The sequence below is a fragment of the Stenotrophomonas sp. 610A2 genome, assembly GCF_030549615.1.
Classification (GTDB): domain Bacteria; phylum Pseudomonadota; class Gammaproteobacteria; order Xanthomonadales; family Xanthomonadaceae; genus Stenotrophomonas; species Stenotrophomonas pigmentata.
Window position 1 is genome coordinate 1,469,311 of the sequence record NZ_CP130832.1, and the last position, 453,007, is coordinate 1,922,317.

The 453,007-nt window shown below is 62.9% G+C and carries 428 protein-coding genes, 3 tRNA genes and 1 pseudogene (2 of these 432 running past the window's edge); 258 read left to right on the forward strand and 174 right to left on the reverse strand.

The window, feature by feature from the left end:
• The 8 genes from Q5Z11_RS06580 to Q5Z11_RS06615 all read left to right on the forward strand — a co-directional run.
• Window positions 1-2,486, forward strand: the 3' end of a protein-coding gene (locus Q5Z11_RS06580) for a hemagglutinin repeat-containing protein (protein WP_303749238.1). 10,573 nt of this gene lie to the left of the window's left edge; only the last 2,486 of its 13,059 coding nucleotides appear in the window; its start codon lies off the left edge, out of view; the stop codon is at window positions 2,484-2,486.
• Window positions 2,483-2,887: a hypothetical protein gene (locus Q5Z11_RS06585; RefSeq protein WP_303749239.1), complete on the forward strand. Its 405-nt coding sequence runs from the start codon at window positions 2,483-2,485 to the stop codon at window positions 2,885-2,887. The genes Q5Z11_RS06580 and Q5Z11_RS06585 overlap by 4 nt, the downstream gene beginning before the upstream one ends.
• A 200-nt stretch (window positions 2,888-3,087) precedes the next feature.
• Window positions 3,088-3,342, forward strand: coding sequence for a hypothetical protein (locus Q5Z11_RS06590; protein ID WP_303749240.1), 255 nt, complete (start codon window positions 3,088-3,090; stop codon window positions 3,340-3,342).
• A 356-nt stretch (window positions 3,343-3,698) separates the two neighbouring features.
• Complete coding sequence (locus tag Q5Z11_RS06595; RefSeq protein ID WP_303749241.1) at window positions 3,699-4,097, forward strand: hypothetical protein; 399 nt, start codon at window positions 3,699-3,701, stop codon at window positions 4,095-4,097.
• A 281-nt stretch (window positions 4,098-4,378) separates the two neighbouring features.
• A complete protein-coding gene (locus Q5Z11_RS06600; RefSeq protein ID WP_303749242.1) occupies window positions 4,379-4,975 on the forward strand; it encodes a hypothetical protein in 597 nt (198 codons plus the stop codon).
• Window positions 4,976-5,210: 235 nt separating this feature from the next.
• Complete coding sequence (locus tag Q5Z11_RS06605; RefSeq protein ID WP_303749243.1) at window positions 5,211-5,471, forward strand: hypothetical protein; 261 nt, start codon at window positions 5,211-5,213, stop codon at window positions 5,469-5,471.
• 175 nt (window positions 5,472-5,646) lie between these two features.
• The gene (locus Q5Z11_RS06610) at window positions 5,647-6,624 is read left to right on the forward strand and encodes a hypothetical protein (RefSeq protein ID WP_303749244.1); all 978 of its coding nucleotides are present in this window, start codon (window positions 5,647-5,649) and stop codon (window positions 6,622-6,624) included.
• 216 nt (window positions 6,625-6,840) lie between these two features.
• Window positions 6,841-8,799, forward strand: coding sequence for an alpha/beta hydrolase family protein (locus Q5Z11_RS06615; RefSeq protein WP_405051655.1), 1,959 nt, complete (start codon window positions 6,841-6,843; stop codon window positions 8,797-8,799).
• A gap of 405 nt (window positions 8,800-9,204) precedes the next feature.
• Here Q5Z11_RS06615 and Q5Z11_RS06620 read toward each other — a convergent pair whose 3' ends face one another.
• The gene (locus Q5Z11_RS06620; RefSeq protein ID WP_303749245.1) at window positions 9,205-10,968 is read right to left on the reverse strand and encodes a peptide MFS transporter; all 1,764 of its coding nucleotides are present in this window, start codon (window positions 10,966-10,968) and stop codon (window positions 9,205-9,207) included.
• Between the two features lie 58 nt (window positions 10,969-11,026).
• Entirely contained in the window at window positions 11,027-12,178 is a 1,152-nt protein-coding gene (locus tag Q5Z11_RS06625) for a DUF1624 domain-containing protein (protein WP_303749246.1), read from the reverse strand.
• Window positions 12,179-12,370: 192 nt separating this feature from the next.
• Between Q5Z11_RS06625 and Q5Z11_RS06630 the strand changes: the two genes are divergently transcribed.
• The 5 genes from Q5Z11_RS06630 (at window position 12,371) to Q5Z11_RS06650 (ending at window position 20,140) form a co-directional block, all read left to right on the forward strand.
• Window positions 12,371-14,362, forward strand: coding sequence for an OPT family oligopeptide transporter (locus tag Q5Z11_RS06630; RefSeq protein ID WP_303749247.1), 1,992 nt, complete (start codon window positions 12,371-12,373; stop codon window positions 14,360-14,362).
• A gap of 357 nt (window positions 14,363-14,719) precedes the next feature.
• Window positions 14,720-16,780, forward strand: a complete 2,061-nt coding sequence (locus tag Q5Z11_RS06635) for a S9 family peptidase (RefSeq protein ID WP_303749248.1) — start codon at window positions 14,720-14,722, stop codon at window positions 16,778-16,780.
• A gap of 113 nt (window positions 16,781-16,893) precedes the next feature.
• Window positions 16,894-17,130 carry a hypothetical protein gene (locus tag Q5Z11_RS06640; RefSeq protein WP_303749249.1) on the forward strand — a complete coding sequence of 79 codons (237 nt, stop codon included), beginning with the start codon at window positions 16,894-16,896 and terminating at the stop codon, window positions 17,128-17,130.
• Between the two features lie 218 nt (window positions 17,131-17,348).
• Window positions 17,349-18,599 (forward strand): DUF819 family protein, encoded by a 1,251-nt coding sequence (locus tag Q5Z11_RS06645; protein ID WP_303749988.1) that lies wholly within the window; start codon window positions 17,349-17,351, stop codon window positions 18,597-18,599.
• 290 nt (window positions 18,600-18,889) lie between these two features.
• Window positions 18,890-20,140, forward strand: coding sequence for a DUF819 family protein (locus Q5Z11_RS06650; protein ID WP_303749250.1), 1,251 nt, complete (start codon window positions 18,890-18,892; stop codon window positions 20,138-20,140).
• A gap of 218 nt (window positions 20,141-20,358) precedes the next feature.
• On the opposite strand, the gene Q5Z11_RS06655 is transcribed toward Q5Z11_RS06650, so the two are convergent.
• Window positions 20,359-20,583, reverse strand: coding sequence for a YbdD/YjiX family protein (locus Q5Z11_RS06655; RefSeq protein ID WP_057626620.1), 225 nt, complete (start codon window positions 20,581-20,583; stop codon window positions 20,359-20,361).
• Window positions 20,583-22,649 (reverse strand): carbon starvation CstA family protein, encoded by a 2,067-nt coding sequence (locus Q5Z11_RS06660; protein WP_303749251.1) that lies wholly within the window; start codon window positions 22,647-22,649, stop codon window positions 20,583-20,585. Before Q5Z11_RS06660 ends, Q5Z11_RS06655 begins: the two co-directional genes overlap by 1 nt.
• A gap of 235 nt (window positions 22,650-22,884) precedes the next feature.
• Here Q5Z11_RS06660 and Q5Z11_RS06665 point away from each other — a divergent pair, with 235 nt between their 5' ends.
• Window positions 22,885-23,736, forward strand: a complete 852-nt coding sequence (locus Q5Z11_RS06665; RefSeq protein ID WP_303749252.1) for a pirin family protein — start codon at window positions 22,885-22,887, stop codon at window positions 23,734-23,736.
• 92 nt (window positions 23,737-23,828) lie between these two features.
• On the opposite strand, the gene Q5Z11_RS06670 is transcribed toward Q5Z11_RS06665, so the two are convergent.
• The 3 genes from Q5Z11_RS06670 to Q5Z11_RS06680 all read right to left on the reverse strand — a co-directional run bounded on the left by Q5Z11_RS06670 (window position 23,829) and on the right by Q5Z11_RS06680 (window position 26,316).
• On the reverse strand, window positions 23,829-24,290 hold the full coding sequence (locus Q5Z11_RS06670) for a hypothetical protein (protein ID WP_303749253.1): 462 nt from the start codon (window positions 24,288-24,290) through the stop codon (window positions 23,829-23,831).
• Between the two features lie 247 nt (window positions 24,291-24,537).
• Window positions 24,538-25,257, reverse strand: coding sequence for an aquaporin Z (aqpZ, locus tag Q5Z11_RS06675; protein ID WP_303749254.1), 720 nt, complete (start codon window positions 25,255-25,257; stop codon window positions 24,538-24,540).
• Between the two features lie 198 nt (window positions 25,258-25,455).
• The gene (locus Q5Z11_RS06680; RefSeq protein WP_303749255.1) at window positions 25,456-26,316 is read right to left on the reverse strand and encodes a pirin family protein; all 861 of its coding nucleotides are present in this window, start codon (window positions 26,314-26,316) and stop codon (window positions 25,456-25,458) included.
• A 258-nt stretch (window positions 26,317-26,574) separates the two neighbouring features.
• Between Q5Z11_RS06680 and gpmA the strand changes: the two genes are divergently transcribed.
• A complete protein-coding gene (gpmA, locus tag Q5Z11_RS06685; protein WP_303749256.1) occupies window positions 26,575-27,324 on the forward strand; it encodes a 2,3-diphosphoglycerate-dependent phosphoglycerate mutase in 750 nt (249 codons plus the stop codon).
• Between the two features lie 367 nt (window positions 27,325-27,691).
• On the opposite strand, the gene Q5Z11_RS06690 is transcribed toward gpmA, so the two are convergent.
• Window positions 27,692-28,087, reverse strand: a complete 396-nt coding sequence (locus Q5Z11_RS06690; protein WP_303749257.1) for a helix-turn-helix domain-containing protein — start codon at window positions 28,085-28,087, stop codon at window positions 27,692-27,694.
• Window positions 28,088-28,327: 240 nt separating this feature from the next.
• Between Q5Z11_RS06690 and Q5Z11_RS06695 the strand changes: the two genes are divergently transcribed.
• From Q5Z11_RS06695 to Q5Z11_RS06705, 3 genes are all read left to right on the forward strand, one after another.
• Window positions 28,328-29,254 carry an alpha/beta hydrolase gene (locus Q5Z11_RS06695; protein WP_303749258.1) on the forward strand — a complete coding sequence of 309 codons (927 nt, stop codon included), beginning with the start codon at window positions 28,328-28,330 and terminating at the stop codon, window positions 29,252-29,254.
• Between the two features lie 296 nt (window positions 29,255-29,550).
• Window positions 29,551-30,204 (forward strand): helix-turn-helix transcriptional regulator, encoded by a 654-nt coding sequence (locus Q5Z11_RS06700; RefSeq protein ID WP_303749259.1) that lies wholly within the window; start codon window positions 29,551-29,553, stop codon window positions 30,202-30,204.
• A gap of 74 nt (window positions 30,205-30,278) precedes the next feature.
• A complete protein-coding gene (locus tag Q5Z11_RS06705; RefSeq protein ID WP_303749260.1) occupies window positions 30,279-31,802 on the forward strand; it encodes a serine hydrolase domain-containing protein in 1,524 nt (507 codons plus the stop codon).
• 356 nt (window positions 31,803-32,158) lie between these two features.
• Here Q5Z11_RS06705 and Q5Z11_RS06710 read toward each other — a convergent pair whose 3' ends face one another.
• Window positions 32,159-32,521 carry a roadblock/LC7 domain-containing protein gene (locus Q5Z11_RS06710; protein WP_303749261.1) on the reverse strand — a complete coding sequence of 121 codons (363 nt, stop codon included), beginning with the start codon at window positions 32,519-32,521 and terminating at the stop codon, window positions 32,159-32,161.
• Window positions 32,522-32,966: 445 nt separating this feature from the next.
• Here Q5Z11_RS06710 and Q5Z11_RS06715 point away from each other — a divergent pair, with 445 nt between their 5' ends.
• Window positions 32,967-33,659, forward strand: coding sequence for an alpha/beta hydrolase (locus Q5Z11_RS06715; RefSeq protein WP_303749262.1), 693 nt, complete (start codon window positions 32,967-32,969; stop codon window positions 33,657-33,659).
• A gap of 7 nt (window positions 33,660-33,666) precedes the next feature.
• Here the strand turns inward: Q5Z11_RS06715 and Q5Z11_RS06720 are convergent, their stop codons facing one another.
• Complete coding sequence (locus Q5Z11_RS06720; RefSeq protein ID WP_303749263.1) at window positions 33,667-34,467, reverse strand: AraC family transcriptional regulator; 801 nt, start codon at window positions 34,465-34,467, stop codon at window positions 33,667-33,669.
• Window positions 34,468-34,539: 72 nt separating this feature from the next.
• On the opposite strand from Q5Z11_RS06720, the gene Q5Z11_RS06725 reads away from it, so the two are divergent.
• Window positions 34,540-35,751, forward strand: coding sequence for an MFS transporter (locus Q5Z11_RS06725; RefSeq protein WP_303749264.1), 1,212 nt, complete (start codon window positions 34,540-34,542; stop codon window positions 35,749-35,751).
• A gap of 66 nt (window positions 35,752-35,817) precedes the next feature.
• On the opposite strand, the gene arsB is transcribed toward Q5Z11_RS06725, so the two are convergent.
• Genes arsB through Q5Z11_RS06745 form a run of 4 tightly spaced genes read right to left on the reverse strand, consistent with a single transcriptional unit; the run spans window position 35,818 to window position 38,180 of the window.
• Window positions 35,818-36,867 carry an ACR3 family arsenite efflux transporter gene (arsB, locus tag Q5Z11_RS06730; protein WP_303749265.1) on the reverse strand — a complete coding sequence of 350 codons (1,050 nt, stop codon included), beginning with the start codon at window positions 36,865-36,867 and terminating at the stop codon, window positions 35,818-35,820.
• A gap of 17 nt (window positions 36,868-36,884) precedes the next feature.
• Complete coding sequence (locus Q5Z11_RS06735) at window positions 36,885-37,397, reverse strand: arsenate reductase ArsC (protein ID WP_303749266.1); 513 nt, start codon at window positions 37,395-37,397, stop codon at window positions 36,885-36,887.
• Between the two features lie 2 nt (window positions 37,398-37,399).
• Window positions 37,400-37,849 carry an arsenic resistance N-acetyltransferase ArsN2 gene (gene arsN2, locus Q5Z11_RS06740; protein ID WP_303749267.1) on the reverse strand — a complete coding sequence of 150 codons (450 nt, stop codon included), beginning with the start codon at window positions 37,847-37,849 and terminating at the stop codon, window positions 37,400-37,402.
• Window position 37,850: 1 nt separating this feature from the next.
• Window positions 37,851-38,180 (reverse strand): ArsR/SmtB family transcription factor, encoded by a 330-nt coding sequence (locus tag Q5Z11_RS06745; protein ID WP_303749268.1) that lies wholly within the window; start codon window positions 38,178-38,180, stop codon window positions 37,851-37,853.
• A 17-nt stretch (window positions 38,181-38,197) separates the two neighbouring features.
• Here Q5Z11_RS06745 and arsH point away from each other — a divergent pair, with 17 nt between their 5' ends.
• The 5 genes from arsH (at window position 38,198) to Q5Z11_RS06770 (ending at window position 43,330) form a co-directional block, all read left to right on the forward strand.
• On the forward strand, window positions 38,198-38,944 hold the full coding sequence (gene arsH, locus Q5Z11_RS06750; protein ID WP_303749269.1) for an arsenical resistance protein ArsH: 747 nt from the start codon (window positions 38,198-38,200) through the stop codon (window positions 38,942-38,944).
• A gap of 256 nt (window positions 38,945-39,200) precedes the next feature.
• The gene (locus Q5Z11_RS06755; RefSeq protein ID WP_303749270.1) at window positions 39,201-40,121 is read left to right on the forward strand and encodes an SDR family NAD(P)-dependent oxidoreductase; all 921 of its coding nucleotides are present in this window, start codon (window positions 39,201-39,203) and stop codon (window positions 40,119-40,121) included.
• 29 nt (window positions 40,122-40,150) lie between these two features.
• Window positions 40,151-41,035, forward strand: a complete 885-nt coding sequence (locus tag Q5Z11_RS06760; protein WP_303749271.1) for a LysR substrate-binding domain-containing protein — start codon at window positions 40,151-40,153, stop codon at window positions 41,033-41,035.
• A 309-nt stretch (window positions 41,036-41,344) separates the two neighbouring features.
• On the forward strand, window positions 41,345-42,133 hold the full coding sequence (locus tag Q5Z11_RS06765; RefSeq protein WP_303749272.1) for a DeoR/GlpR family DNA-binding transcription regulator: 789 nt from the start codon (window positions 41,345-41,347) through the stop codon (window positions 42,131-42,133).
• A gap of 93 nt (window positions 42,134-42,226) precedes the next feature.
• Complete coding sequence (locus Q5Z11_RS06770) at window positions 42,227-43,330, forward strand: MFS transporter (protein ID WP_303749989.1); 1,104 nt, start codon at window positions 42,227-42,229, stop codon at window positions 43,328-43,330.
• Window positions 43,331-43,388: 58 nt separating this feature from the next.
• Here Q5Z11_RS06770 and Q5Z11_RS06775 read toward each other — a convergent pair whose 3' ends face one another.
• Window positions 43,389-45,854 carry a mechanosensitive ion channel family protein gene (locus Q5Z11_RS06775; protein ID WP_303749273.1) on the reverse strand — a complete coding sequence of 822 codons (2,466 nt, stop codon included), beginning with the start codon at window positions 45,852-45,854 and terminating at the stop codon, window positions 43,389-43,391.
• A 275-nt stretch (window positions 45,855-46,129) separates the two neighbouring features.
• On the opposite strand from Q5Z11_RS06775, the gene Q5Z11_RS06780 reads away from it, so the two are divergent.
• Entirely contained in the window at window positions 46,130-48,226 is a 2,097-nt protein-coding gene (locus Q5Z11_RS06780) for a M13 family metallopeptidase (protein ID WP_303749274.1), read from the forward strand.
• A gap of 191 nt (window positions 48,227-48,417) precedes the next feature.
• On the opposite strand, the gene map is transcribed toward Q5Z11_RS06780, so the two are convergent.
• The gene (gene map / locus Q5Z11_RS06785; RefSeq protein ID WP_303749275.1) at window positions 48,418-49,209 is read right to left on the reverse strand and encodes a type I methionyl aminopeptidase; all 792 of its coding nucleotides are present in this window, start codon (window positions 49,207-49,209) and stop codon (window positions 48,418-48,420) included.
• Window positions 49,206-49,418, reverse strand: coding sequence for a ParD-like family protein (locus Q5Z11_RS06790; protein ID WP_303749276.1), 213 nt, complete (start codon window positions 49,416-49,418; stop codon window positions 49,206-49,208). The genes map and Q5Z11_RS06790 overlap by 4 nt, the downstream gene beginning before the upstream one ends.
• A 285-nt stretch (window positions 49,419-49,703) precedes the next feature.
• Between Q5Z11_RS06790 and rpsP the strand changes: the two genes are divergently transcribed.
• The 4 genes from rpsP to rplS all read left to right on the forward strand — a co-directional run bounded on the left by rpsP (window position 49,704) and on the right by rplS (window position 51,849).
• Window positions 49,704-49,964: a 30S ribosomal protein S16 gene (gene rpsP / locus Q5Z11_RS06795; RefSeq protein ID WP_054664242.1), complete on the forward strand. Its 261-nt coding sequence runs from the start codon at window positions 49,704-49,706 to the stop codon at window positions 49,962-49,964.
• A 38-nt stretch (window positions 49,965-50,002) separates the two neighbouring features.
• The gene (gene rimM, locus Q5Z11_RS06800; RefSeq protein ID WP_303749277.1) at window positions 50,003-50,518 is read left to right on the forward strand and encodes a ribosome maturation factor RimM; all 516 of its coding nucleotides are present in this window, start codon (window positions 50,003-50,005) and stop codon (window positions 50,516-50,518) included.
• Between the two features lie 5 nt (window positions 50,519-50,523).
• The gene (gene trmD / locus Q5Z11_RS06805; RefSeq protein WP_303749278.1) at window positions 50,524-51,303 is read left to right on the forward strand and encodes a tRNA (guanosine(37)-N1)-methyltransferase TrmD; all 780 of its coding nucleotides are present in this window, start codon (window positions 50,524-50,526) and stop codon (window positions 51,301-51,303) included.
• 135 nt (window positions 51,304-51,438) lie between these two features.
• Window positions 51,439-51,849: a 50S ribosomal protein L19 gene (gene rplS / locus Q5Z11_RS06810; protein WP_057626601.1), complete on the forward strand. Its 411-nt coding sequence runs from the start codon at window positions 51,439-51,441 to the stop codon at window positions 51,847-51,849.
• A 465-nt stretch (window positions 51,850-52,314) separates the two neighbouring features.
• On the opposite strand, the gene Q5Z11_RS06815 is transcribed toward rplS, so the two are convergent.
• The 6 genes from Q5Z11_RS06815 to Q5Z11_RS06840 form a co-directional block, all read right to left on the reverse strand.
• Window positions 52,315-54,114 (reverse strand): MFS transporter, encoded by a 1,800-nt coding sequence (locus Q5Z11_RS06815; protein ID WP_303749279.1) that lies wholly within the window; start codon window positions 54,112-54,114, stop codon window positions 52,315-52,317.
• A gap of 133 nt (window positions 54,115-54,247) precedes the next feature.
• Window positions 54,248-55,360 carry an N-acetylglucosamine-6-phosphate deacetylase gene (gene nagA, locus Q5Z11_RS06820; RefSeq protein WP_303749280.1) on the reverse strand — a complete coding sequence of 371 codons (1,113 nt, stop codon included), beginning with the start codon at window positions 55,358-55,360 and terminating at the stop codon, window positions 54,248-54,250.
• Complete coding sequence (locus tag Q5Z11_RS06825; protein ID WP_303749990.1) at window positions 55,357-56,139, reverse strand: DeoR family transcriptional regulator; 783 nt, start codon at window positions 56,137-56,139, stop codon at window positions 55,357-55,359. The genes nagA and Q5Z11_RS06825 overlap by 4 nt, the downstream gene beginning before the upstream one ends.
• A gap of 26 nt (window positions 56,140-56,165) precedes the next feature.
• A complete protein-coding gene (locus Q5Z11_RS06830) occupies window positions 56,166-57,500 on the reverse strand; it encodes a D-tagatose-bisphosphate aldolase, class II, non-catalytic subunit (RefSeq protein ID WP_303749281.1) in 1,335 nt (444 codons plus the stop codon).
• 2 nt (window positions 57,501-57,502) lie between these two features.
• Window positions 57,503-58,453, reverse strand: a complete 951-nt coding sequence (locus tag Q5Z11_RS06835; RefSeq protein WP_303749282.1) for an ROK family protein — start codon at window positions 58,451-58,453, stop codon at window positions 57,503-57,505.
• Window positions 58,446-59,600 carry an SIS domain-containing protein gene (locus tag Q5Z11_RS06840; RefSeq protein WP_303749283.1) on the reverse strand — a complete coding sequence of 385 codons (1,155 nt, stop codon included), beginning with the start codon at window positions 59,598-59,600 and terminating at the stop codon, window positions 58,446-58,448. The genes Q5Z11_RS06835 and Q5Z11_RS06840 overlap by 8 nt, the downstream gene beginning before the upstream one ends.
• Before the next feature lie 316 nt (window positions 59,601-59,916).
• Here Q5Z11_RS06840 and Q5Z11_RS06845 point away from each other — a divergent pair, with 316 nt between their 5' ends.
• From Q5Z11_RS06845 to Q5Z11_RS06855, 3 genes are all read left to right on the forward strand, one after another.
• Window positions 59,917-63,279 carry a TIM-barrel domain-containing protein gene (locus tag Q5Z11_RS06845; protein ID WP_303749284.1) on the forward strand — a complete coding sequence of 1,121 codons (3,363 nt, stop codon included), beginning with the start codon at window positions 59,917-59,919 and terminating at the stop codon, window positions 63,277-63,279.
• Window positions 63,280-63,400: 121 nt separating this feature from the next.
• Window positions 63,401-66,376 carry a TonB-dependent receptor plug domain-containing protein gene (locus tag Q5Z11_RS06850; RefSeq protein ID WP_303749285.1) on the forward strand — a complete coding sequence of 992 codons (2,976 nt, stop codon included), beginning with the start codon at window positions 63,401-63,403 and terminating at the stop codon, window positions 66,374-66,376.
• 115 nt (window positions 66,377-66,491) lie between these two features.
• A complete protein-coding gene (locus Q5Z11_RS06855) occupies window positions 66,492-67,847 on the forward strand; it encodes a Gfo/Idh/MocA family protein (protein WP_303749286.1) in 1,356 nt (451 codons plus the stop codon).
• A gap of 122 nt (window positions 67,848-67,969) precedes the next feature.
• Here Q5Z11_RS06855 and Q5Z11_RS06860 read toward each other — a convergent pair whose 3' ends face one another.
• A complete protein-coding gene (locus Q5Z11_RS06860; RefSeq protein ID WP_303749287.1) occupies window positions 67,970-69,424 on the reverse strand; it encodes an MATE family efflux transporter in 1,455 nt (484 codons plus the stop codon).
• A 106-nt stretch (window positions 69,425-69,530) separates the two neighbouring features.
• Between Q5Z11_RS06860 and Q5Z11_RS06865 the strand changes: the two genes are divergently transcribed.
• Window positions 69,531-69,938: an RNA-binding S4 domain-containing protein gene (locus Q5Z11_RS06865; protein ID WP_303749288.1), complete on the forward strand. Its 408-nt coding sequence runs from the start codon at window positions 69,531-69,533 to the stop codon at window positions 69,936-69,938.
• Window positions 69,939-70,266: 328 nt separating this feature from the next.
• Here Q5Z11_RS06865 and Q5Z11_RS06870 read toward each other — a convergent pair whose 3' ends face one another.
• Together Q5Z11_RS06870 and Q5Z11_RS06875 are read right to left on the reverse strand one after the other, a co-directional pair.
• Complete coding sequence (locus Q5Z11_RS06870; RefSeq protein ID WP_303749289.1) at window positions 70,267-70,872, reverse strand: DUF937 domain-containing protein; 606 nt, start codon at window positions 70,870-70,872, stop codon at window positions 70,267-70,269.
• Between the two features lie 155 nt (window positions 70,873-71,027).
• Window positions 71,028-72,674: a catalase gene (locus Q5Z11_RS06875; protein ID WP_303749290.1), complete on the reverse strand. Its 1,647-nt coding sequence runs from the start codon at window positions 72,672-72,674 to the stop codon at window positions 71,028-71,030.
• 210 nt (window positions 72,675-72,884) lie between these two features.
• Between Q5Z11_RS06875 and Q5Z11_RS06880 the strand changes: the two genes are divergently transcribed.
• On the forward strand, window positions 72,885-73,571 hold the full coding sequence (locus tag Q5Z11_RS06880) for a helix-turn-helix transcriptional regulator (protein ID WP_303749291.1): 687 nt from the start codon (window positions 72,885-72,887) through the stop codon (window positions 73,569-73,571).
• Between the two features lie 73 nt (window positions 73,572-73,644).
• Window positions 73,645-74,268 (forward strand): glutathione S-transferase family protein, encoded by a 624-nt coding sequence (locus tag Q5Z11_RS06885; RefSeq protein ID WP_303749292.1) that lies wholly within the window; start codon window positions 73,645-73,647, stop codon window positions 74,266-74,268.
• 281 nt (window positions 74,269-74,549) lie between these two features.
• On the opposite strand, the gene mutS is transcribed toward Q5Z11_RS06885, so the two are convergent.
• Window positions 74,550-77,174, reverse strand: a complete 2,625-nt coding sequence (gene mutS, locus Q5Z11_RS06890; RefSeq protein ID WP_405051657.1) for a DNA mismatch repair protein MutS — start codon at window positions 77,172-77,174, stop codon at window positions 74,550-74,552.
• A gap of 138 nt (window positions 77,175-77,312) precedes the next feature.
• Here mutS and Q5Z11_RS06895 point away from each other — a divergent pair, with 138 nt between their 5' ends.
• The 23 genes from Q5Z11_RS06895 to Q5Z11_RS07005 all read left to right on the forward strand — a co-directional run bounded on the left by Q5Z11_RS06895 (window position 77,313) and on the right by Q5Z11_RS07005 (window position 95,023).
• Window positions 77,313-79,232: a site-specific integrase gene (locus Q5Z11_RS06895; protein WP_303749294.1), complete on the forward strand. Its 1,920-nt coding sequence runs from the start codon at window positions 77,313-77,315 to the stop codon at window positions 79,230-79,232.
• The gene (locus tag Q5Z11_RS06900; protein ID WP_303749295.1) at window positions 79,219-79,986 is read left to right on the forward strand and encodes a nucleotide-binding protein; all 768 of its coding nucleotides are present in this window, start codon (window positions 79,219-79,221) and stop codon (window positions 79,984-79,986) included. The genes Q5Z11_RS06895 and Q5Z11_RS06900 overlap by 14 nt, the downstream gene beginning before the upstream one ends.
• A 783-nt stretch (window positions 79,987-80,769) precedes the next feature.
• The gene (locus Q5Z11_RS06905) at window positions 80,770-82,383 is read left to right on the forward strand and encodes a DNA primase family protein (protein ID WP_303749296.1); all 1,614 of its coding nucleotides are present in this window, start codon (window positions 80,770-80,772) and stop codon (window positions 82,381-82,383) included.
• Window positions 82,384-82,445: 62 nt separating this feature from the next.
• The gene (locus Q5Z11_RS06910) at window positions 82,446-83,276 is read left to right on the forward strand and encodes an ankyrin repeat domain-containing protein (RefSeq protein ID WP_303749297.1); all 831 of its coding nucleotides are present in this window, start codon (window positions 82,446-82,448) and stop codon (window positions 83,274-83,276) included.
• A gap of 60 nt (window positions 83,277-83,336) precedes the next feature.
• On the forward strand, window positions 83,337-83,795 hold the full coding sequence (locus tag Q5Z11_RS06915; RefSeq protein WP_303749298.1) for an ankyrin repeat domain-containing protein: 459 nt from the start codon (window positions 83,337-83,339) through the stop codon (window positions 83,793-83,795).
• A complete protein-coding gene (locus tag Q5Z11_RS06920; RefSeq protein WP_303749299.1) occupies window positions 83,792-84,115 on the forward strand; it encodes a hypothetical protein in 324 nt (107 codons plus the stop codon). Before Q5Z11_RS06915 ends, Q5Z11_RS06920 begins: the two co-directional genes overlap by 4 nt.
• Window positions 84,115-84,657: a type II secretion system protein gene (locus Q5Z11_RS06925; protein ID WP_303749300.1), complete on the forward strand. Its 543-nt coding sequence runs from the start codon at window positions 84,115-84,117 to the stop codon at window positions 84,655-84,657. Before Q5Z11_RS06920 ends, Q5Z11_RS06925 begins: the two co-directional genes overlap by 1 nt.
• 63 nt (window positions 84,658-84,720) lie before the next feature.
• Complete coding sequence (locus Q5Z11_RS06930; RefSeq protein WP_303749301.1) at window positions 84,721-84,942, forward strand: hypothetical protein; 222 nt, start codon at window positions 84,721-84,723, stop codon at window positions 84,940-84,942.
• A complete protein-coding gene (locus tag Q5Z11_RS06935) occupies window positions 84,939-86,015 on the forward strand; it encodes an ArdC family protein (RefSeq protein ID WP_303749302.1) in 1,077 nt (358 codons plus the stop codon). Before Q5Z11_RS06930 ends, Q5Z11_RS06935 begins: the two co-directional genes overlap by 4 nt.
• Before the next feature lie 57 nt (window positions 86,016-86,072).
• The gene (locus tag Q5Z11_RS06940; RefSeq protein ID WP_303749303.1) at window positions 86,073-86,765 is read left to right on the forward strand and encodes a hypothetical protein; all 693 of its coding nucleotides are present in this window, start codon (window positions 86,073-86,075) and stop codon (window positions 86,763-86,765) included.
• A gap of 95 nt (window positions 86,766-86,860) precedes the next feature.
• The gene (locus Q5Z11_RS06945) at window positions 86,861-87,190 is read left to right on the forward strand and encodes a hypothetical protein (RefSeq protein WP_303749304.1); all 330 of its coding nucleotides are present in this window, start codon (window positions 86,861-86,863) and stop codon (window positions 87,188-87,190) included.
• A complete protein-coding gene (locus tag Q5Z11_RS06950) occupies window positions 87,190-87,408 on the forward strand; it encodes a hypothetical protein (RefSeq protein WP_303749305.1) in 219 nt (72 codons plus the stop codon). Before Q5Z11_RS06945 ends, Q5Z11_RS06950 begins: the two co-directional genes overlap by 1 nt.
• Window positions 87,409-87,568: 160 nt before the next feature.
• Window positions 87,569-87,781, forward strand: a complete 213-nt coding sequence (locus Q5Z11_RS06955; protein WP_303749306.1) for a hypothetical protein — start codon at window positions 87,569-87,571, stop codon at window positions 87,779-87,781.
• An 83-nt stretch (window positions 87,782-87,864) separates the two neighbouring features.
• Window positions 87,865-88,338: a hypothetical protein gene (locus Q5Z11_RS06960; RefSeq protein ID WP_303749307.1), complete on the forward strand. Its 474-nt coding sequence runs from the start codon at window positions 87,865-87,867 to the stop codon at window positions 88,336-88,338.
• A 2-nt stretch (window positions 88,339-88,340) separates the two neighbouring features.
• On the forward strand, window positions 88,341-89,132 hold the full coding sequence (locus Q5Z11_RS06965) for an ankyrin repeat domain-containing protein (protein WP_303749308.1): 792 nt from the start codon (window positions 88,341-88,343) through the stop codon (window positions 89,130-89,132).
• A 63-nt stretch (window positions 89,133-89,195) separates the two neighbouring features.
• Entirely contained in the window at window positions 89,196-89,510 is a 315-nt protein-coding gene (locus Q5Z11_RS06970) for a hypothetical protein (protein ID WP_303749309.1), read from the forward strand.
• A gap of 425 nt (window positions 89,511-89,935) precedes the next feature.
• Complete coding sequence (locus Q5Z11_RS06975; RefSeq protein WP_303749310.1) at window positions 89,936-90,148, forward strand: hypothetical protein; 213 nt, start codon at window positions 89,936-89,938, stop codon at window positions 90,146-90,148.
• 48 nt (window positions 90,149-90,196) lie between these two features.
• Window positions 90,197-90,376 carry a hypothetical protein gene (locus Q5Z11_RS06980; protein ID WP_303749311.1) on the forward strand — a complete coding sequence of 60 codons (180 nt, stop codon included), beginning with the start codon at window positions 90,197-90,199 and terminating at the stop codon, window positions 90,374-90,376.
• A 95-nt stretch (window positions 90,377-90,471) separates the two neighbouring features.
• Window positions 90,472-91,113 carry a fimbrial biogenesis chaperone gene (locus Q5Z11_RS06985; protein ID WP_303749312.1) on the forward strand — a complete coding sequence of 214 codons (642 nt, stop codon included), beginning with the start codon at window positions 90,472-90,474 and terminating at the stop codon, window positions 91,111-91,113.
• Window positions 91,110-93,395: a fimbria/pilus outer membrane usher protein gene (locus tag Q5Z11_RS06990; RefSeq protein WP_303749313.1), complete on the forward strand. Its 2,286-nt coding sequence runs from the start codon at window positions 91,110-91,112 to the stop codon at window positions 93,393-93,395. Before Q5Z11_RS06985 ends, Q5Z11_RS06990 begins: the two co-directional genes overlap by 4 nt.
• Window positions 93,392-93,820: a hypothetical protein gene (locus Q5Z11_RS06995; protein ID WP_303749314.1), complete on the forward strand. Its 429-nt coding sequence runs from the start codon at window positions 93,392-93,394 to the stop codon at window positions 93,818-93,820. The genes Q5Z11_RS06990 and Q5Z11_RS06995 overlap by 4 nt, the downstream gene beginning before the upstream one ends.
• Before the next feature lie 92 nt (window positions 93,821-93,912).
• Complete coding sequence (locus Q5Z11_RS07000) at window positions 93,913-94,416, forward strand: Csu type fimbrial protein (RefSeq protein ID WP_303749315.1); 504 nt, start codon at window positions 93,913-93,915, stop codon at window positions 94,414-94,416.
• An 82-nt stretch (window positions 94,417-94,498) separates the two neighbouring features.
• Window positions 94,499-95,023, forward strand: coding sequence for a spore coat protein U domain-containing protein (locus tag Q5Z11_RS07005; protein ID WP_303749316.1), 525 nt, complete (start codon window positions 94,499-94,501; stop codon window positions 95,021-95,023).
• 34 nt (window positions 95,024-95,057) lie between these two features.
• On the opposite strand, the gene Q5Z11_RS07010 is transcribed toward Q5Z11_RS07005, so the two are convergent.
• Complete coding sequence (locus Q5Z11_RS07010) at window positions 95,058-95,522, reverse strand: hypothetical protein (RefSeq protein WP_303749317.1); 465 nt, start codon at window positions 95,520-95,522, stop codon at window positions 95,058-95,060.
• Complete coding sequence (locus tag Q5Z11_RS07015) at window positions 95,519-95,875, reverse strand: hypothetical protein (protein ID WP_303749318.1); 357 nt, start codon at window positions 95,873-95,875, stop codon at window positions 95,519-95,521. Before Q5Z11_RS07015 ends, Q5Z11_RS07010 begins: the two co-directional genes overlap by 4 nt.
• Before the next feature lie 115 nt (window positions 95,876-95,990).
• Here Q5Z11_RS07015 and Q5Z11_RS07020 point away from each other — a divergent pair, with 115 nt between their 5' ends.
• The 6 genes from Q5Z11_RS07020 (at window position 95,991) to Q5Z11_RS07045 (ending at window position 104,352) form a co-directional block, all read left to right on the forward strand.
• Window positions 95,991-96,401 (forward strand): helix-turn-helix domain-containing protein, encoded by a 411-nt coding sequence (locus Q5Z11_RS07020; protein WP_303749319.1) that lies wholly within the window; start codon window positions 95,991-95,993, stop codon window positions 96,399-96,401.
• Between the two features lie 216 nt (window positions 96,402-96,617).
• Window positions 96,618-99,392 (forward strand): class I SAM-dependent DNA methyltransferase, encoded by a 2,775-nt coding sequence (locus tag Q5Z11_RS07025; RefSeq protein ID WP_303749320.1) that lies wholly within the window; start codon window positions 96,618-96,620, stop codon window positions 99,390-99,392.
• The gene (locus tag Q5Z11_RS07030) at window positions 99,389-101,494 is read left to right on the forward strand and encodes a pseudomurein-binding repeat-containing protein (protein WP_303749321.1); all 2,106 of its coding nucleotides are present in this window, start codon (window positions 99,389-99,391) and stop codon (window positions 101,492-101,494) included. The genes Q5Z11_RS07025 and Q5Z11_RS07030 overlap by 4 nt, the downstream gene beginning before the upstream one ends.
• Window positions 101,487-102,668, forward strand: coding sequence for a GIY-YIG nuclease family protein (locus tag Q5Z11_RS07035; protein WP_303749322.1), 1,182 nt, complete (start codon window positions 101,487-101,489; stop codon window positions 102,666-102,668). The genes Q5Z11_RS07030 and Q5Z11_RS07035 overlap by 8 nt, the downstream gene beginning before the upstream one ends.
• Before the next feature lie 24 nt (window positions 102,669-102,692).
• Window positions 102,693-103,412 carry an ankyrin repeat domain-containing protein gene (locus tag Q5Z11_RS07040; protein ID WP_303749323.1) on the forward strand — a complete coding sequence of 240 codons (720 nt, stop codon included), beginning with the start codon at window positions 102,693-102,695 and terminating at the stop codon, window positions 103,410-103,412.
• Between the two features lie 49 nt (window positions 103,413-103,461).
• Window positions 103,462-104,352, forward strand: a complete 891-nt coding sequence (locus tag Q5Z11_RS07045) for a hypothetical protein (protein WP_303749324.1) — start codon at window positions 103,462-103,464, stop codon at window positions 104,350-104,352.
• Here Q5Z11_RS07045 and Q5Z11_RS07050 read toward each other — a convergent pair whose 3' ends face one another.
• From Q5Z11_RS07050 to umuD, 4 genes are read right to left on the reverse strand one after another with little or no spacing between them, the layout of a single operon-like run.
• Window positions 104,353-105,600 (reverse strand): Y-family DNA polymerase, encoded by a 1,248-nt coding sequence (locus tag Q5Z11_RS07050; protein WP_303749325.1) that lies wholly within the window; start codon window positions 105,598-105,600, stop codon window positions 104,353-104,355. It abuts the gene before it with no gap.
• A 2-nt stretch (window positions 105,601-105,602) separates the two neighbouring features.
• Window positions 105,603-106,367, reverse strand: a complete 765-nt coding sequence (locus tag Q5Z11_RS07055; RefSeq protein WP_303749326.1) for a hypothetical protein — start codon at window positions 106,365-106,367, stop codon at window positions 105,603-105,605.
• Window positions 106,364-106,738, reverse strand: coding sequence for a hypothetical protein (locus tag Q5Z11_RS07060; protein WP_303749327.1), 375 nt, complete (start codon window positions 106,736-106,738; stop codon window positions 106,364-106,366). Before Q5Z11_RS07060 ends, Q5Z11_RS07055 begins: the two co-directional genes overlap by 4 nt.
• Window positions 106,739-106,743: 5 nt before the next feature.
• Window positions 106,744-107,268, reverse strand: a complete 525-nt coding sequence (gene umuD, locus Q5Z11_RS07065; RefSeq protein WP_303749328.1) for a translesion error-prone DNA polymerase V autoproteolytic subunit — start codon at window positions 107,266-107,268, stop codon at window positions 106,744-106,746.
• Window positions 107,269-107,593: 325 nt separating this feature from the next.
• Here umuD and Q5Z11_RS07070 point away from each other — a divergent pair, with 325 nt between their 5' ends.
• From Q5Z11_RS07070 to Q5Z11_RS07110, 9 genes are all read left to right on the forward strand, one after another.
• On the forward strand, window positions 107,594-107,815 hold the full coding sequence (locus Q5Z11_RS07070; protein WP_303749329.1) for a hypothetical protein: 222 nt from the start codon (window positions 107,594-107,596) through the stop codon (window positions 107,813-107,815).
• Between the two features lie 91 nt (window positions 107,816-107,906).
• Window positions 107,907-108,803 carry a hypothetical protein gene (locus Q5Z11_RS07075; RefSeq protein ID WP_303749330.1) on the forward strand — a complete coding sequence of 299 codons (897 nt, stop codon included), beginning with the start codon at window positions 107,907-107,909 and terminating at the stop codon, window positions 108,801-108,803.
• Between the two features lie 555 nt (window positions 108,804-109,358).
• Entirely contained in the window at window positions 109,359-109,595 is a 237-nt protein-coding gene (locus tag Q5Z11_RS07080; RefSeq protein ID WP_303749331.1) for a hypothetical protein, read from the forward strand.
• Window positions 109,596-109,615: 20 nt separating this feature from the next.
• Complete coding sequence (locus Q5Z11_RS07085; RefSeq protein WP_303749332.1) at window positions 109,616-111,505, forward strand: DUF262 domain-containing protein; 1,890 nt, start codon at window positions 109,616-109,618, stop codon at window positions 111,503-111,505.
• A gap of 3 nt (window positions 111,506-111,508) precedes the next feature.
• Window positions 111,509-111,799: a hypothetical protein gene (locus Q5Z11_RS07090; RefSeq protein ID WP_303749333.1), complete on the forward strand. Its 291-nt coding sequence runs from the start codon at window positions 111,509-111,511 to the stop codon at window positions 111,797-111,799.
• The gene (locus Q5Z11_RS07095) at window positions 111,745-112,293 is read left to right on the forward strand and encodes a hypothetical protein (protein WP_303749334.1); all 549 of its coding nucleotides are present in this window, start codon (window positions 111,745-111,747) and stop codon (window positions 112,291-112,293) included. The genes Q5Z11_RS07090 and Q5Z11_RS07095 overlap by 55 nt, the downstream gene beginning before the upstream one ends.
• Window positions 112,290-112,727: a hypothetical protein gene (locus Q5Z11_RS07100; protein ID WP_303749335.1), complete on the forward strand. Its 438-nt coding sequence runs from the start codon at window positions 112,290-112,292 to the stop codon at window positions 112,725-112,727. Before Q5Z11_RS07095 ends, Q5Z11_RS07100 begins: the two co-directional genes overlap by 4 nt.
• 10 nt (window positions 112,728-112,737) lie before the next feature.
• Window positions 112,738-113,712 carry an SOS response-associated peptidase family protein gene (locus Q5Z11_RS07105; protein WP_303749336.1) on the forward strand — a complete coding sequence of 325 codons (975 nt, stop codon included), beginning with the start codon at window positions 112,738-112,740 and terminating at the stop codon, window positions 113,710-113,712.
• Window positions 113,709-114,077 (forward strand): hypothetical protein, encoded by a 369-nt coding sequence (locus Q5Z11_RS07110; RefSeq protein ID WP_303749337.1) that lies wholly within the window; start codon window positions 113,709-113,711, stop codon window positions 114,075-114,077. Before Q5Z11_RS07105 ends, Q5Z11_RS07110 begins: the two co-directional genes overlap by 4 nt.
• Before the next feature lie 5 nt (window positions 114,078-114,082).
• On the opposite strand, the gene Q5Z11_RS07115 is transcribed toward Q5Z11_RS07110, so the two are convergent.
• Window positions 114,083-114,724 carry a DUF6988 family protein gene (locus tag Q5Z11_RS07115; protein WP_303749338.1) on the reverse strand — a complete coding sequence of 214 codons (642 nt, stop codon included), beginning with the start codon at window positions 114,722-114,724 and terminating at the stop codon, window positions 114,083-114,085.
• Between the two features lie 85 nt (window positions 114,725-114,809).
• The gene (locus Q5Z11_RS07120) at window positions 114,810-115,235 is read right to left on the reverse strand and encodes a helix-turn-helix domain-containing protein (RefSeq protein WP_303749339.1); all 426 of its coding nucleotides are present in this window, start codon (window positions 115,233-115,235) and stop codon (window positions 114,810-114,812) included.
• A gap of 427 nt (window positions 115,236-115,662) precedes the next feature.
• On the opposite strand from Q5Z11_RS07120, the gene Q5Z11_RS07125 reads away from it, so the two are divergent.
• The 9 genes from Q5Z11_RS07125 to Q5Z11_RS07165 all read left to right on the forward strand — a co-directional run bounded on the left by Q5Z11_RS07125 (window position 115,663) and on the right by Q5Z11_RS07165 (window position 120,220).
• Window positions 115,663-116,172 carry a hypothetical protein gene (locus tag Q5Z11_RS07125; RefSeq protein ID WP_303749340.1) on the forward strand — a complete coding sequence of 170 codons (510 nt, stop codon included), beginning with the start codon at window positions 115,663-115,665 and terminating at the stop codon, window positions 116,170-116,172.
• 176 nt (window positions 116,173-116,348) lie between these two features.
• Window positions 116,349-116,765 (forward strand): hypothetical protein, encoded by a 417-nt coding sequence (locus Q5Z11_RS07130; protein ID WP_303749341.1) that lies wholly within the window; start codon window positions 116,349-116,351, stop codon window positions 116,763-116,765.
• A 196-nt stretch (window positions 116,766-116,961) separates the two neighbouring features.
• Complete coding sequence (locus tag Q5Z11_RS07135; RefSeq protein ID WP_303749342.1) at window positions 116,962-117,582, forward strand: hypothetical protein; 621 nt, start codon at window positions 116,962-116,964, stop codon at window positions 117,580-117,582.
• 30 nt (window positions 117,583-117,612) lie between these two features.
• Window positions 117,613-118,056 carry a hypothetical protein gene (locus Q5Z11_RS07140; RefSeq protein WP_303749343.1) on the forward strand — a complete coding sequence of 148 codons (444 nt, stop codon included), beginning with the start codon at window positions 117,613-117,615 and terminating at the stop codon, window positions 118,054-118,056.
• A gap of 172 nt (window positions 118,057-118,228) precedes the next feature.
• Window positions 118,229-118,372: a hypothetical protein gene (locus Q5Z11_RS07145; protein ID WP_303749344.1), complete on the forward strand. Its 144-nt coding sequence runs from the start codon at window positions 118,229-118,231 to the stop codon at window positions 118,370-118,372.
• A complete protein-coding gene (locus tag Q5Z11_RS07150; RefSeq protein WP_303749345.1) occupies window positions 118,369-118,602 on the forward strand; it encodes a hypothetical protein in 234 nt (77 codons plus the stop codon). Before Q5Z11_RS07145 ends, Q5Z11_RS07150 begins: the two co-directional genes overlap by 4 nt.
• The gene (locus Q5Z11_RS07155; RefSeq protein WP_303749346.1) at window positions 118,602-118,802 is read left to right on the forward strand and encodes a hypothetical protein; all 201 of its coding nucleotides are present in this window, start codon (window positions 118,602-118,604) and stop codon (window positions 118,800-118,802) included. Before Q5Z11_RS07150 ends, Q5Z11_RS07155 begins: the two co-directional genes overlap by 1 nt.
• A 259-nt stretch (window positions 118,803-119,061) precedes the next feature.
• Window positions 119,062-119,592 (forward strand): hypothetical protein, encoded by a 531-nt coding sequence (locus tag Q5Z11_RS07160; protein WP_303749347.1) that lies wholly within the window; start codon window positions 119,062-119,064, stop codon window positions 119,590-119,592.
• Window positions 119,593-119,908: 316 nt separating this feature from the next.
• On the forward strand, window positions 119,909-120,220 hold the full coding sequence (locus Q5Z11_RS07165) for a hypothetical protein (protein WP_303749348.1): 312 nt from the start codon (window positions 119,909-119,911) through the stop codon (window positions 120,218-120,220).
• Here Q5Z11_RS07165 and Q5Z11_RS07170 read toward each other — a convergent pair.
• The gene (locus Q5Z11_RS07170; protein WP_303749349.1) at window positions 120,217-121,032 is read right to left on the reverse strand and encodes a hypothetical protein; all 816 of its coding nucleotides are present in this window, start codon (window positions 121,030-121,032) and stop codon (window positions 120,217-120,219) included. The genes Q5Z11_RS07165 and Q5Z11_RS07170 overlap by 4 nt on opposite strands.
• Window positions 121,033-121,211: 179 nt before the next feature.
• Between Q5Z11_RS07170 and Q5Z11_RS07175 the strand changes: the two genes are divergently transcribed.
• From Q5Z11_RS07175 to Q5Z11_RS07220, 10 genes are all read left to right on the forward strand, one after another.
• Window positions 121,212-121,505, forward strand: coding sequence for an immunoglobulin domain-containing family protein (locus tag Q5Z11_RS07175; RefSeq protein ID WP_303749350.1), 294 nt, complete (start codon window positions 121,212-121,214; stop codon window positions 121,503-121,505).
• A gap of 466 nt (window positions 121,506-121,971) precedes the next feature.
• Entirely contained in the window at window positions 121,972-122,466 is a 495-nt protein-coding gene (locus Q5Z11_RS07180; protein ID WP_303749351.1) for a hypothetical protein, read from the forward strand.
• A 536-nt stretch (window positions 122,467-123,002) separates the two neighbouring features.
• Window positions 123,003-123,182, forward strand: coding sequence for a hypothetical protein (locus Q5Z11_RS07185; RefSeq protein ID WP_303749352.1), 180 nt, complete (start codon window positions 123,003-123,005; stop codon window positions 123,180-123,182).
• 12 nt (window positions 123,183-123,194) lie between these two features.
• Window positions 123,195-123,338: a hypothetical protein gene (locus tag Q5Z11_RS07190; RefSeq protein ID WP_303749353.1), complete on the forward strand. Its 144-nt coding sequence runs from the start codon at window positions 123,195-123,197 to the stop codon at window positions 123,336-123,338.
• A gap of 971 nt (window positions 123,339-124,309) precedes the next feature.
• Window positions 124,310-124,699, forward strand: coding sequence for a DUF6573 family protein (locus tag Q5Z11_RS07195; RefSeq protein WP_303749354.1), 390 nt, complete (start codon window positions 124,310-124,312; stop codon window positions 124,697-124,699).
• A 186-nt stretch (window positions 124,700-124,885) separates the two neighbouring features.
• Entirely contained in the window at window positions 124,886-125,059 is a 174-nt protein-coding gene (locus Q5Z11_RS07200) for a hypothetical protein (RefSeq protein WP_303749355.1), read from the forward strand.
• A gap of 6 nt (window positions 125,060-125,065) precedes the next feature.
• A complete protein-coding gene (locus tag Q5Z11_RS07205; protein WP_303749356.1) occupies window positions 125,066-125,341 on the forward strand; it encodes a hypothetical protein in 276 nt (91 codons plus the stop codon).
• A gap of 8 nt (window positions 125,342-125,349) precedes the next feature.
• On the forward strand, window positions 125,350-125,883 hold the full coding sequence (locus Q5Z11_RS07210) for an ankyrin repeat domain-containing protein (RefSeq protein ID WP_303749357.1): 534 nt from the start codon (window positions 125,350-125,352) through the stop codon (window positions 125,881-125,883).
• A gap of 60 nt (window positions 125,884-125,943) precedes the next feature.
• Entirely contained in the window at window positions 125,944-126,525 is a 582-nt protein-coding gene (locus Q5Z11_RS07215; RefSeq protein WP_303749358.1) for a ParA family protein, read from the forward strand.
• Window positions 126,522-127,022, forward strand: a complete 501-nt coding sequence (locus tag Q5Z11_RS07220; RefSeq protein WP_303749359.1) for a hypothetical protein — start codon at window positions 126,522-126,524, stop codon at window positions 127,020-127,022. Before Q5Z11_RS07215 ends, Q5Z11_RS07220 begins: the two co-directional genes overlap by 4 nt.
• A 32-nt stretch (window positions 127,023-127,054) precedes the next feature.
• Here the strand turns inward: Q5Z11_RS07220 and Q5Z11_RS07225 are convergent, their stop codons facing one another.
• A complete protein-coding gene (locus tag Q5Z11_RS07225; RefSeq protein WP_303749360.1) occupies window positions 127,055-128,110 on the reverse strand; it encodes an HNH endonuclease in 1,056 nt (351 codons plus the stop codon).
• Between the two features lie 442 nt (window positions 128,111-128,552).
• Between Q5Z11_RS07225 and Q5Z11_RS07230 the strand changes: the two genes are divergently transcribed.
• From Q5Z11_RS07230 to Q5Z11_RS07270, 9 genes are all read left to right on the forward strand, one after another.
• Window positions 128,553-128,939 (forward strand): hypothetical protein, encoded by a 387-nt coding sequence (locus tag Q5Z11_RS07230; RefSeq protein WP_303749361.1) that lies wholly within the window; start codon window positions 128,553-128,555, stop codon window positions 128,937-128,939.
• A gap of 10 nt (window positions 128,940-128,949) precedes the next feature.
• Window positions 128,950-129,801: a hypothetical protein gene (locus Q5Z11_RS07235; protein ID WP_303749362.1), complete on the forward strand. Its 852-nt coding sequence runs from the start codon at window positions 128,950-128,952 to the stop codon at window positions 129,799-129,801.
• A gap of 14 nt (window positions 129,802-129,815) precedes the next feature.
• Entirely contained in the window at window positions 129,816-130,829 is a 1,014-nt protein-coding gene (locus Q5Z11_RS07240) for a hypothetical protein (RefSeq protein ID WP_303749363.1), read from the forward strand.
• 115 nt (window positions 130,830-130,944) lie between these two features.
• Window positions 130,945-131,520: a hypothetical protein gene (locus tag Q5Z11_RS07245; protein WP_303749364.1), complete on the forward strand. Its 576-nt coding sequence runs from the start codon at window positions 130,945-130,947 to the stop codon at window positions 131,518-131,520.
• Window positions 131,520-134,411 (forward strand): DEAD/DEAH box helicase family protein, encoded by a 2,892-nt coding sequence (locus tag Q5Z11_RS07250; protein ID WP_303749365.1) that lies wholly within the window; start codon window positions 131,520-131,522, stop codon window positions 134,409-134,411. The genes Q5Z11_RS07245 and Q5Z11_RS07250 overlap by 1 nt, the downstream gene beginning before the upstream one ends.
• An 84-nt stretch (window positions 134,412-134,495) precedes the next feature.
• Complete coding sequence (locus tag Q5Z11_RS07255) at window positions 134,496-135,254, forward strand: hypothetical protein (RefSeq protein ID WP_303749366.1); 759 nt, start codon at window positions 134,496-134,498, stop codon at window positions 135,252-135,254.
• Window positions 135,255-135,422: 168 nt separating this feature from the next.
• Window positions 135,423-136,439, forward strand: coding sequence for a murein L,D-transpeptidase catalytic domain family protein (locus tag Q5Z11_RS07260; protein ID WP_303749367.1), 1,017 nt, complete (start codon window positions 135,423-135,425; stop codon window positions 136,437-136,439).
• A gap of 118 nt (window positions 136,440-136,557) precedes the next feature.
• Entirely contained in the window at window positions 136,558-137,229 is a 672-nt protein-coding gene (locus Q5Z11_RS07265; RefSeq protein WP_303749368.1) for an ankyrin repeat domain-containing protein, read from the forward strand.
• On the forward strand, window positions 137,207-139,078 hold the full coding sequence (locus Q5Z11_RS07270; protein WP_303749369.1) for a type IV secretion system DNA-binding domain-containing protein: 1,872 nt from the start codon (window positions 137,207-137,209) through the stop codon (window positions 139,076-139,078). Before Q5Z11_RS07265 ends, Q5Z11_RS07270 begins: the two co-directional genes overlap by 23 nt.
• On the opposite strand, the gene Q5Z11_RS07275 is transcribed toward Q5Z11_RS07270, so the two are convergent.
• Entirely contained in the window at window positions 139,079-140,200 is a 1,122-nt protein-coding gene (locus Q5Z11_RS07275) for a COG3904 family protein (RefSeq protein ID WP_303749370.1), read from the reverse strand.
• Window positions 140,201-140,336: 136 nt separating this feature from the next.
• Here Q5Z11_RS07275 and mobF point away from each other — a divergent pair, with 136 nt between their 5' ends.
• Entirely contained in the window at window positions 140,337-143,255 is a 2,919-nt protein-coding gene (mobF, locus tag Q5Z11_RS07280) for a MobF family relaxase (protein WP_303749371.1), read from the forward strand.
• On the opposite strand, the gene Q5Z11_RS07285 is transcribed toward mobF, so the two are convergent.
• The 14 genes from Q5Z11_RS07285 to Q5Z11_RS07350 form a co-directional block, all read right to left on the reverse strand.
• A complete protein-coding gene (locus tag Q5Z11_RS07285) occupies window positions 143,256-143,693 on the reverse strand; it encodes a GIY-YIG nuclease family protein (RefSeq protein ID WP_303749372.1) in 438 nt (145 codons plus the stop codon). It lies immediately after the preceding gene.
• Entirely contained in the window at window positions 143,693-144,439 is a 747-nt protein-coding gene (locus Q5Z11_RS07290; RefSeq protein WP_303749373.1) for a DUF5710 domain-containing protein, read from the reverse strand. The genes Q5Z11_RS07285 and Q5Z11_RS07290 overlap by 1 nt, the downstream gene beginning before the upstream one ends.
• Window positions 144,440-144,446: 7 nt before the next feature.
• A complete protein-coding gene (locus tag Q5Z11_RS07295) occupies window positions 144,447-146,489 on the reverse strand; it encodes a YadA-like family protein (RefSeq protein WP_303749374.1) in 2,043 nt (680 codons plus the stop codon).
• On the reverse strand, window positions 146,486-146,866 hold the full coding sequence (locus Q5Z11_RS07300) for a hypothetical protein (RefSeq protein ID WP_303749375.1): 381 nt from the start codon (window positions 146,864-146,866) through the stop codon (window positions 146,486-146,488). Before Q5Z11_RS07300 ends, Q5Z11_RS07295 begins: the two co-directional genes overlap by 4 nt.
• 526 nt (window positions 146,867-147,392) lie before the next feature.
• Window positions 147,393-148,055 carry a helix-hairpin-helix domain-containing protein gene (locus Q5Z11_RS07305; protein WP_303749376.1) on the reverse strand — a complete coding sequence of 221 codons (663 nt, stop codon included), beginning with the start codon at window positions 148,053-148,055 and terminating at the stop codon, window positions 147,393-147,395.
• A gap of 617 nt (window positions 148,056-148,672) precedes the next feature.
• Window positions 148,673-150,976, reverse strand: a complete 2,304-nt coding sequence (locus tag Q5Z11_RS07310) for a TonB-dependent receptor (protein ID WP_303749377.1) — start codon at window positions 150,974-150,976, stop codon at window positions 148,673-148,675.
• 334 nt (window positions 150,977-151,310) lie between these two features.
• Window positions 151,311-151,751, reverse strand: coding sequence for a hypothetical protein (locus Q5Z11_RS07315; RefSeq protein ID WP_303749378.1), 441 nt, complete (start codon window positions 151,749-151,751; stop codon window positions 151,311-151,313).
• Window positions 151,752-151,891: 140 nt separating this feature from the next.
• Window positions 151,892-153,226 (reverse strand): amino acid permease, encoded by a 1,335-nt coding sequence (locus Q5Z11_RS07320; RefSeq protein ID WP_303749379.1) that lies wholly within the window; start codon window positions 153,224-153,226, stop codon window positions 151,892-151,894.
• Window positions 153,223-154,128, reverse strand: a complete 906-nt coding sequence (locus Q5Z11_RS07325) for a cation diffusion facilitator family transporter (RefSeq protein WP_303749380.1) — start codon at window positions 154,126-154,128, stop codon at window positions 153,223-153,225. Before Q5Z11_RS07325 ends, Q5Z11_RS07320 begins: the two co-directional genes overlap by 4 nt.
• 329 nt (window positions 154,129-154,457) lie before the next feature.
• Window positions 154,458-156,746, reverse strand: a complete 2,289-nt coding sequence (locus Q5Z11_RS07330) for an Orn/Lys/Arg family decarboxylase (protein ID WP_303749381.1) — start codon at window positions 156,744-156,746, stop codon at window positions 154,458-154,460.
• A gap of 29 nt (window positions 156,747-156,775) precedes the next feature.
• On the reverse strand, window positions 156,776-158,125 hold the full coding sequence (gene adiC, locus Q5Z11_RS07335; RefSeq protein ID WP_303749382.1) for an arginine/agmatine antiporter: 1,350 nt from the start codon (window positions 158,123-158,125) through the stop codon (window positions 156,776-156,778).
• Window positions 158,126-158,231: 106 nt separating this feature from the next.
• Window positions 158,232-159,659 (reverse strand): DcaP family trimeric outer membrane transporter, encoded by a 1,428-nt coding sequence (locus Q5Z11_RS07340; RefSeq protein WP_303749383.1) that lies wholly within the window; start codon window positions 159,657-159,659, stop codon window positions 158,232-158,234.
• Between the two features lie 216 nt (window positions 159,660-159,875).
• Entirely contained in the window at window positions 159,876-160,997 is a 1,122-nt protein-coding gene (locus tag Q5Z11_RS07345) for a metallophosphoesterase (protein WP_303749384.1), read from the reverse strand.
• Window positions 160,998-161,093: 96 nt separating this feature from the next.
• Entirely contained in the window at window positions 161,094-162,527 is a 1,434-nt protein-coding gene (locus tag Q5Z11_RS07350; RefSeq protein WP_303749385.1) for a GGDEF domain-containing protein, read from the reverse strand.
• Between the two features lie 136 nt (window positions 162,528-162,663).
• Here Q5Z11_RS07350 and Q5Z11_RS07355 point away from each other — a divergent pair, with 136 nt between their 5' ends.
• The 3 genes from Q5Z11_RS07355 to Q5Z11_RS07365 all read left to right on the forward strand — a co-directional run bounded on the left by Q5Z11_RS07355 (window position 162,664) and on the right by Q5Z11_RS07365 (window position 165,368).
• Window positions 162,664-163,461 (forward strand): TlpA disulfide reductase family protein, encoded by a 798-nt coding sequence (locus tag Q5Z11_RS07355; protein ID WP_303749386.1) that lies wholly within the window; start codon window positions 162,664-162,666, stop codon window positions 163,459-163,461.
• 24 nt (window positions 163,462-163,485) lie between these two features.
• Window positions 163,486-164,292, forward strand: a complete 807-nt coding sequence (gene dsbG / locus Q5Z11_RS07360; protein WP_303749387.1) for a thiol:disulfide interchange protein DsbG — start codon at window positions 163,486-163,488, stop codon at window positions 164,290-164,292.
• Window positions 164,293-164,372: 80 nt separating this feature from the next.
• A complete protein-coding gene (locus Q5Z11_RS07365) occupies window positions 164,373-165,368 on the forward strand; it encodes a cation diffusion facilitator family transporter (protein ID WP_303749388.1) in 996 nt (331 codons plus the stop codon).
• 237 nt (window positions 165,369-165,605) lie between these two features.
• Here the strand turns inward: Q5Z11_RS07365 and Q5Z11_RS07370 are convergent, their stop codons facing one another.
• A complete protein-coding gene (locus tag Q5Z11_RS07370) occupies window positions 165,606-167,669 on the reverse strand; it encodes a 3-hydroxyacyl-CoA dehydrogenase NAD-binding domain-containing protein (RefSeq protein ID WP_303749389.1) in 2,064 nt (687 codons plus the stop codon).
• A gap of 236 nt (window positions 167,670-167,905) precedes the next feature.
• Between Q5Z11_RS07370 and rpoE the strand changes: the two genes are divergently transcribed.
• The 9 genes from rpoE to recO all read left to right on the forward strand — a co-directional run bounded on the left by rpoE (window position 167,906) and on the right by recO (window position 176,877).
• Window positions 167,906-168,526, forward strand: a complete 621-nt coding sequence (gene rpoE / locus Q5Z11_RS07375; protein WP_296250849.1) for an RNA polymerase sigma factor RpoE — start codon at window positions 167,906-167,908, stop codon at window positions 168,524-168,526.
• Window positions 168,523-169,431, forward strand: a complete 909-nt coding sequence (locus Q5Z11_RS07380; RefSeq protein ID WP_303749390.1) for a sigma-E factor negative regulatory protein — start codon at window positions 168,523-168,525, stop codon at window positions 169,429-169,431. The genes rpoE and Q5Z11_RS07380 overlap by 4 nt, the downstream gene beginning before the upstream one ends.
• Before the next feature lie 128 nt (window positions 169,432-169,559).
• The gene (locus Q5Z11_RS07385; protein WP_303749391.1) at window positions 169,560-171,080 is read left to right on the forward strand and encodes a DegQ family serine endoprotease; all 1,521 of its coding nucleotides are present in this window, start codon (window positions 169,560-169,562) and stop codon (window positions 171,078-171,080) included.
• A 159-nt stretch (window positions 171,081-171,239) separates the two neighbouring features.
• Complete coding sequence (lepA, locus tag Q5Z11_RS07390) at window positions 171,240-173,030, forward strand: translation elongation factor 4 (protein WP_296250907.1); 1,791 nt, start codon at window positions 171,240-171,242, stop codon at window positions 173,028-173,030.
• A 109-nt stretch (window positions 173,031-173,139) separates the two neighbouring features.
• Window positions 173,140-173,943 carry a signal peptidase I gene (gene lepB, locus Q5Z11_RS07395; RefSeq protein WP_303749392.1) on the forward strand — a complete coding sequence of 268 codons (804 nt, stop codon included), beginning with the start codon at window positions 173,140-173,142 and terminating at the stop codon, window positions 173,941-173,943.
• Window positions 173,940-174,347, forward strand: coding sequence for a DUF4845 domain-containing protein (locus Q5Z11_RS07400; RefSeq protein WP_405051658.1), 408 nt, complete (start codon window positions 173,940-173,942; stop codon window positions 174,345-174,347). The genes lepB and Q5Z11_RS07400 overlap by 4 nt, the downstream gene beginning before the upstream one ends.
• A complete protein-coding gene (gene rnc, locus Q5Z11_RS07405) occupies window positions 174,337-175,014 on the forward strand; it encodes a ribonuclease III (protein ID WP_303749394.1) in 678 nt (225 codons plus the stop codon). Before Q5Z11_RS07400 ends, rnc begins: the two co-directional genes overlap by 11 nt.
• Entirely contained in the window at window positions 175,011-175,913 is a 903-nt protein-coding gene (era, locus tag Q5Z11_RS07410) for a GTPase Era (protein ID WP_282269633.1), read from the forward strand. Before rnc ends, era begins: the two co-directional genes overlap by 4 nt.
• Before the next feature lie 241 nt (window positions 175,914-176,154).
• Window positions 176,155-176,877: a DNA repair protein RecO gene (gene recO / locus Q5Z11_RS07415; protein WP_303749395.1), complete on the forward strand. Its 723-nt coding sequence runs from the start codon at window positions 176,155-176,157 to the stop codon at window positions 176,875-176,877.
• Window positions 176,878-177,076: 199 nt separating this feature from the next.
• Here the strand turns inward: recO and Q5Z11_RS07420 are convergent, their stop codons facing one another.
• The gene (locus Q5Z11_RS07420) at window positions 177,077-177,790 is read right to left on the reverse strand and encodes an Hpt domain-containing response regulator (protein WP_303749396.1); all 714 of its coding nucleotides are present in this window, start codon (window positions 177,788-177,790) and stop codon (window positions 177,077-177,079) included.
• A 124-nt stretch (window positions 177,791-177,914) separates the two neighbouring features.
• Here Q5Z11_RS07420 and rlmD point away from each other — a divergent pair, with 124 nt between their 5' ends.
• From rlmD to Q5Z11_RS07465, 9 genes are all read left to right on the forward strand, one after another.
• Window positions 177,915-179,255 carry a 23S rRNA (uracil(1939)-C(5))-methyltransferase RlmD gene (rlmD, locus tag Q5Z11_RS07425; RefSeq protein ID WP_303749397.1) on the forward strand — a complete coding sequence of 447 codons (1,341 nt, stop codon included), beginning with the start codon at window positions 177,915-177,917 and terminating at the stop codon, window positions 179,253-179,255.
• Between the two features lie 3 nt (window positions 179,256-179,258).
• Window positions 179,259-179,744, forward strand: a complete 486-nt coding sequence (locus tag Q5Z11_RS07430) for a CYTH domain-containing protein (RefSeq protein ID WP_303749398.1) — start codon at window positions 179,259-179,261, stop codon at window positions 179,742-179,744.
• Between the two features lie 142 nt (window positions 179,745-179,886).
• Window positions 179,887-180,582, forward strand: a complete 696-nt coding sequence (locus Q5Z11_RS07435) for a DsbA family oxidoreductase (protein ID WP_303749399.1) — start codon at window positions 179,887-179,889, stop codon at window positions 180,580-180,582.
• A 79-nt stretch (window positions 180,583-180,661) separates the two neighbouring features.
• Complete coding sequence (nagZ, locus tag Q5Z11_RS07440; RefSeq protein ID WP_303749400.1) at window positions 180,662-181,669, forward strand: beta-N-acetylhexosaminidase; 1,008 nt, start codon at window positions 180,662-180,664, stop codon at window positions 181,667-181,669.
• Complete coding sequence (locus Q5Z11_RS07445; RefSeq protein WP_303749401.1) at window positions 181,669-182,220, forward strand: hypoxanthine-guanine phosphoribosyltransferase; 552 nt, start codon at window positions 181,669-181,671, stop codon at window positions 182,218-182,220. The genes nagZ and Q5Z11_RS07445 overlap by 1 nt, the downstream gene beginning before the upstream one ends.
• A 101-nt stretch (window positions 182,221-182,321) precedes the next feature.
• Window positions 182,322-183,068 (forward strand): S-methyl-5'-thioinosine phosphorylase, encoded by a 747-nt coding sequence (locus Q5Z11_RS07450; protein ID WP_303749402.1) that lies wholly within the window; start codon window positions 182,322-182,324, stop codon window positions 183,066-183,068.
• A 90-nt stretch (window positions 183,069-183,158) separates the two neighbouring features.
• Window positions 183,159-183,365 (forward strand): transcription antiterminator/RNA stability regulator CspE, encoded by a 207-nt coding sequence (gene cspE / locus Q5Z11_RS07455; RefSeq protein ID WP_057506519.1) that lies wholly within the window; start codon window positions 183,159-183,161, stop codon window positions 183,363-183,365.
• A gap of 78 nt (window positions 183,366-183,443) precedes the next feature.
• The gene (locus tag Q5Z11_RS07460) at window positions 183,444-184,682 is read left to right on the forward strand and encodes an FAD-dependent oxidoreductase (protein WP_303749403.1); all 1,239 of its coding nucleotides are present in this window, start codon (window positions 183,444-183,446) and stop codon (window positions 184,680-184,682) included.
• A gap of 62 nt (window positions 184,683-184,744) precedes the next feature.
• A complete protein-coding gene (locus Q5Z11_RS07465) occupies window positions 184,745-186,403 on the forward strand; it encodes an acyl-CoA dehydrogenase family protein (protein WP_303749404.1) in 1,659 nt (552 codons plus the stop codon).
• A 299-nt stretch (window positions 186,404-186,702) separates the two neighbouring features.
• Here the strand turns inward: Q5Z11_RS07465 and Q5Z11_RS07470 are convergent, their stop codons facing one another.
• The 4 genes from Q5Z11_RS07470 to Q5Z11_RS07485 form a co-directional block, all read right to left on the reverse strand.
• A complete protein-coding gene (locus Q5Z11_RS07470; RefSeq protein WP_303749405.1) occupies window positions 186,703-188,400 on the reverse strand; it encodes a diguanylate cyclase in 1,698 nt (565 codons plus the stop codon).
• Between the two features lie 159 nt (window positions 188,401-188,559).
• Window positions 188,560-188,955, reverse strand: coding sequence for a hypothetical protein (locus Q5Z11_RS07475; RefSeq protein WP_303749406.1), 396 nt, complete (start codon window positions 188,953-188,955; stop codon window positions 188,560-188,562).
• Between the two features lie 201 nt (window positions 188,956-189,156).
• Window positions 189,157-189,498, reverse strand: a complete 342-nt coding sequence (locus Q5Z11_RS07480; RefSeq protein WP_303749407.1) for a hypothetical protein — start codon at window positions 189,496-189,498, stop codon at window positions 189,157-189,159.
• 121 nt (window positions 189,499-189,619) lie between these two features.
• Entirely contained in the window at window positions 189,620-190,795 is a 1,176-nt protein-coding gene (locus tag Q5Z11_RS07485; RefSeq protein ID WP_303749408.1) for a thiolase family protein, read from the reverse strand.
• A gap of 181 nt (window positions 190,796-190,976) precedes the next feature.
• On the opposite strand from Q5Z11_RS07485, the gene Q5Z11_RS07490 reads away from it, so the two are divergent.
• Window positions 190,977-193,844, forward strand: coding sequence for an autotransporter serine protease (locus Q5Z11_RS07490; protein WP_303749409.1), 2,868 nt, complete (start codon window positions 190,977-190,979; stop codon window positions 193,842-193,844).
• Between the two features lie 79 nt (window positions 193,845-193,923).
• On the opposite strand, the gene Q5Z11_RS07495 is transcribed toward Q5Z11_RS07490, so the two are convergent.
• Window positions 193,924-195,021 carry a Glu/Leu/Phe/Val dehydrogenase dimerization domain-containing protein gene (locus Q5Z11_RS07495; protein ID WP_303749410.1) on the reverse strand — a complete coding sequence of 366 codons (1,098 nt, stop codon included), beginning with the start codon at window positions 195,019-195,021 and terminating at the stop codon, window positions 193,924-193,926.
• Window positions 195,022-195,323: 302 nt separating this feature from the next.
• On the opposite strand from Q5Z11_RS07495, the gene Q5Z11_RS07500 reads away from it, so the two are divergent.
• The gene (locus Q5Z11_RS07500; RefSeq protein ID WP_303749411.1) at window positions 195,324-198,899 is read left to right on the forward strand and encodes a methylmalonyl-CoA mutase family protein; all 3,576 of its coding nucleotides are present in this window, start codon (window positions 195,324-195,326) and stop codon (window positions 198,897-198,899) included.
• Window positions 198,900-199,109: 210 nt separating this feature from the next.
• On the forward strand, window positions 199,110-200,150 hold the full coding sequence (locus tag Q5Z11_RS07505) for a S66 peptidase family protein (protein WP_303749412.1): 1,041 nt from the start codon (window positions 199,110-199,112) through the stop codon (window positions 200,148-200,150).
• A gap of 49 nt (window positions 200,151-200,199) precedes the next feature.
• On the opposite strand, the gene Q5Z11_RS07510 is transcribed toward Q5Z11_RS07505, so the two are convergent.
• Window positions 200,200-201,180 carry a tetratricopeptide repeat protein gene (locus Q5Z11_RS07510; RefSeq protein ID WP_303749413.1) on the reverse strand — a complete coding sequence of 327 codons (981 nt, stop codon included), beginning with the start codon at window positions 201,178-201,180 and terminating at the stop codon, window positions 200,200-200,202.
• Between the two features lie 221 nt (window positions 201,181-201,401).
• On the opposite strand from Q5Z11_RS07510, the gene Q5Z11_RS07515 reads away from it, so the two are divergent.
• Window positions 201,402-202,346, forward strand: a complete 945-nt coding sequence (locus Q5Z11_RS07515) for an MBL fold metallo-hydrolase (protein WP_303749991.1) — start codon at window positions 201,402-201,404, stop codon at window positions 202,344-202,346.
• A gap of 150 nt (window positions 202,347-202,496) precedes the next feature.
• On the opposite strand, the gene Q5Z11_RS07520 is transcribed toward Q5Z11_RS07515, so the two are convergent.
• Window positions 202,497-203,357: a sensor domain-containing diguanylate cyclase gene (locus tag Q5Z11_RS07520; RefSeq protein ID WP_303749414.1), complete on the reverse strand. Its 861-nt coding sequence runs from the start codon at window positions 203,355-203,357 to the stop codon at window positions 202,497-202,499.
• Window positions 203,358-203,627: 270 nt separating this feature from the next.
• On the opposite strand from Q5Z11_RS07520, the gene Q5Z11_RS07525 reads away from it, so the two are divergent.
• Both Q5Z11_RS07525 and Q5Z11_RS07530 read left to right on the forward strand, forming a co-directional pair.
• Entirely contained in the window at window positions 203,628-204,350 is a 723-nt protein-coding gene (locus Q5Z11_RS07525) for a Crp/Fnr family transcriptional regulator (protein ID WP_303749415.1), read from the forward strand.
• 170 nt (window positions 204,351-204,520) lie between these two features.
• Complete coding sequence (locus tag Q5Z11_RS07530; protein WP_303749416.1) at window positions 204,521-205,405, forward strand: acyltransferase; 885 nt, start codon at window positions 204,521-204,523, stop codon at window positions 205,403-205,405.
• A 67-nt stretch (window positions 205,406-205,472) separates the two neighbouring features.
• On the opposite strand, the gene Q5Z11_RS07535 is transcribed toward Q5Z11_RS07530, so the two are convergent.
• On the reverse strand, window positions 205,473-205,796 hold the full coding sequence (locus Q5Z11_RS07535; protein WP_405051683.1) for a glycine zipper 2TM domain-containing protein: 324 nt from the start codon (window positions 205,794-205,796) through the stop codon (window positions 205,473-205,475).
• A 239-nt stretch (window positions 205,797-206,035) separates the two neighbouring features.
• Here Q5Z11_RS07535 and Q5Z11_RS07540 point away from each other — a divergent pair, with 239 nt between their 5' ends.
• Entirely contained in the window at window positions 206,036-206,959 is a 924-nt protein-coding gene (locus Q5Z11_RS07540) for a M14 family metallopeptidase (protein ID WP_303749418.1), read from the forward strand.
• 128 nt (window positions 206,960-207,087) lie between these two features.
• The gene (locus tag Q5Z11_RS07545; protein WP_303749419.1) at window positions 207,088-207,840 is read left to right on the forward strand and encodes a transporter; all 753 of its coding nucleotides are present in this window, start codon (window positions 207,088-207,090) and stop codon (window positions 207,838-207,840) included.
• Window positions 207,841-207,849: 9 nt separating this feature from the next.
• Here Q5Z11_RS07545 and phaZ7 read toward each other — a convergent pair whose 3' ends face one another.
• Entirely contained in the window at window positions 207,850-208,989 is a 1,140-nt protein-coding gene (phaZ7, locus tag Q5Z11_RS07550) for an extracellular native short-chain-length polyhydroxyalkanoate depolymerase PhaZ7 (protein WP_303749420.1), read from the reverse strand.
• Window positions 208,990-209,096: 107 nt separating this feature from the next.
• On the reverse strand, window positions 209,097-210,002 hold the full coding sequence (locus Q5Z11_RS07555; RefSeq protein WP_303749421.1) for a LysR family transcriptional regulator ArgP: 906 nt from the start codon (window positions 210,000-210,002) through the stop codon (window positions 209,097-209,099).
• 133 nt (window positions 210,003-210,135) lie between these two features.
• Here Q5Z11_RS07555 and Q5Z11_RS07560 point away from each other — a divergent pair, with 133 nt between their 5' ends.
• A complete protein-coding gene (locus Q5Z11_RS07560; protein ID WP_303749422.1) occupies window positions 210,136-210,771 on the forward strand; it encodes a LysE/ArgO family amino acid transporter in 636 nt (211 codons plus the stop codon).
• A gap of 115 nt (window positions 210,772-210,886) precedes the next feature.
• Here Q5Z11_RS07560 and Q5Z11_RS07565 read toward each other — a convergent pair whose 3' ends face one another.
• Window positions 210,887-213,643, reverse strand: coding sequence for a bifunctional diguanylate cyclase/phosphodiesterase (locus tag Q5Z11_RS07565; RefSeq protein WP_303749423.1), 2,757 nt, complete (start codon window positions 213,641-213,643; stop codon window positions 210,887-210,889).
• A 265-nt stretch (window positions 213,644-213,908) separates the two neighbouring features.
• The gene (locus Q5Z11_RS07570; RefSeq protein WP_303749424.1) at window positions 213,909-214,727 is read right to left on the reverse strand and encodes a carboxylesterase family protein; all 819 of its coding nucleotides are present in this window, start codon (window positions 214,725-214,727) and stop codon (window positions 213,909-213,911) included.
• 104 nt (window positions 214,728-214,831) lie between these two features.
• Between Q5Z11_RS07570 and Q5Z11_RS07575 the strand changes: the two genes are divergently transcribed.
• Window positions 214,832-215,122, forward strand: coding sequence for a hypothetical protein (locus Q5Z11_RS07575; protein ID WP_303749425.1), 291 nt, complete (start codon window positions 214,832-214,834; stop codon window positions 215,120-215,122).
• 88 nt (window positions 215,123-215,210) lie between these two features.
• Here the strand turns inward: Q5Z11_RS07575 and Q5Z11_RS07580 are convergent, their stop codons facing one another.
• The 15 genes from Q5Z11_RS07580 to Q5Z11_RS07650 all read right to left on the reverse strand — a co-directional run bounded on the left by Q5Z11_RS07580 (window position 215,211) and on the right by Q5Z11_RS07650 (window position 229,824).
• Window positions 215,211-216,149, reverse strand: a complete 939-nt coding sequence (locus Q5Z11_RS07580; protein ID WP_303749426.1) for a SphA family protein — start codon at window positions 216,147-216,149, stop codon at window positions 215,211-215,213.
• A 92-nt stretch (window positions 216,150-216,241) separates the two neighbouring features.
• Window positions 216,242-217,546, reverse strand: a complete 1,305-nt coding sequence (locus tag Q5Z11_RS07585) for an MFS transporter (protein ID WP_303749427.1) — start codon at window positions 217,544-217,546, stop codon at window positions 216,242-216,244.
• Window positions 217,547-217,834: 288 nt separating this feature from the next.
• Window positions 217,835-219,538: a thiamine pyrophosphate-binding protein gene (locus Q5Z11_RS07590; protein WP_303749428.1), complete on the reverse strand. Its 1,704-nt coding sequence runs from the start codon at window positions 219,536-219,538 to the stop codon at window positions 217,835-217,837.
• A gap of 11 nt (window positions 219,539-219,549) precedes the next feature.
• Window positions 219,550-221,040, reverse strand: a complete 1,491-nt coding sequence (locus tag Q5Z11_RS07595; protein ID WP_345783906.1) for an aldehyde dehydrogenase — start codon at window positions 221,038-221,040, stop codon at window positions 219,550-219,552.
• Window positions 221,037-221,843 (reverse strand): aspartate dehydrogenase, encoded by an 807-nt coding sequence (locus Q5Z11_RS07600; RefSeq protein ID WP_303749429.1) that lies wholly within the window; start codon window positions 221,841-221,843, stop codon window positions 221,037-221,039. Before Q5Z11_RS07600 ends, Q5Z11_RS07595 begins: the two co-directional genes overlap by 4 nt.
• A 93-nt stretch (window positions 221,844-221,936) precedes the next feature.
• On the reverse strand, window positions 221,937-222,731 hold the full coding sequence (locus Q5Z11_RS07605; protein ID WP_303749430.1) for an SDR family oxidoreductase: 795 nt from the start codon (window positions 222,729-222,731) through the stop codon (window positions 221,937-221,939).
• A complete protein-coding gene (locus Q5Z11_RS07610) occupies window positions 222,728-223,591 on the reverse strand; it encodes an alpha/beta fold hydrolase (protein ID WP_303749431.1) in 864 nt (287 codons plus the stop codon). Before Q5Z11_RS07610 ends, Q5Z11_RS07605 begins: the two co-directional genes overlap by 4 nt.
• Before the next feature lie 11 nt (window positions 223,592-223,602).
• Window positions 223,603-224,124 (reverse strand): cupin domain-containing protein, encoded by a 522-nt coding sequence (locus tag Q5Z11_RS07615; RefSeq protein WP_303749432.1) that lies wholly within the window; start codon window positions 224,122-224,124, stop codon window positions 223,603-223,605.
• Between the two features lie 145 nt (window positions 224,125-224,269).
• Window positions 224,270-225,475, reverse strand: coding sequence for an NAD(P)/FAD-dependent oxidoreductase (locus tag Q5Z11_RS07620; RefSeq protein ID WP_303749433.1), 1,206 nt, complete (start codon window positions 225,473-225,475; stop codon window positions 224,270-224,272).
• Window positions 225,472-226,425 (reverse strand): VOC family protein, encoded by a 954-nt coding sequence (locus Q5Z11_RS07625; RefSeq protein WP_303749434.1) that lies wholly within the window; start codon window positions 226,423-226,425, stop codon window positions 225,472-225,474. Before Q5Z11_RS07625 ends, Q5Z11_RS07620 begins: the two co-directional genes overlap by 4 nt.
• Window positions 226,426-226,522: 97 nt before the next feature.
• Window positions 226,523-227,317, reverse strand: a complete 795-nt coding sequence (locus tag Q5Z11_RS07630; RefSeq protein ID WP_303749435.1) for an IclR family transcriptional regulator — start codon at window positions 227,315-227,317, stop codon at window positions 226,523-226,525.
• Between the two features lie 13 nt (window positions 227,318-227,330).
• Complete coding sequence (locus Q5Z11_RS07635) at window positions 227,331-228,101, reverse strand: SDR family oxidoreductase (protein ID WP_303749436.1); 771 nt, start codon at window positions 228,099-228,101, stop codon at window positions 227,331-227,333.
• On the reverse strand, window positions 228,098-229,144 hold the full coding sequence (locus Q5Z11_RS07640; RefSeq protein WP_303749437.1) for an aromatic ring-hydroxylating oxygenase subunit alpha: 1,047 nt from the start codon (window positions 229,142-229,144) through the stop codon (window positions 228,098-228,100). The genes Q5Z11_RS07635 and Q5Z11_RS07640 overlap by 4 nt, the downstream gene beginning before the upstream one ends.
• Before the next feature lie 36 nt (window positions 229,145-229,180).
• Entirely contained in the window at window positions 229,181-229,489 is a 309-nt protein-coding gene (locus Q5Z11_RS07645; RefSeq protein ID WP_303749438.1) for a recombinase-like helix-turn-helix domain-containing protein, read from the reverse strand.
• The gene (locus Q5Z11_RS07650) at window positions 229,486-229,824 is read right to left on the reverse strand and encodes a Rieske (2Fe-2S) protein (RefSeq protein WP_303749439.1); all 339 of its coding nucleotides are present in this window, start codon (window positions 229,822-229,824) and stop codon (window positions 229,486-229,488) included. Before Q5Z11_RS07650 ends, Q5Z11_RS07645 begins: the two co-directional genes overlap by 4 nt.
• A 668-nt stretch (window positions 229,825-230,492) precedes the next feature.
• On the opposite strand from Q5Z11_RS07650, the gene Q5Z11_RS07655 reads away from it, so the two are divergent.
• Entirely contained in the window at window positions 230,493-231,554 is a 1,062-nt protein-coding gene (locus tag Q5Z11_RS07655; protein WP_303749440.1) for an HDOD domain-containing protein, read from the forward strand.
• A 251-nt stretch (window positions 231,555-231,805) separates the two neighbouring features.
• On the opposite strand, the gene Q5Z11_RS07660 is transcribed toward Q5Z11_RS07655, so the two are convergent.
• On the reverse strand, window positions 231,806-233,377 hold the full coding sequence (locus tag Q5Z11_RS07660) for a phospholipase D family protein (protein ID WP_303749441.1): 1,572 nt from the start codon (window positions 233,375-233,377) through the stop codon (window positions 231,806-231,808).
• Between the two features lie 123 nt (window positions 233,378-233,500).
• Between Q5Z11_RS07660 and sstT the strand changes: the two genes are divergently transcribed.
• Genes sstT through Q5Z11_RS07675 form a run of 3 tightly spaced genes read left to right on the forward strand, consistent with a single transcriptional unit; the run spans window position 233,501 to window position 235,730 of the window.
• Complete coding sequence (sstT, locus tag Q5Z11_RS07665; RefSeq protein ID WP_303749442.1) at window positions 233,501-234,706, forward strand: serine/threonine transporter SstT; 1,206 nt, start codon at window positions 233,501-233,503, stop codon at window positions 234,704-234,706.
• A complete protein-coding gene (locus Q5Z11_RS07670; protein ID WP_303749443.1) occupies window positions 234,706-235,431 on the forward strand; it encodes an AzlC family ABC transporter permease in 726 nt (241 codons plus the stop codon). Before sstT ends, Q5Z11_RS07670 begins: the two co-directional genes overlap by 1 nt.
• On the forward strand, window positions 235,428-235,730 hold the full coding sequence (locus Q5Z11_RS07675; RefSeq protein WP_303749444.1) for an AzlD domain-containing protein: 303 nt from the start codon (window positions 235,428-235,430) through the stop codon (window positions 235,728-235,730). Before Q5Z11_RS07670 ends, Q5Z11_RS07675 begins: the two co-directional genes overlap by 4 nt.
• Window positions 235,731-235,896: 166 nt before the next feature.
• Here Q5Z11_RS07675 and Q5Z11_RS07680 read toward each other — a convergent pair whose 3' ends face one another.
• Window positions 235,897-236,607, reverse strand: coding sequence for an rRNA pseudouridine synthase (locus Q5Z11_RS07680; RefSeq protein ID WP_303749445.1), 711 nt, complete (start codon window positions 236,605-236,607; stop codon window positions 235,897-235,899).
• A gap of 66 nt (window positions 236,608-236,673) precedes the next feature.
• Window positions 236,674-237,171 carry a M48 metallopeptidase family protein gene (locus Q5Z11_RS07685; protein WP_303749993.1) on the reverse strand — a complete coding sequence of 166 codons (498 nt, stop codon included), beginning with the start codon at window positions 237,169-237,171 and terminating at the stop codon, window positions 236,674-236,676.
• 68 nt (window positions 237,172-237,239) lie between these two features.
• On the opposite strand from Q5Z11_RS07685, the gene Q5Z11_RS07690 reads away from it, so the two are divergent.
• A complete protein-coding gene (locus tag Q5Z11_RS07690; RefSeq protein WP_303749446.1) occupies window positions 237,240-237,794 on the forward strand; it encodes a DUF2058 domain-containing protein in 555 nt (184 codons plus the stop codon).
• 182 nt (window positions 237,795-237,976) lie between these two features.
• Window positions 237,977-238,240 (forward strand): DksA/TraR family C4-type zinc finger protein, encoded by a 264-nt coding sequence (locus Q5Z11_RS07695; protein ID WP_303749447.1) that lies wholly within the window; start codon window positions 237,977-237,979, stop codon window positions 238,238-238,240.
• Between the two features lie 107 nt (window positions 238,241-238,347).
• On the opposite strand, the gene Q5Z11_RS07700 is transcribed toward Q5Z11_RS07695, so the two are convergent.
• From Q5Z11_RS07700 to Q5Z11_RS07715, 4 genes are all read right to left on the reverse strand, one after another.
• A complete protein-coding gene (locus tag Q5Z11_RS07700; RefSeq protein ID WP_303749448.1) occupies window positions 238,348-238,866 on the reverse strand; it encodes a GNAT family N-acetyltransferase in 519 nt (172 codons plus the stop codon).
• A gap of 90 nt (window positions 238,867-238,956) precedes the next feature.
• Complete coding sequence (locus Q5Z11_RS07705) at window positions 238,957-240,216, reverse strand: sugar transporter (RefSeq protein ID WP_303749449.1); 1,260 nt, start codon at window positions 240,214-240,216, stop codon at window positions 238,957-238,959.
• A gap of 287 nt (window positions 240,217-240,503) precedes the next feature.
• Window positions 240,504-241,085 (reverse strand): mechanosensitive ion channel family protein, encoded by a 582-nt coding sequence (locus Q5Z11_RS07710; protein WP_303749450.1) that lies wholly within the window; start codon window positions 241,083-241,085, stop codon window positions 240,504-240,506.
• Between the two features lie 19 nt (window positions 241,086-241,104).
• Window positions 241,105-242,370: an alkaline phosphatase family protein gene (locus Q5Z11_RS07715; RefSeq protein ID WP_303749451.1), complete on the reverse strand. Its 1,266-nt coding sequence runs from the start codon at window positions 242,368-242,370 to the stop codon at window positions 241,105-241,107.
• Between the two features lie 136 nt (window positions 242,371-242,506).
• Here Q5Z11_RS07715 and Q5Z11_RS07720 point away from each other — a divergent pair, with 136 nt between their 5' ends.
• The 3 genes from Q5Z11_RS07720 to Q5Z11_RS07730 are packed head-to-tail and all read left to right on the forward strand — an operon-like array spanning window position 242,507 to window position 244,535.
• A complete protein-coding gene (locus Q5Z11_RS07720; RefSeq protein WP_303749994.1) occupies window positions 242,507-243,082 on the forward strand; it encodes an RNA polymerase sigma factor in 576 nt (191 codons plus the stop codon).
• Entirely contained in the window at window positions 243,079-243,633 is a 555-nt protein-coding gene (locus Q5Z11_RS07725; protein ID WP_303749452.1) for a hypothetical protein, read from the forward strand. Before Q5Z11_RS07720 ends, Q5Z11_RS07725 begins: the two co-directional genes overlap by 4 nt.
• Window positions 243,634-243,644: 11 nt before the next feature.
• The gene (locus Q5Z11_RS07730) at window positions 243,645-244,535 is read left to right on the forward strand and encodes a DUF4097 family beta strand repeat-containing protein (RefSeq protein ID WP_303749453.1); all 891 of its coding nucleotides are present in this window, start codon (window positions 243,645-243,647) and stop codon (window positions 244,533-244,535) included.
• Between the two features lie 147 nt (window positions 244,536-244,682).
• On the opposite strand, the gene Q5Z11_RS07735 is transcribed toward Q5Z11_RS07730, so the two are convergent.
• The gene (locus Q5Z11_RS07735) at window positions 244,683-246,059 is read right to left on the reverse strand and encodes an Hsp70 family protein (RefSeq protein WP_303749454.1); all 1,377 of its coding nucleotides are present in this window, start codon (window positions 246,057-246,059) and stop codon (window positions 244,683-244,685) included.
• Window positions 246,060-246,122: 63 nt separating this feature from the next.
• Complete coding sequence (locus Q5Z11_RS07740) at window positions 246,123-247,172, reverse strand: cation diffusion facilitator family transporter (protein WP_405051684.1); 1,050 nt, start codon at window positions 247,170-247,172, stop codon at window positions 246,123-246,125.
• 40 nt (window positions 247,173-247,212) lie between these two features.
• Between Q5Z11_RS07740 and Q5Z11_RS07745 the strand changes: the two genes are divergently transcribed.
• Complete coding sequence (locus Q5Z11_RS07745) at window positions 247,213-247,545, forward strand: zinc ribbon domain-containing protein YjdM (protein ID WP_303749455.1); 333 nt, start codon at window positions 247,213-247,215, stop codon at window positions 247,543-247,545.
• A 29-nt stretch (window positions 247,546-247,574) separates the two neighbouring features.
• Here the strand turns inward: Q5Z11_RS07745 and Q5Z11_RS07750 are convergent, their stop codons facing one another.
• Entirely contained in the window at window positions 247,575-248,687 is a 1,113-nt protein-coding gene (locus Q5Z11_RS07750; RefSeq protein ID WP_405051660.1) for a tetratricopeptide repeat protein, read from the reverse strand.
• 276 nt (window positions 248,688-248,963) lie between these two features.
• Between Q5Z11_RS07750 and thpR the strand changes: the two genes are divergently transcribed.
• The 4 genes from thpR (at window position 248,964) to Q5Z11_RS07770 (ending at window position 251,910) form a co-directional block, all read left to right on the forward strand.
• Window positions 248,964-249,551, forward strand: a complete 588-nt coding sequence (gene thpR / locus Q5Z11_RS07755; protein WP_303749457.1) for an RNA 2',3'-cyclic phosphodiesterase — start codon at window positions 248,964-248,966, stop codon at window positions 249,549-249,551.
• 88 nt (window positions 249,552-249,639) lie between these two features.
• Window positions 249,640-250,239 (forward strand): HD domain-containing protein, encoded by a 600-nt coding sequence (locus Q5Z11_RS07760; RefSeq protein WP_303749458.1) that lies wholly within the window; start codon window positions 249,640-249,642, stop codon window positions 250,237-250,239.
• Between the two features lie 62 nt (window positions 250,240-250,301).
• On the forward strand, window positions 250,302-250,499 hold the full coding sequence (locus Q5Z11_RS07765; protein ID WP_303749459.1) for an oxidoreductase-like domain-containing protein: 198 nt from the start codon (window positions 250,302-250,304) through the stop codon (window positions 250,497-250,499).
• A 70-nt stretch (window positions 250,500-250,569) separates the two neighbouring features.
• Window positions 250,570-251,910 (forward strand): virulence factor family protein, encoded by a 1,341-nt coding sequence (locus Q5Z11_RS07770; RefSeq protein ID WP_303749460.1) that lies wholly within the window; start codon window positions 250,570-250,572, stop codon window positions 251,908-251,910.
• Between the two features lie 101 nt (window positions 251,911-252,011).
• Here Q5Z11_RS07770 and mprF read toward each other — a convergent pair whose 3' ends face one another.
• On the reverse strand, window positions 252,012-254,564 hold the full coding sequence (gene mprF / locus Q5Z11_RS07775; protein WP_303749461.1) for a bifunctional lysylphosphatidylglycerol flippase/synthetase MprF: 2,553 nt from the start codon (window positions 254,562-254,564) through the stop codon (window positions 252,012-252,014).
• Window positions 254,565-254,727: 163 nt separating this feature from the next.
• Here mprF and Q5Z11_RS07780 point away from each other — a divergent pair, with 163 nt between their 5' ends.
• From Q5Z11_RS07780 to Q5Z11_RS07790, 3 genes are all read left to right on the forward strand, one after another.
• Entirely contained in the window at window positions 254,728-255,417 is a 690-nt protein-coding gene (locus tag Q5Z11_RS07780; RefSeq protein WP_303749462.1) for a DUF998 domain-containing protein, read from the forward strand.
• Window positions 255,417-255,764 (forward strand): RidA family protein, encoded by a 348-nt coding sequence (locus Q5Z11_RS07785; protein WP_303749463.1) that lies wholly within the window; start codon window positions 255,417-255,419, stop codon window positions 255,762-255,764. Before Q5Z11_RS07780 ends, Q5Z11_RS07785 begins: the two co-directional genes overlap by 1 nt.
• A 102-nt stretch (window positions 255,765-255,866) precedes the next feature.
• Entirely contained in the window at window positions 255,867-256,397 is a 531-nt protein-coding gene (locus Q5Z11_RS07790) for a hypothetical protein (RefSeq protein WP_303749464.1), read from the forward strand.
• Between the two features lie 157 nt (window positions 256,398-256,554).
• Here the strand turns inward: Q5Z11_RS07790 and rnfB are convergent, their stop codons facing one another.
• The 27 genes from rnfB to Q5Z11_RS07925 all read right to left on the reverse strand — a co-directional run bounded on the left by rnfB (window position 256,555) and on the right by Q5Z11_RS07925 (window position 287,831).
• Window positions 256,555-257,043 carry an Rnf electron transport complex subunit RnfB gene (rnfB, locus tag Q5Z11_RS07795; RefSeq protein ID WP_303749465.1) on the reverse strand — a complete coding sequence of 163 codons (489 nt, stop codon included), beginning with the start codon at window positions 257,041-257,043 and terminating at the stop codon, window positions 256,555-256,557.
• A 55-nt stretch (window positions 257,044-257,098) separates the two neighbouring features.
• Window positions 257,099-257,689: an HAD family hydrolase gene (locus Q5Z11_RS07800; protein ID WP_303749466.1), complete on the reverse strand. Its 591-nt coding sequence runs from the start codon at window positions 257,687-257,689 to the stop codon at window positions 257,099-257,101.
• Window positions 257,690-257,737: 48 nt separating this feature from the next.
• A complete protein-coding gene (gene metG, locus Q5Z11_RS07805; protein WP_303749467.1) occupies window positions 257,738-259,816 on the reverse strand; it encodes a methionine--tRNA ligase in 2,079 nt (692 codons plus the stop codon).
• 315 nt (window positions 259,817-260,131) lie between these two features.
• Window positions 260,132-260,578, reverse strand: a complete 447-nt coding sequence (locus Q5Z11_RS07810; RefSeq protein WP_303749468.1) for a DUF2147 domain-containing protein — start codon at window positions 260,576-260,578, stop codon at window positions 260,132-260,134.
• Window positions 260,579-260,913: 335 nt separating this feature from the next.
• A complete protein-coding gene (locus tag Q5Z11_RS07815) occupies window positions 260,914-264,492 on the reverse strand; it encodes an ABC transporter permease/M1 family aminopeptidase (protein WP_303749469.1) in 3,579 nt (1,192 codons plus the stop codon).
• A gap of 11 nt (window positions 264,493-264,503) precedes the next feature.
• Entirely contained in the window at window positions 264,504-265,397 is an 894-nt protein-coding gene (locus tag Q5Z11_RS07820) for an ABC transporter ATP-binding protein (RefSeq protein ID WP_303749470.1), read from the reverse strand.
• 398 nt (window positions 265,398-265,795) lie between these two features.
• A complete protein-coding gene (gloA2, locus tag Q5Z11_RS07825) occupies window positions 265,796-266,191 on the reverse strand; it encodes an SMU1112c/YaeR family gloxylase I-like metalloprotein (protein ID WP_303749471.1) in 396 nt (131 codons plus the stop codon).
• On the reverse strand, window positions 266,188-267,258 hold the full coding sequence (locus tag Q5Z11_RS07830; protein WP_303749472.1) for a serine hydrolase domain-containing protein: 1,071 nt from the start codon (window positions 267,256-267,258) through the stop codon (window positions 266,188-266,190). The genes gloA2 and Q5Z11_RS07830 overlap by 4 nt, the downstream gene beginning before the upstream one ends.
• Before the next feature lie 20 nt (window positions 267,259-267,278).
• Window positions 267,279-269,174, reverse strand: coding sequence for a DUF885 domain-containing protein (locus Q5Z11_RS07835; RefSeq protein ID WP_303749473.1), 1,896 nt, complete (start codon window positions 269,172-269,174; stop codon window positions 267,279-267,281).
• 146 nt (window positions 269,175-269,320) lie between these two features.
• The gene (locus Q5Z11_RS07840; RefSeq protein ID WP_303749474.1) at window positions 269,321-269,998 is read right to left on the reverse strand and encodes a DUF502 domain-containing protein; all 678 of its coding nucleotides are present in this window, start codon (window positions 269,996-269,998) and stop codon (window positions 269,321-269,323) included.
• Window positions 269,999-270,089: 91 nt separating this feature from the next.
• On the reverse strand, window positions 270,090-270,551 hold the full coding sequence (locus tag Q5Z11_RS07845) for a DUF4442 domain-containing protein (protein WP_303749475.1): 462 nt from the start codon (window positions 270,549-270,551) through the stop codon (window positions 270,090-270,092).
• Between the two features lie 58 nt (window positions 270,552-270,609).
• A complete protein-coding gene (locus Q5Z11_RS07850; RefSeq protein ID WP_303749476.1) occupies window positions 270,610-272,253 on the reverse strand; it encodes a CHASE2 domain-containing protein in 1,644 nt (547 codons plus the stop codon).
• Window positions 272,250-273,896, reverse strand: coding sequence for a FecR family protein (locus Q5Z11_RS07855; protein ID WP_303749477.1), 1,647 nt, complete (start codon window positions 273,894-273,896; stop codon window positions 272,250-272,252). Before Q5Z11_RS07855 ends, Q5Z11_RS07850 begins: the two co-directional genes overlap by 4 nt.
• Window positions 273,897-274,065: 169 nt before the next feature.
• Window positions 274,066-274,926, reverse strand: coding sequence for a thioredoxin (gene trxA, locus Q5Z11_RS07860; protein ID WP_303749478.1), 861 nt, complete (start codon window positions 274,924-274,926; stop codon window positions 274,066-274,068).
• A gap of 510 nt (window positions 274,927-275,436) precedes the next feature.
• Complete coding sequence (locus Q5Z11_RS07865; protein ID WP_303749479.1) at window positions 275,437-276,087, reverse strand: DUF2968 domain-containing protein; 651 nt, start codon at window positions 276,085-276,087, stop codon at window positions 275,437-275,439.
• Window positions 276,088-276,301: 214 nt separating this feature from the next.
• Window positions 276,302-278,446 carry a TadG family pilus assembly protein gene (locus Q5Z11_RS07870; protein WP_303749480.1) on the reverse strand — a complete coding sequence of 715 codons (2,145 nt, stop codon included), beginning with the start codon at window positions 278,444-278,446 and terminating at the stop codon, window positions 276,302-276,304.
• Between the two features lie 8 nt (window positions 278,447-278,454).
• Window positions 278,455-278,850, reverse strand: a complete 396-nt coding sequence (locus tag Q5Z11_RS07875; RefSeq protein ID WP_303749481.1) for a DUF3613 domain-containing protein — start codon at window positions 278,848-278,850, stop codon at window positions 278,455-278,457.
• Window positions 278,847-279,677: a tetratricopeptide repeat protein gene (locus Q5Z11_RS07880; protein ID WP_303749482.1), complete on the reverse strand. Its 831-nt coding sequence runs from the start codon at window positions 279,675-279,677 to the stop codon at window positions 278,847-278,849. Before Q5Z11_RS07880 ends, Q5Z11_RS07875 begins: the two co-directional genes overlap by 4 nt.
• The gene (locus tag Q5Z11_RS07885; protein ID WP_303749483.1) at window positions 279,677-280,609 is read right to left on the reverse strand and encodes a type II secretion system F family protein; all 933 of its coding nucleotides are present in this window, start codon (window positions 280,607-280,609) and stop codon (window positions 279,677-279,679) included. The genes Q5Z11_RS07880 and Q5Z11_RS07885 overlap by 1 nt, the downstream gene beginning before the upstream one ends.
• A gap of 31 nt (window positions 280,610-280,640) precedes the next feature.
• Window positions 280,641-281,555: a type II secretion system F family protein gene (locus tag Q5Z11_RS07890; protein ID WP_303749484.1), complete on the reverse strand. Its 915-nt coding sequence runs from the start codon at window positions 281,553-281,555 to the stop codon at window positions 280,641-280,643.
• Entirely contained in the window at window positions 281,552-282,907 is a 1,356-nt protein-coding gene (locus tag Q5Z11_RS07895; RefSeq protein ID WP_303749485.1) for a CpaF family protein, read from the reverse strand. Before Q5Z11_RS07895 ends, Q5Z11_RS07890 begins: the two co-directional genes overlap by 4 nt.
• A 2-nt stretch (window positions 282,908-282,909) precedes the next feature.
• Entirely contained in the window at window positions 282,910-284,154 is a 1,245-nt protein-coding gene (locus tag Q5Z11_RS07900; RefSeq protein WP_303749486.1) for an AAA family ATPase, read from the reverse strand.
• 27 nt (window positions 284,155-284,181) lie between these two features.
• Window positions 284,182-285,519, reverse strand: coding sequence for a type II and III secretion system protein family protein (locus Q5Z11_RS07905; protein ID WP_405051661.1), 1,338 nt, complete (start codon window positions 285,517-285,519; stop codon window positions 284,182-284,184).
• Window positions 285,516-286,574 (reverse strand): Flp pilus assembly protein CpaB, encoded by a 1,059-nt coding sequence (cpaB, locus tag Q5Z11_RS07910; protein ID WP_303749488.1) that lies wholly within the window; start codon window positions 286,572-286,574, stop codon window positions 285,516-285,518. The genes Q5Z11_RS07905 and cpaB overlap by 4 nt, the downstream gene beginning before the upstream one ends.
• A 29-nt stretch (window positions 286,575-286,603) precedes the next feature.
• A complete protein-coding gene (locus Q5Z11_RS07915) occupies window positions 286,604-287,086 on the reverse strand; it encodes a TadE/TadG family type IV pilus assembly protein (RefSeq protein WP_303749489.1) in 483 nt (160 codons plus the stop codon).
• Window positions 287,079-287,612 (reverse strand): A24 family peptidase, encoded by a 534-nt coding sequence (locus Q5Z11_RS07920; protein WP_303749490.1) that lies wholly within the window; start codon window positions 287,610-287,612, stop codon window positions 287,079-287,081. The genes Q5Z11_RS07915 and Q5Z11_RS07920 overlap by 8 nt, the downstream gene beginning before the upstream one ends.
• 15 nt (window positions 287,613-287,627) lie before the next feature.
• Window positions 287,628-287,831, reverse strand: coding sequence for a Flp family type IVb pilin (locus Q5Z11_RS07925; RefSeq protein WP_303749491.1), 204 nt, complete (start codon window positions 287,829-287,831; stop codon window positions 287,628-287,630).
• A gap of 489 nt (window positions 287,832-288,320) precedes the next feature.
• Here Q5Z11_RS07925 and Q5Z11_RS07930 point away from each other — a divergent pair, with 489 nt between their 5' ends.
• The 12 genes from Q5Z11_RS07930 (at window position 288,321) to Q5Z11_RS07985 (ending at window position 303,395) form a co-directional block, all read left to right on the forward strand.
• A complete protein-coding gene (locus Q5Z11_RS07930; protein WP_303749492.1) occupies window positions 288,321-289,274 on the forward strand; it encodes a helix-turn-helix domain-containing protein in 954 nt (317 codons plus the stop codon).
• A 200-nt stretch (window positions 289,275-289,474) separates the two neighbouring features.
• Complete coding sequence (locus tag Q5Z11_RS07935) at window positions 289,475-293,986, forward strand: ESPR-type extended signal peptide-containing protein (protein ID WP_303749493.1); 4,512 nt, start codon at window positions 289,475-289,477, stop codon at window positions 293,984-293,986.
• Window positions 293,987-294,042: 56 nt separating this feature from the next.
• A complete protein-coding gene (locus Q5Z11_RS07940; protein ID WP_303749494.1) occupies window positions 294,043-294,819 on the forward strand; it encodes an OmpA family protein in 777 nt (258 codons plus the stop codon).
• A gap of 110 nt (window positions 294,820-294,929) precedes the next feature.
• Window positions 294,930-295,532 carry a DUF998 domain-containing protein gene (locus Q5Z11_RS07945; RefSeq protein WP_303749495.1) on the forward strand — a complete coding sequence of 201 codons (603 nt, stop codon included), beginning with the start codon at window positions 294,930-294,932 and terminating at the stop codon, window positions 295,530-295,532.
• Window positions 295,533-295,733: 201 nt separating this feature from the next.
• On the forward strand, window positions 295,734-298,496 hold the full coding sequence (leuS, locus tag Q5Z11_RS07950; RefSeq protein ID WP_303749496.1) for a leucine--tRNA ligase: 2,763 nt from the start codon (window positions 295,734-295,736) through the stop codon (window positions 298,494-298,496).
• Between the two features lie 91 nt (window positions 298,497-298,587).
• The gene (locus tag Q5Z11_RS07955) at window positions 298,588-299,193 is read left to right on the forward strand and encodes an LPS-assembly lipoprotein LptE (protein WP_303749497.1); all 606 of its coding nucleotides are present in this window, start codon (window positions 298,588-298,590) and stop codon (window positions 299,191-299,193) included.
• A 43-nt stretch (window positions 299,194-299,236) separates the two neighbouring features.
• The gene (holA, locus tag Q5Z11_RS07960) at window positions 299,237-300,280 is read left to right on the forward strand and encodes a DNA polymerase III subunit delta (RefSeq protein WP_303749498.1); all 1,044 of its coding nucleotides are present in this window, start codon (window positions 299,237-299,239) and stop codon (window positions 300,278-300,280) included.
• On the forward strand, window positions 300,281-300,991 hold the full coding sequence (gene nadD, locus Q5Z11_RS07965) for a nicotinate-nucleotide adenylyltransferase (protein WP_303749499.1): 711 nt from the start codon (window positions 300,281-300,283) through the stop codon (window positions 300,989-300,991).
• 59 nt (window positions 300,992-301,050) lie between these two features.
• Window positions 301,051-301,470, forward strand: a complete 420-nt coding sequence (gene rsfS, locus Q5Z11_RS07970) for a ribosome silencing factor (RefSeq protein ID WP_282269796.1) — start codon at window positions 301,051-301,053, stop codon at window positions 301,468-301,470.
• An 81-nt stretch (window positions 301,471-301,551) separates the two neighbouring features.
• Entirely contained in the window at window positions 301,552-302,022 is a 471-nt protein-coding gene (gene rlmH, locus Q5Z11_RS07975; protein WP_303749500.1) for a 23S rRNA (pseudouridine(1915)-N(3))-methyltransferase RlmH, read from the forward strand.
• Between the two features lie 24 nt (window positions 302,023-302,046).
• Window positions 302,047-302,123 (forward strand) — tRNA-Asn (locus Q5Z11_RS07980).
• 225 nt (window positions 302,124-302,348) lie between these two features.
• Window positions 302,349-303,395 (forward strand): acyltransferase family protein, encoded by a 1,047-nt coding sequence (locus Q5Z11_RS07985; protein ID WP_303749501.1) that lies wholly within the window; start codon window positions 302,349-302,351, stop codon window positions 303,393-303,395.
• Here Q5Z11_RS07985 and Q5Z11_RS07990 read toward each other — a convergent pair.
• The 22 genes from Q5Z11_RS07990 to Q5Z11_RS08095 all read right to left on the reverse strand — a co-directional run bounded on the left by Q5Z11_RS07990 (window position 303,364) and on the right by Q5Z11_RS08095 (window position 322,517).
• Entirely contained in the window at window positions 303,364-304,272 is a 909-nt protein-coding gene (locus Q5Z11_RS07990) for a hypothetical protein (protein ID WP_303749502.1), read from the reverse strand. The two genes, Q5Z11_RS07985 and Q5Z11_RS07990, sit on opposite strands and share 32 nt — an antisense overlap.
• 13 nt (window positions 304,273-304,285) lie before the next feature.
• Window positions 304,286-307,117, reverse strand: a complete 2,832-nt coding sequence (locus Q5Z11_RS07995) for a phage tail protein (protein ID WP_303749503.1) — start codon at window positions 307,115-307,117, stop codon at window positions 304,286-304,288.
• Window positions 307,107-307,331, reverse strand: a complete 225-nt coding sequence (locus tag Q5Z11_RS08000; RefSeq protein WP_303749504.1) for a hypothetical protein — start codon at window positions 307,329-307,331, stop codon at window positions 307,107-307,109. The genes Q5Z11_RS07995 and Q5Z11_RS08000 overlap by 11 nt, the downstream gene beginning before the upstream one ends.
• Entirely contained in the window at window positions 307,328-307,672 is a 345-nt protein-coding gene (locus tag Q5Z11_RS08005) for a hypothetical protein (RefSeq protein ID WP_303749505.1), read from the reverse strand. Before Q5Z11_RS08005 ends, Q5Z11_RS08000 begins: the two co-directional genes overlap by 4 nt.
• Window positions 307,672-308,508 carry a phage BR0599 family protein gene (locus Q5Z11_RS08010; protein WP_303749506.1) on the reverse strand — a complete coding sequence of 279 codons (837 nt, stop codon included), beginning with the start codon at window positions 308,506-308,508 and terminating at the stop codon, window positions 307,672-307,674. The genes Q5Z11_RS08005 and Q5Z11_RS08010 overlap by 1 nt, the downstream gene beginning before the upstream one ends.
• A complete protein-coding gene (locus Q5Z11_RS08015; RefSeq protein ID WP_303749507.1) occupies window positions 308,498-309,697 on the reverse strand; it encodes a hypothetical protein in 1,200 nt (399 codons plus the stop codon). The genes Q5Z11_RS08010 and Q5Z11_RS08015 overlap by 11 nt, the downstream gene beginning before the upstream one ends.
• Window positions 309,694-312,981 (reverse strand): phage tail length tape measure family protein, encoded by a 3,288-nt coding sequence (locus tag Q5Z11_RS08020; RefSeq protein ID WP_303749508.1) that lies wholly within the window; start codon window positions 312,979-312,981, stop codon window positions 309,694-309,696. Before Q5Z11_RS08020 ends, Q5Z11_RS08015 begins: the two co-directional genes overlap by 4 nt.
• A gap of 130 nt (window positions 312,982-313,111) precedes the next feature.
• Window positions 313,112-313,633 carry a DUF6631 family protein gene (locus Q5Z11_RS08025; RefSeq protein ID WP_303749509.1) on the reverse strand — a complete coding sequence of 174 codons (522 nt, stop codon included), beginning with the start codon at window positions 313,631-313,633 and terminating at the stop codon, window positions 313,112-313,114.
• Window positions 313,634-313,636: 3 nt separating this feature from the next.
• Window positions 313,637-314,395: a phage tail tube protein gene (locus tag Q5Z11_RS08030; RefSeq protein ID WP_303749510.1), complete on the reverse strand. Its 759-nt coding sequence runs from the start codon at window positions 314,393-314,395 to the stop codon at window positions 313,637-313,639.
• A gap of 52 nt (window positions 314,396-314,447) precedes the next feature.
• The gene (locus tag Q5Z11_RS08035) at window positions 314,448-314,690 is read right to left on the reverse strand and encodes a DUF7210 family protein (RefSeq protein ID WP_303749511.1); all 243 of its coding nucleotides are present in this window, start codon (window positions 314,688-314,690) and stop codon (window positions 314,448-314,450) included.
• On the reverse strand, window positions 314,687-315,322 hold the full coding sequence (locus Q5Z11_RS08040) for a hypothetical protein (RefSeq protein ID WP_303749512.1): 636 nt from the start codon (window positions 315,320-315,322) through the stop codon (window positions 314,687-314,689). Before Q5Z11_RS08040 ends, Q5Z11_RS08035 begins: the two co-directional genes overlap by 4 nt.
• Window positions 315,319-315,744, reverse strand: a complete 426-nt coding sequence (locus tag Q5Z11_RS08045) for a hypothetical protein (RefSeq protein ID WP_303749513.1) — start codon at window positions 315,742-315,744, stop codon at window positions 315,319-315,321. The genes Q5Z11_RS08040 and Q5Z11_RS08045 overlap by 4 nt, the downstream gene beginning before the upstream one ends.
• Window positions 315,737-316,039 carry a head-tail joining protein gene (locus Q5Z11_RS08050; protein WP_303749514.1) on the reverse strand — a complete coding sequence of 101 codons (303 nt, stop codon included), beginning with the start codon at window positions 316,037-316,039 and terminating at the stop codon, window positions 315,737-315,739. The genes Q5Z11_RS08045 and Q5Z11_RS08050 overlap by 8 nt, the downstream gene beginning before the upstream one ends.
• Window positions 316,036-316,338, reverse strand: coding sequence for a hypothetical protein (locus tag Q5Z11_RS08055; protein ID WP_303749515.1), 303 nt, complete (start codon window positions 316,336-316,338; stop codon window positions 316,036-316,038). The genes Q5Z11_RS08050 and Q5Z11_RS08055 overlap by 4 nt, the downstream gene beginning before the upstream one ends.
• Window positions 316,314-316,898: a hypothetical protein gene (locus tag Q5Z11_RS08060; RefSeq protein WP_303749516.1), complete on the reverse strand. Its 585-nt coding sequence runs from the start codon at window positions 316,896-316,898 to the stop codon at window positions 316,314-316,316. The genes Q5Z11_RS08055 and Q5Z11_RS08060 overlap by 25 nt, the downstream gene beginning before the upstream one ends.
• Entirely contained in the window at window positions 316,895-317,179 is a 285-nt protein-coding gene (locus Q5Z11_RS08065; protein ID WP_303749517.1) for a hypothetical protein, read from the reverse strand. The genes Q5Z11_RS08060 and Q5Z11_RS08065 overlap by 4 nt, the downstream gene beginning before the upstream one ends.
• A complete protein-coding gene (locus tag Q5Z11_RS08070; RefSeq protein WP_303749518.1) occupies window positions 317,176-317,625 on the reverse strand; it encodes a hypothetical protein in 450 nt (149 codons plus the stop codon). The genes Q5Z11_RS08065 and Q5Z11_RS08070 overlap by 4 nt, the downstream gene beginning before the upstream one ends.
• Window positions 317,622-318,050 carry a structural protein P5 gene (locus Q5Z11_RS08075; RefSeq protein ID WP_303749519.1) on the reverse strand — a complete coding sequence of 143 codons (429 nt, stop codon included), beginning with the start codon at window positions 318,048-318,050 and terminating at the stop codon, window positions 317,622-317,624. Before Q5Z11_RS08075 ends, Q5Z11_RS08070 begins: the two co-directional genes overlap by 4 nt.
• Before the next feature lie 113 nt (window positions 318,051-318,163).
• Window positions 318,164-318,520: a DUF2190 family protein gene (locus Q5Z11_RS08080; RefSeq protein ID WP_303749520.1), complete on the reverse strand. Its 357-nt coding sequence runs from the start codon at window positions 318,518-318,520 to the stop codon at window positions 318,164-318,166.
• 84 nt (window positions 318,521-318,604) lie between these two features.
• On the reverse strand, window positions 318,605-320,755 hold the full coding sequence (locus tag Q5Z11_RS08085) for a ClpP-like prohead protease/major capsid protein fusion protein (protein WP_303749521.1): 2,151 nt from the start codon (window positions 320,753-320,755) through the stop codon (window positions 318,605-318,607).
• On the reverse strand, window positions 320,755-322,302 hold the full coding sequence (locus Q5Z11_RS08090; RefSeq protein WP_303749522.1) for a phage portal protein: 1,548 nt from the start codon (window positions 322,300-322,302) through the stop codon (window positions 320,755-320,757). The genes Q5Z11_RS08085 and Q5Z11_RS08090 overlap by 1 nt, the downstream gene beginning before the upstream one ends.
• On the reverse strand, window positions 322,302-322,517 hold the full coding sequence (locus tag Q5Z11_RS08095; protein ID WP_303749523.1) for a primosomal replication protein PriB/PriC domain protein: 216 nt from the start codon (window positions 322,515-322,517) through the stop codon (window positions 322,302-322,304). Before Q5Z11_RS08095 ends, Q5Z11_RS08090 begins: the two co-directional genes overlap by 1 nt.
• 170 nt (window positions 322,518-322,687) lie before the next feature.
• On the opposite strand from Q5Z11_RS08095, the gene Q5Z11_RS08100 reads away from it, so the two are divergent.
• Window positions 322,688-323,032, forward strand: coding sequence for a hypothetical protein (locus tag Q5Z11_RS08100; RefSeq protein ID WP_303749524.1), 345 nt, complete (start codon window positions 322,688-322,690; stop codon window positions 323,030-323,032).
• A gap of 4 nt (window positions 323,033-323,036) precedes the next feature.
• Here the strand turns inward: Q5Z11_RS08100 and Q5Z11_RS08105 are convergent, their stop codons facing one another.
• The 10 genes from Q5Z11_RS08105 to Q5Z11_RS08150 form a co-directional block, all read right to left on the reverse strand.
• Window positions 323,037-323,330, reverse strand: a complete 294-nt coding sequence (locus tag Q5Z11_RS08105) for a hypothetical protein (protein WP_303749525.1) — start codon at window positions 323,328-323,330, stop codon at window positions 323,037-323,039.
• The gene (locus Q5Z11_RS08110) at window positions 323,327-325,390 is read right to left on the reverse strand and encodes a phage terminase large subunit family protein (protein WP_303749526.1); all 2,064 of its coding nucleotides are present in this window, start codon (window positions 325,388-325,390) and stop codon (window positions 323,327-323,329) included. The genes Q5Z11_RS08105 and Q5Z11_RS08110 overlap by 4 nt, the downstream gene beginning before the upstream one ends.
• Window positions 325,387-326,034, reverse strand: coding sequence for a hypothetical protein (locus tag Q5Z11_RS08115; protein WP_303749527.1), 648 nt, complete (start codon window positions 326,032-326,034; stop codon window positions 325,387-325,389). The genes Q5Z11_RS08110 and Q5Z11_RS08115 overlap by 4 nt, the downstream gene beginning before the upstream one ends.
• Before the next feature lie 447 nt (window positions 326,035-326,481).
• On the reverse strand, window positions 326,482-327,891 hold the full coding sequence (locus tag Q5Z11_RS08120) for a VapE domain-containing protein (protein WP_303749528.1): 1,410 nt from the start codon (window positions 327,889-327,891) through the stop codon (window positions 326,482-326,484).
• Window positions 327,888-328,922 (reverse strand): CHC2 zinc finger domain-containing protein, encoded by a 1,035-nt coding sequence (locus tag Q5Z11_RS08125; RefSeq protein ID WP_303749529.1) that lies wholly within the window; start codon window positions 328,920-328,922, stop codon window positions 327,888-327,890. Before Q5Z11_RS08125 ends, Q5Z11_RS08120 begins: the two co-directional genes overlap by 4 nt.
• 220 nt (window positions 328,923-329,142) lie before the next feature.
• On the reverse strand, window positions 329,143-329,304 hold the full coding sequence (locus Q5Z11_RS08130; RefSeq protein ID WP_303749530.1) for a hypothetical protein: 162 nt from the start codon (window positions 329,302-329,304) through the stop codon (window positions 329,143-329,145).
• Window positions 329,305-329,364: 60 nt separating this feature from the next.
• Window positions 329,365-329,601 carry a TraR/DksA C4-type zinc finger protein gene (locus Q5Z11_RS08135; RefSeq protein ID WP_303749531.1) on the reverse strand — a complete coding sequence of 79 codons (237 nt, stop codon included), beginning with the start codon at window positions 329,599-329,601 and terminating at the stop codon, window positions 329,365-329,367.
• The gene (locus tag Q5Z11_RS08140; RefSeq protein WP_303749532.1) at window positions 329,594-330,178 is read right to left on the reverse strand and encodes a hypothetical protein; all 585 of its coding nucleotides are present in this window, start codon (window positions 330,176-330,178) and stop codon (window positions 329,594-329,596) included. The genes Q5Z11_RS08135 and Q5Z11_RS08140 overlap by 8 nt, the downstream gene beginning before the upstream one ends.
• Complete coding sequence (locus tag Q5Z11_RS08145; RefSeq protein ID WP_303749533.1) at window positions 330,175-330,339, reverse strand: hypothetical protein; 165 nt, start codon at window positions 330,337-330,339, stop codon at window positions 330,175-330,177. The genes Q5Z11_RS08140 and Q5Z11_RS08145 overlap by 4 nt, the downstream gene beginning before the upstream one ends.
• Window positions 330,340-330,648: a helix-turn-helix domain-containing protein gene (locus Q5Z11_RS08150; protein WP_303749534.1), complete on the reverse strand. Its 309-nt coding sequence runs from the start codon at window positions 330,646-330,648 to the stop codon at window positions 330,340-330,342.
• Between the two features lie 10 nt (window positions 330,649-330,658).
• On the opposite strand from Q5Z11_RS08150, the gene Q5Z11_RS08155 reads away from it, so the two are divergent.
• From Q5Z11_RS08155 to Q5Z11_RS08260, 22 genes are all read left to right on the forward strand, one after another.
• On the forward strand, window positions 330,659-331,312 hold the full coding sequence (locus Q5Z11_RS08155; protein ID WP_303749535.1) for a hypothetical protein: 654 nt from the start codon (window positions 330,659-330,661) through the stop codon (window positions 331,310-331,312).
• Window positions 331,266-331,592, forward strand: coding sequence for a hypothetical protein (locus Q5Z11_RS08160; protein WP_303749536.1), 327 nt, complete (start codon window positions 331,266-331,268; stop codon window positions 331,590-331,592). Before Q5Z11_RS08155 ends, Q5Z11_RS08160 begins: the two co-directional genes overlap by 47 nt.
• 262 nt (window positions 331,593-331,854) lie before the next feature.
• Window positions 331,855-332,073 (forward strand): hypothetical protein, encoded by a 219-nt coding sequence (locus Q5Z11_RS08165; RefSeq protein WP_303749537.1) that lies wholly within the window; start codon window positions 331,855-331,857, stop codon window positions 332,071-332,073.
• Complete coding sequence (locus Q5Z11_RS08170) at window positions 332,070-332,399, forward strand: hypothetical protein (protein ID WP_303749538.1); 330 nt, start codon at window positions 332,070-332,072, stop codon at window positions 332,397-332,399. The genes Q5Z11_RS08165 and Q5Z11_RS08170 overlap by 4 nt, the downstream gene beginning before the upstream one ends.
• The gene (locus tag Q5Z11_RS08175; protein ID WP_303749539.1) at window positions 332,396-332,683 is read left to right on the forward strand and encodes a hypothetical protein; all 288 of its coding nucleotides are present in this window, start codon (window positions 332,396-332,398) and stop codon (window positions 332,681-332,683) included. The genes Q5Z11_RS08170 and Q5Z11_RS08175 overlap by 4 nt, the downstream gene beginning before the upstream one ends.
• Window positions 332,684-332,696: 13 nt before the next feature.
• A complete protein-coding gene (locus Q5Z11_RS08180) occupies window positions 332,697-332,936 on the forward strand; it encodes a hypothetical protein (protein WP_303749540.1) in 240 nt (79 codons plus the stop codon).
• 64 nt (window positions 332,937-333,000) lie between these two features.
• Complete coding sequence (locus Q5Z11_RS08185) at window positions 333,001-333,282, forward strand: hypothetical protein (RefSeq protein WP_303749541.1); 282 nt, start codon at window positions 333,001-333,003, stop codon at window positions 333,280-333,282.
• On the forward strand, window positions 333,279-333,635 hold the full coding sequence (locus tag Q5Z11_RS08190; RefSeq protein WP_303749542.1) for a hypothetical protein: 357 nt from the start codon (window positions 333,279-333,281) through the stop codon (window positions 333,633-333,635). The genes Q5Z11_RS08185 and Q5Z11_RS08190 overlap by 4 nt, the downstream gene beginning before the upstream one ends.
• Window positions 333,632-333,883: an ATP-binding protein gene (locus tag Q5Z11_RS08195; protein WP_303749543.1), complete on the forward strand. Its 252-nt coding sequence runs from the start codon at window positions 333,632-333,634 to the stop codon at window positions 333,881-333,883. The genes Q5Z11_RS08190 and Q5Z11_RS08195 overlap by 4 nt, the downstream gene beginning before the upstream one ends.
• Complete coding sequence (locus tag Q5Z11_RS08200; RefSeq protein ID WP_303749544.1) at window positions 333,880-334,206, forward strand: hypothetical protein; 327 nt, start codon at window positions 333,880-333,882, stop codon at window positions 334,204-334,206. Before Q5Z11_RS08195 ends, Q5Z11_RS08200 begins: the two co-directional genes overlap by 4 nt.
• Window positions 334,203-334,487 (forward strand): hypothetical protein, encoded by a 285-nt coding sequence (locus Q5Z11_RS08205; RefSeq protein WP_303749545.1) that lies wholly within the window; start codon window positions 334,203-334,205, stop codon window positions 334,485-334,487. Before Q5Z11_RS08200 ends, Q5Z11_RS08205 begins: the two co-directional genes overlap by 4 nt.
• Window positions 334,484-335,107 carry a hypothetical protein gene (locus Q5Z11_RS08210; RefSeq protein ID WP_303749546.1) on the forward strand — a complete coding sequence of 208 codons (624 nt, stop codon included), beginning with the start codon at window positions 334,484-334,486 and terminating at the stop codon, window positions 335,105-335,107. The genes Q5Z11_RS08205 and Q5Z11_RS08210 overlap by 4 nt, the downstream gene beginning before the upstream one ends.
• Before the next feature lie 12 nt (window positions 335,108-335,119).
• On the forward strand, window positions 335,120-335,731 hold the full coding sequence (locus Q5Z11_RS08215) for a hypothetical protein (RefSeq protein ID WP_303749547.1): 612 nt from the start codon (window positions 335,120-335,122) through the stop codon (window positions 335,729-335,731).
• Between the two features lie 207 nt (window positions 335,732-335,938).
• Window positions 335,939-336,256 carry a hypothetical protein gene (locus Q5Z11_RS08220; RefSeq protein ID WP_303749548.1) on the forward strand — a complete coding sequence of 106 codons (318 nt, stop codon included), beginning with the start codon at window positions 335,939-335,941 and terminating at the stop codon, window positions 336,254-336,256.
• Between the two features lie 48 nt (window positions 336,257-336,304).
• Complete coding sequence (locus Q5Z11_RS08225; protein ID WP_303749549.1) at window positions 336,305-336,487, forward strand: hypothetical protein; 183 nt, start codon at window positions 336,305-336,307, stop codon at window positions 336,485-336,487.
• A 76-nt stretch (window positions 336,488-336,563) separates the two neighbouring features.
• Complete coding sequence (locus Q5Z11_RS08230; RefSeq protein ID WP_303749550.1) at window positions 336,564-338,657, forward strand: ParB/RepB/Spo0J family partition protein; 2,094 nt, start codon at window positions 336,564-336,566, stop codon at window positions 338,655-338,657.
• The gene (locus Q5Z11_RS08235; protein WP_303749551.1) at window positions 338,657-339,058 is read left to right on the forward strand and encodes a MazG-like family protein; all 402 of its coding nucleotides are present in this window, start codon (window positions 338,657-338,659) and stop codon (window positions 339,056-339,058) included. Before Q5Z11_RS08230 ends, Q5Z11_RS08235 begins: the two co-directional genes overlap by 1 nt.
• Before the next feature lie 237 nt (window positions 339,059-339,295).
• Complete coding sequence (locus Q5Z11_RS08240) at window positions 339,296-339,634, forward strand: hypothetical protein (protein WP_303749552.1); 339 nt, start codon at window positions 339,296-339,298, stop codon at window positions 339,632-339,634.
• Window positions 339,631-340,305 carry a hypothetical protein gene (locus tag Q5Z11_RS08245; protein WP_303749553.1) on the forward strand — a complete coding sequence of 225 codons (675 nt, stop codon included), beginning with the start codon at window positions 339,631-339,633 and terminating at the stop codon, window positions 340,303-340,305. Before Q5Z11_RS08240 ends, Q5Z11_RS08245 begins: the two co-directional genes overlap by 4 nt.
• Window positions 340,302-340,502 carry a hypothetical protein gene (locus Q5Z11_RS08250; RefSeq protein WP_303749554.1) on the forward strand — a complete coding sequence of 67 codons (201 nt, stop codon included), beginning with the start codon at window positions 340,302-340,304 and terminating at the stop codon, window positions 340,500-340,502. The genes Q5Z11_RS08245 and Q5Z11_RS08250 overlap by 4 nt, the downstream gene beginning before the upstream one ends.
• Before the next feature lie 35 nt (window positions 340,503-340,537).
• Complete coding sequence (locus Q5Z11_RS08255) at window positions 340,538-340,738, forward strand: hypothetical protein (protein WP_405051685.1); 201 nt, start codon at window positions 340,538-340,540, stop codon at window positions 340,736-340,738.
• Window positions 340,738-341,955, forward strand: a complete 1,218-nt coding sequence (locus Q5Z11_RS08260; RefSeq protein WP_303749556.1) for a site-specific integrase — start codon at window positions 340,738-340,740, stop codon at window positions 341,953-341,955. Before Q5Z11_RS08255 ends, Q5Z11_RS08260 begins: the two co-directional genes overlap by 1 nt.
• A gap of 313 nt (window positions 341,956-342,268) precedes the next feature.
• Here Q5Z11_RS08260 and Q5Z11_RS08265 read toward each other — a convergent pair whose 3' ends face one another.
• Window positions 342,269-342,931: an energy transducer TonB gene (locus tag Q5Z11_RS08265; RefSeq protein ID WP_303749557.1), complete on the reverse strand. Its 663-nt coding sequence runs from the start codon at window positions 342,929-342,931 to the stop codon at window positions 342,269-342,271.
• A 397-nt stretch (window positions 342,932-343,328) separates the two neighbouring features.
• On the reverse strand, window positions 343,329-344,066 hold the full coding sequence (locus Q5Z11_RS08270; RefSeq protein WP_303749558.1) for an SIMPL domain-containing protein: 738 nt from the start codon (window positions 344,064-344,066) through the stop codon (window positions 343,329-343,331).
• A 131-nt stretch (window positions 344,067-344,197) separates the two neighbouring features.
• On the opposite strand from Q5Z11_RS08270, the gene Q5Z11_RS08275 reads away from it, so the two are divergent.
• From Q5Z11_RS08275 to tldD, 4 genes are read left to right on the forward strand one after another with little or no spacing between them, the layout of a single operon-like run.
• Window positions 344,198-344,794 carry a Maf family nucleotide pyrophosphatase gene (locus Q5Z11_RS08275; RefSeq protein WP_303749559.1) on the forward strand — a complete coding sequence of 199 codons (597 nt, stop codon included), beginning with the start codon at window positions 344,198-344,200 and terminating at the stop codon, window positions 344,792-344,794.
• Window positions 344,795-344,799: 5 nt separating this feature from the next.
• Entirely contained in the window at window positions 344,800-346,290 is a 1,491-nt protein-coding gene (gene rng / locus Q5Z11_RS08280; protein WP_303749560.1) for a ribonuclease G, read from the forward strand.
• A 39-nt stretch (window positions 346,291-346,329) separates the two neighbouring features.
• Window positions 346,330-350,151 (forward strand): YhdP family protein, encoded by a 3,822-nt coding sequence (locus Q5Z11_RS08285; protein WP_303749561.1) that lies wholly within the window; start codon window positions 346,330-346,332, stop codon window positions 350,149-350,151.
• Between the two features lie 48 nt (window positions 350,152-350,199).
• Window positions 350,200-351,645: a metalloprotease TldD gene (gene tldD, locus Q5Z11_RS08290; protein ID WP_303749562.1), complete on the forward strand. Its 1,446-nt coding sequence runs from the start codon at window positions 350,200-350,202 to the stop codon at window positions 351,643-351,645.
• A gap of 216 nt (window positions 351,646-351,861) precedes the next feature.
• Here tldD and yjgA read toward each other — a convergent pair whose 3' ends face one another.
• Window positions 351,862-352,461, reverse strand: coding sequence for a ribosome biogenesis factor YjgA (gene yjgA, locus Q5Z11_RS08295; RefSeq protein ID WP_303749563.1), 600 nt, complete (start codon window positions 352,459-352,461; stop codon window positions 351,862-351,864).
• A 135-nt stretch (window positions 352,462-352,596) separates the two neighbouring features.
• Between yjgA and pmbA the strand changes: the two genes are divergently transcribed.
• Both pmbA and Q5Z11_RS08305 read left to right on the forward strand, forming a co-directional pair.
• Entirely contained in the window at window positions 352,597-353,964 is a 1,368-nt protein-coding gene (pmbA, locus tag Q5Z11_RS08300; RefSeq protein WP_303749564.1) for a metalloprotease PmbA, read from the forward strand.
• 104 nt (window positions 353,965-354,068) lie between these two features.
• Window positions 354,069-354,440 carry a DUF4870 domain-containing protein gene (locus Q5Z11_RS08305; RefSeq protein WP_303749565.1) on the forward strand — a complete coding sequence of 124 codons (372 nt, stop codon included), beginning with the start codon at window positions 354,069-354,071 and terminating at the stop codon, window positions 354,438-354,440.
• A 182-nt stretch (window positions 354,441-354,622) separates the two neighbouring features.
• On the opposite strand, the gene Q5Z11_RS08310 is transcribed toward Q5Z11_RS08305, so the two are convergent.
• From Q5Z11_RS08310 to Q5Z11_RS08330, 5 genes are all read right to left on the reverse strand, one after another.
• On the reverse strand, window positions 354,623-355,501 hold the full coding sequence (locus Q5Z11_RS08310; RefSeq protein ID WP_303749566.1) for a polyprenyl synthetase family protein: 879 nt from the start codon (window positions 355,499-355,501) through the stop codon (window positions 354,623-354,625).
• Window positions 355,491-355,751: an exodeoxyribonuclease VII small subunit gene (locus Q5Z11_RS08315; RefSeq protein WP_303749567.1), complete on the reverse strand. Its 261-nt coding sequence runs from the start codon at window positions 355,749-355,751 to the stop codon at window positions 355,491-355,493. Before Q5Z11_RS08315 ends, Q5Z11_RS08310 begins: the two co-directional genes overlap by 11 nt.
• Window positions 355,752-355,782: 31 nt before the next feature.
• Window positions 355,783-357,081 carry a tRNA lysidine(34) synthetase TilS gene (gene tilS / locus Q5Z11_RS08320; protein ID WP_303749568.1) on the reverse strand — a complete coding sequence of 433 codons (1,299 nt, stop codon included), beginning with the start codon at window positions 357,079-357,081 and terminating at the stop codon, window positions 355,783-355,785.
• A 195-nt stretch (window positions 357,082-357,276) separates the two neighbouring features.
• Window positions 357,277-357,762 carry a WG repeat-containing protein gene (locus tag Q5Z11_RS08325; protein WP_303749996.1) on the reverse strand — a complete coding sequence of 162 codons (486 nt, stop codon included), beginning with the start codon at window positions 357,760-357,762 and terminating at the stop codon, window positions 357,277-357,279.
• 38 nt (window positions 357,763-357,800) lie between these two features.
• Window positions 357,801-359,501 carry an alkaline phosphatase gene (locus tag Q5Z11_RS08330; RefSeq protein ID WP_303749569.1) on the reverse strand — a complete coding sequence of 567 codons (1,701 nt, stop codon included), beginning with the start codon at window positions 359,499-359,501 and terminating at the stop codon, window positions 357,801-357,803.
• A gap of 151 nt (window positions 359,502-359,652) precedes the next feature.
• Here Q5Z11_RS08330 and Q5Z11_RS08335 point away from each other — a divergent pair, with 151 nt between their 5' ends.
• The 7 genes from Q5Z11_RS08335 (at window position 359,653) to Q5Z11_RS08365 (ending at window position 367,139) form a co-directional block, all read left to right on the forward strand.
• Complete coding sequence (locus Q5Z11_RS08335; RefSeq protein ID WP_303749570.1) at window positions 359,653-360,984, forward strand: dicarboxylate/amino acid:cation symporter; 1,332 nt, start codon at window positions 359,653-359,655, stop codon at window positions 360,982-360,984.
• 459 nt (window positions 360,985-361,443) lie between these two features.
• Window positions 361,444-361,977: a hypothetical protein gene (locus Q5Z11_RS08340; protein ID WP_303749571.1), complete on the forward strand. Its 534-nt coding sequence runs from the start codon at window positions 361,444-361,446 to the stop codon at window positions 361,975-361,977.
• Window positions 361,974-362,609 carry a hypothetical protein gene (locus Q5Z11_RS08345; RefSeq protein ID WP_405051662.1) on the forward strand — a complete coding sequence of 212 codons (636 nt, stop codon included), beginning with the start codon at window positions 361,974-361,976 and terminating at the stop codon, window positions 362,607-362,609. Before Q5Z11_RS08340 ends, Q5Z11_RS08345 begins: the two co-directional genes overlap by 4 nt.
• Window positions 362,610-362,656: 47 nt before the next feature.
• Complete coding sequence (locus Q5Z11_RS08350; RefSeq protein WP_303749572.1) at window positions 362,657-364,144, forward strand: adhesin; 1,488 nt, start codon at window positions 362,657-362,659, stop codon at window positions 364,142-364,144.
• 145 nt (window positions 364,145-364,289) lie between these two features.
• The gene (locus Q5Z11_RS08355; protein WP_303749573.1) at window positions 364,290-364,988 is read left to right on the forward strand and encodes a C39 family peptidase; all 699 of its coding nucleotides are present in this window, start codon (window positions 364,290-364,292) and stop codon (window positions 364,986-364,988) included.
• 18 nt (window positions 364,989-365,006) lie between these two features.
• Window positions 365,007-365,765 (forward strand): hypothetical protein, encoded by a 759-nt coding sequence (locus tag Q5Z11_RS08360; protein ID WP_303749998.1) that lies wholly within the window; start codon window positions 365,007-365,009, stop codon window positions 365,763-365,765.
• Window positions 365,766-365,816: 51 nt separating this feature from the next.
• Window positions 365,817-367,139, forward strand: coding sequence for a transporter family protein (locus Q5Z11_RS08365; protein ID WP_303749574.1), 1,323 nt, complete (start codon window positions 365,817-365,819; stop codon window positions 367,137-367,139).
• 49 nt (window positions 367,140-367,188) lie between these two features.
• Here Q5Z11_RS08365 and Q5Z11_RS08370 read toward each other — a convergent pair whose 3' ends face one another.
• The 3 genes from Q5Z11_RS08370 to Q5Z11_RS08380 form a co-directional block, all read right to left on the reverse strand.
• On the reverse strand, window positions 367,189-368,502 hold the full coding sequence (locus Q5Z11_RS08370) for a sigma-54 interaction domain-containing protein (RefSeq protein ID WP_303749575.1): 1,314 nt from the start codon (window positions 368,500-368,502) through the stop codon (window positions 367,189-367,191).
• A 219-nt stretch (window positions 368,503-368,721) separates the two neighbouring features.
• On the reverse strand, window positions 368,722-369,465 hold the full coding sequence (locus Q5Z11_RS08375; RefSeq protein WP_303749576.1) for a C40 family peptidase: 744 nt from the start codon (window positions 369,463-369,465) through the stop codon (window positions 368,722-368,724).
• 106 nt (window positions 369,466-369,571) lie between these two features.
• Complete coding sequence (locus Q5Z11_RS08380; RefSeq protein ID WP_303749577.1) at window positions 369,572-370,105, reverse strand: C40 family peptidase; 534 nt, start codon at window positions 370,103-370,105, stop codon at window positions 369,572-369,574.
• Between the two features lie 110 nt (window positions 370,106-370,215).
• On the opposite strand from Q5Z11_RS08380, the gene Q5Z11_RS08385 reads away from it, so the two are divergent.
• The 6 genes from Q5Z11_RS08385 to Q5Z11_RS08415 all read left to right on the forward strand — a co-directional run bounded on the left by Q5Z11_RS08385 (window position 370,216) and on the right by Q5Z11_RS08415 (window position 376,070).
• Complete coding sequence (locus Q5Z11_RS08385) at window positions 370,216-370,695, forward strand: FKBP-type peptidyl-prolyl cis-trans isomerase (RefSeq protein WP_303749578.1); 480 nt, start codon at window positions 370,216-370,218, stop codon at window positions 370,693-370,695.
• Between the two features lie 380 nt (window positions 370,696-371,075).
• Window positions 371,076-372,278 carry a DUF418 domain-containing protein gene (locus Q5Z11_RS08390; RefSeq protein ID WP_303749579.1) on the forward strand — a complete coding sequence of 401 codons (1,203 nt, stop codon included), beginning with the start codon at window positions 371,076-371,078 and terminating at the stop codon, window positions 372,276-372,278.
• 200 nt (window positions 372,279-372,478) lie between these two features.
• Window positions 372,479-373,831, forward strand: coding sequence for a glutathione-disulfide reductase (gene gorA, locus Q5Z11_RS08400; protein ID WP_303749580.1), 1,353 nt, complete (start codon window positions 372,479-372,481; stop codon window positions 373,829-373,831).
• A 288-nt stretch (window positions 373,832-374,119) separates the two neighbouring features.
• On the forward strand, window positions 374,120-375,043 hold the full coding sequence (locus Q5Z11_RS08405; RefSeq protein ID WP_303749999.1) for a DMT family transporter: 924 nt from the start codon (window positions 374,120-374,122) through the stop codon (window positions 375,041-375,043).
• Window positions 374,941-375,384 (forward strand): MGMT family protein, encoded by a 444-nt coding sequence (locus tag Q5Z11_RS08410; RefSeq protein WP_405051663.1) that lies wholly within the window; start codon window positions 374,941-374,943, stop codon window positions 375,382-375,384. The genes Q5Z11_RS08405 and Q5Z11_RS08410 overlap by 103 nt, the downstream gene beginning before the upstream one ends.
• A 41-nt stretch (window positions 375,385-375,425) precedes the next feature.
• On the forward strand, window positions 375,426-376,070 hold the full coding sequence (locus tag Q5Z11_RS08415; RefSeq protein ID WP_303749582.1) for a rhomboid family intramembrane serine protease: 645 nt from the start codon (window positions 375,426-375,428) through the stop codon (window positions 376,068-376,070).
• Window positions 376,071-376,298: 228 nt separating this feature from the next.
• Here Q5Z11_RS08415 and Q5Z11_RS08420 read toward each other — a convergent pair whose 3' ends face one another.
• Window positions 376,299-378,308, reverse strand: coding sequence for a M13 family metallopeptidase (locus tag Q5Z11_RS08420; protein WP_303749583.1), 2,010 nt, complete (start codon window positions 378,306-378,308; stop codon window positions 376,299-376,301).
• A gap of 283 nt (window positions 378,309-378,591) precedes the next feature.
• The gene (locus Q5Z11_RS08425) at window positions 378,592-380,688 is read right to left on the reverse strand and encodes a M13 family metallopeptidase (RefSeq protein WP_303750000.1); all 2,097 of its coding nucleotides are present in this window, start codon (window positions 380,686-380,688) and stop codon (window positions 378,592-378,594) included.
• A 169-nt stretch (window positions 380,689-380,857) separates the two neighbouring features.
• On the opposite strand from Q5Z11_RS08425, the gene Q5Z11_RS08430 reads away from it, so the two are divergent.
• Window positions 380,858-382,459 (forward strand): phytoene desaturase family protein, encoded by a 1,602-nt coding sequence (locus Q5Z11_RS08430; protein ID WP_303749584.1) that lies wholly within the window; start codon window positions 380,858-380,860, stop codon window positions 382,457-382,459.
• A gap of 214 nt (window positions 382,460-382,673) precedes the next feature.
• On the opposite strand, the gene Q5Z11_RS08435 is transcribed toward Q5Z11_RS08430, so the two are convergent.
• Entirely contained in the window at window positions 382,674-385,763 is a 3,090-nt protein-coding gene (locus tag Q5Z11_RS08435) for a TonB-dependent receptor domain-containing protein (RefSeq protein ID WP_303749585.1), read from the reverse strand.
• A gap of 273 nt (window positions 385,764-386,036) precedes the next feature.
• Here Q5Z11_RS08435 and apbC point away from each other — a divergent pair, with 273 nt between their 5' ends.
• Entirely contained in the window at window positions 386,037-386,894 is an 858-nt protein-coding gene (gene apbC, locus Q5Z11_RS08440; protein ID WP_303749586.1) for an iron-sulfur cluster carrier protein ApbC, read from the forward strand.
• 177 nt (window positions 386,895-387,071) lie between these two features.
• The gene (gene dcd, locus Q5Z11_RS08445; protein WP_282266583.1) at window positions 387,072-387,644 is read left to right on the forward strand and encodes a dCTP deaminase; all 573 of its coding nucleotides are present in this window, start codon (window positions 387,072-387,074) and stop codon (window positions 387,642-387,644) included.
• A 72-nt stretch (window positions 387,645-387,716) separates the two neighbouring features.
• Here the strand turns inward: dcd and Q5Z11_RS08450 are convergent, their stop codons facing one another.
• Genes Q5Z11_RS08450 through Q5Z11_RS08460 form a run of 3 tightly spaced genes read right to left on the reverse strand, consistent with a single transcriptional unit; the run spans window position 387,717 to window position 388,994 of the window.
• Window positions 387,717-387,884 (reverse strand): LiaI-LiaF-like domain-containing protein, encoded by a 168-nt coding sequence (locus Q5Z11_RS08450; protein ID WP_089153126.1) that lies wholly within the window; start codon window positions 387,882-387,884, stop codon window positions 387,717-387,719.
• A gap of 31 nt (window positions 387,885-387,915) precedes the next feature.
• Complete coding sequence (locus tag Q5Z11_RS08455; RefSeq protein WP_303749587.1) at window positions 387,916-388,338, reverse strand: HIT family protein; 423 nt, start codon at window positions 388,336-388,338, stop codon at window positions 387,916-387,918.
• Window positions 388,335-388,994 carry a dienelactone hydrolase family protein gene (locus Q5Z11_RS08460; RefSeq protein ID WP_303749588.1) on the reverse strand — a complete coding sequence of 220 codons (660 nt, stop codon included), beginning with the start codon at window positions 388,992-388,994 and terminating at the stop codon, window positions 388,335-388,337. The genes Q5Z11_RS08455 and Q5Z11_RS08460 overlap by 4 nt, the downstream gene beginning before the upstream one ends.
• A gap of 295 nt (window positions 388,995-389,289) precedes the next feature.
• Here Q5Z11_RS08460 and rimO point away from each other — a divergent pair, with 295 nt between their 5' ends.
• Together rimO and Q5Z11_RS08470 are read left to right on the forward strand one after the other, a co-directional pair.
• Window positions 389,290-390,651 carry a 30S ribosomal protein S12 methylthiotransferase RimO gene (rimO, locus tag Q5Z11_RS08465; RefSeq protein ID WP_303749589.1) on the forward strand — a complete coding sequence of 454 codons (1,362 nt, stop codon included), beginning with the start codon at window positions 389,290-389,292 and terminating at the stop codon, window positions 390,649-390,651.
• The gene (locus Q5Z11_RS08470) at window positions 390,648-391,487 is read left to right on the forward strand and encodes a DUF3025 domain-containing protein (RefSeq protein ID WP_303749590.1); all 840 of its coding nucleotides are present in this window, start codon (window positions 390,648-390,650) and stop codon (window positions 391,485-391,487) included. The genes rimO and Q5Z11_RS08470 overlap by 4 nt, the downstream gene beginning before the upstream one ends.
• On the opposite strand, the gene greB is transcribed toward Q5Z11_RS08470, so the two are convergent.
• The 3 genes from greB to Q5Z11_RS08485 are packed head-to-tail and all read right to left on the reverse strand — an operon-like array spanning window position 391,468 to window position 393,955.
• Window positions 391,468-391,974, reverse strand: a complete 507-nt coding sequence (gene greB, locus Q5Z11_RS08475) for a transcription elongation factor GreB (protein WP_303749591.1) — start codon at window positions 391,972-391,974, stop codon at window positions 391,468-391,470. The genes Q5Z11_RS08470 and greB overlap by 20 nt on opposite strands.
• Window positions 391,971-392,453 (reverse strand): hypothetical protein, encoded by a 483-nt coding sequence (locus Q5Z11_RS08480; protein ID WP_303749592.1) that lies wholly within the window; start codon window positions 392,451-392,453, stop codon window positions 391,971-391,973. Before Q5Z11_RS08480 ends, greB begins: the two co-directional genes overlap by 4 nt.
• On the reverse strand, window positions 392,450-393,955 hold the full coding sequence (locus Q5Z11_RS08485; protein ID WP_303749593.1) for a helicase HerA-like domain-containing protein: 1,506 nt from the start codon (window positions 393,953-393,955) through the stop codon (window positions 392,450-392,452). Before Q5Z11_RS08485 ends, Q5Z11_RS08480 begins: the two co-directional genes overlap by 4 nt.
• Before the next feature lie 123 nt (window positions 393,956-394,078).
• Between Q5Z11_RS08485 and Q5Z11_RS08490 the strand changes: the two genes are divergently transcribed.
• Window positions 394,079-395,656, forward strand: a complete 1,578-nt coding sequence (locus tag Q5Z11_RS08490) for a transglycosylase SLT domain-containing protein (protein WP_303749594.1) — start codon at window positions 394,079-394,081, stop codon at window positions 395,654-395,656.
• A gap of 156 nt (window positions 395,657-395,812) precedes the next feature.
• Here Q5Z11_RS08490 and asd read toward each other — a convergent pair whose 3' ends face one another.
• Together asd and Q5Z11_RS08500 are read right to left on the reverse strand one after the other, a co-directional pair.
• Window positions 395,813-396,655 carry an archaetidylserine decarboxylase gene (gene asd / locus Q5Z11_RS08495; RefSeq protein ID WP_303749595.1) on the reverse strand — a complete coding sequence of 281 codons (843 nt, stop codon included), beginning with the start codon at window positions 396,653-396,655 and terminating at the stop codon, window positions 395,813-395,815.
• Complete coding sequence (locus tag Q5Z11_RS08500) at window positions 396,652-397,299, reverse strand: SCO family protein (protein WP_303749596.1); 648 nt, start codon at window positions 397,297-397,299, stop codon at window positions 396,652-396,654. Before Q5Z11_RS08500 ends, asd begins: the two co-directional genes overlap by 4 nt.
• Window positions 397,300-397,514: 215 nt before the next feature.
• On the opposite strand from Q5Z11_RS08500, the gene prmB reads away from it, so the two are divergent.
• The 13 genes from prmB to Q5Z11_RS08565 all read left to right on the forward strand — a co-directional run bounded on the left by prmB (window position 397,515) and on the right by Q5Z11_RS08565 (window position 415,865).
• The gene (gene prmB / locus Q5Z11_RS08505; RefSeq protein ID WP_303749597.1) at window positions 397,515-398,444 is read left to right on the forward strand and encodes a 50S ribosomal protein L3 N(5)-glutamine methyltransferase; all 930 of its coding nucleotides are present in this window, start codon (window positions 397,515-397,517) and stop codon (window positions 398,442-398,444) included.
• 74 nt (window positions 398,445-398,518) lie between these two features.
• The gene (gene aroC / locus Q5Z11_RS08510) at window positions 398,519-399,616 is read left to right on the forward strand and encodes a chorismate synthase (RefSeq protein WP_303749598.1); all 1,098 of its coding nucleotides are present in this window, start codon (window positions 398,519-398,521) and stop codon (window positions 399,614-399,616) included.
• Window positions 399,609-400,661 (forward strand): 2-hydroxyacid dehydrogenase, encoded by a 1,053-nt coding sequence (locus tag Q5Z11_RS08515; protein WP_303749599.1) that lies wholly within the window; start codon window positions 399,609-399,611, stop codon window positions 400,659-400,661. The genes aroC and Q5Z11_RS08515 overlap by 8 nt, the downstream gene beginning before the upstream one ends.
• An 81-nt stretch (window positions 400,662-400,742) precedes the next feature.
• A complete protein-coding gene (locus tag Q5Z11_RS08520) occupies window positions 400,743-401,768 on the forward strand; it encodes an aspartate-semialdehyde dehydrogenase (protein ID WP_303749600.1) in 1,026 nt (341 codons plus the stop codon).
• A gap of 116 nt (window positions 401,769-401,884) precedes the next feature.
• Window positions 401,885-403,741 (forward strand): type IV pilus assembly protein FimV, encoded by a 1,857-nt coding sequence (locus Q5Z11_RS08525; protein ID WP_303749601.1) that lies wholly within the window; start codon window positions 401,885-401,887, stop codon window positions 403,739-403,741.
• 12 nt (window positions 403,742-403,753) lie between these two features.
• Window positions 403,754-404,113, forward strand: a complete 360-nt coding sequence (locus Q5Z11_RS08530) for a VOC family protein (protein ID WP_303749602.1) — start codon at window positions 403,754-403,756, stop codon at window positions 404,111-404,113.
• A 44-nt stretch (window positions 404,114-404,157) separates the two neighbouring features.
• Window positions 404,158-404,931, forward strand: a complete 774-nt coding sequence (truA, locus tag Q5Z11_RS08535) for a tRNA pseudouridine(38-40) synthase TruA (protein ID WP_303749603.1) — start codon at window positions 404,158-404,160, stop codon at window positions 404,929-404,931.
• A complete protein-coding gene (locus tag Q5Z11_RS08540) occupies window positions 404,928-405,587 on the forward strand; it encodes a phosphoribosylanthranilate isomerase (protein ID WP_303749604.1) in 660 nt (219 codons plus the stop codon). The genes truA and Q5Z11_RS08540 overlap by 4 nt, the downstream gene beginning before the upstream one ends.
• Window positions 405,588-405,798: 211 nt before the next feature.
• Complete coding sequence (locus Q5Z11_RS08545; protein ID WP_303749605.1) at window positions 405,799-406,488, forward strand: hypothetical protein; 690 nt, start codon at window positions 405,799-405,801, stop codon at window positions 406,486-406,488.
• A complete protein-coding gene (locus tag Q5Z11_RS08550; RefSeq protein ID WP_303749606.1) occupies window positions 406,488-408,488 on the forward strand; it encodes a flotillin family protein in 2,001 nt (666 codons plus the stop codon). Before Q5Z11_RS08545 ends, Q5Z11_RS08550 begins: the two co-directional genes overlap by 1 nt.
• A gap of 140 nt (window positions 408,489-408,628) precedes the next feature.
• Window positions 408,629-413,989: a DNA repair ATPase gene (locus tag Q5Z11_RS08555; protein WP_303749607.1), complete on the forward strand. Its 5,361-nt coding sequence runs from the start codon at window positions 408,629-408,631 to the stop codon at window positions 413,987-413,989.
• Window positions 413,982-414,704, forward strand: a complete 723-nt coding sequence (locus Q5Z11_RS08560; protein ID WP_303749608.1) for a hypothetical protein — start codon at window positions 413,982-413,984, stop codon at window positions 414,702-414,704. Before Q5Z11_RS08555 ends, Q5Z11_RS08560 begins: the two co-directional genes overlap by 8 nt.
• Window positions 414,705-414,767: 63 nt before the next feature.
• On the forward strand, window positions 414,768-415,865 hold the full coding sequence (locus Q5Z11_RS08565; RefSeq protein WP_303749609.1) for a toxic anion resistance protein: 1,098 nt from the start codon (window positions 414,768-414,770) through the stop codon (window positions 415,863-415,865).
• 172 nt (window positions 415,866-416,037) lie between these two features.
• On the opposite strand, the gene Q5Z11_RS08570 is transcribed toward Q5Z11_RS08565, so the two are convergent.
• Window positions 416,038-416,928, reverse strand: coding sequence for a LysR family transcriptional regulator (locus Q5Z11_RS08570; RefSeq protein ID WP_303749610.1), 891 nt, complete (start codon window positions 416,926-416,928; stop codon window positions 416,038-416,040).
• Window positions 416,929-417,022: 94 nt separating this feature from the next.
• Between Q5Z11_RS08570 and trpB the strand changes: the two genes are divergently transcribed.
• From trpB to Q5Z11_RS08740, 34 genes and pseudogenes are all read left to right on the forward strand, one after another.
• Window positions 417,023-418,240: a tryptophan synthase subunit beta gene (gene trpB / locus Q5Z11_RS08575; protein ID WP_303749611.1), complete on the forward strand. Its 1,218-nt coding sequence runs from the start codon at window positions 417,023-417,025 to the stop codon at window positions 418,238-418,240.
• On the forward strand, window positions 418,237-418,908 hold the full coding sequence (locus tag Q5Z11_RS08580) for a hypothetical protein (protein WP_303749612.1): 672 nt from the start codon (window positions 418,237-418,239) through the stop codon (window positions 418,906-418,908). Before trpB ends, Q5Z11_RS08580 begins: the two co-directional genes overlap by 4 nt.
• Before the next feature lies 1 nt (window position 418,909).
• Window positions 418,910-419,710, forward strand: coding sequence for a tryptophan synthase subunit alpha (gene trpA / locus Q5Z11_RS08585; protein ID WP_303749613.1), 801 nt, complete (start codon window positions 418,910-418,912; stop codon window positions 419,708-419,710).
• Between the two features lie 260 nt (window positions 419,711-419,970).
• Entirely contained in the window at window positions 419,971-420,852 is an 882-nt protein-coding gene (accD, locus tag Q5Z11_RS08590) for an acetyl-CoA carboxylase, carboxyltransferase subunit beta (RefSeq protein WP_303749614.1), read from the forward strand.
• Window positions 420,852-422,210, forward strand: a complete 1,359-nt coding sequence (gene glmM / locus Q5Z11_RS08595; protein WP_303749615.1) for a phosphoglucosamine mutase — start codon at window positions 420,852-420,854, stop codon at window positions 422,208-422,210. Before accD ends, glmM begins: the two co-directional genes overlap by 1 nt.
• 73 nt (window positions 422,211-422,283) lie before the next feature.
• Window positions 422,284-423,222, forward strand: a complete 939-nt coding sequence (locus tag Q5Z11_RS08600) for an isopenicillin N synthase family dioxygenase (protein ID WP_303749616.1) — start codon at window positions 422,284-422,286, stop codon at window positions 423,220-423,222.
• A gap of 158 nt (window positions 423,223-423,380) precedes the next feature.
• Window positions 423,381-424,136: a triose-phosphate isomerase gene (gene tpiA, locus Q5Z11_RS08605; protein WP_303749617.1), complete on the forward strand. Its 756-nt coding sequence runs from the start codon at window positions 423,381-423,383 to the stop codon at window positions 424,134-424,136.
• A 29-nt stretch (window positions 424,137-424,165) separates the two neighbouring features.
• On the forward strand, window positions 424,166-424,612 hold the full coding sequence (secG, locus tag Q5Z11_RS08610) for a preprotein translocase subunit SecG (protein WP_303749618.1): 447 nt from the start codon (window positions 424,166-424,168) through the stop codon (window positions 424,610-424,612).
• A 48-nt stretch (window positions 424,613-424,660) separates the two neighbouring features.
• Window positions 424,661-424,745, forward strand: a tRNA-Leu gene (locus Q5Z11_RS08615).
• A 112-nt stretch (window positions 424,746-424,857) separates the two neighbouring features.
• Window positions 424,858-425,214 (forward strand): NADH-quinone oxidoreductase subunit A, encoded by a 357-nt coding sequence (locus Q5Z11_RS08620; protein ID WP_232147756.1) that lies wholly within the window; start codon window positions 424,858-424,860, stop codon window positions 425,212-425,214.
• A complete protein-coding gene (locus tag Q5Z11_RS08625) occupies window positions 425,205-425,759 on the forward strand; it encodes a NuoB/complex I 20 kDa subunit family protein (RefSeq protein ID WP_303749619.1) in 555 nt (184 codons plus the stop codon). The genes Q5Z11_RS08620 and Q5Z11_RS08625 overlap by 10 nt, the downstream gene beginning before the upstream one ends.
• 32 nt (window positions 425,760-425,791) lie before the next feature.
• Window positions 425,792-426,544 (forward strand): NADH-quinone oxidoreductase subunit C, encoded by a 753-nt coding sequence (locus Q5Z11_RS08630; RefSeq protein WP_282268403.1) that lies wholly within the window; start codon window positions 425,792-425,794, stop codon window positions 426,542-426,544.
• Between the two features lie 89 nt (window positions 426,545-426,633).
• Window positions 426,634-427,863, forward strand: coding sequence for an NADH-quinone oxidoreductase subunit D (locus tag Q5Z11_RS08635; RefSeq protein ID WP_303750001.1), 1,230 nt, complete (start codon window positions 426,634-426,636; stop codon window positions 427,861-427,863).
• A gap of 91 nt (window positions 427,864-427,954) precedes the next feature.
• Window positions 427,955-428,482: an NADH-quinone oxidoreductase subunit NuoE gene (gene nuoE, locus Q5Z11_RS08640; protein ID WP_282268404.1), complete on the forward strand. Its 528-nt coding sequence runs from the start codon at window positions 427,955-427,957 to the stop codon at window positions 428,480-428,482.
• Window positions 428,483-428,485: 3 nt separating this feature from the next.
• A complete protein-coding gene (nuoF, locus tag Q5Z11_RS08645) occupies window positions 428,486-429,823 on the forward strand; it encodes an NADH-quinone oxidoreductase subunit NuoF (RefSeq protein ID WP_303749620.1) in 1,338 nt (445 codons plus the stop codon).
• Complete coding sequence (gene nuoG / locus Q5Z11_RS08650; protein ID WP_303749621.1) at window positions 429,820-432,054, forward strand: NADH-quinone oxidoreductase subunit NuoG; 2,235 nt, start codon at window positions 429,820-429,822, stop codon at window positions 432,052-432,054. Before nuoF ends, nuoG begins: the two co-directional genes overlap by 4 nt.
• Window positions 432,051-433,145 carry an NADH-quinone oxidoreductase subunit NuoH gene (nuoH, locus tag Q5Z11_RS08655; protein WP_282268407.1) on the forward strand — a complete coding sequence of 365 codons (1,095 nt, stop codon included), beginning with the start codon at window positions 432,051-432,053 and terminating at the stop codon, window positions 433,143-433,145. The genes nuoG and nuoH overlap by 4 nt, the downstream gene beginning before the upstream one ends.
• A gap of 3 nt (window positions 433,146-433,148) precedes the next feature.
• On the forward strand, window positions 433,149-433,637 hold the full coding sequence (gene nuoI / locus Q5Z11_RS08660; protein WP_282268409.1) for an NADH-quinone oxidoreductase subunit NuoI: 489 nt from the start codon (window positions 433,149-433,151) through the stop codon (window positions 433,635-433,637).
• A 9-nt stretch (window positions 433,638-433,646) separates the two neighbouring features.
• A complete protein-coding gene (locus Q5Z11_RS08665; RefSeq protein ID WP_282268411.1) occupies window positions 433,647-434,300 on the forward strand; it encodes an NADH-quinone oxidoreductase subunit J in 654 nt (217 codons plus the stop codon).
• The gene (nuoK, locus tag Q5Z11_RS08670; protein WP_054656949.1) at window positions 434,297-434,602 is read left to right on the forward strand and encodes an NADH-quinone oxidoreductase subunit NuoK; all 306 of its coding nucleotides are present in this window, start codon (window positions 434,297-434,299) and stop codon (window positions 434,600-434,602) included. The genes Q5Z11_RS08665 and nuoK overlap by 4 nt, the downstream gene beginning before the upstream one ends.
• A gap of 7 nt (window positions 434,603-434,609) precedes the next feature.
• Entirely contained in the window at window positions 434,610-436,724 is a 2,115-nt protein-coding gene (nuoL, locus tag Q5Z11_RS08675) for an NADH-quinone oxidoreductase subunit L (protein WP_303749622.1), read from the forward strand.
• Between the two features lie 19 nt (window positions 436,725-436,743).
• Window positions 436,744-438,255: an NADH-quinone oxidoreductase subunit M gene (locus tag Q5Z11_RS08680; protein ID WP_303749623.1), complete on the forward strand. Its 1,512-nt coding sequence runs from the start codon at window positions 436,744-436,746 to the stop codon at window positions 438,253-438,255.
• A 36-nt stretch (window positions 438,256-438,291) separates the two neighbouring features.
• Window positions 438,292-439,749: an NADH-quinone oxidoreductase subunit NuoN gene (nuoN, locus tag Q5Z11_RS08685; protein WP_303749624.1), complete on the forward strand. Its 1,458-nt coding sequence runs from the start codon at window positions 438,292-438,294 to the stop codon at window positions 439,747-439,749.
• A gap of 202 nt (window positions 439,750-439,951) precedes the next feature.
• Window positions 439,952-440,028, forward strand: a tRNA-Met gene (locus Q5Z11_RS08690).
• Between the two features lie 197 nt (window positions 440,029-440,225).
• The gene (rimP, locus tag Q5Z11_RS08695) at window positions 440,226-440,813 is read left to right on the forward strand and encodes a ribosome maturation factor RimP (protein WP_303749625.1); all 588 of its coding nucleotides are present in this window, start codon (window positions 440,226-440,228) and stop codon (window positions 440,811-440,813) included.
• 4 nt (window positions 440,814-440,817) lie between these two features.
• Window positions 440,818-442,329, forward strand: coding sequence for a transcription termination factor NusA (nusA, locus tag Q5Z11_RS08700; RefSeq protein WP_303749626.1), 1,512 nt, complete (start codon window positions 440,818-440,820; stop codon window positions 442,327-442,329).
• Between the two features lie 95 nt (window positions 442,330-442,424).
• On the forward strand, window positions 442,425-445,046 hold the full coding sequence (gene infB, locus Q5Z11_RS08705; protein WP_303749627.1) for a translation initiation factor IF-2: 2,622 nt from the start codon (window positions 442,425-442,427) through the stop codon (window positions 445,044-445,046).
• Window positions 445,047-445,209: 163 nt separating this feature from the next.
• Complete coding sequence (gene rbfA / locus Q5Z11_RS08710) at window positions 445,210-445,599, forward strand: 30S ribosome-binding factor RbfA (RefSeq protein WP_303749628.1); 390 nt, start codon at window positions 445,210-445,212, stop codon at window positions 445,597-445,599.
• A gap of 113 nt (window positions 445,600-445,712) precedes the next feature.
• Entirely contained in the window at window positions 445,713-446,624 is a 912-nt protein-coding gene (gene truB / locus Q5Z11_RS08715) for a tRNA pseudouridine(55) synthase TruB (protein ID WP_303749629.1), read from the forward strand.
• 182 nt (window positions 446,625-446,806) lie between these two features.
• On the forward strand, window positions 446,807-447,067 hold the full coding sequence (rpsO, locus tag Q5Z11_RS08720; RefSeq protein WP_057626688.1) for a 30S ribosomal protein S15: 261 nt from the start codon (window positions 446,807-446,809) through the stop codon (window positions 447,065-447,067).
• 146 nt (window positions 447,068-447,213) lie between these two features.
• Window positions 447,214-449,322, forward strand: coding sequence for a polyribonucleotide nucleotidyltransferase (gene pnp / locus Q5Z11_RS08725; RefSeq protein ID WP_303749630.1), 2,109 nt, complete (start codon window positions 447,214-447,216; stop codon window positions 449,320-449,322).
• 506 nt (window positions 449,323-449,828) lie between these two features.
• Window positions 449,829-452,356, forward strand: a pseudogene (locus Q5Z11_RS08730) (DNA internalization-related competence protein ComEC/Rec2).
• Complete coding sequence (locus tag Q5Z11_RS08735) at window positions 452,250-452,912, forward strand: MotA/TolQ/ExbB proton channel family protein (protein WP_282270584.1); 663 nt, start codon at window positions 452,250-452,252, stop codon at window positions 452,910-452,912. The pseudogene Q5Z11_RS08730 and the gene Q5Z11_RS08735 overlap by 107 nt, the downstream one beginning before the upstream one ends.
• Window positions 452,913-452,916: 4 nt before the next feature.
• On the forward strand, window positions 452,917-453,007 hold the beginning of the coding sequence (locus Q5Z11_RS08740) for an ExbD/TolR family protein (protein WP_303749631.1). 332 nt of this gene lie beyond the right edge of the window; 91 of the gene's 423 nt are visible here — the first part of the coding sequence; its start codon is at window positions 452,917-452,919; its stop codon lies off the right edge, out of view.

A 453,007-nucleotide genomic window follows, 5' to 3' on the forward strand; every position in this document is an offset into this window, starting at 1 on the left:
TAGAGCGCAACAAGTCATCCAGTGGCGAGATTGGTATCACCATCGGCTCGGAGGCGGGTTTCGGCGTGTATGTGGCCGCGTCCGCAGCCAAGGGCAAGGGGGACGGCAGCGGCACCACCCATGCCGAAACCACCATCGACGCGGCCAACACGCTGACCATGATCAGTGGGCGTGACATGACCTTGGAAGGCGCGCAGGCAAAGGGCAATACGGTCATCGCCAATGTTGGCCGTGATCTGACGATGATCAGCCAACAGGACAGCAACGACTACAAGCGCAAGGATGTCTCCGCAGGCATAGATGTGGCCGTGGGCACCGGCGGTGCCTCGGTCAGTGCCAACTACAACCAGAGCAAGATTGACAGCACCTACACCAGCGTCAAGGAACAGACCGGCATCCAGGCCGGCGAGGGTGGCTTTGATATCAACGTCGGCGGTCATACGCAGCTGACCGGCGCTGCGATTGCCAGCACCGCTGATCCATCACGCAATCACCTGAGCACCGGCAGCCTGTCGGTGGAAGACCTGAAGAATGAGGCAGCGTACAAGGCCAGCAGCGTAGGCATCAGTGTGAGTGGCAGCACTTCGGGTGGCATGAATGCGCCGGCGCCGAGCGTTGGGATTCCGCAAAGCGAAAAGGCCAGCAGCGTGACGCGTGGCGACATCGCCGCGGGTACGGTGGAGGTTCGCAATGGTGATACCACGGCACTGGATGGGCTGAGCCGTGACACAAACGCCCTGCAGCAGGATGGGCTGAAGGAGATATTTGACCAGCAGAAGGTGCAGGAACGGCTGGAGATGGGGCAGGTTGCGGGTGAGGTTGGCTTTACTGCCGCCAATGATCTGATTAGTTGGCGGCAGGACGTTGCAGCAGAAGAGCTGCGTGCGGCTCGCGCGGAGGCTGGTGCCGCAGCAGAGTCCAATGATCCCGAGGCGATATCCGCTGCAAAGCAACGTCTGCAGATCGCACAGGCCGAGTACGGGAAGTGGGATGAAGGCGGTGCGATGAAGCGAGGTACGCAGGTAGCCACCGGTATGTTGGTCGCCGTTGTGGGCGGCGGCGATATCGGGGCAGCTGCAATGGGCGTCATGGCGAATGAGGTACTGCTGGGTAAGGTCAGCTCGTTCCTCAATCAGAAGGGTATCGACTCAGGTACTGCGGGTCATGACCTGGCCATTGCGCTCACTGGGGTTGCAGGCAGTACGGTGGGGGGAGCGATCATCGGTGACGCTATGTCCGGCGTATCCGCTGGTACAACGGCGCATAACTACGGTTACTACGGCTATCGTGATGGAGGCATCAAGGCCGAGCGAGAATTGAACGGCATTCTTGACGAGTTCGCGGCAGCCAATCCGGATGTATCAGCAGAGGATCTCGATGGGCTGAAGGCTACATTGATGGGTACGTTGAAGCTGGGGGCGACCACGGGCGATCTATTGGCAATCGCGTCCACGCCCGGGTATCTAGCCGAGATGACCGTTGCCTCCGCAGTGCAGGCATTGGCCATTGCCCGCTTTGGAATAGATTTTGATGCACTGGATGAGCAGCAGCGTAGGAGCGTTGCCGAGGATTTCATGCGCTTCGGTCAAGTTGGAGTCATGGAGAATCTGTCGCATGACGGCAACTCTGCTCCCATTGAACAGGTGGACCAGGAGCCTGCGGGTAGAGAGCCTGACTGGCAGACGAAGGTTGGAACGGCATTCTCTGATTTGATTGTCAGTGGCCAACGAGGTACCGAAAAGGCCGTCAATTGGTTGGGCGAGGACAACGCTACTGCGGCGGCGATGGCCGTGATGGTTGCATTGGGCGGGCCAGTGAAAACCGGTTTGGGTATGGCATTCAGTGCGTCACCGGCAGGTCAAGCTATTGAGGGCGTCAAAGAGCAAGTCAAGGATTGGCTGACGCCTATCAACGGAACTTACTTGTTTGGCGCGAACACTGCAGCGGCGCAGAATACTGTTCTCCCGGCTAGCGGTGCTGTAGCGGGAACTACGGTTGAGTTGGGTTCCAGTTTACTTGGGGCCAGCATGGCTGCGAGCATCAAAGGAATTATTGGAATTTCTAAGGGGTTTGGGTCAAAAGTTGACGCGGCTGATAGCGCGCGCAATGAGCCTAGGGATGTTCTGGGTGGACCTCACTCTGAAACCACTAGGCCTTCCGGTGATGGATTGGACTCCCACCACTGTCCGGCCAAGGCTTGCTATGCAGATGCACCGTTGAGTAGCGAGAAGGGGCCTGCAATTAAGATGGATCCTGCAGATCACCGTAGAACCACGAGCTATGGCTCTGGAGACGACGCAATTGCATACAGGGCCGCGCAACGGAAGCTGTTGGAGCAAGGGCGTCTGAGGGAGGCTATCCAAATGGATATTGATGATATTAGAATGAAATTCGGGGGTAAGTATAATGACGGTATAAAGCAGATGCTTGAGTATGCCGAAACGTTGGATTCGAAGGATTTTATTCCAAAGGCTGGTGGTAAATGAATGTTTTTTTTCGTGATGAGAACGCCAGTGGACCTGTTAATGATGGGATGAGTCGTTCCGAAGTAAGGCGGATTCTTGGAGGTTTTCAAGAGTTCTTGAAATCTAAATCATCCGGGGTCGTCGATGATTTCTCCGACACCGTGGCGCATGTTTACTACGATGAACGGGATCTTATAAAAGGGGTTGAGGTTTTTCGTGGTGGGAAGGTGGCTCTCTGTGGGGTTAATCCTTTTGACTCCACTGCTGAGGTTTTTTTTAAAATAATTCGCAATAAGGGGATGGAGGTCATTGAGTTCGCTCCTGCGGTTTTTGTTATAAGTGAATTGAGGGCGAGGCTGTACGTTCCGGATATTTTGGAAGATGGTAACGCTGAGATTGACTCTGTCTATCTGGAATTTTAGTGGTGTGAGTTATTTTTCGGGGCGGGGTGGGGGCGATTCTGCGCCGCGAGCTGCATATGGATCGAAGAGCAATGGTAGATTTTGTCCGAGAATGGGCTGACGGGACGCTGGGAAGTTCCCACCCAGGCTCAGGCAAATAGAGCAAAGAAGATGATGGACGAACTAGGCATTACGAATATCGAGATAAGGGTGGTGGAGTGATGAGTTCGATTGACAAAGTTTTTGCTAATACCATTGCGGACTTGTGCGTTTTTTTGGAGTTTTCTGAAGAAAAAATTATCAACCCGGACGCTGCAATGCAGGCCATGGAGCAGATGTCAGCGAGCCTTCAGGAGCTTGATGAGGACGACCGTTTATGTTTGCTTCGAAACTTTCGATCCATCAGTGGGGACTATGGTGCGGGAACTGAGGAGTTTGTCGGGAGTCTAGGCGAGGCCCTTGGATTGGCCGAGTAGAGTTATGACATTAAGCGACAGTCTCGAGAAAGCGCATTCCTTACCGCGAAGTAGTAACGGGAAAACTAGGGCTGGTTGAACTACCTTTAATTCTAGGATAGGGGTAGTCTGAGGACACTCCTATCAGGAGCAAGAGCAGGTTGATAGTGAATCTGCCCGTTGGCATGTTTAATTTGCATCTGGTGATCCTTTAGATTCTTGTGTGCGCTGCTGGCATTTCATTAGGCCGTTCGCTTTAATGGGTAAGGAGGTTGCGGCGTGTCGTATAGCAAGCAGAAGCTCAGAGCGCTGGCGGGGCTTTGTTGTTGCGCGATGCGGTCAGGCGGCGTCATTACTGAACCAGCAATGAGTCGTCCATGACAGTGTTGAGGCCCTTGTTTTTGTACAGGGAGCGAGGTTACTCGCAATTAGATGAGTCGTTACCAAGCATTCATGACAATATGTACTTCTTGTCTGAGGAGCTTGCTGATGGAATTTTGAATTATATGAAGAGAGGGGTTGTTATCTTGGAGTTTGTTAGCCCCGTGCCCGATCCTTTAGGGGGTGGTGATATGGTTAGGAATGTCATACTTTCAGATGGTATTTATGCTTGGGATGGGATAATCATGAATTGGATTGATAGATGTAGGGTTAAGCTGCCCGGGGAGTTTGTGCGGCATTATGAGGCAGTAAAAGATCGTGATCTTCCGGTATCGGAGCAGGATGCTGAGCGCCTGTTTGACGAGTTTCGATCCGCTCCCAGGGTCTATGTTTAGTTGTTGGTGGGCGCTTCGACTATTAACGCGTTGGAACGTAGTCTGCGCTTCGGATTCGGGTGTGCCGGTGAATGTTCTAGATTCGCGCTGTTTAGAACGAAGTTCGGGGATGGGTTGAGATCGGGTCACTCTTTATCGGATTTTTGATGGAGGTATTCGTAGTTCTGGAGGTGCTTTATTCCTCTGGCCTCTGATTGCTGGGTTAATTGGAATTGCTGGGATATTCTGTAGTCGATGTTTTTGGAGAGTGAGGTCTTGGTGTGTCAACAAGGACGTTATTGATGTTCTACATAAAGGTGATTTTGCGGATATTCGTTGGGCTTGGCTGCTGTATCTCGCTATCCGGCTGCGTCATCAAGGAGATAGTGAGGAGTGAACTGTCGTCCTACGACGAACCTAAGCAGGAGGGGGTGGCCCACCTCAGAGTCTCAGGCTCGCGCAACGTCAAGGTGTATCCGAACAGTGTCTGCGTAAGTCCTGATGTGCCGGGTAGCGGCTATCCTGCGGGTCCTCAAATGGGCGGGCAGCGCAAGCGTGATCTGCGCATGCCCAAGACGCCGGATACCCCCAAGCACTTCGTCGAGATGGCGGTACGCCCAGGGCAACCTATCACGGCGGGATTCACGTTTTACTTTGAATCCCAGCGTCCGGCAGCTGGGCGTCCAGGCTCAGTGGAGCGCGCCTCGGCTGGTTGCTACCAAGCGCGAAGCTTTGTTCCGGAGCCCAGTCAGAACTACGAAATGCGTGCAAACTGGACGGGTCACGGCTGCAGCGTTGAAGTGACACAACTGTTTACACAAAGCGACGGTTCCGTGGCTCGCCGGTCTGTGCCCAGTGAGGCTGCAGGTTCGTGTTCTGCTGCGACGAAATACGATTGAATCGCGCCTATGAGCAGATTGCGGGCGGAGACAAATGACGATTGAAAGCGATAGCTCGCGATTCTCCCCGTTGGTAGGCTGTTTGGGATACGCATTGCTCCCATACAGACCACTGGATAAGTTTGTCTTAAGTTTATTGGGAGAGGATGGGCCAGGTGGCGGAGATCCTGGCTGGTGGATAGTCTGGATTGGGGACGAAGTCGATGCAGTAGAGCCGGCTGCGTGGAAACGTTACATGCAGTCCAGTCGTGACTCTTTCGGTTGTTTTGAGGCATGGCTTGATGATGAGCCCGGTGTTTCTGGTCATTCCTGCGGTTATTACTCAAGGGAAGAGGTCTTCGCATGTGTCCGGGAACAGTTGGCTAGTTTCGAATCGTACTGGCCTGAACTGGCGGACGAAGCTAGGGCGCTTTCGGCGCGATTCGTTTGGCCACAAAAAGCCGTCAAAGCTTCGCGCTCGCGTTGGTCATTGATGCGATCTATTCGCGGTATTTGATGAGAGCTCCACGAATTTGATGTGCGCGTGGATGCATCGCTTAGTCGCTCGATTCTCGTTAGTGCCGGAAGAGCAACAAGATCCACTCTCCGGCTGCGTGGATATGTTCAAAGAATGCATGCGCTGTCCTCTGCCTGTCATAATCCAACCAAACTAAGGTCTCACGGAAGACACCATGCACGTTTCTGATCTCGTAAGTCTGATTGGCGCCAAAGGTAGTGATCCGCAGCTCGTGGATTGGTTCGAGCAGCACGGAATCGGCAAGCCGCCGGTGTCCGTTACGGCAAATCAGGGCACCAAGAGCATCAAGGACAAGCGCCATGAGATGGAGCACTACTTCGGGTTCGACATCATCAACGACCGCTTCTATCCGCCGGTAGTCGGCCCTCGCGGTGGCTTGCTCTGCCACCTGCAATCTGTGTTGCTGTTCTCACGCAAGCCAAAGGGCAACGTCACGTTGCCGACTGGGTTCTGGGACGGTTTCGTGGGGCCGGATGCCGGCTTTGACGAGTGCATGACGTTCTTCGATGGGAACGTGGACACGTATACCGATACGCAGCTGTTTCAGAAGCCGCTTGGTGACGATGTGGAGCTCAAGCTCTGGTTCTGCCCCAGAAAGCAGCGGGTGGAGACAATCCAGGTGAGCATCGTGCAGGATCGCCAGTTCATGGGGCACCACGAGTTTGATCAGCCCAATGCGCATAACACGGTGAAACCCGCGGCCACGCTCGTGGTCAAGTGGCTGTTCGACGGGCGCCATCTGCGGTTGTCTGACGAGATCTACGCCAATGGGCTGGCTGATGATCATGCCGGGATTCTGGAGTTCGTTCGCCAGCATCTGAATGGTCATGTATGGGCATCGCAACTCAATGACGATCAGGTGCTGCGGCAGGTACTGAGTCACACCCAGACCAGCAGGCCGCTGAAACTTTCGAATGGAGAGCCGCTGGAGCTGTTTGCGCAGACGCTATACCTGCGAGCCGCGGGTGCATGGGATGCGTATCAGGCGATCTACAACGATGATTCCCTGGACGACTGGGCTGGCTCTGTTGACCGCTTTCGGGAATCGGTGGTGCTGGATGCGGGACAGCGACAGGACTTCGTCGGCATGCTGCATGATGCTTATCGTCTGGTTGCAGCTGATAAGGCATAAAGCACTAAGGACTGGGTTTGAGCAAGGCTGGATTCTGCTACGGCAGGCCTCCGCTGTTGGCAGGGGAAACCCGGCTTTTGGCCGCAGGCTCTTTCAGCAGAGGAGTCGGTAGTCCTTGATTATCTTTTGAGCGGCAGCCCGCATTTCCTGTATGGAAAAATCCAAAGGCAGGGGGCTAGAATCGCCCAACGCGGGCCGGACGCCCGTTTGGGGCTGATGCAGATGATGAAGCTGGCGATGGCTTTGCTGCTGTGTTTGTGTTCGACGACCGGTTGGGCTGCTGTGGATCTGGGGCAGTTCATACGCAAGGATGAGTTCAACGATATCAAGCTGTCGCCCTCGGGTAAGTACTACGCAGCGACGGTACCGCTTGAAGACAAGACAGCGCTCGTCATTTTTACCCGCGAAGGCAATAAACAATCCGGCATGTTCGTGCCGATGCGCAATGGGCATGTGAGCAGTTTCGACTGGGTGAACGACGAACGCGTATTGATCGGCATCGCCGAGAAGTTCGGGCTGCTGGATGAGCCGCGACCGACGGGCGAGCTGTATGCGATCAACGCCGATGGCGGGCAGGCCGACCTTCTGGTCGGTTACAGGGTGCAGGGAAACGGGGTGGGCACTCGCATACAGCCGAAGAAGGTGGAAAGCGTAGCGGCTTTCCTGGTTGATCCTTTGCCTGCAGAAGACCGCAACGTGGTGATCTCGACCTGGCCAATGGGAACGCAGGAGCCGTTCACTCGTGCAGAGATTCTGGATGTAAATACCGGTCGCCGCACTGTGTCGGCGACGGTGCCGGTCCGTCGTGCGGCGTTTGCGACCGATAACGCGGGCGCGGTGCGGCTGGCACTGGGAGCCGGCCTGGACAACCTCAGCAAGCTCTACTATCGCGACGCCGCTGGCGGCGAATGGCGCTTGATCAATGACCAGAAGGTGAGCGGCCGCATTGAGGAAGCCTTGGGCTTTTCGGAAGACAATTCGCTTGCCTACCTGCTGGTGCGTGGCGATGGGGCGGGGCCGGACAGCGTCGTGGCGTGGAATACCATCAGCAATGAACGCCGCACGGTGTTGCGTGACGATACGGTTGATCCGCGGACCATCATCTTTCGTCGCGCTACAAACATTCCTGTAGGTGCACTGCTGATGGACGGGCGACACCGGAGTGTATTCTTCGATGACTCGGTGCCTGAAGCGCGCTTGCAACGCAGTCTCGAGGCGGCATTCCCAGGCCAGTCGGTGCGGGTGACATCAAGCAGCAAAGATGGCCTGCTGTTGATGGTGCGCGTGTGGTCAGGCAGCAATCCCGGTGACTTCTACCTCTACGATCCAGCTGCCAAGAAGCTGGATTTCGTTGTAGCCAGTGGCAGCTGGATCGATCCGGATGCTGCCGCCGTTGTCGAGCCTTTCAGCTTCAATGCACGCGATGGTTTGAAGATTCATGGCTATCTGACAAAGCCGCGTGGTGCGACTGGTGCGCGGCCAATGGTGTTGATGCCGCATGGCGGTCCTTACACCGTATTCGATGAGTGGCACTACGACCGCGATGCGCAGATGTTGGCTGCTGCCGGCTACACAGTGATGCAGGTGAACTACCGGGGATCGGGCAATTATGGTTGGGCCTTCAGTCGTGCGGGTGCACAGCAGTGGGGTGGGACCATGCAGGACGACCTGACCGACGCTACCCGCTGGGCAATACGTGAAGGGCAGGCCGATGCGGCGAAAATCTGCATCTACGGCGCCAGTTATGGTGCCTACGCGGCGCTGATGGGCGCGGCAAAGGAGCCCGCGCTATACCGTTGTGCCGCGGGCTATGTGGGTGTCTACGATCTACCGATGATGCTGCGCGCAGATGTGCGCACCGCGCGCAGTCTTGGCAATTCGTCGAAGGATTGGGTAGGTGAAGATCAGGCTGCACTAGCGGCTGTGTCGCCGAACCGTTTTGCTGACCGTATCAAGGTGCCGGTGTTTCTAGCTGCCGGTGGCGAGGATGAGATCGCGCCGATCGAGCACACGCGGATGATGGAAGCTGCGTTGAAGAAGGCCGGCGTGCCGGTTGAGTCTTTGTACTTCAACACCGAAGGCCATGGTTTCTATACCGAGCCGCATCAGCGTGAGTATTACGGCAGGTTGCTGGGTTTCCTGTCGCAGCATCTGGGGGGAGAGAGGGCGAAGTAGTTGCCTGTTCGGATTGCGGGCGTTGGCCTTGGTCTCTTTTTGTGGGAGCGGTGTAAACCGCGAAGCTGATGCTGTGTCAGGTTGCATGTATTGCTGTTAGGCAAGCGATGCGAGCTTCGCGGCTTACGCCGCTCCCACAAGCTTATCTTCAGCACGTGCGTGGCCGGTTGTAGGAGCGGCGTCAGCCGCGAAGCTGATGCTGCATCAGGTTGCGGATGCTGATGTCAGGCAAGCGATGCGAGCTTCGCGGCTTATGCCGCTCCCACAAGCTTATCGTCGGCACGTGCGTGGCCGGTTGTAGGAGCGGCGTCAGCCGCGAAGCTGATGTTGCGTCAGGTCGCGGATGTTGCCGGCGTGCAAGCGATGCTAGCTTCGCGGCTTACGCCGCTCCTACAGAAGCGGGGGTTAGCGCACGCCGTGCATCATCCGCTTCAGCAAGGGCGAGGCTAACAGGGCGACCAGCGCACAGCCCAGGCCTATCCACATCAGCAGCCAGAACAGGTGTTCATAGCGGCCCGCAGCCTCGGCGATGTTCATCACTTCGCCCTCGGGCACGTCGATGGCGGCCAGCTTGCCGAACAGTGCTGCCAGTGTCTCGGAGAATGCCGTGGCCAGGAACCAGGTGCCCATCATCAGGCTGACCACGCGCGGTGCCGCCAGCTGGGTGACGGCCGATAAGCCGACCGGCGACAGGCACATTTCACCGATCTCCAGGATCAGGTAGGCCAGCACCAGCCACCACACGCTGGCCATCTGCCCGCTTGCGCCAACCTGCTGTGCCGCCAAGGCCAAGGGCACGAAGGACAGCGCGCCGAACACCAGGCCGAACGAGGACTTCAACGGCTTGGACGGATCCAGCCGACGCTTGTCCAGCCATGCCCACAGTGCAGCAAACAAAGGCGCAAGCAGCACCAGGAACAGCGCACCCAGATAGGTCAACGACCCGGCGCTCTGCGGCAGCACCAGGCAGTCGCGGATCAGCATCACCAGCATCGCAACAACGATGACGCCGAACAGCAGGCGTGGTGCATTTGATGCCGGATTGCGATCAGACAGGCGTGCTGCGACCACGAAGCCCAGTGGCGCCAGCAGCAACGAGACGATGGACCACGGCAGCGGCGTGCCTTCACGTATCACCAATGACGGCACCAGGTCCTTGGTCAGCAGGCGGTCGGTGAAAGTGACCCACGAACCATAGGTCTGCTCGTACAAGGTGAAGAACACCAGTGCCATGAAGATCAGCACCATCAGCGCGATCATCTGCTGGCGCTGTTCCGGTGTGCATTGCGTGCCGGTGAACCAGGCAAACCACAGCAGCACGCCGCCGAGCACAACGATCATGAGCATCAGCGCGAGGCTGATTTCGCCACCCAGTGCGAAGGCACCGTTGGCGGCAGCCCACATCAGCGCCGCAACCGGAATGATGCCGACGATGGCAACGCCGTAGATCAGCCATTCGCGCGGCACGCCGAACACGCGCTCGCGCAGTGTCGCCGGCTGAGCCGGCTCGGCGTGACCATGCAGGTACTTCTGCCCCCACAGGAACATCGCCAGCCCGACCAGCATGCCGATACCGGCCGCGCCGAAACCGTACTTCCAGCCATAGGCTTCACCGAGGAAGCCGCAGACCAGCGAAGCGAACAGGGCGCCGAGGTTGATGCCGGCGTAGAACAGCGAGAAGCCCGAGTCGCGCCGCGGGTCGTTTTCCGGGTAGAGCTTGCCGACGATGGTGGAGATGTTGGGCTTGAGGAAGCCCACGCCCATGATGATCAGCGCCAGCGACAGGTAGGTGATCGACAACGCGGCTTCGTCGCGTACCACTTCGCCTGCTACCCGGTGCGCTTCGTGGCCTTCGAAGGCCATGCCGATGTGGCCCAGCACCAGCAGGATGCCGCCGAACACCACCGCCTTGCGCATGCCCAGCCAGCGGTCGGCCAGCAGCCCGCCAAACACGGGGATGCAGTAGACCAGGCCACCGTAGGCACCGAGCAGGTCGAGCCCGGCCTTGTCGCCGAACAGGTGGTACTTGGTGAGGTAAAGCAGCAGCAGCGCCTTCATGCCGTAGAAGGAGAAGCGCTCCCACATTTCGGTGAAGAAGCAGACGTAGACGCCCTTGGGGTGGCCGAGGAAGTCGTCGGAGCGGGGGCGGCTCAATGCAGTTGCGGTCATCGGTGGTGCCGGGTGGGACAGCGGCCGAGTATAGGACCGCTGCCCCGGTGCTGCGCGTTCAGAGATAGCGCAGCCAGGCCAGGTCGCGACGGCGTGCCTTGAAGCGGGCAAAGGCGCGGGTGGCGGGGTAGAGCAGCACGGCCAGCACAACGCTGATCAGCAACAAGGCCGACACCGATTCGACTGCGAAGTAGGGTGCGTGGTTTGCGCCCCAATACGCCATCGCTGCCAGATACAGCAGCTTCAGCACATACAGATGCAGCAGGTAGAAGAACATCGGCGCGGCGCCGATCGATGCCAGTGGCTGCAACCACGCTGCTATGCGTGGCTGCTCGTACAGGCGCAGCAGCAACAGGCCGATGCCCAGCGTCAGCAGCAGGAACAGCAGCGAAGGCGGGTATTTGGTGACGTTGAACAGGCTCATCAGCGTCGTCTGGGCATCGGTGAAGCGCAGCCAGGGATGGTCACCGTAGACATTGGCGGCACGCAGCAGAACGAAGCCGGCCAGCATCGCCAGGCCGGTCAGCAGCAACCAGCGCTGGCGTTGCGGCGCCGGGCGGTTGCTGGCGTACCACGGGCCCAGCACGTAGCCCAGGGCAATCACGCCGATCCACGGCAGCAGCGGGTAGGAGGTGCGCAGGCGCAGGCTGTTGCCCAGTTCGATCCAGTCACGCTGGTGCAGGATCTTCCATAGCGTCGCCAGTACGCCGTTGCCCTGGGCCTGCAGCGGATCAAGCAGGTTGTGGCCGGCAATGATGACCACCGCCAGCGCCAACAGCAGCTTGCGCGGCAGCCACAGCAGGCCGGCCAACGCGATCATGCTCAGGCCGATGGCCCAGATCACCTGCAGATAGAGGGTGCTGGCCGGGAACTGGAAGGTCCAGGCGAAGTTGACCAGGGTCAGCTCCAACACCACCAGGAACAGCCCGCGCTTGAGCAGGAAGGCGGCGGTGGCGCGGCGCGGATCGGGCTGGCGTTGGCCATACAGCCACGCCGACAGGCCGGTGAGCAGCACGAACACCGGGGCGCATAGATGGGCCAGCAGGCGGAAGCTGAACAGGGCGGGTGAGACCGAGCCCACGTCCATCGGGTCGCTGACCTGGTGCTGCAGATAGAAGGTCTCGCGTACATGGTCGATCAGCATCAGCAGCATCACGGTGCCGCGCAGCTGGTCGATGGAGGCCAGGCGGTTGGTCAGGGCAGGGGGCATGCGGGGGAGTCTTGCGGAAAAGATATAACATAACATCGTTGACCGGCAGGGGCGACTTTGCCGATATGGCCAACAGGAGGTGCGGATTCGCGGAATTACCGGCGCGGCGGGCATCGGCGGCGCGTTCAGGCTGGACTTGCCGTTAAGCGGGCGTTAGCGTGGCGAAGGTTTTTTGCCATCCAAGGGCTTTCCATGAACAACGCTGCGCCTGCGCAGCTCACATTCCGCGCGGTGGTTCTTGCCGTCGTGCTGGCTGTGGTGCTGTCTGCCGCCAATGCTTACCTGGGCCTGTTCGCAGGCTTGACCATCGCTACCGCCATTCCGGCCGCCGTCGTCTCGATGGGCGTGCTGCGTCTGCTCGGTGGCGGCACCATCCTTGAAAACAACATCGTCCAGACCGGCGCCTCGGCCGGCTCGTCGATTGCTGCCGGCGTGATCTTCACGATCCCGGCGCTGGTGATCATGGGGTACTGGCCGGACTTCAAGTACTGGTGGGTGCTGGGTATCGCTGGCCTGGGCGGCCTGCTGGGCGTGCTGTTCTCGGTGCCGCTGCGCCGTTCGATGATCGTCGAAGATCCGCTTCCCTTCCCGGAAGGCAAGGCGGCTGCTGAAGTGCTCAAGGCCGGTGAAAACCCGGGCCCGGGCATGAAGATCCTCGGTATCTCGGCTGCCATCGGCGGCCTGGTGAAGCTGGCTGCGGCCTCGGGCCTGCGCATCTTCCCGGACGCCTGGGCGCAGTCGGCCTATGTCGGCAGCTCCAAGATCACCGCCTTCATCGGCACCAACCTGTCGCCGGCGCTGCTGGGCGTGGGCTACATCGTCGGCTTGAACGTCGGCATCGTGGTGGTGTCCGGCTCGATCCTGTCCTGGCACATCGCCATTCCGCTGTACCAGGCGTTCTTCCTGGGCGGTAACCCGGACCTGGCCGCATCGCTGGCCAATGCCGGTTCGGCCGAAGCGGCCTTCGCCATCTGGGGCTCGCAGATCCGTTACCTCGGCGTCGGCGCCATGCTGATCGGCGGCGTCTGGACGCTGTTCTCGCTGCGCAAGTCGCTGCTCAATGGCGTCAAGAGTGGTTTCGCCGCTGCCCGCAAGAGCAGTGGCCCGGCGCTGGCCGAGACCGAACGCGACCTGCCGATGAAGTGGATGCTGATCGCGCTGATCGCCTTCACCCTGCCTCTGCTGGGTCTGTACCAGGCCATCGTCGGCCAGTGGCACGTGTCGATCCCGATGACCATCATCATGATCGTCGCCGGCTTCCTGTTCGTGTCGGTGTCGGCCTACCTGGCCGGCCTGATTGGTTCGTCCAACAACCCGGTCTCAGGCATCACCATTTCCACCATCCTGTTCGCCTCGGTGGTGCTGGTGCTGCTGCTGGGCAAGGACGGCCTGATTCCGGTCGGCGTTGGCGGTGCTCCGCTGGGCGCGGTGGCCGCGATCATGATCGGTGCGGTGGTCTGCTGTGCGGCCGCCGTCGGCGGTGACAACCTGCAGGACCTCAAGGCCGGTTATCTGGTCGGTGCGACGCCGTGGAAGCAGCAGCTGATGCTGGGCATCGGCGCGTTCTCCTGCGCCCTGATCATGGCGCCGGTGCTGAATCTGTTGGCCCATGCCTACGGCATCGGCGCACCGACCGCCGAGCACCCGAACTCGCTGGCTGCGCCGCAGGCCAACCTGATGGCTTCGGTTGCACGCGGCCTGTTCGGCGGCGAACTGCCGTGGACGATGATCGCGTTGGGCGCGGGCGTTGGCGCGGTGATCATCGCTATCGATGAATGGCTGAAGAAGACCGGCAAGCGTTTCCGCGTGCCGGTGCTGGCTGCCGCCATTGGTATCTACCTGCCGCTGGAGCTGATGGTGCCGATCTTCCTGGGCGGCCTGCTGGCCCACCTGGTCGAGCGTTTCCACAAGCTGCGTGCCGACGATGAAGAAGGCCGTGACCGCGTGCATCGCCCGGGCGTGCTGTTCGCTGCTGGTCTGATCACCGGTGAGGCCTTGATGGGTATCGCCATTGCGGTGCCGATCGTGGTCAGCGGTCAGGGCGACGTGCTGGCATTGCCGCTGGGCGGCTTTGCCGAGACCTGGGCAAGCGTGTCGGCCTGGGTTGGCCTGTTCGTGCTGTTCCTGGTTGGCCTGCTGATGTACCGCATCGGCAAGAAGGGCGAGCCGGCGGCGAAGAGCTGAGGCTGACCCTGCTGGCCCTTCTCCCGCATGCGGGGGAAGGTGCCCGAAGGGCGGATGGGGGGAGCTTTTGATTCTGATTTGGCTGGGGCTTCGAGCCAAAACCAAAACCAAGGCGCCCTCACCCCAACCCCTCTCCCGCTTCGCAGGAGAGGGGCTCAAGCAAAAGCAGGGGCTCAAGCAAAAGCAGGGGCTCAAGCAAAAGCAGGGACTCAAGCAAAAGCAGCGCCAGATCAAACACAAAGCCGCCCTTGGGCGGCTTTGCTGTTTCCGGCGGTTGCCCTGGCATGACTTCAAGCCTTTGCAGTGGGGCGGGCTGGCCGCCTACCATCGGGGTTTGCCTTTGCCTGGGAGTTGCCCATGAAGCTTCGTCACGCCCTGTTGCCGCTGTGCCTGTTGGCCGCCTTGCCATCATTGGCCAGCGCGCGCGGTTTTGAAGTCCGCGACATGGTCAAGCTGGACCGCGCGTCCGCGCCGCTGCTCAGCGCCAATGGTGCGCAGGTGGTGTTCGCCAAGCGCATCGTCGATGCCGACCTCAAGGCCAGCAGCAGCCTGTGGATCCGCGACCTGCGTACCCGCGACATGGCGCCGCCGAAGCAGTTGAGCCCGGCTGGCTGGAACGTCAATTCGGCCTCGATCGAAGGCCAGAACGTGTACTTCCTCAGCGCCAAGAACGGCAGCCAGCAGCTGTACGTGATGCCGTTGGCTGGCGGCGAGCCGCGCCAGCTCACCGATTTCGCACTCGACGTGGACAGCTACCGCATCTCACCGCAGGGCGACCGCGTGCTGTTCAGCGCCGGCGTGTTCCAGGACTGCGGCTCGGACCTGGCTTGCACCAGCAAGCGTCTTGAGAAGGAAAAGGCCGGCAAGAGCAGCGGCCAGGTCTACGACAGCATGTTCGTGCGCCATTGGGATACCTGGGCTGACGGCCGTCGCAACACCTTGTTCGTGGCACCGCTGCCGGCTGCAGGCGCAGCCGCGGTGAAGGGGGCTTCCGCTATCAGCGCGACGCTGGCCGGCGATGCACCGTCCAAGCCGTTCGGCGGCAATGAAGACTTCGTGTGGTCGCCGGATGGCAAGACCGTCGTCGCCAGCATCCGCGTGCAGGGCAGCAAGGAGCCGTGGTCGACCAACTTCGACCTGTACAAGCTCGATGCTGCCGGCAAGCAGGCGCCGGTCAACCTGACCGCTGCCAACCCCGCATGGGATGCCGGCCCGGTGTTCAGCGCCGACGGCAAGACCCTGTTCTACCGCGCGATGAAGCGTCCGGGTTTCGAAGCTGACCGCTTCGGCCTGATGGCGATGGACGTGGCCAGCGGCAAGGTCAATGAGATCGCCGCGCAGTGGGACCGTTCGGCTGATGGCATCACCTTGTCGGCCGATGGCCAGACCATCTACACCACTGCGCAGGACATGGGCGAACACCCGCTGTTCGCGGTCAACATCGCCAATGGCGCGCCGACCAAGCTGGTGGGCGAGGGTAGCATCTCCTCCTTCGACATCGCCGGCGATGCACTGGCTTTCACCCGTAACTCGCTGAAGAGCGGCGACCAGGTGTTCACCAGCAGCACCGCTGCCGGCGCACCGCAGCGCGCCATCACCCAGAGCGCCGGTGAAATGCTGGACGGCGTGAACTTCGGTGACTTCGAGCAGTTCTCGTTCAAGGGCTGGAACGACGAGACCGTGCACGGTTACGTGGTCAAGCCGCACAACTACCAGGAAGGCAAGAAGTATCCGGTGGCCTTCCTGATCCACGGCGGCCCGCAGGGCAGCTTCGGCAATGGCTGGAGCTACCGTTGGAACCCGCAGACCTATGCGGGCCAGGGCTACGCGGTGGTGATGATCGATTTCCACGGCTCCACCGGCTACGGCCAGGCCTTCACCGATGCGATCAGCCAGCATTGGGGCGATCGCCCGCTGGAAGACCTGCAGAAGGGCTGGGCTGCGGCGCAGCAGAAGTACAGCTTCCTCAACGGCGACAAGGCCTGTGCGCTGGGCGCCAGCTACGGCGGCTTCATGGTCAACTGGATCGCCGGCAACTGGAACGAGCCGTGGAAGTGCCTGGTGAACCACGACGGTGTGTTCGACCAGCGCGCCATGGGCTATGCCACCGAAGAACTGTGGTTCACCGAGTGGGAGCAGGGCGGTACCCCGTACGACGTGCCGCAGAACTACGAGAAGTTCAACCCGGTCAACCACGTTGCCAACTGGAAGAAGCCGATGCTGGTGGTGCAGGGCCAGCTGGATTACCGCATCCCGGTGGAACAGGGCCTGGCCACGTTCACCGCGCTGCAGCGCCAGGGTATCGAGTCCAAGTTCCTGTACTTCCCGGACGAGAACCACTGGGTGCTGAAGCCGCATAACAGCGTGCAGTGGCATGACACGGTCAATGGCTGGTTGAAGCAGCACATCGGTCAGTAACAGTCGGTGGAAAGGGCGCGTCGTTGGCGTGCCCTTTCTTTTGTGCCGGCACTGCGATTGAGGCTGGCCGCTACACTGCATGTTGGTAACTGCTGTCATGGAGGATGGAAACGATGGGAAGCTTCAGCATCTGGCATCTACTGGTTCTGTTGATTGGTCTGGCGTTCTTCGCAGGCGGTATCGCCTTGGTTGTCTGGCTGTGTGTACGCGTAGCGCGCAAGCCAAACACTGCGGCTGTTCCGGCGAGCACGCAGAAGCGCCTGCAGCAATTGGAAGAGCTGCGGGAAAAGGGGCTGCTCAGCGAGGCTGAATACCAGCAACAGCGCGGCGCCATCGTGAGCAGTATCTAGCTCGGATGTGGTGGTTGACCTGTCGGGGCATCGAGTCCCTGGCTGGTTGCAGGGGAATGTTTTTCTACCGGGCTGAGAGGGCCGGAGAGGGCGAAGGACTCGCCGTTGTTGCTTCGTCCTGCGCTGTCCCTGCCTTGATTTCTTGAAGCGGTGTGGCTGCAGGTTCTCTTCAAGGGCGGCGGTTCTCGCACGCAAGGTAATCAAGGGGATAGACGATGATGGCAGCCGCAACAGGCGCACTCATCAGCAATGACATCATCGTGTTCGGCCTGATCGCCGCCACCTTGGGCGTTATTTTCTGGACATCGGGCAGCAGCAATCCGCTGCTTAAAAAGTTCTACAGCTTCGTGCCCGCGTTGCTGCTGTGCTATTTCATTCCCGGCGTGTACAACACCGTCGGCCTGATCGATGGCGAAACCACCAAGCTCTACAACCCGATCGCGCGCGATGTGTTCCTGCCCGCGGCGCTGGTGTTGTTGACGCTGTCCATCGACCTGAAAGGCATCCTTGGCCTTGGCTGGAAGATGCTGGCCATGTATGTGGCCGCAGTGCTGAGCATCATGCTCGGCGCGGTCGTCGCCTTCCAGATCATGGCCTGGCTGCATCCGGAAACCGTGGCGGGCGCAACCTGGGGCGGCATGGCAGCGCTGGCCGGCAGCTGGATCGGCGGCGGCGCCAACATGCTGGCGATGAAGGAGATCTTCGAGGTCGATGCAACCACTTTCGGTCAGTTCGCGGTGGTGGATGTCGGCGTTGGTTATGTGTGGATGGCGGTGCTGATCTTCTTCGCCTCGCGTGCCCCGGCCATGGACAAGCGCAGTGGCGCCGATACGCGCGCGCTGGATGATCTGCGTGATCGCGTGGCCAGCTACCAGGCGCAGCATGCGCGCATTCCGGCGCTGGGCGATCTGATGGTGATGGCCGGCGTGGCATTTGGTGTGGTCGCGCTTTCGCACGGTCTGGCCGCACCGCTGTCTGGCTGGTTCGCGGAAAACGTGAGCTGGTCCGGCTCGGTGAGCCTGGACAAGCCCTTCGTGTGGGTGGTGATGCTGGCGACCTTCATCGGCCTGGGCCTGAGTTTCACGCGTGCGCGCGAGTTGGAAGGTGTGGGCGCATCGAAGTGGGGCTCGATGTTCCTGTATTTCCTGATCGCCTGCATCGGCATGCAGATGGATCTGTTGGCACTGCTCGAGAAGCCGTGGCTGTTCGCGCTGGGCGTGCTGTGGATCGGCGTGCACATCGTGTTGTTGTGGTTGGTCGGCAAGCTGCTGAAGGTGCCGTTCTTCTATTTCGCAATTGCCTCGCAGAGCAATATCGGTGGCCCAGCCTCGGCGCCAGTGTTGGCGACTGCCTTCCATCCGGCCTTGGCGCCGGTAGGTGTATTGCTGGGTACCTTGGGTTATGCGGTTGGTACCGGTGCGGCCTATGTGGTGGGGATTACGCTGCGGGCTATGGCTGGGGCTGGGTGAGTTCAAGCGCGCGCTGCGCGCTTGCCTCTCTCCAACCCCCGCTCCGCGCCCCGGCCCCTGCGCTAGCGCTAGCGCAAGGGCGTTCAAGGAACAGCAAGCACCAGCTACGTTTGCAATTGCAGCTTCAAAGCCCCTCTCCCCTTGCGGAAGAGGGGTTGGGGAGAGGGGAGGCGCGCAGCGCTGCTTCCGCCAAACAAGACCCCTGTCCACCACCATGCTAGGCTCCACCCTCAACGCCACGTCACCAACGTGGCGTTTTTATTTCCCTTCGATCGACAGGAACAGGCCTTATGCCGACCGAACCCAGTACCGCCCTCATCACCAATGACATCGTCGGCCTCGGCCTCATCGCTGCCACATTGGCCCTGATCTTCTGGTTGGCCAGCGGCCCAACCCCGCTGTGGAGGAAGATCTTCACCTGGGTCCCAGCACTGCTGCTGTGCTACTTCATACCCGCCATCTACAACACCACTGGCCTGATCGACGGCCATGGCACCAAGCTCTACAACCCGATCGCACGCGATGTGCTGCTGCCGGCCGCACTGGTGCTGCTGACACTTTCCATTGACCTGAAAGGCATTGCCAAGCTCGGCCCCAAGCTGCTGGTGATGTTCGTCACCGGCACCTTCGGCGTTGTGCTGGGCGCTGCGGTGTCGTTCCAGGTGATGAAGTTCATCCACCCGGAAACCGTCGCCGGTGATACCTGGGCCGGCATGGCCGCGTTGGCAGGCAGCTGGATCGGTGGTGGCGCCAACATGGCCGCCATGCGCGAGACCTTCAACGTCGATGCAACCACCTTTGGTCAGTTCGCCGTGGTGGACGTGGCCTGCGCCAGCCTGTGGATGGCGATGCTGCTGTGGATGGCAGGGCGCTCGCAGATCATCGATGCAAAGAACGGTGCCGATACCTCGGCCATCGATGACATGAAGCAGCGCATCGCGGAATATGAGGCCAAGAGCGCACGCAATCCCAGCCTGACCGACTTGATGGTGATTGTCGGTGTTGGCCTGGGCATTGTTGGCCTGGCACATGCAGTGGCAACGCCGCTGGCCAGTTGGTTCGGCGAGAACGTCAGCTGGGCCAGCAAGGCGTCGTTGAACTCGTCGTTCGTGTGGGTGGTGATGATTTCCACCCTTTCCGGCCTGCTGCTGAGCTTTACCCGTGCACGCAATCTGGAAGCGGCGGGTGCGTCGAAGATTGGCACCTTGTTCCTGTACTTCCTGATCGCCTGCATTGGCATGCAGATGGATCTGTTGTCGCTGGCCGATCGCCCGTGGTTGTTCCTGCTCGGCGTGATCTGGATGGCCGTGCATATCGGCCTGCTGTATATCGTTGGCCGCTTGATGCGCACGCCGCTGTTCTTCTTTGCGATTGGTTCGCAGGGCAATATCGGCGCGGCGGCGTCGGCGCCGGTGGTTGCAGCGGCGTTCCATCCGACCTTGGCGCCGGTGGGTGTATTGCTGGGCACGGTGGGATACGCCACTGGTACGGTGATCGCCTACATGACCGGCCTGATGTTGAAGTGGATGGCGGGGGCCTGAGGCTTCGGTTGGGGTTGTGGGAGCGGCGTTAGCCGCGAAACCGATAAATCATGCGATTGCGATGACAGCGTGATCTGCGACAACACCGGCTTCGCGGCTTACGCCGCTCCTACAGGCCGGGTTATCGGTAACGCCTCTGCCGAGCATGGCTCGGCACTACAGGTACAAAAAAGGCGGCGCCATCGGCGCCGCCTTTTCTTCTGCTTGTCTCCGCTGGCTTAGCAGCAGCGGAAGCCGCTCCTGCCGCCGAAGCGGGCTTCCTGACGTTCGCGGAAGAAGGTTTTGTAATCCATGACCTCGCGGTCGGGATGCTTCTCGCGCATGTGCCGGACATAGTTGTCATAGTCCGGCACGCCGCAGCAAAGCCGCGCGGTCTGCACCAGACGCCGCCAGGTGCGGCGGAACGTCTGGTACTGGCCGACGGGGACCAGCTCGGTGCCCATTACAGATCAACCTCGTGCGGCTTCAGTGCCACGTACGGGGTTTCCTTGTCGGTACGAACCGGCGAGCGACGTGCAGCGGCGATGGTCTTGATCGAGTACACCAGCACCGCGAACACCACGAACAGGAACAGCGCAGTCAGGCCGGTGTTGATGTAGTTGTTCACCATCACCTGGTGCATCTGGTCGAAGTTCTTCGACGGTGCCAGCAGTTCACCTGCGGCAATGGCGTCACGGTACTTGTGCGCCTGGGCCAGGAAGCCCACTGCCGGGATGTCGGAGAAAATCTTGATGAAGCCGGCTGCGGTGGTGCAGATCAGCAGCCAGATGGCTGGGACCAGCGGCACCCAGGCGTACTTGTCCTTCTTCATCTTGAACAGCACCACGGTGCACAGCAGCAGCGCCACGCCGGCCAGCATCTGGTTGGCGATGCCGAACAGCGGCCACAGCATGTTGATGCCGCCCAGCGGATCGGTCACGCCCTGGTACAGGAAGTAACCCCACAGTGCGACGCAGCCGCCGGTGGCGATGAAGCTGGCCACCCACGAGTCGGTACGGCGCAGGGCCGGCACGAAGTTGCCCAGCAGGTCCTGCAGCATGAAGCGGCCCGAACGGGTACCGGCGTCGACGGCGGTCAGGATGAACAGGGCTTCGAACAGGATGGCGAAGTGGTACCAGAACGCCATCATGCCTTCGCCCGGCAGCACCGCGTGCAGGATCTGCGCGATACCAACGGCCAGGGTAGGTGCACCACCGGCGCGCGAGAGGATGGTGGTTTCACCGATCTCCGCCGCAGTGGCAGTCAGCTGGTCCGGGGTGATTGCAAAGCCCCAGTTGGTGACGACCTGGGCCGCGTGCACCACATCGGTGCCGATGATTGCGGCGGGGCTGTTCATGGCGAAGTAGATGCCCGGCTCGATGATCGAGGCCGCCACCATGGCCATGATGGCCACGAACGATTCCATCAGCATGCCACCGTAGCCGATGTAGGCGGCATGGCCTTCATTGGCCAGCAGCTTGGGCGTGGTGCCCGAGCTGATCAGCGCATGGAAACCCGACACCGCGCCGCAGGCAATGGTGATGAACAGGAACGGGAACATGCTGCCCTTCCACACCGGGCCCGTGCCGTCGGCGAACTGGGTCAGTGCCGGCATTTTCAGCTCCGGCATCACGATCAGGATGCCAATCGCCAGGCCGACAATGGTGCCGATCTTGAGGAAGGTGGACAGGTAGTCGCGCGGGGCCAGCAGCAGCCACACCGGAAGGACCGCGGCGACGAAGCCGTAGCCGATCAGCATCCATGTGATCTGGATGCCGGTGAAGGTGAACATCGGGCCCATCACCGGATCCGCGGCAACCTTGCCGCCGTACCAGATCGCAGCGATCAGCAGCACCAGGCCGACGATCGAAATCTCGCCGATCTTGCCCGGGCGGATGTAGCGCATGTAGACGCCCATCAGGATGGCGATCGGCATTGTCGCGATCACCGTGAACATGCCCCAGGGGCTGCCCTCCAATGCCTTCACCACGATCATCGCCAGCACCGCGAGGATGATGATCATGATCATGAAGACGCCGAACAAGGCGATGGTGCCAGGCACCTGGCCCATTTCCTCACGCACCAGATCGCCCAGCGAGCGGCCGTTGCGGCGGCTGGAGATGAACAGGATCATGAAGTCCTGCACGGCACCGGCCAGCACCACGCCGGCAATCAGCCATAGCGTGCCGGGCAGGTAGCCCATCTGTGCAGCCAGCACCGGGCCGACCAGCGGGCCGGCGCCGGCAATGGCGGCGAAGTGGTGGCCGAACAACACGTGCTTGTTGGTGGGCACGTAGTCCAGGCCATCGTTGTTGATGACCGCCGGGGTGGCGCGGGTGGGATCAACGCCGAGTACCTTGTTGGCGATGAACAGGCCGTAGTAGCGGAACGCGACCAGATACAGCGAAACCGCTGCGATCACGATCCAGAGGGCATTGATGTGCTCGCCGCGGCGTAGCGCCACGACGCCTAGACAGAACGCGCCTATCAGGGACAGCAGCGCCCATCCGGCTTTGGAAAAACCTTTCATCGAGTCGCCTCGCAGGGGAATGCCTGCAAGGGTCTACCCATGCAGGTCGGGGGTCAATGTGCATGGCAGCTGAATTGGATGCGACTTTGGTCTTAGGCCCGCGTCTTAGTGAACATGACTGCGGGGGGCGGGGAGTTCCAGAAGTAGCCTTGCGGAACAAATGGTTGCAGTTGTGATGATTGGTTTGGGCGGTGTGGGCTTCCATTGTCTGCAGCATGTTCGAAGGAGGTACGTCATGAGTAGCCACGATTCTGCCCGGGTGCTGCGCAGCATCCGCGGCATGCCCACCTCCGATGGTGCTGGCGTGCGCCTGACCCGCGTCATCGGTACGCCGTCGCTGCCGGAGCTGGACCCGTTCCTGATGCTCGATGAGTTCGGCACCGAGCGGGCCGAGGACTACATCGCCGGTTTCCCTGATCACCCACACCGGGGTTTCGAGACGGTGACCTACATGCTCGATGGCCGCATGCGTCACAAGGACAACCATGGCAACGAGGGTTTGCTTACCCCCGGCAGCGTTCAATGGATGACCGCCGGTCGCGGCTTGGTCCACTCGGAGATGCCCGAGCAGGAATCCGGTCGCATGCGTGGTTTCCAGCTGTGGGTGAACCTGCCGGCACGCGACAAGATGAGTGATCCGCGCTATCAGGAATTCGCACCCGAGCGCATCCCGCAACTGGCGCCAGCCGACGGCGTCAGCGTGAAGGTGATTGCCGGTACGGTGGGTTCGGTCAGCGGGCCGATCCAGCAACCGGCCACCGATCCGGTTTACCTGGACATCGCGTTGGATGCGGGCACTCACTGGAGTTACCGCTTGCCGGAAGGCCACAGCGCTTTCGCCTACGTGTTCGAAGGTGGCGTGTCGTTGGGCGAGGGCGAGCACGCGCGCGCTGTCGAATTGCAGCAGCTGGCGGTGCTGGGCGGTGGCCGTGAGCTGCAGATGCGCGCTGGCGCTGAAGGCGCACGCTTGATCGTGGTGGCCGGGCGACCGCTGCGCGAGCCGGTAGCGCGGCACGGGCCGTTCGTGATGAACACCCGCGAGGAGTTGATGCAGGCCTTCGTCGATTATCAGGAAGGGCGCTTCTGAGCGATGGCCGGTCCCGCGCAGGCTGCGACGGGACCGGCATCAATCAGCCGGCATCACCTGGTCGACATCAAGATGGCAACGCAAAGCCGGGCTCAGTTGCTGCCTGCCAATGCGGACGGGTTGAGGTTCAGGGTCTGGGTCAGGCTCTGCAGCGTGCCGAGCTCGGTGGTGTCGGCAGCGTCGATCCAGATCTGCGCGTAGCGGTTCTTGTCCAGCTTGACCACGCTGATGCGGCGCGACTCCAGGCCGGGTACGTCGCGCCCGCCCATGTCCAGCTTGTACCAATGCATCTCGGTGCCGCCGAACGCGCCTTTTTCCGCGCGCAACGGGCGGTTCAAGGACAGGCCGGGATCACGCCCGCTGAGCATCATGTTGAGTACGGCGCGGCCATCTTCGGTGGTGGCCTTGCAGACGATGAAATCGCTCTGTACCTGTTGTTCCCAATGCAGGCCACTGCTCGAAGGTAGTGACGGACATTGCACGGACTGCTGGGCGAACGCGTTGCTGCAGGCGGCGAGCGCGATTGCAGCGCAAAAGATACTGACAGTCTTCACTTCGGATTCCCCCATGGAACATCGGCCGAACGGCGCGATGAAAAACGTGTGGATGCTTCAGAAGGTGCAGTCTGGCTGGTGGGTGGTATCCCTCCCTCTGTACGTGCATCCCCATGCGCGCCAGCCAAGTTGCGACGGTATTACAAAATCCCGGTCAGTTGCAAAGTGTCTTTTGCAACGCAAAAAGAACGGCCCCTTATAGGGGCCGTTCCGGGGATTTGCTAACAAATGAAACTATCGCTGCGACTTACTTGTCGCTGCCAATCCACTTGTACGCCACGCCGCCGATGGCCGCGCCCAGGATCGGTGCCACCCAGAACAGCCACAGCTGGCTGATCGCACCGGCACCGGCAAACACGGCCACCGCGGTGGAGCGGGCCGGATTGACCGAGGTGTTGGTGACCGGGATGCTGATCAGGTGGATCAGGGTCAGTGCCAGACCGATGGCAATCGGTGCGAAGCCGGCCGGCGCACGGCCATGGGTAGAACCCATGATCACGATCAGGAACACCGCGGTCAGCACCACTTCGCACAGGAACGCAGCAGCGACGGTATAGCCACCCGGCGACAGCGCGCCGTAGCCGTTGCTGGCGAAGGCACCGGGCGCGCTGCCATCGATCAGGAAGCTGGCATTGCCTTGGGCGATCTGCAACAGGATGAAGCCGGCGACGATGCCGCCCAGTACCTGGGCAACGATATAGGGCAGCAGGTCTTTGGCCGGGAAGCGACCGCCAGCCCACAGGCCGATACTGACCGCCGGGTTGAAGTGCGCGCCGGAGATGTGGCCGAAAGCATAGGCGCCGGTCAGTACAGTCAGACCGAAGGCCAGGGCAACACCGACAAAGCCAATGCCCAACGGATTACCGTCACCGCCAAATTTCGCAGCCAATACCGCGCTGCCGCAGCCGCCCAATACCAACCAGAAAGTGCCGAGGAACTCGGCAGCCAAACGCTTTCCCATGCTCATTGTGTCGTTCCTTTTATGTTCCCCGATTCGGGTGTGGGGAAAGTAACGGAGAAGAGGCGTAGATGCGTAGCTAAATCGTTAACCAATTACCGCTTTTACCTGTAGTGCTTTAGCACTATGCGCGGCTTGCGCCTTGCTGGCTACAGGAAGGAAACAGACGGGCATGGGGGCGTCTGGGCCATCGTGGATCGAACGTGATCAGCCGGGCAGGGGAATGAACTCCTTGTCGTCGCCGGGGATGGTGCCGAAGCGGCCATTCTGCCAATCGTCCTTGGCCTGCTCGATGCGCTCCTTGGAGCTGGAGACGAAGTTCCACCACAGGTGACGCGGACCATCCAGCGGCTCGCCGCCCATCAACATGGCCTTGAGGGGCGTCTTGGCGCGCAGGCGGCCGCGTGCACCGGGCTCGGGGATGACCAGGTGCTGGGTGGGGATATCCACACCGTCCAGTTGGGCGTCGCCTTCAAGGATGTAGAGCGCGCGCTCGACGTGGGAGGTGTCCAGCTCGATCTCGGCACCGGGCTCCAGGTCGATGGCGACGTTCAAGGTGTCGGCGAATACCTTGACCGGGGACTCCTCGCCATAGGCGCGGCCGGCGATCACTCGCAGCCAGGCGCCATCGCGGCGCTGTTGTGGCAGCTGGTCGGCGGAGAAATGGAAGAAGCCGGGGTCGGTTTCCTCATGCGTCTTGGGCAGCGCCACCCAGGTCTGCATGCCGTGCAGGGCCTGTGCGTGTTCGCGAACATCGGCCGGGGTGCGTTCGGAATGGGCGATGCCGCGACCGGCAGTCATCCAGTTGACGTCGCCGGGGCGGATGACCTGCTCCGAGCCCAGGGTGTCGCGGTGACCGATCTGGCCGGCCCACAGGAAGGTGACCGTGGCCAGGCCGATATGCGGATGCGGGCGTACGTCGATGCCCTGGCCGGGGCTGAAGATGGCCGGGCCCATATGGTCCACGAACACGAATGAACCCACGGTCCGCGCCTGCAGGGTGGGAACGGCGCGGCGGACCTGGAAGCCGCCAAGGTCGTGGACGCGCGGGCTGATGATGGTGGTCATGGCTGGCTGCTCCGGCTTGCTTGAATGTGGGGGCAGGATGGCATGGCGCGGGCGAAGAATGGGTTGTCGTGCGGAGAATGGATTGTTGTTTTGGTGGGTGGGTTGGGGAGGGGTGAGCTTCTGCTCCTGCGCTTTCACCAATAAACCCCGTCCCCCCGCAACTACTCAGCCCCCATACCCAAACCCTCGACAAAGAACGGATGCCCGCGCGAAGGGGCTACAATCGCCGCCTCACTTCCCCATCCGGAGACCTCCGCAGTGACCCGCAAACTCGTGCTGTTGCGCCATGGCCAGAGCCAGTGGAACCTCGACAACCGCTTCACCGGCTGGGTGGACGTGGACCTCACCGAGCAGGGCCGCCAGGAGGCTGCAACCGCCGGCCGGCTGATGAAGGAAGAAGGCCTGCAGTTCGACGTGGCCCACACCTCGGTGCTCAAGCGCGCCATTCATACCCTGCAGGGTGCACTGGCCGAACTGGGCCAGGACTGGCTGCCGGTCAACAAGTCGTGGCGCTTGAACGAGCGTCACTACGGTGGCCTGCAGGGCCTGGACAAGGCCGAGACCGCCGCCAAGCACGGCGAGGAGCAGGTCAAGGTATGGCGTCGTTCCTATGACATCCCGCCGCCGCCGATGGACCTGGCCGATCCGGGCCATCCGATCCATGACCGTCGCTATGCCGGCCTGGACCGCAATGCACTGCCGGCCACCGAGTCGTTGGCGACCACGCTGGACCGCGTGCTGCCGTACTGGCACGACGCCATCGCCCCGCAGTTGAAGGAAGGCAAGACCGTGTTGGTCACCGCCCACGGCAACTCGCTGCGCGCGCTGTACAAGTACCTCAACAACGTGAGCAAGGAAGCCATCCTTGAGCTCAACATCCCGACCGGCATCCCGCTGCTGTTTGAATTGAACGACGACCTGACCGTCAAATCGTTCCGTTACCTGGGCGACCCGGAAGCAGCCAAGAAGGCCGCCGAGGCCGTAGCCAACCAGGGCAAGGCCAAGTAAGCGAACAGCTGCAGGCAGCATCGCTGCTGCCGGCTCAAGCAAAGAGTGACCCAAAGACCGATGCCAGCACGCTGGCATCGGTCTTTTTGTTTGTTTGTAGGAGCGGCGTAAGCCGCGAAGCTGGCAATGCTGAAGTCGCAAGCACCGCTGGCGTCTGATGATGCCCCGGCTTCGCGGCTCACGCCGCTCCTACAAGCCGCGACTCCTGGGCTGTGCTTTGAAAGATCACCGCAGGCATCGGCTCAGTTGTTGTGGGAGCGGCGTAAGCCGCGAAACTGGCAATGCTGAAGTCGCAAGCACCGTTGGCATCCGATGATGCCCCGGCTTCGCGGCTTACGCCGCTCCTACAGCTATCAGCGCCGCTGCCTCAGCGGTGGCACTGCACCGGGTTGGCGTCACAGCGTGCGTTGTCACGCACGGCCAGATCCTTGCCGATGTTGTAGCCGCCGTATAGCAATGCCAGCACCAGCAAGGCCAGACCAAACACAAGGTTCTCGGTACGGATGCCGGCAGAGCTTGGCGCGGCATTGCTGGCGTGCAGGACGTTGGCTGGCTGGGTAAGACCCAGATCCTCCGTCGCAACCTCCAATGCCGCCGCAACCGCCATGCGCGATTCAAGCGAGGCGTTGCCCTCTGCTTCCAGCCGTTGCACGGTGCGCGGGCTCAAACCGCAGATGCTGGCCAGATGCTCCTGCGACCAGCCGCGGGCTTCGCGCAGCTGCCTGATCCGCTTTCCGTCGATCTTCATCGTTTCATCTTCCATGGCGTCCTCCTGCCGATGTTAGCCGAGCCGCGAGGCTGAGCGAAAACCACGCCGGGCAACACGACAGCAAGCCGACAGCACCCTGTCGTGCCAGCTCAATCAAGGGCTTGCAGCTCTTTCACCCGGCCGCTCGGGCGCTCGACGGTAGATGGATATGCGGCAGGTACAGCGCCCGGACCAGCGCCGTGCCGTGCCATCATCGGGAGCTGATCACGATCGCTGGAGAGTCTGCTTGAGCAAATGGATGATGTCGGTGGTGGCAATGATGGCGCTGGCGCCTGCAATGGTGCTCCGGAGGCGGCGCCCAAGCCCTCGTCGCAAGTGGCAGCGGCACAACCCGCAAAGGCAATCGTGCAGCGCGGCGAAGGCAGCCCCTATGAAGTACTGGGCAGCGAAGTCTGGGACGTGCCGGACCCGGTCAGTGGTCGCGACTACCAGGTATTCGTGGCCTTGCCGGCCGGTTACGCCGACCATCCGGACAAGCGCTACCCGGTGCTGTACGTCACCGATGCCGACTATGCCTTTCCGCTGGTCTGGCAGATGGCGCGGCGCTTGAATGTCGAAGGCCGCAAGATCGAGGACTTCATCCTGGTCGGCCTGTCGTATGCCAAGGGCGAGGGCGGCATGCAGAGCCGCCGGCGCGATTACACGCCCACCGTCAATGGCCCAACTGGATCGCCTGCCGATGCCGTGCACGGTGGCGCCAGCGACTACATCAGCTGCCTCGAAACGCAGGCGCTGCCATTCGTGGCCAAGCGTTACCGCAGTGACGAGAGCCGGCGCATGTTCCTTGGCCATTCCTATGGCGCCTTGCTCGGCACGCAGGTACTGCTGGAACGCCCGCAGCTGTTCAGCGGCTACATCCTCGGCAGCCCGTCATACTGGTTCGACAAGCACGAAATGGAGCGCCGCCTGGCCGCAGCGGACAAGCCGGCCGAGCAACCGGTGCGCGCCTATATGTACGTGGGCGAGTACGAATCGGTGCAGCACGGTGGCGATGCCGACATGGTGATCGATGCGCAGCGCATGATTGGTCTGCTGGGTGCCCGTGGTGGCCAGTCACTGGAGCTGAAGCTGGATGTGCTCAATGACGAGGACCATCTCAGCGTTGCACCGCGCGGCTTCATGCATGGCTTGAAGTACCTGCTGGCCGCGCCGAAGGGCTGAATCGCGCGGAGGGCGGGGCGGGGTCGGCCGCCTGGGCAGTAGCCGGCCCCGGTCAGGGCGAACCACGACCAACGGCAGGTGCGTTGCCATGCAGCGTGGCTAGACTTGCTTCAACTCCTTGCCGCCTGCGGTATGTCATGGCCCCGCTGCCCGCCCCACATGCGACCGATGCAGCGCCCCAAGCTACCAGGCGCAGGATCTTCGCTGGCGAGCAGCTGGCCGTGCGGGTCAGCTGGTACGCGCCCGGGGAGCGTATGCACCGGCATGCGCACGATTGCCATCAGCTCTCCTTGTTGATGCTGGGTAGCTTGGGCGAACAGACCGCGCAGGGCGAAGAACGTCTGCTGGTGCCCGCGCTGGGCGTGAAGCAGGCGGGCGTGGCACATGCCAACGATTACGGTCCGGCTGGCGCGCTGATGCTGGGTGTCGATCTGCCGGCTGGGTTTGACCTGCAGGAACAGCTTGGCATCGGCGATGCGTGGCGTTGGCGTGTCGGGGATCTGCAGCCGGCACTGCTGCAGGGGCGCGGGCTGCTTGCTGCGCTGTTCTGCGGCGAACTTGCCAAGGCCGATATCGATATCCGGCTGTGGGAGCTGCTGGCCGGCATGGCGGCCACGGCTGAGCGACCGCGCGGTATACCGCCACGTTGGTTGGCGCTGTGCTGCCAGCGTCTGCAGGATGAAACCGTGTCGTTGACCGCCCTGGCCAGCGAGCTTGGCCTGCATCCGGTGTATCTGGCCCGCGCCTTCGCGCGCTGGATGGGCTGCGCACCCTCGGTGTTCCGGCTGCGCGCGCAGCTGCAGCGTGCCTTGCCGCTATTGGCCAGCGGCAAGGCCTTGGCCGACGTGGCGCAGCAGGCCGGCTTTGCCGATCAATCCCACTTCAGTCGCAGCGCCCGTACCCACAGTGGCTTGACCCCGGCCCGGTTGCGGGCGTTGTTGCGGGCGTGAGCAGGTTCAATACGTTCAATATCCGCGTCGCGGCGATAGCGCATCGTGGCAGCCGTCAGCCACGGAGCCGCCCAATGCATCAACGCAACATCCTGTTCTTGCCAATGCTGCTGTCGATCTGGCTGGGTGGCGTGACGCCCGCTGCCGCAGCGTCTCCCGAGCAGGCCGCGCAGAAGCTGGCGACGTTCCTCGACGGCGTTCCAGAGCTGGGCCCGGGCTATGCGGTGGTGATCGTCGATCGCGAGCAGCAATTGCTGGGTTACACGCGAGGTCAGCGCAATGCCAGCACGCAGGCAGCGCTGAGCATGCAGACCCCGATGTACATCGCCTCGCAGACCAAGTCCTACATGGGGCTGCTGGCGCAGGTATTGGATCAGCAGGGCGTGTTGCGCCTGGACAGTACCTTGGCCGAGCACTGGCCGCAGCTACGTTTGCCCGAGGGCGTCGACCCTGCTGCGTGGACATTGGCAGACCTGCTCAATCACCGCGTGCCGCTGAGTGCAGATGCAATCACCACACTGGAGGCGTATATCGGCAGTCCCGATCCCGCCTTGTACCCGCAGCTGCTGCAGCAGTTCGCCAGCAAGCGTGCTGATGGCTTCGATTACGACAATCTCGGCTACAACATCTATGCCGCCATCCTGCAGCAGCGCACCGGTAGGTCGTGGCAGGACTGGCTGCAGCAGACACTGTTCACGCCGCTGCAGTTGCACGAAACCGCCACGAACACTTCCAGCTTCGACCCAACGCAGCTTGCGTTCAATCACCAGTGGCTGGGTGCCGAGCAAGGCTGGCGCGTGGTGCCACCCAAGCCGGATGCGCTGATGCACTCGGCCGGCGGCATGATGACTTCGCCGCGCGACCTGGGACGCTGGCTGCGCCTGCAGCTTGGCGCAACGCTGCCGCCACAATTTGATACGCGCTTGCTGCAGGCTGCACATCGCGTTGGGGCGCAGGTCGATCCGAAGGCGCGCAATGCCTATGAGCTGCCGTGCAACGGCTATGCCTTTGGTTGGAACGTCTGTGATTTCGAAGGCCACACCCTCTACATCCACGGCGGCAGTTACACCGGTGCACGCAGCATGATGGCGTTCTCGCCGGATCTGGGTGTTGGCATCGGTGTGTTCTCCAATTCGGATAACGCTACCGGCTGGTTGACGTCGCGCACGGTGGTGCAGTTCTTCCAGTACCTGGTTGACCATCCCGAGGCTGCCTCTTGGGCGCAGATCCGGCAGAAGGCGTATCCGCAGCGGGTGGCCGATCAGCTGGCCGGCATGCGCGCGCGGCAGGCGAAGCAGCATGACGATCCGCAGTGGCAGGGCTGGCGGTGGAAGCCGGATTCGGTTGCCGGCTATGCAGGTGCGTTCCGCGGAGAAGCGCTGCCGGTTACCGCGCAGCTGACGGATGGCGACGAGGGGCTGCAGCTTCGGATCGGTGCGCTCAAGCGCAGTTTGATGCCCGCTGCGATGGATCTGTTCGCTGCCCAGGATGGGCCCTTGGATGTGCCGGAGCCGCTGCAGTTCCAGCGTAGTGCACAAGGTGAACTGCTGGGGTTTGAGTTTGATGGGCAGCGCTATGTGCGGGCGGAGCCCAAGTAATTACGTACAGCGGCTTTGACAGCTTTTTGTAGGAGCGGCGTCAGCCGCGAAGCTGGCAATGCTGCAGTTGCAGATATCTGTGCCATCTGGAGATCTATCTGCTTCGCGGCTGACGCCGCTCCCAAAAAAAAGAAGAAGCTGGTCACGCGACGGGCGCGCTCTTGTTTGTAGGAGCGGCGTCAGCCGCGAAGCTGGCATTGCTGCAGTTGCAGGTTTCTGTGCCAGCTGATGGTCTATCTGCTTCGCGGCTTACGCCGCTCCTACAAGGAGAAAATGCAGGTCGCTTGGTGCTGCTGTCCAATGCAAAAGCCCGGCATCTCGCCGGGCTTTTGCTTGTTGCCAGTAACTGCTGCGACTTACTTGAAATCCAGCGTCTTCTCGAAGGATTTCAGTTCATGCCGCGCCATCGCAAGGTTGGCGTGGGTGCGATCCAGTACGACGTAGAGGAACAGATCCTTGCTGCCATCGAGCGGACGGATCAGGTGGTACTGCTTGGACAGGGTGAGCAGGATGTCCTCCACCACGTCGTTCAGGCCCAGCGAATTCGCCACGCGGCGCTTGGCGCGCACGACGTCGGCATTGCCTGCGGCGGCAACTTCCATGTTGATGGCGCCGCCACCCAGGGTGCCCAGCGTCATGCCGCTGTCGCTATCCACCAATGCAGCGCCGATGAAACCGGCAATTTCGCCCAGAGCATCAAGTTTTACGTTTGCAGCCATTTTTCATCCAATGAAGTGAGTAGTTCTACAAATACAGCGCTCGCGCAGGTCTGGCCCGGGTGAGCAGTCCGCCAGAATAGCGAATAGAGATAGGCGCATGCGCGCTGCCAGGTTTCTTCAGGCTGCAACGATGTGTTTGTCACCAGGCGAGAGGGAGTGCAAGCGAATGCAGCTGGTATCGGCATGGCACCGCGGCTACACCCTTCGGATAGCCCCGCAGCGGATCGGCGATAGCACCGGTAGAAGTGCCGGAACTGGCCTCCATGGTGACTGGCGTCCTCGCTCTGGGCGGGGTGCGGGGCGCTGCAGCTTGTCGCAATGAAACCCTCACGGCCAATTTACGGGCCGGTCGCAGAATGGCGTCTGGCGAGCGAGTGTGAGCCGGAGGCAGCGGCTATCGTCGCCTTTCCGTCATCGACTATTCCAACCCGCGGGAGCGCACGAAATGGGTAAGCCGGCAGTGGTTCTGGTGCATGGTTTCTGGGGCGGGGCGGCGCATTGGGCGCGGGTGATACTGGAGCTGCGGCGGCTGGGTTACCAGGATATCCGTGCAGTTGAAAACCCGCTTACGTCCTTGGGCGATGATGCCGAGCGCACCCGCAAGATGGTGACGCAGGTTGGCGGCCCGGTGGTGCTGGTGGGGCATTCGTATGGCGGTGCGGTGATCAGCCAGGCCGGCAACCTCCCCAATGTGAAGGCACTGGTATTCATTGCCGCCTTTGCCCCTGATGCGGGCGAAAGTGCGGGGGGTATCACCCAGCAGCATCTGCCCGCCGCAGCGCCGAACCTGGCGCCGGACAGCGATGGCTACCTGTGGCTCAAGCCTGACAAGTTCCACGAAAGCTTCTGCCAGGATCTGCCCGAGGAAGAAGGCTTCGTCATGGGCGTCACCCAGAAGGCACCGCTGGCTGGCACCTTTGGTGACAACATCAGCGATCCGGCGTGGCGGCATAAACCCAGCTGGTACCAGATTTCCAGCCTGGACCGGATGATCGCGCCGGAGAACCAGCAGGCCATGTCGGCCCGCCTCAACGCGCGCAAGGTGATCACGCTGGAGGCCGGGCACGCCTCGCTGGCTTCGCATCCGGCAGACGTAGCTGCGTTGATCGATGAGGCGGCAACGGCGACGGCTGACTGAGGCCGCTTCAACGGAAGAACTGGCTGGGCGTCAAACCAAAGCGACGCTTGAACATGGTGGCGAAGGCGCTGGGGCTTTCATAGCCCAGCGCCAAGGCCACATCGATGACCTTCTCGCCGACGGCGAGCCGTTCCAAGGCACGCAGCAGGCGTGCCTGCTGGCGCCATTGACCGAAGGTCATGCCGAGTTCGCGGGCACACAGGCGCTGGATGGTTTTGACATCGACCTGCAGCCGGGTAGCCCAATCCTGCAGGGTCGATGCATCTTCCGGATGTTGCTGTAGCTGTCGGCCGATCTGCCGCAGGCGCGCGTCGCGCGGTTCTGGCAGGTGCAGCGGGAGTACCGGCAAGGTCTGCACTTCATCGAGGATCAGCCGCATCAACCGGCCATCACGCGAGTTCTCGGCATAGCGCGCCGGTATCTTGACCGCGGCGTGGATCAGCGATGCCAGCAGCGGGGTGATGGACACAGCCGACGGCGTCTCTGGTGCGTCAGGCATTGCCTCTGGGGTGATGTACAGGCTGCGCATCTGGACCAGCCCGATGCAGTGCACCTGATGGCCGATGCCGGCCGGCATCCAGATCGCGCGCGTGCTGGGCACCACCCAGCGGCCCATGCCGGCATTGACCACCAGCACCCCGGTTTCCGCATAGACCAGCTGGTGCCGATCCGGATGGTGGTGCAGTGGAATCAAGGTAGCGGCGGGGTAGTCCCGGGCCTTGCAGTACACCACGGTCTCCGGGCCGACCGGGAGTGGTTGGCGGCGACCTTTTCGGACAGATGGAATGTCCTTTTCGAAAGGATGCATGACCATATCGCGCAGGATGGACGTGTCCTGCGACTCTACCATGCGCGTCCGCCCCCATCTCGCGGTCACGCCATGTCATCTCCCGCTTCAACGGTTGCAGCCCCTGTCACACAACGTCGCCCGGTCGCGGTGGGCGTGCTTGCTGCCATCAGCAGTTCGCACCTGGTCAACGACATGATGCAGTCGCTGATCCTGGCGCTGTATCCGATCTTCAAGGGGCAGTTCCATCTGAGCTTCGCCCAGGTCGGTTTGATCACGCTGACCTATCAGCTCACTGCCTCGTTGTTCCAGCCGCTGATTGGTTTGCGCACCGACAAGCGTCCGGCGCCGTATTCGCTGCCGATGGGCATGGTGTCCACCTTGTGTGGCCTGTTGCTGTTGGCCTTCGCGCCCAACTTCGTGACGGTGTTGGTGGCGGCGATGCTGGTCGGCATTGGCTCGGCGATCTTCCACCCGGAATCCTCGCGCATCGCGCGGCTGGCTTCCGGTGGCCGTCATGGCCTGTCGCAATCGGTGTTCCAGTTGGGCGGCAACGCCGGTACGGCGGTGGGTCCATTGCTGGCTGCGGCGGTGATCGTGCCGAATGGCCAGCGCAGCGTTGCCTGGTTTGCCTGTGCCGCGTTGCTCGGTATCGGCTTGCTGACCTATGTGAGCCGCTGGTACCAGCAGCACCTGGTGGCCGTGGCCGCGCAGCCTAAAGCAGCAGCCAAACCGGCCAATCTGTTGCCACCGAAGACCGTAGCCTGGGTGATCGGCATCCTGCTGGTGCTGATCTTCAGCAAGTACTTCTATATCGCCGGCTTGAGCAGCTATTACACGTTCTATCTGATCCAGAAGTTCCACGTCTCGGTGCAGAGCGCGCAGCTGCATCTGTTCGGTTTCCTGGCTGCGTCTGCGGCCGGCACCTTGCTCGGCGGCCCACTCGGTGACCGCATTGGTCGCAAGCCGGTGATCTGGGCGTCGATCCTCGGCGTGGCACCGTTCGCGCTGATGCTGCCGTATGCCGACCTGCAATGGACCATGATCCTGACGATGGTCATCGGCTTCGTCTTGTCTTCTGCGTTCTCGGCGATCCTGGTGTATGCGCAGGAGTTGATGCCCAACCGTATCGGCACGGTCTCTGGCCTGTTCTTCGGCTTCGCCTTCGGCATGGGCGGCCTGGGGGCCGCGGTGCTGGGTGTGCTGGCCGATCACACCAGCATCCTCTGGGTCTACAAGGTGATCTCGTTCCTGTCCTTGCTGGGCATCGTTGCTGCCTTCCTGCCCAATCCGCGGGCCCATTGAGGCCCAGCCGTAGCCCGGGTGCGCAGAGCGCGCTCGGGACTGCGGCAATGCCGCAGGCGCTTCGCCTCAGTCGGGAAGGTTTCGTGCTGGCCGGGGCGCTGCCTCATACCAGTGCCGGGAACCGTTGACGATCGCCACTACGGACAACATCACTGGAACCTCGATCAAGACGCCGACCACGGTGGCGAGTGCCGCACCGGAATGCACACCGAACAGGCTGACGGCAGTGGCCACCGCCAGCTCGAAGAAGTTACTGGCGCCAATCAGGGCTGAGGGCCCGGCGACGCAATGGGCTACACCCAGTCTGCGATTGAGAAGGTAAGCAAGGCCGGCGTTGAAGTAGACCTGCAGCAGGATTGGAACAGCGAGCAGGACGATGATCAACGGTTGTTCAATGATCTGCTTGCCTTGGAAGCCAAACAGCAGCACCAATGTGGCCAGTAATGCGGTAAGCGAGGCCGGCGCAAGTCGCTGCAGGACTTGCTCCAGGCGCGTTTGTCCTCCGCTGCGCAGCAACCAATGCCGTAACAGTGCGGCGAGCACCATCGGCAGCAGGATGTACAGCGCCACCGAAGATGCCAGTGTTGCCCAGGGCACGCTGATCGCCGAAATGCCCAGCAGCACGGCGACCAGCGGCGCGAAGGCCAGCACCATGATTGCGTCGTTCAGGGCGACCTGGCTCAAGGTGAAGTTGGCATCACCGCGGCACAGGTTGCTCCACACGAATACCATCGCGGTACACGGTGCCGCGGCCAACAGGATCAGCCCGGCCATGTACGAATCAATCTGCTCGGCTGGCAGCCACCCGGCAAACAGATGGCGCAGGAACAGGCCGCCCAGCAGTGCCATCGAGAACGGTTTTACCGCCCAGTTGATGAACACGGTGACGCCGATGCCCCGCCAATGCTGTCCTACCTGGCGCATGGCACCGAAATCGACCTTCAGCAGCATCGGAATGATCATCAACCACACCAGCAGTGCGATCGGCAGGTTGACCTTGGCTACCTCCATGTCGCCAAGGCGCGCGAAGGGAGTCGGGAACAAATGGCCAAGCGTGGTTCCGATGATGATGCACAGTGCCACCCACACGCTCAGGTAGCGCTCGAACCTGCCCATGCAGGCCTTTTCCCCGGTCACGGTGAGTCCATGTCTTCGGCTGGTAGCACACCAATGGAATCGAGTGCGGATTGCAGTTGCTGGCGGTCATCCCAGGTGGAGGCGGGCAGGGCAAGCATCGCCCGCAGGCGGGTTCTGATGATGCGATGTGCCTGTACGAAGGCCATGCGCCGGGTCTCGTCGCTGCCAACAACCGCTGCCGGATCCGGCAGCCCCCAGTGTGTACGCAGGAAATCGCCAAATACCACCGGACAGGACTCGGCTGCTGCGGCGTCACAGACCGTGATCACCAGGTCCATGCGTGGAGCGTCGGCAGCGGTGAACTCATCCCAGGACTTGCTGCGCAGGCCGCTACTGGCCATGCCTGCAGCCTGCAGTTGCTGGATCGCGAAGGGGTTCACGGTGCCGGTGGGCTGGCTGCCTGCGCTGAAGGCAGCGAAGCGGTCGCCGCCCCAGGCATGCAGTGTGGCTTCGGCAAGCACGCTGCGTGCACTGTTGCCGGTGCACAGGAAAAGGACGTTGCGTGTCATGGTTATGGCAGGCCAGGGGAAAGTGATTTGTGCAGGCAGACTGCGTTGGCAGGACAAAGGCCGCGGAACTCGCTGGTTGCGGCGATCACACTGGAGCAGTGCGCACGCGGCAACGGCGTGTAGCCGAGACGGTTGAAGAACGGCGCGGCGGTCTGGGTGAGCAGTGTCAACTCGGTACAGCCCTGTTGCAGGGCGTGTTGTTCCAATGCGAGCACCAGTTGCGTGCCCAGACCGTTGCCGCGTAGATCCGCGCGCAGACAGAGCGAACGCAGCAGGCCATGCGGGGGGAAAGCCTGCAGGCCTATCACGCCCAAAAGCGAGGCGTCGGCCTCGGCGAGCAGGAACTGGATGCGCGCTTCATCGAGATCGGCAGTCGGCAGCGCAGCGGCGTCCAGCATCTGCCGCACGGCAGGCAGGTCGCAGGGGTGGGCTTGGCGAATGCGTGCATGCATGTCAGCAGCAGCCGTTGTCCGCGGGGGTGTTGCAGCTCGGGTCGGGTGATCCGGCGCAGCAGTTCTCCGTGAGATAGGCCAGCAACGCGTTCATGGTCGGGTAGTTGGCGCGATAGCAGACGTTGCGGCCGAGGTTCTCGTTCTGCACCAGTCCAGCTTGCACGAGTTCCTTGAGATGGAAGGACAGCGTGGCATTGGGGATGGACAGGGCCAAGGCAATGTCACCGGCCATGCGCCCTTGGGGACCGGCTTCAACCAGCAGTCGAAAGGCGGCCAGTCGGGTCGCGTGGCCGAGAGCGGTAAGTGCAGCTATTGCCTGATTCATTTCCATATTTCTAGAATAGTCGAATGAATATGCCCAATCAAGCTACCCCTGACCTGCTGCCCAACATCGATCCCGGCCTGCTGCCCGACCTGCGTGCCGACCTGCTCGGGTCCGAACCGGGCTTGCATCGGCCGCGCATCCTGTTGCTTTACGGCTCGCTGCGCCCGCAGTCTTTCAGCCGCAAACTGGCCTTGGAGGCCGAGCGCGTGCTGCAGCAACTTGGTGCAGAGACACGCTTGTTCGATCCCCACGATCTTCCGCTGCTCGACAGCTGTGGCAAGGAGCATCCGAAGGTGCAGGAGCTGCGCGCGTTGTCACTGTGGTCTGAAGGCCAGGTCTGGGTATCGCCAGAGCGCCATGGCACGTTGACCGGTGTGTTCAAGAACCAGATCGACTGGTTGCCGCTTGAGGACGGCAGCGTGCGCCCGACGCAGGGGAGAACCCTTGCAGTGATGCAGGTCTGCGGTGGCTCGCAATCGTTCAATGTCGTCAATACATTGCGCGTGCTCGGCCGATGGATGCGCATGGTCACGATTCCCAATCAGTCCTCGGTACCCAAAGCCTGGCAGGAGTTCGATGAGCATGGACGCATGCGAGCTTCGCCGTACTACGACCGTGTGGTCGATGTGATGGAAGAGCTGATGAAGTTCACCTTGTTGGTGCGCGGACGCAGTGAGTATCTGGTCGACCGCTACAGCGAGCGCAAGGGGGCTGTCGAAGCCGCGCAACTGGCGCGCGCTGCGGCTGTGGTTGAAGCCGATGCACCTTGAGCTGTCGTCGCTCTCAACTGCCCCCTTGGCAACGCAGGCGCTGTTGCCGTCGGGGTGGCGCCACCTTTCGCCGGTCGAACCGGGCAGTTTTGCGATCGAGGCCATCATGGTGCCGCGTTGTTGCATCCCTGGCTTGGGTGTGTGCGTCCGGACGGTTGTTTGCATTTTGCGCGGAAGAACTGGCTGAAACCCCGCCACTCGCTGCGTCGCGATAGCCGCCCGGTATCGCAGCGGCATGCAATCGGTATTGGTGCGGATGCGTTCCGGAACCGATGCTGCGTGGATGAATCCAAACACCATTTCGTTCGAAGGACAGGTAGGCCTGATCACCGGAGCTGCCGGTGGTCTTGGCCTGGCCTACGCGCGCTTGTTGGCCAGCATGGGCGCGCGCGTGGTGCTGAATGACGTAGGCGCAGCGACCGATGGCAACGGCCAGGATCCGGTGGCGGTGGCTGCAGCCGTCGAGTGGCTGACTGCGAAGGGACTGCAGGCGCAGGGCGACCATCAGCCGATCGATACGCGCGATGCCTGCCATGCATTGGTGGAGCGCATCGTGGGCGAGCATGGGCGTCTGGATTTCCTGATCCACAATGCCGGCTGGGTCGAGTATCAGTTGATCGAAGCATTGGACGAGCAGCACTTGGATCACATGCTGGCCATCGCCGCCAAAGCGCCGCTGTGGCTGGCGCAGGCAGCGTGGCCAGTGATGCGTGCTGCAGGTGGTGGCCGCATCGTGGTGACCACGTCTGATCGCGCGCTCTACCCGCAGTACGTGCAGCAAGGCCTTTCCAGCTATGCAATGGGCAAGAGTGCAGCGGTTGGTCTGGTCAACGTACTCGCGGCGGAAGGCGCGGCGCACAACATCGTGGTGAACGCGGTGTCGCCGGTCGCCAAGACGCGGATGTGGGGCATCACCGGCGAGCCCGATGAGCTGCATCCGGAGGCGGTTGCCGCGGGCGTGGCGTATCTTGCCTCACGTCAGTGCAGTGAAGGCGGCTGGATACTGCGTGCGAGCAATGGCCAGTTCCGCGCGACGCGCCTGCAGGAGACCGGGAGCGTCAGTTACCCGCGTGATCTGTGTGCGGTGCAGGCGGATAGCCCGCAGGCCGTGCATGACGCATGGTCGCGTATAGCCTTGCCAAGCATCAGCGAGCCCGGCTCGCGGGCGGCCTGTTAGGCTGCAGGCCCTTCGTTGCGGTTTCCCCGATGATCGACCTTCGTCTGTTGCGGCAGTTTGTGGCCGTTGCCGAGGAACTGCATTTCCATCGAGCTGCGGCGCGCTTGCATATGTCGCAGCCGCCATTGACTGCGGCAATCCGCCGCTTGGAGGAATTGCTGGGCGCGGAGTTGATCGTGCGCGGCAATCGCACGCTCGGGCTGACGGCGGCTGGGCAGGTGCTGCTGGTTGAAGCGCGGCAGACTCTGCAGCAAGCCGAACATGCGTTCGCGCATACCCGCGACGTCGCTGCAGGGCGCAGCGGCACACTGCGCATGGCCTATGTCGGCAGCGCGATGTACGGCCGTCTGCCGGGTTTGATCCGCCGTTTCAGGCAATCGCATCCACAAGTCCGGCTGGAGTTGCGCGAGGCAACTTCGCGGCAACAGCAGCGCATGCTGCGTGCGGCGGAAATCGATCTCGGCATCCTGATTCCACCGATGCCCGAGGCAGGCGATCTGCAGTTGCGCGGCTTCGATCGCGATGGACTGGCAATCGTCTTGCCACACGAGCACCGGTTGTTGGCCTCCGCACGAACGATCGATGTCCCGGATCTGGCCGGCGAGGATTTCGTGATGTGGCCCGCGGACGAAGGCATCGGCTTCCATTCACATGTGATGACACTATGCCGTTCCTCGGGCTTTGCACCCAGCGTGGTGCAGGAAGCGCACGGCATGCATGCCGTTCTATCGCTGGTGGCAGTAGGTGCGGGTGTATCCATCGTACGGGCGAGCATGACTGGATTCCGCAGCGAAGAAATCCACTATCAAGCCATTGAAACCAGCGGGGCAGGCTTCGAGCTGCAGTTCTGCCTGCGGCCAGGACAGGACAATCCAGCTCTGCAGCAATGGCTGGCGCTCTGCACCACCGAGTGAACGAGCAGTGCAGTCACTGGCTCTCGGCCCCTCCCTTTCGCGCAGCGAAGGGGAGGGCTGGGGAGGGGTAAAGCTCCCACCGCATCCGCCCCCGGCATAGCTGCGATATCCCAAGAAGCCAGCTGTATCTCCGCATCTCGAAAGCCGCACGGTCGTTCCGGGAGTTGCAGGGTCTCCATTCGTTCATGCATGAAGTTGCGCGATGTCGCATGTTGCTGCATGATTCGTGGCGGGTTACCCCCTGCGTCCCCAGTCCCAGGGCCGCAATGTCAGCGCCCCACCAAGCTCCCGTCCCTACCAAATACAGCCATGACCGCCACCAATCCCGACGCGCTCCCACAGGAACGCCAGCAACGCATCCTCGACCAGCTGCAAAAGCACGGCCGGGTCGTTGCCAACGATCTGGCAGCGGAATTCGCGGTTTCCGAGGACTCCATCCGCCGCGATCTGCGCGAGATGGCATCCAAAGGGCTGTGTCGGCGGGTCTACGGCGGCGCGCTGCTGCCCACGCCACAATTCGACGCCTTGCCCGAGCGGGTAGGGCGGCTGGATCCGGAGCGTAGCGCCTTGGCGGCCCATGCGGCCTCCTTGTTGCTGCCCGGGCAGGTGGTGCTGATGGACGCCGGCTCGACCAATGTCGAGATTGCCCGCGCGCTGCGTGGCACGGCGGTGACGGTGGTGACCAACTCGCCTGCGGTTGCCGATGCATTGGCCGGTGCGCAGGCGGCCGAGGTCGTGATGATCGGCGGCCGGATTGACCCGCGCAGTGGTGGTGCCATCGGTTCCATCGCCTTGCAGCAGCTGAGCCAGCTGCAGGCAGATGTCTGCATTCCCGGCGTCTGTGCAGTCGATCCTGAAACCGGCATCTGGGGCATCAATGCCGAAGAGTGCGCGTTCAAGCAGGCAATGCTGCGCGCCTGCGACATGACGCTGATCGTCGCCAGCAGCGAAAAAATCGGCGCGCGCGGCAGCTTCCGTATTGCCGGCATCGAGCAGGTGGATCAACTGCTGCTCAGTGACCGCGTTGCGCCGGAAATGCTGGAGCGGTTCGCGCCGATTGCACAGCGGCTGCAGAAAATTCCCGTGGCGAAAGCCTGATCCGGCGCCTTGAACCAGCGCCCACAGCAGCAGTAAATGAGCATCCAGGAAAAGCACGTGAGCAATCCACTCCTTCTACAGCGCAGCCAGCAGATGGCCACGCGCGCAGCCTTCTTCGTTCCCGGTTTTGCGATTGCCTGCTGGGCGCCGCTGGTGCCGTTCGCCAAGGCCCGCGCTGGTCTTGATGACGCATTGCTGGGCGTGCTGCTGCTATGCCTGGGCTTGGGCTCGCTGCTGTCCATGCCGCTGGCCGGCATGCTGGCCGCGCGTCATGGTTGCCGGACGGTGATGCTGGTAACCGTATTGATGATGGTATTGATGCTGCCCTTGTTGGCAGTTGCATCCACGCCGCTGACCATCGGTGCCGTGCTGCTGGTGTTCGGTGCGGGCATCGGTGCCATGGACTGCGTGATGAACATGCAGGCAGTCGTGGTCGAACGCGAATCCGGCCGCGCGATGATGTCTGGCTTCCATGCCTTCTACAGCATTGGTGCGCTGTCTGGCGCGGCCTTGGTTACATTGCTGCTGTCGATCGGTGGTGGCGCCTTGCTGTCCACATTGGTGGTGGCCGCAGGTGTTGTCGCGATCACGTCACTGTCATCGCGTTGGTGGCGAAGTGAGCGCGCAGAGCAGGGCGAAAGCAGCTTCGCGCTGCCGCGTGGCGTGGTGATCGTGATTGGTGCGGTGTGCTTCATCAGCTTCCTGGCCGAAGGTTCGATGCTGGATTGGAGCGCGGTGTTCCTGCATGACGTGCGCGGCGTTGAGCTGGCCCATGCCGGTTGGGGTTTCGTCGCCTTCAACATCGCCATGACTGCCACGCGCCTGTTCGGCGACCGGCTGGTGAACCAGCTCGGGTCGAGCAAGGCGGTGCTGCTGGGTGGCCTGCTCGCATGCGCTGGCTTCGCACTGGCCACCTTGGTGCCAAGCTTCGGTGTAGCGCTGCTGGGCTACGCGCTGGTTGGCATTGGTTGCGCCAATATCGTGCCGGTGATGTTCAGCCTTGCCGGGCGCCAGACCCGCATGCCGGAGAGCGTCGCCATTCCTGCGGTCACCACCATGGGCTATGCCGGTGTGCTGCTGGGCCCGGCGGCAATCGGCTTCATTGCCCAGCAGTGGTCGCTGCCGGTTGCATTCCTGATGGCTGCGGCTGCGCTTGCGGTTGTCGCGGTAATTGGTTCGATGTTGCGGGTACGCTGAAGAGGCAGCATTGGCGGACAGCAGGGAGCTATGTTGGAACTCGCAGCCGTAGCCGCCTTCAAGCAGCTGCCGGTGGCGGCTCGGTCGATGGATCCGGCGTTGCCGTCGGCAAGCTGCGCACATGTACATCCTGCTGCGGATAGGGGATTTCGATCCCGGCCTCCTGCAATGCTGCGTGGATGCGGGTGATGAGCTCACTGCGGATGTTGAGCCAGTTGTCGTAGTCGCGGGTCCAGGCGCGAACACTGAAATCAAGCGAACTGGCACCGAAGCCAACGAACAGCGCGGCGATGGCCGGCTCGCTGGCGATACCGGCGGTTTGCCTGGCGCAATTGGAAAGCAGTGCCAGAACCTGCTGTGGGTCACTGCCATAGGCAACGCCGACATTCACTTCGATGCGCCGGTTGCGGTCGAGCAGGGTCCAGTTGACCAGCGGCTCGGAGAGCAGGGTGCCGTTGGGGACCACCACATCGGCGCCATCGAAGGTCTTGATGCGGGTGGAGCGCATGCCGATGTCGCGCACGCGGCCGTTGATGGTGCCGACCTCCACCACGTCGCCTGGTTGGATCGGCCGCTCGAACATGAGGATCAGGCCGGAAACGAAGTTGTTGACCACGTTCTGCAGGCCAAAACCAATTCCGACGCCGAGTGCGCCGAACAGCAGCGCCAGCTGGCTGCCTTTGAAGCCTGCGGCCGACAACGCGATGATCACGCCGAGCATCAGTACCGCATACGAGGCAAGCGAGGCGATGCTGTTGCCGATGCCGCGCGACATGTTGGCGCCATGCTGGAGCACATCCTGCAGCAGCAAGCGGGTTATCCGCGCGGCCCAGAAGGCAATGGTGATTGCCGCGATGAAGGCCAGCACGTGGCCGAGCGAAAGACTGAATTCACCAATGGAGAACTCATGCGAGAGCAGCCTGCTCAGCAAGGCATAGATCGGCCGCAGGATGCGGAAGCTGTCCATCGCATAGACCACCCAGCCGACGACCGCGGCGAATATGCCTAGCCGGCCGAGCAGCGCCAACAACGGCGGCGCATGATCACGGGTAAGCCGGTAGCGTGCCAGGCTGGGCCGGCTCAGCAGCAGGTGCAGCAGGCTCAACAGCACGGCGATGCCGACGTAGAGCAGCAGGCCAAAGTAGGCACTGTCGATGATCGCGCTGGTCAGCATCTCCACCAGCGTGAGGTTGCCGACAACGTTGGCTGCAAGTGACACGGCGAACAAGCCCTGTGCGGCCCATGCCGCCATGCGCAAGGCCTGCCCCGTGCGCCCGGTAGTACTGGCGTGGCCGCTGCGGTAAGCCTGCCATTGCACCAGTCCGGTCAGCAGCATGGCGACGACGGTCAGCGCCAGTGTGTAGTAGCGGAATGCGACGTTGCTGGACAGGAAGAAGATGCCCAGGCTGCCGAGCAGGTACAGCAACGAGGCGACCAACGGCCAGTAGCCCAGCAATCGGCGGCTGCCCGGCGGCAGCGGCCGCAGCACCGCAACCAGCGCGAACAGCATGCCTATCTGCAAGGTCAGCAAGGGGGCGTCAGGCTCGATCGCCAGCATCACCATGGTAGACAGCAGCAGCCAGGTCGATACCGGCCGGGCCAGCACGCGTTGTGTGGCAGCTTCGATATTGCCGTTGGCGGGCGCCCGCCGGCGGTAATGCCAGCCCCATAGCAATAGCGGGATCAGCAATATCTGGATCCCGTGGAACAGGAACTGTGTGCGCCGGTGCTCGCTCACGTAGGCGCGGCTGAACTCCAGTTCGATCTGCAGTCCGGAGGTAAGGGCATCACTGGCTGCTGCGGGCTGATCGGCAGAACCCGCATCAGCCTGCCATAGCGGTGGCGAGTCTATCTGCAGCAATTGGCGATCGAGGTAGGCAATGGCATCGGTGACGGCGGCGTGGCCGGATTGCAGCCGGGTCTCCAGGGCATTGGCGCGGGCGCTCAGTTCCATTTGCCGGGAAAGCGGTACTGCAAGCGCCTGCTCGGCTCGGGTGAGCAGCGTGATCAGGGCATCGATGCGGCTCAGCAGCACCGGCGGGATATCGCTTGGATGTTCACGGGTGAGCTGCCAACTGGCGCGGCGACGTGCCAGCTCTGCGGCGTCCGCGGCATACGGTTCGGTTGCGGTCTGCAGGGCGTCACGCCAGCGCGCAAAGCGCTTGGCGTCGAACTGCCAGTGCCGGTCAAGGCTCTCCAGGCGAATGATCGGGACTCTGCGCAGTTGCGTGGGCGACAGGGCTTGCCTGCGTTGGTCCACCGAACGGGTGATCGCTTCCAGCCCTGGGCCCAGCGCGGTGGTGGGATCGGGCTGGCCGGCGCGCTCGATCGCGGAGATGGCGAGACGCTCGTCGGTATCGGCGCGGATCACGATCAGCGCGCTGTCGATCGGTTCCGGGATGTTTGGATTGGGCTGCGCAGCGGTGGGCGTTGTGGCTGCGGCGGGCGGCGAGCCTGCCTGTGCGTGGGCGACATGGCAGCAGATCGCGGCGAAACAGAGCACAGCTGCGCGTAGCCAATGCATGGGCGATTCCCGAGGGGTGGACGCTCTTGTCCGCGTCGCGGCAGTGTCGCACAGGGTTGGTTTGTGCGGAGTGCCAGACGCCCACGGGCGGCGCGCTGGCTGGATTGACCTTTGCGCTGCCGCCGTTGCAGCGCAGGCCTCCGTCGGCATTGCCGGTGCGGGGGGGCGCGGCGGGCGTGACCTTCGGCGGGTCCCGCGATACGGGCTGATCCTTTACCCTCCAAGGTTGCGCCGCGCCACCTGTGCGGCCTTTCCCTGTTTGGCCGGAGATGTCCATGTCGTTTTCCAAGCTCGTCCCGTTGTCCCTGACGGTTGCAATCGCCGCCTCGCTCGCTGCCTGTGGCAAGACCGATACCGCGCCCGCCGCGCCGGCTGCCGAAGCCAAGGCCGCGTTTGACCAGTCGCAGCTCAAGACCCAGCTGATCTCGCTCAACGCCGCCGACCTGGATCCGGCCGTGCAGGCCTGCGCTGACCTCAACGGCTTCGTCAACAGCAAGTGGCTCAAGGCCAACCCGGTGCCGGGCGACCAGACCACCTGGGGCAGCTTCGAGATCCTGCGCGAGCGCTCGCTGGAAGTGCAGCACGCGCTGGTCCAGCAGGCGGCCGCTGGCAAGGCTGCCGCCGGTTCCAACGAAGCCAAGATCGGCGACATCTGGAAGACCGGTTCGGACGAGGCTGCCATCGAGGCTGCCGGTATCAAGCCGCTGCAGCCGGAGCTGGACAAGATCGCCGCGCTGAATGACACCGCCGCCATCACCGGTTACCTGCGTGATGCCTATGCGCAGGGCAATGGCTTCCTGTTCTCGCTGTATGCCAGCCCGGACTTCAAGGATTCGTCCAACGTCATCGCCTATGTCGGCCAGGGTGGCCTCGGCCTGCCGGAGAAGGGCTATTACTTCGACGAATCGCAGGCCAAGATCCGCGAGGCCTATGTGGCCTATATCGAGCAGCTGCTGACCCTGTCCGGCGTTGATGCCGCGCAGGCCAAGGAGCAGGCCAAGGCGGTGATGGATTTCGAAACCCGCCTGGCCAAGGCTTCGCTGACGCGCATCGAGCTGCGTGACCCGGCCAAGCGCTACAACCCGCTCAGCGCCGCCGACGCCGACAAGCAGACCCCGAACTTCAGCTGGACCGCGCTGTTCGACACGCTGCAGATCCCGGCCAAGGACAAGTTCTCGCTGGCCCAGCCGGGCTTCTTCGGTGAAGTGGACAAGATGCTGGGCGACGTGCCGGCCGCCACCTGGCAGGCCTACCTGCGTTTCCACACCGTGGACAACGCTGCGCCGTACCTGAGCAAGAACTTCGAGCAGGCCAACTTCGATTTCTTCAGCAAGACCCTGCGCGGCCAGCAGGAAATGCAGCCGCGCTGGAAGCGCGTGCTGGATTCGGTGAACGGCTCGATGGGTGAAGCACTGGGCCAGCTGTACGTGGACGCGGTGTTCCCGGCCGAATCCAAGGTGGCCATGCAGCACCTGGTGGAAAACCTGTCGGTCGCACTGAAGGCACGCCTGGAAACCCTGCCGTGGATGGGCGAGGACACCAAGAAGAAGGCGCTGGAGAAGTGGGCCAGCTTCACCCCGAAGATCGGCTACCCGGACAAGTGGCGCGACTGGTCGGGCCTGACCACCAACAGCGACAGCTACCTGGGCAACGTGCAGGCCGCGCAGGCGTTCAACTACCGCTACATGCTGGCCAAGATCGGCAAGCCGGTGGACAAGACCGAGTGGGGCATGACCCCGCAGACCGTCAACGCCTACTACAACGCGACCAAGAACGAGATCGTGTTCCCGGCTGCCATCCTGCAGCCGCCGTTCTTCGACGCCAAGGCTGATCCGGCGCTCAACTACGGTGGCATCGGTGCAGTCATCGGTCACGAAATGATGCACGGCTATGACGACTCGGGCAGCCAGTTCGCTGCCAATGGCAACTTCGACAACTGGTGGACCGACGCTGATCGCACTGCGTTCAACAGCCGCACCGACCAGCTGGTCGCGCAGTTCGACGGCTATGAGTCGCTGCCGGGCGTCAACGTCAAGGGCAAGCTGACCCTCGGCGAGAACATTGGTGATCTCGGCGGCCTGACCGTTGCCTATGACGCGCTGCAGATGGCGCTGAAGGAAGACGAGAAGCTCAACGTACCGGTCGATGGCTATACCCAGGACCAGCGCTTCTTCATGAACTGGGCCACCGTGTGGCGCCGTAACTTCACCGAAGGCGAGCTGCGCGTGCGCCTGAACACCGACCCGCATGCACCGGCCAACTTCCGTGCCAACGGTGCGCCGTCCAACATGCCGTCGTATGCCGCTGCGTTCCAGTGCAAGGCCGGTGATGCGATGGTGCGTGGCGATGACAAGCGGGTTGTGATCTGGTGATTGCAGTTGTTTGATCGCGATCTGTGAATGAAGAAGGCCCGGCAATGCCGGGCCTTCTTTTTTGGGTGATCACTTTGACGATGAGCAGTCCGGCTTTTGTAGGAGCGGCGTAAGCCGCGAAGCAGATACATCATCAGATGGCATATCTACCAAGGGTTCCAGCAATGCCAGCTTCGCGGCTTACGCCGCTCCTACACCAGCGCGCCCAGCAGCTTCTGCGCGATGGCCCGTTCTTCATCGCGCAGGGTCAATACGCGCACGCCGGTCTCCGTCACCTCGACGGTATGCTCGCATTGCGCCGACAACTTTCCATCGCGTGTGGTCACGGTCCAACCATCATCGTGGTTGTCGATCGCCGCACGGCCCTGGTTGATCATCGGTTCGATGGTGAAGGTCATGCCGGCCTGCAGTTCGAGTCCGGCGCCACGATGCCCGTAATGCAGCACCTGCGGCTCTTCGTGCATTTCGCGGCCAATGCCGTGGCCGCAGTATTCCTTCACCACCGAATAGCCGGCGTCCTTGGCGTGGCGGTTGATCGCAAAGCCGATGTCGCCCAGGGTTGCGCCGGGGCGCACCGTGGCGATGCCCTTCCACATGGCTTCGTTGGTGACGCGCACCAGGCGTTTGGCTTGATGGCTCACCTCGCCGATCAGGAACATGCGGCTGGAGTCGGCGATGTAGCCGTTCTTCTCCAGGGTGATGTCCAGGTTGACGATGCTGCCACTGCGCAGGATGTCCTTCGATGACGGCACGCCGTGGCAGACAACCGTATCTATGGAGCTGTTGAGTACATAGGCGAAGCCATACTGGCCCTTGCTGGCTGGGCGCGCCTGCAGTTGATCGACGATGAAACGCTCGACCCAGTCGTTTACCTGCAGGGTGCTCAAGCCCTCCAGCGGCAGCTTGTTCAATGCTTCGAACACTGACGCGAGGAGGCGCCCGGATTCGGCCATCAATGCAAGTTCGTGCGGCTGCTTGATCATGCCTCTGCCACCCGCATGCTTGCCGGGCTCACCCCGGCTGCCGCAAGTTCGCGCGCCACCAGCTCCTGGAAGCTCAGCTGCGGGTTCAGCTCGCAGAGCATGCCGATCCTGATCCAGAACCCGGCTTGGGCATTGATGGAGCGGCCAGACACGGTGCTGGCCTTGCGCAGGTTGTCGTGCAGTTCGTCGTCGATGTTCACGATGCCCATCGGTCGCTCCGTTGATCGAATATATGATTCATATGCGAATCATATTCCCCATGTGCTGAACAGGACACCGGAAGCGAGCTGGCGGTAGTAGCTGCCAAGCTAAAAGGGGGAGGGGCTGAGTGCGAAGATCGAGCCTGCAGGGCGGGCGTGCCGCCAGCTCAAGCGCGGAATGGCGCTTGTTCAGGTTTTCGATCAGGGCTGGGGTTGGAATGGGGCGGAGTGGTCGCTATAATCGCCGGCTTACCGCGCCATCCTGGCGACTGGGCAACATAGGAAAACACCACCATGGTCAAGATTCGACTGACCCGCGGCGGCGCCAAGAAGCGTCCGTTCTACCACATCATCGTCACCGACGTCCGTAGCGCCCGCGACGGCCGCAACATCGAGCGCGTCGGTTACTACAACCCGGTTGCCCAGGGTGCTGAGCAGCGCGTTGTGCTGGATATCGCCGCTGTCGACAAGTGGGTTGCCAACGGCGCCCAGCTGACCGACAAGGTTCGCAACCTGTACAAGGAAGCGACCAAGGCCCAGGCCGCTGCGGCCTGATCCTGGCGGGCCGCGCGAAAGCGCGGCCCGACTGCTATATGAAGAAAGATATCGAGCGCCGGATCCTGCTGGGCAGGGTTGCCGGCGTTTTTGGTGTGCGCGGCGAACTGAAGCTTGAGTCCTGGACCGAGCCACGTTCCGCCATTTTCAAATACCAGCCCTGGATTCTGCGTACCCCCGCGGGGCAGGAGTCCGAGCTGACCGGTGTACGTGGCCGTGATTCGGGCAAGACCCTGGTGGCGACCTTCCCGGGTGTGACCGATCGCGACGTGGCCGAGGCCATGCGCGGGACCGAGATCTACGTCGCCCGCAGCGCCTTGCCGCCGCCGAGCGCGGATGAGTATTACTGGGTCGATCTTGAAGGCCTGGACGTGCAGACCGTCGAAGGCGTCAAGCTGGGTATCGCCTCGCATCTGTTCAGTACCGGCTCCAACGACGTGCTGGTTACCCGCGGCGACCGTGAGCGGATGATTCCGTTCGTGATGGGCGACTTCGTCAAATCCGTGGATTTCGAGGCCAACCTGATCGTGGTCGACTGGGATCCGGAGTTCTAAAGCCCGTGCGTGTAGACGTCATCAGCCTGTTCCCGGAATTTCTCGCCCAATCTGCCGCGCTGGGCGTGGTCGGTCGTGCGCAGGAGCGGGGACTGCTGGAACTGCATGGTTGGAACCCGCGCGACTATGCCGAGGGCAATTACCGCCGGGTGGACGACCGTCCGTTTGGCGGCGGCCCGGGCATGGTGATGCTGATCGAGCCCCTGCGCGCTGCCCTTGCGGCTGCGCGTGAGGCAGATCCGACGCCGGCACCGGTGATCTACCTGAGCCCGCAGGGGCGACTGCTGGACCAGGCCAAGGTTCGTGAACTTGCAGCCTTGCCGCGGATGATCCTGCTGTGCGGTCGTTATGAAGGCGTGGACGAGCGCTTTCTGGCGAGCGAGGTGGACGAGGAGGTTTCCATTGGTGATTACGTGCTGTCCGGCGGTGAGCTGGGTGCGGCGGTGATCATCGATGCGGTGACCCGTCTGCAGGAAGGTGCCTTGAACGACGCCGAATCTGCGGTACAGGACAGTTTTGAAGGTGACGGACTGCTGGATTGCCCGCACTACAGTCATCCGGCCAGCCATGCGCTGGGCGATGTGCCGGACGTGCTGCGCTCCGGTAACCATGCCGCCATTGCCGCCTGGCGCCGCCAGCAATCCTTGCTGCGCACGTCGCTGCGGCGTCCGGACCTGCTGGACGAGGCTGGCCTGAACAAGGCCGACCGCAAGCTGCTGGCCGAGGCCCGGCAGGCGCTTGCAGATTCATTCAAACAAGCTACTGGCGCCGAGGGCGGACAGTAAGTTAGAATTACGAGTTCCCGTCGGCTGAATGGCTTGACGTGGTGCCAGAACAATAACGTGCAGCGCAATCCGGCGACTGTATGAGCCTAAGCTGTCGATACCGACACGCCCACCCCGAACAATCGGTGTAACCCAATGAGCAAGCTGAACAAGTCCATCGTCGCGGAATTCGAATCCGCCCAGATCACCCGCGAACTGCCGAAGTTCAGCCAGGGCGACACCGTCGTGGTGAACGTGAAGGTCAAGGAAGGCAACCGTGAGCGCGTGCAGGCATACGAAGGCGTCGTCATCGGCACCAAGAATGCTGGCCTGAACTCCGCTTTCACCGTGCGCAAGATCTCGCACGGCTACGGCGTCGAGCGCGTCTTCCAGACCCACAGCGCCATCATCGACTCGGTCGAAGTGAAGCGTCGCGGTAAGGTTCGCGCCGGTAAGCTGTACTACCTGCGTGGCCTGGAAGGCAAGGCTGCCCGCATCAAGGAAGATCTGGCTGCTGCCCAGCAGGCCAAGGCTGCTCGCCTGGCTGCCAAGGCTTCCGCCGAGTAATCCCGCCAACAGGCCGCGCCTGTTTGCAGCAACGGCCACCTTCGGGTGGCCGTTTGCGTTTGTGGGGTTGGGTGAAGTGGAAGCTGGAAGCTGGGAAAGCTTTGAGGCTCAAAAGCTCAAAAGCTCAAAAGCTCAGAAGCTCAGAAGCTCAGAAGCTCAGAAGCTCAGAAGCTCAGAAGCTCAAAAGCTCAAAAGCTCAAAAGCTCAAAAGCTCAAAAGCTCAAAAGCTCAAAAGCTCAAAAGCTCAAAAGCGTAGAAGCGTAGAAGCCCCCTCATCCGCCCTTCGGGCACCTTCTCCCGCAAGCGGGAGAAGGGAAGGCTGGCATTGCTGGGGGCTGGTGCATTGCTTGCGCTCTGCGCGGGCAACTATCCGATAGCAGAAAAGCCCACCTGTCCCTTCTCCCGCTTGCGGGAGAAGGGACAGGTGGGCGGATGAGGGGGCTTTTGATTCCCGCCTTGCAACCCTCAGCGGAAATGCGCCTCGATCTGCTCCAGCGTCTTGCCCTTGGTTTCCGGCAGCCAGAACGCGGCAATCAGGAAGAACGCAAACGTACACGCCGCCCAGAACAGGAACATGCTGGCGTAGCCGTAGTGGCCCACCGTCGGCAGGAACACCGCCGCTATCGTGGTCGACACGAACTGGTTGATCAGCAGCGCGATGCTCATGCCGTTCGAGCGGATGCGGTTTGGCATCAACTCCGACAAGGCCAGCCACACGCATACGCCCGGGCCGACCGCGAAGAACGCCACGAATACCAGGATGCAGGCCGCCACCGCCCAACCATGCGAAGCCGGCGGCACCGCACCGATCCAGGCCTGCTCGATGCGCAACGGTGCCTCGGCTGCGGCGCTTGGGTCGGGGAAGGGATTCAGGTGCAGGCTGCGGAAGAAACGGCCAATCACGCTGTCGGCATGCACGGTGCTGGAGCGCTCGATCAACAGCTGCTGATCGCTGGGGTTATCACTGCGCAGCGAACGCACATCGCTGAAGCCGCCATAGCTCCACGACACCGTCAGCTGCGAGGGTTGCCCGTCGCGATTGCGGGTGCCGGCCAGCTGATGCCATTGCGCCGCATCCAGCTGCAACTGCAGGCCATCTGCCTGCACCGCACGCTGCAACACCTGCTGCACATCGGCGCGGCCCTGCTCGGCCTTGAAGAACAGCATCGCTGCCGCCAGCAGGGCAAGACAGATGCCGCCACTGCCGATCATCAACAGGAACTTGCGGCCCTTGCGATCCACCAGGAACAAGGCGACCAGCGTCATGATCACGTTGAGCAGCTTGATCGCTACATCCGCGCCGTTCGCAGCTGCACCGGGCAGACCAGCCTGATTGAGGATGTTGACCGCGTAAGCGAGGATCGAGTTGATGCCGGTGGCCTGGGTGAAGGCCAGCACCAGGCAGGCCAGCACGAACGGCACCATGTAGCGGCGGCTGAAAAGCCGGTCGCGCTCGCCTTCGGCTTTCGCGATGACTGGATTCTGGATCTGCGCCAGCGTGGCTTCCACCTGTGACGGCGGCAGCGTGGCCTGCAGGCCGCGACGCGCGGCATCGATGCGACCGCGACGTGCCAGCCAACGCGGTGATTCATTTAGCCAGAACAGGCCAATGCAGAACACCACGCCCGGCAGCAGGCAGGTCCAGAAAATCGTGCGCCAGGCCTGGTCCTTCACCGCGAACAGGTGTTGCGCCTGCTGCACCAGTGGCAGGTTGCGCACCGACTCGGTCGCTGCATCCACCGAATGCGCCTGATACAGGCCAATCAAGGCAGCCAGCACCAGGCCTACCGTCAGCAGCAGCTGGAACATTGCCGCGCCGCGGCCGCGTCGTTCCGGTCCCAGCACTTCGGCCAGATACAAAGGCACCACAACGCCGATCAAACCGCCGCTGATGCCTTGCAACAGGCGTCCAAGCAGCAGCGGTGTATAGCCGGAGGCCAGCGCCATGATCGGGATGCTGGCTGTGAACAGCACGCCGGCCAGCATCATCGCGCCACGGCGGCCGATCAGGTCGGCGATCATGCCGGCGAACAGCGACGACAACACGCTGCCCAGCAATACGGCGGCAACCACGAAGCCCATCTGCTGGCTGCTCAGCTGCCAGGCATGGCTGGCGGTCGCTTCCAGATAGGGCAGGGCGCCGGCAATGATGCCGATGTCGATGCCGTACAGCAGGCCGCCAAGACCGGCGATGAAAAGGAGATAGCGCACGGGCCAACGCGGCGCGGCGTCGCTGGCGGGCACGGCAAAAGTGGTGTCGGTCATCGGCGCGTTCCTGGGGCTGGTTTTGTGGTGCCGGGCCCTGCCCGGTTTGCCGTGCGGGTGCGTGGCGTGTTCCGGTGATATGGCTACCGGAACGGAAGGCTGCCGAGCATGGCTCGGCACTACATGGAGCGGGTCAGCTTGGGTCGACGGGGGTGCCGGCTATCCATACCTGCTGCAATTTCAATTGCGGGTCCAATACCACCATGTCGGCACGCAGGCCCGGCGCGATGCGGCCGCGGTCTTCCAGATCCAGGTAATCGGCCTGGATGGTGGAAACACGTTGCGAGGCGTCGGCAAGGTCCAGGCCGACATCGACCAGGTTGCGCAGCGCCTGGTCCATGGTCAGTGCGCTGCCGGCCAATGAGCCGGTCGAAAGCCGCACGCAGCCCATGCACTTGTGCACGCGTTGTTCGCCCAGTGCGTATTCGCCATCGGGCATGCCGGTGGCGGCGGTGGCATCGGTGACGGCATACAGGCGCGGGATCGCGCGCACCGCCATGCGGATGGCACCGCGATGCACATGCTGCAGGTCGGGAATCAGTTCGGCGTATTCCGCATGCGCCAATGCGGCAGCAGCGATACCGGGCTTGTAGTGATCAACGCCGGTCATGCCGTTGAACAGATGAGTGAAGCCAACCGCGCCAGCCTGCAATGCAGCGACCGCATCTTCGTACGTGCCGGCGCTATGGCCGATCTGCACGCGGATGCCCATTGCGGCCAAGGCTGGAATCAAGGCGGTGTGCTGGCCGATCTCCGGTGCGATCGTCAGCACCTTGATCGGGGCCAGGGCATGCAGGTGTTGCACCGACTCCAGCGTTGCCTCCAGCGTCCGCGGTGGCTGTGCGCCCAAACGCTGCGGGCTGATGAAGGGACCTTCCAGATGCACGCCGATGATCTGCGCAGCATCGGGATCGGGCGTCGCCATCACCTGCGCTACACCGCGCAGGGCGTTCTCGATCTCGGCGTACTCGGCGGTCATGGTGGTGCCGAGCAGGGTGGTGGTGCCGTAGCGCGCATGGGTGTGGGCGATGCGGCGGGCGACATCGCCGCCCTGCATCAAATCCACGCCGGCTGCGCCATGCACGTGCAGATCGATGAAGCCGGGCAGGATGATAGGCAGATCGCTGCCGTCGCCAGCATGGTCTTCCACGTCCAGCGTGCGCAGTTGCTGGTCGAAGTGGACGTGGCCGCGGCGCCAGCCCAAGGGAGTGAGGATGCGGCCGTACAGGCTGCGGGTAGCGGTCATAGCGGTGGCTCGGCGGTGATCACTTCGATGCCCTGGCGCTGCAGTCCCTCGCGGGTGGCATCGTCGATGCCGGTATCGGTGATGATGGCGTGGATCTGGTCGAGGCGCGCGATGCGGTGCAGGCTGACGCGGCCGAATTTCGAGGCGTCGGTCAGCACCACGATGCGCCGTGCGCGCTCGACCATGCGGTGATTGAGGCGGGCTTCGGCTTCGTCATGGGTGGTCAGGCCGAACTGCAGGTCCAGGCCGTCCACGCCGAGGAACAAGGTGTCGAAGCTGTAGGAGGTGAGGCTGGCTTCGGCCTGGCTGCCCTGCAGCGACAGCGACTGCTTGCGCAGCAGGCCGCCGGTGAGCAGCACGTTGACCGCCGGTGCGTTGGCCAGCTCCCAGGCAATGTTCAGACCATTGGTCATCACGGTGACATCGCGGTGATCGCGCAGGTGCCGGGCCAGGGTCATGGTGGTGGAGCCGGAGTCGATGATGATGTTGTCGCCGGGTTGCACCAGCTGCGCGGCGCGCATGCCGATGGATTCCTTCAGCGACAGGTTCAGCGCATCTTTCTCGTGGATGTCCTGTTCCAGCGGCGGCATGCGTACCAGCGTTGCGCCACCGTGGGTGCGCGTGGCAAGGCCCTGGGCCTCGAAGTGGCCCAGGTCGGTACGGATGGTCACCGCCGACACGCCGAACTGGTCAACCAGTTCGGCAACCTGCACCGAGCCCTGGTCGATCAGGCGTTGCAGGATCTGCTGTCGGCGGGGACGGGTATTGCGCATGGTCAGCTCTCTTGTGCGTTTGAAAGCGGAGATTAACCGTTCGCAAGGTTTTGGGTGCGCAAACTTTCGCTTTGCTTGCGCGCACCTGCCTGATTGGCGCTGCAGGCGCGCGCGTATTCGCCCAGGCACTGGCCGACGCGATGCTGCACCAGGGCGGCGGGAGTTGCGGCCAGCTGGCCCTCCCGCACGGCCACGTACTGGCCCGGCAGGTATTGGCTGAGCAGCACCAGCGGCGGGGTGTGCTTTTCGAGGTTGGCGAACAATGTCTGCACAGCCTGCAGCAGTTCCGGCTCGCCCCAGTAGTAGCGGCAGCGGTCACTGAAGGCGTAGGAGCGCAGCAGACGCAGCGTGGCTTCATCGCCGTGGTAATGCGCCTGCCAGTTCTTCGGCTTGGCCAGCATCACTTGTTCCAGCACCTGTGGCAGCTTCGAGCACTGCGCGGCGGGCAGCAGTACGGCTTCGATCGCGGCGAGTGCGAACAGCGCTTCGCGGTAGGCGAACGTTGCCGCAGGGCCGACCTTGAGGATGGCGAAGTGATCGCGCACCAATGCATGCAGGCCGGACTCGCGCTGATAGTCAGTGGAGTGCGCTTCAAACACGATGCGCGGCTGCTGTTCGAGGAAATCGGCCAACTCGCTGGCAGCGGCGGCATCGTATTCGTGCACGCTGCTGTGGTCGAAGTCCACGCCCGGCTGCACCACCATTGCAATCACGCGCTGCCAGGCATCGCGCAGATCCGGCGTATCGAACGCCTGCTGGTGGATGGCCAGGGTCTGCGCGGCAGCGGCCGGCGTGGTCACCGCCAAGCCGCCTGCCAACGAGGCCTCGCCACCGGGGATCGGCACTTCGGTACCAATCACGTAGACCGGCGGCGGCAGGCCCATGGCTGCAGCGGTCGCTTCGGCAATCAGCGCCAGTTCGGCCGAGCGCGCGGCGACGGTTGCGTCCGGCAGCGGGGTCGGGTCGTCAGCGCAGGACATGCTGCAGTCCAGATGGATCTTGTGGAAGCCGGCGGCGACGTAGGCATCGATCAATACGCGCGCATTGGCCATCGCTTCGGCGGCCGGCTGCTTCTGCCACGCGTTGGGACCGAGATGGTCGCCGCCCAGGATCAGCTGCGCGCGCGGGAAGCCTTCCTCATCAGCAAGCGCTTCCACATAGGCGCGGTACTGCGACGGAGTCATGCCGGTGTAGCCGCCGAACTGGTCAACCTGGTTGGAGGTGGCTTCGATCAGCAGCACGGTGCCGTGCTGCGCGGCCACATGCATTGCAGCGCGCAACACCTGTTCGTTGCTGCAGCAGACGCTGTACAGGCCGACATTGTGGCCTTGGCGATGAGAGGCAAGCAGGGATTGCAGCGGTGACATGGTCAAGCTCCGGGAATCAGGTAAGCGGGTTGGCAGGCGAGCAGGGCGGCACCACGGGCACCGCCGGCATCGCCGAAGCGCGGTGGCACGATGGGCGGCACTTCCACGCCGTTGAACAGATGTGCGGCGATGGCCGCGGGCAGCTGCTGGTAGAGCGGCGCGTACTGCGACAGACCGCCACCGAGCACGATGACGTGCGGGTCCAGCGCGAGGATCAGCGCGGCGAAACTATGGCCGAGCAGATCGCGGTGGATGTCCAGCGCCTGCATGGCGCGGGTATCGCCAGCTTCGGCCTGGGCGATGACTTCGCTGGCGTTGGCCGCATTGCCGCCAAGATGGCGTTCGATCATTGCCACGCCGCTGCCGGAGACATAGCGCTCCACGCAGCCGCGCAGGCCGCAGCCACAATCCAGCAGTGGCAGGCCGTGCCGTTGCAGCAGGTTGGCTGGCACGCTCCAGTGGCCCCATTCGCCGGCCAAGCCGTTGAAGCCACCGACCAGCTTGCCGTGCAGGCAGTAACCGCCGCCGGCACCGGTGCCGAGGATGGCACCGAACATGCTGGGGTAAGCATCCGCCGCGCCGCCGTGTGCCTCCGACAAAGCAAAGCATTGCAGGTCGTTGCCGAAATGCAGCGGCCGCTGCAGGCGCGCCTGCAGATCGGCGCTGACGCATTGGCCGGTCAGTGCCGGTACGTTGGCACTGAGCTGGCGACCACTGCGCCGCTCGCGCACGCCGGGCAGGGCGATGCCGATGGCCTGCGCGCGTTGGCCGAGCTCTGCATCGGCATCTGCAACCAGCGTTTCCACTGCCTGCAGGAAACCGTTGTAGTCGCCTTGTGGGGTGGCGATGCGTTTGCGCCACGCGACCTGGAGGGCGGCATCGCAGGCCACCAGTTCAATCTTGGTACCGCCAATGTCGATGCCGTAACAGGCCGGGGCGCGGGTATCAGCCATGGTGGATGGTGACGCCCTTGACCACGCGGTTGACGGTGCCGTCCGGGAACGGATTGTCCGGGGTCAGGCCGAGTGCGGCCGAGCGCTGCAGTGCGTACAGCTGGGCGAACGGCAGCCATACCGGCGCCAGCCAGCTGTCAGGCAGGGCAGGCGCGGACAAGGTGTAGTCGTCGTGGATGCCCAGGTCCGAATGCGGGCCGATCGACAATACCTTGCCGGCAACGCCATCACCGCGCAGTTCTTCCAGCAGATCCTGCTCGTAGCGACGCGACAGCGGTTCGGCGCTGCGCAGCACGACGACCAGGGTTTCATCATTGAGCGTGGACTTGGGACCGTGGCGGAAACCCAGCGGGGTATTGGCCAGGGCCAGCACGCGGCCAGCGGTGAGCTCCAATACCTTCAGCGCAGCCTCGCGGGCCAGCGCTTCCAGTGGACCACTGGCAAGGTAGATAACGCGGTTGTATGGCTGCGCAGCGAGTGCAGCTACCGCTGCATCCCAGTTATCCAAGCCCTGGCGCGCGAGTGCGGCAACCTGCTGCAGGCGCTGTACACGCTCGGCCCAAGGGGCGCTGTCGAACACGGTCAGTGCGGTCAGCAGCATGCAGCTCAGGCTGCTGGTCATGGCGAAGGCGCGGTCGCAGCTGGCGGCCGGCATCAGCAGCGTGCAGGTATCGTCGCGACCGGCGCCACGGCGGGCCAGCTCGCCTTCGGCATTGCAGGTGATGTCGAGGAAGCGGGCATCGTCGACGTCGGCGCGGACGCGGTCGACGGCGGCCACGCTTTCCGGGCTGGAACCGCTGCGGCCGAACGACACCAGCAGGGTCGGGCGGTCGCGCTGCAGGTACAGCGCCGGGTGGGTGAGCAGGCTGGTGGTGTGCACGGCGCGCACTTCGGCCGGCCACTGCGCATTGATGGTGTCGGCCACCATCTCGGCGATGAAACCGGAGCTGCCGGCGCCAGTGAAGATCACCCGCTGGCGCGGATCGGACAGGCGCTGCCCATGGAAATCCTGCAGGCGGGTGCTGGCCTGTTGCAGGTCGATGGCAAGCGTTTCCCACAGCGCGGGCTGCTGGGCGATTTCGGTAGCGGTATCGGATCCGCCCAGGCGCTGCCAGGCGGTCAGATCGTGAAGCAGGTTGGCATCCATGTGTGATTCCTGATTGGCCAGCGCACCATCTTTCTTTTCTTTCGAAATGTCAAATACCGAAAGCAAAACGAAAGAAATTATTTGATTCGACTTTGCTGCCTTGAGAATCGTCCGAAGCGAAAGGTTTCCCGGGAAACCCTTTCGCAGCAATGAATGCGCTCAGCTTCGCGATGTGAAAGTTGGTGCTGTGCACCATCTTTCGATTGCAAGAAATCTTACTTATCTTTTGCTTTCATTTTGTTGACATCTTTCGATTTCCTGCCCTAGAGTCGGCGCACTCGGTTTCGAAACGCCCGTTGAACGGGTTGGAGGCAAGGTGGAACACTGCGTTCGTCAATCGCCGCTGCTGCTGGCGCTGCTTTCGGCCCTGTTGTTGCCGGCAGTGACCGCACAGGCCGAGCCCATCGGCAATCTGCGCTCCGTCACCGCCAGCGATGGCCGCGACGGCGTGCGAGCCTGGGACGTACGCAGTGACAACGGCAGCACCCTGCGCATCGAGGTGCTGGCCAACGACATCGTGCATGTGCAGGCCGGCCGCAACGGCAAACTGACCGGCGCTGGCGACAAGGCCGCGCCCATCGTGTTGCCGCAGCCCGTGCAGCAGGTGCAGGCGCAGCTGGAAGAAGACGCGCAGGAGATCCGCGTGCGTACCCCGGCGCTGGTCCTGCATGTGCAGCGGCAGCCCCTGCAGCTGCGGTTGGAGCGTCTGGACGGTGGCAAGCCGGTGTCGCTATGGCAGGAGCAGCAGCCGCTGGACCTGTCCGCCGAGCAGAGCGTGCAGGTGCTGTCCTCGCAGGCAGATGAAGCCTTCTACGGTGGCGGCCAACAGAACGGCCGTTTCCAGTTCAAGGGCCGCGAGCTTGAAGTTTCCTATTCCGGTGGCTGGGAAGAGGGCGACCGCCCGAGCCCGGCGCCGATGCTGCTCAGCTCACGCGGCTGGGGCATGTTGCGCAATACCTGGAGCGACGGCAGCTATGACCTGCGCCAGCCGGACCAGGCCACGCTGCTGCACCGCGAGGATCGCTTCGACGCCTATTACTTCGTCGGCAATGATCTGCAGCGGCTGCTGGAACGCTACACCCAGCTGACCGGCCGGCCGAACATGGTCGCGCGCTGGGCGCTGTCCTACGGCGATGCCGATTGCTACAACGACGGCGACAACATCAAGAAGCCCGGCAGCGTGCCCGAAGGCTGGAGCGATGGCCCCACCGGCACCACCATCGACGTGGTCAACAGCGTTGCCGCCAAGTATCGCGAGAACGATATGCCGGGCGGTTGGATCCTGCCCAACGACGGCTATGGCTGCGGTTACAAGCAGCTGCCGGAAACCGTGCAGGGCCTGGTCAAGTACGGCTTCAAGACCGGCCTGTGGACCGAGAACGGCGTCGACAAGATCGCCTGGGAAGTCGGCAAGGCCGGCAGTCGCGTGCAGAAGCTGGACGTGGCCTGGACCGGGCAGGGCTATCAGTTCGCGATGGATGCCAACCGCCAGGCCTTCGACGGCATTCTCAACAATTCCGACTCGCGCCCGTTCCTGTGGACGGTGATGGGGTGGGCCGGCATCCAGCGTTATGCGGTTGCATGGACAGGCGACCAGAGCAGCAGCTGGGACTACATCCGCTGGCACGTGCCGACCCTGGTGGGTTCGGGCCTGTCCGGCATGGCCTATGCCAGCGGCGACGTTGATGCGATCTTCGGCGGCAGCGCCGAGACCTTTACCCGCGACCTGCAGTGGAAGACCTTTACTCCGGTGCTGATGGGCATGTCCGGCTGGTCGTCGAATGCGCGCAAGCACCCCTGGGCTTTCGATGAGCCCTACCGTTCGATCAACCGCGACTACCTCAAGCTGAAAATGCGCCTGACCCCGTATATGTACGGGCTGGTGCATGACGCCGCACAAAGCGGCGCGCCGCCGGTGCGCGGACTGATGTGGGACAACCCGCAGGACCCGCACGCGCAGGACGAAACCTACAAGTACCAGTTCCTGCTCGGCCGCGATCTGCTGGTCGCGCCGGTCTATCGCAGCCAGGCGGCAAGCCGTGGTTGGCGCCGCGACATCCATCTGCCGGCTGGCGGCTGGTACGACTATTGGGACGGCCGCCATCTGCAGGCCGGTGCTACCGGCAAGCAACTCGACCGCCCGGTCGAACTGGCGACGCTGCCGGTATTCGTGCGTGCCGGTGCGATCCTGCCGATGTATCCGGAAATGCTGTTCGATGGCGAAAAACCGCTGGATGAAGTGACCTTCGATCTGTATCCGCAGGGCGAATCCAGCTACACCTTGTACGAAGACGATGGCAGCACCCGCCGCTACCAGAAGGGCGAATCGAGCACGCAGCAGATCCGCGTGCAGGCACCGGCGCAGGGCAGTGGTCCGGTGCAGGTGGAGATCGCGCCGGTACAGGGCGAGTATCAAGGTCAGTTGGCGCAGCGCCGTTACGGCCTGCGCGTGTTGAATCGCACTGCGCCTACCGCAGTGCAGGCGGATGGCCGGGCGCTGCCCAAACTGGCCGATGCGGCTGCACTGCAGGCAGCCAGCGAAGGCTGGTACTTCGACACCAAGGAACGCAAGGGCACGCTGCACGTGCGTACTGCCACGCAGGACATCCGTGCGCCGTTGAAACTGCAGCTGGATTTTCCGGTCGCCGCCGCACTGGCTGACGACGCTTTCCCGAACGCACCGGAGCTGGGCCGCGCGCTGCCGTCCGACAGCCTGCTGGTGGTCAACCGTCCGGCCGAAGAGCCCGGCCATCCGCTGGAAAATGCTTTCGACGATGATCCGGCAACCTGGTTCCGTAGCGTGCGCAACCAAGCCATCCGTACCGGCGCCCACGAATGGGTGGTGGGCTTTGGCGAACGCAAGCTGATCGACGGCATCGAGCTGGCACCGCGCAATGACCAGCACTGGAAACATGGCCAGGTGCGTGACTACGAAATCTACATGGCCGACAGCAATGGCGAGTGGGGCAAGCCGATTGCCAGCGGTCAGCTGCAGCTGAAGCAGGAACTGCAGCGCATCGATTTCCCTGCCCATGCCGGTCGCCTGCTGCGCTTCCGCGTGCTCAGCGTGCAGAACCCCGACGGTGATGGCGCAAGCGGTGCCGATCCGATGGTGACCGCAGCGCAGGGCAGCACCGCACGTGCGGTGGATGCACTGCAGCCGCGCGATGTTGGCCCGATTGCACTGTCCACCTTCCACATCCTCGAGCAGCAAACGGCTGAGCGGCCGGCGCGGCAGCAATACCTCTCCCAGCTGCCGCTGCCGGCCGTATTGGCCGCCCAGGTGCATGCCGATCGTTCGTTTGCCGCCGCGGTACCGATGCGCATGAACGGCTTGCAGTTCCGCCGCGGCCTCGGTGTCGGCGCGCAAAGCCGCATCGACATGAGCTTGAAGGGGCAGTGGAAAACACTGCGCGCCGACCTCGGCGTCGACGACCAATGCCGTCAAGCCGGCGGACTCCAGTTCCAGGTCTGGGGTGATGATCGCCTGCTCTATGACAGCGGCTTCGTGAAAGCGCCGGGTGTGGTCAAGCCCGAGCTCGACATCCGCGGTCTTTCCAAATTGAGCCTGCGCACCTTGGGCGCGCAGGGTAGCCAACCGTCCCAGGTCTGCGCCAACTGGGCCAACGCCGTACTGATCGGCGAGGAGGGCGATTCCGCCGACATCCTCGCCCCATGACCCACCCGTAACACCGCTCCTCCCACCGGATTACCCCCGGCTACGGTCCAAGAACCGTGGCATGGGATCGCTTTGCCCGCCAACTGCTTTTTTTGCGTGCCCTTGCCAGGAGAGAACCCCGATGTTGCCAGCCAACCGCAGTGCCAAACGCTGTTTGCAAGCCCCGCTATCGTTGGCTGTCGCCAGCGTGCTGTTCGCCATCGCCGCACCTGCCTTCGCGCAGGACAAGGCTGAAAAGGAAAAGGACAAGACCACCGAGTTGTCCCGCATCGAGGTCACCGGTTCCAACATCCGTCGCACCGATGTGGAAACCGCATCGCCGGTGCAGGTGATCAGCAAGCAGGACATCCAGAACATGGGTGCACGCACGCTGTTGCAGGTGCTCGACAATCTGCCAGCGGCACGACCGGGCCAGGTCGATTCCAAGTCCCTGTTCACCGGCTCCGACGGCGCGTCGCAGGCTAATCTGCGTGGCCTTGGTGCACAGGGCACGCTGGTGCTGTTGAACGGTCGCCGCCTGTCGTACTACGGTGCACCGGCTGGCTTCCAGACCCAGTTCGTCAACATCGATGCCATTCCTGCCGCGGTGATCGAGCGCATGGAAGTGCTGACCGATGGCGCCTCGGCCGTGTACGGTACCGACGCGGTGGCTGGCGTGATCAACGTCATCACCAAGAGCAGCTACCAGGGCTTGGAAGTCAGCGGCACCTGGGACACCGCTTCGCGCTTTGATTCCTTCGGTGAAAAGCAGGCCAGTGTCACCGGCGGTTTCGGCGACATGGCCGAGGATGGCTACAACGTCTATGCCAGCGTCAATCTGTATGAGCGCGACGGTATTCCGGACAGCGAGTGGTACCTGAAGAACCCGGGCCAGTTCTACGTCAACAATCCGGACTACATCAAGAACCTGCGACTGGACACCGGCAGTGCGCCCGGTGTGTTCAATCCGGGCTACTACTACGCCATCGACCCGGTCACCGGCGCGCGCAGGGATGAGGCTGCACCGGGCTGCAACAACGTGCTGCAGGTCAGCAGCGGCACCCGCTGCATCTGGCAGACCTGGATGAACCGGCAGATCAATGGCGGCGCTGATTCCAAGCGCGTCACTGCCTACGTCAACAGTCATTTCCAGCTCAACGACACCACCGAAGCGTTTGCCGAAGTCACCTATACCGACATCGACCTGCATGCCAATGGCGGCACGCCGCGTGCGTATGGCACCACCACCGGCAATCCGCAGAGCTGGTTCTCGCGCAACACCGGCAACACGGTCAACCAGTTCCTGACCCCGTGGCTCGGCCCGAACAACGAATACAACCACGCCAGCCCGGAACTGAAGGCGATGAATGGCGGTGTGGTCGGTTTGGGCTATCTGCTGCAGGACGTTGGCGGTGGCCACTTCGGCCAGCGCAACACCGACGAGAGCTACCGCGCCGTTGCTGGTCTGCGCGGCAGCGCCGGTGACTGGAACTGGGAAACCGCGTTCGCCACCGCCGGCTCGCATTCGGTCACCTACCAGACCACCAACGTCAACCTGAAGGGCTTCGAGAAGGCCTTTGGTCCTTACACCATCGATCCGGGCACCGGCCGCGTCATCATTTCCGATCACCCGGCCTACAAGTTCGGCGAGATCAGTGAAGCCAATGCGGCGCTGATACGCGAAGCCTTCCCGACCTTCGACATCGAGTCGTGGACCCGCCTGCACACCTTGGACGGCAAGATCGAAGGCCCGCTGTTCAACATGCCGGCCGGCGAAGTGCGCGCGGCATTCGGCTTCAACGCCACCCGCGAGACCTTCTACACGCCGGGTAACCCGGATGCCGCAAACGGCCTGATCACCCAGCAGGGCGGCTCGTGGTTCGACGGCAAGCGCAATACCTATGCGCTGTTCGCCGAAGCCGTGGCACCGCTCACCGAAAAGCTCGAGATGGACCTGGCACTGCGCCTGGACAAGTACCCGGGCTTCAGCGCCAACGCCGCGCCGAAGATCGGCCTGAAGTACCAGGCGCTGCCGCAGCTGATGCTGCGCGGTACCTATTCGGAAGGCTTCCGTGCACCGAGCCTCGCCGAGGCTGGTAGCGGTGGCGTGTATGCGCAGATCGGTGGTTACCGCGATGAAGTCCGTTGTGCCGAAACCAATGCGATCGCGGGCCTGCTGCGGCAGTCCAACCGCGTCGTCGACAAGGACCTGGGCAACAGCCTGTGGAACAGCGATTGCAGCCGCAACGTGGCGCGCATGACCCAGCCCAACCAGGACCTGAAGCCGGAGAAGGCGAAGATCGCCACCTTGGGCTTCGTGCTGGAACCGACCGATTGGTTGTCGGTGTCGGCCGACTACTGGTTCGTATACCGCCGCGATGAAATCGTCGCGCCGGATTACAGCAAGGAAGAAGACATCGACTCGATGACCCGCTTCCCTATCACCGAGTCCGACAAGTCCAACCTCGTTGCGCTGGCTGCCATGTGCAGCGACCCGGCCAGTGGCGTCACCTGTCCGGGCACCTTGCCGGGCTATAGCATCGGTAACGTCGCCAGCGTGATCGGACAGTACAGCAACCGTGGCCGCACCCTGATCGACGGCTTCGACGTGGACCTGCGCAGCCGCTTCGACCTGGGTGAATGGGGCCGCCTGAACATCGGCGTGGCCGCGACAATTGCCAATCGCAACATGTACAACTCCGACAACGGTGACGGCTGGTACTACGGCAACGTGGTTGGTTACTACAACAACCCGATGGTGCGCGCCACGTTCAACACCAACTGGACGTATGGCAACTGGGACACCGGCTTCTACGTGAACTATGTCGGCGGTACCAAGTGGGCCTATGACCGCATCGACGCCGAAGACAACAACGCACAGACCTGCACCGGCAGCTACCTCGACCTGGCCCCGGGCCATTGCGGTGGCGCACCGGCATGGTGGACGGCAAACCTGAGCGTGAACTGGCGTCCGATCGAGAAGCTGAGCGTGGGCGTGACGGTGAAGAACCTGTTCAACCGCCTGCCGTTCTACGACCCGAACGACTGGATGAACTTCGCCGGCTACACCAACAACTTCGGCCGCATCTACAGCGTGACCGCGACCTACAAGTTCTGATCCACGCAGCAGCGCTTCCCCCTCATGCATTGCATGAGGGGGAAGACAGTGACACCGTCAGCACGGTCGCGGCACGCCTGCCATGACCGGCACGACCCCTGAAAGAGGAAACACAATGAAGCGTAGGGAATTCATCATGGCCAGCGCGGCCCTGGCCGCCACCAGCCTGTTGCCGAACACCCCGGCGTGGGCACGTGGTCGCAAGGTGCGCCTGGGCGTGATCGGCACCGGCATGCGTGGCCAGGTACTGCTGAAGGAACTGGTACGCCGCGACGACGTCGAAGTGGTTGCCCTGTGCGACATCGAGCCGATCATGCTCGGCCGCGCCATGGCCATGGTGGCCAAGGCAGGCAAGCCGGCACCGCAGGCTTACGGTGCGGACCGTGACCAGAACGCCTGGAAGCGCCTGCTGGAGCAGCGCGGCCTGGATGGCGTGATCATCGCCACCCCGTGGGAACTGCATGCACCGATGGCGATCGCTGCGATGCAGGCCAAGGTCGCGGTGGGCTGCGAAGTGGTCGCCGGCATCTCCCTGCAGGACCATTGGGATGTGCTCAACACCCAGCTCAGCACCGGCACGCCCTACATGTTGCTGGAGAACGTGTGTTACCGCCGTGACGTGATGGCCGCGCTGCAGATGGTGCGCCAGGGCCTGTTCGGCGAACTGGTGCATCTGCAGGCCGGTTACCAGCACGACCTGCGCGGGGTGAAGTTCAACGACGGCACGCCGGAGCATCCCTATGACAGCGGCGTGGAGTTCGGCGCCAAGGGCTGGTCGGAAGCACGCTGGCGCACCGAGCATTCCGTACAGCGCAATGGCGAGTTGTATCCCAGCCACGGCATCGGCCCGTGCGCGATGTATACCGGCATCAACCGCGGCAACCGTTTCACCCATATCAATGCCTTCGCCAGCAAGGCGCGCGGCCTGCACGAGTACACCGTGGCCAAGAGCGGCGGCACCACCCATCCGAGCACCAAGGTCAAGTTCAAGCTCGGCGACATCGTCACCACCACGCTGGCCTGCGAGAACGGTGAGACCATCCTGCTGCAGCACGACACCTCGTTGCCGCGCCCGTACTCGATGGGCTTCCGCGTGCAGGGCACCAAGGGCCTGTGGATGGACGTCAACCACGGCATCCACATCGAAGGCCGCAGCCCGCCGCACCAGTGGGAAGAGTTCAAGACCTACCAGGACCAGTACGAGCACCCGCTGTGGAAGCAGCATGCCGATACCGCCGCAAGCGCCGGTCACGGTGGCATGGACTGGTTCGTGATCCACGCCTTCGTCGAGGCATTGAAGGCCAAGTCACCGATGCCGATCGACATCTATGACGCCGTGACCTGGAGCGCCATCACGCCGTTGTCCGAGCAGTCGATTGCCAACAGCTTCCAGACCCTGGAGTTCCCGGATTTCACCAAGGGCCTGTGGCAGCAGCGCAAGCCGATCTTCGCCTTCGACGGCAGTTATTGATCAGCCTTGGTTCTGCCCCCTCCCTTGCGCCGAAGGCGTAGGGGAGGGTTGGGGAGGGGTTGAGCTCTTCGGCCCTTCCAGCAATGCCAGCTTCGCGGCTGACGCCGCTCCTACAGCGCTGTCTAGCGTTCCAATTCCACGTCCGGATCCGCCACCGGTGACGGCGGCGTCGCCGGCACTTCCGCCGGGGTGGCCTGCGCCGGCTTGTCCAGGATGGTTGCCTTGCGCCAATTGCCCCAGCGGTAATAGGCCATGATCATCAGCATCGAGCACAACGCGCTGATCGGGAAGCTCCACCAGATCGCATCGGCGCCAAAGCGTGGCTGCAGCCACAGCGCAAACGGCACGCGGATGCCCCACATGCCGATTGCCAGGATCAACAGCGGCGGCAGCACCGCGCCGGTGGAACGAACCACGCCGGAAAGCACGAAATTGACGCCGAAGAACAGGAACGACCACACCGCGATGTGATTCAGGTGGCGGCCGATTTCCAGCGCCTCGCTGGCTGCTGGCAGGAACAACGCCAGGGTGCTGCGATCAAACAGGATGATCGGCGCGATCAAGGCACCGGTCAGCAGGAAGTTGAACAGCACACCGGTACGCGCGGTGGCTTCCACCCGTGGCCAGAGGCCGGCGCCGACGTTCTGTGCGGCCATCGTCGAGCAGGCCGCACCAATGGCCATGGCCGGCATCTGCACATAGGTCCACAACTGCATCGCGGCGCCATAGGCCGAGGCGGTTTCCACCCCGTAGCCATTGACCATGCTGATCATCATGATCATCGCCAGCGAGATCAGGATCATCTGCAGGCCCATCGGCACGCCCTTGACCACCAGCGCCTTGAGGATGACCGTGTCGATCTTCAACAGGCCGATGTCCTTGCGGCCCAGCCACAGCATGTGTCGCTTGTTGCGCAGGTAAAGCATCAGGCCGGCCAGCGCCAGGCCCTGCGAGAAGAAGGTGGCCCACGCTGCACCGGCAATACCGAGCTCCGGGAACGGGCCCACGCCGAAGATCAGCAGCGGGTTGAAGGCGATATCCATCAGCACCGCCAGCAGCAGGAAGCGGAACGGCGTGCGCGCATCGCCGGCGCCGCGCAGGGCGGCGGTGATGAAGGCGAACGCGTACAGCAGCGGCATCGCCAGGAAGATCACCTTCAGATAGGCATCGGCCATCGGCAGTGATTCGGCCGGTGTGCCCATCGCCACCAGCAGGCGGTGCGAGAGGAACCAGCCCAGCACCGCGATCACCGCAGACAGGCCGATGAAGAAGGTGGCACTGGTGCCCATCACCCGCCGGGCCTGCGGCAGGTCCTTGGCACCGATGGACTGGCCGATCAGGATGGTCGCGGCCATGCCGATACCGAACACCGAGCCGATCAGGAAGAACATGATGTTGTTGGCGTTGGCCGTGGCGGTCAGCGCCGCCTCGCCGAGGAACTTGCCCACCCAGATGGCATTGACCGAGCCATTCAGCGACTGGGCGATGTTGCCAGCCAGGATGGGGAGCGCGAACATCAGCAGGCTGGTCCCGATTGGACCTTCGGTCAGCGAGCGGGTTTGCTTGGGTTTCGACATGGACAACGTTGTCGGGATCGGGGCAGGCACACTAGCATCTTGCAGGTGAGCGCGGCGGTGGCAGGTATCACCGCTTGGGCGGCAACAAGGGAGTCATGGCAGCGCAATGAGTGGCGAAGTCGTAGTGGTAGCAAGCATTCGTCTTGATGTGTGGCTGTGGGCTGCACGTTTTTTCAAGACCCGCAGCCTGGCCAAGCAGGCGGTGGAGACCGGCAAGGTGGATGTGGAAGGGCAACGCCCCAAGTCGTCCCGCGCCATTCGCCTGGGCGACGCGCTGCGGGTGCAGCGTGGCGATGAGGTCTTCGAGATCGCGGTGCGCGGGCTCAGTGACAAGCGTGGTTCGGCGCCGGTAGCGCAGGCCATGTACGAAGAGTCGGCGGCCTCGAAGCAGGCGCGTCACGAGCTGCAGCAGCGTCGCGCCGCCGAAAGGACAGGCTACCAGGCCCCGGAGCACAAGCCCGACAAGCGCGCCCGCCGCCTGATCCGCGCCCTGGGTGACCTCGACGCGCTCTGACCCAAGCGCTTCACCTGTAGTGCCGAGCCATGCTCGGCAGGGGCTCTACCATAAAGCCAGACCTGTAGTGCCGAGCCATGCTCGGCAGGGGCTTTACCAATAAAGCCAGACCTGTAGTGCCGAGCCATGCTCGGCAGGGGCTTTACCAACAAAGCCAGACCTGTAGTGCCGAGCCATGCTCGGCAAGGGGCTCTACCGGTAAAGCCTCTGCCGAGCATGGCTCGGCACTACAGGGGCATTACTAGTGAAGCTTCTGCCGAGCATGGCTCGGCACTACCGAAACAAAAACGCCACCTTGCGGTGGCGTTTTCAATCAACCTGCAGCAGCTCAGCGCTTGCCACTACCCAACAAGCCGCTGCCCAGCCTGATCAGGTCGCTGACCCCGAACTGGCCGTCGCCATCCTGGTCCAACACGCTGCCCAGCAGCCCGCCGCCGATGCCGCCAGCCTGGGAAACCTGCTGCTTCTCCTGGCCCAGGATCTGCGCCAGCCCACCGGCGCTGGCCTGGCCGCCGCTGCTCATGCGCTGGGCGATGAAGGCCATCACGATCGGGGCAAGGATCTTCAACAACTGGCTGGAGCTGCTCGGGCTCAGGCCGGTAGCCTGGGCAAGGCCGGTCTCGGCGCGGTCCTGGTTGCCGCCGAAGATGTGGCCGAGGATGCCGGCGCCGTTGGCTGCCGGGCTGTTGCCGCCGCCCATCACCGCACCCAGCACGCTGCCGATGTCCAGGCCGCTGTGGTTGTTCTGCAGCGCGCCGAACAGGGCTTGGGCGCCCTGCGGCTTGGCCGCGTTGTTGCCCAGTGCGCCCATCAGCAACGGCAACGCGGCGCTGATCGCGCCCGAGGCCTGCTGGCTGTCGATGCCCAACTGCTGCGAAACCTGCTGCAACGGTGCGCCCTGCAGCTGTGAAAGAAGGTCGTCGGTCAGGCTCATCGGGGAATCCTTGAAGGTGGGTTGTCCAGCGGCATGGTAACTCCCGCACGGGGGCGTAAGTGAAGAGACCAAAGACGTGTTGGGTTGTGGGCAGAAACAGCACCGCCCGCGCAGGGCGGGCGGTGCTGTTTCATCGTTGGAACGGTCAGCTTGGCTTACAGCTCGATGTCCTCGGCGCCTGGGGTGGCGGTCGGGAAATCGCTGCCCGGATGCGGCGGCGGTGCGAACGGATCAGCCGGGGCGGCTGCCGCGGCCAGCTTCTGCAGGGCGGCGGCGATGCCCGCGCCGTAGGCTGGATCGGCCTTGTTGCAGTTGTCGATGTGGCGCTGCTTGATGAAGTCCGGGGCATCGCCCAGGGCGCGTGCGGTGTTCTCGAACAGGCGCTGCTGCTGCGCGGCGTTGTAGCTGCGGAACAGCGCGCCGGGCTGGCTGAAGTAATCGTTGTCGTCTTCGCGGAAGTTCCAGAAGTCGGCATCACCACGGATCTTCAGTGCCGGCTCGCGGTACTGCGGTTGTTCCTGCCACTGGCCATAACTGTTGGGCTCGTAGTGCGGCAGGCCACCGTAGTTGCCATCGACGCGCATGGCGCCATCGCGGTGGTTGCTGAAGACCGGGCAGCGGGCAGCATTGACCGGAATCTGGTGATGGTTGACGCCCAACCGGTAACGCTGCGCATCGGTGTAAGCGAACAGGCGGGCCTGCAGCATCTTGTCCGGCGAGGGGCCGATACCCGGCACCAGGTTGCTCGGTGCGAATGCCGACTGCTCCACGTCCTGGTACCAGTTGACCGGGTTGCGGTTGAGTTCGAACTCGCCGACTTCGATCAGCGGGTAATCGCTCTTCGGCCAGACCTTGGTCAGGTCGAATGGATGGATGCGATAGGTCTCGGCTTCGAGCTCCGGCATGACCTGCACGAACAGCTTCCACTTCGGGAACTCGCCACGCTCGATCGCCTGGAACAGGTCACGGCCGTGGCTTTCGCGGTCCTTGCCGACCAGCACTTCGGCCTGCGCATCGGTCAGCGCCTGCACACCCTGCTGGGTGACGAAGTGGAACTTCACCCAGAAGCGCTCGCCGCCCTCATTGGTGAAGCTGTAGGTGTGCGAACCGAAGCCGTTCATATGACGGAAGCTGCGCGGGATGCCACGGTCGCTCATCACCACGGTGACCTGCATCAGTGCTTCCGGCAACAGGGTCCAGAAGTCCCAGTTGTTGCGGGCGCTGCGCAGGTTGGTGTGCGGGTCACGCTTGACCGCCTTGTTGAGGTCGCCGAACTTGCGCGGGTCACGCAGGAAGAACACCGGCGTGTTGTTGCCGACCAGGTCCCAGTTGCCTTCCTCGGTGTAGAACTTCAGTGCGAAGCCGCGGATGTCGCGCTCGGCATCGGCGGCGCCACGCTCACCGGCCACGGTGGTGAAGCGGGCGAACATTTCGGTCTGCTTGCCCACCGCCGAGAAGAGCTTGGCGCGGGTGTATTTGCTGATGTCATGGGTGACGGTGAAGGTACCGAATGCGCCAGAGCCCTTCGCATGCATGCGGCGCTCGGGAATGATCTCGCGGTTGAGGTTGGCCAGCTTCTCCAGCAGCCACACGTCTTCCATCAGCAACGGGCCGCGGGGGCCGGTGGTCTTGCTGTTCTGGTTGTCCACCACCGGCGCACCGAAGGCGGTGGTCAGCGGCGTTACCGGCGCGTCGCCATGCTGCTGCTTGGGGGTGGTGCTGGTGTCACGCTGCGACTGCGCGGCCTGCTCGGGGGAGGGGGCGCTGTGGTACGGACAGGTCGGCTTGGTGTCGTTGCTCATGGCTGGCTCCTGCTGGCGTTGGGGTTTTGCTCCCACCGACTGTAACCACCGAACCGTTAAATGAATAATCAAATGAAACGTTCGCTCTGATAGGACTTACCTATTGCTCAGCTCGCCCGGATAAATGCGCTCTGTTGTTGGTGAGTGGCAGTTCCACCGCCTGCCAGCCGTTATGCTGGGCAGCTGCCTGTCCCGGATACGGATCTGTCCATGAGCCAACGCGCCACCCGATTGCTGCACCTGCTGGACGAATTGCGGCGCCGCCGCACGCCGGTGCGCGGGGCTGAACTGGCACAGCGCCTGGAGGTGAGCCTGCGCACCCTTTATCGGGATATCGAGGCGCTGCGCGGTCAGGGTGCGGAGATCGTCGGCGACCCTGGCATCGGCTTCCAACTGCGGCCGGGATTCCTGCTGCCACCAATGATGTTCTCGGCCGAGGAATTGGAAGCCTTGATGCTGGGCGCACGCTGGGTTGCCTCACACGGTGATCCGGAACTGGCAGCTGCGGCCGGCACGGCCTTGGAGCGCGTCACCGGCGTGCTGCCTGAAGCGTTGCGCCTGCAGGTGGAAACCAGCGGCCTGTTCGCACCGCATTGGCACGGCGTGCCGCCGGAGCCGTGGTTGCCTGCACTGCGCCGCGCCATCCGCGACGGCAATGCGGTGCGCATCCATTACCGCGATGCCGAGGGCAGGGCCAGCGAGCGGATGATCTGGCCGTTCGCAATGGCGTTCATGGCCGACGTACGTGTGCTGGCGGCGTGGTGCGAAATGCGCAGCGATTTCCGCCACTTTCGTGCTGACCGCATGTTGGCGCTGGAAGACACCGCGCAGCGTTATCCGGCACAACGCCATCAACTGCTGAAGCGCTGGCGCGCGGAGTGCATGACGGGAACGTGATGTGTCACTGCTGACAGCAGCTGTCAGCAGCCCCTGCGCACACTGTCGGCTCCTTACAACGCAGGTGCCTGACATGACCGATACGCTTACCTTCTACAGCCATCCACATTCGCGCGGCCGTATCACCCGTTGGATGCTGGAAGAAACCGGTCTGCGCTATGACGCGGTGATGCTTGCGTACGGCACCAGCATGAAGTCCGCGCAATACTTGGCGATCAATCCGATGGGCAAAGTGCCGGCCTTGCTGCAGGGCAAGACGGTCATCACCGAGAACGCGGCTATCTGCCTGCACCTGGCTGATCTGGCGCCGGCGAAGGCCTTGCTGCCACCGGTTGGCAGCCCCGAACGTGGTGAATGCTACCGCTGGGTGTTGTTCGCGGCCGGGCCGCTGGAGGCCTTCGTCACCGATCGTCGCCATGGTGGGCTGGCTCCGGCGATGGAAGCGGGTTACGGCACCGCCGAGGACCTGCTGCATACGCTGGAAACCGCGGTAGCCGGCAAGCGCTATCTGGTGGGTGACAGCTTCACCGTTGCCGACCTGTATATGGCCTCGTTCCTGAGCTATTACATCCGCGTGGGTGAGCTGGAGGCCAAGCAGGTATTCACCGACTACTGCGCTGTGCATCTGCAGCGGCCGGCATCAGTGCGTGCGGGGCAGTTGGATGATGCGCTGGTCGCGGATGTGGGAGCGGCGTAAGCCGCGAGGCTGGGATTGCTCGAAAGGCGGAAAGAGCCAACCCCTCCCCAACCCTCCCCTTGGCCTTCGGCCAAAGGGAGGGAGTAGAAGCCGTAGTGCCGAGCCATGCTCGGCAGTGGGCGGTACCAGGAAAGCCCCTTGCCGAGCATGGCTCGGCACTACAGGTGGGGCTTCTTGCCGAGCATGGCTCGGCACTACAGGTGGGGCTTCTTGCCGAGCATGGCTCGGCACTACAGGTGGGGCTTCTTGCCGAGCATGGCTCGGCACTACAGGTGCTGCGGTCAGATCAACGACTTCACCCGGTACAGCGCTTCCAGCGCCTGCTTCGGCGTCAGCTCATCCGGATCGATCGCCTGCAATGCATCCAGAGCCGCTGAATTCGGCGCGGCAAACAAACCAAACTGCTGCGGCGCATCCAGTGCCTGCGGCGCCATCGCCGCGCTCTGCGTCTCACCACCACGTTGTTCCAGCTCGGCCAGACGGCGACGCGCCTGTGCAACGGTGGACTTGGGCAAGCCAGCCAGTGCCGCCACCTGCAAACCAAAACTGCGGTTTGCCGGGCCATCCTTCACAGCATGCATGAACACCAGCGTGTCGCCGTGTTCCACTGCATCCAGATGCACGTTGGCGATGCCGCTGGCGCCGCCTTCGTGGCTCTCATCGGCCAAGGCCGTCAGCTCGAAGTAGTGCGTGGCAAACAGCGTGTAGCAGCGGTTCTGGTAGGCAAGGTGACGCGCGACTGCGTCGGCCAGGGCAAGACCGTCATAGGTCGAGGTGCCGCGACCGATTTCGTCCATCAACACCACCGAGTGTTCGGTGGCGTGGTGCAGGATGTAGCTGGTCTCGGCCATTTCCACCATGAAGGTGGATTGGCCCTTGGCCAGATCGTCACCGGCGCCGATGCGGGTCAGGATGCGGTCGATCGGGCCGATCACCGCACGGCTGGCCGGCACGAAGCTGCCGATGTGGGCGAGCAGCACGATCAGCGCGTTCTGCCGCATGTACGTCGACTTACCGCCCATGTTCGGACCGGTGATGACCAGCATGCGACGGTCTGGGTGCAGGTCCAGGTCGTTGGGTTCGAATGGCGTATCACGGACGGCTTCCACCACCGGATGACGGCCACGTTCGATGCGCAGGCAAGCATCTTCCTGCAGTTCCGGCTGCGCCCAGTCCAGCGCCTGCGCGCGTTCGGCGAATGCGGCCAGCACGTCCAGCTCGCTAAGCGCGCCCGCGCAGCGCTTCAGTGGTTCCAGATGCTGGCCGACGATGTCGAGCAGGCCTTCGTACAGCAGTTTCTCGCGGCTGAGCGAGCGCTCGCGTGCCGACAACACCTTGTCCTCGAAGTTCTTCAACTCCTCGGTGATGTAGCGCTCGGCATTGGTCAGGGTCTGGCGGCGGGTGTAGTGCACCGGCGCCTTGTCGGACTGGCCCTTGCTGATCTCGATGTAATAGCCATGCACGCGGTTGTAGCCGACCTTCAAGGTGGCGATGCCGCTTGCCTGGCGCTCGCGTGCTTCCAGGTCGATCAGGAACTGGTCGGCGTGGGTGGACAGACGGCGCAGTTCGTCGAGCTCGGCATCGTAGCCTTCGGCAATGACGCCGCCATCGGACAACTTCAGTGGCGGCTGCTCGGCAACCGCGCTGGCCAACAGATGTGCGCTTTCATCGTGCGAGCCAAGCTCGGCGCGCAGCTGCTGCAGGCGCGGCGAATCCAGCGTGTCCAGCTGCGAGGTGATTGCCGGCAGCAGGGCCAGGCCATCGCGCAGGGTGGAGAAGTCGCGCGGGCGCGCCGAGCGCAGCGCCATGCGGGTGAGGATGCGCTCGATGTCGCCGAGGGCGCGGAAGCTGTCGCGCAGGTCGGCGTCGGTACCGCGATCAATCAGGGTGGCAACTGCGTGGTGGCGTTGCTGCAGCACGTTGCGCAGGCGTAGCGGGCGGTGCAGCCAGCGCCGCAACAGGCGTCCGCCCATTGGCGAGACGGTGCTGTCGAGCACGCCAAGCAAGGTATTGCGGGTGTCGCCGTCAACGCGCGTATCCAGTTCCAGATGTCGGCGGGTGGCGGCATTCATTGCAATCGCTTCGCCGGCGTTCTCCATCGAGATGGAAGTCAGGTGCGGCAGGCGCTGCTTCTGGGTTTCCTCGACATAGCCGAGCAGGGCACCGGCAGCGCCGGTGGCGCGCGGCTTGTCGTCGATGCCGAAGCCGCTGAGGTCGTGCAGCTTGAAGAAATTCAGCAGGTGGCGTCGGCCGCTGTCGGCATCGAACAGCCATGGTGCGCGTCGGCGCACGCCATTGCGGTGGCGCAGGAACTCCGGCCAGTTCTCCTCGTCGGGCACCAGTAGCTCGGCCGGCTCCAGTCGGGCCAGCTCAGCTTCCAGCGCGTCGTCACTGTCAACTTCGTTGACCAGGAAACGGCCGCCGGCCAGATCGGCCCAGGCCAGGCCGTAACCGGCCTTGCTGCGCGACAGCGCCATCAGCAAGGTGTCGCGGCGCTCGTCCAGCAGCGCTTCGTCGGTGACGGTGCCCGGGGTGACCACGCGTACTACCTTGCGCTCGACCAGGCCCTTGGCCAGCGCCGGGTCGCCGATCTGCTCGCAGATCGCCACCGATTCGCCGACCGCCACCAGCCGCGCCAGATAGCCCTCGAAGGCATGTACGGGCACGCCAGCCATCGGGATCGGCGCGCCGCCGGAGCTGCCGCGCTGGGTCAGGGTGATGTCGAGCAGGCGCGCGGCCTTGCGCGCGTCGTCATAGAACAGTTCGTAGAAATCGCCCATCCGGAAGAACAGCAGCAGGTCCGGGTACTCGGACTTGGCTGCAAAGAACTGCTTCATCAAAGGGGTGTGCTCAGCCGAACCCTTGTTATTATTGAGTTTTGTATTTGAATCAATAGTTTGGGTCATTATCACTGAACTGGAAATAGGGGTCTATGAGGGTGGTCAGGGGTCGATAGAGGCGTCTTCTTGTATCCACGATGTATCCACGTATAGAATCGGCCCAATGTCCATGTATCCATGGATGCAAGTAGCTGGGAGAGGCCTATGTCCACCACGTCCATGGATACATCTGATGAGACCACGAAAGAGACTGTAAAGGGGAAGTCTGGCAGCAAGTTGAGCCTGACAGAGAAACAACTTCGAAGCCGGGAATTGAACACGGCCAATTATCCGGTCATTGGATCGGGTGGAAAATTGGTCTACCAGCCCCGACCGCCAGAAGAGGCGGGCAAGCCCTACCGGTTCAAGCTGGCGGATGCCCCGACTGGGGTCGGCATCTATGTGGGCCCCAAAGGAGTCATCTATGAAATGGCCAAACGTGGTCCAGAGGGCTTTCGACGGGTGGCTATCGGCAAAGTCCTAGACCTGTCTATGGAGGAGGCCTTCGATAAGGCCAGGAAGTGGGCAAAGATCATTCACGAGACCGGCGACAACCCCAAGCGAATTGAGGCTCAGAAATGGAAGCGGAAGTCCGTCAAGCACATCACCGTTGGGCAGTGCATGGAGGACTACATCAAGCGCTTGGAGGGGTTTGTAAAAGAAGGGAAGGCCAAGGCAGTGAGCGCTGAGGCGATCGGTGACAGCCTCGCTCGGCTCAAGCGGGCAGAGGTGGACCTAGCCCGTAAAGAGGTGAGGGATCTGACCGACGACGATGTTTCCGAAGCTCATGAGCTAGTCCGGCTTTCAGCTCAGTCAAAGTCAAACCGTATTCCCTCAGATATGAAGGGTCGGCTTGAACCTTACAAGGATTGGGCAAAGCTCACGACACTCGAACTGGAAGCGCTGGGCATCCATGGAAAATACATTCAGAGGGTAAAGGCGGCTGGATTGGCCGCGGCTGAGCACACGCTTTCTGACGCATATCGCGCTGTGCAGTTCATTGTAGAAATGGAGACAGAACAGGCGCAGCGAGAACAACGTGCACCGGACTTGTTTGCCAATCCATTTAAGGCAATACGGCGGTTGAAGCTGTTTCGAGAAGCACAAGAGCTACGGAAGCACTACGAGAGGGCGAAAGTCAGGAACCCGCTCGGAGAAGATGACAACAGCCTGCCTACTGTGCTGAAAACAATCTTGGCGCGTCGCGACGAGCAGGGTGGCTTGAACAAGGCTGGTGCGGACTATCTACTTCTCACACTTCTTTTCGGTGCCAGACGGGGCGAGAGTGCGCGGTTGAAGTGGTATGACAAGTGCACATCAGGAGAGCTGGCACAAAATGAGGCATCTTGGGTGTGGCTGGCTCAGTTTCCTGATGAGGTGAACCCAACGACAGGCAAGAGGGGCTCGCAGGCCTACTTCCACGATACGAAGAATGGCGATGAGCGGTTTATACCTATCGCCTACTTTGCTGAGCGCATTTTGAGACAGCGTTTAGCTGAGCGCTTGGAGAAGGAAGGGCAGGCTCCCCGAGCCATTCGGGCCGCAGAAGCCGCATACAAGAAGGTCTGCAAAGAGACCAAGGATGAAATCAAGCAGGCTAAGGCGCTTAGACAGCTGAATTACGCCAGAGAGGATCTGGCTCGATTGGTCTGGGTCTTCCCTGCCAGGAGTCGCAAAGCCAACAAGGGCCACTACTCTGACAGCAAGTCGATCATTCGCAATGTCCGTAGGGACTCAGGGATGTTGGATCTGGACAAGGAAATTGATATCGGGCTCACTCCCCATGACCTGAAACGCACCTTGGGCCGCTACGCCGAGAAGCTGGAACGCGGCACGATCATTTCCCAGATGCTTCAACACACCGTTCCCGATGGAAAAGCGAAGGTATCGACCCGTTACACCCAACAAGAGTGGGAAGAGTTGCGCCGTGCGTTTGGTCGGGTTGAGGAGGCTATGATTGCCACGAGCCCGAGGGTATGGAACAACTTGAAGGACACGGACAAGCCGCGTCTTGATGAGGCTAACGATCCGGCTCCCACAATCTTCATGTCCAAGAAGGAAGGCTTGGTCAATGCAGCAGATTAGAAGCGAGGAAGCCTACCGAGCTTTGGCAACCGATCGGATCTCGAAAGAGATCGAGGACGCCAAGGCAGGCCTTCGCTCTTCTGTTGGCACCAAGGCTGCCGCACGGATCTTGAATGTCCACTTCGACACCCTCTCAGACTGGCGCAACAGGTCGCCTCCCAAAGGACCGCCATTTGGGAAAGGATCTGAGAGTGAGGGGTCTGGGAACGAGAGCATCCGATACAACTACCAAGCCCTCATCGAGTGGGATAAGACCCGACAAGGCCTGACCACGAAAGAGAAGAGGCTCATTGACGAACTCGAGGCGTTACGCCAAAAAACACGCGAGCTCGAACTGGAGTTGCAGGTCCAAGAAGCTAAGGACCAACTCGCCAAGCTGAAGAAGAAGCTTGGGCGCAAGCTCGACTTTGCGACTTTGGCAGACTGCCTGATGCCGGAAGACTGGGCGGTGCATGGCGGCTTGGTAATGGGCCATGTGCTCACGGTGGACGACGCAACACTAATCCGCGCGCTGGACGACGATACAGTGTTCACGGGTAGCCTGGATGCCGCGCTATCCCTGCCTTGGGCCGATGAAGTAGCGAGGGAGCCCTTTGCATCCGCAATGGCCAGTGCTCTTGCTGATGCTGGTAGTCGCCATGATGCAGCCAATGTCATGGGGGCGGACTTGCAGCAGCATCGAGAGCGCGAGCGGCTTCGAGGGTCTACCCCTCTACCATCTAATCCAACAGACAGAGGCAGCAAAGGCCTCTGAGAACAACAAGGCCCCCTTCGGGGCCTTTTCTTTGCCTGATGCACGGGCACTGCACAGGCTGTGCACGGGCTGGGGAGCTAGCCCGTGCACCACATTTACCAGAGACGTCAATAAGTTGCGTGCTACTGCACGGGCTGCACGGGCTAAGTGCAAATTCCCTGTGGCTGGGGAGTTGCGTAGCAATAGTTGGAAAACAATCCTCATTGAACCGATTTTGACTTTTACCCGTGCAGCCCGTGCACTCAGTTCTAAGTCGATGATTCCATTTAGAAAAACACTGCACGGGCTGTTGCTTTTTACCCGTGCAGTGCCCGTGCAGCCCGTGCAGTGTCTGGAAGGGAATAGGGGGTGCGCACCCCCTCTTCGATCATTCCCTAAATCAATAAGCTTCAACTTACACAGTTGAAAGACGAGGGGCTTGGCTAAGAAATACTTCGCAACAACCTATTGCCAACTCTCCTTTTTCTGCTTCATTGAATAGGCCCACTGTGGGTCAATCGTGAAACGGGAGATGTAATGACGAATGTAGTTGAGCTTCGTAAGCGTGCGAAGCCAGGGGCGAAAAAACGCAAGTCAATCAAGGTGCATATGCACGATGAACAAATTGCGGAAGTCGATGCGCTCGCTGGCCAGTATCACTGCTCAAGATCTCAGGCGTTCGGGCTGCTTCTCGCATTTCATAGGGAATCAACCGCTAGACAGCAAGTAGCGACGGGATAAACAAATGAAAACCCCGCCTGCCAGGGCGGGGTTCGATGACACAGACTTACAAAGGATATAATTATGGTAGTTCAAAGCGCAGCCGCGTCAAGCGGTAACGTTGTTTCTTTTCCGGGCAATTCCAACGTTCGATACGACATGTTGGGCCCATATCAGGAGGCCGCACCGGAATTTCGATACGCCTACGAGATCTTGAAGAGGGAGATCCCCCAAGGCGTGGATGCTGCTGGCGTCCCTCTGGAGATGGACAGGCTTGGAAACATTGCCTTGGGTGAGGTGAGCGAGAACGGGGATATCGACACTTCTGTCTACCGTTGGCTTGAAGATCCCAGGGGTAGCCGCTGGCAGATCCAATCCCATAAGGAACTTCGCGCAGACGCCATGCAATGGCTGGCTCGATACGCGCAAGAAGACATTTCAGGTTCTCGACCAGACTCCTGCATTCGCGTGCTTACTGATTTGATGGTGGGTCAGGGACGGTTCCTTGTCCGCAAGCAAGGATTGAACCTTGTGCCATTCCGAAACGCCTACTTGATCATTGAGGGCGACGGCACCTTGAGGGCCACCGCTCCCGACAAGTCGTTTTGCATTGACTATGTCATTCAGGCGGACCTGGACATGAGCAGGGTGGATCCGGAAACGATGATCTACACCCCATCTACTTCAAAAGAAGGGTCCTACTGGCACAACTACGTCAACTCCGCCTTCATTGACCAAGACGTCCATGACTACTCGCAAGAAGCGCTTTCGACGGTCTTGCTCTCCCAGTGCTACGAGAAGGGCATCTTGCTCTATGGGGACGGTGAGAACGGCAAGAGTGTGATGCTGCATATCCTCCGATCGCTTGCGCCTCGCCATACCCAGTCGATCAACCTGAAACGACTTGTCAAGAACGAGTTCGGAACCGCCTCGCTGATTGGAAAGCGCGTGGCAATGATCTCTGAGATGCCCTCCCGGCTGTCCAAGGATATGCAGGATGCCTTGAAGAACATCATTTCCTGGGACCCAATGCCCGCAGAGAAGAAGGGCAAGGACGAGTTCACGTTCGTTCCTAGGGTGATTGTGATTGGTGCGACCAACCATTTCTCGGAAGTTAGCAATCACGAGCATGGCTTTTGGCGAAAGATCGAGATCATCCCCTTCATCAAGAGGGTCAGGTCAGACCAGAAGATTTTTGACCTTCATAAGCACATCACGCAATCGCCGGAAGAGCTGGGGCAGGTCATCGACTGGCTGCTTATCGGAGCTTCCCGTCTGACCAGCCGTAAGCGCTGGCTGTCAGACAGTGAGAAGCCGGCAGCAGTTCGCAAGTTGTCCAGGGAGCAGCGCCGGGAAACCGATAGCGTGTCGGCTTGGCTGTTCGATGTCCGGCTCGAATACAACCCTACCGCTCTCACCAAGAAGCAGTTCATCTACAACAGCTATTGCGAGCATGTGGACAGTGCAAACAAGCATCCGATCTCAGACAGCAAGTTCTGGCAGCGGATGAAAGAGGTGTTCCGCGAATTCGGGTTCGATCATGTTGGCATCCAGAAGAGCCTTGGATCAGAGCGGCCGCGTTGCGTCAATCTCGTGTTGGAGGGTGTGAAGCCGCTTGAAGAGCCCACCATTGCAGGTTCTATTCCCCAGGCCAAGCTGGACGAACATGAAGATATGCCGGATATGTTCAATGGGTAGGGGTCGATGAAAGCGCTCTTCGCAAGCCTTGCGCAATCCCAGTCCTCTGCAAGCATGGATCTATGACCAAGGATCCTCACTCACCACTCCAGATCGCTCTGATTGAAGCCATCGACCGCCTGGACGCAGGCGCCGTCCGGCAAGCTCTAAATGATGGCGCCAATCCGAACCTGGCCCACCCCTCGCTTTGGGCTGGTAAGGAAGTCCCCGCCATGGGCAGGGCACAGGCCGAGTTCGCTCACTCCCAGTGGCCCGGCAACCAGGACATCTACCAGTCGCTCATCGAGGCTGGCGCCAAGGTCAATGACTTCTACGGCCGCATGGCGTTTCGGGATGCGGTGAACGCCTACAACCTTCCTCTCGTCCGGCTCTTCTTCGAGAGTGGCTTTGACCTGCACGGCCAAGTTTGGCCGCTGTGGACCCAAGATCTTTCACTCATGCGCTACTTGGTGGAAGAGCAGGGTCTGCCGGTCAATGTGTCCATCCCTGACCGCGGCACGCCACTTCACCATGTCTGCTTGTTTCGCAACGAAGGTCAGATCCGCTACCTGTTGTCCAAGGGCGCGAACATCAATGCCCTGGACGACCACCGAAACACCCCATTGAACCTGTGTGTGCAGAACGGGGCGGATGAGCTGGTGCCCCTCCTTTTGGAAAACCACGCCAATCCGCGCTTGTGCAACTACCAGGGCAACACGCCTCTTCATTTCGTGAGCGACGCCTGCACGGCCAAGATGCTCATGGATTACGGCGCAGACCTCCATGCAGTCAACCAGGATGGCTTCACGCCACTGGATATCGGAGATCCCGAAGCTCTGGCTACCATCGAACATCGACTGTTGCACCAGCGGACATTCATCAGCTCCCAGGCACCGACGAGTAGACGTCTCTAAGGACTTGCGCAATCCCGGTTTTGTTCCAAGGTGGATCCATACCCCTATGGAGCCCAGCCCATGTCAGAAGCCATCCAGAACGACCTAGGTCGCACGCCGCTACACATGGCGGCTCTTGCCGACGACCGAAAGCTAGCCGCGGCCCTGATCGAGGCAGGCGCTGACGTAAACGCCCAGGACAAGCAGGGCAACACACCGATGAGTGTCGCTCTGGGTCTGGATCGGGCCGAGAAGACCATGGACATGGACAAGTCGCTCTTCTGGATCTCCCAGGGTGCCAACCCCTCAATCACAAACGATGCGGGCGTATGCGTCTGGTGGAAATCCAGCCCGGCAGCTCAGAACAACATGATTGCTGAAATGGGGGATAGGGACCGAAGGCTTGAAGCTCAGGCCTCCGCCAGCTCTTGGTCCCCGGATCCCGCCGAGGCTGACCGCCAGTTTGACCGAGCATTCAAGGAGGCATCAAGCCAAGCTCAGGGTAGCCAACTAAGGCAAAGGTCAGGGATGCGCTTATGAAGGCCGTGGTGTTTCTCATGCTGCTCACCATGGCAGCTTGCACGGATCAGCGCCATCAGGCCGCCTCGGTGCCGTATCTCAGTCCGCTTGCCCATGACCTGGCCGTGTGCGCTATCGCGGCAAGAGATAGCGCGAGTTGGTCGGCAGAAGAGCGCCTCGCACGATCGACGGTCAATGCAAGCGCCGCAGCCGGGTTGCTCGTGAAAGATTACGCATCCATCGATCAGCCGACTGCCAGAGCAGTGATTGAGCATGTGATGCAGGATCCAGCGAATTCGCGAGCAGATCCGGAAGGCTGGTATCTCGCGGAGTGCGTGTGATGCGCCAGCGTGGCTACTCACTTATGGAAATCATGCTCGTGTTGGGCGTGATTGCCATTGCCGTGGTCGGCATCTTTGCCACTTTCACGACGACGAACTTCAACAGAAAAATCAACCAAACGAACGACGACCTGATCGAGATCACCCAGAACATCGAGCAGTCCTGGGGGAACATGCAGTCCTACAACGGGCTCACCAACGAATTGGCGGTCCAGCAGCACCTCATTCCTGACCGCATCAAGAACAATGGCGGCCTGAAGACGCCTCTTGGGCCACTGACCTTGGGCTATGCGGGCAACGATCGCGAAATGCTCTTGCTCACCCTAGACCTCGAGAATGATGGCTGTAACCGCCTTATTCCACTCTTGGCTCCTCACATGCACCAGATCAAGATTGGCCGTCCCGGCCAGCTGGTAACGGTTGCGGAGGAGGGCCATGTGAACCTGTCTGAGGTGGGTGCGTGGTGTTCTCAGGGTCTGCCTGTCTCCTTCATCCATTTCCAGAAAGGCTTTGGCAGACGCGCCATCTGGGAAAGTTGGTAGTCAGAGACTTTACTTTTCCCCGTCCTGCCTTTTGCTGGTGGTGTCCTCCAACGAGATGCCGCCATGGAAAACCCCGATGCATTTGATGAGCGTGCCCACGATCTAGACGATCTACTGGAAGAAGCCGAGCGCTTCGAGGTTCAGAAATACGAGCGAACCCTGATGTTTCAGCTGGCAGACGACGACGACCCGATGTTGCCGTTGGTGTCCCTTAGCCGAATCCGCGAAGTGGTCGATGGGCACCTGGAAGCTGGCGGCGCCATCTTCATCGGTGGTGTCCAGTGAGCAGATACGACGAATGGGTCAACCCGGCCGCTGAGAAGATCATTGCGCTATTGGAGCAAGACCTTGCGCCGTGGCAAAAGGGGTGGGATCCAGGGAAGTCTCCTCCTGGTGTGGGCGGTATGCCTTACAACGCCGTCTCTGGCCGCTCCTACGCTGGTGGCAATTCCATGTATCTCTTCGCCATAGCGGTCGAGAAAGGCTATGACGACAACCGCTGGATGACATATGACCAGGCAACTAGGGCTGGTTTTCAGGTTCGCAAGGGAGAGAAGCACACCAAGATTGCTTGGTGGGAACGACCCGTAGCTCGAGAGAAGGTTCGGGAGGACTCGAAGGATGAGCAAGACAAAAACGATGAAGAACGGAGAGGACCAATCTTTAGAACATTCCAAGTGTTCAATGCAGCCCAGATCGATGGCATGCCAGAGCGCGTGCAGCGGGTGGTTCCGGACGTCGACTGGCGCCACAACGAGTGCGAGCGCCTGCTCACCGACAGTGGCGCGAGGATCAATCACGATGGTGGTGGCCGGGCGTTCTATCGCCCGATCAGCGACAGCATCCATCTACCCGAGAAGGCGTCCTTCCATACCGCTGATAATTACTACGCGACAGCGCTTCATGAGCTTGGACATTGGACAGGCCACAAGGATCGTTTGAACCGCGACCTGTCAGGTGGCTTCGGCTCTGTCGAATATGCCAAGGAGGAGCTACGGGCCGAGATCGCCAGCATGATGATTGGCGACCGTCTTGGCATTGGCCACGACCCCACGCGACATGCGGCATATGTGAAATCCTGGATCGAGGTGTTGAAGAACGAACCCAAGGAAGTCATGCGGGCAGCATCGGATGCCGAGAAGATCTGCACCCATTTGGGAATTGATGCCTACCAGCAGGAACCGATCCAGGTGAAGGAGCGCAAGCAGACCCAAGAGCAAGCGGATGTCCAAGATACCGCCGTGGCAGCCATGCCCAAGCGACCAAGGGCCCGCGCTAGGCCAAAACAGCCAGAACCCGTGCCCACAACGGTCTCCAAGCCGCGACGCAAGGTCAAGGAACTCGCTCTGACCATGTGATGCTGGATCGGTCCAAAAGGCGCCTGTTACAGTTGTGGCGTCTATAGGGGTGATCAGATGGCCAGCACTAGCCAAGGAACCTATCAGGGGTATATCCGCTCGGTGGAGGCCTTGTTCGATCAAGCGATGCAGCAGGCCCAATCTCCGTCTGATGAGAAGCAGGCGGCCATAGAGCTCGCCGACCGACTGCCTGGCTTTGAAGAGCACAGCTTGGCCGTGCGCCAGGCCCTCGATGTGCTCCCGCCAGAATTCGTGTTCACCCAGAGCATGGCCATGTTCTACCTTGGCTACTCAGAGGACCTGTTCAAGGCCAGGCTCGTGCAGGGACCGCACCCCTTCAAGCGTGGCAAGAAGACGACCAAGGCTGAAGTGGACGAGTGGCACGAGGAGATCTTGCAGCGAAAGCACGCTGATGACTTGCCTGAGATCGATACAAGCTTTCGTGGCCGCGACCCCCTATCGGAGCGGGTCTACATCATCGACAAATCCGGTGCCGTCGTCTCGGATGGGCAGATATCCAGCATCGACTCCAATGCGCTCGCCAAGGTCCTCACAAAAGGCGGCTCTATCCGTATCTTGTCTCTGACTCAAGCGCTCATGCAGCCCTGGGCCTCCATGGATGAGCGTGCTCCCTGGGCAGCGGGCTATGTGCTTCTGCTTCACACGCAGATTGCTGAGATCGATGCCATGACGCTACGCGGTGGCACCCAGGAACCCACAAGGGAGGGAACCCGTAAGGGAACCTTGTAGGGTTCGAATAGGGGGTGTGCTCCCCCTAATGTGCTCTCCCCCAGATCGGGAAAATCACTCCTGAACCTGCCGCTTTGGCAGTCGGGAGAGAGAATATGAGCAGCGCAAGTAAGGCTGTTGGGCTTCGTGAGATCAAGGCCATGTTGGCCAAAGAGGGAGCCTCGCTGGTGTCATGCGAGCGGATTGTTAGGAATTTTCATGTGGAATACAAGATCAACGGGCAGACTTTCAAAGCTGTGATGGCGAACCCTGCGAAAGCAAGCTGGGGCAATACTCGCCTTATGATCGCGGGCATTAGGGCCAATAAGCGGAAAGCATTCGTGCCTGGTGGCAACGAGGTTGAGAGGCTTGCTCCCACTGGTGCAGATCTCCGTAGATCGCGGAAGTCTTTGAGCTCGGTATTGCAGCAGGCCGGGGCCAAATGATGAACCGTTCGATCCATAGCTACGACGTGGAAATCGTGCGGACCGTTACTTGCACGACGACCGGAACCGTTCTCGCCTCGTCGGAGGAGGAGGCCATGGTGCTTGCCGCGACGAACGATCTTGATGGTGAGGTCGTTGATGTTCAGCAGTCAAAAGTGCTCAGCGTCAAGGTGCAGGACGAGCTTGCGGTCGATTGGGATCCTGCCAGAGATCGCTGAGCGACATTTGATCTTCATGGCTTGCCTCCACGGAAACCATAGCTCCACCTGACAGCCTGGCAAGGATGCCCTCCATTGCCAGCAATGGCCCTACGGGTGCAAGCCTGCCCGTGCGGCTCCGCTCATTGGGTTCCACCGGCACACGCCATTGGAGAACAACATGAGCACTCTCAAATACGGTCTGAACTACGGCGACATCGAATGGATCGAAGGCGTCCTGGCCAACGACGAGAATTCCACCAATGAAGAACTGGTGGAGTATTTTACTGGCAACGGATTGACCGCCGACCAGGCACAGGCGGTTGTCCAGCATCGGGACGACTACCTCAACGATATCGTCTTCAACGGTTCGGGTCCGCTCTGGGATGGCTGAGCCAACTTTGGTCATGGATGGTCTTGCGCAATTTCAGTGCTACCTCATGCTTAGGGTAGCTTCGATCACCAAAGGAGGAACCTGTGGACAATTTCACAACTTACTACCGAACCTCAACAAACGAGGATGAGTGGGAAGAGTTTGTTGTAGTGAATAACTCAAACAAGGTTCCCGATTTCGATAAGACAACCGTTGCAGATAAAATCCAGTTCCTACATGAAACGGTAGGCGAAGAGTGGACGAACCTGCGCCTATCAAGTGCCGGAGGTGTTTATGAGGAGGGTGGATATGTTTCTCAAACACCTTTGGCGAGTGATGATGATCCGAACGTTTCCCAAGACGCAAAGGGGAACTGGCGCCCCCTGGATACTCTCAATGCAGAGCGTCGGGCTATTTCAGAAGCTAGACAGCTTCGATCGAGCACCCGAGAAGCTGCGGGCGCCTGGTCCCCAGACCCGAAGGAAGCCGACGCCCAGTTCGATCGCCGCTATGCCGAGGCGGCCGCGCAAGGGCAGGGCATCGAGCCCGCCAAGGCGACCGCACGGATGCGTCTCTAATCGTGAACCAGGGCGGCTCACACTTCTTCCTCTTGATGACCACTATGCAGCTGGCTGGCCAGCTGCGCAGGCGCAAAGGTAGGGTCCTGGGAGCGTTGGACAGGCAGGGCCGCTCGTTACTGCACTGGCTGATCCTCGCCAACCGCCTGGATCTCGCAGCTCTTCTGGTAGATGCCGGCGTTCGCCTGGATATCCAAGACAGACGGGGCAGGGAGCCGCTTCACTATGCTCGCAGCCAGAAGGCAGTTGATCTCTTGATCAATGCCGGTGCCAATGCCAATGCCCGAGACCTGGCCGGGCGCACAGCCCTGCACATGTGCATCCGCAAGGACCGAGGCGAGATAGTGGCCGCGTTGTTGAAGCGGGGCGGCGATGTCCACATGAAGGATGCGAGCGGCCTCAATGCCCTGCATCACGCCGCCCAGAAGGGCCAGGCCGAGCTGGTCCGTAGCCTCATCGAAGAGCATGGCGTCTATGTGGATGCCCGGGACAAGCACGGACGGCATGCCCTGTATCACGCCCTCTCAGGTGGCCACCTGGGCTCGGTCAAGGCCTTGCTCGACGGTGGCGCGGACCTTGCCAAGATCGACTTCAAGGGCACGCCTTGGCATCAGGTAGCGTCTATGGAGCAGATTGGCACAATTCAAGAATATGCCAAGTCGGCGGCCCAGGCCCAGAAGCGCGTTGGCGGCTGGACTCCTGATCCGCTTGCCATGGAGCGCCTGCACGGCAAGCTCGTGGATCAGACGTGGTCGCGTTCGAGCCATCATCAAGTATTCGCGCAAAAACTCTGATCAAAGGGTTGCGCAATCCCCAATCTGGCTCACCTTGGAGCTATCACGGCCAAGGAGAACACGATGGGATTTGCACTGTTAGCAGCACTGTTTTGCACCATGCTTTCGGTAGCGGTGCCGGGTCTTTGGGTCATGCTCATCGCATGGTGCTGGTGGGGCCTGTTTTGGAAGGGCTACCTTCGCTCCCGCGCAGCCAATGTGGGTCGCCTCCGCGCCAAGGCCGAGATCCTGCTCATGGCAGCGTCAATCGTCTCCCTGCAGATCCTGACCAACCCCAGGATGATCCAGCTCTTCCTGGCGCCAGTCGCACTTGTCCTTTGGGTCTGGTGCTTGAAGGTGTGGAGCGCCGCCCGGCGTTCGCCTCCTGCCTTCCGATAAGGATCACGCCTCTGATCAGGGTGTAGAGCCTAGCCGTGCCATTAAGGGCGGCGGGCCTCTCTCCATCTCGCACACCCTGCCAGCTCTTCCACCGCATCCAAGCGGGAGCAGGGTCAGTTGATCAGCGCCATAGGTGTTCCTCTTCATCGACGGCGGCTTGCTTACTCGTGGGATTTTCGGTCAACACGCCCCGGGGCAAGTGTTCACTCCTCCACGCAGTCTTTCATCTGGCTAGGGCCGTTAACGCCGCTCCGAAGTGTGCGGCAGCACTAGACCCTTTCACGCCAGATGGCCTTTGTTGCGGCCTGTCTCCCAAAGGGACGCTCAACTCATTCCATTCCTCCGCTGGACAGGTGCACCTGGGCTTTCGTCTTCCTCCATCTATCCCCGAGCAATTCGCTCTTTCGATAGAAGGAAACCTGATCATGGCCAAGAACACCAGCAAGACCGAAGCTCCTGCCCGCCTGGATGCGTTTGTGGTGGAAGAGTTCGAAGTGCAGGGTGAGAAGCGTTCGAGTTGGAGCAAGATCGGCACCGCCTGGCCGCATCAAGATGGCAAAGGCTTCCGCCTGGTTCTCCGCGCCAACCCGATTGACGGTGTTGTGATCCTGCGCACCCCGGAAACCAAGGAAGACTGAACCCCACGGGGCCCTTCGGGGCCCTTTTCTTTGCACCAGGAGAAGACCATGGACAAGTGGCACAGCGACTTCGACGGCTTCATGAAGCAGTTTTGGGGCATGGATAGCCAAGATGCAGGCATGGACGCGCAACAGCTCAGCCGCTATCGCGATCTAAATCCCAAGGAAGCGGCTCTGATCTTCGGCGAGGACTACGATTTGGATCGTATTGATCGGGGATGGAACTAATCCATCCCTTTTTATTTGCGCCCAGCACCCTTGCCAAAACCTGATTTGGCCTTTGACTGGAACGTATAGCAATTGCTATGCATCTCGGAGGCCAAATGAAGAAGTTGTCCGCTGCACTAATCCTTGCAGCTATGTCGTTTTCTGCGCAAGCGCTGGAAATTCGACCACTCGTATCCACTTTCCCCGCTGCCCACAAGTCGGGCACGATGACCGTTTCTAATACAGACGATGTCGAGAAGACCTATCAAATATTTCTCGATGAGCTGACACTCGTGGACGGCAAGCAGGTGCGAACCAAGAGCGCTGATGTTCGCTTCGCACCGTCGATCATGACGATTAAGCCGAAGCAGTCTCAGACCGTTCGCTATGTTAGGTCCGGTCCTCCTGTATCTGGTGAAGCCGTCTATCGCGTTCGGGTGGAGGAGATCCCGGCAAACATCGTGCCCGAGAAGTCAGGCGTGGTGTATTCCATGCGGATGGATTTTCCCTGGATGTGGCGCGCAGCCTCAGCGTCCCCAGTGCTTTCGGCAACCTGGACGGGTAAAGACCTCACCATTACCAATGCCGGCTCCGCGACGGCACAGATTGTCAACCTGAAAGCAGGATCCAAGGTCAAAGAAGGACTGGTGGGATATCTGCTGCCGGGGGAGACAGCGACCTACCCATTGGACGCAGCGCCTGTGTCGAAGATTTCGGCAATGGTGAACGGCAAGGCGATTGAACTGGACGTCAAATGACCAAGATGGCCGTTGCCCTGGCAACGGTCCTGCTGGTTTGCCTCCCCGCACTCGTTCGTGCTGAAACGCCACCGCAGGATGCCGTTGAGAACATCGTCATGCTCAAATTCAATGGCAAGCTGGTGCAAGAGACTGCCATCGTTTTGCAATCAGCCGATGGCGATGTCTGGCTGGACCACGAAGTCTGGCTGGGCATGGGGCTGAGCCTGGGCGCGGATCAGACAGGGTTGCTTTCATCACGGGCGTTAGGTATCGATCCAAAATTCAACCAGACGGAGCAATCGATTGATTTGCTCGTTCCGGCCAAGCTTCTGCCTGGCCAAATCCTGGGCCGCAACTTTCAACCCGAGGAGCCGACACATCGTCAGCCCAAGGGCGTGATGATAAATTACGACTTGGCGGCATCGGTTCACCAGGATGGCACCTATGGTCTGTCTCTTGGCCATGAAGCGCGCACGGGATTGGCTCGCGGCACCTTGATCAGCACTGGTCAGCTGAATTTCCAATCTGGCAAAGCGGCCTACATCCGCGGCTTGACCACTTGGAACAAGGATTTCATCAAGCCCGGTGTGGTGGTGCAGGTGGGCGATGTTTTCAGCCCGCGATCGAACCTAGCAAACCCGGTCAATCTGGGTGGGGTTCGCATCGCCTCAGATCGCGCATTGCGCCAAGGAGAGAATTTCACCCCCATTCCGATGCTGGGCGGCATTGCGCAGGATACAACCCGAGCACAATTGCAGGTCAATGGCGCGCCCGCAGGCAGTCATACGATCAAGCCGGGCCCATGGCAGCTGGGAAACTACGCCACGCGCAACGGGAGTAATGAGCTTTCCCTTGTCATCAGCGATAGCTTTGGCCGTGAACAAGTCATCACTGAGCGCTTCTATGTTGCGCCCGGCAACCTGCCTAAGGGAAAGACCGAATTCGATGTGTCGGTGGGCGCTATCCGGCCCGACCTGTCATCGGATCGCTACGGAGCGCTTGCCGCCTCGGCCAAGGTAGAGCACGGCATGTCCGACAAGTGGACGCTGGGGGCTACTGTTCAAGCGACCCAAGATTCCAAGAACATCGCTCTATCCAACCGCTTCATCCTGGGCAACTATGGCTCTATAAGCGTGGATCTGAGCAAGTCGAGTAGTCCGGAAGGATCTGGAAGTGCCTATGGTGTGGCGTATGACTACCAAGGCGACGGATGGTCGGTCCGTGCCTCCCACGCTGCTTTTTCCAAAAATCACTGGATGCTGTCTGACAGCACAGCCACAGCCTTCAACGGCCGTGATATCTCGACCATTTCAAGCCTAGGGTTTGGCTTGGCCCCGCGGGGTTCGAACTGGAACGTCGGTGCAAGCTATACGGCGATCGACTTTGAGAACGGAGAAAGGTCATCCCGTTTCGATGCTATTGCAAGAGTGCGCCGCGGGCACGATGACTTTGGTTTTGGAGTCGCGTTTGATCCGCACACCAAGGATAAGCAGATCTATGCGACTTGGCGCCATAGCTTTGGTCCTAACCTCTCGGTCAACTCTCAGGTCAAAGCAGCCCCGGATATCACCGTGGGCACCGCCTTTGCAGGTCGCGCCAGCATCGCTAACAAAGACGTTCGATGGGCAGCAGGTGCAACCTATCGCCAAGACGGTAGCCAAACCACTGCGTTCGGCACCGCAGCCATGCGCTTTGACAAGGGCGATCTATCTGCCAGCGTCTACTACGACCAGGACAGTAGCCGAATGGATGCGAGGTGGAATGGGTCGATGTGGATAGGCGAGGGTGGCATCACCACGCAGCGAACCACTATTGGCAGCTTCGCCTTGGTTGAAGTGCCTGGACAAGCAGGCGTGCCTGTTTCTTCTGGTGGTGGGTTTGAGAGCACCACGAACAAGCGCGGCTATGCCTTGGTCCCTGATATTCAACCCCTCGCCAGGCAAAGCATCAAGGTCAACACCACTGACCTTCCACTGGAAGTGGGGATTGAGACTACGGAACAACGAGTCGTTGCGCCTAGATTGGGTGGGGCAAAAGTGGTGTTTCCCATCTCCACAGTCCAGATGCGCGAAGTCTCCATCACCCACCAGGGTAAGCCAGTTGATCCGCCTGCACGCCTTATCTCTGCCAGCGAAGAGGTGGCGATTGGTAAGGGCGGCGTCGCTGTTCTGCAGTCGCCTGTCCAGGGCGAAGAACTCATGGTGCAGCTGAACGCAACTTCGACTTGTAAGGTCAAGCTTCCTGAGGACTTGGGTCAGTTTGATTTCGTGATTGAGCTTGATTGCAAGGATGCTCAATGAAGCACCTCTTCCTCGCACTCTTGCTTTTCCCAGGTCTCGCGATGGCCGATACCACCTGCGAGATATCCTTGGCGGGTGCGGATATCGCAATTGATCGCGGCCTTGGGTCCACCTCACAGATCCAATCGGACTACGGGATGGTGCAAGTCAGTTGCTCGCCAGATCTCGCTTGGTCATTGGAAGTGGTCAATGCCCAGCCTGGTGGCGTGATCGAGCTCGTCGGATCCAAAGGCAACGCCATCCCAGCCTACCTCACGCTCGCGCATTCCAATGCCGTGTTGGGAAGCCAAGCGAACGGTGAGGCGACAGGTGGGGTAGGGAATGGGTCCGCGCAAGCGCTTTCCATTCGGGCCAGTATCGCACCCTCCATCTTGATCCCAGCAGATACCTATCAGGCTCGCGTGCAGCTGAGCATCAACTTCTGATCGAGGGTCTTGCGCAAAGTCTGTTCTGCCCTACAACAAATGGGATGCGGAACATTTGCGTCATTCACCCCAACCCCTTTCAGGAGAAAACAATGCTTTTCAAGAAACACACTTTGGCGCTCGCTCTGGCCGTGGCATCCATGGCTGCCTTGGGTAGCGCGAATGCAGGCACCCTTACCGACGATTTCAACATCACGCTGCAAGTGGATGCCATGTGCGCCATTATCCAGCCTGCTGGCGATATCAGCATGATCCACGACGCTACGGGCGGCAACTTGGCTGGCTCGGGCAACAGCGCTCTTGCAGTCGCCTGCAACCTGGATCTGCCTTACACCCTGGAAGTTGATACTGATTTCGGTGGTGGAGCCGTTCTGACTGATGCCGCCATTGGCAAGTCGGTCTTGGTCAATGTGCAGCTTGCGGACAACGCCAACGGCGTTCTGGTCCCATGGAGCAGCGCCATCAACTCCGGTCAGTTCGATGCCATCGGCACCGGTTCGCGCCAGGACTACACAATCAACGCTTCTTATGCGTTGGGCCGTCAGCCTTCCGTTGGTGTTTACACCGCAGTGAAGAACATCACTTTGAACTTCTGATTGTCGGCTCACAACCACATCACCGTCCCTCGTTTGGGGCGGTGATGAGTTGAGACCACTATCGTCCACATAGGAGCCGACTTTGAAAACAGTTAACACGCTATTCCTCACTGGGCTTGCCGTTTTGGGAGCTCTAAGTCTTACTGCTACGCCCGCCCACGCGGATACTCTCAGTGATGATTTCAGCATTTCGCTTGAAGTGGTGCCCAGTTGTAGCCTCAACATACCCGAAGACATCGACATCGATCTTAGAGGCGTTCAAGACGGCATTCGCGGGGATATCCCGGACTGGATGTTGCTCGGCGTTGGTCAAAGCGGACGTGCCGTCGTCGTCTGCAACCTGGATCTGCCCTACACCTTGGAAGTTGACTCAGGCGCGGCAGGCGGGATCGTTCTGACGGACGCATCTACGTCCAAATCTGTGCCGATGAGGCTCTTGCAGGCGGATAAGTTGTCTGTATGGGGTCAAGATGCGAACGGCAATGCTATTGCTGGCACCGGCACTGGCCAGTCCCAAGAGATCATGTTTTGGGTTGACGCGAACTGGGGATACACCGTCCCAGTAGGCACCTACACCACGCGACAAGTTGCAACACTGAACTTTTGAAATGAAAAGGCCCCAGTGATGGGGCCTTTTTTCTTTACTCGGCATATGCAGGCCTTAGGTCGGTTGGTAGTCGTTGACCAAGTGCCTTCTCAGCGCATTGGTAGGGACAACCCTCATCCTGTGTCCCCTTCGACACCACTGCTGCTGTCTTTGGATCAATCACCTGGAAGTCATCTGGGTTGCAGCTACGACCTCCGCAGCTAGCCTTGGCGACGATCATTGGCCCCTTGGTGGTATCCACACAAGCCAAATAATTCCAGTCTTGAAAGAAGCTCCCTTCTTCACCCGTGAGCAGTAGCTTGCTTTGGCCTGAGACGATTTCCACACGTCCGCTGTATTCGATGTAGTCAGGACTGATGCCTTCCACAGACACCGTTGCCGCTCCGCACGTGCCCGTTGCCTTGGTGCCCGACACGTTCAAGCCTTGGAGCTTCACCGGCTCGCCCGCAGCAGCCCCCATGGAGAGGGCTAACAGGGCGGCTCCTAAAATGATCCTCATGAGAACTGCCTCCGTCCGATGGTGCGGCTGTGGTGTTCGATCGCTCTGGCATTGAGGCGATAGAGCCAGATGGTGAAGAAGAGCAGGGGAACGGTTAGCAAGAGGGCTGGCGGAAAACCCAGGGCAGTGCCAATGACGCCCAGAACAGCAGGGATGATCAAGAGCACCACGATCCAGGCGCGCACACCGATGTGGAAGGCGTGGGGATCGCGCTTGTGCCAGCTCATCGCAGCGGTGATGACCGCGAAGACGATACCTGCAAACAGGAAGGAGACCCCGGCACCACTGAGCCGAAAGAACACCAGGAACACAGCCAGGGGCAGGCCCCAGCGAACCAATTCAGCGACTTTCATGCAACCCCCTTTGCGCCGCCCACCATGGGTCGGGCTTGAAAAACTACGTGGGGAGTAGTATCACACCGCAGGGGTCGGTTGGCATCATCCGGGGCTACCTTGATTCAGAACGTTCATGCCCCCCAGCAAGCCCCCAATCCAGAAGGTTCTGGCCGCACGTATGAAGGCGGCCCGGAAAGCGCTGGGTCTTTCTCAGGTCGGCGTGGGGGTGGGCATGGGGTTCCCGGAAGATACGAGCTCTGCCAGGGTCAACCGCTGGGAGCTGGCTATCAACAAAACCAGCCTTGAGCACGCCGAGCAGGTCGCCGAGGTCCTGAAAGTCCCGTTCCCCGCCCTGGTCAGCAGGGACGACAAGCTCGCCGCGGTCATCACCGGCTTCGCCCTCCTGCCAAAAGCCCGTCAGGACGAAGTGTGGGCCCTGATCGAGCGCTCGCTAGGCGAGGAACAGGCCGAAGAGGTCAAGGAGCGGCTGGGCAAGTCCACCCCTGCAGCCAAGGGGAAGACCAAGAAGCCCCGTCGCGTATGAGCCCTGGCCACCACTTTTCTAGTCTCCTGTGGTGCGATCCACCTACCCGAGAATAGCCGTCTCGCGGTAAGCTAAACCATTGATTTAGCGCACTCTTGGGGCTGCTTTGAAGATTGTCATTTTACTGCCCGGATCCTTGGGCCGGGGTGCCTTTGCAGGTGCCTTGGCTGGGTCCCATGCTTCCTGTTGGTCCAGTTGCGCCCTGGGGGGCTGCCATTGAACGCAGTTGAGATCGAGGAGGCCCTCTCCGCCCTGGCCGAAGCCCCGTTTGAGCCTGGCGAATTCCCTTATCTGTTCCTGACAGCGTTTGGGAACAAAGACACGACCATCAAGCGCCTACGGAAGGGGGACAGCAATGCCTCTGACGTCCCTGGCGCGATCCTGCAACGCTCCAACATCCACTTGGCCACCAGCGCGCCCGGGAAGGTCCACGAGACCTTGCAGGCATTGCGGGCCAGTCCGCGCACCCTCCCAGCCAAAGCCAAGTTCATCATGGCGACCGATGGCCAGACCCTGGAAGCCGAGGATCTGATCAGCGGGGAAGTGCTGGCGTGCGACTTCAAGAGCTTCGCTGACCACTTCGGGTTCTTCCTTCCGTTGGCCGGGATCTCCACGATCAAGGAGATCAAAGAGAACCCGTTTGACGTTCGAGCCACTGGCCGTCTGACCAAGCTCTACATTGAACTTTTGCAGAACAACAAGTCCTGGGCGTCGGACGAGCGCCGAGCGGACATGAACCACTTCATGGCCCGCCTGGTGTTTTGCTTCTTCGCGGAAGACACGGAAATCTTTAAGGCCGCAGCGAGTCTGTTTACCCAGACACTGCAAACGATGACCGAGTCAGATGGATCCAACACTCACACGGTGCTGGAAACCATCTTCCGTGCAATGAACTTGCCGGATGAAGAACGAGCAGCTTCTGATTTGCCCGGTTGGGCGAAGCGCTTCCCGTATGTCAACGGTGGGTTGTTCTCTGGAAGCACGGATGTTCCGGTATTCACCCGCACAGCGCGATCCTACCTTCTTCGCACTGGCGAGCTGAAATGGCAGGAGATCAACCCTGACATCTTCGGTTCCATGATCCAAGCGGTAGCCGATGAAGAAGAGCGCGGATCGCTGGGTATGCACTACACCAGTGTGCCCAACATCCTCAAAGTGCTGAACCCGCTCTTTCTTGATGACCTTCGCGCCCAACTGGACGCTGCCGGCGACAACAAGGTGAAACTGCTGAACTTGCGAAAGCGCATGGCGCGCATCCGCGTGTTCGACCCAGCCTGCGGCTCCGGGAACTTCTTAGTCATCGCTTACAAGCAGATGCGGGAGATTGAGGCTGAGATCAACAAGCGGCGCGGGGAAGCGGAACTGCGCACTGAGATCCCGCTGACGAATTTTCGGGGTATCGAGCTACGGGAATTCCCGGCTGAGATCGCGCGGCTGGCTCTCATCATCGCTGAGTTTCAGTGCGATCAACTCTACCGTGGGCAAAAAGAAGCTCTCGCTGATGTATTGCCATTGGATTCGCAGAACTGGATCACCTGTGGAAATGCCTTGCGACTTGACTGGTTGACGCTTTGTCCTCCTACTGGAACAGGTGTCAAGTTGATGGGGGATGATTTATTCAACACTCCATTGGACCAAGCAGAAATTGACTTTGAGAATGAGGGTGGTGAGACATACATTTGCGGAAATCCACCATATCTCGGATCAACCTGGCAAACGGACGAGCAAAAGTCTGACCTCAAAGCAATCTTTGGGGAGAGGGCTAGAAACTGGAAATCTTTGGATTACGTTGCTGGCTGGTTTATGAAAGCAGCTGACTATGGGCTCAGCACAAGTGCAGTTTCAGCTTTCGTATCCACCAATTCTATTTGCCAGGGGCAACAGGTTCCGATCCTGTGGCCACTCATTTATGAAACAGGACACAAGATTTCCTTCGCGCATTCGCCCTTCAAGTGGGCAAACCTAGCTAGCCAGAACGCTGGTGTTGCTGTGATTGTGGTGGGGCTGGAAAGAAACCCCAGTGGCCTGTGCCGTCTCTATGTTGAAGATGCAGCCGGACTGACATGCAAACTCGCTGACAACATTAATGCATATCTAGTGCCGTCTCGGGACATCATTGTCGAGGGGGAGAGTAAACCTCTCGGTCAGCAGGCCAGAATGTTCTGGGGGAACAAGCCGACGGACGGGGGATTTCTACTTCTTTCTACCGACGAAAGAGATGATCTTCTTCGTGAGTATCCAAGTTCAGCAAAATTCATACGAACATTTCTTGGGTCCCAAGAGTTAATCCAAGGTCAGCGACGGTATTGTCTGTGGATTGAGGATGACGAAGTCGAACAGGCGAAAGCCATTCCTGTTATTGCGGAGCGGCTCAACCAAGTTGCAAAATTCAGGGCGGAAAGTAAAGCGGCAGAGACTCGGCCAGCTGCGGCATTTCCACATCGATTTAGGCAAATTCAGGCGATTGCAACAAGAAACACAATCGCTATTCCAGCTGTTTCGTCCGAAAATCGTGCTTACTTCCCTGTTGGATTTACCGATAGCAACACGATACATTCCAATCGAAATTTCACCATTTACGATTCGCCGCTGTGGAATTTTTCGATTGCTTCATCAAAGTTGCATCAGGTCTGGTTGTCAACGGTTTGCGCGAGGCTCGAAATGCGCTATTCGTATTCCAATTCCATTGGGTGGAACTCCTTTCCGCTACCGTTGCTGACTGCACAAAATATGATTGATCTAAGCCGGTGTGCAGAGAACATTTTATTGGCCAGAGAAGCCCATTATCCAGCCACTATCGCTGATCTTTACGATCCCGAGACTATGCCTGATGACCTTCGCCGCGCTCATGAGCGCAACGATGAAATTCTAGAACAGATCTACATCGGCCGCCGTTTCCGAAATGACACCGAACGCTTGGAAAAGCTGTTCGACCTCTACACCAAGATGACGGCGGGCCAAGGCAAGCCAAAGAAGAAGGCCAAGAAATGAGCATGGAAGGCAATCCGACCAATAAATACACCGTCCCGTCCGTTTCGATTGCGACGGCGCAGACAGGTGCATCCAGCAAGATCAATGCGCTGGGCATGCGTCCAATGCAGGAGAAGGCCTACGCTAAGCGCGGTGAGCAGCACCTGCTTATCAAGTCGCCCCCTGCCTCGGGCAAGTCCCGCGCCTTGATGTTCATTGCCTTAGACAAGATCAAGAACCAGGGCTTGAAGCAGGCCATCATCGTGGTGCCAGAACGATCCATCGGCGGTAGCTTTGCCGACGAGAAGCTGTCAGAGCATGGTTTTTGGGCCGACTGGGAAGTTCGTCCGCAGTGGAACCTCTGCAATGCGCCAGGCGAGGACAACGGAAAGGTTGCCCCGTCCAAGGTCAAGGCCGTAGGTGCGTTCCTGGCAAGCGATGACACGGTGCTGGTGTGCACCCATGCCACCTTCCGCTTTGCGGTGGATGAGTTTGGCATTGAGGCGTTTGATGGTCGCCTCATCGCCATTGATGAATTCCATCATGTCAGCAGCAATCCCGATAACAAGCTTGGCTCGCAGCTTGGGCAGCTCATCTCACGTGGCAAGGTCCATGTGGTTGCAATGACGGGATCATATTTCCGCGGCGATGCGGTCGCGGTTCTCTCGCCTGATGACGAGGGTAAGTTTGAGTCGGTCTCCTATACCTACTACGAGCAGCTGAACGGCTATACCTACCTTAAAAGCCTGGACATCGGCTATTTCTTCTATACGGGTCGCTATCTGGACGCGATCATGAAGGTGTTGGATCCGTCTTTGAAGACGATCATCCACATTCCTAACGTCAATGCCCGTGAGTCTTTGAAGGATAAGCTCAAAGAGGTTGAGGACATCCTGGGATCTCTTGGAGAGTGGAAGGGCAGGGACGAAACAACCGGCTTCCACCTGATCCAGGTGGCTGACGGGCGCACGATCAAAGTTGCGGACCTGGTAGACGATAGCGACTCGGCTCGCCGCTCCAAGATCCTTGCCGCCTTGAAGGATCCAGCTCAGAAAGACAACCGCGACAACGTCGACATCATCATTGCTTTGGGCATGGCCAAAGAGGGGTTTGACTGGATCTGGTGCGAGCATGCCCTGACCATTGGCTACCGTAGCAGCCTCACTGAGATCGTTCAGATCATTGGCCGAGCGACCCGTGATGCGCCAGGCAAGGCACGTTCGCGTTTCACCAATCTGATTGCCGAGCCTGCGGCAGACTCAGAAATCGTGGTTGATGCGGTCAATGACACTCTGAAAGCCATTGCGGCCAGTCTGCTGATGGAACAGGTCCTGGCGCCTCGCTTTGAGTTCACCCCTAAGAACGCGGGTGAGAAGGAAGGCTTTGACTACGGAGAGGAGGGTTACCAGGATGGCAAGTCCAATGTGGGCGTGAATGCCGCCACGGGCGCTGTCCATGTCGAGATCAATGGTCTTGCGCAACCCAAGTCTCCTGAGGCCGCCCGGATCTGCAAAGAGGACATCAACGAGGTCATCACTGGCTTCATCCAGGATAAGCCGACCTTGGAACGCGGGTTGTTCGACAAGGACAACACCCTGCCTGAGGAAATCACCCAGGTCCAAATGGCTAAGATCGTCCGTGATCGCTACCCGGACCTCAGTGAGGAAGACCAAGAGGCCGTGCGCCAGCATGCCATTGCCGTCCTCAACATCACCCAGCAGGCCAAGCAGGTCATCGCTCAGGGGGATGCGAAGGGTGAGTCCGCCAACATGTCTTTGATCGAGGGCGTCCGAAAGTTCGTCAACGTCAAAGACCTGGATATCGATCTGATCGATCGTATCAATCCCTTCGACGCGGCCTATGCCGTCTTGGCCAAGGCGATGGATGAGCGCGTGCTCCGGCAAGTCCAGGCCAGCATCGCAGCCAAGCGCCTGGCAATCTCCTACGAGGAAGCCAAGGACTTGGCCAAGCGCGCCGTTGCCTTCAAGAATGAGCGTGGCCGCTTGCCTGAAATTGGCTCGGCGGATCCTTGGGAGCGCCGTATGGCCGAAGGTATCGCCGCCTTGCAGCGCCACATCGCCCAGCAGAAGGCCTCCGCGGCTCAGGGTGGCGGCAATGGCTGACCGGGAAGGCGAGGAGCTCCTAGAAGAGCTTGGCCTTGAAGCTGCACCTATCAAGGCCAGCAGTCATACCCCCCAGGAGGAACGTCTCCTGGCAGGGTTTGAAGACATTCTCCGCTTCGTCCAAGAGCATGGGGGCGCGCCACAGCACGGCGAAGAACGGGATATCTTCGAACGTCTCTATGCCGTGCGCCTGGATCGGTTACGAGCATTGACCAGTGCGCACCCATTGCTGATGCCGCTTGATCCCCAAGGGCTGCTATCCGCGCCACCCAGCCGCGCTGCGCCCGACGCTGCGGAAGACATGGACGATGAGGCGCTGCTGGCAGAGCTTGGCCTGGCGGGGGCTGAGGACGACATTACCCAGCTGCGTCATGTGCGTTCCTACGAGGAACGCAAGACGGCTGAGGACGTTGCCAACCGCACGGCTTGCCCTGACTTTGACCGTTTCCAGCCGCTCTTTGAGCGGGTAGAAGGAGACCTCAAAACGGGCCTGCGTAAAACCCTGCGCTTTGGGCGCGATGCCAGCGTGGCTGAGGGCAACTTCTTCATCCTCAGTGGCCAGATGGCCTATGTCGCGGAAATGGGGGAGACGTTCCGCACCCCTAATGGTGAGCCAGATGCCCGCCTGCGAGTCATCTTCTCCAATGGCACCGAGAGCAACCTGTTGCAGCGTTCATTGCAGCGGGCGCTTTACAAGGACGACACGGGTCGGCGTATTACCGATGATGACCATGGGCCGCTGTTTGGCGACACCTTGGAGCCGGACGACATCGTCAATGGCACCATCTATGTGCTGCGCAGCCTGTCCAACAACTCGTTCGTGGTCGAGCACCGGGAGCTCATCCATAAGATCGGGATTACAGGCGGCAAGGTCGAGACCCGGATCGCCAACGCCACGATCGATCCGACCTACATGCTGGCCAAGGTTGAGATCGTGGCCACCTACAAGCTCTCGAACCTCAACCGCACGCGGTTGGAAAACCTCTTCCATCGGATCTTCCAGGAAGCCAGGCTAGATCTGACCCTGCAAGACCGCTTCGGCAACCCGGTGAAGCCCCGCGAGTGGTTCCTGGTGCCACTGCATGTCATTGACGAGGCAGTGAAGCGTATCCAGGACGGCACGATCACGGATTTCGTCTACGACCCCGCGCAAGCGGCGTTGGTCAAGCGGTAGCGTGATTTGGGAGGGGTGATCGTAATGGCCAAGACAAAGCAAGAACGCGCCAATCAGAAGCTTCGGGACGCGATTGAATTCTATAACTACGACGCCTTTCTCGTAGCGATTGAAAGGGGCGCCGATGTGAATGTCTTGGATGAGGATGGCTATCCGCCGCTGCATACTGCCGTCTATCTGCAACAACAAAAGATGGTCAAGGTCCTGATCGCAAGAGGTGCTGACGTCAACCTTTCAGGTCAAGACGGCTGGACACCGCTGCATGAAGCGGCTCGGGGCGGAAACACCGAGAGCGTTCAAATGCTTCTGGATGCGGGGGCATCATTAGCGTCGTTTTGCACAGGTCATTACGACCCCATTGGTGGATACCCTATTCATGAAGCATCGGGCGCTGCTGTTTCGCTTCTGGTAGAGCACGGGGCGGATGTCGAAGCAAAAGACGAAATGGGCAGAACACCCCTTCATTACAGGGCTAATGGAGGAGATGCTGTGGGAGTTCGCTCCCTTCTCTCGCTGGGAGCAAATCCATACCCGCTGGACAATGAAGGAAAGTCGCCACTGGAATACTTGGATCCGAACAGTAAGAAATACAAAGGTGTATTGGAGGCGCTCGCCCCAAGTGCTGCGGAGCGTGATCGCCTCACTCTCGATGCTTCCACTGTTCAATCGATGAAGTCTGAGGGTCCGATCGGCAAATGCGAACGGTGTGGTAGGCCAGCTCATACGGGCAGATGCCGCTTCTAGCTCATCCGCCACGATAGTCCAGGGTGGGAGCTATGACTTGTAGCGAGGCATGATGAAAGATCGCGTTGAGGCTTGGAAGAAGGCGTTTGAAGGCGATGAGCAAGCCATCCTGCCCACGCTGGTGAACTTCGCCTGGAACTATGCCGCGTTCACAACGGTTATTCAGATCGTGCGCCAGGCGCCGGAAGACGACGAGGGCCGGAAGAAACTGAATTCAATGGTCCTGGACCTCTTGGCTGGCGGCTATTGGGCGAACGCCATCTTGGCCATTCGGCGTTTGGTTGACCGAGGGCCATTCAATGGCCGGCGTGGAGTCAATTCCTTATGGGCCCTTGTCCAAGACATCAAAGCAAGCCGGGAGAACCTCACCCGCGCTGTCTATGTGGAAACAATCGCTGGCCTTCCTTACGACTACGAAGCGATCCGCGACAGGTATTGGGACTTTGCGATGGCGCAGCCCCCAGGCGGTGTGCATGTGCCAAGGGAGCTTTGGTATGAACCTTCCGAGCAAAGGCATGAAGAGTTTGACTGGCTAAGCGGCGTCGCTTCCGACGCCCGATCGCCTGCTGACCTCGTTCGCGAGGATGTTTTCATCCGCTTGGAGAACCGACTCGGCCAGCTCGACCAGGTGGCTGATCACGCTACGATCTTCTTCGCGCATGCTGCAACAGAGGCGAGTAGGCAGGGCCGCGTGATGGATCGCTGGGGTCCAAACGAAGCTAAGCAGTCGTTACAGCAGGTCGCCGAGGTCGCGGAGTTTGTGGGGCGCTGGTTTTGCTTCACAGGGATTGGCGACATCCTGCCCACTGCTCAATACGACCAGTTCGAGTTCCTGGATCAACCCCTATGGCCGGGCGATCGGGCATTGCTGCATGAGCAATGGGATGAATTCGGTGAGGAAGTCGGTCGGTGGCCGCACATCGATAACCAAGCCTTGTAGCTAGTGCACCTTCAAGAGCTGATCCCACCGACTCGTGTAGGCCGGCGACAGGCTCTTCTGGTTCATCGCCCAAACCGGCTTTTGCTTCCATCCCGATGACGCAAACCCTACTGTCCCGCGGCCGAACTTTTGGTTGGCCCTGTCCAGGATGTCCATGAGCGCCTTGGATCGTGGATCTACGCCAGCAAACAGATCGCCTTGAACCACAGATCCCGCTGTCAGATCCAGCAGGCCAACACCCGCTTTCTTGTAGCGATAGCCTTTCCGATACATGGCCCTGGCCAACGCTTGGGCAACCATGAGGATCTCTCGCGTATCGGAGCAGGGGCCTACGAGGTTGAATGACTTGCTGGGATGATACTGAGCGGCGCCAGGCTTGAAGGGATTGGTGTTGAGCCATACCCAAACACCCGAGCACTGCAAGGCACGGGCACGCAGTTTCTCGCTGGCCCGGATGGCAAAGGTGGCCACGGCCTCTGTCAGGTCATCGAGCTCGATCACTTCCTTGCCGAATGACCGGGAGACCACGATCTGCTGACGGTCCGGTTCGACCTCCTGCAGATCGGAGCAGGGGATGCCTTGCAGCTCGCGCTGGGTGCGGGCCAGCACGACACCGTAGCGGGCTCGTAGGGTTTCCGGATCGGCGTGGATCAGATCGTTGGCAGTGAGGATGCCCTCTGCACCCAGACGCGCCGCGAACTTCCTCCCCACGCCCCACAGGTCCTCAACCGGATAGTGCGACATCTGCGTAGTGCGGATGTCTTCATCGGCCAGGTCGATCACGCCACTGGGCATCTTCTTGGCGAGCTTGTTTGCAGCCTTCGCTAAGGTCTTCGTAGGGCCGATCCCAACACAGCATGGAATGCCCGTCCATTGAAGGATCCTAGCCCGTGCTTCCTTGGCTGCTCGCTCGCGATCTGAGATGCCGTCGAAAGTGATAAAGCTCTCATCGATCGAGTAGACCTCCACCCGTGGGAACAGGTCGCGGAGGATGCCCACGATGCGGCCAGATATCTGACCGTAGAGCCCAAAATTGGCACTGCGAATGACCAATTGCTTCCGAACATCCGTTGGCACTTCATGGATGGGCTGTCCCATCTTCACGCCCAGCGCCTTGCACTCGGCAGACCTGGCAATCGCGCAGCCGTCGTTGTTGCTCAGCACAACCACAGGCTTGCCGATGAGCTTGGGCTGGAATACGCGCTCACAGGAGGCATAGAAGTTGTTGCCATCGACCAAGCCAAGCATGGTCAGGCGCTCCCACCGAAGAGACGGTCCACCTCATCCCGCTCTTCCTGCGTATACGCCTTGCCCAGATACTTGCCGGAATACTCCATCGCCCCAGAGAGGAAGCGGTGCGCAATTTGGTTACAGGGATCAATCGTAGTATCGAGGTGCAGGTTGAATACGAAGCCCACCCGTGCAGCCAACTGGCCAGTCTCTTCCAGCACGGGTCGCAAAAGCTTCATGTCCAAAAACGGACCGATGACCGCATCCATCCCGTCCGGGCGAAGCATGGCGAACCCGTTGAGGTTAGGGTGCGAGCCCAGGGTGCAGAACTTCTTGTAGATCTCTTCGCGGCGACTCTTGCCCAGGCCCGCTCTGTCATCCAGCGTCTTGCGAATGACGGAAGGACCGAACTCTCTCACCAGTTGCTTGGGATCCGCCTTACGCCATACCTCGATCTGCTCAGGCGCTCCATAGAAGTAGTCCGCCAGCTCCGAGGTCTCGATCAGATCGCGGAGAGTCGCAACGGCAGCTTGGTAGTAGCCACTCGCGGTGAGCTTCCACGCCGCGGCAAAGCTATTGAAGCAGCGCATGCCCAGCTGCGCGATGGTCTTCCCATCGTCGCTCTTGTCGTGGTGCTGGCGCAGCATGTCCAGGATGTCCATGGTGCGCTCCATTAGATCCAGATGGTCCACCAGGTCTGGGGATTGCCTGGCGAAGACCAGCGTTTTTGTCCGCAGCTCTTCTTCGCCACGGTGCAACATGCGCAGATTGTTGGGGATGCTCATGCGCCTACCGTCTCACGGTTCAAGATCAGAGAGAGCACGCCAGCAAGACGTTGCAACTCGCCCTCCTCTGTGGGGCAGCGGTGGTAGAGCTCATTGACGTCCAGGACCATCGCTATACGCGCCTCACCACTGCCGTCTTCCAGCACCGTGATGGGTAGCTCATAGATGCACGTTTGCGTCCAGCTACGCCAAAGGCGAAGCACGCCTTCATCCAGCCAGATGATCCACCGGTCATCCATGTCCTGGGGCCACAGGCCTGCGCGAAGGGCATCAAGCTCAGCGGGGGTGAAACGGCGGCGATAGGACATAGGCCATTGCGCGCCTTGCATGGGCGCGATCTTGGCCTTCCACTTGGTTGCAAGGTCTTCCATGTTGCTTACCGTCGATAGTGTCGGGTGATGGACCAAGTGATGACGCCCCAGACCAAGAGTTCATCCTCAGGCGGCACGATGATGGACGCATGATCTGGGTTGCCGGTTCGAAGCTCGACCTGGCGCCCCCGGATGCAAAGCTGTTTGACCGTGTAGCCCCCGTCCCATAGCACCATGACGATATCCAGGTGCTTGGCATTGATGGAGCGATCGACCACCAGGATGTCCCCTGAGTGGATCCCGAAATCCCGCATGGAGTTGCCGGAGGCCTCAACGAAGTAGGTGGCCAGCGGGTTGCGGATGCATCTGGCCGTAAGGTCCAGGTCCTCCCCCATGTGGTCCTCAGCGGGGCTTGGGAAGCCAAGCTCGGCCCGAGTGTTCAGTAGGGGGCGCAACATGGCCTGGGGAAGCGCTGAGGCAGCGCTAAGCAGGCCTGGTGGATCGGGTAGGGCAGCAGCCAAGGCAAGGCTGGCCGCCACTGCGGGGTCTGCTGAGTAGCTGGCGGAATGGAGATGTGCGTGGTCGTTCATGGCGGCGAGCTTCCGGGGTTGTTGAATCACCCGGTGAGACGCACCGGGGAGACAGGTTAGGGACGCCGATCCGAAGCCCGCAATTAGTATTTGGCTGAACAGCCGTAAGACCTTGTCCGATCACAGGCTGGTGAGTGGCGTGGAACCAAAAACCACCCCGGCCTTCCTGTTCCACGCGCAGCGGCCCGGCCGCCAATCGAACAGCGTCAAGAGAAGGTTGGAACAGGATCGCTCTTGCAGGCGCCAAAGACGAAAAATCAAAACTGTAAATACCTTTTGCAGTTCATGTCGAACTGCCATGCAACTAAGCAAAAAGGTATTTCAAATGAAGATCGACTCTTACCAAATGGGGCGCTTGACTGCGCTCTTCCTTGCCACTGGCGACTCAATCCCCGCCCAGTTCCAGGATCGCAAACCCAAGCCATTCCATCAGGACATTGAAGCAACGGATCCGGTGATGATCGCCAACATCGAGAAGCAGGGTTGGCACATCCGTCAGATCGAGCTAACGATCACTGCGACAACGGGAGCGCCACCGCACAAGTAAAAAGCGGTTGATGGGGCTTCGCCCATCCTCTCAAAGCGGGGATGGGCGGGGCTGCTTCGCCGAGTGGTAAGGCGGATCCAAGATTCCGAGTATGGCCAAGCAATTGAAGTGGCAGAATTGGGAAATCTTTTTCTGGTGTGCCATGCCCATTTCATTCGAGCCAGATGGCGACGATATCGTTTGGCGGCAGACGTTTGACCGTCCAGCCATCTATCTGGATATCTTCGCAATCCGCCACATCGCGAAGAGTGAGGAGCTGACCCAGCGGCTGAGCCAGGCAATCAAGCGCCAGCACGGCACATGGATGTTCGCCCCCTCTACTGTCTCAGAGTTCGCTCGCTTCTCAGATGGCAGGCATTCGGCTGCGGCCGATGAGCTGTTGAGGGCCGTGCTTCCCAACATCTACCTTGCCCACCCCGAGGCGGAAGAGGGGTGGGGACAAGGAAGCTTTGACGAGGATCCAGACCGGCCTTTTCCCGTTGCCGACGAGCCAAACATGGAGTTCTTCTCTCGCAAATTCGCGAAGACAGGGGACACCACTGAGGCCATGCTTAACTTGTTCGCGATGCTCCATGAGCATCGTGAAAAGATGAGCGATGTGCTGGACGATGTCGCTGACCGCTTTATCCAGAGCATCGTGTCAAATCGTCAGGACGACAAGTTCAGGGCTGCGACCAAGGCCTCTCGACCTGACGGTATTCGCTCGCGGATCAAGATCATCTCTGGGGCGTTGATGCGCGACTGGATCCTGGACCTGAATTCCACCATCGACCGCAATGATGCGATGGATTTCTCGCATGCCCTAAACGCTGTGAACTACTGCGATTTGATCATGCTCGATGCAGGATGGGAGCGAAGGGTCAATGCGTTGCGCCTGAGCATTGCGGAAAGTGGGATCCCAATGACCGTGGCTCAGTGCTTCTCCCTACGCCACGACGGCATGGAGCGCTTCCTCACTGCCCTGGAAAACTGGCCGAAGCATTCATAGTGCCAGCTTGATCCCCAGGCAGTGCCAGGTGCCCTTGGCCATCTTGCGCCGCACAAACTCCCGGTAGGTTTCCGGATCCGGTGGGTTCTTCCGCCGATGACGCCTGACATTGCAAAGCCAGCACGCCGCGGAAATATTTACACCCCCTTGGCCCCCGTCGCGCTTGGCGACCAGGTGCTCAGCGGTGCACCGGAGAGGGTTGGCGGTTTTAGGACGTAGGCCTAGTGGTGCTAGCTCCTCAGGAGAGGCTCGCCACATGGGCAGGTTGCAGTAGCAGCAACGGCCACCTTGGGCATTGAAGGCGGCATTTCGGGCGGATTTGTAGCGGTTTGGCATATGCAGGTTCCAGGACGGGAGCGAGGGGGGTTGTTCTCCCAACGGCTGTTTACAGTCCGATTGGGCACCTGGCGCCGTATGGGCATATGCAGGCTGAAACGCTGGCGATTTATCGACCAACGTGAAGCGCGGCGGTAGGGGCCAACGCTTACCACTGGCGGTTTTCCGGCCAGCGGGCCATTTATCGCGCCAGAGCGTGCCCGATGTCAAGATAGGGCCATGAAGACCCGTGCTGAACTCGCCCACCTCCTGGATGCTCTGGAACAGGCTCTGCCTGCCTTGGTGTCCGACCACCCTGATCCCGCGGACTTTTGGCCCGCCTTCGCTGGCCAAGCTGACCTAATCGAGGACGCCGCGGGGTCGGGGGACGACGCCTGCTATGTCCAGGATCGAATCGGGGCCATGTTGGGCAAGTTCGGGTTTGCCACCCTCCACATCGACGTAAGAGAACCGTAAGCAAAGGATCCAGGGGATACATGGACGCAAAAACCAATCAGCTTGACGCACTGTTCGACGGCAACAAGTTCTACCAGGTGCCGCTGTTCCAAAGGCCCTATGTGTGGGATGAGAAAGAGAACTGGGAGCCGCTTTGGGAAGACATCCAAGCGCTCCTGGACAAGCGGCTTCGCACAGGCAAGGCGCACCCACACTTCATGGGCGCCATCGTGCTCGAACAGGTGCCCAACCCCGCAGGTTCCATCGAGACACGCTTGGTCATCGATGGCCAGCAACGCTTCACCACCCTTCAAGTCTTCCTCATGGCAGCGCGCAACCTCTGTGCTGCGAAGGGTGCAGAGAAGTTTGCGGGTCGCTTCACGGGGTTGATCGAGAACGCGGCCAACCGTGCGGAGACCGAGGAGGAGAAGTTCAAGCTCCTTCCCACCAACTCAGACCGTCCTGCGTTCCGTCTGGTGTGCGAGTCGTCTTCCGATGCAGAGGTAGAGCAGGGGGCCAAGGGAAAGCCAGAGCTTCATGGCAGCCAGATCGTTGGCGCCTATCGCTATTTCAGCAAGCACCTGACCGACTGGGCTGCGGGCAAGCTGGATGATGAGGCCGATGTCGAGGCGCTATCCGGCAAGACAGTTGAGGACCGCCTGGAATGCATCTGGCTAGTGGTGCAGGACGGGTTGCAGCTGGTGGTGATCAACCTGACTGCGGGAGATGAAACGCAAGTCATCTTCGAAACACTCAATGCCCGCGGCACCGAGCTTTTACCGGCAGACCTCATCAAGAATTACCTGTTCCGCAAGGCAGCGAGGGTAGAGGGTGCGACGGAGAAGGATGTAGAAAAGCTCTACGCCAAGCATTGGGAGCGCTTCGACAGCAAGTTCTGGCGCGAACCCGTCCAGCAGGGGCGCATCTACCGCCCCCGCATTGACCTTTTCATCAACCACTACCTGTCCATGATGACTCGGGATGAGGTGAAGTCCACTCATCTGTTCAATGCCTACAAGAGCTTTGTAGATCATGCGGAGGCGGATCCAGAAGCAAGCATTCCGGTTCCCACGACACCCGCGGCCCATATCCAGCAACTGGCTCAATTCGGGGATATCTTCCAGGCGTTCTATGAGCCCAAAGACCATGACGCTTTGGCGCTGTTCCTACGGCGTCTGGAAGCGGTAGATACGGCCACGGTCTATCCGTTCCTCCTGTATGCCTATGCGAGCTTGATGCCAGACAACAAGGATGAGTTCGACAAAATCTTAGGCGTGCTCGAAAGCTTCCTGATGCGCCGCCTGATCACCAATTACACGACGAAGAACTACAACCGGCTGTTTGTGGACCTGATCAAGGCCGTTGAGAAGGCGGGCGGAGTGTCCGCGGCCACAGTCGCAGAGCAACTGGGCAAGGGCACTGGCGAGAGCACCAAGTTCCCAACGGATGATGAATTGCTCGTGGCGATCTTCGAGCAGGAGCTTTATGGCAGGTTGGCGCAGAAGAAGGTTCGTGCTGTGCTTGAAGCCTTGGATGCATTCTCCATGTCGAGCAAGAGCGAAGCGATCGCAATGCCATCGAAACTCACCATCGAGCATGTGATGCCGCAAACCTGGCTTACCCACTGGCCACTACCCGATGCTGCCCAGGTGGATGAGCTGACCAAGCAGAAAGCCATGGTTCGCCGTAGCGTGATGCTCAACACCTTGGGCAACCTGACCTTGATCACGGGTAAGTTCAATTCATCATTGCAGAATGCCTCCTGGGCCAAGAAGCGCCCGGAGCTCCTGACGTATTCCAAGATGAACCTGACTCGCTACTTCCATGCCCCGCACGCCGATGAGTGGCACGAAGACGCTATTCGCGCCCGCACTGAGCACTTGTTTGCTCAGTTGCTGAAGATCTGGCCGAGCGTTGCCAAGGCGGCCTGACACATGATGATGATTCAAGAGGCGGTGCTGGCGCTTGCGGGTTCTAGCACCATGCGCGCTGAGGGCATTGACGAGAACTTTGCCGCCCTGTTCGCCCGCAACATGGAAAACTTCGACGCGCTACCAGAAGGCGTGAGGACGAAGATCGCAGACCAGTTCACGGCAATGGCCCATGAGCTTTCCTACTCGGAAAGTGTGGCCAGGAAGCACAGCGAGGAGAAGGAAAAGGCGCTGGCCATATGGTTGAAATCCATCAATCTCTTGCTGGCCATGAACAAGGTTTGGACCAAGTGAGCATGGGTGGAAACTCCGAAAATCAGATCCGGCCGGACGAGGCCACCTTGGTGGCCACCAGGTTTGCAGTCTTGGTGAATGAGGGCAGGTGCTGGAAATGCGCCGAGCTAACACCCATGGCGGCAATATGGGTGCTGAGCTACACCGAGATTGACCATGAAGAGAACGACCACCTTGTCAGCCAGGATGCGGCCGTTTTGCACTATGTGGGCGGGATGACGGAGGAGGTGCACAGCCAGGTTCTTGCCGTAGCCCCTTGGCTTCGCTATGTCCATACGGAAGGGGCGGGCACCACCTATCTCGCCAACCACTGTGAGCGGTGCGATACGGTTCAGGGCGACTGGTTCGTATTTGGAGTGGATGGCCCCTTCTTTCCTCAGACAGCAGAAGAGGTGGCCAAGATCAAAGTGTTACCTGGGCAGGGCACGTTCCATGGTGTCGCCAGTCCATCGGTTTCCTCATGGATGGATGAGATAGCGAGACATGTGCAATGACAAGTTCACTTGATATTCCACACTGGATTGAGCGGATCAACCAGCTCAATGGATGGCTATGTGCGTTCCCAATGCCTCAGGAATATCGGGAACGAACCACTTTTCGTGAATTTCACGAGCTAGTTCAGGCCAAGCAATCTGAGCTGGGACTCACACCAGAAGTGATCGCACAGCTTCGGGATGTCGTGGGCAACTCAGACCTGGATTGGGCATGGCAGGAAGTCGGCATGACGGAGGACAACCGGGAGATGCTGTGCCCAACCTACTTCATAGATCTACCCATGAACTACTACTGGATGGACGAATACGAGCCCGTTATCAAGGCAGTTGATGACTACATGGATAGCCAGCCACCGGGTAAGAACATTCCGGACGAGGAACTACTGGAGGTCGTCCAAGAACACTTGCCGCCGCCCTCTCAGGCATCAAGTTAGAGGATTTTCAATGTGCTACTCCGCTGAAGCTTGGACTCTATACGACAACTACGTCAACGAATTTGGCGCAGAGATCGACATTGAAGAATTCTGGAAAGTCTATTTGCAGCGCGACGAGAAATACCGGATCCGCAAGAAGATGTCAGACGGGACGAAAATTCCCAAAGGCATGGATCTGAATTTTCTGCCTCCCAAATCGGAGGTAGGGAAGAAGATTCAGGAGCTTATCGCCGAGTGGAACGGACGCAAGCTTGCTGAGAGCGAAGCCGAGCTCGCCACCCAGGAAGCGCGCCTTGCCGCGGCCGAAGCAAAGTTGGCAGTAAAGGAAACCAAGACCGCGCTCAATGAGCAGCGGATCGCCGGCAACAAGATCAAGCAGATGAAACGCTGGATCGAGGACGCAAAGCGCACCAAGCACAAACCCGAGACCGATGACCGGATTTTTCCAGACTGGTATGCCCCGGTCCTTATCGTTGAGAACGGCAAGCGGGTTGTGCGTCCTATGCGCTACCACTGCCGGCCCGCAGGTATGGATCCCAGTATCGATCGCACCAAGACCGGCCAGGTCTCGGGCACCTACAACGCGAGGCGCGACAATCTCACGCGTTTCTGGCGGAACCAATTCGGTTACACCCATGGACTCATGCTCGCCGAGACCTTCTACGAGAACGTGGATGATGGGAAGGGCGGCAGCAAGGAGATCCACTTCCGGCCGCGAACTGGCGAGACAATGTATATCGCATGCCTGTATTCGCACTGGGTAGACCCCAAGGGCCAAGAGCCGGATCTATGGTCTTTCGCAGCGATTACCGATGAGCCCGAACCTGAGGTTGCCGCGGCCGGACATGACCGCACGATCATCAATATCAAGCCAGAACACGTCGACGCTTGGCTCAATCCTGATCCCAACAACTTGGACGCTCTGTTCGCTATCTTCGATGACAAGCGGCATCCGTATTACGAGCTGATCAAGGAAGCAGCGTGAGAAATCACAACCTCACTCCAAAACGCAAGAAGTTGGCGCCACTGGTCAAGGTCAAGCTGGCCTCAGGAGTGCTCGCTGCGGTCTTGTCTGAGAAGATTGATGAAAAGCAGGCAGGGGTGTTGCTGCGCGAAGCAACAGGAACACAGTGGTCATTGCTGACCTGTTTGCAATACCTATCCGGTAAGGAAGCCATTGCCGCCGTTGATGGCCTAGCTGAGAGCTGGAGTGAGGACGGTATGACCAAGGAAGGATTGCGGGCAGCTATCAAGGTGGCGGCGCATGCGGTGGCAAATTTCCATCCGAAGGGCAAATCCCTATGTGCGAGTGATCTGGCCCAAACGATGAAGGGCCTGCCCCTCGATTGATAAAGCTAGGGTTGCGGAGGTGCCGACTGAGGCACAAATCTAGCCCCTAGCTGGTCAAGGATCTCATGGCCGGTGGCAAGGTCATACTCGCCACCCAACATCACCATCACCTGAACTGCTGTGATTCCCACTGCTTGGGCATGGTCGATGGCTTGAACAATTTTGTCGTCGGGATATGAGGCACCAATTCCATTGCCGGCCATGTAGCCGTTGGCAATCTGGTTTCCACCGTGCGTGAAAGAGTGAAAGTAGTTGAAGGCGTTTTGATAGACCTCCGAGAAGATCTTGAACTGGTCAAATGGGGGGTGTGCCTCGATCTGCTGAGCCAGATTGCCCTTTGGCACGTTGTCGTGCTGCAGGAAGTCCAAGGCGCTGGCCTCATCGCCACAGAAGAAGAACCAGGACCCTCGCTTGATCTTGTCGTTCATGGGCCGGAGGAGGCTAAAAGCACTGCCTGCCAGTTCGCCGCCCAGGCTCGCCACCAAGTGGTTGATGGAAACAGCGTCATCGTAGGCGGCCCTCAGCAAAGCAAGAGCGGTCCGATGATGCTCCGGCATAGTCCCGGGCATCTTCAGCCTACTGGCTTGGTCGCCAGCGAACTGGAGATCTTGCAGGTTCTGATGGGCGCGCTGCTGTAGCGGGGACATAGCGTTACCGGCTGGACTAAGCATCAAAAATTGGAGTCATGGCAAAATAGAGCAGGTGCCATCCATGGCTCCATCATGCGCTGCTTCATTTCTCTAACGCTTCCAGCCGCGCCAGTGCCTCTTTCTTACCCAAGGCACGCAAGCCGACAAGGGCGGCGCGCTGTGCTTCCCGAGGCAATGCCTTATCCGCTTCCCAGTTGTAGATTGACTGGGCCGACGCACCGGCAAGAAGGCCGAACTCTGCGGCCGATAGCCCCAAGCGCTTCCTCATGGTCCGCAGACCCTTGGATGAAAAGCGGGTGTTGCCCGTCGATGAGGCTTCGGGAGCTGCCTTTGGGGTTTTGCCTGCCGCTTTCACTTGACGGCCAAGATCTGCAATCTGGCGTTTAAGCTCCGCGATCTCACGCCTCTGATTGGCCGATGCTTTGCGCAACGGATCAATCTGGGTTTTCATCTCCTTTCGGGCCAGGCGAGTGATCTCTTCTTTTATCACTGATGCAAGGTTTGGCATTCGTGTCCCTCGTGGGTTGGGATAGCGAGTCTAAGCGACTTGAAGCGATTGGAGAAATGCAGCGCTGAGCCCCTGTGATGGCTGCACTTTAACTTAAGACAAAGAGCGGTTTTCGGGCTTCGCCCAGGCTGACAAGCAACAGCGCTACGCCAGATGCACGTTAGGATAAATCCTACCTTTTATTGCGAGATATGCTGATTGCTCAACTATGGCAACAGCTTCAATCTATATTCGTCGCCACACCCAATGAATGAGAACGGATCAACGCCATCGACAGGAGTCAGGGGCGCCAGGAAGGGGGTTCAGGGACTAACAGCCCTGCTAGCAAGCGACCAAAGGCTCCCGCGAGGGGGCCTTTTTCCGTTAAGCCCTTGCGCTATCCCGGTTCTCCCCTTGAATGAGATGACCATTCAACTCGGAGGAGCCCATGAAAACCAATCTCGCCATTTCCCTGGCCATCTGCTTGTTAGCAGCTCCATTCATCGCCAGCGCTGAGAACTTCCCGCGCCAGAACGACCGGGGCTCCGTCGATAGCGTAGTGGTCGCCGCAATCGAGGCAGTAGAGGTATCCAAGCGAGCACTGATTGACTATGGCGTCTACGATATGGAAGCAGATCCTGCGAAGTGGACGATCATGCAGATCGCCGGCCGGGGCCACAACATGCAGCGGGGTAGCACGCCGGGCCTAGGGCCGATGTATTCCATGCGTTTCATCATGGATCGGGTCCGAGGAATTGAGAGCCAAGTGGTCAGCACTTTCCACGAAAAGCGTGCCATCCATTGCGTGTTAAATGATGAGAGCCGCTATGAGGCGCTTCCGGGCACCGTATACAGTGAAGAGGTGAAGTTCTGCCTTTCCCGCCCGGACTGGAAGGCCTATGAGGCTACTCCTGATGCTGCAGGCCTTGAAACCGAGGTCGGTTCTACTGCCCGTTGAAGCGGACCCTGTGACTGGGATGGACACTCCCAGTGCCTTTGCCTTAGGTGCGCAGCCTAGCCCGCTACCGGCCTGACAAGGCAAGCCTGCTCCACGATGTTGCGCCCCTTTGGGTGTCAGACCGGCGTATCGCTGGGCTTTCGTGCTTCCACCGGCTAAGGCCATGGGAGCACCACATGAACGCACAAGAGCTTCGCAGCGCGGCAGATCAAGACAACCTGGCACTCATCTGTGCCAGCTTTCCACTGCCCGAGCAGATCGTTCCACGCAGCCACTTCGATCCAACCTGGGCGTTGGAGAAGATCCCGGCCTCCCTGGATCGGCGTCTGGAAGCGCTGACGGCTAAGCTCGATCAGCACCGTCAGGAGCTCGCAGCAGATATCCAGCGCTACACCGACTTGCTGACTCGCAAGCTCGATGCCTTGTCTGACTACGACCTCACCATTTGCCACCAGGGAGATGTGGAGCAAGCTTTGCTCACGGCCCTTGGCTTGAAGACTGCCCACATCTCCTGGCATCGCTCGCACATCCAAGTGCTGGAAGCAGAGATGGCTTCCATTGAGCGCGATCGACCACAGCTGGCTCTCTTCTGAGGGCCTTTGGTCTCTAAGCAAGAGCGGTTATCGGGCTTCGCCCTTGGCGTGGAGAAACGCTACGCCACATACGAAATCGTGAGAGAAAGATCACGAAAATAGTTTGCAGAAAGATGGCGTTAGAACGTTGACATGTGAGCGGTAAGCCTTTTACTGGTTTGTATACAGATTGGTATACAAAACAGAAGGGGCAGGCATGAACACGATAGTTAAACGCAACGATGGCTGGAAAGGATCTAAGAAAGCGGCGCAAGTCGATAGAATAGATCAGCAAGCGAAGAAGTCGCTGATCGAATGCTTGAAGAAGAGGGACCACGACAGATTTCAGGAACTTGTAGACGGTGGATTAATTAGCGCGCACCAACCCATGGCGGTTGGCGCAACAGCAGCGTGCTTTACGCTGGGCTACACCAACTTTCAGTTTCATGCCAAACGCGGAACAGCTTGGGCCTTCTGGCCGCTATGGGACGCAGCCGGGTTCAACAAGGGCCAACTGGATTGGTATTTGTATGTGGCCGCAAAAGGCTATGACGGCATGCAGCACAAAGATGGTGCAGACGAACACTTGCGGATCGTGAAGCATCTGGCCTTCGTGGGTGCCTCACCCGATCGTTCGTATGCCAGTGGGAGCTACCTGTTCACAGCGCGAGGATGGGCGGGTGGCAATCTGCAATCACACCATCCTGGCTTGCTTGAGGCCATCGAGGCAGGTGAAGCCGCAAGGGATGCCATGTTTCGCGAAGGGCTCATGCATACGCGCGGGCGAACACGCCTGCCAGAGGGCAACTTGCCGCGCATATATTCGCGGTATGTCTAGTAGTCCAGTTTGAATCATATGCAGCCAAATATGAAAACTTCAAAAGAAAGCAATAAAGACTCCACGAGCAACGGTGATGGCTACAACGCCAGCGATGGCGGTGCGCCTATGAACGCCCTCAGGAAGCTCGCCGCAAAGATCAGGGCTTTCAAAGGGAAGTCTCGGATCGTTGACGCAGTGGGTCACACGCCGAACCCTGGAAGTTCGATGCGCGCCCAATGGCAGGCTTGGTTCGCAAATGGCTTCTTCCTGCAGCGAACGTCTTCTGGTTCAAACAAGTGGACGGCCGAGGAAATTAGTCGCCATTTTCAAGCTTTCGGATTCACGGGTAGCGGAAAAATGCTCATTCCATGGGGCGACTTCGAGGAGCGCACCCAATGTGAGAAGGAAGCAATCCAGGCACGATGGGATGCACGCTGCCTTTCAAGGTCTACAACCAAGGCCAGTGCGCCTGCAAAGGCGGTGCGTCTGTGAGCATAAGCACCAAGCCTATCCCCGTTCGCCTTCCTATCCCGCTTCATCAAGACATCGTTCGCGAGGCCAGGAAGCACAAGGTCTCCCGATCCGAAATCATGCGCCAGCTCATCCGTGAGGCTATGGCTGCGCGCAGATCCACCGCGACACCACACAGCAATAGGAGGACACCATGAAAAGCAAGTTCAAGACACCCCTTATCACCATCCTGGCCATCGGTGCCATGTGGGGCTTCATTTGGCTGGTGGAAGGCACCAACCATTCGGTCAACACTTTGGCTGAGGCTGCCCAGGGAGTTGAATGGAGCATCGAATGAGCAGCGCTCCGAAGAAGGACCGCTTTGGCATTCCTTACAACTCGCCCACCTGGCTGGAAGACAGCCAGAAGGCCTATGGCGAGGGGGTGGCTGACTTCTTCAAGCGTCGAGTTGCACGAGTGGCGGCGAAGGATCTACGAGAGCGCACCGAGGAAGCGGATCGCGAGGCCGATGATCTGGCCAGTAGGACTCAGGAAGCCGCGGCGGCACCGAAGGTGGTGCGCCTGTGATGGCCCTGCTCCAAATTGCATTCGCCATCCTCATGCTCGTCATTGGAGCGTCGATGGTGTTCGGGGGTGGCCTGGTGCTGATCGCTTGGACCCATGAGAGAAGGGCACGGCATGCAGTTGAAGGCCTGGGGATCTTCTTCACGGGATGGGTGTTCACCCTCAGTGCCGCGATCATCGTCTGGCTGGCGGTGAGCCAGTGAGCGGCGTTGCGGTCTTCAACATGAAGCTGACACCGCTTGGCATGACGGACCTGCTATCCGACAGCGAGATTGCCCAGGCAGTTTGCTCAACGGATGACCTAGTGGAGCACCTGACGCATATCGCCCGCCGCAAGCTCATCCGTAGGTTCCTGCGAGAGTGGCATCCGAACATCGCGCATGAGATCCAGGCGCGCTGGGATGCGAGGCGGCTGGCCAGGGCGACATGCAGGGTGCCGGCGCTGGCTAGGGTGGGGCGGCTATGAGCAGCAAGTTTCCTGGCTTCTCCGATTGCAACTTTGACTGGGTTCAGCAGTGCTATCAGATGTGCTTTTCCATGTTGAACGATGGCCTAGCCACTGAGGACGCGCAGACCATAACAATGGGACCGATTGAGGTGGAGCTTGCTTCACTGCTGGACCGGCATGACTACATCAGTGGGCTGACTGTCATCGGTCGCGAGGAGGAAGAAGCTCGCGAGCTAGACGATTGCCAGACGCGCATTGCGACCCTCTTTCTGTTTGCCGATCCCAATGCTATCAAGCCGGCGCTTTTGAAAATCCTACCCGTCGGGCGATCTATGGGTATGGACATCCCAGCACTGATCCCTTGGCTCATCAAACGCGGGATGCGCTTGACCCCGGAAGAGGCCTATCAGGTCATGTGCAACTTTGGAGCGGCGGGCCCGGACACCCTGACAGTCCTTCGCACGCGCCAGACCGACAACACGGCGATGGAAATTCATAACAGAACAGTGAAGGCGTCGGCGCCGGCAAGGGTGGGGCGGCTATGACGATCGATCGCTTCTGGTGCGAGCCAAAACTCCCCGGGTATGACGAGAAAGCGGCTTGGATCATCCCTCGCTTGAAAGCCCAGTTGGACACCTTCGATTTCCCACATGATGACTTTTGGGTGGAAGTCATGTTCTGCGAACTGATGATCAGAGCTAACGGAGAAGTTCCATCGGGGAACATGCGCAGGCTGGTTCGTGCGCGCTTAGACATGGAAGACCGCTTGCCGCCCCGTGAGCCAATCCTGGCCAAGTGGGAGGCCAGGAAGATAGCCAGGTCTACCCCTTGTGCTTCTGCGCAGGCAAGTCGAGGTCGCCTATGACCCGCTCTGCCCTCATTGAAAAGCTAACCCCCGGCAAGCGCTACACGCGCACCGATGACGCCACGCTCCAACCTGTGCGCGCCGGGCAATACCTGTTCGCCGCTACCACAACCAATGCCGGCTACTTCCTCCTCACGGACGAAGCTGGCCAGCTGCAACCCCTCACCACCGATCTGCTGGGCGCCCTGGTGCGGGAAGCCAGGTTCTACGGGGTGAAGCTTCGCAACATGCGGATCTTCGGCGCACGGGGTGGATGGAGCCGGGTGCCGGCCGGTGGGCGCTACTACGACATCGGCTATCTGAGCTAATTGGCCGAGGTAGCCGCGTGTTGCTCTTCCACCATGGACAAGTAGGCCTTGAAGGCTTGCAGTGCGCGGGCGTGCTCTTGTTCGAAGAGCGGTAGTAGCTCTGCCAACTGCATCGGCGATTGCTCACCAAACGACCATGACTCCATCGGCTTGTTGCTAAGCGGCTGGCCTGCGAGTTCGTCGAACACCTTCTCAGGCTTCACAACACGCTTCACAACGCTGATATGGCCCATGCCGATACCCCGTGGGTGGCCATGCTCATGCTTGTTTCGGAAGTCATCCGTTGCCTGGCTCAGCTGATCTTGACCCAGCACATTCAACTCAGCTGCCAGGGCAGGCCACGTGGCCCACTTTTCGCTCATGGCCTTGGCGGTCTTCATGCTGGAATGGCCGCCATCCCACTTCGGCATTCCCGCGGGCCAGGTCAGGAAGCGATTGGCATGGAAGGAGGTGGCCGTGGCGGCGTAGATCAGCCGGCCTCGAAGTGCTTGCGGGGCGCCTAGGCACAACACTGTATAGGGGCGCACATGCTCCAAGAGCAGGTTGTAGCGATCATCCTCAGGCACCCGCTCAAAGATCACGTGCCACGCGTGCAGGAAGCGGATGTAGCGCCCGAGGTCATTGATGGAGTTGGAGATCTCTCGCAAGGCGTCTTGCGCCACCGTGTGGAAAGGCATGGCCAGGATATTGAAGCTGCCACCCTCAAATGGACGAGGGTAGGGTGCAATCTCGAATAGGGGTGCTGCTCGTAGCTCCCTTCGAAACTCGGTGTAGAGCTCGATCGCCCTGTCGTCTTTGATGCTATCGACCATGGGTGTTATGTGCCTGAAAGCCTGCGACTGATGCTACCAGAAAAGGCGGTTTCCGGGCTTCGCCCAAGCGAACAAGCAACGGCGCTTCGCCTCGAAATATTTCAATGCCAGGGTCTTGCTAATTTCGACTCCTGCCTTTCACTGGATGTATAGCAATTGCTATGCAGCTAGGAGGGCAAGTGTCCAAATTCACTCTCAGTTTGACCCACTCATTCGACATGGACGATCAAGGCAACAAGATTGCCCATCGCATCCTGGTTCCCTCACGCCGTCCCAATGGAAGGCCGATCACCTTGGTCTCCAAGGACACCATAGACTGGAAAGCCTACTTCATGGGTGCTTGGGCGCCGATGGGTGTGGTGAAGCTACAACTGGGTTTCAAGAAGGATACGGATGTGCAGGGTTTGATGTGGGCCGTGCACGATCTTCTGGAAACGGTTGGGCCTCTGGACAAGGTTGCGGTGGCCGTATGAGCACGAATGAGCACGACTCAGAAAAGCGCACCACCGATTGGACCAAGACTGACTGGCCAGATCCAATCCTCTATGACGAACCCACCCAACCTCAAAGACCAGCGCAGTGGAGATACATGGTGCCAGCGTTCTTGCTGGGGGTGAGTTTCACATTGGTGCTCTTGAAGCTCCTGGGTGCGCTATGAAGGTGCCGGCACCCAAACCAAAGCCACAGCTGCCACCCATCCGAGTTGAGAGGGCTTTGTTTACGGCCCTCAAACGCAAGGCCAAGAAAGAAGGTCGCACTCTGACCGACGTGGCCCGTTGCGCCATGAGGGACGGCATGAACCTGCCATCAGGAGACGGCCATGGAGCGGAATGAATACCAGAGCCGCCCTGGATCCAACCCGTGGTTGGCGCTCGCATGGCTCGCCCTCTTAGTCGGTTTGCTGGCCTATACCTGCCTAGGTCGCATATGAGAGGTAATTTGGCCGTTGCCTTCGCTTGTGTGGTGCTGGGGGCGGTCCTGGCGTGCTCCATAGCCGCGCCGCGGCCGACGCCCGCTTGGGCCATCGATGCCCAGGCCAGCACTAGCGAGCGGCACCAAGTCATCCGTTTCAAGCGGGAGATCCAAGCTGGTAAACGGATCGATCGGGATGACCCCTATCTGCCGCCGCTGCTGGATGAGGAGGCCAGGCACGGGCGGGCGGAGAACTTTGATCGTTGCAAGGTGGCCGTGGATATCTACCTACAGACAGGGCAGGTGGTGCGGATAGGGTTCGATGACCCCACGACACTGTTCACCGTCCGGGTTGGAAGCCAGCGCTGGGTAGAAGAGGGTGCCGATGAGGTGGTCCTTGAAGACCTGGCTTGCTTCTTCGCCGCGGGCGACGTCAGGCGGGAGGTTGTGTTTCCTGTGCTGGACGAGCAGGGCAAACGACTGGGCACATGGCGCTACGGGCGCTATATCGAGGAAGCCTGATGGACAGTTGGAAGGAGCGATCCACGTCATGCCTTAGCCAAGAATATGCGGCATGGGGCAACTATCAAGAAGTGGTTCGCCTAGGTGCATTTCCGAATGAGAAAGCGCTGATTGACCAAGTTCATCTTGGCTCGCCCCTGGGCATGGCGCTATGTGAAGTGGTCCAGGCTGGTCACTCAATACGTCTCGACATCATGGCTGGTCCGCCTCAACGGGCTGACGCGCTCACCGCTGCCATTCGGTGGAAACTGAGTATGGATCGGCGTGAGCTCAATGAAGCTACGCCCTCTGTGGAGCTAGAAGCAAAAGCTAGGCGCTTGTAGAAGCAAGAGCGGTTTCTGGGCTTCGCCCAATCCTTAAAAAGCGAAGGAATATGGTGCATGAGCTTCGCCTGATGTTGGGCAAATTGTGGGCGAGTGAATGAGAGAAATGTCTCGAAAATAGTTGCAAAAAATGTAGTGCTGAAAGGTTGACAAAGTAGGGTGCTGCCTTAGCTTGAATACAAGAAAGAAATTACACCGACCAAGGAATAGCACATGGATCTGAACTCACTCACTGAAAGCGACCTCACTATCGAAAGCAAAATTTATGACGAGGACGGTGAAGAAGTTGGAACTGTGAAGTTTGGAGCTACCGCAAGAACAGCCTTCATCCTCTACATCGCACAGGAAACACGCGATGGGCTGATGATCCGTAAAGCCACGCAAGACAAGTAAAAGGAGCCGACCATGAAACATGCACTATCAGCAGCCGTAGCCATCAAGGAACTGGCGCATGACATCATCCAGGAGAACCTGGGCAACATCATCGTTGCGCTGGCTTTCCTGATCCCTGGCGTTCTGCTGTTCGCAGCGATTGCCACTTCCATCTAACTGAGCACAGCACCATGAGCACTTTCCAAATCATCCTCTGGGCCGCACCCGCCGCCATTTGCATTGGCTTGCTTCTGAACGCTTTCGTTGAGGATGTCGTTGAGAACGTTGGAAACTGGTTGCCCTGGTGAGTCTGGCAAAGAAAACTCCGAGAGGACGACACCCCATCACCCGCGAGCGAGCGGACGTGGTAAAGCGCTTCAAGCGAAGGTGCAAGAAGCTAGGCTGGACAACGGAAGGCGCACTCCGCCAGTTGATCCACAACTACCTGGCTAACCCATACCCATTCAAGTCGCGGGTTCAGGGTGGGCGAAGCAAGGGCGCCTTGCTAACGAGCATCCACGATGACGTGGACAAGGTGGTCGCATTTCGTGCTCACGCAGTAAATGCCGGCATCACCACTGGCGAAGCTATCCGCCAACTTGTGGCGAAAGACTTGGAGGGGACAAATGTCTAACTTCTTGAAGATTTGTGCCTTCGCATTTCTGCTGATCGTAGGTAGCCCGCCTTCCTTCGGTGTTGCGCTTGGCTTGGTGCACCTGTCAATTCGAATTAGGCCCTAGTCACGCCGCAGACCAATCAAAACGTAGCCTAGGCAAATTTTAGAAAACTGTGATCCTCGCTGCGCGACTGGGCCAATAGGTGCTCCGCACTCGATCACTGATCGACCCTTCGGGCTAAGTCCCTGGCTCGCATCCCTGCATAAGAACCTTCGCTCGTAGCCTCGCTGCGCGCCCCTCCATGGTCTTGCAGCCCCTACGTCCGGCTTCCACGGTAAAGGGTCGTTTCAGGGCCCGTGTAGTCGCGCCCAGATGAAGCCTGGCCACTCCGGCCCGCGCCAGCCCTTTCACTTAGCGGCTTGCCGCTAACCCTTGACCGCGCCGTGCTACGGGGCATTGGGTTTTCCATTCCAGTGCATCGCCACGCGCTGCCCTGGATAGGGCCAGCACAGACTAAAACCGGAGGATCCTATGTTCGACCACACCGATATCATTTTCAGCTACACCCGCGCCCAGGCCATCGCTGATGGGGTGCTGATTGACTTGACCGAAGAGGCAGCCAAGCACGGCTTCAGGATCCCCTTCGCATGCACCGAAAGCATCTGGCAGGAGATCGAGTGGGGTGAGCATGATAAGCCCGGGGCAGGACAATGCACGGAAGGGCGGCTTTACGATGTTCTGCACATGGCAATCCTCCGCGCATCGCAGGCGAAGGAAGCCAGCCAAGTTGAGGTCCAGGTTTGGATGGTGCCTTGGGCAGGAGACTCGATGGTGGGCAAGCTCTACACCTACAAGCTACATGTGGGACCTGGCGACCAGGGAGAGCCTGTCATCACTCTGATGCAGCTGCACGAAGATTGATGGGTTTACCTGTCAACCCACAAACGACCCCGCTCCGGCGGGGTTTTTCGTATCTGAATTGGCGAGACATTGCTCACGTAAATAGTTTGAAGAATGTAGTGCTAGATACGTTGACATTGGTTCACGTGGCCTTTCACTGGTTCTAACACATAGCAATTGCTATGCGTCCATCAAAGGAACCGACCAATGAAAATTAAGCACTTCACCCCGAGCACTTCACAGCTCACTCTCTTCGCTCAGTCAGTTGGCAAGGCAAGCCCGAAGTTCCCACCCGTTGAGTTCTCACGGGCTCACGACAAGAACAAGCGCATTGCACGGATCGCCCAGAAGATGCGTGCCCTGATTGATGGGTTGGCGTGAACCGCCATGTCAACTCATCAAGCGCCGCTACTGGTTTCGGCAATTCAACCAGTCTCGATAAAGGTTGTGCCAGTTCATGGCTATCTGAACGTCATGGTGGATCCAACAGAAGTCCTATCCAACCCTGACGCAGCAGACATGGTTGCCGAGGTCATCCGCGGCATTGCAGCCGGGAGAGGTGATGAAGCACTGATTTACGGGGCGTGTATCTCTGATGCCCTTTCCCATGCGCCACCGCTGGCTAAAGGCGAGCTCTTCATGTTCCACATCCCTCATCACTAAGGACAGACATGACCAAAGCTGATCAATACGCAACGGATCTCATCCAGGCTGTTCAATCTTGTGATCTGGAAGTTCTACGAGGTCTCATTCAGAGGATTGAAGCTGAGGCAGAGTGGGAGTGGATGGAAGCTTATACGGCGCCTGGCCGTAGTGGATCCGCAGAAATTCCACGCCAAGTGAACTACATCGATAGCACATTCGGGCCAATGGGCCTGACAGCACTCCATGTTGCTGCGAAGGGCTACGCCGCTCACACCGAGGAATACGGCCAGGTATTCAATGAGATGATCCGACTCCTGGTAGCTGCGGGCGCGGACCCATGTCTGGCATTCGGTCAGAAAAGAGTAATGCGAAGCGTGGCAGGTATTGAAGTGCCGGTCATGGTGGACATGGGTAGAACCATCGCCGAGGAATGCAAAGGGAAGTTGGCGCCTGCGTTGCTCGATGCCTATGCAGCGCTGCCATCGGATACGCCGGATCTACCGAAAGATAGTCGCCCATCCTTCTGCGAACGCAAGTCATTGGAAAAACTCGCCGCCTAAGTCTTGCGGATCTCCGGTTCGGCCTTTCTATGGGTATACCTGACAACCCATGGAGAACCGATGCGCATATGCACCTACAACGCCAAAGGCGGGGTTGGCCGAACCACGACCACAATCAATCTCGCGGGCTATTTCGCTCAGGATCTGAGTTTGCGGGTTCTTGTTGCTGACTGTGATCCCCAGGGTTCAGCCCTGGCATGGGCAGCACTGGCAGATGAGACACCTTTCGTTGTCGGGCGAACTCGTAGCCGTGGATTTGATATTGAGATCACGGACATGCCACCCACGCTCCCACCCAATGGCGTGCTCCCGGAGGCTGACATCTTCGTGATCCCAACCCTGCTGGATGGGGTTAGCTTCGTGGTCTTCCTTCGCACCATGGAGCTCATCCGGAAGCGTGGCTTGCCCTATGTTGTAGTGGCTAATCGGGTCAATCCCAGGCGTGCCGAGCACCGGGATCGGTTGCAATCGGAAGCTCTCAGGGGTGCCGTGGTCATACACGAGCGAGCGGCGTTTGCCAGCTACTACGCCCAGGGGCAGACACTATTCGAGATGACCGGGCCCTACATCCAGCCAGCCAGAACCGAGATATCCCGGGTGGCCGCGGCCATTGAAGAGACATTGAAGGGAGCTAGGACATGAGCCGCACAGGGCAGCAGGGGGCCGGCAAACGCGACCTATCCAGGGCCGTGGCCACGGTCCACAACCACCGCGCCGTGGAGCCGATGGGCATTGATGAGATCGAGAGAGAGTTGCTGTGGGCGGCCGGAGACGCGCCCGATAGATCCTCGTTCTTTGACCACGATGACAGCAGGCAGGTGTTTGAGAAGGACGGGGCGAGCGTGCACCTCACCATGAGCCCTCGGGCTCTTCTACACGACTACCGGGATGCCCGATACCGTCGGGAGCATCGCTCTCAGCTCACCATCCCGCCCAAGCTCCGGGAACAAATCCGGCTTCTCTATGGTCTGCAGGAGGGGGATGACTTCCTCATTACCACCACCCTGATCGCCCTGGCCGACTACGCAGCGATGATCCTGTTGAGGGATGGGAAGCGGCTCCATGTCGATCCCGCGCCTGATCCCAGAGAGGGTGAGCGCCGCAGGTTAAAGCGACGGATTGCCCTGGCTAACCCCTAGCCATCCGTTGGAAAACCCGCCCACGAGCCCCCTTATTCGGGAGCTTTCTCGTTCGCCCCGATGCCTTTGTATACTCGCTCGAGGCGGAGGATCTCCAGCCGCGCTTCCACGATCTCCATGGCGGACATACCCGGTAACCCGCTCGCTCCGTCTTGCTTCATACGGTTCTCGTAGTCCGCCTTTGCCTGCAACCAGGCGCGCCGGTCATTGGCTTTCCTAAGAGGCGCGGCCAGGGCCTCCTTACGATTGCGCATCCAGGTTGCCCCATAGCTTTGCGAGAGCTGCACAGGGGGCGAGGGGGCAACTTCCGGTTCAAGCAGAGAGTAGCGGCGGGTCAAATCACGTATGCCGGTGAAGGTGCGCGACCAGCAATTGCGCCAGTCGGATGCATCCAGGGTTGGAGGTGCGAGGCTGGAAATTGCCAAGGGTTGCACCAGGGCGTGGTGCTCGATGAGCGCCCAGATCACGTCGAGGAAGGCGCCGTTGTCCACCTGAAAGAGGGTGATCGGGGAGGTAGAGACGGGTGCGGCGAGGGCCTGATATCGGAGCAGCACCGCGGCCAGGTCATGGGCTTGGGGCGCGCCTGTCTTGTCATGCCAGCCGATCCACGAGGAGTCCAAACCTCGGGCGGCAAAGACCAGGAAGCGGGGGGAGCTGAAGCGGTTTTCCAAGTGGCGGATGACGGTTGAGCGATCTGCATTGCGAGAATGCGGCGTGAGATGGTTGCGAGCTTGGAGAAGGATTGCGGAACGTCGGGCTAGCAGGGGAGCGCGTTCGGAATCGGGAAGTTGGGTGAACGGGGGCCAGGCTAGGAGATCGTTGTAGGACTTACGCAGGGCGCAGGCGCGGCAACAGGGCAGCAGATTTTTAGAACCTTCGGGGCCACCAAGGTTGCGGGGAACGATGAAGTTCAAGGCGACCTGGCGCTTGGGGAGGCTGGCCAGTTCGATACGACAGTAGGGGCAACGCGGAGCCTGATCGTTGAAACGGGACCGGAGCTGATACGGCTTGAACGGCTGAAAACGATATTCAGTGGCTGCGGTGATGGCTTGGGTGATCACTTCGATATGGGAGGGGCTTGCTTGCATGGGGCTCCTGAATTTGCGTGCGACGGTCGATGAGGCGGGCCGTCTGTGCGTGCAAAAAATCGGAAGCAAGAGCGAGGCGGCCTATGTCAAAACTAGGCGAGGCTGTCGAAAGAGCAAGAGGCTGGCCGTGAAAAAGCTGTCGGCGGCGGCTGAAAGACCATCGGGCCAACTAAGACAAAGGCGTCTGGGAGTTGGCGATGGGTAAAAGCATACACATGACGCACCTAGGGTGTTTGGAAAGCTAGGGCGCTTTCCCATGCGTCATGTGCCCAGAGCCCAGCCACGTCAAGGGCTTGCCGCCAGCTGATGCCACAAGCTGATCAGAAGCGACCAAACGCGTTGTTCGTAGCGGAAAACACGAGTTTCACCGCCAGCTCTTGCGCAATCCCGGTTTTCGACTATCGGTGGATTAGACGCCGAAAGACACGGAGACCGAGAAACCATGAAAGTTCGCAAGAGCATCGACATTCAAGAAGTCGAGTTGGCCCGCGCTAGACGTATGGCTGACAAGGCCAACTTGTCGCTCAACCAATACCTGGTCGATGCCGTCATCGCAGCGAATGACGGCGAGCAGACCACGGCTCGGATTGACGACGCTACCGACAGCTTGAAGCAGACGATCGCCCAGCTTGAAGGCGAGGTGTCGCGCTTGCGCTCAGACCTTCAAGAGGAAACCGGCGCCGTCGTCAAAGCCATGGAAGCAATGAACCAACGTGTGATCGAGGACAACAGGAACCTGATAGCGAAGTTCATTTCGCTTCTCAGCGATGTCGTTCCAACGAGTGCTCCTTCTGGCTATCCGTCCACCTCCCACTTCCCAGCCCCTTAAGGAGAACTCAATGAAGAACCAACTCATCATCGCTACAAGCATCGCCGCGGTTCTCGCGGCGGGATCCGCCAACGCCGGCATCAAGGATCTGTGGGCCAAGACCAAGACCACGCTGGCCGGCAACCAGACTGAGGGACCAGTCTCCGAAGTGGAGCGCAAGGACTGCGAGCAGTTCCAGCGCGGCGTCATGTCCGGATCAATTCCCGCCACTCCGGCTAACGAGGCAAAGGGCGAGCGATGCAGTGTGGTCTTGGCGGCCCCGGCATCGCAAACTCCGCCCGCTCAGGCCAACGGTAATACGCAAACGCTGCCTGCCGTTGAAGTTCAAGGCCAGCGCCAGTCCGAGCCGAAAGCCGACATGGGCAAGGCAACCAATGCGGCTAACAAAGGCTGCGGCATCGGGGCAGTCGTTGGCGCCCTGGCCGGCGTCGATGGAAACATCGCCTGCGCAGTCGGCGGCGCAATCGGGTTTGGTTGGTCTTACCAGAAGCAAGTAAAGGAAGCGCGCCAGGTCGAAGAGGCCGCCAAAGCTGCAGGCATGAATGCCCGCGTCGAGACGACCACCGAGGCAGGAAAGAATGGCAAGCCGGAGGAGCGCCTGGCCGGGATCGTAATCGACTATGTGCCGGCTGACATGCAAGCCTTGGATCCGAAAACCACAGCCTTGCTCAACAAGGTTGAGGCTCTGGCCAAGAAGTCCAAAAATACCCTGGTTGTTCGTTTCGAGGGTGGGGCTGCTTGCTCAATCCCCCGCGACCGGCTGGTGAACAGCGGAGCGCTCGCCAAGCATCGGGTCGAGGATCTGTGTGGCAAGAGCAGTGCGCACCGGATCACCATCACGCCAATTGCTGACTCGAAGTAAACAGGAGAGCCAGCATGTCTGAGAACGAGATCCAGCGCCGGTATCGCCTTGAAGCTGAGCGGAAACGTGCGGAGGAAACCGGGGCGCCCGAAGTGTCGATGGAGGAGCTTGCAGCCCGGGCGCTGGCAGAGCTAGGCCCTGAGATCAGCCAGCCGCCACCCGCGACATTTCCCAGTCCTGCCAAGCCGTCCACCATGGGCGTGTATAGCGCCGACGACGGGAAGCTGATCAAGGACGACACCAAGGCCGCGCTGGAGAACGCTGGCGCCGTGGCAGCCACAGCTGGCCGCGCCCTTATGGAAAAGGCCAGAGAGGCAGCGGCGATGGCTCAGGAGAAAGCGCGCCTGGCGCAAGCTAAAGCAAGTGCTGCCAGGGCAGAGCTAGCAGCGTTCAAGGAAGCACGGGAAGCGCAACGGCGAGAAGTGAAGGCGCGAGAAGATGTCGTTACGGCGATCCACGATCCTGAGCCGGCCGCGGTGCCAAGCCCTCAGATTGCTTCTAACGCCGAGCAGCCCCTGTTGCTGAGCCCAGCCGTAGAGGCACTGCCTGAGGCTTGGGTTCCGAAGGATCCGGCCAAGAGAAAGCCGTGGCTCCCTTGGCTTGGCGTTGGCCTAATCCTGGTGGCCAGTTCAGGCCTCGCATGGTGGCTGTCTCGCTCTTCATCTGAACCCGTGCCGGAACCGACACCCAAGGTGGAGGCGACCAGTCCGGCACCCCCGCCTTCAACGCCAAGCACGGAGGGTCCGCGTCCCGTAGTGGCATCTCCGGAATTAGAGCCCACACCCGCTCAGCCTGATCTAGTCGTGGCCGCACCGGAGCCGAAGGTTGAGCCTGTCCAGGTTCCCATCGAAGTGAAACCCATCGCTGAGGTTGTCCGGCCGAAGCCAGTGCCACCCGTGGAGAAGCCCAAGCCCATCGTGAAGAAGCCTGCACCGCAACCAGCCGTCAAAAAGGACGAGCCTAAGGACGACTGGCAAGACAAGGGCATGCAGGAGCTTGATGCCTTAGAGAAGCAACTCGGCGGCTAACTAATCCGGAAGTCAAACAGATAGGCCGCATTTGTGCGGCCTATTTCGTTTCAAAGCCTTGCGCAATCCCGGTTTCCCCTTTTGATGGGTTGGTGTGCATACCCATGGAGGAACAATGATTCTCGACAAGATATTTCTGCAATACGCTGACGGCAAAAGGCTGACATTCGGTTCGTGGTTCATGACCAAGTGTGGCAACTTCTTCATTGGCACCTTGGACGACAACGGGATCGAGGAAGTTCGTGACGACCTGAAACTGTCGTATTTCAACATCCAATCCGATCGCATCCCCCCGACCCACGACAAAGTGGCGATGGAGCAGTGGAAGCTAGAAAGCAAGCTACTGACCCAGTTACGCGAAATCACCCGGCCTGCTATTGCGAAGGGAAGCTACTACTTCGCTCTAATCCTGATAAGCCTCCTGATTGCCGTTGGTGGCTCTATCCGCATCGGCTCTGATGGGATCAAGAAGATCGAGGAATGGTGGCAGACCAAGCCCACGGCCGAAGCAACATCGAGCCCCGGCCCAGGTGGGTCCGCTTCCAGCCCGGCGGCATCTGCTGCCAGTGAAGACGAGCGAGTTTGCCTGGACTACATCGACAAGGTGGATGGCGGGCGGATCCTGGCCGTTGGTAATTCAGATGAGACATACACCCGCTGCAAGCAACTACTCAATCAAGGAGGCAAGTAATGAAGTTTCCCCACAATCTGCTTGACCTTCTGGATATCGCAGAGGGCATCGCGTCCAAGTTCCAGAAGAAGAGCGAGATCCACAATCCAGAGGCGCCAGCGACAGTGCGCCAGCGCTGCGCCAAGGAAGCGTGGGATCGCTACGACAACATCGTTGGCCGGTTCGACGTATCCAATCGCGTGCCCGGCCGAGAACTGGTCAATGTCCTCGTGGAAGATGTCGAGAAGCTCACCAAGCTGGGAGCTCGCTACGACGTCGAAGCCAAAGGATGGCGCGTTCCCGAGGCGATCTCAGACTTGACACCGTTCAAGGCCTGGTGGCCCGAGGTGGCGCCTGATCTCCTGGACAAGACCCCCAGGATGCTCATGACCAAAGAGGGTCGCCGCATCGAGGGCTATGTCCTAGGTGAGGACAGCTACCACGGCTCCGATAGCACCGCGACGCCCATCATGTATGCCGCCCTGCCTGTCATTGCGGCGTTGGCCTGGTGCCTGTGGCCCCTGAGCCAATCCATAGCCATGCTGTCCACCTTGCTGGCCCTGCCGTTCATTGTTGCCTTGGGCCAAGGCGAGGGCCCGGTGGAGGCGATCAAATCGACCATCCTGCTCCTCGTCCTGCCCTTGGCTGCTAGCTTGATCTTGGGAAACAGCGCGGCTTCTGCCGGCGGTTCCCAGTTACTAGCGGCATTCAGCGGTCTTGGAATAGGTGGAAAGCTGGGTGGTCTCGCCGTAGCAATGTTGATCCTGCCGGTCATTGTTCTGATTTGGGGCCTGATCTTCGAGGATGAAGCAACGGCAGCGGGCTTCAATACCTTCTTTGAACGGGTCAAGGACGCCATCAAGTGGAGCGCGATCCTGGCTGCTTTCGGGGTTGTCGTCAGCTTCCTGCCTGCCTACATGGCACCGATCTACTGTTTCCTCATGGCCTGCATGTATCCGATGGTCTACTCGGAGAAGAACTACAAGGCAAGGAACACAGAGCTGAAAGAGCAGGGCGAGGAATACAACTTGGGCACGCAGGGTGCTCTATCCAATGCCCATGTGCCGGCGCGTGAATCCCAGGCTTTGAATGCCCACAAGGACAAGTCCCCAATTATCAATTTTGGCAGGGCCACAGGACACCAAACGGCCAAACAGTTCGCGTATGCGCCTGATGCTGGCGGAGAAATGTCTTTGTCCTGCTTGGATCTCACTATGCACATGTTGGGGTTTGGAGCTACAGGGTCCGGCAAAACATCCGTTGGTGCACGCAACATCATCCTTCAATACAAGCAGTCTCGTTGGGGCGGCGCATTGATCCGGTGCGGCAAAGGAACACTTCCGGGCGAGCTGCGCGGGATCATCGACATCATGATTGAGCCCGGCATGAAGTTCGCGTTGATGGAAGGCTTGGATGCGGAGCAGCTGGCCATTGCATTGAAGTCGGTGGGCAGCAAGCCTGGGAAAAACACTTCGGAGATTTGGGACAACGGCGCCAACACCTTCATTGACCACTTGACGGTCATTCTCGAAGCACTTCGCGACCATGAGATTGTTTACAAAGATGTTGCCATCAAGAAAGCGAGACAGTTAGAGACCATGCTTCTCTACCAAAGCGCTGAGCTGATCAAGCAGGAGAAGAGACAGCAAGATACAACAGCACTGAAGAGTGTCATCCAGAGCCTTGAAAAGAACCTAAAGTTCTGGACATCAGCATATGCATCGGAACGTAAGTGGCGGTGGAATGTGGAGTCACTGAACCGATTGAAGGTCATCCTGAACTCGCCAATCGAAACGCCTAGCAAGCAAATGATTGCCGGCAAGGAGTTTCAGGCCATTGCACATTTCCTGGGGCTCGATGATAACCCTAGGAGAGCCATCGAGTGTCCTGAGTTGATCCACCCTGACATCGGCAAGGGTTCGCTTCTTGACGACTCCCTGAACTATGGATTGAAGGTTTGGCCGAATACTGGCGAGCAGCGCACCAGTTATATGGCCAACGTCGATGACAAGCTCAATCCATTGATGCGCGGCAAGCATCTGAGAGACGAAAATGGCACCGCTTGGTATCTGCTAGAGAAGGGCGCAGACGTTGGCCAAGCCTTGTATGGCAAGTTCGTAGGCGTGAACCTGCCAGTGAACATTCATGGCCGTGCCGCTCTGATCGTCCAGGCACTAGTGCGCCAGCGCATCTACTCAGGCGTCAAGAAACGAGCCGAGTTCGGTTCCAAGTGGCGTGAGATGTTGCCTGGACAAATGCCGCTAATGGATATGTGCGATGAGTGCCAGCTCATCGTGAGCGAAGAAGAGACTGCTATGGCCCCGATTGGACGCAGCATGTCGATGAGCATGGTCTTCTTTACTCAGGGGTATGAATCCTTGGAGAACCGATTGGGTCGGGAAGGAGCGGCAGAGTTCGCCAACACATTCCAGTCCATCTTCTCTCTCAAGGCTTCAATCCAAACCTACGACTACCTGTTGAAGCGTTTCGGCACTGCTCAGATGGTCAGGTTCCCCAAGGCAACAGTGGGCTTGGACTACTCGGGCGGTATCGAGAACGCCATCCACTCGCCGTTGTCTGATCTTAACCACCCTGGTCGCAGCCTCATGAGGAAGTTGGAGCGTATGGGCGCGGGCCGCCTGGTTGGCATGCCGGATGACGACGACAACGAGTTCCATGGACAGCAAGTGCGTAGCCGTAAGGCGAGCGCCATCACGAAGACGATCAAGATCCCCTCTGGTGGCGTGAAGGAAATCATGCCGGTCTTCTTGCCGGAGGAGTATTCCGCACTGCTGGTTCCGCAGGGCCGCGCCATTCTTTGGCTCAACCGTGCGGGCGCACCTCGAGTGGATGTGGCGCAGATGAACTATGTGCCTGAGGACGCCATGCTCGAAAAGGTAGAGGAAGTCTGATTGAAGAGGGGTGGGCTATCACCCACCCCTTGCGCAATCCCAGTCCTCTGCAATCTTAATCATAGACCCAACACAGGAGACCTCATGACCGATGAACAAACCCCAGAAGCCCAGCTAGCCGCCACCCTCAAGGACGAGAAGTTCCGCGAGGAAATGCGACAGCGAACTGATCCGGATGCCACCCGCTGGCAGTCCTTGGATGAGAGCGTCAAGAAGCAAGAGAAGCGTGTGAGCGAATACTCCCACGAGATCGACAAGCGGCTGAACCTCGGTCCGGACCTCTTGGAGACTGAGAGGCAACTCACAGAAGCCCAGGATGCCCGCGATGCCCACCTTGGCCAGGGACGCCCTGGCATCTTCGCTCGTAAGGAGCGCGAGGCCTACGACACGCAGCTCGCTGAGCTCAATGGCGATGTTTCGAGCTATCAGAAGCACCTGGTGGAGCTGGCTCGCAAATCCGACCCCGAGCGGATCGAGCAGTTGCAGGTTCGGATGCAGGAAAAGCAGCAGGCGTTGCAGGAGAGCTTGGAACAACGCCAGGGCATCGCCAAGTTGCCGTCTGAGGAGCAGGGTGCAAGCCAGAAGGCTGAGGATAAGCAGCGCGCCCCTTTTTCGATGCAGGACCAGATAGACAAAGCAATGAACGCCTGGTCTCCGAATGTGCAGCTTGAAGGCCGAGAGAAGCAAGAGGACCTGAACTGGGCGCGACAGTTGGAGCAGGATCAGCTAGCCGTGCGTCAGCGAGTGGGGCGCAATCCAACCGATGAAGAGATGCACGCCTACCAAGCAGAGCGTGAGCAGCAGCAAACCAAGCAGGGTCAGCGATCCGCGCAGGGTATGTAAGCAATCCCCAGGATAGAGAGAAGCCCCCGCCTGGGGGCTTTTTCTTTGCGGTGAGCTTGGTCTCGTAGATTGTTGCCGAGAAACGCTTGCGCATCTCGTTTCTTCCATTTCAATGAATTCATGGGTTGACAGGTCAACCCACAAACACATTCATTGATCGGAGGAAAAATGAGACTACTTGCCGCGGCGCTACTGGCGCTTTCACTGCTACCTGGATTGACCTTCGCCATCGGCGCAGAGGATTTGGTCAAGGCAGCCCCTAATCTCACCTATGGTGTCGCCCAGCGTGCACTGGATGCCGTTGAGTGCAGCATCACCGCTGACCAGGAGATCGACAAGCTCATTGTTGTAGACATGAGCCAAGGTGCCAAGAGCCGCCGCCTATGGGCCTTCGATTTGAAGGATCAGGCTATGCCCAAGATGATCCTCAATGACCGCGTTGCCCACGGTGCCGGATCGGACCGCGCCGGCACTGGAATTGCCTCCAAGTTCTCAAATACCCCGAACTCCCATATGACCTCTCTGGGCCTCTACAAGATTGCCGAGCGCTACAAGGGCAAGAATGGTTTTAGCCGCAGGCTCGATGGCCTCTTGGCTCGCTGGAACTCCAATGCCCGCAATCGGGCCGTGGTCATGCACCCGAGCAACTATGTCAACGAGAACCGCGTAGGGCGCAGCCAGGGCTGTCCAGCGGTAAACCAGCAAACCATGGATGCCTTGGAAGCCGCAGGCCTTTCAAATGCTGTGCTGTGGATCGATGGGCCAGAACCCCAGTTAGCACAAGAGGTTGCCGACTGCGCGGCCAAGAAACGCATGCGCTTTGAGATCGAGCGAGTGAAGTTTGAAACGCAGTTCTTCACCGCCATGGAGTATGACGGCCACGGTATTTCAGCGTCCCCTATCGATATCTTCAATGAAAGGGTAGATACAAGCTTCCCCGTATGGAGTTTGGATGCGCCCATGCCGCTCATCGCTTCGATGAAGATGAATGTGGTCATGGACTGCACGAGCCAGGAATGGTCTGTTGATCACTGGGTTCAAGGAGTCTGCCCGGAGCGCAATGCATTTGAGGCCATGGTCTTGCCGAATACGGAGCCTGCCTTACAACTGGGGAATGGACACACATACAAAGACCGTCGGTTTCCTGACAGAGTTGCTGCGACCGCTTGGGGTCCACACGCCTGAAGATATCGCTGAGCTTCTATTTCTTGACCATGGTGAAGCTGCTACGACGTCACACCCGGCCATCTTGTTCCGCGATGCTTGTGAGCATTGCAAGGAGCCGATAGGCGGGGAGGATGGCATGGGGCTGACCTGGCGTGTTGGTTCTCCCCGCGGTCTTCCCTGGCTACTCATTGAACTGGACTACGAGGGTGAGACGAGCGAGTTCTCTACTTGCATGCCGATATCGGCTGCGAAGCTTGAACGCGATTTCCTAGACCCAGCGCTACACCACGGGGAGGGCGATGGCATCCTGATCGACTATGTCATGGAGCAGCTTGATGAGCAGGATCGGGCAGAGTTCTGGTCAGACCTCACCGAGGATTGCCACACCTTCGAGAAATTCTATCTGAGCATCGACAGCGTCAAAGCCGGTTGCTTGAAGCATGACTTGCTCAGGAGAGCCGCCAATACGGGAAATCTGGAAGCCGTCAATGCGGCCCTGGAACTGGGCGGTGCGCCCAATGCCCCAGACCTGCTTTCTAACTGTGCTCTGCACTTTGCCGCGGCCAAGGGCTTCACCCATCTCATTGCTCCGCTAATCGACGCTGGTGCCCGTGTCGATGAGATCGGCAACCTGGGCCAGACAGCACTTCACATGGCAGCGCGTGGCTCTCACGCTGAAACCTGCCTGGCATTGATGGCGCATGGCGCTGATGTCAGAGCATTAGACCAGCTGGGGCGCACCCCTTTGCAGCTGCATGCCAACACCGTCTTGGAGCGCCACACCCGTGAGCAAGCCCCAAGTCTATGACGCGTTCGGAAGCGTCCCGGCAACCGTCCCGCCGTCAGTCAAGGTGCGCTATTGGCATGAAGCCCTGTTGCTGGGCCCATTGGTCTTCCTGGCGCTCTACTATGGCCTCGCATGGCTGTTCTACAACCCGCCCTTTGCACCGGCCGACCTAGAAGGCTACTGGTCCTATCTGGCCAACCATGGCCTCCTGACCGCTTTGCACTTCCTCATGGGCGGATATGCCCTGGATGAGCCTGCACGGATCTTCTGGGCCGAGGTGCGGCCCTATCAACTGGCAGGGATCGCAAGGGCCTTGGCTCCTCTCCTGATCGCCTCTGGCATCGCTGGCAGGCTTACGGCCATTCTCTTGCGTCCCAGGTCCAACCTGCGGCACCTGGCTGGGCCGCGGCTCCTGGATGGTAAGGAAGCCTTGGCCGAAGCGCGCCGCCGCTCCATGAGCCCCAAGTTGGCCGCTACCAATACCGGCAACCTGGCGATCCACCCAGCATGGGTCATGAGCAAGAAGCTCTGGGCGCGCCACGTCTTTGGCTACGGTTCGGTTGGCTCAGGTAAGACCCAATGGCTGCTTGGCGTCGTGCAGCAGATCTTGGAGCGAAACCTGAAACTCTTTCTTTTCGACGTCAAAGGCGACTTCACCAGCTACTTCAAGAAGCCGATCATCCTGTGCCCATTCGATGCTCGTTCCTATGTCTGGGATATCGCTAAGGACGTGCGCACGCCATCGCAGGCGGCAGCGTTCGCAGCCTCGATCATCCCCGAGGACAGCAGCGGCTCAGGAGGGAAGTTCTGGACCACGGGCGCGCAACAGCTCACTGCGGGCGTGGTCAGAGGATTGCAGAACGAGAAGGGCACGGAGTGGACCTGGGCTGATCTGGCGCGAGGTTGCGCACAAGGCGCTCCGGGCATGCTGGAAGAGATGAAGAAGCACTATCCGAAGGCTGCCCCTTTGGTTGAGAACACCGAGGGTCAGACCACGGCCAGCCTCTTGGCCACGCTATCGAGCTACACCCGTGTCATTGATGATCTTGCGCTGGCTTGGCCGCGGATCGGCAAGCGTAGGTTCTCTATCACGGACTGGGTAAAGGATGACTATCAAGGACGCAAGCAAGTCATTGTGCAATCGGGATCGGATCCACAACTCACCCGCGCCTACATCTCTGCCATGGTCAACATCGCAGTGGGGACGATCATTTCCCCCTCACTTCCCGACAACGAAGAGGGCCGCTTTATCGGGTTCATTCTGGACGAGCTACCAAGCCTAGGAAAGATCCAGATTGGCCCACTCATCGACAAGGGCCGCTCAAAGGGTGTGGTGTTCATCGGGCTGGTGCAAGACCTCGCACAGCTTAGACAAGTCTACGGCGACAACGAAGCCAAGGCTATGAGTTCGATGGTGGGCACTCACATAATCTTTCAGGTGCAAATGGGCGAGACACGGCGGGAGCTGGCAGCCTTGCTTGGCAAGAAAAAGGTTTCTGTCATCCCGCATGGTGAAAAGCCAGTAGCTCGGGAGGAGGGCAAGGACGTGTTGCATGCCGATGACCTCACCAACCGCCTAGGATTCGCCAAGGGCAAGCAGTTCGGGCCCAATGGCTGGGGCATCCGTGCCATTGTCGTTTCGAGCTCTTTCAAAGATCCGCTGCTACTGGACTTCCCTGGCCAGCAGCTTCCAAAGGTCAGGGAGGGGCAGGTAACGGCTACATGGACAACTCGGCCTGCTGGCATCAGTGCTGGCTATATGCCGCCTGCTGCACCAGAGCGAAAGGCCACGGTGGAAGAACAGATGGCCACGGCTCAGGTGTTGAAGAGGGGCCTGACTGAGGAAGAGATCCAACGGATGTTGAGCTGATCATTCTTCCGGGCGGGGCGTCCACTTTGGGCTGGTGCAGCCGCGTTGGACCCATGTGAAGACGCTCGCATTGCAAGGCGACTCATCCCCGGGTTCAACAATTGCCATGTCGTTCGGAGGAGCACTCCACATCTTCTGGATGACATATCTGGGTTCGACATCCATTACAACAAGATATTGGTAGATATCCTTGTAGACCTGGCTGTCCAAGGGCGCTGCCACACCGTTATCGGTATAGACCTGGTGAAAACCCAAGACTGGATATGGCGACCAGTTTTCTCGACGCACGCCAGCCATAAATACAAGTGGACAAGCTGAATAGCAGCCATTCCAAAGAACCGTTTCTAAGCCCCTGGATCTAATGAATGCTCCCGCCTTCATGGCTTCGTAGACAAGACCGCCGCCACTACCCAGAGCAACGACTTTGACGCTTGGATTTGCATTGATCGCATCAATTACTTGCTTCGCATAGCCCGGTTCGATGTCGCCTAGCACTTGAAGGACATGCCCTTCGTTCTTGACGATGTAGAAAGTTGACTGTCCATCTTGCGCAATGAAAGCACCTTTTGATATCCCTAGCTGGCCAACACAATCAAGGTTCCATTGCAGAATTCGTTCATCTCTTGACCTTTCAAGAATGGCTTCCGCATGGGCAACAAAGTTGTCAATTGAATTGCTCATGATGCGCAAATCGTTAGCGTTCTCTGTTGTCAGCAATGCATGGTCCGGCTTGAACTGAATCCTAGCTGGTTCAGCTTCTTTCACTTTATCGAGCAGTCCACCCAGGATGAAGCACGCGTGCTCCCTGGAATCAATTTCGTTGTAGATAGTTCCGATCCATGTCTCATCGTCAACTGTCAGGGCTACTTTCCGGTTCTCTTCTGAGAGGGCTTTAAGCTTGGGCAAGCGTGCACGCAGGAGACCTTCTGCGGCGCTGCTGTCCGGAACCTTTGGCCCTTCTGATGCAGGGGCTTCTGGGACAATAGGTGGCACCTCTGGGACGTCGACCGCAGCCGGCACCGCAGCGGGCTTCTCCACTGGCGGGCTAACGACTTCCTGTCTCTCGCAGCCCAATAGACCCCAGAGCAGCACGCCTGCGACTGCCCACTTGAAATAGCTCATAACAACCCCTGAATTCCCCAAGCCAATGATAACGGTTGGCTGGGAATTTCGGGGCTAACCCTTGCGCAAACCAGGTCTGGCCTTTGAATGAAGGGGTCGCACCCGCCGCTTCGACAGCGGCTAGCAAGGAAAAAATATGATCAGCATTCAACGCCTCAATGCCCGTGGCGTAAACGGGAACGGTGAAAGCGTGGTGGACTACCTGCTGGAAACCGAATACTACCTGGACAAGTCAGACCAGAAACAAGAGACGATGAGATATGGGGGCAGGGGGGCCATCTCTCTTGGGCTGCTTGGCAAAGCCGTCGTGAAAGAAGACATGCTAGCCCTGGCTGCTGGCTTCGCTCCGGATGGCCGTGCCTTATGCCAGAACGCTGGTGCAAAGCCCACCGAGGTTATCAAGACCAATCGTAAGGGTGAGCCCGTGCTCGATGATGAGGGTAATCAGATCATCATCACCAAAGATGGCCACCGTGTGGGGTTTGACCTGACCTTCTCCGCGCCTAAGGCCGTCAGTGTGGCATTCGCCATGGCTGAGGGAGAGGATAGGGACGCCATCTTGGATGCGCATCGCAAGGCAGCCCAAGTTGGCATGGACTACCTAGAAAGCAAAGTGGAAACCCGTCGAGGTCAGGCAGGGAAGACCATCATCGACGTGAAGGGCTTGATCTATTCGCAGCATGACCATCTGGCTAACAGGAACCTGGAACCCAACTTGCACACTCACACCCTGGTCTATGGAGTTTCGGAAGGGAGTGATGGCAACTGGTCAACCTTTGATGCGCGCGAGCTCTACCGGCATCGCATGGCGGCTGATCAAATCTATCGCAATGAACTTGCGATGGAGATGCGCAAGCTTGGCTTTGGCATCGAGCAGCAGGTAGAGAAGGATATCGATAGCCAAGAGACAGGACGCATTTGGTGGACAATTGCGGGTATGTCGGATGAGGTGTGCGAGACGTTTTCAAGCCGACGCCAGGAAATTATCACCTATGCCGAAGAGCACGATATCGACATGCAGGCCGCATGCTTGGCCACGCGCAGGTATAAGGATGAACCTTCATTCCCTGAGATGCAGGCCATGTGGCGCCAGACGATGGCAGCCATGGAAGCCAATGAGCCGGGACTGGTCAAAACGATTGCGGAGTTGAAGCAGTTTTCCGATGTCAATGCGCAAGTAGTCAGTGATGAGCAGATCTTGGAGCGATTGCACGAGTCCGAAGCCATGTTCACCGAACACCAATTGGTCGAGCGCATCGGGATGGAGTATTCCGGGCGTATTGGTCAGGAGGAGTTATTCCAGAAGATTGAGGAGTTCAAGGAACGAACAAACCTGGTCCGCGTCAACGCTCAACAGATCCATGACGACGACAAGGGCGAGCGGTTGGCCCGGATCAATACTGAGGACCGCTATGCCGCCCCCTGGATGGTCGATTGGGAGCACGAGATCCAGCACCGAACCCAGGCCCGCATGGAGGAGCAGCATGTCAACGTGGCTCCTGAGACGGTGGAGCAAGCCATCAATGATTTCGAAGCCAAGAAGGGCTTCAAGATCTCAGATGAGCAGCGGCACGCCGTTGAGCACATCACGATGGGCACGGGCGGTGTTGCCGTTCTGTCTGGCCTCGCCGGCACCGGCAAGACAACCGTTTCCGATCTCTACAGCCAGGCCTTCATTGCGGAAGGCAAGCGGATGATCGGCGTTGCCGTATCCAACAATGCCGCTCAGAAGCTCCAAGCTGAAAGTGGCATGGACAGCGCATCCGTTGCCAAGACTCTTTCGATGCTGAGGAAGGGCGAGATGACGCTCTCTGACAAAGACGTCGTGGTTTTGGATGAAGCTGGCATGGTGGACACCAAGGACACTCGCTTGTTGATGGTGGCCTGCCATGAGGCTGGCGCCAAACTCATCATGCAGGGCGATACCCACCAGTTACAACCCGTAGGTGCAGGCGCCGGAATGAGCTTGGCTAAGGAAGTTGCAGGAGACGCCATGCTGACCGAGATCCGTCGTCAGAAGAAGGCGCAAGATCGCGAGACCGCGAAGGATTTCTACGACCAGGACGAATTCGGGAATGTAATCAATCGGACGGATGTGAAGTCCCGTGCTGAAACAGTCGCGAAGGGGCAGAAGATCTTGGCCAATCTGCTAGCCAACGATCATGTGGAGGAATACGGCACGCAAAAGCAAGTCGTGCGAGGTGCAATCGCTGACTACCTAGCAAGCCAAGTCGATATCAGCGAACGCCTGCTTGTGGCCCACTCTCGAGCTGAGGTGGCCGAAGCCAATGACCTTGTGCGAGCAGCAATGAAGGCTACTGGGGAGCTGGGTCAGCGGGACGTCGAGTTCAAGGCGCGCGATGGCAAGCATTGGAAACAGATGAGCCTGGCTGAGGGCGACCTGATCAAGTTCACGACCCGGGATGACAACCTGGGCGTGATCAATGGCTCCCGCGCCAAGGTCGAGAAGATCAAGCAGGCTTGGGAGAAGGGTGGGGGCTTCGACATCACCGTGCGCATCGAGTCCGACATCAAGGAGGACGATGGCCGGACCTTCACGTTCAACACCCACGAATACAACGCCCTGGCGCATCGCTACGCCAACACCGTGCACTCAGCGCAAGGGCAAGGCAAGCAGGAGATCTACCACATCCTCAACACCGGCATGGCGGACAACCAATCCACCCTCGTGGCCTTTACCCGCCTAACCGGTGGCCACTACAAGCTCTATGGCACAGGTGATGACATCGAGAACCTGAGCGAGCGGTTGGGGCTGGATCGCCTGAAAGGCAATGCTGTCCAGGCTGGATTGCGGGACAAGCCGATCTCCGTGCTGGAAGCCGAAACTGCCCGCATGTTGGAAAACCACTCCCTACCAACCGCTGAGCCTGCCAAGCGCCAGGAGCAAGTGGCTAGCGAGATCCAGAGCCGAAAGACCCTGGAAGACGTGGTTGGCCAGTTCGCTGAGAAGGTAGCCGCCAGGCGTGGCCAAGGCCAAGAGAACACGCAGACCAGCTCGCAGGTTCAACGGCGCGGGCGCGGCCAGAGCCTCTGATCACCGGGCCAGGATCATTAGTGCTGCCACGGCAAGGATGCCAGCAGCCCATCGCCACCCCCCCAGGGTGCGGCGATGCTTCCGCGGCCACCGCATGCCCAGGGCTAACAGGCGGCGCTTCAGGGTCATCCGCCGGGTGGCATCAATGACGATGGAGGGTGGCTTGGCGTAGACGATCCACCCCGCGTTCTGCGCCTTATAGCGCCATGCGTATTCGTGATCCTCAGCATGCAGTTGCGTTCCCATGGCTTGGCCAAGTCGCACCATCTTGAACGGCGCACCCATCCATCCACCGCTAGGAAGTTGATGTTGGTCCAGTCTGGATTTCAGATTGACGGTTTGGCCGATGTAGCAAGCGCCGTTGTCGAAGAGCAGGGCATAGAGATACCGAGGGCGGGAGCGGTATTTTTGGGTTCGGCCCCATCCGTGGGTGCTCATTACAGCATCCGGCTAATGAAGTCCTCTACGTCGACCGTTGCAATGGTCAACCCGCCGCGCTCTACCTCATCGCGTTGGGTCTCAGATCGAGGCTTTGACTTCAAGCGAATGCCGGCGTCGGTGATGATGCGGAGATCCAGGGTCCAAGCTTGATCTTTTCGCTGGCGCCAGATTTCAAATGCCTCTTGAACATGATCGTTGAGCTCACCCATAGAGCAGCCATTGACGCTCATGAAGTGCTCACGCGCTTCTGCTTCCTGACCAACCACTTGGGCATACCCGTAATGCGTGGTCCTATGGCAAAGGCTGCACAGGCAGATGATGCGTCTGAGGATCTGTTCACCCGTTGCCTCGATGAACTCCCAGCGCTCATGCGCTTCTAGGAAGGTGCCGACATCTTTGTCCTCCTTAGCCTGGCATATCTCACACTGCTGGCCTGCCCGTTCGCGGATGCCAACCCCTAACCGCTGCCAGTCTTGTGGTTCGATGCAATAGCGAACATTGACGAACCAGCAACTTGACGGGATGAGATCCACATACAAGTTGTTGCCGCCGAATTGGCGGTCCTCGCCAGGCAGGGCAGTAATCGGCGTGATGTCTGAGAGGGTTTTCCAAGTGGTGGAAAGAGCATTAGCCACCACTTGATCTTCCGTGAACCAGAGCCGGTGAGACGTATCCCACCTGGCTCCTAGCGCTTTGGCCTTATCCTTGTCAGAGAAAGGCACCTGGAAGTAGATCCTATTCACAGGGCAATTACTGACCGAAGGTATACGAGTAGCCCACGCCGCCCATTGGCTTGCCATCCGGAGAGATGGAGATGCCGATGGACCAGGAGCTACGCTCGCTTGCGCGGGCTTTCAGGCCCACGGCGAATGCTGCTTTGTTGCCGTAGAAGCCAACGCCAGCGCTAACAGCGACTTTACCCACGGGCAGGTATGTGCCAGCACCTGTCATCATGGACATTGCTGCTGACTGGGCACCCAAGGCCTGGACGTCATCGCTCAGCTGATCGATACGAGAGTTCGTCTCAGTCCAGCGGTCATTCCAGTTGTTTTGCAGGTCGTAGATCTGCCCACCGTTCACGGCATCGGTAGATCCGCGCTCGATGCGCCCGTTAGCGACACTCGTGATGCGCTGGCCACCAGCATCAATGCCATCGCGGGTCATCGAAGGGCCACCCTCGATCGATACGCCATTCGCGTTTACCGTGGTGCCGCCGACAGTCAGGCTGCCTTCGTCCGATAGCTGAATGTTATCGGCAAGGCTTACAGTCTGGGTGCCGTCTTCGTTTGTCTCGACTTCGATGTTGTCGCCAGCTGCGACATCCGAGCCGCTACCAGCATTGCCGTCTTCTCCGTCGCGGCCGTCGGCGCCTTGCAAACTTTCCAGCCATTCGGCTTGCGTGCCAACAAAACCATTATCCACAGCAACTTGGTATGCGCTACGGCCGTCTGCTCCGGTCTGGCCAGCTGGCCCCTGGGGCCCGGACGGTCCAGAGCCACCGCCGAGACCTTCCAGATAAAGCAATGCATCACCAACATTGTTAAACGTTGCACCAGTCGAGAAAACATAGTTCGGCGGGGTAAAAACTCCGTGGTTGAAGTTGGAACCGCCGCCCAATGCAGCTGCATATGGAGCTACTTGGCCAACATTGACAGCATCGGTTGCATCGCGACCAGCAGCGACACGAACCAGGCGGCTTTCATCGCCTTCACGGCCAAAAGAAGTGGTGTCGTTCTCGTCGCACTCGGCCGCATAACCGAACGCATCACAACGCGCAGTTGCAGTCGTGAATGCACCCACAGTGGTTCCCTCCTGAGTAGCTGAGGAGCGATAACCGTATGTGGTCGCAGCTTCGCCATCGGCGTTTGAGCCGACGCCGCCAGCGGTTGACTGTTGGGAAGTCGCTGTCGCAGGTGTCGTGTCGGCACCGCCGTTGGCCTTGAAGTAGGGGCTTTCGCTGCCGCTACCTGGTGGTTTGTTGTCCAGTGCCACGAGGGCATCACCCACATTGTTGTAAGTGCCCATCGAAAGAACATAGCTGGAAGCCGTCATGACGCCAGTTGCCGGGTTGTAGGTAGCACCCCCACCCAAGCCAGAGACGATGCCTGTGATGGCAGGGACAACTTGCTGATAAATCACAGCGTCGTTGGACTGACTGCCAGCGGCCACATTCGAAATGACACGCTCCTCACCAGGACGACCAACAGAAAGCTGGTTGTCGCGATTGGTGGTGGAGCGGGTTCCTAGTGCTATGGAATTGGAATGGGTGGCAACGCCGCCAATAGCAATTGAGTTCAGTCCGAGTGCGCGGCCATTGATCGCTACCCAGCCACCAGCTCCACCAGCCTCGGCACCAGCACCGATTGCGGTGGAAGCAAACGTTCCTGCGACAGCGCCAGTCCCTACCGCTGTTGCGGAGTCGTTCGCAATTGTTCTATTTCCTAATGCGACACTGCTTACTCGCGCGTTCGCCTGATCACCGACCGCGATTGCACCGTAGCCAGAGGTTGCCGCAAAACCGATAGCCGTGCTGCCTCCTAATGCACTGCCGGAACAACTGGCATTTGCGTTTCGTCCCAACGCCATGGCATAGCAGCCAGAACCGAATGCGTTAGCATTCTGGCCTTGCGCCATGCCACCCTGAGCCCTCGTCCCGTCGCCGATAGCGATATCGCCATTCGTATAGGCAATTGCATCTGTTCCCAACTGAATAATGGATGCACTCGCCTGACCCGTAATCAATAGGCCGGCAATGGCAAGGAATAGAAGCGACGATCTATTTATGATGTTCATTTGGTCTCCTTTGAGTTCGGGGCTTGTGCAATAGCCGTGCGAAGGCGGTGATCGCAGACAGCGCCACCGTTGATGACGTGTGCATTGGCTGCAAACTCTTTTATTACGTGCACCGGCTCATCGATCTGCTCTTGCAAAACAATGGGTTGACCGTGGTATGGGATATCTAAGGAATAGACGCCGCTGGCACCCGTCTTGGTGCGGTAGGTTTCACCGGTCAGAACATTCACTAGGGCTTGCCTCACGCCAGGCCTCGGGCCGTTTCCCCAGACTGCGCCACGGACCTTGCAGGTGTTGCCGACTACAACTGCCACTGGCCTTTCAGCGAGGCGATAGATCAGTTCCAGGTCTTGGGCGTTGGTGTGTGCCTTTGACATGCTTGCTGGCTTCTCGCTGGCTATTGCGGCCGTCGAAATAAGTAGCGCTGTAATGCACGCGATTGGTTTGAGTAGCATGTAGTCCTCCTTTTCGGTGTGGGGTCCATGGCGCTCCTAGCCGTGCTCCATGGGTATGTCTGAACACCCATACAAAGGCAGAACCGAATTTGCGCAAGGCCCTGAAACAAAAAAACCCCTCACCGAAGCGAGGGGTTCAAAACACCAAATGGAAAATGGGAACCGACCAAGGTGCACTCACCACATCGGCGTTTTATGTCCAACTTTCAGGAAGGGACCAACCACGTCTAGTCGAAGAATTTCCAGAAGCAAGCCCCAGGCACGAAAAACCCACGGTGTTCCCACCGTGGGGAGGGCGGCAGGACGGAGGAGAACCTGCGAAACCCTACAACCTTCAAATCAATTCAGATGCCGCGTTGAGATTTGATACTTGCAGAGGTTTCAGATTGCGCAAGAGGTATCAACAAAGATTGGGGCGTTGCCCCTGAGGTTGGGCGGATCGGGATGGCTACGCCGATTGCTCCGCGTTCAACGGTTCGAACTGGGGATCCAAAGCGCGCTCAGCGCTTTTGTCGATTTTAGTTGTCCCTAGGAACTCCCTGATCGCAACCAGACTCTTTGGGCCAATGCCCTTCAACGCCAGCAGCTCATGGTCAGATAGCCGCTCGACCTTGGCCAGCGTCTTCCAGCCCTGCCGGATCATGTCCTCTCGGACGGGCTTTGGGACGGGAAGGGCGTGGATGGCTCGCGGCAGAACCTCATCCACAAGCTCCCTTGCCTTGGCGAATTTGGAGTAGGGCGTCCCACCGGGGCCTATGTGCTTCACGAGATCCAGAAGCACCGCTTCCTTGCTGGCAACGGTGCCCGGCCCCTCAGTGATGGTTCGCAGACTAATGAGGAATGGCAGGTAGTCCCCGCCATCGGTGGGAACGGGGCCGACATCCGAGGCCATGGAGCCGCCCGCGAAGATCTCATCTAGGTCGCCCCAGTCCACGACCGGGGTCCAGATCCCGTGCCACATCATTGAGGAGAGGGTAGGCGGCTCATCGGGTCCGGCAGGGACCTCTCGGCCATGCTCCCGCAGGATGGCCAGCGGAGTCCTGCGTTGGAGGGTGGCGCAGTAGCGCCAGGACTTGATGATGTCCTCGTTGCCGCTGCCGATCTGGGGCATGTCGTGCCGCCGAGGCGGTAGCGGGGCGGCCTCAGGAGCTCTATCTAGACCGAATAATTTGCGAAGGAATTGCATCGCTCAATGCTGCCCCAAAACGCCTTCAGATGTAGCTCCGGAACAAACTCTCGCTGTCGGTCGAGAAATGTATCCACAACTTGGAGCAAGAGCAGACCGTGTCTCGTAAAGCACTGAAATGAAAGGCTATAAACTGCGCAGTCGGACCACATCCGGATGGTGCTTCATCAACGGGGTGTGTTCGGGCTTCTTCTCGGTCACGCGGGGTCCACTTCAATTTGCCGGGCGGGGGCATAGGGCCGCTATTGTAGGCGCAGTGTCGGGGATGGACGAGGCCGAGGCTCTGGCGGGCACCATCGGCGACGCGCGTCGGCGCGAAGCCACCGCCAGCAGGTGATTGTGGTGGGAGGTGCGTGGGTTCCCTGAATGCTTGTTCGTGATGCTGGTCGGGCGGCGATGCAACGATGGCAAAGCTCGTGCTGTTGCCCCTTCGCCCGGCGGAACAAGATTTCCTGCAACGATGTAGTGAAGGCGCGTTGACCGCTTGCGTCGGGCAACGAGAGGAGGGCGCCTGCACTACGATCATCGTGGTGACGTTGGGGCTAGAAATTCCAGGTCAGCGATACACCGGCCGTGCGGAAGCTGTCCGGCGAAAGGTATTGAAACAGGCCGCCGGTGTTGATGGTGGGGCTGGCGTCGACAAAGCTGCGGTAATGCTTGTCCAGCAGGTTGCGTGCGTATAGCGACACTTCCCATTGGCCATCCTCGGCACCGATGCCGACGGATAGATTGGCCACGCCGTAGCCGGGTGTCCTGGTGGAGGACTGGGCTGCCGTATTGTAGAAGCTGCTTCTATAGCTCCAGCCAGCATTGGCGTTGACCGCAAGGCCGTTGCCAAGGGCGTGATAGTAGTTGCCGCTCAGGGAATAGCTGTACTTGGAGACATACGGCGGGGTGAAGCCGGTCAGGTCGGCCTGCATTACGCCGTCAATGAGACGACAAGGTGCGTCCCGATTGTCCTGGCAGGTAGTGAAATAGTCCTGGAAATCGGCATCGGTGATCGCACCGGTGGCGATCAACGAGAAATCCGCGGTGGGGCGCCAGCTGACCTCAAGTTCCGCCCCCTTGGTGCGCATCTGGCCAGCATTCGACATCGCCCAGCCCAGGGTCTCGGGGATATAGACCTGGGCCTGGAAATCCTTGTAATCGGCTTTGTACAGGCTGACGTTGACGGTCAGGCTGCGGTCGAGGAACTGAGTCTTCGCGCCGAGCTCGTAGGCGGTGGATTTCTCAGGCTGGATCAGGTTGGAACGGTCCCAGATCGGATCGATGGTGGGGCCCTTGTAGCCGGTGGCGACGTTGGCGTACCACATCAAGTTTTCGTTCTGCTGGAACTGCAGGGCGACCTTTCCTGACACGTTCTGCTTGCTGATTTCTCCTTGCGACGGGAGGATCTTGTTCAGGTAGACAACCGGCTTTCCTTCGGCAGTCGGCATCTCGATAGGTGTCATGGCAGCGAACACCTTGTCGCTGGTATAGCGCAACCCGCCGCTGGCCGACCAGCGATCGCTTAGTTTGTAACCAATATTGGCGTACAGCGCATGGCTCTTGGTGTCGGCGTGGATATGCTGCTTGGGTCCGGTGAGCGAGCGGTATTCGTTCAGCGGCGCAAGACTGAAGTTGAAACCGCCATAGGCATAGTACTCGTAGGTGCTGTCGACGTTTGCGTAGTAGGCGCCAAGTACATAATCCAGACGCTCGTCATCCATGGTCCCGGCCAGGCGGAATTCCTGGCTGATCTGGTGCGCGCGGATCGTGGTGATGTTCTTGTTGACGAAGTCCGCTGGGGACTGATCGACATCGTGCACCTGATTGACGGTTGAGCTGCGATAAGCGGTGATCGAGGTCAACTGGGCATCGTTGGCAAGGCGCAGGTCGGCCTTCGTGGAAAATCCGGTCACTCCCTGGAACGCAAAGCCATCGGCGTCGGCCTGGCTGGTGAAGCTGTCGCCGCCGATGTGCGTGAATCCGGCGAGGCTGGCATTGAAGTCCGCGTCCGTACCCAGCGTGTAGAGGGTCGACAGCGCACGGTTGAACAAGGTCTGGCGCTCTGCTGCCACCAGGATGTCGAGTTGTTCGGTTGGCTGCCACAGCCACTTCCCGCGAATGCCGCGTCCGGTCTGGTCGCCGATGTTCCAATCATGGAAGGCATTGGCGGTGGCACCATCCTGGTCCTTGTAGTACGCGGAAAGGCGCAGTGCGGAGGTATCGGAGATGCCCAGGTTGCTGGTCACGCGTGCGACGTGTTCGTTGCGCTCACCCAGCGACAACGACACGGAGCCGCCGGTGGTGCCGATTTCCGGGTTGCGGGTGCTTATGTTGACCACGCCGGCAGAAGCATTCTTTCCGAACAAGGTGCCCTGCGGCCCACGCAGAACCTCGATGTGCTCGATGTCGCTGAAACCGGCCACGCCGGGGTCACGGGGAATGCCGATCACCACGTCATCGACCACGGTGCCAACAGTCTGCTCGGAGGCCACGCTGAAGGCTTGCGTACCGATACCGCGGACCTGGAAGCCACCGCCGTTGGCAGTTCCCGCGGTGGCCGAGAAGGACACGCCGGGTGCTACGTACTGCAGGTCGGAAATACTGCTCATGTTGGTGCGGTCGAGCTGCTCTGCGGTGACGACGCTGATCGAGATCGGCGTGCGCTGCAGCGGCTTGACCTGGTGGGTGGACCTGACCATCACCGTGTCCAGGTCCTTGGTCGCAGGTTCGGTCGGCGTGTTGTCCTGTGCCAGCGCGGGTTGGATGGCTACAAGTGAAGAGACCAGGGCCAGTGACAGACGATTGCAACGGATGCGGCTTACGGGGTGTCGATTGCACTGGTTCAACGTTTTCCTCATGCGTTTCTCTCCGGTGATGTTGATGCGGGCCGGCTTCCCCGGCGGTGTTTGCGGCGGTCTACCTGGTGCTGTGCTACGTCATGGAACTGGTGCGGAAACTTCGTTTGGACGAAACGGGAGACGCATTGACACGCGGCGTCGCCCGCGCTTCGCCAGACGCCTTGCGGCGCCAGGGAATTCAGGATCGATTCGAGGGTCCAGCTATCTGCGTTACGACAAGCGGGTGCTTGCGGGTGGTGTCCTGGATAATCGATGCGTCAGTCCACGCAATGTCGACGAAGCTCTTCGGCCCAGCATCGATTTGACAAGGACGGGTGCGAGCGTGATTGGGAGTTCAACTTGCCGTGTACTTGTCGTGTTGACGCGACAGGAACAGCAGGCGCGGGGCTGTTTGCATTGCCGGGGGCGTTCGTTGCCGGCGCATGCGCCAGCCTGCATTGGCCACGCCAACCCGCTGTAAGTTCTGCGCAATCGGGTTTGCAATACCGCGCTTGATTCCATTGCCGGCTTGGCTCCGCGAACGTTGATCGACGACTGTCATGATCTGCGGGAGCGACGATGTAAAAGTGATGCCGTCGATGTCAACACGTTGGCGCGAGATGTCTGGATTGGAACATTTTCGCTCTAGGGAACAGTTGCGCAGGCATTCTGTAGTTGTTTGTTTTTCATCGGTTGTATGGCCGACGAGAGCAATGGGATTGCTCGGACGACAGTCCGACAGCAAAAGGTTTGTTGCGCTGGCAGCAGGAGTCTGCGCTGCTTTCGTGGCTTGCAACGGGTTGTTTCGTGTTGCGTGGGTATGGATTTCAAGGTGTTTGAGGGGACACCACGCATGCGCTGCGGACGCGCGAGCAATAGTGCGTCCAGCATGATCAGTTTCATCGCGTAGCAGGCATCGCAAGCAAGCCTGGTTGACTACTCGCTGCGCATCGACGGGTTTCGTGCCCTCTCCAACATCCGCTGGCGGAAGAAGGGATACAGCGCTGCGCTGAACAGGATCGCCACAGTCGCATAGGCCAGTAGGCTGGCATCCGCGCCGAGCAGGGCATACAGGCAGTAAACGATTGCTGCTGCAGCCGTGAGCAGGCAGGCGGCACGTATCCAGCCTTTCTCACCGCGCTCCAGGGTGGCGCAGATCAGCGCACCGGCGGAGAACAGATAGGGAATGATGGTCAGCAGCACGGCGATGTTGGTCAGTTGGTCGAACTGGCGGGCCAGGGTGGGCGATGAGGTGACCAATAGCAGCGCGCTCATCAGCACCGCGACGATCATCAAACCGTTGCCGGGCATGCCATGCTTGTTGAGCGTGCAGAACACACGGGGGAACAGGCCATCCTCGGCTGCCGCCTTGGCTGATTGCCCCACCAGCAGCATCCAGCCACCCAGCGCGCCTGCCGATTTGAAGATCGCGCATAGCGCGATGATCAGCACGCCCCAGGGGCCGATCATCAATTGCGCGACATCAGCGAACGGCGCCGAGGAGTCGCGTAGTTGCGTCATTGGGACGATGCCCATGATCACCAGTGAGCAACTGATGTAGATCAACGCCGCCAATGCCAGGCCGAGCAGCGTGGCGAGCGGGATGTTGCGTCTTGGGTTGTCGATGACATCGGCCGATACCGCTGCGCTCTCCACCCCCATGAATGCCCACAGTGCGATTGAGGCACTGCGCGAGATGGCGGCGCTGTCTTGCATGCCGCTGACATTCCAGCCAGCGCTGAACATTGCCGGGTCGAACCACCACCATCCGAAGATCGCGATACCCAGTATCGGGATCAGCGCCAGCAGCAAGGTGCCGGTCTCCAGTGCGCCGACCCAGCGGGCGCCGCGTGCATTGGCCAGGCTCAGCAACCAGATCACCGCCAAGGTGAAGCCCAGGCGCGGATAGACGTCCTGCAACCATGGCCACAGGTGGCTCAGGTAGCCGGTTACTACCAGGGCGATGGCGACATTGCCGATCCAGTTGCCGAACCAATAGGCGTAGTTGCTGACAAAGCCGATGTAGTTGCCGAAAGCATCGCGCGCGTAAGCATAGGGTCCGCCTGGCTTCGGATCGAGTTGCGATAGCCGGGCGAACACCAGGCCGAGCGCGATGGCGCCAGCGGTGGCAATCAGCCAGCCCAACGACGAGATGCTGCCGACCGTGGCCAGGTTGGCAGGCAGCAGGAACACACCGGTACCGATCATGTTGCCGGCGACCAGCATGGTCGCCATGGTCAGGCCCATCTTCTTCGGGGTGGGGGAACTCATGTCCAGGCCGGGTCGGAGGTGAAATCGATGGTCAGCCAGAAGCGTGCAGAGCGCGCGTCCAGCTGCGATGCGATTTCATCGCGCAGACGGTCGACATCGCCGATGCTGCCCAGCTGGGTATCGGGTCTGGTCAGGATATGGATCTCGACGAACTGCATGCGCCCGATCTTGGCGACGTGGCTGGTGAAGCCTTCGAACTGGTGCTTGGCGACGAACGCCTGCATCACCTGTTGCACGAGTTGATCCAGTTCGCTTGGTGCTACCTGCAGGACTTCGCGCGCCGCTTTCCATGCTCCAAGCAGCGGCACCGGTAGCGTCGCCAAGGCGATACAGGCGAGCACCAAAGGGTCGAGGTAGGGAATCCAGTGTTCGTGGGTGCCACCGCGCAGTGCCAGTGCGATGACGAATGACAGAACCACGGCAAGGCTCATCAACCCGGTAAGCAGCCATGCACGTGCGTCCAGGCGTAGCAGGCCGGATTGCAGCAGACGCGCATGACGGCCGATCCACACCGCCATCGCCAGATCCACCACTGCCAGCAAGCCAGCCCAGAGCAGGCCGGGGCCCAGCCGTGTTTCGTGGCCGCCGTCGCTGAAGCCGATCACCGCATTGGCCAGTGCGTAGATACAGGCCAGGCTGAGGATCGCGCCGCCGAGCGCTTCGACCATGGGCTCCAGATGCCAGAAACCGTACTGGAAGCGCGGGCTCTGCTCGCGGGCCATCAGGCGCAGCACCGCCAATGCCACAAGTGTCAGTGCCACATCCACCAGGCTGTAGATGCCATCGAACAATATCGCCTGCGAGCGCGCGAGCATGCCGCCAAAGAAGCCGATCGCAGCGACCAGTACGGTGGCTGCGATGGAGAGCTGCAATACGCGTTGTTCTTGGCGGGTGCTGGTCATTTGGTTGGTCGGAGGTGCGGTAGCGATGTAGGGGTAGCTAGGCTTTAAAAGCCCCTCTCCCGTTCACGGGAGAGGGGTTGGGGTGAGGGCGATTTGAAAGCAAGCGGGGCAGATTTTGAGCTGAGCGGAGCCAAAGCCAAGGCCAAACTGCAGGAAGCAAAAAAGCCAAAGGCTCCCCTCATCCGCCCCTGCGGGGCACCTCGCTCCGCGCCCCGGCCCCGCGTAGCACGCGGGGCGTACGAACAGGCACGAGCCTTTGGCTCGTAAGCGCCTGTTCTTAACCCCGCGCGCGGGAGAAGGGACCGCGGGCAACTGCGCTTACTGCGCGCTCAAATCTTCAAAACCTCCACCCGATAGCTCGGCTTCTCACCACTGTTATCGATGATCAGCCCATGCACATCCGATTCAAATCCCGGGAAGCGCGCGTTCTGTTCGCGGGCGATGCGCAGCGACTGGATGATAGGCTCGTCGCTGGCGCCGAAACGCTCGCCCGGCATGATGGTCGGGATACCGGGCGGGTAGGGCACCAGCATGGTGCCGGCAATGCGGCCGCTGAGCTGGTCGATGTCCACGCGCTCGATCTCGCCGCGCACCAGGTGGTTGTAGGCCTCGGCAGGGGTAATCACCGGCTCTGGGAGGTCCACGTACATCTCCCGCATCACCTCGGCCACGCGGAACTCACGGTTGAATTCATGCAGTGCCGCGCACAGGTCGCGCAGGCCCCAACCGTCATATGCGCTGCCACTGTTCTCAAGCAGGCTGGGTAGCGCCTTGCTCAACGGCGCATTGGCGTCATACAGGTCCTTGAACGCCAACAGCTCAGTGACCAGCGTGCTCCACTTGCCCTTGGTGATGCCCATCGAGAACAGGAACAGCACCGAGTACAGGTTGGTCTTCTCCACGGTGATGCCGCGCGACCACAGGAACTTGCTCAGCACTGCCGCAGGCACGCCCAGCTTGCCCATCTCACCGTCCATCGACAGACCGGGTGTCAGCAGGGTGACCTTGATCGGATCGATCAGCACATAGTCATCGGCGAGGTTGTCGAAGCCGTGCCAGTGAGCACCCGGACGCAGGTACCAGTCCGGACGCGAGGCGACCAAGGGCTTGGCGCTGTCGCCTTTGGCCAGCGTGCGCTCAACGCCATCGGGTTGCCAGACCTTGAACCACCAGTCGTCGCGGCCGAGATCCTCGCTGACGTGCAACATCGCGCGGCGGAAAGCGATGGCCTCATCCTGCATCTCCTGCACCAACGACCTGCCGGCTTCACCTTCCATCATCTTGGAGGCGACATCGCAGGCGGCGATGATGCCGTAATGCGGACTGGTGGAGGTATGCATCATGAACGATTCGTTGAATCGTTCCGCATCCAGCTCGCGGGTAGCGGCATTGCGGACATGGATCATCGAGGCCTGCGAGAACGCCGCCAGCAGCTTGTGCGTGGAATGGGTGGTGAAGATGATCGCGTCCTGCTCGCGCGGCTTGCCCTTGGCCATGCCGTAGTGGTTTTCGTAGAAAGGATGGAACGCCGCATAGGCGTACCAGGCCTCATCGAAGTGCAGGAAGTCCACGGCCGTGCCGAGGTTGTCGGCGATTTTCTCGGCGTTGTAGCAGAGCCCGTCATAGGTGGAGTTGGTCACCACCGCAATGCGCGGTTTGGCGCCGGGCTTGGCCACCTTGCTGGCCAAGGGGTTGGCCTGGATCATCTTCTGCAGTGCCTCGCCGGAGAACTGGTCCAGGCTGATCGGGCCGATGATGCCGTGGGCATTGCGGCTCGGCGTGAAGTAGACCGGAATGCCTCCGGTCATGATCAACGAATGCAGCAGCGACTTGTGACAGTTGCGGTCGACGAAGACGATATCACCGCGCGCCACCGTGCCGTGCCAGACGATCTTGTTGGCGGTAGAGGTGCCGTTGGTGACGAAGAAGGTGTGATCCGCGCCGAAGTTGCGCGCGGCCTCGGCTTCGGCGTCGCGTATCGGGCCGGTGTGATCGAGCAGGGAGCCCAGCTCCGGCACCGAGATCGAAAGGTCGCTGCGCAGCGTGTTCTCGCCATAGAACTGGTGCAGTGCGCGCCCCACCGGTGATTTGGTGAAAGCGACGCCGCCCGCATGGCCGGGTGTATGCCAGGAGTAATTGGATTCTGCCGAGTGGTGGATCAGCGCCTTGAAGAACGGCGGCAAGAGTTTTGCCATGTAGTCATCGGCGGCACGCATTACCTGGCGGGCAATGAAGCTCTTGGTGTCCTCGAACAGGAAGATATAGCCGTGCACGAACTTGAGCAGCTTGCTCGGGACCTTCTCGATGGTGCGCCGTTCACCGTAGAGGAACACCGGCAGGTCCGCGCGGCGCTGGCTCTGCTCGCGCAGGAAGGCGAGCAGGCGTTGGAACTGATCGTCATCGTCCTCGGTGCCATCGATGGAGATCAGCACCGCCGAGGCGGCCACATAGGTGCGCGCGCCGGCGCGGGCGTCGTCCAGGTTCAGGCCGGAAAGCACGCGCTGGTCGCTCTTGCGCAGTTCCTCGGCCAAGGCGCGGATGAGGATGCCGGCGATCCGCGGCGATTCGTAGTCGGCATCGATGATGACGATCGGGTAGTCGAGTGATTTGAAGTACATGATGTGGTTCCTGTCTACCGAGCGGGGGATCAGTTCGTGCTGGCACTTGCGGTGCCATTCGGAGTGAATTTGGCCAAGCGCTGCTTGCGGCGCTCTTCGCTGAAGAACGGATAGAACACGGTGATAAACAGTACGAACAGGAAGGCGTACTGCACGATGCTGCCGGAGGAGCCGTAGATGGCCCACAGGCAGTAGACGACGGTGATGCTGGTCAGCACCCAGAATGCACCGGTGTGTACCAGCGTGTGCGAGCGTTCCACCACGAAGTAGCAGGCCACGCAGGAGTAGATGTAGGGCAGCAGGGTCAGCACCACCGCGGCTGAGGTGATCACGTCGAACTGCGCCGATGCGGTCTCCGAGGTGGAAGTGATCAGCACCGCCAGCGTCATCAGCACGGCGACGATCAGAACGCCCTTGACCGGCACCTCGTCCTTGTTGATCTTGCTGAAAATGCTGGGAAACAGGCCGTCGTCCGAGGCCGCCTTGGCGCTCTGTGCGGTCAACAGGATCCAGCCGCCCAGCGAACCGGCAGCGCCGACGAAGGCGCACAGGCTGACCAGCGCGCCGCCCCAGCCGCCCACCGCGTTTGCAGCGGCCAATGCGAAGGGTGCATCCGAGACCTGCAGGTCGGCGTTGGGCACCATGCCCATGATCACCGAGGAGCTGGCGATATACGCAACCGCAGCCAGGAACACGCCGGCCAAGGTGGCGCGGGCGACGTTCTTCTCCGGATTCTCGACGACGCCTGCGGTCACCGATGCGGACTCAACGCCGATGAAGGCCCACAGGGTCAGCGCGGCGGCGCTGGATACCGCGCCGAAGTTGGACTGGCCGGAAACGTTGTAGGCACCCTTGAAAATGGCCGGGTCGAAGTAGAACCAGCCAAAGATGGCGATGCCGAGGATGGGCACCAGGGCGAAGCTGGTGGTTACCGTCTGCACGCGCGTGACGAAGGCAGGTCCGATCACATTGGCAAAGCTCAGCGCCCATACCAGCAGCAATACCGCGACGCAGCGGGGTACCGGATCGGACAGGACCGGGAAGAAGTAGCTGAAGTAGCCGACCGCCGCAATCGGGATGGCGACATTGCCGATCCAGTTGGCGAACCAGTAGATGGTGTTGGTCTGGAAGCCCATGTATGGGCCGAACCAGTCGCGTGCGTACGCATAGGGGCCGCCCGCCTTGGGCGCCAGCTTGCCCAGCTTGGCAAACACGAAGGCCAGCAACAGTGCACCGGCGGTGGTGATCAGCCAGCCCCAGATCGAGGCGGTGCCGATCTTGGCCAGGCTGGAGGGCAGCAGGAACACACCTGAGCCCATCATGTTGCCTGCCACCAGGAAGGTCGCGCCGACGACCCCGATTTTCTTCTGACCTGCCATGACAATCTCCTTTCACCGGCAGTGCCGGGTAATTCGATGGGAAGGGCATTACATGAAGCGTTGGGTGGCGAGCCGCACGTTGGCGCGTGCGGGCGTCGGCTGCCGGTTACTTGATGAAGTTGTACTGCAGGCTGCCCTGCAGTCGCAGCGTGTCGGCATCACGACCGTCCTGTAGTTGCTGCTGGCCATACAGCAGCTCCATGCCCATGGTCCAGGACGGTGCCGGGCTCCACAGCAGGTTCAACGCGGCATAGCGGCTGCGCCGGAAGGCGTCGCTGGCCAATGCGCCCGCGTCGCCGAGCTGCAGTTGTCCGTAGATCAGGTTGGAGCGCCACAACTCGGACCAATAATGGGTATAGCCGAAGAAGCCGCCACGCAGCGACAGCGCTTTGAGGCGACCATCGGCGTCGATGGCTGCATCCAGATTGGAGCCGGTCAGGTCGGCGGTGTAGCGGCTGATTCCTTTGCCGCCGATCAGGCCGAACAACAGCAGGTCGCGTTCGGCCACGGCGTAGGAGCCGCTGAGCTGCAGGCCACCGCCGAAGTCGCTGTCGCTGCGGCCATCACCGTCGTAGCCGAGCTTGCGCATCACCGCACCCAGCTGCAGGTGGCCCCAATCGCGCTCCATGCGCGCGACCAGGCTGACATCGGGCAGCTGAGCGGTAGTGCTGTCGTCCTCGCCGGTATTGGCGAGTTGTGAATCCGGATTTTCAGCAGCGATGGTCAGGCTGTTGCCCTTGCCCAGGCTGAAACTGTGGTGGATGCCGGCCACCAGCAGGTAGCCGGCAGCACCGGGGCCGGCGAAGTCCAGGGTGTCCGGCAGCGAGTCGGCGTCCATGAAAGTGGAATAGCCGTAACCGGCATAGATGTTGCCCAATTGGCCATAGGCATGGCGCAGTCGGAATTCGTAGCTGTCGCTGCTGCCGAAGAAGTCGTTCTCAAGATAGAAGCGCAACCCACCATGCGTGGTTGGGCGCCGAGCTTCGAAACTGAAGCGGGTCTGCTTGGCATGCATGCCGAAATGCGAGGAATCGCGGTGCGCGCCGTCGACCGGGATCGAGGAGGTGACGAACTGCTCGGTATCGCCGGCGGGGCGCCTGTCTGCGATTGCGTCGAGTTTGGCGTAGCCACCCAGCCGGATCATGGTGTCGGTGCCCGGGATGGCGATGAATCCCTTCAGCTCGGGATCGGTCGGAGAAGGGGCGTTGTCCAGGCGTGAGGCTGCGGTGGAGGGATCGGCGACCGAATCACGCGCGGGAAGAATGCTTTGTACCGATGCGTGTTGGCTTGCGCCGGTGACCATCGGGCTGGCTGCTGCAGCCGTCGACGCTGATGTCGTTGGGGGAGGTGATGGCGTCGGTGCCGAGGTATTGCCTTGCCCCTGCTCCAGTGCATCAAGCCGCGCGTTGAGCGATTGCAGGTGCTGTTGGGCCTGGGCGATCTCCGCACGCAGCGCGGCGACGGAATCCTGTGCGTTGGCCGCGCAGGGTAATAGCGCCAGTGGCAGCAACGTGGCCAAAGTCAGTGGTTTCATCGCCCTTTCCGTGGAGAAGGAAACACCGCTCACGGCAGCGACCAGGCATGCCGCGATATCAGCAATCGCATACGTGGCGACGCGCTGACTGCCTCCCTCGGTCCGCGTGACGCTGCCTATTTACCATCGTTGAAATCAGGTTAGGATCACGTGAATTCACGATGAAACTTACTGTGATGAATGCAGGTTCTCTGATGGTCGTGACAGCTGAATTACCTAGTCATCGGTCTCTATCTGGCCGATCTCCAGTGATACGCGGCTTCCATCCAGCAGTCCACGGCTGAGCTTCCCATCCTCGATGAAAAGCAGCTCGCCGTTCTCGCCGTTCTTGATGCTGCTGTCGATGGCGATGATGCGGTCGCCGTGGAAGCTGCTGACATGGGGCATCGAGGTATGGCCGACCACGATGCGCTTGAGGCCAAGCTGATCGAGCACGGCTTGTACGCCGGGTGTATCCAGCTGGCCGTTGAAATAGCCGCGGTACCAGATCGGGCTGGTCTTGCCGTCGTATAGCGGCGCGGTGGCGGGGTCGGCCTTCACCTCGGCCTTGGGGCGGCCCAGCGAGGCCTGGTAGGCGGCGTTTGTGCTGGCCGGATCAAGTGCCAGCTGCACCGCCTCCGGCGAGATGCCACCGTGCAGGAACAAGGTGTCGCCGATGCGTAGCAATACCGGACGGGTGCGCAGCCACTGGCCAATCACCGAGTCACTGCCGTACAGCTGCGGGTAGCTGCGGCCCAGCAGCTGCGCGCTGCGCAGGTATTTGGGATTGACGTAGCGCAGGTCGTCGTAGAGCACCATGGTTTCGTGGTTGCCAAGCACGAAGTGGACCGCGCCGCCGGCTTGCGCGGCCTGCTGCTGCAGGCTGTAGAGCAGCCAGAAGGCCTCGGTGACCTGCGGACCACGGTCGAAGACGTCGCCGGCGATCACCAGTGTGTCCTGACCCAGTGTCCAGTTGTCGTCGCCGTCGATAACGCCGTTGGCGCGCAGCAAGCGGCGCAGCAGATCGTACTGGCCATGGATATCGGAGACGGCGACGATGCGCGGCACGCCGGGCAGCACCGCGTTGGCTGGAGTAGCAATTGGCGCTATGTGCAGTGGATGCGGATAGCCGCATTCGGGTGCAAGTCCGCGCGCGACTGCACGTGCTCCCTTGAGTTTCCGCGAAATCACACGGTCGTCGCAGATCCACTGCGCCTGCAGGCGTTTGCCATCGCGGAACACATAGGGGCCATCGGCCTGCACATGCTCGGCCGGCTGTGCAACCTCGCGGGCACCGGCGTGCAGGACGGGCAGGGCGGTGCACAGCAGTGCGATGAGCAGGGGGCGGACGAAGGGCATGGCGTGGTTCCGTGGCGGGTGACCTGTCGCACCCGCCTGCAGCCTATGCCGGTGCTGCTGCAGCGGCATGTGCTATCGGTTGGTTGCGTGGCCTGCTCAGTCGCGCCGCAATGCGTTGCGTCCCGGCGCAGTTGGCAAGGTATCGCTGCCGAGCACCACCCGGTTGCGGCCCTGCTTCTTGGCCTGGTACATGGCCGCGTCGGCACGCGCCATCACCCGCTCGTAGTCCGGATGGCCGTCGTACAGCGCGACGCCGATGCTGGCGCTGATCGGCAGCAGATGGCCATCGGCCAAGGTGACGGGGCTGTCGACGATGCGCCGACACAGGCCGTCGGCGATCACCATCGCCTGATGGTCTTCCACTGCCACCAGCACCACCACGAACTCCTCGCCGCCGTAGCGGAATACGTAATCGCTGCCGCGGGTGAACTGGGTGAGGATGCCGGCCACATGTTGCAGGGCGCGGTCGCCGGCTTCGTGGCCGTGTTCGTCATTGATCGCCTTGAAGTGATCCAGATCCAGCAGCAGCACGGCGAAGCTGTCACCAGACTTCTCCGCCAGCTCGATCTCGCGGCGCAGCACTGTTGGCAGGAAGCGCCGGTTCAGCAGGTTGGTCAAGGCATCGCAGCCGGCATCCAGTTCGCCAATGCGCTCGAACAACATGCCCAGCAAGGTACGGATCTGGCTGACCTTGGAGCGGACGTCCTGCAACTGGGCAGAGCGGGCAGCGGGAGTGCTGTCCTGCTGCAAGGTGTGCTCCAGCAATTGGTCGACCTCGTCGACCAGGCCGCTGATCTGCCGGGTCTCGGTGCTTTCGCCGAAGCTCGGGATGCCCTTGTGGTTGAACCACAGCCCGAATTCCGAACGTGCCAGGGTCTGGAAGCTGCCGAGGTCGCCTTGCGCGGCCAGGGCGTACAGCAGGGTGTTTTCCCAATCCAGCAGCAGTGCACGCTGGCGCTCGCGTTCGGTGCTGACGTTCTGCACCAGCGAGAACAAGCGGTAAGCGGCATCCGTGCGTGAGGAACGTTCCCGTGCATTGGAATAGGCCAGTGTCATACCCTCCAGCGCGATGTCGAACGAGGCGGTGAGGCTGGCGATGGCCGCGTGTGCGGTTTCGCCGTGCCCGGCCTGCTCGCCGATCAGCTGGAAAAGGCGTTGCTTCAGCACGCGCGTGCCACGGGTAACCAGGTCCACCGGGATGCCCACGCGCGCATGCACGTCGCCGATGACGCGCTGGTTGGCGATCAACTGTTCGACGTCGGCCGGGGTGGCGCGCAGCAGGTCCCTGACCCAGCGCTGCATCGCCGGTTGCAGGCGCACCCGTACCTGATCATGTGACATCGAGCGTGAGGCACGCGCGTCGTTCATCATGACCTTGTAAAAATGCGCGGCCAGTTCAGCGGCATGCGCATCGGCAAGGCTTGCCAGCACATGGCTTGCATCGGCGCCAGCGGCGGTGAGGCTTTGTTTCCAGGCGCTGGCGAGTGCGTTGCTGTCGTTGTCGGTGGATGGTGCGGGGGCGATGTTCATGCGTACGACCGGTAAAGTGCCAAGAGGCAGCCGATCATTATCGGCAGGAACAACAGATTTCTGAGGGGTTGGTGTTGATGATTGGATTCACCGTTTGTTCAAGTTGGATTGTGTTTGCAGGCGTCGAGATGGCTCGGTGATCAGCGCCGGCCCATTTCCGTTGATGGCCCTGGTTGCGTTGTTGGCGCTGGCAATTGGCTGGTTCTTCGCACGTGCGCTGGCGCCTGCCGAAGACGGCATGCGCAGTCGCGCCGGCGCGGTGGTGCTCGATGCCTTCCTGCTTGGCCTGCTGGGTGCGCGCTTGGCACATGTGGCGATGCACGCCAGCGACTATCTGTCGCAACCGCTGTCCATCATCCGTCTGGGTGATGGGGGTTATTCGATCTGGGCTGGCCTGCTGGTCGCGGTGGCCTATGCGTTGTGGAAGAGCCGCCAGCGCATTCTGCGCAAACCGGTGTTGTTGGGGCTGGTTGCTGGTGCGGCGTTCTGGGCAATAGGCGGCATGGCTTTGTTCGCGTTGCAGCGCTCATCCATTCCGCTGCCGGATGCGGTATTGGTCGATATGCAGGACCAGCCAGCGCCGTTGAAAGCATTTGCCGGCAAACCGACCGTGATCAATCTCTGGGCGACCTGGTGCGGACCGTGCCGACGCGAGATGCCGGTGCTTGCACAGGCGCAGCAGGCACATCCGCAGGTGCAGTTCGTATTCGCCAATCAGGGCGAGACCCGCGATGAGGTCGCCGACTATCTGCGTGCCGAGAACATGCAGTTGGGCAATGTGCTGCTGGATGCCGAGTCGCGGGTGATGCAGCAGACCGGCGCCCGGGCATTGCCAACAACGCTGTTCTTTGGCGCCGATGGGCGGCTGCGCAATGTGCATATGGGCGAGCTGTCGCGCGCCACCCTCGAAGCGCGCCTGCGCGAAATGCAATAACTCCTTTCCTGAAAGAGACACACGATGATGCGTTCCCGTTCGATGTTGCTGTTGTTGTCCGCCATGACGCTGACGCCGCTGGCGTGCGCGCAGACCCCCGCGCCGCCGGCTGCTACCGCGGCCAAGCCGGCTGCGGCCAATGAACCTGCAGTAGTGAAGACCCTGCGCTCGCAGGGCGTGGAGTTCATGGGGACGTTCGAAACGCCGGTCGGCCTGACCGGCTATGCCGGTGTTGCTGGACAGCGCCCGCTTGGTGTCTATGTTTCCAAGGACGGCGAGTACGCGGTGGTTGGCACCTTGGTCAATGCCAAGGGTGAGGACGTCAGCGCCGCCAAGCTCAAGGAGCTGGTGACCGGGCCGATGGGCCAGCAGGCCTGGGCCAAGGTGGAAGCCAGCCATTGGGTACGCGATGGCAAGGCCGATGCGCCGCGCGTCATCTATTCCTTCAGCGACCCGAACTGCCCGTACTGCAACCGTTTCTGGGAAGCGGCGCAGCCATGGGTAGCCGCAGGCAAGGTGCAGATCCGGCAGATTCTGGTCGGCGTGATCCGTGAGGACAGTGCCAACAAGGCCGCCGCGATTCTGGGTGCAGCCTCGCCGGAGCAGGCCTTGATCCAGAACGAGCGCGACTTCGCCAAGGGCGGCATCAAGCCGCTGGCGACGGTGCCAGCGGCAGTGCAGGCCAAGCTGAGCGCCAATGAAGCGTTGATGCTGGATCTGGGCTTCCAGGGCACCCCCGGCATCCTGTTCAAGGACGCCGACGGCACGGTGCAGATGCGTTCTGGCATGCCGCAGGGCGATGACATGCAGACGGTGCTCGGCCCGCGCTGATCACTGAACCGGGCGGCGGCGATGTAATAGTCTCCGCCGCCACTGGCTGACTAAGCTGGCGCCGCAATGAGGAGCCAGCCATGAGTCACGACCACAACCACCTGCCCAGCGAAATCCGCCACGAGAAACCATTGTGGTGGGCGCTGGGGCTGACCACCGCCTACCTGGTGGTCGAAGTCATCGGCGCGTTCTGGACCAACAGCCTGGCGCTGTTGTCCGATGCCGCACATATGGCGACCGATGCCATCGGCCTGATGATCGCCTTGACCGCGGTTCGCCTGAGCCGGCGTCCGCCCGATGCCAAGCGCACTTATGGTTATGCGCGCCTGGAGGCCTTGGGCGCGGTGGCCAATGGCCTGCTGTTGTTCGGTGTGGGCATCTACATCCTGTTTGAGGCCGCGCAGCGCTTCCAGCAGCCGCAGGACATTGCTTCCACCGGCATGATGTGGGTGGCGGCTTTTGGACTGGTGGTGAACCTGATCGCGATGCGCCTGCTCAGTGCTGGCAGCGGCGAGAGCTTGAACGTCAAGGGCGCCTACCTGGAAGTGTGGAGTGACATGCTCGGCTCGGTGGCGGTGATTGCTGGCGGCCTGATCATCCACTTCACTGGTTGGACGCTGGTGGATCCGATTCTTGCGGTGCTGATCGGCTTGTGGGTACTGCCGCGCACCTGGGTGCTGCTGCGCGATGCGATCAACGTATTGCTTGAGGGCGTGCCGAAAGGTGTGGTGCTGGCGGATATCGAGCAGGCCTTGCGTGGTTTCCCAGGAGTGGCCGGTACCCATGATCTGCATGTGTGGGCGTTGGCATCGAGCACGCCGGCATTGACCGTGCACGTGGTGATGAATGACGGCCAGTCACCGGATGCCTTGCGTCGGCAGTTGGCAGACATGCTGCACGAGCGGTTTGATATCGATCATGTGACGGTGCAGGTTGAAGCGGATCACTGCGGTGATGATTGTGCCGAGAAGAAGGCCGATGCTGGTCACGATCACGATCACGATCACGATCACGATCATGAAGGTCATGCGCATGGGCCGGATGATCAAGGCCATCACGGCCATGTGCATCGCTAGACGTCCGGTGGCTTTTCGGCATTGTAGGAGCGGCGTAAGCCGCGAAGCTGAGGCTGCTGAAATCACCGGAATCACGGCAATCTGATTGATCTGTGCCTTCGCGGCTTACGCTGCTCCTGCAAAATCGGGGGCTCGGCATTTTCTGTAAGGCCCCTGCCGAGCATGGCTCGGCACTACAGCTGGAATGAAAAACGGAGCCCTTCGGCTCCGTTTTTCATTCGATCAACTGCTAGAAGCTCAGACTACCGGCTCACGCAGCTCCGGCATGTCCCAGCCCTGGCGCGGCGCAAAGCGATCACCATGCCGCGCCTGCAAGGTCTTCAACTTCTCAACCAGGACATCCACGCCAGTCGCGCGGATATGCTGGATCGGGCCGCCACGGAACGGGGCGAAACCTGTGCCGAAGATCACGCCGGCATCGAGCAGGTCGGCATCGGCGACCACGCCCTCGTGCAGGCAGGCCACGGCTTCGTTGAGCAACGGCAGGATCAAGCGGTCTTCCAGATCCGACGGTGCCTGGTAGTCCTTGGCCACTTCCGGCTTAACCGCGCGGCCGTTCTCCCACTTGTAGATGCCCTGGCCATCCTTCTTGCCGCGCTTGTTCGGCTCGACGGTCGCCAGTGCAGCCGGGATCTGCAGGCCGAGGAAGGGCGCCAGCTCCTTGCCCACGCCAGCGGCGACGTCCAGGCCAACCGTATCCAGCAGCTCGATCGGGCCCATCGGCATGCCGAACTTGAGCGCCGCCTTGTCGATCACCGGGCCGGGGATGCCTTCGGCATATGCGGTGGCGGCTTCCAGCATGTACGGGAACAGCACGCGGTTGACCAGGAAGCCGGGCGTGCCGGCCACCGGCACCGGGAACTTGCCCAGCGCCTTGCAGAACGCAGCCAGGCGCTTCTCGGTCTCCGGTGCCATGCCGTCGTGGTGGATGATTTCCACCAGCGGCATCTGTGCAACCGGGTTGAAGTAATGCAGGCCGGCAAACTGCGCCGGGCGCTGGATATGGTCACGCAGCTCGACCAGCGGGATCGAGGAGGTATTGGTGGTCAGCAGCGCATCGGCCTTCATCTTCGGCTCCAGCGTCTGGTACAGCGCACGCTTGGCTTCCGGGTTCTCGATGATGGCCTCGATCACCAGATCGGCCTGGGCCACGCCGTCACCGGCCAGATCGGCCTTCAGTCGTGCGGCGACTTCCGGGCGCTTGCTCTCATCGCGCACCTTCTTGTCGAACAGCGCCTGCGCGCGGGTCATGGCCGGATCGATGAAACGCTGCTCGCGGTCCTGCAAGGTCACGTTGAAGCCCTTGTAGGCCGCCCATGCAGCGATGTCGCCGCCCATCACGCCGGCACCGACCACGTGCACATGCTTGATGCCCGAATCCTTGCCGCCCAATCCCTTGAGCCGTTCGGTGAGGAAGAAGATGCGGATCAGGTTGCGCGCGGTCGGGCTGCTGGCCAGCTTGACCACGGCGCGGCGCTCGGCATCCAGACGCTTCTGGATCGGGCTGCCGCCGGTGCGCTCCCAGGTGCTGATCAGCGCATAGGGCGCCGGGTATTGGTCCTTCTTGGCCTTGCGTGCGACCTGCTTGGCCATCTGCGGGGCGAGGATCTTGCGGGCCAGGAAGGTATTGGTGGCCCAGGCGGTGGCGCGCTGCTTGAACGGGCGGGTCACGCCGGTCTGCAGCAGCGCGATGGCCGCATCGACCAGCACCGCCGGGGCGGCGACCTTGTCGACCAGTCCGATCGCACGCGCAGCCGAGGCCGACAAGGTGCGGCCGGTCAGCATCATGTCCATCGCCGCTGGTGCGCCGACCAGTTGGGGCAGGCGCGAACTGCCGCCCCAACCCGGGAAGATGCCCAGCTGGGTCTCCGGCAGGCCGATGCGGGTGGATTGGTCGTTGGACGCCACGCGGTAACGGCAGGCCAGCGCCAGCTCGGTGCCGCCGCCCAGGCAGTGACCGTGGATCGCGGCGACGGTCGGGCAGGGCAGCTCGGCCAGCTTCTGGTAGACGCTCTGGCCGCGGCGGATGGCGTCATTGACGGTGCCGCGACGGTCGAACTCCTGGAATTCCTTCAGGTCGGCGCCAGCGATGAAGCCGGCCGCCTTGGTCGAACGCACCACCACGCCCTTGGGCGGGTCGATGGCCAGCCGCTCGACGATGTCGCCCAGTTCCAGCAGCACGTCCTGCGACATGGCATTGACCGGGCTGTCCTTGCGGTCGAGGCTGAGCACTGCCACGCCATCCTCGCGCAGCTCGGTTTGCCAATGATTGAAGCGGAGCCCGTCGAAGCCTGAGAGCATGGGACGTTCCATCCGGTTGTGTATGGAGAAGACCGCTATGATCCAGAGGTTGTTTCCCTGCCGTCAAATCCCAATGTCAGGAAGTGTGTTGGGCTTATCTGGTCAGCGCCCCCGGAGGTTAGCCGAACGGGAGTTAAAAGCTGGTGCGGTGCCGCTGGGACGGGGTGCTGAACTTTTGCCGCGAACAGCGGTCTTATTGCCTGACGTCGGTTGGGCTGACAGGAGTGCGGCCCGTTATGGCCGAGGTTGAAACACCGCAGGAGCTGGACCTGGAACTGGTCCGGCGTGTGCAGCGCGGCGAAAGCGCGGCGTTCGATGTGTTGGTACGCAAGTACCAGCATCGGATCATCGCGTTGATCGGGCGCTACATCGCCGACTGGAGTGAATGTCAGGACGTGGCCCAGGACACTTTCGTGCGCGCTTACCGTGCGCTCGGGAATTTCCGTGGCGACGCCCAGTTCTATACCTGGTTGCATCGGATCGCAGTGAATACCGCAAAAAACTACCTGGCAGCACACAACCGGCGCCCCCCCACCGACGACATCGAGATCGGCGACGCCGAGCAGTTCGACAGTGGGGTCCGCTTGCGCGACAACGACACGCCCGAGCGTGAGTTGATGCGCCAGGAACTGGAACAGACCGTGATGAAGGCGGTTGATGCGTTGCCCGAAGAGCTGCGCTCAGCCATTACGTTGCGAGAGGTGGAAGGCATGAGTTACGAGGATATCGCGCAGAAAATGGGATGCCCGATCGGCACGGTGCGGTCGCGGATCTTCCGTGCCCGCGAGGCCATCGATACACAGCTGCGTCCCTTGCTGGATACCCCCAGCGCTACCCGTGAACGGAGTCGCGTATGAACCCGCAAGACCGTAACCCGGTGTCGGCCGGTGCTGCGCCGGACAAATTCGAATTGCACTACCGCCAGCAACTGTCGGCGCTGGTGGATGGCGAGCTGGCTGCCGATGAGGCGCGTTTCATGCTGCGCCGCTTGGAGCACGACAGTGAGCTTTCGGCCTGCCAGGAGCGCTGGCAGGTATTGGGTGACGTGATGCGCGGCCAGGCCTGCGCACCGGCGCCCTTGGATTTTAGTGCGCGCGTGCGTCAGGCCGTGGACGCGGATGCGTTGCAGAACGGGCCGCTGGTGGCCGCGTCCGCAGCACAGCGTGCGCCGCAACGTGCCGCGCGGACAGGTTGGCGGCGTTGGGGCGGCGGTGCCGCCCTGGCTGCCTCGGTGGCTGCCGTGGCCTTGTTCATGGCCCGCGAACAGCTGCCTGAAACGAATGCACCGACGCCGGTCATCGCTACCACGGCGGAAGTTGCTCCCGCACCTGTGCAGCCTTCGGCCCCTACCGCGGCTGATGCCGGCAATGTCGCCGGTCTGGTTGCGGCCGCACCTGCGGTTGCCGCAGCCGTGACCCGTCGCCAGGATGCCAGCGCCCGCCGCGGCAGCGCGACCCGTACCCAGCAGGCAGCGCGGGCCGGTACCGCGCGCATGGCCGAGCCGCAGCGGGCGATTGCTTCCGCGCCGGTACTGCCGGCAACCCCGGCGCTGCGCCAGGACCCGTTTGCCACCGGCAATGGTGTGCTGCATGCACGGCCATGGCCACGCTCGACGGTGGCACCGTCGCTGTCGCAGGGCGCGCTGAATGCCAGTTTCCCTGCGCAGGAGCCGGGTGGGGCGACGTTCTACCCGTTTGAACCGCGCATGCCGGCACAAGGTGCCGACGAAGCCGAGTCGCGCAGGCTGCTGCCGCGTCAATGAGTGTTGCTTGCCGGTCGTCTGCCTCAGGGCGACCGGTTTTCCCCGGATTCCAGGTTTGTGCGCGGTGGTTGGGCGTACCGGGCTTGGCTGTTCTTTCCCGCTTTGACTGAATTGGAGGCTCGAAGCCGATGACCCCCCGTATCCAAAACAAGGTGTTTGGCCTGCTGGCGATGACCCTGCCGTTGGTGGCCTGCGCGCAGAGTCCGGCCCCGGATGCTCCTGCCGCGCAGGTTGCTGCCCCCCGTGCTGCCCCGGCGCCGCAGCTGGTGCAGGGCTTGCCTGATTTCACCCAGCTGGTCGACCAGGTCGGCCCGGGCGTGGTCAAGGTTGATACCGTGATCGGGGCGCGCCGCAATTCCCGTGCGGTGCAGCAGGGCCCGGACATGGACCAGATGCCGGAGTTCTTCCGCCGCTTCTTCGGTCCGGATTTCCAGATGCCGGGGCCGGGCCAGCAGGGGCCGGACAACGGTCCGCGTGGGCGCAGCATGGGTTCGGGCTTCATCATCTCCAATGACGGCTATGTGCTGACCAACCACCACGTCATCGACGGTGCCGAGTCGGTCAAGATCACCCTGAGTGATCGCCGCGAGTTCACCGCCAAGGTCGTCGGCAGTGACGCCCAGTACGACGTGGCGCTGCTCAAGGTCGAGGGCAGCAACCTGCCGACCGTGCGCGTGGGCGACTCCAACAGCCTCAAGCCGGGTCAGTGGGTGGTGGCGATCGGCTCGCCGTTCGGCCTGGATCACTCCGTCACCGCGGGCATCGTCAGTGCGCTGGGCCGCAATACCGGCGGCAATGAACAGCGCTATGTGCCCTTCATCCAGACCGACGTGGCGATCAACCAGGGCAACTCTGGCGGTCCCTTGCTGAATACGCGCGGTGAAGTGGTCGGCATCAACTCGCAGATCTTCTCCGCCTCCGGCGGCTACATGGGCATCAGCTTCGCCATTCCGATCGACCTGGCCATGAGCGCGGTCGAGCAGATCAAGAAGACCGGCAAGGTCAGCCGCGGCCAGTTGGGTGTGATGGTCGGTCCGTTGACTGGTGATGCCGTCGAGGGGCTGAAGCTGCCCGATAGCCGTGGTGCGCTGGTCAATCAGATGGTGGCGGACAGTTCGGCTGCCAAGGCCGGGATCGAGGTGGGCGACGTCATCCGCTCGGTCAATGGCACTCAGATCAACGATGCCAGCGAACTGCCGCCGATGATTGGCGCAATGGCGCCGGGCAGCAGGGTGCGGATGGGGATCATCCGTGATGGCAAGCCGCGTGAGATCACCGTGACCTTGACCGAGCTGGCCGAAGACGCCGCACGCCAAGGCAATACGGCCCCGGCCGCCGCTGACGCCAAGCCGCAGACCGGTGCCAATGCCCTGTTGGGGCTGGAAGTGGCTGATCTGACCGCCGCCGAGCGTCGCCAACTTGGCCTGGAGTCGGGCGAGGGCGTGCGCATCACCGGCGTCAACAGCCAGTCTGGCCGCGAGGCGCGTCTGGCCCCTGGAATGGTGGTGTTGCAGGTCGGGCGTGCCCCGGTCGGCAGCGTCGCCGCCCTGAACCGGGAGCTGGCTGGCTACAAGAAGGGTGATGTGGTCATGTTGCTGGTCCGTGCCGGTGCCAACAGCGCCTTCGTCCCGGTCCGCGCCGGCGAATAAGCCCGCCAGGCCTCGCGATTGCAACGGGAGCCGCCTTCGGGCGGCTCCTTTCATTCAGCTGCCGGCCAAACCCTGTGCGGGGCTTGGCTCCGGCATGCGATAATGCCCCGTTATCCTGACGACGCAGCGCCGCCGCCGCCACCTATGTCACATGATTCGATGCGGATGATCCGCAACTTCTCCATCATTGCCCACGTTGACCACGGTAAGTCCACCCTGGCCGACCGCATCATCCAGTTGTGTGGCGGCTTGACCGCGCGCGAAATGGAAGCGCAGGTCCTGGACAACAACCCGATCGAGCGCGAGCGTGGTATCACGATCAAGTCGCAGTCGGTGTCGGTGCCGTATACGGCCCGCAACGGCCAGACCTACTTCCTGAACTTCATCGACACCCCCGGCCACGTCGACTTCTCCTATGAAGTCAGCCGCTCGCTGGCCGCCTGCGAAGGTGCGCTGCTGGTGGTCGACGCGGCCCAGGGCGTGGAAGCGCAGTCGGTCGCCAACTGCTACACGGCCATCGAACAGGGCCTGGAAGTGGTGCCGGTGCTGAACAAGATCGACCTGCCCACCGCCGACATCGACCGTGCCAAGGCCGAGATCGAGGCCGTGATCGGTATCGATGCTTCTGATGCAGTGGCTGTCAGCGCCAAGACCGGCCTGAACATGGAGGAGGTGCTGGAGGCCATCGTGCACCGCATCCCGCCGCCGGCCGACCGTGGCAGTGACAAGCTGCAGGCGCTGATCATCGATTCCTGGTTCGACAATTACCTGGGCGTGGTCTCGCTGGTGCGCGTGATGCAGGGCCAGATCAAGGCCGGTGACAAGATCCAGGTCATGTCCACCGGCCGTTGGCATCTGGTCGACAAGGTCGGCGTATTCACCCCAAAGCGTAAGGAAATGCCTGCGCTGCGTGCCGGTGAAGTGGGCTGGATCAACGCCAGCATCAAGGACGTGCATGGCGCGCCGGTCGGCGACACCCTGACCCTGCAGGCCGATCCGGCTTCCGAGCCGCTGCCCGGCTTCCAGGAAATGCAGCCGCGCGTGTTCGCCGGCCTGTTCCCGGTCGATGCCGAGGACTACCCGGACCTGCGCGAAGCCCTCGACAAGCTGCGCCTGAACGACGCAGCGCTGCGCTTCGAGCCGGAAAGCTCCGAGGCGATGGGTTTCGGCTTCCGTTGCGGCTTCCTCGGCATGCTGCACATGGAAATCGTGCAGGAGCGGCTGGAGCGCGAGTACAACCTCGACCTGATCAGTACCGCACCGACGGTGATCTACGAGGTGCTCAAGAGCGACGGGACCATCGTGATGATGGACAACCCGGCCAAGCTGCCGCCGGTCAACCAGGTCGAAGAGATCCGCGAGCCGATCATCCGCGCCAACATCCTCACTCCCGAGGAGTACATCGGCAGCATCATCAAGCTGTGCGAAGAGAAGCGCGGCAGCCAGATCGGCATCAACTACATGGGCAGCCAGGTGCAGATCAGCTATGAGCTGCCGATGGCTGAAGTGGTGCTGGACTTCTTCGACAAGCTCAAGTCGGTCAGCCGTGGCTACGCCTCGCTGGAATACCACTTCGTGCGTTTCGAGGCCGGCCCGTTCGTGCGCCTGGACGTGCTGATCAACGGTGACAAGGTCGACGCGCTGTCGCTGATCGCCCACCGCAGCCATGCCGATCGCCGTGGCCGCGAGCTGTGCGAGAAGATGAAGGACCTGATCCCCCGGCAGATGTTCGATGTGGCCATCCAGGCCGCGATCGGCGCGCAGATCATCGCCCGCACCACGGTCAAGGCCATGCGCAAGAACGTGCTGGCCAAGTGCTATGGTGGCGACGTTTCGCGTAAGAAGAAGCTGTTGGAAAAGCAGAAAGAAGGCAAGAAGCGCATGAAGCAGGTGGGCCGCGTGGAAATCCCACAGGAAGCCTTCCTTGCTGTGCTGCAGATGGACAAGTAACAGTGAATCGAGAATAGGGGGTGGGGAATCGTAACGGCCGAGCGGACCCGCTTCTGGACTGTTCCATTCCCTGCTTTCGATTCCCCATTCCCATTCCGAAGGAACATGAATGAAATGGTTTGAAATCATCCTGGTTGTGCTGACCCTGGGCTCCGGCCTGGTGGTGCTGCTGGACAAGCTGTACCTGCGCAAGCGCCGTGCCGAGAAGGCCAGCCTGCTGGACAGCGAAGAGCCGGCGGTGGTGGATTACTCGCGCGCGTTCTTCCCGGTGCTGGCGGTGGTGTTGATCCTGCGCAGCTTCGTGGCCGAGCCGTACAAGATCCCCTCCAGCTCGATGATGCCCAACCTGCTGATCGGCGATTTCATCCTGGTCAACAAGTTCTCCTATGGCTTCCGCCTGCCGATCACCAATACCAAGATCATCCCGGTGTCCGAGCCCAAGCGCGGCGACGTGGTGGTGTTCAAGCCGCCGCATGCGCCGGACCAGAACTGGATCAAGCGCGTGATCGGCCTGCCGGGCGACCGCATTGGTTTCCACGGCGATACCTTGTCGATCAACGGCGTGCCGATGGTCTACGAAGAGCGCGGTGAGTACGTTGGCAAGGGCCCGGGCTCGGAAATGACCGGCGCCTCGCTGCTGACCGAGCAGCTACCGGGCCGCAGCCATACCGTGCTCGAGTTGCTGGGTCGTGCCGACCCGCGCGGGCAGGGCGACTGGGTGGTGCCGGAAGGACAGTACTTCGTGATGGGTGACAATCGCGACAACAGCGAGGACAGTCGCTTCTGGACCCAGACCCATTTCCTGCCGGAAGAGAATCTGCGTGGCAAGGCATTCCTGATCTGGCTGAACTGTGAAGGCTGGTTCTGCAAGGGTAGTTTCGAGCCGTCCCGCATCGGGTCCGGCATTCAATGAGTGGACAACGCGTTTCTGGGGAGATCGCAATGAAGCACAAGCAAGCAGGTATGACGCTGACATCGTTTGTGATGGTGCTGGCGGTAGTAGGCTTCGGGCTTTACATCGGCATGAAGCTGTTTCCGATGTACCAGGAGTACTACTCGATAAAAGTGGCGATGAAGTCCATGGCCAACGAGTCGACCGGGGAGTTCAGTCCTTCGACCGCGACCGATGCTTTTTTCAAGCGCATGGACATGAACTATTCCGACCGGGTCAAGCGCGACAACATCAAGTTCGAGCGTACCGAGGGTGGTTGGCGGATGAACGTGGCCTATGAGGTCCGTAAGCCGTTGATTGGCAACCTGGACATCGTAGGTAATTTTGAAAATTCTCAGGAATTCACCTCAGGCAGTGCTCAATAGAACGTTCCAACGGGGTGACCTGATCGGCCACTCATTCAAGGACCAGGGTCTGCTGAAGCAGGCCCTGACCCATCGCAGTGCCGGTGCGCCGCACAACGAGCGCCTGGAGTTCCTGGGCGACAGCATCGTCAACATGCTCATCGCCGAAGCGCTGTTCACGCGCTGGCCGAAGGCCGACGAAGGCGCGCTCACCCGCGCGCGTTCGGCCTTGGTCTGTGAAGCCGCATTGGCAGTCATCGCGCGCAGCCTGGAGCTGGGGGATCGGCTCACGCTGGGCCCGGGCGAGATGAAATCTGGCGGCCACCGCCGTGACTCCATCCTTGCCGATACCTTCGAGGCGGTGGTTGGCGCCATTTATCTGGACGCAGGTTTCGAGGCTTGCCGCGAGCGGATAATGCCGTGGTTCGAGGCCTCGTTGTCGGCGGTGCCGGCAGGCAAGCCCGAGAAAGACCCCAAGACACGCCTGCAGGAATGGTTGCAGGCCCGGCAGAAGACCCTGCCGGTATACGAGCTGGTATCGGAGACCGGCGACGACCACGCCAAGCACTTCCATGTGCGCTGTTGCGTGGCTGACCCCGCCGTAAGTACCGAAGGCGAAGGCACTTCGCGACGGCTGGCCGAACAACAGGCGGCAGCTGCCGCAATAGAGCAATTGGATTCCAAGTGAACGACACCTCCTCTCATCGCTGTGGCAGCGTCGCGGTCATTGGCCGCCCCAACGTTGGCAAGTCGACCCTGACCAACGCCCTGGTTGGCGCCAAGGTCAGCATCGTCTCCAACCGTCCGCAGACCACTCGTCACCGTCTGCTCGGCATCGCCACCTACCCGGAAGGGCAGCTGGTGCTGGTTGATACCCCCGGGTTGCATCGCCAGCAGAAGCGCGCGATGAACCGGGTGATGAACCGCGCCGCGCGTGCCTCGCTGGAAGGCGTGGACGTTGGCTTGCTGGTGATCGAAGCCGGTCGCTGGGACGAAGAAGACACCCTCGCGTTCAACGTGCTTAGCGATGCAGGCGTGCCGGTGGTACTGATCGTCAACAAGGTTGATCGCCTGAAGGACAAGGGCGCGCTGCTGCCGTTCCTGCAGGAGATCACTGTCGGCCGCGAGTTCGCCGCCGTGCATCCGATCTCGGCGCTGAAGCGCAATGGCCTGGACGCGCTGGTCCGCGACCTGATCGGGCTGGTGCCGGAAGGCCCGCCGATGTTCGGCGAAGATGAGATCACCGATCGTAGCCAGCGCTTCCTCGCCGGCGAGCTGGTCCGCGAGCAGCTGATGCGCCAGCTTGGCGAAGAACTGCCGTACGCCACCACCGTGGAGATCGAGCGTTTCGCCGAAGACGGTGCACTGCTGCGTATCGGCGCGGTGATCTGGGTCGAGCGCGAAGGCCAGAAGGCGATTGTCATTGGCAAGGGCGGCACCCGCCTGAAGGAAATTGGCGCCAAGGCCCGCCTCCAGATGGAACGTCTGTTCGGTGCCAAGGTGTTCCTGGAAACGTGGGTGCGCGTACGTGAAGGCTGGTCCGACGACGAGGCCGCACTGAAGGCCTTCGGCTACGGCGAGCAGTAAGTTTTCAACCGGGAATCGGGAGTAGGGGATCGGGAATGGAAACTGCCTGGTTCTTCTGCAAGCTGCGACCCTGGCTGTTGCCTGGCCACGTTGCTGGTCAGGCTGTGCGATGAGCGCCGACGCTGCGGTTATTCTGTTTCGTAGCGACGGCCTGTCGCCGGGGAGGCAGGCGAAAGCCGGCCAGGTCACGGTGACCTGCGGTTTCAACTCCCGACTCTCCATTTCCAACTCCCCGCCTTAGATGCGCATCGAAGATCAGCCCGCTTACGTGCTGCATGCCCGGCCTTGGCGCGAGACCAGCTTGCTGGTCGAGGTGCTGAGTCAGGAACATGGCCGCCTCGGCCTGCTTGCGCGCGGCGTGCAGGGGGCCAAGAAGCAGGCCTTGCGTGCAGCCTTGCAGCCACTGCAGGCGATCCGCTTTGACGCGCAACAAACGGGGGAGCTGGCCCAGCTGCGGCGCGCAGAAAGCCAGGATGTAGCGCCGCGACTGCAAGGCCACGCGATGCTGGCCGGTTTCTATATCAACGAACTGGTGATGCGGCTGACGCCGCGGCAGGATCCGGTCCCGGAGCTGTATTCGGCTTATGGCGAGCTGCGTGGCCAGCTGGATCAGGAGCAGGCACTGGCATGGTCGCTGCGTCGCTTCGAGCGTGACCTGCTCGAGGCGCTGGGCTTTGGCTTCGACTGGAGTTGTGCGGCAGACGGCGAGCCGATCGATCCGGCGGCGCGCTATCGACTGGATCCGCTGCAGGGACCGCTGCGTCTGTTGAGTGAACGCAATAATGAGTGGCGCACGCTGGCTACCGGCAGCGCGCTGCTGGCCTTGGCCGCCGACGAACAGCCCGACAGCAGCGATGTCGCCAGCCTGCGCCTGCAGATGCGCGCAGTATTACTGCACCATCTCGGCGGTCGCGGACTCAAATCCTGGGAAATGCTGGGCGAACTCGCCCGTCCGCAACCGTAGCATCGAGTCATGCTCGGCAAGAGGCCTCACCTGTAGTGCCGAGCCATGCTCGGCAAGAGGCATTCCAAGCCAAAACCCACCCCTCCCCAACCCTCCCCTTGGCCTGCGGCCAAAAGGAGGGAGCGTAGTGCCGAGCCATGCTCGGCAAGAGGCTTCACCGGCAGGGGCCATGCCGAGCATGGCTCGGCACTACATGTAATTAACGCAACAGGGCGCTGACGGCGCTGCCGAATTGTTGGCGCGCCTGCATCGAGGCCGGGTCGTGATTCAGTTGACGCACCGCAAACGCCAGGCGCGAGGCACCGACAAAGCCGCAGCTGGCCTGCAACCTGTGCAGTTGCGCGTGCAGGGTCTTGTCGTCGTGTTCTTCCAGTGCATGGCTGACCGCATCGCGGGTGCTGGGCAACTCCGAGAGAAACAGCTCACGCAGCGCACGTACATGCGCCTGCTGCCCATTCAGCGCGCTCATCGCCGCGGACTCATCCCAGTCGGGCGCGGCTTCGGCAACGGGGCCATCGGTTTTTGCAGTGGACTTCGCCAACGCACGGCGCACGCTCTTCAGCAGCGCGTCGCGGCTGATCGGTTTGACCAGTGTTTCCTGGAAGCCGGCCTGCTGCAGCGTGTGCTGCATTTCCAGGCTGGTATCGGCGGTATGTGCCAAGGCCGTGGTCTGCGGATGCAGGTTGCGCAGGCTGCGCAACAGATTGGCACCGTTGCCGTCGGGCAGGTTCACATCGAGCAGCCAGAGATCGTAGGTTTCGGTCTGGGCCAGGCGTAGCGCGCTGGCGCAGGAATCCGCGATATCGACCTCGGCCGGTAGCGATTCCAGCACGAACTGGAAGAAGCCCTGGCTGGTCATGTCGTCCTCGACCAGTAGCAGGCGCGGCAGGTTTCCTTGGTGATGCGTATTCATCTGCTGCCTCCATGTCAGCTATAACCCGCATCTTAGCGATGGCGCAGCGATCTGCAAGCCATCGGGGTGTTCACGTTAAGCATCTGCGACAATGGCCGCCCTTTTGCCCGCAGCCTGTTGCCACGTGGCCCGATCCAGAACCCCCCGCATAGACAAGACCCCGTTCCAGACCGACATCCTCGACCTGAGCCACGATGGCCGCGGCGTGGCCCGCCGTGAAGGCGAGGGCAGCAAGGTCACCTTCATCAGCGGCGCCCTGCCGCATGAAACGGTGATGGCCGAGCAGACCGCCAAGAGCCGTCATTTCGACGAAGCCAAGACGCTCGAAGTGGTCAAGGCCTCGCCGGATCGCGTTGAGCCGCGTTGCCCGCATTTCGGTGTATGTGCTGGCTGCGTGCTGCAGCATCTGGAAGAGTCCAAGCAGATCGTCGCCAAGCAGCAGGTGCTGACCGACAACCTGACCCGCATCGGCCATGTCAGCCCGGGCAGCGTGTTGCCGGCGCTGGTCGGCGACAGCTGGGGCTATCGGCGCAAGGGTCGCTTCTCGGTGCGCCGCGTCGAGAAGAAGGACAAGACCCTGGTCGGCTTCCGCGAACTGGACCCGCGTTTTGTCGCTGACCTGTCGCAGTGCCTGACGGTGATCCCGGAGATCGGCAGCAAGGTGGGCGTGCTGTCCGCATTCATTGAAAGCCTGGACGGCAAGCGCGATATCCCGCAGATCGAATTCATCGCCGGTGATGCGGCCATTGCGCTGACCGTGCGCCACCTTGCCCCGCTCAGCGAAGCTGACAAGCAGGCGTGGATTGCCTTCGGCCAGGAACATGGCTTCGCGATCTACCTGCAGCCCGGCGGCCTGCATACCGTTGCACCGTTGTGGCCGGCCGAAGGCGTTGCGCTGTCCTTCGCGCTGCCGCAGTGGGATGTGGAGCTGGCGTTCCGTCCGCTGGACTTCATCCAGGTCAACGCCAAGCTCAACCAGCAGATGATCGCGCATGCACTGACCCTGCTGGATGCGCAGCCGGATGAGCGCGTGCTCGACCTGTTCTGCGGCCTGGGTAACTTCACCTTGCCGCTGGCGCGCAGCGTGCGCGAAGTGGTGGGTGTGGAAGGCGAGGCCGGGCTGGTCGCGCGCGCCAAGGAAAACGCTGAGCGCAATGGCCTGGCCAACGCCGAGTTCCATGCGGCCGATCTGACCCTGGACCAAAGCGGAGCGCCGTGGATGAAGCAGGGCTTCGACAAACTGCTGCTGGATCCGCCGCGTTCGGGTGCGATCGACGTGCTCAAGCAATTGCCGCTGGAGCAGTTCAAGCGCATCGTCTACGTGAGCTGCCACCCGGGTTCGCTTGCCCGTGATGCCGGCTACCTGGTCAACGAGCGTGGCTTCACCCTGGTGTCGGCAGGTGCAATGGACATGTTCCCGCACACCGCTCACGTTGAAAGCATTGCCGTCTTCGAGAAGAGGTAAGCGGTGGGTATCGAGATCGAACGCAAGTTCCTTGTCACCAACGATGGCTGGCGTGCCGCTGCGCACGCCGTCATCCCGATGGCGCAGGGCTATATCAACGATATGGCGGCGATGGACAGCGGCGCGCAGAAGGCCTCGGTGCGAGTGCGCATCCAGGGCGACGAGGCCTATTTGAACATCAAGTCGCGCGAGCTCGGCCACACCCGCCAGGAGTTCGACTACCCAGTGCCGGTAAACGAGGCGCGTGAGCTGCTGGCGCTGTGCGTTGGCGGCATGATCGACAAGCGCCGGCACCTGGTCCAGCACGATGGCCTGCTGTGGGAAGTGGATGAGTTCCTCGGCGACAACGCTGGGCTGGTGGTGGCGGAAGTCGAGCTGGAAAGCGCCGATCAGGTCTTCGCCATGCCTGATTGGGCTGGTGCAGAAGTGACCGACGAATTGCGTTATTACAATCTGGCCTTGGCCTCGAAGCCGTACAGCCAGTGGTGACGTGCCGGTAGTGCCGAGCCATGCTCGGCAGGGGCATTGCCGGTAAAGCTTCAGCCGAGCATGGCTCGGCACTACAGGTGGCATTGCTGGTAAAGCCCCTGCCGAGCATGGCTCGGCACTACATTGGACATCAGGAACCCTCATGCGCATCGATATCTGGTCTGACGTTGTCTGCCCTTGGTGCTGGATCGGCAAGCACCGCTTCCAGCGTGGTCTGGAGCTGCTGGGGGCTGACGCGCCCGCGATCGATGTGCACTGGCACCCGTTCCTGCTGGATCCGGATGCCAGCACCACGCCGGTTCCGCTGCGCGAGGCTTACGCGGTCAAGTTCGGTGGCATCGAGCGCACCAACCAGATGCTGGCGCAGACCCAGGGCGCAGCCCGTGCCATGGGCCTGCCGATGGATTTCGACAAAGGCCAGGTCAAGGTCAGCACGCTGCCTGCGCATCGCCTGATGTGGTTGGCCGGCCAGCACGGTGTGCAGGAGCAGGTGGGTGAAGCACTGTTCCGCGCGCATTTTGTCGAGGGCCGCAATCTGGCCGACCCGCAGGTGCTGATCGCCGCCGCCGCAACCGGCGGCATCCCGGCCGAGCGCGTGCAGGCCATGCTGGCCTCCGAAGAGGGTCTGGCCGAGGTCCAGGCTGGGATCGGCCAGGCACAGGCGCTGGGCATCCAGTCGGTGCCGACCTTCGTCATCAACGGCCAGTACGCCGTGCAGGGTGGGCAGCCGCCGGAAGTATTCGCCGAGGTGCTGCGCAAGATCGCCGCCGAGCAGGCTCCGGCTGCCACTGCCAGCAATGATGAACAGGCCTGCGGCCCGGACGGTTGCAGCGTCTGAACGCGGGCTCTGACGCGGCGGGCGCCATCTGCGACAATGCCCAGCTACGCCGCAGCCTGCGGCGGGATGGAGTCCTTGCATGCTTTTGATCGGCGTTGCCGGCACCGAACTGACTGCCCAGGAGCGCGGCTGGCTGCAGCACGACGCCGTGGCCGGCGTGGTCCTGTTCAAGCGCAACTTCGCCTCGCGTGAGCAGGTGGTCGAGCTGACCAGTGCGATCCGTGCCGCTACCGCACGTCCGCTGCTGATCAGCGTGGACCAGGAAGGCGGGCGCGTGCAGCGTTTCCGCGAGGGCTACGCCGAGCTGCCGCCGCTGGAAGGCCTCGGCAAGTTGTATGCGACCGATCCGGAAGCTGCCCTGGCCCTGGCCGGGCAGCACGCCTGGCTGATGGCCAGCGAGATCCGCGCCAGTGGCCTGGACCTGAGCTTCGCGCCGGTGGTGGACGTGGGGCATGGCAACCTTGCCATAGGCAACCGTGCCTTCGGCGAAGACCCGCAGGTGGTTGCCGCGCTGACTGCGGCCTATGTGCGCGGCATGCACTCGGTCGGCATGGCGGCAACGCTCAAGCATTTCCCCGGGCACGGCACCGTGCGCGAAGACACGCATGTGGATACTGCAATCGATCCGCGTTCGCTTGCTGAAATCGAAGCGCATGACCTGATACCGTTCCGTGCCGGCATCGCTGCTGGCGCTGATGCGGTGATGATGGCGCATGTCATCTATCCTCAGGTGGCGCCGGAACCGGCGGGCTACTCGCCGCGCTGGATCAACCAGATCCTGCGCGAGCAGATGGGCTTCCGCGGCGTGGTGTTCTCCGACGACATCGGCATGGCGGCTTCGTTCGCCGCCGGTGGGGTCAAGGCCCGCGTCGATGCGCACCTGGATGCCGGCTGTGACGTGGTGCTGGTCTGCCACCCGGAGCTGGTCGAAGAATCACTGCAGGCCGTGGCCGGCCGCAGCTTGAATACCGCCGCCCTGCTGAGCCTGATCGGCCGTGGGGCGATGGGGTGGGGCGGCCTGCTGGCCGATGCCCGCCATACTGATACCCGTAATCATCTGTTTGAAAACCTTGGAAGAACCGCCTGATGTCCAGACTCACTCTTGAACAAGCCGTGGCCCAGGCCGACCTGCTGGTCGACCGCCCCGCCATCGACACCGCCATTGCCGGTATCGCCGACGCCATCGCGCGCGATTACAAGGGCGAGGTGCCGGTGTTCATTTCCATCATGAACGGTGCGCTGCCGTTCGCCGGCCAGTTGGCATTGGAGCTGGGCGCGCGTGGCCAGGATGCGCAGTTCGACTACATGCAGGCCTCGCGCTACCACGGCGAGACCGGCGGCGAGCTGGTCTGGAAGCACCGCCCGGTGTCGGCCCTGTTTGGCCGCCGGGTGATCCTGGTCGACGACATCCTGGACGAAGGCTTCACCCTGCAGGGCGTGCGCGAATGGTGCCTGGAGCAGGGCGCCACCGACGTGCGCATCGCCGTGCTGACGGTGAAGAAGCACGACCGCGCACTGCCGGGCGTCAAGGCCGATTACGCCGGCATCGACCTGCCGGACCGCTTCGTGTTCGGCTTCGGCATGGACGTCAACGAGTCGCTGCGCTCGCTGCCCGCCATCTACGCAATGAAGCAGTAATACCGGCGGCCGATGCTTGCCATCGGCCTTCGGTTTGATCGCGGCCAGGTCACGCCAGCGGCGTGGCCTGTACGTGTCCAACGAAAACATCAGGAAAGAGCATGGAACCTATCGCCCTGGCCGTGATTGGCGGCACCGGCGTGTACAAGCTGGCCGCGCTGGACGATGTCCAGACCCATGAAGTGGAAACCGCCTACGGCGCTCCGTCCGGCCCGGTCCGGGTTGGTCTGTTGAACGGCCAGCGCGTTGCGTTCCTCGCACGCCATGGTGAAGGCCATTCGATTCCACCGCACAAGATCAACTACCGCGCCAACCTGGCCGCGCTGAAGCAGCTGGGCGCAACCCGGGTGCTGGCGCTGAACACCGTTGGCGGCATCGGTGACAACTTCGGCCCGCGCGTGCTGGCCTGCCCGGATCAGCTGATCGACTACACCTGGGGTCGGATTTCCACCCTCAGTGAGGAAGAAGGCAGCGAGGTGCTGCACGTTGATTTTGGCCACCCCTACAGCCCGGCGTTCCGCGCCAAGGTGCTGGCCGCGGCCAAGGCCAAGGGTGTGGCAATCCAGGACGGCGGCTGTTACGGCGCAACCCAGGGCCCGCGCCTGGAAACCAATGCGGAAATCGCGCGGATGCGCCGTGATGGCTGCGATCTGGTCGGCATGACCGGCATGCCCGAGGCCGGGCTGGCGCGCGAACTGGGGCTGGAATACGCCTGCCTGGCGATTGTCGCCAACTGGGCGGCCGGCTGCGGCGACGCTGGGGAGATCACCATGGCCGAAGTTCTGGCCAATGTGGACGCAGCTTCGTCTGGTTTGCCGACTTTGGTGGGTGAATTGGCACGGGGGTGATTGTCATCCCGCCTTAAGGTTTGCATACTCCGCCAGTGCGCTTCATTCAGCGTACATCAATCCATTCATCGAACAAGGTCTCGCATCACCATGCCGAACGGTACCGTCAAGTGGTTCAACGACGCCAAGGGATTTGGCTTCATCTCACCGGAGGACGGCAGCGCCGATGTCTTCGCGCACTTCTCCGCGATCAATTCCAAGGGCTTCCGCAGCCTGCAGGAAGGCCAGCGCGTCAGCTATGACGTGACCCAGGGCCCGAAGGGTGCCCAGGCTTCGAACATCACGCCGGCCGAGTGATCTACCCGGTTGTGCGGAAAAACCCCGCTTAGGCGGGGTTTTTTTTTAGAGGATGCAGTCGCCCAGGGAGGGACTGTAATGAGCAAGACACTGGATATCGCCATCGTTGGTTATGGCACGGCCGGTCAGGCGCTGGCCGTGCTGCTGTCGCGCGATGGGCACCGGGTGCAGGTGTTCGAGCAGGCAGCAACGCCGGGCCCGGTCGGCGCGGGCTTCCTGCTGCAGCCCAGCGGCCTGCAGGCGCTGTGGCAGATGCAGTTGATGCCGCAGGTGCTGGAGCATGGTGCGGTAGTGCGCCGCCTGTACGGCGAAACCCCGTGCGGCCGCGCGGTGATGGACATGAACTATGCCGGGCTGGACGCACGCCTGTGTGGCATCGGCATGCAGCGCGGGGCGCTGTTTTCACTGCTGGACTCGGCCTGGGATGCTGGCCCATCGCTGCACGTGGACAGCCGTATCAGCGCCATCGACGACTCCCTGCAGCGCGTGCAGGACCAGCACGGGCATTGGCACGGCCCGTTTGATCTGGTGATCGCCACCGACGGCTCGGGCTCGGGGCTGCGTGCGCAGGTGCAGGGCACCAGGTTGGACAGGATTTACCCCTGGGGTGCGCTGTGGTGCCTGCTGCCGCGGGGCGACTGGCAGCATGGCGACGAGCTGCGCCAACGCTATGTGGCCGCGCGCAAGATGATCGGCCTGCTGCCGGTGGGCACGCGCCCGGGCGACAGCGAGCAGCGCCTGAGCTTCTTCTGGAGCCTGCCGCGTGATGGTTTCCAGGCCTGGGAGCGCGATGGGCTGGAACCGTGGCTGGATGAGATCGCCACCCTGTGGCCGGAAGCGCGTGAGCGCCTGGCCGGGATCAGCGTGCAGGCGCAGCTGGCGCGTGCCAGCTACCGCGACGCAGTGATGCAGCGCTGGTACCGCGGGCGGCTGGTGCTGGCTGGTGACGCCGCGCATTCGATGAGCCCGCAGCTGGGGCAGGGCGTCAACATGGCGCTGATGGATGCGATGGCGCTGCGTGATGCCTTGCGCGCGGAACAGAACATTGATGCCGCGTTGGCGCGTTACCAGCACGAGCGCAAGGCACATGTCTGGTTGTACCAGTTCTGGAGTCGCTGGCTGACGCCGATCTTCCAGTCCGACCACGATTGGATCGCAAATGGCCGCGACCTGTTGTTCAAGCCGATGGGGCGCATGCCGGGCGGTCGTGGCCATATGCTAAGGGTGCTCAGCGGCACCCAGCATGGCCTGTTCGGCAAGCTGGCGCTGCAGGATGATTTCATCGCTGCGCTGGCCGAGGTCGCCGCAAAACGCTGAGCGACGCGCGGGCGGCGCGCGCTTGCGGCAGAATCAACGGCGATCCTCCTCGAGTCGCCGCCATGCTGCCGCAGCCGCCGCCGTTTGAAACCCACGTCGTCGACAACCAGCCGCCACCGTTTGCCGAGCGCGATCTGTGGCAGGACGACCTGGCCTTGCAGCAGTGCGTGCAGCGCGAAGGCGCGGAAGCCTTCGCGGAGGTGGTGCAGCACTACGGTGTGCTGGCCGGTGGCGAGCTGTACCGGATCGGCTTCGACGCCAATCGCCAGCGGCCGCTGCTGCGTACCCACGACGCGCAAGGCAACCGTATCGATACCGTTGATTTCCATCCGGCCTATCACCGGCTGATGGCCACCGCTAAAACCCGCGGCGTTGCCGGGCTGTCCTGGCGCTCGGCGCAGCCCGGTGCGCATGTGGCACGTGCGGCCTTGAGCTATCTGCACAACCAAGCCGAAGCAGGCACCAGTTGCCCGCTGACCATGACCCACGCAGCGGTGCCGGTGTTGCGGCAGGAACCCGCGCTGGCCGAATGGGCCAGCAAGGCCGCCGCACCTTTCTACGACGCGCGCGATGTACCGATCGGCGACAAGCCGGGCATCACCCTCGGCATGGGCATGACCGAGAAGCAGGGCGGTTCCGACGTGCGCGGCAACACCACGCTGGCGACGCCGTTGGCCGGAGAGGGCGAGTACAGCCTGGTCGGCCACAAGTGGTTCTTCTCCGCACCGATGTCCGATGGCTGGTTGGTACTGGCACAGGCACCTGGCGGTTTGAGCTGCTTCCTGATGCCACGCAGGCTGGCCTGCGGGCGCCGCAACAACTTCCATCTGATGCGTTTGAAGGACAAGCTTGGCGACTGGGCCAATGCCTCCAGCGAGGTCGAGTTCTGTGGTGCCTGGGCGCGCCGTGTTGGTGATGAAGGGCGCGGTGTAGCGACCATCATCGAGATGGTGATGCTGACCCGGCTGGACTGCATGCTGGGCTCGGCCGCGCAGATGCGCATGGCCTTGGCGCAGGCGCTGCATCATGCGCGGCACCGGCGCAGCTTCGGCAAGCTTCTGGTCGAGCACGCTTTGATGGCCAATGTGCTGAGCGACCTGGCGATCGAGTCGGAAGCGGCGACCACCTTGGCAATGCGCGTGGCCCGCGCAGTCGATGCCGCGCCGCAGGATCCACAGCAGGCGGCGTTCGCGCGCATCGCCACGGCCATCGGCAAGTTCTGGATCTGCAAGCGTGCGCCGGGCTTCGTCAATGAAGCGCAGGAGTGCCTGGGCGGTGCAGGCTATGTGGAAGAGTCGATGCTGCCGCGGCTGTACCGGCAGGCGCCGTTGAACTCGATCTGGGAAGGCAGTGGCAACGTGCAGTGCCTGGATGTGCTGCGCGCGCTGCAACGCGAACCGGAAACCCGCGTGGCCTTGCTGGCCGAACTGCAGCAGGTCGCCGGTCGCAACGATGATTACGACAAGGCGCTGCAGGCGCTGCTGGAACGGCTGCAAGGAACGGAGTTGCTGCAGGCCGATGCGCGCACGCTGGTGGTGGATATCGCGCTGCTGTTGCAGGCGGCGATGTTGTTGCGCGCGGACAGCCCGGTGGCGCAGGCCTTCGTACGTTCGCGGTTGCGCCAATCGCAACCGGTGTATGGGCAACTACAGGCAGATACACCGTTCGCAGACATCCTGGCCCGCGCTTTGCCAGTAGGAGCGGTTGTAGGGGCGGCGTAAGCCGCGAAGCCAGTAGCAATGCAGCCGCGAGTCAGCCTGCAACTGCAGAATACCGGCTTGCAGGCGTTGCGTTGTGGGAGCGGCATAAGCCGCGAAGCCAGTAGCAATGCAGTCGCGAGTCGGCCTGCAACTGCAGAATGCCGGCTTGCAGGCGTTGCCTTGTGGGAGCGGCGTAAGCCGCGAAGCAGACAGCGTTGAAGCCGCGAGCAAGCCCGCAACTGCAGAATCAAGCCCGTCGCACACGGCAGCTGTCCAGGCCGCTCACGGCTTTCCTGCAACGCGCCCCGCCACAACCCTGATCAACCGGCACCATCCAGCGCAGGGTCGAAGCGCAGCACCTGGTTGCGGCCACTGCGCTTGGCCCGGTACAGCGCGGCGTCGGCCTTGCGCAGCAGGGTGAGGCCGGCCACGCCGTCGACGGGATACGTGGCCACACCCAGTGAGATGGTGATCGGCGGCAGCGTCTTGCCCGAGAACGGCACGCTCATCTGCGACAGGGCAAAACGTAGTTCCTCGGCCTGGCGCAAGGCGCTGCTGCTGTCCGATTCGGGCAGGATCACGGTGAATTCCTCGCCGCCATAACGGCAGGCAATGTCTTCGCCGCGCAGGCGCGAACCCAGCAGCTGGCCGATGGCTGCCAGCAGGGCATCGCCGCCGCCGTGACCGTGGGTGTCGTTGAACTGCTTGAAGTGATCCACATCCAGCATGATCACCGACAGCGGAAAATCGCGGCGGCCGCAGCGGGCGATTTCGCGGGTCAGCGATTCTTCCAGATAGCGACGGTTGTACAGCCCGGTCAGCGGATCACGGATGGACTGCAGGCGCAGCGACTCGCGCAGTCGCAGATTGCTCAGGGCAAGCGACAGCTGCTCGACCGCGGACTCGGCGATGTTCAAGCGCGGCAACGGCCCGGGGCCAACGCCGGAAAGGAAAAGGAAACCAATCTGTACGCCTTGTGCCGACATCGGAATACAGGCGGTGGCAACACTTTGGCCGTGCTCAGGCCGGCTGATATGCGGGCAGCTGGCATCGCGCAGCAGGTCGTCGATCACATGCGGTTGCCCGCGCCGGATCGCCCAGCAATCGCTGGGCGGCAGGGTCGCGCTGGTTTCCACCAATGGCTTGCCCCAGCTGACGATGTTCTCGGCGCGGTCGTTGGAGGCGCGTAGCAGATAGACCGAGCCGGCGACGTTGGGCATCAATGCTTCCAAGGTGCGCGCGCTGATCTCCAATGCTTCCTCCGGGTTGGCGCAGCTTTGCAGCAGGCCGGTGTAGCGCCCCAGCGTCTGCAGGTCGGCGCTGGAGCGCTCGATCTGTTCCAGGTTGCCCGCCAGTTGTTGACTGGCGCTGGCAGCGCGCCGTTCGGCGCGGGTGCGGCGGCGCAGTTCGGACAGCAGGATGCCGTACACCGATGCGACCACCGCCAGACCAAACGGAATGCCGGCGAAGGCCAGCCCCAGCAGCAGGTCGGCGCTGCGGCGCGAGCTCGCTGCACGCTCGACCAGACGTTCGTGTTCTTCCTCGACCATCGTCCGCACCTGCTCGCGGATGGCGCTGGTGGTACGGAAGGCGGTCTGGTTGATGGCTGCGCGCGCTGCATCCAGGCCGCGGCTGTCGTAGATGTCGACCACATGCTGGATCTGCTGCAGGCGTCGGTTCACCAGCTCGTTGAGCTTGAGCGCATTGCGCGCCTGATCGGGATTGTCCGGGATCGACTTGGAGAGGCTGCCCAACAGCAGCGGCAGTCGCTCCACGCTCACCTGGTAGTCGAGCAGATAGGCCTGGCTGCCGGTCAGCAGGTAACCACGCTCGGCCGATTCGGCGTCGAGCACCATCGACTGGATCTCATCAATCCGGCTGATGACTTCATGGGTGTGGGCGACCAATCGCGCATCGGCGATGAACCTGCGTGCGCCAACGAATACACCAATACCGATAGCGACGAACACCAGCGCCGAGAAAACCAGCGCGAATTTACTGCCTGTGCGTTTCTGCATCCGGCCCTTGACTGCATGATCGAGGTGATACGCCTGTGCTGCCTGTGCGCGTGATCACATGCCCACCCGGATGGTGTTCACCCGGCCCCCAGTGGGATCACGCTTGCCGCGCGAATGCCACGCAGCCGCCATCGGCATGACGGCTGCGTGGCGAGTCTATCAATGCTTGGCGGCGTCTGCTTTTTCGCGCGCGTCCTTGGCCGCATCGTGGGCATGGTCGGCGACTTTCTGTGCCGCGTCGGCGGTGGCGGCGCTGGCATCGGCGGCGGCATCCTTGGCTGCGACTGAGGCTTCATCTGCGGCTTTGGCAGTGGCGTCGGCTGCGTTGTCCAATGCCTGCTGTGATTCGGCGGCGGCAGTACGGGTGGCTGCAGCGGCCTGGTCGGCGGCATCGCGAGTGGCGTCCGCGGCGGACTCGGCTGCGTTCCTGGCGGCGTCGGCGGCATGATCGGCCGCAGCGGCTGCGTCCTGCTTGGCCTGCTCGGCATTGCGGTCATTGCAGCCAGCCAAGGCCAGCACCAGGCCTGCGGTCAGTACGGGGACAAACAGCTTCATTGCACTCTCCTAGGGTGGGCCAATGCGATCAGCCTAGGGGGTTGCGTATTCAGATCACGTCAACGCCCCGTCGCACGATGCGTCTTGTTCACGCGGGGCAGTGCGGCTGCAGGGCTGCGGATCGCTCGATGCAATTGCAGCCATAAAAAAAGCCGCTGGCGAACCAGCGGCTTTTCTGGAACAGCTTGGAAGCAGAAGTTATTACTTCTTGGCTTCTTCAGCAGCGTCCTTGGCCTGACCAGCAACGTCTTCAGCAGCCTTGGCAGCGTCAGCAGCGGCGCCAGCAGCAGCGTCGGTGGTGGCAGCAGCAGCAGCGGTGGCAGCGTCGCCAGCTGCGTCAGCAGCGGTAGCGGCGGTGTCAGCAGCAGCCTGGGCAGCGTCAGCGGTAGCAGCGCCGGCGGCAGCAGCAGCGTCAGCAGCGCCCTGGGCTTCGGTTGCAGCGGTGTCAGCGGCAGCGGCGGCGTCAGCAGCCTGCTCCTGCTTCGAGCAGGCGGTCAGGGCCAGACCCAGGGTCATTGCGATCAGCAGCTTGTTGATGCTCATTAGTGAATCCTCGTCGTGAAATTAGGCAACGCGCCATTGCGCGCCGGGAACATGATGACAAGCCCATTTCGGCTGTCAAGCGGTCCCGCATTCAGGTTTGAAAAAATCTGAGATTTTTCAATCAAATCAATTCAATGGCGATGGCGGTTGCTTCGCCGCCGCCGATGCAAAGGGATGCAACGCCACGCTTGAGGCCGCGTGTGCGCAATGCATTTACCAGCGTAACCACCAAGCGGGCACCCGACGCACCGATGGGATGACCCAATGCACAGGCGCCGCCATTGACGTTGATCTTGGCATGCGGAATACCCAGCTCGCGGATCGGTGCCATCGCCACCACGGCGAACGCTTCGTTGATCTCGAACAGGTCGACGTCGGCGATGTTCCAGCCGGCTTTTTCGAGCACCTTGGTGATCGCACCGATCGGTGCGGTGGTGAACCATTCCGGTTCCTGCGAGAACGTGGCGTGCGCGGCAATGCGGGCCAGCGGCTGCACGCCGCGGGCGGCGGCATCGTCGGCGGAGAGCAGCACCAGCGCTGCGGCACCATCGGAAATGCTGGAGGAGCTGGCTGCGGTGACGCTGCCGTCCTTCTTGAACGCCGGACGCAGGGTCGGGATCTTGGCGATGTCCGACTTGCCCGGCTGCTCGTCCTGGTTGAACTCGACCTCACCCTTGCGGGTGGCAACCTTGACCGCGACGATCTCGTCGTTGAACGCGCCATTGGCCTGTGCGGCCTGTGCACGGGTCACCGACTCGATGGCGTAGGCATCCTGTTCTTCGCGGGTGAAGCCGAACTTGGCAACGGTGGCTTCGGCGAACACGCCCATGGCCTGGCCGTCGTAGGGGTTGGTCAAGCCATCCCATGCCATGTGATCGACCGCCTGGAAATTGCCGTAGCGGTTGCCGGTGCGCGAGTTCGGCAGCAGGTGCGGCGCGTTGGACATGGATTCCATGCCGCCGGCAACCACGATGCTGGCCGAGCCGGCCTTGATCAGGTCGTGGCCGAGCATGATGGCTTTCATGCCGGAGCCGCACACCTTGTTGAGGGTGGTGGCACCGGTGCTGGTCGGCAGGCCTGCGGCAAGCGCGGCCTGGCGGGCCGGTGCCTGGCCCAGGTTGGCGGGCAGCACGCAGCCCATGATGACTTCGGACACGTCGCTGGCAGCAATGCCGGACTGCTGCATGGCCGCGCTGATCGCGGCTGCACCGAGGGTAGGAGTGGGGACGCCGTTGAACTGGCCAAGGAAGGAGCCAATGGCGGTACGCTTGGCGGCGGCGATGACGATGTCGGACATGAGCAATCTCGGTTATACCTTGCGGCAATTATCGAACGTCTGCAGGGTCTGGCACATTGGACCAACGGCACATCCCCACAGACAGTGGATTGTCGTTGCAGTATAGAAGGTAGCTGGAGTGCTACCTGCACCAGGTAATACCTGAATTGGTAAATGATCCACAGGACGGAGAACTAAGGGAATGAGCAGTGCAACGGTAAATGGTCGGGTAGCGCGCAGCGTGCTGGCCAGTTCATTGGCGTTGGCCTTGGCAGCCTGCGGGGGCGGGGGCGGAACCAGGTCCGATCCGCCGCCGGTGACACCACCAGTGACGCCGCCACCTACCACGACGCCGCCGGTGGTCACCCCGCCGGTGACGCCGCAGCCGGCCTTTGACGCGCATCTGGCGCTCACCAATACGCCCGCCGCGCATGCGATGGGCCTGACCGGGGCGGGCTACCGCATCGGTGTGATCGACTCCGGAGTGATGCGCAATCATCCGGCGCTGGCTGGGCGGGTGCTGGTCAACCGTACCTACGTAAACCCAACGCAGAACAACCTGGCGATCGATGACGTGGTCGGCCACGGCACCACGGTTGCACAACTGGCCGCTGGCGCGCCGACCGGGCAATGGCCGGGTGGTATTGCGCCGGGTGCGCAGATCCTGTCCGCGCGCATCATCGCCGACAAGTCGCCAACCGATGACGGCTCGGGCAACGGCAACGAGGTGACCGGCGCGCTGGGTATGGCGTCTATCCATGCCGACCTGATCCGTGACGGCATGCGCATCATGAACAACTCCTGGGGCGGCCTGTACTGGACCCGGCCGAACGTAACGGCGGATATTGCCAACGAGTACCGTCCTTTCATCAATAACAGTGATGGGCTGGTGGTGTTCGCCACCGGCAACGAATCCAAGCCCAACCCTTCCGACATGGCAGCGCTGCCGAGCAAGGTGGGCAGCCCTGGCAGCTATCCCGCAGCCGATCTGGAACGTGGTTGGTTGGCGGTTGCGGCATTGGATACGGCCAAGCCCACCGCATTGGCGTATTACTCCAATGCCTGCGGCGTGGCCAAGAATTATTGCCTTGTGGCGCCGGGGACCTCGTTGTTCCTTGGTCAGGACAGCACGGCTAACAACCTGACGTATTACTACGGTAGCGGCACCTCGTATGCAGCGCCGCTGGTGTCCGGTGCGGCGGCATTGGTGTGGCAGGCGTTCCCTTACTTCAACAATGACCTGGTGCGGCAGACCCTGCTGGGTACGGCGACTGACCTTGGCGATCCCGGCCCGGATGCGGTGTTCGGTTACGGCCTGCTCAACGTGGGCAAGGCTGTGAAGGGGCCGGGCAAGGCCGACTGGGGTGACATCAAGGTCGACGTGAATCAGCTTGGGCTCAACTCGGAATGGAGCAATCCGATCAGTGGCGCGGGTGGACTGGTGAAAACCGGTAGCGGTTCGCTGGGTTTGTCCGCGGCCAATACCTATGCCGGTGCTACCCGCATCCAGCAGGGCACGCTTGCGCTGCGCGACGGTGGCTCGATCCGCTCCAATGTCAGCATCGATGCGCAGTCCAATCCTTCGGCTGCGGCACTGCAGTTCATGGGGGGCACCACCCGTGTGGTGGGTAACGTGGACAACGCTGCCAGCGTGATCGTGCTCAGCAATGAAGGTTCGGCAACGATCGAGGGCAACTACGTGCAGCGCTCAGGCGCGCGCTTGATGGTGGCGCTTGGCTCCAATGCCTTGCAGGTCACCGGCACTGCGAGTCTGGATGGCGGGGTGATGGTCAGTGGCGCGGTTGCCGGTTATGTACCGCAGGATGGCCGCCGCCAGGACCTGCTGCATGCAGCTGGCGGCGTCAGCGGACAGTTTGCAACGCCCGCTACCGGCGCCAGTGGCGTCACTTTGCTGCAGACCCAGTACGGCTATGACGCCAACAACGCCTGGCTGCAGTTGGACCGGGTGAGTGTGACGGCAGCAGCAAGCACCGCCAGCGTTGGCCTGCGCGCGATGTCGGCCGCACAGCGGGTGGAGCAGGCGTTCGAACTGCTGGACTCCAATAGTGGCCTGCAGACCACAACGTTTGGCGCAGCGGCAGCGGCGGTGCAGGGCGTTGGCGGTGGATTTGCCGGCCTGGCCCAGAGTCTGGAGAGTCTCTCCGGGCAAGCCCATGCCACCGCCACGGCGATGACCTTCGACAGTATCGACATGAACCGGCGTGCGCTTTCCAGCCAGTTTGCCGACGGCAGCACGCGGTCGGCGGCCAGTGGCGTGTGGATGCGCAGCCTCGGTGGTGGTGGGCAGGGCGGTTACCTGGGCAGTGACTACAGCGTAGGCGGCTGGATGATGGGTGGCGAAACCGCGCTCTCCAGCAACGCCGTACTGGGCTTCGCCTTCGGTGAAACCCATGCCAATGCCAGCAGTGGTGTGGCGCAGGATCGCAGTCGTGATCGCCAGACCCAGTCGCAGCTCTATGCTGGCTGGCAGCGCGGTGATGCCTATGTGCTCGGTCAGGCGGGCTTTGGCCAGTACCAGCGCGAACTGGACCGTGGTTTGTTGCTGGGTTCCGAGCGTGCTGGCGTGCATGCGCGTTACAACGGCAATTTCCTGTCCAGCAGCGTCGAGGCCGGTTATCGACTGGGCCACGGTGCGGCGCAGCTGACGCCGTATCTGGGTGCCGACTACACGCGCATCGACGGTGGCGCGTTCAACGAACAGGGGGGCTACGGCTTCGGCCTGCGCGCCGATGATTGGAGCAGCAGTCGCGTACAGGCCTTGGCTGGATTGCGCGGGCAGTACCTGTGGAAACGCGTGGCGTTCAACGGCTATGCCGAATGGCAGCAGGCGCTGGGCGACAATGGCCTGAGCCTGGATGCGAGCTTTGTCGGGGTGGATGCCTGGGCACCGATTGCCGGCCTGCAGCCGTCGCGTTCGGGCGGCTTGTTTGGGCTGTCAGTGGCTTCGTGGCTGGCCCGCAATACGCGGCTGTCGTTGGGCTATGACCAGCGCTTCGGTCCGCGTGGCGACAACCGGCAGGTCTCGTTGCGTCTGCAGCAGGCGTTCTGATCCGGCAGCGCTTGAGCCGGCAGAAAAGCAGAAGGCGGGCGAGATGATCGCCCGCCTTCCGTGTTTCAGCCGGTAGGGCTTACTCGCCGCGCAGGCGGTTCATGCGCGGCACCGAACGGCCCATCGGCATCTTCAGTTTGCCGATTGCTTCCAGCCGGCTTTCTGCGATGCGGTCGGCCGCGCGCTGCGGCGATACATCATCGCGCTCGGACTGGTCAAAGATCTTGCCTAGGTTGTGGTAGATGCTGCGGATCAGGCGCATCGCGCGCTCGCGGTTGTAGCCGTCGATCTCCAGTGACACGTTCATCACGCCACCGGCATTGACCGCATAGTCCGGTGCCCACAGCACGCCGCGCTTGTACAGCTCATCGCCAACCGCATGGCTGGCCAGCTGGTTGTTGGCGGTGCCGCAGATGACCTTGGCCTTGAGCCGCTCCAACGTACTCATGTCGATGGCGCCTTCCATCGCGCAGGGCGCGAAGACGTCGGCGGCGACGTCATAGATGGCATCGGGCTTGACCGCTTCACAGCCGTATTCAGTAACGGCCTTCTGCACCAATACCGGGTCCAGATCGGTGACGTAGAGCTTGGCACCGCGCTCGCGCAGCAATTTCACCAGTTCCATGCCGATATGGCCGAGGCCTTGCACGGCGATGCTGAGCTTGCCGATTTCCTCATGGCCGAACTTGCGCTTGACCGAGGCCATCAGCGCCTGCAGCGCGCCGTAGGCGGTGAACGGGGCCGGGTCGCCGGAGCCGCCATGGACCTGGTGCACGCCGGTGACATAACCGGTCTCCAGGTAGATGTTCTCCATGTCGTTGACGTCGGTGCCCACGTCCTCGGCGGTGATGTAGCGGCCGGCCAAGGCCTCGACCTGGCGGCCGAAGGCGCGGAACAGCACTTCGCTCTTGGCGGTGCGGGGGTCGCCGATGATCACTGCCTTGCCACCGCCCACATTCAGCCCGGCCAGGGCGTTCTTGTAGGTCATGGTGCGGCTCAGGCGCAGGACGTCGCGCAGCGCATCATCGGTGTTGGCGTAGGGGCGCATGCGCACCCCACCGAGGGCCGGGCCCAGGGTGGTGTTGTGGATGGCGATGATGGCTTTCAGGCCGGCATCGCGGTTCTGGCAGAACAGGACCTGCTCATGGCCGGAGGTCTCGAGGGTGTCGAACAGCATGCGGGCTCCGATGGCGTGTTTGCCACAACGTCAGTGATCGTGTGGCCAAATGGCTGGCCGGAAAACAAAAAATGCGACTTCGTCGGGGTGGTGACGGGTCGCGGATGCGCCATTCTAATCCATTCCCGTCAGGGGAATGTTCAGGCCGGGCTACCCGCCTTGGCCCCTCACTTTGCCGGAAACGGCGGCCGCCGTGCCCATCGATAGCGCAAACCCGCAAAAGGTCACGCTGCGCTGCAACCTGACCTGCGGGGGCGGCGGTTCTATGATTGGTTGCAATAGAAACCGGATGTTGCACGGCCATGAGTACCCCCGCCTCCCAGCTCCCGCAGACGCAGCCTGAAACCACCCCGCTGCGCTTCGTCACCGCCGCCAGCCTGTTCGATGGCCACGATGCGGCCATCAACATCATGCGCCGCCTGATCCAGGCGCAGGGCGCGGAGGTGATCCACCTCGGCCACAACCGCAGCGTGGAAGACGTGGTACGTGCCGCGCTGCAGGAAGACGCCGATGCGATCGCGCTGTCGTCCTACCAGGGCGGGCACGTGGAGTACTTCAAGTACATGGTCGACATGCTCAAGGAGCGTGGCGCTGGTCATATCAAGGTGTTCGGCGGTGGCGGCGGCACCATCACTCCCGAAGAAATCCGCGAGCTTCAAGCCTATGGGGTGGAGCGCATCTACCATCCCAACGACGGCATGAAGATGGGACTGGTGGAGATGATCGAGGACGTGGTGGCGCGCGCAGGCAAGGCCCGCGAAGACGCTGCCCGCGATGCGCATGCAGATGTGCCTTCGATCGACGATGAAATCGGCATCGGCCGGGTGCTGTCGCAGCTGGAGGACGGCAATCACGGTGAGACCGAGCTGGGCTTGCTGCGCAAGCAGTGGCAGCTGGCCTCAGGCAAGACGCCGGTCATCGGCATCACCGGCACCGGTGGCGCAGGCAAGTCGTCGGTTACCGACGAACTGCTCAATCGCTTCCTGGCCAGCTTCCCGCAGATGCGCATCGCAGTGATCTCGGTTGATCCGACCCGGCGTCGTACCGGCGGTGCGCTGCTGGGGGACCGCATCCGCATGAACTCGCTGCGTTCCAAGCGCGTCTACATGCGTTCGATGGCGACCCGTCGCCAGCATGCGGCGATCAATACGGTGCTGCGCGATTGCATCGGTTTCCTGAAGTCGCTGCACTTCGATCTGGTGATCGTCGAGACTGCCGGTATCGGCCAGAGTGACTCGGAGATCGTCGACCTGGTCGACTTCCCGATGTACGTGATGACCAGCGACTTCGGCGCCCCCAGCCAGCTGGAAAAGATCGACATGCTCGATTACGCCGAGCTGGTGGTGCTGAACAAGTTCGACAAGCGCGGCGCCGAAGATGCGCTGCGTGATGTGCGCAAGCAATGGAAGCGCAACCGCGTCGCCTTCACCATGAAGGACGAGGATGTGCCCGTGTATCCGACGATCGCCAGTCAGTTCAATGATCCGGGTATCAGCTGGATGTTTGTGAATCTGTGCAGATTGTTGGGTGACAAGCAAGATCAAAACCGGGGTCAGAGTCCGGTTTTGCTTGCAAAACCGGACTCTGACCCCGGTTTTGATCCCGGCATTAATCTTGCTCCCAACATCGACACCACCCTCAAAGAACCCCGCGCGACGGTGCTGATCCCAGGTGCCCGCGTGCGCTACCTCGCCGAGATCGCCGAGCAGGGCCGCGGTATCAACGCCCGCATCGAATCGCAGGCAGAAGTGGCCGAGCGTGCGCAGAGTCTTTGGCAGGCGCTGAAGGAGCTGGGTGATGCAGCGCAGCCGGGCGCCCTGGATCTGTATCCAGTTGACGCGCTCACTGACGCGGGCGTCGACAACAGCATCCGTACCCTGCGCCAGCGCTACAACGACGCGGTGCAGTCGCTGGACTCTGACGCGCTGCGCCTGCTGCGTGAGTGGCCGGCACGACTGAAGTCGATCACCGATCCGGTCAACGAATACCAGGTGCGCGGCAAGACCATCCGCGTCGAGAACTACCGCGAATCGCTAAGCCACCAGCAGATCCCGAAGATTGCCGCGCCCACCTACCGTAGCTGGGGCGAGCTGCTGGTGTTCCTGCAGAAGGAAAACCTGCCCGGTTCCTATCCGTATACCGGCGGTGTCTACCCGTACCGCCGCAGCGGCGAGGACCCGATCCGCATGTTTGCCGGTGAAGGCACGCCGGAGCGCACCAACCGCCGCTTCCACTACCTGAGTGTCGGCCAGCCGGCTGCGCGTCTGTCCACCGCCTTTGACAGCGTCACCCTGTATGGCGAAGACCCGGCGCCGCGCCCGGATATCTACGGCAAGATCGGTAATTCCGGCGTCAACATCCCCACGCTGGACGACATGAAGAAGCTGTATTCCGGCTTCGACCTGTGCGCGCCGACTACCTCGGTGTCGATGACCATCAACGGCCCGGCACCGATGATCCTGGCGATGTTCATGAACACTGCCGTTGACCAGCAGATCGAGAAGTATCTGCAGGAAGATGCCGCGCGCTGGGCTGAGGCCGAACAGAAGATCGCGGAACTCTTCGAAGGCCGCTCACGTCCGCAGTACCACGGCGAGCTGCCGCCCACCAATAATGGCCTGGGCCTGGCGCTGCTGGGCGTCACCGGTGACCAGCTGGTGGACGCCGAGACCTATGCGAGGATCAAGGCAGAAACCCTGTCCACGGTGCGCGGCACGGTGCAGGCCGACATCCTCAAGGAAGACCAGGCGCAGAACACCTGCATCTTCTCCACCGAGTTCGCGCTGCGGATGATGGGTGATATCCAGCAGTACTTTGTCGACCACAAGGTGCGCAACTTCTACTCGGTGTCGATCTCGGGCTACCACATTGCCGAGGCCGGTGCGAACCCGATCAGCCAGCTGGCTTTCACCCTGTCCAATGGCTTCACCATCGTCGAGTATTACCTCGCACGTGGGATGAAGATCGATGACTTCGCACCCAACCTGTCGTTCTTCTTCTCCAACGGCATGGACCCGGAGTACACGGTGATCGGCCGGGTTGCGCGGCGTATCTGGGCCCGCGCGATGCGTGAGCGTTACGGCGCCAACGAGCGCTCGCAGATGATGAAGTACCACATCCAGACCTCTGGTCGTTCGCTGCACGCGCAGGAGATCCAGTTCAACGATATCCGCACCACGCTGCAGGCGCTGTATGCGCTGTTCGACAACTGCAACAGCCTGCACACCAACGCTTACGACGAGGCGATCACCACGCCGACCGAAGAAAGCGTGCGCCGCGCGGTGGCGATCCAGATGATCATCAACAAGGAGTTGGGGCTGAACTTCTGCGAAAACCCGTGGCAGGGCAGCTTCATCGTCGACAAGCTCACCGACATTGTCGAAGAGGCGGTGTACAAGGAGTTTGAAGCGATCAGCGAGCGTGGTGGTGTGCTCGGCGCGATGGACACCATGTACCAGCGCGGCAAGATCCAGGAAGAGTCGCTGTACTACGAGCACAAGAAGCACGATGGCAGTCTGCCGCTGGTCGGCGTGAACATGTTCCTGCCCAAGGAGCATGCCGGCGAAGTGGCCACCGAGATCGAGCTGATCCGCTCGACCGAGGAGGAGAAGGGCCAGCAGATCGAGAACGTGCACACCTGGCAGCGCAACCGCAATGGCTTGGCGCCGGCGGGTGAGACTTCGCATTCGCATGAGATCGAAGGCGCGGCTTCGACGGATGAAGTGCACGATGGCCACGGTCTGGGCTACCTTCAGAAGACCGCACGTGATCGCCGCAATGTGTTTGAAGCGCTGATCGAGGCCGTGAAGACCCACAGCCTCGGCCAGATCAGCCACGCACTGTACGACGTGGGCGGCGAGTACCGCCGCAATATGTAAGTACCAGAGCTGTAGTGCCGAGCCATGCTCGGCAGGGGCCTTCCCGGTAAAGCCCCAGCCGAGCATGGCTCGGCTCTACAGTTGGAACTATCCCAGCCGAGCATGGCTCGGCTCTACGGTTGGAACCATCCCAGCCGAGCATGGCTCGGCTCTACAGGCGTCGCGGTGCGCTGTTACCCTTGGGCTGACATTCCGGTAACAGGTAGCAACATGGATCGACGTCGTTTCATCGGTGGTACGGCGCTGGCGGCGGCGGTGCCGCTGCTTGGCTTGCAGGGGGCGATGGCCGCCACCCGCGGGCAGTTGCTGGCCGCGGGCCTCAACAAGGGCGATACCGTTGGCCTGGTCAGTCCGTCCTCGGCCAGCAGCGAGCGACTCAGCCTGCAACTGGCGCGCGAGGCAATGGAAGCGCTGGGCTTTGTGGTCAAGACCGGCGCGCATTACGCCGCCCGCCATGGCCACCTGGCCGGCACCGATGCCGAGCGTGCCGGCGATCTCAATGCCATGTTCGGCGACAAGCAGGTCAAGGCAATCATCTGCGTGCGCGGCGGCTCCGGTGCAGCACGGCTGTTGCCGCTGCTCGATTACGACCGCATCCGCGCCAATCCCAAAGTGCTGCTCGGCTACTCCGACATCACCGCGCTGCATTGCGCGATCCAGGCCAAGACCGGGCTGGTCACCTTTCACGGCCAGATCGGTGCTGGAAGCTGGAATCGCTTCAACGTCGATCAGTTCGAGCGCGTGTTCTTCAAGCGCGAGCTGATGCAGTACCAGAACCGCAGCGAAAGCGACGACGAACTGGTGCCGCGCGACAACCGCACGCTGACCATCCGAGGTGGAAAGGCGCAAGGAGAACTGATCGGTGGCAACCTGACCGTGCTCACCGCACTCGCTGGCTCGCCTTATCTGCCGGATTTCACTGGCAAGATCCTGTTCCTGGAAGACGTGGCCGAAGCGCCTTACCGCATCGATCGCATGTTCAGTACCTTGAAGCTGATGGGGGCGCTGGACAAGATTGCCGGCTTCATCTTCGGCGAGTGTACCGATTGCTCGCCGGGCGACGGCTATGGCTCGCTGACCCTGGACCAGATCTTCGACGACTACATCCTGCCGCTGAAGATCCCGGCCTACCGCGGCGCGATGATCGGCCACATCAAGGAGCAGTTCATCGTGCCGGTCGGCGGCAGAGTCGAAATGGATGCCGATGCCGGGACCTTCCGGCTGCTGGCGCCGGTGCTGACCGGCGCGTGAGGCGCGCGACGACGTGGCGGTCGGCCGTCACGTCGTCACTGCGCGAGGCTTATTCTTCTTCGTCGCCTTGCGCGTCTTCGTCCTGATCTTCATCCTCGGGCGACAACCACCAGGCATGACCGTCTTCGCGCACCGGCTGCGGACACTCGCGGGTTTCGATGGCGTCCAGATGACGACCGGCATTGCCTGCGGCCCAGTCTTTCAACAGTTTCTCGACCGACAGCCGGCTCTGCGCGGCAATCCCGAGATTGCGTTCGTGCTGCCATTGCGCTTCGCCTTCTTCTTTCGCTTCCTGGGCATGGCTGTGCGGCGCACCGTAGCTGCAACGCAGGCAGTAGTGGCGGATGCTGCGGGTCCAGTCTTCGGCGTAGCCGATGCCCGGTGCACTTGCGCGTAGCAGCGCGTCGATATCTTCGGCGCTGTCCGCGCGCACGAACACCACGAAGGTCTGGAACCCGGACGGCTCCAGTCGCTCCAGCTCGTTGAACACATGCACCTCGCGCTCGCCATCGAAGCGTGAGCCAGTGGGTGCACCGTCGTGCAGCACGATGTCGCCAAAGCGGTGGCCGCTTTCCGGTAGTGGCACGTTGAGGATGCTCGCCCGTACCGGATCAATGCGGCGCATGAACACCGTTTCGCCACCATTCCACGGATTCAGGCGCACAACAGCGACGCCGAAATTGGCATCGATCGGGCCGTCACCTTCGGGCAGCGTGATATCGCAAGCAGCCCACAGTTTGCGCACCGTCGCCCACTGGCCAAGACCCGTTGCGGCGATGGCAGCGTTCCAATGCTGGGCCTGGCTGAATTCCTCCGCCAGCTCGATCGCCTGCAGGTTGTCACGCAAGGAGCCGGCCCATTCCATCTGGTACTTCAAGGTCAGGCCGCGCATGTAGTGATAGAACGGGTTGTCGGGGTGTTGCTGCAGCAACAGATCAAAGTTCTGCGTGGCGGCTTTCAATTCGCCTTCATCGACGGCGAGGTAAGCGCGGTTATGGATGGCTTCAAGGTCTGGCTGTTCGGCGGTCATTGCGGGTAGCGATGTCTGGGTGCATGGATGATCGCATGCGGGCTCCAGGGAAGGCATGTGAGACACAGGTAAGCGGCGGCGGATCCATGCTTTAACGGCTGGATAACGGAATTGTTGCCAGCATTGCCATCAACGCGCGGTCGTCGGCCCGAAGGAGGCGTATCGTGCGCAGCTTGTTCTCATCCATGGTTTGCTGGAGCAATGCAATGAACGTTGAAGGCATGAAGTACGCGGCATTGGTGGCGGCAATGGCGCTGGCACTGGCAGGGTGCGGGAAGCCGACAACGCCCGATGGTGCAGCTACAGTGGCGCCTCCAGCAGCGACGCCGGCAACGGACGACCTGCCGGAAGCCACCCAGCAGCCGCTCAAGGTGGACGTGTTCAACCCCGGTGCGGATGCCATCTTCGCGGTGTCCTCGGAACTGCTGACCGGTGCCAGCGATGCGGTACTTGTCGATGCGCAGTTCTCAACTGCCGATGCGGCCAAGCTGGTCGAGCTGGTCAAGGCCTCCGGCAAGAAGCTGACCACGATCTACATCAGCCACGGTGATCCGGACTACTACTTCGGTCTGGAGACCCTGCACGCCGCCTTCCCTGACGCGAAGATCCTGGCCACGCCGCAGACCATCGCGCATATCCAGGCCAGCAAGGACGACAAGCTGAAGGTATGGGGGCCGCAATTGGGGGCCAACGCACCCAAACAGCTGCTGGTGCCTGCGCCGCTTCAGGGCGACAGCCTGCAACTGGAAGGACAGGAGCTGAAGGTGATCGGGTTGGACGGGGCCAGCCCGCAGCGCACTGCTTTGTGGGTGCCCTCGATCAGGACGGTGATGGGCGGGGTACTGGTGGACGCCGGCTCGCATGTGTTCATGGCCGATACGCAGACGCCGCAGTCACACCAGGCTTGGCTGGCCGCGTTGCAGCAGATCAAGGATCTGGCACCGGCGCGGGTGATTCCCGGCCACTTCGTGCAGGGCGCACCGCAGGACCTGGCGGCGGTTGATTTCACCGCCAGTTACATCCGTGCCTTCGATGAAGAAGCGGCCAAGGCCAAGGATTCGGCGGCACTGATTGCGGCGATGAAGCAGCGCTATCCTGATCTGGAAGGCGAGGCCTCACTGGAACTCAGCGCCAAGGTCGCCAAGGGCGAGATGGCCTGGAAGTAAGACCCAAGCCAGTTGCCGGGACACTTGATGTTGATGGTGTTCCTTCAAGATCTGAAGGAACACCGCAGCTGATGGCATTGATTGTCAGGCAGGGCACAGTGCCTGCGAGCGCCGAAAAACGCTGGTTCACGCTGTCCGCAGCAAGGCGGCTCAGGAGCCAGCAAGCCGTTTTTTTGCCTTGGCGGCATACATGGCAGTGTCAGCATGGCGCAGCAGCGCATCGGCGTCGCTGCCATCGGCAGGGAAGCAGGCCACGCCCACGCTTGCGTCTATCTGCGGGGTATCGCTGCCCAGGCTCTGCAACAGGGACAGCCGTGCGCGCAGCGCCGAGGCAATATTGAGCGCATGGTCGGGGCTGGCACAGGCAGGCAGCACGGCGACGAATTCATCGCCGCCAACGCGGGCGATCAGGTCGTTCTGGCGCAGGCCGTCGCGCAGTTGGCGGGCGGCGTCACGCAGCAGGCGATCACCGGCTTCATGCCCATAGCGGTCGTTGGCGGCCTTGAACCCATCCAGATCGATGTACAGCAGGGCCAGACCCTCGCCACTGCGCGTCGCGCGCTCAAGCGCGGCTTCCAGCTCGCGGCGCAAATGGTAGCGGTTGGGCAGGCCGGTAAGCGCGTCGTGGCTGGCCAGGTGTTCGAGCTGCCGTTCGATGCCGCGCAAGGCGGTCACTTCGTGGCCGACGCCGATGCGGATGCCATATTCCGGTAGCCATTTGGCTGACCATTGGATGTCGACCACGCTGCCATCCTTGCGGATGTAACGGTTACGGAAGTTCGAGCGCGGTCGGCCCGCCATCACATCCAGTGCCGACTGCTCGGTGGCGGCGCGGTCCTCCGGGTGCACCAGATCCATGATCTGGCGGCCTACGGCCTCGGCGGGCGTATAGCCGAAGATGGTCTCGAATGCGGCATTGACCATCAATAGTTCGCCATCCGGGGCAACCATGCAGACCGCATCGGGGAGCAGGTCCAGGACTTCACCAAGCAGCGGCAACTTGAAGGGCATGTGCAAACACGACAAATACGAAGGCTGGGATTATGCCGGTTCCAGATTACAGCGTATGTCGGGGAGCGTCCCACGCAGGCACTGGCTTGTGTGGGCCAGAAAGGGAGGGCGGAAGGCGCCGTCGGCCAAGCTGTCCGAGGTGCGTGGCCGGCGATGCCAGCCAGTAGCAGGGGCGGCAAATGCTGGCAGGCGCCGGGACGAGGAGGGCGGGCGCCGGAAGCGCCGCTACTGCCAATTGTGGTCGGCCGGGCCTTGCCGCATGCTCGGCGCATGGACCTGAACAGCTTCCTGCAATCCGCGCTCTCGCTAGACGGCATGGTTGGCCACGCCAGCTACCTGTTGTTGATCCTGTCGATGCTGATGACACGGATGATGTGGTTGCGCGCCCTTGCGGTGGCGTCGGGGCTGCTCAGCATCAGCTATTCGGTGATGATTGCCGATTACGTCAGTGCCACCTGGGAGGTCATCTTCGTGGCGGTCAACGTGGGCCAGCTGTCCTTGCAGGCCTACCGCAATCGCATCACTCACTTCACCGCCGAGGAGCGCAGCTTCCGCGAGGCGGTACTGCCCTTGGTGGAACCGGCGCAGGCACGGCGGGTTCTCGATCTGGGGCAGTGGTGTGAGGCCGGGGTAGGCGAGGTGCTGATCCGCCATGGCGAACAGGCCAGCCACATGTTGTTCATCGCCAGCGGTGAGCTGGCGGTGACGGTGAACGAGGCCGTGGTCGGCTGGTGCGGGGCCGGCGCACTGTCCGGGGAGATCAGCGTGCTGACCGACATGCCGGCGACCGCGACCGTGATCACCGCCAAGCCGACCCGCTACCTGGCACTGGAGCGGCACGCGCTGCGGCAGTTGATGGCGCGCGAGCCCGAGATCGAACATGCCATCGACCAGTGCTTCCGCAAGGACATGCGGCTGAAGCTGGCCGCAGCCAACCAGGCCATGGCCGAGGCGGGTATCCGGGTTGAGGTGGTGCAGACCAGCCTGCAATAGACAAGGCCTTGGGTAGCCGGTCGCCGAGGCCGGAGCTTGCGAAATGCCAGTGATTTCCGTGACTTGGCTGATGTTTCAGCGGCCTTTTTCGGTTCAGGATGAATCCTGAAGCGCCGGTTTTGCTACCCTGTGCTTCTTTGGTTTTTGGGGTCGCTCCCCACGGTTACTCCATGGTGTGGTTGCGTGTAGCTCTGATTCTCCCGTTGATCGCGATCAATACGCTGGCCCATTGCCTGCCGTTGTTCGTGGTAGCGCTGTTCAAGGCGGTGTTGCCGCTGAAGTCGGTGCGTCGGGCCTGCAATCCGCTGTTAACCGGGTTGGCGGAAAGCTGGATCGCAGTCAATAGCGCGATGATCCATGCGTTCACCGCAACCCGTTTCACCGTCAGTGGCACCGAGGGCTTGGACCGCGACGGGCACTATCTGGTGCTGGCAAACCACCAGAGCTGGGTGGATATCCTGGTGTTGCAGAAGGTATTCAATCGGCGCATCCCGCTGCTGCGCTTCTTCCTCAAGCGTTCGCTGTTCTGGGTGCCGGTGCTGGGCCTGGCCTGGTGGGCGTTGGATTTCCCGTTCATGGGCCGCTACAACCGCAAGCAGATCGCCAAGAACCCCGAGTTGGGGCGGCGCGACATGGAAGTGACGCGCAAGGCCTGCGAGAAGTTCGCCAGCATCCCGGTGTCGGTGATGAATTTCGTCGAAGGCACCCGTTTCACTGCAGCCAAACACGCATCGCAGGCGTCGCCGTTCAAGCACCTGCTCAAGCCCAAGTCCGGAGGTGTTGCCTTCGTGCTGGATGCGATGGGCAAGGGCCTGCATGCCTTGCTGGACGTGACCATTGTCTATCCGAAGGGCATTCCTTCGATGATGGACCTGATGGCCAACCGCCTGCCGGAGGTGAAGGTGCTGGTGCGCAAGCTGCCGATCCCCGCCGAGTTCATCGGTCGCAACTACCAGGACGACCGCAACTTCCGCGCGCAGTTCCAGCAATGGATGAATGGCCTGTGGCAGCAGAAGGATGAGGACATCGCCCGTCTGCTCGAAAGCAAGGCCTGATCACCGCCATCGTTGAAAACAAAGGCCCCTGACGGGGCCTTTGTTGCTTTACATGGTGCTGGATCGGTCAGCGATAAACCCGTTCGCAGCGGGTCTCGACCACGCGCTGGCCGTTGCGCTCCTGGTTGCGGCCCTGCACGTTGCGGCCGACAAGACCGCCGGCTACCGCGCCGCCGACCGTAGCCAGCTTGCGGCCATTGCCCTTGCCGACCTGGTTGCCGAGCAGGCCACCGACAACGGCGCCGGTGGCGGTGCCGGCAACTCGGTTCTGGTCGCGCGCGTTGTTCGCAACTTCCACCTTGTTGCAGACCACGCGGCTGCCATCGTTGAAACGGCGGCCTTCATCGCGGGGGCCATAGGTTTGTGCGTTGGCGCCGGCGGAGAGAAGCATTGCACTCGCGGCAACGGCCGAGGCCAGGGTGATATGAAGCTTGCCCATGTCGGTACTCCTGTTATTGGCAGCGCAGCTTTGCGCCAATGTGTGTTCAGCCTGCACCCACGCAATGAAACTCGAGGTGAAAAGCGCCCGGCGCGATTGAACCTGCGTTCATGCAATGCGCCGCGCAGCCTGAAGCTTCCTCGGCTTGGGTGTACAGTGCGCGCCATCCTCCGTATTGAAGAGATCTGCGCATGAGCATTGATGCCGCTTTCTATCCCATTGGTACCCCCGGTAAGCCATGGGGCGCGCAGGAGCGCGCGCAGTGGCTGGACCAGCAGCAGGTGCAGCGCAGCTATGTAGATGAGGTGGTGAAAAAAATCGATGCGCTGCGCGAGTGCTTCGATGTCACCCAGTACGGCGAACTGGACTACCCGTCGGGTCGCTATCCACTGTTTGCCATCCGTAGTCGCAACTGGGATGAGGCCTTGCCGGTGATGTTGGTTACCGGTGGCGTGCATGGCTACGAAACCAGCGGTGTGCAGGGTGCCTTGCAGTTCGTCGACCAGTGCGCCGCCAGCTATGCAGGGCGCTGCAACCTGCTGGTCGCGCCCTGTGTCAGTCCGTGGGGTTATGAGCGTATCCAGCGTTGGAATGCATTGGCGCTGGATCCGAACCGCTCTTTCGTGGACAACAGCCCGGCACAGGAATCTGCCGCGCTAATGGCCCTGGTTGCGCCTTTGCACGGGCGCGTGCTGATGCATATCGATCTGCACGAAACCACCGACACCGACGAAACCGAATTCCGTCCGGCGCTGGCCGCACGTGACGGCAAGCCGTTCGAGCCGGGCGAGATTCCGGATGGCTTCTACCTGGTGGATGACACCGAGAACCGCCAGCCGCAGTTCCAGCAGGCGGTGAATGCGGAAGTCGCCAAGGTCACCCACCTGGCACCGGCCGACCAGCGTGGCGAGATCATTGGTTCGACGGTGGTGGCAGAGGGCGTCATCGAGTATCCGCTGAAGGCGCTGGGCCTGTGCGCCAGCGTCAGCGGTGCGCGTTACACGACCACCACCGAAGTTTATCCGGACAGCCCCAAGGCGACGCCGCAGCAGTGCAATGATGCGCAGGTGGCGGCTGTAACCGGCGCTTTGGATTACGCGTTGGCGCATGGCTGAAGTTTCGCGTCCGCAGGATTGAGCAAAGCCCACCCGGCGCAAGCGGGTGGGCTTTTCATTAGCTGGCGAGCCGTCATCGCGAACGGACGTTCACATCGCCAAGCAGCCGCTTATGGAACATGGCGGACATGAAAACCTCGCCCTTGCTGTTCGCATTGCTTGCGCTGGCCAGCCGCCAGGCCAAGGCTGAATACGCGCCGGAATTCGACCGGCCCGGCATCGGCTTCTCCACCAGTACGGTCGGCAAGGGCGGGTTTGTCTGGGAGCAGGGACTGCCCGATGCCAGCCGTGATCGCAGCGATGGGGTCACCACAACTGCATGGACCACGGACACGCTGTTGCGCCTTGGTATCGCCAGTACGCTGGAGCTGCAACTTGGCGCGGACAGCTGGAGCGGACTACGTGTACGCGGTAACGGAATCCGGGTTCGGGAGAGCGGCGGTGGTGACGGCAATGTCGCGCTGAAATGGGCGCCTGCCATGGCCGGAGAACAACTGTCGCTGGCGGTGAAAGCCGGCGCCAGCCTGCCATGGGGCAGGGCACCGCTGGGCGGTGGCGGGCACGACTACGACCTGGGTGTGACCGTGGCATGGGCGCTGCCGCGCGACAGCAGCGTGGCGTTCTACGTCGACCGGCAATGGGGCGATGACGGCAGCGGCTGGTTGTTTTCGCCCAGCTACGGATTCGCGCTGCGGCCGCAGTTGTCTGCCTACATCGAAGCCGGTTATGGCACCGGCGCGCAGTACATGCGTGCGGCCGGAGCCGGTGTGACCTGGATGGCGACGCCGCGCCTGCAGCTGGACGCATCCTTGCTGCGCGGGCTGGATGCCGACACCACCGATTGGCAGGGTGGTGTCGGCGTGTCGCTGTATTTCAATTGAGGGCGCGGTTCAACGATTGACCGCCGGCCCGTACACGCCGCTGTAACCGGCCGCGCAATTGCTGGTGCAATCGCTGGTCAGCATATTGCGCACGATCAGGCCGGCGTTGTTCTTCGAACGGAAATGGCCAACGCCGCTGCTGGTGTCACCGCCGCCGAAGTTGTACGGGCTGCCGTCGCTCCAGTCCCAGTCGAAGCTGTAGGCGCTGCTGCCGGCACCGATATCCACCTGTGCGTAGACATTGGTGGCACTGTTGAACAGTGCACCGTCGGCGCAGCCGGCGCTGTAGCTGGTGGTGAAGCAATGCACCTGGTCACGCGCGCCGGCGGTGATGGTGTAGAAGCGGATGCCGGTATAGCTGGCCGGGAAGCTGCGCAGGCTGCCGCTGCCACTGCCGGTCCAGCGGTTGTAACCGTAGTAGGTCACGCCGGTGCTCGGGTACAGGCCGAAGGTGTAGTAGTTGTACGGGAAGACGTAGGCCTCGGCATTGCAGGTGGGCGCCAGTGCCGACTGGTAGCCGGTGCTGCGGCAGGTCTGCAGGCCGCGCAGGCCGCCGGCGATGTTGATGAAGCGGCGCACGCTGGCCTGGTTGGCGTTGTACTTGATCGATGCCAAGGCCATGGTTGCGCCCAGTGAGTGGGTGACGATGTCGACCTGGCTCTTGCCGGTGTAGGCCTTGACCTTGTCGATGAAGGTCTTGAGCACCTGGTAGGTGGCTGGCGAGTGGTAGTTGTTCTGCGGCGCGGCGCGCTCGCTGGCGCTCAGGTAGGTGACGCCGAACAGCTCGCAGTCGTTGTAGCCGGCGGCCTTGAGCTCGGCGTAGATCGAACGCGGCGGGGCGGTGTAGCCGCTGACTGCGGCGGGGGGCATGTCGAAGCTGATCGCGCTGTCTCCGTTGCCGTGGATGAACACCACCGGCGTCTTGCTCGCCGTGCAGCTGCCGCCACCAAAGCCGCCCTGGCCGACGCCGGGATTGAAGCCGCCTGCATATTGGCTGGCCGTGCCGGTACAGGTGTAGCCATTGTTGCTGCCGCAGTCCAGGGCCTTGGCGCTGGTCGGCAGCAGCATCAGCATGGCGCCGGCCAGTGGCGCGGCAAACGCGCCGAGCAGCCACGAGGAAACAACGGGGACAGATCGTGCATTCGACATCTGGCAGCTCCGGTGGGTGTGCGTTGTGATCAACCCAGCATCCGCCGCAGCCGCCAGCGCTGGCAGTGTCCTTTAGGGAAACTTGCAGTGCAGCACGAGCGCAGGACCTACTTGCGTTTGCGCACCAGCATGGTCGAGGCCTGCAGGATGGCGCGGGTCAGCAAGGCCATGGTCTTGACCTCGCCCTTCCAGTGCTGCCAGTACAGCGGCACGTCTTCCCAGGCGCGCGCCTTGACGTAGACCAGTCGTCCGCTTTCCAGGTGCCTGCGCACCAGCGGCAGTGGATTCATGGTCCAGCCGAGCCCGCCGAGGTTGGCGTGGACGAAGGCGCGGGTGGAGGGAATCCACCAGGTCGGCGCGTTATGCGGCTGTTCGACCCCGGCCAGGCGCTGCGCGTAACGGGCCTGCATATCGTCCTTGCGGTTGAACACCAGCACCGGCGCCTGCGCCAATGCCTGTGCGGTCACGCCCTTGGCGAAATGGCGGGCGTGGAATTCCGGAGTGCAGGTCGCCGCATAACGGATGCTGCCCAGCGCGTGGATCTGGCAGCCCTGCACCGGCTCGGGCAAGGTGGTGACCGCGCCCATCACCGCGCCCTGGCGCAGCAGGGCGACCGTATGGTCCTGGTCCTCGGTGTGCAGGTCCAGGGTGGTCGAGGTGCTCTGCGAGAAGATCTGCACCGCCTCCGGGAACCAGGTTTCCATGCTGTCGTGGTTGACTGCCACCGGGATGCTGGCCCGTGGCAGCTCGGCATCGCTGAGGCCAATGCGCTCGAAGGCATCGCGTTCAAGCAGGGCAGTCTGTTCGGCCAGCTGCACCAGTACCTGGCCCTCCAGCGTCGCCTCGGTGGGGATGGTGCGCTTGATCAGCAGTTTGCCGACTCTGTCCTCAAGTGCCTTGATCCGCTGCGAGACCGCCGAGGCGGTGACGTTCAGTGACAGCGCCGCGCGCTCGAAGCTGCCTTCGCGGATGACGGCGGCCAAGGCCCGCAGCTGGGCATGATCGATGCGCATATTAAGTTCTGCTAATGATGGTTAACGAAGTTTAGCTCTACTTTTCCTTGCTGCATTGCGACAATTGCCGCATCCGGACGTGCCGGTGGGTTCTCCCGCAGCGTCCATCCCCCAGTTAGAAGAGTTTTCCCCCATGTTTTCGGTTATTTCCGCCCAAGCTGCAGGCAGTGCCTGGTTCAGTGGTGCCGGTATCGGTATCGGTCTGTTCGCCATCGTTGGCGCGCAGAGTGCGTTCATCCTGCGCCAAGGGATCATGCGCCAGCACGTGATTCCGATCATCGCCACGTGCTTCGCGATCGATGCAGTGTTCATCCTCGCCAGCGTCGCCGGCCTGCGCCAGTTGACCGCGCAGCTGCCGTGGCTGACCACCGTGCTGCTGTGGGGCGGCGTGGCATTCCTGACCTGGTATGCGCTGCAGTCGGCGCGCCGGGCTGTGTCGGGCGGCGGTGGCATGAAGCTGGACGACAACGGCGAGCAGTCGCTGCGCACCGCGCTGATGGCGGCGGCCGGTTTCTCCATCATCAACCCGCATTTCTGGCTGGACATGATGGTCATTGGTTCGATCGCCGATAACTTCGGCGAGTCGCGCATGGCCTTTGCGGCCGGCGTGGTCACCGCCAGCGGCGTGTGGCTGACGGTGCAGGGCCTGGGCGCGCGGATGCTGGCGCCGTTGTTCACCAAGCCGTCCACCTGGCGGATCCTGGATGGCACCATCGCGGTGATCCTGAGCGTGCTCGCTTTGACCCTGGCGATCCGCGGCGTCAACTGAGGCGGCTTTCGTCAGGGCCGGCCGGGCGCGCCCGGGCGCTGATGATGCTTCGACGTAGCCCGGGTGCGCAGCGCTTACCCGGGCTACGGTTGGCCGGCCTAGCGTGTTGTAGCGCTCACGGCCGCATGTTTCCGGGCCACGCGTCCTTGTTCCAGCGGCTTGGCCAATCGCGGATGAAGTCATCCACCTGTGCCAGCGGCATCGGCTTGCCGAATACGTAACCCTGGCCTTCGGCGCAGTGTTCTTCCTGCAGCTGGGCCAGCTGCGCCTGGGTTTCCACGCCCTCGATGGTGGAGGTGATGCCGAGTTTGGCGCACAGGTGCGAGACTGCGCCGATGATGGCGCTGCCCTGGTGTTGTTCGCCCAGGTCACGGATGAAGGACTTGTCGATCTTGACCTTGTCGAACGGGAACGCGCGCAGGTAGCCGAGCGAGGAGTAGCCGGTGCCGAAGTCGTCCATCACGATGGACACACCCGCCGTCTTCAGCCGCATCAGCTGCGCGGAGGCGGCCTGGATATTGGCGATCAGCGCGTCCTCGGTGATCTCCAGTTCCAGTCGCGACGCAGCCAATCCGCTTGCGGCCAGCGCCAGCTCGACCGTGTCGGCCAGATTGGCCTGGGCCAGCTGCGATACCGACAGATTCACCGCGACCTTCATCTGCGGCGGCCATTGGCTGGCATCGAGCAAGGCTTGCCGCAGCACCCAGTCGCCAAGCGCGACCATCATCCCGATGTCTTCGGCCAAGCCGAGGAACTCGCTGGGTTCGAGCAGGCCACGCTGCGGATGGTTCCAACGCAGCAGGGCCTCGAAGCCACTGACCTGGCGCTTCTGCAGGTCCACCAAGGGCTGGTAATGCAGCACGAACTGCTGCTGCAGCAAGGCGGTGCGCAGCTCGGTCTCCAGTTGCCGGCGCCGCTGCATGCGGGTGTCCATCTCCGCTTCGAAGAAGCGATAGCAGCTGCGGCCCTCATCCTTGGCCCGGTACAGGGCCAGGTCGGCATTGCGCATCAGGGTATCGGCGCCCTTGGCCTGGTCGTCGATCAGGGCGATGCCGATGCTGGTGCTGATCGCGAACTGGTGGCCTTCCAGCTCGACGCTGCGGCCAAGCTCTGCGATCAGTCGCGCGGCCAACGCCGAGGCGGCCTCGGGCGCACGGCTCTCGGCTGCCATCAGGATCGCGAACTCGTCACCGCCCAGGCGTGCGACCAGGTCGTTGCCGCGCACGCAGGCCAGCACGCGTTGTGCGACCTCCTGCAATAGATGGTCGCCAGTCGGATGACCAAGGCTGTCGTTGACGTCCTTGAAGCGATCCAGGTCCAGCAGCAGCAAGGCGCTGTGATGGCCGCGACGGGCGGCGATCAAGGCCTGGTCCAGGCGCTCGAACAGCATGGTGCGATTGGGCAGCGAGGTCAGTGGGTCGTGCTGGGCCAGGTAGGCGATGCGCGCCTGCGCCTGCCGGCGTGCATCGACATCCTCCAGTACGCCTGCCCAGCTGCTCAGGCTGTGGCCGATGCGCGCACCACGCGCGCGTAGCCAGCGCCACTTGCCATGCAGGTCGAGCACGCGGAACTCGACGTCCAACGAGCTGGCGGCAGCGGCGGTGAAGCTCTGTTCCAAGGCGATTTCTATCTGCGGCAGGTCATCCTCGTTGACCCGTCGCAACCATCCCTTGCCTAGGGCACGTTCATTGGCTTGCCCGGTGAGTTCGCGCCAGCCGGTTGCCGAAAGCACCTGTCCATTGCGATCGGATTGCCACAGCACCAGTGCGCCGGCCTCGGCCACCGCGCGGTAACGCTGCTCGCTGGCCTTGAGGTCGCGGGCCAGGGCGCGGGCTTCGTCGGCGCTTTTCTTCAGGGCATCCACAGTGCCGCTAAGGCTGCGCTGCAGGCTGTGCACCTCGCGGATACGCGAGGGTTTGGGGTCCGGCAGTTCCGCCATGTTGGCGACGATGCTGTGGCTGCGCTGTGCCAATGCGCGGATCGGCAGCAGGATGCTGCGGGCGATGGCGTTGGCCCAGAGCAGGGCGATGATGGCAGCAACGATGCCGCCGAAAATGATACCGAGCAGTGGCTGCTGCCAGCGTGCCTGGAAGCTTTGCTGTGGCTCGCCAACCACCAGGGTCCATCCCGGTGCGGCCTGCAGCCGGTGGAAGGCGAAGATCACCGGAGTGCCTTCCTTGCTGCTGGCATCGATCAGGCCTTGCTGGCCGTTGCTGACTTGCAGTGCCCGCCAGTCGGGCACGCGCTTGCCGATGTAACGCTCCGGCGACAGCGTGCGTGCCGCTATCACGCCATTGCTGTCTACCACCGCCGCGAGCAGGTGTTGGTCCGTACCGTTGCCGATGATGCTGGCGATCAGGCGGTTGGAGGGCTGCACCATGGTCAGCACGCGCGTGCCGTCACCATCTTCAAAGGGCAGGGCGATAGCCACTTCCGGAGTCCTGGTGATGGCATTGGTGAACAGATCCGAGACCTGCACCTTGCCTTCGCGACGCGCGTCGTACAGCAGCCCCGACGGTAATGTCCGGGCATCTTCGCCGTCGTCCTGGATCAGCCGGATATCCGGATTCTCGCGTGCCCACGCCTGCAGCTCGGGGGCGGTCTCCTGCAACTGTGGTGCCAGCAGCGACAGCAGGCGCAGCTGGTTGACGTTGTCCTCGATGCCTTGATCCACGCCGCGTGCAAGCGCTGTGGCGGTCTCCTGCAGGCGCTGTTCGGAGCTTTGGCGGTAGTCGCGCGCTGCATTCCAGACCGCAAAAGCGCCGATCACGAGCAGTGGAAGCAGCGTGGCGAGGATCAGAAGGTGCAACCGGGAGTACAGACCACGGGTGCGCGGCAACGGGTCCAGCGTTGCCGATGCGTTAGTTGCCAAGCGTGAGTCTCCGGTTTCCATTCCAGCTTAGCGCATTACACCGCTGTACCTGCAGGATTGCAGGCATGGTGTGGCCCTTTCATGGCACGAACTCCGTGTACCTGGGAGCGAGATGACGCGTGAAGCGTCACCTGCAACTGTCCGATCCCTGCCGTGCAGGGCAGGTGTAGGTGGGTCTATAGATACGTGATAACGGTCACGCTATCGCAGTTCGGTCCGGAGTGCACCCATGCTGCCCGCACAACGGCCGCGCAGGCTCAGGCAGCTATGGTGATGCAGGCCGCCGTTGAGCGAACAGCCACTGCCACATAGCGGGATTGCGGTAGGTCGGGTCCCAGGCGTTGTGGTGGACACCGGGGTACTCGGTATAGCGGAAGTTCGCGCCCATTCGCTGGCTGGCGGCGGCGATGGCTCGGTCATCGGTGGTGGGCACCAGCTCATCCAGCGCACCGTGGAAGATCCAGGTGGGTACATCGCGCAGGCGGCTGACCGTGCTCTGGTAGGGATCGTCCTCCGCCGCGACCTGGTCGACCACCAGCCCGGGGCGTTCGGCACGCGGCGCGCGCAACGCACCGCAGATTGGTACCAGCGCGGCAAACTGGTCGGGACGGGTCAAGGCCAGCTCCCAGCTGCCGTAGCCGCCCATCGAGATGCCACTGAGATAGATGCGGCGCGGATCGGCAGCGAACTCGGCGCTGGCGGCATCCAGCACGGCAAGCGCCATGCGCGCATTGCGGCCGCGCCACTCTTCACCCTCGGGTACCTGCGGGAATACCACCAGTGCCGGGAACGTCTCGCGATTCTCGTCAAGCCATGGCCCCACACCAGCCAGCAGGGGTTTGCGGCCATCGTCGCCGCGCTCGCCCGAGCCATGCAGGAACAGCAGCAAGGGGCGAGGGCCTTCCGCAGTCGCGGAAGCGGCAGGTACGAACACCTGATAGCGGAACTCGCGACCCTCGAAACTCAGCTGGCGGGCAACAAACCGACCTTGTGCCTCCGCGCTGGCGCCAGCAGTTGCGGTGGGCGAGGTGCTGCAGCCCACCAGCAGGGCCAGCAGGCAAAGCGATATCAGGATACGAACCATGGTGCCGGACTCCGTTGCGAACGGCGCTAGCCTAGCGTGATTGGGCCTGTGCCAGAATGCCCGTGGATACGCCGCTGGTGCGGTGGGCATTACTGGAGTGTTGCATGAGGAAGTTGCTGATCGTTGCCTTGGTAGCCCTGCTTGCTGCCTGCAGCCAGGGGCTGAGCGGAACCTGGAGCGATGGCATGGGTATGCTGAGCTACACCTTCGCATCCGACGGCAAGGTCACGGAGCAGACACTGGGCAAGTCACAACAGAGCCACTACACCCGTGAGGGCGACAAGCTGAAAGTGGATGCGCCTGACAGCACTGGCGAAGCCTTGGAGTTCACAGTCAACGAGGACGGTTCGCTACAGGGGCCGATGGGCGTGCGTCTGTACAAGCAGAAGAAGTAAGCAGACCCGGTTGCGGTGTATCGATGCCAGCGGCAGCGCCGTCCGGACCCGGCCGGGTTCGGACGGTGAGCCGGCTCAGGCCAGCACTTCAGCGCCACACGTACATGTAACGAAGGACCAGCTGTGAGCCAGCGGCGCGGTTCCTGGCCAAGCCTTCGGCATAGGCATTGCCGATGACGCGATGCGGCCCGCCGCGCCACTGCACGCCAGGGCCCACGCCGAACAATTGTTCCTTGGAGTCAGCCTGGGCATGGCCGTTGATGCGGTCCGCACTGGTCTGCTGCAGCTGATACATGGCCACGCCAACCCTCCAGTGCGCATTCAATGCATAGGACGCGCTGAGGTTGTAGTGGAAGGCCTGGCCAGGTTGCACGCGCCGCACCGGCTCCCCGAACGCCGCGTGCACGCGGGCTTCCGGGTCATTGCTGCTGCCATTCCACAGGTACATGAAGCGGCCACTGATTTCCCATGCCTCGCTGCTGCGCCAGGTGAAGGCGTAGTAGGGGTTGAAACTGTAGTAGTCGGTGCCGGCATTGACCTTGGCGTCGCGATCATAATCGCCAATCGGCAGCGACATTCCCAGTGCTAACCGCGAGTCAAACCGCCGGCCCAGCAGGCGCTTGTCACGCCATTGCACATAAGCGCCGATGCCGGGGTTGCTGACGCCGCTGCCGCGCATATGGGCTGGCCCGAGGTTCAGGTCCAGGTCGAGCAGTGGCACGATGACTTCGGCACCCAACGTGCCGCCAAGGGCTTCGTGTGGGCTGGTATAGGCATAGTGCAGGCGGGCGATCCAAAGCTCGCGGTGGTAGTTGATCGGGCGGCGTTCGCCATCGGCATCATAGCTGCGGCTGGCTTCAAAGCGGCTGTTGCTGGTCTGGAAGAAATGGCCAATACCGCCGCCGCCATCCTCGAAGCTGGTTGCGCCGGTATTCACCCCTGGCAGGGCCAGGTCCAAGGCGTGGACGGGCGCTGCGGCCGACAGCAATGCGGCGATACACATGGGCAAGTACCTGCGGTCGTCCATGATTGATGCTCCTTGCGGAAGTGGAAATCGGGAAGCTCGGTGTTTTCGCGTGCCGCTGTTTGGCAGTGACAGCGCGCAGGTTCGCAACTGCTTCAGGTATCGCTGGCGGTGGTCCGCGATATCGGCATCGCATGCATCTGTGCACTGCGGCGTTCGCGCAGCCACAGCACCCAGCCACAGACAAGGATCACCAGCTGGGTGCCGATCAGCACGGCAAAGCCCGCGCTCAAACTTGCATGCTGCGAGGCGCCGCTGTCGGTCATCAGCATCATCACTTTGCCCATCACCAAGGGCATGAAGGCGGAGACCAGCGCGCCGGTTCCGTTGGTGATGCTCATCGCGCTTGCTACGTGCTGTGGCTGCGAGTAGTACTGCACGGTGCTGGGCAAAGGCGGGGTCTGGATACCACAGAACACACCGGCAACCACCAGGCTCCATACCGCCATGTACTTGTCGTCGACGTTGAGCGCCATGAACACCGCAATGGCGACGCCGATGCTGCCAACCACGAAGATCAGCGGTACCTGCCTGCGCGGTATGCGGTCGATGACGAAGCCACTGAGCAGCACGCCGCCGATCATCGCGTACTGTGGCAGTGATCCAAGCCAACCCATTTCGCGCAGGGCGAAGCCGCGTGCTTCCTTCAGATAGGTGGGCAACCAGCTGACGCTGCCCCAGAGGTAGGCAAGGTATGCGGCAGTCAGCAGCGTGATCATCAGCAGGTACCTTGTTTGCAAGGCACCGCTGAAGATCTGTCGCACCTGCGTGACCATGTCGCGCAAGGAGTCGGGACGTTGCTGGTAGACCGCCAGCGTTGGCATGTGGATGTAGGCCAGTACCAGCGGCAAGCCGATCAGCAGGTTGATCAGGCCCAACACGTGGAACGCGCCTTGCCAATCCAGCATCGCGATCAGGCTGCTGATCAGCGGCATGCCGATGGCCAGGCCAAGCCCGGTTCCCATGTTGACCAATGAATTTGGTTTGCCGTTCTCGTGGCCCTCGAAATAGGCCTTGATGTAGGAGGATGCCAAGCCAAACAACGGTCCCTCGGATACGCCCAGCAGAACGCGCGAAAGCAGCAACATCGCATAGCTGTCGAATGAGGGCGACAGCAGGGTGACGCCGCCCCAGAGGATCAGCCCAAGTATCAGGCTGCGACGTACTCCCAGCAGCGCTGCACAGAAGGGGGTCAGCACAAATGCAGACAGTCCATAGCCAACCATGAACGCGGTACTGAGCGCGGCCTGGCTGGCCCGGTCTTCGGCGACCATGCCGAAGTGCTGCAGAAAATGCGAATCCGTGACCATCAACGCAATGTTCATGCGATCGATGAATGAAATGGCGACGATCACCAGCAATGTGGTGACGCCGCACCAGCGAGCACTTCGTGCCTGCATTGCACTTCTCCTTTGTATTGGTGGCGCACTTCGCATGACACATGGATAGCTGCCAGCCGGAGCTGGGCTGCGTTGAAGGATCCCGGGAAGCGCGATGCAAGCTGTGCGGGTTCTGATGACATCCCGAGAGCTGCAGTTACTTCGCCTTTGCGCTAACGCAGGTTGCCCGTGTGCTGTCGTAACAGACGTTTCCGACAGCACACCGTGGTAGCTGGCAAGCCATCATCAGCACGGCAATACCGTGAAGCGCGGTCCCTGTTGCAACGACGCCTCAGCGGCAGCGTCGCTTCAGTACAGTTTCTTCTGTGGCGGACCGGCAAAGTGCAGGGGGCCGATCGCATCCATGTCCACTTCGACCAATGCCGGCCCAGGATGCGCGACCGCTGCGTGCAGCACGGCATCGAAGTTCCGGCTGTCGTCCAGCTTCCAGGCGCGCATGCCCATCGCTGCTGCCAGTGCGTGGAAGTCGGGTGCATGCAGCTGGTTGTAGTACTGGCGGTCACCAAAGTACTTCTGCTGGATGCCGCGCATCACCCCGTAACCGCCGTCGTTCATCACCAGGAACACAATATCCAGCTGCTCCTGCACCGCAGTGGCGAACTCGCCGATGTTGAGCATCAGGCCACCATCGCCGATCAACGCCAGGACCTTGCGCTGCGGGTTGGCGATGGCGCAGCCGATGGCGGTTGGCAGGGCCAGACCGATCGCGCCGGCCAATGAATGGATGTTCTGCAGAGGTTGCTGGAAATTGAGCAGGCGACTGCCCCAGGTGCTGCCGGACATGGTGATGTCACGGACGAAGATGCCGTCATCCGGCAGCGCGCTGCGCACTGCGTCCGATAGCGTTGCATAAGGGCCGAGTTGTTCCCGCAGTGCGTATTCCGCGGCGATAGTTGCCGAGCAGACATCGCGATCGCGTAGCGGGTCGCGCTTGGGCGCGCCCTGCAGCGCATCGGCCAGCAGGTCCAATACCTGTGTACAGTCGCCGAGCACGAAGGCATCCATGGGGTAGCTGCGGTTGCAGGCCGCCGGGTCGATATCGATCTGCACCCGCTTTGCGGTCAGTGGCAGGCTGTAGGTTGCGGTCTCGTTGCTGCGTAGACGCGAGCCGGCCACTATCAGCAGATCACTCTCTGCCAGCAGGCGGGCGACTTCTGTAGCGTTGTGGAACGCGCGCAGGCTGCGCGGATGGCTGTCCGGCAGGATGCCGCGACCGTGGGTACTCGAGACAACCGGAACGCCGAGGTCAGCCAGGCGCAGCACTGCATCGGTAGCGCCGATCGCACCGCCACCCACCCACAGGATGGGCCGCTGCGCCTGTTGCAAACGCATGGCCAGGGCTGCGACCGCCGCGACATCGAGTGCGGGGATTGGCAGCGGTAGCCGCTGGATGGTGCACGGCACGTCGATTCTGGCCGCCTGCACATCGATGGGGATCTCGATGCTGACCGGGCCTGCCGGCAGGCGCATCGCCTCCTGGATGGCGCGCTGGGTGATGGCGACTGCCTGTTGCGGATGCAGGATACGAAATGCTGCTTTGGAGCAGCCGCGTAGCAGACTCATCTGGTCGCGGGTCTCGTGGATGAAACTGGCATCCCGGTCCAGGTATTCACGTTCCACCTGGCCGGTGATGTGCAGCAGCGGGGTGCCGGCGTTGAGCGCTTCCATCAAGGCACCGGCGGCGTTGCCGGCGCCAGCGCCAGTACTGGTCAGGGCGACGCCCAGACCACTGTGGCGGCCGTGCCCATCGGCCATCGCCGCAGCGCCGGCTTCGCCACGTGCGGCGACGAAGCGGGTCTTGCCGCGTCGGCCGATGGCGTCGGCCACGGGCAGGTTGTGGATGGAGATGACGCCAAACACGGCATCTACACCATAAGCCTCGAGCACGCGGACAATCGCTTCGGCGACGGTGATGCGTTCGTTGCTGTCTTCGCGCTGCGCCTCCGTGCGTGTGTCTGCATCATTGGAAAGGGTGATCTGTTCGGTTGTCATGGCTTCGCTGCTCATCGGCTCCATCCCATGGGGGTACGTTCCAGTCCCAGATAAATGCTCTTCTGTTGCATGTAGGCGAGCAGGCCTTGGCGGCCTTTTTCGCGGCCCAGTCCGCTCTCCTTGAAGCCGCCGAACGGCGTTGAGATGGAGAACTTCTTGTAGGTGTTGATCCACACCGTTCCTGCCTCCAGGCGTTTGGCCAGCTGCAGGGCGCGGCGGTAATCACCGGTCCAGATGCCGGCCGCAAGCCCGAAGACGCTGCCGTTGGCTTGCGCCACCAGCGCGTCTTCGTCGTCGAAGGGCTGGGCGATCAGGACCGGGCCGAATATCTCCTCGCGGCAGGCGCGGGCGTCTGCTGGAAGGTCCTCGATCAAAGTGGGCAGGTAATAGCTGCCAGCATCCAGGTTGCTGTCGGCCGGCGGGCTGCCGCCAAAGCGCAGGCGTCCACCGTCGGCCAATGCCGAAGCCACATAGGCGGCAACGCTGTCGCGATGGGCATGGCTGATCAACGGGCCCAGGTGCACGCCCTCGTGCTCGGGATGACCAATGCGCAGACCACGCGCGACTTCCTCCAGACGCTCGATGAAACCCGCGTAGCGCGAGCGGTGCACGAACAGACGGGAGCCTGCGATGCAGGCCTGCCCGGCCGAGCTGTAGATGCCGTAGGCAACACCTTGCACGGCCAGTTCGATGTCGGCGTCGTCGAGCACGATGGTCGGCGATTTGCCGCCAAGCTCAAGCGAGGTCGGGATCAGCTTGTCGGCCGCAACATGCGCAAGGTGGCGGCCGGTACTGGTGCCGCCGGTGAAGGAGATCTTGCGCACCAGCGGATGTCGGGCAATGGCCTCGCCGATGACGGATCCGCGCCCGGGCAGGACGCTGAGCAGGCCTGGTGGCAAGCCCGCTTCCTCAAACAACCGGGCCAGTGCCAATGCTGCCAAAGGGGTCGCCTCGGCAGGTTTGAGTACTACCGCGTTGCCGGCAGCCAGCGCGGGTGCGATCTTCTGCATCTCGCTGGCGATGGGTGAGTTCCACGGTGTGATCGCGCCAATCACGCCAATCGGCTCATAACTGCTGAGGCTGATGAAATCCGCGCTGCGTGGTGCGGGAAGCTCGCCATCCAGGGTCTCGCAGACGGCGCCGAAGTAGCGGGCCGTGGCGGCCGCACTGTCAACCAAGGCGCGGGATTCGGCCAGCGGCTTGCCATTGTCGCGGGTCTGCAAGCGTGCCAGCGGCTCGCGCCGCGCGGCGATCAGGTCGGCGACGCGGTAGAGCACGGCCGCGCGCTGGTGCGCTGGCAGGTCCCGCCATGCCGGGGCGCGCCAGGCAAGCTCCGCAGCATTCACAGCGTCCTCGACATCGCTGAGGTCGGCTGCATGCAGCTGCGCATTGACACTCTGGTCGGCGGGGAACAGTGAGTGCATCAACGCGCCGCGGCCTTGCCGCCATTGCCCGCCCACCGCGATGTCATGTTCGATCAGCGGCATCATGTGGATGCTCATGCCACCGGCTCCAGCAGCTGGCGGCAGGCGCGCACGGCGCTGAGCGCAGCCAGCATCGATGTTTTGGGGTTGCTGGGCAGCGGATGCGCGGCCAACTCGATGGTCATCTCGCCGAATGCACCGCGTGCATGGATGCGATGAGTGTTGCGACGGGTATGCGGGTCCACCATCAGCAGCACCCGGGTCGCATCCATGCCCATGCCGTTGAGTGCGATGGTCGCGGCCACGTTTGCATTGGCCGGGAAGGCATGCGCGGCTTCGCCGGCTGTGCCTTCGAAGAACACGCGGGGTTCGGTAACGCTGTCGAGGTCGATCATCTGCTCGGCCGCCGAGCCGCGCCAGCTGGCGGGGGCCTTGCGTGAAATGTAGACCACTTCGTCCAGACCGGCTTCCCGTGCAGCAGCGAGTCCATCCATGCCAGCGACAGCGCCGGAGAGCAGCTGCATGGAAGCGCCGCCGCTGCGTGCTGCCTGCAGCAGTTGCTGGTAGAGGGCAGTGTCGGCCAGTGCTCCCACCGAGACGACGGCCAACCGCCAGCCACGCTGCAGGGCTGGAACGCCATGCACGGACAGTGCAGCGTGGCCGGCGCATTCCAGCACCAGATCCGGCACTGCTTGCAACTGGTTGATGTCGCCAAGTACAGCGATACCCCGTGGCTCGAGTTCAGCGGCCAGCGCTTGTTGGAACTCGGCGGGCACGATCACCCATGCCACGCTCACGCCTTCGGGCAAGCGCGCGACGACTTCACGCGCCATTGCGCCGTAGCCGATCAACAGGATGCGTTTACTGCAGGTGCGGGTCATTGCTGGAGAGCTCCTTGTGGAACCTGGTTTCAGATCGAGCGGTGGCCGTGGGCAAGCGATGTTGTTGCGTTCAATCGGCGTGTTGGAGGTGCTTCAAACCTGGCGGTTGAAGCCGCCTGAGACATCGATGCAACTGCCGGTGGTGTACGAGGCGAGCGGTGAGGCGAGAAACAGCAGGGCACGTGCAGGTTCCTGCGGGCGACCCATGCGGCCCATCGGTATGCCGCGCCGCGCGGCGATGCGGGCGGTCCAGTCGTTCCAATCAAGGTCGGTGTCGCTGCGGCTTTCGTAGCGGCGCCGCCATTGGCCGGATTCGACCATGCCCAGCAGGATGGAGTTGACCCGGATGCCCCTGCCAACAAACTCCTGCGCGAGCGAGTGGGTGAGATTGAGCAGCGCGGCACGGGCGGCGGAGGTGGCAATCATGTGCGGCTCCGGTTGCAGTGCGAGCAGCGAGTTCACGCAGGTCACCGAGGCGCAGTCACTGATTTCCAGCTGTGGCAGGAAGGCCTGCAACGGATGCAGTACACCGAACAGCTTGAGTCGCGTTTCCTCCAGCCAATCCTGCTCGGTGGTCTCGGCCAGCGATGCCACGCGGCCTTGGCCGGCGTTGTTGATCAGCATGTCGGCGCCGCCGAAGCGCGCATGCACAGCGTTGGCGAATTCCTGCATGCTGCCGCGGTCAAGAACGTCGCCGCCATAGGCCAGCAGTTCGGCATCGGGATACTCGCGCCGAAGCATGCTTTCAGCCTGTGCCAGCCGTTGCGGATCACGGCCGCAGAAGGCCACGCGCGCGCGGTGTGCCAGCAGCAGACGGACCGTCTCCAGGCCAATGCCGGAGGAGCCACCGGTGACTACCGCGATGCGTCCCTGGACTTCGAATTTCATGGCATTCCTTTGGCAAGGGGCAGGTTGCGCGCAGCTTCCAGCACGGCTTTGGCGAAGGACGCAGGTGCGTCCAGATAGCTGGCGTGGCCAGCACCCGGCAGCAGTCGCAACGGCGCCTTCAGTCGCAGCGCCAAGGCGCTGACGTCAGCAGGCGGGGTGATGGTGTCGACGTCGCCGCTGATCACCCGGGTGGTGCCGGACCACTTGGACAGATAGCGCCAGATGTCATCGTGGGCGAGCATCGCGCAGGCTTGTTCAAAGCCGGCTGGGCGCAGCCGTCGCATGGCGTCTTGTACGGCCGACAGGGCTTCGGCGGCCGGATGCGGGCGAAGCAGGCCGGGGGCACGCTGCAATGCGTACTGTTCAGGGCCCAGGCTGACCAGTAGTTGCACGCGTTCCACGCATGCGCGGGCGCGTGCTGCCGCCGAAGCATTGGCATAGCCTTGGGCCGGATCTGCAAGCAGCAGCACATGCACATGTTGCGGATAGGCAGCCGCAAATGCAGCTGCCATCATTGCTCCCAGTGAGTGCCCGACAAGTACGAAGCGGTGCAGTCCCAGTGCATCGACAAGACCACGCAATGCATTGGCGTAGTCGCTTGCCTTGGGCTCTGGTTCGGCCAGACCATCACTGTCGCCGTAGCCAGGGGCATCCCAGGCAATCACCCGCAGCCGTTGCGTCAGCAGCGTCGACAACAGCTGCCACGAGCCGGCGCCGGAACCAATGCCGTGCAGCAATACCACTGCGGGTCCGCTCCCGCATTCGCGATAGCTGATTTTGCGACCAGCCACGATCTGGCAGCGCTGCTGCCAATGCGGCGATGCGGTGCGGGCGGCAATGGTGGAAGCGGTAGCTGACATCGCTGCTGGCCTCAGTTGCGCTTGATCTTGGACAACGGGTGATCGGCCGGATACGTTGGGATGCGCGGTTTGGGCGAACCCAGCATCACGCACATCAAGGCCTCTTCCTGGCCATGGTTGAACAGGCCGCGGTAGATGCCGGGCGGTATCGAGATGAGGTCGCGCTCGCCCAGTTCGGTCTCGAAACGCTCGCCGTTTTCCTCAAGGGTCAACAGGATCTTTCCGCGCAGGATGAAGAACACCTCTTCGACGTCGTCGTGCAGGTGTAGTGGGCCTTCGCACTGGGCTGGAAGGACCATCGTCGAGAATGTGAAGCTGTCCGAAGGAACGGTGTTGTTGTCCGTGCCGACGCCGGTTGCGCCCGTACCCATGTAGCGCATCTGCGCGCGGCGGTACTTGGGGTCGTAGTCGGCCTGGAACTTCAGTGCATCCCAGTCGTAGCTTCTGCTCTGGTAGCGGGCGATGCGCGGTTGCATGCGTTCATCCAGGCTGGCGGCGCTTTCGGTGCGTATGGCGGCGTGTTGCTCACTCATTGTCGTTCTCCATGTCATTCAACAAACGACGACCGGCAGGTTGTCGTCGGGGGCGGATTGTTCTGGCATCAATCACTGGGCAAAGCGTTGCCGGGCCCGCTGCAAGCGGGCGTGTCAGGACGGGTTGTTCAATGACGGCGCGCGATCAGCGCAACGCCATCAAGTCATAGTCAGGGTTGGCCAGGTCGCTGGCGTTCAATGGGCGTGAGGCTGCCATCCAGCGTCGCCCGAGCTTGATGGCGCGCGCGTCGCCGAAGGCCACCATGTGTTGCAGACGATGCTGCGCGTCGAGTTGAAAGTAGATGTCCCGGCCATCGTCGCCTGCGCGACGGACGCAGGTATTGTCCTGGGAATGCAGGCCGAGGATCTGGATGTTCATGCCGTGCTGATCAGACCAGAGCCAGGGCACGTCGTCATAGTTCGCTTCCAGGCCCAACATGCCGCGTGCAGAGGCGATACCCTGGTTCTGCGCGTTGGCCCAGGACTGCACGCAGAGGCCGTGGATCGGATGCTGGGCGATGTCACCGGCTGCGTAGATGGCTGGATCGCTGCTGCGGCCGCTGCCATCCACGACGATGCCATGATCCATCTTCAGGCCTGCGGCCTGTGCCAACTCGGTATTGAGTTGGGCACCAGCGCCAACCAGCACCGTATCGTAAGTCTGTGCGCCGTACTCCGAGTTGAGCTCAATGCCGCTATCGGTCTGCGAGAGACGAAGTTCGCCGCAATCCAGTCGCAACGTGATGTCCTGCTCGCGATGCAGGGTGGCCAGATGTGCAGCGACGTCAGCACCGATGCTGCGGCCACATAAGCTAGGTCCACGTTCGTAGACGGTGACCTCAATGCCGCGCGCGCGCGCCATTGCGGCGACCTCCAGGCCTATCCAGCCACCGCCGATGACGGCCATGCGCCGGCTGCTTTGCAGGCGCTGGCGCAGGGCGAGCGCGTCGTCGACGTTGCGCAGTACCACAACGCCTTCAATCTGCGCCCATCGTGGATCAGGCAGGCGCGGACGGCTTCCCGTCGCCAGCAACAGGCGGTCGTATGGCACCAGGGTTCCGTCATCCAGAACCACCTGCTGGCGCTGCCGTTCGATGCTGCATGCGCGGCGTGGCCTGTGCCACTCCAGGTTCAGCGCGTCGATGGTTTCCTGTGGGAACAGACGCAGTTGCGCCGGCTCGCGCTCACCGCTCAACACTTCCTTGGACAATGGCGGGCGTTCGTAGAAATCGTGAAGTTCATCGGCGATTACACCCAGGCACTGCGCATAGCCCAGGTCACGCAGCGTCTTTGCCGCCCAACCTGCCGCCTGGCCGCCACCGACGATGACGATGTTGCGAATAGTGCTCATGTCGCGGGCACTTCTTTGGCACACAGCTGGCGCCGGGTGCTGGCATCAATGCCACCTTCGACCGCCCACTCGGTGAAGGACTCCACGGAGTGCTCCAGTTCACGTGGTACCCAGGCTTCAGTGAGGTGGTCTTCGTTGGTGTAGAACTCGAAGGCGCCACCGGCTGGGCTGCGTACATACCAGAAGTAGGCCGAGGAGATCGGGTGCCGGCCGGGACCGAGGAAGGTGGCCCAGCCGGCGCGGCTCATCGCCAGCCCACCGCCAAAGACTTCCTGGATGTCACGCACGGTGAAGGCGACGTGGTTGAGCCCACGGGCCTTGCCGGGGCGGTGCAGCAGGAACAGATTGTGGTGGCCCGCACGTGCGGCAACGCGGAGGAAGACGCCACGCCCAACATAGCGGTCCGAGACCTGGAAGCCGAGTTTTTCGCGGTAGAAGCGCTCCACCGGCTCCAGCTCGTCGACGAAGAACACGGCATGGCCGATACCGATCGGCGTTGCCTTGTCATATACCGGGCTGGGCTGATCCACACGGCGCACATCACCCCACTGGTTGATCGGCGGCGACGGTTGCAACTCCACTGGACGCCGGCTGCTGAGCCGGAACCGCAGGGACATGCCGTTCGGATCACGACAGCTGACGCCCTCGGCATCAAATACATAGCCCGGCTGCCCTGCCAGGGCTTCGGCCAAGCGCTGCAGGGCTGCGGGGGAGGCGACGCCCCAGGTGACCCTGCGCAGCGTTGAGCCAGGCTCGATCGCCTGCGGAAGTCTCGGATCATCCAATGGATACAGCGTTACCCGTGAGCCATCCAGCGTTTCCACGCTGTGGCAGCCATTGCTGCCATGGCTGGCCGAGACCGGGCTCAGACCAAAATCGCTGAGGAAGCGCCCGCAGGAGGCCAGGTCTTCAACTCCAAACTCGTATTCTTCAATACCGACGATCTGCATGACTACCATTCCAAAAGGTGGTGACGGGGCGGTGAGGCCAGCGCAACAGGCAAACAGCGACAGCAATGGGCAGCGATTGGATGCAGCATCAATCCAGCTAGGACGCGTGGAGGAATCCCTCTATTTCGAGCGCGGCTTTTTTAACCTGCATGCTCAGCGAAAGCTTCAGGTCAGGTGGCAGCACCGAGCGCGGGACCATCACGCTGATCGAGGCCAGTACATTGCCTTCGCGATCCCGTAGCGGGTAGGCCACCGACGACACGCCGGGTTGGTAGAACGACTCGCTGATGGCGTGGCCGCGGGCGCTGTCGCTACCGAGCAGGTCGATCAACTCCTGCGGCGTTTTCGGGCCCTGTTCGGAGGTGAACGAGAAGCTTGGCTCAGGGAATAGGGCATTTACGTCCTGCTGTGGCAGGGACATCAGCAACACCCTGCCGATCGCGGTGCAATGCGCCGGAAGACGGGTGCCGACGCCAACGCCCGAGCCGATCTCGCCGACCGCACTCGCCCGTGCGACGTAGACGATGTCGCGCCCGTCCAGTACGCACAGATGCGCCGAATAGCTGCTGGTGTCGCGCAGGCGCTGTATCACCGGCTGCCCGATCTGCACAATGTCCATTGATGACAGGTAGTCGAATCCCAGACGCAGCACGCTGATGCCCAGGCTGTAGCCACCGCTGGCGGTATTGCGGGTGAGGAAACGCATCTGTTCGAGCGTCTGCACCGTGCGGTACACCGAGGCTTTGGGGAGCCCGGTGCGCTGGCAGACCTGGGTGAAGCTGAGCTCACCACGGTTCTGCCCAAACAGAAGCAGCATGTTCAGGCCCTTCTCCAGTGCCGGCACCATGTAGCGGTTCTGTTCTTTCAGCGATGTTGCCTGGGGCGATAACATTTCCGCCATCCTTCTAGTTGAAAACAAAGCCGCCATTGACGGGCAAGGTCTGCCCGCTGACGAAATCGGAGAGATCCGACAGCAGGTACAGCACGGTGCCGTCGATGTCGGCCGGGAACTGCGCGCGCGCCAGACTGCGACCGTTCTGGTACAGCGCGTGACGCTCGGCTGGCACGTACTCGGTTGCTTCGCAGCGGGTCAGGCCCGGCGCGATTGCGTTGACGCAGATGCCGTCAGTACCCAGTTCGCGCGCCATGGAACGGGTCATCGCCAGCACGGCACCCTTGCTTGCCACATAGGCAAGCAGACGTGGTGCGCCCCACAGCGCGGTGTCGGAGGCGAGCATCACGATCTTGCCGTTGCCGGATACGCGCAGGTGGGGCAGGGCAGCTCGACTGACCAGCCAGGTGCCACGGACATTGACCTGTAGTGCCCGGTCCCATACCTCTGCCTCCAGCTCATCCATCAGCGGACCGCCGATGCCGGTGGCGATGGCGGCGTTGTTGACCAGGCCGTCAATGCCGCCCATCAGCCGCGCCGCCTCGGCGACAGCGTTGTCCACGGATGTTGGATCGGCCAGGTCGATCGCCACCGCATCAACCTGCGCACCTTCCGCGCGCAGCTGCTGCAGCGCGCTACTGGTGTCCAGGATGTCGGCGATTACCACCCGGGCGCCGGCACGGGCAATTGCCGAGGCAAAGCTCAGGCCCAAACCGCGCGCGGCGCCAGTGACCAGCACGTTGCGGCCTGCCAACAAGAGGGGTGTGGCGACGGCTTGTCTCATGCGTGCGCGGCCTCGTTTGCTGCCGGCACCAGTACGGACTGCTGGTCGAGTTGGCGCTCGGCCATCTTCTGCATCGTGCGGCGTACCCGGGTCAGGCCTGCATCATGCGCATAGAGGAATTCCTGGCTGCGCGCATCCGGTGCGAGGTTCTCCAGAATCAGGCGATCCTGTTCCAGTACATCCCAGTGCAACTGCTCCAGGCGGGTGCGGTACATGAAGCGCCAGACATCACGCTGCCAACCCTGCACCTTGCGGATCCGCCAGAAGAAAACCCGGCAGCTGTCCTCGTCCACCGGTACGGTCATGCCTACGATCCAGAACGGACCGCCTGGCCCGAACTGCGGGCGATAGGGGATGGAAAGGCGCAGCCAGAACGCGCCACTGTGGCCAAATTCGACCCAGTCGAAGTTGACGCCGCGCTGGCCGGTCTTTTCGAAGATGAAGCCGGAGCTGGTGGGGACCACCTGCATCTCTGCGCTGCGGTCGCCTTCGGCCATGGAGTGCGAGGCCGCATGCAGGTAGGCGCCATGCATCGGGTCCATCACGTTGTCGATGGCGAACTGGTAGCCGCACTGCCAGCCGGCGGTGCACAGGAAGTTGCTGTACTGGGCCTGGTCCTCCAGTTCCTCCGGCAGGTTCAGCGGTGGCACCTCAGCCTTCGGCTCGAGCGCGAAGTAGAGGAATATGGCGCCATGTCGTTCCTGCACCGGGTAGCTGCGCAGGCATTGGCTGCCTACCAGCGGGCAGGTACTGACCGCCGGAACGTCCCTGACCGTGCCGCTGCCATCGACTTCAACGCCGTGGTACCAGCAGGCGATGCGCTCGCCCAGGTTCCAGCCCATCGACAGACGCGCGCCGCGGTGCGGGCAGCGATCTTCCAGTGCATGCACGCGGCCATCATGATCACGCCACAGCACGATGTTCTCACCAAGACGGGTGATGCCCAGCGGTGCGTTGGAGACTTCCCAGCTCGCAACAACCGGATACCACAGCTCGCGCAGGCCGTTGCGCAGGTGTGCTTCAATCGCTGTCTTGCTTGCCATCAATGCTCCCTCCCAGGATACGTTGCGTTTGCAGGATCAATAGCCCAGTGCGGCTATGGCTTTATGGAACGAGACTTCGGTCCAGGCCTTGCCGCTGTAGTCGTAGACGCCAATGTCGTTGAGTTGCTCGACGAGGTCGGCGACCTCACTTGCACCGTTGCCGAACGCACGCTCCAAGGCCTGCGCGAGTTGCAGTTCGTGCTCGGTGGCGGCACGTGTGCGGGTCTGCCAGACGATGTTGCGATATTGGCCAGGTTGCTCGATGGCGCCGGCGCCGGGATCATTGGTCGGGAGTGGCTTCTGCCACTGCTTGAGCTGCGGATTGAAATCCGGTTGTGTACTCACGCAACTTCCTCCACGGTTTTTTCGATCCTCGACAGATCGATCTGGATGTCCTCGCCCTGCAGCCGTAACGGGTAGGTGAGCAGGTCGCGGCCGCCAGGTTCACGCAGGCAGCGGCCTGTGCGGATGTCGAACACCGCTTCATGCAGCGGGCATTCGACCGCGCCGTCCTCGACGAACCCCTGGCTGAGCAGGGCATAGGCATGTGGGCAGACATCCTCGAGGGCGTAGTAATCGCCATCGACCAGGAATATGCCGATTTCCTTGCCGGCGACCTTCGCCGCAAAAGGATATTCGTCGCGTACCTGCGACTGATTGCAAACAGTTTTCCACGTCATGTTGTTCTGCCCGCTCATCGGTATCGAGGGTGAGGTTTTATATTTGAAACTAAATCTCAATACAGAAACTACGATTCAACATAACAGCCGCAGGCTTTGCTGCAATAAGAAAAGTCGCCGTCTGCATGTGCTGTTATTCACAGATTCGATATTTCGCTGGATCTATTTACTTTGTATTTGGTGGGCTGGCGGGGTGTGCCCTTCTGTTAGAAGGTGGTTGGTTTGACTGGTGAAACTAAACATTCATTCATGCGCCCTGTTTCAAGGGCTTTTGGCCCACTTAAGATGCCGAAAGCTGCTTGCCTGTGCGGGGGCTGGCACATGTTCAATAACGCTGAGGACCGGAAAGTGGTGTTGCGGATTGAGAGCTCTGAGAACTTCTTGAGAATCCCGCTCAGGGGCGGCTGATTAATGGTCATGGCTACGGCCATGGTGATATATGCTGGATTGAATGAGAAACAATCCGTTCAATCGAATATAGAATTGCTTATTGTCGAGTTTCTTTGGGACTTGTCTTAAAAGAGCGGTATTTGATTGGAAAGTGGAGCGGGTTTGGCAGTATTGTTTTATTCATTTTTGTAATCGCCAAGCTCGGTCGTCGCTAAAGGAAATCAGTTGTTGGCCGATATAGAAGGCAGTTCTCCGCGTGGACCCTTTCTGCTTCTCTCATGGTGATTATTTCGGCAGTGCTTGCAGCGGTTGTGGTCGGAGGCCTGGTCTGGCTCTGGCTGCGTGGCAGTGACGAAACGGCGCGGCCGCAGCGACGCGCGTATGCAACTGTTGAAGGCGAGGCCGACATCGCCGTGCCCGTGTCGCGTCCGGAGGTCTGCACTGAAGATCTGCAGCGGCGCTTTCTGCTGGCCGCACTCGGTGTCGTCGATGCGGGAAGCGAGGAATTACGGGTGCAGCGGGCGGTGGTCGATGATGTGGTTGCGGCACTGAGCCGTGCCGATCTGTCCTCCCGCTATACACCGCGGCGGCCGAACCTGCTGCCGCAGCTTATCCAGAGCGTCAATGACAGCACGGCGTCGTCGCGTTCCATCGCGCGCATCATCGGCAGTGACGCGGTACTGGCGGCTACGCTGCTGCGCATCGCCAACAGTTCGCTCTACCGCCTGCAACAGCAGGACGTACAGAGCATCGAGCGGGCGGTGACCCTGATCGGCAACGATGGCATCCGCCAGATCATTTCCGCCGCGCTGGTGCAGCCGGTGATGGAGTCGGCCAACGGCGTGGACGCCGAGTTCGCAAGGCTGTTGTGGGAACACACCTTGCGGGTGTCCTTGGCTGCGGCCGATCACGCGCGCGGCGTCGAGCGCGAGGATGGCTTTGCGGCGCAGCTGGCTGGCTTGCTGCTGGGGCTCAGTTCGGCAATGGCGATGCAGGCCGCTGCGGACGTGCTGGCCAGGCCACCGCTGCGCGTGCGCGAGCCAGGCACGCTGTTGGAAGTGCTTGCCCGCTGCAGGGCACCTACAGCGGTGCGGATTGCCGAGCATTGGAAGTTGTCCGCGCCAATCGTGCAGGCGCTCAAGCAGGTGGATGCAGGCGCGGCCACTGGTCTGGCGCGCTCACTGCAGATAGGCCAGCTTGCGGCCAGCGCGGCAATGTTGCACGCGCAGGGCTTGATGACCGAGGCCGAGGCATGTGCGGCACTTGCCGGCGAGCTGCCCGAGCACGTGGCGATGTGGTTGTGGAAGCGGATGCACCAGGCTGACGGCGTGCAGGAGTGATCCATCCTCCATGCATGGTAGATGCGGGCCTGTGCTGTTCCCTTGCCGGGTTGCTTGTCGGCTTGAAAACACTTGCCGCCATCCGGCGTGGATTGCAGCGGTAACTCCGGTGGCGTAACCAGGGTAAGTGCAACTCAACCGTTGCGATGATCCACCGATCTGTCACACCTTCAGCCCACGCCCCGGGGGCGCTGCGCTTCCACGCTACGGGTCCTCAGCCTTCACGAATCTCGCTTGGCTCGAGGCTTCATTCACAGCTGCGATTCCAACGGCAGCCAGCTGATCACTCTGGTGCTGGCGCGCTGCATCAGGCTGGTGTCCGGTTCGGTGCGCAGGCTGATTGGCGGGGTCTTGTTGCGGTCAAGCCAGCGCAGCTCGTGATCCTTGTTGAGGTAGGTCCAGTAGCTCAGCTCTGGGCTGGAAAGCCGCAGGTATTCCTGCTGCAGGCGTGCAGCCAGCACCGGGTCGTCGAACAGTGCGCCCATTTCGGTATTGAGGTAGGCCGAGCGCGGGTCGAGGTTGAATGAGCCGACGAAGCCGCGTCGGTCGTCCACCACGAAGGCCTTGGTGTGCAGGCTTGCACCGCTGCTGCCGAAGGTGGATGCCTTCTCGACGTGGCCATGGGCCTTCAGCTCGTACAGCTGCACGCCCCCGGCCAGCAATGGCCTGCGGTAGTGCATATAGCCGCTATGCACGGCAGCCACGTCATTGGCGGCCAGCGAATTGGTGATGATGCCGACCTGGACGCCGCTTTGCGCCTGTGCGATCAGCCCCTTGGTGCCGGCCGCGCCGGGGACGAAGTAGGGCGATATCAGCAAGGATTTGTGTTTTGCGCTGCCCAGTACCTCGACCAGGTGGCTCACCAGCCAGTTGCTGCTGTCGCCGCCAAGCGGCTTGCGTGGCGGATCGGAGCGGATGTGCACGCCGTCGGTCCAGTACAGCTCCAGCTGTTTGCCCAGGTAGGCATCGGTGAAGCGTGCGCGCACCCGTTCCAGATAGGGCGCGGCTTCCTGTTGGCGGGCGTCCAGCTCGGCTTGGCTGATGAAGTTGGCCATCTGCTGGTCGGTGCTGTAATGCAGGGCTGCAATCGGCACCACGGCGTCGCTGTTCCAGAAGTCATCGAATACCGTGCTGGCTTCGCTGGCGACCGGGCCGGCGAGCAGCAGGTCGAGGTCGCGGAAGTTCACGTCCGGGCGCGCATCGAAGTATTCCGCGCCGATATTGCGGCCGCCGACGATGGCCACGCGGCCATCGGCGATCCACGCCTTGTTGTGCATGCGGTGGTTGATGCTGAAAACCCGCTGCACCATTTCGACCAGGCGCCACAGGCCGTCGCGGTTGCGGAACGGGTTGTACAGGCGGATCTCGATGTTTGGGTGGTTGTCCAGCGCCAGCATCTGTGGGTCCAGGCCGGCGGCGTTCATGTCATCCAGCAACAGGCGCACGCGCACGCCGCGGTCGGCGGCCTGGTAGACGTCGTGTGCCAGCAGGTGGCCGAGCATGTCGTCGTGCCACATGTAGTACTGCAGGTCCAGGCTGCGCCCGGCCTGGCGGGTGATGATGGAGCGCGCCGCATAGGCTTCGAGCCCGTCAGACAGGTAAACCGTGCCGCTTTTGCCTGGATGTTCGGCCAGCAACGGCTGCAGCTGGCGGTCGATCAAGGTCTGCTGTGCCTGCAGTGGCAGGGCATGTGAAGGCGCACCGACTGCCTTCGGGGTGAGGTGGTCGCCCAGCAGCAGGCCGCTGCCGATCAATACCACCACAGCGCCGAGCAAATAGGCCAACCAGCGCAGCAGACGTTTGGGACGATGCTTGGTTTCCATGCGCGCATCCTAGCGGGGTTCGCGTGTTGGCGGCAGTTTGTCCTGGTTCCGTGACGTTCCGGGGGTGCGGCCAACGCCACCGGTGGGCGAGAATCGGGGTTTGCGTTTGCCGTGAGTCCTGTAATGACCGAAGGTTCCACCTCTTTCCGGGCGCCCAGCCTGGTGCTGCAGATTGTCATCGGCCTGATCGCCGGTATCGTGTTGGCGCTGGTCTGGCCTACGGGCGCAGCGGCCGCGGGTCTGCTGGGCACGGTGTTCATTACCGCGTTGAAAGCGGTAGCGCCGGTGTTGGTGCTGGTGCTGGTCACGGCGTCCATCGCCAACCACCAGCGCGGCCAGAAGACCCATATGCGGATGATCCTGGTGCTGTACATGATCGGCACGTTGGCGGCGGCGCTGGTGGGTGTGGCTGCCAGTTTCCTGTTTCCCAGCAAGTTGACGCTGAAGACCGCCGAGGCCGGCATGAGTGCGCCGGGCGGTATCGGTGAGGTGCTCAATACCTTGCTGATGCAGATCGTGGACAACCCGGTGCACGCACTGCTCGATGCGAATTACATCGGCCTGCTGGCGTGGGCGGTGGGCCTTGGCCTGGCATTGCGTCACGCCAGCCAGACCACCCGCACGTTGGTCAGCGATCTGTCCGATGCCATCACCTGGCTGGTGCGGCTGGTAATCAAATTCGCACCGCTGGGTGTGTTCGGCATCGTTGCCTCGGTGTTGGCCGAGTCCGGGCTGGGCGCATTGAAGGACTACCTGCATCTGCTCGCAGTGTTGGTTGGCGCGATGCTGTTCATGGCCTTCGTTGGCAATCCATTGATCGTCGCCGTGGTGACCCGCCGCAATCCCTACCCGTTGGTGCTGCGTTGCCTGCGCGACAGTGGCATCACCGCGTTCTTCACCCGATCTTCGGCGGCCAATATCCCGGTCAACATGGAACTGTGTCGCAAGCTCGGCCTGCACGAGGACACCTACTCGGTGGCGGTGCCGTTGGGTGCGACCATCAACATGGCGGGTGCGGCAATCACCATTTCGGTACTGACGCTGGCCGCAGTGCATACCTTGGGCTTCCCGGTCGATCTGGGCACGGCGTTGCTGCTCAGCGTGGTTGCCGCGATTGGTGCCTGCGGTGCGTCCGGCGTGCCGGGTGGCTCGTTGCTGCTGATCCCGCTGGCCTGCGGCCTGTTCGGTATTTCCGATGATGTCGCCATGCAGGTGGTCGGGGTCGGCTTCATCGTCGGTGTGGTCCAGGATTCGGCGGAAACCGCACTGAACTCCTCCACCGACGTGGTGTTCGTCGCCGCGGCCGAACAAGCACGCGGACACGCCTGATGAGCATCGCCACGCGCTTCACGCCAGCGGTACGCATCGGTGTTTCGATAGCGATTGCGACGGGCCTGTATGGCATCTCGTTTGGTGCGCTGGCGGTTGCGTCGGGTTTCAGTGTGGCGCAGACCGCTGCACTGAGCCTGCTGATGTTCACCGGAGGTTCGCAGTTCGCTTTCATCGGGGTGATCGGTGCTGGCGGTGCGGGTGCGGCGGCGTTTGGCGCGGCCACCTTGCTGGGTATCCGCAACGCGGTGTACGGCGCGCAGATCAACCGCATGTTGAGGCCGCGCGGCTGGCTGAGGCCGCTGGCCGCACAGGTCACCATCGATGAGTCGGCTGCCACCGCGGCAAGCCAGACCGAGCCGCAGGAGCAGCGTCGCGGTTTCTGGGTGGCGGGACTCGGTGTTTACCTGTGCTGGAACCTGTTCACCTTGTTGGGTGCCTTGCTGGGCGATGCGCTGGGCGACCCGCGCCAATGGGGCCTGGATGGTGCCGCGGTGGCGGCCTTCCTCGGCTTGCTGTGGCCGCGGCTGCGTTCGCGTGAGCCGGTGGCGATTGCGGTGGTCTGTGCCTTGGTGACGGTGCTGGCGCTGCCGTGGGTGCCAGCAGGAGTGCCGATACTGCTGGCCGCCGCGGTGGCTGCGGTCTGGGGCTGGTTTGGCAAGGGCCCGGCGGATGAGGGGTTGGAGCCTGATGTCGCGCCGAACGTCGAGGAGTCGTTGCGATGAGTTTGTGGGCGTGGATCGTACTTGGCTGCGTAGCGGCGTGGGCAATCAAGTTTGCCGGTTACCTCGTGCCGGTGCGCTGGCTTGAATCGCCACGGATGAATCGTGTCGCGGGCTGTTTGACCATCGGTCTGTTGGCGTCATTGACTGCGATGAACACGGTGTCGGCCGGGCAGGGTCTGGCCTTCGATGCGCGCATCGGCGCGTTGCTGGTGGCGGCAGTTGCGCTGATGCTGCGGCTGCCGTTTTTGCTGGTGGTGATTGCAGGTGCTGCGGCAGCGGCGCTGATTCGACTGCTATGAGCGCAGTTTGCGGTTGTAGGAGCGGCGTAAGCCGCGAAGCCGATACATCATCCGTGCACTGTTTACCTGCGACTGCAGATCGCCGCATGCCTTGTTTGGTGTTGACCGGAGCCATTGCCAGCTTCGCGGCTTACGCCGCTCCTACAAAACCAAGGCTGGCCTTGGCCTAGAACTTCTGGTCAGCAGCCAGATAACGCCACTGGCCTTCGGGCATCTTGCTCAGGCCGATGCGGCCGATGCGCAGGCGGCGGATCTGCTCGGCTTTCAGGCCGACCTGGCCGCACATGAACTGCAACTGGCCCAGGCGCACGTCCTTGATCGCAAAACGCAGGCGCTGCTCGCTCTGCCAGCTGATCTTGGCCTGCGGCAGGCTGCGGCCTTCGTAGATCAAACCGTGGGTCAGTTTCGGCATCGCCCACGGGGTGGGTTCACCGCTGACTTCGACCACGAACTCCTGCTCCAGGCTGTAGCCGGACTCCTGCAGGTGGCGGCGCACGCGCCAGTCCTGGGTCAGTACGACCAGGCCGCTGGCGGCATCGTCCAATGGCATCAGGTAGTCCAGGCGCTGGAAATGACGGCGTAGCGGGCGGATGCCGGAGGCGTCGTCGGCGAAACGGTTGTCGTCGGCCAGCAGCGCGAACAGCTGCTCTGGCGTGCAGCCAGCCGGCTTGTTGATCAGGAAGGTGGCGGCTTCAGCGGCTTCGGTGCTGCCTTCGGCGGCCAGGGTGATCACTTCCTCGCTGACCATGGTCTGCGGGGTTTCCACCACCACGCCATTGACGCTGATCCAGCCGCCTTCGATGTACTGCTGGGCCTGCGAGCGCGAGCACTGCAGCTGCGCGGCAACGCGCTTGTCGAGACGGATCGGGGTGGTCATGGTGGCTATGGGTTCTACGAAGGGCGGGGAGTGTAGCGCTGCAGCGGGGCCGGGGCGATGGGCGGCTCAGCCGGGTTCATGTTCCAAGGCGGTCAGGTACAGGCGCAGGTCGAACTCCAGCTGGTGGTAATCCGGCTCCATGTGCAGGCACAGCTGGTAGAAGGCCTTGTTGTGGTCCGCCTCTTTGATATGCGCCAGCTCGTGCACCACGATCATCCGCAGGAACTCGGCAGGGGCCTCGCGGAACACGCTGGCAATGCGGATCTCGCGGCTGGCCTTGAGCTTGCCGCCATGATTGCGCGAGATAGCGGTATGCGTGCCCAGCGCGTGTTTGACCACCTGCAGCTTGCCGTCATACAGCACCTTGCCCAGCGGCACCGATTGGCGCAGGTGGCGCTCCTTGATGGCCTGCACGTAGTCGTAGAGCTGGCGGTCGTTGCGCACCGGGTTGGGCTCGGCGTAGCGCTTGCGGACGGCTTCGCCCAGCTTGCCCGCGTCCAGCAGCTCGCGGGCGCGCTGCTGCAGGTGTTCGGGGTAGCCATTCAGGTATTTCAGCGGAAGCATGGGCATTGGGCGGGACCGGGCAGGCCGCTATGATGGCAGCCTCGGCAACAGAACCATGAACAACGACGATGGCAAAGGGTAATCCACTGCAGGAACAGCTGCTCAAGGCTGGCCTGGTGAAGAAATCGCAGGTCTCGCAGGTGGCACGCGAGCAGGTCAAGGCACGCCACGGCAAAGGCCCGGTCAGTGCGACCGAAAGCCAGCGCGAGGCCGACCGTGCCCGTGCCGAGAAGGCCGAGAAGGACCGCCAGCTTGCCGCCGAGCGCAATGCCCAGCGCCGTGCCGATGAGCTGCGTGCGCAGGCCCGTCAGATCATTGCCGACCGCAAGCTGCCGCGTGCCGGTGAGCTGGAATACCGTTTCAACGACGGCGCGGTGATCCGCACCATCCTGGTCACCGAGGCGCTGCGTACCCAGTTGGCAAATGGCGCGCTGGTGATTGCCCGTCACGGCGACAGTTTCGAGCTGCTGCCACGCATGGCGGCGGAAAAGGTGCGCGAGCGTGACGCCAGCCTGATCGTGCTCGACCACGGCCAGAGTGCGGATACGCCGATTTCCACGGGCAACGCTGAAGACGACGCCTACTACGCCCAGTTCCAGGTGCCCGACGATTTGATGTGGTGAGTGCGGCGCACCAGCGCTGACCGGATTCGGTGTTCGCAGGCATTGGCGCGCCGCGCCGCCTGCAGCGGATGGGGCTGGTGTGGCAGATCTTGTTCAGAGAGCTGTACGCCCCCGCGCCCAAGCCTTGAAATGCGGTCACGGAGGCGTCAGTTTGCCTGTGTTGCTGTACGTGGAGACAGGACATGGCTACCGGTTGGGCGGGCGACACCGCCGTTCAGGATCAGATTGACGCCACCGTCGAGGACGCTATCAAGCGTGCGCGCAGCCGCATGCCGAGCGGTCCGGGGCTGGATCACTGTGAAGAATGTGATGCGCCGATTCCAGAAGCGCGACGCAAGGCCGTGCCCGGCGTGAGGTTGTGCATTGCCTGCCAGCAGGCGCAGGACGAAGACGAGGCGTTTGCCGGTTACAACCGGCGCGGCAGCAAGGACAGTCAGCTGCGTTGAGGAGCGGTGGCATTCACCGCCGCAGTGGCTTTGGCCCTTGCTCTGGTGCTGCAGCGGCTTGTCATCCCCGCGGAGGCGGGGATCGCTTTGGCCCAACGCCCAAAGGCTCAGCTTTTTCCCGGTCCCGGCAGCACATCATTCAAGTACTGCTTCTGGATTACCCGCGGTACCAGCCTGGGCCGCTCCATCAGCACAAAGCGCACGCCTTTCACCGTCTGCGGCGCGGCCTTGCTGACAAAGCCAAAGCGCTCATACACCGGCACTGCGATCTCGGACGAATTGACTGTGTACTCGCGGCGGCCGTGTGCACGCAATGCATGCTCCCATAGCCGTCGCGCAATGCCGCGTTGGCGGGCGCTGCGGCTGACAAACAGATGATGGATGTGGCTGTCGCCGCGCATCGCGAGCATGCCGACCAGTGCACCTGTCTCCTCGATCACGTAGTGCGCGAACTCCTTGTCGACCAGCCGATCAGCAAAGCTGGCAGGAGTCAGCGAGGCCAGGAAGGCATGTGCGCTGGCACCGCTGTCGGCATCAAGCAGATGGCGGGCCAGCGGGGTTACAAGTGCGCTCAGCGCCTCTGCATCGGTGATATTCGCGTCGCGCAGAGTGACTTCTTGATCCATGTCCTTCCCCCTTGCGCGCCCCCGGAAGCAGGGGCGTGGGCGGAAGCATACCCGCAGCTGGCGTGCTGAAAACGGGTCAGTCGCTGCAGCTCAGTGCTTTGCGCCGCCAAGCCGGAAGCTGCCGCTCCAGCGCAGCATCGCGAACAGGCACCACATCCAGCCGGCGGTGGCGATCAGGCCGCCGACCAGGCCGATATGCTGCATGCCCAACTGCAGGCTGACCTGGCTGCCGATCAAGGCACCGGCGCCAATGCCGATGTTGAAGATGCCCGAGAACAAGGCCATCGCCACGTCAGTGGCGTCGGAGGCCAGGTTCAACACCTTGGATTGCATCGACAGCGCAAAGCTGATCATCGCCACGCCCCAGACCGATACCAGCGCATACAGCAGCCAACTGCTGTGCAGGCCCGTGCGCAGCAGCAACAAGCTGGCGGCCAGGGTGCCGATCGCGGTCAGCAGGAAGCCGCGCGGCCAACGCAGGCCATAGCGCGAGAACAGCACGCTGCCGACGAAACCCATGCCGCCGAACAGCAGCAGGACCAGGGTGGTCACGTGCGCATCAAAGCCGCCGATCTTCTGCACGAAGGGTTCGATATAGCTGTAGCCGGTGAACTGGGCGGAGATCACCACCATCACCAGCAGGTACAAGGCCATCAAGGCAGGGCGGCGCAACAGCAGGGGAATGCTGCTGGCCGAGCCGCTGTTCTGGCTGGGCAGGGCAGGCAGCAGGCGTGCCAGCACCAGCATCACCAACAGGGCGACGCCGCCGATGGCCATGAAGGTGATGCGCCAGCCCAGCAGCTCGCCCACGATGCGGCCCAGCGGAATGCCCAGCACCATCGCCACCGAAGTGCCGGTAGCGAGCAGGCCGAGGGCCTGCGGGCGCTTGTCCTGTGGCGCCACGCGCACCGCCAGCGAGGCGGTGATCGACCAGAACACCGCATGTGCCAGCGCAATGCCAACCCGGCTGGCCATCAGCACCGGGTAGCTCCAGGCCACGCCGGACAGCACGTGGCTGGCGATGAACAAGGCGAATACGCCCAGCAGCAGCCTGCGGCGGTCCATGTTGCGGGTCAGCAGCATGCACGGCAGCGAGGTCAGGGCGACTACCCAGGCGTAGATGGTCAACATCAGCCCGACGTGCTCGATCGGCTTGCCGAAGCTGGCGCCGATGTCGCTGAGCAGGCCTACCGGGACGAATTCGCTGGTGTTGAAGACGAACGCTGCCAGGGCCAGGGCGATGACGCTGAGCCAGCGCTGGCGGTCGGAGCGCTGGTCGTGGAGTTCGGCAACGGCAAAAGCGTCGCCTGCCTGCGGGGCAGGGCATGAAGGATTGGGAGAGGCGGACATTGCGTGCGGGCTTGCGACCGGGCCGGTCGCTCAATGTCGGCAATTTTCGCACGGGTCATATGGACGCGAGCGGAACGCTGTGGACCGGGGCGGTGGCGACGCAAGGGCGCTCAGGCGGCGAGAGGGCGGGTGGGGCGTTGGTCCTGGTAGCGATCTTGTGCTTGCCTTGGCTGTCGAGGCAGCGCCGGAGGCGAAGCAAGGACAAGCACCCGCGCCAGAAAAATCCCTGCTTTCGCAGGGATCATGGACTCAGGATCGTGGTTGTATTGACCTCTGTCCGGGCCTGCTCAGCCATCTCCCTGCACGGTGATCGTGCTGGAGTCGCCGCCGCGCCAGCGGCGCAGGCCGCGCTGGAAGAACAGGCTGTTGGGGATCTGCATCAAGGTGCCGTCGACCGGGCCACCGACTTCGTGCAGGGTGGTGTAGATCAGGTTGATGTCGGTGACCACACCCTTCAGTCCGGGCTTCTCGCCGTTCTCCAGCAGCTCGATCTGGTCGCCCAGGCGGAACGGGCGGGTGGTGAAGATCAGGAAGGTGCAGAAGATGTTGGAAAGCACGCTCCAGGCGGCGAAGAACGCGACCGCACCAACGGCGGCAAAACCGGTGAACGCCGTCCACAGCACGCTGGCCTGTACGTGCAAGGCCTGCAGGATGGCGACCAGCGCCACGGTGCCGATGACGAAGTTCGACAGCCGACGGATCGCCATCTCGATCTGCGCCGGCAGCGTGTAATGGCGTCCAAGCCGTGCCAGCAGGCGCCGGGTGAGCAGGCGCAGCAGCCAGGCCACAACCAGGATCAGCAGGATGCTCAGGCCGGTATTGATGGGTTCAAGCCATTGCTGCATCGAGGCGGGGAGGTAGTGCTTCATGCGATTTCCTTGCGGTGCGTCAGTGCTTCAGTGCGGCATCGGTGTGGCGCGGGTTGCCGTCGTTGGTGGCGGGGGTGATGTTCAACAGCCGGGCCAGCAAGGGATAGATGTCCACGTTGTCGATGGGCGCGATGCTCACGCCCGGGGCGAAGGCAGGACCATAGCCGATGAACGGTGAATACATGTCCGGCAATGCGTTGTCATAGCCATGTTCGCCGAACAGTTCGTGGTTCTTGCGCTTTTCAGCCTGGCGGGTGGTGACCTGCCAGCCCAGTTCGGCAGTGCAGATGTAGGCCGGAACGCGGCGGTGATGGCCGTATTCGAAGCGCGCAGGGATCTGCTCGCGGGTCATGCACTGGATGTGCGGGGTGCTGCCGGCCAGCAGCTGCTGCGCTGCCGCTTCACCACCGGGCAGGGCGTCGAATGAGGCATAGGCGCCGGTCCAGCCGAAGTCGAGCTTGCTGACATCGACGATGTCATCCAGCAGGACCTGCTTGCTTGGATCGGTGGCGGTCATGCCGTGGTCGGAAGTGACCACGATGTTGATTTTCTGCTGCAGTCCCTGTGCCTTGATGCCGGCCAGCAGCTCACCGATCGCGGTGTCCACTTCGCCGAGCGCGCTGTTCAATTCAGCCGAATCCGGGCCGTGGCGATGGCCCATGGTGTCGACCTTGTCGAAGTACAGGGTAATGAAATGCGGTCGCTCCGCGGCCGGCAGCGCCAGCCACTCCAGTACCTGCTGCACGCGCTGCTGCGAGGTCACCTTGATGTCGAACGGCCGCCAGAACTCAGGCCGCGCGCCGTGTACTGGCGCTTCCGAGCCGACCCAGAACATTGCCGCAGCGCGGCCGCCCTGTTCACGCACGCTGGTCCACAACGGCTTGCCGTCGTCCCACCAGCGCTCGTCGCGGACCGTGGCCGGGTCGAACATGCTGAAGCGCACGCCGGGGATGGTCGGGTCGGTCATGAAATTGGCGATGACGCCGTGGTGGTCCGGGCGCAGGCCGGTGACCAGGGTGTAGTGGTTGGGGAAGGTGATCGACGGATAAGACGGTCGCATGAACTCGGCGCGGGCGCCGCCAGCCACCATCGTGGACAGGTTCGGGGTCAGGCCGCGGTCCAGGTAGTCATTGCGGAAGCCATCGATGGAAATCAGGATGACCGGCGCCAGTGCTTCCTGCGACATGCGCTGGGCGCGTGCCGGAGCTTCGCTGACGGACGGGGTGCTGGCACAGCCAGCCAGGGCGAGGGCGGCACAAAGCAGCAGGGCGGGGGTACGAAACATGGGCGGCAACGGTTTTGGCGAACGGCGATTGTCGGCCAGGGCGGCATTTGCTGCCAGTCAGGGGCCGGCTGTCGGCCGCTTCGGCAAAGCCTGATCCGGCTTTAAACCTTTTTGCTGCTTGCCGCATCCAATGGATATGCTCGACGCCACCGTGACCGCCACTGCTCCCTCTCCGCCCGTCGTCGTCGATGACGCCGCGCTGGCCCGTGCCGCCGCGGCTGGTGATACCCGCGCCTACGAACGGATCTACCGGCGCCATTCGCCGCGTCTGTACGCCTTGCTGTGGCGTCTGTGCGGTGGCAACGCTGCGCGCGCCGAGGATGTGCTGCAGGAAACCTTCATCCAGGCCTGGCGCAAGCTGCCGCAGTTCCGCTTCGAGAGCGCGCTGGCCACCTGGTTGCATCGGTTGGCGGTGAACACGGCGCTGATGGAGCTGCGCGCGACCACCTTCGAGTCATTGGATATCGGCGAGTCGGGGATGGATCTGCTGGCCGAGATGGCCGACACACCACGCTGCCATGCCACCGACATGGACCTTGAGCGTGCGCTGCTGACCCTGCCGCCACGCGCCCGCGCGGTGCTGGTGCTGCATGACATTGAAGGCTGGAAACACCAGGAAATCGCCGTGGAACTGCAGATGGCTGTCGGCAGTTCCAAGGCCCAGTTGCATCGTGCGCGCAGCTTGTTGCGCACGCGGCTTGGAGACGCATGATGAACATTCAAGACAACGATCACGATGACCTGCTGGCGCAGCGCCTGCGCGATCTGCCGACCGAACGGATACCACCGGCCGCCGTCTGGCAGCGGATCTCGGCAGAGCTTGAGCAGACCCCGCGCAACGAACCGATTGTCGAGCTGCCGGTTTCTTCGACGAATGACGCTGCAGCAAGACGTGCATCGCGCCGGCATTGGCCGCGTTACGCAGCCGCTGCGGTTGTAGTGGCACTGGTCGGCATGGCCAGCGTGCTGTTGCTCCCACAGCAGCCCCCGGCATCCGTCGCCGTCGAGGAGTCGGCGCTGCAGCATCAGGCCAACACCATCACCTACCAGTACCGGCAGGCGATGGCGACGATTCCGCAGCAGGACGTTGCCGCCGAGCTGCAGCCGGCGCTACGGGAGCTGGATGAAACCGCGGGCAGCATCCGCAGCGCCATCGCGCAGAGCCCCGACGCCGATTTTCTACTTGGACAGTTGCAGCGCACCTACGCGCTGCGGCTTGAACTCACCCGCAAGGGCGTCAACCCGACCGGACTTTCGACTTGAAGGAGCACCTGATGAAAGCTTGCATGCGCCATCTGATCGCCACCGCCCTGCTGCTGGCCCCGCTGACCAGCGCGTTCGCGCAGACCGCGGTCAACCGTAGCCTGCCCTTGTCCAGCGGCGGCCGCGTGGAACTGAGCAATGTGGCTGGTTCGGTCACCGTACGTGGCTGGGACCGCAACGAGGTACAACTGACCGGTTCGCTGGGCGAAGGCCAGCGACTTGAAGTGGAGAGCAGCGCCAATCGCGTGGCGTTGAAGGTGGTCTACCCACAGAACAGCCGCAGCAGCCGCGGTGCGGTGCTGGAACTGCGTGTGCCGCGCGCTGCGCAGCTGCAGACCAGTACCGTCAGTGCCGGAGTGGACGTGGCCGAGGTGGACCTGCGTCGTCTGCAGAGCAGCACCGTCAGCGGCAGCATCACGGCCAATGGTCGTGCCGGTGAGGCGGAGTTGACCACGGTCAGCGGCGCGATCCGCTCGCAGCTGCAGACCTCGCGGCTGGAGACCAGGACGGTCAGCGGTGGCATCAATGCGGCGGGTGCCAGCGGTGGTGAGGTCTCGGCCAATAGCGTGTCGGGCGGGATCACCCTGGATCTGGCCAAGGTGCAACGGCTCAGTGCCGAGTCGGTATCCGGCAGCCTTGGCGTGCGCAGTGCGGGCCTGCAGCCGGGCGGCCGGGTGAATCTGGAGACGGTGAGTGGCTCGGTTTCACTGGGCCTGCCGGCCAATACTTCGGCGCAGCTGAAGGTCAGCACTTTCAGCGGCAGCATCCGCTCCGACGTAGGCCAGGTGGAGAGCCCGCGCTACGGGCCGGGCAAGAGCCTGGATGCACGGATCGGTGGCGGCGATGGTGATATTTCCATCCAGTCGCATTCGGGCGGCGTGCGGGTGAGCCTGGATCGCTGATTCACTCCCTCCCTTTTGCGCAGCAAAGGGGAGGGCCGGGCAGGGCTAAAGCTTCTGCTCCCTCCCTTTTGCGCAGCAAAGGGGAGGGCTGGGGAGGGGTAACGCTTTTGTGCTTCTGGATCCCCAGCCTCGCGGCTTACGCCGCTCCTACAAACCTGCAACCGCGTCATTCGTTGTCGCCGCCAGCGCCAGCCCCTGCACCACACCAAACGACGGGTCGCCGTGCACCAGCTTGGCAGTAGGGAAGGCTGCGGCAGCGGCCTGCTGGATGTAACCGGCGCGCGACATGCCGCCGGTCAGGAACACCGCCGCCGGGTCGTGGCCGATATCGGCACGTACCTGCTGCAACAAGGTTTCAAACTCACCCAGATAGCCACCGGCAGCCGAGGCCAGGTGCGGCGCATAGATGTCGACGAATAGTCCGGCTTCGATGAAATCCAGCACGCTGTTGTGGCGCGGCTGGCTGCTCAAGGCGATCTTGCACTGCTCCACCGCGCGGTATAGGCGCGCGGTATTGCCGGTGTCCTGCAGCGCCTGCAGGCGCGGGCCATACGGTAGATCGACCGAGTCGTAGTTGTGCTGGCGGAAATCACGCTGGCGGGTCATGTCCTGCACCATTGCCGCTTCCACATAGTGGTGCGCGGGCACGCGGGTGATGCCGCGGCCAAACAGCGGCATGTAGCCGGCCAGGCTCAGGGCCAGATCGATGTCGGTACCACCACGGGCAATACCCCAGGCGCGGTGAATCTGCGGCGCGGTGTTGCCACCAACGCTGGCATGGGCGATGTCGGTGGTACCGCCGCCGACGTCGACGATCACTGCTTCGTGGCGTTCGCTGCTGACCGCGTGGTAATGCATGGCTGCAGCAGCCGGCTCTTCAAGGAAGTCCACTTCGTCGAAGCCCGCCGCCATCGCTGCGCTGCGCAGGATATCCAGCGCCTGGTCGTTGCCGGCCGCGCCAATCGAGCTGCGGAACTGCACCGGCCGCCCGAGCAGGGCGCTGCGCACGTTGCTTTGCAGCTGGCGCGAGGCGGTCAGGCGGATGTGCTCAAGGATGTGCGTGGCGATGCCGGTGATGGTCTGCTTGGCGCGCGGATGCAGGTTGTAGCCCAGCATCGACTTCGGGCTCTGCACCAGGTTGCCTTCGTTCTCTTCGAAGTAGGCTTCCAGTGCGTCGTCACCGTAGACGGCGTTCTGCAGCAGGGCGGTGGAGCTGCGCGGTTCGCGGATGCGCTCTTCCATCCATTGCCGGCGCAACACGCGGATGGCATCGCTGCGCAGCTGCTCGTGGGTACGTGCATTGCCGACGGCGCGGGCGTCGCGGCGGCCGGACTCGATCAGGTCCTCGACCTGCGCTTCCAGTGCCGGGGTCAGCTCGAAATCATTGGGGTCGCGCATCACTTCGGGGAAGTACACCGTGGTGCGGAACTGCTGGGCGTCGCCAAAACTGACCGGGACTACCTTGCCGTCGATGTGCGCGGCGGCGGCCGAGTTGCTGGTGCCAAAGTCGATGCCGAGTTTCATGATGCCTGCGGGTCTTGCTGTTGAATCGGCCGCGCACTTTACTACGCCGCCGCGCGGCTGGCTTCACATGTTGCTGGTCGATGGCGCCTCCAGCGCCGCCAGGCGGGCCTGCCAGGCCTCCGGTGTCTGTGGTTTGACGAACAAGGCCACGATTTCCGGGTGCTGGCGCCGCGCCGCCTGCTCGATGCGGGCCACGCAGGCTTCGATCTGCGGCGTGCTGCAACGGTCATCGAATGCCGCACTGAGCGCTGCCAGCACCTGGTTCGGGCCGACCTGGATGGTCAGGATGCCGTTGGCGCTCTCCACGTCCGGGTCGGCTGCGGCCAACTGCAGCAGGGCCTCACCCAGTTCAGGGTGGGCCGGCTCGCCGATCAGCAGGCCCTTGGTTTCACGCGCCAGCAGGAAAGCGGCTACCGCAAGCACCACGGCGATGCCGATCGAGGCCAACGCGTCCAATTCAGGCATCTGCAGCCACTGCGCAGCGACCAGTCCGGCCAAGGCGATCAACAGGCCGAGCAGCGCGGCGCTGTCTTCCAGCAGTACGGTGAACGTGCTCGGGTCCTTGCTGCGGCGGAAGGCTTCGAAATAGCCGTAGCGGCCCTTGCCGGCGCGGAACTCGCGCAGCGCCACCCACCACGAGGTGCCTTCGAACAGCAGTGAGACGCCGAGCACGATGTAGGCGATGCTGGGGTTGGCGATGGGTTCGGGGTCGCGCAGATGGATGATGCCCTGGTACAGCGAAACACCCGCGCCCAAGGCGAATACCAGCACGGCAACGATGAAGCTCCAGAAGTACAGCTCGCGCCCATGGCCGAGTGGATGTGCGCGGTCCGGAGGTTGCTGGGCGCGATTGAGACCGTGCAGCAGCAGGACTTCATTGGTGGTGTCCACCAGCGAATGCACGCCTTCGCTGAGCATGGCCGAGCTGCCGGAAATTGCCGCGGCGATGAACTTTGCAACGGCAATTCCCAGATTGCCGGCCAGCGCCACATAGATGACGAATCGCGAGCCGCTGCTTCTTGCCACGGGAGCTCCTGCCAACGCGACGCACAGTGCCGCGCAGGCACTTTCCCGCCGCGTGCGTGGCGGTGGTGTGAGCGGCTGTGACCCCAGCGGCTACAATACGGCGTTATTCAATGTACGGGAGTCCCCCATGTCTGTTACTTCCTGCCCGCAGTGTTCGCTGGAAAATGTCTATGCCGATGGCGCGCTGTGGATCTGCGCTGATTGCGGCCATGAGTGGACCGCTGGCGAAGCGGCCGAATCCACTATGGTGGTGCGCGACAGCAACGGCAATGTGCTGGTGGCTGGCGATACCGTTACCGTGATCAAGGACCTGAAGGTGAAGGGCTCATCGATCCCGCTCAAGCAGGGCACGGTGATCCGCAACATCCGCCTGGTCGAAGACGATGCCGAAAACATCGAAGGCAACTCGGAAAAGATCAAGGGTCTGGTGCTGAAGACCTGTTTCCTTCGCAAGGCCTGAGCCTTGCCTTTGCCGCCCGCGGTGCGCGTTCAGCGCGCCGCGTGGCGCGCCTCCAGCCTGCGGATACCATCCAGCTTGCTCTGGTAGACCGCCCGCATCGGATCGCCGCCCAGGTCGCGGGCGCGCTTCATCTCACGCATCGCCAGATGGTTGTCGCCACTGAGGAAATACGCTCGGGCCAGACCGAAGTGAAACTGGTGGGCGTTGCCGTACAACCTCACTGCTTCGCGGTAATAGTGCACGGCCGTGGCGTAGTTGCCAGCACGCTCGGCGGCGGTGCCCTGCATGTACTGGTAGAACGGATCGCGTGCACGGACCTGTTCCAATCGTGTCTGCAGCTGTGCGACGCGACGGCTGTTGCCCATGCGTTGGTAGAGGTTGGTGGCGTTCTGCAGGGCCGGCGCGTGTGAGGCGTTGATTGACAATGCGGTTTCCAGATCCCGTGCTGCAGCGTCGAGGTCGTTTACCCGCGATTCGAGCACGCCCAGGTTGCTCCAGCCCGGGGCGAAGCGCGGTTCCATCCGCAATGCCGCGTCGAAGTAAGCGCGGGCGCCCGCGTAATCACGTGCGGCGAGTTGTTCGGCCCCGCGGTTGTTGTAGAAATGGGCGAGCGCGCGACGGTCACTGATGGGTTGTGGACCGCGGCGGTCGTAGAGCACGTTGCTGTCCAGGTCGAGGGTGGCGCTGCGGCCCCCCACGCGCATGCCGACGTTGACGTGGCCAGCGTTGAAGATCAGACCCTGGTCCTGATACCAGGTCACCACCTGGCCGACTTCCTGCATCCGTGCCTCCAGGCCAACCTCGCGGGCCAGGGCGACAAACAGCAGGGTGAAGGACAGGCAGTTGGCACGGCGCCGCTGCCAGGTCTCGGCGACGGTCAAGGTGGCGGCGGTTTCATATTCCAAGGCCAAGCCTTCGGGCCGGAATACGAGCTCAACGAGCAGATGCAGGCGTTGCTCCGGGGAATTGGCCACCTTGATGACGCGCTCCTGCAGCTGCGCGTGGATTTCGGGCGGGATGGCCATTACCTGCTCCGGCGTTGGCACCGTGACGGGAGCGGGAGCGGGAGCGAAGGGCGTCGGAGGCGCGGCAAAGGCCACGCTGCTGGCGGCGAGCAGGACTAACGCATTCCAACCGATCATGGCGATCACCCGGAGTTTGCTGCGGCCCCTCCAGTGTAGGCCTGTTGTGGCGGGATGGAAGCGGGGCGGGGACAAATCCACAGCGGGTGTGGACCAGCCCTGTGCAAACATGTGGATAACTATTGGCAGCCCTTGTGCGGCGTGGCTCGCCGAGCGGTGGTGAAAATTTCGCCATGGCCGGGCCGTGACCGGCGGGGTCTGCTAGTATCCGCGGCCCTAGACAGTAGTGGCCGCCGCAACGGAGCGGGTACGGCAGCCGGCTTTCGATACCAGACCATGACGAAGCAGCTTTCCTCCACCGAGGCCCAGATGACACTGGGCCTGGGCAGCGATATTCCAACCGAACGCCTGTTCTTTGCCGTGATGCCGGACCCGATGACGGCCGAGCGCGTGGCCGAGCTGGCCGATGGTCTGCGCGAGGAGCATGGTTTGGCGGGACACCCGTTGGCGCCTGAACGCCTGCATGTGACCCTGCATCACCTGGGCGACTATGCCGGCCTGCCGCCGAGCCTGCTGCCCAAGGTGCGCCAGGCCGCTGCGCGGGTGCGCATGCCCGAGTTCGAGGTCTGCTTTGATCAGGTGGGCAGCTTTGCCGGCAGCGTGAATAACCCGTTCGTGCTGCGCAGTGAATACGGCGCCGAGTTGTTGAATGGCCTGCATGAAGAACTGGCGCGCTGCCTGCAGGGCGTGGGCGGCAAGCTGGACCCGCGTTTCACCCCGCATATGACCCTGCTGTACGACCGCCGCCGCCTGCCGATCCAGCCGGTGCAGCCGTTCCGCTGGTTCGTGCGTGAATTCGTGCTGGTGCGCAGTTTCCTCGGCCAGGGCCGTTACCAGATCGAAGGCCGCTGGCAGCTGGGCTGAGCCGGAGCTGCTGGCTGCGGTGCAAGCCACGGCTCCCTACATTGCGGGTGAGCCTGTCCAATCCTTGGCTTCATGCCAAGATGCAGCCATGAACGATTTGCTGCAGACCCTGCCGCCGCCGCTGCTGGCCGAGCTGAAAACCGCCTACGCGCAGCCGCCGCGTGCGTATCACAACTTTGGCCATGTGCAGGCGCTGCTGCAGCACTACCGCGATGTCGCCGCTGGCCCCGGCTGGCAGCAGCCGTTGGAGGTGCTGCTGGCGGTGCTTTACCACGACGCCATCTACGAGGCGGGGCGCGGCGACAACGAGACGCGCTCGGCGCAGCTGGCCGCGTCCGCGATCAAGCGTTGGCTGCCGGATACCGAAGTGGACGTAGCGCGGGTGATCCTGCTGATCGAACTCACCGCGCGCCATGGCAGCCTGGATGGCGCAGAGCTGGATGCGGATGCCGCGCTGTTCCTGGACAGCGACATGGCGATCCTGGCTGCGCCGGACGCGGTATTTGATGCCTATGACCGTGGCATCGCCGAGGAGTACCAGGGCAAGGTGCCGGGCTTCCTGTTCCGGCTCAACCGGCGACGCTTCCTGAAGAAGGTATTGCAGCAGCCGCGTATCTTCTTCAGCGCGTTCTTCCATGAACGTTACGATGCGGCGGCACGCGCCAATCTGCGCCGGGCCACGGCCTGAGTCCGCGCTTTGGCTAAAATGTCGCTTGTCCTGTTGCTGATAGGGCCGAACCGGCCGCTGTAATGAACGAATTGCCTGTCCCAGTCCCCGCAACTGCAGATCCCGACCCGCGCCCGCAACCACCGGAAGCACCTGGTCCGAACGAGTGCTGTGGCAGCGGCTGCCCGCTGTGCGTACTGGATCTGTATACCGACGAATTGCTGCTCTACCGGCAGCGGCTGGCCGAATGGCTTGAACGCCATCCCGAAGCGCAGGCCTGAGCAGGCCGTTTCGACATCTTTCCGCCCGCCATGGGCGTAGGCTTTGCAGCAACGTTCTTGAGGCCTGTACATGGCACGTGTGATGTGGGGAATGTGGGTGCTGGCAATGAGCCTGTGGGCGGCGCCAGCAATGGCGGCCGAACAGGTCAGCCATGGACGCTTCGAACATGTGCCGGTGCTGCTGCCGAGTGCGCCGGTACAGCGCGTGGTGTTGTGGTTCGCTGATGCGTCAGCTCCAGCGGAACGGCAGGCTCGACTGCAGGCGCTGCGTGATGACGGCGCGATGGTGGTCGACATCGACACCCGCCATCTGTATCAGGTGCTGACCAGGGAGGGCGCGCACTGTGGTTTTTCCGCAGGCGACGTCGAGAATTTCTCGCGCTATGTGCAGGCTTACTACCACGTGCCGACCTACCGCCTGCCCATCCTCGGCGGTGATGGTGCCGGTGCGGCGCTGGCCTATGCGGTCGCTACACAGGCTGGGCCGGACGTATTTGCCGGCTTGTTGACCGAAGGTTTCTGCCCGGAGCTGCGCAACGCGACGATGACCTGCGGCGATGCCATCAAGGGCCAGACGCTGTTGCCGCAGCCCCTGCATTTCCCCTGGTTGAACGCGGTTGCCGGCAAGGGTCAGACTTGCCCGGCGAAGGAAATTGCTGCATTCACTGCGGCGGTGCCGTGGGCGCGCCAGTTCGCGCGTACCGCTGCGGGTAGTGCCTTGCCTGGTGAGGTAGCTGCCGCACGGGTGCTGGGTGCACAACGCGGTGTCAGCTTGCCTGCGGTGCCGCAGGATCTGGACGGTCTGCCGCTGGTGGAAGTGCCGGCCAGCGGGCAGGGCGACACCTTCGCGGTGTTCGTCTCCGGCGATGGCGGTTGGGCGGGGTTGGATAAGGATGTGGCCAGCGCCTTGGCGAAGGCTGGAATTCCGGTGGTCGGGGTGGACTCTTTGCGCTACTTCTGGAGCGAACGCACGCCGGCGGGATTTGCGACCGACCTGGATCGTATCGCGCGCTATTACGCCAACCACTGGCAACGACCGAAGCTGCTGCTGATTGGTTTCTCGCAAGGCGCGGATGTGCTGCCTGCGGCCATCAACAAGCTACCGCCAGCCACCGCGCAGATGCTGCGCATGAGCGCACTGATGTCGATGGGCGAGCGCGCCGACTATGAATTCCATGTCAGCAACTGGATTTCCAGTGGCGGCGATGATGGTTTGCCGATCGCGCCGGAGGTACGGCGCATGGCCGCTGACAGCACTTTGTGCATCTACGGCGCCGATGACAGTGACGCTCTGTGCCCGAAGTTGCCGGCCGGTAGCGCGCAGCTGATCAAGCTGCCGGGCGATCACCATTTTGAAGGCGATTACGAAGGCCTGGCGAAAGTGATACTGCAGCGTGTGCAGGGGCCGTAGAGATTTTGCTGGGTTGCTGTAGGAGCGGCGTCAGCCGCGAAGCTGGAGATGTCTCAGATCATCGGCTTCGCGGCTGACGCCGCTCCTACAAAAGCAGATGGCTATTTCCTGCTTGGATCCAACGAAATCAACCGGGTCACATCCAGCAGTGCCGCTGGTAGGTGCACGCCACCCGGTGCGGCCAGATAGCGCGGCCGCCACTCCGGTGCGAACTTGGACTTGAAGCGGCGCAGCCCGCTGAAGCCATAGAAACGCTCGCCATGGCGCGCGACCAGGTTGGCGAAGCGGTTCCAGCGCCCGGCCAGTCGGTGCTGGGCCAGGCCAGTCAATGGCGCCATGCCCAGCGAGAAGCGGGTATAGCCATTGGCAGCGCCCCACAGGAACAACTCGATGAACAGGAAATCCATCGTGCCCTTGGGTGCATCCGGGCGATGCCGCATCAGGTCAACCGACAGCTCATGACCCGCCGGTGCCTGCCAGATATTGGCGAAGGCGACGATACGTCCTTCCGCTTCGACCACCGCCACCGGGAAACGGCTCATGTAGCCGGGCTCGAAGCTGCCCAATGAGAAGCCTTTTTCTTCGCCGGCTTTTTCGTCCAACCATGCGTCCGAGATTTCTTCCAGCTCTCCCAGCAAGGCCGGCACCTCGCTGGCCGGCACCAGCCTGAAGCTCAGTCCAGCGCGCTTGCCCTTGTTCCAGGCCTGGCGCAGATCCGCGCGTTCGCTGCCGGCCAGGCTGAAGTCCTGCAGCGGCACCATTGCTTCCTCGCCCAGTTTGACCAGGGTCAGGCCAAGATCCAGGTAGTGCTGCCAGTACTTGTCGCTGGTCTGGTAGAACACCGGGCGCAGGCCGAGCCGGTCGGCTTCCTCGCGGAATTTCCAGATCAGCGCGGCTGCCACCTGCGATGGCCCAACCGGGTCACCCATCGCCACCAACGAGCCGCCGTAACGCTGCAGCATCACGAAGCCATCGCCAGCCTCGCTGCGCAGGATCGCCTTGTCGCCGGTCATCGCCACGCAGGCCTGGGTGTCCTGGGCCAAGGCCAGTACCGGACGCAGTTGTTCCAGCGTTGCCGCATCCGGCAGCGGCAGCGGGCTGCGGGTGCTGTGCAGCAGACGTGCCAACCCGAACACGATCAGCGCGATGCAGACCAGCAGCAAAGCGCGTAGCGCGCGTGGCGCATTGCCGGAGGTGGCGAACTGCCACCACAGCTCGTTCTGGTATTCGACATGGCTGTAGACGAAGAACAGCAGCCACACGGTGGCGACCAGCACCAGGGCGACATTGCGCAGCCATGGCCAGGACCATGCCTCGTCGAGCAGGGCGCCTTCGCGGTAGAACTCGCGCCGTGCCGCCCACAGCGCGATTGCGACCAAGGGCAGGGTCAGGGCGACGGTGAGGTGGCCGCCGCGCAGCCACGCCGGCAGCGGCAGGGCGATGCATAGCGCCAGCGCCAGCATCCACGCAGAATGGCTCCGGCGCTGCAGTCCCTGGCCGATCAGCAGCAGCAACACGCCGCCCAGACTGCCCAGCAGGTGCGAGGTTTCCACGATCGGCAGCAATGCTGGCAGCACCCGCTGATGGGGCACTGGCAACGTGCCGTCGATCAGCAACAGAGCACCGGCCGCAAATACGGCCAGCGCGATCAACTGCGGCAGCCACGGCCGTATTACCGACCACGCAGTCCCGGCGCCACTGCGCAGCGGGCGGCGCACGCTGGCAAGGGCCGCCAGCAGTGCGGACAGGAACAAGGGCAGCAGGTAGTAGGTGATGCGGTAAGCCACCGCGGCAGCGAGGATCGCGGCCGGTGCCACCTGCGGCAGCAACTTGAGCAGGCTCCACTCGAACACGCCCAAGCCTGCCGGCACCGTGGACACCAGCCCAGCCACCACCGCCACCAGATACAGGCCGACGAAGCCGATGAAGCCGACCTCGGCCTGCGTCGGCAACAGCACGTAGAACGCGGCCGAGGCCAGGCCCAACTCGACCACGCTCAACGCGGTGACTTCCAGCACCGTGCGACGGTCAGGAATCCACATCCGGTGCGTGCCCCAACCGACGCTGCGGCCGTCGCGGCCAACCAACAGCAGCATCGCGGCGAAACCGACCAGCAAGCCGATGCCGAGCGCATGCACCGCCGTGGCCGAGATCGGCAATGCCAGCGCGGCGGCACCTGGTTCCAGCAGCAAGGCCAGGCCAAGCAGCAGCCAGGCACCGAATACGAAACCCAGGGTGCTCATCAGCACCACCTGGCCAATCTCGGCAAGGCTGAGCCCGGCACTGCCGTAGCTGCGTACGCGGATGGCACCACCCGTCAGCGCGGCAAAACCCAGGGTCTGCCCGGCGGCGTGGGCCAGGAAGGCGGTGATGCCAACACGGGCCGCAGGCAGTGGATGCTTCGCACGGCGCAGGCCGATGGCATCGAATCCGATCAGGCAGGCATAGCTGGCCATGCCCAGCAGCGTCGCCATGCCCAGTTGCGACCACGAGAGACCGCGCACGGCGGCACGGATCTGGTGGTAACCGTGATCGCTGAACTCGCCGGCCAAGGCATGCAGCGCCATTGCCATGATGGCGAGGGTGACGAGGATGGCGGCAACACGCCGCCAACCCGGCATGGAGGATTCCGAAGACGTGGAAGACGCGGTCATGCAGACGGGAGGGAGCTATGCGCTGGCGCGGCGCGGACGCATAAGACTAGCCCCCTTGCGTGATGATGGCTGCATGCACGCAGTACAGCGTTTTCACCGCCTTCAGTCAGCGGACCGCCCACGGGCGCACTAGACTTGGCAGCTCGAACGGCGGGGAGTGGACATGGGTAGTGGTTCGCACAAGGGAGCACGGCAATCGCCAGCGCTGGCCTTGGCCGTGGTGCTGGCCTTGCTGGTGTTCCTGGCTGTTGCCATCGGCCTGCAGTTTGCGCGTGATGACCTGGACTGGGTACGGGCAACCCTCAGTCTGTATCTGCATGGCCCCTATGGGCTTGTGCTGCGCAGCGTCTATTGCCTGCTGGCGCTGGCCATCGCCGTGCTTGGCGTGATGCTGTACCGGCAAGCGCATGGCAACGCACGGCGCGGCTTGCCGCCCAGTCTGTTCGCCGTGGCCGGGCTTGGATTGGCTACGGTAGCGATAGGCGATAGCTGGTTGCCGCAGTACGCGCCGTTGCTGGCGCCGCTGGTTCATGGTTTGGCGGCACAGACTGCTTTCCTGTGCGTGACCGTGGCCATGCTGTTGCAGGCCTGGTGCTTCGGCCGCGACACACGCTGGCGGAGCCTGTATTGGCTGACCTGGGCCTGGGCGTGGTTGGCCTTTGCGGGGTTGTGGGTGCACGTGCTGTGGCGTGGCAGCCCGCGCGGACTGGGGCAGAAGCTGGTGATTGCGGTTGTGGTGGGCTGGTTGCTGTTGGTGGCGCTCGCATCGTGGCGTCGTTCACGCAAAGAAACGCCTGAAACTTCCACTTGCCCTCACAATGGCGGCTACATCCCCAACACGGAGTCACCCTGATGATCCAGCGCTTCGATACCGGCCCGCGCATGTCGGAAATGACCATCCACAACGGCGTGGCCTATCTGGCCGGGCAGGTGCCGGAAGACACCAGCGCCGATATCGTCGGCCAGACCGAGCAGGTGCTGCAGGCCATCGACGATCTGCTGCGTCTGGCACCGACCGACAAGACCAAGATCCTGCGTGCCGAGATCTTCCTGGCCGACCTGGCCGACTTCGCCGGCATGAACCAAGCCTGGGACAAGTGGGTACCGCAGGGCGCAACGCCGTCGCGCGCCACGGTGCAGGCCAAGTTGGCCAACCCGGAGTGGAAGATCGAGATCGTGATCACCGCTGCAGTGCCGTAAGCGGACTGCATGACCACTACTGATCTGCGCTGGATGCGATCGCATCCGGGCAGATCAGGCTTTGAAACTGCTGATGGCTTTGCAGGGAGGCAAGGGAAGGGAATGAAGGTTCGTCTGTTGTTTGCAGTGTGTTGTGCGTTGGTTGGCGCCAGTGCGACTGTATCTGTTGCGGCGCCGGCGCCTGCGCCGTTGTCGAAGTTGATTTACGCGCAGGTGCCTGTGCAGCGGATCGAACCGCTGCAGTACCCGCAGTTCAAGCTGATTGAGGCAGAGCTGCGCAATACGGTGCGCCGCCATGGTGACCGCAGTGTTCCCAATGGTTTCTGTGCGGTGGGCTACCAGCTCGCCGGCGGCACGGTGGAAACGGTGCTGATATGGGACAACGCGCAATGGTTGATCCGCTGGTGGGGCGGTGATGCGCTGGCTATATCGGAGGAGCGTTATGCCGTATCTGCGTCGTTCTCACCGGTCACCGACCTGCGCACCGACCTGGTCGAGGACAACCGCTATCCGCTGGGCACGCGCGCGATAGTGCGCGCGGATGCGGAGGCTTTGATTGCGGATTGCCGTGCGCACGGGCACCAGTACACCGTGCCGCCACTGCCGCCGAAAGACGAGGATGAAGAGTATTGAGTTCGCAAGACTTCGCCGGCTTGTAGGAGCGGCGTAAGCCGCGAAGCCGGTACTGTTCGGATCGCAATGTTCAACATGATCTGAAACAGCTGTGCTCTTTCGGTTTGATGCCGATGATCGGGATCTCAGACAGCTGGTTTGCTACGAGCTTCGCGGCTTACGCCGCTCCTACAGCTGCAGGGGCTGTCACTAGCTGCAGATCGATGCAATCCACCGGGCAGGGCGGGATGCACAGCTCGCAGCCGGTGCACAGGTCGGCCAGCACGGTATGCATGTATTTGGCGCCGCCGACGATGGCATCGACCGGGCAGGCCTGGATGCACTTGGTGCAGCCGATGCAATCGGCTTCGACGATCACCGCGACCTGCGCTGGTTTGTGCTCGCCGCGGCTGCGGTCGTAGGGCAGGGCGGTTACGCCCAGCACATGCGCCAGTGCGCGCGCACCGGCATCACCGCCTGGCGGGCAATGGTCCACAGCGGCAGCATTGGCTGCCATGGCCTCGGCATAGGGACGACAGCCGTCATAGCCGCATTGCCCACATTGGGTCTGCGGTAGCAGCCGGTCGAGGCGTTCGACCAGCGCAGCCCTTCCTTCTCCCTGCAAGAGAAGGTGGTGCGCAGCGTCGGATGAGGGTTGGGTAATCATTGGGGAGTCCTGCTGTTCGCCCTCACCCTAAGCCCTGTCCCGGAGGGAGCGGGGCTCAGGAAAGGCATTTGCCGCGATACCAACGCTCGTGCGCCAGCGCCAGCATGGCTTTGTCTTCGCTGCTGTCGCCGTAGGCGTGGATACGCTGGTAGCTGCCCAGATCGAAGCGCTTGCGTATCAGGGCGACCTTGCGCGCGCCGCAGTCGCCCTCGGCGTAGCGGCCGGTGAAGCGGTTGTCCTGCACCTCGAGCCGGTTGCAGATCATCTGCAGGCCCTGCCGTTCGCACCAGTGCTGCAGGTACAGGTCGAGCGAGCCGGACACGACCACCACGGTATGGCCCTGCGTCTTGTGCCACTGGATCTGCTCCAGCATCTCCGGCCGCACCATCTCCGGCAGCTGCTCGCGTGCGTAGTCGCGTGCCATCTGGGTGATCTCACCGGCATGGCGGCCAGTAAACACCTGCGCGGTGACACGGCGGCGGACGCGTTCGGCCGAGATCAGTTTCAGCCGGTAGGCCAGCACCCACGGCCCAACCCGCCACCATCCCTGCGCGCGCTGTTCCGGTGTGGCCACGCGACGCAGGAACCGGCTGTAGGTGTCACAGACGGTGATGGTGTGGTCGAAGTCGAAGAGGGCTAGCTGCATGGTCCACTCCGTTCGGGAAGGGTGCGCCCAGCGGCGCACCCGTTGCCATCAACGTACCGGCATGCCCGGCAATGCACCGCCATCGGCATCCAGCAACGCCAGCGCGCCGCCGTCGAAGCCGGCCGACAGGATCATGCCTTCGCTCAGGCCGAAGCGCATCTTGCGCGGAGCCAAGTTGGCGATGAACACCACGTTGCGGCCGACCAATGCTTCCGGTTCGGCATAGCTGCCGCGGATGCCGGAGAAGATCTGCCGCTGACCGAGGTCGCCGGCATCCAGCAGGAAGCGCAGCAGCTTGTCCGAGCCTTCGACGAAGCCGCATTCCAGCACCTTGCCGATGCGCAGGTCGAGCTTGGCGAAATCATCGATACCGATATACGCGGAAGCTTCACCTTCGGCCTTGGCCTCGGCCTTCACTTCGACCTTGGCGGGCTTCTCGGCCTTGGCCGGCTTGGCCTCGGCGGCGGGCTGGGCGGTGAGGGTGTCCTTGGAGGCGTCGGTCATTGCGTCAATCATCTTGGGGTCGATACGGGTGAACAGCGCCACGTAGGCGGCGATGCTGTGTGCGGTCAGCGGGGTGGTGATGTCGTCCCAGCCGTGGACCGGGGCGTTGAGGAAGCTCTCGGCCTGCAGTGCCGTGGCCGGCAACACCGGCTTGAGCGCAGTGACCAGCACGCGGAACAGGTTCAGGCCCTGGGTGCAGACCGCCTGCAGTTCGGCGTCGGCACCTTCCTGCTTGGCGATGACCCACGGCTTGGTGTCGTCGATGTACTTGTTGGCTTCATCGGCCAGCGCCATGGTCAGGCGGATGGCGGCGGCCGCGTCGTTGCGCTCGTAGGCTTCGCGAATCGGTGCCAGCGCAGCGATGAAACGATCGTACTGGGCCTGGTCAGGCAGCGTGTCGGCCAGCTTGCCGTCGAAGCGCTTGGCGATGAAGCCGGCGCAGCGGCTGGCCAGGTTGACGAACTTTCCGACCAGATCGGCATTCACGCGGGCGGTGAAGTCGCTCAGGTTCAGATCGAGATCGTCGACGCCGCCGGAGGACTTGGCGGCGAAGTAATAGCGCAGTGCTTCCGGTGCCAAACCGGCATCCAGGTAGGTGCGGGCCATGATGAAGGTGCCGCGCGACTTGCTCATCTTGGCGCCGTCCACGGTCAGGTAACCGTTGACGTGCAGCTTGGTCGGCGTGCGCAGGCCGCTGCCCTTCAGCACCGCCGGCCAGAACAGGCCGTGGAAGTTGACGATGTCCTTGCCGAGGAAGTGGTGCAGCTCGGTGTTGCTGTCGGCAGCGAGCACGGCGTCGAAGTCGTCACCGGTCCTGGCGCACAGGTTCTTGAAGCTGGACAGATAGCCGATCGGCGCGTCCAGCCACACGTAGAAGTACTTGCCCGGTGCGCCGGGGATCTCGAAGCCGAAGTAGGGCGCATCACGCGAGATGTCCCACGCGCGCAGGCCGCCCTCGGCATCCAGCCACTCGGCGAGCTTGGCCTTCACGCCCGGCAGGGCCACGTCGCCGGCCAGCCATTCGCGCAGGAACTCCTGGAAGCGGCCGACTTCGAAGAAGTAATGCTCCGAGTCGCGCATTTCCGGGGTCGCGCCGGATACCACCGACTTCGGCTCGATCAGGTCGGTCGGGCCGTAGGTGGCACCACAGACTTCGCAGTTGTCGCCGTACTGGTCGGGCGACTTGCAGTTGGGGCAGGTGCCCTTGATGTAGCGGTCGGGCAGGAACATGCCCTTGGCCGGATCGTAGAACTGCGCCACCGAGCGACGGCTGATATGGCCGGCGGCGTCGAGCTTGGCGTACAGGGCTTCGGTCAGCTCACGGTTGGTGGCCGAGTTGGTCGAGTCGTAATGGTCGAAATCCACGCCAAAGGCGGCGAAATCGCGCTCATGGCCGGCCTGGATGTTGGCGATGAAGGCTTCCGGGGTCACCCCGGCCTTCTCCGCGGCCAGCATGATCGGCGTGCCGTGGGTGTCATCGGCGCAGACGTACCAGACCTTCTCGCCCATCATTCGCCGCGCACGCACCCAGATGTCGGCTTGGATGTAACCCACCAGGTGGCCGAGGTGCAGCGGGCCGTTGGCGTAGGGCAGGGCATTGGTGACTAGGGCGTTGCGGGTCATGGCGATGGTTTGCAGCAGGGGACTGGTGATTATCGCATGGCTGAAAAGAAGCAGCCCCGGGAGGCCGGGGCTGGGGGCTTGCCAGACAGGGAGCGAAACCTGGGCCTTCCCTTCTCCCGTCTACGGGAGAAGGTGCCCTGAAGGGGCGGATGAGGGGAGCTTTTGACTTTGCTCAGCTAGAAGCTTCCCCTCACCCCAACCCCTCTCCCGCAGGCGGGAGAGGGGCTATGAGCAAGAGCTTCGAGCAGGGCCTCAAGCAACAGCTTCAAGAAACAGCCTCAAGAAACAGCCTCAAGCAACAGCCCCAAGCAGGTCTTACTGGTCGCGCAGCCAGGTCTGGGTGCGGCAGATGAATGAAATGCAGCCGGAGACGTCCAGCTTGCGGCCGTTGTCCACCAGGGCGACCTTGGAGCTGTAGGTCTTGCCCTTGGCCGGATCCAGGATGGTGCCGTTGGCCCACTTGTTGGTGCCGTCCGGGCGGACGTTCCAGAGGATGGTCATGCCTTCGATCGGCTTGCCCTTGTTGGCACCTTCACACTTGTTGCAGACCGGGTGCGGGCCCTGCTCGGACTGCAACACCTGCAGCACCCTGCCGCTGAGGGTGCCATTGGCGGCCTGGGTGATCTCGACGATCGACTTCACCCGGCCGGTTTCGTCATCGATGGTGCGCCAGCGGCCGGCGGCGCTGTCGCTGGCGTTGGCGGAAAAGCCGGCGGCCAGCAGCGGCAGGGCCAGCAACAGGGTTTTGAAAGTAGTACGCATGTGTCCCCTCCCAGGGTGGGTTTGGTCAGCTGCCGGCGGCGCTGTTACGCGCCGAATGTAACCGCATTCGGTCCCGTACGGAATCCGCAGTGCAGCAGATTTTGGAGGATGTAGTGCCGAGCCATGCTCGGCAGGGGCTTTCCTGGCAATGCTTCAAAAGCTGCCCTCACCCCAACCCCTCTCCCGCAGGCGGGAGAGGGGCTTCGAGGTAGTGCCGGGCCATGCTCGGCAGGGGCTTTGCCGGTAATGCCTCAAAAGCTGCCCTCACCCCAACCCCTCTCCCGCAGGCGGGAGAGGGGCTTTGAGCAAATGCACGGGCTTTGCGCTCCTCTGGCCTACTGCACCGTCACTCGCTTGCGGTTGTCGGCCGATACACGGTCGATCAGCTTGTTGTACGGGTCGAAACCGGCTTCGTCGGGTTTCTGGTCCACGGTGACGGTGATGCTGGGAGCAGCGGCGGTGATGTGATGGCGCTGCAGATACAGCACCTTCTCATCGCGCTCCTTGCCGGAGGCACCCTTGGCGAATACGCCGACCTCGATCCAGTCGTCCAGCGTCCCTGCGGTTTCCTTGCCCATGCCGTCGGCGTAACGCTTGTCGGCGTGCAGTTGCAGGGTCACGTCGTAGCGGCCGTCGGCGCGTTTCTTCGCATTGGCCTCGACCACGCGGTTGTCGTAGAAGCTGATCTTCTCGAACAGGTCGGTGATCAATGCCTGTTGCTCGGGCTTTGCTTCGGCGCGGATGAACTCCAGCAACTCGGCCGAGGTGGTGTATGGCGGCTGCTGGAAGGCCTTGGCCTGGATGAAGCGCGACAACGCGCGGTTCAATGCTTCCTCGCCCATTTCCTCACGCAGGCGGTAGAACACCACCGAGCCCTTGCGGTAATGGATGTACTGCTGGTTCTCCACGCGGTACAGCGGCAGTTCCTCTACATCCTCGCCGCCGCGGCCCGACAGGTAGTTGTCCAGCTCATCCTTCAGGAACTGTCGCATGTGGCCGCGTCCGTATTCCTTCTCCATCACCATCAAGGCCGAGTACTGCGACAAGGACTCGGACAGCACGGTCGCACCCTGCACATTGGCGCCGATCACCTGGTGTGCCCACCACTGGTGCGCCACTTCATGCGCGGTGACATAGAACACATAGTCGACATCATCCTTGTCGCGCAGGTCGGCGATGAAACCGATCGACTCCGAGTAGGGGATGGTGTTGGCAAAGCTCTGCGCGAACGACTGGTAGCCGGGGAACTCGATGATGCGCACCTGCTTGTGCTGGTACGGACTGAAGTTGGCTTCGTAATAGGCCAGTGACTTCTGCACGCCCTCGATCATCCGATCGACGTTGTACGGATGCTTGGCGTCGTAATAGATCTCGATCGGAATGTTCTTGTACGTTGCCTTCTTCACTGTCCAGCGTGCCGACAGATAGGCGTAGAAATTCAGCATCGGCCGGTCCATGGCGTAGCTGAAGCAGCGACGGCCATCGCGTTCGAATTCCTTCTGCAGGTAGCCCGGTGCCAGGGCGATCTGGTCCGGTGCTGTGCAGATGGTGCTGCGGAAGTCCAGCCAGTCCGAATCGTTGGAGATATAGGTATTGGCGCGTGCGGCCTCATCCTCCAGCTTGGGCATGCGCGTCGGTTCGCCGAGGTCGCGCTTGCGGCGCTCGTTGCGGTCGTCGATCTCGGCGCCGGTGTCATAGCCGAACGCAGGCAACACGCGGCTGTTGAAGAAGCTGCCGTTGTCGACGATCTGGCTCTGGGCCTGGTCGGAGGTGATGCCGTTGGGGTGGATGTCGACGGTGAAGCGGATGTCGCGCTCCTCGCCAGGTGCCATCGGTGCGTCGAGGTGATAGATGCGGTAGCCCAGTTCCTCATCGTGGGTGGTCAGCTTGGCGCCGCCCATCTCGATGCTGGCCAGGGTGCTGTCATCGCCCATCGCGACATGGATGTCCGGTATCGCCGCCGAATGCGTATTACGCACACGGTAGACACCATCGATGCGTACTGACTGGGTTTCCGGGTGCAGGTCGACATTATTGTCGATGGCGATGATGCGCGGCTGCGGCAGGTCCTTGTATTTGCGGTACTCGCGCTCGTAGCGGGCCTGGCGATCAAGCTGCTGGTCCGGCGAGACGAACTCGTTACGGATGTTGGTGCTCCAGTACAGCCAGCCACCGCAGGCGATGAAGGCCAGCGTGGCCGCTGCCAGGCCTGCACCCAGCGGACCGCGGAGGCGCTGCTTTGCCAAGCGCAGGCGCTGCCGCCAACCCGAATCCACACCGCGTACCCACAAGGCAGCACACAGCAACAGCAATGCCAGCAGGAATAGCATCCAGTAGCCCTGGAAGGCCAGCTGCCCGGTCAGGAAATGGCCGTAGCCGTTCATGTCCGAATACGGAGCGATCGGCCAGCTGCCGAAGTTGTACAGGTTCTGGGTGTAGTCGAGCATGCCCAGCACTGACTGCCCGATCAGCAACAGGATCAGCAGCGCATAGCCCATGAACTTGTTATTGCTCAGTACCTGCAGCACCAAGGCCATGCCGCCCATCAGGATGTAGACCACCGAGTCCAACGCCAACGTCTTGAAATACAGCAGGGGCTCGATCTGGGTGTAGCCCTTGCTCAGCTGGATGGCGATTGCGGTGAGCCCGCCGACGGCCTGGAATGCGAATACAACTGCGATCAAGGTGAGGAACTTGCCCAGCAGCGGCACCCAGTTCGGCACCGGCATGGCGTCGCTGATGCCGGCGATGCGCGCGCTGCGTTCACGCCACACCAGTTCGCCAGCGTAGAACAGCACGATGATGATCAGCAGGAAGCTGAAGCTGCCCTGCAGTGCTTCCAGCATCTGCGAGGTCACCGGCCAGCTTGGCGTGCCGTACATGGTGCGGCGGTGCAGGGCCGTGGGAATGAAGTTGGCCATGCCCAGCACCAGCAACACCAGGAAGGGCGCGCTGCGGAAAACACCAAAGGCATCAAACCCGACCTGGCGCAGTAGCTGCCGCCAACCGGTCGCCGTGTTGAAGTTCGGAGTGACCTTGGGGGCGACCACATTGCTGCGCTTGCTGTCGGTGGTAGCAACGCTGGCCACCTTCTTGCCGCGCTTGCGGCCGGTACCACTGCGCTCGGTCCGGAACAGCGCAAAGGTCGCGGCGAACAACGCGCCGGTCACCGCCAGCCACAACACGCGGTTCTCCAGCAGGTAGCCGGTGAACGCGGGCAAGCCGGTGTTGCGCTCTTCTGCCGACCAGTAACGCATTGCCTGGCTCATCGCGCGCATGCCGAGCGGGTCGAGCAGGGCGGCAATACGCATGTTGTCGATATCGGCCAGCAGTGCACGGCTGACGCCATACAACACGAAGAACACGATGACGCCGATATAGACCCACAGGATGTTGCGGGTGGTTACCGCCAGCAGCGCCAACAAGGCGGTGGTGAACAGTACGTTCGGCAGCACCATGAAAACAAACGACCACAGGTAGGGCTGCAGTGACACCGGGCCAAGCCGGGCCGCATCGATCCATGGCATGAACTGGGCGATGAACAGGCCTGTCGCGATGATCACGTACATCAGCAGGCTGGCCAGCAGGGCCGCACCAAGACGCCCGAGAAGATAATCGCGGCGCTTGATCGGGCTGGAGAACACCAGTTCGGAGGTGCCCAGTTCGAAGTCACGCAGCAAAGCGTTGCTGACGAACAAGGTGACCACCAACAGCCCGAGCAGGGTGAAGGAAGTCATGAACGTAGCAATCACCGACGGTGCATTGCGGTGCACGTTGCCGATGCCGCCGCCGATCTGGACGGCGTCGCTGGAAGCAGCGCCGAAGGCGATCAGGGCGAACAGCGCCGCAAGCAGCCACAACAAGGGAGAACGCAGCTGCTCGCGCAGCTCGAAGCGCAGGAAAGCGAGGGTCATGGTCTTCTCCGTCAGGCGGCCTGCGCCTGCAGGCGCAGGCGCTGGAAGTAGACGTCCTCGAGACCCGGCGCTACCGGTTCGAAGCCTGCTTCAGGGCAGTTGTCGGCGAACACATGGATCACCGGGCGGCCGCCGACCAGTCGCGTCGACAGCACGGTGAAACGGCTCTCGTAGTCAGGCAGGGCGGTTTTTGCCACCTGCTTGCGCCAGACCTGCGCCTGCAGTGCGTTGATCGCATCAGTGGGGCGTCCGGTGAGCAGTACCTGGCCCTTGTTCATGATGGCCATGGTCGGGCACAGGTCGGTGACGTCTTCGACGATATGCGTGGACAGGATCACCGCCACGTTCTCGCCGATCTCGGCAAGCAGGTTGAGGAAACGGTTGCGTTCTTCCGGGTCCAGGCCAGCGGTTGGCTCATCGACGATGACCAGCTGCGGGTTGCCGAGCAGCGCCTGGGCAATGCCGAAGCGCTGGCGCATGCCGCCGGAGTAGGTGCCGAGCTTGCGCTTGCGTGCATCCCACAGGTTGACCTGCTGCAGCAGCGCTTCGACAACTTCCTTGCGCTGCTTGCGCGCGGTCAGGCCCTTGAGCACGGCGAAATGGTCGAGCAGGTCCAGCGCGCTTACTTTCGGGTAGACGCCGAAATCCTGCGGCAGGTAGCCCAGCTTGCGGCGCAGCGCGTCCTTGTCGCGCAGGATGTCGATGCTGGCGCCATCGGCGGTGGTTAGTGTGGCGCTGCCAGCATCGGCCTCCTGCAGCGTGGCCAGGGTGCGCATCAGCGAGGATTTGCCGGCGCCGTTGGGGCCGAGCAGGCCGAACATGCCGCGGGGGATGTCGAGGTCGACATTTTTGAGTGCGTGTACGCCATTGGCGTAGGTTTTCGACAAACCACGGATCTGCAGCATGGGGACCGAACCTCTCCTTGGATGATGGCTGTCACATTCAGCTACAGCCGGGTTTCCGGCAATGCGCCGGAAGTCATTAGGACCAGGGACGTGGTTACGGTCGGAATGTGACCTGATGTTGCGCGCTCTCTTTGGCCGAAGGCCAAGGGGAGGGGTTGGGGAGAGGTTGGATTTATCGCTTTTGATCTTGTTTTGGCTTCGCGGCTTATGGCCCGAGGCCACCCAGCGCCGCTCCCACAACCCATGGCGCTGACGTGTTGCCGGGAAAGCCCCTGCCGAGCATGGCTCGGCACTACAGGGCCGCGTTATTGCACGCTTTAGCCCCTCTCCCGTGCGCGGGAGAGGGGTTGGGGTGAGGGGGGGGCGCGGGGAAAGCCTCTGCCGAGCATGGCTCGGCACTACGGGGCTGGTGTCTCGTAGAGTTCCAGCGGTAGATCGTCCGGGTCGGCGAAGAAGGTGAAGCGGCGGCCGGTGAATTCATCAACGCGTATCGGCTCGCAGGTGACTCCTTCGCGTTGCAGATGCGCGACAACCTCATCCAGCGCTGAAACGCGGAAGGCGAGGTGGCGCAGTCCGCAGGCTTCCGGCCGGCTGGGGCGTGCAGGAGGGTTTGGGAAGGAAAACAACTCAAGCTGGCTGCCATCAGGCAGGCGCAGGTCCAACTTCCACGAGTCGCGCTCGCTGCGGTAATTCTCGGCAATCACTTCCAGCCCGAGAATGCGCACATAGAAATCCCGCGAACGTGCGTAATCCGCCGCAATTACTGCAACATGATGGATGCCAAGCAGGCTCATCTCGCGGCATCCAGCCAGCGCCGGGCGATGTCGATGGCCAGCGCATAGGGTTCGGGTTCGTTGCGGTTGCTCAATACGATCACCGTCAGTTTCTGCTTTGGGTAACGCACGATCACGTTGCGGAAACCGATGCTCTCGCCGCTATGCCACAGCGCGTCGCCATTGATGCGCCAGCCGAAGCCATAGAACGGCACGTCGGGCTCGCCGGTCTTTGTCGCCGGGCTGAAGGCCAGCCGCAGTGAAGTCGCCTTCAACAGGCGCTCGTCGTACAGCGCTGCATCCCACTTGGCCAGGTCATCGATCGAGGAGTAGATGCCGCCATCACCAAGCACGGCGCTGGTGGTGCTCTGGTCGGTACGCTGCCAGCGGCCGTCAATCTGGCTGTAGCCATAGACGCGATTGGGCACTTCATCAACGCCGTCCTGATGCGCGTAGGTGTTGTGCATGCCAAGCGGTAGGAAAACACGTTGGCGCAGGAAGCTGGCGAAGTCGCTGCCCGAGGCCTTGCCTACCACCAGCGCCAGCAAGGCATAGCCGCTATTGCTGTAGCGGTAGTCACTGCCGGGCGTGAAGTAAGTCCGGTTCTCTTTCTGCAGCAGCTGCAGCACGTCGGCGTCATGCACCTGGCGGGTGTCGGCAGGGTCCATCAGTTCTTCGTAATCGAGCAGGCCGCTGGTGTGGCTGAGCAGCTGCCGCAGCGTCATCGTGTCGGCGACGGCGGGCAGGCTGGGCAGCCACTTCTTCAGTGGATCATCGATGCCCAGCTTGCCGTCCTCGGCCAACAGCAGGATGGCTGCGGCGGTGAACTGCTTGCTGACCGAGGCCAGCCGGAAGCTGCTGGCGGGGGTGACAGCGGTGCCGTCCTCCAGCACCGCAAGGCCGTAGCTGCGACGGAATGCGGGCTGGCCATCCTTGAGTACCAGTACCGAGGCACCAGGCACCTGGCCGTCGTAGCGCTGCATCAAGCCGTCGATACCTGGATCGGGCGGGGCCAAGGGGGCGGCAGCGGCCAGGCTGGAGCACGCGAGCAGGCACAGCAGGGCGAGTCGGGGTTTCCAGCGTGGCATGGTGGCTCCTGGGTAGGTGATCAGGCCTTCTTGCTGGCGATCCAACGGTCGATCTTGGCTTCAAGGATCTCCAGCGGCATGGAGCCGTCCTTGAGGATTTCATGATGGAACTCGCGTGGGTCGAAGCGATCACCGAGTTCGGCCTTGGCCTTGTCACGCAGCAGGCGGATCTTGATCTCGCCTACGCGGTAGGCCAGGGTCTGGCCGGGCAATGCCATGAAGCGCTCGACCTCGGAGGCGGCATCGGCGGCCGGGATGTCGGCGTTCTTGACCATGTAATCGGTGGCCTGCTGGCGGCTCCAGCCGGCGGCATTGAGGCCGGTATCGGCGACCAGCCGCACGGTGCGCAGCAAGGTGGTCTGCAGATAACCGAGCTGATCGTAAGGATCGTTGTACAGGCCCAGTTCCTGGCCCAGTGATTCGGCGTACAGGCCCCAACCTTCCACGTAGGCGACATCACCACCGAGGCGGCGGAAGCGCGGCAAGGCGGTCAGTTCCTGCTGTGCGCCCAGCTGGTAGTGATGGCCGGGGATGGCTTCATGCAGGTATTGCATGGTCACCGCCCAGCGCTTGCGCGAGGGCAGGTCGCTGGTATTCACGTAGAGCACGCCCGGCTGCTGGCCGTCGGCGCTGCCCGGTTGGTAGCTGGCGGCGCTGGAGGTGGCGGCGCGCTCGGCTTCGACCGCCTTGATCTCGAGGCTGGCCTTGGGCCGTTCATTGAACAGGGTGGGTACCGCTGCGTTTACCCGCCGGCCGGTCTCGGCATAGTAGGCAAGCAGGGCGTTGGCGTCGCGGAACATGAATTGGCGGTCATTGCGCATCGCGGTAAAGGCTTTCTGCTGCGAGCCGCGGATCTTGGCCTGCTTCATCACCGCATCGATGCGCGCCTGCAGGTCCTTGACTTCCTGCTCGCCCAGCGCGTGTATCTCGGCCGGCGTGCGTGCAGGCGAGGTGCTGCTGGCGACGTTGTGTGCATACCATGCGCGGCCATTGGGCAGCGCGGCCATGCCGTCGGTGCTGCGTGCGGCGGCCATGTATTCGGTGGCGATGAAGCCGCGCAACGAGCGATAGGCCGGCATGATCCGGTTCTCGATCATGCGCTTGTACTCGGCGCTGAGGCGGGCTTTGTCCTCGGCGGAGAAGTCGTCCGGCATGTTGCGGATCGGGCCCCAGAACAGGCTCTCTTCCGCCGTGGGTTTGATCACCGCGTCGAGCTGCGGCAACACTTTCTCCATCAACGCACGCGGCTGTACCACGCCGGCGGCCTTGCCTTCGCGCATGTTGGCAATGGCCTGGTCGAACAGGGCCGGAATGCCGAGTGAGCGCTTGGACCAGTTCTCGTAATCCTTGACCGTACGGAAGGGCTGCGCGCCAGCGCCCGAGCCCAGCACCGCGATGATGCTGGACAGGTTGTAGTACTGGTTGATCGGCAGCATCCAGGTCGGGTACTGCTCGCCGGCCAGCGAGACCTGCGCGTCGCGCACGAAGATCTCATAGCTCAACAGGTCCTGGCCCTGCAGGCCGGTGGGGCCGACGGCCTGGACCTTGCCCAGCCATTCGACCATGAAATCGTGCGACTGCTGGCGCGAGGCCGCGGACAGGAAGTTGGGTAGCTGGTCGTTGTAGCGCTGGTCGCCCTGGAAGGTGGCCTGCAGCGGGTTCAGCCGCATCGAGGCATCCCAGTACTCGTCATAGATGCGGTTGAGCTTGGCGGCGTTGTCCTGCTTGATCGGCAGCGGCACTGCGGCCGGGCGGCGCGGGGCCGGGCGCGGCGTGGTGCGGGGCTTGGCGGCGCGGCTCTGCGGCGCTGACTGGCGCTGGGCTTTCTTCTTCGCCGCGTCGGCAGGGGCCGCAACGGACAGCGTCATGATCGAGGCAATAGCAAGCGCAAGCAGGCGCAACGGGCTGTAAGGCATCAGGTGTTCCGCAAATACATCGACCCGGGAGCTTGCCCGATATCAGCGATGACGACCAGCCGTGGCGCGGATGAACACGCGCGGGTGATACAGGTCCGGTTATATCCCATGCCTTGCGGCGCCCGCCGCAAGGCATGGGAGAGGGCTCAACGGTCGGCGGAGCGGGTGAATGGCACGCTGTCCGGGGCGACCGCACCGCCGGAAATGATGAAGCTCATGGCCTGGTCCACCGTCCAGTCGGTGGGGGTGAGCATCTCCACCGGGACGATTTCCAGGTAGCCGGAAGTCGGGTTGGGGGTGGTGGGCACATACACGGCGGCCAGTTCGCGGCCGGTGCCCTGTTCCTTGAGGACACGGGTGACTAGGCCGATGGACTTCATGTCGCGGTGCGGGAAGTCGATCAGGACCACGCGCTGGGTGCTGCCCGGTTTGGTCTGCAGGATGTCCAGCAGCTTCTTGGCGCTGTCATAGATGATGCTGGCCAGGGGGATGCGGCGGATCACCGCGCCAAACCAGCGCAGCAGCTGCTGGCCAATGACCCGGCGGCTGAGGATGCCGACCAGCAGGATGACCAGCAAAGTGGCCAGCAGGGCAGTGATGTCCTGCATCCATTCGACCTTGATCCAGCCCAGATAATCCGGGAACGAGGCGGCAATACGCTCGGAAAGCGGCACGATCAGCGGGCTGCTGATGCCCGAGAGCAGGACGAACACGAATTTGACGACCACCCAGGTCAACCAGATCGGCAGCAGGGTCAGCAGGCCGGTGAGGAAAAGACGTTGCAGGGAGGGGCGGGGGGCGGGGGAGACGGCTTCAGGCGACATCCGCGAATTGTAGCGTTCGGGTGTCCTCCGTATGTACGCAGCAGATGGCCGGAACGGCTGCGTTCAGAGAAATCTGTGTTGCCGCCTTGGCTCAGTCCGCTTTGCGCGCTTCCGGCTTGAGCCGCACATAGACCTGCTTGCGCACCCGCGCCACCACGTCGCCTTGGCCATCGAGTACATCGTTCTCGAACCAGTGCAGGTATTTGTCACCGTTGGCGGTAGCGGCCTTGACCTCGTCCAGGGTGGCGTCATCGAGCCGGAACTCGGTCCAGACCACGCCACGGCCGGGCTTCAGGAATTCGATGGCACCGGCCTTGTCCCAGACGAAATAGCGGCTGCCCATGTTCTGCAGCAGGCACAGCATCCAGAACGGGTCGGTCATCGCGAACAGGCTGCCGCCGAAATGGGTGCGCACATAGTTGACGTTCCACGGCCGCTGCCGCAGCTCGACCCGCACATAGCGGTAGTCGGCGCTGATGGCGGTGACGTGGATGCCGGCAAACAGGAACGGTGGCCACAGGTTGATGCCGCGACGGAACAGGCTGGCTTTCATGGTGCGAGCAGACGGACGGGGGAGTCGGAGTCTAGCATTCGCTGGCGTATGGAAAGCCTCAGTTCGGCCAGGGCGGGGCGATCCGGTAGCCGTCGCGGCCGGCTTGCTTGGCCTGGTACAGGGCGGCGTCGGCAGCCTCGAACAGGCGCGCGGGGCCGTCGTCAGGGCCGGGCAGCACGCTGCAAACACCGATGGTGACGGTGGTCCTGGTCTTGCTGTGGTGGATCTTGTCGACGGGGATGCTGAGCTGGCGTACCCGGCTGACCAAGGTCTGTACCAGCTGCTCGGCCCCGGCCGGCGGGGTGTCAGGTAGGATCAGGGCGAATTCGTCGCCGCCGAAGCGCGCAGCCAGATCGCGGGGGCGCCGGGCCATGTCATCAATCGTGCGTGCCAGATAGCGCAGCAGGCGATCCCCAACCTGGTGGCCATAGGTGTCGTTGCAGGCCTTGAAGTGATCCACGTCGATCAACAACAGGGTGAGCGGACGACCGCTACGGCGGGCCGCATCGTTCTCACGGCGCAGGGTTTCCTCGAAGCGCATGCGATTGGCCAATCCGGTCAGCGTGTCGCGGTTGGCCTGGCGGCGCCAGTAGCGCATCTGCCACAAAGTCCAGAACAGCAGCATGCCGGCGAAACCAAACGTCGCTGACACAGGTGCGAACCACAGGTTGCCCGCATGCAGCAGGCCCAGGCTCAGCAGCAGCGGAACCGGCAGCGCGAGTGCGCCAAACAGCCAGCGCGAACGGAGCCCGGAGGTGATGCCCAGTGCCGCCAGCGCCACCAGCACCGTACTGATCGCGGTCTGGACGAGGGATGGCAAGGTGCGGATGCTGTTCCCGGCCAGCAGCATCGAGGCGACATTGGCCTGGTACTCGCTACCGCTCATCCAGTTGTCGCGGGACGTGGGGGTAAGCAGGCGCGGGGCAATGCCGCTGGCGGTCATGCCAACGATGATCAGTCGTCCCTTGAGCAGATCGGCGGGTATCCGGTCTTCAAGCACGTCGACATACGACATCTGCGGAAAGCTGCCCGGCGGTCCGGCATAGCGCAGCCGCACATAGTGGTCGCGATGCCATTGATAGGGCGAGTTGTTGCGCGGCGTTGGATCGGGCAAGCCGGGGAGCTGGCCATTCACTCCGGACAAGGCGGCACCCAGCGCCAACCAATGCGGCGAGCCGATCCCGGCCTTCAGGTAGAGGCCACGTGCGATGCCATCGGCATCGACTTCGATATCCGTGTGTGCCAGCGATGCGGCGGCGTTGGCGATTACCGGCACCGGTAGCAATTCCTCGGGTACCGCCTCGGCGGTCGCCGGTGCAGCCATCACCGGCAGGACTACCCGACCGTTGCGGCGGATCGCCGCTGCCAATGCTTCATCCTGGCGGGGGTCCTTGCGATCGGCCTCCGGAAACATCAGATCCAGTGCCACGCGCTCGACGCCGGCCTGCCGCAGGCGTTCCAGCAGGCGTGCGTGGGTGCTGCGCGGCCACGGCCATTGGCCCAGCTCCTGCAGGCTGCGGTCGTCGATCGCGATGATTGCCAGGCGGGGATCGGGTGGGTAATCCCAGTCACCGACCAACGCGTCGTAACTGGTGACATCCTGCTGCCAGAACACACGGCTATGGCTGGCCCAGGCAACGATCAGGCAACAGGCAATGACGAACAGCAGCCGGTAACGCCAGCGCGGGCGTAAAGGCCTCATAGGGCGAGCAACAACAAGGCACCCGCGCCGGCGCCGTAACACAGCCGGCAGGGCAGTTTGATCTGCTGGGGCGCGGAGAACGCGCCGGCGTAGCCGTCATCGGCGATGCTCTGCACGCGTACATGCAAGGTTCCGCCACGCCAGGGGCGCTTCAGGGAAACCTCTGGGGCATCCAGCTGTTGATCCAGCAACAGCTTCGAAAAACCGGCGTCGCGCGCGATCTGCACCCGATAGTGGAGGGCGTCGCTGTCGGCCGGCCAACGCAAGGTCAGCAGACCTTTTTGGCCATTGTTTGTATCCAGTGGCGTCGCCACCTGCGCATCGCTGACCTGCAGCGGCAGCGCCTGGCCGTAGCGGCCGGCGCTGTTGTGGGCATCAAGCGAGGCCACGCGCCAGAAGTAGTCACCCGCTGGCAGCGGGCTGCGGATGCGCAGCTTCTGGTTGCTGCTCTGCTGTTCGACCAGTGGCTGCAGGAAGTTGGGGTTGTCGGCGATCTGCAGGACGGTGCCGGTGGCACCAGTGACCTTGGCCCATTCAAAACGTGGCTGCGGCTGGTGCACGGTCTGTCCATGCAGTGGCGCGACGGTCAACGGTGCAGGCAGTCCATCGGGTACCGCGAAGTCCCGTTCGGCATCCAAGCCTTCAACACCATCGGCATCGATGGCCCGCACCAGCAGGCGCAGTTGGCCTGCTGGCAGGTCATTGATCTGGATCTGCGTTGCGCTGACCTCGCGGGCGAACAGCTGTATATCCGGGGTTGCGGCCAGCACCACTTCCACCCGATAGCGTGTTGCGCCGTCCAGCGATCGCCACGCAGCGAGCAGCGGCAGAGGTTGCAGGCGCAGCTGCGCGTCCAACAGTTGTGGCGCGGGCAGTAGCGGCTGTGCCGCACTCGGTGCATTGCCTTGCGAACGAATCAAGGTGGCGTGGCCGCCGCCGATGATCCGGTTACCAGTACGGTTGCCTACCTGCACACGGCCTTCGACGACTTCGGTGCTTGCCGGACTGTTCTGGTCACCTGCGTTTACCCGGAACAAGGTGCCGCGCACGCTGCTGGTCGCGGTAGGGGCGGTGATGATGTAGCGCGAAGCAGGGCCACGCGCCGGCGTTACATGGCTGCTGCTACGCCCACGTTGCAGGCGCACCCGCGTATCCACCATGCCGGTGGCGCCGTAGCTGCTGAGCTGGTCCAGCTGCAGTTGCGAGTTCTCGCGCAGTTGCAGTCGAGAGTCGTCGGCAAAGACAAGGGTGACGCTGGCGTCCTCGCCGGTCTGCAGCTGGGTGCCGATGGGCAACAACATATCCGCTTGCAATGGCCGGCTACCGTTGACCGGGTCGCTGACCTGCACCTGGCCACGCAAGGCGGCCACCCGCGCTGGCGCGGGCTGCACGCGCAGCCAGATGATCGGAAAGCGCAGGGTCTGCCCGGGCACCAGCCGGTACGGGTCGCTGATCCGGTTATGCGCCTGCAGCTGCTGCCACTGCACGTCGTTTTTCAGATAACGGGCGCCCAGATCCCACAGCGTGTCGCCGGGCCGTGCGCGGTAATTCCAGTCCTGGGCGCTGGCGATGCCCGCCCAGCAAAACAGCAATGCAACAGCAAGCAGCTGCAGCAACGATGGGCGTACGGCGGTATTTCTCACGGCCACTTTGGCTCCAAAAACGCGTGTCCGTTACGCTGGCATCGTGCTGACTGCAACTTCATCACCCTCTGGTCCAAGTGGCCGTGATAGATATCACGGCAGGATCATCTGGTGAAAAGCTGCCAATTTCCGTGCAATTGACGCACAAATTGTACTGTCTGGTGCCAGATCAGAACAGGAGCGAGGACATCTTGCGGCGGTAGCGGCCCACCAGGTCCTCGTCCTCGATGACGCGGAACGCATCGATCAAGGCCTTCTTGGGCAGGCTGTCGCGGAAACCGCGGTCAATCCGCAGCATCTCGATGAACTGCTCCAGCGCGCCTTCGTCCTCGCCGGCCAGTAGATGGTGGATGCCGAGCAGATAGCGTGCTTCCAGATCATTGCCATCGGCCTGGACGCGCGCTGCCACCACGTCGGCGGCCGGTGCATCCTGCAATGCCGCGGCGAAATCCAGACGCGCCCGCGCACGGATGGCGCGATCATCGGTGGCAAGGTTGGCCGGCAAGCCATCCAGCAGCGGACCTGCTTCGCTGGTTGCGCCGATCTTGAGCAGGGCCAGCGCCAGGTCGAGCTTGAGCTCGGCCTTGTCCGGTTCGGCACTGATGGCTTCACGCAGTGCAGCGACCTCGGCCTGCGGGTCCAACGGCAGGGCTTCGACTTCGGTTTCAAGCGCGGCGGCTTCGGCCGGAACCACCCCGTGCTGGGTCAGGAACTCGCGGAGCTGGCCTTCGGGCATCGCGCCGGGGAAGCCATCAACAATCTGCCCGTCCTTGATCAGGAAAACCGTGGGTACCGAGCGGATCTGGAAGGCGGCAGCAATCTGCTGCTCCTTGTCCACATCGACCTTTGCCAGCTCGAACGCACCGTTGTACTCGCCTGCGAGCTTTTCCAGGATCGGCCCCAGGCTCTTGCAGGGCCCACACCAGGTCGCCCAGAAATCAACCAGCACGGGGGTCTGCGAGGATTTCTGCAGGACCTCGGCTTCGAAGGTTTCGGTGGTGGCCTCGAATACGTGGGGAAGATCGCTCATGGCTGGCTACGTTGCTGTCAGGAAATCCCTTTATGGCGACGCAGGGGCGGGTTCTCAACTGTCAGCGGTAGTTGCTGACTGTTTTGAGCAAGCTTGCAGGGGTGGGAGGCTTGTGCTGCTTGGGTTTGCTGGTCTTTCGGGGATGTGGGTAAGGCCCCTGCCGAGCATGGCTCGGCACTACAGGCTACGCCGCACTTCCGGTAGAGCCGAGCCATGCTCGGCTGGAGCGTTGCCGGTGTTGCTGGCGATGCGCTTGGCTCCCTCCCTTTCGCATAGCGAAGGGGAGGGCTGGGGAGGGGTTGGCTCTTCGCTGGCAGGTGGATTGCTGGCTTCGCGGCTTACGCCGCTCCTACAGCCGGGTTGGATTGCTGGTGGAGCCTCTGCCGAGCATGGCTCGGCACTACAGGCGATCCTGCATGCTCGGCCGAGGGGGCAACGGCGATCATTGAAAAACGCCGCTTCCTTGCGGGAAGCGGCGTTCTTGTTCTGCGTACCGCTGAGGTGCGGTGCTCAGGGGTGGCTGGCGGGTTCCTGGGCCGGGGCGTGCGGTACCACTGCGGCAGGCGGGGCCACGCTGGGGGTGGCTGGCAGGGTCAGCTCGGGATTGACCTGCTGCGCCTGCAAGGCCTTGATCTGCTGGTTCAAGGCTTCCAGTTGGGAATTGGTGGCGCGCAGGTCGGTGCTCAATGCCACTGCCTGCTGCTTGCGCTCCTGCAAGGCATTGCTGACCTGCAGGGACTGCTGGCGCTGCTGTTCCACTTCCTGTTGCAGGCCGCGCAGGCGGCGTTCGTTCATGGCTACCAGCTTCTCGCTGTAGGCCTTGCCGGCCTGCAGACGCACGGTATCCAGATAGACCTGGGCCAACTGCTTGGTCTGGTCGGCGAAGGTCAGGTAGAGCGTCTCGGCGTTCTCCACCGACTCGGTGCGGATCACACGCCAGAATTCCTTCTCGTGGAACAGCGCCACGTAGTAGTTCAAGGAGTCGGCGTGGAACAGCAGGCTGGCGCCGTAGTTGCCGTTATAGGTGGTACGCAGTTCTGTCAGGGCGTTGTTGCCCATCAGCCGTTGCAGCTCGGCGACGGTATTGCCCACGGCGCTGTCTTCGCTGTTGGCGGGGGCAGCCGGTACTTCGGCCTCACCACGTTGCCAGCGTCCGGCCATTGCAGCGGGGGCCGTCAGCAGGCCGACAACAAGCAACAGCGCGCAGCCAAACCGGCTCGGAAGCATCTCGATCCTTCTCATAAGTCCTCGTAATTCCCCCGAATTGCGATGGTCGTCGCATTTGGTGAATGCGCCGGATTCGTAGCCGAGCATAGCACGCGTTCCGGCGACGAAAAGCCCGCTGGCGCGGGCGTTTCACTGTTTGGGATGGCGCTCATTCGACCAGTTGGCCGCGGCCGCACTGGATCGATTGCATGTGCACGTCGGTACGGCCCAGTTGCAGGCCCAGGACCTCGGACAGCAGCTGCGACAACAGCTTGCCGACACCGTCCAGCAGCGGCCGCAGAATACTGTCGACCACTGGCTTGAGCAGCAGGCACAACGCGCTGCTGCAGGTGCCGCCGCCGGTAACCGGGTTGTAGCTGCCGTTGCCGCTGAGCCCACCGGGTTTGGTCTGCAGGTACTTGGCCAGTGCATTGCTGACGCAGTCATTGAAGGCCAGGCCGGCGATCAAGCCCTGGCAGGAGGTCAGCCCTAGCACGTCGAGCAGGCCGCCCAGCACGCTGGGCTTGCTGATCGTGGTCTCGTAGAGAAAGCCCTGCCAGACCTCCCCCTGGACCTTCTTCGGTGTGCAGCCGAGGATCCAGCTGTCGCAGGTGGGTATCTCGGTAGTCCAACTGCCCAATGCCGGCAGGTTGGCGGCGCTGTTGCCTTCCTTCAGGGCCTGGACCACGACGGCAGGTTGGTACAGCCCGTTCTTCTTGGTGGCTTCCAGGTACTGCACGGCGAGGTCTTTTGCGGCCGTGCTGCTGTTGCCTTGCGGGGTGAACAAGGACTGCACCGTGCCAAGCAGGGCATCGACCAGGTCGGAGACCAGCTTGCCGACTTTCAGGTCGTTCGGTTTGACCGTGCCGATCTGGCCTTCGCTCAGGATCAGCTGGTCGCGTTGCGACAGCGCCTCCAGGCTGATTTTCCTGGTCAGTACATCGCGGCCAAGCAGGCTGACCAGGATCTCCTCGCTCAGTCCGGTACGGCACAGCTCGCGGGTGGAGTTCCATGGCGTAGTGGCCTTGCCGATGCAGACATTGGCGATGGCGCTGGTGACGTCGACAGTGGCGGTCGCCGGTTGGACGGAGCAGTTGATCGCGGTGAGCTGGCCATAGCCATCGATCACATCGATATAGGTCGGCAGCTTGATCCGCGTGCCCAGCCAGTTCAGCACCGCGCCGAGTGCCGGGATGCGTTGCGAGTCGATATCCAGGAACAGGCGCACCTGGCTGTTGTAGGCGGTGGTGCCCACCGGGCCGATGCCGATGGAGGCAGGTTCGACGATGCTGGCCTTGGCCTTAAGCAAGCCGAGTACATCGAGCTGGGGCACTTCGACGGCGTGCTTGGAATTGGCGATGGAGATGGTGGTGCCGAGCAGGTCCAGGGCGTTGAGGTCAATGTCCAATGCACCACTTGCTGCTTCGCTGCCGCCGGCGATCTTGGCGAACAAGCCGCTGCTGCTGGCGTTGGAGCCCAGTTGCACCAGCACGTCGCTGATGCCAGCGCCCAGCAGCTTCTGCTGCAGCAGGCGCAGGTCCACGCCGGCCACCCCTTGCTGCCCCGCCAACGAAGCCATTATTTCAAGCAGCCTGCCTACGGAAACCTGGTTGGCGGCGAGCAGGTTGTTGAGGTCGCCGACGTTGATGTCGGTGGCGACCGGAATGCCCAGCGCCTGCAGCAGACCGCGCGGCGTGATCTTTACATCGGCCAGACCTTGGTAACTGGCGATCTGGGTCTGGGTCAGGTCGACACCAACCAGTCGCAGGATTCCCTGCAAGGGTGCGTTGCTGTTGACGTTGAGCAGGCGCGAGCCAACGCTGAAAGCCGCCTGCGGCGGCATGCGCCGGGCAACGGCGGTGGCGCTGATGCGTGGCAGGGAGGTGAGCTGGCCGAGCATCGGCACGGATTGCCTGGAGGCGGTGACCTGTACGGCATTCAGCGGGTGGCTGCTGCTGACGCTGACAAAGCGCGCGCCTGCTGGCAGCTCCGCGCCCCAGTAACCGCAGTTGATGGTCAGTTCACCACCGAACTGGTTGTCGGTCACCGCATTGCTGCGCGCCGCCAGGTTGTCCTTGTAGTCGGTGGTGCATTGCTCCAGCCGCTGCGCCCCGGCCAGCGCGGCCAGGTCGGCGGTCTTCTGTACGTCGCGCTTGCTCCAGTACAGGTAGCCGACTTCGATCAGGCCGAGTATCACCACCAGCCCGAGCAGCAACAACATCATCGGCAGGCCTGCGCCGCCACGTTGGCGTGCGCGTTGCGGGAGATCGTGGAGCGCGCGTGACAGCGAAAGCGTAGACGGGCGCGTGTGCATTGGGGGCCTCAGCGGCTGCCGCCGCCTTGCTTGGAGTCGGGAAGCGCGGCTTCGAAGTACTCGGGAATCGGGTGGTCGAAGCTCTTGAGGTAGCGCTGGTAGCTGCGGCTGGCCGCTTCGCCAAGCATCGGTAGTGCATTGCCGGCGCGGCTGCCGTCTGCCTGCATCTGTAGCAGGGCACGGGTGGTATCACCGATCTGCGAGCGCGGCTGCTCGATTGCGAACGCAAGTGTAGCGGCGGACGGCGAAGTGATGGCGCTCGCGTCGCTGTTTGTATTGGTGTTTGCAACGGGCGCAGTGGCATCGGTCATGCGTTCGATCAGCGGCGCATGCTGTGCAATAGCTTGTGTCGCCCAGAGCGTGCCAAACAGCAGTATCACGGCCAAGGGTGCGGTTCGGCTCATGGTGTTGCCTCCTGGGCGGTTGAGGTGGCAGGGCTGAAGCGGTCCAGCATCGAACCGGGCGGGCGTGTCGGCGTTGCACTTGCAGCTGGGCCCTGCTGCGCGGCCAGGGCTGGAGCACCGCCTGCAGCTGCCGAAGCGGGAGCGGCCGCTGCCAGCGGTTGCCGCAGGCGTTGCGAGAGCCGATAGATCTCGGCCTTGGTGGAAGGCGGCAGGTTTGCCCGTTGAATCATGCTTTCCGCCGCCGCTGGCTGTCCGGACAACAAGGCCCACAACGCAAGATTGGAGATGGCGCGGATGTTGTCGGGTCCCAGCTCCGCTGCCTTTGCCAGCGGTGCACGTGCCTGCTCGATCTGCCCTGCCTGCAGCAGCGCGAAACCGAGGTCGCTGAGGTAGGCGACATTGAGCGGATCGGCTCGGACGGCGCTGTCCAAGGCCTGTCGAGCACCGTCGAAATCACCGGTGCCGGCCGCGACCAGCCCAAGGCCATGCCAGGCCGCTGCCGATTGCGGGCCTTTGGTCAGGCCGCGATAGATCAGCGCTGCTGCGTCCGCATCGCCGGTTTCGCGCAGCGCGTTGGCCTGCAGGATGCGCAGTTCCGGGCTGTCGCCGAAGCGCTGGCGGAAGGCGTCGATATGCGCCAGCGAAGCGTAGTACGCGCCTTGCGCCTGCATCTGCTTGAGCAGCCCCAGGTACATGCCGCGATCATCCTGCGGTGCTTCCACCAGCGAGGGTTCAATCTGCGGCTGCTTATAGGCAGCGCGATTGCCGCCACAGCCGATCAGCAGGGCAGGTATCAAGATGCTCAGCAATGCGGTCGTCGTTCTCATTACATCCCCTTGATCGCGGCTGCCAGCGAAATGATCGCCGGCCCGGCCAATACCAGCATCAGGGCCGGCAGCAAGGTGATCATCATCACCACGGTCATCTTGACCGAGAGCTTGCCGACCTTCTCCTTCATCTTCATGCGGCGCTGTTCGCGCAGGCGCATGCCGAACTGTTTCAGTGGTTCCTGCACCGCACCGCCGTGCTGGTGTACCTGCAGCACCATCTGCATCAGGCTGCGCAGGTCCTCATTGCCGAACGATTCGGATAGTCGCCGCAAGGACTGTGCGCGACTGCGGCCGCGGCTGTAACCGGCGTTGGCCAGCTGCAGCTCCTTGCCCAGTACCGGAATGGCGATATGCAGCTTGTCGCCAATCATCTGCAGGCTCTGGTCGATGCTGAAGCCCACGCCCTGCAGCAGCCGCAGCAGGTCAATCAGCAAGGGTAGTTCGTCATCCACTTTCTTGCGCAGCCGCGCTGCCCAACTTCGCAGCAGCAGCTTGGGCAACAGGATGCCCAAGGCGAAGCCGACCAGCAGCAGGATCACCATGTCGCCGCCCTGTGGGCGCATAACCAGCACGGCGATGAAGGGCACCAACAAGGCCAGCACCAGCCGCGTGGCAAGGAAGGCCGCAGTGCCGGTGCTGTGGTTCCAGCCAACCTGTTCCAGCAGCAATCTATCCTCGGGCGCCAGCAATGCCGCCTGCAGGCGGCTGCCTTCGAAGTGTTGGCCGATGGCGGCCAGGTCGGCGAGCCGCCGCCGCCACCAGACCGGCTTGGGTGCGGTGTCATGCTCCACGTGCTGGGCGCTGTCCAATGCGCTCTGCAGTGCGGCGCCGGCCTGCTGGCTGCGGCGCCCGCGGTACAGCAGGCCAGCCGCGGCCAGTACCAGCGCCACCACGACCAACAGCATGGCGATCGTGTACAGCAGGTTCATGGTGCGCTCCGGGCGATGGCAACGGGTTGTGTCATAGCGATTTGGCCAGCCGGTACAGCAGGAAACCGCCAAACAGTTCCAGCAGCACCGCGATCAGCAGGATTTTCTTGCCAAGCGGGTCATGGAACATGGGCTGGAAAAAATCCGGGCTCATCAGCGCCATCGACAAGGCCGCGCCAACCGGCAGCAAGGCCAGTACCCAGGCTGACATGCGGGTCTCGGAGGTGGTGGCCTGCAGCTCGCGTTGCACTTCCTCCATGTCGCGCATGAAGTCGCTCATGCGTTGCAGGATCTGGTCGCTGCGGCCGCCGATGCGGATGCTGGTGCCGAGGATCACCGCCAGCATCTCCAGCGGGCGCAGCCGGTAAGCCTGGGCGGCATGTTGCAGGGCGCGGTCCAGGTCCATGCCGGCGCGGGTATAGCTCAGGGCGTTGTCGAGGATGGGCCGCAGCGGCGGATCGACGTTCTGGGTGGCACTCTGGAACGCCATCGACAAGCTGTTGCCGATGCCGGCCATGCGCACCATGTTTTCGAGGAAATCCGGCATCTGCGCGATCAGCCGCTGCTGCATCTTGTCGATGCGCCGATACAGCCACAGCGCCACGGCCAGCAGGTAGAGCGCGAGTACAAATGCGGCAAACCAGGCGCTGCCAAGACGCAGGCCGGCAGCGATGGTGACGACGATGCCGGGCAGGGCGATCAGCAGCAAGGTGCGTGGTGTGTCTTTCAGTCCTGCGCGGCGCAGCAGCTCGGCCCAGCGTTTGCCCTGCGGCCGTTGGTGGCGCGCTTCCTCGGCAGCGCGTACCGGGTCTGGTCGCGACAAGCGGGTGTCGGCATGGCTGGCGGCGGCACGCTGCTGCACTCGGGTGGCCAGCCCCCACCACAGGCCCATGGCAACCGCCACCAGCACCACGGCAAGGCTCCCGAGCAGCAGCGGCACCATCATGAAGAGAAGCTCCCCATGTTGGCCTCGCGCAGTTCCTGACGGAACGGTTCGAGCTTGTAGCAATGCGGGTGGAAGCCGAGGCCTATCCAGCGGTCGCGTTCGCGGCTTTCCTGGTCGACCCAGGTTTCATGCTTGAACAGCTCCTGGCTGGTGATGACGTTGTCACTGACGCCGGTGATTTCTGTGATCGAGGTGATGACACGACGGCCGCTGCCCAGTCGCGAGATCTGCACGATGAAGTCGATGGCGCTGGCGATCTGCCGGCGCAGACTGTCCTCGCTGCCCTGGAAGCCGGCAAAGCCAGCCAGCATTTCCAACCGGTACAGGCAGTCGCGGGCGTTGTTGGCGTGCACCGTGGCCATCGATCCGTCATGGCCGGTGTTCATCGCCTGCAGCATCTCCAGCACTTCGGCACCACGTACCTCGCCGACCACGATGCGGTCCGGGCGCATGCGCAGGCTGTTGCGGACCAGGTCGCGGATGCTGACCGCGCCGTTGCCATCAAAGCCACCCATGCGCGATTCCAGGCGAACCACATGCGGGTGGTTGAGTGCGAGCTCGGCGGTGTCCTCAACGGTGATGACGCGCTCGTTGTGCGGAATGAAGGTTGCCAGCGCGTTGAGCAGCGAGGTCTTGCCGGAGCTGGTGCCGCCGGAAATAAGAATGTTGCAGCGGCCACGCACCATGGCATTGAGCAGGGCGTACATCGGCTTGTCGAACGTGCCGCGGCCGAGCAGTTCGTCCGGTGTGAACGGGTCCTTGCGGAACTTGCGGATCGACACCATCGGCCCATCAACGGCCAGTGGCGAAATGATGGCGTTGAGGCGGCCGCCATTGGGCAGGCGTGCATCGACCATCGGATTGGAGTCGTCCAGACGGCGGCCGAGCGGCGCGATGATGCGGCGCAGGATGCGCAGCAGGTGGCGGTCATCGCTGAAGCGCTGCGTCGAACGCCGCAATATGCCACCGGCCGAGACGTGTACGTCCTTGTAGCCGTTGATCAGGATGTCTTCGATCTCGGGGTCGTGCAGCAGGTCATCCAATGGTCCAAAGCCGGTCAACTCCTTCTGCAAGGCGCTGGCGACCGCTTCCATTTCCTGCGCATTGACCGGGATCTTCCATTCCTTGACGAACGACGCAGTCTGCGTGCGTACGTACTTGCCGATGGTCTCCGGCGACCAGGAGTCGATATCGACGCGCTGGTCCTCGACATGGTTGAGCAGGTACTCATGGGCGGCGGACAACACGCTCTGGAACTGCTCGGTCTGCTCGAACGGCACGCTGGGTGTTGGCTCAGCCGACAGTGCTGCTGCGGCGATGCGCGGGGACAAGGGGGTGACTTTGTCTTCCATTGTTATCTACCCAGCAGATTGGCGAGGCGCGCCAGCGGCGACGCCGGCGCGGAGGTCGTAGGAGCAGCGAGGCGACGGTCCAGGCGTTGCAGCAGGGGCAGCATGGCCTTGAGGTAGGGGTCGCGTGGCGCCGCATCGGTCAGCAGGCGGCCCAGCCCGGCATTGGAGCGCAGCACCCGCGAGCGGTCCGGCAAGGTGGCCAGCAGCGGCAGATTGAAGCGCTGCGCGATCTGCGTATCGGCCAGGCCGCCATTGGGATCGAAACGATTGACGATCAGCCGCAGCCGGTCATCACGCAGGCCGCGGCTTTCCAGCTCACGCATGGTCTGGTCCAGCGACACCAGCGAGCCGATTGCCTGATCGGTGACCAACCAGACCTCGGAGGCGCTCTTGAGCAAGGTGGTGGGCAGCAGCTGCACGGGCAGGCCGCCTACGTCGCACAGGCTCAGCGGGAACACGCTGCGCAGGCGGTCGAGCAGGGCGATGGGTTCGTGTTTCTTCAGCAACGTACCGCTCGTGATGCCGAGCAAGGCGAGGCCGCTGGGGTGATGGGCGAACGCGGTGCCGGCGAAGGTGCGGTCCATGCGCTCGACGTTGCGCAGCGCCTCTTCATAGCTGAAGTGGCTCTCCATGCCCAGATACAAGGCGGCATCGGCGGACGGCTGGCCAAGGTCGATCAGCAACAGCCAGCTCTGCAGCGCCGCCATGTCTGGCGAGGTCGGGTTCTGTTCGGCCAGGCTTACGCCCAGATGGGTTGCCAGGGTGCTGGTGCCAACGCCTGGGCGTACCCCAAGCAGCACGATCAGGCGGCCGTCTGCGCGGACCTCTGCCGCCGCCGCGGGACGCGCTGGACTGGGCGCGGCGGCCACGCGCTCGAATACTTCCAGCATCTGCGCGGGGCTGTTGTCGATGTCGACGAAGTCGCAGACGCCTGCGCGCATTGCCGCCAACAGGTGTGCGGCTTGTTCCGGACCCGTGGTGCCCAGCCCGATCAAGGCCGGGCAGCCTGCGATGGCATGCAGTTGGCGCGCGATATCGGTGGAATAGGTGGCATTGCCACCGCAGTAATCGAGCAGCACGAAGGCGCTGCCTGCGCCATCGAGCAATTGCTTTGGCGTGGTTTCGCGGCTGTCCACCCAGCGCAGATTTGCCTGCCCAGCCAGCACTGCGCCCAGGCGCGCCATATGGCGGTTATCCGGTGCGTACAGCAGCAGATTCAATTCTGTATGGCTGTGGGTCTGGGGCAAAGGCATCACCGGTGGCATGGCGGCGCTTCAGCGAGAAAAGCCGGGGAGTTGATCGGGACTGGCCGGATGCAGCAGCCACGAACCCCAGACCGGCAGTTTGGGCTGCGCTTCGCGTTGGCCAGGCAGCGGGATGTCGGTGCCGCGCGCCAGCGGTTTGACCAGGCGCGGCGTCACCACGATGACCAGTTCCTTGTCCTCACGCTTGTAACTGAGGTTGCGGAAAAACGAGCCGAGTATCGGGATGTCACCCAGCAATGGAATCTTGTTGACGTTGGAGGACAGCTGGCTGCTCACAAGTCCGCCAATGACGAAGCTCTCGCCGTCGCCCAGTTCCACTGTGGTATCGGCGCGGCGGGTGGAGATGGCTGGAATCTGGGTGCCGTCGAGGGTGATGCCGCGGGCGTAATCCAGGTCGCTGGCCTCGGGCGCGACCTTCAATGCGATCCGGTCTGCCGACAATACGGTTGGTGTGACGGTCAGGCCGATGCCGAACGGCTTGAATGTGACGGTGGTGGTGCCAAGACCCTGTGGTTCCAGAATGGGCAGCTCGCCGCCAGCCAGGAAGCTGGCACTCTGGCCCGACAGTGCAACCAGGGTGGGTTCGGCCAGTACCCGCGCCATGCCGTTGGCCTGCAGCAGATCGATGTTGGCGCTCCATGCGCCCGGAAGCGAACTGGCCACCAGCTTGAACGCCGAAGACAGGGCGCCGCCGCTATCACTGCTGCCGGCCGGTGAAGTGATGCCGTAGCTGAAACCGCCGTTGATGTTCTTGAAGCTGATGCCGACCTGGCGCAGCACGCTGCGATTGAACTCCACCACCTTGACCTCGACCTGCACCACGCCGCCGTTGGCAATGGTGGCTGCGTCGCTGATCACGCCCTTGTCGCCAATCGCCGATGCTGCGGCCTTGCGGCTGGCCTCGTGCTCCAGCAGCGAGGTCGCGCTGCCCGAGAGCAGCGCCTGCCCGCCTTGCACGGTGAGTTGGCTGCCGCCGCCATCAAGCAGGCCACCCTGTACGGCGTTGCGCACTTCCACGCGGATGCGGGTGGGGGCGGCCTGCTTCTGCAACCACAACAACAGGGTGGTGCTACCCGCGGACTTGCCCACCAGCAAGGCTTCGCTGTTGCGGCCGATGCGGGTGATATCGGCGATGGAGGGATCGGCAATGGCGATCCGTTCGACGCCAGCAGGCAGGTTCCACGGGCGCTGCTCGTTGAGTTCGAGCACAACGCTGTTGGTCATTGCCTGTGCTTGCGCTGCCTGCGTGGCCGGTGGCGCGAAGCCCCCCAATCCAAGCAGGGTCAAGGCAAGTAATGCAGATGCGGTGATGGAAGAGCGCTGGTGCAAGAGAGAGCCTCCGTTCATGGCGAAGACAGGCGGTTGTCCGGGGTGGCGCCGCGAATGATCTCGATGCCTTGCCGTGTCGCTGGTCGTGGTGTGCGGCGCCGCGGCGGTGCAGTCGTGTTCGCACCAGCGGCTGGCGTGCGAGCGTTGTTGTCGCCGGCCAGTGCATTCAGGTCGATACCGGCATAGGCGCGGTTCTCCGGCCGCGTGGCTGCTTCGGCGGCGCCATCAAGATCGCGACGCAGCGCCAGCACCGGTGCCGGTGGCGCAAACAGCGCCTCATCGGCCAGGCCGGTATCGCCGGGATTGCGCAGGGCCAGGAACAATTTGCCGCTGTGGGCGGCCAGCAGCAGCCGTCCTGCGTCCTGCACCGGCACGGCAAGAATCGCACTGCGCGCCTGCGGCGCATCGCTGCTGGTAGTGCCGGAGCCGCGATTGTCGCGAGCGGCGATGGTTTCGGCGCGGCTACCCGGCTCCGGAGAGGTGGTGGACACGGCGTCGCTCTGTTCGCTTGTGGCAGGACGCGCCTGCGACACGTCGGCATTGCCATAACCGAGTACCTGCAACCGCGAAAGCAGCAGGCGCGCCTGTGGATTTGCCTGGCCACCGGCGCCGGCTGCGGGATCCTGCAGGCTCATGAAGACATCGACGTAGTCGCCGGGTGCTACCCGGTTGCTGACACCGGCCAGCTCGTCGACCGGTACCGCTACCGCACGCTCGCCGGGTTTGATGCCGATGGCGATGCCCTGCAGCAGCTGTTCGGGGGTGATCAGCGCACCAGCGGCGATGTTCAGCGCTGGGGTACGGCCCTCGACCTCGCTGATGGCGGCGTAGCCACTGGTTGGTGGCAATGCCATCTCTGCAACGGACAGGTCAGCGGCGGTGATGGGGCGGCCGGCGGGCAGTTCCTTGTTCGCCACCACCAGCATGCGCTTGGGCACGCTGGCCGGTGCCTGTTTGGCAACGGCATCTTCCGGTGCGGGTGCAGCCCGGCGACCGATGCCGAATGCCAGCACCATCAACAGCGCCGCCAGTACCAGCAGCAGGATTGCAGCTATGCGTATTGCCTTCGGCATCTTGAAACTCCTCCCCTTGGAGTCCGCGCTCAGCGGTCGCCTAGATCCAGTTGAACAACGGCGGTACTGCTCAGCGATTTACCCATGCTCCAGCCCATCAAGGTGCCGGTGCCCGGCATGAAGGGGTGGGCGTCATGGTCGTAGGACACGGTCACCTTGATGCACTTGACCGAGCTATCGGCAGCGCAGGCATAAGGTTGAGATACGGCTATTGGCGCCGCGCTTGCGCTGCTGCAGCCGGCGGCTGCGCCGGAGTAGTTCAACAACCATTGCATCGAGCGCGCGGCGGCCTGGCAGGCATTGTTGCGCCGCTCGGCGGTTGTTCCGTAGCGCAGCGATGCGCGTGCGCCTTCACCTGCGGCAAGTGCCAGCGTTTGCTGGGCGGCGAATATCATCACCCCGGTAAAGGTGATCAACAGCAGCGGCAGCACGCCGAACATCATCATCAGCGCGAACTCGATGGTTACCACGCCGCGTACGCGGCGGCGGCCGGCTGGGTTCTTTCTAGGCATGCCCACCTCCTTGCACGACGACGGCGATCATCGCGATACCCATGTACGCGGCATACGGAATGCCACTGCGGCCTCGTCGTGCCGCCCGCAGATCCATCTGCCAATCAAGCACAAGGCTGGAACCCTGCAGCGACTGCACCATCCGCTGGAGTCGTGGCGGGGCGTAACTGGCTGCCGGCGTCCAGGCAATGACGAGCAGTGCATGGGCGCCCGCAGCCAGGCTGGCGATCAGCCAGATCGGCAGCAGAGCATTGCTGCCCAGCAGGAAGCCGATGACCGAAAACAGCTTCACATCGCCCGCACCCATCCAACCGATGGCGTAGAAGGGCAGCAAGGCAGCCAGACCGATCACGCCGCCGAGCAGACACTGGGCGAGCGAAGGCGGGCTGCCAATCTGCAGCAGTTGCATCGCCGCGACACAGCCGAGCACGCTCAACAGTGCGCGGTTGGAGACGCGCCGGGCCATGAGGTCGCTGATCGCGACCTGGGCTCCGAGCAACAATGCTGTCAGGTAGGCGATGGTCATGGCTGTGACCTGGGTTCAGCCCGTGCCACCGGTGCTGGGTGTGCCAGTGCTGCCGCCGACCAGCGCGGTGAGTTTGGCCAGTACTGTCTCAAAGACGGTCTTCAGGCCATCGCGTGCGAAGAAAATAATCAGCCCGGCGACGACTGCGGCCAGCAGTCCGTACTCAAGTGCGGTGACACCATCTTCTTCCCGGAAAAACCTGCGCATCTGTGCGTTCATGATGTTCTCCCTGATGACCCGGTGTCGGTGTTGCACCGACAAGCAGCCGGGTGCTGGGCATCGCTGCCCGATTGAGGTCATTGGGATACGCATGACACCGGCAAGAGTGTGCCGACGGTTGTTCGGGTTGCCGGTTGGGGCCGGCAGTTTCCTACCCTAGCTTCCGTTGTCCCCTGTCGGCATGCAGCGCATGCCCGGAAACATCATTGCAATCGCCCCGCTGGGCGCATGCGCATATTCGGCAAGAATGAATTGTTTTTCATATATGTGACGGACTTGGCTAAACGGGAGTGGCGGAGCCCGCGTGAAGGCTTGTTTTCTTTGTCAGTATCCATCGCAACGAAAGACGTTCAATGGATTGAAGAGCGTAATTCCGTAATGTGGGTTTCAGGCTGTGCGGCAGGGGATTGCAGGTTGCCTTCGTTGACCTGCAGCGGATGGTCGGGCTTCTGAAGCGGGTCCTGATCGAGGACGCGCAAAGGCTTTCACATGGATGCGGGTGTCGGCGTAAATGGTTTGAGGTCATGTGATCTGGCGTCGCTGAGCGGCACGCTACGCGTGTGCCACGTTGAGCTCGTGTTGCTTGATGACCAGCCACCGTCGGCATCCATCACCTCGTTTGTCCACGACCAGGCATTGCTGTGCACATTTGAAATAGGCGCGCGCACGCGCGGCCGATTCATGTTGCCACTGGATTGGTGCTTGTTGGGATGCCTGCAATCGGTTGATCCGCAGAGCAGTTGGTGCCATGGCGTGCCTTTGCTGCCCGGCAATATCGTGTCGGTGATGCCGGAGGGGATCACCGAGTTCGCGCTGGGTGCGGGTAGTCGCGTGACATTCGTACTGGTGCCACTCAAACGCTTCCAGGAGCGCGCCGCAGCGCAGCGCCTGGGCGGATTGGTGGATGAATCAGCGGCTGTTCCCTTGCTGAGTGCCGGGCCGCATGTGCCGCTGCAGGACTATTACCAAGGGCTGCACGAGCGCATCCGTGAAGGCGAGGTGGGCGCCGAAGAGATCGATGCCATGCTCGATGCCCACGTCAAGGAAATCGTGACCGGCGGACCGCCCGAGCGTGGTGGCTGCAATCGCAGTCGTCGTGCCCGCTATCTGATTTTCCGCCGTGCCGAAGACATGATGTACGCCAACCTGCGGCGGCATATCTATATGCACGAGCTCTGCGACGCGGCTGGCGTGAGTGAACGCGCGTTGCGCTATGCGTTCGAGGAACTGGTGGGTATTTCGCCAGTGCGCTATCTGTCGATGCTGCGCCTGTGCGAGGCCTGCCGCAGCCTGTCCAGCGCTGATGCTGGGCGAAAATCGGTCAAGTCGATTGCACTCAGCTGTGGGCTGTGGGACCTGTCGCGCTTCGCTGATAACTACCGCAAGGTGTTCGGCGAGTTGCCGAGCGAGACCTTGATGCGTGGCACCTATACGCACGCTTGATGCCTACGGAATGTGATGCGCATCAAACGCCGGTAGCAGCTTGCCGATTACGTGCATCGGCGTGCCGTTAACGGGCAAAGGTTTGCCAAATCAACGCATCGGTGTGCCGGATGCGGGTAAAAAAAGCAGCGCCGCAGCGCTGTACTGGCCTCACAGAGAGAACCCCTCCACGCCTGGTGGGGTTGAGCTGGAGGCCCCAAATGAACCGTATCTATCGGCTGGTATGGAACCGCACCCTCAATGCGTTTGTGGTGGGGTCGGAATTGGCGAGTGCACAAGGCAAGGGCTCGGGTCCGGCGAAGTTGTCGCCGGCAGCGTCGTGGAGCCTGGCAGGTTTGGCTGGCGCCATCGCGCTGGCCTTGGCCGGGCCAGCAGCGGCGACCGACGCCAAGTTGGCCGACCTGCAGGACCTGCTCGCCAAGTACAGCAACACCGACGCGCAGCAGATTGTCTCCACCGTGTTGCCTGCCGCCGGTGCCGGCGCTGCGATCAACGCCTCGGTGACGCTGCCGGCAGCGCTGCAGGTGGACGCATCGGCGGCAGTCGCGCTCACGCCGCGCGTTGCGACTGCGCCGGCAGCGGTACGCGCACAACTCGGTGTGCGCGCTGCGTTGCCGAAGTTGCAGCCGCATAGCGGAACAAATTCACCGGCAGCAGCGTTGTCGGTGGTTACCGATGCCGCACTCGCGGTGAAGCCGCTGGCGGCTTCTGCCAATGCCACGGTAACTGCGACAGTTGGTCCGCTGACCGGCAATGGGGCCGGCTTGCAAGGCATTGCCGCGATACTGCTGCCGGGCAAGGAAGAGGGTGGTAGCCCGCTGCACGGCACGCTGGTGTCAACGGCCGGTGCGGTCAAAGAGCTGACCGGCGAAGTCCTGACGGGCAAGCCGGTGGCGGCGGTTGAAACGCTCACTTCGCATGTGGGTACAACGGTGGCGCCGCTCACCCAGCATGTGGGTGCCGGCGTCGAAGGTCTGGTCGGTGCGTTGTTGCCGGGTCAGCAGGGTGGAAGCCCGTTGCAGGGAACGCTGGTTTCAACGGTTGGTGCGGTCAAGGAGTTGACCGGCGAAGTGTTGACTGGCCAGCCGGTGGCGGCGGTCGAAACGCTCACTTCGCATGTGGGCACGACGGGGGCGCCGCTTACCCAGCATCTGGGCGGCGGCGTCGAAGGTCTGGTCGGCGCGTTGTTGCCGGGTCAGCAGGGTGGAAGCCCGTTGCAAGGAACGCTGGTTTCAACGGTTGGGGCGGTCAAGGAGTTGACCGGCGAAGTGCTTGCCGGCCAGCCGGTGGCTGCGGTGGGAACGCTGACCTCGCATGTGGGCACGACGGTGGCGCCGCTCACCCAGCATCTGGGCGGCGGCGTCGAAGGCTTGGTCGGCGCGCTGTTGCCTGGCCAGCAGGGTGGAAGCCCGTTGCAGGGAACGCTGGTTTCAACGGTTGGTGCTGTCAAGGAAGTGACCGGCGAAGTGTTGACTGGCCAGCCGGTGGCTGCGGTCGAAACGCTCACTTCGCATGTGGGCACGACGGTGGCGCCGCTCACCCAGCATCTGGGCAGCGGCGTCGAAGGCCTGGTCGACGCGCTGTTGCCTGACCAGCAGGGTGGAAACCCGTTGCAGGGCACGCTGGTTTCAACAGTGGGTGCAGTCAAGGAAGTGACCGGCGAAGTGTTGACTGGCCAGCCGGTGGCTGCGGTCGAAACGCTTACCTCGCATGCCGGTACGACGGTGACCTCGCTCACCGGGCAGCTGGGCAGCGGCGTTGCTGGCCTGGGTGGCGTGCTGCTGCCGGGTGCTGGGCAGGGTGGCAATCCGGTGCGTGACACCGTGACCGGAGCGGTGGGTTCGGTCGAAGATCTGACCGGTGGCCTGACCAAGGGCACGGGGCTGGGCGGCGTGGTGGATGGATTGGTCAATGGCGCCGCGCCTGTTCTGGGTGGCGTTGGCAACCTGCTCGGTGCGGTGGTGGGCGGCGTGACCGGCTCGGCCACGCTTGGTACAGGCGTCACCAATACGGTTGGCACGCTGACCGGCGGGCTGCAGGGCACGACTGGTGCGCTCGCCGACGGCGATGTGGCTGGCACCGTGCAGAACCTGCTGGGAACGGTCAACAACACTGCATCCACGCTGTTGGGTGCGACTGGCAATACGCTGGGCGGCGTCACCGGTTCCGGCTCTGGTGTGGGTGGTTTGACCGGTGCGTTGAGCGGTGTGGTCGGCGGCGTTACCGGCGGTCTGTCCAACGTGGTCGGAAGCCTCACCGGCAGTCCAGTGATTCCCAGCGCGGTGCCGGCAGCGCCCGGTCCGTCGGGAATGATCGTTGGCAACGGCGGTCTGGTGGGCTCGGTGAATCAGCTGGTGGATTCGCCGCTCACGTCGCTGCTCGGGGGCAATCCGTACATGCAGAGCGGTAGCCTGAAGGTGAACAGCACCAATGTGATGCAGACCTATTCGGAGGTGCAGTTGCTGGGTCTGCCGACGGTGAACCTGACTCCGGTAGGCGAACTGCTGGATGGCCTGGGTGGTCTGGCCACGGGCAGCAACTCGCACCTGACCCTGATCGGCGGTGTCACCTCCGACAGCTATATCACCAACATCAACAACGGCGACCCGGGTGGCCTGCTGGGACTGCTGCTGCCGGATGGCGCACCGGCCTGGGCGTCGGATTGCCTCAATGTGCTGGGCGTGGTGACCGCCAAGTGCTGGGCAGTGCCGGCAGCGCAGGATTACCAGGTGTTGATCGGCGATGGTGCCTTTGCCAACGGTTCCAAGGAAGTAGTGATCGGCAGCAATGCCGAGCATCGGTTGGCTGCACAGACGGCAGACCAGGTGTTCATCGACGCGGCCGGCGGCAAGACCGGTGTGCCCACCGCCGACTACGATGCGCGGCTTGGGCATTCGGTGGTGGTTGGCGACAGTGCCAAGGGCACCGCCAATGCGCAGACGCTGCTGGGTGCGGGTGCAACGTCAGACAAGGCCAATAGTGTGGCGCTGGGCTTCAAGTCCAATGCCGCACGCGGTGGCCAGGACAACTACGCAGCCTTCGGCTTGACCGCGGCGCAGACCTCCATCGGCGAAGTGGCCGTTGGTTCGGTTGGTCGCGAGCGGCAGATCACCCACGTTGCTGCCGGCAGCCAGGACACCGATGCGGTCAACGTCAAGCAGTTGCGCGGTGCGCTGGACCAGATCGATGATCTGGGTCTGGCAGCGGTGGTCTATGACGAAGACCTCAATGGCGTCGTCAACTACGGCAAGGTGACGCTGGGCAGTGGCCAGGCCGTTAGTGGCACGGTGCTGGCCAATCTCGCCGCAGGTGCGGTCGCAGCGGGCAGCCTGGAAGCGGTCAACGGTGGGCAGCTGTTTGCTGTGGGTGCATCCATGGCCACCTATCTGGGCGGCGGTGCGACCTTCAATGGCGGCGTGCTCGGCGCACCGAGCTATCAGATCAACAGCGTCGGTGTGCTGGGCGTGGTCTCGCTGCAGCAGTTTGGAAACATCGGTACCGCGTTCAGCTCGATCAGTGATTCGCTGCTCAACCTGAGCAACCTGTTGCCGCGCAGCGTCCCGGGCGGCAGCGATCCGCTGGCGGTGAAATACGTCGCCGATGGTGCCGGAAATCCCACCAATGCAGTGCAGCTGACTGGCGATGGCAGTGGCGCGGCGGTGGCACTGGGCAACGTGGCCGCTGGCAGTGTCACCAGCGGCAGCCTGGATGCGATCAATGGCGGGCAGTTGGCTGCAACCAACGACGCAGTGGCTTCCGCGATCGGCGGCACCATGCAGTACAACAGCAGCACCGGCCAGTGGAGCTCGGCCAGCTTCAACATCACCTCGATCAACAGTGGCGGCGCCGCTACCCAGCAGACGTTCGGCAATGTCACCGATGCCTTTGCGGCAATGGACAGCTCCATCGTCAACGTCAACAAGCGCATCGACAACATCCAGAACGGTGGTGCCGGCAACGCCTACTTCGCGGTCAATTCGACCAAAGCGGCAGCTTCTGCCACTGGTCAGGACAGCGTGGCTGCAGGTCCGCAGGCCACTGCCAGCGGCAACCAGTCCGTGGCCATCGGTGACGGTGCCAATGCATCGGCCGCCGGCAGTGTCGCCCTGGGCGCAGGCTCGGTGGCCAGCCGTGCCAACACGGTGTCGGTTGGCGCCGCAGGTGCCGAGCGCCAGGTCACCAATGTCGCAGACGGCAGTGAAGCCACCGATGCGGTGAACCTGCGGCAGTTGCAGGCATCGCAGCAGGGCACGGTGCGCTATGACCAGAACACCGACGGCAGCACCAACTACGGCAGCGTGACGATGGGCCGCAGCGGCACCAGCACGGTGATCCACAACGTTGGTACCGGTGTTGCGCCGACCGATGCGGTCAACGTGGCACAACTCAACAAGGGCATGGGGGAGGTCATGGATTGGTCGAAGAACTACACCGATCAGCGCTTCAATGACGTCAGCCGCGACATGAAGCGCATCGATGACCGTGCTTCTGCCGGTGTTGCCTCGGCCATGGCCATGGCCGGTTTGCCGCAGCCGACCGAGGCTGGTCGGCGCATGGCGTCGATGGCTGCCAGTACCTTCCATGGCGAGTCCAGCATGGCGGTGGGCGTGTCGGGTGTCACTGATGGCGGCCGCTGGATTTACAAGCTCAGTGGTTCGGCCAATACGCGTGGCGATGGCGGGGTGACGGTAGGCGCCGGCTTCCAGTGGTGAGCACGGGAAAGCAGTGACCTGCATGTAGACAACCATGGCTACGCATCGAGGACGCTATGAATACGAAATGGACCGTACTGGCGTTGCTGGCAACCCTGACCGCCTGTGGCAAGGGCCAGCTGCGTGAAGAATTCCCGGATCCGGCGCGTGCCTATCCGGCCGGGGGCACCTACGTGAATCTCGACAACCTGCGGCAATACGCCCCAGGCATGAACAAGCGCCAGATCCAGACGTTGTTGGGTACACCACAGTTCAATGAAGGTTTGTGGGGGGTGCGGGAGTGGAACTACGTTTTCAAGTTTCGGCGTTCGGTTGGGGCCGAGCCGATTCAATGCCAGTTCCAGGTTCGGTTTGACGCGGACGGCGTTGCCAGCGGCCAGGCGTGGCAACCAGCAAGCTGCGCCGCGTTGCTGGAGCCAGCTCCCGCACCACCCGCGCCACCGCCGCCGCCTCCGCCGGAGGTGGTGGCGCCACTGCGGATCTCGGCCGATGCCTTGTTCGCCTTCGACAGCGCCAACCTCTCGGCTGTCGGCCGCGGTCGTCTGGATGAGCTCCTGCAGCAGCTGAAGGACCGCGCGACGCAGGCGTCGCTCACCGTTATCGGCTACACCGATCGCATAGGTACCGATGCCTACAACCTGGAACTGTCCCGGCGGCGCGCGCAGAGCGTGCGCAACTATCTGGTCGAGCACGGCGTTCCGGCAGCGGCACTGCACGCCGAGGGGCGCGGCAACACTGCGGCGCTGGTCGAATGTGAGCAGGTCAGCGGGGCGGCGCTGGTGGAATGCCTGGCGCCGAACCGGCGGGTGGAGATTGCCGGAATGGGCGGTTGATTCCACGGTGGGGCCGCCGGGCGATGCGATTGTCGCCCGCAGCCCTCACAATGGCCGCCGGTAGTCCGTGGCAGCCGTGCCCCGGCCAGAACGGGACAGGGTGTGTTGTGTTGAAGTCGAACAAGGTAATTGCCTGGGCCGGGCCACTGGCGGTGGTGGTCTTCATTGCGGCGGTGGCTGGTTTTGGCGCGCAGCTGCACGGCTACGACCAGATGCGCCATCCGGTGTCGCTGCTGGGTGCACGTGGAATCCCCGGCGGCACGGTGTTCAGTCTGCTGGGGTTTGTATTGCCGGGCTTGCTGGCTGCGATTGCCGCGCTGGACCTGATCCTGCGCATGCCTGCCACTGCCCCGCGCCCGCTGCGGGTTGGCGGACAGATGCTGTTGCTGGCTGCAATCGCGTTTGCCGCGATGGGGTTGTTCCCGTTGGATGTGGACGATATCGAGAACCGCGCCAGCCAGTTCCACGCCAGCGCCTGGTTGCTGTGGTTGCTGGCGTTCAGCGCCGCCGCCATCGCTTTGCGCTTTGGCGCCGGCAAGGCCAGTGCGTGGCGGCCGCTGTCCACGCTGACCATGGTCTGCGCACTATGGATCGTCTGCAGTGCTTTCCTGTTCGAGATCGCCATGCCAGTGGCTATGGCGCAGCGCCTGGCCTTCCTGGGTTGGCTGATCTGGCTGGCGGGCGCGGCCCGTTTGGCGCCAACACGCAACTGAGCGATGTGGGCCAGGTGCCGCGAATCGGGGCAGGGCACGCGCAAGTGGTGCGCATGATGCGCTTTTGAGAAACCTCCGTTTTTTTAAAAGCCCTATATTTCAATGACCTGCAGGCTTTGTTTGATACTGGTCTGCGCCCGGATTGGAGTGCAATGATGCACTGCGGTACCCTTTGCCGCTTTGCCGTTGCCCAGCGTTGACATGTCCAGCGTCGAACCAAACATCTACGATCCCCAGCAGGTTGAAGCCGCCGCCCAGAAATTCTGGGAGGCCGAGAAAGCATTCGAGGTGAACGAAACCTCGGACAAGCCCAAGTTCTACTGCTTGTCGATGCTTCCGTACCCTTCCGGTGCGCTGCACATGGGCCATGTGCGCAACTACACCATTGGCGATGTCATCAGCCGCTACAAGCGCATGACCGGCCATAACGTGCTGCAGCCGATGGGCTGGGATGCTTTCGGTCTTCCGGCCGAAAACGCTGCGATCAAGAACAAGACCGCGCCGGCCAAGTGGACCTACGCCAACATCGGCCACATGCGCAGCCAGCTCAAGTCGCTGGGCTACGCGATCGACTGGTCGCGTGAGTTCGCCACCTGCACGCCGGACTACTACGTCCACGAGCAGCGCATGTTCACCCGCCTGATGCGCAAGGGCCTGGCTTATCGCCGCAACTCGGTGGTGAACTGGGACCCGGTCGACAACACCGTGCTGGCCAATGAGCAGGTCATCGACGGCCGCGGCTGGCGTTCCGGCGCACTGGTCGAGAAGCGCGAGATCCCGCAGTGGTTCCTGCGCATCACCGATTACGCCCAAGAGCTGCTGGACGGCCTGGACGAATTGCCGGGCTGGCCGGAGTCGGTCAAGACCATGCAGCGCAACTGGATCGGCCGCTCCGAAGGCCTGGAAATCCAGTTCGACGTGCGTGACGTGGATGGTGCCGCACTGGATCCGCTGCGCGTGTTCACCACCCGCCCGGACACGGTGATGGGCGTGAGCTTCGTCTCCATTGCCGGCGAACACCCGCTGGCCGTGCATGCCGCCAAAAACAACCCGCAGCTGGCCGCCATGTTGGCCGAGCTGAAGCAGGGCGGTGTCTCCGAGGCCGAACTGGAAACCCAGGAAAAGCGCGGCATGGACACTGGCCTGAAGGCCATCCATCCGGTCAGCGGCGAGCAGGTGCCGATCTGGGTCGCCAACTTCGTGTTGATGGGCTACGGCACAGGTGCGGTGATGGCCGTGCCGGGGCACGATGAGCGGGACTTTGAGGTCGCATGCAAGTTCGGGCTACCAATCCGCTATGTCATCGCTCCAACGAAGCAGTTTAGGGAATGGCAAGGGCTGCGTTCGAAGCTTTCAGAGCTCGGAATCGCGACGTTAGAGTATCCACGCTCTTTGGAGGACATCACAGATGTGGCATCAGTGGTGTTTGGAAAAGAGGGCGATTCTGCGCTATTCCAAGAAATCAATAGATTTGCCGAATCCACCCGTCTTCCGTTTACTGACAAGGACGGAACTTTGGTCAATTCGGCCGAGTTTGACGGCCTGGATTTCCAGGGCGCCTTCGAGGCACTGGCCGAGCGTTTCGAGCGCAAGGCCCAGGGCCAGCGCCGGGTCAACTACCGCCTGCGCGATTGGGGCGTGAGCCGCCAGCGTTATTGGGGTTGCCCGATCCCGGTGATCTACTGCGACAAGTGTGGCGCGGTGCCGGTGCCGGAAGACCAGCTGCCGGTGATCCTGCCGGAAGACGTGACGCTCAACGGTACCGGTTCGCCGATCAAGGCCGACCTGGAGTGGCGCAAGACCACCTGCCCGGATTGCGGCGGCGCAGCCGAACGCGAAACCGATACCTTCGACACCTTCATGGAGTCGAGCTGGTACTACGCCCGCTACACCTCGCCGGGTGCACGTGAGGCGGTGGACAAGCGCGGCAATTATTGGCTGCCTGTCGACCAGTACATCGGTGGCATCGAGCACGCCATCCTGCACCTGATGTATTTCCGTTTCTTCCACAAGCTGATGCGCGATGCGCGCATGGTGGACAGCAACGAGCCGGCACAAAACCTGCTGTGCCAGGGCATGGTCATCGCCGAAACCTTCTACCGCCAGAACAGCGACGGTTCCAAGGATTGGTTCAACCCGGCCGACGTGGACACGGTGCGCGACGAGCGCGGCCGCATCACCGGTGCGACCCTGCGCGAAGACGGCCAGCCGGTGGTGATCGGTGGCGTCGAGAAGATGTCCAAGTCCAAGAACAACGGCGTCGATCCGCAGACCATGGTGGCCAAGTACGGCGCTGACACCGTGCGCCTGTTCTCGATGTTCGCTGCGCCGCCGGAACAGTCGCTGGAATGGAATGAGGCAGGCGTCGATGGCATGGCGCGCTTCCTGCGCCGGCTGTGGGCAATGGTGCACAAGCATGTTGCCGACGGCGTTGCACCGGCGCTGGATGTCGCTGCACTGAGTGCCGAGCAGAAGGCGATCCGCCGCAAGACCCACGAGACCATCAGCAAGGTCAGCGACGACTACGGCCGCCGCCACGCCTTCAATACCGCCATCGCCGCGGTGATGGAACTGCTGAACGCACTGGCCAAGTTCGACGATGCCAGCGCCCAGGGCCGTGCGGTGCGCCAGGAGGCCCTGCAGGCCGCCGTGCTGCTGTTGAACCCGATCACCCCGCATGCCTGCCATGCGATGTGGCAGCTGCTGGGCCACGAGCAGACCCTGCTCGAAGACCAGCCGTTCCCGCAGGTTGATGCCGCTGCCCTGGTCAAGGATTCGCTGACCTTGGCGGTGCAGATCAACGGCAAGCTGCGTGGCACCATCGATGTGGCTGCCGATACGCCGCGCGAGCAGATCGAGGTCCTTGCCAAGGAAGAGCCGAATGCGGCGAAGTTCCTGGATGGCCTGACCATCCGCAAGGTCATCATCGTGCCGGGCAAGATCGTCAACATCGTTGCGGCGTAAGCCGCAACGGGTATCTCAAGTGCAGTTCACGCGGCATCAGGCAGGCTAGCTGCCTGTTGCCGCTCCCGGCCGGCTCCTCCAGACTGTGTGCATGACTCGATACCTGACTGCCCTGATTCTTGCCGCCACCCTCACCGGTTGTGGCTTCCATCTGCGTAACAAGCTCGCGTTGCCTGCCGATATGCCGGCGGTGCAGGTGGATTCGGCGGTGCGTTACAGCGAACTGGTCAAGTTCCTCAACCGCGGCCTGCGTTCTTCCGGCGCCACCGTGGTCGAAGACGGGGACACGCTGCCGGTCGCCGGCAAGACCCCCGGGGTTGCGCGCCTGCAGATCCGCTCCGAGCGTTGGGGCGACCTGCCCATTGCCATCGATGCCCAGGGCCGTGCCCAGGAATACAGCCTGCGCTACGCGGTGGTGTTCAGCTTCCTGCGACCGGATGGCAGCGTGATCGTGCCGGAACAGGCGGTGGAGCTGTCGCGTGACTACGTGTCGCCGCCGCAGGACGCCACCGGTACCACCACCGAACGCGAAATCCTGGCCGATGAGCTGCGCCGCGAAATGTCGGCCTCGATCCTGCGTCGTATCGACAGCGTGGTTCGCGCCGATGTGGAAAAGGCCCTGCATGCGCCGACGCCGGCCGAAGCTGCGACAGACGCGCCCAAGCCTGCGCAGGATGCTGCGGGTGAGGTGCGCTGAGTTGCTGTTCTTGCACGCCGCACAGACCCGGCAGGCCTGAGCGATGGAGCTGCGACCGGAACAACTGGCCAGCCAGATAGCCTCCCAGCCCTTGGCGCCGGTGTATCTGATCGCCGGCCCAGAACTGCTGCGGGTGATTGAGGCCGCCGATGCGGTGCGCGCCAAGGCGCGTGCCGATGGTATTGGCGAGCGTGAAGTATTCGATGCCGATGGCCGCGACTTCGATTGGGGGCAGCTGGCTTCCAGCTTCAACGCGCCCAGCCTTTTCAGTGCGCGCCGTCTGGTGGAGGTGCGCCTGCCCAATGGCAAGCCGGGCAAAGAGGGCGCCGAGGTCATCAGCGACTTCTGCGCGCGGCCGGCGCCGGATGTGGTGCTGCTGATCACCGCTGGCGAATGGAGCAAGGCGCATCAGGGCAAATGGGCCGAGGCCGTCAACAAGGTTGGCGTGTTGTCGGTGGCCTGGGCGATCAAACCGCATGAACTGGGTGATTGGATCGAGCGGCGCCTGCGCAGCAAGGGCCTGCGTGCCGATCCGGGCGCCGTGCAGCGGCTGAGCGAGCGGGTTGAAGGCAACCTGCTGGCTGCAGCACAGGAAATCGACAAGCTGGCCTTGTTGGCGGATGGCCAATCGCTGGACGTGGCCAAGATGGAATCGTTGGTGGCTGATGCCGCGCGTTACGACGTGTTCCGTTTGAGCGAAGCCGCCTTCTCCGGGCAGGCAGCGGCGGTGCTGCGGATGGTCGCCGGCCTGCGCGCCGAGGGCGAGGCGGTCGCCGCGCTGATGCCGATCCTGATCCGCGAGCTGTTGATCACCGCCGGACTGGCGCGGGTTCAAGCTAATGGCGGCAATCTGGCTGCCGAAATGAAATCCAAGGGCATCTGGGAGTCGCGGCAGGCGCCGTTCAAGCGCGCCCTGCAGCGCCATCCCGACCCGCGCCGCTGGGAGCGCTTCGTCGCCGAGGCCTCGCAGGTGGATCGCATGGCCAAGGGCAGGGCGGACGGTGATCCCTGGCTTGCCCTCGAGCGACTGCTGGTCGCGCTGGCGGAGGCCCGGGCAGTGCGCCTGCTTGTCCGTGGCGTGCGCTGAATGAGTATCGCCGCGCTGTCGCCGGCAGCTGCTGGCGCAGCCGAGAGCCTGTGGCTGCTGTACGGCGGCACCTTCGATCCGATTCATAACGGTCACTTGGCCATCGCCCGCTGCGCGGCGGCCGAGCTGCAGGTGCCTGTGCACCTGATGCCGGCGGCCGATCCGCCGCACCGGGCACCGCCCGGCGCCAATGCGGAACAGCGCACGCGGATGCTGGAACTCGCTGTAGCGGGGGAACCCAGCCTGCTGGTCGACAAACGCGAGCTGTTGCGCGCCGAGCTGCAGCCGGGTGTGCCGTCGTGGACCGTGGATACCCTGCGCGACATCCGCGCCCAGATCGGGCCGCAACGCCCCTTGGCCATGCTGATGGGCGCTGACAGCCTGCTTGGCCTGCCCAGCTGGCATGAATGGGAACACCTGCTCGATCTGGCGCATATCGTGGTGGCTGAACGTCCTGGCAGCGGTCTGGATGGCGAGCTGCCAGCGGAGCTGGGCCAGCGCCTGCAAACCGCCTGGGCCGGTTCGGCCGACGAACTGGCCACCAACCCGGCCGGCCGGGTCTGGCGGCTGCGACAGCCGCTGCACGCCGAGTCGGCGACCGTGGTGCGTGAAGCCATTGCCAATGGCGGCCAATGGCGCGATCTGTTGCCTTCGCCGGTGGCTGAGTACATCCTTGCGCAAGGCCTTTATGGCTGTGCCGCGCGGGCGTGAATGCCGGCAGCGGCCAGGTTCTCTATAATCGTCCCCTTAATTCATCGAGTTCTGCTGCTTTGACCACCGAAGCCCAAGTCATCAAGACCCAAATGCCCAGCCCGGCACCCTCCGTCCCGGCCCTGCTGGCGTCCGTCCACTCCGCCCTTGAGGAGATCAAGGCCCGGGATGCCGTCGAGCTCGATGTCCGTGGCAAGTCCAGCGTTGCTGATTACATGGTTGTGGTCTCCGGCACCTCCACCCGTCACGTCAAGTCGATTGGCGAGGAAGTCGTGCGTTTCGCCAAGAACCTGGGCGTGATGCCGCTGGGTGTCGAAGGTGAGCGCGAAGCCGAATGGGTGCTGGTCGACCTGGGCGACGTCATCGTCCACGTCATGCTGCCGCGCGTGCGCGAGCTGTATGCGCTGGAGCGTCTGTGGACCGTCGGCGACCAGCCGCGTTCGGCCTACGACGACGAAGACGAGCAGGATGCTGGCTGAGCCTGAAGGCCGCAGCTTCTGTTTCTGTGACGGCGCCGCAGGGCGCCGTCTTCGTTTGTGCAGGCTGATAGGAGGCCACGCATGAAAGCCAGATTGATCGCCACCGGTGAACGCGCGCCGTCCTGGGTGGCGCAGGGGTTTGCCGAGTACCAGAAGCGGCTGTCGCATTGGCTGCCGCTGGAACTGGTGGAAATCGAACCGGGCCTGCGCGGCAAGGGCCGTGATCCCAAGCGTGCGATCGAGGACGAAGGCAAGCGGGTGCTGGCTGCGCTGCCCAAGAACCCTTATGTGGTTGCGCTTGATGTGCCCGGCAAACAGCTCAGTTCAGAGCAGCTGGCGCAGCGTCTGGAGCACTGGCGCACGCAGGGACGCGACCTGGCCTTCCTGATTGGTGGCCCGGAAGGGCACGCAGCGGAGGTATCCGCAGTGGCCGATGAGAAGTGGTCGATAGGCCCGCTGACCTTGCCGCATATGCTGGTTCGGCTGGTGGTTGCCGAGCAGTTGTATCGCGCAGCAGCGATGTTGGCCAATCACCCCTACCATCGCGCGTAATTAACGTATAGAATGCGCCTCCCCGCCCGAATAGCTCAGCCGGTTAGAGCACTTGACTGTTAATCAGGGGGTCGTTGGTTCGAGTCCAACTTCGGGCGCCAGTAGATTCAACAGCTTAAAGGCCGCGAAAGCGGCCTTTTCGCTGTCCGGCGTAAATTCGGACGTAAAATTCCACTGTTCTATTAGCTGCAGCCCATAGAAGCTGTGCTTGGCTATCGTCCCAATTCTTATTGATCAGCTCGCCGCCGGCCGCCCCGCGCCCCGCGCGGCCGATCGTGTAGTGGACCCCGATAGGAATACACTCGCACTTGCGAACAGGGGGGCGCATGCTTAGATACAATCCGAGCCTGGACGGAATCAGGGCTATCGCGATCCTTGCGGTAGTTGCGTTTCATGCGACAACGCCACTTGCACGCGGCGGGTTCGTTGGCGTAGATGTCTTCTTCGTGCTTTCCGGATTCCTTATCACGTCGATCCTTCGAGGTGAGATTGAACAGCACGGTAGCATTCGGGTCGCCCGCTTCTATGGGCATCGATTCCTAAGGCTATACCCTTCGCTGGCTCTGGTCCTGGTCGCATTTTTGGCGGCGGCCCCCTCGCTCTGGCCTGATGAACCCGCGGGTCAGTCTGTCCTCTTGGCCGCTATGTATTTGACGGACTACAGTTCCGCGTTCTGGCAAGCACCCGAAGTGCTGCGTCACACATGGTCACTTTCTGTTGAGGAGCACTTCTACCTGCTTTGGCCCTTAGCTCTGCCTATGGTCGTCAGGGCTCGCAATCCGGTAGCGACCCTTGCCATGATTTACGTTGCTGCAACGGTTTGGCGCGTCACAAATGCCATCTGGCTGGGATGGGATATGACCTACTACCGTTTTGACACCAGGCTCAGCGGCCTGGTTCTCGGCGCGATGCTGAGCTATGTCGGCGAGCATGCGCTGGTGAGAAGATGGTCTTGGTTCGCCTGGCCAGCGATAGTCTTGGTTATCGTCGGTGGAGCCCATCGACAAGTTGCAGGTCTTGTGACCGCGATTCCTGTCGCTGAACTCGCAACAGCCTTGATGATCCTTACCGCGCGCGCAACCCCTTCTCATCGGCTGCTGTCAGCCGCCCCAATGGTCTACATTGGGAAATTGTCCTATGGCATCTATCTCTGGCACTTTCCGATAGCAGTTTGGCTGCGTCCACAGATCGGATGGGAAGGTACGTTCGCCTGGAGCCTCGGGTTGTCGATCGGAGCCGCTGCAGTTACCTACCACTTCATCGACCTTCCCTTGCAGCGGTGGCGCCACAGGAACCGGACAGCGGCCTACCGGGCAAGTGAAGAACGGGGACAACCGGGTATTACGCCACATAGGGCATCACTCGATCCTTGACAAGCGCGTTCTTCTCGCCAGACAGATCATCCAGCGCAACCACGTAATGTAGTTCAGCTGACGATGCGACATCGATGGTGAAAGTCCCATCGACCGCACTGCTGGTCGCAGATCCAGCATAAGCACCCGTCGCACGCACATAGGCCCTTACGATTCGGGCCAGCGGAGCATCGGCTTCGTCCTTTACGGATCCAATAATCTGTGCCGGTGGAGCAAGGGCCCAGTCGATCACCGCGTCCAAAAGTGCTAGACCGTTCGCCGAGTACCCTATGCGCCCGTATAGCCAACCAATGAAGGCAATTTTAGCCCCAAAGGAACCCCCACTGCGGTCGATCGATCCACGCTCGGCCATAAGCATGGTGATCTTGTTATCGGTCGACGACACCACCGCAATCGCGCTACCTACATACGGATCGCCAGGAGCCACGGTATCTACATTGTCGGTCGCGGTCACAACGGAATAGTCAGCCGGCGGCGTGACGGAGACGGCTGACCAAACTGCATGGGGAGATGACGCCCGGACAGTCGTCGGAGAACTGGATCCCGATCCAACGTTTGTAGCCTTGTCGGCCAACTTGAGGTCTGCCAACCAACCCGTGGTCACGGTACCGCCAGTTGTGGGAACGAAGAGTCCCACCAATACAGGGATGCCACTGCTGTTCAAGTAGGCAGCGATATACATCTTCATCGTTGCATAGCTCGCATCGTCCGTTAAAGCGCGAGGCATCACAATCAGATTGAAAGAAAGCAAGTTGCTTGCCGTAACCTCGCTCATGTTGAACGACGTTACTGTGTGCCCCATTCCCTCAATCGCAGCCTTCGTGTTGGTCGCGGCGACGTTAGTCTTATCTTTCGTGACCAGTGCGATGTTGGCCATTTCTTGGTTCCTCTCAAGGTTCGAAAATAAACTCGACTGCATCGCCAGCCGGCGGCATGTACGGTTCGTCGGTAAAAATGAACTGGATGGGCGTCACAGGAATCTCGATCTCCCATTGATGGGAGGTGAAGCTACCCAGGCCGTCGCGCACGGAGAACACCTTCGCAATGACCGGGGACGCGTTGATATCCTCGATTTGGATCGTGGTGGTGTCGCCGGTAACGCCTGCGGATTCGGCCACCAGCAGCGACATGTCGCTATTCCACAGCTGCACCGTATAGGTCGTCCCCGGCTCAGGGCCGATGCTCGCCGCCGTGACGTCCACCAGCGTATCGGCCTGCAGCACGCGATCGCGGTGCTTCCACGTGAATACCAAGTCGGCCCCGACGCTGGTCGGGTAGCTTTCGCCGTTCAACTTGACGCCGGCCGGCGGGTAGGGACGTCCTGCGCGGCCCTGCATCTCCAAGGTCAACGCCGGCGCCTCCGACAGTGCGAGCATCTCGCTGCTGGTGCGCGTGAGCGCCTTGGCTGACACCGTCTCGCCGTCCGAGTACTCACGGGTGTCCGCGCCGGACCACGCATCGTAGAACCAGATCCGCTGCCCAGCCTCGTGCGGGATGGCCACCGTGTCCGCGCAGCCGCGCCCCAGGGTGAGCGTGCCAGCCACCGGGTCGATCGCGTCGACGCGTACAATCTCCGCGCCCAACAGCGCAGCAGTGCCGACCTCCACCTGGCCGAGATCGCTTTCGCCGGCCAGGGTGAACGCCGTGTCAGTCCGTGACGCCGCCTCGACCAACAATGCGGTCGGGCACCAGTCGAATGTTCCGACTTCGCCGTAGTCGGACGCCGGCGGCGCCGTCCAGAGCGCGTAGTTGATACCCGTCCCCGGCCGCCTGGCGACGGTCGCGAGGAACCCGGCGTCGACGGCGAGCACAGCCAGGTCGCCTGGCGAGAGTGTGCCGGCGAGTTCGACGTACGGAGCTTCGAACGCAAGCTGCTGAGCAGGCACCTGCGGCTTCGTCGATGGCGTCGTGTCAACCCCAGGCTCGCCCACGATATAGGTGGTGTCCGGCATCGAGAACACGTCCTGCACTGCCACCAGCTTGATCGAGCCGGACCGTAGGATTCCAGTGTCGATGTCCCCGACCATGCACACCATGTCTGCGATCCCCCGCAACGGAAGCTGCAGGCGCAGGAACTGCCCGAGCCGAAGCGCGTGGGGCTTCCGGTTGGTGGTCAGCGTGAAGCGCTTTAAGGGTGTCGCCTTGCTTCGGAGGTCTCGGGCTGCAACGCGGAGTGCCAGGCTCTCGATCGGGATCTCGGGGTACTCGATCGTCTCGGAGCGGACCCCGCCGACCGCCGCGATCGCGCCGAGCGAATGCTGCGGAGACGTCGCGCGATCCTCCTTCCGCTCCGGATCGAACCATGCGACCACCACCTGGTTGACCGCATCGTCGAGGGTGGATGGATCCTCCTCGAATTCGATGATGTCGTCGTCCGTCAGGATCAGCAGAGCGTCGAGGTCGTGAACGCCGCGGATCAGGTCGAGGTACCACTGCCCGTCAACGCGGCTGCGCGTGCAGCTGGCGCCGATGACGTTGCAGATCCGCTGCCGGAAGTCCTCGAGCGATTCGCTGTCAGAGTCATACTTGGTGCAGATGCCGAAGCCTTCGGCGTACAGCTTTTGGGCCGCCGCGCGGAAGCTGTCGTCGTTGATGGCTGCAACCGGTTCGCCCTGCATGTCCGCCGACGTGAGGCAGTCGTAGATCACGTGCGCGGGGTTCATGCCGCGCATGCCGCCAAGCATCGCTTGGACAACCACGGCGGTGATCGCGCCAGGGTCGTCACCCTCGATCACAGGAACACCGTCGTTCGGCGTGTTGTCGACGTACTCGGTATACGTGGTGTCCGACAGGTCGATGTTCATCCCGTAGCAAGCCAGCGCGGTGACACCGTTGACGACCGCTCCGGCCTCGGCGGCGATCTGCGCGGCCGTCATGCCGGAGCCCGCATCTGCGGGTTCCCCATCGGTGACGAAAAATGCCACTCGCTTCGCGTCGCCTGGAGCGCCTGCATAGAAGTCAGGCATATCCATCACGCCGGCGGTGAAGTATGTCGAGTACGACGATGACCGGGCGCTCACCCACGCCTTCAGGTCGTCGATGTCGCTGCTGTCAACATCGCGTCGGAGAATCGAGGCGCGACCACTTGGGTAGGTGCCGAAGCCGACGATCATGATGTCGGTCGTCACGCCACGCTCGGCAATCAGGGAGCCGATGAAGTCCAGCGACGAGTTGATCGCCGACTTCATGTTGGTCAGCCGGCTCTGCCCGTTCGGCGTGATCGTGTCCATCGAGCCAGACAGATCCAGCGCGAAGTAGACGGCTACGGACGACGGCGCTACCAGGCCGATCTCGGCAACCTCCGGGTACCAGCACTCGTCGTTGTCCCACCCCTTGAGTATCCGCCGCAGCTTGAAGGAGGCCGGCTTCGGATACGGGTTGAAGGCACCGTAGCGACCGCCCTGGAACACGCCGCCGGCGCGCCCACGGTAGGCGCTCTGCTCGGGGCCCAACTGAGCGGCCAAGTAGCTGCTCGGCGACTGGCTCTGCTCACCGAAGCGCACGTCAAACGTTCCGGTGATTCCGCCTTCCGACGTCTCGCCACCCCACAGGTTGGCGGCGTTGATGTAGATCTGGCCACTGCTGGTGAGCTCGCCGCGCCAGGCCGTGCGATCGCCGCCGCGGAACTCCAGGAACGCATCGATCGGGCCCTTGCACCACCCGAAATGCATGATCAGTTTGTACCAGTACCCGACCGTGGTTTTCTTGCTGCTACCGCCCATGCTCTGCCTCTTCTTGTTGCCTGGCGTGCTTCACGAGCGCCAGCGCCAATCCGTCGCCTGTCGCCTCGAGGCGCTCGGAGGCGATGCCATTTCTTACGAAGTCCGACCAGTCCAACTGGTGGCGGGCGAACCATGCGCGGCTGCCGGACGCGCACAGTCCGGGCCGGGGCCCGAAGCCGGTGATCGTCCTCAGGTGCTCGATGCGCACGATCATTTCTTGCCGCTCTTCTTGCGAATCGCATCGGTGCCGGCGGGCTTCCAGCCGAGCACGATGGAGTCGTCGACCCACACCGTTCCGTAGATGCGGATCATGGATTTGCCGTCCTTGACGGTTGGCGCGTTGCCCTTTTGCGCCTCCTGGTTCTGCGGCTTCGGCCGCATCGCGTACGAGACCAGCAGCGAAATGATTAGAACCACGATCGCCCAAATGATCTGCACGTAAGCTGCGGAGACTGGTCGACCACCCACGTACTTCGTGGCATACACGCGGGCGCGGGCCTCGTAGGCGATCGCGATCAGGAGTGCGCGCAGGCGCTTGGCTTGGAGTGAGCGCATCACCACACCGGATTTCCGTCGAAGATGTTCTTGACCGGTAGGTACATCGACCCACCGTAGTTGTCGCCGTTCTCGAAGTAGCCGGTGCAGTCGGCCCAGTTGTGTGCGCACCCTGGGTACGCGACGACCTCCAGCGCGACGGAGAGATCTGCCGCACCGTAGTTGACGACGATCGCGGCGCCCGTGTGCTCCATGATCGTGCGGAACTCCTTCAGACCGTCGGGCCGCGTCCATTCGATGTAGCCACCGGCGAGGCGCCCCACGGGTAGCGTCGCAAACTCCGGTGCCGTCAGCATCAGCCCCGTGACGCCGGTAAGCACCGCTGGCAGAGCGTGCAATTCCTTATCGACGTTGCACATGCCCAAGCCCTGGCTGTACAGCGCCAACGGACAGCCTCGCTGCCACTTGAGTTGCAGGCCGCTGCGCCGCCCCGACGTACGCGATGGCTCGCAGGTGAGCTTCAGCGTGGTGTCCGTGTAGGAAGGCGCGACGACGCGGCCGATCCATTCCGTGGCCACGTCCGCATCACCATAGTGCTGGGCCATGCAGGTGACGATGACCGGATCGCTTGGCGGGTACGGCCGCCACCACGAGGCAATGGCGACGTCGTCCTCGCCGACCTTGAGCGGAAGCGTGATCGTCACGTTGCTGCGCTTGGCGTCGACGCCCTCTCGGATCGGACCGCGGGCGATGCTGATCGGGTTGTATTCCTCGCCACCGATGAGAATCGTGCGATCCGCGCTGGTATACCGCTCCACAAGCGTGCCGCGCTCGAAGCGGAAATGCGCCACCGGCTGGCCGAACCAGCGGCTGATCTCGCGCAGGCTAAACGTCATCGGTCACCGCCGTGAAGCTGAGGTCACAAACGCCGATGCCGTCGACATCGGTCTGGTGTTCGATCTCGACCTCGTCGCTCGCCTGGGTGCACAGGCTCATGAACGACACCAGCCGGATCCGCGAAGGCGCGATCGTGGCGCCCAAGGCCGAGGCGAGCGTCAGGCTCTCGAACTCGCCTGCCTCGCCCGAGCCGGTGATCCTGCGATAGAAGACCGTGCCGTCCTTGAGCTCGATGCGGATGTCCCGGCGGCCCGCCTGCTGTCGGCCGAACAACGTGTAGCCGCACCACTCAACGACAAGGACCGTGCTGTCCGCCGCGATGGTGGCGGCCACCTTGATGTCGGCCGCCCAGCTTGGCACCCACAGCGGCACCGCACGGCCGGCCAAGCCGTACAGGAGCGAGCGCACGGCGCCGTGCTCGGCGCGGCCGTCCATAAGCCAGCGATGCGACGCACTCCGGAAGGCGCGCCCGGCGAGGTCGAATACCGAGGGGAGGCCGCTCCCCTCGTCCACCACCTCGATCTGTCGCGAATAGCTGGCCGTCGGGTCGGAGCCTTCGTCGGGCCGGTGCTCGAGCACGGGGAACCCGAGGTAGGTCGATGCCGGCAACTCGGCCGGCCAGTCGCATACCTCCGCGATCTCGAAGCTGACGCTGCGCTTGCCCGCGACATCGTTCCAGGCGCTCTCCTGCGAGCCGTCCAGCACCCGCGCAGCCCGCAGCGGGTACAGGCGGGTGCCGGCGCCCCACGACGCGCCCAGTGGCTGCAGGAGCGCCAGGCTGTCGCCCAGCACCGCGTCGATGGTCACCACCTCGAAGGCGTTCACCGAGCGCCACAGCATCGCCTGGCCGCCTTCCCGGAACTCGAAGGCGGTGGTGCGGCAAGGAACGATCGTCGCCCCGACCGCGACCGGGCTCAGCAGGCGCTGGACGTCGTGCCAGATCGGAAGCGCCCACAGCTTGGTGCCGCGGTCGAACAAGAGGGCGTCCGCTACGCGGCGCGCCTGAGCCTCGGCCAGGACGTCGAAAGTGAACGTGCGGCGGGGGCTGAGCCGCAGCTGCCGGTGCTGGGTGTAGCCAGTGCGGTTGGACCGCAGGATGTCCGTGAGCCACGCCAGAGTCTCGCGGACGCCACTGCTCCAGTCGGGCGGGACGGGCCAAGGCACGGGACCGGCGGAGGTGTAGCTCATTCCTGCCACCCCGCCTGGATGCTGTTGCCGTTGGCCACGACCCCGTTGACCAGGGTGCGCTCGAATTCGCGGTTGTTCGCCAGCGCCTGCGCCAGCTGGTCGAGATCGAGGAAGTTCAGTACGCGCGTGTTGGCGTTGACGGTCGGGGCCAGTCCGCCGTTGGCGGCGCTCGGGTGCTGCTCCCACCGGGGGCCGGCCAGGCGGGCGTCAGGTTCCACGAAGCCGCCGTCGGCGTATCCGCGCCAGTCGTAGAGCGCGTCCATCCCGCGATTGTTGAAGTCCTCGAGGAACGCGCGGGCGCCCGGCTGGCGCACCACCTCGCGGCGGTTAACGAATTCCTCGGCGTGCACGATGCCGGCGGGTTGCCATTTCGAACCGGGGCCGGTCCAGCCGCCCTCCGCGAAGCCGCTGCCGCCGTCGTAGCTCGCCTGGGACAGCAACGAGGCGATCTGCGCACCCTGCGCCAGGGCGCCGGCGATGAAGCCGATGTTCTGAGGGAAGCCGGCCTTGCTCGCCTCGGCCACGTTCTGCGCCAGCGCGACGGCCGCCTGCGCGACCGCGAAGGCCTTGCTGATGGCGAACAGGGCGCGGTAGGTCTTGCTCTGTTCGCCGCCGTAAGCCTTGGAGATGTCCGCCAGCTGCCCGAAGGTCGCCGACGCGCCGGCCAGCATCGCCTGCTGGCGCGCCGACTCGATCTGGCGCAGCGCGTCCTGGTGCTGCGCGGTGAGGGCCTGCTCCTGCGCGTTCCACTGCGCCTCAACGCCGATCTTCTGCGCACGGAACTGGCTGAGCAGCGCCAGCTGATCCTGGTACCACTTCTCCAGTTCGGCGCGAGCCTCGCCGATCTTGCCGAGCTCACCGAACGCCCCGCCGATCTCCGGTGCCAAGCCTTCGAATTTCGGTGCCTTGTCGAACGCGCCGCTGACGATCCGTCCCATCGACGCGTCGTAGGCCGCGGAATCGGCGATGCCGGCCTTCAGGGCCTTGTTGAGCGTCTCGACCTGCGCGATTGCTCCTTCCAGAGCGGCCTCGGCCGGCGTGCGCAGCGCGTCCTGCAGCTGCTCATAGGAGCGCTTTGTATCCTCGAGCTCCCGCTTCTGCTTGGTGGCCTCCTCGCGCTTGGCGCGCTCGCTGTCCAGCAGCTGCGCGTTGTCGACCAGTTGCTGCTTCACCGCCTCGCTGGCGTTCCGGTACGCGCCTTCCTCGATCTCGTAGCGGATCCGCGCCGCCTCGCTGACCTTGGTTTCACCTTCGGACAGATCGCCCAGCAGCGCGATCTGCTTCTCCAGGTTCTCGACTTCGCGCAGGGCGGCGTCGTTGGGATCCGTGGCCTTGGGGCCGCGCGGCGTGCGGGACTTCTTCTCTTCGGTCTCGTCCTCGATGGCCTTCTTCAGGCGCTCGTATGAGCCGTCATACAGGCGTGAGTCGTTCGGATCGACGGCCGCGATGACGTTGTACTGCTCGATCAGCTTGTTGAGTCTCTGCTGCCGCTCGACCTTCTTGTCGATGCGCGCGATGTCGCGGTCGATCGACGCCGCGGCGCTGACCGCCTTGTCCTGCAGCTGCTGTTCTTCGGCCGCGGCCTTCGCCGTCGCATCCTGCAGGTCCTTGCGTTCCTGCCACTGCGCGATGTTCTTCTGTTCGTTCGCGATGCGCTCGCGCAGCGCCTGGTTGGCCTTGTCGGCCTGCGCCTGGGTGAGGATCCCGAGCCGGACGTTCTCGGCGAGTTCAGCACGCTGCTGGTTCGCCATCAGGATGCCACGCTGGCCCGCGGCGATGCGGGCCTCGGCATCCTCGCGGCCGATGTCCTTGATCATCTGCCAGGCGCTGCGCGCCGCGTCGCGCACGTCGTACCAGGCGCGCTCGAGCGTGCCGGCATTCGCCCGCATCTCGGACACGCGCGACGCGGTCACTTGAGCAAGGGCTTCGGTAGCGGCCTTCGTCGCGTCCTGAGCCCGACCCTGGTCCTCGAGCGACTTGACGTTCTCGTAGACCTCCAGCGTCAGGAAGTGGTAGCGCTCGTTCAACTCGACCAGGCTCGCGGTCGGCGACTTGGCCAGCGCGATCACCTGGTTCGTGGTGTCCTCGATGCTCTTTCCAGTCAGCTGGGCAAGACCCACGGCCGCCTGCGTGGCGCTCTGCAGCGAGTCCGAGGTGAACTTGCCTGACGCGGTCAGCGCCTCGAGCGACGTCTGCGCCGCAGCGAAGTCGCCCGTGGACTCGCCCACCTGGTTGCGCATGTCTGCCAGCGCACCGGCCGTCGTGCCCGCGTAGTTGCCGGTGGCGATCAGCGCGTTATCGAACGCGCGCATCTGCAGGTAGTTCGTGACCAGCGCCGCGGTGAGCCCGCCCACGACCAGGGTGACGCCGCCGATCGCCAGGCCGGCGCCGGAGAACAGCCGCCCCGCCAGCCCAGCCTGGTTGCCCAGCTGCAGCAGCTGGTTGCCGGCCAGTTGCCACTGGCCGGTGACGCCGTAGCTGACCAGCTGGGACAGGTTGCGCTGGACACCGAGCGACTCGGTGTTCAGGGTGCGCATCGCATTCGCCGACTGCGCCGCGCCGTCTCGGATTGCAGTGAGGCGCGTGCGCTCGGCGCCGATGGTCGCCATCGCGCGGTTGTACTGCTCGCGGGAAATGCGGCCGGCGTCGACCGCCGCCTTCAGCTGTGCCTCGTCGCGCGCGAGGCGCTGCAGCGAGGCGCCCGCCTTGTCGTAGCGCCCGACCGTGCCCTCGATCGCCTTGCCGCTCTTCTCGGTTTCCTTGTTGAGGCGGTCCTGCTCGGCGCCGAGCTTCTCCAGTGCCTCGTCGTATTCCTCCGCCGTGACCAGGCCCTTGCGCATCGCGACGTCGAGGCGCGCCTCGGTGTCGGCCAGGTCGTCGATGCTGGTGGCGCTGCGGCCGAGCCGCTCCTGGAGTTCCGAGATCAGCCCGATCTCGGCCGTGACCGCTTGCTGCGTGGCCCGGCTGGCGGCCACGTAGGCCTGCTGCGCCTGGGCCTGCTCGAGCGTAGCGGCGGCCGCACCGCTGCGGCCTGTTCCAGCGGCACTCTGGTCCGCCTCGATCTGCGCACGCGCCGCCTCGAGCTCAGCGAGCGACCGGCGCACCATGTCGCGGATGCGGTTGTCCGTGCCGGATCCGCTGCCGCTCTTGTTGATCTTGTCGGTCGCTTCGACAGCGGCGTCGCCAAGGCTGCGCAGGTCGCCCTCGGTACCGGTGACTTCGCGGCGTGCCGCCGCGAAGTCCGCCTTCATCCGCATATCGATTTCGAAGTCGCGATTGGCCACCGTCAGCGTTTCCTCAATGACCGGACGCGGTCACGTGCGCCCTTGCCGTCCCACATTGCGATCGCGGTGTCTTCGATGAAGTTCGCCCGTCGCTCTCGCTCCTGCTTCCTCAGTGATGCCAGGAAGCCTTTCAGCTGCCGCTCGGTGAAGCGGCCGATGCGGTCGAAGTCGCCGAGGCCGGCGGCGGAGATCCGGGCGAAGGCGTCGAACCAGTCGACATCGCCGCGCGTTGTCGCGCCTCCCGCATTTCCACGACGGCCTCGTGCACGAAAAAACTGCTGTTCACCGCGAACCAGCTGTCAAGGAAAAGTTCCGCGTCGGTCGGGTTCTTCTCAAGGCCGCGCACCCACTCGGGCTCGACATCGGCGGCCTGCGCCGCGATCTCGATGACCAGGTCCTGGTGGACGCCGAAGAGGCGGCGGATTCGCGAGTACTGCAGGTTGCCGTCCTGGCACATGGCGAACATGGCAGCAATCAGCGGCTGCGCCTTGTGCGCGATGGCAAGGCCTTCGAAGAATCCGTACTCGCGGATGGTGAGCGTGCGGCCAGCGATGGTCAGGGTGACGTCGGGCTTGATCTCGACCAAGGCCGTCGCCGCCGAGGAAGCCTCGGCGGCGGCGTCGACCTTGCGAGGGGTCGTTTTGCGGGCCATGAATCAGGCCACCGCCGCGGACTGTTCGATCTTGCCGAAGCCACCGAGCTCGTCGTCGAGCGAGGCCTCGTCGTCGTACAGCGCCGCGCCCGACAGTTCCAGCTGCCCGAAGCTCTCGTTGATCATCGGGATGCTCGATGCCGGATCGAACTGCACCCGGTACAACCGCACCTTGACCGGCGAACCGTCCAGGGTGTTGATGCCGTCCAGCAGCAGGTAGCGTTCCGGCGGCTTGGTCGTGAACATGGTCACGTCCTGGCTTTCGGTGTGCGAGTACGCGGCCTTGAAGGGCTGGGTGAAGGAAGCCGGATTGATGATCCGGAGCACGCCGCCGTTCTCCGAGTCCAGCGCGTAGTGCGTGCCGGCGGTCAGGGTGGCCGGCGTGCCGTTGCTGTCGGTCACCACCAGCGAGCTCACGCCGCCGTGGTCCAGAGCGACGATGTCGCCGGCAATCAGGCCGGTCGGCAGTAACTCGCCGGTGACGCTGCCGGCCGCGACCGTATTGACCTCGCCGTACAGGCCCAGGGCCAGGTTCTCAGCATTGGCCCAGTTCAGGGTCAGCGCCACTTCGGCATCGCTGCCGCGCTGCAGGCGGGCCGAGGTCAGGCGCTGGCCGGAGTAGCTCTCGCGGCGGGTCTCGGAGTCGGTGCTCAGCGACACGTCGCAGCGCGGTGCGTCGCCCACCCAGCGCAGCGCGCCGGGCTTGCCGCCGGCAAGCCGTGCACCGAGGTACACCTTGCCCTGGAAACTGAAGTCTTTCATTGAGATGTCCTCTTGCTGCTATGGGTGGATGGAGCGTGGTGAAGCGGTTGGTTCAGCCCTGCGGGCGAATGCCGCCGGCCGTGGCGCCGACCGGGACTTCGGCGACGTCCGGACGCTTGGTGGCGCCGACCGATTCGAGGAACTTCGCGTCGGGCTCGTTGACCTCGATTTCGATGCCGTCCGGACCGGGCGTGAGGCGTTTGCCTTCGTGCGTGTGCGGCCGGAAGATCCGGACCTTGCGCTTCGCGCTCGGCGTGGAAGAAGCGGAGCCTGTGGTGCTGGTGTTGCTGTTCATGGCGATTCCTCGCTGGTGGGTGGAAAGCCGCCGGGGCGGTCGTAGTAGGCGAACAGGCGCTCGATCTCGGCGCCCAACACGCCGCGTGCGAAGTCGGCGAGCCGCTCCGGGCGGCGCCCCTTCGCCAGCATCTGAGCGACGGTGGCGCCGTATTCCACGGCGATCGGCTGGCGGCGCTTGCCCTTGTAGCGCCCTTGCGTCATCACCCGCTTCTCGCCGTAGCGCGAAACGACTTGCACGTTGCCGTTGGCCAGCGGCGCCAAGAACGCGCCCTTGTGCAGCGACCGGCGGCCGCGCAGGATCGCCGCGGTCACACCCTTGGCCGTGGCGCGTGCGGCGAAGTTGCGCAGTCCGATGCCGCGGAAGTGGCCGACCAGGCGCACGCCGGTGTCGTCGGCGCGCGTGGACAGGTCCTTGGCGATACGCTGCGCGCCGAGGTTGTACTCGGCCTGGATGTCCCGGCGCGCCTGCACTGGAAGGCGCCGGCGCAGGGTCTGGATCGCGCGGCGCTGGACCCACGGCAGACGGTCCGCGAGCAGGCCCAGGTTGCGCGAGGCGGCCAGCGCGCCCTGCAGCTCGAAGCCGAGCGAGATCCGGCCGCGCCGGCTGGCGGTGACGAAGGCCGCGGTCATCGGCGGTACCTCGTGGTGTACATCTGCTGCACGACCATTTCGGCCAGGCCGTCGGGCTTGTCGAGGATGATCGATTCCTCGAACTGCAGTGGCAGGGCCAACGGCTGCTGCAGGTACTGATCGAGTGCCTGCTCGAGGTCCTCATCGATCGCCGTCGCAAGCGCCTGCAGGTTCTCCAGCGATGCCGGAATGCGGGCCTCGACGATCAGCGTGAACTCGCGCTCACCCTTCGATCGTGCGCTGTCCGGATAGATGCGGCTGCCGGCGTAGAGCGTGATGCGCGGCGCGGTGGCTGCGTCCTTGCTTTCCTCGGTGCGGACATCGGCGCCGGCTTCGGTGCGATAGCCGTTGGCGATGCTGATCTGCTGCAGGCGCGCCTGCAGCACGGTGAGGATCTGGTAGCTGCGAGCGGGATCAGCCATACATCACCGCCTTGGCCACATAGCCGTCGTCGCTGTCGAGCACGTCGACCTTCTTGCTCCAGGCGCCTACGGCGACGACGTCGCCGGCGGACGGAACCCACTGCGCAACCATGAAGCTGACGACCGTGACGGTCGCCACGACTTCGCCGTTCGTTCCATAGCGCTCCACGCCGCGGTCGATGACCACGCGCACGGGGACGGGCGCATCGCCGCCGCGCTGCACGGTACCGTCCTGGCCGAATACCTCGAACAGGTCGGCATGCAGATCCGCGAATGCCAGGTCTGCGTCGCTCACGGCTTGGCGTCCTCCGGAACGGGATTCCCCTGCACCTTGTCGATGCCGTCCAGTTGGATCTCGTACTGGATCAGGCAGGCCTTGCGCTCGCCGGACACTTCGAAGATCGCGCCGATCGGTGCCGTCTCGCGCCACTTGCACCGCTTGCGCAGGTCAGGGTCGATAGGCACGTAATACTTGACCGGCTTCTCGATCACCTCCTTCGCGGGCGCCGCCTTGAGCGCCTGGCGATTCGCACCGCATGCGGTCAGCAGCAGCACCGCCGCGATCAGCGTCAGTAGTCGCGCAACGTGGGACATGCCGCCTCCAATGCTTTGAGCGCCGCCTTGCAGGTATCCGGCTTGTTCGCCGCTTCGCGCTTGAACGCCGATGCCGATTTCTCCGCGGCTTCCTGTCGGCGCTTCACTTCGGCGGTCGCAGCAGCGGACTGCGCGCGCGCCTCAATGAGGCGCTCTGCCTCCTGGCGCACAGCCGCCTCGAAGTCGACCTCCTGTTGTCGGTAGGTCGTGATCACCGCCTGCAGTTCCGCCTCGCGCACGGCGAACTTGCGCGCATCGGCGGCTCGCTCCTGGGTGACCATGAGGAACCGTTGGTTATCCTGGTAGCTGGACAGACATGCGACGGCGGCAACCATCGCCAGGACGGCACAAGCCGCCTTGAGCTTGCTGCCAGGCTTGCGAAGCCACTGGACGAGGTCGCGCAGCGCATCCATCACAAAGCCGCCGGTGGCGCTGGCGAGCTTGACGGCAGCCGCCGGGTTTAGAGCTGCGAACGCGATCACAGCGATCGTGGCGCCACCGCCCGCAAGCCACGGCCAGAAGTCGAGGGTCCAGGACCATGCGGCATGCAGCCAGTTCATGCGACGTCTCCCGAGCGACGGCGCCAACGCACCAGCATTAGGGCTGCCGTGGCCGCGCGGATGACGCACAGGTGCCACTCCGAGACATCCGGATGACCTGCGTGGTCAAGCATCCAGCCCACTGCCGCGACGGCGATGGCGATGTGCAGGAACCCCCACACCAGCCAGCGCGCCCGGCAGGCGAGCGATGCGTCCGGGTGCGGCGTCATGATCAGGCGCCAGCACACCGCAGCGAACAGGGCGAATGTCGTCACGACGCCGCACCAGTAGAGCGGATTCATTGCACCCTCCCGAAGAGTCGTTCCGCCACCCCCTCGAGTCCCTGCATGTACTTCGGCAGCAGCGGCCGAATGAAGACTCCCAGGATGCCGGCGCAGGGCAGCGCGGCAGGCCCGACCTGGTCGGAGAACCACAGCGACAGCGCGGTCACCGTCCATCCATCGAGGAAGGCGTAGCCGATCACGCCGGCGCCGAGGAACACCGCCTTCAGCAGCGCGGTCGCGAACCACCGCGCACCGGGTTCGCGCTTCTCGAAAACCGCCGCCGCGTCCTTGTTCGGCATGATGAAGACGCCGATCAGTGCGCCAACGATGGCAGCCAGAAGCACGGATTGCGGGATGCCGACGATGTTGCGCTCGACGTGCTCGATGACCGTGACGGCCGTCTGCGTCGCGGCCACAGCCGTCAGGCTCGCCGCGGTCAGCTTGATCCCCAACGCCCCCATCATGCGCGCACCCCTGCGAGCTCGAGACCCTTGACAATGAGTTCGTCGGGCCAGTAGTGACCGCCGTTCTCATGGCGGGCGATGGCCTTCGCGATACCGAAGGCCGTAGCGAACTTGGTTACGTCGATCCGGGCATCAGGATCAACGTTCAGCGCCTTTGCGACTTCACGGACGTACGCGCTGGTGATGTTCTCGGTGGGCGGCGCCCAGCGATTGATGATGGCCTTGACCGTGCGCAGGCCATGCTTGTTCTGGTAGGTCTGCAGCACCTTCGCCAGCGCACGGAAACCGAACTCCGGCGACGTGAAGACGCAGAAGCGCGATTCCTTCCTGCGCGCCGCATCGCTGCGGTCCTCGCCTTGCCAGGCGACACCGCTGCGGTCGATGTTGCCGGGGTTGTTGTTGCGGACACCGCGGGGCGCTGCCATGTCATCGGTCCTCGGGCAGGCAGGCGCCCGCGCCGCCGCATGCGCCCTGACGAGGGGCAACGCATGCGGCGGCCGGCGCCTGGAAGGGAGCGGTGTGGACGGTCACGTCGGGCTCAGGCGGCCTTCGGGACGCCGGCGCCGGGGCACAGGCGGACCAGCACTTCGGCCGCGCCGTTGCCGGCCGCGGCGACTGCGTAGCCGAAGTTCTCGACGTCGCCGGTGGCGGCGGATGCGACGATCACGCGACCGGGATTGACGTCCCAGGTGACCGGGTCGCCCACGGCGATGACCGCGGTGTTGAGCTTCGGGAGACGGAACACGCCCTCGACGTGGACCGCGATCGTGTCGCCGATCGCGCCCTTGCTGACGGCGATGCCGAGCATGCGGCCCTTGGTCACGACGCCGCCGCTTTCGACGGCCGCCTCCAGGGTGACGTCGAGGACGCGGCCGTCCTGGTGTGCGTTTTTCATGTTGCTTCTCCGAGAATGCGAAGGGAGGTGAGAAGTGCGAACGTGCGCCGGAGGTGGGCGCCGGCATGGCCGGCGCCCAGGCCGTTACGCGCCGGGGTTCTTGTAGATGCCGCGGTAGTCGGCGATCGCCGGAGCAGCGTCGAGGCGGACCTTCCAGGCGACGCCGTCGACGGTGAAGCCCTCGTGCTGCTCCAGGTACGGCGTCTGGTTGCCGTCCAGGTAGCCGACCACAATGCTGTCGACGACGGAGTTGCTGGCCACGCCGTACCAGGCGGTGGCGCTGGCGGCGTCCAGACGGCCGTCGTCGACCACCTCGAAGGTGTTGCGCACGATGTTCGGCGTGGTGAGGTTCTTGCTGCCGCTCACCTCGTACTGGCTCTCGCGGACCGTGCGCGCCAGGCCACCGAGCGCAATCGGCGTGAGCAGCGTCTTCAGCGGGACGCGGATGATGTTGCCGTCCTTGTCCTTCTGCAGGGCCATCGCCTGGCGCATCGCGTCCACGCTGGTGGTGCTGATCGCCGCGCCCGTCAGCAGGTTCCCGTGCTCGGCGCTGAACAGCGCGAAGCCATCGGCCAGGGTCGGGTTGCTGTTGATCAGGTTGAAGATCGCCTTCGCGATGGTGCGCTTGGCGGCCTGGCCGAGCTTGCGCGGCACGTCGTTGAACACGCCCAGGTCGTCGTTGATGATCGCCTGACGCGTGATCGAGAAGAGGCGGCCGTAGGTGACGATCTGCATCGCCTGCGACTGCTCGCTGAAGGTGCCGTACTTGTACTCGCCGCCTTCCGGAACCACGAGCAGATCGCTGAAGGCGCCCAGGCCGGCGAGGTTCGTCGGCTTGAAGTCGGGCACCGATACCGGGCGGGTGAACTGGTCGAAGGTTTCCTCGGCTTCCTCGTACCCCTTCAACACCGCCTTGCGCGCCGTGTCGCCCAGCAGGCCAGGGAAATCGGAGGTGGAGTGGGTGAACGCCAGGCCCACGATCTCCTTGCGGTCGAGGCCACGGGTGCTCACGCCCGCCTGCGCCAGCGACTCGCGGGCCAGGTCGACCATCGTGAATCCGCGGTACGGATTGTCGCCCTCGGCCTTGGCGAAGCCCACGCGAGCCTCGATGGCGTTCGCCATCGCCTTGCGGGTCAAGTCGCGCTGGTCCTTGCCGGCGACGACGCCGGCGTTGCCGTTCAGCGGGCCGGCGCCGTTGGCCATCAGCGCCAGGATGTGCTTGCCGACGTTGGCCGCCGTCACGGCGGGATCCGCCTCGGCGACCACCTTCTCGACGTAGGCCTTGACGTCGGCGTTGCCCATGTGGGGCTTGGCCATGTCCAGGATCTCGGTGTTGCGGGTGCGCAGCGCGGCGAGAGCTTCGTCTCGGGCTTTGGCGGCCGCCTTCTTCTCTTCTTCGGTCATTGCGACGTCTCCGGTGGTGTTGCCGGCGACCGCCGGCGGTGGGGCGTCGGCCGAAGCCGACGATTTCGGCGCAGCTGCGACGGGCCCGCTGCGCGTGATGGGTGTGCGGAACGCCGCAGCGATCCGCTCGGGCATGCGCTCGAGGTAAGGGGCGAAGGCGGCCTGCGCGGCGACCTGCGCCTTGGCGTTCTCCGCGGCGTCTTCGGTGGCGGCGTCCTCGGTGATGACGTCGCAGAAACCGAGATCCTTCGCTTCGGCCGCGGTGTAGTAGTGATCCTGGTAGTCGCGCAGCAGCAAGAGCATTGCGTCGACCGTCTTCCCGGTCTTCGCCGCATAGCTGGTCGCGATCGACCCTTCCATGACCTTGAGCACGTCGATGTACGCCTCGAGGTCGCGTACGTTGCCCCAGGCCCCGCCCCACGGCGCGTGCACCATCAGGATGGTGTTCGCTGCCATCTGCACGGTGTCGCCGGCGCAGGCGATGACGCTCGCGATCGAGGCGGCGATGCCGTCGATCGTCACGTTGATCGTGGCCTTGTGACGTTTCAACGCGTTGTAGATCGCCAGGCCGTCGGTCACGCTGCCACCGTAGCTGTTGATGCGGACCTCGATCGTGCTGGCGGTGATGTCGTTGAGTTGCTTCACGACGTCGGCAGCGGCCACCGATTCGCCCCACCAGCCGTCGCCGATGTCACCGTAGATCAGCAGCTCGGCGGTGTCGTCGCCCTTAGCGAGAATCTCGAGACGGCCCGGAATGGTGGCCACGGGGCCGGCGGCGGAAGATGCGGCGATCGCGATGGCGAGGGCAGCAGACAGGTGCGTATGCTTCATCAGTTCTTCTCCGTGAGCATGGATCGAACGACTTCACCGCGCAGGGCGGCGCGGGCGTTCGGGTCGTTGGTCTGTGCAGCGTCGCCCAGCTGCAGCGCCTCGCGCTGCTTATTCCAGTCGGCGGACTGCTGCAGCACTTCGTTGGGGTTGTTGCCCAGGGCGAGCGCGTTCTGCTGCGGCGAGGTCCAGCCGCGGTCCTCATACTCGCCGCGCGCCATCGCTTCCTTGAGCGGATCGATCCACGGCATCATCGGGCGCACGTAGGTCGACGCCATCAGGTGGCGCATCTCCCAGGTGCGGGGAAGCTTGATCAGGCCGTCGAGGACGCAGGCCTCGACGAAGCGCTTGCGGATCGGCCGCACGCCCTGCGCGATGAAGCTCTCGGCGAGCATCAGGTACGCGCCCCACTTCTCGACCAGTTCCTGTCGCTGCGCGCTGTATGTGCCGTTGTAATCCAGCGACAGGCTGCTGTAGCTCACGCCGACGCCGCCGGCGGCGGCGCGCAGCTGTTCCTTGCGCCAGGTCGCGGCGTTCGGGTTCGGTCGGTTGCTTGCGATCGTGCCGACGTCCTCACCGGGCAGCAGTTCGTCGAAGATCGCGCCCGGCGTCATGCGCAGTTCGCGCACCTGGTTCCCATCGGATTCCACGATGAGCGCGCCGCTCACCGGCGTGGTGGCGCCGCCGTTCTCGCCCTTCTTGATGAAGGCGCACATCGAAGCGGCGACCTTCGCGGCGATGCGCTCGGATTCCTCGTAGTCCTTGACGTCCTCGAAGCGGGACATGGACGAGGCGAGCACGGAGAGCCCGCGGACCTGGTGCAAGCGGTCGATGAGCGCGATCTGGTGCATGCGATCCGCGCTGACCCGCTTCGTCTCCAGGTTGAAGCCGAGAACGTCGCCCGGATGCGTCTTGTAGACGTGCCAGGCGAGGATGCGGCCCCAGTCATTGCGCTCGCAGCCCTGCAGGATCTTCCTGCCGGGGTCCGTCATGTCGAGCGGAATCAGGTCTGCTTCCAGCATCTCGATGGCGTAGCGCACCTGGGTATCGTAGGTGAGCGCCACGACCGGGCCGATCAGGTCCTGGTAGTAGGATTCGCCGTCGCGGAACCAGCTGCGCGCGAGCAGCTGTTGGCATCGCCCGAAATCGTGCATCCCGGTGACTTCCGGCTTGTCCCACCAGTCATCCCAGAGGTCGTCCATTTCCTGGGCGAGCACGCGGTCGATCTCCCCGCCGGGTTTGCGGGGCGCCGAGAGCACGTCGATTCCTGACCCGACGGTGTTCTGCACCAGGATGTTGATCGCGTTGCGCGCTAGGTCGAGGTCCCGCTCGAGGTGACGGGCCTGGTCGCGCAACTGCTTGGCATCCATGCCGACGATGGCGTTGCCGCTGCCCCAATCGCGAGCCAGTTTGCGCGAACGGCTGGGGCGGGTTACCTCGTGCGCGCGGGCGCTGACCTTCGCGTCCGTGAGCTGCGCGATGGAACGCGCCGACCGATCGACCGGCAGGGTCTCCAGCAGCCGCTGGCGTGCGGTGGCCGCGCTGCCCATCAGGTCACCCCACCGAAGTCGGCGGTCGCGAAGCCGGACCGGCCGCCGCGTTGCTCGCTGGCCACGGCGCGCTGCAGTCGCTCGATCTCAGCGCGGATCTCCTTCAGGTCCGCATACCGGAGCTCGCGGTCGCCGAAGCGCACCGCTTGGCCCTTGAGGATCTTCACCTCCGCGGCCCGGTAGAGTTCGAGGCGTTCTTCGTTGATCGTCGGCATGGGAACAGGTTCCCGTCCCCGCCGTGCCAGAACTACGCAAAACGCGGAACGATCACGCTACGAAAGCCCCGCAGGCGCGCAGGCTTGCGAACAATTTTGTGCGTTCTTTGCCAAAACACGGCACGCAGCCGTATCGTCTAGCTTTGAATGGCCCAGCCCAGGGACTTCGCATGCTCATCCTCGCCACCGCCCTCATCATCGCTGTTGCAGCTACAGCGGCTGACGAAGCGGCGCCTGCCGCTATCGAGCGCGCCCAGACGCTGATCGCTCAGAAGCTCAAGGATCCAGAGGCGGCTCGCTTCCGCGGCGTCCGGTTCAACCCGGACACGGGCATCGCCTGCGGCCAGGTGAACATGAAGAACGGCTTCGGCGGCTACGTCGGATACCAGGACTTCATCGTGAGGGACGACTTCGCGCTCACGCGGGGCGAGGCGGCGGCGTCATTGCAGCCGCTGTTCGACGAGGCTTGGCGGCAGTGCCATGTGGCCCCGGCCGTGCCGGAACCAGCAGCCTGATCGCTCAGGTCTTCGGCCTCGGGAGTCCGCCAGGGAATAGTCGGTACAGCTGCCGACGCGAAACGCTGTAGTCGCTCATCACGCGCTTCACCGGATCGCCGCGCTCGAGGGCGGCGCGGATCTGCTCGGCTTGGTCGTCACCACGCGCCACCGGGAAGTATGGCCGCTGGCCAGCGAAGCAGCCCATCACCGAGTCGACGAAAGGCTGGGCCATCCGTTCGCTGACGCCTACATCGCGGATCAATGCCTCGGTGATCTGTGCGCGTAGTTCCGCATCGCGCTTGCGCATTGCCGTCATAGGCCCCAGCCCTCGCGTGTGGTGATTCCGGCTGATCGACGTGCCGGGCGCGGCCATGTTTCACGGGAATCCGCGGCAGCGGCCGGGGGCGGCGACTGTACCGGCAGTGTTTCACGGGAATCCGAATCCTCTGGCGCAGGGCTGAACAAGTCGACGACGGGTTCGAGCCGGTCCTCCAGCGCCGTCCACTCATGGTCGCGGATCATGTCGAGGCGCACCGCCGGGCTCAGCGCGGCCCAGTAGGCGTAGACCATCGTGTCGAACGACTCATTGCGCGCCCCCTTCGGAGTGATCCACCGCTTCGCGTTGAGGTCGTAGTACTCGACGGTTAGGCCCTTGTAGTACTCGGGAGGCAGCTGTCCAGGATCGGGCTTCAATGGGTCGAAGGGCTCGCCGAGGCCGCCGGGGAAGCGGATCATGCGCCGCTCCACGTCCGTCTCCGGGTTGGCGTCCGCAGTCATACGACCGAACAGGATGTGCTTGGCCACGTCCGTGCCGACGCCCCACACGCCAACGCTTCGAGCGATGGTGCGGTCCCGGTCGTTGACCTCTGTCTTTGCCGGCTTGTAGACCACGCGCTCCGACTTGGCCGAGCGACCGCGCACGACGTACAACTTCTGCGGTCTGAAGCCGCCCGCGACCTGGACGAGGCGCGACTGGCCGGAACGCAGGACTTTCGACTTGACGTACTGCGCGACCATCTCGGTCCAGTTGCCGCCGTCGATCGCCACCGCCTCGCCGATCATCATCGCGCCGCCGCAGTTCCGGTAGCTGCGCATCAACCACGCATCGAGCTCGGCGTAGCCTTCCGGCGTCGAGGGGTCGCCTGGTATCACGTCGTAGTCGACGATCGACCCGCGCTGGCCGCGACCCCAGCCGATCACCTGCGCCTCGAAGCGATCGTGCTGGCAGTCCACGCCGATCGTCAGCACCAGCGCGCCACGTGGAACGCGGCCGCGGTAGCGGCCGGCCTCCGCGCGGGCGGCGATAACTTCCGGGTCCGCCTGCTGCCGCTCCCCTTCGAACGCCAGCCCTTCGTAGGTGTTGGTGAAAGTGACCTGCTTCGACGGATCCGCTTTGGCCTTCGCGCGTTCGCCGGCGATGTAGAGCCACGACTCGCCAAGGCGGTATGGCGCGTACAACGCGTTGAGGTGGAACCCAGGTACGGCGCGGTCGGGAAAGCGGGCGATCCACACGCCGCGCTCGAACATCCAGTCCTTGTGCGTTTCCTCGATGGCCTTGCCGCAGTGCTCGCACACGTACGTGCCGTCGTCCAGCAGATTGTCCATCCGCAGGACCTGCAGGCGTTCGCAGTGCGGGCACGGCACGTGCCGCTCGCGCTGGTCGCTGGCTTCGTACTCGTCGTCGATGATGCTGTCGCCCTTGATGGTGGGCGAACTGCATAGGTAGATCTTGCGGCGGCCTTGGTACGTGCCGGTTCGGCGGATCGCCGCCTCCAGCGCGCTTCCCTGGCCGTTGAGGTTGCGGAGGAACTCGTCGACCTCGTCGCAGTACAAATACCGGACCGGCATCGAGCGGACGGCGACCGAACTGTTCGCCGTGGCGATCACCAGGATGCCGCCGGGAAACTCCTTTGCGCGAACAGTGTTGCCGCTGTCGCGACTGCGCGCCGGCGGCACGACCCGGCTCCACTCCGGGCTCGCTTCGATCGATGGCGCGATGCGCTGCTTGCTGTGACGCTCGGCCAAGTCGATGCCGGGCACCAGCAGCATGATCGGGCCGGGGTCGTGGCACATGTTGTGCCCGAGCGCGTTGATCAGGACCTCGGTGCCTCCGACCTGCGTCGGCTTCTTGAACACGACCTTCTCGGCCGGACGGCCTGGCGAGAGCACGTCCATAATTTCGACCAGGTGCGGGTTGCGCGCGTTTCGCCACTTGCCTGGCTCGGCCGAACTCGCCTCGGGCAGCATGCGGTGGGCCTCCGCCCACTCGCTGATCGTCATCGGAATCCGCGGCATCCACGCGCGGGCCCAGGCCTGGTCGACCGCGCAGACGGCGTCGCCCAACAGGCGCTCGAAGCCGGCGGCATCGAACGTCATGCGGCCTCCGCGGTGTCGCCGTCGGGCGTCGTGGCCAACCCGACGAGCGCCTGGCAGAACTCGCGGTCCGCCTGCTCGAGCAGCTGCTCGACCTTCCGCGGATCGGTTTCGAGGGCCAGCTTCGGCGCCAGGCTCCGCCGCCGCGCGGCCAGCACATCGATCGCGGATCGGACATGGTGCGCGATGCGGTTTGTCACCTCGTCGGCGTGCAGCAGCTGGCCGGCGTCGCGGGCCAGCTCGAGCTCACGCTGCATGGCGCTGGCGCGCTTGTCGCGGGCCGCCTCGCGCTGGTAGTTGAGGCGGTCCGGGTCGGGGTCGTAGCCGCCCTCGGGCGCGCCCTGGGCGGCTGGGCGGGCGCTGGTCGCGCCAGCGGGCACAGGCGGCCGCTGGCGGCCCGTGCGGTCCCCGCCGCGCCCAGGATCGAGCGTGGCGCGCAAGCGGGCGTTCGACGCTGCTTCCAGTACCCGGCCCTCGCTGTCCAGCACGAGCATGCCCTTGGCCTTCCAGCGCGAGACCATCGCCTCCGACACGCCGCGGCGCGCTGCGAAGGTGGCCTGCGTGATGCCGGGCTCAGCGGCAAGCGCCTGCTGGCCAGCGACCGAGGCCGTCTCATCCTTGCCTGAATTCTGCGGGCCGACGGTCATTTCAGCCTTTCCTTGCACTCTTGCACACGTAACCCATTGAAATTAACCAAAAAGATTCCGCAGAAACTGGGCTGATTTCGCGCGCTTGCTGCCCGCAGGATGGTCCCCCCTGGGGAGGACCCGCGTTCCACGGCCGCCGTTCCACGGACCCGGCGGCCCTCGGCCGCGACCTGGTCGAGCTCCATCCCGACCAATGATCCCGACCGCAGCGAGGTCGGGTTGAGGTTGGGCTGAGAGAATTCCCTGACACTCGGCATCCCTCCCAACCTGCCCAACCTGCCCAACCTGTTAGGGGTTATGTGATGCGAGGAAGGGAGGTTGCCGGCTCCATACACGCGTGAGCCCGAAAGGTCGGGCAGGTCGGGCAGAGCCGCAGCACGTCTAGCCCGAGGTCGGGCGGATAGGTTGGGCAGGTTGGGCGGCAGCGCCCCGGAGGTTGGGCAGGCCCTAGAAGGGGCAGTCGTCATCGACGCCTCCTGCTGGCAGCGTGGCCTTGCCTTCGTCCGCCATGTCCCCGCTTGCGCGCAGCCAGCGTCGCTCCCGCAGTGCTCCGCCGTCCACCAGCATCCGTCGGTGCGTCCATCCCAGGCGCTTCATGATCGACGACACGCGCATCTGCTCTGGCCGTCCGTGCTTGGCAGCATCGGCGCCGATCGCGTACTGCAGGATCTCGTCGGTGGTGGTCCAATCGACACGCGTGGTGTAGCTGAGGCGTTGCGGGTAGGCGCGATCGCCTTGACCTTTGCCCTCGAGCCAGCGACTGATGCGGCCTTCCCAACTGTCCTCGAAGTAGCGCGCTTCCTGCTCCGCGGCTGCGTCGTCCGGCAGCTTCCACCAGGGAACGCCGGCGTCGAACAAGTGCACCGCTTCGGCCCACAGCTGGTCGCGCAGTTCGATGATCTTCTCGAGCTCGATCACGCCCTCATCGAGGACGCGTACCGGCAAGAAGCGGCGGCCGCCGGTGTGATCGCGCAAGTACTCGGTCTCGTTGGTCGTGCCCACGAATACGCACTCGCGGCGGTACGACCGCGGCACGCGCTCGTAGGGCGCGCGGTACTTGTCGACGCGGCGGGTGATGGCACCCTTGACGCTCGTGACGTCGGCCTTGCTGAAGCTGTCCATCTCGGCGATTTCGACGCCCCAGCAGCCGAGGATCACCTGGTAGAAGTCCTTGCCCGCCGGCGACTCGAGCGTCTCGACGTACCACTGCGCGCCGAACAACGCTTCGAACGAGGACGTCTTCTTCTTGCCCTGGCCACCCTCCAGCACCAGCATGAAGTCCACCTTGGATCCGGTGAACGGCTGCTTCGGATCGACCCACAGCAGGCGCGAGGCTGCGGATACCATGAAGCACGTGGCGGCCTGCAGGTTGTAGGGCTTGTCCTCCGCGCCGAAGAGCTCAACGAACATGCGCTCTACGCGCGGCGTCCCGTCCCACTTCAAGGCACGAAGATATTCGCGGATGGGATGGCGCCGGTGGCGACGCGCGACCGTGATCACTGACTTCAGCACGAGCTCATCGCTCACGCTCATGTGGTAGCGATCCGGCGACTGCAGCCAGGCAGCGAGCTCACAGCTATCGGTGTCGGTGAACTCGTCGCGGTTGCCGCCGGTCCACGGCGGATCCTTGGCCAGCACCACCTGGTTGCTCGACTCGTTGAGCCACACCATGCCGGCGAGGTTCTCGTCGTGCTCCAGGATCATGATGCAGTTGTGCAGTGAGCCTTCGACGCCGCCGTCCTTTCTGCGGGTCAGTGCGTTCTTCCACGCACTCGGGTCGGAATCGCCTGGCGGTGGCGCCGTGCCGCCGCCATCAACGACCGTGAACTTCTTCTTCGATCCGGCCACGGCGGTCATCCTCGGATCACTTCGAGGTCGCCGACGCGCTGCGCGGCCCATGTGGCCAGCTGTCGCGGGGTCCATCCGTCATCGAGGGCATCGGCCAGGTCCCAGCCCTTCGGCTGGCCTTCGGTATCGATGTAGCGCATCGACCTGACGCCTGCACGCTGCAGGAACTGCGCTACTCCGGGGTGCTGCAGCCCGCTGTAGTCTCGGTAGCCGAGCATTGCGTCGCGGCCCGGTTGGTCGGCATCGGGCCACAACACCACGTCGCGACCCGCCAGCGGCGACCAATCGACGTAGGGAATACCCTTGCTGCCACCTGGCCACGTCACCACCGCGTACATGGGCAGCGCGCCAGCGCCAGCCGCGCGGCATTTTTCGCCCTCCGGCATCAAGACGGGCGCGAGTGGCTTGGCTGCAAGGTCATCAAGGCCACAGAGCGGCCGCGGACGTGGGAAGGGGCGAATGCACCATTGCATCGCACCGTCGGGCCCGATGCACCAGGTGATCGTCGGCGTGATCTTTCCGTCGCCGAACTCGCACCGCAGCACGTAGCCCAGCAGTGCGCCGGCCGCGTTGCGATACGCGTCGGCTCGAGCAGGCCGGAAGCGGGAGAACTTGGACCGTTTTGGGTTCCAGACCGGCACGGTCCATCCGTCAGCGCGCAGCAACGCCGGCGCGTGATCGGGCACAGGCAGCAAGGGAATCCATTTGCCCTCCGGTACAGCGACCTCGATCGGCGCCGACTCGCGGATGGGCTCGAAGTCGCGATGCCCGAGCTTCTCACAGGCTTCCTTGAAGTCCAGGCCGTCATGGCGCATGACAAACGCGATCACGTCGTGGTGCGCGCCGCACCCGAAGCAATGGACGAAGCCTTTAGCCGGCGAGACGTAGAAGGATGGCGTGCGCTCCGAATGGAAGGGACAGCAGCCCTTCCACTCGTTGCCGTCGCGCTTGAGCTTCACGTAGGCGCCTACGACATCGACGATGTCCACGCTGGCGCGCAGTGCGTCGGTGTCGATGCGCGCAGCCGACGAAGCGTTCATAGAAGCGCTCCCTGTCGACGGGCTGTCGCCGCATCGCGCTGCTGCCGCCGCTTGAGCGCGCGGTACTGCACGCGAAGATACTCGGCGTTGCGATCGCGACAGGAGCGCGGCGCACCGCACCCCTTCTCGCATCCGGTTGGAAGTTTCGCGATCGCATCCGCCCACTGCTCTAGGGGCAGTTTGGAGATCGCCATCGCATAGTGTGCGCAGCACCACAGACTCATTCGCGCACCTTCAGCGCGAGCGCCAGTTCGCCCTGGCGTCGCTGCGATGCCTCGGCCTCGCGGCGAAACCGCTCTCGCTCGGCGAGAGCCTCTTCCGTCGTCATTGCTGGCCCGCTGGTGTCGTAGAGGACGGCGAGCGCCGCGGCGATGCCGCGCATCGACGCTGCGTTCGCGGGTTTGAAGCAGCGGCGTCGGGCGGGCTGCATACGCGACCAGCCTCACCGCTGCCTTGCCCACGGGGCGAAGTGGGCATTGCGCCGCTGGTGCTCTTCTTCGCATTCGTCGCAGCGCTGCGCGCCTTGCGCCGTGCGTTCGGGGCGGATGGGCTCGCCGCAATCCAGACGCTCGCAGTGTGTGCGGCCGGCTCGCGCGTGTTGGTGCGCCTGGTGGCGCTTGATCGAATCCTGCACGTGCTCGTCGTTGAACGTCTGCAGGTGGTCCATTGCGTCAGGCATGCGTCCGGTCCCCTTCCGGCATGAGAGCGGTGACCGAACGGCGCACGGACAGCACGGCGCTGATCAGGTCATCCGACTTATTGAGGATCTGCAGCGCGTGCTTCAGATCCGCTTCGTTGATCTGGCCGTCCGCCATCGCCGGCGCGATCGCCCCGAGCAGTTCGCCGAACTCGGTGCTGAGCTCGCCGACGGTGCTGATGGCGTTGCTGCTACCGTCATCGATTCGGACGCACAGGTGGCCACGGCGTCGAGCGAGATCGCGCTCGCAGTCGGAGCGGTATGGCTCGGGCAGCGCGCATACCCATGCGTCTTCGAGGTCGGCCGGAAGAACCTTTACGGTGCCGTCCATGTAGCGGCGGAGGACCTGGCCGTTGTCTTTCATGGCGCGACAGAGGGCGTCGCCCTCACCCAAGCGCAGCTTCACTTGGCGAACATCCGGGGCGACCATCGCGTGATATCGCTCTGCCACCGCCATCGCGAACGAGTTAGCGTTCGTCGCGGTCTCGTCCAGCATGCGCCGGGTATAGCCGAAGATGACCGACTGGCGCGGCGGCAGATATTGAGGCCCGCGCTTCATGCGAACCCCCGCCGACATGCGAGACCATGCGGGCCATGTTCGATCCCACCCACCTCCGATTCACCGCCCTGCACGCGTTCGATATCGAAAGCGGCCGCGGCCGCGTCCTTGCCGTCATGTTCCAGCTGGCGCCGGGCGCCGCCGGTGTAGAGCGCGGACATTCAGGCCGCCTCCGCGGGGCGGACCCGCTTCGTATAGCTGGTCACGACCCCGGCGGCGTCCCGATGCCACTCCAGGTCCGGAAGCAACTGCTCTACGGTGACAAGGCCGAGCGCGGCGGCCCGCTCGGCGGCGGCCGGCGACTCGGCCACGACGGCGGAGACGGCGCGCTCGATGGCGATCGCCGTGTCCTCGTCGAACCCGTTTTGCAGCCAGTGGTGGACGTGGCCGGAGGCCGGCTTGCCCTTGACCCTGCGGGCGAGCTCGGTTTGGGTGCCGCAGATGGCGATGGCGCGCTGTAATGCGTTCACGGGGGCCCAAATGCAAGAAAACTTGCGACAAGCTACCGCAAACTTTTTTGCGGCGCAAGGCTGCAAGATCCCTTGTATGCAGTTAGGTCATATCGTCGCCGGATTGATGAAGCAGGAGGGCCTGAGCCTGGCCGCCGTAGCTGAACGCGTGCGCGCCCAGGGCGCCTCGAACGTGAAGCACCAGCACATTCAACAGTTGATCGAGTTCCCGAATAGGCGCCCGCGGTACCTGCCGGAACTGGCCAAGGCCTTTGGCTACACAGTCGAGCAGCTGATGGCGTGGAAGCCGGGCGACAAGCCTGGACATTTTCAGCAGGAAAGCGTCGTGCTCGGCGCGATGTCTCACGACATGCGAAGTGGACTTGAGAGGATGGCCTCCGCGGTCAAGTTGCTTCAGTACATCGTGGAGATCCAGCACGGGCCGCCCGAGGCGCTCCACGACCCCTACCTTCTAACCATCGCTTACGAGATCGTCTCGGAGGCCGGAGAAGTCGTCACTGATAGCAACCTGATCGAGTTCAGCAGGCGGTTCGCCGCCAGACAACGCGAGCGGGAGAACAGTGATGGCACTCAGCGAAAATCGACTTCGGGAACTGGCGGGGATGATCTCGGCGCGCATGGACGAACTGCGTCCGCCGGCGGAAAGGGCAAAGCCTCAGCTTAGGGTCGTCACCACACCCAAGGCCACCATCTACGACTCGATCACGCGCGAGTGCATCCTCAAGCGCGTGCGCTTCCTGCGGGATCGCTGGCAGATGCATTGCCTGGTCGACCAGGCGACGTTCAACGTCCCCAATCTTGACTGCCTCGAGGACGCGGACCTCGCCGCGCTCCTACACGACATGGAACGGGCGCGAGAATGCCGGGGCGAGGGCATTGACTGGGAAGAGGCTGGCCTGATCCGGTCCGTGGCCAGGCACGTACCCCTGGATTCGTTCGACTGAGGACGGGCTTTTCGCGCATCTGGGCCCGATTTCGGGCCCAGGGCACCCCCAATTCAACCCCTGCCAAGCCCCGTTTATCGGGGCTTGCGGCTTTTTGCGGCATTGCCGCAAGAAAACTTGTTGACTTGCCCGCAAGTTTTCTTGCAGTATCGCGCTCGCCCCCTCCGCGGGGGTGGCGGCCGGCAGGCCACCAGCTGGCTCCCCTCCAGCGGCTCTCCCCCTGGGCCAACCTGCCGGCCGCCTTCCTTCACCAGGAGGCGCCATGTCGCATCTGCTGCAGAACCACCTCGGCCTGGTCGTGATCGCAGTGCTGATCGCGCTGGGCTTCATCGCCGTGGTGCTTTCGCTCGCTTTCGGCTGGGCACGCCAGCGTGCTGAGCGGCTGGAACACGCGCAGCGCTCGATCGACGCGATTCGCTGGCCCGGCACGGCAGACACCTATCGCAACGCCCGTGCCGAGATGCGGAGTGGGCCGCGATGAGCAGTCCTTCGATTCTCATCCATACGCTGCAGCGTTTCCCGCTGCGCTTCACCTTCACGCCTGCGTGGGACTCGATCAGCGCGTCGCTGTACGTGCGCCCAACCAACGCCGACCGGAAGATCGGAATCGAGACCGGCAGACAGCCGGTTTTCGTCGCCGGCCATCCAGCGCAGAGGATTCGGCTCACCGAACCCGACGACACGGGTGACGACTGGGCAGTGTGGCTCGCCGGCACCGCGTTCGATATCGATGCCAAGACGCACGCTCGGCTGAAGGCGTGGATCGCCGACACCTTCACTTCCAAGGACGGAGAAGCGCCGCGATGATCATGCACGACATCCCTCCGTCCCAGCGGCTTACGCACGATGCGTGCGGACACACCGCACACCTGATCGAGACACGCGGGCGCGTGCAGATCGATCCGCGCCTCTTCGGGAAACCGGCGAGGCAGTACCACGTCGAATGCACCCACTGTGGTGTCGCGACGCCGCCCGTCTACTCCCAGCGCATCGCCGAGCACCTGTGGGGCCTCGGTGAGACGGCGCTGATCCCGCTCACCCAGCTGCCCGCACTCCGCATTGCTGCGGAGCGCTCGCTGCTGGCCGCCTGAAGGAGAGCTAGCCATGCAGCTGATGCAGTTCGCGCCACCCACCGCCGTCCGCGCCGCACCTACACGCGCCGACGACGCCGAGGTCACCAAGGCAGTGCGCCGCTACGCCCACGCCATTGGTTGCGATGCCAGCAACACCCAGGCGGCGATCGCCTGGTCGCTGCGCTCGCCGGGCCACACGCTGCAGGCCATCCGCGAAGGGCGCCGTCGTGCCGAGCAGCTGCGTGGCCGCCAGAAACCAGCCCCCGCCTGAGCGGCATAACCGCTGCTCACCTTGCCCGGCGGACCAGCCGGGTCTTTTTTCCGTCGAGGTCACCATGTCCGACAAGCACAACCTTCCGCCGCTTCAGCGCCAGGCGCTGTTGTCGATGCTCGCAGATCCAGAGCGGGCGCTCACCCGCGTACCAGGTGGCTTCTACTGCCCGGCCAACCGTCCCCACCCGGTGTTCACCGGGCGCACCGTCAAGGCGATGGAGCGCGATGGCCTGGTGAAGCTCGATGCGCCGCTCTGCACGACGCGAGTGGACTTCACCGAGGAAGGCCTCGCGATCGCGACGCAGATGCACGAGGCCGATCAGGCGCGGGCTGGTGCGGCATGAGCGCCTACGCCCCGGTTCGCCGCATGCTCGCGCCGGAAGCTATGCCGCAGCGCGATGCAGAAGGATGGGTGCAGCATCCCGACCTGGATCTACTCGTCGCAGATGGGCCTGAAGGCGCAGACCTCCCGCTGGACGCCGACAAGCTGAAGGCCGCGGGCTACGAAGCCTGCTATATCGGCCTCGAGCATGACCAGCATGAGGGGCAGGATGCCTATGACGACTACTTCGAGCGTGGCGGCAACGCTTCACGCTGGGAGCCGCGCCCACCGATAGGAAAAGGATGGCGAGTCGTTGCCATATACGACACCGAGGATGGCCCTTACGCGATGTTCGTGAAGGCGGTGATCGGATGAACAAGTCCGTCATCGTCTTCGGGCCTGCCGGCTGCGGCAAAACGACCAACGCAGCGCGCCTTGCCCAGCATTTCGGGTTGACCAAGATCGCCGACGACGCAGACCTCACCAGGCCGCCGACCCATCGCGGCTGGGAGGTCGACACCCTGTACCTAGTGCAGGAACGTCCTACGTGGGCACCTGAAGAAGCGCGACGCGTCCTCGAATTCTGCGATGCGATGGCACTCGCGAAGGCGGGTACGGCATGAAAGGGCGCGATATCAAGAAGTGCTGCCGCTGCGGATGCGGCGTGGCCAAGCACGGCATCGTGTTCTACACGTTGCGCCTGCAGCAGTGGGGACTGAACCCTCGCGGCATCGAGGAGACGCACGGCCTCGAGGAGTTCTTCGGTGGTGGTGCGGCTGGCGCTGCGCTGGCAGGAATCATGGGCACGGATCCCGACATCGCCGTGCCACTGAGCGAGCCAGGCGCGGATTTGTGGGTTTGCGCCGAATGCGCCATCACGCCGATGTCGTTGCTCGGATTCCTGCAGGACGTCATCGAGCCCGAACAGCGCGAGGACGCGGCATGAAGCTCCCGCCGATCAACTGGCCGATCTACTGCATCGCCTTCTTCTACTGGCTGATCGAAACATCCGCCTTCGGCTGGAACTGGGCGCCTGGGTCGCCGGCGGAAGTGCTCGCCGATGGCATTGCATTCGTGCTCTTCGCGATGGCTCTGGCGTTTCCACCGAAAGCGCAACCGGCGATGCGCATCCGCCGCATCGTTGGGGCCAACGGAGAGCAGAAGGGCCTCTTCATCGTCGTGGACGCCGGAATCCAGATCCATGAAGCCGAGGATCTGCGGGCATGAGCACTGCCAAACAGAACGGAGCCAAGCGCACCGGTCGTGCCGCCCTTGTGCGCGATTTCCTCGGCCGCCAGCGCACGGCGAAAACCGCCCGCGAGATCCTCGACGCTGTGGAGCCTGGCGGAAACATCAACCTGATGACCGCCACGCTCGGTACGTTGTTGCGCGGCGGCGCGGTGGAAAAGCATGGCGCTGGCCTGGGTCAGGTGCGTTGGCTGATAGCGCGTTATCCCCAGCGATCGCAGACGGAAACGGCACGCCCAGCGAAAAGGATCTCGGTCGATACGCGCGCGGCGCCGATGCCGCGGTCGGTACCCAATAAGGCAGCGTCGACGTCGCAGTCGAAAGCCTCGAAAACCATCGTCCAGCCCACGCGCGCACCGAATCGCGAGCAGAAGACGAACTTCACCGCCCCCTTGAGCACTGTCGCGGCGCCGGCCAAGCCCAGCACGACGGCGGGCTTCGAGAGTGTAGACGACTTCTTGCGACGCGGCGGCCGCATCCAGGTACTGCGTGCCGGCGAGTGCTCGCAGCCGCTTCGATACGACCACTCGCATCACGACGAACAGCGCGCCAAGGGGCGCGCCACCCAGCAACGCAACCGCGCTGCCAAGCGCGCCTGAAGGAGACCTCGCATGTCCGATTATCAGCAACTCAGCGGCCCGGATTTCCTGGACGCCGTCGCCCAGGCCGAGGCTGCCAACGGCCTCACCGTGAACGCGGCCGAATACAGCCGTCGCGCCGACCAGTGGAAGGACGATCTCAAGGCGCTGGAGCTCGCGCAGTCCCTGGTGGACACACACCAGCGCGCCATCGCCAATATTCGCCGCAATGCTGCCCACGCTTACGACCTGATCTCCCGCGTGCGCCCGGACTCCGAGCACCTGGATCTGTACGAACAGGTCCGCGTGACGCTTTCCGCGATCGGTGACGTTCGCTTCGGCCCCACTGCGTGGGGCGATCACACCGATCCCTTCGGGCGGAATCCCCGCCTGACGCCTATGCCCGGCGACCGCTACTACCTGCCGGTGGAAGTCGCGGCCGCGGCATACAAGGACAACGGGCTGTCGATTACCTACCGGCCGATGCTGCGCAACGCGGCCGGCACGCTCGAGCCGAAGAAGGAGCACCACTTCGTCGTACTCGGATGTCCGACCTGGTCACACGACGCGATCGGCGTGGTGGCATCCCCGCGACTCGCGTTCGAGGCCTGCCCGTTGAGCGAAACGCTCGCCGAGGCGGCCTGACATGCGCACTGTCACCGTCAAAAAGGCACGGAACGTGGGCAAATCCGAGCCATCCGTGCGCCGCTGCCGCCGGTGCGGATGCACCGACCTGCAGGCTTGCGCCGGGGGCTGCTGGTGGGTCGGGCCGGACCTGTGCAGCAGCTGCGAGAAGAAGCCTGCGCTAGCACCGAGCAGCCGCGGCGCCGTCACGCCTACGGATCGGCGCGCATGAACGTGCGCGCCATCGCCGGCCGGGCGCTCTTCAGCGACCGCATCGAGATCCAGTTCCGCCAGCGCACAGACACCGGCCTGTACGCCGTACGCCTGACCTGGCAACACGTCGTCGACGGCAGCGAAGCGGCCAGCACGCAGTCCTTGGATCTCGCCGCAGCCCAGGAACTCATGGATTCGCCGTGGCAGTGCGGGTTGCGGCCGAGCGAAGGCTCCGGCTCCGCGGGCGCGCTCGCTGCAACCGAGCGCCACCTCGCCGACCTCCGGCAGATCGCTTTCCACTTCATGGAGCAGCCCGACCAGGGTCGTTCCTGACTTCGCACGCCACCGCGATCCCAGTGTGGCAACCACCAGGAGCAACAGATGAAGCAGTTCAAGTACGAGATCGGCCAGACCGTGACGAATGCAACCAGCGGCGAAAGCGGCGAGGTCGTGGGGCGCGCCGAGTACCAGCACGCCGAAAGCACCTACTACGTCCGACACCGCGCTGCCGACGGCCGTGCCGTCAAGGCCTGGTGGGACGAGAGCGAAATCCAGGCCGACTGATTCGGCGCCGCCCTACGCGACGGGCCCGGACCACGAGTCCGGGCCTCCGTGACCGCCTACCACTGACGAGGAATTCATGAACGCACAACCCGCCATCATCCAAGTGCCGCTCTCGCAGCTGCGCCTCTCACCGCGTAACGCCCGCAAGACCGGAGGCCAGGACATCGAAGGCCTCGCAGCCTCGATCGCAGCACACAATCTGCTGCAGAACTTGACCGTCACGCCTGGCGCGAACGACAACGAATACCAGGTCGTCGCCGGCGGCCGCCGCCTCGCCGCAATGCAGCTGCTGCGCGACCGTGGTCAGCTGGACTCGGAGTTCAGTGTCCCGTGCAAGCTGATCACCGACGACGGCGTCGCCCTGGAGGCCAGCACCGCCGAGAACACGCTGCGCGAGGCAATGCACCCGGCCGACCAGTTCGATGCGTTCAAGGACATGGTCGACGCGAAGAAGTCCATCCCCGACATCGCCGCCCACTTCGGCGTTACGGAACTGGTGGTCAAGCAGCGACTGAAGCTGGCGAACGTCGCGCCCAAGCTGGTGCAGGTGTACCGCGACGGCGGCATGGATCTCGAGCAGCTGCAGGCGCTGGCGCTGACCGATGACAAGAAGCTGCAGGAGAAGGTGTGGTTCGGTGCCAAGAACGATTTGAACCGCAGCGCCCGCGACATCCGCCACGCCATCACGACCAGCGAGGTCCGTGGCGATTCCACGATTGCCCGCTTCGTCGGCCTCGACGCCTACGAGGCAGCCGGTGGGCCGGTGCGCCGCGATCTCTTCTCCACCCGCGGCGAGGTGTTCCTCGGCGACAAGGCACTGTTGGACAAGCTCGCCCTGGACAAGCTCGAAGCGATCGCGCAGTCCGAGCGCGACGCCGGATGGTCCTGGGCTGAAGCGCATCTCGGCCTCGACTACGACAAGCTGGCCGCGTTCCCGCATTTCGGTGTGGGGCCGAAGCGGCAGAAGCCCACCGCAGAAGATAAGGAACGCATCGCCGTCCTCGATGCACGCTTGGCCGAAATCACCAAGCTGATCGACGAGGACGACGAAAGCGACACGCTCGACGCCGATGGGCGCGAGGCGCTCGAGGATGAGGCCAACGACATCAACACGGAGCGCCACGCGATCGCCGAAGGCCGCGAGGTGTGGCCAGCCGAGGTAATGGCGAAGGCCGGCGTGGTCGTCTGCATCGGCTACAGCGGCCTGCAGGTTGAGCGCGGTCGCCTGTGCCCCGGCCAGAAGGCGACGGCCTCCGGTGCGGTGACCGGTTCCGCGAAGGACGAAAAGAAGGAGCCGGCGAAGAAGGTGACGCTCAGCCAGGACATGGTCACGCGCCTGGAAATGCATCGCGCGGCCGCGATTCGCGAGCACGTCGCTGCGCGCCCCGCGCTGGCGTTGCAGCTGCTGCTCACACACCTGCTGACCAAGCTCTTCACCGACAGCTACGCCGAGTCGGTGCTGAGCTTGACACCCACCAACCAGCACAAGGAGGCGCGCAGTCAGATCGAGTCGAAGTTCCAGGACCTCGGCAAGGCCGCTGCGCGCAAGGCGATCGACGAGCGCATCGCCAACTGGAAAAAGGTAGGGCTCCCAGGGAAGGCGTCGGAGATCTTCGGCTGGGTCGGCAAGCTCGACCAGGCGAAGCAGCTGGAACTGCTTGCGCTGGCCACCGCACTCACCGTCAGCACCAACAGCGGCCACCGCGGTCAGGCCCTGGCCGAGACGTTCGAGGTAGACATGACCGCCTGGTGGACGCCGAGTGCGGATTCGTTTGTCTCGCTGGTACCGAAGAGCCTGCTGGCTGAGGCGGTGGCGGACGTCGACGGCAAGGCGGCTGGCGAGGCCGTCCTGGCCATGAAGAAGGACGCTGCGATGGCGGATGCGGCCAAGCGCCTGCAAGGCAAGGGATGGCTTCCTAAGCCGCTGCGCGGCGCAGGCTTCCAGCTGCGGAAGGGAGCCAATCTCGTCCAGACATCGGGCGATGCCGACGCGCTGAAGCAGAGCAACGGCAGGCGCTTTGATGTCGTCAAAACGCCGGCGAAACCGGCGGCGAAGAAGGCAGCCAAGAAGAAGACGGCGAAGAGCGCGAGCACGCCAAGCGCTAAGGCGTCGGCGAAGAAGCCTGCTAAGAAGGCTGCAAAAGCGGCGCCGAAGAAGGGGGCCAAGTGATGGGCTATCTGACCAACGGCCTCACTTTCAACGCGCTGCGCGGCGCCAACTGCGCCAGGCTTCCCGAGTTCAAGAATGCCAGGGGCGAACCCGCACACAGCGAGCCGGACGGATCCGACTGGCCGCTGTCGGCCTGGTCGAACGCCGTGCTCGGCGAACTCGGCGAGGCCGCCAACATCATCAAGAAGGTCGAGCGCGGCGACCTCACGCTCGATGAGGCCCGGCCCGCGCTGGCGAAGGAGTTTGCCGACTTCGCGACCTATCTGGACATCCTGGCATTCCGCGCCGGCGTCGATCTCGGCCGCGCAACGATCGCCACGTTCAACGAGGTAAGCGATCGCGTCGGCAGCCGCGTGTACCTGACTGAGGATGACTGGCACTACCGGGACGGGCAGCGATGAGCATGCATCCCACTTCTATCGCATCCCGTTGCCTTGCCGTGCTTCAGGAGGGTCCGGCCACAACCGCAGAGATCGCGCTCGAGGTTGGCATCTCATCCCACAGCGCCGGCACCCACATGCGGAATCTGTGGGAAAGAAAGAAGGTCGCGAAGGGCGAGTTCGCGCAAGGCAAGGCGCCATTCCGTGGGAAGAAGCCTGTTTGCCTTTGGTCGCTGCCACCGCAGCAGGAGGCACTCAATGCATGATCTCAAAGCGCTGGCTGCGTTAACTGCGTTGAATGAGATGTTCGCCGGCACTCACTTCAGCATCTGCACGATCGACAAGGTTGCGACGTTGCTCGGCGTGCATCCGGAGCGTGACGCTTACGACACGCTGCACGCGCTGCACTGTGTCCACTGGAACAAGATGCCACGCGAGTTGCGCGATCGCGTGCCGGAGCTCATCCAGCAAGCGCTCGGCAACGGCACGGCGCCGTTCCAGTTCGAACTCAAGCAGCCGGGCAACAACGCGCTGCAGGTCCTGGATCAAAGCAAGCACACGAGGCGGCCGCTGCTGCAGCGTCTGATCCACCGATGAACGAATTCCGGCCTCAGTTCACCGGCTTCGCGCCGTCCATCGAAACCGCCACGCCATCAGCGGCGCGGCATCCATCGGAGCACTCCACCATGTCCATCATTTCCGAGAATGCTGAGCGCGTCCTGGAACTGATCAAGAACAACGGCGGGGCGATGACCGGCGAGCAGCTACGCATCGAGCTCGACGATCTCAGTCCTGCAGATCGCCGCAATGCCGTCGCCCGGTTGCGCTCTGAAGGTCGCCTCACGTCGACCGGCGCGACGACCTTGATCCAGTACCACCTGCCAGGGAAGAAGGCAGGCAAGTTGGCGGCCGCGCAATCCCCGTCGCCAACGCCAGCGGTGACGCGAGCCATCGCATCAGCGTCGACGCAGCCGCCCGACCAGTTCGAGGTGGCCGAGCGCATGGCGGAAGAACGTCTCGCTGCGCGAAACGGCGATGGCGCCGCCCTGATTGCTGGCGTTGACGTGGATCCTGGCGGCGTCTCATCTCAGGTTTATCTTTCGGTCCCACTGCTTGCTGGCGCGACACCGGAACTACAACTCATGGCGGTGCTGGACCATGTCGCCGACCGCATGGCGCAACAGCACTGGGGCCGTGGCATCGAGCCGGCAGAGCTCGCGCGGGCGACTGCGTGGCTGGCCAGTAAGTACCAGGCGCTGCCGGCATGAAGATCGCCGGCGTGCCGGCCAAGAAGCCGGACCTGCTCCGCGAGGCTATTCGTAGGATGGACGACGCCAAGCTCGGCCAGCTGATCACCGAGCTCGCCTTCAGCACCAGGCTCGAGCAATCGGCGCTGCACTTCGCTCGAGGTGAGCAGCGCCGGCGGACGCGTCAGGCCAAGAAGGCGGCGAAGGCGGTCCCGTGATCGGAGAGATCCTCCAGTTCGAGGACCTGCAGCGGATGTGCCGGCCGAACCCGGAAGGTCCGCTGCCGCGCCTAGCCACGGTGGTGCGCTGGGCGGAGGACCAGGGAATCCGGTACAAATACGACGGCCAGGGCGGGATCTGGACCACCCTGGACGCGGTGAACGCCGCCCTCGGCGTAGCCGCGGCGAACGACTCCACCCCGTACGACCCCACCGACCTGTTTGGCAGGAAGTGATGGCACCAGCAGGCAGAAAACGAAAGCCGGATCCGACGATCCCGCGCCACATCGACCAGTCGAAGATCCCGACCGGCCTGTACTGGGATGGCCGCAAGGGCGGCTGCTGGTACGTGTTTGACCGCAAGCCGGGCGAACGCCCCAAGCGCAAGAATGTGGCCACCAGGACCGCGACGCTTGCAGATCTGCACCTCATCGCTGAGGCCCGCGCTGGCAAGGCCAGCAGCAAGGTGATGCGCGGTCTCGCCGAAGCATTCGAGGACAGCGACCAGTTCAGGAAGCTCAGCCAGAACTCGCGCGATGACTATTCCTATTGCAAGGCCGTCGTGCTCGACTTCAAGTTTCCCAACGGCGGCCGCTTTGGGGACCTGGTCACGAAGCGCATCACGCGGCCGGTGGTGCAGGGCCTGATCGATAGCCTCGCCGCCGGCACTGAGCGCGACAGCGCCGGCTCGCTTATCCCGACGCCGAGCAAGGCAGCGCACGTCCAGCGCTACCTACGCCGGCTCTTCCGGTGGGGCGAGAACCGCGGCTACAACGACATGAATCCAGCTGACGGCGTCGAACTCCCCACCGAGCGCAAGCGCCGGCGCCTACCCGACAAGGACATTCTGCAGGACCTGATCAAGTTCGCCCGCGCCAACGCCGGCGGCCGCGGTCAGGAGGGCAGCGTGGCGCCGTACCTGTGGGCGATGATCGTGATCGGCTACCGCTGCCGCTTGCGGCCTATCGAGGTCCGCACGCTCACCGACGCCAACGCCTTGAAGGAAGGCATCCAGACCAATCGGCGCAAGGGCAGCCGCGACAACATCACCGAGTGGTCGCCCGAGCTCCGCGAGGCGTGGGACTACCTGGTCGCTCGCCGCAAGGCCATATGGGAAGACGAGAAGAGCACCAAGAAGGGCCGCCCAGCGAATAGGCGACCCGTGCCATTCCGCGCGGAGGACCGCCACCTGGTCGTCAACCACGTCGGCGAGCCGCTGCTGAAGAGCACCTTCAATTCCGCCTGGCGGCGCCTGCTCGACAGCGCGGTCAAGGCCGAAGTCATGAGCGACGATCACCGCTTCGGCGCCCACGACCTGAAGCGCCGCGGTATCACGGACACGCCTGGCACCCGCGGCGAGAAGCAGCAGGCCAGCGGGCACAAGAACGAGGCAATGCTGGACGTCTACGACTACAGTGTCCCGCTGGTCAAACCGGCCGGGGACGGTACGTAAAATCTCAACTCGCACCCGAGCGGCATCAATCACTTACGAACGGCAAAGACGTAAATCGATTACCCCTAAGTTACTGATTACAAACAACTGTAGGATTGACTGTTAATCAGGGGGTCGTTGGTTCGAGTCCAACTTCGGGCGCCAAGATTTGATTGAAGACCCGCATCGCGAGATGCGGGTCTTTTTTTTGCCTGTTGTTCAAGCTGCTGCTGATCGAACCGCGGCAGGGCGGCGTACGTCACGCGAACGAACCTTCGGCGTGCGGCTCGTGGCAGCGCCGTAAAGCACTGCCATGAGTGGTGCCCGGAACTGTTCAGCCAAGTTTGAAGTCGACCGGAATCAGGCCGTAGGCCTGTACCGGATGGCCGCCATCGGTTGCCGGTTGGAACTTCCAGCGACGCAGCACCTGGTTGCGTGCGGCGGTGTCGAGGCTGCGGTTGCCGCTGCTGTGCTCGACGCTGACTTCCAGTGGCGAACCATCCACGTCCACCAGCACCCGCAACGTCACCGTGCCCTGTGCACCTGCGATCAGCGCGTCACGCGGATAGCTGGGGGCCGGCGCGTTGAGGTAGCGCAGCTGTACACCTTGTAGCGGCGTCGATGGACCCACTGGATCGATGGACGGCAGGGTGTCGACGGCCGGCGCCACATCAACCGGTGCGCTGATCACCGCCTCGGTAGCGAAGATCGGCATCGGCGCGTTGTCCACCGGAGCGGCCAGTGCCGGTTGCCGCGGTGGTGAAGGTGTGCGCGTTACTGGTACATCGACCGGTGGCAGTGGCGGGTTGGGGACGATGGGTTTGACGTCAGGGACCTGCCAACGTGCTTCACGCGCCTCTCGCTGGATCGGCACCTGTGACAGCGGAATCAGCAGCAGCGCGAGGGCAAGGGCGTGCAGTGCCAGGGCAGTGCTGTAGGCAAGGATGCGCGAGGGTTCTACGTGCAGGGACGGACTGCTTTGTTGCGTGCGGACCATGTACCACCTCCATGCGTGGGCGTGTGACAGAGAACAACGCGCGATGACACGGGACGGGGTTGCTCGACTGTGTCCCGTAGCTGCAGTGCGCCTTTTATTCACGCGTTCGGCAAGCGGGGCGGTCGTTCCTGGTCAGCTGGCGGACAGCTTGAGGGGGCAGGCCGGCGGTTGTAGGAGCGGCGTAAGCCGCGAAGCAGATGGATCCGAAGATGGCACAGCTGCCAATGGCTTCATTGGTGTCAGCTTCGCGGCTTACGCCGCTCCTACAGACGAGGGCGGAATTGTGGAGGTCCGTTGGCGAGCAGCCCCGGATGCGCTGGGCTACCGGTCGGCGAGCTGCTTGGCCAAAACAAAACGGCGCCCGAAGGCGCCGTTCTTACTACAGCCACCGGCTGGTTCAGCGGCCCAGCTCGAACACCACGTCGAGGTTGACCGACACGGTGGTTTCGCCCGGCGACACCGCAGTGTCCATTTCCGCCTTGGCGCTGCGGCCGGCGGCCATGGCCATCATCGGCATCGGGCGGAAGCCGCCCTGGCTGCCTTCGGAAATGCTGACGATGCGGCGCACGCGCAGACCCAGCGACTTGGCATAGGTTTCGGCGCGGGCCTGGGCCTTCTTCAGCGCGGCCAGGCGGGCTTCGTCGTAGACCGGCTCGGGCTGGTCGATCTCGAAGCTGGGGCCATTGATCTGGTTTGCGCCCTGCGCGGCCAGGCTGTCCAGCACCTTGCCCAGTTTGGTGATGTCGCGCACCTTCAGGCTGACGGTGTTGTTGGCCTGGTAGCCGGTGATCTTCGGCGCCTCGTTCTCGGCATAGCGGTACTGCGGGCTGAGGTTGATGCCGCTGGTCTGGATGTCGCGCTCGGCGATGCCGGCGGCCTTGATCGCAGCCATCACCTTGTCCATCTGCACGGCGTTGTCGCGCATGGCGGTGTTGCCATCGGCTGCCTGGGTGACCACGCCGGCGGACAGCGTGGCCACGTCCGGAACCCGGTGTGCTTCGGCCTGGGCGGACACATTGAGCAGGGTAGCGTCGCTGGCCACGACGGTGGGCACGGTTTGGGCGTGGGCGGTCATCGAGGCTCCCAGGGCGAGTGACAGGGACAGCAGCAGTGGAGCAAGGGCAGTACGGCGCATGGTGATCCTCCTTGGATGGATCGTGAAAGTGACTACAGGGCGATGAACGGGTGGTGAGCCGGCTCGGGGTTGCGGTGACTTTGACGTCTTTGCCGATCATTCAGCTAGCCGCCGCAGGTTATGCTTCCGCGATGCTTTATCTTGCCTCCCGCTCCCCCCACCGCAACGAACTCCTTTCCCGCCTCGACGTGCCATTCCGGGCGTTGGATCTGGACGTGCCTGAAGTGCGGGCGGAAGGTGAACCCGCCGAAGCCTACGTGCGGCGGGTAGCCTTGGACAAGGCGCAGGCTGGTCTGGCCCTGGTGGCCGACGATCCGCAGGCGGTGGTACTGGGCTCGGATACCGAGGTGGTGCTGGGTGACCGGGTCTATGGCAAGCCGGCCGATGCCGCCGACGCGGCAGCCATGCTGGCCTCGTTGGCCGGGCGCACGCACCGGGTGATCACCGTGGTGGCCCTGGCCGCCGCCGGCCGACATGTGCTGGAAACGGTGATCTCGGAAGTGAGCTTCGCGCCGATGAGCGCGGCGCAGATCGAGGCCTACGTCGCCACCGGTGAGCCGATGGGCAAGGCTGGCGGCTATGCCATCCAGGGCGGGGCGGAGCGTTTCATCAGTCATTTGGCGGGCAGCTACTCCGGGGTGATGGGGCTGCCGCTGCAGCAGACCGCCGTGTTGCTGGCGGCCTTTGCCGCCGGCGCGGCCGACGATTCCATGGACAAGGGGGAGTGAAGGACGTGTCCGAAGAGATCCTGGTCAATGTCACCCCGCGCGAAACCCGCGTGGCAGTGATTGAAAACGGCATGTTGCAGGAACTGCATATCGAGCGCGGTTGGCGCCGTGGCGTGGTCGGCAACATCTACAAGGGCAAGGTGCAGCGGGTGATGCCGGGCATGCAGGCCGCGTTCGTCGAGGTGGGGCTGGACCGCGCTGCGTTCCTGCATGCCAACGACGTGGTGCGTCCGGCACCGGTGGCGGCCGATACCGACGAAACCGCGCCCAGCCTGCCGTTGCCGTCCTCGGTGCCGATCGTGGAGTTGCTGCGCGACGGCCAGGACGTGGTGGTGCAGGTGGTCAAGGACCCGATCAGCACCAAGGGCGCGCGCCTGACCACGCAGATCAGCATTCCCTCGCGTTACCTGGTGCTGCTGCCGCAGTCGAAGATGGTCGGCGTCTCGGCGCGCATCGAGGATGAAGGCGAGCGCGCGCGGCTGAAATCGCTGGTCACCGAGATCTCGGCGCAGCACGGCGGCTACGGCTACATCGTGCGCACCAATGCCGAGGGCCAGCCGGCCGAGGCACTGGCCGAAGATATTTCCTATCTGTCGCGGGTATGGGCGGTGGTGGAACGGCGTGGTCGCGAAGCGCCGCCGTGCAGCATCATCTATGAAGACCTGAGCCTGCCGCTGCGTTCGGTACGCGACCTGATCCGCAAGGACGTGGACAAGGTCAAGGTCGACTCCAAGGAGACCTTCACCCAGCTGCAGGCCTTCGTCGCCAAATACATGCCGGTGCTGGGCGAGAAGCTGGAGCTGTATACCGGCGACCGTCCGATCTTCGACATGTTCGGGGTCGAGGACGAGATCGTCCGCGCCTTGAACAAGCAGGTGCCGCTCAAGTCCGGTGGCTACCTGGTCATCGACCAGACCGAGGCGATGACCACCATCGACGTCAACACCGGTTCCTTCGTCGGCCAGCGCAATCTGGAAGAAACCGTGTTCCGCACCAACCTGGAGGCGGCGCAGACGGTGGCGCGGCAGCTGCGGCTGCGCAACCTGGGCGGCATCATCATCATCGACTTCATCGACATGGATGACGCCGAGCATCGCCGCCAGGTGCTGCGCACGCTGGAAAAGGCGCTTGCGCGCGACCACGCCAAGACCACGGTGTATGACTTCTCGCCGCTGGGTCTGGTCGAAATGACCCGCAAGCGCACCGTCGAGAGCCTGGAAAGGCAGCTGTCGGAAACCTGCCCGCAGTGCAGTGGCCGCGGCAGCATCAAAACCGCCGAAACCGTAACTTATGAGATCTTCCGCGAGATCACCCGTGCCGTGCGTCAGTTCGAGGCCGCGCGCCTGCTGGTGATTGCATCGAGCAAAGTGGTCGCGCGCATCACCGACGAAGAGTCGGCAGCGGTGGCCGAGCTGGAGGAGTTCCTCGGCAAGAGCATCCGCTTCCAGGCGGATGATCAGTACCTGCAGGAGCAGTTCGATGTTGTACTGCTCTGAACGAGCTCACTTCGCGGCACGGAAGCACGAAGTGAGCTGATGACCACGCTGTTGCGCCACCGCCTACGCCGCTTCCGTCGCTACGCCTTGATGGCATTGGCGATCGCGTTGGTGTGCGTGGCGCTGCTGGTTGGCACGGTCAGCCAGCTGTTGCCGATGGTCGAGGCGCATCCGGACAAGGTTGCGGCGTGGCTCAGCGAGCGCGCCGGGCAACCGGTGGCGTTTGACCGCCTGGACACGCGCTGGACCCGGCGCGGCCCGTTGCTGCAGCTCGATGGCTTGCGGGTTGGCCAGGGCGAAGGTGTACGCATTGGCCAGGCGGAAGTGCTGGTGGCGGTGTACTCGGGCCTGCTGCCCGGCGCGCCGCTGACCGAACTGCGCCTGCGTGGGCTGGCACTGACCCTGCAACGTGCCGATGACGGCCGTTGGTCGGTGCGTGGCCTGCCCGAGTCCAAGACCGGCGGCGATCCACTGGACACCCTGCGCCGACTCGGCGAGCTGCAGGTGATTGGCGGGCAACTGCAGGTGCAGGCGCCATCGATTGGTCTGCAGACCCATATTCCGCGTATCGACCTGCGCCTGCGCGTGGACGGTGAGCGTCTGCGGGTAGGTGCCAAGGGTTGGATAGATACGAATGCTGCGCCGGTCACCGCCGTGCTGGATTTCCAGCGCCAGCGCGGTGACGGGCAGGCCTGGTTCTCGGCCGATCCGGCCGAACTGGGTGCATGGTCTTCGCTGCTGAGGTTTGCCGGGGTGCAGTTGCGGCAAGGCAGGGGCGAACTGCAGAGCTGGGTACAGCTGCAGGACAACCGGGTGGTGGCGGTCAGCGCCGAAGGCGAGCTGGACGATGTACAGCTTGCCGGCGCGCCGTTGCCGGACGCCGCCGCCGCACCTACCGTGGCTTTCAGCAAGTTGCAGCTGCGCGCGCGCTGGAAGGCGATCGATGGCGGTTGGCGACTGGATGCCCCCCGCCTGCGGATCGCGGGCGACGGCAGCACGCAGGCGCTGGATGGGCTGTTGCTGGCCGGCGGCAAGCATTTCGCGGTGCAGGGCAAGCAGCTTGATGCCGGCCCGCTGCTGCAGGTGTTGGCGCTCAGTGATCGGCTGGAGCCCAGCCTGCGACGCTGGCTGCACCGCTCGCAGCCGTCCCTGCGCTTTGCCGATATCAGTTTGGTTGGCGCTGCCGACGGCCCGTTGCGGGCAAGCGGCGAGTTGCTGGATGCAAGTTTCGCAGCGGTTGGCGGCAGCCCGGGTTTGAGTGGCCTGCGTGGTCATTTTGAGGGTGATGCGCAGGCGTTCTCGCTGGGCCTGAAGCCGGACCATGTGGTGCGTTTTGACTGGCCGACCGGCTTTGGCGTGTTGCATGAGCTGCAGCTCTCCGGTGACCTGGTCGGCTGGCGCGAGGGCGACGGCTGGCAGGTAGGTACGCCAGCGCTGCGCGTGCAGGGCCAGAACTACGCGGCGGACGTGCGCGGCGGGCTGTGGTTCCAGGGTGATGGAACGCGACCGTGGATCAATCTGGCAGCCAAGATCGACGATGTGCCGATGACCGCTGCCAAGCAGTTCTGGGTGCGCTCGAACATGAGCGAGGCGGCAGTGAAGTGGCTGGATGCGGCGCTGGTCGATGGCACCTTGCGCGGTGGTACCGGCCTGGCGGTGGGCGATCTGGATGATTGGCCCTTCGTTGGCAACAACGGCCGCTTCGAGGCGGGCGGGCACATCGACGATGGTTCGATCCGCTTCCAGCAGGATTGGCCGCTGATGCAGCACGTCAACGCCGACATCAACTTCATCGGCGGCGGTTTTGATTTGACTGGCCGCGGCGAGCTGGCCGGGGTCAAGGTGGATCACCTGCGCGCCGGCATTGCCAGCTTCGCCGAATCCAAGCTGGTGGTGCAGGCCAACACCGTCGACGAGAGTGCGCGCCTGCTGGCGATGCTGCGGCAGAGTCCGTTGCAGGCCAGCTATGGCGACACCCTGGACAACCTCAGCGTGGCCGGCCCTGCCGCGGTCAATTTCGATCTGCTGTTGCCGCTGCACCACGATGGCGGCGGGCACCTGCTGGGTGATGTTGATCTGCGCGGCGTACGCATGGCCGACAAACGCTGGGACCTGCAGTTCGAGGGCGTGCGCGGCAAGGCCGCGTACAGCAGTGATGGCTTCGATGCGCCGGCGTTGCAGGTGCGGCATCAGGAACGCGACGGCATGCTGGCGCTGCGCGCTGGCAAACCAGTGAAGGATCCGGCGCATGCATTCGAAGCCGAGCTCAGCGCCGATCTGGACGCAGGCAAACTGCTGGATCGCGCGCCCGAACTGGCTTGGCTCAAGCCGTATGTGCATGGCACCTCGGCGTGGACGGTCGGTGTCAGCCTGCCCAAGGTTGCTACCGGCATGTCCAACAATGCACCAACCCTGCTGACACTGCGCTCGGATCTGCAGGGCACGCGTCTGCAGCTGCCGGCGCCCTTGAACAAGCCGGCCGCCGATGCCCTGGCCACTACCGTGCAGGCTGCCTTGCCGATGGGCGCGGGGCGTATCGATGTTTCGTTCGGCAAGCTGATGGCCCTGGCTGCGCGCAGCCAGAATGGCAAGACCGGCGTGCAGGTCACCATGGGCAGCGATACCGTCGATCACGAACCGCCGGCCGATGGGCTGGTGGTCAATGGACGCACGCCGTCGCTGGACGCACTGGAGTGGATCACCCTGGCGCGCGGGGACGGCAACGACGGCGGCGATGGCGGTGTTGCGCTGAAACAAGTGGACGTTCTGGCTGACCAGCTGTTGATGGTGGGCGGACGCTTCGCGCAGACCCGCCTGCAGCTGCGGCCCGGTGCCGATGCGGTCGCCGTGCAACTGGATGGCCCGGCGCTGGCAGGCAATCTGCGCGTACCGACCGCCGAGGGCGGCACCGTCAGCGGGCAGCTGGCGCGGGTGTACTGGCAGGCCGCCAAGGCGGCAACCGCGGAGTCCAGCGACACCCCGGCAGAGCCGATCAACCCGGCCAAGATCCCGCCGTTGGCACTGGATATCGAAGACCTGCAGTTCGCCACGGTCAAGCTCGGCCAGACCCGTCTGCGCACGCGTCCGACCGGTGACGGCCTGCAGGTACAGGAACTGGCAATCCGCGCGCCGAAGCAGGTCATCGATGTGCACGGTGAGTGGCGTGGCATGGGCGCGCAGGCGCGTACCCAGGCGACGGCGCAGGTAGAGAGTGAAGACCTGGGCGATCTGCTGCAGCGTCTGGGCTATGCCGGGCAGCTGCGTGGCGGCCAGGGCAAGGTGAACCTGCAGGCCGGCTGGCAGGGCGGGCCGATGGCATTCAACATGGCCAGCCTGCAGGGCGGCATGGACATGAACCTGCGCAACGGCCAGCTGCTGGAAGTGGAACCCGGCGCTGGCCGCGTTCTGGGCTTGCTCAGCGTGGCGCAGCTGCCAAGGCGCCTGCTGTTCGACTTCCGTGACCTGTTCTCCAAAGGCCTGGCGTTCAACCACGTCGAAGGTGCGATGCGCTTTGGCAACGGACAGGCCAGCACCGACAAGATTGCCATCGAGTCGCCGGCGGCCGAGATCACCATCCGTGGCCAGGCCGATCTGGTCGCACAGCAGTTCAACCAGACCATCGATGTGAACCCGCGCTCGGGCAACCTGCTGACGGTGGTCGGTGCGGTGGCCGGTGGCCCGGTCGGCGCGGCGGTCGGTGCGGCCGCCAACGCGGTGCTGGGCAAGCCACTGGGCGAGATCGGCTCCAAGACCTATAAGGTGACCGGACCCTGGAAAGATCCCAAGGTCGAGGTGCTGGACCGTGACGCTGCCCGCATGCCGCCGCCAGCGGTTACCCCGGGCGCGTCCAGCGGCCCCTGAATCAGTGCAGGCTTGCATGAAGGCGGGCCTGCCCCCATCTGGAATGTCATGACCGAAAACGCTCTCACGCTCGCCGAAACCCGCCTGTTGCTGCCTGCAGGACTGGATGCCAATCGCCTTGAACGCACCTTCGGCACCTTGCTGGGGCCGGGCATCGACTTCGGTGACCTGTACTTCCAGCATTCGCGCCGCGAGAGCTGGAGCGTGGAGGACGGCATCGTCAAGGACGGCGCGCACTCCATCGAGCAGGGCGTGGGGGTGCGCGCGATTGCCGGCGAGAAGACCGGTTTCGCGTACTCGGACGACATCCAGCCGGCGGCTCTGCTGGCTGCCGCACAGTCTGCGCGCGCGATCTCGCGCGAAGGCGGTGAGCAGAACGTGCGCTCACTGGTGCGTGGCAGTGGGCGCGCGCTGTACCCGGCACTCGACCCGGTCGACAGCATCGGCAACGAGGCCAAGGTGGAAGTGCTCAAGCGCCTGGATCGCTTCCTGCGCGCGGCGGATTCGCGCGTGCAGCAGGTGATGGTGAGCCTGTCCGGTGGTGTGGATACGGTGCTGATCGCGCGCAGTGACGGCGTGCTGGCCGCTGACGTGCGGCCGCTGGTACGTTTGAACGTGCAGGTCATCGTCGAGCAGAACGGCCGTCGTGAATCCGGCTATGCCGGCGGCGGCGGTCGCTACAGTTACGAAGAATTGTTTGCCGGCGATCGCCCGGAGAATTTCGCCCGCGAGGCACTGCGCCAGGCGCTGGTGAACCTGGAGGCGATTCCAGCCCCGGCCGGCGTGATGCCGGTGGTGCTGGGCCCGGGCTGGCCCGGCGTGCTGCTGCACGAGGCGGTAGGCCACGGTCTGGAAGGCGACTTCAACCGCAAGGGCACCAGCGTCTACGCCGGTCGTATCGGCGAGCGCGTGGCCTCGCCAGGCGTGACCATCGTCGATGACGGCACCCTCGACGGCCGCCGTGGTTCCCTGAACATTGACGACGAGGGCACGCCGACCCAGTGCACCACGCTGATCGAGGACGGCATCCTGGTTGGCTACATGCAGGACACGCTCAACGCGCGCCTGATGGGTGTGGCGCCGACTGGCAATGGCCGCCGCGAATCGTTCGCGCACATGACCATGCCGCGCATGACCAATACGTATATGCGCGCAGGCAACCATGATCCGCAGGAGATGATCCGCTCGGTGAAGAAGGGCCTGTACGCGGTCAACTTCGGTGGCGGCCAGGTCGACATCACCAGCGGCAAGTACGTGTTCTCGGCGACCGAGGCCTACCTGATTGAAGATGGCAAGATCACCGCGCCGGTGAAGGGTGCGACGCTGATCGGCAACGGCCCGGAGACCATGCAGAAGGTGCGCATGATCGGCAACGATCTGGCGCTGGATGAAGGCGTGGGTATCTGCGGCAAGGACGGGCAAAGCGTGCCGGTCGGTGTTGGCCAGCCGTCGTTGCTGATTGATGGGCTGACGGTGGGTGGTACGCAGGCTTGAGTTTGAGGCTGAAGAGCCCCCCTCATCCGCCCTCCGGGCACCTTCTCCCGTAAACGGGAGAAGGGATTGCAGAGCTGCAGCTCGAGCTGACTCCGCCAAATTCCACATGCCAGCCGTCCCTTCTCCCGCGAGCGGGAGAAGGTGCCCCGAAAGGGGCGGATGAGGGAAAGCTTTTCGCTGCAGAACCAAACCAGCAGCAACGCCCCTCAGTCCAGATCAATCCTGCTCGTCGTCGCCATTCACATCATCAGCAGCATCGTCATCATCGCCACCTACTTCCGCAGCCGCGCTCAGCACCGGCACCAGCATCAGCTCGCGCAATACCTGGTAGATCTCGCGGAAGGCGCGCGGCGGCTTGTTCTTGGCTTTCTCGGCCAGCGCGTTGCGCACCAGCGTGCGCAGGGCCTGGCGGTCGGCCTCCGGATGCTCGTCCAGCAGCTCGCCCAGGGCGACATCGCCCTCGGCCAGCAACCGCTCGCGCCAGCGCTCCATGCGGTGCATGATCGCCACTTCGCGGCGCGAGGTCTCGCTGTTGGCGTCCAGCGCGTTGCGGATCGCGTCCAGCGTCTCGTCTTCCTCGCGGCGCATCTGCTTGGCCAGGAAGGCCAGCTGGCGCTTGCGCGCGCCATGCGAGGTGATGCGCTTGGAGTACTCGATGTGTTCCAGCAGGCCTTCCGGGATCGGCAGGCGCGCCAGCTGCGCCGGGGTCAGCTCCACCAGGGTTTCGCCCAGCGCCAGCACTTCCAGCGCTTCGCGCCGGTTCTGGCTACGGCTTTCACCCAAAAATTCACCGGTTTCTTGATCGCGTCCGCGCATCGCACTGCTACCTACTAAACTTCATGACAGGAAAGCCTGGCGCTCGCCGGGCTCCACGAAAAATCCACGTCACGCCGCCGCCAGTCGTGCAAGACCGGGCAGATGTGAAGGGATTTGGCCACCAAGGATAAAGCATTGAACGCCATTAGCACCGATAACCCTGCCGTTGACGACAGCCTGCAGCGCCTGGAACGCCTGGCCGGCATCTCCCAGCGGCTGCTGGAACGGGCCCGCGCCATGGGCGCCAGCCAGGCCGAGGTCAGCTGCAGCGAGGACCGCGGGCTGGATGTGAATGTGCGTCTGGGCGAGGTGGAGACCGTCGAAGCTACCCACGACCGCGGCATCGCGGTGACCGTGTACTTCGGCCAGCGCAAGGGCAGTGCCAGCACTGCCGACCTGCAGGAATCCAGCCTGGAGGCCACCGTGGCCCAGGCCTGCGCGATTGCCCGCCATACCGAGGACGATCCGGCCTCTGGCCTGGCCGACCCGGCGCTGATGGCCACCGAATTCCCGGACCTGGACAGCTGGCACCCGTGGGAGCTGAGCGCCGAGCAGGCGCTGGATCTGGCGCTGGCCTGTGAATCGGCTGGCCGTGACAGCGACAGCCGCATCAGCAACTCCGACGGCGCCTCGGCTTCCACCGCGCAGAGCGTGTCGGTGTATGCCAACTCGCACGGTTTCATCGGCCGTGACCGCAGCAGCCACCATTCCATCGGTTGCGCGCTGATCGCCGGCCAGGGCGACGGCATGCAGCGCGATGGCTGGTACACCAGTGCCATCGCCCGCGAAGATCTCGATGATCCGGCGGCGGTGGGCCTGCGCGCGGCCGAGCGCACGGTTGCCCGGCTGCAGCCGCGTTCGCTGCCGACCGGTGAGGTGCAGGTGTTGTTCGCGGCGGACATGGCGCGATCCTTGATCGGCCACCTGCTCAGTGCGGTTTCCGGTGGCGCCCTGTATCGCCGCGCCAGCTTCCTGCTGGACAGCGTGGATACGCAGCTGTTCCCGGACTGGTTTGCCATCGATGAGCTGCCGCTACTGCGCCGTGGCCTGCGCTCCAGTTCCTATGACGGTGAAGGCGTAGCCACCCGCAACTCGGCGTTGATCACTGACGGCGTATTGCAGCGTTACATCCTGGGCAGCTACTCGGCGCGCAAGTTGGGCCTGCAGACCACGGCCAATGCCGGTGGCGTGCACAACCTGAAAGTGAAGGCCAATGCGGGTGATCGTGCGTCCATGCTGTCGAGTATGGGCACCGGTTTGCTGGTGACCGAGCTGATGGGCCAGGGCGTCAACGGCATCACCGGCGACTACTCGCGTGGCGCCGGTGGTTTCTGGGTCGAGAACGGGCAGATCGCTTACCCGGTGGACGGCATCACCATCGCTGGCAACCTCAAGCAGATGTTTGCCGGTATCGAAGCCGTGGGCACGGACGTGGACCGGCGTTCGCATGTTTCCACCGGCTCCATCCTGGTCGGCAAGATGACCGTGGCAGGTAATGATTGACGCAGTCTTGGTAAACAGCGGACTATTCTTATGTGGAAGTTAAGATGCTTCCTATAGCTGTCTACCTTTATGGATAAGCCCTTTACAAGGATCTTGGGGAAACAATGAGCGATTACCAGAACACTCCGCCGCCGGCACCGGCCAGCGCAGGCGCCTCCGATGACAACAGCATTGCAATGCTGGTGCACCTGTCGGGCATCTTCTTCAGCTTCATCGTGCCGCTGATCGTTTGGTTGGTGAACAAGGACAAGCCGGAAAAGGCCTTCTTGAACGCCAACTCGAAGGAAGCGCTGAACTTCCAGCTGACGCTGCTGGGCGCTTACTTCATCAGCGGCATCCTGATGGTCGTGCTGATCGGCTTCCTGACCTATGCCGTGGCATGGATCGGTGGCCTGGTGTTCGCGATTCTTGCTGGCCTGGCCGCCAACAAGGGCGAGACCTATCGCTACCCGCTGACCATTCGCCTGATCAAGTAATCAGCGCGTTGGTTGTCAAACAAAAAGCCCGGGATTCCCGGGCTTTTTGCTGTCTGTCGTGTTTTCGCTCCCTCCCTTTCGCGCAGCGAAGGGGAGGGTCGGGGAGGGGTTGGGTTTGTGAGTTTCGCGGCTTATGGCCCGAGGCCACCCAGCGCCGCTCCCCCAAAGCCCACAAAACGCGATCAATGCGTGCGACGCACCGTCAGTTCCGCCAATGCAGACAATGCTGCCGCGCGCTGGCCAAACGGAATCAACGCTGCCTGCATCGCGGTAGCCAGCTCGGCCAGTGTGGCCTTGGCGCCTTCCATGCCCAGCAAGGAGGGGAAGGTCGACTTGTCCTGCGCCTGGTCCTTGCCGGCGGTCTTGCCCAGCTGCTCGGAGCTGGCCTCGACATCGAGGATGTCGTCGCGGACCTGGAAGGCCAGGCCCAGGGTGTCGGCGAAGCTGTCCAGCTGTGCAAGCTGGGCATCACTGGCCTCGCCACACAGCGCGCCCATGCGCACGGCGGCCCGGATCAGGGCGCCGGTTTTCATCGCATGCATGCGCTTGAGCTCGTCCAGCGCCTGCTGCTGACCGGTGGCGTCGATGTCCAGCGCCTGTCCGCCGCACATGCCGGCTGCACCGGATGCACCTGCCAGGGTCTTGATGCAGTTCAAGGCCAATGCCGGTGGCATCCAGGCGTCGGCGAGGATTTCAAAAGCGCGGGTCTGCAAGGCATCACCGGCGAGGATCGCGGTGGCCTCGTCAAAGGCTTTATGGGTGGTCGGGCGGCCGCGGCGCAGGTCATCATCGTCCATCGCCGGCAGGTCATCGTGCACCAGCGAATAGGCGTGGATGAGTTCGACCGCTACCGCAGCGGCATCCAGGCGCGCTTCTTCGGCGGCGAACAGGTAGCCGGCGGCATAGACCAGCATCGGCCGCATGCGCTTGCCGCCGCCCAGTGCTGCATAGCGCATGGCCTGGTGCAGGCGCTGCGGGGCAAGCTCCGGGTCGGGCAGGGCGTCCTGCAGCTGTTCTTCGGTGCGTTCCAACCAGCGGGTGAGCAGGGCGTCAGTCTTCATTGCCACTGCTTTCAAAAGGTTCGGACTTCTCCGGCTGGGCCGGATCACTGACCAGACGTACGCGCAGCTGGGCCTGCTCCAGCGCCTGCTGGCACTGGCGGTAGAGGCCGACGCCACGTTCGTAAGCGGTCAGCGACTGTTCCAGACTCAGATCGCCAGCTTCCATCTTCTCGACCAGTTGCTCGAGTTCCTCGAGCGATTGCTCGAAGTGGGCGACCGGCGAGGTTTCATTGGGGGACTTTTTTGCCATGGCACAAGTGTGAGCGGCCAGCAGGAAAGGGTCAATTCACCCGATCTGGCGGTTGCCATTCCAGCGATGCACCGTGTGCCTGCAACCAAGCCTGCAGCGGCGCGGAAATGACCCGGTCCGCTGCCGCCAGTACGGTGTCGCCATCGCACAGCAGTGGCAGTTGTGTGCGCAACCATGGCGGCACGTCCGCCTGCTGCAGGCAGTGTTTGAGCTGGTGGCGGTGGCTGCGCCCCGGTAGCTGTATGCGTTCGCCGCCCTGGCGCAGGCGCAGTTGCACTGGCTGCTCGAAGGCGCTGGCGCCGTGCAGTACCAGTTTGCCGCCATCCGGCAGCTTGGCGGGTTCGCTGCCATCCCATTCGTGTGTCCAGCCTTCGGGCCAGGGCTTGGGCAAAGGCAGGGCATGCAGCTGCTCACGCCAGCGCACGATGCGGGCCTGCTGCCAGCGGAACTCAGCCTGTTGGTCGTGGCCAGCGGCCAACAGCTGTTGCTGTATTGCCAGCACGCCGTTGCCGGGAAGTGCTGGCAAGCCTCGCTGGTTCACCCACAAGCGCAGTACGCGGGATTGCTGTGCGGGTGCGAGCAGGTTCAATGCAGCGAGCTGCAGCGCGCCGTCCGGTTCCAGGCAATGCCGCAGCAGGGCTGCATCGTTTTCGTGCAACAGCTCCGCCGCCTGTGCCGCCAGCCCGGCGCTGCGTGCCATTGCGGCGCTGGCATGTGGCCAGCGTTGGCGCAGCAGTGGCAGCACCTGCAGGCGCAGGAAGTTGCGGTCGAAATCCGCGCTGTCGTTGCTGGGGTCTTCTATCCATTGCAAGCCGTGCTGGCTGGCGTAGCTCTCCAATGCCGCGCGCGGCACCTGCAGCAGTGGCCGCCATAGCGTGCCGCTGCCGAAGCTGCGTTGCTCCTGCATTGCGCCAAGGCCATCGACACCTGCACCGCGCAGAGCGCGCAAGAGGAAGGTCTCGGCCTGGTCGTCCTGGTGATGGGCCAGGGCCAGCCATTCGCCTTCGTGCAGGTGGGCTTTGAATGCGCCATGGCGGGCGTCGCGCGCGGCCGCTTCCAGGCCTTGGCCGGTATCGCGCGGAACCTCGACATGCACCAGCTGCAGCGGGATGTTCCAGGTTGCGCAGAGCTTGCTGCAGTGCTGCTGCCAGTCATCGGCGACTGCCTGCAGGCCGTGGTGTACGTGCAGTGCACGCAGGTTACCGGGCCGGCGACCGGGTGCGTTGGCCAGCAGGTGCAGCAGTACGGTGGAATCCAGGCCGCCGCTGAAGCCGACCATCACCGGGATGTCGTTTGCGGGCTGCAGCAGGGAAGGGGGAAGCGGGTTCATGGCCGCGCCGAGTATCGGCGGCGGCGGCGAAGCCTGCAATTGTTGCTACACCGTCTTGTGGGAGCGGCGTCAGCCGCGAAGCAGATGGGCATTCGGATTGCGGGTCTACCAGCGGTTCCGCTGTGACGTTGCTGGTAGAGCCTCTGCCGAGCATGGCTCGGCACTACCCGGTACAAACCCCTCACAAGACCCGGCTCAGGGCAGGATCTTGCCTTGGCGATCAATGCGGTAGTGCTTGCCGCCTTCGACGGCGGTGTGGCCGCCGGGGTCGGGTTTGCCTGGCGCGCAGCCCTGGCAGACTTCGGCAATGCCGTCCTTGAATGGCCAGCCCCAATCGAAACGGGCGGCGAAAGCAGGCTGCAGTTGGCGGTCGTAGTAGCCGATCTGGCCATCGACCATGGAACGGGTCAGGCCTTCCTCGAAGTAATCCGGGCCGTTGTCGTAGGTGATCACCGGCAGATTGCGGCGGTCGCGACGCAGGTAGTAATGCTGCTTGCCGGCAATGACCGAGGTCAGCCCATCAGCATCGTATTCAAGCTGCGCCAGTGCCGTTTCGGCGACGATCAGTCTGCCATCGCTGGTCCGCTTGCAGCCTTCCAGAATCTTGAACGCATCGGTGTCCATCCGGTAGCAGGCCTCGTCGGCCAGCGCGATCGCTGGCAGCGAGACCAGTGACAGCATTGCTGCCACTGGCCATCCGGCACGTTGCCGGAGCAGACTCACTGCGCCTTGCGCTCGAACTTGACCGGCTGCGGCAGCTCGACCGGTACGCCGTGCGCGTCGCAGGTGCCCAGTGCGCACAGACGTTCACGCAGGCGCGGGGTGGACTGCACGATCAGGTGGTAGATGGTGTTCTGTTCCATCGTGCCGCGGACGGCCTTGCTGCCCGGGCCGCGTGCCCAGATGCCGACGTCTTCGCCGCCGTGCGATTCGCTCTTGGACGGCACCAGCGCTTCCTGCATGTAGTCCGGGTGCTCGGTGTCGACGTGGGTCAGGTCGGGGCGGCCGTTGGCGGTCTCGAAGCTGCTCGGCGAATGCGGGAAGCGCTTCGGGCCGGCCGGCTGCTGGTTGCTGGCGCCGGTATAGCCCGGGCCGTTGGCATAGCTCAGGGTGGTATAGGGCATGCCCATGCCATCGCGGGCCAGGTCCAGTGCGCCCATGCCGTCTTCGCCGCCCTTGTCCTTGACCTTGCCGAGGATGGCGTTGCCGCGTGCCGGGTAACCGACGAAATTCAGGGTGTGCGAGTGGTCGGCGGTGACGATGATCAAGGTGTCTTCGGCCGAGGTGGCGTCCACCGCAGCCTTGACCGCATCGGACATGGCGATGGTGTCGCCCAATGCACGGGCCGCGTTGCCGCTGTGGTTGGCGTGGTCGATGCGGGCGCCTTCGACCATCAGCACGAAGCCTTCCTGGTGCTTGGACAGGTTGGCGATGGCGGCGCGGGTCAGTTCGGCCAGTGAGGGCTCACCGGCACGGTCCTTGGGGCGGTCCTGCTCGTACTGCATGTGATCCGGTTCGAACAGGCCGAGCAGGGCTGGCGCGTTGGCGGCAGCCTTGAGTTGGTCTGCATTCCACACGTAGGCGCCCTGCGGATGCTTGGCCTGCCATTCGGCGACCAGGTTGCGGCCGTCCAGGCGCAGGCCGACCTTGTCGGCGTATTCCGGATCCTGCTCATTGATGGTGGTGAACTGGCCACGACCGCCACCCAGCGCGACCAACGGGCCTTGGCCGTAACGCGAGGTGGAGATCAGCTGCTGGGCGATGTCCACGCAACCCGCTGCCTTGGCTGCTTCTGGCAGGTCGGTGTCGTTCTCCCAGTTGCGCTCGGGCGAGTGCGCATAGGTTGCTGCCGGGGTGGCGTGGGTCAGGCGCGCAGTGGAGACGATGCCGGTGGCCATGCCGGCGCTGTCGGCCAGCTGCAGCCAAGTCAGCAGGCCCTTGGGCAGGCTGTCGGCGCAGTTGTTGCGGCTGCCGGCGCTGACGCCGATGGCGCCCATGTGGCTCTTCACGCCGGTGGTGATCGCAGTCATGGTGCCGGCCGAGTCGGGGGTCTGCGAGTCGGTGTTGTAAGTCTTGCTGAACGCAGTGGCCGGGAAGCGTTCCCAGGACAGCAGGTTCTCTTCACCTGGCTGGCCCTTGCGCTGGCCTTCGAGGATGCGCGCGGCGGCCACGGTGGTCAGGCTCATGCCATCGCCCAGGAACAGGATGACGTTCTTGGCCTTGCCAGCCATGGCGCCGTTGCCGGCGGCGCGGGCAGCACCGTCGCGGTACCACCACTGCGGGGTTTCCCCGTCCGGACGGGTGATCTGGGGGACGTCAACGCTGACTGCGTTGGCCGGGCCGGACTGTGGGCCGGTGCTGGCGCAGGCGCCAAGCAGCAGGGTGGACAGGGCGGCGGACAGGAAACTGGCTTTGCGCATCGGGGTTGTTACCGCTGGATGAATACAGACCGCCATTATGGTCAAGCGTGGAAGGCATGCATATGACACGCAGCTTTTCTGTGAGGGCATCGTGCTGGCGCAGGGCTTGCGCTATGGTGACTGCCTTCGATTTTTATCCCGGATTGACGATATGAATGTGGTTTCTGCCTGGCTGCGGATCCCCTTCTGGCAGCGGGTGGTCGGCGGCTTTGTGCTGGGTGCGCTGGCCGGCTGGGCGCTGGGACCGGCGGCCGAAACCTTTTTTGGCCCGTTGGGTGAGCTCTACGTCACCTTGATCAAGATGATCGCGGTGCCGCTGGTGTTCTTCGCGGTGATCAACGCCATTGGTTCGCTGCACGGGCAAAAGTCGGTGGCTGCGCTCAGTGGCCGGACCTTCCTGTGGTTCGTCATTACCGCTGCGTTTGCGGTGGGCATCGGTCTGCTGGTCGGCACGGTGATGCAGCCCGGTACCGGTGGCCTGAAGCTGGCGGTGGATACGGCCTACACCCCGCGTGACGTGCCCTCGATCGCCAAGGTGCTGATGGATGTGGTGCCGTCCAATGTGTTCTATGCGCTGGCCGGTATCGGCACCAAGGCCAATGCGGCTGGTGAACAGGTGCTGGCGGCCGGGCGTGGCTCGATCCTGCCGGTGATCTTCTTCGCCGGCCTGCTTGGCTTTGCGATGGTCAAGCTGGGCGAGAAGGTCAACGAGGCGCGCAAGCTGGTCGGCCAGATGAGCGAGATCATGATCCAGGTGACCCGCTTCGTGCTGGAGATGACACCGTTGGGTACCTTCGGCCTGATCGCCGGGCTGGTCGGCAGCTATGGTTTCGAGAAGCTGCTGCCGCTGGGCAACTTCGTGCTGGCGCTGTACGTGGCCTGCGCGCTGCATATCGTCATCGTCTACAGCGGCCTGCTGCTTGCGCATGGGCTGAACCCGTGGAAGTTCTTCCGTGGCGCGGCGCCGGGCATGCAGGTGGCGTTCGTGGCTTCGTCGAGTTTCGCGGCGATGCCGGTGGCGATGCGTTCGATCAGCGACAACCTCGGCGTCAACAAGGATTACGCATCGTTCGCGGTGCCGCTGGGTGCCAGCATCAAGATGGACGGCTGCGGCGCGATCTACCCGGCCTTGTGTGCGGTGTTCATTGCCCAATACACAGGTGTGCCACTGACCCCGGAGCAATACGTGATCGTGCTGATCGCATCGGTGCTGGGCAGCTTCGGCACCGCAGGTGTGCCGGGTACGGCGGTGGTGATGGCGACGGTGGTGCTGAGCGCGGCCAATCTGCCGCTGGAGGCGATCGGTTACCTGTACGCCATTGATCGCATCCTCGACATGATGCGTACCATGACCAACGTCACCGGGCAGATGGTGGTGCCGGTGATCGTGGCCAAGGAAACCGGCCTGCTCGACCAGCAGGTCTACGACGCGGCGGGCACGCCTGCGATGGGCGCTGGCGCCAATGGACGCCATCTGGAGTGAGCATCAGCACGGCTGCGTCGCATCATTCAAGGCGCTGAGCGTTCAAGTAAGTGGATCACCCCGAATCCGATGCCAGGCAGCTGGCATCGGATTTTTTTGCTTCTGTGGGAGCGGCGTAAGCCGCGAAGCCGGTGCATCAGCAGATTGCAGAGCTGCCAGGGGCCTCAGCAATTCCAGCTTCGCGGCTTACGCCGCTCCTACAAGGGCAAATGCCGGTTGCGTTGTAGCAGGTGTAACAACTGTCTGTAACAGCGCTGATACACCTGCGTGAAAACCACGCCACGCTTGATTCGCGGCCAATCCACGGCCGCACCATACGCTGGTCCGGATATCTGCACGGCTGTGACAGGGATACACCTGTAACGCTGCTTGCATAACTCAACTAACTGTTTTTAAAAGAAAACGGGCTTTGGCACGGTTGCTGCTCTCTCACTCGCGTTGGTACGAGTGGACGACGCAATGGACAGCAGGACCCTACATCGTTATGCCGCCCTGATCGGTGTCTTGCTGATCGGCACTGCCGTAGCCGAGTCAGCCTTGGCCTCTGGCGCACGGCAAGGCGTAAAGCCGCAACCGGGCGAAATCGTGCTTCTGCGTGATGTTTCCGCACGGCCTGCCTACCGCCCCGCCCCGCCCGGCATGGCCTTGATTGCCGATCCGTCGCCACGCAGGGAACTCGGCTCGGCGTTGGGCGCAGGTGGCATGAGCGAACTCAGCGATGACGACTACGCCGCCATGGGATCGGGCATGGCCGATGGGCTGGCAAACGGTCACGGGCAGACCACGGTGGAGCGCGTGACCACGGGTGTGGTCGGCGGCACCTTGGGTCGGGTCACCGGTGGCGACGGCATGTTGTCCGGCAACCAGATGACGCGTGCGATCGGCGGGCCGATGGGCGCCGTGGGCGGTGCCACGCGCGGTATCGGCGATCAGGTACGTGGCGCCTTGGCACAGTTCCCGCTGGGCCAGCCGGCCGGGCAGGGTGGCAAGTGAACACCTCCGCGGCCCGTCTGTCGGTCACGCTGCTGGTGCTGTTGCTGGCAGGCACAGCGCAGGCGCAAGCGCGTGGCGACAGCTACTCGGGGATGTTGTCCTATCTGTCCGCAGACAGCCGCATCGACGGCAATGCCTTGGCCGGCAGCGACGGCTCGATCAAGATCAACCAGGCCGCGGGTGATCTCAACCTGCAGGCCAACCTGCACAGCATGGCCAACGGTGCGCAGGCATCGGCAAGCGTGCGCAGCCTGCAGCAGCGGCAAGCCAATCTTTTCAATTCACCGATGCAGGCTTCAGCGGTCATCGGCGGCAATGCGCTGGCTGGAGCCAGTGGCATCGCATCAATCAATCAGGCCAGCGGCGGTGGCAATGCGGAGTTGAATTCCGTCAATGCAACGCTGGCCGCACAGGGCATACGCGAGGCAAGTGATGAGGCCATGGCTTCATCCGAAGTACTCGCGTCGGCAGGGGGGCAGTCCATCGCCACCGACCCGCGCACTACCCGACGGGTAGGTGTGGAGGCATCCGCATTGCGCGGATTTGACGGTGTGCTGCAACTCAATCAGATCGCGGGATCAGGCAACGCAACGGAGAACAGATTCAGCATCTCCGTGCAAAGCACCCCGTGAGCATGGCTTCATCCACCCGATGCATCAGAAAACCTGAAGAGGGCACCATGAAAGCGAATAAATGGACAGTACTCGCCATGGCGGTTACCGCATTCACCATGAGTGCGGCAGCCAATGCGGCGGACGATCAGAACGCGAGCGCGAACATCAATCACCAGCACAACGTGAATGAGACGCGGACGAATACCAACACCAACACCAACACGAACACCAATACCAACGTAAACACCGATGTAAACACCGCGATCGATACCGACATCGATCTGAAGTTGGATGCCGCTGCCAGGCTGCGCTACAACGATACGCGCAACAACACTGACACCCGCACCAACACCACGACCACCAGCAGTACCGACACCCGGACCAACACCAGCAACACGTGGTCCAACGATGTCACCGAGAACGTGCAGAAGACCTCGAACATCTCTGCCGACGAGCGTAAGGAAAAGAACAACCACGGCGTTGATGTGAACATCGAGAAGGACATCCGTCTGAGCTCTGATGTGAGCTTCTCCGGTGACCCGACGATCACCGGCGACATCGACCTGGATTCGGCTGCGATTGCCATCATTGACAACCGCCAGTCGATCTCCGGCAACCACGCCGAGAACGGCCTGCTGAGCAACGATGCCTCGATTGCCGATGATGTCGGTTCCGATGCTTCGGGCAACCTGGGCTTCAACGTCGCCGCCGGTGACAACAACGCCCAGGACAATGCGGCTGCACTGTCGGCAGCGGATGCATCCTTCAGCTTCGGCATGGCTGACGCGGAAGTGTTCGTGAACCAGAGTGGCATGAACAACACCACGATGAACTACGGTGTGACCAACACCGCAGGCGTGGGCGGCAATGCCTTCTCCGGTGCCAGCGGCAACATCGGTGTGAACGTGACCTCGGGCAACAACAACGAGCAGAAGAACGCTCTGGCTGCCTCGGTCGCCACCAGTGCCTATGCCACCTCGAGCATCAGCTCGAACCAGGTGTCCTCGGGCAATGAAGTCAGCAACGATGGCTATTACGACTACCTCGTGAACAGCTATTCGCTCAGCATGAGTGGCAAGGTCACCGGCACCACCCGTGGCACCGGCACCGGTTCCTATACCGGCACCGGCAATTCCTACCAGAAGACCAACTTCTATCCGGATAACTGGGAAGGCGACAGGCACCCGGCCGGCGACCAGACTGGTCACTCTGATTGGGACTTCGAGACCCAGGGCGCCGTCGCCAACCCGAACCGTCCGGGAGTGGGTGGCATGGCATGGGATACCGACGAGAAGGGTACTTCGAGCTTCTCCGAGATGGGCACCGCCGACCTCACTGCCAGCTTGAGCGGCACGGTGATCGACATCGATTGGATCGCTGTTGATGCGACCAATACCGCCGGTCTCTCGGGCAGCGCCTTCTCTGGTGCGTCGGGCAACATCGGTGTGAACGTGTCCTCCGGCAGCGGCAACCAGCAGGCCAACAGCCTCGCGCTGGCGGTTGCACAGCCCTCCACCGGTGGTACTCCGCCGTCCAACCCGCCGGGTGGTTGATAACCGGAAGCGTCATCCGGCTGGATGACGCAACGGCGTCGCGTAACAAGCCCGGCCATCCGCCAATGACCGGGTTCCGGGAGCCCCCATTCCTCTCCCCCGGGAGGGGGCTCCCACCTTCCCATTCCATGGAGGCGCTGTGCTTATGTTCCGTTGCCTGCTGCTGATCTGTGCGTTGTCCTTGTCCCCCGGCCTGCTGCATGCCGGCGAGGTGGCATTCAACGGCGTGCTGCCCAATGGGGCGTTGTACAGCGGCAACATCGAGAGCATGAAAGAGCGGCGCTTCCGCAACCTGGTGCGGCAACAGACCGATTACAGCTGTGGTGCCGCGGCCTTGGCCACCATTCTGAAGCATGCCTACCACCTGAACACCGATGAGGCGACGGTGATCGAGGGAATGATGGGGGTGTCCGACCCGGAGTTGGTCAAGCAACGCGGTTTCTCGTTGCTGGATATCAAGCGTTACGTGGAATCGCTGGGCATGCGTGGGCGTGGCTACCGGATTGATGAGGACCGGCTGGCAAACCTGCGCGTGCCGGGCCTGGTGTTGATGGATGTACGTGGCTTCCGCCACTTCGTCGTGCTCAAGCAGGTGCGTGATGGCATGGCCGAGGTTGCTGATCCCATCCTGGGCAACCGCGTGGTGCCGATGGCCGAGTTCCTGCAGTCATGGCCCTCGCGGGCGGTGTTCGTGGTGATAGGCAGCGACTTCGACCGCAATACGGTGCTGTTGCAACCCGCCGAAAAGCCGAGTGCGCGCGCGCTGTATGCACGGCAAGGGCGCGGCCCCATTACCGATGCGGAGTTGGTCGATTTCGGGTTTACCCATGCCGACCTGTTCTGAAGGAGTCTTGTGATGAACATGATCAAGTTCGCCCTGCTGGCCCTGGCGCTGACTGCCGCGCTGCCAGCCCATGGCGAGGAGAGCCAGAGCAAGCCCGGCAAGGGCCTGCATGAAATACCCGACCCGGAACTCAACCTGATGCGCGGCCGTTACACGGTTGGTGGCAATGCGGTTGCCTGGTTCGGGGTAACCATGGTCTCAACCTGGCAGACGTCCACTGGCCAGAATCTGCAGGGCACGATGGCGCTGGGCATGGATTTCACCAAGGGCAGCACGCCGAAGGTGAGTTTCACACCCAGCGTCAACATCACCGATGCCAATGCGCCGCTGCCCGATGTGGCCGGCCGCAGCATTGATGGCAGTGGTTTGAACAATGTCTCTGGCGTAACCCAGAGCGTGCAAGTTGCGGGTGATGGCAACCGCGCCAGCAACGTCATGCATCTGAATGTACGCAATGACGGTGTGGTGCCGACTGGTGCAGGAACGGTCGCAGGCAATGCCACGGCACAGTCCGCTGGCGCCAGCGCGGTAGCCAGTTTTGACGGCAACGCAGCGCGGCTGCAATTGAGCATCGAAGGCCAGGGCGCTGTGCAGCAGTGGCTGCGCAGCGGCAGTGTTGGCCAAAGCATCCAGCTGACCAGCGATGGCCAGGTGGTGAACAACCGGTTGCAGATAGACCTGGTGCGGCAATCACTGGGGGGGAATCTGCCGCTGGCGCAGAACGTGGCACAGGCCATCACGCTCAATCGGGGGATTGGCGGGGTAGGCGGACAGTGAGCCCGTGCGTGGTACGGGCTTTGGCGAGTACAACGGCAGAGGAATGCATCAATGAAACGACTGGCGATGGCGGCGCTGGTGAGTCTGACTGTTGCTTCACCCAAGGTGTTGGCACAGGAGGCGACAACCGGCAGTACCGATGAGGCGGATGTAAGGGCACTGGTCGCGCAGCTGGAGGCGCTCAAGGCCAGCTATGCACAGGAAGTGAGGCGCTTGCGCGAGTTGGACATGCAGGTGCAGGCGATCCAGGCGCGGGTGAGCGGCAAGACCGCGCAGCTGCCTGCTGCGCAACCACCAACAGCAGCGGTAACCAGCGCACCGGCGGCGCCGGCAGCAGCGGCCGCGGCCACGCCGCCCGCAGGCGAAGGTTATGCGAGCAGCGCAGCCGAGGCAAAGGAGGCCAAGGAAGCGGCGCGGCGCAGCGTTGATGACGTCAAACAGCAGCAGTCGGCCCTGTTCAATCAGCGCCTGACCCTGGAAAACAGCATCACCTATGCACGCTACGACCGGAAGCAGCTCACCCTCAATGGCTTCCTGGCGTTGGACGCGATCTTCCTGGGCAATATCGCCATCGAGAACGTCGAGTCCGATTCGCTGACCTACAACTTTGCCGCGCGTTGGGGCGTCAGTCCGAGCCTAACCTTGAATCTTGATGTGCCTTACATCGCTCGCAAGACCATTTACCAGAAGGGCGGTGCAGGTGGTTCGGCGGCGGCGATCGCGCAGGAAGAAACCCATGGCACCGGCATCGGTGATGTGACTGTCAGCGCCAACTACAAGTTGTTCGGCGAACGCGGCTGGCGCCCGGAGACGGTGTTGACCGGCGCGGTCACCGCTCCGACCGGACGCGAGCCTTACGGGCTGGATTGGAAGGTGATCGAGCGCGACGACGATGACTTCATTCGTTTCGCAGTGCCGGCCAAGCAGCCCACCGGCAATGGTCTGTGGCAGGCCAACATCGGCTTGTCGATGGTCAAGAGTGCGGACCCGGCGATCCTGTTCGGCAACATCGGTTACGTACGTTCGTTCAAGCGCAGCTTCGACGACATCGATGCCAATCCGGACACGATCAACCCGGGCGAAGTGGTGTTGGGTGATTCGTATTACTTCGGTGCAGGCATCGCGTTCGCCTTCAACGAACGGACCAGCCTGAGCATTTCCTTCAGTGACCGCATGAGTGCCCGCGCCTCCACCCGTTACAAGAATGGCAAGTGGATGAAGGTCATTGGCAGTGATGGCAACGCAGGCACGCTCAATCTGGGTGTGACCTATGCGCTGACCTCCAAGGCCACCTTCGTCAGCATGCTGGGTATTGGCTTGACCCCGGATGCACCGGACTTCAGCCTGGCCTTCAAGGTGCCTTACATGCTGTGAGGATGCGGGCCTGGTCTTTGGAACGCGTAATCAGCGCTGCGTTGCGCAATCAACGCAGCGCTTCCAGCTCCAGGCGGTGCTTGCGGCACATGCGGTAGATGGTGACCCGCGAGACCTTCATCAGGCGCGCGCAGGCGCTGATGTTGTATTGGCTTTGTTGCAGGCAGGACAGCAGGGTTTCGCGTTCGGCGTGGCTGCGCGCCTTGCTCAGTTGCGCACCGTCCGAGGCCTGGTTGAGTTCGAGGTCGGCGCTGCTGATCAGTTCGCCTTCGGCGGTAATGGCCGCGCGCTGTACGCGATTGAGTAGTTCGCGGACATTGCCCGGCCAAGGGAAGCGATCCATGGCCTGGCGCGCTTCGGTGGTGTAGCCGCGTGCGCGGATTGGGTGGCGCATGCGGAAGTTGCGCAGGAACTGCCGTGACAGCAGTTCAATGTCGCCGTCGCGCTTGCGCAGCGGTGGCATGGCCAGGCGCAATACATTGAGGCGGTAATAGAGGTCGCGGCGGAAGCGGCCTTCTTCCACCGCGCGCTCCAGATCGACGTGGGTTGCGGCAAGGATGCGCACATCGATCGCCACCGGCTGGTTGCTGCCTACCCGTTCGATCGTGCCTTCCTGCAACACCCGCAACAGACTGGTCTGCGCATCCAGTGGCAGGTCGCCGATTTCATCGAGGAATACGCTGCCGTTGTGCGCGGTCTCGAATAAACCCTGGCGACGGCTGGTGGCGCCGGTGAAGGCGCCGCGCTCATGGCCGAACAGTTCGGATTGGATCAAGGTGGATGGAATGGCACCGCAATTGATGGCTTGGAAGGGTTTGCCGCTGCGCGCAGACAATCGATGCAGTGCATGCGCTGCGACTTCTTTGCCGGTGCCGGTTTCGCCGGTGATCAGTACGGGCAGATCCACCGGCGCGTACTTGCGCAGTGTTGCGCGCATGACCAGCATTACCTCGCTCTCGCCGAGCAGGGTGTCCAGCGCATCGTCGCTGGCTGGCCGCGGCACTTCACTGGTGAGGCCGTGCAGGCCGCGCAGCAGTTCCTTGAAGTCCGGCGGGTGTGGAAATTGTTGGCGGCACGCGGCCAGCAGCGGATGGTGGGATGGGGTTTCGGCACCGTCGGCGGCGGTGATGGCAAACAGCGGCATGTGCTGATGCGCGGCGGTCAGCTCACCGATACGCTCCAGCTCGCTGTCCGAACTGGTGCGGAAATCGATCAAGCCAACCACCGTGTCGCCGCCGCGCATGCCTATGTCGGCGGGTTGTTGGGGCAGTACCGTCCGCACCTGCCAGCCATCTGCAGCCAGCATCACTTTCTCTCTTGCCCCCGGATTTCCAAACCAGATCACACAACGTGTACTTGACATTTGTGCTTCCGCCATGCCTGGTCGCTGCTCCATTCGCGGCAACGATATACCCCTGATTCACGCATGCGCAATCGTATTTGGCACTTTGTTGCGGGCAGTTGCCGGGTGGTTCGTATTAACTTTTGTGCAGGAAAAGTTACGAAAATGGCATTGGCATCGACCAATAAAAAAGCCGCGACCCGGAGGCCGCGGCTTGACAGGAAGTTGCCGGCGGGGCGCTTACAGCGCCACGCGACGTGCCTGCATGAACTTGTCACCCCAGTAGCCGGTGAGCAGGGTATCGGTACGGACGTCCTTGCCGGTGCTCGGAGCATGCAGGAAGCGACCTTCACCGACATAGATGCCGACGTGATCGACGCGGCCCCTGCGGCCGAAAAACACCAGGTCGCCGGCGGCCAAGGAGGCGCGGTCATTGATCAGTTCGGCATTGGCCTGGCTGGCCATTTCGCGCGACACGCGCGGCAGCTCGACACCCAGGGCGGTACGGAACACGTAACCAACCAGCCCGCTGCAATCAAAGCCGGCGTCCGGCGAGGTGCCGCCCCAGCGGTACGGGGTGCCCAGCAGGGTCATGGCGCGGCGCAGGATGGACTGCACCTTGCCATCGGAATCGTTGGCCAGCGCTGCCTCGGTGGCAGCGGAGACGCCCTTGGAGGCGTCGTAGGCGGAAATCAGGCGGCTGAGATCGCCGGCAAACATCGCCGAGCGGTCCATCAGCGGAATGGTGTCGCTGGCGGCCAGATGCGGCAGCAGCGCGGCGAGTGTGGCGGTGGCAGCGCTGTCAGCCTTGCTGCGCGGTGCTTCGGTCTTGGCCGCAGCCGGCTTGGCTGCCGGGGCGGTATCAGCGCTCTGAGCGAGGGCCGGCAGGCTGGCCAGAGCCAGTGCCGCGGCGCAGATCAGGCGGCGGAAGTTGAGCGATGAAATCTTTGGCTGGCTCGGATGGGACGTGTTGTCAGTCGTCACGCGGCAGTCACTTGAAAAAGTCGATGGGCGATCATGCCCTGTGAAACGTGTGGATAGGTACAAATTTCGTTAAATAACCGTTATTTTTCGCGAGGAATGTCTCGTTTTACCGTAATACCCGCTTCGCGCCGGTGTAATGATCGCGCCAATAGGCCCCATCGAGGTGGTCAAGGCGCACGGTTCCGCCGGTGCTGGGAGCGTGCACAAAGCGGCCTTCACCTACATAAATGCCAACGTGGAAGACGTTGCCCTTGTTGCCGAAAAAGACCAGGTCACCGGCGGTCAGTCGGTCGGGCGCGATCTTCGGTCCCTGGATGGCGGCCAGCTCGCGCGAAGTGCGCGGCAGGCTCAGCGCCAGCATGTCCCGGTAGACATAGGTGACCAGGCCGCTGCAGTCGAAGCCGGACTCCGGTGTATTGCCGCCGTAGCGGTACGGTGTGCCGACCAGTCCCAACGCGCGCATCAGCACCGATGCGGCGGCAGCGGGGTCTGCGGGGGCAATCGGCGAATAATTGCGGCCGGGATCGGGCGCCGGGCCGCGCTTGGGCGGGTTGTGCCCGCAGGCGGTCAGCAAGGCGAGGGTCAGCAAAGTGGCCGGCAGGCGCCACGAACGGATGCGGAAAACTGGCGTGATGTGCATGGAGCCCGGATAATGCGCCACCTTAGAAGGCCGTCATCATGGCGGCGTCCCCGGCGGCCGACAAGCCGTCCCAACGTCTGCCAGCGGGCAGCCATTTATCAGAGTTGCGCATGAAGATCGAAAAAGACCGCGTCGTCCGTTTCCACTACACCGTCTCCGAAGTTGGCCAGGAGCCGATCGAAAGCTCCAAGGACCGTGATCCGTTGGCCATCCTGATCGGCCACGGCAACATCATCCCGGGTCTGGAAGCGGCGATGATGGACAAGGAAGCTGGCGAAAGCTTCGGCGTCGACGTGACCTCGGCCGATGCTTACGGCGAGCGCCGCGAGGGCATGACCCAGCGCGTGCCGAAGAAGCATTTCGGCAAGACCCCGCTGATCCCGGGCACCCAGGTGATCCTGCAGACCAACTTCGGCCCGCGCGCGGTCACCGTCGAGAAGGTCGGCATGACCGTGGTCGACGTCGACCTGAACCACCCGATGGCCGGCAAGGACCTGCATTTCGACGTTGAAATCATCGAAGTGCGTGAAGCCAGCGAAGAAGAAGTGCAGCACGGCCACGTCCACGGCGACGGCGGTCACCAGCACTAAGCGGTTGCCGACAGGCAATGCAGCACCGGAACGGCCCGCCAACGCGGGCCGTTCTGCGTTGCGGGGCGGGTGGTATGTAGTGCCGAGCCATGCTCGGCATTACGGTCCTCGCTTTTGCTTAAAGCCCCTCTCCCGCTTGCGAGGGGAGAGAGACCGCCTGCGAACCAGCGGTTCGCGGTTTCTCGAGCGCCCTTGCGTCAGCGCAAGGGCCGGGGCGCGGAGCGGGGGTTGGGGTGAGGGCAGCTGTTTGGCATTGCCGGTAAAGCTCCTGCCGAGCATGGCTCGGCACTACAGGTGACTCCGGTAAAGCCCCTGCCGGGCATGGCCCGGCATTACATTGATCTGGCGTGCTCTAATCGCGCTCCTGTTGCTGAAGGATCTTGCCGTTGTCCTCTTCTGCTTTTCAGCCCGTGGCGGCCAATGAGCGCATCGCGACTCTGGATGTACTGCGCGGCTTTGCCTTGTTCGGCATCCTGCTGATGAACATGGAGGCCTTCAGCGGGCCTTTGGATATGTCGTTCACCGGCATCGATCCGCATTGGCAGGGCTGGGACTACTGGGCCGATGCCTTTGTCTACGTCTTCGTGCAAGGCAAATTCTTCACGCTGTTCTCGCTGCTGTTTGGTGCCGGCTTCGCGGTGATGGCGCAACGGGCAAGCATCGCCGGACGCGACTTCACCCGCTTCTATCTGCGCCGCAGCCTGGGCTTGTTGATCATTGGCATGCTACATGCGGTGCTGCTGTGGTCAGGCGACATCATGGTTGCGTACGCGTTGTTGTCGTTCGTATTGCTGGCCTTCCGTGAGGCCCCGCGCAGCTGGCTGCCGGCGCTTGGGGCGGTGGCCTATCTGGGCGCGGCGGCATTGATGCTGTTGCTGGGCGCACTGATGCAGTTCGCCCCGGCCGATGCAGCAAGCGCGCAGGCCTCTGCCGCAGCAAGTGCAATCGAAGCGCAGCGGCAGGCATACGGGCACGGAAGTTACCTGCAGGCCCTCGCGCAGCGTCTGCGTGACGTCGCTGCTTCGCTCGGTGCCTTGCCGGTTGTGGGGCCGCAGGTGCTGGGCATGTTCCTGATCGGCGCCTGGTTCGCACGCAGCGGTGCCATCGCCGAACCCGCGCACTATCCGCGTCTGTGGGCTGCACTGCGCTGGTTGCTGCTGCCGCTGGGCATCGCGGTGATGCTCTGCAGCGTTTATCTGCAGTCTTACACCCCGCCAGGACGCTTCGATATGCGCGGCGCCGCGGCCTACGCGTTGACGGCGGTCGCGGGCCTGCTGATGTGTCTGGGTTATCTGGCTTGGGGAGTGCGCTGGAGCCGCTACCTGCACTGGCTGGCACCGGCTGGGCGCATGGCCTTGAGCAATTACCTCGGGCAATCGCTGGTCTGCACCCTGGTGTTCTATGGTTATGGTCTTGGCTGGTTCGAACAGATGGGGCGGGCGTGGCAGCTGGTGTTTGCCAGCGGCCTGTTCGCATTGCAGGTGGTGATCAGCCATGCCTGGTTGCGCCGCTTCCAGTTCGGGCCGGTGGAATGGCTGTGGCGTGCGTGCACTTACCTGCAATTGCCGCCTCTGCGACGCTGATCAGGCTACGCCAGCGGGCTGATTGATCGATATGCCCGGTGGTCAGGGGCGAGGTGGCGCCATGCTCACAGATGGCTAGCGGCCGGTCATGGCATGCTCGGCATAAGCATGAGCAGTGGGAGCTGGCAATTTATGACTGATTTGATCACAGGGCAGGCGCTTGCCATCGCCTCTGCGTCCTTTCGCGCGGAGTGCTTTCAATGAGTGCACGCAACTATGACGTGGTGGTGCTGGGCGGTGGCTCGGGTGGCTTGGCCGCTGCGTTCCGCGCCGCATCGTATGGCGCCAAGGTGGCGATGCTGGAACCCGCGCCGCTCGGTGGCACCTGCGTCAACGTAGGCTGCGTGCCGAAGAAGGCGATGTGGTTGGCGGCGGACCTGGCCGAGCGCATTGGTCTGGCGCGGCGGATGGGTTTCGACGTGCCGGCGGAGCCGGCGCTGGCCTGGCCAACGTTGCTGGAGCGGCGCAAGCTCTACATCTCGAATATCCACGCCAGCTACCAGAAGCGGCTGGACGAGACCGGTGTTGTGCGCATCAGCAGCCGTGGCCACCTGATTGATGTGCACACGGTGCAGTGCGAGGACGGGACGCAATTCCGCGCCGAGCACATCGTCATCGCGACTGGTGCGCATCCGCTCAAGCCAGAACTGCCGGGCGCGGAGCTGGGCGGCGTCTCGGATGACTTCTTTGCATTGCAGGCGCGGCCCGACCGGGTAGCGCTGATTGGTGGTGGCTACATCGCGGTGGAACTTGCCGGTGTACTGCGTGCCTTGGGCAGCGAGGTTGCCTTGCTGGTGCGCGGCCAGCGCCTGCTGGACAGATTCGATGCGGAAGTCTCGGACCAGCTGGCGGAGAACCTGCGCCTGCAGGGCGTCGAGCTGCACTTCGGTTGCAAGGTGGAAGCGCTGCAGCGGCAGCAGAAGCAGATCCGCGCGCAGCTCGATAATGGGCCCGAACAGGCGTTGTTCGACACCGTGCTGTTCGCCACCGGACGCGGCCCGAATACACGCGGACTGGGTTTGGAGCAGGCCGGCGTGAAGCTGGGCGAGAAAGGGCAGGTCGAGGTGGACGATCACCAGAACACCTCGGTTCCGGGCATTTACGCGGTCGGCGACGTGACTGGCCGGGTGACCTTGACGCCGGTCGCGATTGCGGCGGCACGCAGGCTGATGGACCGCGTGTTGGGCGGGCAACCGGAGGCCAGGCTCGATTACGAAAATGTTCCCAGCGTGGTGTTCGCGCATCCGCCGCTGGGTAGCGTTGGCTTGAGCGAAGAAGAAGCGAGCAAGCGTTTCAGCAAGGTGAGCACGTTTTACAGCCGGTTCCGGCCGATGCTGCAGGCACTGGGACAGGGCGAAGTGCGCAGCCTGTTCAAGATGGTCTGCGCTGGCGAGGACGAGAAGGTGGTTGGTATCCATCTGCTGGGTGAAGGCGCGGATGAGATCCTGCAGGGCTTTGCGGTGGCGCTGAAGGCCGGGGTGACGCGCAGGCAGATGGAGGAGACAGTGGCGATCCATCCGACCTCGGCTGAGGAAGTTGTTTTGATGCGTTGAGGTTTTTGGCTTGGTAGCAGGGATAGCGCCAAGAGCACCCCTCCTCAATCCTCCCCTGCGCTGCGCGCAAGGGAGGAGGCTGGTCCTGCATCTGCTCCCTCCCGTTGCCGAAGGCTATGCCTTCGGGCCGGGCGGGTTGGGGAGGGGTGCTGTTGATCTTGCTTCTTCTCCGGTAAACGCCTTGGTCTTACCCGTCAGCCCGTAGAAATCCCGCAGCGCCCATAATAGAAAGCCATCTCCCCCGGATGCTGTAACACCGTGACTGCTCCAACCGCGCGCGAAGCCACCGTGGCCGCGCCACCATTACCAACCAGCTCGCGCCGCTTGTTGATCAGCGGTCTGCTGCTGGCTGCCACCGGCGCGATCGCCGCATCCGGCAAGGCGGTGATCGTCAAACTCGCCTACCGGCATGGTGCCGACGCCACTGCCTTGCTGGCGCTGCGGATGATGATCGCGTTTCCGTTCTTCATCGCCATGGGCATGTGGGCGGCACGACGCGCGCAGCCGTTGTCTGTCGGCGACCGTTGGCGGGTACTGCTGCTTGGCTTCAGTGGCTATTACCTGTCCAGCTACCTGGATTTCCTCGGCCTGCAATACATCAGCGCCACGCTGGAGCGCTTGATTCTGTATCTCAGCCCCACGCTGGTGGTGCTGATTGCGCTGGTGGTGCTCAAGCAACGGCCCACGCGCATCCAGGTGGCGGCCTTGCTGGTCAGTTACCTCGGCGTGTTGTTGGCCTTCGGTCATGACATCCAGCTCGAAGGACGGCGTACCCTGATCGGCTCGGCCTTGGTGTTCGCCAGTGCGCTGAGCTATGCGGTATACCTGTTCGGCAGTGGCCAGGCGGTGGTGCGGATTGGTGCGGTGCGCCTGACTGCCTACGCGAGCATGGTGGCCTGCGTGTTGTGCATCGGTCAGTACCTGCTGTTCCAGCCTTGGGATGCGTTGTGGGAGTACGCACCGCCGGTGTACTGGCTGTCACTGCTCAACGGCACGGTGTGTACCGTCCTGCCGGTGTTGGCGATCATGATCGGGGTCAAGCGGATTGGTTCCTCGCTGGCCGCGCAGGTGAGTATGCTGGGGCCGGTTTCCACAATTGTGCTCAGCGTATGGCTGCTCGACGAACCGATGGGCATTTGGCAAAGCGCCGGGACGGTGCTGGTGCTGTTCGGCGTGCTGCTGGTGGGCAGCGGCGTGGCGAAGAAGCGGTGAGCACCGAGGCCGCTGCCGCCGCCGGCCATGCGCGCATCCTTGAGGCGATTCGCACCATCCCGCGCGGACAGGTGATGGGCTATGGCGAAGTGGCGGCCAAGGCCGGATTGCCCGGTCGTGCACGACTGGTCGCACGTCTGCTGGGCAGCAATGAGGACCCGGAGCTGCCTTGGCACCGGGTGCTGCGCTCTGACGGACGCATCGCCATGCCCGAGGGCTCGCGCGGTTGGCGCGAGCAGAGCCAGCGGCTGCGGGCCGAGGGTGTGGTGGTGGAGAACGGCAGGGTGAAGCGCCCCAAACCGCCGCGCAGCCTGGACGAGGCGATCTGGGGCCCGGGCTAGCCGCTGCGGCTATCATGGGGCCAGTTCCCCCGGATGCCACCATGTTCCCGCGCCTTCCAAAAATCACCCAGACGCTGCTGATCGCCAACGTCGTGCTGTTCCTGTTGCAGCAGCTGCCGCAGACGGCGGGCATCTTTACCCAGTTGATGTTGTGGCCGCTGGGTTCGCAGCAGGTCTTCAGCGACTCACCGGGATTTGAGCCGTGGCAGCTGCTGAGCTACGGCTTCCTGCATGGCAGCTTCGGTCATCTGTTCTTCAACATGCTTGCGCTCTTCATGTTCGGTGCGCCGCTGGAGATGACCTGGGGCGAGAAGCGCTTCCTGACCTATTACATGGTGTGTGTGGTCGGCGCTGGCCTCTGCCAGTTGCTGGTGGCTGCGTTTGCTGGTGAATACAACCCGGTGCTGGGAGCCTCGGGCGGCGTGTTCGGCCTGCTGTTGGCCTACGGCATGTTGTTCCCGAACCAGCGGGTGGTGCTGTTGTTCCCGCCTATCCCGATGAAGGCACGTACTTTCGTGATCGTGTTTGGTGCGATTGAGCTGCTGTTGGGCTTCACCGGCTGGCAGCCTGGCGTAGCCCACTTCGCTCACTTGGGCGGCATGTTGTTTGGCTGGTTGCTGATCCGCTACTGGCGCGGGCAGCCGCCGTTCAACAAGCGTGGCCCGCATCTGCGCCGTGTCAAATAGCAAGCAACTGTAGTGCCGAGCCATGCTCGGCAGGGCTCTACCGATAAAGCCCAAAGATGTGGTGCCGAGCCATGCTCGGCAGGGGCTCTACCGATAAAGCCCAAAGATGTAGCGCCGAGCCATGCTCGGCAAAGGGGCATCACCGGTAAAGCCTCAGCCGAGCATGGCTCGGCTCTACAAAAACAAAAGAAAGCCGCGGAATCCGCGGCTTTTTTCTTCAGCGAGGCATCAGCGCCAGATCCTGATCTGCTCGGCGTCGGTGCGCTGCATCGGCTGGCCCAGCTTGCAGCTGAAGCTGGCACCAAATGCCGGCAGGTTGGAGAGAGGTGCGTTGCTGCGCCAGCGGCCCGGGGCGCGCACGTCGGTACGCAGGCGCTGCAGTGCTTCGTTCGGCGACAGCTGCTGTGCCCACAGGCTGGTCCAGCCCTTGAAGAAATCCTGCTTGTCGGCCGGTTTGGCATCGGCCTGGGCGGCGCTGAAAGCTTCCCATGCGATCTCCATGCCCGACAGGTCGGCCATGTTCTCGTCACGTGTCAGTTCGCCGTTGACCTTTGCGTCCTTGACGCCCGGGAAGGCATAAGCGCTGTACTGGGCGGCGACGCGGTTGCCAAGCAGGGTCCAGGCGCTCTTGTCGGCCGGCGTCCACCAGCTGCGCAGTTCGCCCTTGGCGTCGATCATCGCGCCCTTGACGTCGATGGCGCGGCTGACTTCGTGTGCGACCAGGCCACCGAAGGCACCGAACTTCTCGGCGCTGCTGGCGTTGCCTGCAAAGATCGGGCCCTGCAGTGCTGCAGCAGTGACGATCAGGCGGTTCTGGGCGATGTCATAGGCGATCGACGGCTGCTGCGGCAGCACGTCCCAACGACGGTCGGCGTTGCCCTTGCCGATGCGCTTCATTTCCTGGGCGTGGCGCCAGGTGGAAGCGATCAGGATGTTGCCGCCGAAGCTGCCACGGCCCATCGGCTGCACGGTGTAGTCGAGGTCGCGCAGCGGGGTGCCGATCTCGATCTTCATCGCCGCCAGTTTGGCTTCGGCTTCGGTCTTGGCCTCGGCGCTGAGCCAGGTGCTGCGCTTGACTGCAGCGATCTGTGCTTCGCGGATCTGGTCGACCATTACGCCGGCCTGGCGGCGGGTATCACGGTTGAGATAGGTGTTGGCGTATTCGTGGCCCAGCATCGGGCCGGCGGCCACGTTGATGGCGTCGAGCACGGCGTCCTGACGCGACGGTGCAATGGTCTGGCCACGCAGCACGCGGCCACGGAATTCAAACTCGGCGTCGCGGTAGGCCTTGGACAGGTACGGCGCCATCGAGTCACCCACGCGCCAGCGCAGGTAAGCCTTCCACTGGTTGGCCGGCAGGCGGCTGACCATGCCATTGAGCTGCTGGAACAGGGTCGGGTCGGCCAACGACACCAGGTCGTCGTTGACGCCCTGCGCCTTCAGGAAGGCATCCAGCTGCAGGTTGCGGTAACGGCTGTTCAGGTCCTTGGTGGCGACAGGCGCGTAGTTGTTGAACGGGTTGTTGATGTCGGCCACCGAGTGCGCGCTGCGCGCCAGTTCGGTCTCCAGCTGGATGACCAGTGCCGATTCGGCATCAAGCTGCGCGGCCGGGGTGCCGGTCAGCGCCAGGATCTGCTTCACGTAGCCGCGGTAGCGGCCCATCAATGCGACGGTTTCGGCATCGGTGCGGGTGTAGAACGCCGGGTCCGGCAGGCCGGTACCACCCTGCATGAAGTAGCCGATGTGGCGGTCCAGCGCCTTCAGGTCGACGTCCGGGGCGAAGTTGAATGCCACCGGGATGCCAACCTGGTGCAGCGCGGCGATCGAGGCCGGGATGTCCTTGGCCTTCTTGATGGCGTTGATGCGGGTCAGCAGCGGCGCGATCGGCTTGGAGCCATCGGCTTCGACTGCGGCTTCATCCAGGCCGCTGGCCCAGAAATCACCCAGCAGCTTCTGCACATTGCCCTGCGGTGCGGTCATCGCGCCATCCAGCAGCTGGCGCTGCTGGGTGCGGGTGTTGTCTGCCAGGGTGCCGAGGGCGCTGACCGCGCCGGTCTGCGGCACCGGGTTGGCCTTGAGCCAGTTGCCGTTGGTGGTTTCGTAGAAGTCCGTACAGGCCGCGCTCACTGCCGGTGCCCGAGCCGCAGGTTTTTTGCGGGCGGCCTGCGCATCGTTGGTGGACAGCACGGTCACCAGGGAGAAGGCCAGGGCCAGTGTAAGTGGGCGAACGTTAGGCATGTGGTGCATATCCGCAGAAGGACAAAGTGGGCGGAGTTTAACAAGCTGGCGGCGGATTGGTGCCGGGGCAGGGCACGGATTTGGGTACTGCATCAAAACCAGTGGTTGTGGGAGCGGCGTCAGCTGCGAAGTCACTGCAGTTGATGCGGCTGGCATTGACTGGATTGCGTTGACTCGTGGTGCTTTGGATTTGGTCGGCTTCGCGGCTTACGCCGCTCCTACAAAAAAAAGAAGAAGGCCCGGCAATGCCGGGCCTTCTTCGGGTCTCACTGCAGGGCAGCGATTACCAGATCACAACCTGCTTGTCGCCAGCACGGACCATCGGCGAACCGGCCTTGCACTGGAACGCAGCGGCGAAGGTCGGCAGGTTCGACGGCGCACCCATGGCGCGGAACTGCGCCGGGGCGTGCGGATCGGTAGCCAGGCGGACCTTGGCGTTTTCGGCGGTGTACTTGGTACGCCACACGGTTGCCCAGTTGAAGAAGAAGCGCTGGTCGCGGGTGAAACCGTCAACCTTGGCGTCTTCCTTGCCGGCCGAAGCCTTCTGCAGGGCGTCATAAGCCGTGGCCAGGCCGCCCAGGTCGGCGATGTTCTCGCCCAGGGTCAGCGAGCCGTTGACGCTCTGGTCGCCCACCTTGTACTCGTTGAACTGGTTGACCAGCTTGCCGGTCAGGCCAGCGAAGCCCTTCGAATCCGCCGGGGTCCACCAGTTCTCGAAGTTGCCGGTCGGGCCGAAACGGCTGCCCTGGTCGTCGTAGCCGTGGGTCATTTCGTGGCCGATGACCGCACCGATGCCGCCGTAGTTCAGCGCGTCGTCGGCGTTCGGATCGAAGAACGGCGGCTGCAGGATGGCGGCCGGGAACACGATCTCGTTCTGCAGCGGGTTGTAGTAGGCGTTGACGGTCTGCGGGGTCATGCCCCACTCGGTCTTGTCCACCGGCTGGCCGATCTTGGCCAGCGCCCACTTGTAGTTGAAGGCATTGGCAGCGCGCACATTGCCCAGGTAGTCATCGTGGGTGGTGCTCAGGCCGCTCCAATCACGCCACTTGTCCGGGTAGCCGATCTTCGGGGTGAAGGTTTCCCACTTGGCGATGGCCTTGGCCTTGGTTTCGTCGCTCATCCAGGTCAGGTTCTGGATGCGGTCCTTCAGGGCGCCGGCGAGGTTCTTGACCAGCTCTTCCATCTTGGCCTTGGACTCGGGCGAGAAGGCGACCTTCACGTACATCTGGCCGAAGGCATCGCCGGCATCGCTTTCGATCGTGCCAAGCACCTGCTTCCAACGCGGCTTGATTTCCTTCTGGCCGTTCAGTTCCTTGCCGTAGAACGCGTAGTTCTCCTGCACGAACTCATTGCTCAGGTAAGGCGCGGCGCCGTCCACGGTGTGGAAGCGCAGGTAAGCGCGCCAGGCTGCCGGGTCGGTGTCGGCCAGCATCTTGCTCACTTCCGCGTGGAAGGCCGGCATGGCCAGCGAGAACGTTGCCGGCGCGGCAATGCCCTGGGCCTGGAAGAACGCAGTCCAGCTGAAGTTCGGGGTCAGCTTGTCGGCATCAGCCACGGTGACCGGGTTGTAGTACAGCGAGACGTCGCGCGACAGCTCGACGCTGGACTTGGAGGCCTTGGCAAGACGGGTCTCGAACTTGATCACCTCCTCGGCCTGCTTGGCGGCGTCGGCCGCGGCCACGCCGCTCAGCTCCAGCACCTTGGCCACGTGGGCCTTGTAGGCGTTGAGCTTGTCGGCCTTGCTGGCGTCGGTGTAATAGGTGGTGTCCGGCAGGCCCAGGCCGCCCTGGCTGGCGTAGGCCATGTTCATGGACGAATTCTTGAAGTCCGCTTCCGGGCCGAAGCCAAACAGGAAGTTCTCGCCCTTGGCAGCCGTGCTGCGCAGGTAGTCAGCCAGTGCGGCGGTATCCTGCAGGCCATCAATCGCAGCCAGATCAGCCTTCAGCGGGGTGATGCCCAGCGAATTGATCTTGGCTTCGTCCATGCCGGCGGCCCAGAAGTCACCGACGATCTTTTCGATGCCGGTGGCGTTCTTCATCGCCGCGGCCTGCTCGGCCAGCTGGTGCTGCACGGCAACCGAGCGCTCGTCGAGGATGGTGAAGGCGCCCCAGCTGGTGCGGTCGGCCGGAATTTCGTTGGCGTTGAGCCACTTTTCGTTCACGTAGCCGTTGAAATCGGTACAGGCGTCCTTGCTGGCGTCGATGTCGGCGGCAGTGAAGGCGTTGTAGGCCGGCAGCTTGGACTCGTCCAGCTTCAGCTCATTGGCGGCTGCCGCGGCCGGCGCGGCTGCCGGAGCTGCCGGGGTCTCTTCTTTCTTGCAGCCGATCAGCGCGGCCGAGACGGCCAGGGACAGCAGCAGGATCTGGGGTTTGCGAACGATCACGGGATAGGCCTCCGGGCCGATTTCAGAGCATGAGTGAGGCCGCGGAGTCCGGGGCCGAAGCAGGAAGATACGCCTGAAACCGATCGCGCAGGGGTGTAGAAGGTAATGGGTCGCAGTCGGCATATTCCTATGGGCGGCGACGGCTGGCCGATGCTATACAGCGGGAATGACCAAGACATCGAGCAGGCGGTGGGACGCGATCCTGATTGGCGGCGGCCATAACGGACTCGTATGTGCGGCTTATCTGGCCAAGGCCGGCAAACGCGTGCTGGTGCTGGAGCGGCGTTCAGTGGTGGGTGGCGCTGCGGTTACCGAGGAGTTCCACCCCGGGTTCCGGAACTCGGTGGCTTCTTATACGGTGTCCTTGCTGCAGCCCAAGGTGATTGCCGATCTGGAGCTGGAGCGGCACGGATTGCGGGTGGTTTCGCGAAAGCTCAACAACTTCCTGCCCCTGGGCAACGGCGAGTATCTATTGGCCGGGGCAGGTCGCACTGCCGAGCAGGTTGCGCGCTTTTCCGCGCGTGATGCGGCGCGCCTGCCCGAGTACGAACAGCGCTTGGAGATTTTTGCCGATGTGCTGCGTGCGCAGGCGCTGCAGGCACCGCCCAATATCAGTGGTGCGAGTTGGTTGCGGGCGTTGCCGGAGCTGTGGAAGGCAGGGCAGCTGGGCCGGCAGCTGCAGCGCCTGGATCCGGGCTTGCAGCAGGAGTTGATGGATCTGTTCACCATCTCGGCCGCCGAGTACCTGGACCGTTGGTTCGAAAGCGCACCGATCAAGGCCTTGTTCGGTTTCGATGGAATCGTCGGCAACTACGCAAGCCCCTACGCTCCCGGTACCGCATACGTGTTGTTGCACCATGTGTTTGGTGAAAGCAATGGCGTCAAAGGCGCCTGGGGACATGCCATCGGCGGCATGGGCGCGATCACCCAGGCGATGGCGCGTTCGGCGATTGAAGCCGGTGTCGAGATTCGTACCGATGCCGCTGTAGAGAAGGTGCTGGTAGAGCAGGGTCGTGCAGTCGGCGTCGTACTGGCCGATGGCGAAGTGCTGCGCGGCTCGGCCATCGTTGCCAACGTCAATCCGAAGCTGATGTACGAGCGACTGTTCGATCCTGCGGATGTGCCGCCGGCCACACTGGAGCGCATGGCCAACTGGCGCTGCGGCTCCGGAACATTCCGGATGAACGTGGCTTTGTCGAAACTGCCTGAATTCAGTGTATTGCCGGGGCAGGGCGATCATCTGACCGCAGGCATCATCATCGCGCCCAGCCTTGATTACATGGATCGTGCCTATCTGGATGCGCGTCAATACGGATGGTCACGCGAGCCTATCGTCGAGATGCTGATCCCCAGTACCTTGGATGATTCGCTGGCACCAGCGGGGCAACACGTGGCAAGTCTGTTCTGCCAGCACGTAGCGCCGCAGCTGCCCGATGGTCGCAGCTGGGATGACCACCGCGAGGAAGTGGCGGATCTGATGATCGCCACCGTCGACAAGCACGCGCCGGGTTTCGCGGCTTCGGTGCTCGGCAGGCAGATCATGAGCCCGCTGGATCTGGAGCGGACCTTTGGTTTGATCGGCGGCGATATCTTCCACGGTGCATTGAGCTTGAACCAGTTGTTCAATGCACGGCCGATGCTGGGACAGGCGGGGTACAGGGGAGCGCTGCCAGGACTCTATCTGTGCGGTTCGGGGGCCCATCCGGGTGGAGGGGTTACCGGGGCGCCTGGGCACAATGCGGCGTCTGTGGTTCGGCAGGACCTCTGAACTGCGCTGCGGGAGATCAATTTGTGTTCGGTCGCCCTTCGCTGCATACGCGCTGTCTGGTGTCGAGGCACTGGGTTGATTGCCGCAAGGTCCAGGTCGCGTGGTTGGCGAAAGCGGATGTCGCTCTTCGCGTGCCGATAGGCATCAGCGAATAGTGGCTGAAATGAAGAAAGCCCGGCATTTGCCGGGCTTTCTCTTTGAACCAAGCCAGTGATTACTGGAACTTGTAACGCAGGGACAGCATGAAGCGGCGGCCCAGCGAGTCCAGCACGTACGGGAACGGACCGATGTCGTCAGTGAGGTTGATGACCGCCAGGTTCAGGCGGGCATTCTCGGTGAAGCGGTAGCTGACGTTTGCATCCCAGGTGGTCCAGCTGTCACGAACGAAGTGCTGGCGGCTTTCCGGCGTAGCGACCAGGCTGAACTGCGCGCTGCTGGTGTAGTTCGCCGCGAAGCCTGCGCTCCAGTTGCCGATCTTGTGCTGTGCGGTCCAGCGGAACTGGCGCTTCGGCTCATTGAAGGTGCCGACCTGTTCCACGAACGGGACTTCCGGGCTGGCGGCCTGGCCGCGATTCTTCGGCATGTAGCCGTAGAAGCCGAGATCCAGACGGCCGAAGCGGTCCATCTCCAGACGGTAGTCCACTTCGGCAGTCCAGCCACGGAACATCAGGACCGGGCCGTTGCCGAACTGGGTCTTGATGTCGGTAGCAGCAGCGGTGACCGGGTCACGGGTGACCAGGCTGCAGAAGCGGTTGGCGTTCGGGATGTCGTTGACGTTGAAGTCCGGGTTGTCAAAGCAGCCGGTGATGATGTCGTTCGGGCTGAGCGCGGTGATGACGTCGGTGATCTCGATGTCGTACCAGTCAGCAGCGACGCGCAGGCCGTTGAGCCATTCCGGAGCAAAGACGATGCCTGCGGTCCACGACTCTGCCTTTTCATTCTTCAGGCCGGTGTAACCGTTGCTGGAGCCCAGCGTGTTGGTCGGCGAAGCGACGAACGACGACGGGTTCACGCTCGGGTAGGCCGCGAAGAATGCGTTGCAGTTGTTGCGACGTACGGTCGGGTTGCTGCCGCCGCCGATCGCCGCCAGGGTGCAGACTTCCGGGATGGTGTAGAAGGCCGGCTGCTGGTTGGTATACAGCTCGGCAATCGACGGTGCGCGCATTGACTGGGTCTTGTTACCGCGCAGCTGGATGCCAGCGAACGGCTCGTACTGCAGACCATAGGTGAACGCGGTGAAGCCACCAGCGACCGAGTTGTCGACGCGACGTACCTTGCCGGTAATGTCCAGGCGATGCAGGCCCGGCAGGCCCCAATCCGGGTTGAACAACGGAGCAAGGAACTCGGCAAACACTTCATTGGTGTTGTATTCGCCGTGCGCGGACTGGATCGGCACCGAGCGGCCCTGGCCCAGACGCTGGTACTCACTCGGGGTGAACGAGCCTTCTTCGCGACGGTGTTCATAACCACCGGCGACAGCGAACTCGCCGCCCGGCAGGTCGAACAGGCCACCAGTGACGGAGGCATTGAACACGGTCTGGCGGGTCTGTGCCTTGGCAACGGTGTTGGTGGAGACGTAGTCAAGCGCTTCGCGCGATGCTTGGTTCTCACCGAACAGGTTCAGCGGACGGCAGTTGGCATCGACGGTGGTGCCGGCGGCGGCCGAATCACAGACGATGTTGCCCGATGCATCACGCTTGACGTTGATGGCGTTGATGAAGTTCTGCTGGATCAGGCCGGTGCCCAGGTAATCGAAGTCACCGCGGCCATGGACAATGCTGGCTTCCCAGTTGAAGCTGCGTTGGCCAACGTCGAAGTAACCGTCGGCGCCGATGACAGCACGGGTCAGACGGGTTTCGGTGCTGGAGTTGTTCATGCTCAGGTCGCGCGAGGAGCGCGACAGGCGGAACTCGGTGATGCCGTTGTCGGCCAGGATCTTGCGCGATTCCGCACTCAGGTACGGATTGTCGGCCCGGAACAGGAGGGCACCGCTCAGAGCGCCGGTGCCGTTGTTGTTGGCGCGGCCGAACGAGATCGCGTTGTAAATGTTCTGGTCCAGTGTTTCGCGGGCGGTCGCTTCGTAACGTGACAGTTCGAAGAAGCCGCGCACGGAGTCGGTGAAGTCGAAGCTGCCGTTGGCGTAGACACTACGGCGCTCGAGGTCGGCGATCAGCGGGACCGTCTCGTTCAGGTTCAGGCCGTCACCACCGGAGGCGTTGCCGCCTGCGTAGCTGGTGCCCGGGTCGAACGCGACCAGATTGCCGGTGTTGTTGAATTGCCACAGCTTGTTCTGCGGACCGAAGCCGGCGATGGCGCCAAGCGGGTCGCGGGTGTAGCTGGCGACATTGGGCAGCACCAGACCGCCGAAGGTCATGCTGGCGATACGGCGGTTCTGGATCCAGACCTGGTCGGCGATGCCATCAGCCGCACCCGTATTGAACGGGATGCTGCCGTCGATGCGGCCGTCGCTGCCCGGGGTGCGGCCCGGCTGCCACAGTGCGGCATTGGCGGCGGTCGGGTTGGTCTGCAGGCTGTAGCCCCGGCGGTAGAAGTCACGCTGCAGGGCATTGACGCCTTCGCTGTTGTCGAGCTCGGCAGCAATCGTGATGTTGCCGCGGTCGTCAGCGAAGTTGGTGCCAAAGATGGCTGCCCACGAGTAACGGTCGTTGTCGTGCTTGCTGGTGGTGCCGTAGCCCAGCTCGACTTCCGCGCCCTGGAACTTCTCGCGCAGGATGATGTTGGTCACGCCGGAGATGGCGTCGGAGCCGTAGGTCGGAGCGCCGCCGACGCTGAGGTTCTCAACGCGGTCGACCATGATGCTCGGGATGGCGTTCATGTCGACCTGGATGCCGGAACCGCTACCAGCGCCGAAGATGGTCGGCGGGGTCGAGGTGACGTAGCGACGGCCGTTGACCAGCGTCAACAGGCGGTTGCTGCCCAGGCCGAAGCGGCTGGCAAAGTTCACGCCGGCGCCAAAACCGGCCTGGTCGCCACGCGAGCTGACACCGGCGGAGATGCCGGGAACAGTGGTCAGGGCGTCAATGAGGTTGGTCTGGCCATAGGCCTCCATGCTCTCGCGGTTGACTACAGCGGCGGGTTCAAGCGTATCGAAGCCGGCGCGATAGATGCGCGAGCCAGTGACCGTGATGCGGTCAAGCTGGGTTGCATCCTTGTTTTCAGTGGACTTCGCGGTGTCTTCGACAGGGGCTTCCTGTGCGAAGGCCGGCGAGACCGCTGCAACGAAAAGCGCCGACGTCAGCGCGAGGCTCAGCGGATTGCGGCTGAGCGACTTGTGATTTGCCATCTGTAACCCCTTCATGGATTCGTCGTTATTGGCCTTGGCTCGGCGGACAAGGCCCTCGTCCTGATTTCAAGAAAGTTTCATTTGCCGATAACTTTGGATTAACACATGGTTAACAATTTAAGTCAACGGTTAAGCAGGCGCTCATAAGCACTTGAAATGCAAAATGAAATATCTATTTCAGTAAAGCCCGCGACCGTTATCGGCAAGGCCGTTGGCAGGCCAACATTTCCGCATGAGGCTATAGTTCCGACCTTGTCTGAGAGTGCGAGGGTCATGGTGGGCGGTTCGATCACATTGGGCGGTGCCCACAAGGTGCAGAAGGGGCTTTCTCCCCATTCACGTATCCGCAATGTCATTGCGGTTGGCTCAGGAAAGGGCGGGGTGGGCAAGTCCACGACTGCGGTGAACCTGGCCTTGGCGCTGAAGGCGTTGGGCGCCAAGGTTGGTGTGCTGGATGCCGATATCTATGGTCCCAGCGTGCCGGCCATGCTTGGCCTGAGCGGGCGGCCGGAGAGCCCGGACAACAAGTCCATTGAGCCGCTGCGGGCGTTCGGGGTCGAGGCGATGTCGATCGGATTCCTGATTGAGCCCGACTCACCGATGATCTGGCGTGGGCCGATGGCCACTTCCGCGCTGACCCAGCTGTTCAATGACACGTTGTGGGGGGACCTGGATGTCCTGCTGATCGACCTGCCGCCGGGTACCGGCGATATCCAGCTGACCTTGTCGCAGAAGATCCCGGTGGCCGGAGCGGTCATCGTCACCACGCCGCAGGACATCGCGACGCTGGATGCGCGCAAGGCATTGAATATGTTTGAGAAGGTCGAGGTGCCGGTGCTGGGTATCGTCGAGAACATGGCCGTGCACACCTGCAGCAGCTGCGGTCATGTCGAGCATCTGTTCGGCGAAGGTGGCGGTCAGCGGATGGCAGAGCAGTACGGGGTGCCGTTGCTGGGCTCGCTGCCGCTGGATATTGGTATCCGTGAGCAGGGCGACGTGGGTGCGCCTATCGTGGTCGCGCAGCCGGAGTCGGGCGCGGCGAAGGCCTATATGGCGGCGGCGCAGCGGATGATGGAAGAATTGGCCAAGCGCCCACGTGCCAGCATCCCGATCCTGTCCTCGCTGATCTGAGGCGGCTGCCCGGCTGCTAGCAGGGAAGGCCCGCTCTGCGGGCCTTCCTCATATATAGATAGCGTGCGTGGAACTGGCTGCAGGGCAATTGATTGTCGGCCCATTGCTGGCTCTAGGCTAGAATCGACCACCCCCGGCCGCAGGCATGCTGCGGCACAACGTGAACAGGATCATTGAATGAGCATCAAGAGCGACCGTTGGATCCGCCAAATGTCCGAACAGCACGGCATGATCGCGCCGTACGAAGCTGGCCAGGTCAAGCAGGTGGATGGCCAGCGCATCGTCAGTTACGGCACCTCGAGCTATGGCTACGACGTGCGTTGCTCGCGTGAGTTCAAGGTGTTCACCAACATCAACTCGACCATTGTCGACCCCAAGCACTTCGACCCGAAGAGCTTCGTCGACATCGAGGCCGATGAGTGCATCATCCCGCCGAATTCGTTCGCGCTGGCACGCACGGTGGAGTTCTTCCGCATCCCGCGCGACACCCTGGTGGTGTGCCTGGGCAAGAGCACCTATGCGCGCTGCGGCATCATCGTCAACGTCACCCCGCTGGAACCGGAGTGGGAAGGTCATGTGACGCTGGAGTTCTCCAACACCACGCCGCTGCCGGCCCGCATCTACGCCAACGAAGGCGTGGCACAGATGCTGTTCTTCCAGGCCGACAAGGACGATATCTGCGAAACCTCCTACAAGGATCGCGGTGGCAAGTACCAGGGCCAGACCGGCGTTACCCTGCCGCGCACCTGAGCGCGGCCTGGGCTGGAATGAAAAAGGCGCCTTTCGGCGCCTTTTTCTGTATGCAGGATCCGCTGGAGTGGCTTACTTGCCACGCCCGAACAACATGCCGATGCCAACGGCGACCAGGATGGCCGGCCACCAGGTGGCGAGCATGCTGCCGATGTTGCCGTTGATCCAGCCGAGGTTCTTGGCCAGGAAGAACAGGCCAACGATGATCAGGATCAGGGCGGCGATCAGATTGGAGCGCATCGGCTTGCGGAGTCCGTAAAGAGGAAGGTGCTTATCGTAGCCGCTGGCGCCAGATTTCGACACGTTCGGCCAGCACTTCCGGATCGAAACGCTGTGCCTTGCCGCTGCCCCAGACCGGGCCGGGCCAGGCAGCATCGTTCTCGTTGCGGCCGATCAGGTGCACATGCAGCTGGCGCACGATGTTGCCCAGCGCGCCGATGTTGATCTTGCTCACGTTGGGTTTGTGCTTGAGGTGCTGGGAGATCTGGTTGATCTCGGCCAGCAGCAGGCGTTGCTGGGCGCCGTCCAGGTCGATCCACTCGCTGGCACCGGGCACACGCGGCACCAGTACGACCCAGGGAAAACGATCATCGTTCATCAAGCGGATCTGCGACAGGGGGCCGTCGGCGATCAGTACGCTGTCGGCGGCAAGGCGGGTATCAAGGACGAAATCGGACGTCACAGCTTCGGTCATCGCAGGTTCTCGCTGAAGAAGGCCAAGGTGCGTTCGCGCGCCAGGTCGGCGCTGGGTGCGTGGTAGTGCATGCCGACCTCGCGGTTGAAGGCGTGGTCGGCTGGATAGACATATACAGGCAAGTCGGGTTGCTTTTCACGGTGCGCTGCAACGGCGGCGGCCGGGATCGAGGCGTCCTGGTCGCCAAAGTGGAAGATTGCCGGGGCTTTGAACGCTGTATCCAGGAACGGCACATTGCGCGCACCGTAGTAGCTGGCCGAGGGCAGGCCCAGCCGTTGCGCGGCCAACATGGCGATGGTGCCGCCCCAGCAATAGCCGACCGTGCCGACCTTGCCATAGGACGCCAGCACGGCAGCGGCGGCTTCGACCACGGTTACCGCGCGGTCCACGCCCAGTTCGTCCACCAGCGCCTTGCCGCGGCTGACGCCTGCGGCGTCGTAGTCCAGCTGCAGGTCTGGTTCGATCAGGTCGAAAAAGGAGGGCGCAAGCACCGCATAGCCCTCGCCTGCGTACTGCTCGGCGACATGGCGGATGTGGGCGTTGGCACCGAAGATTTCCTGTATGAACACCAGGCCGGCACGCGGGGTGCCCAAGGGAAGGGCCTGCCAGGCGCGGACGGGGCCGAGTGGGGTGGGGAGGGTGATCCAGTTGGGCATTTGAAGACTCCGTGGTGGGGAACGACTCCCTTCTCCCGCGAGCGGGGGAAGGTGCCCGAAGGGCGGATGGGGGGAGCTTTTGGAGCGTGAGGTCTGCTTGCTGGAAGCTTCCCCTCACCCCAACCCCTCTCCCGCTCGCGGGAGAGGGGCTCTAGTCAGTCATTCCCGCGATGAGACTGATTATCAGCTCTCTCACGTATTAAGCCAGCCGCAGGGCGTCGCGGCCGTGGCCCGGTATACTGCCCGGCTTTCCGGCCTCGCTGCCATTCCGGCCCGGCCCCAGGATTTCCAGATCATGTCCCAGCTGAACCCCAAAGTCGGCTTCGTCAGCCTTGGCTGCCCGAAGGCCCTAGTCGATTCCGAGCGCATCCTCACCCAGTTGCGGGTGGAGGGCTATAGCATCGTGCCGTCCTATGACTCGGCCGATGTGGTGGTGGTCAATACCTGCGGCTTCATCGACTCGGCCGTGGCCGAATCGCTGGACGCGATCGGCGAGGCGATGAACGAGAACGGCAAGGTCATCGTCACCGGCTGCCTGGGCAAGAAGGGCGACATGATCCGCGAGCATTACCCGGACGTGCTGTCGGTATCCGGCCCGCAGGACTACACCACGGTGATGGAGGCGGTGCATGCCGCGCTGCCGCCCAAGCATGATCCGTTCGTGGATCTGGTGCCGGACTACGGCATCAAGCTGACCCCGCGCCACTACGCCTATCTGAAGATTTCCGAAGGCTGCAACCACCGCTGCAGCTTCTGCATCATTCCCTCGATGCGTGGCGACCTGGTATCGCGCCCGGTCGACGAGGTGCTGCGTGAGGCCGAGCGCCTGGTCAAGGGCGGCGTGCGCGAGTTGTTGGTGGTGTCGCAGGACACCTCGGCTTATGGCGTTGATCGCAAGTACGCGCCGGGTACCTGGCGCGGCAAGGAATACGCCACGCGCATGAAGGCACTGTGCGAAGGCCTGTCCGAGCTCGATGCCTGGACCCGCCTGCACTACGTCTATCCTTACCCGCACGTCGACGACGTGGTGCCGTTGATGGCCGAGGGCAAGATCCTGCCGTACCTGGACATCCCGTTCCAGCACGCCAGCCCGCGCATCCTCAAGCTGATGAAGCGCCCGGGCGCGGTCGACAAGACCCTTGAGCGCGTGTTGCGTTGGCGCGAGATCGCGCCGGACATCACCGTGCGTTCCACCTTCATCGTCGGCTTCCCGGGCGAGACCGATGCCGAGTTCGAGCAGTTGCTCGATTTCCTCGATACCGCCCAGCTCGACCGCGTTGGCGCCTTCGCCTACTCGCCGGTGGAAGGTGCAACGGCGAACGCACTGCCAGACCAGGTGCCGGAAGAAGTGAAGCAGGAGCGTCTGGCCCGGTTCATGGAGAAGCAGGCTGCCATCTCCGCTGCCCGGCTTGAAAGCAAGATCGGCAGCGTTCAGCAGTGCCTGGTCGATGGCATTGAAGATGGCATTGCCGTTGCTCGCTCCAAGGCCGATGCGCCGGAGATCGACGGTCTGGTACATATCCAGAACGCCGTCGAGGCCAAGCTGCGCGTCGGCGAGTTCGTCAACGTCGAGATCACCGACAGCGATGAACACGATCTGTTTGGCGACGCGCTGATCGAGACCAAGGCCGCGCCGTTCGATATCAAGGTGCTGTGACTACAGCACCTGCCGCAGACGATGCCGGCCTTGGTCGGCGTCGGTTTGTAGCGCCATTGCGCGGGCAGGTGGATCCACGGTGCTTCGCCAACCCGCTGTTCGCGGGTTTCAGCGATTTCGAAGCCTTGCTGCGTTCCGCCGATTGGCCGGGCATGGCTGCGCTGAACGCACAGTTGCCAGTGCAGGGCAAGCGGTTCGTCACCCAGGACGATGCCCTGCTCGATGATGGCCTGCATTACGAGCAGCGTATTGCGCAGGGCCGCATCGCCACCCGCGCGCAGAACTGGCACGACCTGTTCAACGCGATGATCTGGGCGCGTCAGCCTGCCATCAAACGCGCGCTCAATGCGCAGCAATGCCTGCATATCGCGGCGATGGGGGCGAGCCAGCGCAATCGCGCGCAGGCGGCGCTGACCCAGTTCGATGAAACCGGGCTGATCGTGCGTGTTCGCGATGCAGGCCTGTTGATGGCATGGGACCAGCACGACTGGTCGGCGCTGTTCAATCTGGTCGTCTGGCGCGAAGGTGATATCGCAGTGTCTGCAGTCATCGGCCACGCGCTGATGGAGCAGGCCCTGTTGATCGAGCGCTTGCTGGTCGGCAAATGCGTGGTCGTCGTTGCTGACGACGACGCAGGCTGTGTTGCCGAAGTGGCCGCGGCTATCGCGGAGGGAAGGCTGCTGGCGGATCCAGCCGAGCTACGGCCGCTGCCGCTGGCGGGCATTCCAGGTTGGCATTCGCGCCAGGACGAGACCTTCTACCAACAGTCCGATTACTTCCGCCCGCTACGTGCGGGCCGAAGCTATCCGCCGCCGCTCAGCCTTCGCCGTAGCTGACGTCGATGATCGCGAAGCGGGTCAGTCCACTGGGCAGCTCCACCGCGAATTCATCGTCGATGCGTTTCTTGAGCAATGCACGCGCCAAAGGCGAGTCGATGCTGATCCAACCAGCTGGCGCATCGGTTTCATCGGGGCCGACGATGCGGTAGATCACGGTCTGGCCGGAATCCACGTTCTCCAGCTCCACCGTGGCACCGAAGAACACGGCTTCCGGATCGCTGGGCGTGGTGTCGACCACGCGCAGGGCTTCCAGCCGCTTGCTGAGGTAGCGCACGCGGCGGTCGATCTCGCCCAGCTGCTTCTTGCGGTAGGTGTACTCGGCGTTCTCCGAGCGATCGCCCTCAGCGGCCGCGGCGGCCAGCGCCTTGACCACTTCCGGCCGTCGTTGCCGCCACAGCTCGTCCAGCTCGGCTTTCAGCCGGGCATGGCCCTGTGGGGTGATCAGGGCGGTGCTTTTTTCTGCAGGGGGACGCCAACGGCTCACTTCTTCACTCTGTCCAGGGTGCTGCGGAAGTTGGTTGGGCTGCCGTCGGCATTGAGCAGTACCAGGACATCGGCGGATTCAAGGCCGAACAACAGGTCTTCGGTCTGTTGGTGGTCGTGGTGCAGGCGCAGATGTGTGCCGCCGTGCTCCAGCGACCATTTGCTCTCTACGAGCTCCCAGATCACGCCGCCTTTCAATGCGTAGCGGCCGTCGGGCCCGAGCTCAAGCGTGCGTGTTTCCACGCCACCGACGATGAAGGTCCCAGGCAGTGCTTCCGGATCGACCGCGATGTAGGCCGGTGCGGGTGCGCTGGGCGCAGCATCGTTGTCACTGGTCGCAACCGGCGGCGCAGCTTGCGTCGGTACTGCGGCTGCCGATTGGGCGGTTGCCGCCGGCTGCGATGCATTGCAGCCGGCCAGCAGCGCGGTCAACAGCACCGCGCTGGCCAGCCCGAAGTGGACGGTGCCGTGCCTGCTCAACGCTTGCTGCCGAAGATGCCGCCCAGGATGCCGCGCACGATCTGGTTGCCGAGCTTGGTGCCGACGGTGCGAGTGGTCTGCTTGGCCATGGTCTCGATCATGCCTTGTCGGCGTTTGGTGCCGAAGATCGCGTCCTTGATGCTCTGGCCAAAACCGCCTTCCTGCTCCTCGTCCTGTTGGCGGGTGCGGGCCTTTGGTGCCTGCGCCTGCTCGACGGCTTTCTCCGCGCGCTGTGCCAGCAGTTCGGCTGCGGATTCACGGTTGACGGCAGTGTCATAGCGGGTGCCGATCGGGCTGCCGGCGCGCACCTGCGCGCGCTCGGCGTCGGTGATCGAGCCCATCCGGCAACGTGGCGGGGCGATCAGGGTCTTCTGTACCGGCGAGGGAATGCCCTTGTCCTGCAGGGTGGAGACCAGTGCTTCGCCGGTGCCGAGTTGCGACAAGGTCGCGACCACGTCGAGCTTGGGGTTCTGCACGAAGGTTTCCGCCGCGGTCTTGACTGCCTTCTGGTCGCGCGGGGTGAAGGCGCGCAGCGCGTGCTGCACGCGGTTGCCGAGCTGGCCGAGGATGTTGCCGGGCACGTCATCCGGGAACTGCGAGCAGAAATACACGCCTACGCCCTTGGAGCGGATCAATCGCACCACCTGTTCGATGCGCTGTACCAGTGCTGGCGGGGCGTCGTCGAACAACAGGTGGGCTTCGTCGAAGATGAAGACCAGCTTGGGTTTCTCCAGGTCGCCCACTTCCGGCAGCTGCTCGAACAGTTCGGACAGCAGCCACAGCAGGAAGGTGGAGTACAGGCGTGGCTTGAGGATCAGCTGCGCGGCGGCAAGGATGCCGACCACGCCGCGGCCATCGTGGTTGACCCGCATGATGTCGGCCAGTTCCAGCGCCGGCTCACCGAAGAAGGCTTCGCCGCCGTCTTGCGACAGGCGCAGCAGCGAGCGCTGGATGGCCGCCACCGACTGCGCGCTGACCAGGCCATATTCGGTGGAGATGTCCTTGCGCTCCTCGGCAACCAGGCCGAGCAGGGCGCGCAGGTCATCCAGGTCCAGCAACAGCAGGCCACGGTCGTCGGCCAGCTTGAACACGATATCGAGCACGCCGGACTGGGTGTCGTTGAGTTCGAGGATGCGGGCGAGCAGGGTAGGGCCCATCTCGCTCACCGTGGTGCGCACCGGATGGCCGAGCTTGCCGTACAGGTCCCAGAACACCACCGGGCTGGCAGCCGGGGCAAAGCCATCGACGCCGATCTCGGCGGCGCGCTGGGCCAGCTTCTCGCCGCCTTCGCCGGCAACCGCAAGGCCAGCCACATCGCCCTTCACATCGGCCATGAACACCGGCACGCCCAACCGCGAGAAGCCCTCGGCCAGCGTCATCAAGGTCACGGTCTTGCCGGTGCCGGTAGCGCCGGCCACCAGGCCGTGGCGGTTGCCCAGGCGCGGGAGCAGGGTGACGGCGATGTCGTCGGTGACGCCTTTGCCGAGCAGGATCGGGTCCATGGAGGCACTCATTGATGAATGAAGGAAGGATTCTAACGGCCGACTGTATCGCTGCGGTGGCAATGTTGCCCCCGGGTCTGTCTGCCAGCTACCCTGCCTCACCTTTGTCATGCAGTGCTGCTGATGCCCGTATCCCTGTTATCTGCTCGTCGTTGGTCGCTGTTGCTGGCGACCTCGTTGTTGACCGTGGTCCCGGCCGCACAGGCGATCTCCGCCCGTGACAAGGTCAAGGTCGATGCCATCGAGGCGCGGATGACGGCGGCCGAGAAGCGTTACAGCGATGCGCTGGTGCTGGTTGCCAATGCCGACCCCAAGGGCACGATCGAGGGCGACGCCGCGCTGGAAGACATGGAAGACGTGATCAGCGCCTGCATCGCGCAGAAGGGCTGCCAGGTCAGCAATCTGCTGGCCACCTACAAGCGCCTGCTCAAGCAGCGCGCCGACGCCAGCGGCGAGGCGCAGGAGGAGGATGGCGGTCCGCTGGAGGCTGATCCGGACCATATCGCGCCGCTGGTGGCCGATGTGCCCGAAGCTGCCCGTGCCGCGGCCCTGCTCAACGATCACCGCCATGCCTTCGACGACATGGTCGAATACAACCCGGCGATCCAGGCCGGCATCCGCCGCTGGCTCACCGATATGCGTCCCTCGCTGCTGACCAGCTACGAGAACTACATGAACCTGCGTGGGATCATGTGGCCGGAATGGGAGAAGGACGGCCTGCCCGAGGCATTGCTGTTCGGCATCATGGCCAAGGAATCCAATGGTCGCGTGCATGCCTCCTCGCGTGTGGGCGCGGCGGGCCTGATGCAGTTCATGCCGGCCACCGGCCGCCGTTTCGGGCTGGGCCCGGACGGCACCGGCTTCGACACCCGCTTTGATCCGCGCAGCGCGGCCAGTGCCAGTGCCGATTACATGAATGAGCGCATGCGTGGGCTCAACAAGAATATCGAGTACGCCTTGGCGGCCTATAACGGCGGCGAAGGCCGTGCTGCGCGCATTTACCGCGAAACCGGTGGCCAGAGCTTCTGGACCGATACCTCGTACAACCAGTTCCCGGGCGAGACCAAGGACTACGTGCCGATGGTGATCGCAGCGGCGTGGATCTTCCTGCACCCGCAGCAGTACGGCGTCGAGTTCCCCAAACTCAACGCACAGCCGGCAACCCTGCGTTTGGCGAAGTCGACCACCATCTATGAGCTGACCATCTGCCTGGGCAGTACCGGTACCCGCGACGGTTACATGCGCGCGCTGCGCAACCTCAATCCGCGTTACGAGGCCGATGGCTGGATTCCGGGCGGCACCACCATCAATGTCACCACCCGCATTGCTGGCCTGTACAACCGCTACTGCGTCAGTGGCCCGCGCGCCGACCTGGCCCGTGCGCTGATCACGGCCGATCTGAATGCGGCGATCAAGCGGCCATCGGCGGCGACGGTTACCGGTAGCGTCGCGGTAGGCGATGTGCAGGCGATGCAGGCAGCGCAGGCCGCCGCACCTGTTGTCGCACCGCCACCGCGTCCGGCAGCACCGGCACGACGGGCAGCGCGCAGCTACAAGGTTGTCCGCGGTGACACCCTGGGCGCCATCGCCAACCGCTTCCAATGCGAAGTGCCAGCACTGGCGCGCGCCAATGGCCTGCGCGCACCGGCCTATGCCCTCAAGCCAGGGCAAACCCTGAAGCTGGAAGGCTGCGGTCGTTGAAACAGAAAGGGCGCCGAAAGGCGCCCTTTCTGTTTGGTTTTGTAGGAGCGGCGTAAGCCGCGAAGCTGGGGGGATTTCAGCGATCAGAGCTTCTGCAATCTGAGGGTCTATCTGCTTCGCGGCTTACGCCGCTCCTACAAACAAAACGCGCCGCTGTCAGCGCAGCTTTGCCAGCGGCTGGCCCAGCTGCACCGGGCTTTCCGCCTTCAACGACGGATCGAAATCCGCCACGCCCGGAGGCAACAGCATGATGACCGTCGAGCCGTAGTTGAAACGTGCCATCTCGGCGAAACGCTCCAGGGTGATGCCCTTGCCACGCCAGTCCTTGCGGGTGATGCGGTCGCCATAGGCGGGGATTTCTTCGCCGCTCCACACCGTTTCCACGCCGCTGACCAGCAGCGCGCCGACCATCACCTGCACCATCGGGCCGAAATCGGTGTCGAAATGGCAGACCAGGCGCTCGTTGCGGGCGAACAGACGCGGCACGCTGGCGACCGCGTCGGTGCCTACGCTGAACAGCCGACCCGGGACATGCACGGTTTCGCGCAGGGTACCGGTCCAGGCCATGTGCACACGATGGTAGTCGCGTGGTGACAGATACACGGTGGCGAACAGACCGTTGTTGAAAGGCGCGGCGTCGGCTGCATCACCCAGCAGCTCGGCGGCGGTGAAGGACTGGCCCTTGGCCTGGAAGATGCGGCCATCTTCGATCGGGCCGAGCTGGCTGATGCGGCCATCAGCCGGCATGGTCAGTGTGCGCGGATCGGCGGCGGCGACGCGGGCGCCCGGCTTCAAGGCGCGGGTGAAGAAGCTGTTGAAGCTGGGATAGCTGCGCGGGTCGGGGTTGGCGGCTTCGGCCAGATTGACGTTGAACTTGTTCGACACCGTGTCGATCAGCCAGCGCGAGATGCGCGGGTTCTGCGAATAGGCCAGCGAGCGGGCCATTGACGACAGCAGGCGGTGCGGCAGTACGTAGGTGAGGCTTGTAACCAGACTCATGGTGCGGTTTTCTCGGTGAGCTTCTTCAGGTCGCTGGCGATTGCCTGCGGGTTGAACGGGGGGCGCATCAGGCCGGCCAGCCGGCCCTGCGGGTCAAGCACGGCGATGCTGGCGGAGTGGTCCATGCTGTAGTCATCCGGGTTCTGCTCGAAGTGCTTGCCCGGTGCTTTCTGGAACACCATGCCCAACGAGGTGGCAAAGCGCTCCAGCGACGGCACGTCGGCAGTGGCAGCCAGGGTGTCCTTGTGGAAGGCATGGGCGTACTCGCCCAGGCGGTTCGGGGTGTCCCGTTCGGGGTCCACCGACACCAGCACCACGCGCGGGCGCAGGCTGTCCGGGATGGTTTCCCATTGTTTCTGGGCCTGGGCCAGTTCGGTCAGGGTGGTCGGGCAGACGTCCGGGCAGGAGGTGAACCCCAGAAACACCAGGGTCCAATGGCCGCGCAGCTCGCCCGGGATCAGGCGGGTGCCGTCGGACTGGGCCAGATCGAAGTCGGGCAGGGTGCGCGGAGTGCCATAGAACAGGATGCTGCTGGTGCCGTCCGTGCCCTTGTTGGCGGGGCCGAAGACCTTCTGCGCCAACAGCAGGCCGAGGCCGGCGGCCAGGGCGATGGCCAGGATGATGCCGGTATTTCGATTGAACATGCGCGCGGGCTTCCGTTCGGATACGGCGGCGGGACGGGTCGTTCGCCGTGGGCGGGATACGGGAGTGTAGGGGATTGCAGGCGTACACCCCGGCGGTTTGGCGGGCGTTTGCGCCCCTTTGGAGGGCCATTGCCGAAGTTTCGGCTGCAACTTGGCAATCAATATACCGGCCAGATGCCTATAATCGCAGACCTTTCAAGTATTTCCGTATTGCCATGACTGCCGAAGCGGCCGCTGAACTCCAAACGATCGTCGATCTGATCCGCTACGGCGCAAGCCGTTTCAATGCTGCTGGCCTGACCTTCGGCCATAGCTATGACAATGCCCTGGACGAGGCGACCCAGCTGACCCTGCACAGCCTGCACCTGCCGCCGGACCTCGGCCCGGCCTATGGCACGGCGCGGGTGCTGCTGGAAGAACGGCAGCAGGTGCTGGCGCTGTTCCAGCGCCGTATCGACGAGCGCCAGCCGGCAGCCTACCTGACCGGTGAGGCCTGGTTTGCGGGTTTGAGCTTCAAGAGTGACTCACGCGCACTGGTTCCGCGTTCGCCGATCGCCGAGCTGATCCTGAGTGGCTTCGAGCCGTGGTTGGCCGGTCGCGACGTCAACCGCGCGCTGGACCTGTGCACCGGCTCGGGCTGCATCGCCATTGCGATGGGCCATTACTACCCGAACTGGCAGGTGGACGGCAGCGACGTCAATGACGCCGCGCTGTCGCTGGCGGTGGAGAACAAGGAGCGCCTGCTCGCCCACAACGTGGAGCTGGTCAAGAGCGACCTGTTCGCTGGTCTGCAGGGCCGCGTCTACGACCTGATCGTCACCAATCCGCCCTACGTCACCAATGACGAGACCGATGCGCTGCCGAAGGAATACCAGCACGAACCGGACCTGGCCCTGCGCGCCGGCGACGACGGCCTGGACCTGGTGCTGAAGATCCTGCGCGATGCCCCGGACCATCTGACCGAAGACGGCTTGCTGATCTGCGAAGTAGGCGATTCCGAGCAGCATCTGATCAAGCTGCTGCCCGAGGTCTACATGTCCTGGATCGATTTCAAGGTCGGGCAGATGGGCATCTTCGCTGTCGAGGCGGCTGAGCTGCGTGCGCACCACGCACGCATCGCCGAGTTGGCTGCAGCACGTTCCTGAGTCACGCTTTTGCCGTCACTCCGCTTCTGCGGAATGACGGCAACGGCCGGCGTAACCGCAAGAGCACAACGGCATTGAATACATTCGGACAACTCCTCCGCGTCACTACCTTCGGTGAATCCCACGGGCCGGCCATCGGCTGCGTGATCGATGGTTGTCCGCCCGGCCTGGAAATCAGCCCCGAAGAGTTCGCCCATGACCTGCAGCGCCGTGCCACCGGCAAGAGCCGCCACACTTCCGCGCGGCGTGAGGCTGACGAGGTCGAGATCCTGTCCGGTGTCTATGAAGGCCGCACCACCGGTACGCCGATCGCGCTGCTGATACGCAACACCGACCAGCGCAGCAAGGACTACAGCAACATCGCCCAGCAGTTCCGCCCGGGCCATGCCGATTACAGCTACTGGCAGAAGTACGGCATCCGCGATCCGCGCGGTGGCGGCCGTTCCTCGGCGCGCGAAACCACCATGCGTGTAGCCGCTGGCGTGGTCGCCAAGAGGTGGCTGCTGCAGCGCTTCGGCGTCAGCGTGCGCGGTTACCTGTCGCAGCTCGGCGAGATCACGCCGGCCGGTTTCGACTGGAATGCGGTCGAAGAAAATCCCTTCTTCTGGCCCGACGCCAACCAGGTGCCCGAGCTGGAAACCTATATGGATGCGCTGCGCAAGTCCGGTGACTCGGTCGGTGCGCGCGTCACCGTGGTTGCCGACGGCGTCCCGCCGGGTTGGGGCGAGCCGATCTACGGCAAGCTCGATGGCGATATCGCCGCCGCGCTGATGAGCATCAATGCGGTCAAGGGCGTGGAGATCGGCGACGGTTTTGCCAGCGCCGCGCAGAAGGGCACTGAACATCGTGACCTGATCACCCCGCAGGGCTTCCAGTCCAACCATGCCGGCGGCATCCTCGGTGGCATTTCCACCGGCCAGCAGATCGTCGTATCCATGGTGCTCAAGCCTACCTCCAGCCTGCGCCTGCCCGGTGCCACGGTGGATACGGCCGGCAATGCGGTCGAGGTCATCACCACTGGTCGTCACGATCCCTGCGTCGGCATCCGCGCAACGCCCATCGCCGAGGCGATGCTGGCGTTGGTGTTGATGGACCAAGCGATGCGCCACCGCGCCCAATGTGGCGATGTCGGCGAGATGAGCCCGCGTATCCCGGGCCAGCGCAATGACTGACCGTCGTCCCCGCGTCTGGGTGTCGCAGCCCCTGTTCGACGACACCGTCGCGCAGTTGGCGGTGCATTGTGATGTGGTTTCCACACCCACGGTCACCAAGCACGACAGCGCCAGCCTCAGTGCGAATCTGGCCGGCATGGATGGCGTCCTGATCACGCTCAACGAGCGGATCGGTGCGGCCGAAATCGCCAATGCGCCCGCGTTGAAGATGATCGCCAACGTTGGCGTCGGCTATAACAATCTTGATGTTCCTGCGTTGAATGCAGCTGGCATCGTTGCCAGCAACACGCCGGACGTACTCACCGAAACCACGGCCGATCTTGGCTTCTCGCTGCTGATGGCGGCGGCCCGCCGCATCGTCGAATCCGACCGCTGGCTGCGTGACGGCAAGTGGGGGCAGTGGTCGTTCACCACCATGCTCGGCGCTGACCTGCATGGCAGCACCCTGGGTATCCTCGGCATGGGCCGGATCGGCCAGGCCATTGCCCGTCGTGGCCATCATGGTTTCGGCATGAAGGTGCTGTACCACAACCGATCGCAGCTGCCGGTCGAGCAGGAACAGGCGGTTGGTGCCAGCTACGTCGGTTTCGATGAACTGCTGGCCAGCGTTGACCATCTGGTTCTGGTGCTGCCGTATACCGCGCAGAACCACCACATCATCAATGCCGCCGCGCTGGCGAAGATGAAGCCGACCGCCACGCTGGTCAACATCGCCCGTGGCGGCATCGTCGACGAACTCGCCCTGGTCGATGCGCTGGCCAATGGCCGCCTGGCCTCGGCTGCACTGGACGTCTACGAAAACGAGCCGAACGTGCGCCCGGAACTGCTGGCGCTGGACAACATCGTGCTGACCCCGCACATCGGCAGCGCCTCGCTGGCAACGCGCCGGGCGATGGTGCAGGTGGCGCTGGACAACCTGTTGGCCGGCCTGGGCATCGGCGCGGATGCCGGCCAGCCCGTCAATGCCATCAACGCCGAATTGATCAGCAACGGCACCGCGCGCATTGCCGTGGCCGGCAAGAAAATCGACGACAAAAAACGATAGGGAGCCTCGGCAGCCGCGCGCTGGAGGTTCCCCGAACCTGGCTCGATATGTGTCTCCCCCTCCAAACTTTCGAGTATCCCCATGAGCAATGAAGCCCGTCGTTTCCACGTAGCCGTTGTTGGCGCCACCGGCGCTGTCGGCCAGGCCATGCTGTCCATCCTTGCCGAGCGCAATTTCCCGATCAGCACGCTGACGCTGCTTGCCTCCGAGCGCTCGGCCGGGCAGCAGGTCGATTTCGAAGGCAAGAAGATCACCATCCAGGACCTGGCCACGTTCGACCCGGCTGGCGTCGAGATCGCCCTGTTCTCGGCAGGTGGTGGCATTTCCAAGGAATTCGCGCCCAAGTTCGCCGCAGCTGGCGCAGTGGTGATCGATAACTCGTCGACCTTCCGTTACGACGACGACGTGCCGCTGGTGGTGTCCGAGGTCAACCCGGAAGCAGCGAAGAACCGCCCGCGCGGCATCATCGCCAACCCGAACTGCTCGACCATGCAGCTGATGCCGGTGCTGGCGCCGATCCATCGCGAGTACGGCATCGAGCGCATCAACATCGCCACCTACCAGTCCGTGTCCGGCGCTGGCCAGACCGGTATGGAAGAACTGGGCAAGCAGACCGCGCAGCTGCTCGGCTTCCAGGAGATCGAGCCGAAGAAGTTCCCGATGCAGATCGCCTTCAACCTGATCCCGCATATCGATGAGTTCCTCGACAACGGCTTCACCAAGGAAGAAATGAAGCTGGTCTGGGAAACCCGCAAGATCCTCGGCGACGACAGCATCCTTGTGAATCCGACTGCGGTGCGCGTGCCGGTGTTCTACGGCCACTCCGAGGCGGTCAACATCGAGACCAAGAAGAAGATCACCACCGAGCAGGCCCGCGAACTGCTGGCCACCGCACCAGGCGTAAAGGTTGTCGACGAGCGCAAGGCTGGTGGCTATCCGACCCCGGTCACCCACGCCTCGGGCACCGATCCGGTCTATGTCGGCCGTATCCGCGAGGACATCTCGCACCCGCGTGGTTTGAACATGTGGGTGGTGGCGGACAACATCCGCAAGGGCGCCGCACTGAACGCAGTGCAGGTCGCCGAGCTGGTCGCCAACGGCGGCTGATGCCCCCAACGACGCCGGCTTGCTGCCGGCGTCGTCGCATCTGGGCGGTACAGCGGTATTCGAAAGCCGGGTCAGCCGTTATATTGGCCGCCATGAAACCATGGGGCAGGGGCGCGATGCGCTCATTACAAGCTGTGCTGGTCCTCGGCCTGGCGCTGTTCAGCAGCGCCGCGATGGCGCTGGGACTCGGCAACATACGCGTACTGTCCAAGCCGGGGCAGCCCTTGCTGGCTGAAATTCCGGTTATCACCAGTGATCCGGGCGAACTGGACAACGCCAGGGCCGGGCTGGCATCGGCAGCCACCTTCGAACGCGTAGGTCTGGCAGCGCCGACCGGGCTGGTAGGAGAACTGCAATTCCAGTTTGCGCAGGACCGTGATGGCCGCGCCGTCATCCGCGTCACCAGCGCCGCGCCGGTAGATGTGGCGTCGGTGGGTTTCCTGATCGAAGTCGATTGGGGCCAGGGTCGGCTGGTTCGCGAATACTCGGCGTTGGTTGCCGCCCCTGAGGCCGCAACCGCAGTGGCTGAGCCGGTGATCGAAGCGCCTGCAGCTGCCCAATCCAACCTGATCGTGCGTGAGCCCGAGCCGCTGCCTGAGCTGCCGGCCCCGATCCCAGCTGTGCCAGCGGTGGCCGTGCCAGCACCCGCCCAGCCGGTGGCGGCTGCGCCCTCGGCGCATCCGCTGCCAGCGCCGGTCATCAACAACGACGGCCGGCTGGCGCCCGTACAGCGCGGCCAGAGCCTGTCGCAGGTCGCCCGTGAGCTGTCGCGCGAGAGCGGCGCTTCCTTGAACCAGACCATGGTCGCGCTGATGCGCGCCAATCCGGAAGCCTTCATCCGCGGCAACATCAACCTGCTCAAGCAGGGCGCGGTGCTGCGCACGCCTGCGCAGGAAGAGCTGGCGCGGGTGGATGCCGCCGAGGCACGTGCCATCGTGCGTGACCAGACCTCCCAATGGCGGCAGGCACGTGCGCCGATCCCGCAGCCTGCGGTAGCCGCTCCGGCCCGGCCGGCAACTCCGGTGGCGGCTGCAGCCGGCCCCAGCGGCGCGCGCCTGGAAATCGCCCCGGCCGTGGCCGGTGCACAACAGACTGCAAGAATGACGACCGGCCTCGACGCCGGTGGCGAGGGTGACATGTTGGCCAACGAACAGCTGCAGCAAGCCAAGGAAGATCTGGCGGCACGTGACGCGGAACTGCAGGAGCTGCGCGATCGCGTCGGCGAACTCGAGAAGCTGCATAAGCAGCAGCAATCGCTGATTGCGATGAAGGATTCGGACCTGGCTGCTGCCCAGAAGAAGTTGGGCGAGGCGGCCAAGGGCGATGCGGGAGGATCGTTCGGTTGGGCCTGGTTGGGCCTGGCGCTGCTGGTGTTGGCTGCGCTTGGCTGGGTGCTGAGCCGTCGCCGCAAGCCGCTGCCGGCTGCGCCGCGCAATGATTTTGATGCCGATGACCTGGCTGCCGCGCTGCCGGTGATGGGTGCAGCCGCTGCAGCGCAGCCGCTGCAGGCAGGGCAGGTGCAAGCATTCGATCCGCTGGACGAGGTTGACGCCGAGCCGTTGGCAGCGGCGCCCGTACGGCCTGAGGCCTACGAGGAGCCGATGCCGGCCTGGCTGAAGTCCAGCCCGCCCGCGCGCGTGGAGCCGGTAGTGCCGGCGCCGATCAAGCCGGTTGCGGAGGTCACGCACAAGCCGGTATTGCTGTTCGAAGTCTCGCGCCAGGTTGATGCAGTCCCCGAGCCAGCACAGCCCGAGCCGGCTGCTGCCGACGAGGCCGATTGGCTGGCCGGTGATGTCGCAGCGATTGCGCCCTTGAATCCGACGCCGGCTGGCCGCGAACGACTGGAGTTGGCAATCGCCTATCTGGATCTCGGTGATGCCGAGACCGCGCGCACCCTGCTCAATGAAGTCGCTGCCAGCGCCGACCCGCAGGCGCGCGGCGAAGCCTTGGAGCTGCTTGGCCGTATGGCTTGATGGAGAACCGCAATGAAGCGTGAGCGCCGGATTGATTATGTGGAATTCGCTTCGCGCGACCCGGCAGCGAGCCGTGGCTTCTTCGAGCGGGTGTTTGGCTGGACGTTCGAGGACTACGGCCCGGATTACACCGCGTTTGATGACGGCGAACTGCAAGGTGGTTTCTTTCGTGGCACACCGCTGACCGCCAGCGCCGGCGCGCCATTGATCGTGCTGTATGCCGCGCAGCTGGGGCCACTGCTCGACGAGATCACCACGCAGGGCGGCGAAGTGGTCAAGCCGGTCTTCACTTTCCCCGGTGGCCGCCGTTTCCAGTTTCTCGAACCGGGCGGCAACGAGCTGGCGGTCTGGTCCGAACGCGACAGCGACTGAGTTGTCCGCGGGTTCCGCGGCTCCAACAAACAAGAGGTTCAAACATGCGTTACGCGCTGGGCGTGGAATACGACGGCAGCGAATTCAAGGGCTGGCAGCAGCTCGGGGAGACCGGCTGTGCCAGTGTGCAGGCGACCTTGCAGGACGCATTGTCCTCGGTCGCCAATGCGCCGATCAGTGTTGTGTGCGCAGGCCGCACTGATGCCGGCGTGCACGGTGAATGCCAGGTCGTGCACTTTGACAGTGACGTCGAGCGCGCGCCGCGTGGCTGGGTGCTGGGCACCACCACGCGACTGCCGCCGTCGATCTGCGTGCGCTGGTGCGTGCCGGTGGTGGATGAGTTCCATGCGCGCTTCTCGGCCAAGGCGCGCCGTTACCGCTATCGCATCCTCAACCGCCAGGTGCGGCCGGCGCTGTACCGGCAGATCCTGAGCTGGGACCGGCGCCCGCTGGATGCCGATGCCATGCACCGGGCAGCGCAGTCGCTGCTGGGTGAAAACGACTTTGGTGCTTTCCGCAGTGCGCAATGCCAGGCGCTGCACGCACGCCGCGAGATGCAATCGATAGCGGTCCGTCGCCAAGGGGAAGTCGTGGAAGTCGAAGTCCAGGCCAATGCCTTCCTGCACCATATGGTGCGCAATATTGTCGGCTCGCTGCTGATGGTTGGGGCAGGGGAGAAGCCTGAAAGCTGGATCGGGGAATTGCTGGCGGGGCGCGATCGCAATCTGGCAGGTCCAACTGCGCCGCCGCAGGGCCTGGTATTCGTCGGACCGCTGTATCCTGAGCTCTGGAAACTGCCGGACGAGGTGACACTGTGAGCCGTACGCTGTTTCGTACCCGCATCAAGTTCTGCGGCATGACCCGTGCCGGCGACATCCGCCTGGCCACGGAGTTGGGCGTGGATGCCATCGGTTTCATCTTCGCCAAAGGCAGTGCCCGTCGCGTTGCGCCGTCCGAGGCGCGCGCCATGCGCCAGGCGATCGCACCGATGGTCGAAGTGGTGGCCTTGTTCCAGCAGAACAACCGCGAGGAAGTGCGCGAGGTGCTGCGCGCGGTGCGGCCAACCCTGTTGCAGTTCCATGGCGATGAAGACGATGCGTTCTGCCGCAGCTTCAACATGCCGTACCTGAAGGCGATTGCGATGGGTGGACGCAGCGACGTCACCGCGCGCGGCCTGCAGCAGATGTATCCGCATGCCGCAGGTTTCCTGTTCGACAGCCATGTCGCCGGTGGCAGTGGCGGTACCGGCGTGGCCTTCGACTGGTCACAGATTCCTCCCGGCGTGCACCGGCCCTACCTGCTGGCCGGGGGCATCCGCCCGGAAAACGTGCATGACGCCATTCTGGCAACCCAGCCCTGGGGCGTGGATGTGTCCAGTGGCATCGAGCTGTCGCCGGGGATCAAGGACGGCTACAAAATGCGCCAGTTCGTCGAAGAAGTGCGTCGCGCCGACCTGCATGTCGAGCAGGACTGAATACGCGCTCTGAGCGTAGCGATGTATTGCACTGGTGCTGTCCGGGCTGTCGCACTTTGGGATCCGGTCGCAGGGCATGTGCAGGCTGATTCCCTTATGATGGTGTCCACGGCGACAAGCACGGATGCCTGCGGGAAACGGATGTTGCTGTCACAGCTTGCAGGCTGGGGCAGCTCCCGCTGAGCAGCTGGGCGCCACAAGGAAAGTGTGCATGGCGGAGTTTCTGGAAGTAGCGCTGTCCTACCCGACGTTGCCATACAGCGTCGTGTTTACGTTTGCTGTCATCTACTGGCTGCTGGCCGCGACCGGTATCGTCGATGACGGTGGCATTGGTAGCGGCGACGGCGCCGACTTTCATTCCCATGGCGGTGAACACGGCGCGACCGGCATCGCCGCGATGTTCGCGCGGCTCGGCCTCGGTGGTGCACCAACCATGCTGGTGGTGTTGCTGCTGGCCTTTTTTGGCTGGACCATCACCTATCTGGTTCAACTCTTTTTCCTGCAGTCACTGCCGGCGCCCTTGCGCTGGGGTGTGGGCACGGTGGTGGCCATTGCCGCGCTGGTTCCCGGTGCGGTTGTGTCAGCCTGGGTGCTGCGGCCGATCCGCCGACTGTTGCTCAAGCTGCGGCCGGTTGCCCAGGAGTCCATCCTCGGCCGGCTTGCCCAGGTCACCTCGCCGGAAGTCACTGCCACGCAGGGTTATGCCAGCATGGATGACGGCGGCGCCGGCCTGATCCTGCATGTGCGCGTGCGCGATGGCAGCCGTTTGCCGCGTGGCCAACGCGTAAGGCTGGTGGAATACCTGCCCGACAAGAATCACTACCTGGTGGTCGCCGATACCGACCTGCCAGGCTTGGACGTTTTCCCTTCTGATGTATCAGGCGACAAGGAGATCCGCTGATGAGTACTGCTGCGCTGGCCCCTTTCATTATCGGGGTTGCTGCCCTGCTGGTGTTTTTCCTTGGTTTGGCTGGCTTGTTCAAAGCCTTCTACAAGAAGGTTGACCAAGGCACCGCGCTGATCGTCAACGACATGAGTTCGCAGCCGAAGGTGCACTTCACCGGCGCCCTGATCATTCCGGTGCTGTACCGCGCCGAGCACATGAAGATCAGCCTGATCACCCTGCAGGTTGATCGCCGTGGCAAGGAAGGCCTGATCTGTCGCGACAACATGCGTGCCGACATCACCGTGGCGTTCTACCTGCGCGTCAACGAAACCCAGGCTGACGTGCTGCGCGTGGCCAAGGCGATTGGCGCCGATCGCGCCTCTGACAAGAACGCAGTGGACGACCTGTTCAATGCCAAGTTCTCCGAGGCCTTGAAGACCGTGGGCAAGAAGTTCGATTTCACCCAGCTGTTCGAGAAGCGCCAGGAATTCCGCGACGAAATCATCGCGGTGATCGGCAATGACTTGAATGGTTACGCGCTTGAAGACGTGGCCATCGACTACCTGGAGCAGACCCCGAAGTCGCTGCTCGACCCCAGCAACATCCTCGACGCTGAAGGCATCCGCAAGATCACCGAGCTGACCGCTGCGCAGAACGTGATCACCAACGAGCTGGCGCAGAACGAGCGCCTGGCCATCACCAAGAAGAATGTCGAGGCCAAGGAAGCCACGCTGGCGCTTGAGCGGCAGCAGGCAGAGGCCGAGGCACGCCAGCGCCGCGAGGTGGAAACCATCCGCGCCCGCGAGGAAGCCGAGACCCTGAAGGTGCAGGAAGAACAGCGCCAGCTGTCCGAGAATGCACGCATCGAAGCCCAGCAGCTGATCGACATCCGCGACCAGAACCGCCTGCGCGAAGTGGAAGTGGCCGAGCAGAACCGCCAGCGCGCCGTCGCCATCGAAGTCGAGCGCGTCGCCCGTGCCCGCCAGCTGGAGCAGGTCACCACCGATCGCGAAGTGCAGCTGCAGGGCGTGGAGCGTGACAAGGTGGTCGAGCAGGGCAAGATGGACGTGGCCAACATCACCCGCGAACGCATCTCCATCGACAAGACCGTGGCGCAGGAAGAAGAGCGCATCAAGGAAGTGCGCCAGGTATCCGAGGCCGACCGCCTGAAGCAGGTCGCCATCCTCGAAGCCGAGGCGCAGGCGCAGGAAGCGATGCTCAAGCAGGTCAAGGAAGCCGAGGCCAGCGAAGCCGCGGCCAAGCACCGCGCGGTGGAGATCACCACGCTGGCACAGGCCGAGTTCGATGCCGCCGGCAAGCAGGCCGAAGCCAAGAAGGCACTGGCCGATGGTGTGCGCGCCGAGCGTGCCGCGCCTGGTCTGGCAGATGCCCAGGTCAAGGAAGCCAGCGCGCTGGCCATCGAGAAGGTCGGCATCGCCGAAGCCCGCGTCGTAGACGCGATGGCCGATGCCAACCTGAAGCAGGGTACGGCCGAAGCCAAGGTGCTGGCCGAACAGCTGGCCGCGCGTGCACAGGGCGAGGAGCAGATGGGCCGTGCCAAGGCAACCGCAACCGAGACGCTGGGCGTTGCCGAAGCTGCGGTCATCGAGAAGAAGCTGTTCGCCGAAGCGGACGGTTTGACGCGCAAGTTCCAGGCCATCGATTCGCTGGGCGACACCGCACGCGGCCACGAAGAGTTCCGCATGACCCTGGAAACCGGCCTGCGCCAGGCATTGGCTGCGATCGATGCAGGCAAGGAAGTGACCAAGGAGAACGCCGAGGTCATCGCCAGCGCACTGCGCAACGCCAGGATCGACATGGTCGGCGGCGACGGCGGCATGTTCGAGAACCTGGTCAATGCGGTGTCGCTGGGCAAGTCGATCGAAGGCCTGACCGACAAGAGCCCGATCGTGCAGGACCTGATGCAGCGCTACCTCGGCGTGGACATGTCCGCGCGTGGCTTGCCGGCACGCCGTATCGCCGACACGTCTGCAGCGGATTCGGACGCAGGCTGAGTGAAGGCATGCCCCGCGCGGCTGCATCGCGCGGGGCGTTGATGCGCTGCATGGCAGGAGCCGGCGGCACACGAGGATGAGGGCGTCAGGGATTCCGTCCCGAGGGCGGAATCTGCCGATGTCAGAGCAGGGAACAACCGATGGCCGATACAAATCTGGACGCCGCCACCACGCCGGAAGGCGGCTCCATCGCCGACCAGGCGGTGGCGCAGGGCGGTGCCTATGAAGTGCTGCGCAAACGTCTGAGCGATCAGGGTGCACGCCTGCGGCAGGTGGTGGAAGCGCTGAACCAGCGTCGCTTGCAGGAGTTCGGCGACAGCCGGATGGAAGTGATCGGGCGCTTCCGCATCCGCAGTGAGAATAACTGCGTGGGTCGCGACGTGGTCCAGGTCGGCAATGACCTGCTGCTGTTCGGCTACAACGTCTTCATCGGCTTGAAGACCCAGACCCGCATCGAAGACGTGTTCGGGCTCTATCGCTTGGTCGAAGGTGCCGAGGGCTACGACGTTACCCCAGTGGACCTCAAAAGCAGCTTCCTGTCGCAGGCCGGCTTCGTTCATGACTTCGGCGAGCTCTACGCGTATTACAAGAATGCACGGCTGCTGCAGCTGATCGTTCGCGACGGCAAGTTGCTGGCCGCGTTCCAGATCGGCGAGCGCAGCACCGACGTGCGTGTATTCCGCTGGGCGATGGCGCCCAGTGGTGAGCTGACCTACATCGATGCACGTGGCGAGCGTGATATCGCGCTGCCGCCGCCATTCGACTTCGAGTGGGTGCGTGCCGGTCGCGACATGTTGATCAGTGGCCGCTTCCCGCATTTGAACATCCTCGACACGATCTTCGTCGAGACCACCGGCGGTGACCTGACCATCAAGGTCGAGAACAACACCGAGACCGGGCAAGGCGTCTACAGCGAGCCGGTCGAGGACAGCACCCAGTCGGTGGACGATGCCACCATTGATTTCGCCAAGGTCGGATCGCTGATCCTGCTGAAGATCCAGCCTTACCGCGAAGACACCTGGCGCGGGCTGATCTACAACACGCTGACCGGCAAGGTGGTGCGCAACGACGCCATCGTCCAGGCCTGCGTTCAGCTGCCCGATGACCATGGCGTCATCTTCCCCGGCGGCTATTACCTGCAAAGCGGCGAACACAAAGCCTTCGACGCCTCGATGCAGGGCATGCGCTACAAGCGCTCGATCCGCTCGCCCAATGGCGAGGACATGCTGTACATTTTCTACGAGCGTGAAGCCGGCAAGTCGGCGCTGTTCGTCTACAACAGCATCCAGCGCGTGCTGCAGAACCCGGTGTTCGGCATGGGCTATGCCTTCATGCGCGATGGTCGCATGGTGCTGTTCAACGCCGAGAACGAAGAACCCACCCGCGTCCACCCGATGCAGGTGTGGCAGACCCCGTTCAGCAGTGATGAGTTTGCTGCGCACACTCCTACAGGCACCAGTTTCATGGCCCGCATAGGCAATGCCGAACTGGTGCGCGGCATCTCCAATCTGCTGGATCTCGGTCGAGAGATCGACAGCCGCGAAGTGTCGCTGCCGCGCTACGAGCTGCTGACCCATAACGCGCGTCGCCTGTTCGATACCCACCATTGGCTGGATGATGCCAACTGCGACGGTGCGGCAACACTGCTGCGCGAGATCAGCGCGACCGGCGAATCGATGCTCGACGAGTACGAGAAGGTCGAGAGCATCCGCAAACAATCGGCGCAGGCAATGGCCGAGGTCACCGCTGCGCACAAGACACTGCTTGGGCGCTTGCAGCCGCAGAACTGGGCGAAGATCGGCGAGTTCGTGGAATCGCTGGGCGATATCGGCAAGCTGCGTGGCCGCCTGCTGACCGTGCGTGACTTCCGCTACGTCGACGTTGCTGCCATCGATGCGATGAACGTGTCGTTGCAGGAGGCACATGATCGGGTCGGCGTGGCCGCGGGTGAGTTCCTTGGCAGCGACAAGGCGCTGCAGCCGTTCGCCGACCGCCTGCAGGAGCTGGACGCCGCCGCGCAGGTGGCGCAGACCGCCAAGCAGCTGTCCGAGCAGATCGCGCAGATGCAGGTGATGTCGGGCGATCTGGACATGTTGTCCGAGCTGATGGCCAGCCTGAAGGTGGATGATGCCGCGCAGCGCACGCGTGTGGTCGAGGCGATTTCCGCCATCTACGCCAAGCTCAACCAGGCTCGGGCGCGTGCCGACCAGCGCCGTCGCTCGCTGGGTTCTGCCGAAGCCGTGGCCCAGTTCGGCGCACAGTTCTCCTTGTTCAGCCAGGCCATCACCAGCGCATTGGGGCTGGCGACGGATCCGGAGCGTGCCGACGAACAGTTGTCGCGTTTGATGGTGCAATTGGAGGAGCTGGAGAGCCAGTTCGGCGAGCACGAACAGTTCCTGGGCGACATCCTCAACAAACGCGAGGAGCTGCTCGATACCTTCGAGTCGCACAAGCAGACCTTGTTGGATGCGCGCCAGCGCAAGGCGCAGTCGGTACTGGACGCGGCCAATCGCATCCTCGATGGCCTGGCCAAGCGCACCGAGCGCTTCACCACCGTTGATGAGCTGAATGCTTTCTTCGCCGGTGACCCGCTGATCCTGAAGCTGCGCGAGCTGGCCGAGCGTCTGCGCGACTACAAGGACAGCGTAAAGGCCGACGATGTGGAGGCACGCCTGAAGGGCGTGCGCGACCAGGCGGTGCGTGCACTGCGTGATCGCAGCGACCTGTTTGAGGGCGGCGGCAACATCATCCGCTTGGGCCGGCACCGTTTCAGCGTCAATACCCAGCCGCTGGACCTGACCATCCTGCCGCGCGGCGATGGACTGGCCGTGCATCTGACCGGCACTGATTACTACGAAGCCATTGTTGACCCGGAGTTGGAAGAACTGCGCGATTACTGGCCGGTGACGCTGGATTCGGAATCGTCAACACTCTATCGCGGTGAGTACCTGGCCGGATTGCTGCTGGATGCAGCCATCAATGGGCGCGACGGCTTGAGTGTCGACTTGTTGTTGCGCGAAGCCGCGCAGGCCGACGCGCTGGCCAAGCGGGTGCGCGATTTTGCCGCGCCGCGTTACCGCGAAGGCTATGAGAAGGGCATCCACGATCACGACGCCACGCTGATATTGCAAGCGGTGCTGCCGCTGTACCAGGCTGCAGGTTCGCTGGTGCATGCGGCCGGTCCGCGTGCACTTGCCTTGCTGTTCTGGGCGCGCGAGGGCAAGCGTGAAGAGGTCAGTCAGTGGTTGGAACGTGCAGCCGGCGCGTTCGCCATCGCCAAGCTGTTCAATGTGCGAGACGGGCTCGAAGCCTTGCGCGCGGAGATCGCGCTGGCATTGGCGGCCTTCCAGGAAGAACACGGCTTGCCGTTCGATAGCGGTGTTCCGGTGTTGGCCGCCGAGTATCTGTTGGCCGAACTGGCGAACGGCGAGCCGAACTTTGCCTTCAGTGGTTACGCACGTCAGCTGCTTACCAGCCTGCGTGAGCAGCTGCAGGCCGCTGGCCAGGCTGATGCATTCGATCGCAGCCTGCAGCGCTTGAATACGCGTCTTGCCCTGCAATGGGCGCAGGCAGTGCAATGGTTGCAGGCCATGTGCGGACAGCCGAAGTTTGCCGCCATGGCAGGTTACGTGCCGGAAGCGGCGGCGATGCTGCTGGGTGAGCGTTCCCTGCGAAGTCAGGTGCGCGAGGTGACCTTGATTGCCGATATCGGCGGCCTGCTCGGTGAACATGCGCGCATTGCGCAGGGCCATCTGCAGTTGGCGGTGGATGATTTCCTGCAACGCTGGCAGTCACATCGCCGCCAGTTCCAGCCCGGCTTCGAGCGTTACCAGGCGCTGCGTCACCGCATCAGTGCGCGCGAGCGCGATTCCCTGCGATTGAGCGAGTTCCAGGCCCGGCCGCTGAGCTCCTTCGTCCGCAACAAGCTGATCAATGACGTCTACCTGCCCATCATCGGCGACAACCTCGCCAAGCAGATGGGCACGGTGGGCGAGAACAAGCGCAGTGACCTGATGGGTCTGCTGATGATGATCAGCCCGCCCGGTTACGGCAAAACCACGCTGATGGAATACGTGGCCAACCGGCTTGGCCTGGTCTTCATGAAGATCAACGGCCCGGCGTTGGGGCATGAGGTGCGCTCGCTGGACCCGGAGCAGGCGCCGGATGCGACCTCGCGGCAGGAGCTGCACAAGCTCAATCTCGCGCTGGAAATGGGCAACAACACCATGCTGTATGTCGACGACATCCAGCACACCCATCCGGAATTTCTGCAAAAATTCATTTCGCTGTGCGATGGCACCCGGCGCATCGAAGGTGTCTGGAAGGGTCGCACCAAGACCTACGATCTGCGCGGCAAGAAGTTCTGCGTGGTGATGGCCGGCAACCCGTACACCGAGTCCGGCGAGGTCTTCAAGGTGCCGGACATGCTGGCCAACCGTGCCGACATCTACAACCTCGGTGACGTGCTCGGTGGCATGGAAGACGCCTTCAAGCTCAGCTATATCGAGAACAGCCTGACCTCCAGCCAGGTGCTGGCGCCGATGGCGACCCGCGACCTGGCCGACCTCTACCTGCTGGTCGACAAGGCCGGCGGCAAGGAGGTGTCCACCAATACGCTCAGCCATGCCTATAGCGGCGCGGAGATCAATGAGATCGTCGCCACCTTGCAGCGGCTGATGCAGGTGCGCGAGGTGGTCTACCGGGTCAACCAGCAATACATCGCCAGTGCCGCGCAGGCCGACAAATACCGTGTCGAGCCGCCGTTCCGGCTGCAGGGCAGCTACCGCAACATGAACAAGCTGTCGGAGAAGATTTCGCCGGTGATGAATGCCGCCGAGCTGCAGCAGCTGGTCACCGATCACTATCTTGGCGAGTCGCAGCTGCTGACCAGCGGTTCCGAGGAAAACCTGCTCAAGCTGGGTGAGCTGCGCGAGGTATTGGATGCGACGCAGCTGGCGCGCTGGGAGCAGATCAAGCGCGACTTCATGCGTGACAAGGCGATGGGCGGCGACGATGCCGATACCGGCGCGCGCATGGTGGCCCAGCTTGCCGATATCGCCAGCGGCCTGCAGGGTTTGCGTGCCGAAGAGCCCACACCGGTTGCACCGGTCGCGCCGCAGGTCGAGGCCCCGTGGGAGCAGATCGTGGCCTTGTTGCAGTCGGTTGCAGAGCGCCCCGCAGCGGTGGTCGCGCCGCAGCCCGCAACAGCGGCGCCGGTTGCGCCAGCGCAGGATCTGACCCCGCTGTTGCAGGTACTGGCCGCCGCGCAGCAGCGACAAGGCGAGGTTGGCGATGCCTTGGCGGGTCTGGCATCGCAGCTGCAGGAGTGGTTGTCCAAGGACGGCGGCGCGGGCAGCAAGCCGGCACCGCGCGTGCGCCGTGCGCGCACACCGGAAGAAAAGGCGCTGGACGAAGCGTTGATGCGTCATTTCTACGGTGGCAACGTGGTCGTTCCGGGGCAGCAGGGTAGTCGTGGCAATGAAGCGCCGGACGATGCCTGATGTGACGCCGCCATTGTTGCCGCCGCCACCGCAGCCGCCGCTGCAAGCCGATGATGCGCTGGCCGTGGCCAGCTACGGCGCGGAACTGCTGGCCGCGGTGGAACAGTTGCTTGCCAACGCAGCGACTGGCACGGCCGCTGCGCGGCTGGTCGCGGAGATGAACAACATCCGCGAAGCGATGTCGGCAGCGGATGCTCGCCATATCCGTCGTTCGGTGGGTTTGCTCGGCCGCTTGCTGGGTCGCGATGTCGAGGCACAGGCACGAGCCGAACAACTGGCGACCCAACTCGACGTCTGCCTGCTGCGTGCCGATGCCTGCGTACAGGCGTTGCTGCAGGAGCTGGAGCAAAATCTGCAGCAGATGGCCCGGATGCAGATGGCCGTGGCGGCTATCGAGGATTGGGCGGCTGCCGGTGAGGCGATTCCGGCGCCGGTTGACACTCTGGCACAGGCCGCGCTGCAGCGCCGTCTGCAGCACCTGCGCGGGCTCGCCCAGCTCCGCTACACCGAGGCCGGCCAGCTGCGTTTGCTGCATGCGCAGGGCGTGGAGCTTATCGAGCGCTACCAGCGCATCCGCGACGTCTTGTTGCCGCTTTGGCGGCAGCAAGACCTGGCTGCGCGTGCCGCCGACAAGCAGGCCCAGCTGGCGCAGGCGGCCGAGGCGCAGGCCCGGATTCTCGACGAGGTGGCAGCGATGCAGGCTAGACTGCGCTGAGAACCATCCTGCACATGATTGCTCGCGCGCCGCGTCGCGCCACTTGCTCAAGGAGAACTGCTGATGACCCAGGACACGCTGCCACTGCCGGCCGGCCCTTCTGCCGATGTTGATGGCACCACGCTGGTCGCCTTGGGGCTGAGTGAAGCCGACCGCCCGCAGATCGCGCAGATCGTGCGCACGCTGGACGATATCAGCCCGGGCAACCTGCATGTGTTTGGCCGCGAGGCGGCGGGCAAAAGTGCGGCCTTCTCCAGCCAGCTGCTGGACCATGTGCGCAATCGCGACCTGGATGCCTCCGGCGAGAAGCTCGGTGAAGTGGTGCGCATTGCCCGCTCGCTGAAGCTGGACGGTTTGAACGAGCGTTCCAAGGTGCCGGTGATCGGTGGCCTGATCGACCGCATGCGCGCTTCCAAGGGCGAGCTGGTGCAGAAGTTCAGCGACACCAACCAGCAGATCGAGCAGTTGCTGCGTGATGTCGGTGCGCAGCAGGCGCAGATGGGGCAGCGCGTCGGTGAATTTGATCGCATGCATGTCATCGTTCGCGACGAGCGGCAGAGCCTTGGCCTGCACATCGCTGCCGGCAAACAGCGCCTGGCCGAACTCAACAACGAGTTGCATGCGCTTGTTGGGTTGGAGGATCCGCAGTCGCGCATTCGTCGTGGTGAGATCGACAACGCGATCCGCCTGCTCGACAAGCGCGTGGGCGACCTGACCGTCATGCAGCATGCGGCTGACCAGTCGTTGCCGATGATCCGCCTGATCCAGGCCAATGCGATCCAGCTGATCGAGAAATTCAACGCCGTACGCGACATCACCATCCCGTCGTGGAAGCGCCAGTTCGCGATCCAGCTATCGCTGGGAGAGCAGAAAAACGCGGTGGATCTGTCCAATGCCATCGACGATGCCACCAATGAGCTGATGCGTCGCAACGCCGACCTGATGCGCCAGACCTCGGTGGAAACGGCCAAGGCCAACCAGCGTGCGGTGATTGACGTGGCAACCTTGCGTCATGTCCACGAGCAGTTGATTGCGACCGTGGAGGAAGTGCGCAGCATCCACCGCGAAGGCATGCAGCAGCGGCAGCAGGCGGAAGTCGAGTTGGCGCGCCTGCGCGAAGATGTGCAGCAGCGGCTGGCGCAGCCGACGCAAGGAAGTTGAAGTTAGGAGCAGCACAGTGGGCAGTTGTGGGAGCGGCGTGAGCCGCGAAGCCACAGGTGCATCAGGTGCCAGCGCGGTTGCTCCCTCCCTTTTGCGCAGCAAAGGGGAGGGCTGGGGAGGGGTAAGCTCTCAGACCTTTCAAGCATTGCCAGTTTCGCGGCTTACGCCGCTCCTACAAAAGCTGTTTGCGCAGCCATTCCGCCAATGCAGCCACACGCGGGTCCTGCTGGTCGCCGGCAGTGCACAAGGCCCAGCAGCCATCCGTCTCAACAAATCCCCAGGGCGCGATCAGGCGCCCGTTGACCAGGTCGTCAGCCACCAGGGGCTCCGGCGCAATCGCGATACCCAATCCGGCGACTGCCGCTTCCAGCATGTAATACAGGTGCTCCAGGCCGGTCCCATAAGTGAGCGCATCTGCATCAATGCCATTGCGTGCAGCCCAGGCCGGCCAGGCCTGGGGGCGCGAGCGCGTATGCAGCAGCGAGTGGTCGCGCACCGCTTCGACAGGCTGCCGGGCTAATACATGCGCGCCGTGCATTGAAGGGCTGAATACCGGGCCGATCCGTTCAGGCGCCAGCGCATGCACTTTCCAGCCGTTGGGCCAAGGCGCCTGGCCCAGCATCAGTGCGGCATCCAGGCCGTCCAGGCGCGGGGCGAAATCGCCATCCTGTGCTGCCAAGTGCAGGGTCAGGCCGGGCAGGTCACGCTGCAGGTCCTGCAGGCGCGGGATCATCCAGCGTGCCAACAGGCTGCCAGGGCAGCCCAGCACGAAGGCGCCATTGCGCTGCGGCCGTCGCAGCGAGGAAATGCAGTCACGCAACTGCGAGAACGCGCCGGAGGTCGCCTCAAGCAGGCGGTGACCGGCGGCGCTGGGGCGGATGCCGCGGCCGTCGCGTTCAAACAGGACCAATCCCAGTTCTTCCTCCAATGCACGCAACTGGCGGCTCACCGCGCCATGGGTGACATGCAGTTCGGCTGCGGCCTGGCTGACACTGCGCAGCCGTGCAGCGGCCTCGAAAGCACGCAAGGCATTGAGCGAAGGCAGGGATTGGCTGGATTTCATGTGAGTTTTTCTAACATGTGATGGCTGAATTATCCATTTTTATGTCATCAGCCCTGCGTTAGAGTGTTGGCCTGTTCCTTGTAGCCGTGATGTCATGACTGATCCGTCGATCTCCGATTTCCACGCCTTTCCTGATGCGCGTGGGCACTTTGGCCGCTTTGGGGGCAGCTTTGTCGCCGAAACCCTGGTCGGGCCGCTGCAGGAACTGGCGGCTGCCTACGATCAGGCGCGGATTGATCCGTCCTTCATTGCCGCCTACGACAAGGACCTGAAGCATTACGTGGGTCGCCCCAGCCCCATCTACCATGCCGAGCGCCTGAGCAAGGACGTCGGCGGGGCGCAGATCCTGCTCAAGCGTGAGGACTTGAACCACACCGGCGCGCACAAGGTGAACAACACCATCGGCCAGGCCTTGCTGGCCGCGCGCATGGGCAAGACCCGCATCATCGCCGAGACCGGTGCTGGCCAGCACGGCGTGGCTTCGGCCACGGTTGCCGCGCGACTGGGCCTGGAATGCGTGGTCTACATGGGTGCCACCGATATCGAACGGCAGAAGATCAACGTCTACCGGATGAAGCTGCTCGGTGCCACCGTGGTGCCGGTCAGCAGTGGCTCGGCCACGCTCAAGGACGCGCTCAACGAAGCAATGCGTGACTGGGTCACCAATGTGCGCGACACCTTCTACATCATCGGCACCGTCGCCGGCCCGGACCCGTACCCGCGCATGGTGCGTGACTTCAACGCCATCGTTGGCCGCGAAGCCCGTGCGCAGATGCTGGAGGACTACGGCCGTCTACCCGATGCGATCACCGCCTGTGTCGGTGGCGGCTCCAATGCCATCGGCCTGTTCCATGCCTTCCTCAACGACCGCGAGGTCAAGATCTACGGTGCCGAGGCTGCTGGCGACGGCATCCATACCGGCCGCCACGCCGCCTCCATCTCGGCTGGTCGCCCCGGCGTGCTGCACGGCAACCGCACCTACGTGCTGTGCGATGACGACGGCCAGATCACCGAAACCCATTCGATCTCCGCTGGCCTGGACTACCCCGGCGTCGGCCCTGAGCATTCCTTCCTGTCCGATACCGGTCGCGCGCAGTACGTGGGCATCACCGATGAGGAGGCGCTGGCCGCCTTCCATCGCCTGACCCGCATCGAAGGCATCCTGCCGGCGCTGGAATCCAGTCATGCCGTTGCCCATGCGATCAAGCTGGCGCGCGAGCTGCCGAAGGACGCCCTGGTCCTGTGCAACCTGTCCGGTCGCGGTGACAAGGACGTGCATACCATCGCTGCGCGCGAAGGACTGGTGCTGTGACGGCCGCTTCCCCGGGTACCCGTATGTTGCGCACGCCCTTGCTGCTGGGATTGGTTGCGGCCTTGGCAGCATGCGCGCCCAGCGCCCCTGCGCCGCCGGAGCCGGTTGCTCCTGCGCCGCAGCCGGCGGTGCCCGTTGCGCCCGCCGCGACAAAGCCGTCCCCGGCACCGGCGGCGACGCCTGCTGCCAGCGCATCGGCTGGGCTGGCGCAGCTGGGTGAGCTGCGCATCGGCGCGCCGTTCGGCAAGGCGCCGGGCGACAAGGCCTTCGTCTCGCAAGGCATGCGCGAAGCGTTGGAGGGGGACTGCGAGTACTACGACAAGGGTTCCTTGCCCGACAACATTTCGATGATGGTGATCGCCGATCGCATCGTGCGTTTCGAAGTGAATGCCCCCTTCGAGCCAGGCCAGCAGGTTACCGACCCCGCGCCGGGCGCCGTGGTGACGCCGTTCTATCTGTGGGTGGGCATGACAGTCCCCAATGCAAAAAAGCGTCTGCCGGGCGTGGTGACCAGTCCGCATGCGTACAACTCGCCAAACGGCGATTACCTGACCTGGACCGACAAGGCCGCCAACCTGGCGCTGCGTCTGGAAACACTTGATGGCCTGATCACCGCCATTTACTGGGGTCAGCCTGATGCGGTCGAACTGATTGAAGGATGTGCCTGAGATGGCTGTTACCCGAATTGACGAATGCTTCGCGCGCCTGCGCGCCTCCGGCCGCAAGGCGCTGATTCCCTTCATCACTGCCGGCGATCCATCGCTGGAGGCAACCGTGCCGGTGATGCATGCGCTGGTAGAGGCTGGCGCTGATGTGATCGAGCTGGGTGTGCCGTTCTCTGACCCGATGGCTGATGGCCCGACCATCCAGCGTAGCTCCGAGCGCGCCCTGGCGCGTGGGGCAGGGCGGCAATACGTGCTCGATACCGTGGCGCAGTTCCGGCAGACCGACGCGACCACCCCGGTGGTGTTGATGGGCTATCTCAACCCGGTCGAGATCCGTGGTTATGCGCGCTATGCCGAAGAGGCTGTGGCGGCAGGCGTGGACGGCATTCTGCTGGTTGACCTGCCACCGGAAGAGGCCGATGAGCCACGTGCGGCATTCGCCGAAGCCGGGTTGGCCTTGATTCTGTTGGCTTCGCCGACCAGTAGCGACGCCCGCCTGGACAGTCTGTGCCACGCGGCGCAGGGCTATCTGTACTACGTCAGTTTTGCCGGCGTGACCGGTGCCTCCGAGCGCCTGGACAGTTCCGCGGCCGGTGAGCGTCTGCGACTGCTGCGCAGCCGTTCCAGCGCTCCGGTGGTGGCTGGCTTCGGCATCAAGGATGCGGCCAGCGCAGCGGCGATGGCGGTGGATGCCGATGGTGTGGTGGTTGGTAGTGCGTTGGTCTCGGCAATAAGTGAGACGGCGGACGCGGTGGCTGCGGCTGCCGCGTTCCTGAAGCCCTTGCGCGAAGCCTTGGATCGCTGAGCAGCGTTCCCTGTAGTGCCGAGCCATGCTCGGCAGGGGCTTTCCCGGTAATGCCCCTTGCCGAGCATGGCTCGGCACTACAACCACGCTCTATCGGTGCTGCCCTCTTGCCGAGCATGGCTCGGCACTACGGAGCTGCCAAACATACGTACCAGTAGGGATTGCGCCAGATCCGGTGCTGCAACTTGGTTGCAGTGGTGAGCTAGACTGTGGGCCCTGTCGTGGCCGCAAGGCCACCCTGAACGGAATTGTCATCCCGCATGAGTTGGCTAAGCAAGTTGATGCCGTCCGGCATCCGTACCGACAACACGCCTTCCAAAAAACGCAGCGTCCCCGAGGGGCTGTGGGAAAAATGCAATAGCTGTGGCGCGGCCCTGTACCGCCCGGAGCTGGAAGAAAACCTTGAGGTCTGCCCGAAGTGCGGGCACCACATGGCCATCCGCGCGCGCGCGCGCCTGGCCTCCTTGTTCGATGCTGACAGCACCACCGAGATCGCTGCCCGCCTTGGGCCGACCGACGTGCTCAAGTTCAAGGACCAGAAGAAATACGTTGAGCGCATCAAGGCCAGCCAGAAGAGCACCGGCGAGTACGATGCACTGATCGCCATGCGTGGTCTGCTGAAGGGGCGCCCGTTGGTGGCCTCGTCCTTCGACTTCGCTTTCATGGGCGGCTCGATGGGTTCGGTGGTCGGCGAGCGTTTCACGCTGGCGGCTGAGACGGCGCTGGAAATGGGCTGCCCCTATGTGTGCTTCTCCGCCTCTGGTGGCGCGCGCATGCAGGAAGGCCTGTTCTCGCTGATGCAGATGGCCAAGACCTCGGCGGCGCTGGCCAAGCTGCGCGAAGCCGGTCTGCCCTACATCTCGGTGCTGACCCATCCCACCACCGGTGGCGTGTCGGCTTCGTTCGCGATGCTGGGCGATATCAACATCGCCGAGCCGCAGGCGCTGATCGGCTTTGCCGGCCCGCGCGTGATCGAGCAGACCGTGCGCGAAAAACTGCCGGAAGGCTTCCAGCGCTCGGAGTTCCTGCTGGAGCATGGTGCGATCGACCAGATCTGTGACCGCCGCGAGATGCGTGACCGCCTGGCCGAACTGTTGGCCATGCTTGGTAGCCAGCCGCAGCACGAGGAAGCCGCTGCCTGATGAGCACGCGCAAGTATTTCGGCACCGACGGCATCCGTGGCCGGGTCGGCAAGGGTGCCATTTCCGCTGATTTCGTGCTGCGCGTCGGCAATGCGCTGGGTCGTGTGCTGGTTGCCCGCAGTGGCGGCCAGCAGCCGACCGTGGTGATCGGCAAGGACACGCGCATCTCCGGTTATATGTTCGAGTCGGCGTTGGAGGCGGGTCTGGTTGCCGCAGGCGCCAATGTGCAGCTGATCGGGCCGATGCCGACGCCGGCGGTGGCCTTCCTCGCGCATACGCTGGGTGCCGATGCCGGCATCGTCATCAGTGCCTCGCACAACCCGCACTACGACAATGGCATCAAGTTTTTCTCCGCCGAAGGCGAGAAGCTCGATGACGCCACCGAGCTGGCGCTGGAAGCTGCGATGGACCAGCCGTTCTCGACGGTGGAATCCGAGCAGCTGGGCAAGGCGGTGCGCGCGCGCGATGCGGTCGGCCGTTACATCGAGTTCTGCAAGGCCAGTGTGCCGCGTGATTTCTATCTGCGCGGGCTCAAGGTCGTGCTCGATTGCGCCCATGGCGCTACCTATCATGTCGCGCCGTTGCTGTTCCGCGAGCTGGGTGCGGAAGTGACCGCCATCGGTGCCGAGCCGAATGGCATCAACATCAATGATGGCGTGGGCTCGATGCATATCGACAGCCTCGCCAGCAAGGTGGTCGAGGTTGGTGCCGATATCGGTATCGCCTTCGATGGCGATGGCGACCGCGTGTTGATGGTGGACCACACTGGTGCCGCCGTGGATGGCGACGGTTTGCTGTACGTGCTGGCCAAGGCCTGGCAGGCCAATGGTCGCCTGCGCGGACCGATGGTGGGCACCTTGATGACCAATTACGGGCTGGAGCAGGCGTTGGAGCGTCTGGGTATCCCATTCGTCCGCGCCAATGTCGGCGACCGCTACGTCCACCAGGCCCTGGTTGAAGGCAATGGTGTGCTCGGCGGCGAAGCCTCTGGCCACATCCTGTGCCTGGACCGGGCCACCACCGGTGACGCCATTGTCAGTGCCTTGCAGGTGCTGGAAGTGCTCGGTGGTGCCGGCGTGAACCTGCGGCAGGCGCTGCAGGGGCTGGCGATGGTGCCGCAGAAGACGATCAATGTGCGCCTGGAGACGGGTGCGCGCGAAGTGGTTGCAAGTGCGCCGGTGCAGGCTGCGCTGGCGGCGGCGCAGGCCGCGGTGGCCGGGCGGGGCAGGGCGTTCCTGCGGCCGTCGGGTACCGAGCCGGTAGTGCGGGTCACGGTCGAGGCCGACGAAGCCGGGCTGATGAGCGCTACGCTTGAGGCGCTGGCTGACGCGGTTCGTTCGGCTGCCGCACAGGTTTGAGCTGGATCATAGTGGTGTTGCCGGGATGTCGGTTCCAATGGCCGGCGTCCCGTTCCCTTTCTTGGAGTTTTGTATGAGTTCCCGCATTCCCACCCTCGACATCACCCGTTTCGATACCGACCGTGACGCCTTCGTGGCCGAACTTGGCGCGGCGTATCGCCAGTGGGGTTTTGCGGGTATTCGCAACCACGGCATTCCGCAGGCGGAAATCGACGCTGCGTATGACGTGTTCAAGGCATTCTTCGCGCTGCCTGAAGATGTGAAGAAGCAGTACCACATCGCTGGCGGCGGCGGTGCGCGTGGCTATACCCAGTTTGGCGTGGAAACCGCCAAGGGCTCCAAGCATTTCGACCTGAAGGAGTTCTGGCATATCGGCCGCGAGATCGGCGATGACTCCAAGTACCGCGAGGTGATGCCGCCGAACCTGTGGCCGAGCGAAGTGCCGGGCTTCAAGGAGCATGGTTATGGCCTGTACCAGAAGCTCGACCAGCTCGGTTCGCGCGTGCTGTCGGCGCTGGCCCTGCACATCGGCCTGCCGGAGGACTATTTCGCCGACAAGACCAACAACGGCAACTCGATCCTGCGCCCGATCCACTACCCGCCGATCACCACCGACGATATCCCCAATGTGCGCGCTGGCGCCCATGGCGACATCAATTTCATCACCTTGCTGGTCGGTGCCAGCGCGGCCGGTCTGGAAGTGCAGTCGCATGAGGGTGAGTGGGTGCCGTTCACCTCCGACGCCGACACCATCGTGGTCAACATCGGTGACATGCTGCAGCGCCTGACCAACCACGTGTACCCGTCCACCATCCACCGCGTGGTCAATCCTCCGGGCGAGCTGGCGCGCAAGCCGCGTTACTCGGTGCCGTTCTTCCTGCACCCGAACCCGGACTTCCTGATCGACGTGCTGCCCTCCTGCATCACCGCGGAAAACCCGAGCCGCTACCCGGAGGCGATCACCGCCCACGGCTTCCTCGAGGAGCGTCTGCGCGAGATCAAGCTGAAGTAAGCCGGCGCTGATCGAAGTAGCTGGCACATCGACGCCGCCGCGGCCCCTGGCCCGGCGGCGTTTCTGCATCTTGTCTTCCGTTGTCCGCAGCTTGTCCTGGCTATGTCCGTAGATCGGCTATCCTTTGCCGATACTTTTTACCGCGGAGTTATGCCTGAATGCGCCAAAAAATCGTTGCGGGTAACTGGAAGCTGCATGGCAGCCGTCAATTCGCCACTGATCTGGTGGGGCAGGTGGCCGCTGGCCTGCCGTTGCCCGGCGTGCGCCTGGTGATCCTGCCGCCGTTGCCCTACCTGGGTGATCTGGTGGAGGACTTCGAGGAGACGGAGCTGGCCTTCGGTTCGCAGGATGTAAGCAGCAACGAGAAAGGCGCTTATACCGGGGAAGTCTCGGCGAGCATGCTGGTGGATGTCGGTGCTACCCATGGTCTGGTCGGGCACTCCGAGCGCCGCCAGTACCATAACGAGAGCAGTGAGCTGGTGGCGCGCAAGTTCGTGGCTGCCATCAATGCCGGCCTGACCCCAGTCTTATGTGTTGGTGAGACGCTGGAGCAGCGCGAGGCGGCGCAGACGGAGGTGGTGATCGCCTCGCAGCTGGCGCCGGTGCTGGACCTGGCCGGGGTGCAGGCCTTCGCCAAGGCGGTGGTGGCGTATGAGCCGATCTGGGCAATTGGCACGGGCCGTACCGCCACGCCGGAACAGGCGCAGGCGGTGCATGCGTTCATTCGTGGCGTAGTCGCCGAGCGCGATGCTAGAATTGCGGATTCGTTGTCGATCCTTTATGGCGGCAGCGTCAAGCCCGACAACGCAGCAGAGCTGTTTTCACAGCCTGAGGTCGATGGCGGGCTGGTAGGTGGCGCTTCGCTGGTGGCGGCTGATTTTCTGGCCATCGCGAGGGCAGCGGCCAGTCGCTAACGGGTAATTGTCCGGGACGGATTTCAAAAATGCTGATGTTGATCCTCAATGTGGTCTATGTGCTGGTGGCGCTCGCGATGATCGCGCTGATCCTGATGCAGCGTGGCTCGGGTGCTGCCGCTGGTTCGGGCTTTGGTGCCGGTGCGTCGGGTACGGTGTTTGGCGCGCGTGGCGCGTCCAACTTCCTGTCCAAGAGCACCAAGTGGCTGGCCGTGGTGTTCTTCGGCATCAGCTTGTTCATGGCGTGGTACGCCAGCCACGGTTCGCGTCCAGCGGACCAGGGCGTCGGCCTGATGGGTGCGGTTGAGGCGGCGGCTCCGGCTGCTGCCCCGGCGGTGCCGGCGGGTGAGTTGCAGGCCGTTCCGGCAGCTCCGGCTGCCGCGGCGGTGGGTGAAGTGCCGCAGGCAACGGCTCCGGCGGAAAATATTCCTGCCAAGAGCGAAGAAAAGCCCGCTGAACCCGCACAGAAAGACTGAAGACGGTTACAATACGCGGCGCACTGCGAAGCAGCTGCGCTGACGTAGGCCCAGGTGGCGGAATTGGTAGACGCACTACCTTGAGGTGGTAGCGACGTAAGTCGTAGGGGTTCGAGTCCCCTCTTGGGCACCATTGTTTTATGCGGGTACACGGGTTGCAGCAGCGGCCCGTCGTGGCAAGTCCCGTTCATCCCCCATGCCTTGGCACCTGCAGGTGTCCCGGGCAGAGGCAAGAGAGAATCGCTGTGCTGGCCGAATATTTGCCGTCTCTGCTGTTTCTGATCGTCGCCACCGGCATTGGCGTTGCGCTGATGTTGATCGGTCGGTTCCTCGCTCCGCGTTCGCCGGACAACGAGAAGCTCTCCGCCTACGAGTGTGGCTTCGAGGCGTTCGAGAACGCGCGCATGAAGTTTGACGTGCGCTACTACCTCATCGCCATCCAGTTCATCGTCTTTGACCTGGAAATCATCTTCATTGTGCCCTGGACCCAGGTGTTCATGGAGCTCGGCGCCCGTTCGCTGGTCACCATGGGCTTGTTCGTGGGCATGCTGTTCCTCGGCTTTATCTACGTGTGGAAGAAGGGAGCGCTGGAATGGGAGTGATCCAAACTCTCGACGGCCTGATGAACAACCCCGTCCCGGAAGGGCGGGTTGATGACATTCTGCGGCCTGAAGGCGATAACCCCTTGCTCGAGAGGGGCTATGTGACCACCAGCGTTGACGCGCTGTTGAACTGGGCACGTACCGGCTCGATGTGGCCCATGACCTTCGGTCTGGCCTGCTGCGCGGTGGAAATGATGCACGCTGGTGCGGCGCGTCTGGACCTTGACCGTTATGGCGTGGTGTTCCGTCCCTCGCCACGACAGTCCGACGTGATGATCGTCGCCGGCACCCTGGTCAACAAGATGGCCCCGGCGCTGCGCAAGGTCTACGACCAGATGCCGGACCCGAAGTGGGTCATCTCGATGGGTAGCTGCGCCAATGGCGGCGGTTACTACCATTACTCCTACGCCGTGGTGCGCGGTTGTGACCGCGTGGTGCCGGTGGACGTCTACGTCCCGGGTTGCCCGCCGACCGCCGAAGCGCTGGTGTACGGCATTTTGCAGCTGCAGAAGAAGATCTGGCGAACCCAGACCATCGCACGCTGACCCCTTTTCAAATCAAGAGCACGCCAGCCCCCATGGCCCAGCAAGCACCTTCTCTCATCGATAAACTTCGCGCCCGTTTTGCCGGTGCGCAGGTTGTGGTGGTCGAACCGCGCGGCGAAGTAACGCTGGAAGTGGCTGTTGCCGATTGGCACGCAACCGCTCTGGCGCTGCGTGATGAACTCGGCTTCGAGCACGCCACTGATCTGTGCGGCGTCGACTACCTTGGCTACGGCAGCGACGAGTGGGATACCTCGGACGTTTCCTCGCACGGCTTCAGTCGTGGTGTGGAAGGCAGTGGCGCAGGTCGTTTCGCCTGGGGTGAATTCCCCAGCCACGAAACCGCCGAAGGCGCGCAGCCGGACGCACTGCCGAAGCAGCGTTTCGCGGTGGTCTGCCAGTTGCGCTCCTACCAGCACAACCAGCTGCTGCGCATCCGTTGCTACGCACCCAGCGAATCGCTGCCAGTGGTGGCCTCGCTGACCGATATCTATCCGGGCCTGAACTGGTTCGAGCGCGAAGCGTTCGACCTGTATGGCGTGATCTTCGAAGGTCACCCGGACCTGCGTCGCATCCTGACCGACTACGGTTTCGTGGGCCATCCTTTCCGCAAGGATTTCCCGCTGATCGGCAATGTCGAAGTGCGCTACGACGAAGAAAAGAAGCGTGTGGTCTACGAGCCGGTGACTTCGGTCGAACCGCGCGTAGGCGTGCCGCGTGTTATCCGCGACGATGCCCGTTTCCAGACCGCTGAAGGCGAGCGCGCGCAGACGGAGGCAAGCAAGTGAGTGCGGACGTAAAGAAGGAATTCCACCAGGCTTCGCAGGCCTTTGCGAGCAATCCTGCCGAAGCCAAGCAGGAAATCCGCAACTACACCATGAACTTCGGCCCGCAGCATCCGGCCGCGCACGGTGTGCTGCGCCTGATCCTGGAAATGGACGGCGAGACCATCATGCGCGCCGATCCGCATATCGGCCTGCTGCACCGCGCGACCGAGAAGCTGGCCGAGTCCAAGCCGTTCAACCAGTCGATCGGTTACATGGATCGCCTGGATTACTGCTCGATGATGTGCAACGAGCACGCCTATGTCCGTGCCATCGAAACCCTGGTGGGTATCGAAGTGCCGGAGCGTGCGCAGTACATCCGCACCATGTTCGACGAAATCACCCGCATCCTGAACCACTTGATGTGGTTGGGTTCCAATGCGCTCGATCTGGGCGCGATGGCGGTGATGCTGTACGCCTTCCGTGAGCGCGAAGAACTGATGGACTGCTACGAAGCAGTCTCCGGCGCGCGCATGCACGCGGCTTACTACCGTCCGGGTGGCGTGTACCGTGATCTGCCGGACACCATGCCGAAGTACAAGGAATCGCGCTGGCACAAGGGCAACGCGCTGAAGCGTCTGAACGCTTCGCGCGAGGGCTCGCTGCTCGACTTCCTGGAGAACTTCACCAAGGAATTCCCGGGTCGCGTTGACGAATACGAAACCCTGCTGACCGACAACCGCATCTGGAAACAGCGTACCGTCGGCATTGGCGTGATCACCCCGGAACATGCGCTGGCCTGGGGCATGACCGGCGTGATGCTGCGTGGTTCGGGTGTTGCCTGGGATCTGCGCAAGAAGCAGCCGTACGCCAAGTACGACGCGGTCGATTTCGACCTGCCGCTGGGCACCAAGGGTGACTGCTATGACCGTTACCTGGTCCGCGTCGCCGAAATGCGTGAATCCAACCGCATCATCAAGCAGTGCGTGGCTTGGCTGAAGGCCAATCCGGGCCCGGTGATGGTCAAGAACTTCAAGGTCGCCCCGCCGGCTCGCGCCGAGATGAAGGACGACATGGAAGCGCTGATCCATCACTTCAAGCTGTTCAGTGAAGGCTACTGCGTGCCGGCCGGCGAAACCTATGCGGCGGTTGAAGCGCCCAAGGGTGAGTTCGGTTGCTACCTGGTCTCCGACGGTGCCAACAAGCCGTTCCGCGCCCACCTGCGCGCGCCGGGCTTCGCCCACCTGTCCTCGATCGACTCGGTCGTGCGCGGCCACATGCTGGCCGACGTGGTGGCAATGATCGGCACCTACGACCTCGTGTTCGGTGAGGTTGACCGGTAATGCCGGCAGATCAGACATCGTCCGTTGCCTGCGCGGTCCTGCCGCCGCAGGCATCGGTTTTTCAGCTTTTGGTATTCGTTGAGGTCGGCCTATGAAGGCGACGGGTAATTTCGAGGCGGCGCGCAACGTCGACCCGATGGTGGTGTTGAGCGACAAGACGCGCGCTCACATCGATCACTGGCTGTCCAAGTTCCCGCCGGACCGCAAGCGTTCGGCGGTGCTGCAGGGTCTGCATGCCGCCCAGGAGCAGAACCAGGGCTGGCTGAGCGACGAGCTGATCGCCGGCGTGGCCAAGTACCTGGACCTGCCGTTCGTGTGGGCGTACGAAGTTGCAACCTTCTACTCGATGTTCGAGACCGAGAAGGTTGGCCGCAACAATGTCGCCATCTGCACCAACGTCAGCTGCTGGCTCAATGGTGCCGACGACATCGTCCGCCATTGCGAGAAGAAGCTGGGCATCAAGCACGGTGAATCGACCGCCGACGGCCGCGTCTACCTCAAGAAAGAGGAAGAGTGCCTGGCTGGTTGCGCTGGCGCACCGATGATGGTCATCAACGGCCATTACCACGAGCGCCTGACGCTGGACCAGGTCGATGCGCTGCTGGACGGGCTGGAGTAAGGCATGGCACACCACGAATCCAAGGGCCCGGTCGGACCGGCGCCGCTTCCGCACAATGTGGTCTACACCACGCTGCATTACGACACCCCGTGGTCGTACGAAAGCTATCTGAAGACCGGTGGCTACGCCGCGCTGCGCAAGATCCTCGAAGAGAAGATCCCGCCGGCCGACGTCATCGAGATGGTCAAGCAGTCCGGCCTGCGTGGCCGTGGCGGTGCAGGCTTCCCGACCGGCCTGAAGTGGTCCTTCATGCCCAAGGGTGATGTGCAGAAGTACATCCTCTGCAACTCGGATGAATCCGAGCCGGGCACCTGCAAGGACCGCGATATCCTGCGCTACAACCCGCATTCGGTCGTGGAAGGCATGGCGATTGCCTGCTACGCCACAGGCTCGACCGCGGCGTACAACTACCTGCGCGGTGAGTTCCACCACGAGCCGTTCGAGCACTTCGAGCAAGCCCTGGCCGATGCCTACAAGCACGGCTGGCTGGGCAAGAACGTGCTGGGCAGCGGTTGCGACATCGATATTTATGGCGCACTCGGCGCTGGCGCCTACATCTGCGGCGAAGAAACCGCACTGATGGAATCGCTGGAAGGCAAGAAGGGCCAGCCGCGTTACAAGCCGCCGTTCCCGGCCAATTTCGGCTTGTACGGCAAGCCGACCACGATCAACAACACCGAGACCTATGCCTCGGTGCCGGCGATCATCCGCAACGGCGCGGAGTGGTTCAAGAACCTGAGCCTGACCAACAACGGCGGCCCGAAGTGCTTCTCGGTCTCCGGCTGCGTGACCAAGGGCGGTAACTTCGAAGTTCCGCTGGGCACCAGCTTCGACGACTTGCTGGCGATGGCCGGTGGCCTGCGTCCGGGTCGCAAGCTGAAGGGCGCAATCCCGGGCGGCGTGTCGATGCCGGTGCTGACCGCCGAGCAGCTCAACGGGCTGGCGATGGACTACGACACCATCCGTGCGCTGGGCTCGGGCCTGGGTTCGGGTGCCATCGTGGTGCTGGATGACAGCGTCTGCTGCGTCAAGTTCGCTTGCCGCATCAGCCAGTTCTTCCACAAGGAATCCTGTGGCCAGTGCACCCCGTGCCGCGAAGGTACCGGCTGGATGCACCGTGTGCTGGAGCGCATCGTCGCCGGCCAGGCCACGATGGAAGACCTGCACCAGCTGAAGACGGTTGCCGGCCAGATTGAAGGCCACACCATCTGTGCGTTCGGTGAGGCGGCAGCGTGGCCGATTCAAGGCTTCCTGCGCCAGTTCTGGAACGAATTCGAGTACTACATCGTCAACGGTCATTCGATGGTTGACGGCAAGAAGGTGGAGACTGCTGCCGCATGAGCGCGCAACCGGTAAATCCCAATGTACCGCCGGATCACGTGACCATCGATATCGATGGTCAGTCCCTGGTCGTACCCAAGGGTTCGATGATCATCCAGGCCGCCGACAAGGCTGGCATCCCGATTCCGCGCTTCTGCTACCACGAGAAGCTGCCGATCGCCGCAAACTGCCGCATGTGCCTGGTCGACGTTGAAAAGTCGCCCAAGCCGTCGCCGGCCTGCGCGACCCCGGTCATGGATGGCATGAAGATCCAGACCCGCAACGAAAAGGCACTCAAGTACCAGCGTTCGGTGATGGAGTTCCTGCTCATCAACCATCCGCTGGACTGCCCGATCTGCGATCAGGGCGGCGAGTGCGAGCTGCAGGACGTGTCGCTGGGCTATGGCCGTTCGGTCAGCCGCTTCAACGAGCGCAAGCGCGTCGTGGTCGACGAGGACATGGGGCCGCTGGTCGCCACCGAGATGACCCGCTGCATCCAGTGCACCCGTTGCGTGCGCTTCACCGCTGAAGTCGCTGGCACCTACGAGCTGGGTGGCATGTCGCGTGGTGAAAACCTGCAGATCGGCACCTACGACGGCAAGCCGTTGACCACCGAGCTGTCCGGCAACGTCATCGACGTTTGCCCGGTCGGCGCGCTGACCAACAAGGTGTTCCAGTTCAAGGCGCGCCCGTGGGAGCTGACCGCGCGCGAGTCGCTGGGTTACCACGACGCAATGGGCTCGAACCTGTTCCTGCACACCCGTCGCGGCGAAGTGCTGCGCGCGGTGCCGCGTGACAACGAGCTGGTCAACGAGTGCTGGCTGTCCGATCGCGATCGTTATTCGCACCAGGGCCTGTATGCGGCCGACCGCGCGGTCAAGCCGTTGCAGAAGGTCAATGGCGAGTGGAAGGAAGTGAGCTGGGCCGAAGGTCTGGCCGCTGCCCGCGAAATCTTCGAAGCCAACCGTGGCGACGAGCTCGGCGTGCTGGTGCACCCGGCAACCTCGAACGAGGAGGGCGCATTGCTGGCCCGCCTGGCCGCTGGCCTGGGTTCGAACAACATCGATCACCGCATCAACAACCGCGACTTCTCCGACGCGCCGGTTGCCGAAGCGTTCGGCATGTCGCTGGCCGACATCGAACACGCCGATCAGATCGTCGTGCTGGGTAGCAATATCCGCCACGAACTGCCGCTGCTGCATGCCCGCCTGCGCAAGGCGCAGACCGCCAACGGCGCCAAGATCCATTCGATCAACCCGGTCGATTTCGACTTCGCGTTCAAGCTGGCTGGCAAGCACATCGTTGCACCGTCGCGCTTCGTCGAGACGCTGGGCAATGCGGCGCTGGTCGACGCGGTGAAGGGCGGCAACAACACCGTCATCATCGTCGGCGCGATTGCCGAGAATCACCCGCAGGCTGCCAACATCCGCGCTGCTGTCAGCGCGTTTGCCGCAGCCACCGGCGCCAAGCTGTGCCGTATCCCGCAGGGTGCGAATGCCGTGGGCCTAGCCCAGGCTGGCGTGCTGCCGGCCGGCAAGGACGTCAATGCAATGCTGGCGCAGCCGCGCAAGGCCTATGCCCTGTACGGCATCGAGCCGGGCCTGGACTTCGCCGATACCGCCGCTGCCCGCAAGGCGCTGGCCGGTGCCGAGGTCGTGGCCTTCAGCCACTTCGCCTGCGCCTCGACCCGCGATGTGGCCGATGTGATCCTGCCGATCGGCGTGCTGCCGGAAATCGACGCGACGCTGACCAATCTGGACGGCCGCAACCAGGTCGCCCGTGCTGGCGGCAAGCTGCAGGGCGAGGCTCGTGAGGGCTGGCGCGTGCTGCGTGCGCTGGGTGGTGACATGCAGTTGGCCGGTTTCGGTTTCACCGATCTGGCAGGCCTGCGTGCCGGCCTGCAGCCGGTCTCGGTCAAGGTTGCCGCTTCAGCGCAGCCGCAACTGGCAGGCGAGGGCTTTGAGGTGGCTTCGACCCCGGCGATCTACCGCACCGATGCCGTCGTGCGTCGTGCGCAGGCGCTGCAGTCGCATCCGCTCAACAATGATCCGCGCATCGTGCTCAACGCCGATGACGCTGCGCGTCTGCAGCTGAACGAAGGTCAGATGGCCAAGGTCGGTACCGACGCTGGTCGCGCCACACTGTCGGTTGTGGTCGACGCGCGCGTCGCCGCCGGTACGGTGTGGATTGAATCGGGCCACGGCGCAACCGCGCCGCTGGGTGCCGCTCGGGTAACGGTGGTGGCTGCATGAACGAGTTGCTGTTAAACGCGATCGACCCCTTGTTCCAGTGGTTCATGTCGCTGGGTGACATCGGCATCGTGCTGTGGACGGTGATCAAGATCCTCCTGATCGCCATGCCGGTGATCATTTCGGTTGCCTTCTACGTGCTGTGGGAGCGCAAGCTGATCGGCTGGATGCACGTGCGCCACGGGCCGATGTATGTCGGTCTGGGCGGCCTGCTGCAGGCCTTCGCCGACGTCACCAAGCTGCTGTTCAAGGAAATCATCGCCCCGGCCAGCGCACACAAGGCGATGTACATCATCGCGCCGCTGATCGTGCTGGCCCCGTCGTTCGCGGCGTGGGCAGTGGTCCCGTTCGACTACAAGCTGGTGCTGTCCAACGCCAACGTTGGTCTGCTGTACTTGCTGGCGATGACCTCGCTGGGCGTGTACGGCGTGATCCTCGCCGGTTGGGCCTCCAACTCCAAGTACGCCTTCCTCGGTGCGATGCGTTCGGCCGCACAGGTGGTCAGCTACGAAATCGCGATGGGCTTCGCCCTGGTTGGCGTGATGATCGCCGCCGGCAGCTTGAACCTGACCGACATCGTGCTGGCGCAGAAGGGTAATTCGGGTCTGTTCGACTGGTTCCTCCTGCCGCTGTTCCCGCTGTTCGTCGTGTACTGGGTGTCCGGCGTTGCCGAAACCAACCGCGCGCCGTTCGACGTGGTGGAAGGTGAATCGGAAATCGTTGCCGGCCACATGGTTGAGTACTCCGGCGGTGCGTTCGCACTGTTCTTCCTGGCCGAGTACGCCAACATGATCCTGGTCAGCTTCCTGATCTCGATCTTCTTCCTCGGTGGCTGGCTGAGCCCGCTCCAGGGTTGGATCACGGCCGACATCTCGCCGTGGATCAACTGGATCTGGACCGGCGGTTGGCCGTGGTTGCTGCTCAAGGTGCTGTTCTTCGCCAGTGCGTACATCTGGTTCCGTGCCAGCTTCCCGCGCTTCCGTTATGACCAGATCATGCGTCTGGGCTGGAAGGTGTTCATCCCGCTGACCATTTTCTGGATCGCGGTGACGGCACTGATGGTGTTCTACGGCGTGATCCAGAAGGGCGTTTGATTCATGAATAAGATCACCCACTATTTCAAAAGCCTGCTGCTCCTGGAGTTGCTCGGCGGTTTGTGGCTGACGTTGAAATACACGTTCAAGCCCAAGTACACCGTGATGTACCCGATGGAGAAGTTCCCGCAGTCGCCGCGTTTCCGTGGCCTGCACGCCCTGCGCCGTTACCCCAACGGTGAAGAGCGCTGCATCGCCTGCAAACTCTGCGAAGCGGTGTGCCCGGCACTGGCGATCACCATCGACTCGGCCAAGCGCGAAGACGGCACCCGCCGTACCACGCGCTACGAAATCGATCTGTTCAAGTGCATCTTCTGCGGCTTCTGCGAAGAAAGCTGCCCGGTGGACTCGATCGTCGAGACCCACATTCTCGAGTACCACTTCGAGAAGCGTGGCGAGAACGTCATCACCAAGCCGCAGCTGCTGGCAATTGGCGACCGGCTTGAAGCCGAAATCGCCGAGCGCCGTGCCGCCGACGCCGCCTTCCGCTGAGGTCTTGAGATGGATTGGGTAAATATTTGTTTCTGGTTCTTCTCCATCATTGCCGGCATTTCCGCGGCAGCGGTGATCAGTGTGCGCAACCCGGTGTACGCCGTGCTGTGCTTGATCCTGACCTTCTTCTCCATTGCCTGTGTCTGGTTGCTGGTGGGGGCGGAGTTCCTCGGCGTCACCCTGGTGCTGGTCTACGTCGGCGCGGTGATGGTGTTGTTCCTGTTCGTGGTGATGATGCTGGACATCGATACCACCAACCTGCGTGAAGGCTGGGTGCGTTACCTGCCGGTCGGCCTGGTGGTCGCGGTGGTGATGCTGGTGCAGATGCTGACCCTGATCGGCGTCAAGGCACGTACTGCGCCGTTCCCGGTGGACAACGCTGCTGCGGTGGCTGCCGACACGTCCAACATCACTTGGCTGGCACGCAGCCTGTTCACTGAGTACCTGCTGCCGTTCGAGTTCGCGGCCGTGATCCTGACCGTCGCCGTGGTGGCAGCCGTGATGCTGACCCTGCGCCGTCGCGAAGGCCTGAAGACGCAGAACCCGACCGAGCAGACCATGACCAAGGCAAAAGACCGCCTGCGCATGGTCAAGATGGCCGCCGAAAAGCCGGTGGTGCAGGTCGATACGCAACATGACGGTGGCGAGGAGGCCAAGCCATGATTTCCCTGGGCCATATGCTCGCGCTGGGCGCGGTGATGTTCTGCATCAGCGTCGCCGGCATCTTCCTCAACCGCAAGAACATCATCGTGCTGTTGATGTCCATCGAACTGATGCTGCTGTCGGTGAACATCAACTTCATCGCCTTCTCGCGTGAGCTGGGCGACACCGCCGGTCAGCTGTTCGTGTTCTTCATCCTGACCGTGGCCGCAGCCGAAGCTGCAATCGGCCTCGCGATCCTGGTGACCTTGTTCCGTACTCGCCACACCATCAACGTGGGCGAAGTCGATTCGCTGAAGGGCTGATCCGAAGATGGAAATCACTCTCTCCAAGAGTCTGTTGATTGCAGTGGTGCTTGCACCGCTGTTCGGCAGCATCATCGCCGGCCTGTTCGGTCGTCAGGTGGGGCGCAAGGGCGCCCAGTACATCACCATCCTGGGCGTGGCCATCAGCTTCGGGCTGTCGGCCTACATCTTCTCCCAGCTGTTGTGGGGTGGGGCGCAGCCTTACAACCAGAACGTCTACACCTTCTTTGAAGTCGGCCAGTACGCGGCCCACGTCGGTTTCATGATCGACCGTTTGACCGCGATGATGATGGTGGTGGTGACCTTCGTGTCGCTGCTGGTCCACATCTACTCGATCGGCTACATGTCCGAAGACGACGGCTACCAGCGTTTCTTCAGCTACATCTCGCTGTTCACCTTCTCGATGCTCACCCTGGTGATGAGCAACAACTTCCTGCAGCTGTTCTTCGGCTGGGAAGCGGTGGGCCTGGTGTCGTACCTGCTGATCGGCTTCTACTTCAAGAAGCCCACGGCCATCTTCGCCAACATGAAGGCCTTCCTGGTCAATCGCGTTGGTGACTTCGGCTTCCTGCTCGGCATCGCCGGCATCCTGTGGGCCTTCGGCTCGCTGGATTACGCCACCGTGTTCGCCAACGCCAGCACCGTGCTGGGCACCGAGCTGACTGGTCACGCGATGGTGCAGCTGATCGGCGACAACCAGTGGAGCGTGGCGACCATCATCTGCATCTGCCTGTTCATCGGTGCGATGGGCAAGTCGGCGCAGGTTCCGCTGCACGTGTGGCTGCCGGACTCGATGGAAGGCCCGACCCCGATCTCGGCACTGATCCACGCCGCGACCATGGTCACCGCGGGCATCTTCATGGTGACCCGCATGTCGCCGCTGTTCGAGCTGTCGCAGACCGCGCTGGACTTCATCCTGTTCATCGGTGCCACCACCGCGTTCTTCACCGGCCTGATCGGCATCGTGCAGACCGACATCAAGCGCGTGGTTGCCTACTCAACCCTGTCGCAGCTGGGCTACATGACGGTTGCACTGGGCGTGTCGGCATACTCGGGCGCCGTGTTCCACCTGATGACCCACGCCTTCTTCAAGGCGCTGCTGTTCCTCGGTGCCGGTTCGGTGATCATGGGCATGCACCATGAGCAGAACATGATGAAGATGGGCGGCCTGCGCAAATACATGCCGACCACTCACATCACGATGTGGATCGGTACGCTGGCCCTGGTCGGTACGCCGTTCTTCTCGGGTTTCTACTCGAAGGACACCATCATCGAAGCTGCGGCCATGCACGCGCATGCTGCCGATGCCGGTTGGGTTGCGTTGTACGGTTACTGGGCGGTGCTGGGCGGCGTGATCGTCACCAGCTTCTACAGCTTCCGCCTGCTGTTCCTGACCTTCTTCGGCAAGGAACGTTTCCGCGATGCGCATGACGATCACCACGGTGATCACGGCCATGGCCACGATGACCACCACGGTCATGGTGCCCACGAGCCGCACGAATCGCCGCTGGTGGTGACGGTTCCGCTGGTCCTGCTGGCAATCCCGTCCATCCTGATTGGTTTCTTCACCATCGGTCCGATGCTGTTCGGTACCGGCTGGGACGGCCACGCCGCCGCCGCTGGCGTTCCGGGCCAGGCCATGTCGTTCTTCACCGGCATCGTCGATTTCTATGACCCGGCACGCGATACGATTGCCGAGGTTGGCAAGGAGTTCTGGCACGGTTCGGTGGCCTATGCAGTACACGGCATGCAGATGCCGGCGTTCTGGCTGACGGTTGCAGGTTTCGCGCTGGCCTGGGTGTTCTACATCTGGAAGCCGGAACTGGCAGGACAGGCTCGCAAGACCCTGGCACCGGTGGTTTCGGTGCTGGAAAACAAGTACGGCTTCGACAAGCTCTGGATCGACGGCTTTGCCGGCGGTGGTGTGCAGCTCGGCAAGGCCGCCCGTGCCGTTGATAGCACGGTCGTTGATGGGGTGATGGTCAATGGTTCGGCGCGTCTGGTCGACCTGGCTGCCAACCTGTTGCGCCGCACCCAATCCGGTTTCCTCTACCACTACGCGTTCGCGATGATCATCGGTTTGATTGCCCTGTTGGGCGTGCTGATGCATTTCTGGCGTTGACCTGTACGGAATAGAAGACGTGTCGAACTGGCCTCTACTTAGTATTCTCATCTGGCTGCCGATCTTCGGCGGTGCGTTGATCCTCGCTCTGCGTAACGCCCAGGCTGCCCGTTGGGCATCGCTGGCGGTGGCATTGCTTACCTTCCTGCTCAGCCTCGGCTTGCTCAGCGGCTACGACCGCGGCGCTGCCGATGTGATGCAGTTCGTCGAACAGCATCCGTGGATCCCGGCGTTCGACATCGGTTACAACCTGGCCGTCGACGGCATCGCCATTGCCCTGATCCTGCTGACCACGCTGATCGGCGTGCTGGCCTTGATCGGCGCCTGGGGCGTGGTCGACAAGCGCGTCAACCAGTACGTGGCTGCCTTCCTGATCCTGGAAGGCGTGACGGTCGGCATCTTTGCCGCCACCGACGCGATGCTGTTCTACGTGTTCTTCGAGGCCATGCTGATCCCGATGTTCCTGATCATCGGCGTCTGGGGCGGTCCGCGTCGTATCTACGCGGCGATGAAGTTCTTCCTGTACACCTTCCTCGGCTCGGTGCTGATGCTGGTGGCACTGATCTACCTGTACATGAAGGGCGGCAGCTTCCAGTTGGTCGACCTGTATCAGCTGCAGCTGTCGGGCAAAGAGCAGACCTGGATATTCTTCGCGTTCCTGATCGCCTTCGCGGTCAAGGTGCCGATGTTCCCGGTGCACACCTGGCTGCCGGACGCGCACGTTGAAGCACCGACCGCCGGTTCGGTGATCCTGGCCGCCATCGCACTGAAGATTGGTGGTTACGGCTTCCTGCGCTTCAACCTGCCGATCGTTCCCGATGCCAGCCACGAGTGGGCATGGCTGGTGATCGCGTTGTCGCTGGTGGCGGTGATCTACGTCGGCCTGGTGGCGATGGTGCAGGACGACATGAAGAAGCTGATTGCTTATTCGTCGGTCGCGCACATGGGTTTTGTGACCCTGGGTACCTTCATCGCGCTGTGGCTGGTACGTGATGCCGGCAACGCCGATGCAGCCCGTCTGGGCCTGCAGGGCGCCATGGTGCAGATGGTCTCGCACGGTTTCGTTTCCGGTGCGATGTTCTCCTGCGTTGGCGTTCTGTACGACCGCATGCATAGTCGCCGCATCGCCGATTACGGCGGCGTCGTGAACGTGATGCCGTGGTTTGCCGCCTTTGCATTGTTGTTCTTCATGGCCAACTCCGGCCTGCCGGGCACCAGCGGTTTCGTTGGTGAGTTCATGATCGTGCTGTCTGCGTTCCAGTGGAATCCGCTGGTTGCGCTGGGTGCAGCGACCACGCTGATCATCAGTGCTGCTTATTCGCTGTGGCTGTACAAGCGCGTGTTCTTCGGTGAAGTGGGTAATGCCCACGTCGCCGAGCTGAAGGACATGAACGGCCGTGAGTGGCTGGTAATGACTGTGTTTGCCGTCGGTACGCTGGTGCTGGGCTTCTATCCCAAGCCGCTGACCGACCTGATGGAGCCGTCCATCGCCCATCTGGCGATGCAGATCGCTTCGAGCAAGCTGCTGTAAGCGGCCCGTCGAGAGTATTGATTCCAGGATTTGATGATGACCACGCCGACGCCTCTGCCGTTGACCACGACCGACCTGCTGCCATTGCTGCCCGAACTGGTAGTGATTGGTGGTGCCTTTGCCCTGCTGATCCTTGATCTGTTCATCAGCAACCGCCACAAGGTCTGGACCCACTTCATCTCGGTGGCCATCCTCGCCGTCGCCTTCATCATGCTGTTGAACGGCGTGGGCGGGCAGGGGGATGTGTTCCACGGGATGTTCATCCGTGACAACGCCGCTGATGTGATGAAGACGGTGGTGGTGCTGGTCAGCGGCCTTAGCCTGGTCTATGGCTGGAGCTACCTGCGCGAGCGCAACCTGTACCAGGGCGAGATCCCGGTGCTGATCCTGTTTGCCACCGCCGGCATGATGATCCTGGTCTCGGCCGGCAGCCTGCTGATGGTTTACCTGGGCCTGGAGCTGCTGGCGCTTTGCTCCTACGCACTGGTCGCCAGCAATCGTGAGAACAAGCTCGCTGCCGAAGCCGGCATGAAGTACATCGTGCTTGGTTCGCTGGCCTCGGGCCTGCTGCTGTACGGCATGTCGCTGGTCTACGGCGCCACCGGCTCGCTGCATCTGGACGTGATCCATGCATCCATTGCCCAGTCCGATGAACGCCTGCTGCTGTTGACCGGCGCGGTGTTCATGGTTGCCGGCGTTGCCTTCAAGCTGGGCGCTGCCCCGTTCCACATGTGGCTGCCCGACGTTTACCAGGGTGCCCCGGCGCCGATCGCGCTGTTCATCAGCTCGGCACCGAAGCTGGCCGCGTTCGGCATGGCTTACCGCCTGCTGGAAATGGGCGTTGGCCCGCTGTCGACCGAGCTGCAGTACGTGCTGGCTGGCCTGGCCGCGCTGTCGCTGGTCATCGGCAACCTGATGGCCATCGCCCAGACCAACCTGAAGCGCATGCTGGCTTACTCGACCGTGTCGCACATCGGCTTCCTGCTGATGGGCATCGCCGGTGGTGGCGAGGCGGGCTATTCGGCCGCGCTGTTCTACGCCATCGCCTACGCCATCATGTCGACCGCTGCATTCGGCGCGATCATCGTGCTGTCGCGTGCTGGCTTCGAGGCCGAGAACATCGAGGACTTCAAGGGCCTGAACGCACGCAGCCCGTGGATGGCTGGTCTGGTCCTGTGCATCATGGCGTCGCTGGCAGGCATTCCGCCGTTCCTCGGCTTCTGGACCAAGTTGTCGGTGCTGAGTGCGGCCGTCAACGGTGGTCTGTTGTGGCTGGCGCTGGTCGGTGTGCTGTGTGCGGTGGTTGGTTGCTTCTACTACCTGCGCGTCATCAAGGTCATGTACTTCGATGAGCCGGTGGGCGAGCCGCTGCCGCGTAACAACGACCGGATCCTGGGTATCGTATTGGGTGTGAATTCCATCCTGTTGCTGTTCCTGCCGCTGGGCCTGGGCCCGGTGATGGAATGGATGCGCAATTCTTTTGCACATTTGTAATAAAAAACGTTACAAAACTGCGCGAAGTGTGTATTATTCACCTCCTGAGTTGACGGCCTCGCTGCCCAGCGGCAAGGCCGGAATCACTTGATAAGTGATTCAACCGGAAGGGTTTTTCCGGGTTTCTCCAGTGTCTTGTGAGAAACGCGAAGTAAATAAGTCTTGCATTATCGACTTGGTTACTTCATAATTCCGCTTCTGATGCGGGGTGGAGCAGTCTGGCAGCTCGTCGGGCTCATAACCCGAAGGTCGCAGGTTCAAATCCTGCCCCCGCTACCAGCTTCGGTCTTTGCAACACGATGTGTTGATGAGGCAAAAGTTGGGCTCGCAAGGACGGCTGCTTCCGTTCTTGCAACCGGGATCCGGTCATCGGATCCAAACGGACAAAGGGCCCATGTGGGCCCTTTGCTGTTTCTGGAAATCAGAAACCCCGGTTGGGTAACAACCGTCCTCTTACTTACGAATCAAGGCTGGCTGTGAGCGACAAGGCTACTGAAATCGCGAATCTGCTGGGCCCCACCGTGCAGGCGTTGGGGCTCGAGTTGCTTGGCGCCGAGTATCTGCCGGCCCCGGGCGGCGCAACGTTGCGCCTGTATATCGACGTGCCGCTGGCTGAGCAGCCTGAGCGCATGGTCAATGTTGAAGACTGCGAGCGGGTCAGCCGCGAAGTGTCGGCCCAGCTTGACGTCGAAGACCCCATCAGCGGCAATTACACGCTGGAAGTGTCTTCGCCTGGCGTGGACCGTCCGCTGTTCTCGCTGGAGCAGTTCGAGCGCGCCATTGGTGAATCCGCCAAGGTCGGCCTGAAGCTGCCGCAGGAAAACCGCCGTCGCCTGCAGGGCGAAATCGTTGCGGTCGACCTGCAGCAGGGCACGGTGACGTTTGTCGTCGACAACAAGCCGTTCGAGGCTTCGTTCGACAACATCGACAAGGCACGCATCATTCCGGACTGGGCCGCTTTGGGCCTTGCTCCGACCAAGCCGACGGGTCCTGCTCCCAAGCAGGGCAAGTCCAAGAATAATTCCAATAACGAAACGGCGGCCAAAAAGCCGCGCGCGGAGTGAGCCGATGAGCAAGGAACTTTTGCTGGTAGTTGACGCAGTCGCCAACGAGAAGGGCGTGCCGCGCGAAGTTATTTTTGATGCGATCGAGGCTGCATTGGCCTCGGCGGCGAAGAAGCGCTACCCCGACCAGGAAGTCCTGGCGCGCGTTTCGATCAACCACAAGGACGGTACCTACGAGACCTTCCGTCGCTGGGAAGTGGTTGCCGATGATGTCGTGATGGAGTCGCCGGACCGCCAGATCCGCATGATGGACGCGGTGGATGAGGCCGATGGCGTTGAAATCGGCGATTTCATCGAAGAGCAGATCGAGAACCCGGATTTCGGCCGTATCGCGGCGCAGGCTGCCAAGCAGGTGATCGTGCAGCGTGTGCGTGAAGCCGAGCGCCAGCAGGTGGTCGATGCATGGAAAGACCGCGTTGGCGAACTGGTCACCGGTGTGGTCAAGCGCGCCGAGCGCGGCAACATCTATGTTGATCTGGGCGGCAATGCCGAAGCCTTCATCCCGAAGGACAAGGGCATTCCGCGTGACGTGCTGCGTGCCGGCGACCGCGTGCGCGGTTACCTGGCTGAAGTGCGTTCGGAGCCGCGTGGCCCGCAGCTGTTCATCAGCCGCGCTGCCCCGGAATTCATGATCGAGCTGTTCAAGCTGGAAGTGCCGGAAGTCGGCCAGGGCCTGGTCGAGATCAAGGCCTGTGCACGTGACCCGGGCGACCGCGCCAAGATCGCCGTGCTGGCCCATGACAGCCGCACCGATCCAATCGGCGCCTGCATCGGCATGCGCGGTTCGCGCGTGCAGGCGGTGTCCAACGAGCTCAATGGCGAGCGCGTGGATATCGTGTTGTGGAACGACAACCCGGCCAACTTCGTCATCAATGCGATGGCCCCGGCTGAAGTCCAGTCGATCATCGTCGACGAAGAAAAGCACTCGATGGACCTGGCCGTGGCGGAAGACCGCCTGGCCCAGGCAATCGGCAAGGGCGGCCAGAACGTGCGCCTGGCCAGCCGCCTGACCGGTTGGCAGCTGAATGTGATGACCCAGGACCAGGTGACCGCCAAGTCGGAAGCCGAGCAGGGTGTCGCCCGCCAGCTGTTCATGGACAAGCTGGAAGTGGACGAGGAAATCGCAGGTATCCTGGTTTCCGAGGGCTTCGGTACGGTGGAAGAAATTGCCTACGTGCCGGTTGGTGAGTTGCTGGCAGTGGAAGGCTTCGACGAAGATATCGTCGAAGAGCTCCGCGCCCGCGCCCGTGACGCGCTGCTCAATGAGGCGCTGGCGGTGGAAGAGGGTGCTGACGGCGGTGTGCCGGCAGCAGATCTGCTGGCGCTGAAGGGCATGGATGAGGCTACGGCGTACGCGCTGGCTGGCCACGGCGTGCGCACAAGTGAGGATCTGTCGGACCTGGCTGCCGACGAGGTTCTGGAGTTCGGCATCGAGGGCATGGATCTGGAGCGCGCCGCGGCGCTGGTCCTGGCAGCCCGCGCCGAGGAGATCGCCCGCCTGGAGCGCGGCGAATGAGCCAGCGATGAACAGTGCCCTGAGCCGCTCAGGGCGTAGACTCCGCGCTGCCTTCGTTCGTGACGAGGGGGCGCAAACAAGATCATAGGATCCGAATGTCGCAGCAAACCACCATCCGCAAGCTCGCCGAACTGGTCAATACGCCGGTCGAGAAACTGCTTGAACAGCTGTCCCAGGCCGGGATGAAGTTCAGCGGTCCCGACCAGGTCGTCACCAGTACCGAGAAAGTGAAGCTGCTCGGCTTCCTTCGTCGTTCGCACGGCAAGGAAGAGCAGCCGGTCGAAGACGCTGAAGCAGCAGCAAAGAAGATCACCCTGAACCGCCGCAAGCATCAGGAAGTGACCGTCAGTGCTGGCCGTAGCAAGACCACCGTCAATGTCGAGGTGCGCCAGAAGCGTACCTACGTCAAGCCGGAAGGTGGCAAGCCTGCGATGACGCCGGACGAAGAGCGTGCCGATATCCTGCGCAAGCTGGAAGAGTCGCGTCAGCGCAATCTCGAGGAACAGCGCATGCTGGCCGAGAAGGATCGCGCCCGCGACGAAGGCATCGCTGCCAAGAAGGCCGCCGAGGAAGCCGAGGCTGCACGGATCGAAGCCGAGAAGGCCGCTGCCGAAGCGGCTGCCAAGGCCGCTGCCGCAAAGCCGGCACCGGAAGTGGAGGCGCCGGCACCGCGTGCCGCGCGTCAGGCGCCTGCAGCTGCTGCACCGTCCCGCGCACCGTCGCGTGACGAGCGTGGCGGCAATGCCAAGCCGGGCAAGCGCAACGAAGGTGGTGGCGATGGCAACCGGTTTGGTGGCCAGCTGCACCTGTCGGCGTCTGACCGCGCTCGCCGCGGCAACAGCAACAACAGCAATTCCCGTGGCCGTCCGGGTGCTCGTGCGCCGCAGGGGCGTCGCGGTGCCGACGCATCGCGTAGCGGGACCGGCAGCCATGCCTTCGAGCGCCCGACCGCACCGGTGGTGCGCGAAGTCGCCGTTGGCGACACCATCACCGTGGCCGATCTGGCGCAGAAGCTTGCGTTGAAGGGCGGCGAGGTGGTGAAGGCGCTGTTCAAGATGGGTGTGATGGCAACCATCACCCAGACCATCGACCATGACACCGCAGCACTGGTGGTCGAGGAGCTTGGCCATAACGTGGTGCGCGCAAACGCCAATGACGCCGAAGACGCGTTGCTGGCAATCACCGGCGCCGACGAGCGCGTGGCTGTGCCGCGTGCACCGGTGGTGACCATCATGGGCCACGTTGACCACGGCAAGACCTCGCTGCTGGATTACATGCGCCGCACCAAGGTTGCCAACGGCGAGGCCGGTGGCATCACCCAGCACATCGGTGCCTACCATGTGACCACGCCGAAGGGCGTGATCAGCTTCCTCGATACCCCGGGCCACGCCGCGTTCACTTCGATGCGTGCCCGTGGTGCGCAGCTGACCGATATCGTGGTGGTGGTTGTCGCCGCTGACGATGGCGTGATGCCGCAGACCAAGGAAGCCATCCAGCACGCTCGCGCCGCCAACGCGCCGATCGTGGTGGCGATCAACAAGATCGACAAGTCTTCCGCTGACCCGATGCGCGTCAAGAACGAGCTGCTCGCCGAGCAGGTCGTTGCCGAAGACTTCGGTGGTGACGTGCAGATGGTGGAGATCTCGGCCAAGACCGGCCAAGGCATCGACGACCTGCTGGACGCGATTTCGCTGCAGGCCGAGGTGCTGGAACTGAAGGCGGTCGCCGAAGGCCGCGCCAGCGGTGTGGTCATCGAATCCTCGCTGGACAAGGGCCGTGGCCCGGTTGCGACGGTGCTGGTGCAGCAGGGTCAGCTGAAGAAGGGCGACTACCTGGTGTGCGGCATCCAGTACGGCCGCGTGCGTGCGCTGTTCGACGAAACCGGCAGCCAGGTTGGCGAAGCTGGTCCGTCGATCCCGGTGCAGGTGCTGGGTCTGTCGGGCGTGCCGGAAGCCGGTGACGACTTCGTCGTGGTTGAAGACGAACGTCTGGCCAAGGACGTTGCACAGACCCGTGAAACCAAGCGCCGCGAGTCGCGCCTGGTCGCCACTGCCGGCAGCCGCATGGAAGACATCATGTCGCAGCTGGGCAAGGGCGACGGCCAGCAGGTGCTGAACCTGTTGATCAAGGCCGACGTGCAGGGTTCGGTGCAGGCACTGAGCCAGGCCTTGGTTGGCCTGTCCAACGACGACATCCGCATCAACGTGATCCACTCCGGCGTGGGCGGCATCACCGAGTCCGACGCCAATTCGGCCGTGGCTTCCAAGGCCACCGTCATCGGCTTCAACGTTCGTGCGGATGCTTCGGCCCGTCGCATCATTGAATCCAACGGCGTTGACCTGCGTTACTTCTCGATCATCTATGACGTGATCGACCAGGTGAAGCAGGTGGCATCCGGTCTGCTCGGCGTGGAAATCCGCGAAGAGATCATCGGTATCGCGCAGGTCCGCGACGTGTTCCGCAGCTCCAAGTTCGGCGCGGTTGCAGGCTGCATGATCATCGAAGGCGTGGTGAAGCGGAACAAGCCGATCCGCGTGCTGCGCGACAGCGTGGTGGTGTTCGAGGGCGAGCTGGAATCGCTGCGTCGCTTCAAGGAAAACGTCGAGGAAGTTCGCAACGGTACCGAGTGCGGTATTGGCGTGAAGGCTTACAACGACGTCAAGCCGGGTGACCAGATCGAGTGCTTCGAGCGTATCGAAGTGCCGCGCACGCTCTAAGTGCCGGGATCGGGAAGTTGCTGGTCGGAATTCGTTGAGGCGAATTCCCGGCCACCAACCAGTCCCTTCGTGGTATGGATGTACGGTCCGGGAATCGCTTGCGGTTCCCGGGTCGGTTGTACGGTTTCATCGAAATTCACTCTTTATTGTTGATACTTGCCTGATGCCTAAGACTTTCCATCGTACCGACCGTGTTTCCGCACAGATCCGCCGCGATCTGGGCACCTTGGTGCATGCCGCCGTGCGCGAATTCGGCCTGCCTTCGGTCAGCGTGTCGGACGTGGAAGTTACCCGCGACATGGCCCATGCCAAGATCTTCGTGACCGCGCTGATGCCGGAGCGTTCGGCCGAGGCGATGAAGGGCTTGCGTGAATTGTCGGTCGAGCTGCGCATGTCGCTGGCCAAGGCGATGAAGCTGCGGCACGTGCCGGAACTGCATTTCCACTACGACGACTCAGTCGACCGTGGTGAGCGCATCGACAACCTGCTGCGCGACCTGGCGCCGCCGCCGGAGCCTGAGTCCGACGCCGACAAGGATCCCGATAAAGCGTAATCGCAGCAGCCCGAAAGGGCTGTTGTCATGTCTGGCCTGTGCACGATGGTGCAGGCGGCTTTCCGTTCTCCGCCAGCTGCGCCCCCGGCGCATTGGCTTGCCCATGGTGTTGCATGCGTCCCCGAATCCAATTTCGCCGCCTCGATGGCATCGTTCTGCTCGACAAGCCGGCTGGCATGAGCTCCAACACGGCGCTGCAGGTTGCGCGCCGCCTGTTCCGTGCCGAGAAGGGCGGCCATACCGGCAGCCTCGACCCGCTGGCCACCGGCCTGCTGCCGCTGTGCTTCGGTGAGGCGACCAAGATTGCCGGTCTGTTGCTGGGTTCGGCCAAGGCCTATGACGCCGAAATCCGGCTGGGCAGCACTACCGATACCGACGATGCCGACGGCACGGTGCTGCGCGAGCGGCCGGTGCCTGAATTCAACGATGCGCAGTTGCAATCGGCCTTGGCCAGCCTGACTGGCACGATCCTGCAGCGTGCGCCGATCTACTCGGCGCTGAAGCAGGGCGGGGAGCCGCTGTATGCCAAGGCCCGTCGCGGTGAGGCCATCGAGGCACCCGAACGTGAGGTGCATGTCCAGTCCATCGAGGTGCTGGCGCGTGAAGGTGAGCGCCTGTCGCTGCGCGTGACCTGCGGCTCGGGCACCTATATCCGCAGCATCGCCCGCGATCTGGGTGAGCTGCTTGGCTGTGGCGCGCATGTCACCGCGCTGCGCCGGCTGTGGGTGGAGCCGTTCATGGCACCGAAGATGATCGGCCTGGATGCGCTGCGCGCGGTGGCTGAATCCGGTGACGAAACGGCGCTGCTGGACTGGTTGTTGCCGATCGAACAGGGCCTGAGCCAGTTTCCACGGGTCGAGCTGGATGCCGGCCAGGCAGCCCGATTCTGTCTCGGACAGCGTCTGCGCAATCCGGTCTGGCCGGTGGGGCTGGTGGTGGTTTATGGCGAAAGCGGGCAGCCGCTCGGCCTGGGCCAGGTGGAAGAAGGTGGACGACTGGGCCCGCAGCGCCGCTTCAATCTCTGAACGGGCAGGGGCGGGTACTACCTTTCAAGTCACTTCTGCCTTGTCCCGGATGGTTGTGACCGTTACAATTTTGCGGCCCCAGAACGGGCAACTGCCCACCCCGGTGGGCAGCCTATTAATCGGCGAGCTGCGCGGTGCGTCTTGAGACGTTTCTGCTGGCCCCGCATCTGAAGAGAAAAATCATGTCGATCGACACCCAGAAAGTCATTGAAGAAAACAAGCGCGGCGCTGCTGATACCGGTTCCCCGGAAGTCCAGGTCGCCCTGCTGACCGCTCGCATTGAACTGCTGACCGGCCACTTCAAGGAACACAAGAAGGATCACCACAGCCGCCGTGGCCTGCTGCAGATGGTCAATCGCCGCCGTAGCCTGCTCGACTACCTGAAGAACAAGGATGTCGCACGCTATAAAGCATTGATCGAAAAGCTCGGCCTGCGCCGCTAATCGATATCCGCCGCGGCGCAGCGATGCGCCGCGGCTTTGTTTTAAGAGCTTCAAAATCGTAGTAGACCGGCCGGAACCGCCCGGCCAGCCGTTGCCGGCATGGGTTGGCATCGGACCAATCTAAGAAAGCATTTCAAGGATCCCCCGTGGCAAAAATCACCAAAACCTTCCAGTACGGCAAACACACCGTCACGCTTGAGACCGGCGAAATCGCCCGTCAGGCTGGCGGCGCAGTCATCGTCAAGATGGACGACACCGTGTTGCTGGTCACTGCCGTCGCCGCCAAGAGCGCGCGCGAAGGCCAGGACTTCTTCCCGCTGACCGTTGATTACCAGGAGAAGTTCTACGCCGGTGGCCGTATCCCGGGTGGCTTCTTCAAGCGTGAAGGCCGTGCGACCGAGAAGGAGACGCTGATCTCGCGTCTGATCGATCGCCCGATCCGTCCGCTGTTCCCGGAAGACTACAAGAACGAAGTGCAGATCATCGCCACGGTGATGTCGCTGAACCCGGAAGTGGACGGCGACATCGCTGCCCTGATCGGTGCCTCGGCTGCACTGTCGCTGGCCGGCACCCCGTTCAAGGGCCCGATCGGCGCCGCCAAGGTTGGTTACAAGGACGGCCAGTACATCCTCAATCCGACCGTGTCGGAGCTGAAGGAATCGCAGCTGGAGCTGGTGGTCGCTGGTACCGCCAATGCCGTGCTGATGGTGGAATCCGAAGCCGCACTGCTGTCCGAAGACGTGATGCTGGGCGCCGTGACCTTCGGTCACCGCGAAATGCAGAAGGTCATCAACGCGATCAACGAACTGACCGTTGAAGCCGGCACCAAGCCGAGCGACTGGGTTGCCCCGGCCAAGAACACCGCGCTGATCAGCGCCCTGCAGGAAGCCGTCGGCGGCAAGCTCGGCGAAGCCTTCCAGGTGCGCGACAAGCTGCAGCGCCGTGACGCCATCTCGGCGATCAAGAAGGACGTGGTCGAGACCCTGGCTGGCCGCGTTGCCGCTGAAGGTTGGAACCCGGCCGAGCTGTCGAAGGAATTCGGCGAGCTGGAATACAGCACCATGCGTAACTCGGTGCTGGACACCAAGGTCCGCATCGACGGCCGTGCGCTGGACACCGTCCGTCCGATCGCCGTGAAGACCGGCGTGCTGCCGCGTACCCACGGTTCCTCGCTGTTCACCCGCGGTGAAACGCAGGCCATCGTGACCATCACCCTGGGCACCGCCCGTGATGGCCAGGTGATCGACGCCGTTGCCGGTGAGTACAAGGAAAACTTCCTGTTCCATTACAACTTCCCGCCCTACTCGGTCGGTGAGTGCGGTCGTTTCGGTGCGCCGAAGCGTCGTGAAATCGGCCACGGCCGTCTGGCCAAGCGCGGTGTGCTGGCTGTGATGCCGTCGCTGGAAGCCTTCCCGTACACCATTCGCGTGGTGTCGGAAATCACCGAATCCAACGGCTCCTCGTCGATGGCTTCGGTCTGCGGTTCCTCGCTGGCCCTGATGGACGCCGGTGTGCCGGTCAAGTCGCCGGTTGCTGGTATCGCCATGGGCCTGGTCAAGGAAGGCGAGCGTTTCGTCGTCCTGTCCGACATCCTGGGTGACGAAGATCACCTGGGCGACATGGATTTCAAGGTCGCTGGTACCGCCGAGGGCATCTCCGCCCTGCAGATGGATATCAAGATCGAAGGCATCACCGAAGAGATCATGAAGCAGGCACTGCAGCAGGCCAAGGCTGGCCGTCTGCACATCCTGGGTGAAATGGCCCACGGCCTGACCGCCCCGCGTGCCGAGCTGTCGGACTACGCGCCGCGTCTGCTGACCATCAAGATCCACCCGGACAAGATCCGCGAAGTGATCGGCAAGGGTGGTTCCACCATCCAGGCCATCACCAAGGAAACCGGCACCCAGATCGACATCCAGGACGATGGCACCATCACCATCGCTTCGGTGAACAACGCCGCTGCCCAGGCCGCCAAGGCCCGCATCGAGCAGATCACCTCGGACGTCGAGCCGGGCCGCATCTACGAAGGCAAGGTCGCCAAGATCATGGACTTCGGTGCGTTCGTCACCATCCTGCCGGGCAAGGACGGTCTGGTCCACGTGTCGCAGATCTCCAGCGACCGCGTCGAGAAGGTTGGCGACGTGCTGAAGGAAGGCGACGTGGTCAAGGTCAAGGTGCTGGAAGTCGACAAGCAGGGCCGTATCCGCCTGTCGATGAAGGCCGTTGAAGAAGGCGAGGGCACCCCGGCCGAATAAGGCTGCGGTGTTGTATCGCTGAGAAGAAAAGCGGGCCCAGTGCCCGCTTTTCTTTTGCCTGAAAAAGCGCACATGTAGTGCCGAGCCATGCTCGGCAGGGGGCTTTCCCAGCAACGCACCTGTAGTGCCGAGCCATGCTCGGCAGAGGCTTTCCCAGCAACGCACATGTAGTGCCGAGCCAAGCTCGGCAGAGGCTTTCCCAGCAACGCACCTGTAGTGCCGAGCCATGCTCGGCAGAGGCTTTCCCAGCAACGCACATGTAGTGCCGAGCCATGCTCGGCAGGGGCTTTCCCAGTACCGCCGATGTAGTGCCGAGCCATGCTCGGCAGGGGCTTTCCCGGTAATGCCCCTGCCGAGCATGGCTCGGCACTACATGCATGATCGAGCGGCATGGCTTCGACTCTACAGTCGCCACCTGCCAATCCTGAGCCGTCATCACCCGCTTCCGCCGATGGAGCGTTGGCATCCGTCTGCCAGCATTGATCACGGCGCAAACGGATACGAACATGGCCGTTCAACCAGACGCGGACTGCCCGCTACCAAGTCAGCGAAACATCGCCGTCGCCGGCAAGGCCGTGGCGACCTTCTTTCTGGCCGGCAACTGCACCGCGATCCTTGCGCCTGGCTTACCTCCAGCACCCCTGCGCTGGATCGCCTTGCTGGCAGGAATCCTGCTATGGCTGGCAAGCCCGCGCTGGCGCTGGCTGGGGGCATTGCTGGCCGGGTTGGGCTGGACCTGTCTTCATGCAGGCTGGGGTCTGGATCAACAGTTGGCAGCGGCAAGGGAAGGGCAGGAACTCACCTTGACCGGTGTTGTAAGCACGCTTCCCCAGCACGAAACGCGGCGCACTCGCTTTCAACTACGCCTGGATACGCACACAGAGCTGCCTGCAGACCTGCGCGGACGATTGCTGCAGGTGTCCTGGTACGACGACTTCGGCGCGAAAGAGCCCGGCGCGCGCATGCAGTTGCACGCAGGTGAGCGATGGCAGATGGGCCTGCGTTTGCGAGCCCCGCGCGGCTTGGCCAACCCCGGTGGCTTCGATGCGGAGAAACATGCCCTGGCTCAAGGCGTTGCCGCCAGTGGCGTCGTCCGCCAGTCGCCGATACCGCGGAGGCTGTCGGCTGCCGCAGGCCTGGTTGCGTGGCGTGAACGCATGGCCGCACGTATTGCCGCGCTGGTGCCGGCTACATCGTCGCGTTACGTGCAGGCCTTGGCGCTGGGCGATACCCGTGGGCTGGGCGAGACGGACTGGCAGGTGTTGCGCGCGACCGGGCTGACGCACCTGATCGCGATATCCGGATTCCACGTCGGAATGGTGGCGCTATGCACGGCGTGGCTGATCGCTGGAGTTTGGCGGTTGCTGCCGTGGTTTGGTCGGTATTGTCCGCGTCCGCAGGCAGTCGCCATTGGCGCGCTGGTTGGCGCAACGGTGTACGCGGCGGTGGCCGGATTCGGCTTGCCGACGGTGCGCACCGTGCTGATGGTCGCGGTGGTTGTGCTGGCGCGGCTCGGGCGCAGGCCGGTGGATGTGGCAGTTGCGCTGGCGCTGGCAGCCTTGGCGGTACTGGTCCCGGCGCCGCTGTCGGTGTTGACGGCGGGGTTCTGGCTCAGCTTTGCCGGGGTGGCGTGGTTGTTGTGGTGCCTGCCTGAGCGCGCGCATTGGTTCTGGGGATTTCTGTCGGCGCAACGTGTGGCGACGCTGGGCTTGTTGCCGCTTACGGTGATGCTGTTTGGCCAGGCTTCGGCAATCGGGCCCGTGGCCAATCTCGTGGCGATTCCCTGGTGGAGTCTGGTAGTAGTGCCCTTGGCATTGGTGGGCACCGCGCTGGAAGCGATCTGGGCGGGAGCGGGAGGTTTGGCCTGGCGCGCCTCGGCGTGGTGTTTCGACCTGAGTTGGCCGCTGTTCGAGGTGTTGGGTAGTGGTCGCTATTCGCTGTGGTGGTTGCCCGAGTCGGCGTGGTTTGCAGTGCCGTTGGCGTTGCTCGGCGCAGTCTGGCTGTTGTTGCCGGCGGGGGTATCGGGCAAATGCTTCGCGGTACTGCTTTGGCTGCCACTGTGCCTGCCGTCGTGGGACAGGCCGGGGCCGGGCGAGTTCGAGCTGGTGACCTTGGACGTGGGGCAGGGCTTGGCGGTGGTGGTGCGTACCCGTCACCACAGCTTGCTGTTCGATACCGGGCCCGCGGTAGCCGATGGTTTTGATGCTGGCGAACGCGTGGTGGTGCCGGCGCTGCGAGCCCTGGGGGTGCAGCGACTTGATCGGCTGGTGGTCAGCCACGGCGATCATGATCATGCGGGGGGATTGCCGGCGGTGCAGGCCGTACTGCCGCCGGCAGCGGTACTGATGCCGCCAGGCTTGGCGCTGGACGCTGGCGGGGCGGGGATGGCCTGTGCCGCAGGCCAGGTCTGGCGTTGGGATGGAGTGATGTTGGAATTCCTGCACCCGCCGCCAGCCTTCCCCTATCTGGGGAACGAGTCCAGTTGCGTGCTGCGGGTGCAAGGGGCGCACGGGGCTGCGCTGATGACCGGCGATATCGGTGAGGTGATCGAACAGCGCCTGCTCAAGCACATGCCGGCGAAACTGCAGGCGGATGTTGTGCTGGTTGGGCACCATGGCAGCGGCGGGTCTTCCAGCCATCGCTTTGTCGCGGCAACCGATGCGCGACTGGCGCTGATCTCCAGCGGCCATGGCAATCGCTTCGGTCACCCGCGCGAAGACGTGGTGACCCGCTGGCAGCGCTCCGGGGCCGAGGTGCTGACCACGGCCGGGAGCGGGGCGCTGCACGTCTGGCTGGGCAAGCGGGGCTTGCAGCTGCGTGAGCGCAGAATCTGGCGGTCAAGGTCATGGGACGCCGCTGAGCGGGCGCGGGCGGCTGCTATCCTATCGGACATCAAATACGCGGCCGCGGCGCCGGAGGGTTGAAACGTGTGGGAATTGGTCAAAGCCGGCGGATGGCCGATGGTGCCGTTGCTGCTGTTGGGCGTGCTGGCCTTGGCAATCGTCCTGGAGCGTTTCTGGAGCCTGCGGCGTAACGAGGTGCTGCCGCCTGGCCTGGGCCAGGAAGTCCGCAACTGGGCTGCGCGCGGCAAGCTGGATGCCTCGCATATCGATTCCCTGCGGGCAAACTCGCCACTCGGTGCCTTGCTGGCCGCAGCGCTCGAAGCGCGCAACCGCCCGCGCGACCAGATCCGTGAGCGCATCGAAGACACCGGTCGCCACCTGGTGCACCGGATGGGCCGTTTCCTCAATGCGCTAGGCACCATCGCCTCGGCTGGCCCGCTGCTGGGTTTGCTGGGCACGGTGGTCGGCATGATCCAGATGTTCCTGGGCATCCTCGATCACGGCGTGGGCGATGTAGGCCAGCTCGCCGGTGGTATCGGCAAGGCCCTGGTCTGCACCGCGACCGGCATGATGGTGGCGATCCCGGCCTTGATGTTCCACCGCTATTTCCGTGGCCTGATCGATGGCTATGTGATCGAGATGGAGCAGGAAGCCAGCGCTTTGCTGGATGCGCTTGATGGCCGCCCGGCGGTGATGGCTGCCAGCAAGGCTGCCGCGCCGCGCCCGGCGGCAACCGAGAAGGCCTGAGCACATGCGGATTGGTAGCAATCGCACCCAGGATGAACCACATATCGATCTGGTGCCCTTGATCGACGTGATCCTGGTGCTGATCATTTTCTTCG

Bases quoted from the DNA above. Each gene is read 5' to 3' on its own strand.
- Q5Z11_RS06585 (WP_303749239.1), top strand. From the start codon at position 2,483: ATGAATGTTTTTTTTCGTGATGAGAACGCCAGTGGACCTGTTAATGAT.
- Q5Z11_RS06590 (WP_303749240.1), top strand. From the start codon at position 3,088: ATGAGTTCGATTGACAAAGTTTTTGCTAATACCATTGCGGACTTGTGC.
- Q5Z11_RS06595 (WP_303749241.1), top strand. From the start codon at position 3,699: ATGACAGTGTTGAGGCCCTTGTTTTTGTACAGGGAGCGAGGTTACTCG.
- Q5Z11_RS06600 (WP_303749242.1), top strand. From the start codon at position 4,379: ATGTTCTACATAAAGGTGATTTTGCGGATATTCGTTGGGCTTGGCTGC.
- Q5Z11_RS06605 (WP_303749243.1), top strand. From the start codon at position 5,211: ATGCAGTCCAGTCGTGACTCTTTCGGTTGTTTTGAGGCATGGCTTGAT.
- Q5Z11_RS06610 (WP_303749244.1), top strand. From the start codon at position 5,647: ATGCACGTTTCTGATCTCGTAAGTCTGATTGGCGCCAAAGGTAGTGAT.
- Q5Z11_RS06615 (WP_405051655.1), top strand. From the start codon at position 6,841: ATGCAGATGATGAAGCTGGCGATGGCTTTGCTGCTGTGTTTGTGTTCG.
- Q5Z11_RS06620 (WP_303749245.1), bottom strand. From the start codon at position 10,968: ATGACCGCAACTGCATTGAGCCGCCCCCGCTCCGACGACTTCCTCGGC.
- Q5Z11_RS06625 (WP_303749246.1), bottom strand. From the start codon at position 12,178: ATGCCCCCTGCCCTGACCAACCGCCTGGCCTCCATCGACCAGCTGCGC.
- Q5Z11_RS06630 (WP_303749247.1), top strand. From the start codon at position 12,371: ATGAACAACGCTGCGCCTGCGCAGCTCACATTCCGCGCGGTGGTTCTT.
- Q5Z11_RS06635 (WP_303749248.1), top strand. From the start codon at position 14,720: ATGAAGCTTCGTCACGCCCTGTTGCCGCTGTGCCTGTTGGCCGCCTTG.
- Q5Z11_RS06640 (WP_303749249.1), top strand. From the start codon at position 16,894: ATGGGAAGCTTCAGCATCTGGCATCTACTGGTTCTGTTGATTGGTCTG.
- Q5Z11_RS06645 (WP_303749988.1), top strand. From the start codon at position 17,349: ATGGCAGCCGCAACAGGCGCACTCATCAGCAATGACATCATCGTGTTC.
- Q5Z11_RS06650 (WP_303749250.1), top strand. From the start codon at position 18,890: ATGCCGACCGAACCCAGTACCGCCCTCATCACCAATGACATCGTCGGC.
- Q5Z11_RS06655 (WP_057626620.1), bottom strand. From the start codon at position 20,583: ATGGGCACCGAGCTGGTCCCCGTCGGCCAGTACCAGACGTTCCGCCGC.
- Q5Z11_RS06660 (WP_303749251.1), bottom strand. From the start codon at position 22,649: ATGAAAGGTTTTTCCAAAGCCGGATGGGCGCTGCTGTCCCTGATAGGC.
- Q5Z11_RS06665 (WP_303749252.1), top strand. From the start codon at position 22,885: ATGAGTAGCCACGATTCTGCCCGGGTGCTGCGCAGCATCCGCGGCATG.
- aqpZ (WP_303749254.1), bottom strand. From the start codon at position 25,257: ATGAGCATGGGAAAGCGTTTGGCTGCCGAGTTCCTCGGCACTTTCTGG.
- Q5Z11_RS06680 (WP_303749255.1), bottom strand. From the start codon at position 26,316: ATGACCACCATCATCAGCCCGCGCGTCCACGACCTTGGCGGCTTCCAG.
- Q5Z11_RS06690 (WP_303749257.1), bottom strand. From the start codon at position 28,087: ATGGAAGATGAAACGATGAAGATCGACGGAAAGCGGATCAGGCAGCTG.
- Q5Z11_RS06695 (WP_303749258.1), top strand. From the start codon at position 28,328: ATGGATGATGTCGGTGGTGGCAATGATGGCGCTGGCGCCTGCAATGGT.
- Q5Z11_RS06700 (WP_303749259.1), top strand. From the start codon at position 29,551: ATGCTGGGTAGCTTGGGCGAACAGACCGCGCAGGGCGAAGAACGTCTG.
- Q5Z11_RS06705 (WP_303749260.1), top strand. From the start codon at position 30,279: ATGCATCAACGCAACATCCTGTTCTTGCCAATGCTGCTGTCGATCTGG.
- Q5Z11_RS06710 (WP_303749261.1), bottom strand. From the start codon at position 32,521: ATGGCTGCAAACGTAAAACTTGATGCTCTGGGCGAAATTGCCGGTTTC.
- Q5Z11_RS06715 (WP_303749262.1), top strand. From the start codon at position 32,967: ATGGGTAAGCCGGCAGTGGTTCTGGTGCATGGTTTCTGGGGCGGGGCG.
- Q5Z11_RS06720 (WP_303749263.1), bottom strand. From the start codon at position 34,467: ATGCATCCTTTCGAAAAGGACATTCCATCTGTCCGAAAAGGTCGCCGC.
- Q5Z11_RS06725 (WP_303749264.1), top strand. From the start codon at position 34,540: ATGTCATCTCCCGCTTCAACGGTTGCAGCCCCTGTCACACAACGTCGC.
- arsB (WP_303749265.1), bottom strand. From the start codon at position 36,867: ATGGGCAGGTTCGAGCGCTACCTGAGCGTGTGGGTGGCACTGTGCATC.
- Q5Z11_RS06735 (WP_303749266.1), bottom strand. From the start codon at position 37,397: ATGACACGCAACGTCCTTTTCCTGTGCACCGGCAACAGTGCACGCAGC.
- arsN2 (WP_303749267.1), bottom strand. From the start codon at position 37,849: ATGCATGCACGCATTCGCCAAGCCCACCCCTGCGACCTGCCTGCCGTG.
- Q5Z11_RS06745 (WP_303749268.1), bottom strand. From the start codon at position 38,180: ATGGAAATGAATCAGGCAATAGCTGCACTTACCGCTCTCGGCCACGCG.
- arsH (WP_303749269.1), top strand. From the start codon at position 38,198: ATGAATATGCCCAATCAAGCTACCCCTGACCTGCTGCCCAACATCGAT.
- Q5Z11_RS06755 (WP_303749270.1), top strand. From the start codon at position 39,201: ATGCGTTCCGGAACCGATGCTGCGTGGATGAATCCAAACACCATTTCG.
- Q5Z11_RS06760 (WP_303749271.1), top strand. From the start codon at position 40,151: ATGATCGACCTTCGTCTGTTGCGGCAGTTTGTGGCCGTTGCCGAGGAA.
- Q5Z11_RS06765 (WP_303749272.1), top strand. From the start codon at position 41,345: ATGACCGCCACCAATCCCGACGCGCTCCCACAGGAACGCCAGCAACGC.
- Q5Z11_RS06770 (WP_303749989.1), top strand. From the start codon at position 42,227: ATGGCCACGCGCGCAGCCTTCTTCGTTCCCGGTTTTGCGATTGCCTGC.
- Q5Z11_RS06775 (WP_303749273.1), bottom strand. From the start codon at position 45,854: ATGCATTGGCTACGCGCAGCTGTGCTCTGTTTCGCCGCGATCTGCTGC.
- Q5Z11_RS06780 (WP_303749274.1), top strand. From the start codon at position 46,130: ATGTCGTTTTCCAAGCTCGTCCCGTTGTCCCTGACGGTTGCAATCGCC.
- map (WP_303749275.1), bottom strand. From the start codon at position 49,209: ATGATCAAGCAGCCGCACGAACTTGCATTGATGGCCGAATCCGGGCGC.
- Q5Z11_RS06790 (WP_303749276.1), bottom strand. From the start codon at position 49,418: ATGGGCATCGTGAACATCGACGACGAACTGCACGACAACCTGCGCAAG.
- rpsP (WP_054664242.1), top strand. From the start codon at position 49,704: ATGGTCAAGATTCGACTGACCCGCGGCGGCGCCAAGAAGCGTCCGTTC.
- rimM (WP_303749277.1), top strand. From the start codon at position 50,003: ATGAAGAAAGATATCGAGCGCCGGATCCTGCTGGGCAGGGTTGCCGGC.
- rplS (WP_057626601.1), top strand. From the start codon at position 51,439: ATGAGCAAGCTGAACAAGTCCATCGTCGCGGAATTCGAATCCGCCCAG.
- Q5Z11_RS06815 (WP_303749279.1), bottom strand. From the start codon at position 54,114: ATGACCGACACCACTTTTGCCGTGCCCGCCAGCGACGCCGCGCCGCGT.
- nagA (WP_303749280.1), bottom strand. From the start codon at position 55,360: ATGACCGCTACCCGCAGCCTGTACGGCCGCATCCTCACTCCCTTGGGC.
- Q5Z11_RS06830 (WP_303749281.1), bottom strand. From the start codon at position 57,500: ATGTCACCGCTGCAATCCCTGCTTGCCTCTCATCGCCAAGGCCACAAT.
- Q5Z11_RS06835 (WP_303749282.1), bottom strand. From the start codon at position 58,453: ATGGCTGATACCCGCGCCCCGGCCTGTTACGGCATCGACATTGGCGGT.
- Q5Z11_RS06840 (WP_303749283.1), bottom strand. From the start codon at position 59,600: ATGGATGCCAACCTGCTTCACGATCTGACCGCCTGGCAGCGCCTGGGC.
- Q5Z11_RS06850 (WP_303749285.1), top strand. From the start codon at position 63,401: ATGTTGCCAGCCAACCGCAGTGCCAAACGCTGTTTGCAAGCCCCGCTA.
- Q5Z11_RS06855 (WP_303749286.1), top strand. From the start codon at position 66,492: ATGAAGCGTAGGGAATTCATCATGGCCAGCGCGGCCCTGGCCGCCACC.
- Q5Z11_RS06860 (WP_303749287.1), bottom strand. From the start codon at position 69,424: ATGTCGAAACCCAAGCAAACCCGCTCGCTGACCGAAGGTCCAATCGGG.
- Q5Z11_RS06865 (WP_303749288.1), top strand. From the start codon at position 69,531: ATGAGTGGCGAAGTCGTAGTGGTAGCAAGCATTCGTCTTGATGTGTGG.
- Q5Z11_RS06870 (WP_303749289.1), bottom strand. From the start codon at position 70,872: ATGAGCCTGACCGACGACCTTCTTTCACAGCTGCAGGGCGCACCGTTG.
- Q5Z11_RS06875 (WP_303749290.1), bottom strand. From the start codon at position 72,674: ATGAGCAACGACACCAAGCCGACCTGTCCGTACCACAGCGCCCCCTCC.
- Q5Z11_RS06880 (WP_303749291.1), top strand. From the start codon at position 72,885: ATGAGCCAACGCGCCACCCGATTGCTGCACCTGCTGGACGAATTGCGG.
- Q5Z11_RS06885 (WP_303749292.1), top strand. From the start codon at position 73,645: ATGACCGATACGCTTACCTTCTACAGCCATCCACATTCGCGCGGCCGT.
- mutS (WP_405051657.1), bottom strand. From the start codon at position 77,174: ATGACCCAAACTATTGATTCAAATACAAAACTCAATAATAACAAGGGT.
- Q5Z11_RS06895 (WP_303749294.1), top strand. From the start codon at position 77,313: ATGTCCACCACGTCCATGGATACATCTGATGAGACCACGAAAGAGACT.
- Q5Z11_RS06900 (WP_303749295.1), top strand. From the start codon at position 79,219: ATGCAGCAGATTAGAAGCGAGGAAGCCTACCGAGCTTTGGCAACCGAT.
- Q5Z11_RS06905 (WP_303749296.1), top strand. From the start codon at position 80,770: ATGGTAGTTCAAAGCGCAGCCGCGTCAAGCGGTAACGTTGTTTCTTTT.
- Q5Z11_RS06910 (WP_303749297.1), top strand. From the start codon at position 82,446: ATGACCAAGGATCCTCACTCACCACTCCAGATCGCTCTGATTGAAGCC.
- Q5Z11_RS06915 (WP_303749298.1), top strand. From the start codon at position 83,337: ATGTCAGAAGCCATCCAGAACGACCTAGGTCGCACGCCGCTACACATG.
- Q5Z11_RS06920 (WP_303749299.1), top strand. From the start codon at position 83,792: ATGAAGGCCGTGGTGTTTCTCATGCTGCTCACCATGGCAGCTTGCACG.
- Q5Z11_RS06925 (WP_303749300.1), top strand. From the start codon at position 84,115: ATGCGCCAGCGTGGCTACTCACTTATGGAAATCATGCTCGTGTTGGGC.
- Q5Z11_RS06930 (WP_303749301.1), top strand. From the start codon at position 84,721: ATGGAAAACCCCGATGCATTTGATGAGCGTGCCCACGATCTAGACGAT.
- Q5Z11_RS06940 (WP_303749303.1), top strand. From the start codon at position 86,073: ATGGCCAGCACTAGCCAAGGAACCTATCAGGGGTATATCCGCTCGGTG.
- Q5Z11_RS06945 (WP_303749304.1), top strand. From the start codon at position 86,861: ATGAGCAGCGCAAGTAAGGCTGTTGGGCTTCGTGAGATCAAGGCCATG.
- Q5Z11_RS06950 (WP_303749305.1), top strand. From the start codon at position 87,190: ATGAACCGTTCGATCCATAGCTACGACGTGGAAATCGTGCGGACCGTT.
- Q5Z11_RS06955 (WP_303749306.1), top strand. From the start codon at position 87,569: ATGAGCACTCTCAAATACGGTCTGAACTACGGCGACATCGAATGGATC.
- Q5Z11_RS06970 (WP_303749309.1), top strand. From the start codon at position 89,196: ATGGGATTTGCACTGTTAGCAGCACTGTTTTGCACCATGCTTTCGGTA.
- Q5Z11_RS06975 (WP_303749310.1), top strand. From the start codon at position 89,936: ATGGCCAAGAACACCAGCAAGACCGAAGCTCCTGCCCGCCTGGATGCG.
- Q5Z11_RS06980 (WP_303749311.1), top strand. From the start codon at position 90,197: ATGGACAAGTGGCACAGCGACTTCGACGGCTTCATGAAGCAGTTTTGG.
- Q5Z11_RS06985 (WP_303749312.1), top strand. From the start codon at position 90,472: ATGAAGAAGTTGTCCGCTGCACTAATCCTTGCAGCTATGTCGTTTTCT.
- Q5Z11_RS06990 (WP_303749313.1), top strand. From the start codon at position 91,110: ATGACCAAGATGGCCGTTGCCCTGGCAACGGTCCTGCTGGTTTGCCTC.
- Q5Z11_RS06995 (WP_303749314.1), top strand. From the start codon at position 93,392: ATGAAGCACCTCTTCCTCGCACTCTTGCTTTTCCCAGGTCTCGCGATG.
- Q5Z11_RS07000 (WP_303749315.1), top strand. From the start codon at position 93,913: ATGCTTTTCAAGAAACACACTTTGGCGCTCGCTCTGGCCGTGGCATCC.
- Q5Z11_RS07010 (WP_303749317.1), bottom strand. From the start codon at position 95,522: ATGAGGATCATTTTAGGAGCCGCCCTGTTAGCCCTCTCCATGGGGGCT.
- Q5Z11_RS07015 (WP_303749318.1), bottom strand. From the start codon at position 95,875: ATGAAAGTCGCTGAATTGGTTCGCTGGGGCCTGCCCCTGGCTGTGTTC.
- Q5Z11_RS07020 (WP_303749319.1), top strand. From the start codon at position 95,991: ATGCCCCCCAGCAAGCCCCCAATCCAGAAGGTTCTGGCCGCACGTATG.
- Q5Z11_RS07030 (WP_303749321.1), top strand. From the start codon at position 99,389: ATGAGCATGGAAGGCAATCCGACCAATAAATACACCGTCCCGTCCGTT.
- Q5Z11_RS07035 (WP_303749322.1), top strand. From the start codon at position 101,487: ATGGCTGACCGGGAAGGCGAGGAGCTCCTAGAAGAGCTTGGCCTTGAA.
- Q5Z11_RS07040 (WP_303749323.1), top strand. From the start codon at position 102,693: ATGGCCAAGACAAAGCAAGAACGCGCCAATCAGAAGCTTCGGGACGCG.
- Q5Z11_RS07045 (WP_303749324.1), top strand. From the start codon at position 103,462: ATGATGAAAGATCGCGTTGAGGCTTGGAAGAAGGCGTTTGAAGGCGAT.
- Q5Z11_RS07050 (WP_303749325.1), bottom strand. From the start codon at position 105,600: ATGCTTGGCTTGGTCGATGGCAACAACTTCTATGCCTCCTGTGAGCGC.
- Q5Z11_RS07055 (WP_303749326.1), bottom strand. From the start codon at position 106,367: ATGAGCATCCCCAACAATCTGCGCATGTTGCACCGTGGCGAAGAAGAG.
- Q5Z11_RS07060 (WP_303749327.1), bottom strand. From the start codon at position 106,738: ATGGAAGACCTTGCAACCAAGTGGAAGGCCAAGATCGCGCCCATGCAA.
- umuD (WP_303749328.1), bottom strand. From the start codon at position 107,268: ATGAACGACCACGCACATCTCCATTCCGCCAGCTACTCAGCAGACCCC.
- Q5Z11_RS07070 (WP_303749329.1), top strand. From the start codon at position 107,594: ATGAAGATCGACTCTTACCAAATGGGGCGCTTGACTGCGCTCTTCCTT.
- Q5Z11_RS07075 (WP_303749330.1), top strand. From the start codon at position 107,907: ATGGCCAAGCAATTGAAGTGGCAGAATTGGGAAATCTTTTTCTGGTGT.
- Q5Z11_RS07080 (WP_303749331.1), top strand. From the start codon at position 109,359: ATGAAGACCCGTGCTGAACTCGCCCACCTCCTGGATGCTCTGGAACAG.
- Q5Z11_RS07085 (WP_303749332.1), top strand. From the start codon at position 109,616: ATGGACGCAAAAACCAATCAGCTTGACGCACTGTTCGACGGCAACAAG.
- Q5Z11_RS07090 (WP_303749333.1), top strand. From the start codon at position 111,509: ATGATGATGATTCAAGAGGCGGTGCTGGCGCTTGCGGGTTCTAGCACC.
- Q5Z11_RS07095 (WP_303749334.1), top strand. From the start codon at position 111,745: ATGGTTGAAATCCATCAATCTCTTGCTGGCCATGAACAAGGTTTGGAC.
- Q5Z11_RS07100 (WP_303749335.1), top strand. From the start codon at position 112,290: ATGACAAGTTCACTTGATATTCCACACTGGATTGAGCGGATCAACCAG.
- Q5Z11_RS07105 (WP_303749336.1), top strand. From the start codon at position 112,738: ATGTGCTACTCCGCTGAAGCTTGGACTCTATACGACAACTACGTCAAC.
- Q5Z11_RS07115 (WP_303749338.1), bottom strand. From the start codon at position 114,724: ATGTCCCCGCTACAGCAGCGCGCCCATCAGAACCTGCAAGATCTCCAG.
- Q5Z11_RS07120 (WP_303749339.1), bottom strand. From the start codon at position 115,235: ATGCCAAACCTTGCATCAGTGATAAAAGAAGAGATCACTCGCCTGGCC.
- Q5Z11_RS07125 (WP_303749340.1), top strand. From the start codon at position 115,663: ATGAAAACCAATCTCGCCATTTCCCTGGCCATCTGCTTGTTAGCAGCT.
- Q5Z11_RS07130 (WP_303749341.1), top strand. From the start codon at position 116,349: ATGAACGCACAAGAGCTTCGCAGCGCGGCAGATCAAGACAACCTGGCA.
- Q5Z11_RS07135 (WP_303749342.1), top strand. From the start codon at position 116,962: ATGAACACGATAGTTAAACGCAACGATGGCTGGAAAGGATCTAAGAAA.
- Q5Z11_RS07140 (WP_303749343.1), top strand. From the start codon at position 117,613: ATGAAAACTTCAAAAGAAAGCAATAAAGACTCCACGAGCAACGGTGAT.
- Q5Z11_RS07145 (WP_303749344.1), top strand. From the start codon at position 118,229: ATGAAAAGCAAGTTCAAGACACCCCTTATCACCATCCTGGCCATCGGT.
- Q5Z11_RS07150 (WP_303749345.1), top strand. From the start codon at position 118,369: ATGAGCAGCGCTCCGAAGAAGGACCGCTTTGGCATTCCTTACAACTCG.
- Q5Z11_RS07155 (WP_303749346.1), top strand. From the start codon at position 118,602: ATGGCCCTGCTCCAAATTGCATTCGCCATCCTCATGCTCGTCATTGGA.
- Q5Z11_RS07160 (WP_303749347.1), top strand. From the start codon at position 119,062: ATGAGCAGCAAGTTTCCTGGCTTCTCCGATTGCAACTTTGACTGGGTT.
- Q5Z11_RS07165 (WP_303749348.1), top strand. From the start codon at position 119,909: ATGACCCGCTCTGCCCTCATTGAAAAGCTAACCCCCGGCAAGCGCTAC.
- Q5Z11_RS07170 (WP_303749349.1), bottom strand. From the start codon at position 121,032: ATGGTCGATAGCATCAAAGACGACAGGGCGATCGAGCTCTACACCGAG.
- Q5Z11_RS07185 (WP_303749352.1), top strand. From the start codon at position 123,003: ATGGATCTGAACTCACTCACTGAAAGCGACCTCACTATCGAAAGCAAA.
- Q5Z11_RS07190 (WP_303749353.1), top strand. From the start codon at position 123,195: ATGAAACATGCACTATCAGCAGCCGTAGCCATCAAGGAACTGGCGCAT.
- Q5Z11_RS07195 (WP_303749354.1), top strand. From the start codon at position 124,310: ATGTTCGACCACACCGATATCATTTTCAGCTACACCCGCGCCCAGGCC.
- Q5Z11_RS07200 (WP_303749355.1), top strand. From the start codon at position 124,886: ATGAAAATTAAGCACTTCACCCCGAGCACTTCACAGCTCACTCTCTTC.
- Q5Z11_RS07205 (WP_303749356.1), top strand. From the start codon at position 125,066: ATGTCAACTCATCAAGCGCCGCTACTGGTTTCGGCAATTCAACCAGTC.
- Q5Z11_RS07210 (WP_303749357.1), top strand. From the start codon at position 125,350: ATGACCAAAGCTGATCAATACGCAACGGATCTCATCCAGGCTGTTCAA.
- Q5Z11_RS07215 (WP_303749358.1), top strand. From the start codon at position 125,944: ATGCGCATATGCACCTACAACGCCAAAGGCGGGGTTGGCCGAACCACG.
- Q5Z11_RS07220 (WP_303749359.1), top strand. From the start codon at position 126,522: ATGAGCCGCACAGGGCAGCAGGGGGCCGGCAAACGCGACCTATCCAGG.
- Q5Z11_RS07225 (WP_303749360.1), bottom strand. From the start codon at position 128,110: ATGCAAGCAAGCCCCTCCCATATCGAAGTGATCACCCAAGCCATCACC.
- Q5Z11_RS07230 (WP_303749361.1), top strand. From the start codon at position 128,553: ATGAAAGTTCGCAAGAGCATCGACATTCAAGAAGTCGAGTTGGCCCGC.
- Q5Z11_RS07235 (WP_303749362.1), top strand. From the start codon at position 128,950: ATGAAGAACCAACTCATCATCGCTACAAGCATCGCCGCGGTTCTCGCG.
- Q5Z11_RS07240 (WP_303749363.1), top strand. From the start codon at position 129,816: ATGTCTGAGAACGAGATCCAGCGCCGGTATCGCCTTGAAGCTGAGCGG.
- Q5Z11_RS07245 (WP_303749364.1), top strand. From the start codon at position 130,945: ATGATTCTCGACAAGATATTTCTGCAATACGCTGACGGCAAAAGGCTG.
- Q5Z11_RS07250 (WP_303749365.1), top strand. From the start codon at position 131,520: ATGAAGTTTCCCCACAATCTGCTTGACCTTCTGGATATCGCAGAGGGC.
- Q5Z11_RS07255 (WP_303749366.1), top strand. From the start codon at position 134,496: ATGACCGATGAACAAACCCCAGAAGCCCAGCTAGCCGCCACCCTCAAG.
- Q5Z11_RS07260 (WP_303749367.1), top strand. From the start codon at position 135,423: ATGAGACTACTTGCCGCGGCGCTACTGGCGCTTTCACTGCTACCTGGA.
- Q5Z11_RS07265 (WP_303749368.1), top strand. From the start codon at position 136,558: ATGGGGCTGACCTGGCGTGTTGGTTCTCCCCGCGGTCTTCCCTGGCTA.
- Q5Z11_RS07275 (WP_303749370.1), bottom strand. From the start codon at position 140,200: ATGAGCTATTTCAAGTGGGCAGTCGCAGGCGTGCTGCTCTGGGGTCTA.
- mobF (WP_303749371.1), top strand. From the start codon at position 140,337: ATGATCAGCATTCAACGCCTCAATGCCCGTGGCGTAAACGGGAACGGT.
- Q5Z11_RS07285 (WP_303749372.1), bottom strand. From the start codon at position 143,693: ATGAGCACCCACGGATGGGGCCGAACCCAAAAATACCGCTCCCGCCCT.
- Q5Z11_RS07295 (WP_303749374.1), bottom strand. From the start codon at position 146,489: ATGAACATCATAAATAGATCGTCGCTTCTATTCCTTGCCATTGCCGGC.
- Q5Z11_RS07300 (WP_303749375.1), bottom strand. From the start codon at position 146,866: ATGTCAAAGGCACACACCAACGCCCAAGACCTGGAACTGATCTATCGC.
- Q5Z11_RS07305 (WP_303749376.1), bottom strand. From the start codon at position 148,055: ATGCCCCAGATCGGCAGCGGCAACGAGGACATCATCAAGTCCTGGCGC.
- Q5Z11_RS07310 (WP_303749377.1), bottom strand. From the start codon at position 150,976: ATGAGGAAAACGTTGAACCAGTGCAATCGACACCCCGTAAGCCGCATC.
- Q5Z11_RS07320 (WP_303749379.1), bottom strand. From the start codon at position 153,226: ATGAGTTCCCCCACCCCGAAGAAGATGGGCCTGACCATGGCGACCATG.
- Q5Z11_RS07325 (WP_303749380.1), bottom strand. From the start codon at position 154,128: ATGACCAGCACCCGCCAAGAACAACGCGTATTGCAGCTCTCCATCGCA.
- Q5Z11_RS07330 (WP_303749381.1), bottom strand. From the start codon at position 156,746: ATGTACTTCAAATCACTCGACTACCCGATCGTCATCATCGATGCCGAC.
- adiC (WP_303749382.1), bottom strand. From the start codon at position 158,125: ATGGCAGGTCAGAAGAAAATCGGGGTCGTCGGCGCGACCTTCCTGGTG.
- Q5Z11_RS07340 (WP_303749383.1), bottom strand. From the start codon at position 159,659: ATGAAACCACTGACTTTGGCCACGTTGCTGCCACTGGCGCTATTACCC.
- Q5Z11_RS07345 (WP_303749384.1), bottom strand. From the start codon at position 160,997: ATGCCCTTCGTCCGCCCCCTGCTCATCGCACTGCTGTGCACCGCCCTG.
- Q5Z11_RS07350 (WP_303749385.1), bottom strand. From the start codon at position 162,527: ATGAACATCGCCCCCGCACCATCCACCGACAACGACAGCAACGCACTC.
- dsbG (WP_303749387.1), top strand. From the start codon at position 163,486: ATGATGCGTTCCCGTTCGATGTTGCTGTTGTTGTCCGCCATGACGCTG.
- Q5Z11_RS07365 (WP_303749388.1), top strand. From the start codon at position 164,373: ATGAGTCACGACCACAACCACCTGCCCAGCGAAATCCGCCACGAGAAA.
- Q5Z11_RS07370 (WP_303749389.1), bottom strand. From the start codon at position 167,669: ATGCTCTCAGGCTTCGACGGGCTCCGCTTCAATCATTGGCAAACCGAG.
- rpoE (WP_296250849.1), top strand. From the start codon at position 167,906: ATGGCCGAGGTTGAAACACCGCAGGAGCTGGACCTGGAACTGGTCCGG.
- Q5Z11_RS07380 (WP_303749390.1), top strand. From the start codon at position 168,523: ATGAACCCGCAAGACCGTAACCCGGTGTCGGCCGGTGCTGCGCCGGAC.
- Q5Z11_RS07385 (WP_303749391.1), top strand. From the start codon at position 169,560: ATGACCCCCCGTATCCAAAACAAGGTGTTTGGCCTGCTGGCGATGACC.
- lepA (WP_296250907.1), top strand. From the start codon at position 171,240: ATGCGGATGATCCGCAACTTCTCCATCATTGCCCACGTTGACCACGGT.
- lepB (WP_303749392.1), top strand. From the start codon at position 173,140: ATGAAATGGTTTGAAATCATCCTGGTTGTGCTGACCCTGGGCTCCGGC.
- Q5Z11_RS07400 (WP_405051658.1), top strand. From the start codon at position 173,940: ATGAGTGGACAACGCGTTTCTGGGGAGATCGCAATGAAGCACAAGCAA.
- recO (WP_303749395.1), top strand. From the start codon at position 176,155: ATGCGCATCGAAGATCAGCCCGCTTACGTGCTGCATGCCCGGCCTTGG.
- Q5Z11_RS07420 (WP_303749396.1), bottom strand. From the start codon at position 177,790: ATGAATACGCATCACCAAGGAAACCTGCCGCGCCTGCTACTGGTCGAG.
- Q5Z11_RS07435 (WP_303749399.1), top strand. From the start codon at position 179,887: ATGCGCATCGATATCTGGTCTGACGTTGTCTGCCCTTGGTGCTGGATC.
- nagZ (WP_303749400.1), top strand. From the start codon at position 180,662: ATGCTTTTGATCGGCGTTGCCGGCACCGAACTGACTGCCCAGGAGCGC.
- Q5Z11_RS07445 (WP_303749401.1), top strand. From the start codon at position 181,669: ATGTCCAGACTCACTCTTGAACAAGCCGTGGCCCAGGCCGACCTGCTG.
- Q5Z11_RS07450 (WP_303749402.1), top strand. From the start codon at position 182,322: ATGGAACCTATCGCCCTGGCCGTGATTGGCGGCACCGGCGTGTACAAG.
- cspE (WP_057506519.1), top strand. From the start codon at position 183,159: ATGCCGAACGGTACCGTCAAGTGGTTCAACGACGCCAAGGGATTTGGC.
- Q5Z11_RS07460 (WP_303749403.1), top strand. From the start codon at position 183,444: ATGAGCAAGACACTGGATATCGCCATCGTTGGTTATGGCACGGCCGGT.
- Q5Z11_RS07465 (WP_303749404.1), top strand. From the start codon at position 184,745: ATGCTGCCGCAGCCGCCGCCGTTTGAAACCCACGTCGTCGACAACCAG.
- Q5Z11_RS07470 (WP_303749405.1), bottom strand. From the start codon at position 188,400: ATGCAGAAACGCACAGGCAGTAAATTCGCGCTGGTTTTCTCGGCGCTG.
- Q5Z11_RS07475 (WP_303749406.1), bottom strand. From the start codon at position 188,955: ATGAAGCTGTTTGTCCCCGTACTGACCGCAGGCCTGGTGCTGGCCTTG.
- Q5Z11_RS07480 (WP_303749407.1), bottom strand. From the start codon at position 189,498: ATGAGCATCAACAAGCTGCTGATCGCAATGACCCTGGGTCTGGCCCTG.
- Q5Z11_RS07485 (WP_303749408.1), bottom strand. From the start codon at position 190,795: ATGTCCGACATCGTCATCGCCGCCGCCAAGCGTACCGCCATTGGCTCC.
- Q5Z11_RS07490 (WP_303749409.1), top strand. From the start codon at position 190,977: ATGAGCAGTGCAACGGTAAATGGTCGGGTAGCGCGCAGCGTGCTGGCC.
- Q5Z11_RS07495 (WP_303749410.1), bottom strand. From the start codon at position 195,021: ATGCTGTTCGACACCCTCGAGACCTCCGGCCATGAGCAGGTCCTGTTC.
- Q5Z11_RS07500 (WP_303749411.1), top strand. From the start codon at position 195,324: ATGAGTACCCCCGCCTCCCAGCTCCCGCAGACGCAGCCTGAAACCACC.
- Q5Z11_RS07505 (WP_303749412.1), top strand. From the start codon at position 199,110: ATGGATCGACGTCGTTTCATCGGTGGTACGGCGCTGGCGGCGGCGGTG.
- Q5Z11_RS07510 (WP_303749413.1), bottom strand. From the start codon at position 201,180: ATGACCGCCGAACAGCCAGACCTTGAAGCCATCCATAACCGCGCTTAC.
- Q5Z11_RS07515 (WP_303749991.1), top strand. From the start codon at position 201,402: ATGAAGTACGCGGCATTGGTGGCGGCAATGGCGCTGGCACTGGCAGGG.
- Q5Z11_RS07520 (WP_303749414.1), bottom strand. From the start codon at position 203,357: ATGCCCTTCAAGTTGCCGCTGCTTGGTGAAGTCCTGGACCTGCTCCCC.
- Q5Z11_RS07525 (WP_303749415.1), top strand. From the start codon at position 203,628: ATGGACCTGAACAGCTTCCTGCAATCCGCGCTCTCGCTAGACGGCATG.
- Q5Z11_RS07530 (WP_303749416.1), top strand. From the start codon at position 204,521: ATGGTGTGGTTGCGTGTAGCTCTGATTCTCCCGTTGATCGCGATCAAT.
- Q5Z11_RS07535 (WP_405051683.1), bottom strand. From the start codon at position 205,796: ATGCTTCTCTCCGCCGGCGCCAACGCACAAACCTATGGCCCCCGCGAT.
- Q5Z11_RS07540 (WP_303749418.1), top strand. From the start codon at position 206,036: ATGAGCATTGATGCCGCTTTCTATCCCATTGGTACCCCCGGTAAGCCA.
- Q5Z11_RS07545 (WP_303749419.1), top strand. From the start codon at position 207,088: ATGAAAACCTCGCCCTTGCTGTTCGCATTGCTTGCGCTGGCCAGCCGC.
- phaZ7 (WP_303749420.1), bottom strand. From the start codon at position 208,989: ATGTCGAATGCACGATCTGTCCCCGTTGTTTCCTCGTGGCTGCTCGGC.
- Q5Z11_RS07555 (WP_303749421.1), bottom strand. From the start codon at position 210,002: ATGCGCATCGATCATGCCCAGCTGCGGGCCTTGGCCGCCGTCATCCGC.
- Q5Z11_RS07560 (WP_303749422.1), top strand. From the start codon at position 210,136: ATGTTTTCGGTTATTTCCGCCCAAGCTGCAGGCAGTGCCTGGTTCAGT.
- Q5Z11_RS07570 (WP_303749424.1), bottom strand. From the start codon at position 214,727: ATGGTTCGTATCCTGATATCGCTTTGCCTGCTGGCCCTGCTGGTGGGC.
- Q5Z11_RS07575 (WP_303749425.1), top strand. From the start codon at position 214,832: ATGAGGAAGTTGCTGATCGTTGCCTTGGTAGCCCTGCTTGCTGCCTGC.
- Q5Z11_RS07580 (WP_303749426.1), bottom strand. From the start codon at position 216,149: ATGGACGACCGCAGGTACTTGCCCATGTGTATCGCCGCATTGCTGTCG.
- Q5Z11_RS07585 (WP_303749427.1), bottom strand. From the start codon at position 217,546: ATGCAGGCACGAAGTGCTCGCTGGTGCGGCGTCACCACATTGCTGGTG.
- Q5Z11_RS07590 (WP_303749428.1), bottom strand. From the start codon at position 219,538: ATGACAACCGAACAGATCACCCTTTCCAATGATGCAGACACACGCACG.
- Q5Z11_RS07595 (WP_345783906.1), bottom strand. From the start codon at position 221,040: ATGAGCATCCACATGATGCCGCTGATCGAACATGACATCGCGGTGGGC.
- Q5Z11_RS07600 (WP_303749429.1), bottom strand. From the start codon at position 221,843: ATGACCCGCACCTGCAGTAAACGCATCCTGTTGATCGGCTACGGCGCA.
- Q5Z11_RS07605 (WP_303749430.1), bottom strand. From the start codon at position 222,731: ATGAAATTCGAAGTCCAGGGACGCATCGCGGTAGTCACCGGTGGCTCC.
- Q5Z11_RS07610 (WP_303749431.1), bottom strand. From the start codon at position 223,591: ATGTCAGCTACCGCTTCCACCATTGCCGCCCGCACCGCATCGCCGCAT.
- Q5Z11_RS07615 (WP_303749432.1), bottom strand. From the start codon at position 224,124: ATGAGTGAGCAACACGCCGCCATACGCACCGAAAGCGCCGCCAGCCTG.
- Q5Z11_RS07620 (WP_303749433.1), bottom strand. From the start codon at position 225,475: ATGAGCACTATTCGCAACATCGTCATCGTCGGTGGCGGCCAGGCGGCA.
- Q5Z11_RS07625 (WP_303749434.1), bottom strand. From the start codon at position 226,425: ATGCAGATCGTCGGTATTGAAGAATACGAGTTTGGAGTTGAAGACCTG.
- Q5Z11_RS07630 (WP_303749435.1), bottom strand. From the start codon at position 227,317: ATGTTATCGCCCCAGGCAACATCGCTGAAAGAACAGAACCGCTACATG.
- Q5Z11_RS07635 (WP_303749436.1), bottom strand. From the start codon at position 228,101: ATGAGACAAGCCGTCGCCACACCCCTCTTGTTGGCAGGCCGCAACGTG.
- Q5Z11_RS07640 (WP_303749437.1), bottom strand. From the start codon at position 229,144: ATGGCAAGCAAGACAGCGATTGAAGCACACCTGCGCAACGGCCTGCGC.
- Q5Z11_RS07650 (WP_303749439.1), bottom strand. From the start codon at position 229,824: ATGACGTGGAAAACTGTTTGCAATCAGTCGCAGGTACGCGACGAATAT.
- Q5Z11_RS07655 (WP_303749440.1), top strand. From the start codon at position 230,493: ATGGTGATTATTTCGGCAGTGCTTGCAGCGGTTGTGGTCGGAGGCCTG.
- Q5Z11_RS07660 (WP_303749441.1), bottom strand. From the start codon at position 233,377: ATGGAAACCAAGCATCGTCCCAAACGTCTGCTGCGCTGGTTGGCCTAT.
- sstT (WP_303749442.1), top strand. From the start codon at position 233,501: ATGACCGAAGGTTCCACCTCTTTCCGGGCGCCCAGCCTGGTGCTGCAG.
- Q5Z11_RS07670 (WP_303749443.1), top strand. From the start codon at position 234,706: ATGAGCATCGCCACGCGCTTCACGCCAGCGGTACGCATCGGTGTTTCG.
- Q5Z11_RS07675 (WP_303749444.1), top strand. From the start codon at position 235,428: ATGAGTTTGTGGGCGTGGATCGTACTTGGCTGCGTAGCGGCGTGGGCA.
- Q5Z11_RS07680 (WP_303749445.1), bottom strand. From the start codon at position 236,607: ATGACCACCCCGATCCGTCTCGACAAGCGCGTTGCCGCGCAGCTGCAG.
- Q5Z11_RS07685 (WP_303749993.1), bottom strand. From the start codon at position 237,171: ATGCTTCCGCTGAAATACCTGAATGGCTACCCCGAACACCTGCAGCAG.
- Q5Z11_RS07690 (WP_303749446.1), top strand. From the start codon at position 237,240: ATGGCAAAGGGTAATCCACTGCAGGAACAGCTGCTCAAGGCTGGCCTG.
- Q5Z11_RS07695 (WP_303749447.1), top strand. From the start codon at position 237,977: ATGGCTACCGGTTGGGCGGGCGACACCGCCGTTCAGGATCAGATTGAC.
- Q5Z11_RS07700 (WP_303749448.1), bottom strand. From the start codon at position 238,866: ATGGATCAAGAAGTCACTCTGCGCGACGCGAATATCACCGATGCAGAG.
- Q5Z11_RS07705 (WP_303749449.1), bottom strand. From the start codon at position 240,216: ATGTCCGCCTCTCCCAATCCTTCATGCCCTGCCCCGCAGGCAGGCGAC.
- Q5Z11_RS07710 (WP_303749450.1), bottom strand. From the start codon at position 241,085: ATGAAGCACTACCTCCCCGCCTCGATGCAGCAATGGCTTGAACCCATC.
- Q5Z11_RS07715 (WP_303749451.1), bottom strand. From the start codon at position 242,370: ATGTTTCGTACCCCCGCCCTGCTGCTTTGTGCCGCCCTCGCCCTGGCT.
- Q5Z11_RS07720 (WP_303749994.1), top strand. From the start codon at position 242,507: ATGCTCGACGCCACCGTGACCGCCACTGCTCCCTCTCCGCCCGTCGTC.
- Q5Z11_RS07725 (WP_303749452.1), top strand. From the start codon at position 243,079: ATGATGAACATTCAAGACAACGATCACGATGACCTGCTGGCGCAGCGC.
- Q5Z11_RS07730 (WP_303749453.1), top strand. From the start codon at position 243,645: ATGAAAGCTTGCATGCGCCATCTGATCGCCACCGCCCTGCTGCTGGCC.
- Q5Z11_RS07735 (WP_303749454.1), bottom strand. From the start codon at position 246,059: ATGAAACTCGGCATCGACTTTGGCACCAGCAACTCGGCCGCCGCCGCG.
- Q5Z11_RS07745 (WP_303749455.1), top strand. From the start codon at position 247,213: ATGTCTGTTACTTCCTGCCCGCAGTGTTCGCTGGAAAATGTCTATGCC.
- Q5Z11_RS07750 (WP_405051660.1), bottom strand. From the start codon at position 248,687: ATGATCGGTTGGAATGCGTTAGTCCTGCTCGCCGCCAGCAGCGTGGCC.
- thpR (WP_303749457.1), top strand. From the start codon at position 248,964: ATGACGAAGCAGCTTTCCTCCACCGAGGCCCAGATGACACTGGGCCTG.
- Q5Z11_RS07760 (WP_303749458.1), top strand. From the start codon at position 249,640: ATGAACGATTTGCTGCAGACCCTGCCGCCGCCGCTGCTGGCCGAGCTG.
- Q5Z11_RS07765 (WP_303749459.1), top strand. From the start codon at position 250,302: ATGAACGAATTGCCTGTCCCAGTCCCCGCAACTGCAGATCCCGACCCG.
- Q5Z11_RS07770 (WP_303749460.1), top strand. From the start codon at position 250,570: ATGGCACGTGTGATGTGGGGAATGTGGGTGCTGGCAATGAGCCTGTGG.
- mprF (WP_303749461.1), bottom strand. From the start codon at position 254,564: ATGACCGCGTCTTCCACGTCTTCGGAATCCTCCATGCCGGGTTGGCGG.
- Q5Z11_RS07780 (WP_303749462.1), top strand. From the start codon at position 254,728: ATGGGTAGTGGTTCGCACAAGGGAGCACGGCAATCGCCAGCGCTGGCC.
- Q5Z11_RS07785 (WP_303749463.1), top strand. From the start codon at position 255,417: ATGATCCAGCGCTTCGATACCGGCCCGCGCATGTCGGAAATGACCATC.
- Q5Z11_RS07790 (WP_303749464.1), top strand. From the start codon at position 255,867: ATGAAGGTTCGTCTGTTGTTTGCAGTGTGTTGTGCGTTGGTTGGCGCC.
- rnfB (WP_303749465.1), bottom strand. From the start codon at position 257,043: ATGATTACCCAACCCTCATCCGACGCTGCGCACCACCTTCTCTTGCAG.
- Q5Z11_RS07800 (WP_303749466.1), bottom strand. From the start codon at position 257,689: ATGCAGCTAGCCCTCTTCGACTTCGACCACACCATCACCGTCTGTGAC.
- metG (WP_303749467.1), bottom strand. From the start codon at position 259,816: ATGACCCGCAACGCCCTAGTCACCAATGCCCTGCCCTACGCCAACGGC.
- Q5Z11_RS07810 (WP_303749468.1), bottom strand. From the start codon at position 260,578: ATGCGTACTACTTTCAAAACCCTGTTGCTGGCCCTGCCGCTGCTGGCC.
- Q5Z11_RS07815 (WP_303749469.1), bottom strand. From the start codon at position 264,492: ATGACCCTCGCTTTCCTGCGCTTCGAGCTGCGCGAGCAGCTGCGTTCT.
- Q5Z11_RS07820 (WP_303749470.1), bottom strand. From the start codon at position 265,397: ATGCTGCAGATCCGTGGTTTGTCGAAAACCTACGCCAATGGCGTACAC.
- gloA2 (WP_303749471.1), bottom strand. From the start codon at position 266,191: ATGAGCCTGCTTGGCATCCATCATGTTGCAGTAATTGCGGCGGATTAC.
- Q5Z11_RS07830 (WP_303749472.1), bottom strand. From the start codon at position 267,258: ATGCCACGCTGGAAACCCCGACTCGCCCTGCTGTGCCTGCTCGCGTGC.
- Q5Z11_RS07835 (WP_303749473.1), bottom strand. From the start codon at position 269,174: ATGCCTTACAGCCCGTTGCGCCTGCTTGCGCTTGCTATTGCCTCGATC.
- Q5Z11_RS07840 (WP_303749474.1), bottom strand. From the start codon at position 269,998: ATGTCGCCTGAAGCCGTCTCCCCCGCCCCCCGCCCCTCCCTGCAACGT.
- Q5Z11_RS07845 (WP_303749475.1), bottom strand. From the start codon at position 270,551: ATGAAAGCCAGCCTGTTCCGTCGCGGCATCAACCTGTGGCCACCGTTC.
- Q5Z11_RS07850 (WP_303749476.1), bottom strand. From the start codon at position 272,253: ATGAGGCCTTTACGCCCGCGCTGGCGTTACCGGCTGCTGTTCGTCATT.
- trxA (WP_303749478.1), bottom strand. From the start codon at position 274,926: ATGAGCGATCTTCCCCACGTATTCGAGGCCACCACCGAAACCTTCGAA.
- Q5Z11_RS07865 (WP_303749479.1), bottom strand. From the start codon at position 276,087: ATGGCCGGACGCTGGCAACGTGGTGAGGCCGAAGTACCGGCTGCCCCC.
- Q5Z11_RS07870 (WP_303749480.1), bottom strand. From the start codon at position 278,446: ATGCACACGCGCCCGTCTACGCTTTCGCTGTCACGCGCGCTCCACGAT.
- Q5Z11_RS07875 (WP_303749481.1), bottom strand. From the start codon at position 278,850: ATGAGCCGAACCGCACCCTTGGCCGTGATACTGCTGTTTGGCACGCTC.
- Q5Z11_RS07880 (WP_303749482.1), bottom strand. From the start codon at position 279,677: ATGAGAACGACGACCGCATTGCTGAGCATCTTGATACCTGCCCTGCTG.
- Q5Z11_RS07885 (WP_303749483.1), bottom strand. From the start codon at position 280,609: ATGAACCTGCTGTACACGATCGCCATGCTGTTGGTCGTGGTGGCGCTG.
- Q5Z11_RS07890 (WP_303749484.1), bottom strand. From the start codon at position 281,555: ATGATGGTGCCGCTGCTGCTCGGGAGCCTTGCCGTGGTGCTGGTGGCG.
- Q5Z11_RS07895 (WP_303749485.1), bottom strand. From the start codon at position 282,907: ATGGAAGACAAAGTCACCCCCTTGTCCCCGCGCATCGCCGCAGCAGCA.
- Q5Z11_RS07905 (WP_405051661.1), bottom strand. From the start codon at position 285,519: ATGAACGGAGGCTCTCTCTTGCACCAGCGCTCTTCCATCACCGCATCT.
- cpaB (WP_303749488.1), bottom strand. From the start codon at position 286,574: ATGCCGAAGGCAATACGCATAGCTGCAATCCTGCTGCTGGTACTGGCG.
- Q5Z11_RS07915 (WP_303749489.1), bottom strand. From the start codon at position 287,086: ATGCCTAGAAAGAACCCAGCCGGCCGCCGCCGCGTACGCGGCGTGGTA.
- Q5Z11_RS07920 (WP_303749490.1), bottom strand. From the start codon at position 287,612: ATGACCATCGCCTACCTGACAGCATTGTTGCTCGGAGCCCAGGTCGCG.
- Q5Z11_RS07925 (WP_303749491.1), bottom strand. From the start codon at position 287,831: ATGAACGCACAGATGCGCAGGTTTTTCCGGGAAGAAGATGGTGTCACC.
- Q5Z11_RS07930 (WP_303749492.1), top strand. From the start codon at position 288,321: ATGGATGCGGGTGTCGGCGTAAATGGTTTGAGGTCATGTGATCTGGCG.
- Q5Z11_RS07935 (WP_303749493.1), top strand. From the start codon at position 289,475: ATGAACCGTATCTATCGGCTGGTATGGAACCGCACCCTCAATGCGTTT.
- Q5Z11_RS07940 (WP_303749494.1), top strand. From the start codon at position 294,043: ATGAATACGAAATGGACCGTACTGGCGTTGCTGGCAACCCTGACCGCC.
- leuS (WP_303749496.1), top strand. From the start codon at position 295,734: ATGTCCAGCGTCGAACCAAACATCTACGATCCCCAGCAGGTTGAAGCC.
- Q5Z11_RS07955 (WP_303749497.1), top strand. From the start codon at position 298,588: ATGACTCGATACCTGACTGCCCTGATTCTTGCCGCCACCCTCACCGGT.
- holA (WP_303749498.1), top strand. From the start codon at position 299,237: ATGGAGCTGCGACCGGAACAACTGGCCAGCCAGATAGCCTCCCAGCCC.
- nadD (WP_303749499.1), top strand. From the start codon at position 300,281: ATGAGTATCGCCGCGCTGTCGCCGGCAGCTGCTGGCGCAGCCGAGAGC.
- rlmH (WP_303749500.1), top strand. From the start codon at position 301,552: ATGAAAGCCAGATTGATCGCCACCGGTGAACGCGCGCCGTCCTGGGTG.
- Q5Z11_RS07985 (WP_303749501.1), top strand. From the start codon at position 302,349: ATGCTTAGATACAATCCGAGCCTGGACGGAATCAGGGCTATCGCGATC.
- Q5Z11_RS07990 (WP_303749502.1), bottom strand. From the start codon at position 304,272: ATGGCCAACATCGCACTGGTCACGAAAGATAAGACTAACGTCGCCGCG.
- Q5Z11_RS07995 (WP_303749503.1), bottom strand. From the start codon at position 307,117: ATGGGCGGTAGCAGCAAGAAAACCACGGTCGGGTACTGGTACAAACTG.
- Q5Z11_RS08000 (WP_303749504.1), bottom strand. From the start codon at position 307,331: ATGATCGTGCGCATCGAGCACCTGAGGACGATCACCGGCTTCGGGCCC.
- Q5Z11_RS08005 (WP_303749505.1), bottom strand. From the start codon at position 307,672: ATGCGCTCACTCCAAGCCAAGCGCCTGCGCGCACTCCTGATCGCGATC.
- Q5Z11_RS08010 (WP_303749506.1), bottom strand. From the start codon at position 308,508: ATGACGTTTAGCCTGCGCGAGATCAGCCGCTGGTTCGGCCAGCCGGTG.
- Q5Z11_RS08015 (WP_303749507.1), bottom strand. From the start codon at position 309,697: ATGAGCTACACCTCCGCCGGTCCCGTGCCTTGGCCCGTCCCGCCCGAC.
- Q5Z11_RS08025 (WP_303749509.1), bottom strand. From the start codon at position 313,633: ATGGCCCGCAAAACGACCCCTCGCAAGGTCGACGCCGCCGCCGAGGCT.
- Q5Z11_RS08030 (WP_303749510.1), bottom strand. From the start codon at position 314,395: ATGAAAGACTTCAGTTTCCAGGGCAAGGTGTACCTCGGTGCACGGCTT.
- Q5Z11_RS08035 (WP_303749511.1), bottom strand. From the start codon at position 314,690: ATGAACAGCAACACCAGCACCACAGGCTCCGCTTCTTCCACGCCGAGC.
- Q5Z11_RS08040 (WP_303749512.1), bottom strand. From the start codon at position 315,322: ATGACCGCGGCCTTCGTCACCGCCAGCCGGCGCGGCCGGATCTCGCTC.
- Q5Z11_RS08045 (WP_303749513.1), bottom strand. From the start codon at position 315,744: ATGGCTGATCCCGCTCGCAGCTACCAGATCCTCACCGTGCTGCAGGCG.
- Q5Z11_RS08055 (WP_303749515.1), bottom strand. From the start codon at position 316,338: ATGTCCCACGTTGCGCGACTACTGACGCTGATCGCGGCGGTGCTGCTG.
- Q5Z11_RS08060 (WP_303749516.1), bottom strand. From the start codon at position 316,898: ATGAACTGGCTGCATGCCGCATGGTCCTGGACCCTCGACTTCTGGCCG.
- Q5Z11_RS08065 (WP_303749517.1), bottom strand. From the start codon at position 317,179: ATGAATCCGCTCTACTGGTGCGGCGTCGTGACGACATTCGCCCTGTTC.
- Q5Z11_RS08070 (WP_303749518.1), bottom strand. From the start codon at position 317,625: ATGATGGGGGCGTTGGGGATCAAGCTGACCGCGGCGAGCCTGACGGCT.
- Q5Z11_RS08075 (WP_303749519.1), bottom strand. From the start codon at position 318,050: ATGGCAGCGCCCCGCGGTGTCCGCAACAACAACCCCGGCAACATCGAC.
- Q5Z11_RS08080 (WP_303749520.1), bottom strand. From the start codon at position 318,520: ATGAAAAACGCACACCAGGACGGCCGCGTCCTCGACGTCACCCTGGAG.
- Q5Z11_RS08085 (WP_303749521.1), bottom strand. From the start codon at position 320,755: ATGAAGCATACGCACCTGTCTGCTGCCCTCGCCATCGCGATCGCCGCA.
- Q5Z11_RS08090 (WP_303749522.1), bottom strand. From the start codon at position 322,302: ATGGGCAGCGCGGCCACCGCACGCCAGCGGCTGCTGGAGACCCTGCCG.
- Q5Z11_RS08095 (WP_303749523.1), bottom strand. From the start codon at position 322,517: ATGCCGACGATCAACGAAGAACGCCTCGAACTCTACCGGGCCGCGGAG.
- Q5Z11_RS08100 (WP_303749524.1), top strand. From the start codon at position 322,688: ATGCTCATCCTCGCCACCGCCCTCATCATCGCTGTTGCAGCTACAGCG.
- Q5Z11_RS08105 (WP_303749525.1), bottom strand. From the start codon at position 323,330: ATGACGGCAATGCGCAAGCGCGATGCGGAACTACGCGCACAGATCACC.
- Q5Z11_RS08110 (WP_303749526.1), bottom strand. From the start codon at position 325,390: ATGACGTTCGATGCCGCCGGCTTCGAGCGCCTGTTGGGCGACGCCGTC.
- Q5Z11_RS08115 (WP_303749527.1), bottom strand. From the start codon at position 326,034: ATGACCGTCGGCCCGCAGAATTCAGGCAAGGATGAGACGGCCTCGGTC.
- Q5Z11_RS08120 (WP_303749528.1), bottom strand. From the start codon at position 327,891: ATGACCGCCGTGGCCGGATCGAAGAAGAAGTTCACGGTCGTTGATGGC.
- Q5Z11_RS08125 (WP_303749529.1), bottom strand. From the start codon at position 328,922: ATGAACGCTTCGTCGGCTGCGCGCATCGACACCGACGCACTGCGCGCC.
- Q5Z11_RS08130 (WP_303749530.1), bottom strand. From the start codon at position 329,304: ATGCGCGGCATCGCCGCGGCGCTCGCCGTCCTCTACGACACCAGCGGG.
- Q5Z11_RS08135 (WP_303749531.1), bottom strand. From the start codon at position 329,601: ATGCCTGACGCAATGGACCACCTGCAGACGTTCAACGACGAGCACGTG.
- Q5Z11_RS08140 (WP_303749532.1), bottom strand. From the start codon at position 330,178: ATGAAGCGCGGGCCTCAATATCTGCCGCCGCGCCAGTCGGTCATCTTC.
- Q5Z11_RS08145 (WP_303749533.1), bottom strand. From the start codon at position 330,339: ATGTCCGCGCTCTACACCGGCGGCGCCCGGCGCCAGCTGGAACATGAC.
- Q5Z11_RS08155 (WP_303749535.1), top strand. From the start codon at position 330,659: ATGCAAGAAAACTTGCGACAAGCTACCGCAAACTTTTTTGCGGCGCAA.
- Q5Z11_RS08160 (WP_303749536.1), top strand. From the start codon at position 331,266: ATGGACGAACTGCGTCCGCCGGCGGAAAGGGCAAAGCCTCAGCTTAGG.
- Q5Z11_RS08165 (WP_303749537.1), top strand. From the start codon at position 331,855: ATGTCGCATCTGCTGCAGAACCACCTCGGCCTGGTCGTGATCGCAGTG.
- Q5Z11_RS08170 (WP_303749538.1), top strand. From the start codon at position 332,070: ATGAGCAGTCCTTCGATTCTCATCCATACGCTGCAGCGTTTCCCGCTG.
- Q5Z11_RS08175 (WP_303749539.1), top strand. From the start codon at position 332,396: ATGATCATGCACGACATCCCTCCGTCCCAGCGGCTTACGCACGATGCG.
- Q5Z11_RS08180 (WP_303749540.1), top strand. From the start codon at position 332,697: ATGCAGCTGATGCAGTTCGCGCCACCCACCGCCGTCCGCGCCGCACCT.
- Q5Z11_RS08185 (WP_303749541.1), top strand. From the start codon at position 333,001: ATGTCCGACAAGCACAACCTTCCGCCGCTTCAGCGCCAGGCGCTGTTG.
- Q5Z11_RS08190 (WP_303749542.1), top strand. From the start codon at position 333,279: ATGAGCGCCTACGCCCCGGTTCGCCGCATGCTCGCGCCGGAAGCTATG.
- Q5Z11_RS08195 (WP_303749543.1), top strand. From the start codon at position 333,632: ATGAACAAGTCCGTCATCGTCTTCGGGCCTGCCGGCTGCGGCAAAACG.
- Q5Z11_RS08200 (WP_303749544.1), top strand. From the start codon at position 333,880: ATGAAAGGGCGCGATATCAAGAAGTGCTGCCGCTGCGGATGCGGCGTG.
- Q5Z11_RS08205 (WP_303749545.1), top strand. From the start codon at position 334,203: ATGAAGCTCCCGCCGATCAACTGGCCGATCTACTGCATCGCCTTCTTC.
- Q5Z11_RS08210 (WP_303749546.1), top strand. From the start codon at position 334,484: ATGAGCACTGCCAAACAGAACGGAGCCAAGCGCACCGGTCGTGCCGCC.
- Q5Z11_RS08215 (WP_303749547.1), top strand. From the start codon at position 335,120: ATGTCCGATTATCAGCAACTCAGCGGCCCGGATTTCCTGGACGCCGTC.
- Q5Z11_RS08220 (WP_303749548.1), top strand. From the start codon at position 335,939: ATGAACGTGCGCGCCATCGCCGGCCGGGCGCTCTTCAGCGACCGCATC.
- Q5Z11_RS08225 (WP_303749549.1), top strand. From the start codon at position 336,305: ATGAAGCAGTTCAAGTACGAGATCGGCCAGACCGTGACGAATGCAACC.
- Q5Z11_RS08230 (WP_303749550.1), top strand. From the start codon at position 336,564: ATGAACGCACAACCCGCCATCATCCAAGTGCCGCTCTCGCAGCTGCGC.
- Q5Z11_RS08235 (WP_303749551.1), top strand. From the start codon at position 338,657: ATGGGCTATCTGACCAACGGCCTCACTTTCAACGCGCTGCGCGGCGCC.
- Q5Z11_RS08240 (WP_303749552.1), top strand. From the start codon at position 339,296: ATGCATGATCTCAAAGCGCTGGCTGCGTTAACTGCGTTGAATGAGATG.
- Q5Z11_RS08245 (WP_303749553.1), top strand. From the start codon at position 339,631: ATGAACGAATTCCGGCCTCAGTTCACCGGCTTCGCGCCGTCCATCGAA.
- Q5Z11_RS08250 (WP_303749554.1), top strand. From the start codon at position 340,302: ATGAAGATCGCCGGCGTGCCGGCCAAGAAGCCGGACCTGCTCCGCGAG.
- Q5Z11_RS08255 (WP_405051685.1), top strand. From the start codon at position 340,538: ATGTGCCGGCCGAACCCGGAAGGTCCGCTGCCGCGCCTAGCCACGGTG.
- Q5Z11_RS08260 (WP_303749556.1), top strand. From the start codon at position 340,738: ATGGCACCAGCAGGCAGAAAACGAAAGCCGGATCCGACGATCCCGCGC.
- Q5Z11_RS08265 (WP_303749557.1), bottom strand. From the start codon at position 342,931: ATGGTCCGCACGCAACAAAGCAGTCCGTCCCTGCACGTAGAACCCTCG.
- Q5Z11_RS08270 (WP_303749558.1), bottom strand. From the start codon at position 344,066: ATGCGCCGTACTGCCCTTGCTCCACTGCTGCTGTCCCTGTCACTCGCC.
- Q5Z11_RS08275 (WP_303749559.1), top strand. From the start codon at position 344,198: ATGCTTTATCTTGCCTCCCGCTCCCCCCACCGCAACGAACTCCTTTCC.
- Q5Z11_RS08285 (WP_303749561.1), top strand. From the start codon at position 346,330: ATGACCACGCTGTTGCGCCACCGCCTACGCCGCTTCCGTCGCTACGCC.
- tldD (WP_303749562.1), top strand. From the start codon at position 350,200: ATGACCGAAAACGCTCTCACGCTCGCCGAAACCCGCCTGTTGCTGCCT.
- yjgA (WP_303749563.1), bottom strand. From the start codon at position 352,461: ATGCGCGGACGCGATCAAGAAACCGGTGAATTTTTGGGTGAAAGCCGT.
- Q5Z11_RS08305 (WP_303749565.1), top strand. From the start codon at position 354,069: ATGAGCGATTACCAGAACACTCCGCCGCCGGCACCGGCCAGCGCAGGC.
- Q5Z11_RS08310 (WP_303749566.1), bottom strand. From the start codon at position 355,501: ATGAAGACTGACGCCCTGCTCACCCGCTGGTTGGAACGCACCGAAGAA.
- Q5Z11_RS08315 (WP_303749567.1), bottom strand. From the start codon at position 355,751: ATGGCAAAAAAGTCCCCCAATGAAACCTCGCCGGTCGCCCACTTCGAG.
- tilS (WP_303749568.1), bottom strand. From the start codon at position 357,081: ATGAACCCGCTTCCCCCTTCCCTGCTGCAGCCCGCAAACGACATCCCG.
- Q5Z11_RS08325 (WP_303749996.1), bottom strand. From the start codon at position 357,762: ATGCTGTCACTGGTCTCGCTGCCAGCGATCGCGCTGGCCGACGAGGCC.
- Q5Z11_RS08330 (WP_303749569.1), bottom strand. From the start codon at position 359,501: ATGCGCAAAGCCAGTTTCCTGTCCGCCGCCCTGTCCACCCTGCTGCTT.
- Q5Z11_RS08335 (WP_303749570.1), top strand. From the start codon at position 359,653: ATGAATGTGGTTTCTGCCTGGCTGCGGATCCCCTTCTGGCAGCGGGTG.
- Q5Z11_RS08340 (WP_303749571.1), top strand. From the start codon at position 361,444: ATGGACAGCAGGACCCTACATCGTTATGCCGCCCTGATCGGTGTCTTG.
- Q5Z11_RS08350 (WP_303749572.1), top strand. From the start codon at position 362,657: ATGAAAGCGAATAAATGGACAGTACTCGCCATGGCGGTTACCGCATTC.
- Q5Z11_RS08355 (WP_303749573.1), top strand. From the start codon at position 364,290: ATGTTCCGTTGCCTGCTGCTGATCTGTGCGTTGTCCTTGTCCCCCGGC.
- Q5Z11_RS08360 (WP_303749998.1), top strand. From the start codon at position 365,007: ATGATCAAGTTCGCCCTGCTGGCCCTGGCGCTGACTGCCGCGCTGCCA.
- Q5Z11_RS08365 (WP_303749574.1), top strand. From the start codon at position 365,817: ATGAAACGACTGGCGATGGCGGCGCTGGTGAGTCTGACTGTTGCTTCA.
- Q5Z11_RS08370 (WP_303749575.1), bottom strand. From the start codon at position 368,502: ATGTCAAGTACACGTTGTGTGATCTGGTTTGGAAATCCGGGGGCAAGA.
- Q5Z11_RS08380 (WP_303749577.1), bottom strand. From the start codon at position 370,105: ATGCACATCACGCCAGTTTTCCGCATCCGTTCGTGGCGCCTGCCGGCC.
- Q5Z11_RS08385 (WP_303749578.1), top strand. From the start codon at position 370,216: ATGAAGATCGAAAAAGACCGCGTCGTCCGTTTCCACTACACCGTCTCC.
- gorA (WP_303749580.1), top strand. From the start codon at position 372,479: ATGAGTGCACGCAACTATGACGTGGTGGTGCTGGGCGGTGGCTCGGGT.
- Q5Z11_RS08410 (WP_405051663.1), top strand. From the start codon at position 374,941: ATGGCTGCTCGACGAACCGATGGGCATTTGGCAAAGCGCCGGGACGGT.
- Q5Z11_RS08415 (WP_303749582.1), top strand. From the start codon at position 375,426: ATGTTCCCGCGCCTTCCAAAAATCACCCAGACGCTGCTGATCGCCAAC.
- Q5Z11_RS08420 (WP_303749583.1), bottom strand. From the start codon at position 378,308: ATGCCTAACGTTCGCCCACTTACACTGGCCCTGGCCTTCTCCCTGGTG.
- Q5Z11_RS08430 (WP_303749584.1), top strand. From the start codon at position 380,858: ATGACCAAGACATCGAGCAGGCGGTGGGACGCGATCCTGATTGGCGGC.
- Q5Z11_RS08435 (WP_303749585.1), bottom strand. From the start codon at position 385,763: ATGGCAAATCACAAGTCGCTCAGCCGCAATCCGCTGAGCCTCGCGCTG.
- apbC (WP_303749586.1), top strand. From the start codon at position 386,037: ATGGTGGGCGGTTCGATCACATTGGGCGGTGCCCACAAGGTGCAGAAG.
- dcd (WP_282266583.1), top strand. From the start codon at position 387,072: ATGAGCATCAAGAGCGACCGTTGGATCCGCCAAATGTCCGAACAGCAC.
- Q5Z11_RS08450 (WP_089153126.1), bottom strand. From the start codon at position 387,884: ATGCGCTCCAATCTGATCGCCGCCCTGATCCTGATCATCGTTGGCCTG.
- Q5Z11_RS08455 (WP_303749587.1), bottom strand. From the start codon at position 388,338: ATGACCGAAGCTGTGACGTCCGATTTCGTCCTTGATACCCGCCTTGCC.
- Q5Z11_RS08460 (WP_303749588.1), bottom strand. From the start codon at position 388,994: ATGCCCAACTGGATCACCCTCCCCACCCCACTCGGCCCCGTCCGCGCC.
- rimO (WP_303749589.1), top strand. From the start codon at position 389,290: ATGTCCCAGCTGAACCCCAAAGTCGGCTTCGTCAGCCTTGGCTGCCCG.
- Q5Z11_RS08485 (WP_303749593.1), bottom strand. From the start codon at position 393,955: ATGGACCCGATCCTGCTCGGCAAAGGCGTCACCGACGACATCGCCGTC.
- Q5Z11_RS08490 (WP_303749594.1), top strand. From the start codon at position 394,079: ATGCCCGTATCCCTGTTATCTGCTCGTCGTTGGTCGCTGTTGCTGGCG.
- asd (WP_303749595.1), bottom strand. From the start codon at position 396,655: ATGAGTCTGGTTACAAGCCTCACCTACGTACTGCCGCACCGCCTGCTG.
- Q5Z11_RS08500 (WP_303749596.1), bottom strand. From the start codon at position 397,299: ATGTTCAATCGAAATACCGGCATCATCCTGGCCATCGCCCTGGCCGCC.
- prmB (WP_303749597.1), top strand. From the start codon at position 397,515: ATGACTGCCGAAGCGGCCGCTGAACTCCAAACGATCGTCGATCTGATC.
- Q5Z11_RS08515 (WP_303749599.1), top strand. From the start codon at position 399,609: ATGACTGACCGTCGTCCCCGCGTCTGGGTGTCGCAGCCCCTGTTCGAC.
- Q5Z11_RS08520 (WP_303749600.1), top strand. From the start codon at position 400,743: ATGAGCAATGAAGCCCGTCGTTTCCACGTAGCCGTTGTTGGCGCCACC.
- Q5Z11_RS08525 (WP_303749601.1), top strand. From the start codon at position 401,885: ATGCGCTCATTACAAGCTGTGCTGGTCCTCGGCCTGGCGCTGTTCAGC.
- Q5Z11_RS08530 (WP_303749602.1), top strand. From the start codon at position 403,754: ATGAAGCGTGAGCGCCGGATTGATTATGTGGAATTCGCTTCGCGCGAC.
- truA (WP_303749603.1), top strand. From the start codon at position 404,158: ATGCGTTACGCGCTGGGCGTGGAATACGACGGCAGCGAATTCAAGGGC.
- Q5Z11_RS08545 (WP_303749605.1), top strand. From the start codon at position 405,799: ATGGCGGAGTTTCTGGAAGTAGCGCTGTCCTACCCGACGTTGCCATAC.
- Q5Z11_RS08550 (WP_303749606.1), top strand. From the start codon at position 406,488: ATGAGTACTGCTGCGCTGGCCCCTTTCATTATCGGGGTTGCTGCCCTG.
- Q5Z11_RS08555 (WP_303749607.1), top strand. From the start codon at position 408,629: ATGGCCGATACAAATCTGGACGCCGCCACCACGCCGGAAGGCGGCTCC.
- Q5Z11_RS08560 (WP_303749608.1), top strand. From the start codon at position 413,982: ATGCCTGATGTGACGCCGCCATTGTTGCCGCCGCCACCGCAGCCGCCG.
- Q5Z11_RS08565 (WP_303749609.1), top strand. From the start codon at position 414,768: ATGACCCAGGACACGCTGCCACTGCCGGCCGGCCCTTCTGCCGATGTT.
- Q5Z11_RS08570 (WP_303749610.1), bottom strand. From the start codon at position 416,928: ATGAAATCCAGCCAATCCCTGCCTTCGCTCAATGCCTTGCGTGCTTTC.
- trpB (WP_303749611.1), top strand. From the start codon at position 417,023: ATGACTGATCCGTCGATCTCCGATTTCCACGCCTTTCCTGATGCGCGT.
- trpA (WP_303749613.1), top strand. From the start codon at position 418,910: ATGGCTGTTACCCGAATTGACGAATGCTTCGCGCGCCTGCGCGCCTCC.
- accD (WP_303749614.1), top strand. From the start codon at position 419,971: ATGAGTTGGCTAAGCAAGTTGATGCCGTCCGGCATCCGTACCGACAAC.
- glmM (WP_303749615.1), top strand. From the start codon at position 420,852: ATGAGCACGCGCAAGTATTTCGGCACCGACGGCATCCGTGGCCGGGTC.
- Q5Z11_RS08600 (WP_303749616.1), top strand. From the start codon at position 422,284: ATGAGTTCCCGCATTCCCACCCTCGACATCACCCGTTTCGATACCGAC.
- tpiA (WP_303749617.1), top strand. From the start codon at position 423,381: ATGCGCCAAAAAATCGTTGCGGGTAACTGGAAGCTGCATGGCAGCCGT.
- secG (WP_303749618.1), top strand. From the start codon at position 424,166: ATGCTGATGTTGATCCTCAATGTGGTCTATGTGCTGGTGGCGCTCGCG.
- Q5Z11_RS08625 (WP_303749619.1), top strand. From the start codon at position 425,205: ATGGGAGTGATCCAAACTCTCGACGGCCTGATGAACAACCCCGTCCCG.
- Q5Z11_RS08630 (WP_282268403.1), top strand. From the start codon at position 425,792: ATGGCCCAGCAAGCACCTTCTCTCATCGATAAACTTCGCGCCCGTTTT.
- Q5Z11_RS08635 (WP_303750001.1), top strand. From the start codon at position 426,634: ATGAACTTCGGCCCGCAGCATCCGGCCGCGCACGGTGTGCTGCGCCTG.
- nuoE (WP_282268404.1), top strand. From the start codon at position 427,955: ATGAAGGCGACGGGTAATTTCGAGGCGGCGCGCAACGTCGACCCGATG.
- nuoF (WP_303749620.1), top strand. From the start codon at position 428,486: ATGGCACACCACGAATCCAAGGGCCCGGTCGGACCGGCGCCGCTTCCG.
- nuoG (WP_303749621.1), top strand. From the start codon at position 429,820: ATGAGCGCGCAACCGGTAAATCCCAATGTACCGCCGGATCACGTGACC.
- nuoH (WP_282268407.1), top strand. From the start codon at position 432,051: ATGAACGAGTTGCTGTTAAACGCGATCGACCCCTTGTTCCAGTGGTTC.
- nuoI (WP_282268409.1), top strand. From the start codon at position 433,149: ATGAATAAGATCACCCACTATTTCAAAAGCCTGCTGCTCCTGGAGTTG.
- Q5Z11_RS08665 (WP_282268411.1), top strand. From the start codon at position 433,647: ATGGATTGGGTAAATATTTGTTTCTGGTTCTTCTCCATCATTGCCGGC.
- nuoK (WP_054656949.1), top strand. From the start codon at position 434,297: ATGATTTCCCTGGGCCATATGCTCGCGCTGGGCGCGGTGATGTTCTGC.
- nuoL (WP_303749622.1), top strand. From the start codon at position 434,610: ATGGAAATCACTCTCTCCAAGAGTCTGTTGATTGCAGTGGTGCTTGCA.
- nuoN (WP_303749624.1), top strand. From the start codon at position 438,292: ATGACCACGCCGACGCCTCTGCCGTTGACCACGACCGACCTGCTGCCA.
- nusA (WP_303749626.1), top strand. From the start codon at position 440,818: ATGAGCAAGGAACTTTTGCTGGTAGTTGACGCAGTCGCCAACGAGAAG.
- infB (WP_303749627.1), top strand. From the start codon at position 442,425: ATGTCGCAGCAAACCACCATCCGCAAGCTCGCCGAACTGGTCAATACG.
- rbfA (WP_303749628.1), top strand. From the start codon at position 445,210: ATGCCTAAGACTTTCCATCGTACCGACCGTGTTTCCGCACAGATCCGC.
- truB (WP_303749629.1), top strand. From the start codon at position 445,713: ATGCGTCCCCGAATCCAATTTCGCCGCCTCGATGGCATCGTTCTGCTC.
- rpsO (WP_057626688.1), top strand. From the start codon at position 446,807: ATGTCGATCGACACCCAGAAAGTCATTGAAGAAAACAAGCGCGGCGCT.